This is a genomic window from Frigidibacter sp. (genome assembly GCF_030695035.1).
Taxonomy (GTDB): domain Bacteria; phylum Pseudomonadota; class Alphaproteobacteria; order Rhodobacterales; family Rhodobacteraceae; genus Frigidibacter.
This window is the reverse complement of record NZ_JAUYTT010000008.1, coordinates 163,410-608,537: the sequence shown is the minus strand read 5'-3', so window position 1 is coordinate 608,537 and position 445,128 is coordinate 163,410. Positions and strand designations below refer to the sequence as shown.

The window sequence follows — 445,128 nt, the reverse complement described above, 5'->3', positions numbered from 1 at the left end:
CGCCGATCCCCTCGACCACGCCCTTCACCAGATGCGCGGTCTTCGGGTGCGCGGGCTCGCCGAAGGACAGCGCGTCCATCACCGCAATCGGGCGCGCGCCCATGGTGAACACGTCGCGCAGGATGCCGCCGACGCCGGTGCCCGCGCCCTGATGCGGCTCGATATACGAAGGGTGGTTGTGGCTCTCCATCTTGAAGATCACCGCCAGCCCATCGCCGATGTCGACCACGCCCGCATTCTCGCCCGGCCCGCAGATCACCTGCGGCCCTTCGGTAAACAGCGTGCGCAGCCATTTCTTCGAGGATTTGTACGAACAATGCTCGTTCCACATCGCCGAGAAGATCCCCAGCTCGGTAAAGGTCGGCTCGCGGCCGATGATGTCCAGGATCCGCTGGTATTCATCGGGTTTCAGCCCATGCGCGGCAATCAGGTCGGTGGTGATCTGCGGTTCTTGCATGGCGTCTGTCCCCTTGCTGCACTTGGGCGGCATCTCTAAGGGGTGCGCCCCGCGCAGGGAAGCGGGTTTTTGGGGGGATAGACGGAAACGGACGCGCCCATTCCCGGACGCGCCCGTCTCTCTGCCCCGGCTCGCGGCGGCGCTGCGGCAGTCCCGGGCCGGAGTGCCAAGGCCGTAGCCCCGGCCATTCCCGGCCGATCCCCCACAAGCCTTCCGCGGCCAGATGCTGAACGGGCCGGCCGTTGCCGGGCGCCGTTGCGGAAACAACCGGATGGCGGGGCATACGTTCCTTCACACTGCTGCGAGCGGGCCGGGCGCGCTCAGCCTTCTCCCTGCGATCAAACGAAAAAAAAAGGCCGAGACAATGCTCGGCCCAAGTCCAACAGGGAGGTAGAAGACGCGTAGAGTTTCCTCAAACAACCGTCTTCTGCGCTGCATTTATGGGCGCGGCGCAAACCGTTCAAGGAAAAACATGCCGCAGATGCATCATGGCCGCCATGCGTGTCCCGCATGGCTGATCCGTCAGGCGCAGGGTCAGGCCGGCACAGCCTCATCCATCTGGCGCTTGCGGTAAGCCATGATCTCTTCTGTCACGAAATCGCGGAACGCCGCGATGCGCTTGGATTGCCGCAACTCCTCGGGATAGGCCAGAAACACCGGCACCTCGGCCGAATGCACATCGGCCAGCACCGGCACCAGATGCGGGAAATCGTCGGTCAGGTAATCGGGCAGCACGCCGATGCCGATATGGTTCAGCACGCCCTGCAGCACGCCGAAATAGTTGTTCACGTACAGCAGCGAGGGAATCTCATAGCTGGTCAGGTTCTGCACCATCGCCAGCCCCGCCGCGACCTGCGCCGCATTCGGGTTCTGGCAGATCAGCCGGTGGTGGCGCATGTCCTCGATCTGCTGGGGCACGCCGCGCTGCGCCAGATACTGCTCGCTGGCATAAAGCCGCATCCGGATGTTCATCAGCCGCTTGCGGATCAGGTCGGCCTGGCTCGGTTCCTTCATGCGGATCGCCACATCGGCCTCGCGCATCGGCAGGTCCAGCACCCGCTCCTCCAGCATCAGGTCGATCGTCAGATCGGGGAAGCGGTCATAGAGCTTGGTCAGCCGCGGCGCGAGCCAGAGCGAGCCAAACCCGGTGGTGGTGGTGACCTTCAGCACCCCGAACACCTCTTCCTCGCTGTCGCGGATCCGGGCCTCGGCGGTATCAAGGCGCTTGGCCATCGAGCTGGTGGCATCGAACAGCAACTCGCCCTGTTCGGTGAGAATCAGTCCCCGCGCATGGCGGTGGAACAGGGTGGTCCCAAGGCTCTCTTCCAGCGCGCGGATCTGGCGCGACACAGCAGACTGGCTCAGATGCAGGGTGTCCCCGGCATGGGTCAGGCTGCCGGCATCGGCCACCGCGTGAAAGATTCTCAGCTTGTCCCAGTCCATCTCGTCGCCTTCCTTGCGCCGGATATCCCCGGCAATAGCACTTATTACATGGCTGCCTTGCGCTGCCTACATATGAGTGTGCCAGATGCCAAACAGATGAAGACGGCAAAAAAGTGATTTTGTAGGTCAGGTTTTTTGACCTATCATGCTCTCGTGCTCATCAAGCAAGGGGAGGTGCCCAATGAGCAGGCAGAATGTGACAGGTGAGATCTCGCTCGCCGACCGCTTCGACCTGACGAAATCGACCGTGCTTCTGAACGGCACCCAGGCGCTTGTGCGGCTGATGCTGATGCAGGCGGCGCGCGACCATGCGGCCGGGCTGAACACCGCAGGCTATGTGACCGGCTATCGCGGCTCGCCGCTTGGCGCGGTCGACATGCAGATGCTGCGCGCCCGCAAGGAGCTGACGGCGGCGGGCGTGCTGTTCCAAGAGGGGCTGAACGAGGATCTCGCGGCCACCGCGATCTGGGGCACCCAGCAGGCGGGCCTGCGCGGCGAAGGCGCTGGCGATGGCGTCTTCGCGCTGTGGTATGGCAAGGGCCCGGGGGTGGACCGCACCGGCGACGTGATGCGCCACGCCAACATGGCCGGCACCGCACCGCAGGGCGGGGTGCTGATGGCGATGGGCGATGACCATACCGGCGAGTCCTCGACCGTGCTGCACCAGTCCGACTGGGCGATGATCGACGCGTATATCCCGGTGATCTCTCCGGCCGGTGTGCAGGAGATTTTGGACTACGGGCTCTACGGGTTTGCGCTGTCGCGCTTCGCCGGGGTCTGGACCGGGCTGAAGACGATGAAGGACACGGTGGAGGCGACGGCCGTTGTCGATGGCCGCCCGGACCGGATGCAGTTCGTTCTCCCGCAATTTGCGATGCCACCCGGCGGGCTCAGCATCCGCCTTGGCGATACCCCCGTCGCGCAGGAAGCGCGAATGATCGACCACAAGAGGTTCGCCGCCGAAGCCTTTGCCCGGGCTAACAAAATCGACAAACGGGTCTGGGGCCGCCCCGGCGCGAAGATCGGTTTCGTCGCTGCCGGCAAGAACTGGCTCGATCTCGTCCATGCGCTCTCGCTTCTGGGCATCGATGCCGCCGAGGCGGAGCGGCTGGGGATCACCACCTACAAGGTCGGCCAGACCTGGCCGCTGGACATGACCAGCTTTTCCGAATGGGCTTCGGGCCTGGAGCTGATCGTGGTGGTCGAGGAAAAGCGCAAGCTGATCGAGGTGCAGGTCAAGGAAAGCATCTTCGACGACCGCCGCGGCCGCCGTGTCTATGGCTGGAAGCATTCGGGGACGGGTGCCGAACTGTTCCCGACGCGCTATGCGCTGGATCCGGTGATGATCGCCGAGAAGCTGGGCGCGATCCTGATCGAGGAAGGGCGCGGCACGGATCGCATCAAGAACGGTCTCCAACTGCTTGCAGAGGCTCGGAAATCCGACAATGCGCCCGAGATTGCGACCCGCCAGCCCTGGTTCTGCTCGGGCTGCCCGCATAACAGCTCCACCAAGGTGCCGGAAGGCAGCCGCGCCTATGCCGGGATCGGCTGTCACTACATGGTGCAGTGGATGGACCGCGAGACCACCGGCTTCACCCATATGGGCGGCGAGGGCGCGAACTGGATCGGCGAGGCGCCGTTCTCCACAAGAACCCATGTTTTTCAGAACCTTGGCGACGGCACCTACAACCATTCCGGCGTTCAGGCGATCCGCGCCGCGCTGGCGGCCGGAGTGACCATCACCTACAAGATCCTGTTCAACGATGCCGTTGCAATGACCGGCGGGCAGAAGAACGAGGGCGGGCTGACGGCGCAGCAGATCGTGCGGGAAATCCGGGCGATGGGCGTTAAGAACGTCGCGCTAGTCTATGATGAGAAAGAAGAAATCGACTTTGACGGTTTCCCGCAGGGCATCGAGACGATCGAGCGCGCCGGGCTGATGCCGCTTCAGGAAAAATACAGCCGGATCAAGGGCGTATCGGCCATAGTTTATGTGCAGACCTGCGCCGCCGAAAAACGCCGTCGCCGCAAGCGCGGCACCTTCCCCGACCCGGACAGGCGCGTGTTCATCAACACCGACATCTGCGAGGGCTGCGGCGATTGCGGGGTGCAGTCGAACTGCGTGTCGATCGTGCCGGTGGAGACGGAACTTGGCCGCAAGCGCGCCATCGACCAGTCGAGCTGCAACAAGGATTTCAGCTGCCTCAAGGGCTTCTGCCCCAGCTTCGTCACGCTGGAGGGGGCGAAGGTCAAGCGCGCCGAACCGGCCGCGCTGAAGCTGCCGGACCTGCCGGAACCTGTGCTGCCCGCAATCCACGGCACCCACAACACCCTGCTGACCGGCGTTGGCGGCACCGGGGTAGTCACCGTCGGCGCGGTGCTGGCGATGGCGGCGCATCTGGATGGCAAGGGCGCGGGGATGATGGAGATGGCGGGGCTGGCCCAGAAGGGCGGCGCTGTGCATATCCACCTGCGGGTTGCCAACCGCCCCGAGGATATCAGCGCCATTCGCGTGGCGGTGGGCGAGGCCGATTGCGTGATCGGCGGCGATCTGGTGGTGACGGCGGGGGCGCGGACGCTTGGCCTGATGCGGGCGGGGCGCACCGGCGCCGTGGTCAATAGCCATGAAATCATCACCGGCGCCTTCACCCGCGACCGGGAATTCCGCTTGCCCTCCAGCCAGTTGCGCCTGTCTCTTGAAGCGCGGTTGCAAGAGCGGGCCTCGTTCCTGGATGCGACGGAGCTGGCGGCGAAGGCGCTTGGCGACAGCATCTATTCCAACATGATCGTGCTGGGGGCGGCCTGGCAGAAGGGCTTCGTGCCGATCAGCCGCGAGGCGATCCGCCGTGCCATCGAGATGAACGGCGCGGGCGTGAAGGGCAACCTTGCCGCCTTCGAGATCGGGCGGTGGGCGGCGGAACGGCCGTTGGAGGCGGAAAAACTTGCGCAGACGAAGCCGCAGAAGCCCTTGACACTGCAGCAGAAAATCGACTTCCGCACCGCGCATCTGATCGACTATCAGAACGCCGCGCTGGCGGATCGTTACCGCGCCCTCGTCGCCCGCGCGCCAGAGACGCTCCGCGAGGCGGTGGCGGAGGGCTATCACAAGCTGCTGGCCTACAAGGATGAATATGAGGTCGCGCGGCTGCACTTGACGACCCTCGCCAAGGCCGAGGCGGAGTTCGAGCCGGGCTTCCGGCCCAAGTTCCACCTCGCCCCGCCAATGCTGAGCGGGACAGAGCCGGGCGGGCGGCCGAAGAAGCGCGCCTTCGGGCCGTGGATGCTGCCGGCCTTCCGGCTGCTGGCGCGGCTGAAGCCACTGCGGGGCACGGCGCTGGACCTGTTCGGCCGCAGCGCCGAGCGGCGGATGGAGCGGGCGCTGATCGCGGAATATGAGGCGGATATGGCCGAGATCCTGCCCGGCGTGAGCCCCGCGACGCTGGAGATTGCCGAGGCGCTGGCGCGGCTGCCCCTGCAGATCCGCGGCTTTGGTCCGGTGAAGGAGGCCTCGGCACGGGCGGCGGCCGCGCGGCGGGCAGAGCTGCTGGCGGCCTTCCGGGAGGGCGGAACGCCGCTTCGGCAGGCAGCGGAATGACAGCTCAGGTGACGCGGCGGTAACGATCCGATCACAACCGTCGTGTCACTGTCATCTTTGCTGGCGAGACTCGGAGAATCCGGGATACTGCCCGTCAGGCTCTGCTACATCGGACATCATGAAGAAAAAAGAAATCGCGCGCGAAATCTCCTACGCCTCCTCGGCCCAATCCAAGGGCGGCCGCACCTTGATTCGCGTGCTGGAGAATGTCACTGGCCGCATCGGCCTGATCCGCCGGGCTCGAGGTTACGAGACCGATGTGGAGCGGGGCGCCGACTTCTGGCAGGTGATGCTGGACCGCTATGGCCTGAGCCTGAACATCGTCGGCGGCAGCCTGTCGAACATCCCGGCCAATGGCCCGCTGATCCTGATCGCCAACCATCCTTACGGCATACTTGATGGCCTCATGATGGGGCATATCCTGTCGCGGGCGCGGGGGGATTTCCGGATCCTTGCCAATTCGGTCTTTCGCCGGTCGGAAGACCTGAACCGGGTGATCCTGCCGATTTCCTTCGACGAGACCAAGGCGGCGGCCAAGCTGAACCTGGAGACGCGGGCGGAATCGCTGCGCTATCTGAACGCGGGCGGGGCCATCGGCATCTTCCCGGGCGGCACGGTCAGCACCGCCGCGCGGCCCTTTGGGCGGCCGATGGACCCCGGCTGGCGCAACTTCACCGCCAAGATGATCGCCAAGTCGGGCGCGACGGTGGTGCCGGTGTTCTTCACGGGCCACAACTCGCGCCTGTTCCAGATTGCCAGCCACCTGCACATGACCCTGCGGCTGGCGCTGCTGATCAAGGAATTCCGCGCGCGCATCGACGAGCCGGTGGAGGTGGTGATCGGCGAGCCGGTGAATGCCACCAAGCTCGACGCGCTGAAGGGCGACCCCAAGCGGATGATGGATTTCCTGCGCAAGGAGACGTATCAGTTGAGCCCGAAGCCCTTCGAGAGTTTCGACCACGGCTTCGAGTTCGAGCAGAAATACCGGGCCTGAGAGGCGCCCCGCAAGGGTGCCCCGCCCGGGTTGGAGGGCGTCATGGCGGTTGGGGTGTTCGATTCCGGTCTGGGCGGGCTGACGGTGCTGGCGGCGCTGCAGGCGCGGCTGCCCTCGGTGCCTTTCGTCTATCTGGGCGACAATGCCCATGCGCCCTACGGGGTGCGCGATGCCGATGACATCTTCCGCCTTACCTGCGCGGGGGTGGAGCGGCTGTGGGACGAGGGTTGCGATCTGGTGATCCTGGCCTGCAACACCGCCAGCGCCGCCGCCCTGAAGCGGATGCAGGAGACCTGGGTGCCGGCGGACAAGCGGGTGCTGGGGGTGTTCGTGCCGCTGATCGAGGCGCTGACCGAGCGGCAATGGGGCGACAACTCCTCCCCGCGCGAAGTGGCGGTCAAGCATGTGGCGCTGTTTGCGACGCCGGCGACGGTGGCGAGCCGGGCCTTCCAGCGCGAGCTCGCGTTCCGCGCCATCGGGGTGGATGTCGAGGCGCAGCCCTGCGGCGGCGTGGTCGATGCCATCGAGGCGGGGGACGAGATGCTGGCCGAGGCGCTGGTGCGCAGCCATGTCGAGGCGCTGCTGCGCCGGATGCCCAAGCCCGAGGCGGCGATCCTCGGCTGCACCCATTACCCGCTGATGGAGGCGGTGTTCCAGACGGCGCTTGGGCCGGACGTCCGCGTGTTCTCGCAGCCGCGGCTGGTGGCCGAGGCGACGGCGGACTACCTGGTGCGCCGGCCGGAAATGCTGGGGGCGGGGACGGGGTCGCGGTATCTGACGACGGGGAAGCCGGAGAGCGTGAGTGCGCATGCGACGCAGTTTTTGCGGCGGGGGGTGCGGTTTGAGGGGGCGTGAGGTGACGTGTGTCTACGGGCATATAGCGTCGAGTATTGGTGACCAGCCAAGACTACTAGGTCCAAGGCTTGCGGTCTGACGTCGCGCCGAACTATACACCAATACGTTCTCTTTATGTTGCAAATCCCACAGCTTTGGCTGCCGCAATGCAATGACAAGCTTATCGTGACACTCAGAGACTTCTTTGACAAAGTCCTTCACGAGTTGAACGGAGCGTAAGTTGTGGTAGTCAGGCAAAAACTTAAAATTTAGGGAGCGGTAGGGGAATAGCTCGATTGTTGCCAAGTTCTGCGAAAGTTCAGCGAGCGCGGAAGTATAGCTGACTTTTTGCGATCGCGAACTTCTGCAGCAACATGTTTGAGCTTTTTCTCCCAATAGCGATACCCGCCTGACCAACAGAAGTTGGGGTTGAGGTAGTGATTTGGAAAGCGCTCATCCAGATCTTGTTGCCAAAGAGCAGCCTGTTCAGCTTTCCTGTAAACTTCGCTCTCGATCTGATGATGAAGATCGTCAGGTGCCCAAGAGGGGTTCAGCATGAGCAGGAAGATTTTGGCCTTCCTGATGTCGCCAGAATAAGGCGCGGGGTAAATGTCATAGATAACCTTTGTAATTTGATCCGATGCTCGATAACTTTCAACAGCATGTTCGCAGTTTTTCCAGGAACTGCATTGTTTATCGAGAAAAGGTTTATCGTTCGGGTGGCGAAATGGTCCTTTTTCCAAGTTGATTTTTTGCCAATGTTCGATCAGTTCGTTCGCAGCGCTCATAACTTTTTCCTCAAGTTTAGATATACCTTACATCGATAGCCTTAAAGGCATTGTGTCTTGCTTTGCAACAAAAGCTCGGGCAAGAGAGCATCTCGAAAGACGGACGACAGCAGGAGCCCCCCCATGACCCACCGTATCGCCATCCTCGGAGCCTCGGGCTATACCGGCGCGGAGCTGGTGCGGCTGATCTCCAGCCATCCATCAATGGTCGTGACCGGGCTGTCCGGCGACCGCAAGGCGGGGATGGAGATGGCGGAGGTGTTTCCGCATCTGCGCCATATCGCGCTGCCGGTGCTGCAGAAGATTGAGGAGATGGACTTCTCGGAGGTCGATCTGTGCTTCTGCGCGCTGCCCCATGCCACCAGCCAGGCGGTGATCTCGGCGCTGCCGCGGGATCTGAAGATCGTCGATCTGTCGGCCGATTTCCGGCTGCGCGATCCGGCGGCCTATGAGCGCTGGTACGGCAAGCCGCATGCGGCGCCGGCGTTGCAGGCCGAGGCGGTCTATGGCCTCACCGAGTTCTACCGGGACGAGATCGCGCAGGCGCGGCTGGTGGCAGGCACGGGCTGCAATGCCGCCGCCGGACAATTCGCCATCCGCCCGCTGATCGAGGCCGGGGTGATCGATATCGACGAGATCGTGATCGACCTGAAGGCGGGCGTGTCCGGCGCGGGGCGCAGCCTGAAGGAGAACCTGCTGCATGCCGAGCTGTCGGGGGGCACCCATGCCTATTCGGCGGGGGGCACCCATCGGCATCTGGGCGAGTTCGATCAGGAGTTCACCCGCGTGGCCGGGCGGCCGGTGCTGGTGCAGTTCACCCCGCACCTGAGCCCGATGAACCGCGGCATCCTTGCGACCGTCTATGTACGGGGCGAGGCGGAGGCGGTTCATGCGGCGCTGGCCAGGCGTTATGCACCCGAGCCGTTCCTTGAGGTGCTACCCTTTGGCGCACTCCCCTCGACAAGGCATATCGCCGGCTCCAACTTCGTGCATATAGGCGTGTGCGGGGACCGGATCCCGGGGCGGGCGCTGGTGGTCTGCGCGCTCGACAACCTCACCAAGGGGTCGTCGGGGCAGGCGATCCAGAACGCGAACCTGATGCTGGGCCTGCCGGAGACTGCCGGGCTGATGCTGGCGCCGCTGTTCCCGTAAGGGGGCGCGGGCCGAGGAGGGGTGATGAAGGGGCTGAAGAAGAAACGGCGGATCCAGGTGCTGCTGCTGGCGGCGGTGGCGCTGGTGCTGTCCACGGCGCTGATCGGCTATGCGATGCGCGACGGGATCAACTTCTTCCGCTCACCCACGCAGGTCGTGGAAGAGCCGCCGCGCCAGGGCGAGGTGTTCCGCATCGGCGGGCTGGTCGAGGGCGGCAGCATCGTGCGCGGGCAGGGCGAGACCGTCAGCTTCACCGTGACCGATGGCGGCGCGACGATCCCGGTGCGGTTTACCGGCGTGCTGCCGGACCTCTTCTCGGAGAACCAGGGCATGATCGGCACCGGGGTGATGGAGGACGGCACCTTCATCGCGCGCGAGATCCTGGCCAAGCATGACGAGACCTACATGCCCCGCGAGGTGGTGGACGCGCTGAAGGAACAGGGCGTCTATCAGGACCCGAACGGGTAACAGCGCGCGTTAGGGTTAACGGATCTTAACCCGATCCTGAGGAACTGGGCCCAGAGGCCGGCGGCAATCCCGCCGGCGGCATGGGGTGCCAGGGATGCAATCAGCAGAGCAAATCGCAGCCGGAATCGTCGCCCGCGAGGGCGGCTATGTGAACGATCCCGACGATCCGGGCGGGCCGACCAAGCACGGGGTCACGCTGGCCACGATGCGGCGGCTGGGGCTCGACCTGACCGGCGACGGGAAGGTGACCACCGCCGATGTGCGGCGGCTGACGCCGGAGCGGGCGGCCGAGATCTACCTGGACCACTATTACCGCGCGCCGAAGATCGACCAACTGCCCGAGGGGCTGCGCGCCTCGGTCTTTGACATGTATGTCAATGCCGGGTCGGGTGCGGTGAAGGTGCTGCAGCGGCTGCTGGTGGAGATGGGGCAGGATATTCAGGTGGATGGCGGCATCGGCCCGCAGACGATCCGTGCCGCCTTTGCCGCCGAGGCGATGGCGGCGCCGGGGCTGCTGGCCGATGCCTATGGGATCGCGCGGCGGAATTACTACTACGCGCTGGCGGATGCGCGGCCTGCGTCCCGCAAATACGCGCGGCGGCGCGATGGCGGCAAGGGCGGGTGGATTGTGCGCGCCGAGGAGTTCATCAGCCCGCGCTTCCATCTGACCGAGGCGCAGCACCGGGCACGGGTGGCAGCATGGGCGTGATCGGGGCACTTCTGGGCAACCCTTCGGCGGTGCAGGCGGTGGGCACGGCGGCGAGTTCTGTCGCCGAGGTCTTCACCCCCAATGCCACCAAGAAGATGGAGAAGTCGCACGAGGCCTATATCGCGGCGCTGGACGAGCATGGCGAGGAGTTCAAGCATGCCCGCCCCGGCACCTTCGATGCGCTGGTCAACGGGCTGAACCGGATGCCGCGGCCGATGCTGGCTTTGGGGACACTGAGCCTGTTCGTCTATGCGATGATCGATCCGGTCAGCTTCGCGCAGCGGATGGTGGGGCTGGGATATGTGCCCGAACCGCTGTGGTGGCTGCTGGGGGCGATCGTCAGCTTCTATTTCGGTGCGCGGGAGGCGCATTATTTCCGTGGGCGGAGTGCGGTTGTTACGGCTCCGGCGGTGGCTGCTCCTGCTCCGGTTGAGGATAATCCGGCGCTGGCGGAGTGGCGGGGGATGGCGGGCTAGGGTGCGCCTGGGGCTGGCGGCCGGGGGTTTCACACCCCCGGACCCCCGTGGGATATTTGGGCCAAAACGAAGGGGAAGGACTCAGGCTTTTGCCAGTCTGCTGCGCAAGCTCGGGGTGGCGGCCATGCCAGCGAGCATCGCGGCCATGAAGACGGCGCCGCCGCTGCCGCCGAAGCTGAGCGAGGCGATGGCAGGGCCGGGGCAGAGGCCGGCGAGGCCCCAGCCGGCGCCGAACAGCAGCGAGCCGCCGAGGAGGGCGCGGTCGATTGTCGGAGCGGGCGGCTCGGGCAGGTCGCCAAGCAGGGCTCGCCGTTGCCGGGCCGCGATGCGCCAGGCGACGGCCATCGGGGCGATGGCACCGCCAAGGACGAAGGCCAGCGTCGGATCCCAGGCGCCGAGGATGTCGAGGAAGCCTTGAACCTTCGTCGTGTCGGTCATGCCGGAGATCAGCAGGCCGGCCCCGAAGAGGCCGCCGGTCAGGGCGGCGATGAGCATGCGCATGTCGGCTCCTCAGATGATGTGCAGGAGTTGGCGGAAGACCAGCAGCGTGAGAACGCCCGCCGCCAGATAGGCCGCCGTCGCTGCCAGCCCGCGTGGCGAGAGGCGCGAGATGCCGCAGACGCCGTGGCCGGAAGTGCAGCCGCCCGCCAGACGGGTGCCGAGGCCGACCAGCAGCCCCGCCGCGACCAGCACCGCCAGATTGCCGGTGACATGGGTGTCGGCGGCCTCGGCCGGGACGGCGCCCGTCAGCACCAGCAGCCCCGGCACCGCGATCAGCCCGGCCAGAAAGGCCAGCTTCTCGGCCCGGGCCTGGCCTTTGGCACTGCTATCGGCCAGACCGCCCAGAATGCCGCTGGCGCCCATGATCTTGCCATTGACCAGCAGGTAGATCGCCGCAGCGCCACCTATCATCAACCCGCCGATCAGGCCGTGGATCCAGTCCTGTTCCATTTTGCTCCCTCTGTGCCGTGAAGCCACGATATAGGCGGGCGCGAACGGACCACAACAATTGAATATGTATTCGGGGCACATGTTTCTGCGTTTCGCAGCGGCATCCACCTGGCGTCTTGACCTGCATCAATGTGACGCGCGCCCATGCCTGCAAAATGGGCTGGACAGGAAAAGGAGACTTGAGATGCAAACCGTCCAGGACCCGAAGACTACGCTGACCACCCGGCTGGAGCAGCTGAACACGCGGATCGCCGAGATTGACGCCGAGCTGGAATCGCACCAGTCGAAGGACTGGTCGGAACTGGCCAGCGAGCGCGAGAGCGATGAGGTGCTTGAAGAGATGGGCCTGTCGGCGCAGCACGAGATCCGCATGATCGAGGCGGCGCTGGTGCGGGTCGAGGCGGGGGAATATGGCGCCTGCGTGACCTGCGGCGCCGAGATTTCGCCCGAGCGGCTGGAACTGCTTCCGGCAACGCCCTTCTGCCGGGATTGCGCGCCGCGCAGGTAAGCCGGCGGGCGATTGCCGGCGCGCGGGTTTCGCATTGTGCTGGCCGGTCTGCACCGTAATCTGCCCGGGGGCCATATGGCGCGGGGGAGTGCAGGATGGCGGCAGAGGGGATCGCGCGGATCGGGCCGGGGGTCGATCTGGGCTGGGAGGCGGGCGCGGCTGACCGGCCGGCGCTGACGCTTGCCGATCCGGCGCGGCTCTATGATCTGGCGGTGCTGGCGCGGCTTGAGGCAGCGCTGGACAGCGCGCTGGCCGATCCTGCGGTGCAGGCTGTGGTGCTGGATCTGGCCGCCCCATCGGCATACCCCGTGCCACCCTCCGATCTGCTGGCGGCCGAGGCCGGGTTTGCCGCCTTGGCCTTGCGCATTGCCGCCGCGCCCAAGCCCGTGGTGGCGCTGATCGCCGGGCCTGTCGCCGGGCCGCTGGCGGCGCTGGCGCTGGCCGCGGCGCTGCGGGTGGCGGCCCCGGGCGGGCTGATCGGGTTTCCGGAGGTGACGCTCGGCCTCGTGCCGGGCGCCGGGGCCACGCAGCGGGCGGCGCGGCTGGCGGGGGCCGGGCCAGCGCTGGCGCTGATGCTGGCGGGGCGCTTGGTCCCGGCGGCCGAGGCGCAGGCGGCGGGGTTGATCGAGATGGTGACCGAAGCCGCGCTGCCAGCGGCGCGGGCGGCGGCCTCGGCCCTGGCGGCGGCACGCGCGGGCGGCGCGCCAGTGCCCTTCGCCCGCGATCCGCAGCGCGGCCTGGGCGATCCGGCCGGGTTTCTGGCGGCGGTGGCAGAGGCGCGGGCGCGGCTGTCTGGCGATCTGCCCGCGCCCTGGCAGATCGTGGACTGCGTCGAGGCGGCGCTGCTGCTGCCCGAGGCGGGCGGGCTGGGTTTCGAGCGCGCGGTGTTCGAGGCGCTGGCGGCCACGCCCGAGGCTCGGGCCTTGTGCTGGATGGCGGCGGCCGAGGCGGAGGGCTGGGACAGGACCGCCGCCGCCCCCCTGCCGGGGCCGGTGGCGATGACCGGCGAGGCTGCCGAGGGTGCGGCGGAGCTGCTGGCTGGCGGGGTGCCGGTGCGGCTGCTGGGGCAGGATGTGCCGACCCTGCGCGCCACGCTGGAGGCCATCGCCGCCCGGCAGGAGGCGGCGGTGGCCGAGGGGCGGATGACCGAGGCGGCGCGCGATGCCGCCTGGGACCGGCTGTCGGCCACCACGGATGCCGAGAGCTTGGCCAGGTGCCAGATCGGGATTGCTGCGGATGGATCGCTGGCGGTGCTGGAAGGCGCGCTGCCGCCGGCTGCGGTGCTAGGCGGTTTCGCATGGCCGCTGCCCGGCATCGGGCTGCAACGACACACGCCGCCGCAGGGGCTGCCGCTGCTGGAGATCGCCACGGATGGGAGCCCGGCGGCGCTGGCCGCGGGCCTTGGCCTCGCGCGCGCCATGGGCCGGGTGCCGCTGCCCTGCCAGCCCGGCAGCGGAGCCTTGCCGGGCGCGCGGCTGCTGGGGGCGCTGCGGCAGGCGGCCGAGGATCTGCTGCTGCTGGGGGCGACGCCGGCCTCGGTGGACGCGGCGCTGCGCGGCTTCGGCTTTGCGCGCGGCCCGTTCGAGGCGATGGACCGCGCGGGCCTCGACCACGTCACCCGTCAAGCGGCACAGGCGCCCGGCGCAGCGGAGCGGCTGCGCCCGGGCCTTGCGGCGCAGCTTGCCGCCGCCGGGCGCACCGGCCTGACGCGGCGGCGTGGCTTCCTGACCTGGCCCGAGGGCGCGGAGCATGGCACCGACGATCCCGGCGTGCTGGCGCTGATCGCCGAAGAGCGGTGGGTGCAGGGCCTGCCCGCCCCGCATCAGGGCGGCATGGGCCGGGCCGAGATCTGCCGGCTGGCCCTCGCCGCGCTGGCCAATGAGGGCGCGCGGATGCTCTCGGCGGGGGTGGCCCCCACCGCCGGCGCGCTCGATCTGCTGGCGGGCGCGGTGCTCGGCTTCCCGCGTCCCCGCGGTGGGCCGATGCATTGGGCTGGCGCCAGCGGCGGGCGCACCGGGCTTTTGGCGATGCGCAACGCGCTGAAGGCGCAGGCCGAGGCGCTGCCGACGCAAATGGCCGGGTTCTGGGCGCCGGACCCGGCTTGGGACCGGCTGATCCGCGAGGGGAAGCGCTTCTAGGCCAGCACGATCCCCAGCACCACCAGCATCAGCCCCAGCATCGACACCATCAGCGCCGCAAGGTTCATCGTCACCGCCTTTTTCAGCCGCAGGCGCAGCGCCTTGTCCTCCAGCCCCGCACGCCGGGCGCGCGACACCGCCACGATGCACCAGACGATGCCGACCAGCCCCGCCGCCGAAACCGCCGCGCCGATCCAGATCAGGTTCTCCATGCCGCCCTCCTCAGGTTTGCGCCGTCTTGGCCGAACCCGGCCGCCCGCGCAAGTGTCGGCTGCGCAGGAATGCCGACCTTGCAAGCGTTGGCTTGCGGGGCCTTGCAGCGCAGGGGCCATCCGACTAGCAAGGCCGCAAACAATCCGGCCCCCATCCGAGGAGACGCAGATGAATGCCCCTGTGACCGACGCCGCCTATAACGTCACCGCCGACGAGCTGCGCCAGTTCATCGAACGCTTCGAACATCTCGAAGCCGAGAAGAAGGACATCGCCGAGCAGCAAAAAGAGGTGATGGCCGAGGCGAAGGGCCGTGGCTACGACACCAAGGTGATGAAGAAGATCATCGCCATCCGCAAACGCGACAAGAACGACCTCGAGGAAGAGGAGGCCATCCTCGAGCTCTACAAAACTGCCCTCGGCATGGCCTGAACACGGCCGAAGGGGCGCAACTTCCCCCTTCGTTTTGGTCCAAATATCCCGGGGGGTGCGGGGGGCTGGCCCCCCGCGTCTTCGGCCGGACCGGACCGGCGCCCCAAAACAAGAAAGCCTCCCCGGCCGGGGAGGCTTTCTTCACATCGGGAAGGACAGCCCGTTTACCGCGGACCGATCATCATCACCATCTGCCGGCCTTCAAGGCGCGGCATCGATTCGACCTTGCCCTTTTCGCCCACATCGGCGGCAACGCGGTTCAAGAGCTCCATCCCCAGATCCTGGTGGGCCATCTCGCGGCCGCGGAAGCGCAGGGTGATCTTCACCTTGTCGCCCTCTTCCAGGAACTTGAATACCGACCGCATCTTGACGTCGTAGTCATGCGAGTCGGTGCCCGGGCGGAACTTGATTTCCTTGATCTCGATGATGTGCTGCTTCTTGCGGGCCTCGGCCTCGCGCTTCTGCTGCTCATACTTGAACTTGCCGAAATCCATGATCTTGCAGACCGGCGGCACGGCGTTGGGCGAGATTTCCACCAGATCGAGACCGGCTTCTTCGGCCATCTGCATGGCGCGGGCCGGGGTGACGACCCCCACGTTTTCGCCATCTGCGCCGATGAGCCGGATTTCCGTCGCGCGGATACGGTCGTTGATACGTGGTCCCGTGTCGCGTTGCGGCGGGGCATTGTGGGGTCTGCGGGCTATGGTTGGATTCCTTTTATGGCCAGCGTCGTGTGGCGCGCAAAATAGTCCCCTGCGCCCGGCACTTCAACCGGCATTTCACGGATTTGCGAGCCTTCGGGGCCAAAACGCCCGGTGCCTGCCTGCGGTTCCGGCCTTGGGCGGAGGCCTGCGGCGCTTGGGCCGGCCCCGGGCGCTTCCCCTTGCGGGGGTGATCTGGCATAGATCGCGCAGTTTCGGCCGCGCCCCGCGGCCCCGAAGGAGAGCACCATGAAAAAGATCCTGGTCATTGTGGCTGTGATCGCCGTCGCTGCCGGCGGCTGGTATTATTATGCCGAACAGCAGCGCGCCGCCGAGGAAGCCGCTGTTGCGCAGGCCGCGGCTGACGCTGCCGCCGAAGCCGCCGCCGCCGAGGCCGCTGCCGCCGAACAAAAAGCCGCCGAGGAAGCTGCCGCCAAGGCCGCCGAAGAGGCTGCCGCCGCCGCCGCCGCCGAGGCTGCTGCCGCTGTGGAAGCTGCCGCCACCGAGGCGGCCAATGCCGCTGCCGAGGCCGCCAAGGCTGCCGAAGCTGCCGCTGCCGAGGCTGCTGCCGCGGTCGAGACCGTCACCGACCAAGCCACCGCTGCCGCCACCGAAGCCGCGACTGCGGCGGGCGATGCCGTGGCCGATGTCGCCGACATGACCGCCGAGACCTTCGAAGCCGAACAGTTGAAGGCAGCGCTGGACAACTCGAACCTCAACGCTCCGATCCGCGATGCGCTGAAGCAGGCCGTGGATGCCGCCGCCTCCAACCCGGCTCTGGCCGAGGCCACCATCGCCCAGGTGCGTCAAGCCCTCGGAATGTGAGGGAGCGGGCCACGATGGCCCGTGCTCTATAGAAAAACCGCCGCGCGAGGGCTCCTCGGGCGGCGGTCTGCGTTTGGGATCCTGTTGCTGGGTTCGCGTCAGACGCCCTCGCCGACGAAAGCCTTCTCCACCACATATTCCCGCGGCTCGGAATTGGCGCCCTCGCGCAGGCCGTAGCTTTCCAGAACCGCCATCACGTCCTTGTTGAACGCTAGGCTGCCGCAGACCATGGCGCGGTCACCCTCCGCCGTCATCGGCTCGATCCCCAGATCGGCGAAGACCTTGCCCGAGGACAGGTTGTCGGTGATCCGCCCCATATGCTCCGACGGCTCGCGGGTGGTGGTGGGGTAGTACAGCAGCTTGCCCTCCACCATCTCGCCGATCAGCTCGTCATTCTTCAGCCCCTCGATCAACTCGCGGCCATAGGTCAGCTCTTCTGCCGTGCGGCAGGTGTGCATCATGATGACCTGATCGTATTTCTCATAGGTCTCGGGGTCGCGCATCAGGCTGGCAAAGGGCGCGATGCCGGTGCCGGTGGCCAGGAACCAGACCCGCTTGCCGGGCAGCAGCGCGTCATGCACCAGCGTGCCGACGGGCTTGGGGCGCAAGATGATCTCATCCCCCACCTTGATATGCTGCAGCTTCGAGGTCAGCGGGCCATCGGGCACCTTGATCGAGTAGAACTCCAGCTCGTCGTCCCAGCTGGGCGAGGCGATGGAATAGGCGCGCAGCAGGGGTTTGCCATTGTCGCCCATCAGCCCGATCATCACGAACTCGCCGGACCGAAAGCGCAAGGATTGCGGCCGCGAGACGCGGAACGAGAACAGCGCGTCGGTCCAATGGGTCACGGCGGTCACGGTCTGCGCATCGGGCAGGTGCTTGGGGGCGGGGATGTTCGCGGCAGCGGGGGAGTCTTGGGTCAAGGCGATCTCTGTCATATCTGGGGCAGGCGCGATGGCGGCAGCTGTCGCACGCATCTCCTTCTTAAGGTGTAAATCGGGATGAGGAAAAGCCCCGCTATCAGCCGCGCAACCGCGACTGATAGTCATGGGCCGTCCAGTCGGCGCGGAACTGCCAATGCTCGGCAGGCTGGCGGCTTGCAAGCTCGGCCGAGATTTCCACCTCGTCGAACCCGGCGCGGCGGGCCATCGTGTACTGGTCGGCCAGCACATGCCCGCGGGCGCGCAGGCGCCCCGAGAAGCCAAGGCTGCGCAGGCGGCGCGCGATGGTGAAGCCGCGCCCATCGGAGAAGCTGGGAAACTCCACCCGCACCAGCTGCGCGCCGTGCAGCCGGTCCTCGATGGTCGACAAGCAGGTGTCGGGCGCCAGATCCAGCGCCGGGGCGCCGGACCAGTCATCCTGGTGGAAACCGTCGTCTCGGACGATCACGCTCATTTCACGTCCTCCTTGATCTCAGCAGCAACCGGCCCGCGCACCATGCGCCCGCCGATGAAATGGATCCCGCATTCGGATTTCTCGGACCCGCGCCAGCGGCCCGCCCGCGGATCCTCGCCGGGCTTCACCGGGCTGGTGCAGGGCGCGCAACCGATGGAAGGATAGCCCTTGGCCACCAGCGGATGCCGGGGCAGGCGGTTCTCGGTCATGTAGTCTTCCAGATCCTCGCGGCCCCAATGGGCCAGCGGGTTGATCTTGATGCGGCGGCCGTTGTCCTCTTCCTCGAAGAAGTCGATCTCGGCGCGGGTCTGGCCCTGATAGCGCTTGCGCCCGGTGATCCAGGCATCGAACTGCGACAGGGCGTTTTCCAGCGGCACGGTCTTGCGCAGGGCGCAGCAGGCATCGGTGCTGAACTGGTGCAGGGTGCCGTCGGGATCGTCCAGCGCCACCGCGGCATCGGCGGCCCGGATGGTGCGCACATCGGTCAGGTTCAGGCGCTCTGCCAGCAAGGTCTGATACTCCAGTGTCTCCGGAAACAGCATCTGGGTATCAATGAACAGCACCGGCAACGAGGGCGCCATGACCGAGATCAAGTGCAAAAGCACCACCGATTCGGCGCCGAATGAGGACACCAGAGAGATCCGCCCCAGATCGGCATCGCGCAGCGCATGTTCCAGCACCGCCACCGCGCCGTGATGGCGGTAGCGGTCGTTCAGCCGGGCGACCCGCTCGGCAATCGGGTCCAGCTCGGGCGCGAGAGCCCGCAGCGCGCTAGGCGGCATCGCGGGCCTCTTCGGGGTAAAGCGCGGCCTTGAACGGCGCGGGGCCAAGCCGGCGGAAGGCGTCGATGAAGCTCTCGGTTGGCGCGTCGCGCTGCGCGAGATAGGCGCGCAGCAGCCGCTCGATGGCCGGAACCACCTGGTCATAGGCAAAGCCGGGGCCCGCCCGCTCGCCGATGGCGGCGGTTTCAGTGTGATCGCCGCCAAGGGTGATCTGGTAATTCTCCACCCCCGCCCGGTCGAGCCCCAGGATGCCGATATGCCCGACATGGTGATGCCCGCAGGCATTGATGCAGCCCGAGATCTTGATCTTCAGCGCGCCGATTTCCTGCTCCAGCCCGATATCCCGGAAGTGGGTGGCAAGCTCCTGCGCGACCGGGATCGAGCGGGCGGTGGCCAGCGCGCAGTAATCCATCCCCGGGCAGGCAATGATGTCGGAAATCAGCCCGACATTGGCGGTGGCCAGCCCTTCGCCCGCCAGCGCGGCATGGATCGCCGGCAGGTCGGATTTGTGGACATGCGGCAGGATCACGTTCTGCTCATGGCTGATGCGCAGCTCGTCATGCCCATAGCGCTCCGCGAGGTCCGCCAGCAGCCGCATCTGCGCCGAGGAGGCATCCCCGGGCGTCTCGCCATGCGCCTTCAGGCTGACGGTGACGATGGCATAGCCGGGCGCGCGATGCTCGGCGAGGTTGGTGTCCGCCCAAGCGCGGAACACCGGGTCCGAGGCCAGTGCCGCATCGAATGCCTCCGTGGGGGCATTGCGGAAGGCGGGGGGCGTGAACTGCGCTTCGATCTCCGTCAGGATCTGCTGATCGACGCCGCTGAACTGGGCGCGCGTCTCCACGAACCGCTCTTCCACAGCCGCCTTGAACACGTCGATCCCGTTCTCGAACACGGTGATCTTGATGCGCGCCTTGTACTTGTTGTCGCGCCGGCCCATCACGTTATAGGTGCTGACGATGGCCTCGAGGTAGGGCAGCAGGTCCGCCTTGGGCAGGAAATCGCGGATCACCGCGCCCAGCATCGGGGTGCGGCCAAGCCCGCCGCCCACCAGCACCTCGAACCCGACCTCGGCCCCGCGCCGCACCATCCGCAGCCCGATATCATGGGCGCGGGTCACGGCACGGTCATTGGGGCTGCCGGTGATGGCGATCTTGAACTTGCGCGGCAGGAACTGGAACTCGGCATGGTCGGTGGACCATTGCCGGATCAGCTCTGCCACCGGGCGCGGGTCTTCGATCTCATCCGCCGCGGCGCCGGCGAAATGGTCCGCGGTGGTGTTGCGGATCGTGTTGCCACTGGTCTGGATCGCGTGGATCCCGACCTCGCCAAGGCTGTCGAGGATGTCAGGCACATCCTTCAGCTTGGGCCAGTTCAGCTGGATGTTCTGCCGCGTGGTGAAATGGCCATAGCCCTTGTCCCACCGCTCGGCGACCTCTGCAAAGCGGCGCATCTGGCCGGGATTCAGCGTGCCATAGGGAATGCAGATCCGCAGCATATAGGCATGCAGCTGCAGGTAGAGCCCGTTCATCAGCCGCAGCGGGCGGAACTCTTCCTCGGTCAGGCTGCCGTCGATGCGGCGTTCCACCTGGCTGCGGAACTGGGCATTGCGCTCGGCCAGAAAGGCGCGGTCGAAGGCGTTGTAATCATACATTGGCGGCCTCCTGCTTGCCGTGCGGATAGTTGGACGGGCCGCGGGTGCGGAACGCCTCGCGGAAATGGGTGGGCTCGGGGCCATCGGGGCCTGCCTTCGCCTCGGCCAGATAGGCGCCGACAACGCGGGCCGGCTGGCCGCTGGCAAACAGCAGCCGCAGCTGCGCATGGGCCTCGTCCTCGATCAGCTCGGCCTCATGATGCGCGCGGCTCCAGCGGTCATCGGCGGTCAGATAGATCACGTCGCCTTCCAGCAGATCATTGGCGGTGACGACTTTGGGCGTGAAGCGGCGGCTCATTGCAGGGCCTCCTTGAGGATCGGCAGGGTGGCTTGGGCCGCGCGGGGGGCGAGGCCGAGCAGAAGAACGGCGGGTCCGGTAACATCTTCAAGACAGGCGGGCAGCGTGGCCAGACTCGCGGCGATAACCCGCTGATCGGGGCGGCTGACATTCTCGACGATGGTCACCGGCGTCTGGGGCAGGGCGCCATGCATGATCAGCCGCCCCTGCACAAACCGCGCCGCCTTCTTGCCCATGTAGATCGCGGCGACCGAGCCCTCGCGCGCCAGCGCCCGCCAGTCCTGATCGGCGAAGCCCTGCGTGTCATGGCCCGTCAGGATGCGCAGGTCGGAATTGCGCCCGCGCCGCGTCAGGCTCTGCCCAAGGCTCGCGGCGGCGGCGACGGAAGCCGTGATGCCCGGCACGATGGCAAAGCCGATGCCCGCCGCCTCCAGCGCATCCGCCTCCTCATCCAGCCGCCCGAAGATGCCGCAATCCCCGGCCTTCAGCCGCAGCACCCGCCGGCCCGCCCGCGCAAAGGCCACGATCAGCGCGGTGATCTCGGTCTGCGGGGTCGATGGACCGAAGCCCTCCTTGCCGATGTCGATCAGCGTGGCACCGGGCCCCGCCAGCGCCAGCACCCCCGCGCCGACCAGCCGGTCATGCAGCACGATATCCGCCTCCGCCAGCGCCCGCGCCGCCTTCAGCGTCAGCAGATCGGGATCGCCCGGGCCCGCGCCCACGAACAGCACGGGGAACAGCACGGACGGCTCGGCAACTGGCTGATGGCTGGCGGTCATGGTCATGGCGGGCCCCTTGTGATCTGCCCCAATATAGGAAAAAATTCCCCATCAGCGCCATACACCCTTGCTGATAAGGACATTTGTTCCGATACTGCGCCGCAGAAGACCGGGTGTCTTGGAAAACGGGGAAAAGGCGAATGTCAGTCCGCATAGACGAGATGGATCGGAAAATCCTTGCCGAACTGCAGGAGGATGCCGGCCAGTCGCTGGACGAGATCGCCCGCAAGGTCGGCTCCTCCAAGACGCCGGTCTGGAACCGCATCCGCAAGCTGCGCGAGGCCGGCGTGATCGGCCGCCAGACCATGATCCTCGACGCCGAGGCGCTGGGGCTCGAGGCCTGTTTCTTCGTGCTGATCCGCACCAGCGAGCATGAGGCCGACTGGCAGCGCCGCTTCCTCGGCACGCTCCGCGCCCGCCCCGAAGTGCTGGAGGCGCATCGCCTTGCGGGCGATATCGACTATATCCTCAAGGTCCGCGTCAAGAACGCCCGCGCCTATGACCAGTTCTACCAGGCGCTGATCTCCGAGGTGAAGATCCACAACGTCACCGCGCTGCTGTCGATGGAAGAGATCAAGTCCACCACCCTCCTGCCGCTCTGATCCTTCGTTTTGGTCCAAATATCCTCCGGGGGTCCGGGGGTGGAAAACCCCCGGCGCTTGCACCGGGCGCCCCGCGGGGCCACATAGGGGCCACAGACAGGGGCGATGATGAACACCGAACTGATCCTCTCCACCTATAACAGCCCCCGCGCGCTGGTGCTGACGCTGCTGTCCGTGGCGCGGCAGACCCGGCGGCCGGACTCGGTCTGCGTCGCCGATGACGGCTCCGGCCCCGAGACGGCGGCCGCCATCGCCGGGGTGCAGGCGCGCTTCCCGGGCCTGCCGATCCGGCATGTCTGGCACGAGGATCGCGGGTTCGAGAAGAACGTGATCCTCAACAAGGCCATCGCCACATCGCAGGCCGAATACCTCGTCTTCATTGACGGCGACTGCCTGATCCACCCCGGCTTCATCGCCCGCCACCTGGAACTGGCGCGCCCCGACCGCTTCCTCTCCGGCAGCCTGATCCGGCTCGACACGCCGACAACCGAGGCGGTGACCGAAGACGACGTGTTGCAAGGCCGCGTCTTCGACCGCGCCTGGCTCGCCCGCACCGGCACCCTCGGGCGCTTCAGCACCCGCCTGAAGGCCGGCCTGCTGCCCAAACCCGCCGGCCACCTGCTGGAAGCCATCTATCCGGTGGGCCGCAACTGGTGCGGCGCCAACGGTTCCGCCTATCGCTCCGCGATCCTCAAGGTGAACGGGCTCGACGAGACCATGAAATACGGCGGCGGCGACAAGGAGTTCGGCATTCGCCTCGAAAACTCCGGCGTGAAGGGCCGCCATGTCCGCTTCACCGCGCCGCTGGTCCATCTCGACCATCCGCGCGGGTACAAGGATGCCGAGAAGATCCGGGCGCACCGGGCGCAGATCCGCCTCGCCCGCAAGTCCGGCAAGATCTGGGCCGAAGCGGGGATCGACGGCTGGATGTGATCAGGCGCCGGCGATGGCGCTGCGCCACAGGGCCAGATTGGCCGGGAGCGAGAAGGCCTCGGCCTCCTCCAGCGCGGCGTGGCGCAGGGCTGTCATCCGGGGCGCGTCGTACAGCAGCGGCTTCAGCGCCGCCAATCCCTCGGCATCGGCATAGACAAGTCCGGTGTCGCAATGGCGCACGGTCGCGGCATAGAGCGGGCTGTCCTGCACGACCACGGGCAGGCCAAGCGCCATGAACAGCGTCGCGCGGTTTTCGGACTTGAAGCTTGACCAGCGGTCGCCTCCGACCGGGATCACGCCCAGATCGAACCGGCTGATGTCTGCCGCGACGGTGGCCTCTTGCCAGCGGATATCTGCTTCGGGATGGTCGCTGATTGCTGTCACCTCGAAGGGCGCGCGGGGGCCAAGCTCCTGCAGCATGGCCCGCAAGGCGACCAGCTGGTGCCAGTTCTTGCCATTGCCGACCCAGACCGCGCGATAGACCGGCCGCGGCTGCCAGGGCAGGGCGGCCCGGTCCCGGTCCCAATGTTCGACCGGGTCGTGGATGCGCAGGCAGGGCCGGCCGGTTTGCAGGGTGATCTCGTCGCACAGCCGCCGCGATGGCGCGATGAACAGATCCACCTGCGGCGCGAAGGCCAGCCCCCGCGGCTCGTCGCATTCCACATAGATGACCCGCCGGCCCATCATCTTGCAAAGGCCCATCAAAAGCCCTGCAGAGCGCCGCCCCGTCTTCTGGAAGACAATGGTGCGCGCGCCCGATCTGTGGATCCGCCACAGCAACCCCGGCAGCTCGCTCAGGCGCAGGCCACGACTGTACTGCCTCGGCCTGCGCAGCAACACCGAGCTCTCCCCGGCAGCGCAGAGTGCCTCGTGCTGCAGATAGCATTGCAGCCGGGAACTGGCCGATTTCCGTGGGCCGGCCGGCACCCAGCCCACGGCGGGAAAGATATGCTGCTGCGCGGCGGCGGAACCGCTGGCGGTGGCGGGCGGGGCTGGTGCCGCGGAAAGGGCTTTGATAGGCGTGGTCATGAAGGGCTTTCGGCGCAGGGTGGCTTGGTCTAACCGTGGAGCGCTGGCCGTCGCTTGGCCAACTCTCGGGATCGGAAGGTAACAGCACGAGATGCGCATCGCCATAGCCACCGGCGGCTATCACAAGCCGGGCGAGACCTTCGTTAACCGCCATATCGAGCATCTTTTCGGCGGCGACACGGTGGTGATCGCCAACAAGCTGAACGGCAGCAATCCCCATGGGCGCCCCGCCATCCGCCGCTCGCGGAAAGGCTTCGGCGCGGTGGACCTGTGGCAGCAGCCGCTGGCCTCGGTCATGGGCAAATGGCGCTATGGCGCGACTTCGGTTCCCTACGGTCAGACCCGCCGCGCGCTGGAGGCGTTCCTGCGCGCCGAGCGGGTGCAGGCGATCCTGTGTGAGTTCGGCCCCGAGGCTGTCGCGCTGGCCCCGGTCGCCAATGCCATGGGCCTGCCGATCTTCACCTACTTCCGCGGCTATGACGCCTCCAAGGACCTGCGCAAGCCCCGCAACGTCACCGCCCTGCGCCAGACCATGCCGCGGCTGGCGGGGGTGTTCGCGGTGTCGCAATTCCTGCTCGACAACCTCGCGCGGCACGGGATTTCCCACCCGCACAGCCAGGTGATCCCCTCGGGCGTGGCGACGGGGCGGTTCCTGCCGGGGGACAAGCGCCCCGGCAGCTTCCTCGCCGTGGGCCGCCTGATCGACAAGAAGGCCCCGGACATCACCCTGCGCGCCTTCCTTGCCGGGGCGGCGGCGCATCCCCATGCCATGCTCGACATCGTCGGCGACGGCCCGATGCTGGAGCCGCTGCGCGCCATGGTCGCCACCGCGGGCATGGGCGGGCGTGTGACCCTCCACGGCGCGCTGCCGCATGAGCAGGTGCGCGAGATGCTGGCCCGCGCTCAGGTCTTCGTCCAGCACTCGCTGACCGACGCCAAGGGCAATACCGAAGGCCTGCCGACGGTGATTCAAGAGGCGCTGTCGGCCGGTTGCATCGTGCTCTCCACCCGCCATGCCGGCATCCCCGAGGCGGTGGTGGAAGGCGAGACCGGCTATCTGGTCGAGGAACGCGACGAAGCGGGCTTCGCCGCCCTCATCCGCGGCGTGCTGGACGGCAGCCTGCCGACGGAGGGCATGGCGGGCCGGGCGCGCACACTGGCGGTGGAGCGCTTCGACAATGGCCGCCTGCTGGCGCTGCTGGAGGAACGGTTGCTGGCGCTGATGCCTGCCTCTCGCTGAGGGCAGCGTGGGCGAGGCTTGGCGCCGGTTAGTCCGTCACAGCCGGCCCTATCGGGAAGTGCAGTCCCCGCCGCTTTGCCCACCGCCACCGCCAATAGGCCGCGGTCAGATAGCGGGCCTTGGATTTCGGCCGGCTCTGCAGCTTCATGGCCAGCCGGCCCGCGTCGATGTTGGACAGGACGCCTGGCGCCGGATGGCCGACGATCCGCGGCGCCACCAGGGCTGCGCCCAGACGTTCCAGCGGCATCGGCCAGTCTGCGACGTCGCAGACCGGATTCGTCGCCCGTAGCAGCGCTTGCGCTGCGCTGCGATCAAGCGTGTAACCAGTGGCCAGACCCGGCGTCTGCGCCAGCCGATGTGCCATCAGCCTCTGGCCCAGAGGTCTCGGGGCGGGCCAGACATAGGCGGCGCCGTAATCCAGCAGCAGCATCGGATAACCGCGATAGGCTCCGCTGCGCACAAAGCTGGCGAAGGCGGGGCCGACCTGCGCATCATCCTCTAGAACGATGCAGCCCGGCTCATCGCGGGCGATAATTATCTCGTAGATATGTCGGTGCGACAGCGCGCAGGCGAACTCTGCATCCGTCAATGGCCTGCGGCGGCGGCGCTCTGCGGTGGCGCGATCGATCCGCGCCTCCATGTCAGGGGTGCAGCCCGTTCGGCCGTCGAATCCGAAGCTCAGCTCATAGGCAAGCCCCAACTCCTCAAGCCGGCGCAGCAGCGGCGCTCGTCGGTTGATGTCGGTTTCGAGGGTGACGATACGAATCGTCCAGTCTGCCTTGCTCACATCTGCGGCCCTTTTCCTGACGAGGCACACTGGCTTAGCATGGTGGGGCGGCCCGTGGAACTGCCGCTCGGATGGCGGGGGAGGCGCACCTCAGCGCGTCACCACCACCCGCTCCAGCCCGTGAAAATGGTAGAGATCCGCATAGCGCGGCTTGCCCTTCAGCCGCAGCCCCGGCAGCCGCGCGAACAGGATCGGCAGCGCCACCTGCAGCTCCAGCCGCGCCAGAGGCGCCCCGATGCAGAAATGCGCGCCGCCGCCGAAGGCGAGGTTCGGCTTCACCAGCCGGTCGAGGATGAACCGCTCCGGCCGCTCCCAGGCCTGCGGATCGCGGTTGCCGCCGGCCAGCAGACAGCCGATCCGGGTGCCGCGGGCGAAGGGGTGGCCGGCGATCTCCATGTCCTCATGGATCCAGCGCAGGAACAGGTGCAGCGGCGGGTCGTAGCGCAGGATCTCCTCCACCAGCGCCTCGATCCGGTCCGGCGCCAAGGCCTCTGCCGGCACCTTCGCCTCCAGCAAGCACTTGATCCCATTGCCAAGCGTATGCACCGTCGCCTCATGCCCGGCATTGAGCAGCAGGATGCAGGTCGAGATCAGCTCCTCGGGCGACAGCTGATCCCCCGCCGCGATCAGATGGCTGATCAGGTCATCCCCCGGCTGCCGGGTCCGGTCCGCCACCAGCCCGCGCAGGTAGTCCGAGAAGGCGAGGGCGGCGGCCACGGCGGCATCTTCCGCCCTACGGTCGCGCCGCGCCTGATACATCCCCACCATCGCGTTCGACCAGGCCACGAGGTCCGGCGCGCGGCTCTCCGGCACCCCCAGCAGCCGGGCGATCACGATCACCGGCAGGTGCTGCGCGAAGCCTGCCAGAAGGTCCACCGGCCCCTCTGGCAGTGCGTCGATCAGCTGATGGGTCAGCGCCGCAATCTCGGGCGCGAGCCCGGCGATCCTGCGCGAGGTGAAGGCGCGCAGCACCTGGCTCCGCAGCCGCGTCTGCTGCGGCGGGTCCAGCTCCAGCATCGAATGCGCCTCGATGGCATAGAAGGGCGCGAGATGCGGGGGGATCGCGGGTGCGAATTCCGGCGGCGGCGCCCGCCCCAGCCGCCGGTCGCGCAAGATCACCCCGATGGTCGCGGCGCTGGCGGATACCGGCAGGCCGTAATCCTCCCACATCACCACCGGGCCCGCCGCGCGGACCCGGTCATAGAACGGATAGGGGTTCTGCACGAAGGCCGGATCGGTGGGGGATTGCTTCAGAGTTCGCATGAAGATCGCCCCGCAAGATGCCAAAAAGATTGGGTCTTCAAGCCGTCTCCAGCGCGGTGACGATCGCCCCGAAATCCACCGCCTTCAGCGACGCGCCACCCACCAGCGCGCCATCGACATCGGCAATCGCAAAGATCTCGGCAGCGTTCGAGGGCTTGACCGACCCGCCATAGAGCAGCCGGAACGCCTCGCCCTCGGCCCCGAACCGCGCCACCAGTTCGGCGCGCAGGAAGCCATGCACCTCGGCGATCTGGTCATTGGTGGGGGTGCGCCCGGTGCCGATGGCCCAGACCGGCTCATAGGCGATCACGGTCGTCGCCCCCGTCGCCGCATCCGGTACCGATCCCGCCAACTGCCCGCCGATCACCGCCAGCGTCGAACCGGCATCCCGCTCACCTTCCGTCTCGCCCACGCAAACCACCGCGACCAGATCGGCGGCATGGGCCGCCTCGGTCTTGGCCCGCACCATCGCATCGCTCTCGGCATGATCGGCGCGCCGCTCGGAATGGCCAAGGATCACATGGCTGGCCCCGGCATCGGCCAGCATGTCGGCCGAGATATCGCCGGTATGCGCACCCGAGGCCTTGGCGTGGCAATCCTGCCCGCCGACGGCGACCGATCCTGCGCCGGGCCGGGCGGCCATGCGGGCGATCAGCGTGGCGGGCGGGCAGATCAGCACCTCGCAGGCCGGGGCAGGGAACGCCGCCACCAGCGCATCGAACTCGGCCAGAGAGGCCGCCATGCCGTTCATCTTCCAGTTGCCAGCCGCCAGTTTCTGCCGCATCGCCATTCTCCTGTCTCAGGGGTCGGGGACAGACTAGGCAAGCCGGGCGAAGTTGGAAATGGGCAAATGCAGATGCAGCGATCAGGCCCCGGATCAGGCGGCAGGTTCGTCCTTGAAGCGGATCGACTCGCCGCAGCCGCAGGCTTCGGCCACATTGGGGTTGTTGAACTTGAATCCTGCTTCCAGCAGCGAGGTTTCATAGTCGATCTCGGTGCCGAACAGGAACATCTGCGCCATCGGCGCGATCATCACCCTTGCGCCGCCCTGTTCCACCACCTCGTCCATCGGGCCGGGTTCGGCGGCGATTTCCATCGTGTATTCCATCCCCGCGCAGCCGCCCTTCTTGACGCCGATGCGCAGGCCATGCGCGCCGTCCTTCGCCATCAGCCGCGCAATCTGGGCGGCGGCGGCGGGGGTGATGGAGACGGGGGATTGGCCGGGGATGCCGAACATGAGGCGGTCCTTATTGGGGGGTAGTCCTTCTGGTGTCGTCTCCAACATAGGGCGCGGATGTCGAAATCTCAAGCAAGCGCTGCCAGAAGCCGCGTGGTCGCCAGCGCGGCGAGGATCGCCCAGCCAAAACTCGCCAGCGTGCCGATGATGACATATTCGGAAACCGCCCGATCCTCGGCGGCGGTGACGGTGCCAAAGCGCAGGATGGATTTGGCGGCGATCAGGAAGCCGATGGCCTCGGGCTGGCCGGCGGTCATCAGCACGAAGATCAGCCCGCGCTCCAGCAGGCCGATGACCTGCCCGCCCTTCGGCAACCCCTCGGGCGGGCGGGTATCGGCAAGGCCCGCCATCAGCATGCCCACCGCAAAGCCCCCGGCGCGGGTGGCGAGGACCAGCCCGGCCAGCCAGAGGAGCGCACTGAGAACGGCCCCGGCATCCGGCAGCAGCACCGGCCAGTATCCGCTGGCCCAGAGGTCCGGCATCAGCACGGCCGCCAGCGCCAGCGTCGCCAGATGCGCCGCCTGATCCCAGAGGAAGGCCCCCAGCCCCGGCGGCAGCCGCAGCTTCACCGCGTCGATCAGCAGATGCGCCGCCGCCAGTGCCAGCAGTCCAGGCGCCGCCGGCTGGCCGGTGACGGCCTGCGCGGCGGCCAGCACCAGCGCGCTGTGCAGCAACAGCACCCCGGCGCGGCGCTTGTGGGTGACCATCCAGCGGGTCTGCAGCACGAAATCGGCAAGGATATGCGCGATCAGCAGGGCGGCGAAGGTCTGGATCATGGGGCCTCTCTCGCGCTGCGGTCGTCTTCCCAGGCGGTGATCGCGTCGCGCAGGCTCTGCACGGAACCGGCCGAGAGGCGATAGCTGACCGCCTGCGCAGTGATGCCGAGCTTTTGCCCGATCTCCTCCAGCGTCGGGGCCGGGTAGGGCAGCGCCAGCGCCGCCGCCTCGGCCTGCGGGCGCGTCCAGCGCAGCACGATATCCTCGATCAGCTGCACGATGATCTCGTCCCGCGGGTCCACGTCCGCTCCGGCGATGGCAAAGCGGCGCGTGCGGCGCATCCTGTCCAGTGCATGGCCCGAAGCGGTGAGCGCCGGACCTTGCGCATCCGACAGGTCGGTGCTGCCGAGGCTGCCGACCGGGCCGAGCCCGATGGCGATGCGGGTGTTCAGCAGGCCTTCGCTCGCGCGCAGGCAGGCGTGAATATAGAAGGAGGCGCGCAGCGCCAGTTCGGGATCGGTGCGCATCTGCCAACCATCGCCGCGAAACCGGGTGAAGCGGGCGCTGCCGCGCTGCCAGCGGGCGATCTCCTGCGCCGCAGCGGCCAGACGCGCCATCGTCGCCTCCAGCGCCTCGGGGGCGTCGGTGGAGCCGATCAGGTCTCCGGTCAGGATGGCGGCGGGTTCGGTCATGGGATAAAGCCTAGTCGCTTGATCCAAGCTTATCAAGCTCTGAGGCTTGATAACCCCCACATCAATCCCGCAGGCTTGATGCCCGGCACATCAATCCCGCAGGCTTGATGCCCCGCATATCAAGCCCAGAGGCTTGATATGCGGCAACTCACATGAACCCCAGTTCCAGCCGCGCTTCATCCGACATCATGTCCATGCCCCATTGCGGCTCCCAGGTCAGTTGCACATTGACCATCTTCACCCCGTCCAGCGGCTCGATCGCCTCGGCGACCCAGCCGGGCATCTCGCCCGCCACCGGGCAGCCGGGTGCAGTCAGGGTCATGATCACGTCGACCTCGTTCTCGGCATTGATCTCGATCGTGTAGACCAGCCCCAGATCGTAGATGTTCACCGGGATCTCCGGGTCGAACACAGAGCGGCAGGCATCCACCACATTGTCATAAAGCGGATGGTCGGTGCTGGACGGCTTGATCAGCGGCGTGCCTTCAAGCGGGTCGGCAATCGGGTTGGCGGCTTCGGCGTTCATGGCACTCTCACTGGGTTGTTGAGGGATTATATAGGGAATACCCGCGCCCCGGTCCAGTGCCGCCGACCAAAGCCTTGCTCAGCGCGCCTTGCTTCGTTTTGGTCCAAATATCCTCGGGGGGCGCGGGGGGCAGAAGGCCCCCCGCTTCTTTCGTTTCATGCGGGGCAGAAGGCCCCCCGGCGCCGGCCACAGGCGCCTACGCCCCCGGGTCGCGCCGCTTCCGCGCGGGCGCCGGCCGCACCCGCCGCTCGATCTCTTCATACAGAATCTGCGCCACATTCCGGCCCGAGGCGCTTTCCACGCCCTCGAAGCCCGGCGAGGAGTTCACCTCCAGCACCTTCGGCCCGTCATCGGATCGCAGCAGATCCACCCCCGCCAGCCCCAGCCGGAAGGCGCGGGCGGCGCGGAGCGCCACGTCGCGCTCCTCGCGGGTCAGCTTCACCGGCTCGGCCCGGCCACCCTGATGCAGGTTCGACCGGAACTCGCCCGGGGCGGCGACGCGGCGCATGGCGGCGGCGATGCGCCCGCCGATCACCATCGCGCGCACATCCTCGCCGCCCGCCTCGCGCACGAATTGCTGCACGAGGAAATCCGCCTTCAGCCCGCGAAAGGCCGAGATCACCGATTGCGCGGCCTTGCGGGTTTCGGCCAGCACCACGCCGCGGCCTTGGGTGGATTCCAGCAGCTTCACCACCAGCGGGGCCGCGCCCACCAGGTCGATCAGGTTGCCGGTATCCTTGGGCGAGGAGGCGATGGCGGTCACCGGCATCGGCACCCGGTGGCGGGCCAGTACCTGATGCGCCATCAGCTTGTCGCGGCTGGCGAGGATCCCCTCCGAGGGGTTGACGACGAAGGTCCCCGCCGCCTCGAACTGGCGCAGGATCGCCGCGCCATAGGCAGTGACGGACACGCCGATCCGCGGCACCACGGCGTCATAGCGGGGCAGGCGCTGGCCGTCATACCACACCGCGGGCTCGGCGGCGTTGATCGCCAGATAGCAGCGGGTGGTGTCGAGCACCTCGACCACATGGCCGCGCGCCTCGCCTTCGGTCACCAGCCGCCGGGTGGAATAGGCGCCGCCCTCGCGCGACAGCACGGCGATGCGCAGGGTGCGGGGCGGGGCAGCGGTCTTCATCGCGGCGGAGTGGTAGACCTCGTATCCCAGCAGTGGCTGCACGAAACTTTCCTGCGGGCGCACCGTCACATCCTCGGCCAGCGCCTGCCGGCCGATCAGCATCCGGTAGGCCATCAGGCCGCGGTCGGTCAGCGTTACCTCCACCGGCCAGCGCCGCTCACCGATCTGCAGCTCGGTGCGGATTACATAGCGGTAATCCATCTCGCCATTGGACGAGATCACCTCGCGCCGGTCGATGGCGCGGGCCGAGCAGGGGATGGTCACGTCATTGCGCCCCGGGATCGGGTGAATGGCGAAGCGGACCTTGGGGGCGTTGATCGGGCCGAAGGGCTCGATATCGAAGGCGTGCAGCGCCGAGGTGCGCGCCCCGGTATCCACCTTGGCCTTCAGCGCCGGCAGGCCGAGCCCGGGCAGCGCCACCCATTCCTCCCATCCCAGAAGGAAGGGGGCCTTTTCGCCGGGCTCTCGCATATCCTTCATGTCCTCGTTCCTTTGGGGGCCGGGGCCTTTGGGTGTCCCGGCTTGGATTCCCCCCAGAATCGTCTATCAGGGGGCGCCCCGTCCAGATGGCCGGGCAGATGAGGCCCCAGATGACGCAGAAGTTCGACTTCCATGTGACAGCCACCGACGGGGCCGCCCGCACCGGCGCGATCCGCACACCGCGCGGCGAGATCCGCACCCCCGCCTTCATGCCGGTCGGCACCGCCGCGACGGTGAAGGCGATGCTGCCGGGCAGCGTGCGCGAGACCGGGGCGGACATCTTGCTGGGCAACACCTATCACCTGATGCTGCGCCCCACGGCAGAGCGGGTCGACCGGCTGGGCGGGCTGCACCGCTTCATGAACTGGGACCGGCCGATCCTGACCGATTCCGGCGGCTTTCAGGTGATGAGCCTTGCCGCGCTGCGCAAGCTGACCGAGGAAGGCGTGCGTTTCAAATCGCATATCGACGGGTCCAGCCATTTCCTGACGCCGGAGCGGAGCATGGAGATCCAGCGGCTGCTTGGGTCCGATATCGTGATGTGCTTCGATGAATGCCCGGCGCTGCCGGCGACGGATGCCGAGGTGGCGAAGTCGATGGCGCTGTCGATGCGGTGGGCGCAACGCTCGCGCGATGCTTTCGGGGACCGGCCGGGCCATGCCCTCTTCGGCATCATGCAGGGCGGCGTGACGCGCGAGTTGCGCGAGGAAAGCGCCGAGGCGCTGAAGGCGATCGGGTTCGATGGCTACGCGGTCGGCGGGCTCGCGGTGGGCGAGGGGCAGGAGGCGATGTTCGGCGTGCTCGATTATGCGCCGGGGATGCTGCCCGAGGACAAGCCGCGCTACCTGATGGGGGTGGGCAAGCCCGATGACATCGTCGGCGCAGTAGAGCGCGGCATCGACATGATGGATTGCGTGCTGCCCTCGCGCTCTGGCCGGACCGGGCAGGCTTTCACCCGGCGGGGCGTGGTGAACATGCGCAATGCGCGGCATATGGATGACCCGCGGCCCTTGGACGAGCATTGCACCTGCCCGGCCTGCCGCAGCTATAGCCGCGCCTATCTGCATCATGTGCTGCGCAGCCAGGAGATCATCGCCTCGATGCTGCTGACCTGGCACAACCTGCATTACTATCAGGAGCTGATGGCGGGGCTGCGCGGGGCGATTTCCGAAGGCAACCTTGCGGGTTTCGTCGCCGCCTTCCATGCGCAGCGCGCCGAGGGGGATATCGAGCCGCTCTAGGCTCACCCCAGCAGCCCGACGGCCAGCGCGACGGCAGAGCCGACGAAGCCGAGGCCGATCAGCACCAGCAGCCCGTCGCGCACCAAGAGCCCCAGCGTCATCACCGAGATGGCGGCGCCGAGGATGGAGGAGGTGAAGGGCAAAAGCTCCAGCGCCGGCATGATGCCGCCGCACAGCAGGCAGGTCAGCAGCACGACCTTGTCGAAGGGCGCGCGGGTCAGCCAGGGCATCCGGCGCCCGGTATTCCTGTCGATCCAGCGGGCGGGCTTTTCGATGGTGGCGAGGGCCTTGTCGGTTTTCGGCCCGTCCAGCTTGCGGCGCAGGATCCAGCCCGGCAGCCACAGATGCTTGCGCCCGAACAGCATCTGCGCGGCGATCAGCGCGATGGTCAGGCCGCAGATCGAGGGCAGGATCGGGATGCCGCTGGCGGGCGAGAGCACCAGCAGCGCCGGCAGCAGCATGACGGGGGCGAAGGAGGCGGTGCCCATCGCGGCGATGACCTGATCGACCTCGACCTTGTCCTCCCCCAGCTCGGCGCGGGCCTTCTCGATGACCTCGCCGAGCGAGTCGGGGACGTCATCGGTCGCGGTCTGGGTGGTCATCATCGCTCCTTCGGGTCTGACGGGTGCGAGAGTGCCAGAGGGCGCCCCGCGAGGGAAGCCAACGGCTCGCAAGCGGCGGCGGTTCCGCCTGCGCCGGGCGGGCGGATTTGCACACCCCCCTGTGCGGGGCGGCAAAGAGGCTGCGCAAACGCCTTGAAACATGGGGTAGGGGGGCGTTGGCGCCTTTGCCGCGGCGCGGCGCGGGGGCCTTTGCAGCGGCGGCATGGCGCCCTACCTCAGGGGGAGACTACGCGTTCCCGAAAGGACCGAAGACATGACCGAAGCCCTGTTCACCCCTGTTGCCCTTGGCGACATCCAGCTTGCCAACCGCGTGGTGATGGCGCCGCTGACGCGCAACCGTGCCGACCCCGACACCCATGCCCCGCATGACCTGCATGTGACCTATTACAGCCAGCGCGCCAGTGCCGGGCTGATCGTGACCGAGGGCAGCCAGATCTCGCCCGAGGGCAAGGGCTATGCCTGGACGCCGGGGATCTACAGCCCCGAGCAGATCGCCGGCTGGAAGAAGGTGACGGACGCGGTTCATGCCAAGGGCGGCAAGATCGTGGTGCAGCTGTGGCATGTGGGGCGTGTGTCGCACAGCTCGCTGCTGGACGGGGCCGATCCGGTTGCGCCCTCGGCGGTTGCGGCGGGCAGCCGGACCTTCGATGGCAAGGGGTTCGTCGAAACCTCGGTGCCGCGTGCGCTGGAAGAGGGCGAGATCGCCCGCGTGGTCGAGGATTACCGCAAGGCGGCGATGGCGGCCGATGCGGCGGGCTTTGACGGGGTCGAGATCCACGGCGCCAATGGCTACCTGATCGACCAGTTCCTGCGCGACGGCGCCAACCAGCGCACCGACGGCTATGGCGGCAGCATCGAGAAGCGCAGCCGCTTCCTGTTCGAGGTGCTGGATGCGGTGACGGGCGTGCTTGGCGGCGGGCGCACCGGGCTGCGGCTCTCGCCCTTCTCCAACGCCAACGGGCTGACCGACAGCGACCCGATGCCGCTGTTCACCCATGCGGTGAAGGGGCTGAACCGCTATAATCTCGCCTTCCTGCATCTGGTCGAGGGTCAGACCGGCGGCACCCGCGAGCTGCCCGAGGGCTGCAGCATCGACGCGCTGCGGGTGTTGTTCGACGGGCCCTATATCGCCAACAATGGCTATGACCGCGAGATGGCGATCAAGGCGGTTGCCGAGGGCAAGGCCGATGCGGTGGCCTTCGGCAAGCTGTTCATCGCCAACCCCGACCTGGTGGAGCGGCTGCGCGTGAACGCGCCGCTGGCCGAGGGGAACACCGCAACCTATTACGGCGGCGGCGCGGAAGGCTATACCGACTACCCCACGCTGGAAGATGCCAAGGTCTGAGCCACGGCCTTAGCTTGCCGCTGCGCGGTTGATCCTGCGCAGCGGGGGCCGCGTATTCCCTGAACCCCGCGCGGTTTTGCCCGCGCGGGGCCTTCGCGCGTTGCAATGTAGCTTGAACCGGACGCCCGCACCCGTCATTCTGGCGGGAACTACCGCGGGAGCCCCGCTTGAAACGCCCCGCCGCTGCCCCCAGATATTGGGACTGAGAAGCGGGGAGGGCCAAGCGCTGCCAATACTGGGGCCAGCGCCCTCCTGCCGAGAAGAGGATAGAGCATGAACGAACCCCTTGCCTCCAGCTACCCCGTGCTGCCGCTCCGCGACATCGTGGTGTTCCCCCATATGATCGTCCCGCTGTTCGTGGGCCGCGAGAAATCGGTCCGCGCGCTGGAGGAGGTGATGGCTGACGACAAGCAGATCCTGTTGTCCAGCCAGATGGACCCCTCGGTCGATGACCCCACTGCAGACGGCATCTACCGGACCGGCGTTCTGGCCTCGGTGCTGCAGCTGCTGAAACTGCCCGATGGTACCGTGAAGGTTCTGGTCGAGGGCCGCGGCCGGGTGAAGATCACCGGCTTTGTCGAGAATGAGAACTTCTTCGAGGCGACCGCCGAGCGGCTGACCGAGACCCCCGGCGACGCGGATAGCGTGACGGCGCTGGTGCGGTCGGTCGCGCAGGAATTCGAGCGCTACGCCAAGATCAAGAAGAACATCCCCGAAGAGGCGATGGCGGCCGTGGCCGAAAGCCGCGAGCCGGCCAAGCTGGCAGACGTTGCCTCGGGCCATCTGGGCATCGACGTGTCGCAGAAGCAGGACCTGCTGGAGACGCTCGACGTGGCCGAGCGGCTGGAGAAGGTCTATGGCCTGATGCAGGGCGAGATGTCGGTGCTGCAGGTCGAGAAGAAGATCAAGACCCGCGTGAAATCGCAGATGGAACGCACGCAGCGCGAATATTACCTCAACGAGCAGATGAAGGCGATCCAGCGCGAACTGGGGGATGGCGACGAGTCGCAGAACGAGCTGAACGAGCTCGAAGAACGGATCGCGGCCACCAAATTCTCGAAAGAGGCGCGCGACAAGGCGCAGGGCGAGCTGAAGAAGCTGAAGTCGATGTCGCCGATGTCGGCCGAGGCGACGGTGGTGCGCAACTATCTCGACTGGCTGCTGAGCCTGCCATGGGGCGTGAAGTCCAAGGTCAAGAAAGACCTGGTGGCGGCCGAGAAGGTTCTCGATGCCGACCATTACGGGCTGGAAAAGGTCAAGGAGCGCATCGTCGAATATCTGGCGGTGCAGGCGCGGAGCGCGAAGCTGAAGGGGCCGATCCTGTGCCTCGTCGGTCCTCCGGGCGTGGGCAAGACCTCGCTGGGACGGTCTGTGGCGAAGGCCACGGGGCGTGAGTTCATCCGCATCAGCCTTGGCGGCGTGCGCGACGAGTCCGAGATCCGCGGCCACCGTCGCACCTATATCGGCTCCATGCCCGGCAAGATCATCCAGGCACTGAAGAAGGCCAAGACCACCAACCCGCTGATCCTGCTCGACGAGATCGACAAGATGGGCCAGGACTTCCGCGGCGACCCGGCCAGCGCGATGCTCGAGGTGCTGGACCCCGAACAGAACGCGACCTTCATGGACCACTATCTCGAGGTGGAATATGACCTGTCGAACGTGATGTTCCTGACCACGGCCAACAGCTACAACATGCCGGGCCCGCTGCTGGACCGGATGGAGATCATCAGCCTGGCCGGCTATACCGAGGACGAGAAGCGCGAGATCGCCAAGCAGCATCTGGTGTCCAAGCAGGTCAAGAACCACGGCCTGAAGAAGGGCGAGTTCTCGATCACCGATGAGGGCCTGACCGAGGTCATCCGCAGCTATACCCGCGAGGCCGGGGTGCGGAATCTGGAGCGGGAGATTGCCAAGCTGGCCCGCAAGGCGGTGACCGACATCCTGAAGGGCAAGATCACCACGGTCGAGATGGGACCGGAGCAGGTGGAGAGCTATCTGGGCGTCAAGCGCTTCCGCCATGGCCTGGCCGAGAAGGATGACCAGATCGGCGTCGTGACGGGCCTCGCTTGGACCAGCGTCGGCGGCGAGCTGTTGCAGATCGAGGCGCTGAAGCTGCCGGGCAAGGGCCGGATGAAGACGACGGGGAAACTCGGCGATGTGATGAAGGAGTCTATCGAGGCTGCCTCCAGCTACGTGCGCTCCATCGCGCCGCAGATCGGGGTCAAGCCGCCGAAGTTCGACACGATCGACATCCACGTCCACGTTCCCGAAGGGGCAACCCCCAAGGACGGGCCGAGCGCCGGCCTTGCGATGGTGACCTCCATCGTGTCGGTGCTGACGCAGATCCCGGTGCGCAAGGACATCGCCATGACCGGCGAGGTCACGCTGCGGGGCAATGCGCTGCCCATCGGCGGGCTGAAGGAGAAGCTGCTGGCGGCGCTGCGGGGGGGCATCAAGACGGTGTTCATCCCGATCGAGAACGCCAAGGATCTGCCCGAGATCCCGGACAACGTGAAGGCGGGGCTGGAGATCATCCCGGTCAGCCATGTGCGGGAAGTTCTGGCCAAGGCGCTGGTGCGCCAACCCGAGCCGGTGGAGTGGGACGAGGTGGCCGAAGAGGCGGCCGCAGCCGCCCGCGCCGCCGCGCGGCCCTCGGACCCGGCGCAGATCGCGCATTGATCCGGGGGGCTTCGCGGCGCCTGTGAATAAGGAAGGCGCGTCCCTCGGGGCGCGCCTTTTGCGTGGGGGAGGAGGACAGGTTTCTGCGGCCCGGTCTCATGCCTTGGCGAAGGCCATCGCCTTCGCCATGTCCGGACATCTCAACCCACACCGGACGGGCCCCCAAAGGGCCCGGCCAGCGCCCGCCCCGCCTCTGGCGGGCGCTTCTCGCCCGCCAGGTCGGGCGCTGGCCTCACCCGGTCTCGTGTTGCCGTCGGCTCCGGGTGAACGGTCGCGCACGGGCGGGGCGAGGCAGTGCCTCGCCTGTTCCCGCCCGAACCAGGCGATAGCGTGTTTCGTCCGGCAGGCTGCTGCCAAGCCGCAAACTCGCCCCATAGGCGAAAAATTCCAAACCGAAGGGATTTTCTGGCGCGGGGAAAGGATTTGCGCTACGCTAAACGTCAAAACCACCCTCATTCACAGGCGGATGCCCAGATGACTAAGACGCCGACCAAAGCTGCCCCCAAAGTCACCGCAGCCAAGACGACCGCCAAGCCCGCAGGCGCCCGCGCTTCGGCCGCGGCCAGCGCCAAGGCTGAGATGACCACGTCCGAGCCGGTTCCGGCCGAGCTGGAGACCGGAGCCGCAGAGGCTGGTGCTGAAGTCGGTGCGACCAAAACCCTGCGCAAGAAGGAGCTGGTTGAGCGCGTGGTTGCCGCCTCGGGCGCCAAGAAGAAGATCGCCAAGGACATCGTGGAAGCCACCCTGCAGGTGCTTGGCGAGGCGCTGGCGGCCGGTGAGCAGCTGGTGCTGCCGCCCTTCGGCAATGCCCACAAGACCCGCGAGAAAGATACCCCCTCGGGCGGCTCGACCATGACCGTCCGCCTGCGCCGCGCCGGCGCCAAGAAACCCGGCGCCGAGGGTGAAGAAACCGCGACAGAGGGACTTGCAGACCCGGCGGAGTGACGCTATTACCCCCGCCACCGGGTGATTAGCTCAGTGGTAGAGCGCTTCGTTCACATCGAAGATGTCAGGGGTTCAAATCCCTTATCACCCACCATTATTCCCTGATACGCATGATGCAGGCCTGCCCGATGGGGTGGGCCTGTTGGCGTTTGGGGTGGTTGGGTTGCCCTCGTCGCTGTGACTGAGATCGGGTGTCTACGTTGCGTGGTCTTGAAGAGCCTTGCAGACTTCGGACCGCCCTGTGCGCGACCTATCACCCGGAGCCATTGGCAGCGAGGAACGAGGGCGAGGCGGGCGCTGGCGGGGCCTTTGAGGCCCGTCCGGTGACAAGTGAGAGCGCAGCGCGTGGCGAAGGCGATGGCCTTGCCAAATCGATGCAGGCGGGATGCCGGGCGGCACCTTCTCGCATAGTGCCCCGTTGCTTCGCTCCGCCAAGGGCTGCAGAATTCGGCACTCTTTGGCCGCGTGTCCCCCATATCTCGCATGCCGGACTTGGCCTCAGCCCCCTCCCGAAGCTATCGTCGCCCAACGCCAATTCGCAGGACCGACGGATGCCGACACGCGCCCATTTCGACAGCTACATCCTCTGCGCCACGCCGCGTAGCGGAAGCACCTTGCTGTGCAACCTGCTTGCCGGAACCGGGGTGGCGGGCGATCCGGATTCCTTCTTCATGGCGGAGGTCGATCCTGTCTGGGCCGGGCGGTGGGGGCTGCCCGCGCGCGAGGGGCTCAGCGAGGAGGCCCATGCCGCCGCCTATCTGACGGCCGCCGTCGCGGCGGGCAGGGGGCGGACCGGCATGTTCGGCCTGCGGCTGATGCGCGAGACCCTCGGTGACCTGTCGGCGATGATCGACAAGGTGCATCCGGGCCTGCCGTCAGACAGGGACCGGCTTCAGGCCGCCTTCGGGCGCGTGCTCTACATCCACCTCGCGCGCGGGGACAAGCTGGCGCAGGCGGTGTCGATGGTGAAGGCAGAACAGAGCGGCCTTTGGCATGTTGGGCCGGACGGGGCCGAACTGGAGCGGCTGTCGTCGCCGCGGGAGCCGGAATACGATTTCGGACGGATTGCCGCGAAGCTGGCCGGGCTTGAGGCGCAGGATACGGCGTGGCTGGCGTGGTTCGCGCAGCAGGGGATAATCCCGCTGACGGTCCGGTATGAGGATCTGTCGGCAGATCCGGCCCGGAGCGTCGCGCAGATCTGCGATGCGCTTGGGGTCCAAACGCCCTCGCCGGGCAGCCTGACCCCCGGCGTGGCGAAGCTGGCGGATGCGGTCAGCCTGGACTGGATGGCGCGATTCCGGGCGGAGGCGCGCTAGAGAGAAGCCCACTCCCTCTTGCCCGCCGCGGCCGGCCCCGTTAGAGAGGGCAAGCCTTACGGCGCAAGGGTGATTAGCTCAGTTGGTAGAGCGCCTCGTTTACACCGAGGATGTCGGGAGTTCGAGTCTCTCATCACCCACCAGTCCCCCAAGCTACCCGCGTTTCAGCGACCCACTCCCCGCGCGATAATCGTCGCCAGTTCGGCAATCGCGGCCGACTGCGCGGCGGCGATGTCCTGCGGGTCGGTGCCGGCCATCGGCACTGCGATGGCGAAGGGGGCCGAGGAGGGGCCGGCGGAAACCTCTTCGGCGCGCACGTAATACTGCCCTTCCAGACGGAAGATGTTGTCGGCTCCGGCAAGGCTTTGCTGCACCCGCACCTCGATTTCCGCATCGGGCAGGCCGGCCAGCGGCCAGGGCTCTGCCGCCACGGTGGCGGACAGCGCAGCGTCAAGCTGCCGGGCCAGCGCCAGCGTCAGGCTGCGCTCGGGCAGGTCGGCCCAGAGCGCGCGGCGGGCGTTCTTGACCGCGCCATCCTCGCCTTGCAGGGCGATCTCCGACGCCGCGGCATATTCCGGCAGCGACACGTCGCGCAGCATGATGGTGCGCGCGGCGGTGGTCAGCCGCAACTGCGGGGCCGGCGAGTCGATCAGGTAGCGCGGGGCATTGCCGCAAGCGGCAAGCGCCAGCGTCAGGCCGAGGGTCAGCAGCGTCAGCGGTTTGGCCATCATGTGTCAGCGTCCCAGGATCAAGGAATTCGGATTGCGTTCGATCGTCCGCGCCAGCGCGGTGACGGCGTCGGCTGCCGATTGGATATCGCGCAGCACCGACATCAGTTCCGAGTTGAAGCGCGAGCGCTCGCCATAGCCGGCAATCACCCCGTCTGCGCTGACCACCAGCCCTGACATCCGTTCCGACAGGTCGGGCAGCGAGGAGGCGGCCTCGTTGATCGAATTGGCGGCCGCTTCGGCGGCGCTGATCGCGCTGTTGGCGCGCTCGATGGCGCCGCCGGCGCGGATCTGCGCGAGGAACACCGTCGCCTCTTCCAGCGCGCCGGTGAAGGCGGCGGGCAGGGCGCGCGCCTCTTCGGTGCCGATCAGCGCATCGGCGCTGTTAATCAGTTGGTCGGCTGAGGCCAGAAGCTCCTCCATCGCCAGACCGTCGACCTTTTCGGCGATGGAGCGCACCTCGGCGGTGATGGCGGGGAAGTCGGCCGAGGCGGTCTCAAGGCTGGTCAGCGCCCGGTCGGCGCGGCCGATGGCGGCGATCAGGTTCTCGACCGCCTGGCCTTCCTCGATCTTGTTCAGGATCTCGCGGGCGCTGGTGGTGATGGCCCGCACCTCGGCCGGGATCGCGGCCACGTCTTCCGAGGTGACCAGCGCGCGGGTGTCGTCCAGCAGGCCCACGGCGGCCTCTGGCACGCGGCGGGTGGCCGGATCGGCGGCCAGCATGCGGAAACTGTCCAGCGCGTCGATGGCGGATTGCATCAGTTCCTCGACCGGCAGCGCGTTGATCCGCTCGAACACGCCCTGCGAGGTGGCGGCGAAATCCGACAGCGCGGCTTCGGAGGTGGGCAATTCGGGATAGGGCGCCGCGTCCATGCGGATCGTGGCGGGGGCGACATCCGGAAGCTCTACCAGATCGACCAGCAACCCGCCGGTCAGGATGCTGGCCGTGGTCAGCCGGGCGCGCAGGCCGTTGTTCTGCACGAAGGTTCCCAGAAGCTCGATGGCCTGTTCGGGGGTGGCATCCTCGCCAAGGCCAAGCTTGCCGATCTGCAGCTCCAGATTGGCGCGCAGGCGGACCCGGCGGGCCGCGCCCTCGCCCTCGACATAGGCGCCAAGGTCGGTGACCTGGCCCACCTTCAGCCCGCGGAACCGCACCTCGGCGCCCACCGTCAGGCCGGACACCGACCCGTCGAACACCACCGAGACCGGCAGCGTGGCATCATTGGCCGAGGTGAAGACGCTGTCGCGGGCGGTGTTCTCGTCGGGATAAACCTCGAACGTGTCGCCCGCATTCACCGGATCGCCGCCCGAGACCACTGTGTCGAAACTGATGCCGCCCTCAATGAGGGAGGCGAGGCTCTTCACGTCCAGCTCAACCCCCGAGGGGCCAATTGACACGTCAAAGCCCGAGGCGTCCCAGAACCGCGAGGCGGAAGTGAGGCGTTCAGTATAGGGCGCCTGGATGAAGGCGTCGATCAGGACCCCGTCGCCATCGTCCGCCAGCCGCGGCGCGCCGACCGCGCCCACCTCGATGCCGCGGTAAAGGATCGGCGCGCCGGCCGAGATCTGGTTGCCATCGCGTAGCTTCAGCACGATGGCCATGCCGGTCTGGTCCAGCCCGCCCAGCATGGGGGGCACCTCCAGCCCGGTGAAGCTGTTACGTGCGCCGCTGGACTCGGAATCCCACCGCCCGGCGATGAAGGCGCCCGACAGCACGGTATCAAGGCCGGTGACGCCGCGCACGCTGACCTCGGGGCGCACCACCCAGAACTCGGCGCTGCCGTCGATGAAGGGCGCCACGTCCTTGGAGACGCGGACGTTCACCAGCACCTCGGACAGGCCCGCGCCGAAATTCACCTGCTCGACCACGCCGATGGTCACATCGCGGAATTTCAGCGGAGTCTGCCCGGCCTCGATGCCGGATGCGTTCTGGAAGCTGATGGTGATCAGCTCGCCGCGCCCGGCATAGCTTTGCCACGCGACGCCAAGCGCCGCCGCCAGCGCCACGATCGGCACCAGCCACACGGGCGACAGCTGGTGCCACCAGCGCTTGCGCGCCGGGGTCACCTGCATCTGCGGGACGTCGCTTTGGGGCGATGGGGTCTCGGGGTCGGTCACTTTGGATATCGCCTCATTCGTCCCAGATCTGCCTGGGGTCAAAGCTTTGCGCGGAGAGCATGGTGAAGGCAACCGACAGCGCGAAACTGATGGCCGCAATCCCGGGATTGATGGTTGCCACCGCGTCGAAGCGGACCAGCGAGGCGAGGATCGCCACCACGAACACATCGATCATCGACCAGCGCCCGATGAACTCCACCACCGCATGCAGCCGGTGTTGCGCGTGTTCATCAAGGAATCGGTGGTTGCGGATCGAGAGGGCGAGGAAGGCGATGGCCAGGAACTTGCCGACCGGGATCAGGATGCTGGCGAAGAAGATGACGAAGGCCACGAAGTAGTCGCCGTGGCCAAGCAGCTCTACCACGCCGCCAAGGATCGTGCCCTCGCCGGAATAGGTGAGGGTGCGGGTGATGAGCATGGGGTAGATATTGGCGGGGAAGTAGACGACGAGCCCCGCGAACCACCAGGCCCAGACCCGTTGCAGCGCCCGCGGGTCGCGGCTGGACAGCGGCGCGCCGCAGCGGGTGCAGAGCTCCGTTCCCGGCGCAAAGACCCGGCCGCAGCGGGTGCAGCCGATCAGCCCGGCAGAGCGGGCGGTTGGGGTGGGGGCACCAAGGATCTGGGGGGCGGTCATGCGCGGCTTGCCGCGGCATCGGCGGCCGTGCGCCGCGCGCTCTCGCGCCGCTCGATGGCCTGCCAGACCGATTCGGCGTCCATCACGTCGTCATGCAGCACGGTGACTACCACCAGCCCGCAAAAGGCCCAGAAGGCCGGGCCGGGGGTGACGGTGGCAATGCCGGCGACCTTGACGAGCGCAACCGCGACCCCGATCAAAAAGATCTCGGCCATCGACCAGGGTTTGAGCGCATCGGCGAGCCGGAAGGCCTGTCCGGCGCGGGGCAGGGCGGGGCCGCCGCGCATCATCGGGGCGAGCGTGTAGACGATCAGCGACAGGCGCAGCGCGGGGATCACCACGATCAGCGCCCCTACCGCCACCGACAGCGGCAGCATCATCCCATCCGAGAAAGCCAGCACCGCGTCCAGCACCGAGGCGCGGCTGTGCATGCCCGAGGCAGAGAGGTCAAGGAACGGCATGAAGATCGCGGCCGCCATCAGGATCAGCGCGGTGACGGCCAGCGCAATGATCCGGCTGAAGGCGCGGGCGCGGGGGGCGATCAGCACGGCGCCGCAGCGGGTGCAGATGGCGCGCTCGCGTGGGGCGACCGGCGCGATCTGGTAGAGCGCATCGCAATGCGGGCAGGCGCGCAACCGTTCCAACGCCGCCGGGGCGGGCCCGGATGCTGGTGGACTGTCTTGCTGATGTACGCTTGCCGACACGCGGCCACCCCTGACTGAAACCTGTTGCGCCATCTCAACTTAGAGCCAATCCGCGCAGGGTCCAGTGCCGATGCAAACCCTCGCCGTGACGGCACTTGCCTGCCTTTGCTGGCGCTGTGCCTGTTGCGGCGGCGACTCACGCAGTGTTGACCTTGATTTTGGTTGCCGCGGGCGCACAGGGCTGCACTTGCAGCAGGACCTGCTTCATCGTGACTTGCACGAGAACCCGAATTTCCGCCTACTCCCGCCCGACATCTGCCGCCGACAGAATTCCCGCCCTCCCGCGTATCAAGACGGGACCAGCCAGACCGGAGACGACGATGCCCCTTTGGAAACAGGCCCTGATGACAGGCGCCGTTGTCGCAGCGGCCTTCGTGCTGTGGGCGCTGTTCGTGCCGGCGGCGCGGCCCTTGCTGACCGGGCTGGGGGTGCTGGAGCCAATGCAGCGGATCGGCCTGATCGCGGCGCCGGACCCCGAGGCCGAGGCTGACGCCCCCCGTGCCGCCCCCGCGACGACCGTGGTGGCGGTGGAGCCGGAGCTGCGCGAGATCGAGGATGTGGTGATGGCCATCGGCACGGCGCGCGGCGTGCGCGCGGCCGTGCTGGCGGCCGAGGTGCCGGGGCGGCTGGCGGCGCTCAACGTCGCTTCGGGCGACTATGTCGAGCAGGGCGCCGTGCTGGCGGAACTGGACAGCGAGGCGGCGCGCATCGCGCTCGACCGCGCGCAGCTGCTGCTCAGCGATGCGCGGACCGATTTCGCGCGGCTGACCACGCTGCGGCAAAGCGGGTCCGGCACCGAGCTGCAGGTGCAGGAGGCGGAGCTTGCCCTGCGCAGCGCCGAGCTGGAACTGCGGCAGGCGGAGTTCGACCTGCAGCGCCACACGCTGACCGCGCCCATCGCGGGCTGGGTCGGGATCATCGAGGCCGAGATCGGCGATCTGATCCCCTCGGGCACCGAGATCACCCGCATCGAGGACCGCTCCAGCCTGCTGGTCGAATTCCGGGTGCCGGAACGGGTGGTCAGCCGGCTTGCCCCCGGCGACGCGGTCTTTGCCGCGCCGCTGGCCGATCCCGGCGCGCGGCTGGAGGGGCGCATCACCGCGCTCGACAACCGGGTGGACCAGACCAGCCGCAGTCTGCGGGTGCAGGCGGCCATCGAGAACACGGATGACCGGCTGCGGGCCGGCATGGCGATCGGGATCGAGCTGGCCTTCACCGGCGACGCGCATCCGGCGGTGGACCCGCTGGCGATCCAATGGGGCGCGGATGGCGCCTTCGTCTGGGCGGTGCGGGAGGGCAAGGCCCTGCGGCTCGACATCCGCATCTTGCAGCGCAATGCCGAGGCGGTGCTGATCGAGGCGGCGCTGGAACCCGGCGATCTGGTGGTGACCGAGGGCGTGCAGGTGCTGCGCCCCGGCGCCGCCGTCACGCTGGCACAGGAGCCCGAGACATGAGCGCTGATGAGGCCACCCGCAAGGATGCCGATGAGGCGCTGGAGGCGGCGGCGGTTGCCCGCTCCGGCACCGCGCTGCTGGTGCGCCGCCCGATCCTGGCCTTCGTGCTGAACGCGCTGATCGTGCTCGCCGGCCTCGGCGCGCTGATGGGCGCCGAGGTGCGCGAGTTGCCGGACGTCGACCGCCCGGTGGTCAGCGTCAACACCGACTTCGACGGCGCCGCCCCCGAAACCATCGACCGTGAGATCACTGCCGCCGTCGAAGGCGCCGCGGGGCGGGTGGCGGGGGTGAAATCCATCTCCTCCTCCTCGCGCTTCGGGTCCAGCCGGGTGACGGTGGAGTTCCGCGACGATGTCGATCTGGACGTGGCCGCGACCGATCTGCGCGACGCCGTGGCCCGCATCCGCAACAGCCTGCCCGACGATGCCGACGACCCACGCGTGGTCAAGGCCGATGCCAATGCCGAGGCGGTGATGCGCATCGCCGTCACCTCGGCCACCCGCTCGCCGCAGGAGTTGACGCAGCTGGTCGAGGATCTGGTCGAGGACCGGGTGCTGTCGGCCCCCGGCGTGGCCGACCTGCAGATCTATGGTGACCGGGATCAGGTCTTCCGCGTCGATATCGACATGGCGCAGCTGGCCAGCCGCGGCCTGACGCTGGCCGATGTGCGCGAGACGCTGGCGAATGTCGCCTTCGACGCGCCGGCCGGTTCGCTCAGCTCGCAGCGGCAGAGCCTGCTGGTGCGGGCGACGGCCGCTGTCAGCACCGGGGCGGAGTTCGAGGCGCTGGACCTGACCCCGGATGTCCGGCTGGGCGAGGTCGCGCAGGTGACGCTTGGCCCCGATCCGGGCGACACCATGCTGCGCGCCAATGGCCAGACCGGCATCGGCCTTGGCATCTTGCGGCAGGCGCAGAGCAATACGCTGGATATCTCGGCGGCTGTGACGCAGGTGGTGGAGGATGTGAAGGCGATCCTGCCGCCCGATGTGGATATCTTCATCACCTCGGACACCGCCACCTTCATCAACGGCGCGATCCATGAGGTCGAGATCGCGCTTGGCCTGTCGGTGCTGATCGTGACGGCGATCATCTACATCTTCCTGCGCGATGTGCGCGCGACGCTGATCCCGGTCATCGCCATGCCGGTGTCCTTGATCGGCACACTGGCGGCGCTGTGGCTGGTGGGCTTCTCCATCAACATCCTGACGCTGCTGGCGCTGGTACTGGCGACGGGGATGGTGGTGGATGATGCCATTGTGGTGCTGGAAAACATCGTGCGCCGCCGCAGCCAAGGCATGGGCGCGAGGGCGGCGGCGGTTCTGGGCACGCAGCAGGTGTTCTTCGCGGTGATCGCCACCACAACCACGCTGGCAGCGGTGTTCATCCCGCTGTCCTTCCTGCCCGGCCAGACCGGGGGCCTGTTCCGCGAGTTCGGCTTTACCCTCGCCATCGCGGTGCTGCTGTCCTCCGTCACCGCGCTGACTCTTTGCCCGGTGCTCGCCAGCCGCCTCCTGAAGGCGCAACCGGCCGAGGGCACCGCGCCAAAGGGCGTGCTTGGCTGGGTCGGGGCGAAGCTGTCGAGGCTCTATGCCCGCTCGCTGCGATGGGCACTTGGCGCGCCGATGGTGGTGCTGGCCATCGCCGCGCTGTTCGCACTCACCGCCGCCATGCTGTTCACCACCCTGCGGCAGGAACTGACCCCGCCCGAAGACCGGGCGCTGGCCCTCCTCAGCATCACCGCGCCGCAGGGCGTGGCGCTGGACTATACCGACGCCAAGGTCCGGCAGATCGAGGATCTGCTGGAACCGCTGCGCGCCTCGGGTGAGGTGGTCAGCGTTTTTGCCAATGTCGGGCAGGGCGGGCGCGACAATCGCGGCTTCATGGTGCTGAGCCTGGCCGACTGGGCGGAGCGTGACCGCAGCCAGCAGGAGATCGTGGCCGAGATCAACCAGCGCCTGAAGGTGGTCGTCGGCGTGCGGGTCTTCGCCATCCAGTCGAACTCGCTGGGGATCCGCGGCGCGGGGCAGGGCCTGTCCTTCGCGGTGGTCGGCGACAGTTATGAGCAACTGGCGGATGCCGCCAATGCACTGGTGGCGCGGATGGAGGAGACCCCGGCCTTCGGGCAGGTCCGCATCGACTATGACACCACGCAGCCACAACTGTTCATCGAGGTGGACCGCGCCCGTGCGTCGGATCTTGGGGTGGATATCGACGGTCTGGGCGAGGCGCTGCAGGCGGTGCTGGACGGGCGCACCGTGGCGACCGTGTTCCTCGATGACAAAAGCTATGACGTGAAGATGGTCTCCACCACCAACCCGGTGAACGACCCCGGCGATCTGGAGCGGATCTTCGTGAAGTCCGGCACCGGCAGCGCGGCGGGCGGGCAGATGATCCCGATATCTACCTTCGTGACGCTGGAGGAACGCGCTGTGGCGCCGGAACTCGGGCGCGAGGGGCAGATGCGGTCGGTCCCGATCTCGGCGGGGCTGACGGATGATCTGGCGCTTGGCGATGCCTGGGCGCAGGTGCAGACCCTCGCGGCCGAGGTGCTGCCCGACAATGCGCGGCTGATCCCGCTGGCCGAGGCGGCGACGCTGGGGGAAACCTCGGGTGGCTTGCTGATCACCTTCGGCATGGCGCTGCTGATCGTGCTGCTGGTGCTGGCGGCGCAGTTCGAAAGCTTCGTGTCGGCCTTCATCGTGATGGCGACGGTGCCGCTTGGTCTTGCCTGCGCGGTGGTGGCGATGGCGGTGACGGGGGGCAGCCTCAACGTCTACAGCCAGATCGGCCTGGTCCTGTTAGTGGGGATCATGGCCAAGAACGGCATCCTGATCGTCGAATTCGCCAACCAGCTCAGGGATGAGGGGCGATCCGTCCGCGAGGCCATTGAAGAGGCCTCCACCGTGCGCCTGCGCCCGGTGATGATGACGATGGTGGCGACGGTGCTTGGCGGCCTGCCGCTGGTCTTCGCCTTCGGCGCGGGAGCCGAGGCGCGCGAGGTTCTGGGCTGGATCATCGTCGGCGGGCTGGGGCTGGCCACTGTCGCCACGCTCTACCTGACGCCGGTGGCTTACCTGCTGCTGGCGGGCCTGTCCAAACCCAAGGCGGCCGAGGAGGTGCGGCTGCATCAGGAGCTGGCAGAGGCGGCCCGGGTGGGGCGGATGCCGGCGGAGTAAGGGGACGGCGCTGAACCGGGGCGTCCTCCTTCATCCGGGCCCCTACCTGCCTTCAGTCTCGGCGCGAGAGATCGCGGATGGCGCGACTCGCGAGAGGCTGCCACCCGCGACCCGCGCCGCGGAGGCAAGGCGGCGCGCCCGGTCAGTTCGGCCTTAGGCGCGTATATCGCCGCCTCGATAGGCGTGTTCCCGCGGGCCGCCCTTAATTTGTTCGCTTCAAGGATAGATTTGCGGCTGTGCTGCACAGCAGAATGTGCTATCCATGAACCACCCCGCAGTAGGAGTTTATCCCATGACCATCAAGATTCTCGCTTCCGCCCTCATCATTTCGGCAGCTGCCATCGTTCCGGCCATTGCTCAAGATGCGCCGCCGGCGCCCACCGTGGCGCCTGCGACGGGCCTTCCGGCCACTATCGCTGGTGTGACCCTCCCGGCCACCAACCTGCTGATCGTTGGCGGCGTCATGCTTGCCACGACCGCGATTGCGGCCAACAGCCAGGACGGCACGAGCTCGACCACCGCGACCACCTCGACCAACTGAGTCTGACTTGCGCCTCCTGGGGCGCAGGGTCAGGATTGGCGCGAGAGATGCATTCAGCAAATGACCGGCCTCTGGCCGGTCATTTCGCTATGTGATGTGGCTATTGCCGTTAGGACCTGCGACGCGGCGGCACCCCTGTCATGAAGCCGTCATCCGGGCGCGCTACCGCGGGGGCCCAAGGACCGGAGCCTATGGCCGAGATTGCATTCCACACCGTGACCCGACGTTTCGCCGCCACCACCGCCGTGGATGGCGTCAGCTTCACCGTGCCCTCGGGGGCGTTCTTTGCGCTGGTCGGCCCCTCGGGCTGTGGCAAGACTACGGTGCTGCGGCTGATCGCGGGGCTGGAGCGGCCGGATGCCGGGACCATCGCGCTTGGCGGGCGGGTCGTCGCGGGCGCGGGGAGATTCGTTGAACCGGCGCAGCGCGATCTGGGGATGGTGTTCCAGTCCTACGCGCTGTGGCCGCACATGACCGTTGCCGGCAACATCGCCTTCGGCCTCGGCCTGCGCGGGCTGAGCAAGGCCGAACAGCGGGCGCGGACCCATGAGGCGCTGGCCCTGGTCGGGCTGGAGGGTCATGCAGACCGCCGCCCGCATGAACTGTCGGGTGGGCAGCGGCAGCGGGTGGCACTGGCGCGCAGCCTGGCAATGCGGCCCGCGCTGATCCTGCTCGATGAGCCCTTGGCCAACCTCGACGCCCATCTGCGCCAGGCGATGCTGGCCGAGTTCCGCCGCATCCACCGCCAGGCGCGCACCACCTTCGTCTTCGTCACCCATGACCAGAATGAGGCAATGGCGCTGGCCGATCTGGTCGCGGTGATGGACAAGGGCCGGATGCAGCAGATCGCCCCGCCGCAGGAGCTGTTCGCCCGCCCCGCCTCGGCGATGGTGGCGCGCTTCGTGGGGCAGGGGCGCACCGTGCCGGTGGAGGTGCTGGGGGCGGAGGGTGCCGGGCTGCGGGTGCGGCTGATGGGCCGCGATCTGGTGCTGCCGGGCGCCGCGCCCGCCGGACCGGGCTGGCTCTGCCTGCGCGCCCGCGACCTGACGCTGGATGTGGTGCAGGGCCAGCCGCGGCTTGCGGGCCGCGTCGCTGATCTGCGCTTCGAGGGCGGGGATTACATGCTGTCGGTGGATCTGGAGGGCGCGGGCGCGGACCTGATCGAGGTGCGCAGCGCGGCCCCGGTGGCACCCGGCACCGAGGTCACGCTCGGCCTGTCGGGCGGCTGGGTTCTGCCGCGGGAGGCACTGGCGCCGATGGCGCTGCAACCGGCCTTTGAGGTGGCGTGATGGCGCCGGGTTTTCATCTGCGCGCGATCTCCGGCTTTGGCGTCAAGGGCCCGGCCTGTTTCCTGCTGGAGACGGCGGGGGCGCGGCTGCTGCTTGATCTGGGCGAGGGTCCCGATGCTGGAATGCGTCCCGACCTCTCGGGCGTGGGCCCGGTGGATGCGATGCTGATCAGCCACGGCCATCCCGACCATATCGGCGCGCTGGATCTGGCGCCCGGCCTTGGCGATCCCCCCGTCTACGCTACCGCGCCGGTGCGGGCGCTGACCGATGACCCGCGGCTTGCCCATGCGCAGGACTTGCCGATCCGCGGCGCTGTGCAGGTGGCCGGGCTGACGGTGCAGACGGGGCCGTCCGGCCATGCCCCCGGCGCGGTCTGGATGCGGATCGGCGGCGCGGGCGGGCTGCTCTATACCGGCGACATGAGCGCCGAGAGCACGCTTTACCCCTGCGAGCCGCCACCCCCCGCCGCGGCGCTGGTCTTCGACGCCTCCTATGGCGCTGGCGATCAGCCACTCGTCGATCAGGTCGCGGACCTCATGGCCCTCGCCGCCACCCGCCCGCTGTTGCTCCCGGCCCCGGCGGGTGGGCGCGGGCTGGAGATGGCGATGGCCTTCGCCGCCAAGGGGCTGCCGGTGGCGCTCTGCCCCGCGCATCGGCAGGTGGCAAGCGTGCTGCTGGACCATCCCGGCGCGCTGGTGCCGGGCGGCGCCGAGGCGCTGGCGGGGATGCTGGCGGGCACCGCGGCGCTGGCGGCGGACAGCCCGGCGCAGGGCGTGATGATCGCGGCCAAGCCCAATGGCGATGCCGGGCTGGCGGCGGCGCTGATCGCGCGGTTCGCGAAATCGGGCGAGGCGGAAATCGTCTTCACCGGCCATCTGGCAACCGGCAAGCCCGCCGCGGAGCTGGTGGCCTCGGGCGGGGCGAGTTTCCACCGCTGGAACGTGCATCCGCGTCTCAGCGGCATCGCGTCCTTGGCCGCCTCGGTGCAGCCCCGCCTTGCAATGGCGGCCTTCGCCGAACTCAACGGCGCCGCCGATCTGGCCGCCGCGTTGCCCGATCTGCCGCTGGTCCAAGCGCGGGAGCTGCGCTGGTGATCCCGCTGTTCGACCAATCCTTCCTGTTCCTGCGCCATGGCGAGACGGCGCATAACCGCGCGGGCATCATCGCCGGCTCCACCGATGTGCCGCTGAACGCCGAAGGGCTCGCGCAGGCCGAGGCCGCGGCAGACCTGCTGGCGGGGGTTCAGATCGCGGCCATCTGGTCCTCGCCGCAGATCCGCGCGCGGGTGACCGCCGAGGCGGTCGCGGCGCGGCACGGGCTGCCGGTGCGGCTGCTGCCGGGGCTGGCCGAACGCAACTGGGGCATATGGGAAGAACAGCCCTATGGCGCGCTGGTCCGCGACATGGTGCCGCCGGGCGGCGAGGGGCCGGGCGCGTTCCAAAGCCGCGTCACCGCCGCGCTGGCGACCGTGACCCCGCCCTTCCCGGTGCTGATCGTCGGCCATTCCGGCACCGCGCGGGTTCTTGGCGCGCTGCTGTGTCCCGGCGTGGAATTGCCGCGCTTCGCCAATGCCGTGCCGGTTCTGTGGCAGCGCGAGCAGGAGGAGGGCGAGGCCCCCGACTGGTCCTTGCGGGTTCTGGGTGCGGCGGAACTGGCCGATCCGCTGCTGGCGACCTATCGCCCGCGGTGATGCCGTCGCAAATGTGACTCCCGAATGTTTCTTTCCCCGCCGACTGTCACGCGACTGTCAAGCGAGGGGGCTACCAAGCGGCCAGACATCCTTGATGAAAAGGCTAAGATATGACCCTCCGCACCTCTCTCGCCCTCGCGCTTCTGGCTGGCACCGCGCTGACCGGCCCCGCTTTCGCGCAGGCCACCGGCACCATCACCGTCTATACCTCGCAACCCAATGACCAGATGGCGCTGGTGGTCGAGGCCTTCAACAAGGACCACCCCGAGATCACCGTCGAGGTGTTCCGCACCGGCACCACCGAGCTGATGAGCAAGCTTCAGGCGGAGTTCACCGCCGGATCGACCCCCGCCGACGTGATGCTGATCGCCGATGCCGTGGCGATGACCCAGCTGAAGAACGATGACCGGCTGCTGGCCTACACGGATGCGCCGGTGGAAGGCGTCCCCGCCGCGCTGATCGACCCGGACATGACCTTTTTCGGCACCAAGCTGATCACCACCGGCATCGTCTACAACACGACGATGGTGGACGCGGCCCCGACCTCCTGGGCCGACCTGACCGCACCCGAAACCGCCGCCTCGCTGATCATGCCGAGCCCGCTTTATTCCGGCGCGGCCGTCATCCATGTCGGCACGATGGTGCAGCAGCCGGAATTCGGCTGGGACTACTACCAGACGCTGGCCGACAATGGCGCGGTGGCCGGTCAAGGCAACGGCACCGTGATCGAGGCTGTGGCGCGCGGCGAGAAAGCCTATGGCATCATCATCGAATACATGGCGATGAACGCCAAGGCCAAGGGCTCGCCGGTGGAGTTCGTGTTCCCGGCCGAGGGCGTGTCCTCGATCACCCAGCCGGTCGCGATCCTGAAGGACAGCGACAACCCGGACGCGGCGAAGGTCTTCGTCGACTGGCAGCTGTCGAAGGCCGCGCAGGAGCAGTCGGTGGCGCAGGGCTATTTCCCGATCCTCGCCGGTGTGGCGCAGCCCGAAGGCTACCCCGCCGTCGACACGCTGAAGATCCTGCCGGCCGACGCCGGCGTGATGCTGACCGACGATCAGGCAACCAAGCAGGCCTTCGCGGACCTCTTCGGTGGCTGACACGGGGCTACCGGCCGAGCGCAGTGCCCGGTTCATGCTAAGTGGCCGGGGCGGCGAGCATCTGCTCGTCGCCCTGCTGGCGCTTTACGTGCTGGTGCTGGGGCTCTGGCCGCTGCTGCGGCTGTTCGCCGAGGCGTTCGGGGCGAATGACGCCGGGGAGAGCTTCGGGCTGATCCGCGACGGCCTTTCCTCCCGCGCCACCCACCGGGCGCTTGGCAATACCGTCTATGCCTCGGCCGGGTCGGTCGTGGTCTCGGCGGTGCTTGGCGTGGCGCTGGCTTTGGCGATGGGGATGCTGCGGCTGCGGGGCCGGGTGGCGATGACCTTCCTGATCCTCGCGCCGCTGCTGATCCCCTCGCAGATCATGGCGCTGGCCTGGATCGAGCTGATGGGGTCGTCCTCGCCGATCCTCGGCCCGCTTGGCCTTGCGCCTGCGCCGGGCCAGACCAACCCGATGTATTCGGCCGGCGGCATCATCGCGCTGATGGGGATCGAGCATATGCCGCTGGTCTTCCTCGCCGTGCGCGCCGCGCTGGCGGCGCTGCCCGAGGATCTGGTCGAGGCGGCGCGCATCGCAGGCGCCGGGCGCGGGCGCATCCTGGCCCGCGTGGTGCTGCCGCTGGTCGCGCCTGCCGCCGCCTCGGGCGCGATCCTGGCCTTTGCGGCGGCGGTTGGCAATTTCGGGGTGCCGGCGCTGCTGGGGATCCCGGGGCGGTTCTCGATGCTGACGACGCTGATCTATCAGCGGCTGAACGGTTTTGGCCCGGCGGTGATCGGGCAGGTGGCGGTGCTGGCGCTGCTGCTGGTGGCGCTGGCCGGGGCGGCGCTTGGCTTGCGCGCGCTGATGGTGCGCCGCGCGGTGCCGGTGGACCGGGGCGGGCGGCCCTTGCAGCCGCTGGAACTGGGGCGCTGGCGGCTGCCGGTGGAGGCGGGGCTTTGGGCGGCTCTGATCGTGATGGCGGTGCTGCCGATGTTGGCGCTGCTGGGGACGGCGCTGTCGCCCGCGCTTGGTGTGCCGCTGACGCTGGAGACCCTGACCTTTGGCAACTTCACTGACACGCTGCTGAGCAACGCCACGATCCGCCGCGCCTTTGCCAATTCGGCTTGGCTGTCGCTGGCGGCGGCGGTGATTTCGGCGGCGGTTGCCCTTGGCATCGGCTACATGGCGGCGCAGCGGCGGCATATGCTCGCGCGGCGGTTGCTCTGGCTGACGGATGCGCCCTTCGTGGTGCCGGGCACGGTGCTGGCGCTGGCCTATATCCTGGTGTTCCTGCCGCCGCTGCCGGGTGTGGGCGTCTCGATCTACGGCACTTCCACCATCTTGCTGCTCGCCTATCTTGCGCGTTTCCTTCCGCTGGTGCTTGGCCCCGCAACGGTGGCGATGGCGGGCACGGAACCGGCGCTGGACGAGGCGGCGCGGATTGTCGGCGCCGGGCTTCTGACCCGCATCGCCCGCATCACCGCACCGATGGCCGCGCCCTCGCTGGTGGCGGGGGCGGTGCTGGTGTTCCTGACCGCGTTCAACGAGCTGACGCTCTCGGCGCTGCTGTGGTCGAGCGGGGTAGAGACGGTGGGCGTGATGGTGTTCTCGCTGCAATACGAGGGCAATTCCACCGGGGCAGCCGCGCTGTCGGCGGCCTCTGTCGGCTTCGTGCTGCTGCTGGCGCTGGCGCTGGACCGGCTGGCGGGGTGGCTGCCGCCGGGCACGCTGCCCTGGCGGAGTTAGCTGGCGGCGTAGCCCTCGACCGCCGCGCGAGCGGCGGCGAAGCGGGCGCGGCGGGCGGGGAGCAGGGCGGCTGCATCTGCGCGCGGGCTGGCCGTGCGGCCTGAGCGGCGCGCGGTGATCGGCACGCCTGCCCCTTCTGCGGCGAGGGCAGCGATGCCAACGGCGGTCAGCTCCGGTTCATCCGACGCGATCACCTCGCGGGTCAGTACATCGGCGAGGAACTGGCAGAAATAGTCATTCGCGCTCATCCCACCGTCGATGGACACTGGCGATCCCACCGGCTGCACCCGGTCCATCGCCGCGATCACCTCGGCGCTGCGCAGAGCGACGCCCTCCAGCAGCGCCTGCATCATGTCGGCGGGCGATGTATCCAGCCCCAGCCCCAGCCAGGCCCCTCGCGCGGCCCGGTTCCAGTGCGGGCAGGCAAGGCCGCTGAGCGCCGGAACGAAAGCCAGCCCGCGGTCGAGGGCGGGCGGCGCGGCGAAGTCCGCAATTTCCCGAAATTCAGAAAACAGGCCCAACCCCCGCGCCCAGTTTACCGCAGAGGAGGCGCAATAGACGCCGCCTTCCAGCGCATGAACCGGCGCCGCGCCGACTTTTTGCCATGCGACCGTGGGCAGCGGGCCCCCCACACCCGGCCGCAGCAGCGCGCCTGTCACCGCCAGCGCAAAGGCGCCGGTGCCGAAGGTGATCTTGGCATCCCCCGGCGCGCGGCAACCGTGGCCGTAGAGCGCCGCCTGCTGATCGACGAGGCTCGCGTTCAGCGTCAGGCCGCCCGGAAGGGTGCCGAAAACGCCCAGGCTTGGCACGATCTGCGGCAGGCACTCCACCGGCACGCCGAACAGGGCGCAAAGGTCCGCATCCCACTCCCCCCGTTCGAGGTTCATCAGCGAGGTGCGCGAGGCGGTGGTGATGTCGGTGACAAACCGCCCGGTCAGCCGTTCCAGGAAGAACGCATCGGTGGTTCCCAGCCGCAGCCGCCCCGCTGCGGCCAGCGCCCGCGCCTCGGGCAGCTCGCGCAGCAACCATCCCAGTTTGGAGGCGGAAAAGTAGGGGTCCAGTGGCAGCCCCGCCACCGCCAGCGTCAGCACCTCGGCCCCTTCGGCCCGCAGCCGGGCGCAGATGTCTTCGGTGCGCGCGTCCTGCCAGACGATCACCGGGCTGATCGGCCGGCCAGTGCCCGCCTCCCAGGCGAGGCAGCTTTCGCCCTGATTGGCGAGGCCCGCGGCCAGAGGCGCTTCCGCCCCCGCCGCAGCGATGCAGGCGGCAAGGTTCGCGATCAGCTCTTCGGGGTCATGCTCTACCCAGCCGGGGCGCGGGTAGATCTGCCGATGCGGGCGCGACAGCAGGGTCCGGGCGCGCCCGCCTGCATCCACGATCAGCGCCCGGGTGCTGGTAGTGCCCTGATCGAGCGCGAGGATCACGGTGCCCGTTCCTCGAGGCGCAGGGTCAGCGTGCCGGTCTCGCCCACTGGCAGCGCGGCAATCGGCACGGTCAGCCGGCGTTCGGGCAGGGCGCGGATCTGGCCCGACCAGATCTCGGCCCCCGCGCGCGTCACGACCAGCCGGCCCGCGACGGGGCGCGTTACCCGCAGCTGCAGTATGTCGGCCGCCCCGGCGCCGCAGCCGCGCGGCACAAGCCGCTGCGGCAGAACATATTTCAGCGCGGCGCCTTCGGCCAGCACCTGCAGCCCGCCGCCGGGTGGGGGCAGGGCACCGCGCAGGCTGGCGGTGATAGCACGCCCCGCGCGGCACCCCTCTTCCCAGCTCCAGCCCGCCGTCTCGACCGGGCGCAGCAGGTTGCCGGCGGCGAAATAGGCCGGGTCAGAGCAGCGGCCGAACTGGTCCACCACCGGCCCGCCACTGCGCGGATCCACCTCCAGATGCCCCATGCGCAGCAGCGTTGCTTCCGGCACGAAGCGGCCCGAGACGATGACGCCGTCGGCCTGCAGGCTGCGATCTTTCCCGTCGGGGCCCCGCAAGACAACCTCGCGCACGCGGTCCTCGCCATGGATCGCCACCAGATCGGTGTTCAGGTGCAGCGGAATCCCCAGCATCCGTGGCAGCAGCGCGGCAGGCCAGCGCGCGACGGTGCGCACACAGGGCTCCACCATTGCCACCGGGCGGATTGCGGCCTTGCGGCAGGTCAGCAGCGCCGAGAAGGCGACCAGCTCGCTCCCCAGCAGCAGCGGGCGCTGAAAGGGCCGCATCCCTCTGAGATGCACCAGCCCCTGCAGCGCCCCGGTCGACAGCACGCCGCCGGGTTTGGTGCCGCCGATCAGCCGCTCTGCCCGGCTCGACTCGCGCACCCCGGTGGCGAGCAACACCCGCCCTGCAACGATATTCTGCACCCCTGCGGCGGTTGACACGGTCAGCCGAGGGCCGCTGTGCAGCGCGGTAACGGTGGCGCCGGTGTAGATCAGCGCGCCCGAGTCCCAGGCCGCCTGCACCAGCCGCGCCGCATAGGCGGGGCCGCGCATCAGCCGGCGAAACTCGCGCAGCCCGTAGGGCGGATGGTTGCAGTGGCGGGGGATGCCGCCCGCCTCGGGCTCGCGGTCCAGCACGATCACCCGGCCGGCGCCACACTCCCGCAGTTCGGCAGCAGCCGCCAGCCCGGCGGGGCCGGCGCCGATGATGGCGACGTCGCATTCTGCCGGTAGCTCATGCGCCATCGTCTTGTCCTACCATCGGTTGCGCCAGCCGCCCGCGGGTCACCTCGGCCAGTTCGGCCGTGCAGTAGAAGCCCTGACAGCGCCCCATCGTCACCCTTGTGCGGCGTTTCAGCCCCGCAAGCGTCTGCGCGGCCAGCGGCCCGGTCAACGCCGCCTCGACCTCGCGCCGGGTGACCTTTTCGCAATGGCACACAATGCCGCCATTGCCTGCGCATTGCCAGTCGCGCAGCCCGTCCTCGGCCAGCATCGGCATCTGCGGCCAGAGCGGGTCCGCCGGTGGCTGCCAGGGCGCTTCCCCCGCGGCCAGCCCCGCAACATGGCGGGCAATCCCAAGCGCGGCGGTGAGGCCGGTAGAGCGGATGCCGCCCACGGTGATATAGGCCTGCCCCTCATGCCGGCGGATCTGGTAGTCCTTGAACTGGGTGGCGGGGCGCAACCCGGCATAGACGGCGCTGACCTGCTGCGCGGCCAGCCCCGGCAGGATCGCCTCGCCCCGCGCCTTCAGCGCCGCCAGCGCCGCGGGCACCAGCGTGGCGGTCGCGCGCTCGTCCTGATCCTCGGCGGTGGGGCCGACCAGCAGGTTGCCCCAGATCGTGCGGCAGACGACGACGCCCTTGGTGGTTTTCGTCGGCACGGGCAGCAGGATATGCCCGACCAAGGCGGCGGCGGGCTTGTCATAGACCACGAACTGCCCCTTGCGCGGGCGCAGGGTGAAATCGGTGCGGCCGATCAGCCGCTGATCCACGATGTCACCGTAATTGCCGGCGGCGTTGATCACGAGGCCGGCGGTCACGGCTCCGCGGGGCGTTTCCAGCCGCCAGCCCGCGCCGTCATAGCTTCCGCCCGTCACCTCGCAGCCGCGCAGCAGCACCGCGCCATTCTCCAGCGCCTGCAGCAGGTAGGCATGGGCGGCGGACCACGGGTCGATGATCGCCTCGCCCGGTACCCGGAATCCGGCCTGCACCGAGGGCGCCAAGCCCGGTTCCAGTGCCAGCACCTCGGCGGCGTCCAGCGCCTGGACATCGGTCACGCCATTCGCCTGCGCTTGGGCGATCAGGCCGGGCAGGGCGGCGGCTTCCGCGTCGGTCCAGGCCAGCACCAGCGCGGCAGAACGCATCAGCGGCAGGTTCAGCCGCTCGCGGATCTCATGGTATTCGGCATGGCCGGCCTTGATGCAGTCCAGCTCCAGCGAACCTTCGGGTGCGTCGAACCCGGTGTGCAGGATGCCGCTATTGCCCTTGGAGGCGCCGTCCAGCACCTCGGCCGCCTTTTCCAGCACCACCACCCGCGCGCCGTCCAGCGTCAACCGCCTTGCCAGCGCGCAGCCGACAATGCCGGCGCCGATCACCGCAACGTCAAAGCGGCCCTCTGGCAGCGTAGAGTCTGGCGTGGAGTTTGGCGCGCTGGCAGGTGGGCTGGCTCGCGGGGGCATCTGGCGCGTCCTTTCGTGGCAGGCGCGGGCCCTGCCCTGACGGGGGCAGGTCTTCCCGGATTTGCCATGACTTGCCCGTTCAGTCAACAATTCCACAAGGTTCGGTCAGTTTCCTTGCCATATTTCTGGTAAAAACCGTTGACACACGCAGGCGCGTTCGGCTTCGCTTGTGAAAGCAGGAGGCTGCATGAAACCCAAGGCGCGCCAGGCAGGGATCGCAGAAGCCATCGGCCAGGAAGGCCAGATGTCGGTCGAGGCGCTTGCCGACCGCTTCGGGGTGTCGGCCGAAACCATCCGCCGCGACCTTGCCCAATTGGCCGAAGGCGGGCTGGTGCAGAAGGTGCATGGTGGGGCCAAGCGGCTGCGGCTGCTGACCGAGGGCAGCTTTCAGGAGCGGATGACCCAGAATGCCGCCGCCAAACGCATCATCGCCGAGAAGCTGGTGCAGCTGGTCGAGCCGGGGGATACGCTGTTCATCGACACCGGCTCGACGACAGTCATTGCCGCCGAGGCGCTGGCGCCGGTGGGGGGCTTCACTGTTATCACCAACTCGCTGCGCATCGCGCAGATCTTTGCCGCCGCCGACCGCGGCAACCGGGTGTTCCTGCTGGGGGGCGGCTTCAATGCCGGCAATGACCAGACCGTGGGCCCGGTTGCGCTGGCGCAGATTGCCGCATTCCAGGCCGATCATGCGCTGCTGACGGTGGCGGGCTTTGACACCGCCGCCGGGGCGACCGATGCTGATTTCGATGAATCGCAGATCGCCCGCGCCATGATCGAGAATGCCGATCAGGTGATCTTGCTGGCCGACAGCTCCAAGCTCGGTCGCAAGGCGGCGTTTCGGGTCTGCCCCGCCCGGCGGGTGGATATGCTGGTGACCGAAGCTGAACCCGACGCCGCGCTGCAAGGCCGGCTGCGGGCGGCCGAGGTGCTCTGGCGCTGACGACAAGCGGCCCCGGAAGAGGGCCAAGAGAGACCGGCAACAATGACAAGGAGTGAAGAGATGACAGAGACCCCGAAGACGCAATCGCCCTCCGAGGTGATCCTCGCCAGCCGGCGCAAGTTCCTGCAGCGCGCCGGGCTTGGCGGCGCTGCGCTGGCCGCCTCGCCGCTGGCCGCGCCCTATGTCAACGCGCAGTCGGCGCCGATCAAGTGGCGGCTGCAGACCTATTCGGGCGCCCCGCTTGGTGCGCATGTCATCAAGCCGCAGATCGACGCCTTCAACGCCGCTGCCAATGGCGAGATGGAGATCGAGCTGTATTACGCCGACCAACTGGTGCCGACGTCCGAGCTGTTCCGCGCCATGCAGAACGGCACCATCGACGCGGTGCAATCCGATGATGCCACGATGGCCTCGCCGGTCGATATCTCGGTCTTCGGCGGCTACTTCCCGTTCAACACCCGCTTCAGCCTCGATCTGCCGGCGATGTTTGCCTATTACGGGCTGAACGAGATCTGGGAAGAGGCGTATGGCGAGGTGGACAATGTCACCTGGCTGTCCTCGGGCGCCTGGGATCCGCTGCATATCTTCACCATCGACCCGATCAACAGCCTGGCCGACATGAACGGCAAGCGGGTGTTCGGCGTGCCGACCGCCGGGCGGTTCCTGTCCAAATACGGACTGATCCCGGTGACGGTGCCGTGGGACGATGTCGAGGTCGCGCTGCAGACCGGCGAGCTGGACGGCGTGGCCTGGTGCGGCTTTACCGAAGCCTACGAGGTCGGCTGGGCCGATGTGTGCAACTATGCGCTGACCAACTCTGTCACCGGCGCGTGGTGCGGCAGCTATTTCGCCAATACCGAAAGCTGGGCCAAAGTGCCGCCGCATCTGCAGCAGCTGTTCCGCTCGACCATCGACCAGTCGCATTATTACCGGAACGTCTGGTATTGGGGCGGCGAGGCCAAGCTGCGGGTCGAGGGCGAGAAGATGGAGCTGACCCAGCTTCCCGATGCCGAATGGCAGCAGGTGATCGCCGATTCCGCCGCCTTCTGGGATGAGATCGCGGCGGAAAGCCCGCGCTCGGCCAAGGTGGTGGATGCGTTCAAGCGCTACGCCGCGACGATGGAAAAGGCCGGGTATCCCTACCGCTGACCCAAGGGGGCGCCCCTGCGGCGCCCCTTCTTACCGCCCGCGGCGGATCCGGGGGGCCACGGGTCCGGCGGTGAGGCCGTGGCGCAGCCCGTCGCGCAGCTCCATCCCCTCAGGCCAGGGGCCAAATCCTGCCTCGGTATCGATATGCCCGGCGCGGCCGATATCCACCGGCTCCACGCCCCATAGCCGCGCCTGATGCATCGCGGCGGCAAAGGGCAGATGCGGGTCGTTGCGGCTGGCGACCAACAGGGCGGGAACGGTGATCCGGCCCTCGGGCAGGGGGCCGGAGTCGGGGTCAGCCGGGGCCACCAGCAGCGCGCCTGCGACCTGCAGCTGCGGCCAATGGGTCAGCAGCCGCGCCGCCACCACCGCGCCATAGCCATGCCCGACGAGGATCGCGCCCGGATGCGCCAGGATCGCGCCGGCCACCTGCATTTCCCAGGCGTCGGGGGCATCGGCTGCCCAGGGCTCTTGCGCGACAATCAGCGCGGCGGGGTCTCGCATCGCCCACCAATGCTGCCAATGGGCGACCTCCGCGCCGTGACGGCCCGGAATGATCAGTGTCTTGGTCATGGATCTGCGCCCCTGTGTCCTGCTCTGCAGCGGGAACGCGGGGCGCAGGGGGCGGTTCCGCACACGCGGCGCAAGCCTGCGTGAAGGCTGTCAGGCCTCGAGCACCAGAAGATCGGCGGGCGAGATCGAGACCTGCACCTTGTCGCCAGCAGCGGGGGGCGGGGTGTCGGGGCGGTTGAATGTGTCCAGCGACAGCTGGGTGCGCCCGGCCCGGGCCTGAACCCGGATCACCGCGCCAAGGAAATGCACCTCGCCGATTTCCGCGTGCAGCACCAGCGGGCGCCCTTCGGCGAGGCCCAAGCTCACCGCCTCGGGCCGGCAGGCCAGTGTCACCCGGCCGGGTTTCAGCGGCCGGCCAAGGCTGATCTCGGTGGTGCCGATCCGCACGGTGCCGCTTTCGGGCGCGATCACATCCGCCTCGATCAGGTTCAGCGTCCCGACGAATTGCGCCACGAACCGGGTGGCCGGACGGTTGTAGATCTCGAAGGGCGCGCCGACCTGTTCCGCCACGCCGCCATTCATCACCACGATCCGGTCGGAAATCGACAGCGCCTCTTCCTGGTCATGCGTCACGAAGATGGTGGTGATCTGCAGCTCGCGCTGGATCTCGCGGATCTGGGTGCGCAGGCTGACGCGGATCTTGGCATCAAGCGCGCTCAGCGGTTCATCGAGCAGCAGCACATGCGGCTGGATCGCCAGCGCGCGGGCCAGCGCCACGCGCTGCTGTTGCCCGCCCGACAGCTGGAATGGGTAGCGGTTGCCGAGATCGGGCAGGCCGATCATGGTCAGCATCTCCTTCACCCGCGCCTCGCGCTCGTCCTTGCCGACGCCCTTGATCTTCAGGCCGAAGGCGACGTTCTCGCCGACGGTCAGGTTGGGGAACAGCGCATAGGCCTGGAACACCATGCCGATATTGCGCTGGTTCGGGCGCAGGGCGACCACGTCCTTGTCGTCGATGACGATGGCGCCGCTGGAGGGGGTTTCAAACCCCGCTACCATCCGCAGCACCGTGGTCTTGCCGCAGCCCGAGGGGCCAAGCAGCGAGATGAATTCGCCCTTTTGGATCTCGAGGTCGAAATCCTTGACCACACGGGTGGAGCCGAAGGATTTCTCCAGATGCTCGATCTTCAGGAAGGCCATCAGCGTTGCACCCTGTTATGTTTGGAAAGTCGCGTGGCCAGCTGGATCACACCCATGCAGGCCCATGTGATGCCGAAGGCGATGACCGCCAGCGCGGCCGGTTCATAGGCCTTGTTGCCGCCCATCCAGACCATGTAGGGCCCGAAGCCCGGCCGGTTCAGCAGCGCCGCAAAGACGTATTCGCCGATCACGATGGCGAAGGTCAGGAACGCCCCCGACAGGATGGCCGACAGGATATTGGGCAAGATCAGCTTGGTGATGATGGTGAACCAGCTGGCGCCCATGCTCTGCGCCGCCTCGGTCAGCGTCGCGACGTCGATGGTGCGCAGCCCGGTATCCACGGCGCGGTACATGTAGGGCAGCGCCAGCACCGAATAGCCGAAGGTCAGCAGGATATTGGTCCCCATCGCGGTGCCGGTCAGCGGCAGCCAGCTGGAAGTGTTGTAGAGGCGGATATAGCCGAAGACGATCACGATGGGCGGGATCACCAGCGGCAGCAGCGTGATGAACTCGATCACCGGGCGCAGTTTCGGCAGCTTCAGCCGCACCCAGAAGGCGGTGGGCGCCACGATCAGCACCCCCAGCACGATGGTGAAGAGCGCGACCACCACCGAATACATGAAGGTCTCGCGGAATTGCGGATCGCTCAGCACGTTGGTGTAGGCCTGGAACGAATACTCCCCGCGCCGGGCGCGCAGCGAGAATTCGAACATGCCCACCAGCGGCAGGAAGAAATACAGCAGGCCAGCGACAAGGGCGGCCCAGGACCAGAAGCGCGGCGATCCCATCATTTGATCCACTTCTCGGCGCGGGTGCGCAGCACGATATAGACGAGGTTGGCGATGCCGGTGATGACGATCATGCCAAAGGCGATGGCATAGCCCAGATGCGGGTCTTGCAGCACGTCACCGCGGATCTGCGCAAACAGGATGATCGGCACGATGGACAGCGACGATCCGGTCAGCGCCATCGCGGTGGCGACGGCCCCGAAGGAATTGGCAAACAGCAGCGCGAAGGTGCCCAGCAAGGACGGCCACAGCACCGGCAGCGCCACCATGCGCCAGTATTGCGACCCGCTCGCGCCCAGGATCTCGGCCGCCTCGCGCCATTCGCGCTTCAGCCCGTCCAGCGCGGGGGTGATGATCAGGATCATCAGCGGGATCTGGAAATACAGGTAGGTCAGCGTCAGGCCCAGAAAGCTGATCAGGTTGAACCCGGTCGCGGCAAGGTTGATGCCGAACACCTCCTTCAGGATCACCGTCACCAGCCCCAGCCGCCCCAGCGTGGCGATGAAGGCAAAGGCCAGCGGCACCCCGGCGAAGTTCGACGCAACGCCCGAGAAGGTCAGCATCGCATCGCGGATCCAGCCCGGCAGCCCGCCCTTGGTGACGGCGGCGGCAAGGATCAGGCCGAAGAGGCAGCCAAGGCCCGCGGTCAACACGCTGATCTTGATCGACAGCATGAACGGGCGCACCACCTGCGGCACGGCCAGCCCCTGCAGGTTGCGCAGGGTGAAGGCGCCCTCGGGCGTCTGGAACGCCCCCAGCACGATATGGATGGTCGGCATGATCAGGAACAGCAGCGCGAACAGCATGAAGGGCGCGACGCCCAGCCATTTCAGCGGCAGCGCCGCTGCCCGTGAAGGGCGCGGGCGCGGGGCCTGAACTTCCACCGGCTCGGGCGCCGGAGCAGCAAGGGTTGCGTCGGTCATCGGGCGGCTCCGGACAGAGAAGCGCCCGCCCCTTTCTCAAAGGGCGGGCGCGGGTGTCAGATCACTGGACGTTGGCGCCGACGACGGCGTCCCACTGCTCGGAAACCACTTTCTTGTTGGCTTCCTGCTGTTCCACGGTCGGGAACACGGCGCGGGCATAGCCCTCGGCCGGGGGCAGCTTGTCCAGCATCTCTTGCGGGATCTTGCCGGCTTCGGTCATCGCCACGAAACGGGCGGGGTGGCAGTAGCCAGCCAGCCAGCCAAGCTGACCTTCGTCCGAATAGAGGTATTCCATCCACAGCTTCGCAGCGTTCGGATGCGGGGCGTAGGCCGAGATCGCCTGCACGTAGACGCCAGCAAGGCTCGGGCCTTCCGGGATCACGATTTCCATCGGCGGGTTGCCCGCGAGGCTGTCACGCCAGGCCAGCAGGTTGTAGTCCCAGGCAGCGACGATCGGGGTCTGGCCCTGCGCGATGGTGCCGGTCTTGCCCGCAACCGGAACGAAGTTCCCGGCCTTGTTCATTTCCGCCATCAGCTCGAGGCCCAGCTTGCCCGACTCTTCGCCCGGCTCGCCGCCGCGCGACATGCCGGCTGACATGACGCCGAGGATCGCCTGGTTGGAGGCGCGCGGGTCGCCGGTCAGCGCGAAGGAGGCCGCGTATTCGCTGTTCAGCAGGTCTTCCCACTTGGTCGGAACGGTCTCGATCAGGTCGGTGTTCACGCCGAAGGCCATCACGCCGTAGTAGTCGGCATACCAGTGGCCATCGGGGTCCTTCACCTCGGCCGGGATCTCATCCCAGGTCGAGACCTTGTAGGGCATCAGCAGCCCTTCGGCCTGCGCCTGCGGACCGAAGGCCAGGCCCACGTCCAGAACGTCCGGCGCCTGCGGGCCGGTGTTGTCCTTGTTGGCGCGAACCGCTTCCAGCTCGTCCGCCGAACCCGCATCCGGGTTCAGTTCGTTCACGGTGATTTCCGGGTACTTCGCCTTGAAGCCCTCGATCACGGCGCCATAGCCGCACCAGTCATGCGGCAGGGCGATGGTGGTCAGCATGCCTTCGGCTTTGGCAGCAGCTTCCAGCTCGGCCAGCGACTGGGCCGAGACCATCGCGGTCGAGGCCAGCAGCGCGGCAAGGGCAATGGCGCCCGACGCTTTCACGGTCGATTTCATTTCAAACTCCCTAAAGGTCCGGTTGGATCAGAGGGGCCCTGCGGTGAGAACCGGAGGGCCGATGTCCGGACGCCTATCTCTCGGATACGTCAATCATGTGACAGCAGCTAAGCGCGGGACGCGCCGTCTGGCAACAGTCTCGTTCGCAGGCAAACGAAAGCAGAACCTCTGGCGCGATGTGCTGCTATTGCGGGCAGAAGCCGTGATGGCGTAAGGACTTGGCTTGGGGGGCAGGGCGGCGAATCTGCGCGTTCAACCTGTGGGTGAAGGGCGGGCCCGGCCGAATCGGTCGATTCGTCTGCGCTGCCGCTCAGGCTCCGGCAAAGGCCCGGGTCAGCGCGCTCACGGGAGATGCCAGATCCGCGATCACGTCGAAATGGTGCCGGCCAGGCACCTCGACCAGCCGCATCTCGGTGTCGAACCCGGCCCAGGCATTGGCGATCAGCGCCGACTGGCGGCGAAACTCCGGCCGCTCTGCCGCGCCGACCCAAGCGGTCAGCCGCGTTCCGGGGCGCGGTTCGGCAAGGGCAGGGCTCTCCGCCCGCGCTTCCTCCAGCGTCAGCCCCAGCACGTCGTTCATCTGCGTCGCCAGCAGCGGGCGCAGGTCATGCACGCCGCTGATGCTCAGCACATGTTCCACCCGCGCCACCACCGCCTCGGGCAACGGCGTGTCCGTGCAAACCATCCGCGCCACCAGATGCCCGCCTGCCGAATGCCCTGCCAGCCGCACAGGCCCGGGCACCAGCGCAGCGGCGTGGGTAATCGCCCGCGCCACCGCCGCGGTGATCTCCGAAATCCGTGCCTCCGGCGCCAGCGGATAGGAGGGCAGGGCGACCGCCCATCCCTGCGCCCGCGCCCCCGCCGCCAGATGCGACCAGACCGACTTGTCGAAGGCCTTCCAGTAGCCGCCATGCACGAAGACACAGAGCCCGCCCGGCGCCCTCTCCGGCAGGAACAGGTCCAGCCGCTCACGCGGCCCCGCGCCATAGGCGATGTCGATCTGCCCGCCCGCCGCCTCCCGGAACGCCTCCGCCTCGGCCTGCCAGTGTGGCACGAAACCCTCCGCACCCGGAATATGGGCCCCGTTGGCATAGGCATCGTCCCAGTCGCGCATCGCCTGTCTCCCATCCTGGCCCGGGCCACATTCCCCAACCCGCAGCGCCGCCGCAAGGCCCCGCATGCCGTCCCGATATCCCAAAAACGGCAGAACCCGGCCGGTTTCGGAACAGCGGCCGCGCGAAATCTCGCGCGTGCAGCATTCCGGGGCCCCGCCACGCAGAACCCTCTTGCTTTTTGGCCATGTCAGGCGACATAGCGCCCCTGATACATCCATCCCGTGGAGTCCCGCCTTGCGCCGTCCCGCCCCGTTCCGCCCCATCTTCCGTCTCGCGGCGCTCGTCGCGCTGGCGCTGCCCCTCGCCGCCACCGCCGAGACGGTGACCCAGGTCTCGGCCGAAACCGCCGCGCCCTTCAACCCGGCCCTCGCCGCGCCGCAGCCGTTCTCGTTCGAGCTGCTGGCCGAACGGGCCAAGGCACTGGCCGCCGCGCCCTATCAGGCCCCGAAGGTGGCGCAGCCCGAGGTGCTGGAGCGGATCGACTATGACGCACATTGGCGCATCCGCTTCCGGCCCGAGGCCACCGTCAAGGTCGGCGAGGTGCCGGTGCAGTTCTTCCACCTCGGCACCTATTTCCGCAGCCCGGTAAAGATGGCCATGGTCGAGGGCGACCAGTCGCGCGAGGTGGTCTATGACCCGCGCTTCTTCGACATGCCCGAGGACAGCCCGGCCCGCGACCTCACGGAAGGCACCGGCTTTGCCGGCTTCCGCCTGATGCGCGAGGATCTGAAGACCGACTGGATCAGCTTCCTCGGCGGCGCCTATTTCCGCACCGATGGCGCGCTGCGCCAATACGGGCTCTCGGCCCGCGGCCTCGCGCTCGACACCGGCCTTGGCACCCCCGAGGAATTTCCCCGCTTCACCGAGTTCTACATCGAGAAGCCCGCCGATGGCTCCTCGGACGTGGTGATCCACGCTCTGATGGACAGCCCCTCCGTCACCGGCGCCTACCGGATTAAGACCACGAATGCCGAGGGCAAGGGCCAGGTCATGGAAATCTCCAGCCGCCTGTTCTTCCGCGCCCCGGTCGAACGGCTGGGGATCGGCCCGCTGACCTCGATGTTCTGGTATTCCGAAACCAACCGCGTGCTCGGCTTCGACTGGCGCCCCGAGGTGCATGACACTGACGGGCTGATGATGGTCATGGGCAATGGCGAGCAGATCTGGCGCCCGCTGAACAACCCGGCCCGCGTCGTCACCTCGAGCTTCTTCGGGCAGGACATCAGAGGTTTCGGCCTGATCCAGCGCGACCGCAACTATGCCAATTACGAGGATGACGGGGTCTTCTACGACAAGCGCCCCGCCGTCTGGATCGAGCCGCTGTCGGGCTGGGGCAAGGGCGCCGTGCAACTTGTCGAGATCCCGACCAATGACGAGATCTACGACAATATCGTCGCCTTCTGGAACCCGGCCGATCAGCCACAGGCCGGCAGCGCGATGCAGTTCGACTACAAGATGCATTGGGGCATCGACGCGCCGGTCGAAACGCCGCTCGCCCGCACCGTCGCCACCCGCATTGGCGCCGGCGGCATCCCGGGCCATCCGCGCCCGCCGGGGCACCTCAAGATGGTGCTGGATTTCGAGGGTCCCGCAGTCAAGGGCCTCGGCCAGCAGGACGGCGTGACGCCTGAGATCACCCTGCCCGAAGGGGTAGAGCTGGTGCAGGCCTACACCCTGCCGGTGGTGGGCACCGACCGCTGGCGGCTGATCTTCGACATCGCCGCCCCGGGGGTGGAGACGGTGGACATGCGCGCCTATCTGTCGCGCAACGGCGCGCCTCTCACCGAAACCTGGCTCGGTCAGGTCCAGCCCGCGCAATACGACCGCGCCCGGTAAGGGCGCCAAGACTCGCTCCCCCGTACGTCCCCCTCTTCTTTGCCCAAATATCCCGGGGGTGCGGGGGCAGCGCCCCCGCGCGGGGGCGGCGGCCCGGGCCATCGACCGCGTCGCTGTGTCACCCGCCAAAGCCCCGGAATTCCGTTCTTTTAAGGCCGTTTCGGACCTGTTCCGATTGACGCATTCCCATGCCTCGGCCATAGGGAAGCAGGACCCGCTGCGGCACCGTAGCGGGGGGTGAACTGAATGTGAGGGAGGACGGCTATGGGTGGTTTACTAACCCTGTCTGCAGTCATCGACCGGGTGAATGAGATCATCGGAAAGGCCGTGTCCTGGCTGATCCTGGTGGCGGTGCTGGTCAGCGCCACCAATGCGGTGATCCGCAAGACGATGAACGTATCGTCGAATTCCTGGCTGGAACTGCAATGGTATCTGTTCGGCGCGGCGTTCCTGCTGGCGGCGGCCTACACGCTGAAGCAAAACGAGCATATCCGCATCGACATCGTTTATGGCGCCTTCTCGCGCCGGGTGCAGCACTGGATCGACCTCTTCGGCCATGTGTTCTTCCTGATGCCTTTCCTGGTGCTGATGATCTATCTGTTCATCCCCTATGTCTCGATGTCGATCCGCTCGGGGGAGATGTCCAACAACTCGGGCGGGCTGGTAATCTGGCCGGCCAAGGCGCTGCTGCTGGCAGGCTTCACGCTGCTGTTTTTTCAGGGCATTTCCGAGATCATCAAGAAGATCGCGGTGATGCGCGGGCTGATGGACGATCCCACCCCCTTCATCTCTGCCCATGAGGCAGCCGAGAAGGAAGGCGCAGCGCTGGTGGAGGAGATCCGCAAATGATGGAGTTCATCGCGCAGAACATGGCGCCGATCATGTTCCTGTCGCTGATCGGCTTTTTGCTGGTCGGCTATCCGGTCGCCTTCGCGCTGGCCGCCAATGGTCTTCTGTTCTTCTTCATCGGGGTCGAGCTTGCGCCGATGTCGGGCGGCTCGATCAACCTCAGCTGGCCCTTGCTCAACGCGATGCCTGAACGGATGTGGGGGGTGATGTCGAACGAGACGCTGCTGGCGATCCCGTTCTTCACCTTCATGGGCATCTTGCTGGAACGCTCGGGCATGGCCGAGGATCTGCTGGATACCATCGGCCAGCTCTTCGGCCCGGTGCGCGGCGGCCTCGCCTATGCGGTGATCATCGTCGGCGCGCTGCTGGCCGCCACCACCGGCGTCGTTGCCGCCTCGGTGATCGCGATGGGGCTGATCTCGCTGCCGATCATGCTGCGCTATGGCTATGACCGGCGCATCGCCTCGGGCGTCATCGCCGCCTCGGGCACGCTGGCGCAGATCATCCCGCCCAGCCTTGTGCTGATCGTTCTGGCCGACCAGCTCGGCCGGTCGGTGGGCGACATGTACAAGGGCGCGCTGATCCCCGGCATGGTGCTGACTGCGCTCTACATGGGCTATGTCTTCGTGATGTCGGTGTTCCGCCCCGCCTCGATGCCGGCGCTGCCGCTCGAGGCGCGGACCCTCGGCAATGGCGTCACCTCGCTGGCCGTCGCGCTGGCGGTCTGCATGGCCATCGGCTACGGCACCCATGTCTGGCTGGCCCCGACCCACGGCGCAAATGCCGACATTCTGGGCGCGGCGGCGGCGGTGATCTTCATCTACATCGTCGCCCTGCTCGACAAGGGCCTGAAGATCAACGCGATGTCGCGGCTGGCGCAGCAGGTCATCATCGTGCTGATCCCGCCGCTGGCGCTGATCTTCCTCGTGCTTGGCACCATCTTCCTCGGCATCGCCACGCCGACCGAGGGCGGCGCGATGGGCGCGGTGGGGGCGCTGTTCCTGGCAGCCGTCAAGGGCCGGCTCAGCCTGACCGTCATCACCCAGGCGCTGGCCTCGACCACGCGGCTCTCGGCCTTCGTCATGTTCATTCTGATCGGCGCGCGGGTATTCTCGCTGACCTTCTACGGGGTCAACGGGCATATCTGGGTCGAGCATCTGCTGACCTCGCTGCCGGGCGGCGAGACCGGGTTCCTGATCGCGGTGTCGGTGCTGGTGTTCTTCCTGGCCTTCTTCCTCGACTTCTTCGAGCTGGCCTTCATCATCGTGCCGCTGCTGGCCCCCGCGGCCGAGAGCCTTGGCATCGACCTGATCTGGTTCGGGGTGATCCTCGGGGTGAATATGCAGACCTCGTTCATGCACCCGCCCTTCGGCTTTGCGCTGTTCTTCCTGCGATCGGTCGCGCCGAAATCACCCTATGTCGACAAGGTCACCGGGATCACGATGCAGCCCGTGACCACGGCGCAGATCTACTGGGGGGCCGTGCCCTTCGTGTTCATCCAGATCGTGATGATCGCGGTGGTGATCTCGTTCCCGCAGATGGTGATGCATTACAAGGGGCCGGTCATCGACACTTCGAACGTGACCATCACCTTGCCGCAGATGCCCGGCCTCGGTGCTGGCGGGCTTGGGGGCGGCTTGGGCGGAGGCCTCGGCGGCGGCTTGGGCGGAGGTCTGGGAGCGCCCGGCGCTGCCCCGGCCCCGGGGGCAGCTCCCGCTCCTGCGCCGGCCGTACCGGGCCTCGGGCTCCCGCCCGGGCTGCAGGCACCTGCACCGGCGAACTGAGAGGCCTTCGGCCCCTGCGACCAGACCGGCGGCCCGAAAGGGCCGCCGGCCTTCGTTCGGGAGGCCGCCAGACACGTTTTACCCTCTTGCCCGGAACAAGGCGCTTTAGTGCCGCCGGGCAGCGCCCGTCCGCCCCCTCGGGTAGGCGCTTGTTGGGCCGCACCATAGAGTGCCTAGAATGGGCGTTGCAGCGCCCACCCGGCGGACAGGCGCTACCCTATGACAGCAACTACCCCCAAACAAAAAACCCCCGGAGCGCCAAACGCTCCGGGGGCCCTGTCATGCCATAACCTGCTCTGATCTCAGAGCTTGCCGGCGTTCTGCTGCACCATCATGAAGGTGTCATAGTTGTACTCGGCGATCTGGGCCCAGGTGTAGTTCTCGGACCGGAAGGCCTTGATGGATTCCCAGATCTTCTTGAAAGCCGGGTTGGTGGCTTCCATCTCGGCATAGACTTCGTTGGCTGCCTCGAAGCAGGCCGACAGGATCTCGGGGCTGAACGGGCGCAGCTGGGTGCCTTGCGCGACCAGCGACTTGATCGCGGCCGGGTTCTTGTAGTCGTACTTCTGCAGCATGTCGGCATCGGTCGCCTGGCAAGCGGTGCGCAGCAGCGACTGATAGGCCGGCGGCAGCCCCTCATAGGCGCCCTTGTTGAAGAAGAAGTGGACCGTCGGGCCACCTTCCCACCAGCCGGGGTAGTAGTAGTAGGGCGCGACCTTGAAGAAGCCGAGCTTCTCATCGTCATACGGGCCGACCCATTCGGCGGCGTCGATGGTGCCTTTTTCCAGCGACGGATAGATGTCGCCGCCCGCGATCTGCTGCGGCACGACGCCGAGGCGTTCCATGACCTTGCCGGCAAAGCCGCCGACGCGCATCTTCAGGCCCTTCATGTCCTCGACGGTGTTGATCTCCTTGCGGAACCAGCCACCCATCTGCACGCCGGTATTGCCGCCGGGCAGGGCGAAGATGTTATGCTGCGCCAGGAACTCGTTGTAGAGGTCGATGCCGCCGCCGTGGTAATGCCAGGCGTTGATGCCGCGCGCCGAGAGCGAGAACGGAACCGCAGCCGCCACGGCAAACGTGGGATCTTTCCCCCAGTAGTAGTAGCCGACGGTGTGGCACGCCTCGACGGTACCATTGGTCACCGCATCCGCAGCCTGCAGGCCCGGGACGATCTCACCGGCCGCGAAGGGCTGGATGGTGAAGTTGCCGTCGGTCGCCTCGGTCAGGTACTTGGCCAGCACGTCAGCGCCGCCATAGATGGTGTCCAGCGATTTGGGGAAAGACGAGGTCAGCCGCCAGGTGACCTTCGGGTTGGCCTGCGCGATGGCGGGCGCGGCAAGCGTGGCCGCTGCGGCCGCGCCGGCGCCGCCAATGGCGGCCTTTGTCAGAAATGAACGACGGTCCATGGAATCCTCCCAGTTATGGCACTCATGCTGCAGTCCGGTTGGGGGTAAGCCCACGGGCGTTGCCGCCTCCTCCCCGGAGAGTTGCGCGATCACCTTACACGGCGCAGGCGGTCTGTCCAGCGCGCGCGAAGGCCTTGGCAGCGCTCACTTTGCGCGGCGCAAGAGCGCAGGGGGGCGGCGCCGGGTGCGGCACTGGCATTCGGGCTCAGATGCCCGGCTTCTGGGCGAAGGAATGCGGCGCTGCCCAAGAAAGCGGCGCGGGCATTGGTGCGTGAAGAACGCCGCTTAACCCTGTGCAGGCGCTTGGGAATCAGCCTGCCGGCGCAGGGCCGAGGGGCTGATGTCATAGCGGCTGCGAAACGCCCGGGCGAGCGTGCCGGCCGAGGAGAATCCAGTGGCCGCGGCGATGGCTGCCAGCGGCTCTGTCCCCGCCTCGACAAGGGCCCGCGCGGCCGCCAGCCGCAGGTCCAGCGCATAGGCGCCGGGGCCGGTGCCAAGCTCGGCCCGGAACAGCCCTTCGAGCCGACGGGAGGAGATGCCAAGGCCCTGCGCGATGGCGGCGGCGCTTTGCGGGGCGGCGATGCTGGCCTGCATCTGGGCGATAGCTGCCGCCACCCGCGGGTCGCCGCCGGTGCCGCTGGTCGTCGCCGGGGCGGATGCCGACACGGGCCAGCCGAGCCGCGCGGCGACCTCGCCCGCCGGATCGGCCCCATGCCGGGCGCGCAGCATCTGCAGCATCATGCCGGTGCCGCCAAGTGGGGTCGCGGCGGTCATCCGGCTCTTGGCCCAGGCCCAGGGCGCGGCGGTCGCGGCAACGGCGGGATGGGCGGCGACCAGGTCGGCGGCGGCCTCCGGCGTGCAGGCAACCTTGATCCCGTCCAACTCGCCCGTGGCGGCCAGCACCCGCACGCCGCCCCCGACCGCGCCCAGACAACCGATCTGCGGCACGACCCGCCGGATCGGCCGCAGCAACGCACGCGAGTCCATCCAGCCCTGCCACGGCCCCGCCAGCACGATCAGCGCATCGGCGCCTGCGGCATCGGGGGTGCTTCCGGCATAGGCAGGCTCGCTGCCATCGGCCAGCGGCGCCCCCAGGCTCGCCGAAGACAGCAGTCGCCAGACATAGGCCTCATGCTCAAGCACCGCATTCGCCTCGCGCAGCGGGTCGATCACCGCCGCGATGGCCAGCATCGGCGTCTGCGGCAGGACAAGCAGGGCGATGACCTGCGCGGCGGGGAGGGGCGTGCTCTCGGACATGTGAATGGGTTAGGTGCTTGCCCTGTTTCGCGCAAGGCTCTTGTGCGGGCGCAGCGAACGGCCGGTGCAGGCGCCAGCCGAAAGCGGCATCGGCGCGTCGCAAATGGAAGGGCTGCCGCGCGCGCGCGGTGGTGCATTCGGCCCCGCGGGCAGAGCGGAGAATGCGCATGGGCGCGGTGGCACAAGATGCGGCGGGCTATGACTATGTGATCGTCGGCGCCGGATCGGCGGGCTGCGTGCTGGCGGATCGGCTGACCGCCTCCGGCCGCCACCGGGTGCTGCTGCTGGAGGCAGGGGGCAGCGACCGGCGGCTGTTCGTGCAGATGCCCTTGGGCTATGGCAAGCTGTTCCATGACCCCGCGGTGAACTGGTGCTACCGGACCGAGCCTGATCCGGGCCTTGCCGGGCAGGCCGATCACTGGCCGCGGGGCAAGCTGCTGGGGGGATCGTCCTCGATCAACGCGATGGTCTGGATCCGCGGGCATTCCAGCGATTATGACGACTGGCAGGCGGCGGGCAATCCGGGCTGGGGGTGGGCGGACGTGCTGCCCGCCTACCGCGCCATCGAGGATTGGGAGGGCGGCGCCGACGACTGGCGCGGCGCCGGCGGCCCGCTGCATGTCAGCGCCAACCGGCGTGACCTGCATCCGCTGACCCATGCCTATCTGCGCGCCTGTGCCGCCGCTGGCATCCCAGAGACGCCCGACTTCAACGGCGCTTCGCAAGAAGGCGCCGGCGTCTACCAGCTGACGGTTAAGGGCGGGCGGCGGATGTCGGCAGCCCGCGCCTTCCTGCGCCCGGCGATGCGGCGCGCGAACCTGACGGTGCGCACCCATGCGCAGGCCACCCGCGTGATCTTCGAGGGCCGCCGCGCCACCGGTGTCGAATACCGCCACAAGGGCGCGCTGCATGTGGCACGGGCGGGGCGGGAGGTGATCCTGTCGGGCGGCGCCGTCAATACGCCGCAGCTTCTGATGCTGTCGGGCGTAGGGCCGGGGGCGGATCTCGCCGCGCTCGGCCTGCCGGTGCTGCTCGACAATGCCAATGTGGGCGGCAACCTCTGCGACCATCAGGGGCTCAACTACACCTGGCGGATGAAGACCCGCACGCTGAACGAGGTGCTGCGGCCCTGGTGGGGCAAGGCGTTGGTCGGGGCGCGCTGGCTGCTGACCGGGCGCGGGCCGCTGGCGATGTCGATCAACCAGGGCGGCGGCTTCTTCCGCACCGCCCCCGGCCTGAGCCGCCCCAACATGCAGCTCTACATGCAGGCCTTCTCCACGCTGATCCCCCGCGCAGGCGAGCGTCCGGTGCTGACCCCCGACCCGTTCCCCGGCCTGTCGCTTGGCCTCTCGAACTGTCGCCCCACCAGCCGCGGCCGCATCAGCCTGCGCAGCGCCGATCCCTTTGCCGCCCCGCGCATCACCGCGAACGCCTATTCCACCGAGGCGGATGTGGCCGAGATGCTGGCGGCGGTGAAGATGCTGCGCAAGATCGCGGCGCAGCCGCCCTTGGCCGATCTGATCGCCGAGGAGCTGCGTCCCGGCCCCGTGGTGGCGGATGACGAGGCGCTGATCGCCGACTTCCGCGCCCGCAGCGGCACCGTCTATCACGCCAGCTGCTCGGCGCGGATGGGGCCGGATGCGGCGGGCTCGGTGGTGGATGCGCGGTTGCGCGTGCACGGGCTGTCGGGGCTCAGGGTCTGCGATGCCTCGGCCTTCCCCACGCTGATCGGCGGCAATACCAACGCGCCCGCGATCCTGATGGGCTGGAAGGGCGCCGAGATGATCCTTGAGGATGCGGGCTGACTTGCCGCGCGGCGCGATCTGTCGCAAAGCGCGGGGGAACAGGATGGGCGGGCAGGCATGGCACTTCTTCTGGGCGTCGATACCGGCGGCACCTTCACCGATGCGGTGCTGCTGCGTGAGGGGCAGGGCGTGCTGGCCAAGGCCAAGGCCCTGACCACCCGCGCCGACCTGTCACTGGGGATTGGCGCGGCCATCGACGCTGTGCTGGCGGGCACCGATCCTGCGCAGGTCGCCATGGTCTCCCTCTCCACCACCCTCGCCACCAATGCGCTGGTCGAGGGGCAGGGCGGGCGCGCGGCCCTCGTCGCCATCGGCTTTTCCGAGGCCGACCTGGCCCGCGCCGGCCTCGCCGAGGCGATGCGCGGCGACCCGGTGATCCGCATCGCCGGCGGGCATGGCGCAGGCGGGACGGAGGCTGCGCCGCTGGATCTTGCCGCGCTGAAGGCCGCGCTGGAGGGCCTTGAGGTCTCCGCCTTCGCCGTGGCCGCGGCCTTCGCCACCCGCAACCCGGCGCATGAGCTGGCCGCCGCCAACCTGCTGCGCGCGCAGGGCTGGCCCGTCACCTGCTCGCATCACCTCTCCGCCCGGCTGAACGGGCCGAAGCGCGCGCTGACGGCGGTGCTGAATGCGCGCCTTCTGGACATGATCGCCCGGCTGATCGACGCCTGCGAGGGGCACCTTGCCCGCCGCGGCATCAGCGCCCCGCTGATGGTGGTGCGGGGTGATGGCGCGCTGATCTCGGCGGGCCAGGCGCGCGAGCGGCCCATCGAGACCATCCTCTCCGGCCCCGCGGCGTCCATTGAGGGCGCGCGCTGGCTGACCGGGATGGCCGAGGCGCTGGTGGCGGACATTGGCGGCACCACCACCGATGTGGCGCTGCTGCGCGGCGGGCGCCCCGCCATCGACCCGGACGGCGCCCGCGTCGGCCCCTGGCGCACGATGGTCGAGGCGGTGGCGATGCGCACCACCGGTCTTGGCGGCGACAGCGAGGTGCATCTGGCCGAGGGGCTGGTGCCGCTGGGGGATACCGGCCTGCGCCTTGGCCCGCGGCGTCTGATCCCGGTGTCGCTGCTGGCGGTGGATCATAGCCAGATGGTCCACGCCACGCTCGATGCTGCGCTGGCGACCGAGATCCCCGCCGCCGAGGCCGGCCGCTTCGTGCTGCCGATGGCGACCGAGGCCCCGGGGCTGGACGCGCGCGAGGCGGCGCTGCTGGCACGGCTGGCGGGGCAGGCTCAGCCGCTGGGAAAGGCGCTCGGCTCCCGCATGGATCAGGCGGCGTTGCAAAGGCTGTGGTCGCGGGGCCTCGTGATGATCGCCGGGGTCACGCCCTCCGACGCCTCCCATGTGCTGGGGCGGCTGGCGGTCTGGGACACGGGCGCCGCCGAAAAGGCCCTCGCCCTCATGGCCCGCCGGCGCAGCGCAAAGGGCGAGCGCATTGCGGCGGGGGCAGGGGCGCTGGCCGCGCGCATCATCGACCAACTCACCGCGCAGACGGTGGACTGCCTGCTGGAGGCCGCGCTGGCCGAAGACGGCTTCACTGCCGCCCCCGCCGACCCGCTGCTGCGCGCCGCGCTCTCGGGGCACAGCGGCACGCTGCGGATGCAGGCATCCCTCGGTGTGCCCCTGATCGGCCTCGGCGCCTCCGCCGCCAGCTACTACGGCGCGGTGGCCGACCGCCTGCACACCCCGGTAATCCTGCCGCCCGATGGCGATGTCGCCAATGCCATCGGCGCGGTGGTGGGCCGCGTCTCCATGCATGCCGAGGCGCTGGTCTCCAGCCCCGGCCCGGGCCGCTTCGTGGCCCACCTGCCCGACGGCCCCGCCGCCTATCCCGACCCCGAAACCGCGCTCAAAGCCCTCGCCCCCGCGCTGGAGGCAAAGGCCCGCGCCGCCGCCGCCGCCGCGGGCCTGCCCGACCCGCAGATCACCCGCGACGAGCAGCGCCGCGAGGCCCAGATCGAGGGGCAAACCGTCTTCATTGAAGCCAAACTGCGCATCACCGCCTCCGGCCGCCCCAGACAGACCCGGGACTGATCCCCTCTTCTTTGTCTAAATATCCTCGGGGGGTGCGGGGGGCAGACGGCCCGCCGCCGCTGGCCACAAGCGCCACGCTACCCGTGCTTCACCATCACATGCCGCACCACGGTGTAATCCTCCAGCGCATAGGCCGACAGGTCCTTGCCATAGCCCGACTGTTTCAGCCCGCCATGGGGCATCTCGTTGACCAGCATGAAATGCGTGTTGACCCAGGTGCAGCCGTAGCGCAGCCGCGCCGCCGTTGCCATCGCGCGGCCGACATCGCGGGTCCAGACCGAGCTTGCCAGCCCGTAATCGCTGTCATTGGCCCAGTCCACCGCCTGATCGACATCGTCGAAGGGCGTGACCGACACTACCGGCCCGAACACCTCGCGCCGCACGATCTCGTCGCTCTGCCGGGCCCCGGCGATCACGGTGGGGCGGTAGAAGAAGCCGCCGCCATTGCCCATGACCTCGCCGCCCGCCGTCACCTCCATATGGCTCTGCTCTCGGGCGCGTTCGACGAAGCTGGCGACCCGGTCGCGCTGGCGCAGGGAAATCAGCGGCCCGATCTCGTTGGCCGTATCATCCTCGAGCCCGAGCGCGATGCTGGACACTGCCGAGGACAGATCCGCCACCAGCCGCTCATAGACCTTCTTCCCGGCATAGATCCGGCAGGCGGCGGTGCAGTCCTGCCCGGCATTGTAATAGCCAAAGGCGCGCAGCCCCTCGACCACCTCGGAAATGTCCGCATCGTCGAACACCACGACGGGCGCCTTGCCGCCAAGCTCCAGATGCGTCCGCTTCACCGATTTCGCCGCGGCATCGAGCATCTTGCGGCCCGTCGCCACATCGCCGGTCAGCGAGATCATGTCCACCCCGGGATGGTTGATCAGGTAGCTGCCCACCGTCTGCCCGCGCCCGGGCAGGATGTTGACCACGCCCTCGGGCAGCACATCGGCCAGCACCCGCGCCAGTTTCAGCGCGGTCAGCGGCGTCTGCTCGGACGGCTTGAACACCACCGTGTTGCCGCCGCCGATGGCCGGGGCGAGCTTCCAGGCCATCATCATCAGCGGATAGTTCCAGGGTGCGATGCTGGCGATGACCCCCACTGCGTCGCGGCGGATCATGCTGGTATGCCCGGCCAGGTATTCGCCCGCGACGGTGCCGGACTGGCAGCGCACCGCGCCTGCGAAATAGCGGAAGCAATCGACGATGGCGGGCAGCTCGTCATTGGTGGCGGCATTGATCGGCTTGCCGCAGTTCAGCGCCTCCAGTGCCGCAAAGCCGCCCGCCTCGGCCTCGATCCGGTCTGCAATGGCGTGGAGGGCAGCGGAGCGTTCGGCAGGCGTGGTGCGCGACCAGCCGGCAAAGGCGGCGCGGGCGGCGGCCACCGCACGGTCCACCTGATCGGTCGAGGCTTCGGGCAGATCGAGGATCAGCTTGCCAGAGCGCGGGTTCAGCACCGGCTCGCCGGGCTCTTGCCCCGCCTCGAAGCTGCCGCCGATCAGCAGGTCGGTGTCGATTGTCAGGGTCTGGTCCTCGGTCATGGCACTCTCTTTCATTTGCCGCCCCCGGCGGTGTCTGCGCCGCCGCGGGTCAGGGTATAGGCGATGAGGATCGGCACGAAGGTGGCCGCAAAGACGACGATGGCGACGACATTGGTGACCGGGCGCTGCCGCGGGCGCACCAGTTCGTTCAGCATCCAGATCGGCAGGGTGCTTTGCTGGCCGGCGGTGAAGGTGGTGACGATCACCTCGTCAAAGGACAGCGCGAAGGCCAGCATCCCGCCAGCCAGCAAGGCGGAGCCGAGGTTGGGCAGGATCACGAAGCGGAAGGTCTGGAAGCCGTTGGCGCCAAGATCGGCGCTCGCCTCCAGCATCGAGCCGCCAAGCCGCCGGAACCGGGCCACGGCGTTGTTGTAGACGATGACCACGCAGAAGGTGGCATGCCCCAGCACGATGGTCAGGGTGGAGAACGGGATATCGGCAATGGCGAAGGCGGATCGCAGCGACATGCCGGTGATGATGCCGGGCAGGGCGATCGGCAGGATCACCAGCAATGAGATCGAGTCCCGCCCGAAGAACCGGGCCCGCGCCATCGCAGCGGCGGCCAGTGTTCCCAGCACCAGCGCCAGCGCAGTCGAGATCGCGGCGACCTTCAGCGACAGGTAGAGCGGCGGCCAGATGTCCGGCCGCTCCCACGCCACGCCGAACCATTTCAGCGTCAGGCCGGGGGGCGGGAACTGGTAGGTCCGCTCCTCGGTGGTGAAGGCGTAAAGGAAGATCAGTAGGATCGGCAGGTGCAGGAAGGCAAGCCCCGCCACCGCCGCAACCTTCAGCATCAATGGGGCGCGATCAGAGTGCATCGAACGCCCCCAGCCGCCGGGCCACGGCGAGATAGACCAGCATGATCAGGATCGGCACCACCGCAAAGGCCGCCGCCAGCGGGATATTCCCCGCCGTTCCCTGCAGCGTGTAGACCGCCTGCCCGATGAACAGCCGCGACGATCCGACGATCTGCGGGATGATGTAATCCCCCAGCGTCAGCGAGAAGGTGAAGATCGACCCGGCAATCACCCCCGGCATCGCCAGCGGCAGGATCACATGGCGGAAGGTCTGCCCCGGCCGCGCGCCAAGATCGCTGGAGGCTTCCAGCATCGTCGCCGGCACCCGCTCGAGCGAGGCCTGCATCGGCAGGATCATGAAGGGCAGCCAGACATAGAGGAACACCAGGAACGTGCCCATATAGCTGGTGGACAGCGAATTGCCCCCGATCACCGGGATCGCCAGCACCGCGTTCAGCAGGTTCCCTGCGCCAAGCCCCTCGAAGGCCCAGGTCACGATCCCCTCCTTCGCCAGGATCAGCTTCCAGGCATAGACCTTGACCAGATAGCTCGACCACAGCGGCAGCATCACGCCAAGGTAGAAGGCGGCCTTCCAGCGGCCCTTGGCATAGCGCGCCGCGTAATAGGCGATGGGGAAGGCCAGCACCGCCGAGGCAAGGGTGACCGCCGCCGCCATCGTCGCGGTGCGCAGGATCACATCGGCATTCGAGGGGCGCAGCAGTTCGGCATAGGTCTTCAGCGTCAGTTCCGGCACCACCATGCCGCTGAACTCGTCGATGGAATAGAAGCTCTGCCACAGAAGCGCGACCAGCGAGCCGACATAGACCACCCCCAGCCACAGCAGCGGCGGCGCCAGCAGCAGGGCAAGCAAGACCCAAGGGCGGCGCCAGAACAGGCCGGTCAGCCGGTCGCCCGGGCCGCGAGGGGGATGGGCCGGTTCAAGGGCTGCGCTCATTCCTCGCCCTCCATCGCATGCATCGCGCTGCGCTCCCATGTCAGGCGCACCGCCTCGCCGGGGGCCGGGACCGGCGCGCCTGCGGGCAGCAGCACGCCCAGATCCAAGCCCGCCTCCAGCGCCACGGCGACGCGGGTGCCCGCGCCCAGATAGCGCAGGGCGGTGACGGTGCCGGGGGTGCCTTCGCCCGCCAGCCGGATCGCCTCGGGCCGCAGGCTGGTCCAGCGCGCGGGGCCGCCGAGGCGGGCCGATTGCTCGGGGGACAGCACATTGGAGGAGCCGACGAAATCCGCCACGAAGCGCGTGGCGGGGCGCTCATACACCTCGGCGGGGCTGCCGGTCTGCACGATCTTGCCGCGGCTGAACACCGCCACGCGGTCGGCCATGCTCAGCGCCTCGCCCTGATCGTGGGTCACGAAGACGAAGGTGATGCCAAGCCGCTTTTGCAGGCTCTTCAGCTCATCTTGCATCGCCTCGCGCAGTTTCAGGTCCAGCGCGCCCAAGGGCTCATCCAGCAGCAGCACCCGCGGTTCGTTCACCAGCGCGCGCGCCAGTGCCACCCGCTGCCGCTGCCCGCCCGACAGCTGCCCGGGCTTCCGGCCGCCGAACTCCGGCAGATGCACCAGCGCCAGCATCTCCTCGGCCCGTGCCAGCCGCGTGCGCCGGTCCATGCCGCGCACCATCAGCCCGTAGGCGACATTGTCGCGCACGGTCATGTGGGGGAAGAGGGCGTAATCCTGAAACACCGTGTTCACATGGCGCCGGTTCGGCGGCACGGCACCCATGTCCTGCCCGAAGATGCGGATGGTGCCCTCGTTGGGGCTCTCGAACCCCGAGATCAACCGCAGGCAGGTGGTCTTGCCCGAGCCAGAGGGCCCGAGCATGGCGAAAAACTCCCCCTCGGCAATGGCCAGGCTCACGTCATCGACGGCGCGGACCGCCGCGGCGCCGCTGCCGAACTGGCGCGAGACATGGGTGAAGTCGACGGCAGCGATCATGGCAGGCTCTCCGATTGCCACCAATCCGGCAGCAGCTGCGCCAGGGGCAGCACGCGCGTTCCCGGCAGCAGCACGCGGGTTGCGGCATTGCCGGAGTCGATCTGCATCACCAGCTCGCGGCAGCGCCCGCAAGGGGCGACGACATGGCCAGCCGCATGGACCGCGACCATTGCCAGAACCCGGCTCTCCCCCGCGGTGACCATCGCGGCCACGGCGCCATGTTCGGCGCAAAAGCCGATGCCGCAGGCCGCGTCGATCGAGACGCCGCAGAACACCGCGCCGCTGCCCGCCAGGATCGCGGCGCCGACGGCTCCGGCCTCGACGGTCTTTCCAAGGCTGCGCGGCCGAGTCACCTCGCCAGCGCGCCGGATCAGCTCGGCATCGGTCATGGTTGGTCCTTCAAGCAGGAAAAAGGGGCGGCTCGGGGCCGCCCCCGGGGATCAGCGCCCGCCGATCACGCCGATATAGTCGCTGACCCAGCGGTAATAGGGCACGCAATCGCCGCCCGGGCAGCTGGCGACCGGGGTGGTCCAGAACTTGATGCGCTCGAAATCATCCAGCCCGTTCTTGGTGCAGCCCTCGGCGGTCTGCATCCCCGACCCGTCGGTGCAGGCGGCGGGGACGACCGGGTTGGCGCCAAACCAGACCGACAGGTCCGATTGCAGGTTCGAGGACAGGGTATGCTCCATCCACATATAGGCGCAGTTGGGGTTCTCGGCGTCGACATGCATCATCGTGGTATCGGCCCAGCCGGTCGCGCCTTCCTCGGGGATGGTGCTGGCGACGGGGAAGCCTTCGGATTGCAGCAGGTTCACCTGGAAGGGCCAGGAGCCGGAAGCCACGATGCCCTCGTTCTTGAAATCATCCATCTGGATGAAGGCGTCATGCCAGTAGCGCGCGACCAGTTCGCGCTGCCCGCGCAGAAGGTCCAGCGCTGCCTTGTACTGGTCTTCGGTCAGCTCATAGGGCGAGGTGATGCCCAGATCCGGCTGATGCACCATCAGGTATTGTGCGGCATCCGCCACATGGATCGGCCCGTCATAGGCCTGCACCCGGCCCTTGTTGGACTGGCCGTCCGGCAGGGTCATCTCCTCGAACACCACGTTCCACGAGGTGGGGGGCGTGTCGCCAAAGGCCTCGGTGTTGTACATCAGCACGTTCGGGCCCCAGGCATAGGGCACACCGTAATGCACGCCATCGACCGTGTGCCAGGGCGCGTCCTTCAGCCGGTCATCGACCGCGGACCAGGACGGGATCAGATCCACGTTCACCGGCTGCACCCGCTTGCCCGCCACCAGCCGCAGCGAGGCATCGCCCGAGGCGGTGACAAGATCGAACCCGCCCTCGTTCATCAGCGCCACCATCTCGTCCGAGGTGTTGGCAGTCTTGATGTTGACCTTGCAGCCAGAGGCCTCCTCGAAGCGGGTCACCCAGTCGAAGTCGGGCATGGTCTCGCCGCGCTCGATATAGCCGGGCCAGGCGACGATGTTGACCTGCCCCTCCGCCGCGCCGATCTCGGTCATCTGGGCGAGGGCGGGGTGCAGGGTTACAAGCAGGGCCAGCGCGGTGGTGCCGGCGAGGCGAAGGGCGGGTGTGGTGGTCTGACGGATCATGGGCAACTCCCTGTTGCAGCGCCGCGCGTTGGCGGCCATCGGGCCCGGGTTTTCCGGTGATGCCAAACGGTAAGTCCGGCGCCTGACCTTTCGCAAATGCAAAAGAATGAAGGCACCTATCGGAAATGCCGATGGCTAGATCACCGCACCGGCACCGCCGCCTGCGCCGCCTTGATGAAGCTGCGCGCCGGCCCCGGCAGCGGCGCGCCCTTGCGCCAGGCAAGGCCCACCTGCACCGAGGGCAGATCGCCCGACACGTCGCGGATCTCGATCCGGTCCCCCTCCAGCGACCAGGGCCGGTAGACCAGCCCCGGCAGCAGCGCCACCCCGGCGCCGGTGGCCACCAGGCTGCGCACCGCCTCTACCGACCTCGTGCGGAACGCGATGCGCGGGCGCACCGAAAACCCCGCCATCAGCCGCCGGGTGCTCTCCTCGATCTCGTCAACCGTCAGCATGATGAAATTCTCGCCCGCCAGATCCTCGGGCGCGATTGCCTCCGCCTCGGCCAGAGGGTGCCCCATCGGCAGCCACAGCCGGTAGGGCGAGACCAGCAGCGTTTCCACGTTCAGCGCCGCCCGCTCGCGGATGGCCGAGGTCAGCAGCACCGCCACGTCCAGCTCGCCGCCGATCAGCAGGTGCTGGAGGTACTCGCCGGTCTCCTCCAGCGCCGTCACCTCCACCGCCGGAAAGGCGCGGCGAAAGCGGCTGAGCATGTCCGACAGCACATAGCCCGCGACCAGCGAGGTCACCCCAAGGCTCAGCCGCCCGCCCTCCAGCCCCGGCTCCTCGCGGAACGCCTGCCGGGCGGTGGCGACATCGCCGAGGATCTGGCTGGCATGGCGCAGGAACAGGCTGCCGCGATGGGTCAGGTCCAGCCCGCGCGCCCGCCTCTCGAACAGGGTGACGCCCAGATCCTCCTCCAGCCCGCGGATCGCCTCGGTGACCGAGGATTGCGAGATCGATAGCGCCCGCGCCGCCGCCGACACCGATCCGGCCTCGGCGGCGGCCACGAAGAACTGCAACTGGCGCAGGGTAAAGGCCATCAGGCTGGGGCTCCGTGCGGGCAGTCCGCGCAGCAAGGATAGGCACCGCGCCGCCCGGACGAAAGCGCCGAGTGCGGGAAGCCCGCGCCCCTTCTTCCTCTCTTCTTTGCCTAAATATCCTCGGGGGGCGCGGGGGGCTGAAGGCCCCCCGGCTTCCGCCAGAACCTCAGAAACTCGGCGGCGTATTCACCCAGATCAGCACGCATTCCCCCTCGCCAAGGTTCATCCAGGCATGGGGCCGCTTGCTGGCGAAATAGAGGGAATCGCCGGGGCCGAGGTCATGCGCCTCGGTGCCGTCGAGCACGATGCGGAAGCGGCCCTCAAGCAGGTGCAGGAATTCCTCGCCCTCATGGCCATAGCCGCCCTCGCTGGCGGCGCCCGGGGCGAGGCGGAAGAGGTGGCAATCCATCTGGTTGCGCCCCTCGGCCAGCAGCTCGACCGTCACCCCCGGCACCGGCATCGGCCAGTGGCGGCGCGCCCCGGCCCGCACCACGGCGCCGCCGGGGGCGTCCTGGCCCGAAAGGCTCGACACGGTGGTGCCGTAATGGCGGGCGATGTCATGCAGGGTCTTGAAGGACACGCCCGCCCCCGTGCGTTCCAGCGTGGACAGGGCCGATGACGACACGGACAAAGCCGCCGCCGCCTGCTCCAGCGTCTCGCCGCGGGCCAGCCGCAGGCGGCGCAGCTGGGGGCCGAGGTCCGGCGCGGCGGCGGGCGAGGAGGGCGCAGGGGCAGGGGCGTCGCCCGCCAGCGCGGCGCGGATCGCGGCGGGGTTCAGCCCGTCCTCGCGGCGCAGGAAGGCGATGCGGCAGAGCCGCTCCACATCCGCCTCGGAATAGACCCGCTGGCCCGAGGCGAGGCGGGCCGGCGCGATCAGCCCCTGCGTCTCCCACAGCCGCAGGGTCGAGGGCGCGACGCCGGCCGCGCGCGCCGCCTCTGCCACCCGGTAGCGCGGCGGGTCTGGGGTCATGTCCTCGGGCATCGGGCCTCCTTGCGATCACCTCACAAGGGATATTGCACGGATGCGGGTTTTGTATAGGCTCGCCAACAATTCTTGCAGGAAAACTGCAAGGAATCGCAAAACCCCTTCAGGACATCCCGCCATGACCCACAGCACCATCACCGACGCCGCCCTTTCGGGCCGCCGCACCGCCGCCATCGCCCGCGGCGTCGGCGTTACCACGCAGGTCTATGCCGACCGTGCCGAGAACGCAGAAATCTGGGACAAGGGCGGCGCCCGCTACATCGACTTCGCCGCCGGCATCGCCGTGGTGAACACCGGGCACCGGCATCCCAAGGTGATCGCGGCGGTAAAGGCGCAGCTGGACCGCTTCACCCATACCTGCCACCAGGTCGTTCCCTATGAGAACTATGTGACCCTGGCCGAGCGGCTGAACGACAAGGTGCCGGGCGACTTTCCCAAGAAGACCCTCTTCGCCACCACCGGCGCCGAGGCGGTGGAGAATGCGGTTAAGATCGCCCGCCACTACACCGGGCGCGCCGCCGTCATCGCCTTCGCGGGCGGCTTTCACGGCCGCACCTTCATGGGCATGGCGCTGACCGGCAAGGTGCAGCCCTACAAGGCCGGCTTCGGCCCGATGATGGCCGATGTCTGGCACCTTCCCTTCCCGATCGCGCTTCAGGGCGTCACGGCCGAGGACTCGCTGGCCGCGCTCGACCGCCTGTTCAAGGCCGATCTGGAGCCAACCCGCGTGGCCGCGATCCTGATCGAGCCGGTGCAGGGCGAGGGCGGCTTCTACGAAGTGCCCGCCGGCTTCATGGCCAGCCTGCGCGCGATCTGCGACACCCATGGCATCGTGCTGATCGTGGATGAGGTGCAGACCGGCTTTGCCCGCACCGGCAAGCTGTTCGCGATGGAGCATCACGGGGTCGCCGCCGACATCACCACCATGGCCAAGGGGCTTGGCGGCGGCCTGCCGATCTCCGCCGTGACCGGGCGCGCCGAGATCATGGACAGCCCGAACCCCGGCGGGCTGGGGGGCACCTATGCAGGCAACCCGCTGGCCATCGCCGCCGCCAATGCGGTGCTGGACGTGATCGAGGAAGAGCAGCTGTGTGACCGCGCAACGCGCCTCGGCCAGCGGCTGAAGCAGCGGCTGGCGGGGATGCAGGAGGCGGTGCCGCAGATCGCCGATATCCGCGGCCCGGGCTTCATGAACGCGGTGGAGTTTGCCGTGCCCGGCACCGGCGCGCCCGATGCCGGGTTTGCTGGCCGGGTGCGCGAGGAGGCGCTGTCGCGCGGGTTGATCCTGCTGACCTGCGGCGTCTATGGCAACGTCATCCGCTTCCTCGCGCCGCTGACCATCCCCGATGCGGTGATGGGTGAGGCGCTGGAGATCCTCGAGGCCTCGGTGCTGGCCGCGCGCGGCTGACCTTGGCGCGGGTGTGGAAGGCCTATGCACCCGCGCCTAAAACCCCGGTGCTTGGTCTGGGAAACGGGCAGGCTGCTGCGATCTGCCGGCCGCCACAGGGTAGATTTTTTCCGCCGCCTGCGCCGTGATCGCACGCTCTGCACTGCCCCCAACCGGCGTTTCCCCCTTCCCGGACAGGCCCATACCGCCCGATCCCCCCACCCATTCCCCCGCTCGAATTTCCGCACGGGCCCGCTTGACGTCCCCCCCGGCTATGCCTATTACACGCTCCACGTTCGGCGCCATGCTTCGGCACCCGGACGGGAAGTTTGCGGTTGTAGCTCAGTTGGTTAGAGTACCGGCCTGTCACGCCGGGGGTCGCGGGTTCGAGCCCCGTCAACCGCGCCACCTTCCCAAGACCGAAAAGCCCTCGCGCAAGCGGGGGCTTTTGGCTTTGGGGGGTCAGGGTTTGTCGCGCTTGTCCGGGCGCAGACGGACGGGGCCCGCCTGTGTGACCTCCCGCGCGATCCCCATTGCCAGCTCATACTGTCCCTTGAACTTTGCCAGGATCATCTGCGCCCAGAAATAGGCGTCGTCGCCCATCGTCTGGGCAAGCGCCAGAAGCTGCGGCCCGTGTTCGTAAACGTAGTTGCCGACGGGACCGCCGACAGCGCCGGCTGCGGCAGCGCCCCCAACATACTTGAGCACCACGATCACAGCGTTCCGCGACAAGACCCCCCGGCTGGCCGACAGCCGGTCATCCATGCCGGGCAGCAGGATCACCCGTGCCGCATCCTGCACCGCGGGGTCGAAGGGCGCGTCCTTGGCCTGTACCGAGACCAGCACCTGCCCCTCGGCCTCGGCCACCTCGGGCGTGACCACGCGCGCCCGCTCTTTCTCCTGCCGCTCGATCAGCACCTGCACGCCGGCATCGGCCAGCGTCACCCCCGGCACGATCTCCAGCACCCCGGCGATGGCGGTCACCGTCTCGTCGTCGAACCGCTCGGCGCGCCCCTCCAGCCCCACATAGACGCGGCGCAGCTTCTGATAGCTCAGATGCAGCTTGACCATGTTGAGCGAGGAAATCTCGCCCGTCGCCCGCTCCTGCAACTCGCCCGCGAGGCGGTAGAGGTCGTCATGCCGGTTGCCCTTGCGGCGCAGGTCCTCGATCAGCGGCAGCAGGTCTTCCAGCACCGCCTCGGTCACCGGATCGGCCCCGACCTGCGCGGCGAGGAAGGAGAACCCCTTCTCGCCCCAGATCAGCGGGAGGGCTGCGTCCTGCTCCGGCGGCACGGGCAACGCGCCAATCGGCCCCGGCGGCAGGCCGTCGGGGCGAGCCTTGGGGGTGTAGGGCTCCGGCCAAGGGGGCAGGGTGTTGAGATAGGCGAGGGTCTGGCGGGCGCGGTCTTTCTCGTCATCGATTTCCGCCAGCCGTGCCAGTTCCGAATCCAACTGAGTTGCGGGTGTATCGAAGAAGTTTAAACCGGGAGAGCCAACACTACCAAGCTTTTCCAGCCTGCAAATCGGGCGTAGGTCGTCCACCATGCTGCCAAACAAGGTCAGATCGGAAAGAGCAGCGAATTCGGTCACGGGACCGACGTTGGAAACGGTGGTCTGGCTGAGCCAGAGCATCTGCAATGCAGTGAGATTCGAGATGGGGGCAAGGTCGGAGACAGCGCTTTGACTGATGCCGAGACCTTGAAGCTCTGTGAGGCCCGCGATTGGGGCAAGGTCAGAAACCGAAGTCTGGTTAAGCCAGAGCATCTGTAGAGCAACTAGGCCGGTGAGGGGCACGAGATCGGCAACAAGTGTCTCGCTAAGATCGAGCCACTGTAGCGCGGTCAAGTCTGAGAGCGGGGCAAGGTCAGATACAGCAGTCCGGTCAAGTGTTAGCCTTCGGAGTGCGGTGAGGCCTGTGATGGGCGTAAGGTCTGAAACGGCAGTCTGGTCGAGAACGAGCACTTCTAGGGCGCGAAGAGCGGCGAGGGGTGCGAGGCTGGAAACGGCGGTTTGACCAAGTATGAGCACTTCCAATGCAGTGAGGCCCGCAAGGGGACCCAGATCGGCAACGGCGGTTTGGCTTAGATCGACCCTTTTCAGGAAACTGAGGCTTGCCAGTGAGGCAAGGTTCGAAACGGCGGTTTGACTGAGGTTGAGCACCTGCAGCCCAACGATCTCTGCCACCTCGGGCGGGATCTGATCCAGCGCGTGAAAAAGCTCGTCGTCGAAGTGGAGCTCCGTCCCCCCCTCCCGCTTCACCCTCTCAATCTCGTCCAGCGCCGCTCTGTACGCCGCCTCTGCCGCCGTCTCTGCCATCACCCGCTCCCCGTCACCCAGCCCACCCTGACGCGCCCGCTTCCCTCCCGCAATCCCCTGCGCATTCGTGCTTGACGCCCCCAGCCTCAGCGGCTAGGTAGCCCCCCATTGCGCGGTTGTAGCTCAGTTGGTTAGAGTACCGGCCTGTCACGCCGGGGGTCGCGGGTTCGAGCCCCGTCAACCGCGCCACTTCTTCCTTGCCCGGACCAACGGCCCCGAGATGCCGTATCGGCCGGGGCAGGGCGGGCGCCCGAGGGCGGCCCTCGCGGACGATCCCCTACAGCTTCACCCGGTACCGCACATGCCCGTCCGCGGGCGTGAAGCTGTCGTAGAGCCGCCGTGCCTGCGTATTCCCCTCGGCCGTGTGCCAGTAGAGCCGCGACCAGCCGTTCGCGCGGCCAAGCGCCGCCAGATCCTCGATCAGCGCGCGGCCGACGCCCTTGCCGCGGGCGGCTTCGTCCACGAACAGGTCCTCGAGGTAGCAATCGGGGGTGAGAGTCCAGGTCGAGGGATGGGTGACCCAGGTGGCGAAGCCGAGGAGGGTGCCGTCTTCCTCCGCCACGCGCATCCCGATGCCGCCCGCAGGGTCAAGGATCCGCGCCCAGGTGGAAGCGGTCACCTCGGGCGGCAGGTCCATGTGGTAGAAGGCGAGGTAGGCGTCCCACAGGGGGCGCCAGCCCGCTTCGTCGGTCGCGACGGCTTCCCGAACGGTCACCATCACCCGGCGATCCGGTCCAGCACCCGCGCCCAGGAGCGGATGCCCTTGTGGAAGCATTCAAGGTCGTATTTCTCGTTCGGCGAGTGGATCTGGTCATCGTCGCGGCCAAAGCCGATCAGCATCGCGTCCATCCCCAGCACGGTCTTGAAATGCCCCGCGATCGGGATCGACCCGCCGCAGCCGACAAAGGCCGCGGGCTGGCCCCATTCCTCGGACAGCGCCAGCCGCGCCGCCTCGAAGGCCGGGTCGCCCACAGCCATTTCCGAGGCGGGGGCGCCGGCCTTGGGGCTGAAGCTGACGGTGCAATCGGCCGGCACCTGCGCGCGCACCCAGTCGCGGAACAGGGTCTGCACCTTCTCCGGGTCCATCCCCGGCACCAGCCGGAAGGTCAGCTTGGCGAAGGCCTGCGAGGGGATCACCGTCTTCGACCCCGCGCCCTGATAGCCGCCCCACATGCCGTTGATCTCGGCCGTGGGCCGCGACCAGAGCATTTCCAGCGGGGTGCGGTCCTGCTCGCCCGCCGGGAGCGACAGGCCGACCTCGCCGAGGAACCCGGCATGATCGAAGCCAAGGCCCTGCCACTGTGCGCGGATCTCGTCCGGCAGTTCGCGCACATCGTCATAGAAGCCGGGGATGGTGACGCGGCCCTGATCGTCGAACATCCCGCCGAGGATCTTGGTCAGCAGCCGCAGCGGGTTCATGGCGAGGCCGCCATACATGCCCGAATGCAGGTCTTTCGACGGACCGGTGATCGTCACCTCATCCCCCGCCAGCCCGCGCAGCATGGTGACGATGGCGGGTTTGTCCGCGAAGAGGCCGGTGTCGCAGATCAGGGCGAGGTCTGCGCGCAGCTCCTCGGCATTCTCTTCCATGAACGGCACGAGGCTGGGGGAGCCGGATTCCTCCTCGCCCTCCAGAAAGATGGTCAGGTTGCCGGGGAGGGTGCCGTGGACCGCTTTCCAGGCGCGGCAGGCCTCGAGGAAAGTCATCAGTTGGCCCTTGTCATCGCTGGCGCCGCGGCCGCGGATGACGCGGCCCTTGGGGGTGTCCTGCAGCTCGGGATCGAAAGGGTCGCGGTTCCAGAGGTTCAGCGGATCAACGGGTTGCACGTCGTAATGGCCGTAGAAGAGGATGTGCTTGCCGGGGCCTTTCGCGCGCGCCATGACCATCGGATGGCCGGGGGTGGGGCGGACGGAGGCGTCGAAGCCGAGCTCGCAGAGGTCATCGACCAGCCAGTCGGCGGCGCTGGCGCAAGCCTCGGCAAAGGCCGGATCGGTGGAGACGGAGGGGATGCGCAGCAGCTCCAGCAGCCGGTCCACCGCCTCGGGCAGGGTTTCGTCGATCCGGGCCAATACGGTGTCGAGGGTCATCGCCGTCTCCTTCATGTCGGGGTTGGCGCGGAGCCTAGCAGGCGGGGTCGCACTGTCCAGAGGGGGCGGGAGAGCGCCGCCGGGGCTGCAGAAATCTCTTTAAACTCCGACCCGTCAGCCCACCGGTCACAGCCTTTTTCCCGCTTTGCGTCAATTTGCACCATGACTCTGCCCCCAATTGATCGGTATCAAGGCAGAACGCGGATGGAGAGCCTAGTCCATCCCCCAGCGAACGGGCCAGGAGACGAACGATGGACTATGACAAGGCGCTCGATACGGCGATCCAGCGGCTGCATGACGAGGGGCGCTACCGCACCTTCATCGATATCGAGCGGCGCAAGGGCGCCTTCCCGAATGCGGTCTGGCGGCGTCCCGACGGGCAGGAGCAGGCGATCACCGTCTGGTGCGGCAATGACTATCTGGGCATGGGCCAGCATCCGGCTGTCCTTGCCGCGATGCATGAGGCGCTGGACGCGACCGGCGCCGGCTCGGGCGGCACGCGCAACATTTCTGGCACCACGGTCTATCACAAGCGGCTCGAGGCGGAGCTGGCCGATCTGCATGGGAAAGAGGCCGCGCTGGTCTTCTCCAGCGCCTATATCGCCAATGACGCGACGCTTTCGACGCTGCCGGTGCTGTTCCCGGGGCTGATCATCTATTCGGACTCGCTCAACCACGCCAGCATGATCGAGGGCATCCGCCGCAACGGCGGCGCCAAGCGCATCTTCCGCCACAACGACCTTGCCCATCTGCGCGCACTTCTGGCGGCCGACGATCCGGCGGCGCCCAAGCTGATCGCCTTTGAATCGATCTATTCGATGGATGGCGATTTCGGGCTGATCGAAGAGTTGTGCGACCTGGCCGAGGAGTTCGGCGCGCTGACCTATCTCGATGAGGTTCATGCGGTGGGCATGTATGGCCCGCGCGGCGGCGGCATCGCGGAACGTGACGGGCTGGCCGGGCGGATCGACATCATCAACGGCACGCTTGGCAAGGCTTTCGGGGTCTTCGGCGGCTATATCGCGGCCTCGGCACGGATGGTCGATGCGATCCGCTCCTATGCGCCGGGCTTCATCTTCACCACCTCGCTGCCGCCGGCCGTGGCCGCCGGGGCCGCAGCCTCTATCGCCTTCCTGAAAACCGCCGAAGGGCAGAAGCTGCGCGATGCCCAGCAACTCCACGCCCGGATCCTGAAGATGCGGCTCAAGTCGCTGGGGATGCCGATCATCGACCATGGCAGCCATATCGTGCCGGTGCATGTCGGCGACCCGGTGCATTGCAAGATGCTGTCCGACATGCTGCTGGAAGACTTCGGCGTCTATGTCCAGCCGATCAACTTTCCGACCGTGCCGCGCGGGACCGAGCGTCTGCGCTTCACCCCCTCGCCGGTGCATGATCCAAAGCAGATCGACCATCTTGTGCGGGCAATGGACGCGCTCTGGTCGCGTTGTGCGCTAAATCGCGCCGAGATGTCGGCCTGACCCCTTCTGCATGTGCATGATGGCTTGCCCTGTGCTACAGAAAGCTCAATAGGTCGGGCGAAATCAGGCGACGACGAATCGTCGATCGTTGGGGACAGAACGGGGCAGGCGCATGATCGGGCGGAGGACTTCTCCTTCGACGCAGGAGGTCGACAAGCCCAAGGGCTTTGACGGTTTCGAACTGCGGTTGGGGGATGTGATGCGCGGCGAACGCGCTACACTCTCGAAATCCCTGCTTGATGTGCAGCGTGAGCTGAAGATCAAGGCCAGCTACATCGCGGCCATCGAGAATGCGGATCTTGCGGCGTTTGAGACCCCCGGCTTCATCTCTGGCTATGTCCGTTCTTACGCCCGCTATCTGGGCCTCGACCCGGATTGGGCCTTTGCCCGTTTCTGCGAGGAATCGAGCTTCGTGCCGGCGCATGGGCTCGCGCCCGCTGCCTCGGGTCCCAAGCCGGTTTCGGTGCGACAGAAGGCCGCCGAATATGGCGACCCGCTGGCCAACCCGAATGCCCTCTTCGTGCCGCGCGGCAAGGCGATGTTCAGCCATGTCGAACCCGGCGCTGTCGGCTCTGTGCTGGTGCTGCTCGCGCTGGTGGTGGCGATTGGCTATGGCGGCTGGTCGGTGCTGCAAGAGGTGCAGAAGGTGCGCCTCTCGCCCGTCGATCAGGCGCCGGGCGTGGTGGCAGAGCTGGACCCGCTCGACAACCTCTCGCAAGGCAATGCGATGACGGCCGAGGCCGATGTGTCCTTGCCCCAGACAGATGCGCTGGACCGGCTCTATCGCCCCGAGGCGCTGGACGTGCCGGTGCTGGTGGCGCGTGACGGACCGATTGCGTCCATCGACCCGCAGACCGTGGGCGCGCTGGCCGGCCTCTCGGCCGCGGCCAGCATCCCGGGTAGCCTTGCCGGGGTGAATGCCGGGATCGAGGCGGCGGTGGCCGAGGCCAATACCGATGCCGATGCGACCGTCCGCACCGTGGCCGAAGGCGCGCCGGCGGTGGAACTCGTTGCGGTGCGCCCGTCCTGGGTGCGGGTGTCAGCGGCCGATGGCTCGGTGCTGTTCGAGAAGATCCTGGACGCGGGTGAGCGTTACGCGGTTCCCGCCATGGAACAGCCCCCGGTGCTGCGCGCAGGCAACTCCGGCTCCGTCTATTTTGCGGTGAACGGCCAGACCTATGGCCCCGCTGCGCCGGGCGCGCAGGTGGTCAAGAACCTCAAGCTCTCGCCCGAAGACCTGACCGGCAGCTTTGCCGTCGCGGACCTCACGCAAGATCCGGACCTGGCCAAGATCGTGGCCGTTGCGCAAGCGCAAATCCCGGGCGCCGAACCCGCCGAGTGACGGATGGGTTCCGGCCCGCTTGCGGTTGCCTCGGGCCGGGGCTGCGCCTATCTAGGCGGTGACCGCAGACCAACGAGGTTTCTCGATGTCGCTCAACACCGTCCGCCCCTGGCGCAATATCTATCGTCGAAAGTCGCGCCAGATCATGGTCGGCAAGGTGGCCGTGGGGGGCGATGCGCCGATCTCGGTGCAGACGATGACCAACACCGACACGTCCGACGTGCGCGCCACCCTGGCGCAGGTGATCGCGGCGGCCGATGTGGGCGCCGATATCGTCCGCATCTCCACCCCCGACGAATCCAGCACCCAGGCCCTGCGCGAGATTTGCCGCGAAAGCCCGGTGCCGATCGTCGCGGACATCCATTTCCACTACAAACGCGCCATCGAGGCCGCCGAGGCGGGCGCCGCCTGCCTGCGCATCAACCCCGGCAATATCGGCGACGCCCGCCGCGTGGCCGAGGTGGTGCGGGCGGCCAAGGATCATGGCTGCTCCATCCGCATCGGCGTGAATGCCGGTTCGCTGGAGCGGCATCTGCTGGAGAAATACGGCGAGCCTTGCCCGGATGCGATGGTCGAATCCGGTATGGACCATATCAAGCTGTTGCAGGACAACGATTTCCACGAGTTCAAGATCAGCGTGAAGGCCTCCGACGTGTTCCTCGCCGCCGCCGCCTATCAGGCGCTGGCCGAGGCGACCGACGCGCCGATCCACCTCGGCATCACCGAAGCCGGGGGGCTGGTCTCCGGTACGGTGAAATCCGCCATCGGCCTTGGCAACCTCCTGTGGATGGGCATCGGCGACACCATCCGCGTCTCGCTCTCGGCCGATCCGGTCGAGGAGGTGAAGGTGGGGTATGAGATCCTGAAATCGCTCGGCCTGCGCCACCGCGGCGTCACCATCATCTCCTGCCCCAGCTGCGCGCGGCAGGGCTTCGACGTGATCAAGACCGTCTCGGCGCTCGAGGACCGGCTGGCGCATGTCACCACCTCGATGAGCCTCAGCATCATCGGCTGCGTGGTCAATGGCCCGGGCGAGGCGCTGATGACCGATATCGGCTTCACCGGCGGCGGGGCAGGGTCCGGCATGGTCTATCTGGCCGGCAAGCAGGTCCACAAGCTGGGGAATGAGCGGATGATCGACCATATCGTTGAACTGGTCGAGGCGAAGGCGGCGGCGATACAGGCGGCCGAGGCGGAGGCCGAGGCGGCTGCGCAGTTGGTGCAGGCGGGGTGAGGGGCTCGGAAGGCCATGCAGAGGGTGGCATGGTCATGGCCTTGCGATACGCACTGATCTTCTTTCTGCCGATAGCTTTCGCGTTTCTCCTTCAGCACCTGACATGGCCGACGCAGCTGCAGCTTCGTGACCAGGCATCGGAAATTCTCAATCTCCCCGGTCCGCGAGACTTCCAGGGTTTCCTTGAGCGCACGCAGCGCTTGGACTGGCTTTTCCGCACCTATGTGGCCCTCGGGGCCGTGGCATTCTCGTTGTTGATCCCGGTTCGCGCGGCAACGAGCCATGGCCCGAACCTTCTCACAGCGATGGTCCTTGGATACCTCGTGGCGAAGTCTCTGTTCAGGTTCCACAATATGGGCTGGGGGGAGTTCGGCCTCTGCATCGCTATCGGCGTCGCCGGGTCTGTGGCAGTTCTGCTGATGCGGCCTTTGCAGAGACTTAAGATGCCATCAAACGGCTGAACCTGTTTCAAGGTGCCTTGCAGAGATCGGGGCGATCCGAGAAAGCGGCATCCCCCTCACCCTGCGGCTTGCGCCTCCGGTCAAAAGGCGCGGGTGACTTGCCGTCGGCAAGTCACCCGCGCCCGGGGCCAAAGAGTCCAATGGCCCGCTTGGAACGGGGGATCTACCCCCGCACATCCGCCACCATCGCGCGCATTCCCTCCAGCGGGACATAGCCGCGCAGCAGCTGGTCGCCCATCACGAAGGTCGGGGTGCCCTCGATCTGCAGGCGCTGTGCCAGCAGCTGGTTGTCGTTCAGCACCTTGGCCACTTCGGGCGAGTCCATTCCGGCGGCAATCGCCGCGCCGTCCAGCCCCAGATCGGTGGCGAAGGCCGCCAGACGCTCGGCCGTCATCGCGCCGCGGAACTCGGTGTAAAGGCCATGGTTGATCTTCTCATAGGCCTCGGGCCCGGCCACCTGCAGCGCCGCAACGGCGAATTGCGAGGCGATCACCGACTCCTCGCCGAGGATCGGGAATTCCTTGACGATGTAGCGGATGTCGCCATCTGTCTCCACCAGCTCCAGCACTTCGGAATGCGCCTTGCGGCAATAGCCGCAGCGGTAGTCGATGAATTCCACCACCGTCAGGCTGCCCTCGGGATTGCCGCCGACCCAGGAGAACCCGTCCTCATAGATGTCAGCGGCGTTGGACAGCACCAGTGCGCTATCGCCCGAGGACTGCGCCTCTGCCTGCTGCGCCTCCAGCTCTGCGATTACCTCCATCAGCACCCCGGGGTTCTCCATCAGGTAGCCGCGCACCGCCTCGCCAAAGGCCTCGCTTTCGGGCTGGGTCATCGAGGTGATGTCGAAGGCCAGGGCAGGGGTGCCAAGGGTCAGGGTCGCGGCGAGGGCTAGCGCGAAGCGCCGTTGAGCGAAGGCGGGGCGGGTCATCGTATCGTCTCCGGTTCGGGCGGCAGCGCCGCTATTCTTCTGCCCGTGGGCTTGGCACGGATGCCGCCGCGCCGCAACGGACCTCGCGCCGCAGGGGCTGGCATTGACCTTGCCCGCCGCGGCTGAAATGAACGCAAGGCACGCCCGTGGGGGCTGCGGGGCAGCATGGAGACGCTAGATGCGGACATCAAGGCGCGGGCTTGTCGATCCCTTCATCGTGATGGACGTGATGGAGGCCGCGCGCGCCGCCGAGGCCGCGGGCCGCCACATCATCCATATGGAGGTCGGCCAGCCCTCGACCCCCGCGCCCGCCGCCGCCCGTGCTGCGCTGGCCCGGGCGATGGAGCAGGGTGCCCTTGGCTACACCGTCGCCCTCGGCCTGCCGCAGCTGCGTGCCGGGATCGCCGCGCTCTATGCCCGCTGGTATGGGGTGGAGCTTGATCCGGCCCGGGTCATCGTCACCGCCGGCTCCTCCGCCGCCTTCCTGCTGGCCTTCACCGCGCTTTTCGATGCCGGCGACCGGGTGGCGCTTGGCGAGCCGGGCTACCCGTCCTACCGCCAGATCCTGCGCGCGCTGTCGCTGGAGCCGGTGGGCATTCCCGCGCGGGCCGAGGACCGGCTGCAACCGAACCCTGAGGATGTGGCGCTGGCCCCCGATCTGGCGGGCCTGATCGTCGCCTCGCCCGGCAACCCGTCCGGCACCATGCTCGGCCGCGATGCGCTGGCGGCGTTGATCCATGTCGCGGCCGAGCGCAATCTGGCCTTCGTGTCGGACGAGATCTACCACGGGCTGCATTACGAGGGGCGCGCGATTTCCGCATTGGAGATTTCGGATGATGTCTATGTCATCAACTCCTTCTCCAAGTATTTCAGCATGACCGGCTGGCGCATCGGCTGGATGGTGGTGCCCGAGGATCACGTCCGCATCGTCGAGCGGCTGGCGCAGAACATGTTCATCTGCCCGCCCCATGCCAGCCAGGTCGCCGCCCTTGCCGCGCTGGATTGCGTGGACGAGCTGGAGGCGAACCGCGCCGTCTATGCCTGCAACCGCCAGCTGATGCTGGAGGGGTTGCCGGGCGCCGGCTTTGACAGGATCGCGCCGCCGGACGGGGCCTTCTATATCTATGCCGATGTGTCGGGGCTGAAGACGGACAGCCGCGCCTTTGCCGCGGAGATTCTGGCGGGGGCCGGGGTCGCGGTCACGCCGGGGCTGGATTTCGATCCGGTCCGCGGCGGCACCACGCTGCGCTTCTCCTATGCCGGGTCCACCGCCGACATCGCCGAGGGGATCGCCCGGCTGACCAAGTTCATGGCCGCCCGCCAGGCGTGATGCGCCAGCATGAGGTGGGGCTAGGGATTCGCGCCGCTCATCGCTATGCTGGCGCGAAAAGGGCAGAGGCATGATCGGGTTTCTTCTTCGCAGACTGGCGCCTTTGCTGGCCGCGCTGATGCTGGTGCTGCCTGCCGCGGCGCAGGAGCTGACGGCGCTGGCGCGGCTCAACGCCGGTGCCTCGGGCGTCGAGGACCGGGCGGGGGGCATCTCTGTCACGCTGGCGCTGTCGCAGCCGGTGCCGTTCCGGGTGTTCTTGCTGCAAGATCCGCCGCGGCTGGTGGTGGATTTCCGCGAAGTGTCCTTCCAGGGCGCCGACCCGCTGTCCCTCGACCGCTCCGCCCATGTCACCGAGCTTCGCTGGGGCGTCTTTCGCCCCGGCTGGTCGCGGCTGGTGGCGGAACTGGACGGGCCGTTCCTGGTGTCCTCGGCCTGGCAGGAGACCGATCCCGCTTCGGTGCGGATCCGGCTTGAACCTACCGATGCCGCGGGGCTTGCCGCCGTCGCCGCCGATCCGGGCCGCGCGGTGGAGGGCACGATCTGGGACCTGCCCGACCCGGTGGTGACCAAGCCCGCCAAGCAGCGCCAGACCGGAGAGGCACCGCTGGTGGTGGTGCTCGACCCCGGCCATGGCGGGCTCGATCCCGGGGCCGAGGCGGCGGGGCTGACCGAGGCGCATCTGATGCTGGCCTTCGCGCGCGAGCTGCAAGAGGTGCTGCGCCGCGGCGGGATACAGGTGGAGCTGACGCGGACCGAGGATGTCTTCGTGCCGCTGGAAACCCGCATCTCGGCCGCGCGGGCGGCGGGGGCGGACCTGTTCCTTTCGCTCCACGCCGATGCTCTGGCCGAGGGCGAGGCGGTGGGGGCGACGATCTACACGCTGTCGGAAGACGCCTCCGACACCGCCTCTGCGCTGCTGGCCGAACGCCATGACCGCGCCGACCTGCTGGCCGGGATCGACCTTGATGGCCACGATGATGAGGTGGCGGGGGTGCTGATGGACCTGGCGCGCACCGAAACCCAGCCCCGCGCTGACAGGCTGGCGATGGCCTTGGCCGATGGGATCAAGGCGGCGGGGCTGAAGACCCATCGCCGCCCGGTGCAGGCGGCGGACTTCTCGGTGCTGAAGTCGCCCGACATCCCGTCCGTGCTGCTGGAGGTGGGGTTCATGTCCTCCGCTGCCGACCGCGCGCGGCTGATGGACCCGGCCTGGCGCGCGCAGATGCAAGCGGCGCTGCTGGCCGGGGTCCGGGCCTGGGCCGAGGCGGATGCGGCAGAGGCGCGGCTGATCCGGCAGTAGCTAGAGCAGGGTCGCGATGCAGGTTTAGAGCAGGGTCGCCATGGCTCCGGGCGCGCCGCTGTGGAAGGCATGGCGCAGCCGGCCCGTCGCCAGGTCCATTGCCTCTTGCGCCGTCTCCACCACCGCGCCCATCCCGAAGAACTCATGCGTGACCCCGTCGAAGGTGCGCTGCGTCACCGGCACCCCCGCCTCGATCAGCCGCGCCGCCAGCGTCTCGCCCTCCGACAGCAGCGGGTCGATCCGCGCATTCAGGATGGTGGCGGGCGGCAGCCCCGCCAGATCGTCGCGCGCCACGACGTTCAGCCGCGGGTCTTCGGTCTGTCCGTCAATGGGGAAGGCCTGCGCAATGAACCACTCCATCCCCTGCCGGCCAAGCGGGGCAGCCTCGGCATGGGAGCGGTAGGAGGCGGTGTCCAGGTCGTTCCCCGCCACCGGGTAGACCAGCAACTGATGCAGAGGCGGCGTCATTCCGCGGTCGCGCGCCGCCAGCGCCACGCCGATGGCGAGGTTGCCGCCCGCGCTCTCGCCCGCGACGGCCATCCGCAGGGGATCGCCGCCGAACTCCGCCGCGTTTTCGCTGGCCCATTGCCAGGCGGCCACCGCGTCCAGATGCGCGGCAGGGAAGGGATGCTCGGGCGCGCAGCGATGGTCGAAGGCCAGCACCAGCGCTTCTGCGCCAAGCGCCAGCGCGCGGGCGGTGGCGTCATAGGCGTCGAGCCCGCCAAGCACCCAGCCGCCGCCGTGGAAATAGACGATCACCGGCAAGGGCCCCGGCCCCTGCGGCAGATAGGCCCGCGCCGCGATCTCCCCCGCCGCGCCCGGCACCGAAAAGTCGCGAATCTGAAGGCCCTTGTCCGAGGGCGGCGTGCCAACCCCCTCGGCCAGAAGCGAGGCGACCGCATCCGCCGGGCCTGGTTGCGCCCGGAACGCGGCCGCGTCCACCGTCCCTGCCGGGCGCGCGCCAAGAGCCTCCAGCCGGTCCAGCACCGCCTGCATCTGCGGGCCGGGCTTTGCTGGGCTGCCGCCGAACAGCGCAGACAGCACGCCGGCGGTGGTCTCGGTCAGGGCGCTCATCTGCTTGTCTCCTTGCAATCCTGGCTCCACAGAAACCCCCACGAGCCCGAGCGCGTTCCCCGGCCAGCCCCCGCCCGGCGGGCTTTCGCGCACCCATCCCCGATCCCGTCCCCGGGCGCACCCCTGACACCGAGTTGTTTTGACCCTCGCCGCCACCCCGGCTATAGAGGCGCGGAACCTCCCGGAGCTGCCCCTTGATCCGTTTCCTCCTGAACTTCGTCGGCGCGATCTTTTCCGCGATCACCATCGGTGCGGCCTTTGTCGCGCTGTCGGTGGGCGCCATCTTCTGGATGTATGGCCGCGACCTGCCCAACCATGAGCAGCTGGCGCAATACACCCCGAAAACCATCAGCCGCATCTATTCCGGCGAAGGCCGCATCATCGACGAATTCGCCGAGGAGCGGCGCCTGTTCGTGCCGATCGAGGATGTGCCCGATCTGGTGAAGGGCGCCTTCATCTCGGCCGAGGACAAGAATTTCTACCACCACGGTGGCTTTGACGCCCGCGGCATCGTCGCGGCGGGGGTGGAGGCGATCCGCTCGCGCGGCGAAAACGTCCGCGGCGCCTCGACCATCACCCAGCAGGTGATGAAGAACTTCCTGCTGTCGTCCGACCGGTCTGCCGAACGCAAGGTCAAGGAGCTGATCCTGGCGACCCGGCTGGAGGAGACTCTGAGCAAGGACAAGATCCTGGAGCTGTACCTCAACGAGATCTTCCTCGGGCAGAACTCCTTCGGCGTGGCGGCGGCGGCGCAGACCTATTTCAACAAGACCATGGCAGAGCTGGAACCGCATGAGGCGGCGACCCTTGCCTCGATGCCGCAGGCCCCGGGCCGCTACCATCCCGTAACCGCGAAAGAGCGGGTGCGCGAGCGGCGCGACTATGTGCTGCGCGAGATGTGGCAGAACGGCTATATCGACGAGGCGACCGCGGTCTCCGAGGCGGCTAAACCGCTCCGCTCGGTCCAGAACGGCGACTTCCCGGCCTTCCGCGAGGCGCTGCCGCCGCGCGATTACTTCACCGACGAGATCCGCCGCCAGCTGTCGCGCAGCTTCGGGCAGGAAGAGTTCTTCGGCGGCGGCCTGTCGATCCGCGCCACCGTCGATCCCGACATGCAGTCGGTCGCCGCCCTCGCCCTGCGCCGGGCGCTGGAGAAATACGACCGCTCCATCGGCGTCTGGCGCGGCACCGGCGTGACGCTGGAGCCCGCCACCCTTGGCAGCGAAGATACCTGGCGCGCCGCGCTTGGTGCCGCCGAAGTGCCACGCGACATCGAAGGCTGGTCCCCGGCCGTGGTGCTGGAGATCGGTGAGCGCGACGCCCGCATCGGCATCGAGGGCACCCCGGATGACGAGGATGGCCACTGGATCCCGGCCGAGGATGTGACCTGGGCGCGCAAGCTGATGCCGGGGCGCGAGCGTGCGCCGCAAGCCCGTGTCGCGGGCGACCTGCTGACGGTGGGCGACGTGGTGCTGGTGCGGCAGATGACCAGCGATGACGATGGCAGCTTCATCCGCTGGACCCTGCGCCAGGTGCCTGACATCCAGGGTGCCTTCATGGCGATGGACGTGAACACCGGCCGGGTGATCGCCATGCAGGGTGGCTTCTCCTACCAGTCCTCGGTCTTCAACCGCGCGACGCAGGCGCAGCGCCAGCCGGGCTCCTCCTTCAAGCCCTTCGTCTATGCCGCCGCACTGGACAGCGGCTTCACCCCTGCGACCATCGTCGTCGACGCGCCCATCGAGGTGGATACCCCGCAAGGCATGTGGCGGCCCAAGAACGCCTCCAACCGCTTCTATGGCCCGACGCCGCTGCGCACCGGGGTCGAGCAGTCGCGGAACCTGATGACCGTGCGGGTCGCGCAGGAAATCGGCATGGATGTGGTGGCGGGCTATGCCGAACGCTTCGGCGTCTACAATCCGATGTCGCCCTTCCTGGCCAACGCGCTTGGCGCGCAGGAAACCACGCTGTTCCAGATGGTGGCCGCCTACGCCATGTTCGCCAATGGCGGCGAGCGGGTGGAGCCGACGCTGGTGGACCGGGTGCAGGACCGCTGGGGCCGCACCGTCTATCGCCACGATCAGCGCATCTGCAACGATTGCGCCGCAGACAGCCTGCCCGCCGGCAAGGCCCCGCAGATCGCGTCGAACCGTGAGCGGGTGATGAACGCCATCACCGCCTATCAGCTGACCTCGATGCTCGAAGGCGTCGTGCAGCGCGGCACCGCGCGCGGCATCAACCTGCCGGTGCCGATCGCCGGCAAGACCGGCACCACCAATGATGCCAAGGACGTGTGGTTCATCGGCTTCTCCTCGAACCTCGTCGCTGGCTGCTACATCGGCTATGACCAGCCGCGCAGCCTTGGCAGCGCCTCGGGCGGCGGCATGTGCGGCCCGGTGTTCCAGAGCTTCATGCAAGAGGCGATCAAGGAGTACGGGGGGGGCAAGTTCAAGGTGCCGCCCGGCGGGCACTTCATCAAGATCGACCGCTTCACCGGCGCGCGCCTGCCCGACGATGCCGTGGGCGACCATGTCGTGTCGGAATACTTCCGCGACGGCGAGGACAGCTTCATCGGCTTTGGCGCCTATGTCGATGGCGGCTTCGCGATGGGGCAGAACCTGCCGCTGTTCGCCTATGGCGAGCAGGGCGGCGATGAGGGCACCGCGATCACCACCTCGACCGGGCAGAGCCGGGTGATCCCGAAGAAGGCGGATTTCGGCACGCTGAGTTCCGGCGGGCTGTACTGACGCCGCCCCGACACCTCAGCTACGTCATCACAACGACACCAGGGGAAATACGGGATGATCGGTTCCATCGGTCGAATGTTCGGCGGGGGCGAAGCCAGGCGAAAGCGCAACGAGGCGCGGCGCGACTTGCGAGCGGGCGTCACCGACCGGGACAGGGTGGAATTCGGCCGCGCCACGGGTCCGCATTACGTGGGCGTGTTGCACGAGATCCATGCGACCCATGTTTTTGACTGGTATTTGGAGGTGGGCTGCCGCACCGGGCGCAGCTTTGCCCCGATCTGCAGCCCCACGGTCGCGGTGGACCCGTTCTTTCGCTTGGCGGAGGGCGTAATGGGCCCAAAGCGGGAGTTACACCTGTTCCAGCAAACGTCGGACGAATTCTTCGCGTCGGCGGCGCCGGCTAGGCTGGGGGCGCGGTTCGGCTTCGCCTTTCTCGACGGGATGCACCTGTTCGAATACCTGCTGCGCGACCTGATCGGGACCGAGCGCTGCTTGGCCCCCGGCGGGGTGATTGCGCTGCACGACTGCTATCCCTTTGGCCGGGCCATGACGACGCGCGAGGTCAGTGCCGCGCCCGCAGGTGCTTGGACAGGCGATGTGTGGAAGCTGTTGCCGATCCTGACTGAACACCGTCCCGATCTGCGGGTGACGGTGCTTGATTGCGCGCCGACGGGGCTCGTCATGATCGAAGGCGGCGATCCTGCGAACCGGGTGCTGTCGGACGCCTATGACGCGATCCTCGCCCGCTGGCACGACGTGACAATCGAGGAGTACAGCATCGCTCGCTTTCGCGATGACTTCCCACTGGTGGCCCCCGCGTCCTTCACGGGGCGCGATCCGTCGCCCTTCGCGGCGGCCCGTTCCGCTACGGAGCACTTGGGAGGTATGCCGGAGTGGGTTTCACCTTGAACCGCAAGACTCTGACCCTGGCTGCGCTTGCCACACGCCTATAGCCCGCCCCTGTTGCCCCTGACGATGCAAGACGCTATGTCAAGCGACTGAACCAGCCGGAAGTGACCCATGCGCGCCGATACCCAGAACACCTGCGAGACCATCCGTAAATCGCTGAAACTGCTCGGCCAGCGGATGGATTGGGAGACGGCGCCGCATCGGTTGGAAGAGATGAACGCCATGATCGAGGATGGCGATCTGTGGGCCGATCCCGAGCGCGCGCAGAAGTTGATGCGCGAGCGTCAGGTGCTGATGGACAAGGTGCAGGCCTATCGCCGCATCGAGGCCGGGCTGAACGACAATATCGAGCTGATCGGCATGGGCGAGGCCGAGGGCGATGACGAGATCATCGCCGAGGCCGAGGCCAGCCTGAAGGTACTCGCCGCCGAGGCCGCCGCCAAGGAGCTGGAGGCGCTGTTGGATGGCGAGGCCGATGGCAATGACACCTTCCTCGAGATCAACGCCGGCGCGGGCGGGACCGAGTCCTGTGACTGGGCCTCGATCCTGGCGCGGATGTATGTGCGATGGGCCGAGAAGAAGGGCTACAAGGTCGAGCTGATGGCCGAGACTGCGGGCGAGGAGGCGGGCATCCGCTCCGTCTCGTACAAGATCGCGGGGCAGAATGCCTATGGCTGGCTGAAGTCGGAATCGGGGGTGCACCGGCTGGTGCGCATCTCGCCCTACGATTCAGCGGCGCGGCGGCACACCTCGTTCTCCTCGGTCTGGGTCTATCCGGTGGTCGATGACAATATCGAGATCGTCATCCCCGACAACGAGATCCGCATCGATACCTACCGCTCCTCGGGCGCGGGCGGGCAGCATGTCAACACCACCGACTCCGCCGTGCGCATTACCCACTTGCCGACCAATATCGTGGTGACCAGTTCGGAGAAGTCGCAGCACCAGAACCGGGCCAATGCCATGGCGGCGCTGAAATCGCGGCTCTATCAGATGGAGCTGGACCGCCGCAACGCCGAGGTCAATGCGCAGCACGCCGCCAAAGGCGATGCTGGCTGGGGCAACCAGATCCGATCCTACGTGCTGCAGCCTTACCAGATGGTGAAGGACCTGCGCACCGGGCATGAGACATCGGATACGTCGGGGGTGCTGGACGGTGATCTCGATGCGTTCATGGCGGCAACGCTGGCGCTGGACGTGGCCGGCAAGAGCCGCGCCGAGGCCAATGCCGAGGTGTGAGGTGGCACTTTCGGGCGTGTCGCGCCACTCTCCGGTGCCATTGCCTTGGAACGCTGCATGAAGCGTCCCTTGTCGAATGCGGGCGGTCCTGAACCGGAGAGCTCGACCGCATTGCACCGCGCCCTGATCGTGGCGCATGGTCAGCCCTCCGATCCCGGCCCGGCCGAGGCGGCGCTGGCGCGCTTCGCCGAGCGGGTGGCCGTGGAGTTGCCGGCGGATTGGCACGTGGAGGCGGCAACCCTAGCCGCATCCGGCGCGCTGGAGGCGGCGCTGGCCAAGGCTGGGGCGAATTCTGCCCCGCTGCTGATCTACCCGATGTTCATCGCCGATGGCTGGTTCACGCAGGTGAACCTGCCGGCCCGATTGCGGGCGGCGGGGGTGGAGGTCGTGCAGCGCGGTTCAGGCATGGGCAGCGGGGAGGAGGCAGCAGGCGGCGGCAACCCCGAGCGTGCAGGGATGCCCGGCGACGCAAGCGCGCATGGTGAGGCCTGTGCAGCCTCGCCCTCGAAAGGGCTCCGGGACCAGGGCGTCGACACCGGTTGCTTGGAGACGGGCGGCGGATCTGCACATGGCACCGAGGTTGCAAACCCGGAGAGCCAGTCAGGACCCGGACGGGACGGGGGTGGCGGTGCGGAGGAGGCAGGACCAAAGCGACCCGCTGCAGATGGCGCGAAAAAGATCGCTGCGATGGGCGCGCGCGATCCGGCACTTCGCGAAGCTGCGCCACTGCCCGCTGATGCGGCGCCTGCTGCGAGCGACGGCACGCAGGGCGGGCAGACCCCGCCGCGCTTCGGCCTCGATGCCGGCATGCTGCCAACAGTCGCGTCGGGCGCGCCCGATCCTTTGCGGCCAGCAGCCGCAGCGCTGCCCGGCAATGCTGCGTCACCCGCGAACGACAGCAGGCGAGGCGCGCAGATCCTGCCGCCCTTCGGGCTCGATCCCGGCATCCTGACGCTGGCCCTGCTGGCCCTTCGCGCGGCACTGGCCGAACACGGGCTGCGCGCGGCCGAGACCAACCTGATCATCGCTGCGCATGGCTCGTTCAAGAGCCCGGCGCCCGCTGCGGTGGCGCGCCGCCTCGCGCGGGCGATCATCGCCGAGATGCCCTTTGCCGAGATGCGCACGGCCTTCATCGACCAGGCGCCGCGGATTGCCGACTTCGCCCGCGGCCTGCCCGCGCCTGCCCTGTGCCTGCCGCTCTTTGCCGCGGCGGGGGGGCATGTCGAGGACGATCTGCCTGCCGCCCTTGCCGAGGCAGAGTTCGCGGGCCACATCCTTGCGCCGCTGGGGCTGGCCGCAGGGGCGCCCGGCCTTGTTGCGGCGGCACTCTTGGCGGCGTCCGGGCGCGAATAGACGAACGCGTTGACCATCTGACATCCAGTGCTGCTTGAAAGACGCGTCCTTGCCCCGGCAATGCTGGTGTCGCGCCTTGGGCGGGACAGCGGCACGTGTGGCGCGGCTTAGAAATCCTCCCAGTCGTCATTGCTCGGCGCAGGCTTCACGGCCAGCGCGGTCAGGCGGCGGCCGCCGCCCGAGGCGATGGCCACCTTGGGCGGGGCGGGGCGCGGCGCCGGTTTGCTGGCGGTGCGGGCCGGGGCGGCTTGCGGGCGCGCTGCCGGGCGGGCCGGGGCACCGCTGCCGGCGGCGCCGGTGCGGAACCGGCCCATCGTCGCGGTCAGCGCCTCGGCCTCACGGTTCAGCGAATGGCTGGCGGCGGTGGTCTGCTCGAACATAGCGGCGTTTTGCTGGGTCACCTGGTCGAGCTGGTTCACCGCGATATTGATCTCGGCAAGGCCCGAGGACTGTTCGCGCGACGACACCGCGATATCCGAGACGCAGGAATAGATATCCGCGACCGAGGTTTCGATGCCGCCAAGCGCCTGGCCCGCCTGACCGACCAGATCGACGCCGCGCTTGACCTGATGCGAGGAGGCAGAGATCAGCCCTGCAATCTCGCGCGCGGCCTCCGACGATCGCTGCGCAAGGGCCCGCACCTCGGAAGCGACGACGGCAAAGCCGCGCCCCGCCTCGCCGGCCCGCGCCGCTTCGACCCCGGCGTTCAGCGCCAGAAGGTTGGTCTGGAAAGCGATCTCGTCGATCACGCTGGTGATGCGGGAAATCTTGCCAGAGCTTTCCTCGATCTCGCCCATCGCCACCACCGCCTCGCGGACCACATTGCCCGACATCTCGGCATTGGCCTTGGCTTCCGAGACCATGCGGTTCGCCTGGCCCGCGACCTCGGCGGCCGACTTGACCGAGGAGGTCAGCTGGTCCAGCGCTGCGGCGGTCTGTTCCAGCGTCGCCGCCTGCTGTTCGGTGCGCCGGCTGAGGTCGTCGGCGGCAGAGGAAATCTCGCCGGCCTCGCCGCGGATCGCCTCGGCATTTTCGACAACGCCCTGCATCGCGGCGCGCAGCTGGTCTGTCGCCTCGTTGAAATAGGCGCGCAGCCGCTCGTATTCCTCGGTGAAGGGTTCCGAGAGCTTGGTGGTCAGATCGCCCGCCGCCAGCTGTTCAAGGCCAAGGCGCAGCGCCTCGACCACCCGGTGCTGTGCCGCTTCCATCTGGCTGCGGGCGAGCTCGGACGCCGCTTTCGCGGTTTCGGTGGCGGTAACGTCGGTGCCCAGCAGGATCAGGCTGCGAACCTGGTTCTTGCGATCCCGCACCACGCCGAAGCTGCCATCGAGGATCACCTCGCCGCCATCGGGACGCTCCAGCCGGATCTGGCCGGTGACGCTTTGGCCCTGGCTCAAAGCCTGCAACATCTTCTCGGAGGTGTCGAACCCCTCGACATGGATATTGCTGCGGAGATCGACCCCTTGCAGCTGCTCGGCACTGCGGCCAAGCGCCCGATAGAAGGTGGCATTTGCGGATTCGAGCTGCCCCATCGGCGTGAACTCTGCGCGCAGTTGGCTGGCGTCGATCGCCTCGAGCACGGCGGCATTGCGCAGCTCCACCGACAGATCCTTCCACTCGACGACAAAACCGATATGGCTGCCATCGGTGCCGCGCACGGCGTTGACCTCGATCACCAGATTTGCCCGGCCGAAGTTAAGTTCGGCCCGCAACGGCAATGCCGACAGATCCGCCAGCCTGCGCCGGGCGGTGGGGTTGCCGGCGTGGAACTCATCCATGTTGCGGCCGACGAGCGATCTGGGATCGAAGCTCTGCACGCGCGCACGGATCGCGCCCTCATGCTCGGCCATCATTGTCAGTGCCGCCGGGTTCACGAACAGGATCTTCATGTCGGTGTCGCAGATCATCAGTGACGCCGAACAGCCCTCATAGGCAGCGCCCTTGAACAGGCCGATCCGCGTTGTCTCGGCGGCGTTTTGCAGCGAGTTGCGGAAGGTCTCAAGCGATTGGGCAATTGCACCGATCTCGTCATGCCGGTTCAGCGCGGGCACCTCGACGGCATAGTCTCCGCCCGCGACCCGCTGCATCGCCCCGTTCACCGCCACCAGCGGCCGCGAGACCATGCGGCGGAACGGCATGGACATGGCAAGCAGCGAGACCAGAAGCAGCACGCCCCCGGTCAGATAGGAGCGGATATGGATGTCGCGCACCAGCGTGGCGGCCAGGCTGTCGTCGGCGTATATCACCACCGCGCCTGTCACCACCCGGTCCTTTCCGAAAAAGGCCGGGTGGGCGAAAGTCCTGTGATCCCCGGTTGAGTAGACGTGGTCAGCGGACATTGCCTCGACGGCCGCAGCCGCCATCGCCGCGTTCGGTTCCTGGCCGACCTGAGTGAACATCTGACCCTGCAGGTCATAGGCGGCCAGCGACAGCACCGTTTCGGGGCTCTCCTCCAGCACGCGACGAAACAACTCTGTCACCGCCTCGGTGTTCTTGAACTGGATGCCGGCGCCCGCCTCGTGTCCGAGCATGTCAACGATCAGGCCCGCATATTTCTCGACACCATCCTGGGCGGTGCGTTCGGTTGTCCGGGCGTCCAGAACCGCCATGGTGACGATAATCAGCGTGACGCAGATCGCAAACAGCATCGCGGTCTTGGCAAAGACCGATCGGGGCAGATAACGGCCGCCGCGTGCCGGGTCTTGAGAGCGAGCCATCGTAAAATCCTTGAAGGGAAAAGGGGGATGGGGGCTTGGGCCGGGGTGGCCCCGCCTTGGTCGGGTCAGAGCATCTCGGCATTCAGCGCGACGGTGATCGCGCCGATGGCTTGCCCGGTGGCCGGATCGGTGACCGTCATCGACACCTGCGCCTGGTAGATCTGGGTGGACTCGTCCAGCTCGATTGCACCAAGATGCAGGGCGCCGGGGCCGGCGGGATAGGTCTCGGAAAACTTCTCCTCATCCCCCTGCCAGTAATCCGAGGTGATGCCCGAGGCCGCGACGTTGAGCCCCTGGGCGTCCATCACGAACACTTCGGTTATGGCGCCGCCTGCTGCCTGCATCTGCGCGCGCAGGAAGTCCGAGGCGGCATTCTCCACCACCGGCGTTATGGTCGGGGTCTGTCCCGCGCCAACCTCGGCGCGCCATGCAAGGTCCAGCGCCGTAATCCCCTCGGGGGTCAGCGCGGCGTGGGCCGTGTTGGCCGCCAGGATCGCCCCGATCAGCACCGGATCCTGCACCCAGGCGGCAACCTCGGTCTCGGCATAGGCCTTCAGGCGGCCTTCAAGCTCGGCGGCATTGGCGGGCGATGTGGTGGCGGGCAGGGCAGCGGCAAGCGCGAAGGCTGCGGCAGCGGCAAGGCGGCGGGGCATGAACGATCTCTCCCAGTTGCGCGGCGCAAGCGGGCGCCGGAGTCCTCAGATGAAGGGCAAACTAGGGATCGCAGGTTTCCGCATGCTTAACCGCAGCGGGGTGGTTCGGGTTTTAATCAAACGGGCGAGCCGAGGGCTCAGCCAAGCGTCGCCAGCGCCGGGAAGGTCTCCAGCAGCCACCAGGAGAATTGCGAGAAGCCGCCGGTCAGCATCAGCAGGCCAATGGTCCAGAGCAAGAGGCCCATGATCCGCTCGATCCGTTCCATGTTGCGCTTGAAGAAGGCCATGGCGCCGGTCAGCCGCGGGAAGAAGGCGGCGACGAGCAGGAAGGGGATACCGAGGCCGATGGCGTAGATCGCGAGCAGGCCGGTGCCGCGGGCGATGCTGGCATCCTGCGCCGCAAGGCTGAGGATCAGGCCAAGCTGCGGGCCGATGCAGGGCGTCCAGCCAAAGGCAAAAGCCAGCCCCAGCACATAGGCGCCAAGCGCCGAGCCGCCGCGGTCGCCCGCATCCATCCGCGCCTCGCGCAGCAGCAGCGGGATGCGGATGACGCCAAGGAAATGCGCGCCGAAGATCATCACCATGATCCCGGCGGCGGTGTTGAACCAACCCTGGTTTTGCAAGAAGAACCGCCCGAAGATCGAGGCGGTGAAGCCGAGGAACAGGAAGACGGTGGACAGCCCCAGCACGAAGAATGCCGCCGCCAGCAGCGCCTTGCGGCTGGCGCGGCCCTCGCGGCCGAGATCCGCCATGCCGATGCCGCCCATATAGGCCAGGTAGGGCGGCACGATGGGCAGCACGCAGGGCGATAGGAATGAGAGCAGCCCCGCAACCAGCGCGACAGTGGCGGCCGGCAGGAAGCTGGCGTCGATGAGGTCTATCCCGAACATGCCAAGGGCTTAGCCGATCCGCCGCGCCCCGTCACGCGGCAAGCCATCACTTCGCCGTGGACAAATCGCCCCACGGCGCCTACCTCGCCCGGGATGGACTACGACCTCGAAATCGACGCGCGCGGGCTGCTGTGCCCGCTGCCGGTGCTGAAGGCCCGCAAGGCGCTGCTCGGCCTGCCGCAGGGCGCCGTGCTGCGGATCTGGACCACCGACCCTGTCGCCTGGATCGACCTGCCGCATTTCTGCACCGAGGCCGGGCATGAGCTGCTGGCGGCCGAGGATGCGGGCGAGGAGCAGGGATTCACGATCCGCAGGGGGTGACCGGCAGGTCTGACGCGCGCGGGGTGTTCGGGCCCTGCGGGTTGTATCGCCCGCCGACTATCGCACCTGCTCAGCGAACTCTCTGCACACACCCCAAACGATAAGCGCCGGACCCGAAGGTCCGGCGCTGTGACGTGTTCAACGTGAGGCGTCGCGCTTAGCGCGACCACCAGCCGCGGCGCTTGGGCTTGCCATCGGCATCGGCGTCCGCATCCGGGCCCGCATCAGCCTCGGGCTCGACCGGGGGCTCGACCGGGGCCGGCTCGGGCACCGTCACCGGGGCCATCGCTTCGACCAGTTCCGCGGATGCGGCCAGATCGGCGGCGGGTTCGGCCGGGGCGCGGGTCTCGCCTGCAGCATCGCCAGCCTCGGCGACCGGGGTTTCCGCCACGGTCTCCGCGACCGGAGCTTCCACCGCCTTCTTCGCCCGCGGCTTGGCCGGGGCGCGGGTGCGCTTGGGCTTCGGCGCAGGCTCTGCGGCTTCCGGGGCGGCGGCGGCTTCAGCTGCGGCTGCAGCAGCCGCCTCCAGCGCGACGCCGGCCTTGGCGCGCGGCTTGCGGGTGCGGGTCTTCTTCTTCGGCGCTTCGGCCTCGGCCTCGGCTTCTGCCTCAGGCGCAGCCGCTTCCGGCTCTGCCGCGGCTTCCGTCACCATTGCGCTTTCCGGCGCTTCGGTTGCGGAAACTGCTGCAGTTTCGGCCTCGGCAACGGCGTCGTCACCGTCTTCCTCGCCCTCCTCGTCGCCCTGATCCGAACCAGCCTCGGTCCCGGCTTCTGCGCCGTTGCCATTGCCGTTCTTCTTCTTCCGCCGACGCCGACGCTTCTTCTTGGGACCGCGCTCGCCATCCCCCTCGGCCGCAGCCTCGGGCGCCGCGACAACGGCCGCCGGGGCTGCCACGGCAACCTCGACCTCTTCCTCTTCCATCGCCTCGACGGCGACCTCTTCCTCATCCAGATCCGCCATCAGCGCTGCATCGGTCGCCGACACCACCTGCAACAGCGATTCCGGCACGTTGCGCACCGCGGTCTTGAACTTCTCGACCACGAAATCGGGGCTGACGAGCGAAGGATCCGCCTCGACCCGTACCGACATGCCATAGCGCGCTTCGATCTGCGCCACATGCTCGCGCTTCTGGTTCATCAGGAAGTTGACCACCGCCACCGGCGCGCGCAGCAGAACCTCGCGCGAGCGTTTGCGGGTGCCCTCTTCCTCGATCGCCCGCAGGATCGACAGCGCGAGGCTGTCATCCGAGCGGATGATCCCGGTGCCGTGGCAATGCGCGCAAGGCTGGGTGGTGCTTTCCAGCATCCCCGGGCGCAGGCGCTGGCGGCTCATCTCCAGCAGGCCAAAGCCCGAGATGCGGCCCACCTGAATGCGGGCGCGGTCCGTCTTCAGCTTGTCCTTCAGCTTCTTCTCGACAGTGGCGTTGTTGCGCCGCTCTTCCATGTCGATGAAGTCAATGACGATCAGCCCGGCAAGGTCGCGCAGGCGCAGCTGGCGGGCGATCTCTTCGGCCGCCTCGCTGTTGGTCTTCAGCGCCGTTTCCTCGATCGAGCCTTCCTTGGTGGCCCGGCCCGAGTTCACGTCGATGGCGACCAGCGCCTCGGTGATGCCGATCACGATATAGCCGCCGGATTTCAGCTGCACCACCGGGTTGAACATCCCCGACAGGTAGCCTTCGACCTGGAAGCGCGCGAACAGCGGCTGCGAATCCGCATAGCGCTTCACCGCCCCGGCATGGGTCGGCATGATCATCTTCATGAAGTCCTTGGCGGTGCGATAGCCGCGCTCGCCCTCGACGATGACCTCGTCGATATCCTTGGAGTAAAGATCGCGGATCGACCGCTTGATCAGGTCGCCTTCCTCGTAGATCGGGGCAGGGGCGATGGATTTCAGCGTCAGGTCGCGGATCTGCTCCCACAGGCGCAGCAGGTATTCATAGTCGCGCCGGATCTCGGTCTTGGTGCGCTGGCTGCCCGCGGTACGGATGATCAGGCCAGCGCCTTCCGGCACCTCGATCTCGCCGGCAATTTCCTTGAGCTTCTTGCGGTCGGCAGCGTTGGTGATCTTGCGCGAGATGCCACCGCCGCGCGCGGTGTTCGGCATCAGCACGCAATAGCGGCCGGCCAGCGACAGGTAGGTGGTCAGCGCGGCGCCCTTGTTGCCACGCTCTTCCTTGACGACCTGCACCAGCAGGATCTGCCGGACCTTGACCACTTCCTGGATCTTGTAGCGGCGCGGACGCGGTTTCCGCGGGCTGCGGATTTCCTCGGCCACGTCCTCTTCGGCGATGGACTCGATTTCGTCATCGGTCTCGGCGGCGTGGTCGGCGGCCACGTAGGGCTCATCGGCCTCGGGCTCGGATTCCGCGGCGTTCTCGGCATCTTCCTCGGTTTCGAGGGCCGTCTGCGAACCACCACGACCACCACGGCGGCGCGAGCTGCGCTGCGGGGCCGGGCGGGCATTCGCCGCATCCTCGGCCGCGGAATCGCCACCCATGCTTTCGGGGGCCATATCCTCGAGCGCATCGTCATCGTCATCCGACAGATCGACGATATCCATGTTGCCGATCTCGTCGCCGTTGGTCACCGCGTCATCCGATTGCGCGGATTGCGCCTTCGGCTGGCTGCGGGTCTGGCGCTTGCGGGCGCGGGCGGCGTCTTCGGCCTCCTGCGCTTCGGCAAAGGCGCGTTCCTCGGCCAGCAGTGCCTGACGGTCGGCCAGCGGGATCTGGTAGTAATCCGGATGGATTTCCGAGAAGGCGAGGAAGCCATGGCGGTTTCCGCCATAGTCCACAAAGGCCGCCTGCAGCGAGGGTTCGACCCGCGTTACCTTTGCGAGGTAGATGTTCCCCGCCAGCTGGCGCCTGTTGAGTGTTTCAAAGTCGAACTCTTCAACCTTGTTTCCGTCCACCACGACAACGCGGGTCTCTTCCGCGTGTGTGGCATCGATGAGCATCTTCTTTGCCATTGTATCCGTATTCCGCACGGCAAGGCCCGCGCGCGGCCAGAGGCCGGGCGGGGGTATCGCCGTAAATTTTCATTGAAGCTCTGCGCACGGAGGAAGACGCGGCTGCAGCGGCGGCACTTGGCCTGCCTCTGTCCTGCCTGATCGTCTTCACGCGCTGCATCGCGGTTCTTGTCCCGGCACCCCGAGGGATGCCTTTGAATTGGCCCCTCCGGCAACAGCCGTCAGGACGAATGAGTGGCCTTTCGGCCCAATCGACCCATCCGCGCGGCACGGGGCCCTTGTCAGGGGCCGATCGCCGGGAATGGCAGCGAAACTGATGGATCGGCGGCGCGACGGGCGCGGTCCGGCCGATAGCGTCGATTGTAACGGGGAATACTGCGGGAACACAATCGGTTTTTGACGGTGGCAGGCCGTAGCCCTTTGCGCGGGGTCGGGCCGCAAAAGGGCCTAGACCAGCGAAAGAACCACGATCCCGACGACTCCGATCACAAGGACCGGCGACAAAAGCGCAAGACGATAGATCAGACCTTGATAGGCTGGCTTGATCGCGTGGCACCGCCCGCAATGATCGCCCGACAGACGCATTTTATGGCCGCACTCATGACACTGGAACACACGCAACTGCATCAAGGATGACATGGCTGCACTCCTGTCCGAAATGCCCTTCCCATGATGCAGGCTATGCTACGTTGCAGCATTTTGCTACGGGCACGCCCCGTCCGGCGCGAAAAATATCCACCCCACCTCAACAATGCCGCATTTTTACGGGCGGAAATTGCGCAGATCCTGCAGATGCGAAGGCACGCGCCCGGGCCGCTGTGCGGGCCCCGGGCGTCGCTGGCGCCGCCGTTTAGAGGTAATCCGACCGGCTGAGGGCGTATTTGGCCATCTTTTCGTTCAAAGTCCGCCGCGGCAGGCACAGCTCATCCATCACCGCGGTGATCGATCCCTTGTGCCGGCGCATGGTGTTGTCGATCAGCATCTTTTCGAAGCTTTCGACATATTCCTTGAGCGGTTTGCCCTCGGTCGTCATCGTCGGGCCTGCCGCTTCGTTCTCGGTCATCAGCAGTGACGCGATAGAGCCGGAGCCGCGCCGATTCTGCAGCACAGCCCGCTCGGCCACATTGATCAGCTGGCGGACGTTCCCCGGCCAGGGCGCCTGCAGCAGCTGCGCCGCCTCCTGCGCGGTGATCGCGGGGGCCTCGCAGCCATATTCCTCGGCGAATTGCTCGGTCATGCGGGTGAACAGCGTCAGGATATCCTCGCCGCGGCTGCGCAGCGGGGGCAGGGTGATCTTCAGCGCCGAGAGCCGGTAATAGAGGTCGGGGCGCAGCGCATCCTCGACCGTGCGGCCCTGCTGGTGATCGTTGCAGATCGCCACGATCCGGGTTTCCGCCGGGGTGCCCTGATCGTTGATGAAGGTCAGCAGCCGCGCCTGAAGCCCCTGGCTCAGCGCCTCGACATCCTCCAGCAGCACGGTGCCGCCGCGCGCCTCCTCGACCAGCGGCAGTGGCCCGCCTTCCTCGACCGGGCCGAACAGCCGCGCCGCCAGCACATCCTCGGAATAGGCTGCGCAGGACAGCGAGGCGAATTTCTTGCCTGCCCGCGGCCCGACCGCGTGCAGCGCATGGGCGACCAGCGTCTTGCCGGTGCCGGTCTCGCCGTCGATCAGCACATGGCCGTCGGCTTGCCCCAGATCGAGGATATCCTCGCGCAGCCGGTCCATCGCCGCGCTGGCGCCGATCAGCTTTTGCATGATGCCCGATCCGTCCGACAGCTCCTTGCGCAGCGCCCGCGCGTCCAGCGTCATCCGCCGCGCCTGCGTGGCGCGCTTGGCCAGTTCGGTCATCCGGTCGGGGTTGAACGGCTTTTCAAGGAAGTCCCAGGCCCCCAGCCGCATCGCCTCCACCGCCATCGGCACATCGCCATGCCCGGTGATCATGATGACCGGCAGCCCGGAATCCTGGCTCATCAGCTTCTTGAGGAACACCATCCCGTCCATGCCCGGCATCTTGATGTCGGACACCACGACGCCCGGCCAGTCGGACCCGATGGCCTTCAGCGCATCCTCGGCGCAGGCGAATGTCTCGGTATCAAAGCCCGACAGGGCCAGCCACTGGCTGATCGACTGCCGCATATCCTGCTCGTCATCGACGATCGCGACCTTCATTGTGCGTGCCATTGTTGTTTTTACTCCGCTTGGTCGTTCTGTAGTGTCGTTATACGGGCACCCGGCCTTATTCCGCCGCGCGCGCCTCATTCCCCAATATGGGCAGCTGCATCTCGAATACAGCCCCGCCGCCCGGGGCGTTGCGGGCGGTCAGGCGACCGCCCAGATCCTTCATGATCCCCGAACTGATCGCCAGCCCCAGCCCGACACCGTCGCCGGGCTTCTTGGTGGTCCAGAACGGCTCGAACATCTTGTCCAGCTCGGAAATCCCGTGCCCGTTGTCGCGCACGCTCAGCCGCGCCGTCTCGCCCGCGGCCAGCAGGATCTCGATCTGCGGGTCGCGGGTCTCGCGGGTGGCGTCCAGCGCGTTTCGCAAAAGGTTGATGATCACCTGTTCCAGCCGGATCCTGTCGGCCATCACCATCACCGCGCCGCGCGGCACCGTCCGCACGATCCTGACCGCCCTTGTGCGCAGCTGCGGTTCCATCATCGTCAGCGCCGAGGACAGGCACAGCCGCAGATCCACCGGCTCGAAGGCCTCGCCGCCCTTGCGGGCATAGGATTTCAGCTGCCGGGTGATCGCCCCCATCCGCTCGATCAGATCGTCGATGCGCTGGAAGGAGGACATCGCCTCGGCCGGCCGGTCACGTTGCAGCAGCAGCCGCGCGCCGGCCAGATAGGTCTTCATCGCAGCCAGCGGCTGGTTCAGCTCATGGCTCACCGCCGCCGACATCTCGCCAAGCGCCGCCAGCTTCGAGGATTGCGCCAGCGTCTGTTCGGCCACCGCCAGATCCTTCTGCGCCTTCTCGCGTTCTGCGATTTCCCTTTGCAAACGCGCATTCAGCTGCCGCAGTTCCGCCGACTCGCGCTGGAACAGCCGTGTCTGCAGCCGCGCCCGGCGCGACAGCTGGTAGAAAGCCAGCGCCATCAGGATCGCGAACCCCATGATCTCCAGCGCCAGCACGGCATTCACCCGCTCGCGAATGGAATCGTAGGTGGAGAACGACGTCATCCGCCAGCCCCGGAAAGGCACCCGGCTGTCGATGCGCATCACCGCCTCGCCCTGCACATAGGCATCGGGTGGCTCGTTGGCCCAATCCGCCGTCGCCTGCAGCGCCCGCCGGATCGCCGAGGGCGCCGACCGTACCGCCAGCGCCTGATCCATCGTCAACCCGCGCCAGCGCGGCTCGGTTGCCAGGATGATCCGCCCCTCGCTGTCGGTCACTGCAATCGCGTCTGCAATCACTGACCAGCTGCGCTCGAACTTCGACAGGTCCACCCCGACGAGGATCACCCCGACCACGGAATTGTCGAGCAGGACCGAGCGGGAATAGGTGAACTCGAACCCGCCGCTGCTGCGCTCGGTCACCGTGAAGACCGTGTCCTTGGACCGCAGTCCGGCAATGTAATGCGGCGCCTGCGACAGGTTGGTGCCAAGCTGGTTGCGGTCCGTCGCCGCCACCACGCGCCCGTAAGCGTCCAGCAGCAGGATCGAGGCCGCCCCGATCTCTTTTTGCGCCGAGATCAGCCGGGCCGAGGTCAGCGCGTAATTCCCGACATCCAGTGCCGTGATCAGCGCGGGATCGCGCGCCAGCAGCAGGGGCACGACCGAATTGCGCTGCAGCTCCGACAGGATGTTCCCGGTATAAAGCGCCACCCGCACCTCGGCACGGTTGCGCGTGGTCTCGGAAAACCGGGTGGTCAGCCAGGCATTGGTGATCCAGATCACCGTGACAGCCACCGCCACAATTCCCGCCACCACACCCCGCAGCCACCACGCACTGCGCCGACCGGCACGGGCCGGGGGCGGGGCAGGGGCTGGAATGTCGCTCAGGCTCATGCGCGCGAGTCTACTCAGCGCGCGCGCCTCTCTCAAGCCGGCGCCGCTCAGGCTGCGGCCATCGCGCCCAGAATCGAGCGGAACAGCGCCGATCCATCGGTTCCGCCCTGCGCCGGGTCCACCGCACGCTCGGGATGCGGCATCATCCCCAGCACCCGGCGATTGGGGCTGAGGATGCCGGCGATATCGGCCATCGCGCCATTGGGCGTGTCAAGATAGGTAAAGGCGATGCGGTCCTCGCCCTGCAGCCGCGCCAGCCCTTCGGCATCGATGGTGTAATTGCCATCGTGATGCGCGACCGGGATCCGCGCCACATCACCCTTGGCCCAAGCATTGGTATAGGGGCTGTCGGCGGTGGCGATGCGCAGGTCGACCGGCTTGCAGACGAACTTGAGGCTGGCATTGCGCATCAGCGCGCCGGGCAGCAGGCCCATCTCGGTCAGCACCTGAAAGCCGTTGCAGATCCCCAGCACATGCCCGCCCTTTTCGGCGAAGCTTCGCACTGCTGCGGCCACGGGCGATTGCGCCGCAATCGCCCCGCAGCGCAGATAGTCGCCATAGGAGAACCCGCCCGGCACGCCGACGATATCGGTGCCCGCCGGCAGCTCGGGTTCCTTGTGCCAGACCTTGGCGACCTCAAAGCCCGCGCGCTCGAAGGCGACGGCAAGATCGCGGTCGCAATTGGAACCCGGAAAGGTCAGGACAGCGGCTTTCATCGGCGGGCGCTCCATCGGCTGGGGAATGGCGCTGCCATAGCGCGAAGGCGCGCGTTTGGCCAGAGGGATGGTGGGGGTGGGTCCGTTGGCGGATCGGAAGCGCGGCTTCGTCTTTCGTCGGCCGCCCTGATTGCCATGGCGAAGGCCATCGCCTTCGCCACGCAGCGCCCTCTCAGTTCGCCGGACGGGCCCCCAAAGGGCCCGGCCAGCGCCCGCCCCGCCCCTGGCGGGCGCTTCTCGCCCGCCAGGTCGGGCGCTGGCCTCATTCGGTTTCGTGTGGCCAGCGGCTCCGGGCGACAGGTCCCGCACGGGCGGGGGCGAGGCAGTGCCTCGCCTATTCCCGCCCGACCTCACCGTTCCCTCTGCCGCGCCCAACCAACCCCGCCCCACTACCCCCTTATTCCGGCCCAACTTTCCCGCTAGGCTACGCCCAAACGGGCAGGGGCGGCGGATGAGCGACGACACTCAGGTGGCAGAGCGGCGGGTGTTCTACATCCCCGGCTATGACCCGATCCATCCCCGCCGCTACCGCGAGCTCTACCGGCGCGAGGGGGCCGAGCAGGCGCGGCTCGCTGGCTACACCCTCGCTCTCCGCCCCAAGCAAGGCGGCGGCGCCTATGGCTGGCATGTGGAGGCGCAGATCGAGGGCGCAAGCACCGAGGCCGATATCGACGTCCTCGTCTGGTCCGACATCGTCCGCGGCTCGATGGGCCAGTCGATCCTTGCCACCTATGGCCAGCTGGTGCGCACCGCCTGGGTCTACATCGCCTCCGGGGCGCTCTTCCGGCTGATGCGGCTGCGCAAGGGGCCGATGATCGCCGCGCTCTACCCGGTCGGAATGCTGCTGGGGCAGCTGGCGCTGGCGCTGCTGGCGGGGCGGCTGACAGGCGGGCTGGCGGCATGGGGCGGAGCAGCCGCCGGCCTCCCGGCGCTGCTCGCCACCGCCCTCGGCTGGACCCTCGCCGCCGCCACCTTCGCCTTCGTCCTCCTCCGTTTCCGCCGCGCCGACCCGCGCTTCTACGCCTATTACCTCATGCATGACTTCGCCTATTCCGCCCGCTGGCAAGGCGCCAACCCGCCCGAGCTCGAGGCGCGGATGGCCGAGTTTGGCGCCACCATCGCGGAAGCCCTCACCCAAGACTGGGACGAAGTGCTGATCGTCGGCCACTCCTCCGGCGCGCATCTCGCCATCTCGATCCTCGCCGACCTCATCCGCGAAGGCCGCGTGCCCGCCACCGGCCCGGTCCTCTCGCTGCTGACCCTCGGGCAGGTGGTGCCGATGGTCTCCTTCCTGCCGAAGGCACAGCGCCTGCGCCGCGACCTGCGTGACCTCTCGCAACGCCCCGAACTCACCTGGATCGACGTCACCGCCCCCGGCGATGGCTGCGCCTTCGCGCTCTGCGATCCGGTTTCGGTGACCGGCGTGGCACCGCCCGGCAAACGCTGGCCGCTGGTGCTGACCGCCGCCTTCACCCGCACCCTCAGCCCCGCGCGTTGGAAGGCGCTGCGCTGGCGCTTCTTCCGGCTGCATTTCCAGTATCTCTGCGCCTTCGACGCGCTGCCGGGCGAGGCGGGTGACTACGACTACTTCCGCATCACCGCCGGCCCGCGCAGCCTGGCCGCCCGGCTGGGGGGACGCTCCCCGGCGAAAAGCCGCATTGAAACTCCCGTCAACCGCTATACCGATTGCGGATGACCCTGCCTCCCAAACCACCCTCCCGCCCCGACAAGGTCTCGCTCTGGCGCTACCTGCGGCTCTTCCGCGCCGATATCCTCTCGGCGCAGCCGGCGCGGCTGTACCGGGCGTGGATGGCGGAGTTCCGCACGCCCTTCTTCAGAAGTTACCTTTGCAATGATCCGCAACTCATTGATCTTGTTCTGAAAGAACGCCCCGCCGATTTCCCCAAATCCGACCGGATCCGCGAGGGGCTCGCCCCGCTCCTCGGCAACTCCGTCTTCGTCACCAATGGCGAGGTCTGGAAGCGCCAGCGCCGGATCATCGACCCGGCCTTCGAGGGCGGCCGCCTGCGCGACACCTTTCCGGCGATGTGGGAGGCGAGCCTTGCCGCCCGCGACCGCTTGATGAAGAACGCCTCGCAAGAGATTGAAATCGAACAGATAACCAGCCACGCCGCCGCCGACGTGATCTTCCGCACCCTGTTCTCGATCCCCATCGAGCACAAGGTCGCCGCCGAGGTCTTCACCCAGTTCCGCGAGTATCAGCGCACCCAGCCGCTGCTGAACCTCGCCGCCTTCCTGCCGATCCCGAAATGGATGCCGCGCTTCCACCGCCGTTCCACCCGCACCACCGCCAAGGCAATCCGCGCGCTGATCACCGGGCTGACGGCACAGCGGATGCAGGAGATCGCAGCGGGCACCGCGCCCGATGACCTCGCCACCAAGATCATGACCACCGCCGATCCGGTGACGGGGGACCGCTTCGACGTCGAGGAGATGGTCGACCAGGTGGCGATCTTCTTCCTCGCCGGGCACGAAACCTCCGCCTCCGCCCTCGCCTGGGCGCTCTACCTGCTGGCGACGCATCCCGAGGTGCAGGAGCGGGTGGCCGAGGAGGTTGCCTCCCTCGGTGAAACTCCAGACTTTTCAGCGGTTTCCCGGCTGAAGTTCACGCGCGATGTGTTCCGCGAGGCGCTCCGCCTCTACCCCCCCGTGCCGATGATGGTGCGCGAGAATACCTGCCCCGAAACCTTCCGCGGCCGCTCTGTCGCGCCCGGCGCGCAGATCGTGATCTCGCCCTGGCATGTCCAGCGGCATGAGCGGATCTGGACCAACCCCGACGTCTTCGACCCGGACCGCTGGCAGACCGAGGCCTGCCGCCATGCCGCGCGCGAGGCGTGGTTGCCGTTCTCGGCCGGCCCCCGCGTCTGCACTGGCGCGGGGTTCGCGATGATCGAGGGGCCGCTGATCCTGGCCGTGCTGGTGCAGGCCTTCCGCTTCGAGCCCGTCGCCGGAAAGGTTCCGGTCCCCGTCGCCCATCTGACAGTCCGCGCCAAGGATGGCATCTGGCTCCGCCCCGTTCCCCGCTTTGCCTTTTCCAAATATCCTCGGGGGGCCGCGGGGGGCGGAAGGCCCCCCGCTTCTTCGGTGGACGGCGGGGCAGACGGGCCCCCCGCCGCCTGACTGATCGCGACCCCTAGACGCCGCTCGCGACCTGACGGAAGCTCCGCCCCATGAGCCCTTTACCCGAAATCGCCCGCACCTTCCTGAAGCTCGGCCTCGTCTCCTTCGGCGGGCCGGCGGCGCATATCGCGCTGATGCACCGGGTGCTGGTGGATGAGCGGCGCTGGCTGACGGAAGCCGAGTTCCTGCGCGCCCTGTCGCTGTGCATGCTGCTGCCGGGCCCCGAGGCGACGCAGCTGGCCACCTGGGCCGGCTGGCGGCGCGGCGGGGTGGCGGGGGGCGTGATCGCCGGGGCGCTGTTCGTGCTGCCGGGGGCGGCGATTATCCTGGCGCTGGCGGCGGGCTATGTCGCCTTCGGGCAGGCGCCAGCGGTATCGGCGCTGTTCCTGGGGGTGAAAGCGGCGGTGGTGGCCATCGTGCTGCAGGCGCTGCTGCGGGTCGGGCGGCGGGCTTTGACCTGCACCGCGCAGCGGTTGGTGGCGCTGGCGGCGTTTCTGGGAATCTTCGCGTTTGGACTGCCATTTCCGCTGATCCTCGCGCTGGCGGCCTTGTGGGGGGCGGTGTTTGCACGGGTCGCGGTGGCCCCTGCACCCGCCCCAGTCGCGCCACCAAAGCCTACGGGCAGTGCGGTGCTCGCCTGCCTTGCGCTTTGGGCCCTGCCTCTGACCTTTCTGTGGACCATCGGCGCCGAGTTCCTGCTGGCCATCGGCCTCTTCTTCTCCAAGCTGGCGCTGCTGACCTTTGGCGGCGCCTATGCAGTGCTGGCCTGGATGGTCGCTGCGGTGGCGGAGGATCGCGGCTGGGTCAGCACTGCGCAGATGATGGATGCGCTTGGGCTGGCGGAAACCACGCCGGGGCCGCTGATCCTGATCACCGAGTTCGTGGGCTTCGTGGCCGGTTATGCGCAAGGCGGCTGGGGGATGGCGCTTGCGGCGGCGCTGCTGGTGCTGTGGGTGACCTTCCTGCCGTCCTTCTTGTTCATCTTCGCGCTGGCGCCATTCATGGACCGGCTGACGGCGGAACCGCGGCTGGCAGGAGCTTTGCAAGGCGTGACGGCGGCGGTGGTCGGCGTGATCGGCAATCTGGCGGCGGTGTTCGCGCTGCATGTGCTTTTTGGCCCGCCGGGCGATGGCCCGCTGGCGCTGCCCGCGCCGGTGTGGGGCGCGTTCGACCCCGGCGCGGCGCTGATCGCGGTCGGGGCAGGGGTGCTGCTGCTGGGTCTGCGCTGGCCGCTGGGGGCGGTGCTGGCGCTCTCGGCGCTGGCGGGGTTGGGGCTGTCGGTGGTTTGAAACGGCCCCCTTTCCTTCGGGATCGAATCCCCTATGCTGGCCGCAAGACCCGCCACCCTCCCGCGGTATCCCCAAGCCCCTCGAGGTTCCGACATGGCCCGCCAGATCGATTATGGAAACCTGATGCACCGCGCGCTGCGCAGCCTCATTCAGGAGGTACTTCAGGACGTTGCCGATCATGGCCTGCCGGGAGCGCATCATTTCTTCATCACCTTCGACACCCAGCACCCGGATGCAAAGCTGGCCGACTGGCTGCGCGACCGCTATCCGCAGGAAATGACGGTGGTGATGCAGCACTGGTTCGACAATCTGGTGGTGGATGACGAGGGTTTTGCGATCACGCTGAACTTCGGCGACATGCCAGAGCCGCTGTATATTCCCTTCGACGCGGTGCGCACCTTCGTGGACCCCTCGGTCGAGTTCGGCCTGCGCTTCGAGACGCAGGAGAGCGACGACGACGAGGATGAGGACGACGAAGACGGGGATGAGCCCGAGGACGATGACGCCCCCCGGCAGGATGCCGAAGTGGTGCGGCTGGATACCTGGCGGAAGTAGCGCAAAAAGGGGGCGGCAATGACGCTTGATCCCCTGCTCGATGCCTCCCTGGCCGTGAAGCTGCATGTGTTGGCAGTGATCCCCGCGATGGTCCTCGCGCCTTGGCTGCTGCTTATGCGCAAGGGCACCCCGCTGCACCGTCTGCTGGGCCGGGTCTGGCTGGTGACCATGGCTGTCACCGCAATCAGCGCACTGTTCATCCACGAGATCCGGTTGATCGGGATCTGGTCGCCGATCCATCTTCTGTCTTTCCTGACGCTGGCAAGCTGCCTCGCAATCCTGCGCAGCGCCCGTGCGGGGCGGGCCCGCGACCATCGCCGCGCGGTGCTTGGCCTGTTCTGGATGGCGTTGGTGGGGGCGGGCGTCTTCACCTTGCTGCCGGGGCGGATCATGAATGAGGTGATGCTGACCCCGTCTCCCTGGCCGGGCGGGCTGATCCTTGCCGCACTCGCGGCGGGGCTGGCCGGGCTGGCGCTCCACCCCGGCACCACGCCCTTCGCACGCCGCTGAGCGCGGTGACCTTTCCCGACAGGTCGTCCGGCGCCATCCGCATACCGTCGCATACCGATTGCGAATCCGGGAGGTCGCGGCTAGAACATGCACGAAACCGCGAGGGAGCCGCATATGACCATCACCCGCACCGAGACCGACAGCTTTGGCCCGCTCGAGGTTCCCGCCGACAAGTATTGGGGCGCGCAGACCCAGCGGTCGATCATCAACTTCCCCATCGGCTGGGAAAAGCAGCCCGTCGCGATCATCCGCGCGCTTGGCGTCATCAAGCAGGCGGCGGCCGAGGTGAACATGGCCACCGGCGCGCTGGATGCCAGCATCGGCACGGCGATGGTGCAGGCGGCCTCGGAAGTGGTGGCGGGCAGGTTCGACGACAATTTCCCGCTGGTGGTGTGGCAGACCGGGTCGGGCACCCAGTCGAACATGAACGCGAATGAGGTGGTGTCGAACCGCGCCATCGAGATCCTGGGCGGCGAGATGGGTTCCAAGAAGCCCGTCCACCCCAACGATCATTGCAACATGGGCCAGTCGTCGAACGACACCTTCCCGACCGCGATGCATGTCGCCATCGGCATGATGGCGCGCGACGTGCTGCTGCCGGGGCTGGAAAAGCTGCATGGCGCGCTGGCGGCGAAATCCGAGGAGTTCAAGGATATCATCAAGATCGGCCGCACCCATACCCAGGATGCGACGCCGCTGACGCTTGGCCAGGAATTCGGCGGCTATGCGCATCAGGTCGCCAAGGGGATCGAACGGGTCAAGGCCTGCCTTGGGGATATCTATGAACTCGCGCAGGGCGGCACGGCTGTCGGCACCGGGCTCAACACCAAGAAGGGCTGGGACACGGCGATTGCGGCGAAGATCGCCGAGATCACCGGGCTGCCCTTCGTGACCGCGCCCAACAAGTTCGAGGCGCTGGCCGCGCATGATGCGATGGTCATGTTCTCGGGTGCGCTGAAGACGGTGGCGGCGAGCCTGTTCAAGATCGCCAATGACCTGCGGCTGTTGGGGTCCGGCCCGCGGTCCGGCCTGGGCGAGCTGATCCTGCCCGAGAATGAACCCGGATCCTCGATCATGCCGGGCAAGGTGAACCCGACGCAGGCCGAGGCGCTGACGATGGTCTGCGCCCATGTGATGGGCAATGACGCGGCGGTGGGCTTTGCCGGCAGCCAAGGGCATTTCGAGCTGAACGTCTACAATCCGATGATGGCCTATAACGTGCTGCAATCCATGCAGCTTCTGGGCGATGCGGCCGGCAGTTTCACCGACAACATGGTGGTGGGCACGCAGGCGAACATCCCGCGGATCGAGAAGCTGATGCGGGAATCGCTGATGCTGGTGACGGCGCTGGCCCCGACCATCGGCTATGATGCCGCGACCAAGGTGGCGAAGACCGCCCACAAGAATGGCACCACGCTGAAGGAAGAGGCGATCGCGCTTGGCTATGTCGATGCCGAGACCTTTGACCGGGTGGTACGGCCGGAACTGATGATCGGGCCGGAAGACTAAACCCGGGCGACATCAAGAAAAAATCGGCGGTCCCCCGGGGCCGCCGTTTGTTTTTGCCGTGTCGGTGCTAGAGTGCGGGGGCATGGGAGGCCGGTATGAGTGAGATCATCAACCTGCGGCAGGCGCGCAAGCAGCGGGCCCGGGCCGAGGACCGTAACGAGGCGACGGCGCGGGCGGCCAAGTTCGGGCGCAGCAAGGCCGAGAAGGCGCTGGAGGAGGCGCGGGCCGGGAAGGCCCGAGCGGCGCTGGACGGGCACAAGTTGGATGGGCACAAGCGGGAGCCGGAAGGCGGCGAGGCATGAGCCGCCCGGTCAAACGCTCACTGACCTTGCAAGGCCACCGTACCAGCGTGTCGCTGGAGGAGGAGTTCTGGCGCGCCTTCCGGGGAATTGCGCGGGAACGCGGCCAAGGTATCAACCAGCTTGCGGTCGAGATCGACGGCGGACGGGCCGGGGATACCGGGCTTGCCACCGCGATCCGGCTGTTCGTGCTGGCCGATCTGCAGGCGCGGCTGGCGGAGCGGGGGTAGGGGAATTAGGTGCAGGTTTCTGTTGCCAGGTACCTGCGAACCCCGCCTTACGCTGCTAAGCGCAAGGACTTAGTTTCGGCGACTCGAACTGCTTACGCAGCCAGAGCCATTGCCGGAGCACGGTTGTTGTTGGCAACTGTACATTTCGGACCGATAACGGTGGTACCTCACCGGGACAAAGCATAACCCCTTTAGACGTTCGTCGATCCTGTTTCGGCCCCATGCTCCCCCAACAAGGGAGTATTTGGTGGAGCCGCCGGGTACCGCCCCCGGGTCCGAGCCGCTTATTACGAGCGCGTTTATGTCCATAGTCGAGGTTGCCCCCGACACCCCAGATATAGGCCGCGGGCCGGGTGGGTGCAAGGGGACTGGCGGACGGGCGCTGCTTGGCGGCGCCAAGGCGCCTTGTTCCGGGCAAGAAGGGGTTCGGAAATGCGCGGGTTGGCGCGAAGCACTCAAAACAAAAAGCGCCGCCCCGAAGGGCGGCGCGATGCGCGAGGCGGGGCCTGATCAGAACCCGGCCTTGATCTTCTCGAACTCGGCCAGTTGCTTTTCGCGCTGCGCGGTGCTGTTCGGGGTCTGCGCCAGGATCGGGGCGCTGATCTCGGTCAGGCCAGCGGTGGTCAGCGTTTCGGCATCGACCAGATCCATCGCGGTGGTGTTGGCATGGCCATAGCCGATGGCATCGACCAGCGCCGGGCCGGCCTCGGGGCGCATCCAGGAGTTGACGAAGTCATAGACCTTGTCTTCCGAACCGGGGCCATCCTTGAAGTTCACGAAGCCGCAGAACCAGGTCGAGGAGCCTTCGGTCGTTTCGCGCTGGAAGCCGACCGGGAAGCCGTCATCCTGCAAGTAGGCCACGCCGTCATTCCACGACCAGGCCACCAGCACCTCGCCCGAGGCCATAAGCTGGCTCATCTCGGCCGGATCGGCCCAGTAGCTGCGCACATTGACATGGGCCTTGCGCAGCCATTCGGCGGCAGCAGCGAACTGATCGTCGGTGATGTCGGTCCAGTCGGTGACGCCGGTTGCCAGATAGGCCAGCGCCCAGACATCGTCCGAGCTGTCGGGAATCGACACGCGGCCTTCGTATTTCGGATCGAGGAACACCTGCAGCGAGGCGACGTCCTCGACCGGAACTTCCTCGGTGTTATAGGCAATCGCGGTGACGCCCCAGTCCGACGGGATGTACCACACGCCCGCATCATCCTTGAACACCGGCGAGTCGAGGAACTTGGGGTCGATATTGGCAAATTCTGGGATCTTGGACACATCCCAGGGCTCGATCAGCCCGGCATCGCGGTATTTTCCGACCATCTGCGAGCAGGGATGCGCGACATCTGCCTTGAAGCCCGAGGCGACCTTCTGGAAGGCCTCGTCATCATCGCCATAGAAGGAATAGGTGGGCGCGTCGCCGTGCTTTTCCTTGTAGGTGGCGAAGAGCCCTTCTTCCTCGAAACCCGCCCAATCGAAGACCAACAGGTCAGGATCGGCAGCAAAGGCGGGCGCAGCGCAGAGCAGGGCGGCAGAGGCAAGCAGCAGCGAATGGCGGGTCATGTCTGTCCTTTCGGCAATTGGTGCAGGAAGTTGTCTGGCCAAAGGCTAGGGCGAAGCGTTTTCCTCAACAAGTGATTTGTCCGAGAGGAGTGGCCCTGCGGCGGCGGGACGCGGCGGATGCCAAAGGAAGCGGCAGGGTGAGAACGGGGCGGCGCTTGACCGGCGGCGGCGGGCGTGGCCTGATCGGGCTCTCAGCACTGCAAAGGGGCGGCGATGATCACCTTGGACGGATGCCGCACGATGGCCCGCTACAATGCGTGGCAGAATGACAACCTCTATGGCGCGGCTTCGATGCTGGACGATGCGGCGCGGCGTGCCTCTCGTGGGGCGTTTTTCGGGTCAATCCACGCGACGCTGAACCATATCCTCTGGGCCGACCGCATGTGGCTGAGCCGCTTCGGCCGCTGCGAGGCCCCGGGGGGCGGGATCGCGGGCAGCGTCTCGCTGGTGGCGGAGTGGGAGGGGCTATGTGCGGCGCGGCGCGAGATGGACGCGCTGATGGTGGACTGGGCCGATGCGCTGGCGCCCGAGGATCTGGCGGGCGATCTGGTCTGGTATTCCGGCGCGACGGGGCGCGAGATGAACCGCCCGCGGGCGCTGTGCGTGCTGCACATGTTCAACCATCAGGCGCATCACCGCGGGCAGGTTCATGCGATGCTGACCGCCGCAGGGGCGGTGCCCGGCCCGACCGATCTGGTCTTCGCGCCGGGCGAGGTTGTGGGGGCCTGAAGGGCGCCCGGGTCAGATGGACTTCGGGAAGCTCGCCGGGTCGATGCCGAGGGTGCGCAGCGCTTCCGGGTCGGGGGTGCGGTGGGCTTCCATCGCGGCAGACACGGACCGGGCAGCGACGAAGGCGGCACAGAAGGTCGCCAGCGCATTGCGCAGCGTCGCCAGCGGGGCGTGGGTCATCGTGAGGGTGGTCATTGGATTGGCCTTTCGGGTTTTCGTCTGACCCATAAATGGGCGCGCAGAAGCTTCGCTGCAACGCAGAAACTTGGAAGGTCCGCCATGCGCCCCGTGCAAGGCCCGCGAATATGAGCGTGCAAGGCCGCGGACATGAAAAAGGCCCGGCAGGGGTGCCGGGCCTTTGAAATCTGCGGGGGGGAGGGATCAGTCCTCGTCGCCCGCCAGCTGGCTGAGCACCGCGCCGCGGCCGCGCATCCGCATCACCAAGGGCACGATCAGCGCCAGCGCCGCGATCCCAAGCATCACCGCGGCAATCGGCGAGGTCAGCAGTACCGTCCAATCGCCCTGGCTGATCGACAGCGCCCGGCGCAGCTGTTGTTCCGCCATCGGACTGAGGATCAGGCCCACCACGATTGGCGCGATCGGATAGCCAAAGACCCGCATCCCGTAACCGACAAGGCCGAAGACCAGCAGCATCCCCAGTTCGAAGGTCGAGGGGTTGGCGCCGATGGTGCCGAGCGTGGCAAACAGCAAGATCCCGGCGTAGAGCCAGGGTTTCGGGATCGTCAGCAGCTTCACCCACAGCCCGATCATCGGCAGGTTCAGCACCAGCAGCATGGCGTTGGCGATGAGCAGGCTGGCGATCAGGCCCCAGACCAGCTCGGGGTTGGTCGCAAACAGCAGCGGGCCGGGTTGCAGGCCGAATTGCTGGAAGCCGGCCAGCATGATCGCCGCGGTGGCGGTGGTCGGCAGACCCAGTGTCAGCAGCGGCACGAGTGTGCCCGCGGCGCTGGCGTTGTTCGCCGCTTCCGGCCCTGCAACGCCTTCGATGGCGCCGTGGCCGAACTCTTCAGGGTGCTTGGTCAGCTTCTTCTCGGTCGCATAGGACAGGAATGTGCCGATCTCGGCCCCGCCCGCCGGCATTGCGCCGATGGGAAAGCCGATGAAGGTGCCGCGCAGCCAGGGCTTCCACGAGCGCGACCAGTCCGACCGGTTCATCCAGACCGAGCCCTTGACGGCATGGACCTTGTCCTCGCCGGTATTGCCAAGCGCGGCAATGGCCAGCGCCTCGCCCACCGCGAACATGGCGACGGCAAGGGTGGTGACCTCGATCCCGTCCAGAAGGTCGGGCACGCCAAAGCTCATCCGTGCCTGCCCGGTCAGCTGGTCGATGCCAACGCAGGCGAGGCCGAAGCCGAGGAACAGCGAAGTGAGGCCGCGCAGGGTGCTGTCCCCGAAGGCCGAGGACACGGTGACGAAGGCCAGCACCATCAGCGCGAAATACTCACGCGGGCCGAAAACCAGGGCCAGCTTCACCACATGCGGGGCGAGGAAGGCCAGCAGCAGCGTGGCGATGAGGCCCGCCACGAACGATCCGATGGCGGCGGTGGCGAGGGCAGGGCCGCCGCGGCCCTTGCGGGCCATCTTGTTGCCCTCCAGCGCGGTGATGATGCTCGCGCTCTCGCCGGGAGTGTTCAGCAAGATCGAGGTCGTCGATCCGCCATACATCCCGCCATAGTAGATCCCCGCGAACATGATCAGCGAGCCGGCCGGATCCAGCCGGTAGGTGACCGGCAGCAGCAGCGCTACGGTCAGCGCCGGGCCGATGCCGGGCAGCACGCCGACAGCGGTGCCAAGCGTCACCCCGATCAGCGCGTAAAACAGCAGCATCGGGTCCGACGCGGTGGCAAGACCCTGCAGCAGAAAATCGAACGCGCTCATCTTGCCCCTCCGAAGAACAGGTGCTCCAGCGGGCCGGCGGGAAGGTTCAGCATCAGAAGCTGCGAGAACACGATCCAGACCACGAAGCTGATTGCGATGCCGACCGGCAGGGTCAGCGTCAGGTTGCGCTTGCCAAAGGCCCTTGCGGTGAGGGCGAAGAGAACGCCGGTGGCAATGGAAAAGCCGGCGATCTTCAGCAAGATCAGCTGGCCCGCAAGCCCCGCGATGATCCACAGAACCGGGGCGGGTTGCTGGCGCGGGCGTTCGGGGAAGTCGCCGCGCAGGGCGGCGGCGACCGTCCAGACTGCCAGCAGGATCAGGCCGATGCCCACCACCCGCGGCACGGTTCCAGGACCGACGCCGGAATAGCCGCCAAGATCGGCAAGCCGGGCAGAGTCCCACAAGATCACCGCGCCGAACACAGCCAGCCCGGCGGCGATGATTAGCGCCGCCCAATCGGGGCGGCGCTGGATTTCATATTGCTTCAGGCTCATTTCACCAGACCGATGTCCTTGAGGACAGTCTCGGTGGCGGTGATGTCGGCAGCGAGCTGCGCATCGAACTCGGCACCGGCGAGGTAGGTATCAGCCCAGCCTTTGGTCGCCAGCTGTTCCTGCCACGAGGCCGATTTCACCATAGCCTCGATGTCGGCCGAAACCGCGGCCTTCTGCTCGTCGCTCAGGCCCGGCGCTGCGGCGACCATGCGCCAGTTCTGCAGGACCACGTCGAGGCCCACTTCCTTCAGCGTCGGCGCGTCCACGCCCTCGATCCGCTCTTCCGAGCTCACGGCCAGCAGGCGCAGGGTGCCCGAGTCGATCTGGGCCACAAATTCCCCCAGCGAGGAGATGCCCGCGGTGACCTGGCTGCCAAGAATGGCCGCCAGCGCCTCGCCGCCGCCCGAATAGGCGATGTAGTTGATCTTGGTCGGATCGACGCCCGCCGCCTTGGCCAGCAGGCCCACGGCGATATGGTCGGTGCCGCCTGCCGAGCCGCCGGCCCAGCTGACCGCACCCGGATCGGCCTTCAGCGCCTCGACCAGCTCTTCGATGGTCTGGATCGGCGAGGCAGCAGGGACCACGATGGCCTCATACTCGCCGGTCAGGCGGGCAATCGGGGTTACCGCGTCAAGGCCGACGGGGGCGTTGTTGGTCAGGATCGCACCGACCATCACATAGCCGCCGACGATCAGCGCATTGGCGTTGCCTTCGTTCTGGCTGGCGAATTGCGCAAGGCCGATGGTGCCGCCGGCGCCGGGCACGTTCTGCACCTGGACAGAGGACGAGATGCCCTCGTCCTGCAGCACGGCCTGCATGGTGCGGGCGGTCTGGTCCCAGCCGCCGCCGGGGTTGGCCGGGGCGATGATCGTGTAGTCGGCGGCCATTGCGGGCAGCGCGACGGCGCCGGCCAGAATGGTTGCGAGCATGAGTTTTTTCATTGCGGTATCCTCCCAAGGGTGCCTGCGGATCGCAGGACACCGAACATGTGACGGTCGGGGGCTGGCCTGATGGTGATGGCGCGCCTCCTCCCCGAAGCGCGGGCGCTGCCTCCACAGCACCCATGCACCCTATTCAGCACAGGAACCTGTCATCTGGCTGACATGGGCGCTGAAATTATGCGCGAGGTGGGAAATCTATTGCCCGGCGAGGGCGGCCTTCCAACGCGCGATCAGCCGGGCGCGCTTGGCCTGATCGAGATAGACCAGCAGGCCGGGGCTGACCGGCACCGGACGCAGCTGGCCCCCCAACGTGTCCTGCATGGCGCGGGCGCTGTTGCGCTCTGACACCTCAAGGCTGACGGCGGGCAGGCGCAGTTCCTCGGCGAGGATCGTCTGCCCGGCGCGGGACAGGAAAAAGCCCAGCATCCGCGCGCCGAGGTCCGGGCTGCGCGCCGCCCGCGGCACCAGCCCGATGCGCGAGGCGACAACGGTATAGTCGCGTGGCAGTACCAGCCCGACATCCGGGTGCTCGCGGGCCCAGTCGGCGGCATAGGAGCCAAGGATGTTGTAGCCCATCGCCAGCCGCCCATCGGAGATCCGCACGAGGATATCCTCGCTGGTCGGGAATTGCTGCACGCCCGCCGCGCCCATTGCCCGGACGACCGACCAGATATCGGGGAAATGCTCCTGATCGCGGGCGAGGAACAGGTAGCCGACGCCTGACCGCTCGATATCATAGGTACCGATGCGGCCCTGCACATTCGCCCCTGTGCGCATCCAGTCCAGAAACTCTGCGCGGGTGGCGGGTGGCGGGGCATCCTGGAAGTCGGGCTTGTGGTAGACGAAGACTGCGGGTTCGAAAGTCATCGCATAGGCCGTGTCGCGCCAGTTGGCCCAGTCCGGCCAGTCATCGGTTTCAGGCGCGGTGACGGGGATGGCATAGCCGTCATTGACCAGCTTCACCTGCAGGTCCATCGCCGAGGAGAAGGCGAAATCGGCGGTGCGCTGGCCTGCATCGGTCTCGGCGGTGATGCGGGCATGGATCTCGCCGGTCAGCAGATCCTCATAGCGCACGGCGATGTCGGGGTTCTGGGTCTGGAAGCCGGCGATCAGGGGTGCCGCCAGCCTCTCATCCAGCGAGGAATAGACAAGGATTTCCTGCGCCGCGGTGCCCGAGGGTGCGGGGAACAGGAACATCTCGGCCCGTGCGCCCGGGGCCAGCAGCGTGCTGATGAGGGCAATACACAGGATACGGCAAAGGGCGATCATGGCGGGAGGATGCCCCAGCGGCAGCCCGTTCACAAGCGCGTGCGTCGGGGCTAAGGTCGCAGGGCAGAGGGGGCGAGATATGCGGATATTGCTGGTCGAGGACAACCGCGCGCTGGCCGAAGGGCTGGCGACGATCCTGCGCGGCACCGGCCATGCGGTGGATGTGGTGCAGGATGGCACCTCGGCCGAGGTGCTGGCGGCGGCGGAAAGCTTCGATCTGGTGATCCTCGATCTGAACCTGCCGCAGATGGATGGGCTGTCGGTGCTGCGCGCCATGCGCGACCGCCAGAACCGCGCCGCCGTGTTGATCCTGACGGCGCGGGGCAGCGCCGAGGAGCGTATCCGCGGGCTGGACCTTGGCGCCGATGACTACATGGTCAAACCCTTCGACGTGGGCGAGCTGGAGGCGCGGGTGCGGTCCTTGCTGCGCCGTCAGGCCGGCCTGCGCGCCTCGACCGTCAGCTTCGGCGCGGTGACGCTGGACCTGACCAGCCGCAGCTTTCTGGCGGATGGGGTCGCGCTGGATATCCCCGCCCGGGAACGGGCGCTGCTGGAGGTGCTGTTCACCCGCGCCGGGAAGGTGGTGGCGAAGGAGGCGATCCTGCAGTCGCTGACCAGCCTCGATGACGACCTCAGCGGCAATGCCATCGAGCAATATGTCAGCCGCCTGCGCAAGCGGCTGGCCCCGCACGGGCTGACGGTGCGCACCGCGCGCGGGATCGGCTATTACCTCGACCGGCTGGCCGAGGGATGACGCCACCCGATTTTCCAAGGCACGCCGCCTATTCGCTGCGCAGGCGGCTGCTGGGATGGCTGCTGATCTCGACGGCCGTGCTGGGGGTGCTGGCACTGGTGGACACCTGGCGCGAGGCGGTGCGCACCGCCAATACCGTGTCGGACCGGGTGCTGTTCGGCTCGGCCCTGGCGATTGCCGAGCGGGTGACGGTGGATCAAGATGGCGGGCTGGAGGTGGATATCCCCTATTCCGCGCTTGAAATGCTGTCCTCTGCCGCGCAGGACAGGGTGTTCTACCGCGTCGATGGCCCGCCCGGCACCTTCCTGACCGGCTATGACCAGCTGCCGATCCTCGATGGCCCCTCGGACAGCCCGGTCTTTGCCGATGGCAGTTTCGGGGGCGAGCCGATCCGCATCGCCTCGCTGCACCGCGCCGCCTCCACCGGCATCGATTCGGTGCCATTCACGGTGATCGTGGCGGAAACCATCGCGGCGCGGCGGGAACTGACCGGCACGATCCTGCTGCGGTCTGCCCTGCGGTTGGCGGGGATGATTGGCGGGGCGGCGTTGATCGTCTGGGTGGCGGTGACCTTGTCGCTGCGGCCCTTGTATCGGCTCGGGGAGGCGATTGCGCTGCGCTCCCCCGATGACCTGCGGCCCATCGAACAGGCGGCCCCGAACGAGGTGCGGGGGCTGGTCGATACGGTGAACAGCTTCATGCTGCGGCTGGAAACGGCGCTGCGCGCGATGCGCAGCTTTACCGGCAATGCCAGCCACCAGCTGCGCACGCCGCTGGCGGTGGTGCGCACCCAGCTGGCGCTGGCGGTGCGGGCGGGCGATCTGCCGGCCGCGCGGGCGGCCGCGCAGGCGGGGGATGCGGCCTTGGCCGAGGCGGAGCGGATCCTCGCGCAGCTGCTGCTGCTGGCGCGGGTCGATGTCGCGGGGGGCGCGCCCTTGCCCGATGCGCCGCTGGATCTGGTCGCGCTGGCCCGCGATTTGACGGCCGAGAAGGTGCCTGCGGCGGCCGAGGCAGGGATCGACCTTGGCTTTGCCGGCGAGGGGCTGGTGCCGGTGCGGGCCGAGCCGGTGCTGCTGGGGGAGTTGCTGCGCAACCTTCTGGACAACGCGCTGACCTATGCCGGGCGCGGGGCCGAGGTGACGGTGCGGGTGTTTGCAACCCCCGAGGGCGGCGCCGTGCTGGCGGTGGAGGATGACGGCCCCGGCATCACCCCCGCCCGCCGCGAGGCGCTGCGCGGCCGCTTCGTGCGCGGTGCGGAAGACGGGGATCACCCGGCCGGGACGGGCCTCGGCCTCGCCATTGTCGAGGAGATCGCCACGCTGTTCGGGGGGCGGCTGAGCCTCGAGGATGCCGCCACGCCGGACGGGGTGAAGGACCGCGCCGGGCATCGCGGGTTGGTCGTGCGGGTGGCGTTTCCGCCCGCCGAGCGCCCTTAGACCTCGCGCGGGCGCAGCATCAGCCAGATCAGCGCGCCGCCCGCCGCCACCAGGAACGGCACCATCGCCAGGTTCACCGCCTGCCACCCGGCCTCGACCGTGCCGCCCGAGCAGTTCATCAGCCCGCCCGAGGACAGCGAGGCCATGAACACGCCCCCGAACACCACGAAATCGTTGACGCCTTGAAGCGTGCCGCGTTCCTCGGGCTTGTGCGCCGAGGCGAGCATCGCGGTGGACCCGATGAAGCCGAAGTTCCAGCCCACCCCCAGCAGCATCAGCGCGACAAAGAACTGCTCCAGCTCCACCCCCGACAGCGCGACGAGGCCCGAGGCGGCGAGGATCACGAGGCCAAGGCCAACGATCACTTCCTTGCCGAAGCGCGCGATCAGATGGCCGGTGAAGAACGAGGGCAGATACATCGCCAGCACATGCGCGCCGACGATATCGGCGGCATGGCCCTCGGTGAAGCCGCAGCCGACCACCGCCAGCGGGGTCGAGGTCATGACGAGGTTCATCAGCGCATAGGACACGGTGGCGCAGATCATCGCCACGATGATCACCGGCTGGCGCAGCAGCACCTTCAGCGGCCGCCCCGCCGCGACGCTGCCCTTGGGCGCAAGCGGGGTGCGCGGGATGTCGAGGAAGGAGAACAGCAGCGGCCCGGTCAGGTTCAGCACGATCACCGCGAGGTAGGTGGCGAAGAACGGCACCACCATTGCCTGCGAGGTGACCTTGACCAGCTGCGGCCCGATGATCGCCGCGGCAAGCCCGCCCGCCATCACATAGGAGATCGCCTTGGCCTGAAATTCCGGCGGTGCCGTGTCGGTCGCGGCGAAGCGGTAGAAGCCCTGCGCGCTCATGTAGACGCCGGTGAAGAGCGCGCCGAACATGAAGAGCCCGAAGGATCCATACCAGAGCGCCGCCGCCGAGATCGCCGCCCCAAGCGCACCCGATCCGGTGGCCAGCGTGAAGCCCGCGCGTCGTCCGTAATGCTGCATGAACCGCGACAGCCGGGTGGAGGAGAGCACCGAGCCGAGGATGATCAGCGACAGCGGCAGCGTGGCGAAGCACGGGTTCGGGGCCAGCGACTGCCCCGCCAGCCCGCCGACGGTGAAGATCATCGACATCTGCGCGCCAAGGATCGCCTGCGCCGCGACCAGCACCCACACATTGCGCCTGGCGCGGCCCATCGAGGCCTCGGGCGTCGGGGCACCAGGGGGCAGGGCTTCGCCCGGCACGGCGGCGGAATCGGGGGAGGACAGATCTGACATGCGGAATGCGTAGCGGGTGCGCCGGGCGGGGGGAAGGGCCTCCGTTTGGCGCGGAAGCTGCCATTGCCTTTCCCCTTGCCAATGCGAAGATGGCCTCCCCTGACAAAGGAACGGATGCCATGACCGCACTGCAAGAGCTCTACCCGGAAACCGAACCCTACGAGACCGGGTTTCTGGACACGGGCGACGGGCACCGGATCTTCTATGAACGCGTCGGCACCCCCGGCGCGCGGCCTGCGGTGTTCTTGCATGGCGGGCCGGGGGGCGGGATCAATCCCGACTATCGCCGGTTCTTCGACCCCGCGCGCTATGACCTCTTGCTGTTCGATCAGCGCGGCTGTGGCCGGTCCACGCCGCATGCCTCGCTGGAGGCCAATACCACCTGGCATCTTGTGGCGGATATCGAGCGGCTGCGGGCGCTTGTGGGCTGCGACAAATGGCTTGTCTTCGGCGGGTCCTGGGGTTCGACGCTGGCGCTGGCCTATGCGCAGACGCATCCCCAGAGGGTCAGCGCCCTGATCCTGCGCGGCATCTACACCGTGACCCGGGCCGAGATCGACTGGTACTACCGCTTCGGCGTGTCCGAGATGTTCCCCGACGCCTGGGAGCGGTTCGTGGCCCCGATCCCCGAGGCCGAACGCCACGACCTGATCGCCGCCTTCCGCAAGCGGCTGACCTCGGACAGCGAGGCCGAACGGCTGGAGGCGGCCCGGGCCTGGGCGATCTGGGAAGGCGAGACCATCACCTTGCTGCCGCGTCCCGAGGTCGAGGCGACATACGGCGATGCCCATTTCGCGCTGGCCTTCGCGCGGCTGGAAAACCACTATTTCCTGCATGACTGCTGGCTGGAGCCCGGGCAGCTGCTGCGCGATATGCCCAAGCTGGCGGGCATCCCCGGCGAGATCATCCATGGCCGCTATGACATGCCATGCCCGCTGCGCACCGCCTGGGAGTTGCACAAGCGCTGGCCGGGCTCACGGCTGCAGATCGTCGAAGGCGCGGGCCATGCGGCGACGGAGCCCGGTATCCGCGACCGCCTGCTGCGCGCCACGGATCGGTTTGCGAGGGGCGGTGAGTGACGGGGTCGGGTTGCTGAGGGGGCCGTCCGGCTCGGGCACTCCCAATGGTGCGCCTCTGGCCTTGCCGCGCCAGCCGGGGCAGGGTGCGCGGATGACCCACCAAATGACCCGCGGCCTGATCGAGACCGAAGTTCACCTTGCCGAGGGCGCCGCGCACCTCCTGCGGATCGAGCCCCGCTTTGCGCCGGCTCTGGCAGAGCCCCTTCCGCTGCGCCGGCGGCCGGACGGGTTCGGCGCGCTGGTCGATGCGGTGGTCAGCCAGCAGGTCTCGGTCGCCTCGGCCGCGGCGATCCACGGGCGGATGCTGGCGGCGGGGCTGACCGATCCGGCGGCGCTGGTGCTTGCCACGGACGAAACCCTCCGGGCCGTCGGCCTCTCGCGCCAGAAGATCCGCTACCTGCGCGCCCTCGCGGCGGCCGATCTCGACTATGCCGCCCTGCGCGATGCCCCGGATGCCGAGGTGATCGCCCGGCTGGTGGCGCTGCCGGGCATCGGACCCTGGACGGCCGAGATCTATGCGATGTTCAGCCTTGGCCGCGCCGATGTCTTCGCGCCCGGCGATCTGGCGCTGCAGGAGGCGGCGCGGCTGCTGTTCGACCTACCCGAACGCCCCACCGCCCGCCAACTGCGCACCATGGCCGAGGCCTGGTCCCCCTGGCGGGCGGTTGCGGCGCGGGCGCTCTGGGCCTATTACCGTCTCGCCAGAAACCGGGAGGGGATCCGATGACGCGCAACCTGAACTTTGGCCGCAAGGCCGCCCGCTCGGGCACTGCCCGGTCTATGGTGGTGTTCCTGCACGGCTATGGCGCCGATGGGGCCGACCTTCTGGGCCTCGCCGATCCCTTGGCCCCGCATCTGCCGGACACGGTGTTTGTGGCGCCCGACGCGCCCGAGCCCTGCGCCGGCAATCCCTTCGGGCGGCAGTGGTTCCCGATCCCGTGGCTGGACGGGTCCAGCGAGGCGGCGGCGACCGAAGGGCTGGCGCGGGCGGCGGAGGATCTGAACGCTTTCCTCGATGCGCAACTGGCGTCGGAAGGGCTGCTGCCCTCGCAACTGGCGCTCGTCGGCTTCTCGCAGGGCACGATGATGGCGCTGCAGGTGGCACCGCGGCGGGCGGAGCCGATTGCGGCGCTGGTCGGCTTTTCCGGCCGGCTGTTGAAGCCCGAACTGCTGGCGGCGGAGGCGGTGTCGAAACCCCCGGTGCTGCTGCTGCATGGCGATGCCGATGAGATGGTGCCGTTCCGCGACATGGAGCTGGCCGGCGACGCGCTGGTGGTCGCGGGGTTCGAGGTTTACGGCCATGTGATGAAGGGCACCGGACATGGAATTGCGCCGGACGGCCTGTCGGTGGCGCTTTCTTTCCTCAAGGACCGTCTTGGCGCCTGATCGCCCTTGAACCCCGTCGCAGAGGGGTTACATTGGGATCAACAGATACTGGAGGATTGAAAATGGACTATGCCGTGATCGCCGCCCTTGCCCTGGCCGTTCAAGGCGCTGTCCTTGTCGCCTTCCTTCAGATGCCGCGCCGCAAGATGCAGCCCGTGCGCGTGACGGCGACCCGCCGAAACCGCTGAGGCGACCTCTCGGCGAAAACGGAATGCGAGAGGCAACGGCGCCCCCCGTGGGAGCGCCGTTTTTTATTGCCCGCAGGGAGCCGCACGCCTTGGTGACTGCCCGCCGGGCACCCCGTCATTCGCCTGTCACGTTCCTAGGGTACCCGATGCTGCGACGGCACCATTCCAGATCACGGGGCTTGTCAGGCGGAACACGCCAGATATAGTCGAATCATTCCGGGGCGGGTTCCCGCTCTGGTGCCGGACCGGGCAGTGAGGGCAAGGACGGAGTCACCATGCTTGACCACAGCGAAGACGCGGACTTCAGGACCAGTTTCGTACGCGAACCGGCGTCGTTGAAGCATTATCCGGCGCTGGTGCTGAACGCCGATTACCGGCCGCTTTCCTACTACCCGCTGTCGCTCTGGCCCTGGCAGGAGGCGATCAAGGCGGTGTTCCTCGACCGCGTCGAAATCCTCGCGCAATATGACGAGGTGGTGCGCAGCCAGAGGGCCGAGTTCCGGATACCCTCGGTGGTCGTGCTCAAGGATTACGTCAAACCCCAGAAGCGCGTGGCTTTCACGCGCTTCAATCTTTTTCTGCGGGACGAGTTTTGCTGCCAATACTGCGGTAGCCGCGGCGATCTGACCTTCGACCATGTGCTGCCTCGCTCGCGCGGCGGCATCACCAGTTGGGAAAATGTGGTCGCCGCCTGTTCGCCCTGCAACCTGAAGAAGGCCAACAAGCTGCTGCGCCAGGCGGGGATGCAGCTGCGCAAGCCCCCGCACCAGCCTTCAGCGGAAGAGATGCGCAATACCGGGCGGCGGTTTCCGCCGAACTACCTGCACGATAGCTGGATCGACTTCCTCTATTGGGATGCCGAACTGGAGGCGTGACGGCACGAAGGGGGCTGTCTGCCCCCTCTTGGCGCCTTGCGCCAATTCACCCCCCGAGGATATTTGTCAAAGGCAAAGGGGTAAAAAGCGCGAGCCGTCAGCGCCGCGCGATGATCCAGACGGCGTGGATGATGCCGGGGAAATAACCCAGCAGCGTCAGCAGGATGTTGAGCCAGAAGGCGCCGCGGAAACCGACCTGCAGGAAGACGCCAAGCGGCGGCAGCAGGATGGCGATCAAGATACGAAGAAGATCCATTTACTAAGCGCTCCGGCGTCTGGGTCTGGGCCGAAGGAACGCGGGCGGCAGCGGGATGGTTCCGAGGGGTTGCGCGGGTCCGGGCGTGCTGCCAGCATCGGGCGGGGCCGGCAGGCGGCCCGGCAAGCGCAGAGGCCCCGATGACCCAGACCGATCCGTTCTTCCGCCCCGTTTCCGGCATGGACCTGCCGCGCTTTGCGGGGGTGGCGACCTTCATGCGGCTGCCCCATGTGGGCCCGGACCATCCGCGGCTGGCGGAGGTCGAGATCGGCATCGTCGGGCTGCCCTTTGACGGCGCGGTGTCGAACCGGCCCGGCGCGCGGCACGGGCCGCGGGCGCTGCGCGACGCCTCGACCATGCTGCGCGCCCAGAATGGCGCGACCGGGGTGCGGCCTTTCGACGCCGTTGCCTGCGCCGATCTGGGCGATGTGGGCCCGAACCCGGTGGATGTGATGGACACGCTGGAGCGGTTCGAGGCCTTCTATGCCGGCATCGCCGCACGGGGCATCCGCCCGCTGACGGCGGGGGGCGATCACCTCTGCACGCTGCCGGTGCTGCGGGGGTTGGTGAAGGGGAAGGCTCCCCTGGGGCTGATCCATTTCGACAGCCATACCGACCTTTACCCGGTCTATTTCGGCGGCAAGGTACTGACCCATGGCAACCCGTTCCGCGTGGCGGTGGAGGAGGGGCTGCTGGACCCTGCGCGGATGATCCAGATCGGCATCCGCGGCACCACCTATGACAATGCGGATGTGGATTTTGCCAGGGCGCATGGCATCCGCATCGTGCGCGCCGAGGAGCTGTTCGCGCGCGGCATCCCCGATGTGATGGCCGAGGCGCGGGAGATTGCGGGGGAGGGGGAGACCTACCTGTCCTACGATATCGACTTCGTGGACCCCTCGGTCGCGCCCGGCACCGGCACGCCGGAATGGGGCGGGCCGATCGCGCGCGAAGCGATCGAGGTGCTGCGGGCGCTGCGCGGCGTGAACATCGTGGCGGCCGATCTGGTCGAGGTCTCGCCGCCCTTCGATGCCGCCGGGAATACCGCCTGGCTGGGGGCGAGCCTGATGTTCGAGCTGCTGTGCCTGATGGTGGAGGCGAAGGCGGGGTGAGGGGGGCGGGTCTGGTCCTGCCAGTCTGCCCGGAGCCCTAGGTGGGCGCTTCTTGCGTGTGCAGCGCCTCATCGCGGAGCCAGGCGATCAGGGTTGTCACTGCGCGCCGCAGGGAGGCTCTCGGCGTTACCGTCACCAGAAGCCCGCCTGGCACGGTCATGAAACCCGAAGGCGCAACCAGTCGTCCTGTCGCCAGGTCCTGATCGACCAGGCGTCGTTCTGCCAGCGCAACGCCCAACCCTGCTGCCGCAGCCTCAAGGGCCAGAAGATGGTGTGCATGTTCCACCTCCTGCTCGGCGCGAAACTCGACGTCAGCCAGCCTCATCCACTCCTGCCAACTCTGCGGAGTACCGGCCTGCACAAAGGCGACCGGCGCGCTCCACCGACGTCCCACCTGCTGCAGAGGGTAGCCCGGGGCGCAGACCACGCCATATGAGGTATCCCCTATGATCTGGCCATCCATGTCTGCGCCAGGCCACCGAAGCCGGTCATAGCTGACCATGACGTCGAAATCATGATCGGGCACCCGCTGCGGTCCGGACATCCTCAGCCGGATATCGACGTCGGGACAGCGCATGTAGAAACGCGGCAGCCGCGGAATCAACCACCGCGTGGCGAAAGTCGCACTGGTGAGGATATCAAGGTGACGTTCGTCCTGCTCCGCCCGCAGCACCTGGGCGAGAGCTGACAGATCGTCAAGCATCGCAGTGGAGGCATTTCTCAGGCGCTCCCCCCGCGGCGTGAGCCTTAGCCCGTTTCCTGCCTTCTCGAACAAGCCGCCACCCAGATCTTCGGACAAGTGAGCAATCTGTTTGCTGATGGCGCCATGCGTTCGCCCCAGTTCCGCGCCGGCGGCTGTCACCGATCCCAGGCGCGCAGCCGCTTCAAAGGCAGGCAAGGCGGACAGCGGAGGAAGGCGGCGCATCTGTGTTCCATCTGCTCACAGGGACCGGAGAACTAGTCAATTTTTATTGGCTCCCCGCATTGATACTAATCTACCAGGGAACAATGGAGTCTGCCATGACCAATGTGATTGAATTTCCGTACCTCATGGGTTTGGCATCGGGGGATCGCGCCGTCATGCCAACGGACAAGCTATCTCCCAGATCGCTTTTCCGAGTCTGGAGGGAACGTGCTGCTCTGCGCAAGGCCCTTGTCCAGGAGCTGCTGCCTGGCCCCGACAGTGTGCTGCAGGACGCAGGATGGACCCGCGAGGCGGCGCAGATCGAAGCGAAGAAGCCTTTCTGGACAAGCTGAACCGGGGCGCCCGCTTCGCGTGCCGGGCGGGCGCTCTCACTCCCCACGAACCCGCCCCCTTGAAGCCCCCCCCACCGCGACCTACTGTCCGCCCCGAAACCGGAGGCGCGCATGGCTGGGCAACGCAAGCTGTTTGAGGATGTGGCGGCGGGGGCGAAACCCGCCGCGCCGCAGGGCGGGATGATCGACGGGCCCTCGGGCAGCTCTGGCGCCGGCACCCGCCGCGCGGTGCAGATCTGGCTGGCGCTGCTGTTTGCGCTGGTCGTGGCGATGATTGCGGTCGGCGGGCTGACGCGGCTGACCGACTCGGGCCTGTCGATCACCGAATGGAAGCCGGTCACCGGGGCGATCCCGCCGCTGTCCGAGGCGGACTGGCTGGTGGAATATGAGAAATACCGCCAGAGCCCGCAATTCGCGCTGATGAACCACCAGATGACGCTGGCGGAGTTCAAGCCGATCTTCTGGTGGGAATGGGGCCACCGGCAGCTGGGGCGCGTGGTCGGCCTGGTCTGGGCGGTGGGCTTCTTCGGGCTGCTGGCGGCGCGCAGGATGCCTGCGGGCTGGACCATGCGGCTGCTGGCGCTCGGCGCGCTTGGCGGGCTGCAGGGGGCCATCGGCTGGTGGATGGTCTCCTCGGGGCTGGAGGAGGGGCAGGTCACCGTCGCCTCCTACCGGCTGGCGACGCATCTGGGGATTGCCTTCGTGATCCTTGGCCTGATCGCCTGGTATTACATGACGCTGGCGCGCAGCCCCGCCGCGCTGCTGCAGGCGCGGCGGGTGCGCGAGGGCAAGCTGTTCTCCATGTCCACCGGCCTCATGCATTTCGCCTTCCTGCAGATCCTGCTGGGGGCGCTGGTCGCCGGCATCGATGCCGGGCGCAGCTTTCCGACATGGCCCTTGATGAATGGCAGTTTCTTCCCCGCCGATGCCTTCTATGTGCCGGACGGGCAGGGCGGCAGCGCCCCGGTCTGGCGGGCGTTCTTCGAGAACCCGGGCCTCGTGCAGTTCATCCACCGCATGGCGGGCTATCTGCTGGCGGCCTTCGCCGTGGTGGTCTTCCTGCGCGGGCGCAAGTCGGTCCATGCCGCGACCCGCTCTGCCGCCACCATGATGCTGATAATGATGGCAGTTCAGGTCGCGCTTGGCATTGTCACCGTGCTGCACGCCGCGCCGCTCGCCCTGGGCCTTGCGCATCAGCTTGGCGCCGTGGTCCTGTTCGTGCTGATCCTGCGCCTGCGCCATGCGGCGCAATACCCCACCGTTCAATCGCTGCGAGGCTGAGATGACCGCATTCCCCGAGCTGATCGCGCATCAGAGAGACACCGAGGCCCTGTCGCAGGTGATGGGCCGGCTGGGATGGGATCAGGAGACGGTGATGCCGCGCGGCGCCGCCGGGCAGCGCGCCGATGAGATGGGGGCGCTGGAGGGTGTTCTGCACGCCCGCCGCACCGATCCGCGGATCGGCGAGTGGCTGGCGAAGTCCGAACCCGCGGATGCCGAGGGGGCGCGGATGCTGGCGCTGATCGCCCGCAGCTACCAGCGCAGCCAATGCGTGCCAGCGCGGCTGGCGGCCGAACTCGCGCGCACCACCAGCCTGGCGCAGGGCACCTGGGCCGAGGCGCGGGCGCGGGGCGATGTGCAGCACTTCCTGCCAACCCTTCGGCAGGTGGTGAAGCTGAAGCGCGAACAGGCAGAGGCTTTGTGCGAGGGCACCGATGCCACCACTGCCTATGACGCGCTGCTGGAGGATTACGAGCCCGAGACCCGCGCGGCCGATATCGCCGCAATCTTCGACCGGATGCGCCCGCGTCTGGTCGCCCTGCGCAATGCGGTTCTGGGGTCGGGCAAGATCCCCGATCCGCTGCGTGGCGAGTTCCCGCAGGACAGCCAGCTGCGCCTCGCCCGCAAGATGGCCGAGGCCTTCGGCTATGACTTCACCCGCGGCCGGCTGGACCTTGCCGTGCATCCGTTCAGCTCCGGCTCCGGCTCCGACGTGCGGATCACGACGCGGGTGGTGGAGACCGATCCCTTCAACTGCCTCTATTCCACCATCCATGAGGTCGGCCATGCCTGCTATGAACAGGGCATCGCGCCGCAATATGCGCTGACGCCGCTGGGGCAGGGCGTGTCGATGGGCGTGCATGAAAGCCAGAGCCGGATCTATGAGAACCAGCTTGGCCGCTCTGCCCCCTTCACTGCTTGGATCTTCGCCCAGATGCAGCAGGAGTTCGGCGATTTCGGGGTGGACAGCCCCGAGGCCTTCCACGCCATCGTCAACCGCGTGCAGCCCGGCTTCATCCGCACCGAGGCCGATGAGGTGCATTACAACCTGCATGTGATGATGCGCTTCGATCTGGAGCGGCAGCTGATCGACGGATCATTGGATGTGGGCGATCTGGAGGAAGCGTGGAACGCCCGTTTCCTGCAGGATTTCGGCGTTGTGGTGGACAAGCCCGCGCATGGGCTGCTGCAGGATGTGCATTGGTCGGTGGGGCTGTTCGGCTATTTCCCCACCTATACGCTTGGCAATGTCTATGCCGGTTGCCTGATGCAGGCGCTTCGCAAGGCGGTGCCCGATCTCGACGCGCAACTGGCGCGCGGCGATCTGGCCCCGGCGACCGGCTGGCTGCGCGAAAATGTGCAGCAGCATGGCGGGCTGATGGCCCCGCGTGAGGTCATCACGCGGGCCTGCGGTGCTGCGCCGACGGAAGGGCCGCTGCTCGACTATCTCGACGCGAAGTTCGGCGCGATCTACCGGCTGTAGCGGGGGCTTCGCGCGGGCCTCACTCCAGCCCGCGCAGTTGCAACGGCGCCAGCGGGGTCACCGGGCGGAACATCCGCCGCGCGGCCGGGGCGCGGGCGCTGCGATCCGCGCCAAGCGTCAGGCTGATGGACAGCCGCGCCACGGTCTCGGCCTTGAGGCTGTCCTCGCCCCACAGACCGGACCGCCCGATGGATGCGTCGATCACCACCGGCGCCGCGGCCAGATGCCAGCGGGCACCGATGCGCCCCTCATACCCGGTGGCGGAGAAGCCCGGCTCGTCATATTCCGCCACCATTCCCGAGGTATAGACACCGACGCGGTCCGACAGCGCATGATCCAGCGCGCCCTGCGCGAAGATGAAATCGAAGCTGCCGGGGTTGCGTACGCCGATGCCGGCCTGCGCCTCGGCGCGGGTCGAGGGGCCCAGATCCACCATCGCCTCGGCCCCGACCGCAAGGGTCGTCGCATCGACGCCGTCAAGATCGGCGACATGGCCGAACAGCCCGTATTTCCAGCCCCGCCCCGGCACCATGTAAAGATGCCCGTCGATGGAGCCGAGCGCGCCGGTGTTCTGATCGGTCAGCCCCAGATCGAATTGCAGCCCGTGATGGCCGGTGATGGCGAAGTCGATGGAGAGGCTGGCATTGGCGTAGGTGTCGCCATCCACCGACACCGCGCCAACCTGCGCCGCGCCTTGCGTGAAGCCAAGGCTGGATTGCGCGTGGCCCGGGGTGGCGAGGCAGAGCGGGGCGGCGAGGCAGGCGCAGAGGGCTGCGGTTTTCATGGGACGTCTCCTTGGGCGGGCGGAGGCGTTCGCCCCTGATCCGGCTGTTGCCAAGGCTTGTCCCATAAAGGTTTCGTTAAGGAAATTACTTAAGTGTCAATTGGTTAAACGGTAAACGCCGCCCCTTTGAGGGCGGCGCTTCCGAAGTCTTACAGTGAGGAAAGGCTTACTCTTCCTCGCCCTGATCGGCCACGCGGGCGACCGAGACGACCTCTTCCCCCGGCGCCGTGTCGAACACCCGGACCCCGCCGGCCGAGCGCGAGCGGAAGCTGATCTGCTCCACCGGCACCCGGATCGACTGGCCGGTCGAGGTCGCCAGCATCACCTGATCGGTGATCTCGACCGGGAAGGAGGCGACCAGCTGCCCGCCCCGCATCGCGCCGTCCATCGCCTTGACGCCGATGCCGCCGCGCCCGCGCACCGGGTAGCCGTGGCTGGAGGACAGCTTGCCCGCGCCGCGCACGGTGATGGTCAGGATCAGATCCTCGGCCGCCGACATCTCGGCATAGCGCTCGGGCGAGAGCTGCCCGGCCTCGACCGCTTCCTCATCCTCATCCGCCTCGGCCTCATCGACCACGCCCGCCATCAGGCGGCGCTGCTTGAGATAGGCCTCGCGCTCTGCCGGGTCCGCCTCGAAGTGGCGGATCACCGACATCGACACCACGCGGTCGCCCTCGGACAGACGGATCCCCCGCACGCCGGTGGAATCGCGGCCCTTGAACACCCGCACCTCGGTGGTGGGGAAACGGATCGCGCGGCCCATGGCGGTGACCAGCATCACATCGTCATTGGCATCGCAGATCCGCGCGTTCACGAGGGACACGCCCTCGGGCAGCTTCATGGCGATCTTGCCGTTGCGTTTGACATTGGCGAAGTCGGACAGCGCGTTGCGGCGCACCTCGCCTTCCGACGTGGCGAAGAACACCTGAAGGTTGTCCCATTCCGCCTCTGGCTCATCCACCGGCATCAGCGCGGCGATGGAGACGCCGGGCGCGATCGGCAGGATGTTGACGATGGCCTTGCCGCGGCCGACACGCCCCGCCAGCGGCAGGCGCCAGCACTTGAGGGAATAGACCATGCCGTCGGTGGTGAAGAACAGCAGCTGCGTATGGGTGTTGGCCACGAAGAGCGTGGTGACAACGTCATCCTCTTTCGTCGCCATTGAGGACAGGCCCTTGCCGCCGCGGCGCTGGCTGCGGAACTCGGCCAGCGGCGTGCGCTTGATATAGCCGCCCGAGGTGATGGTGACGACCATGTCCTCGCGCTCGATCAGATCCTCATCGTCCATGTCGCCGGCCCAGTCGATGATCTCGGTGCGGCGCGGCACCGCGAACTGGGCGCGGATCTCGCGCAGCTCGTCCGAGATGATCGCCATGATCCGCTCGCGCGAGGCGAGGATCTCAAGGTATTCGCGGATCTTGGCGGCCAGCTCCTGCAGCTCGTCGGTGACTTCCTTGACGCCAAGCGCAGTCAGGCGCTGCAGGCGCAGCTCCAGGATCGCGCGGGCCTGGGTTTCCGACAGGTTGTAGGTGCCATCCTCGTTCATCCGGTGGCTGGGATCGTCGATCAGCTGGATGTATTCGGCAATGTCATGCGCCGGCCAGCGCCGGGTCATCAGCTTTTCACGCGCCTCGGCCGCATCGGCGCTGGCGCGGATGGTGCGCACCACCTCATCGACATTCGACACCGCCACGGCGAGGCCGCAGAGGATGTGGCTGCGCTCGCGCGCCTTGCGCAGCTCGAACGCGGTGCGGCGGGCGACGACTTCCTCGCGGAAGGTCACGAAATGGGTCAGGAAATCGCGCAGCGTCAGCTGTTCGGGCTTGCCGCCGTTCAGCGCCAGCATATTGCAGCCGAACGAGGTCTGCATCGGGGTAAAGCGCCAGAGCTGGTTCAGCACCACATCCGGCGTCGCATCCCGCTTCAGCTCGATCACCACCCGCACGCCGACACGGTCGGATTCGTCGGCGATGTGGGAAATGCCCTCGATCCGCTTGTCGCGCACCAGCTCGGCGATCTTCTCGATCATCGTCGCCTTGTTCACCTGATAGGGGATCTCGTCGAGGATGATGGCAAAGCGGTCCTTGCGCACCTCTTCCACGCGGGTCTTGGCACGGATGATGACGCTGCCGCGGCCCTCGATATAGGCCTTGCGCGCGCCGGCCCGTCCCATGATCTGGGCGCCGGTGGGGAAGTCGGGGGCCGGGATATACTCCATCAGCCCTTCCGAGGTCAGGTCCGGGTTCTCGATCAGCGCCAGCGTCGCGTCGATCACCTCGCCAAGGTTATGCGGCGGGATGTTGGTCGCCATGCCGACAGCGATACCGCCCGCGCCATTGACCAGCATGTTCGGGAACCGCGCCGGCAGCACCGTCGGCTCACGGTCCTTGCCGTCATAGTTGTCCTGATAATCGACCGTGTCTTTTTCGATATCGGCCAGCAACATGCTGGCGGCCTTGTCCATCCGCACTTCGGTATAGCGCATGGCCGCGGCGCTATCGCCGTCCATCGAGCCAAAGTTGCCCTGCCCGTCGAGCAGCTTGAGGGACATCGAGAAGGGCTGCGCCATCCGCACCAGCGCGTCATAGATCGAGGCGTCGCCATGGGGGTGGTATTTCCCCATCGTGTCGCCGACCGGGCGCGCCGACTTGCGGTAGGACTTGTCATGGGTGTTGCCGGTCTCGTGCATGGCGAACAGGATGCGCCGGTGCACCGGCTTCAGCCCGTCGCGCAGATCGGGGATCGCGCGGCTGACGATCACGCTCATCGCGTAGTCCAGATAGGCGGTGCGCATCTCGCCGGCGATGGAGACCTGCGGGCCGTCATGCGCCATGCGGAACGGCTTTTCGTCCATGCTTTCGGGCGTGGTTTCGGGGGTCTCCGGGGTATCGCTCACGGTGCTGTCCGCCTATTTGGTCTTGTCCAGATCTTGTTGCGCGGGACTATAACCCATCCCATCCGTTGGGTGCAATGCCGGGGGACCGCGCAGGCCAGCAGCCACCTGATGTGAGTGACAACATACTGTTTTCGTTGATTTTTAATCCGGGCGTGGCACTCTTGTGACAGAAGAAACGTCAGGAGGCATGACATGCAACAGGATCCGACCCCAAAACCCGCCCAATCCCGCCCCGGAACCGCCCCTGAAACCGAGTTGATGCTGCGCGGCTACGGGCTGACCACGGCCGAGCTCTACTACCGGATGCCGGACTATCGCCATGTGCTCAACAGCTTCATCTGGCAGGAATATGACCTTGCGCCGGACTATCCGCAGCTGTTCCGCTTCATCGAGTTCTGGCAGGAAACAATCGAAGGCCCGCTGCATTCGGTGCGCTTCACCCATCGCAAGCTGATCGCGCCGGGTTCGTGGCGCAATGTGGTGGGAGAGTTCACGCTGCACTAAGCACGTTTAGACGCGGCGTAGAGCCAGACCCCGGCCAGCGCGAAACTGGCCAGCACGTTCCAGCTGGCCATCGACAGGCCCAGCATCTGCCACGCCACCTCATCGCAGCGCACCAACGGCGCGGCCATGATCTGGTTGAGAAGGTCATCTGCCGACACGCCCGTCACGCCCGAGGAAGTGCAGCTCGACGGGCCTTCCCACCATGACCGCTCGACCCCGGTGTGATAGATGCCAATGGCGCCCGAGGTGGCCGCCGCCAGCGCGCCGAGCCACAGCAGTGCCCGTCGCGGCACGAAGAACGCGAGGATGCCGATGGCGATGGCAACCACATGCGGCCAGCGCTGCCACAGGCACATGGGGCAGGGGGCATAGCCAAGCGCCTGGAATATCAGCGCGCCGGCCAGCAGCCCCGCCGATCCGGCAGCCGCGAGCGCGACCCAGAGGCTGCGGCCCCAGACTTGCGGGGTGAAGAGGATGCGGGCGGCGCTCATGCGCGGCGCTCCGCTGTTCTGTCGGTGACCTGTTGCATGGTGCCTCTGCCGCTTCGCCCCGCGCATCATTGGCCACGGGAGTGGGCCGAGGTCAAGCATCCCTGCGCGCACGAGTAGCCACGGAACCGCGAGCACCTGCCGCGCATTGCACCTGCGCGATTGGCAGCGCCGGGCGGGGGCGGTAACGTCCGCCCGCGAGAGCAAGGAAGGGCGAACCAACATGCGGTGGCAAGGACGGCGCGGCAGCAGCAATATCGAGGATCGGCGCAAATCGGGCGCGCGCATGGGCGGCGGCGGCATCCAGATCGGCGGGCTTGGCCTTGTGGCCGTGGTGCTGATCGGATGGGTTCTGGGGGTGGACGTGACCCCCCTCCTGAACGGCACCACCGGCGGCAGCGGCGATGGCGAATGGTCTCAAGATGGCGCCGAGCTGACCGAGCATGACATTCAGGTCGGCGAGTTCGTCTCTGTCACCCTCGCCGATACCGAGGAGGTCTGGACGGGCATCTTCGCGGAAGCCGGCGGCGGCTATGACCCGGCGACGCTGGTGCTGTTCAAGGGCGTGACCCAATCGCCCTGCGGCGGCGCTTCGGGCGCGACCGGGCCCTTCTACTGCCCGGGCGACAACAAGGTCTATCTCGACACCGCCTTCTTCGACACGCTGGAACAGCAGCTTGGCGCCAAGGGCGATTTCGCCGCCGCCTATGTGATCGCGCATGAGGTGGCCCACCATGTGCAGAATGAACTGGGGATCCTTGGCGAGGCCAACCAGATGCGGGCGCAGGCCAGCGAGGCACAGTCCAACGCCATCTCGGTGCGGGTCGAGCTGCAGGCCGATTGTTTCTCGGGCGTCTTCGCCAACCATGCGGGTGAGAGGTTCGGCAGCATCGAGCCCGGCGACATTGCCGAGGCAATGAACGCCGCGCGGCAGATCGGCGACGACACCTTGCAGCGCAGCTCCGGCCGCGTGCCGATGCCGCATACCTTCACGCATGGCACGTCCGAGCAGCGCGAGGACTGGTTCCGCCGCGGCTATGAAAGCGGCGAGATCGACGCCTGCGACACCTTCTCGGCCCGCAACCTGTGAGCACACCAGCGGCGCTTGCCAGAGCCGGCGCGCTGCGCTAGGACGGCAGCCGGAAATCCCGGCCCTTCTGCCAGAGGGCTGGGATCCCGGACAAGACGTGCCGCCACGGGCGGCCCACATGCGGGTGTGGTGGAATTGGTAGACGCGCCGGACTCAAAATCCGGTTCCGCAAGGAGTGTCGGTTCGATCCCGACCACCCGCACCACCTTGTTCAAGGCTCAGGCCAGATCTCCTGATGCAGGCCCCGACACCTGAACGTCGGCGCAGCATGACTGGTGCTGGCTTGGCGACAATTCACGGGCATTCAGAAAAATTGTTTCCAAAATGCCCATATGGGCAGTCGTGCGAGGCGCCCAGCCTGGCCGCCGCATCGCGGCGCCGGGGAGGGGGCAAGTGGTTAACCGAACCCGTCCAATTTGGCCGAATCAACGGGTGTTTTCGGCCGCACCGAATCGGTTGCGGGCAGGGTGGCGGCTTTTTCGGGTGGTTTCTGGCAACAATCTTTCCAATTTGGTGAATTTGGCGCCAGTTTTTGCACGACCAGCCTTTGCCATGTTTTCGCCTTTTTTCACCACGATCGATGCCGCCCTGCGGCATCCTATCGGCGCGAAACCGGAAACTATGTTGCAACTGCAGGGCGATATTACGCAGGGGCAAGGCCGCATCTGGTCAGGAAATTGCCCGAAAATGCCCGGTTTTAGCGGAATTTCACCACGTTGGCAGTTTTTCCGGTTTGGAAACATCCAGCCCCCGGATGCTCGCGTCTCCCCGCGCCGACGCCCGGACAGACGCGGCGGCGCAGCGGCGATCTGCCATGGTTGAGCCACTTTTCACTTTGTTTCGTCGTATCTCGGGCGTATCCAGATCCTGTCCTGAAAGGGGCATCTACGGCCGTGGGGGCGGTCGGTAAGTGGTGAGGCGCCGCAAGGCGCAGGTGTTGCGAGCTTAGGCTGTCAGGTGGGTCTTCTGCGGAACCGCCCTCTAGCGCCGGGATCTTTCCCGGCGCCCGGACAGACATTTGCTGCATGCCTGTCGTTCCTCTTCATCACTTCCTGACGGGTCGGTCTCGGATGATACGCCGCATTGCGGCGTCATCCCTTGCTGCGCCGGTCGTTTTGTCCGGCGTGGTCACCGATGATGCGGAGCCTTGGTGCCGCGATGTTCGACCGACGCCACGACCGGAGCGATCCGCGCGGCAAGAAACGAGGGAATGACAAGATGTTGGCGACCACTGGATCCCAAGTCAGGGCGGCCCCGCAGCGGGCTGCACGCGGGATCCCGGGCGCTGCCAGCTTGTCGAACGCGCCGGCTGCGCAAGGGCCACTGTCCCGCGCCGCCAAGATCCGCAGGCAGGAAGGGTAAACGATGACCTATTCGTACACGAACTACACGATCCAGGCTTGGGATCTTTCGGACATTTCCGCGTCGGACAACGACCTGTTCCGCGACGGCACGGGGGGCGATGGCCATCCGGCCGGCGAGACCTTCACCATCGGGTCCAGCGCGCAGCCCAAGACCGTGGTTGTCGCCGACAATGACAAGTATTTCAACGACGGCGATACCAGCCAGAACCTCGTGAACGATGTCACGCTGGACAATCAGGATTACGACTCGTCGGACGGCCGCATCACTCCCGAATACAGCTATGTCGTCCGCCCGGCGGGCTCGACCGATCCGGCAGCCGAAATCACCGTCTACGTGTTCGAGATGGACGGCAACGACACCGCCGGCATCGTCAGCAGCCAGCCTCTGGTCGCCGGCACCACCTATGAGGTGATCTGCCGCAACAGCACCTATCCCAGCGTCGAATATGCCAAGCTGGCGACCTATACCATCGATCCCGACGGCATCGTCGAGGGAACCTCGGGCAATGACCTGATCAACGCTGGCTACACCGGCGACCCCGAAGGCGACCGCATCGACAACAACGACGCGATCCTGCCGGGCGAGGCGCCGAATGACGATATCGTCAAAGCCGGCGCCGGGAACGATACGGTCTATGCCGGTCTCGGCGATGACGAGGTCTATGGCGAGGCGGGCGACGACAAGCTCTATGGCGAGGCCGGCAACGACTACCTTGATGGCGGCTCGGGTAATGACAAGCTCTATGGCGGCGACGGCGATGACACGCTGGTCGGCGGCGATGGCTGCGACACGCTGGAAGGCGGCGCCGGCAATGACGTGCTGGATGGCGGCAATCATGACGACAACCTCTATGGTGGCGACGGCGACGACGTTCTGATCGGCGGCGCGGGCAAGAACTACCTCAGCGGCGGCAACGGCGATGATACCTTCATCGGCGGCGCGGGTGCGGACACGTTCAACGGCGGCACTGGCCAGGACAATATCGACTATTCGAGCTCCGCCTCGGGTGTGAACGTCAACCTCACAACCGGCGCGATGTCGGGCGGGGATGCGGCGAACGATAAGATCGAAGGCGGCATCGACGGCGTCATCGGGTCGGAGTTCAACGACAAGCTGATCGGCTTCGACCACGAGGGCACCACCCCCGCCGACACCTACACGAACCAGTTCTGGGGCAATGGTGGCGACGACTATATCGAAGGCGGCGGCGGCGACGACTATCTGAACGGCGGCGACGACAGTGACACCGTCAAGGGCGGTGCGGGTGATGACCTGATCATTGGCGGCGCCGGGGCCGACAAGCTCTATGGCGGCGACGACCGCGACACCTTCACCTTCGGTGCGGGCGAGGGCATCGGCGATGTGGTCGATGGCGGCGCCGGCGGCGACGACCATGACGTGCTGGACCTGACCGGATCCGTCACCGATGGCGGCTCGCTGTCGATCCACTACACCGGGCCCGACAGCAACGGCAACGGCCAGAACGGCTACGTGAACTACTTCGACGCCGATGGCAATTTCACCGGCAAGCTCGAATTCACCGAGATCGAGGAAGTCGTTCCCTGCTTCACCCCCGGCACTGCCGTCGCCACCCCGCGCGGCGAGCGTCTGGTGGAAGAGCTGCGCGTGGGTGACAAGATCATCACCCGCGACAACGGCATCCAGGAAATCCGCTGGCTCGGCCACAAGACGCTGGATTACGGCCAGCTGTCGCGTGCCACCCACATGAAGCCGGTGCTGATCCGTCAGGGCAGCCTTGGCAATGGCCTGCCGGAGCGTGACATGCTGGTCTCGCCGAACCACCGGATGCTGGTGGCCAATGACCGCACCGCGCTCTACTTCGACGAGCATGAGGTTCTGGTCTCGGCCAAGCACCTGGTGAACAACAAGGGCGTGCAGAACGTCGATGCCCTTGGCGTGACCTACATCCACTTCATGTTCGACCAGCACGAAGTGGTTCTGGCGAACGGTACCTGGACCGAAAGCTTCCAGCCGGGCGACTACACCCTCGCCGGGATCGGCAATGCGCAGCGCGGCGAGATCTTCGATCTCTTCCCCGAACTGCGCACCCCGGAAGGCCTGGGCGACTACACCGCCGCCCGGCGCACGCTGAAACGGCACGAGGCTGCGCTGCTCGCCCGCTAAGGCGCGAGGCATGGCCGGCGCGCTGCGGCGCGCGGGGCAGGCGCGGAACGGCGGGGCGCCCTTGTGCAGGGGGCGCCTGTGACCGGGGCAGGGGCGCCAGGCGCGCCCGGCTCCGGGGGCATCCGCCCAGGGACGGAACGCAACAGGGCCGGAGGGTGCGGGGGCACGCTCTCCGGCCCAAACTCTTTGATCTTGTTACCTGATCAGAAACGCACTGTCCCGTGACAGCGCTCCTCCTTTCGACAGATGCCATTGGGATCGGCCCAGAGCGTTGACGTGCTGTCAACCTGTGGGTGGCTATCTGGTGCTGGCGGGGGCCGTATTGCGCCCGCCCCCCCGAAGGTCGAGGAGGCAGGTATGACCCTGGAGCATAGCCCGCCTGGCCGGTCCACCGGACCAGCGCCCCCGGTCCAGCGCCGGCGCGATGCCGACCTGCCGCAGATCGATCTGCCGACCGCGCCGCAGCCAGCGCCCGCCTTCGAACGTCAATTCTTCGCGTGCCTCGCCGCGCAGGGCCGAGTGCGCCTTGTGCTTGACGAGGGTGACAGCCTCGCCGGTCGCGTCGAGGGCGTCGATGACGATGGCGCCCCGCTCTGGTCGCAGGATCTGGCCGAGGTCGCGGCGGCAATTCCCTGCTTCACCGCCGGCACCAGCATCATGACCGCTGCCGGCCCTGTCCCGGTCGAAGACCTCCGCCCCGGTGACCGGATCATCACCCGCGATGCTGGCGCGCAGCCGCTGCTCTGGTCCGGCCAGCGCGACTTCTGCTGGCGCGCGCTTGGCCTGCTGCCAATGCTGCGCCCGGTGCGTGTCAGCCCCGGGGTGCTTGGCCCCGGTCTGCCGGCGCGGGACATGCTGCTGTCCCCCAACCATCTGCTACTGGCCGAGCGCCCCGCAACCGCGGACAGCCCCGCCGAGGAAATGTTCCTGCCCGCCCGCGATCTGCTGGGGCAACCCGGCATCGACGTCGCCCCGCTGACAGAGGTGCGCTACCTGCACCTGCTGCTGGACCGCCATCACGCAATCCTGTCCGAAGGCTGCTGGAGCGAAAGCCTGCGCCCCGATCCCGCGGCGATGGTCGGTCTGACCGAGGCGAGCCGCAGCGCCCTTGCCGGGGCCGGGTTCGGCATGGACCCCGCGCCCTCCTGCCGCGCCATCGCCGGGCCCCGCGCCGCCTGAATGCGGGCAACCAGCCCCCAGCTCGCCATCCCGAGAATGGCCAGCCCGGGCCACGATCCGGCCCCAATTCTTGCCTAACCAACTGTAAAGACGGCCCCGAAACCCGGGCAATTGCAGAAGGCAGGCACTCTCGATGGCGACATATACCGGCACCTCCGGCAACGAAACCTGGACGGGCACCGCCTCGGCGGACACCGTCAATGCCGGTGCGGGCAATGACACCATCAACGCCGGCGGTGGCAATGACACGGTGATCGGCGGCCCGGACGCGCCCGTCACAGCCACCCAACTGGATCTGAACTGGACGCAAGTGGGCGGCGACGGCACCTCGCTGACCGGCGGCTTCACCCAGAACACCGGCGGCATCGATGTCACCGTCGGCTACACCAATGACGGCCGCGGCACCGGCTTTGCGGTGGAAACCGACTCGACACAGTACAAGACCGCCGCCGAGACCTATTCCACCACCTCCGCCGCGCGGATCGACGGCACCGGCAACGGCAACACCGCCACCGTGTCGATGGACTTCTCCGCGTCCGAAGGCAGCCTCTATTCGGACAGCGTCGAGGATGTGACCTTCCGCATCAGCGATGTCGACACCGGAAGCTGGCGCGACGTGATCACCATCCGCGCCTATGATGCGAACGGCAATGCGGTGCCCGTCACCCTCACGCCGGCCGGCAATGACACGGTCTCGGGCAATACCATCACCGCCGGCAGCGGCAATGACCTCGCCAGCAGCGCCAATGGCTCGGTTCTGGTCACGGTGCCGGGCCCGGTTGCGCGGATCGAGATCGACTATAACAACAGCGGCTCCAGCGGCAGCAGCCAGACGATCCTGGTCTCGGACGTGCAGTTCCAGGCGGTTCCGGCCCCCGACAATGACGTGATCCGCGGCGGCGACGGCGATGACGTGATCTCCGGCGGCTATGGCGATGACCAGCTGTTTGGCGAGGCCGGCAATGACACGTTGATCGGCGGCACCGGCAATGATCTGCTCGATGGCGGCGAGGGCAATGACACGCTGCAGGGCGGCGAAGGCGATGACACGCTGTTCGGCGGCAATGGTGATGACATCCTCGAAGGCGGCGCGGGGGCCGATGTCCTGAACGGCGGCGCCGGCATGGACTATGCCGATTACAGCGCCTCGGGCGCCGGCGTCACCATCAACCTTGCGACCGGCACCGCCTCGGGCGGCGATGCCACGGGCGACACGCTCTCGGGCATCGATGGGATCTATGGCTCGGCCTATGACGACAACCTGACCGGGTTCGACGGTCAGGGCAGTGGCGCCGATGCCTATACCAATGTCTTCCACGGCGGCGCCGGCAATGACGTGCTGGACGGCGCCGGGGGCGATGACCGGCTTTATGGCGACGAAGGCGATGACACGCTGATCGGCGGCAGCGGCAATGACCTCCTCGATGGCGGCACCGGGAATGACACGCTGCAGGGCGGCAGCGGCAACGATATCCTCATCGGCGGCGCCGGCGCCGACACGATGGATGGCGGCGACGATGCCGACATCTTCTACATCTCGGGTTCGGGCGACGGCGCCGGCGACATCATCCGCGGCGGCTCCGGCGGCAATGATTACGACACACTCGACCTGACCGGGTCAAAGCCCGTCGGCGGATCGAAGACCATCACCTATACCGGCACCGACAGCGACGGGAACGGCCAGAACGGCTATGTCGAGTATTTCGACTCCACCGGCGCCCCCGCCGGCACGCTCTATTTCGAGAATATCGAGGTCATCGTGCCCTGCTTCACCCCCGGCACCCTGATCGACACCGCCAAGGGCCCGCGCGCCGTCGAGAGCCTCCGCCCCGGCGATCTGGTGCTGACCCGCGACAACGGCTTCCAGCCGGTGCAATGGACGGGGGCTCGCCCGCTGGCCACCGCCGACCTGCGCGCCGATCCCTCGCTGCGCCCGGTCCATATCGCCGCCGGCGCGCTCGGGCCAGGCCTGCCCGAACGCGCACTGACCGTCTCGCCCCAGCACCGGATGCTGCTCACCGGCTCGCGGGCCGAGCTGATGTTCGGCGATCTCGAGGTGCTGGCCGCGGCTGTGCATCTCGTCGGCCGCCCCGGCATCACCCGCGGCAAGGCGGCGCCAGTCACCTATATCCACATCATGTGCGCGCAGCATGAGATCATCCTCGCCGAGGGCGCCTGGACCGAAAGCTTCCAGCCCGGCGCCCGCACCCTCTCGGGCATGGGCGAGGCGCAGCGCGCGGAGCTGTTCAAGCTCTTCCCGGAACTCGCCCGCGGCACCAGCGAGGGCGGCCCCGGCTACCTCTCGGCCCGCCCCAGCCTGAAGGCACATGAGGTGCGGGCGCTGCTGGCGGCCTGAAGGCCCGAACTCCTAAAGGCCGGTCCGCGCCCGCCACGCCGCCCAGTCTTCGGGCGTGTCGAGATCGACCAGCGCGCGCCGGCCGGGCAGGGGCACCAGCACCGCCGCCTCGCCCCGCAGCACCTCCCGCGCGCCCTGATCGCCGCTCGACCGGGTCAGGCCCGCCAGCAACCGCGCGGGAACCACCACCGGATGCCCCGGCGTGCCATCCGCGCCCGCCGCGCGGATCACCGCCTCCGGCGCGGCACGGTGCGCCGCAATCACCGCCGCCAGGTCCTCCGCCCCGATCTCCGGCATATCCGCCAGCATCACCAGCAGCGCCGCCCCCTCTGCGGCCAACGCCCCGGCGCGCAGCGAGGCCGCCATCCCCTCCGCCGCCTCCGGCACGACCAGCGCTTCCACCGCCAGCCCTTCCAACGCCGCCGCGCGCAAAGGCTGATCCGGCCCCAACGTCACCAGCACCCGCCCCCCCTGCGCCGCCGCCGCCACAGCCTGCCGCCGCAGCAAAGGCACGCCGCCCACCCCCTCCAGCAACTTGTCGCCGCCCCGCATCCGCCGAGAGCTGCCCGCCGCACACAGAAGGATCACCAGTTCAGCCAAGCTCCTCCTCCCCTTCGTTTTGGTCCAAATATCCCGGGGGTCCGGGGGCAGCGCCCCCGGCGGCCGGCCAAAGGCGCAGCCTCAGCCGCGCATCCGCGCCCCATCCGCATCCCAGAGCGGCGCCGTCACCAGCTTGGCCGCCCGCCGCTCGCCAAGGATCTCGATCTCCACCGCCAGCCCGTCCACCGCCATCTCCGTGGGCAGGAAGCCAAGCGCGACCGACAGGCCCGACCCGTGGGCATACCCGCCCGAGGTGCAGAAGCCGCGCACCTCACCGCCCACCCAGATCGGCTCATAGGCAACCACATCGGCATCCACCGCCTCCACCACGAAGGCGCAGAGCTTGCGCGCCGGCCCCGCCTGCCGCTCGGCCAGTGCCGCACCCTTGCCGATGAACTCCTTGTCCCAGCGGATGAAGCGGGCGATGCCGGTCTCGCCGGGCAGATAGTCCGGGCTGAACTCGCGGCCCCAGCTGCCGAAGAACTTGTCGAGCCGCAGCGACATCATCGCCCGCATCCCGAAGGGGCGCAGGCCGAGGTCCTGGCCCGCTTCCCACAGCGCGGTCCACAGCTGCCGCTGTACCATGGCGTCGCAATAGATCTCGAACCCCAGATCGCCGGTATAGCTGACGCGCTGGACAAGGCAGTCCGCCATGCCGACCACGATCCGCTTCGCCTCCATGAACCGGAAGGCGGCAGCCGACACATCGGCGCGGGTCACGCGCGACAGCAATTCCCGCGCCTGCGGGCCAGCGATCTGGAAGCCGGTGAGGCGGTCCGACACGTTCTCGACGCTCACCCCCGCATCCAGATTGGCCTCGAACCACCGGCGGTGCTGGTCCTGCGCACCGTAGCTGCCGGTGATCTGGAATTCGGTCTCGCTGAGGCAGGTCACGGTAAAATCGCCGATGATCTTGCCTTGATGCGACAGCATCGGCGTCAGGCTCAGCTTGCCGGGGGCAGGGATGCGCCCCGCCATGATCCGGTCCAGCCAGGCCCGCGCGCCAGCCCCCTTCACCCGGAACTTGCCGAAGTTCTGGATCTCGTTGATCCCCACGCCCTCGCGCACCGCTGCGCATTCCTGCGCCACCGCCTCCCAGGCATTGGAGCGTTTGAATGACGGCGTCTCATAGAGCGGCTCGCCGGGAAGGGCGTGGTAATTCACCACCTCCAGCCCGTATTGCTGGCCGAAGACCGCGCGCATCCCGGCGAAGATGTCATACATCGGCGTGGTGCGGAACGGGCGGGCGGCGGGCTTTTCCTCATTCGGATAGGCGACAGAGAAGCGGGTCTGATAGTTCTCGATGACCTTGGGCACGGTATAGCCCGGTGTCGTCCAGGTGCCGAAACGGGCCACGTCGAAGCCGCGCGGATCCCGCTCCACCTCGCCCTCGATCATCCATTGCGCGAGGGCAAGGCCCATGCCGCCGCCTTGGCTGAAGCCCGCCATCACCGCACAGGCCGACCAGTAGTTGCGCAGGCCCGGCACCGGGCCGATCAGCGGGTTGCCATCGGGGGCGAAGGTGAAGGGACCGTGGATCACCCGCTTGACCCCGGCCCGCTCCAGCACCGGGAAGCGGCGATAGGCGAAGGCCACCGAGTCTTCGATCTTGTCGAAGGCCTCGTTCAGCAGCTCATGGCCAAAGCCCCAGGGGGTGCCATCGACCGACCAGGCCTCGCAGGGTTTCTCATAGAAGCCGATGCAGAGGCCGCGCCCTTCCTGCCGCAGATAGCTCTCGCCGCCCGGGTCCATCACATGCGGGAACTCGCGGCCCTCGGCCAGGATGCCCATGATCTCGGGGATGTCGTCGGTGACGAGGTATTGGTGCGCCATCGGCAGCAGCGGCAGATAGACCCCCGCCATCGCCGCCACCTCGCGCGCCCAGAGGCCGGCGGCATTCACCAGATGCTCGGCGATGATGGTGCCCTTCTCGGTCACCACCTCCCAGCTGCCATCGGGGCGGGGGTTGGTCTCCAGCACCCGGTTGTGCAACACGATTTCCGCCCCGCCCATCCGCGCCGCCCGCGCATAGGCATGGGTGGTGCCGGAAGGGTCGAGATGCCCGTCGAGCGGATCATAGAGCGCGCCAAGGATGCCATCCGTGTTCACCAGCCCGTCGGTGAACTTCGCCACCTCCGCCGGGCTCAGGATCTCGGTATCCAGCCCCATGTAGCGGTGCTTGGCCCGCTCCGCCTTCAGCATGTCGAACCGCTCGGGCGTGTCGGCAAGGGTGATGCCCCCGACATGGTGCAGCCCGCAGGACATGCCGGTGATCGCCTCCAGCTCCTTGTAGAGGCGAATGGTGTAGCCCTGCAGCGCCGCCATGTTGGTATCGCCGTTCAGCGTATGGAACCCCCCCGCCGCGTGCCAGGTGGAGCCCGAGGTCAGGTCCGACCGCTCGATCAGCATCACATCGGACCAGCCGAGCTTGGTCAGGTGATAGAGAACCGAACAGCCGACGACACCGCCGCCGATCACCAGAACTCGGGTATGGGATTTCATCGCGCTCTCCTTGCCGCTGCCTCGCCCACGTCACCCCGAGGCCGGTGCGGCTTCATGGCGGAATGCGACATGGGATGTCGTGGACGGGGCAGGGCAGGGGAAAAGAAGAAGGGGGGCGTTGCCCGCAGGTCGAAAAGAAGAAGGGGGGCGTTGCCCCCCGTCTGCTTCGCAGCCTCCCCCCCAGGATATTTTCGCCAGCAAGAAGCCGGCAGGGGTGGCCTACTTCTCTGGGATGAGCCCCCGCGGGCTGAAGCGCAGCACCACCAGCAGGATTACCCCCATGGTCAGCAGCCGCATATGCGCCGCCGAGTCGAGCAGGTGCGACTTCAGCGCCGAGCCGTCCGCCATGCCCGCGGTGACGAAGCCCATCAGCGAGTTGCCCCAGGGTTCGACCTTGATCCACAGATACCAGACCAGCATCCCGCCCAGAACCGCGCCCCAGTTGTTGCCCGATCCGCCCAGGATCACCATCACCCAGATCAGGAAGGTGAAGCGCAGCGGCGTGTAGCTGCCCGGCGTCATCTGGCCATCGAGCGTGATCATCATCGCCCCCGCCAGCCCCAGCACGGCGCCGCCCAACACGAAGATCTGCAGATGGCGGCGGGTGACATGCTTGCCCATTGCCTCGGCCGCCACCTCATTGTCGCGGATCGCGCGCATCATCCGGCCCCAAGGCGAGTTCAGCGCCCGCTCCATCAGCCAGATCAGCGCCAGCAGCACCACCAGGAACAGCCCGGCATAGAGCAGCTTGACCCAGACGGTGGAGGCGGTGACCGGATCGATGCCAAGCCCGGCGGCGCGGGCCAGGAAATCGGTATCCGATTGCAGCGCCACCTCATAGGGCACCGGGCGCGGGATGCCGACGACGTTCTTCACGCCGCGGGCCAGCCAATCCTCGTTCTTCAGGACCGACACGATGATCTCGCCGATCCCCAGCGTGGCAATCGCCAGATAGTCGGACCGCAGGCCAAGCGCCGTCTTGGCGATGATCCAGGCCGCGCCCGCCGCCAGCAAACCGCCCACCGGCCAGGAGATCAGCACCGGCAGGCCGAGCCCGCCAAGGTAGCCATCGGCCGCGGGGTTCACCGCCTCGATCGCCGCCACGGCAGGGTCGAAGATGGCGCGGTAGAGGAAGAAGCCGCCGATCAGCACCGCCAGCATCGCCAGAACGCGGGTCCGCCCGGTCAGGCGGCGATAGAGCACCACCGCCAGCGCGACGACGCCCACCGCCACCGCCAGCGCCGCCGCCATCCGCGGCGCGCCCGCCGCCCAGGCCTCGGTCACCGGCGGCATCGAGATCAGCACCGGCGCAAGCCCGCCCATGGCGACGAAGCCGACAACGCCGGTGTTGAAGAGGCCGGCATAGCCCCATTGCATATTGACCCCCAGCGCCATCACCGCCGAGATCAGCCCCATGTTGACGATGCCAAGCGCGGTGTTCCACCCGCCTGTCAGCCCCTCCAGCAGCACCAGCCCCGCCATGCCTGCGAACAGCAGAACCGTCCGCGCGGTGGAGTTTCCGTTCGTTGCAACGCGCCCGCTCATACCGATTTCCCCTTGAAGAGCCCGGTGGGCTTGAACAGCAGAACCGCGATCAGGATCACGAAGCTGACCGCGAACTTGTATTCGGTGGACAGAAGCTGCAACAGCCCGTCCGGCTCCATCCCTTCGGGCAGGGCGTAGCCGGCCACCTTCTTCCAGGCATAGGTCACGCCCACTTCGGAAAACGCGATCAGGAAGCCGCCGGCAATCGCGCCGACCGGGCTGCCGAGGCCGCCGACGATGGCGGCGGCAAAGATCGGCAACAGAAGCTGGAAGTAATTGAAAACCTTGAAGGTCTTGTCGAGGCCGTAGAGCGTTCCGGCAATCGTCGCCAGCGCCGTGGCGATCAGCCAGGCATAGACCACCACCCGTTCGGGGTTGATCCCCGACAGCAGCGCCAGATCCTCGTTGTCGGAAAACGCCCGCATCGACTTGCCGGTGCGGGTGCGGTTCAGGAACCAGAACAGCACCGCCACCACCAGCACCGCCGTCACCACGGTGATGACCTGCGTGGAGCGCAGCGCCAGCCCCTCGGCCAGCCCCGTCGCCTCCTTGAAGTCGCGGGCATTGATGATGAAGCGGGTGCCATCGTCGAAGTTGATCTCATCCACCCCGATCAGGAAGCGGGTGAGGCCATTCATGATGAACATCACGCCCATCGACACGATCACCAGGATCACCGGCGCCGCCTTTTGCTTGCGGTAGAAGCGATAGACGGCGCGGTCGGTCCCCAGCACCAGAAGCGAGGTCAGCGCGATCCCCACCGGCAGCGCCAGCAGCGCGGTCGGCAGCGGGCCAAGCCCGATCCCGAGTCCCTGAAAGCCCCAGGTGACCAGGATCACCGTCGCGGTGCCAAAGGCCATGGTGTCGCCATGGGCGAAGTTGGAAAAGCGCAAGATGCCGTAGATGATGGTCACGCCAAGCGCGCCAAGCGCCAGCTGCGCGCCGTAAGCGGTGGCCGGGATCAGCACGAAGTTGGCCAGCGCCACGATTGCGTTGAGAAGATCCATTCCTCAGCCCCCCAGGAAGGTGCGGCGCACCTCGGGATCGGCCAGCAGAGCCTCTCCGGTATCGGTGTAGCGGTTGGCGCCCTGCACGAGGACATAGCCGTGATCGGCAATCTCCAGCGCCTGCCTTGCATTCTGCTCGACCATCAGGATCGAAATGCCGCTGCGGGCGACCTCGATGATCCGGTCGAAAAGCTCGTCCATGACGATGGGCGAGACGCCCGCCGTGGGCTCGTCGAGCATCAGCAGCCGCGGCTGGGTCATCAGCGCGCGGCCGACGGCGACCTGCTGGCGCTGGCCACCCGACAGCTCGCCCGCAGCCTGACGGCGCTTGTCCTTCAGGATCGGGAACAGGGTATAGACCTGCTCCATCGTGCCGCGGATATCGTCGCGGCGCAGGAAGGCGCCCATTTCCAGGTTCTCCTCGACCGTCATGGTCGGGAAGACGTTGCTGGTCTGCGGGACAAAGGCCATCCCCTCGGCCACCCGCGCCTGCGGCGAAAGGTGGGTGATGTCCTTGCCGGCGATGCGGACAGAGCCCTCGCGCAGCTTCAGCATCCCGAAGACGGCCTTCATCGCGGTGGACTTGCCGGCGCCGTTCGGCCCGACGATCACGGCGATCTCGCCCGTCTCCACCTTCAGGGTGCAGTTGTGCAGGATGTCGGCGGCACCATAGCCCCCGGTCATGCCCTCGGCGATCAGGAAGGGCTCGCTCATGCCGCGCCCTCCGCCTTGACCTTGTTCTTCAGCCCGGTGCCCAGATAGGCCTCGATCACCGCCTCATTCTCCATGATATGCGCGGCGGACCCCTTCGCCAGCACCTTGCCCTCGGCCATCACGATGACCGGGTCGCACAGGCGGCCGATGAAATCCATGTCATGCTCGATCACGCAGAAGGTATAGCCGCGTTCCTTGTTCAGGCGGACGATGGCATCGCCGATGGTGTTCAGCAGCGTGCGGTTCACCCCCGCGCCGACCTCGTCGAGGAACACCACCTTCGCCTCGACCATCATCGTGCGGCCAAGCTCCAGCAGCTTCTTCTGCCCGCCGGACAGGTTTCCCGCCTTCTCCTCGGCCAGATGGCTGATGGTCAGGAAGTCCAGCACCTCGTCGGCCTTCCGGCGCAGCGCAGCCTCCTCGGCCCGGATCGCGCCGCGGCGGAACCAGGCGTTCCACAGCGTCTCACCCGTCTGGCCGGCGGGAACCATCATCAGGTTCTCGCGCACCGTCATCGAGGAGAATTCATGCGCGATCTGGAAGGTGCGCAGCAGCCCCTTGTGGAACAGATCATGCGGGGCGAGGCCGGTGATGTCCTCGCCATCCATGGTGACGCGGCCCGAAGTTGGTGGAAGAACGCCCGCTATCACGTTGAAAAGCGTGGATTTTCCGGCACCGTTCGGCCCGATCAGCCCGGTGATGGACCCGGTCGCAATCTGCAGGCTCGCGCCATCCACGGCCCGGAACCCGCCGAAATGCCTGTGCAAATCTTCGACGACGATCATGTCTAAAGGCTTCCCCTGACTTCATGTTGTTCATGAAGAACGCCCTTTAAGGGCTTGATTTTTATGGAAAAGCAGCCCGGAACGTGCCCGGGCTGCCCTGTTGTTATCGCCGAGCGATCAGCGGTAGCCGACTTCCGTCAGCTTGCCGTCCTTGAACTCGATCTCGCGGTAGGAGCCAGCGCTCTCGCCCGCGCCGATCAGTTCCACAGCGGTGGCGCCGACATAGTCCACGTCGGTGCCCGCAGCGATCAGGTCCAGCGCCTTGCCAAGCTCGCCCGGCAGGATCGGCTCGCCCGGGGCGTTGGCCACGTCCATCACGCTGTCTTTCCAGACTGCCGGATCCGAGGTGCCGGCCTTGGCCATCGCCAGCATCATCAGCGCCGCCGCGTCATAGCTTTCCGGGGCGAAGGCGGTGGTGCCGTCAAAGCCCGCCTCGGTTGCCATCGCCAGGAACGCATCGCGGCCGGCGCCGGCAGCGGCCGGGTTCTGGCCGAAGGAGCCTTCGATTTCCGTGCCGAAGCCGGTTTCCAGCGAGGCGCCGACCATCCCGTCGGGGAACATGAAGAGGTCGAAGGCGCCGCTGTCGATCGCGCCGCGCAGCACACCGCCGCCGCCCTGGTCAACGTAGCCCGCAACCACCAGCACTTCGCCGCCGGCCGAGGCCAGCGCGCCGACTTCGGCCGAGTAGTCGGCCTTGCCATCTTCATGCGGTGAGCTGATCGTCACGGTGCCGCCAGCGGCTTCGAAGGCCGCCTGGAAGCTGTCGGCCAGACCCTTGCCATAGTCGTTGTTGGTGTAGGTGACAGCGACTTCCTTGATGCCGCGGTCGCCCAGGATCTCGGTCATCACCACACCTTGGCGGGCATCGGAGGGCGAGGTGCGGAAGAACAGGCCGTTATCTTCCAGCGTCGACAGTGCCGGCGAGGTGGCCGAGGGCGAGATCATCACGATGCCGTTCGGCATGGCGACGTTCTGCAGCGTGGCGGTGGTTTCCCCCGAGCACATGCCGCCCATGATGCCCTTGACGCGGTCCGAGGTGACGATGCGTTCCACGGCCGCGGTGGCGGCAGCGGCGTCGATGCAGGTGCTGTCGGCGCGCACGGCGGTGACGGTCGAACCGTCGAGCAGCTTGCCCGAGTCCGTCACTTCCTTCATCGCCATCTCGGCGCCTTCGGCCATCGGGCCGGCCATCGATTCGAGCGGGCCGGTGAAGCCGACCGAGATCCCCAGCTTGATCTCCTCGGCGCCCGCGGCACCGGCGACCAGCGCGATTGCGGCCGTGGCCAGAAGCAGTTTTTTCATGACGTCTCTCCCATGTTGGAACGTTGTCCTATTGGTCAAACTAGACGGGGAATATTGGATTGTGAAGCAGTGAAGACGGGGGCGGCGCGTCCCGATTGGGCAGCTTCCCCCGCGTCAGCCTGCAATTGAGGCAGCGGGGCCTGCGTAGCGTGCGCGGGGAAGCGACAGAAAGACGCTGTCGGTCCACACGCCCTCCACCTCGAAGGTGTTCTCGGCGCTGCCGGTATGCTCGAATCCCAGCTTTTCCAGCAGCCGGACCGAGGCGACATTGCGCGGATCGACATCGGCGGTGATCGCCTGCAGGTCCGGATTGCGGGCAAAGGCTCGGGGCAGGATCGCGGCCAGCGCCTCATACGCATAGCCATTGCCCCAGACATCGGGGTGGAAGATGTAGCCAACCTCATCGGGCCGCCAGCAGCCAGCCTTGCCGATCACCCGGCCGGGATCGGTGCACAGTTCGACCATATATTCCTCGGCCTCGGGCACGGCCGCGACCATGCCGGTCAGGTAGCGCTCCGTCCGCTCGGTCGTGGCATGGGCGGCGTGGGACCAGTAGCGCATCGCCCGCGCGTCCGACATGATGGCGTGCAGATCGGCCAGATCCTCCATCCGCGCGGGGCGCAGGATCAGCCGGTGGGTCTGGATCATATCGCCGCCGTCAAATCGAAAGCCGCGGTGCCGCCGACGGGCTGCTGCCGTGGCTGCCCCGCTCGCGATAGGGCGTGGTCGCATAATGCGCCCGGTAGCACTTGGAGAAATGCGAGGGGCTGGCAAACCCGCAGGCCAGCGCCACGTTGATCACGCTCATATCGGTCTGCATCAACAGGTTGCGGGCCTTTTGCAGCCGCAGCTCCATGTAATAGCGCTTGGGCGAGCGGTTGAGGTAGCGGCGGAACAGCCGCTCCAGCTGCCGCGTGGACATGCCGACATCCTCGGCCAGATCGGCGGGGCTGATCGGCTCCTCGATGCTGGCCTCCATCATCTGGATAACCTGGCTGAGCTTGGGGTGGCGCACGCCGATGCGGGTGGGGATCGACAGGCGCTGCGTGTCCTGATCGGTGCGGATGGCGGAATAGATCAGCTGGTCGGCCACGGTATTGGCCAGATCCTCGCCATGATCCTCGGCGATCAGCTTCAGCATCAGATCGATGGAGGCAGTGCCGCCGGCGGTCGACAGGCGGTTGCCATCGACGACGAAGACCGATTTGGTCAGCTTCACCTCTTCGAATTCCTCCAGGAAGCTGTCCTGGTTTTCCCAATGGATCGTGGCGCGGCGCCCGTCCAAGAGGCCCGCCTTCGCCACCGCCCAGGCCCCGGTGCAGAGCCCGCCGATACTGGCCCCGCGCCGCGCCTCGCGCCGCAACCAGTTCAGGATCGGCCGGGTGGTCGCCTCGGCCACGTCGATGCCGCCGCAGACAAGGACGGTATCCTCGCGGTCTATCTCATCGAGCCCCATGTCCAGCCGGAATGCGGCCCCGTTGGAGCACACCGCCTCGCCGCCGCCTTCGCCCGCCAGCTTCCAGGTGTAGAGCGGCTGGCCCGAGACGCGGTTGGCAATGCGCAAAGGCTCGATGGCCCCGGCGAAGGAGAGCATGGTGAAGCGGTCCAGCAGCAGGAAGATGAAGCGCCGTGTGCGGACCGGGTCTGCCTTGTCGCGCCCACCGCGGGGGGCGGGCTTTTGCGAGAGCGAGCCGGCCTCGCGCCCGCGGGCGGTGGCGGGCAGGGGCAGCCCGGGTTGCGGGCGCGGAGTGGCCGCACTGGACGGGGTGCCGGTCGGGGCTGGGGCCGCCGCCGAAGTTCCGTTTTGGGTGCCGTGAAAGGTGCCCGGAAGGCGTGCGCGCATTTTGCGACCCGTATATGTCGTTTTGACGCAGACAATCAGGGAACCCTGCGCCGTTCAAGTACCGTTTCAAACGGGGGTCCGAAAGCTTTGCATTCCTGTCATGCAACAGACGCATGGGGTTTGCACCGCTGGCGGAGCGCGCTATAAGCCCGGGCGTTATCGCTAAAGGCGGGGAGAAGACCGATGAGCAAGGCTTGGACCAAATCCGACTGGCGTGCAAAGCCGCGCGTGCAGATGCCGGACTATCCCGACCAGGGCGCGCTGCAGGCTGTGGAGGCGCAACTGGCGGCCTATCCGCCGCTGGTTTTTGCGGGTGAGGCGCGCAAGCTGAAGGCGACGCTGGCCGAGGTCGGGGCAGGGCGCGCCTTCCTGCTGCAGGGCGGCGATTGCGCCGAAAGCTTTTCCGAATTCTCGGCCGACAACATCCGCGACACCTTCAAGGTGATGCTGCAGATGGCCATCGTGCTGACCTGGGGCGCCAAGCTGCCGGTGGTGAAGGTCGGCCGCATGGCCGGGCAATTCGCCAAGCCGCGCTCTGCCCCGACGGAAATGGCCGGCGGGCTGGAACTGCCCAGCTACCGCGGCGACATCATCAACGGCTTCGACTTCACGCCCGAGGCGCGGATCCCCGATCCGAACCGGATGCTGCAGGCCTATACCCAGGCCGCGGCCAGCCTGAACCTGCTGCGCGCCTTCTCGACCGGGGGCTATGCCGATATCCACCGCGTGCAAAGCTGGATCGCGGGCTTCACCGACGAGGATGAGGCGCAGCGCTACCGCGCCGTAGCCGAACGCATTTCCGACGCGATGGACTTCATGACCGCGGCGGGCGTCACCTCGGACACCGCGCATCAGCTGGGGACGGTGGATTTCTACACCAGCCACGAAGCCCTGCTGCTGGAGTATGAAGAGGCGCTGTGCCGGATCGACAGCACCACCGGCGTCCCGGTCGCGGGCTCGGGCCACATGATCTGGATCGGCGACCGCACCCGGCAGCCGGACGGTGCGCATGTGGAGTTCTGCCGCGGCGTGCAGAACCCCATCGGCCTGAAATGCGGCCCCTCGACCACGGCCGATGACCTCAAGGTGCTGATGGCCAAGCTGAACCCGGCGAATGAGGCCGGGCGGCTGACGCTGATCGCCCGCTTCGGTGCCGGCAAGGTCGCCGACCATCTGCCGCGGCTGATCCAGACCGTGCAATCCGAAGGCGCCAATGTCGTGTGGTCCTGCGATCCGATGCATGGCAACACCATCAAGGCCGCCTCGGGCTACAAGACCCGGCCGTTTGAATCGGTGCTGCGTGAGGTGCGTGAGTTCTTCGGCATCCACAAGGCCGAGGGCACCATCCCCGGCGGCGTGCATTTCGAGATGACCGGCAAGGACGTGACCGAATGCACCGGCGGCGTGCGGGCGGTGACGGATGAAGATCTGTCCTCGCGCTATCACACCGCCTGCGACCCGCGGCTGAACGCCAGCCAGGCGCTCGAGCTCGCGTTCCTCGTCGCCGAAGAGCTGAACGACCGCCGCGCCCTGCGCCGCGCCGCCGGCTTCTGATCGGCGCCACTACAAGGCACGCCAAGGGCCGGGAGCGATCCCGGCCTTTTTGCGTCACGCAAGCCAAGGGCTGACCGGCATTTTATCGTCCCTTGGTGCGATATGCCCCTTCGTCGCATTTCGTGCGAGGCGAAGTTCACGTAAAGGTGAGCGAGTCGAAGCGTATCTGGGAAGGGGACCCGTATGCTGCAGTTGATGACTCACAAGGCGCGGGTGCTCGACATCCCGCCCGCCCGTCGGGGTGACCGGATCGAGGTGGGGCGCGTCGTCGAGGTGCGCCTGCTGGGTGACGGCGCGGGCGATGGCCAGATCGAGGCGCGGGTGCAAAGCCGCAACTGGCTTGCTGGCCTGTTCGGGATGCGGCGCTGGCTGCCCTTCGGGAAGATCGAACCCTATGCGCCGCGCGGCCTTGTCGCCTGCCTGGCCCGCGCCGACAAGATCCGCTGCCGGGTGGTCGAGGTTTCGCCCCGGCATCTGTGGGCAGACCCCAACGAACCCGAGATCTATGTCTCGCTTTGGGCCGATCTGCCCGAGGTGATGCTGCCGACTTCTGCCGCCTTGCGCCGGGCGCTGACCGGCACCGGCGCCCGGCGCGAGCCCGCGCGCAGCCTGGCGCAAACCGCGGCTGAGCCGGGCGCAGAATCCGGCGCAGAACCTGGCGCTGCCTGATCCCGGACCTGTCAGTCGGGCCGCACCAGCCGCATCATCGCCCGCCGCTGTTCGGGCGTCGCGGCGTCGATCAGGGGCTCGGCTATGGGTCCGGGCGCCGGCATGGGCGCGGCGCGGAACGCCGCCGCCGGTTCGGCAAAGCCGGCAGCGCGTTCGCGGGGCGGCTGTGGTGCCGTCTTGGTCGCATCCTCGATCCGCGTGGAGCTGTCCGACAGGATGTCGAAGCGGCGCGGCGCGCGGCCGATCTGGCCATCGGCGACAAGGCAGCCAAGCGCCCGCGTCACATCGCCCAGATCGCTTTTCAGCGGCAGGATCAGCAGCTTGCCCTGCAAGTCCGGCTTACCGAAACCGCCTTCGCCCGCCAGCGTCAGTTCCGCAACGTCGGGGCCTTGAAACACGCCCTCCAGCAGCGCCGCCACCCGCGGCCGGGCCTTGGGCGTGAAGAAAGAGGTCAGCGGCATCCCCCGCACCTCCATCCCCATCAGGTCGCTCAGATGCATCCCCGCCAGCCGGAATCGCGCGATGGAGGGGGCAATCCGTTCAAGGATGAAGGCATATTCCAACGCCCGCTCTATCCCGCGCGGGTCCACGGCAGAGCGCAGCGGCACACCCCGGCCCCCGCGCAGCCCTTCCCAGTAGCCCCGCACCTCGCCTGCGACCTGAAAACGCTTGTCCATGACCAACCCCGTCCGCACCGCGATTGCGATGACCTTCACGCTTTGTTAACCGTGGGCCAGAATGCTTACCCAAGTCTTAATATATCCAGCCTTGCGCGGTTTCGGCGCGGAAAGTTCCTAAATGGTTAAGCCCGTACGCGACCAGACACCCGGCTCGGCTGTAGCAGCCCTGCGCTCTATGACCGGATTTGCCAGCCTGCGCGGCGGCGCCGAGGGGCTGCCCGGCTGGCTGTGGGAGATGCGATCCGTCAATGGCAAGGGCCTCGACCTGCGGCTGCGCCTGCCCGAGGGCATCGAGGGGCTGGAGCCTGCGCTGCGGGCGCGGCTGGCGGCGCGCATCGCCCGCGGGTCCGTGTCGGTCTCGCTGCGGCTGTCCCGCGGGGCAGGGGGTGAGGCGCTGCGGGTGAATGCCGCCGGCCTTGCCGCGGCCGTGGCCGCGCTGGCGCAAGCAGAGGCGGCGGCGCAGGGAACCGGACTACAGGTGGCGCCGGTCAGCCCGGCAGAGATCCTTGGGCTCCGCGGCGTGCTGGAGCAGGGGGCCGAGGCCGAGGCGCCCGACAATGCCGCGCTGCAAGCGTCGCTGCTGGCCGATATCGAGCCGCTGATCGACGCCTTCGACGCGATGCGCGCGACGGAAGGTGCAGCGCTTGCCAGCCTGATCGGCAGCCAGATCGACCGAGTGGCGGCGCTGGCCGCCGAGGCCCGCGTCGCCGCCGACGCCCGCCGCGACCAAGCCGCCAGCAACCTGCGCGCCGCGATGGCGCGGGTGATGACCGCCGAGATTTGCGCCGATCCGGCCCGCGTGGCGCAGGAGCTGGCGCTGCTGGCGGTGAAATCCGATGTCACGGAAGAGCTGGACCGGCTGGACGCGCATGTGGTGGCCGCGCGCACGCTGCTGGCCGCGCCGGGGCCCGTGGGGCGCAAGTTCGACTTCCTGATCCAGGAGTTCATGCGCGAGGCCAACACGCTTTGCGCCAAGGCCGGAAACCCGGCGCTGACCGGGATCGGGCTTGACCTCAAGCATGTCATCGACCAGATCCGCGAGCAGGCCCAGAACATCGAATGACGCATAACGTGGAGCGCCCATGACCGCCGATATCCGCCGCAAGGGGCTGCTGCTGATCCTGTCCTCGCCCTCCGGCGCCGGGAAATCGACGCTGTCGAAACGGCTGATGGCGCGCGACCCCTCGTTGCAATTCTCGGTCTCGGCCACGACACGGGCCGCGCGGCCGGGCGAGGTGGAGGGGCGCGACTATTTTTTCCGCTCGCATGAAGCGTTTCAGGCGATGGTCTCGGCCGGCGAGATGCTGGAACATGCCGAGGTCTTCGGCAATTTCTACGGCAGCCCGCGCGCGCCGGTGGACCGCGCGATGGCCGAGGGCCGCGACACGCTGTTCGACGTGGATTGGCAGGGCGGCCAGCAGATCCGCTCCTCGGCGCTTGGGCGCGAGGTGGTGTCGGTCTTCATCCTGCCGCCCTCGATGGCCGAGCTGGAAAGCCGCCTGCGGGGGCGGGCGCAGGACAGCGATGAGGTAATCGCGGGCCGGATGCAGAAGTCGCTGGGAGAGATCAGCCGCTGGAGCGAGTATGATTACGTGCTGGTCAACCGCGACATCGACGAGACCGAGGCGGACTTGGTCAGGATCCTCGCCGCCGAACGCCTGCGCCGCGACCGCCAGCCCTGGCTGACGGAGTTCGTGCGCGGGCTGAATGCGGAATATGGAGCGGAGGCGGGGCATGATCTACACGCTTGACGGAATTGCGCCCGAGATTGACGAGGGTGCCTGGGTCGCCCCCGGCGCGTATCTGATCGGCAAGGTGGTGCTGGAGGCCGGTGCCAGCGTCTGGTTCGGCGCCGTCCTGCGCGGCGACAATGAGGAGATCCGCGTCGGCGCGGGCTCCAATGTGCAGGAAAATGTCGTCTGCCACACCGACATGGGCTTCCCGCTGGTGATCGGTGCCAATTGCACCATCGGCCACAAGGCGATGCTGCATGGCTGCACCATCGGCGAGGGCAGCCTGATAGGTATGGGCGCCACCGTGCTCAACGGCGCCAAGATCGGCCGCGGGTGCCTGATCGGCGCTGGGGCGCTGGTCACCGAGGGCAAGGAGATCCCCGATGGCAGCCTGGTGATGGGCGCGCCGGGCAAGGTGGTGCGGATGCTGGACGAGGCGGGGCAGGCGGCGCTGCTGCGATCGGCGGCGGGATACCGAAAGAATGCGGCAAGGTTCCGCGCAGGGCTGAAAGAGATTTGACGTTAGCCTGTTGCAGCGCGTTTTGAAGATTTTAGGTTACATTTCTGTCACAAACATCTGACAAGTCAGGAGAACTCGCCTTTTCCGGGCGCGGGAGGGACAGCATGAATTCCGAACTCGTCAGATCCATGCTGGCCGCGGTGCCCTTGCCGCTGATGATCGTCGGCAATGACCAGCGGGTGAAATCCGCCAATGCCGGTGCCCATGTCATCTTTGGGGCAGAGCTGGAGGGACGTCAGGTGCTGACGGTGATCCGCCAGCCGGCGCTGCTCGATGCGCTGGAGGCGACGTTGCGCGACGGATCGACCAACCGCGCGCGCTTCTTGATCACCGGCGCGCAGGATGCCTCCTACCGGATCATGACCTCGCCCGTCAGCAACGGGCCCGAACTGGGGGCGCTGATCGCCTTCGAGGATGTGACAGAGCTGGAGAAGGCCGAAGAGATGCGCCGCGATTTCGTCGCCAATGTCAGCCATGAGCTGCGCACGCCGCTGACCGCGCTGCTGGGGTTCATCGAAACCCTGAAGGGCGCCGCCAAGGACGATGCGGTGGCGCGCGAGCGGTTCCTGACGATCATGGAGCGCGAGGCGGGGCGGATGAACCGGCTGGTGAGCGAGCTGCTGTCCCTCAGCCGGGTCGAGGCTGAGGAGCGGATGCGGCCGGGCGAGCGGGTGGACATGGCCGCCATCGTCCGCTCGGCCATCACAGCGCTGAAGCCGGTTGCCGAGGCGGCTCAGGTCGAGATCGAGCTGACGGGGGCCGAGGCGCCGATCCATCTGTTGGCGGACCCGGACCAGATGGCGCAGGTCTTTTCCAACCTCATTGAAAACGCCGTGAAATATGGCGGGTCCGGCAAGAAGGTGACGGTCGAGATCACCCGTGAGCCGCGCGAGATTGGGCTGCGCGGCCCCGCCGTGCGCTTTGACGTGATCGACCGCGGCGAGGGCATCGACCAGGTGCATCTGCCGCGGCTGACCGAACGCTTCTACCGCGTCGATGCCCATCGCAGCCGCGAAAAGGGCGGTACCGGGCTCGGGCTTGCCATCGTCAAGCACATCATCAACCGCCATCGCGGCAAGCTGAAGATCGACAGTGCCAAGGGTCAGGGCAGCCGCTTTTCGGTGATCCTGCCTGAGAATTGAGGCTTCCCGGGCCTGCGACAGCGCGGCGCTTGAAAGTCTGACTGAAAGAGTAGAAATATCTCCAGCGGCGCTAAGCTGCGGCGCGGAGATACCCGATATGGCGCAATCTGGATCAGGAAAGCTGTTGGCGACAGGGCTCGTCGCCCTTGGGGCCGTGGGGTTGTTGGCCGTGCCGCTGGCAGGAAGCCTGCGCGCGGGGCAGGGCACCGATCTAGCCTTTCCGACCGCCGAGGCCCTTGGCGAAGCTCTGTTTTTCGACCCGATCCTGTCGCGGAACCGGACCCAATCCTGCGCTACCTGCCATGATCCTTCGGCCGGCCATGCCGATCCGCGGGAGACCGTCGCCGGCCATGCCGTGAGCCTTGGTGACGATGGTGCCTCGCTGGGGGATCGCAACGCGCCCGCCATCGGCTACGCCCGGTTCAGCCCGATATTTCAACGGCTTGCCGATGGTACGCTGGTCGGCGGCCAGTTCTGGGACGGCCGCGCCAGGGATCTGGCCGAGCAGGCGGGCGGCCCGCCGCTCAATCCCATCGAGATGGGGATGCCCGGCAGCGCCGATGTCGTGGCCCGGCTGGCGGCCGAGCCGGACTATCGTGCGGCCTTCGAGGCGCTCTATGGCCCGGCGATCTTCGCCGATACCGAGGCGGCCTATGCCGCCATGGGCGCGGCGTTGGCGGCGTACCAGTTCACCGAGGCGTTCGCGCCGTTCGACTCCAAATACGACCGCTGGCTGCGCGGCGAGTACGAGATGACGAGGCAGGAGGAGCTGGGGCGGGTGCTGTTTTTCTCGGACCAGTTCACCAATTGCAACCAGTGCCACCAGTTGCGCCAAAGCCCGGTCGCCGCGGATGAGACCTTCAGCAATTACGAGTTTCACAATATCGGCGTGCCGGCCAATGGTGCTGCGCGCAAGGTCAATGGCGTGACGGCGCCGGACCTTGGCCTCGCGCTGAACCCGGCGGCGGCGGACCCGGGGGCCGCGGGCCGCTTCAAGGTGCCGACGCTGCGCAATGTCGCGGTGACGGGGCCTTACATGCATAACGGTGTCTTCGCCGATCTGCGCACCGTCGTGCTGTTCTACAACAAGTACAACACGAAGGACGCGGCGCGGCTGGTGAACCCGGAGACTGGCGTGGAATGGGAGCCGGCAGAGGTGCCCGAGAACCTGTCGCTGGCAGAGCTGGAGCATGGACCCGCGCTCGATGACAAGCGGGTGGATGCCTTGGTGGCGTTTCTCAGGACGCTGACCGATGCGCGCTTCGAGGACCTGCTGGAGGAGTGAGGGCGGGTTGCCCGGTGCTGCTGGTCTATATCCAGTTCGCCCATAATCGGTATTATGTAATATATGGTTAAGCCACAGAGCGCCATAACCCCCTGAATATGCCCCCGATCACGTGAAGTTTCCCTTAAATGCCTCCGCGATGCATCGACTTCACCGCCAGGACTTGGCATGGCAGGACCATGTCGATGCTGCGCCTCCTTTGCCTCTGCCTGATCGTGACCTTGCTTCTGCCTTGGGGCGCGGGTCAAGGCTTGCGCCATATTGGCACTCCGGCAGCGGCGCTGGAGCTGGTGGCAGAGCCTGAACAGCCGGCCGTTCGAATGACGGCCACGCATCGCTGCCCCGGCCCGGCCTTGCCCGGAACGCCTTGCGGGCTGGATCTTGCGCCCGCTGACTCCCGGGCAGACGCGCCGATGACCGCGGAACTGGCCGTGCCAGGGCCGCGCAAGATGCCGGTACCCGCCGGGCGCAGCACGCAGCCGCCGCTGGGGCCGCCAAGGGCTGCCTGACCGCAGAGCAGCCAGATGGCAAACCCCAGAAGATCAGGATAATTCAGATGCTTACAAGACGTTCTTTCACCGCCTTCGCGGCGGTTGCCGCCGTATCCGCCTGCGCCCGCGAGCCGCTCGACGTGACCAGCCGCAGCACCATTCCGCCAAGCCGGATTCCGCTGCTGCCCGCGCATTACGGCGCCATGCCGGAAGAGCCCTATCCGGTGCCCGCCGTGCCCGAGGGCGTGGTGCCCGAACGGCTGTGGCGGCAGGAGGTGCAGAACCCCTGGCCCGAGCTGCCCGAGGGGATGATCGTCGTCGATCCTGCCGCCGGGCTGCTGTACCTCGTCCAGACGGACGGCCGCGCCCTGCGCTATGGCGCCGGCACCGGGGCCGCCGCGTTCTCGTGGACTGGCGATGCCACGCTGCAGTTCCGCCGCAAATGGCCGCGCTGGACCCCGCCCGATGAGATGGTAGCGCGCGATCCCTCGCTGGAGCCCTACTCCATCGCCAATGGCGGCATGGATCCCGGGCCTGGCAATCCGCTTGGCGCCCGCGCGCTGTATCTGTTCCAGAATGGCGAAGATACGCTCTACCGCATTCATGGCGGCTGCGAGCCGGAGCATCTGGGCAAGGCCGTGTCCTCGGGTTGTATCCGGCTCTTGGATCAGGACGTGATCCACCTGCATGACCAGGCGCGCGACGGGGTTCCGGTGCGGGTTCTGGCCGCGCCGGGAAGCCATAACAACCGGGTGTATTGACCGCTGCCGTCTGGCCCCTTCGGGGGCTGGACCGGCGCGGGGCTTGGCGCTATGCCGGGCGCGATACCGGGTTAGCCACAAGGGGCCAGCATGTTTGACCGCCGCATCAAGATCGCCCCGTCGATCCTCTCCGCCGATTTCGCCAACTTTGGCGCCGAGTGCCGGGCGATTGAAGCAGAGGGCGCCGACTGGGTGCATGTCGACGTGATGGACGGGCATTTCGTGCCGAACATTACCTTCGGGCCCGCCACCTGCGCAGCGATCCGGCCGCATATCAAGGGCGTCATGGATGTGCATCTGATGATCGCGCCGGTTGACCCTTATGTCGAGGCCTTCGCGGCCGCCGGAGCGGACTTCATTACCGCGCATGTCGAGGCTGGACCGCACATTCACAGAACGCTGCAAGCCATTCGGAACACAGGGAAAAAGGCCGGTCTTGCCATAAATCCGGGAACTGGCCTCGACGGCGTGGAAAACCTCCTCGACATGCTCGACCTCGTCTGCGTGATGACCGTCAACCCCGGCTTCGGCGGGCAGTCCTTCATCGCCTCGCAGGTCGACAAGGTCCGCCGGCTCCGTGCGCTGATCGGGGATCGGCCGATCCATATCGAGATCGACGGTGGGGTGACCCCGGTGACGGCGCCGCTGGTGGCGGCAGCGGGCGCGGATGTGCTGGTGGCGGGCTCGGCCGTCTTCAAGGGCGGCTCGGTCAGCGACCCCGCGCCCTACGGCGCCAATATCCGCGCCATCCGGGCGGCGGCGGAAGCGGCGCTTTAAGGGCGACACGCTGCCGCGGGCACATATTCGGGCGTTGATATGTGTCGGCCGGGGCGTATACCGGCCGCAGTCACCCTTGCGGAGCGTATCATGCCCGAAGCCCCCCAGATTTCTGCCTTTTTCGACGAGGCGACCAACACCATCAGCTATGTCGTCAAGGATCCGGCCAGCCCGGCCTGCGCCATTGTCGATTCGGTGCTGGATTTCGACTTTCCCACCGGCCGCACCGATACCCGTTCCGCCGACGCGATCCTGGCGCATGTGGCCGTGGAAGGCCTGCGCGTCGAGTGGATCCTCGAAACCCATGTCCATGCCGACCACCTCTCGGCCGCGCCCTATATCCAGCAGCGCGCCGGCGGCAAGATCGGCATCGGTGAGCGCATCACCGTGGTGCAGCACACCTTCGGCAAGATCTTCAACGAGGGCACCGAGTTCCAGCGCGACGGCAGCCAGTTCGACAGGTTGTTCGAGGATGGTGATCGGTTCACCGTGGGCGCTCTGCAGGCGCGTGTGCTGCACACGCCGGGCCATACCCCGGCCTGCATGACCTATGTCATCGGCGACGCCGCCTTCGTCGGCGACACGCTGTTCATGCCCGACTTCGGCACGGCGCGCTGCGATTTCCCCGGCGGCTCGGCCGAGGTACTGTTCGCCTCGATCCAGAAGATCCTCGCTTTGCCGGACGCGACGCGCATCTTCGTCGGCCATGACTATCTGGTGCCGGGCCGTGAGGCCTATGAATGGGAGAGTACGGTGGCCGAGCAGAAGGCGAAGAACATCCATGTCGGTGGCGACCGGCCGGGCGCGGAGTTCGTGGCGCTGCGCAAGGCGCGCGATGCGACGCTGGCGATGCCGCGGCTGATTATCCCGTCCTTGCAGGTGAACATGCGCGCGGGGCAAATGCCGCCCGCCGACGATCAGGGCAAGACCTTCCTCAAGCTGCCGATCAACGCGATCTGACCGGCGGTCCCTGCCCCTCACCCGCCCGTGAGCGCAGCCCGAAATCCGTTGCCGAAAGCCCCGCCAGATGCGACAGACCCGGGGACACGCGCATCAGGGGAGATCGACATGGATATCAGGCACATCGTGGACGGATTTGCCGCCGCACCGCAGCTGGAGGCGTCCGAGATGGCAGAGGCGGCCGCGCAGGGCTTCCGCACCATCCTGTGCAACCGCCCCGATGGCGAGCAGGCGGGCCAGCCCGATGCCGCCGAGATGGAGGCTGCCGCCCGCGCGGCGGGGATGGAGTTCCGCTATCTGCCGGTCTTCCCGGGCGCCTTCCCCGACGACCTGATCGCCGGGATGCAGGACGCGCTGGCCGAATGCGAGCAGCCGATCCTGGCCTATTGCCGGTCCGGCACCCGCTCCACCATGCTCTGGGCGCTGGCCGAGGCGGACAAGCGCCCGGTGGCGGAGATTGTCGAGGCCGGCAATCGCGGCGGCTACGACCTGCAATCTCTCGTGCCCTTCCTGACTGCGCGCAGCTGAGCCGGGGCGCAGGCCGCCCCCGTTCCTGAACTGGACCCTGCCGATGCCCCCTTCCCTTCGCCGCCTGTTCCCGATCCTGACCTGGGGCGCGGCCTATACCCGCGCGTCTGCCGCCAATGACCTGATCGCGGCGGTGATCGTGACGATCATGCTGATCCCGCAATCGCTGGCCTATGCGCTGCTGGCGGGGCTGCCGGCCGAGGTGGGGCTTTATGCCTCGATCGCGCCGCTGCTGATCTATGCGCTGATGGGCAGCTCGCGCACGCTGGCGGTGGGGCCGGTGGCGGTGGCGAGCCTGATGACGGCCGCGGCGGTGGGCAAGCTGGCGGCGCAGGGCACGCCCGAATATCTGGGCGCAGCGGTTGCGCTGGCCTTTCTCTCGGGGCTGATGCTGCTGGGGATGGGCGCGCTGCGGCTGGGGTTCATCGCCAATTTCCTCAGCCACCCGGTGATCTCGGGCTTCATCACCGCCTCGGGCCTGCTGATCGCCGCGAGCCAGCTGCCGCATCTGCTGGGGATTGCGGCAAGCGGTCAGACGCTGCCGGAGCTGCTGGGATCGGTGCTGCGGGGCCTTGGCGGGGTCAACCTGCCGACGCTGGTGATCGGCGCGGCGGCGGTCGGGTTCCTGTTCTGGTCGCGGCAGGGCCTCGCGCCCCTGCTCCGCGCCCGTGGCTGGCAGGCGCGCCCCGCGGGCATGGTCGTGCGCGCGGCCCCGGTGGTGGCGGTGGCGCTGACCACGCTGGCGGCCTGGGGGCTGGGGCTGGAAGCGCGCGGCGTGGCGCTGGTCGGCGAGGTGCCGGGCGGGCTGCCGGTGCCGAGCCTGCCGCCGCTCGACCTTGGGCTATGGGCGCAGATCGCGGTGCCGGCGCTGCTGATCTCTGTCGTCGGCTATGTCGAGACGATCTCTGTCGCGCAGACGCTCGCCGCCAAGCGCCGCCAGCGCATCGACCCCGATCAGGAGCTGCTGGCGCTTGGCGGGGCCAATCTGGGCTCGGCGCTGTCGGGCGGCTTTCCGGTGACGGGGGGCTTTGCGCGCTCGGTGGTGAATTTCGACGCCGGGGCCGAAACGCCGGCGGCGGGGGCGTTTACAGCGGTCGGCATGGCGCTGGCGGTGCTGTTCCTGACGCCCTTGCTGCATTACCTGCCCAAGGCGACGCTGGCCGCGACCATCGTGGTGGCCGTGCTGAGCCTGGTGGACCTTGGCGCCCTGCGCCGCACATGGGTTCTGTCCCGCACCGATTTCGCGGCGATGCTGGCCACGATGCTGGTGACACTGGTCATCGGGGTCGAGGCCGGGATCTCGGCCGGGGTGATCCTCAGCCTTGGGCTGCACCTGTTCCGCACCTCGCGCCCGCATGTGGCGGTGGTGGGCCAGGTGCCGGGGACCGAGCATTTCCGCAACGTCCTGCGCCATGCGGTGGTGACGGTGCCCGAGGTGCTGACGATCCGGGTGGATGAAAGCCTCTATTTCGCCAATGCCCGGTTCCTGGAGGATACGGTCTATGACCGGGTGGCGGCCGATCCGGGGCTGCGCCATGTGGTGCTGATGTGCCCGGCGGTGAACGATGTCGATGCCTCGGCCTTCGAGAGCCTGGAAGCCATCAACAGCCGGCTGCGCGATGCTGGCGTGGTGCTGCACCTGTCCGAGGTGAAGGGGCCGGTGATGGACAAGCTCAAGCGCGGGCATTTCCTGCAGGAGCTGAGCGGGAAGGTGTTCATGACCCAGCATGACGCGATGCGGGCGCTGGCGCCGGAGGTGACGGCGCGGGTGCGGGCGGCGGGGCGGAGCGAGTAATCGCGCTACGGCTTCAAGGAAGCCGGGGGGCCTTCTGCCCCCCGGAACCCCCCGAGGATATTTAGGCAAAGAAGAGGGGAAAGTGGGTCAGATCCGGCCGGTGGTGGCGGTGAGCAGGAGGCGGCCGCGGCGGGAGAATTCCGAGAGGCGGAGGGTGTTGCCCAGAACGCGGGCCGGGTCTTTGGCGGCGAGAGAAAGCAGCGCGTTGGCTTGCCAGGCCGGGTAGAGCGCGGGGATGGCTGTGGCGGGGAGTGTGGCGCGGGCTTTGCGGGCGCGGGTGAGGTGGTCGAGGCCGGTGCGGGCGAGCGAGGCGATGGCCTCGGGGCTGGGATCGGGCAGCGGCGCCCTGCCCCGCGCGATCAGGTCTGGCACCGCGACCAGCCAGGCGGCGATGCCGGCGGCGAGGCCGGCGTCTTGCAGGGCGGGATATGCGGCTTCGGGGGCGCCGAGGGCTTGACCGGCGGCGAGCATGAGGTTGCCGGCGGTGTCACCCAGATAGGCCAGCAGGCCCTCGGTGTCCGTGGAGGGCTCGCCCCAGCAATCCAGCCGCCGCGCCTCGGCAATCGCTTGCAGCGGCGCAACCGGTTGGCCGGTTTCGGCGATGAGATCGGCCAGCGGCCCCGCAACCTCATGCGTGCGGGGGCGCTCGCCGGCGGCGATCCGGTCCAGCGTGTCCACCCACCATTGCAGGCGCATCTCGGCCACCAGCGGCTCCGCCGAGGCCCAGGGCGGGCGCGCGAGTTCGAGGTTCAGCGCGTAGAGCGGCCAGAGCCGGGCGCGGGCCGCAGGCGGCGCGGCCATGGCGGCGAGGAAGCGGTCGGGATCGCCGGCCTCGACCAGCGCGGCGCAGGCCTCAACGCTCATACCGGCACCGCGCCGTCGCGGGCGAGTTTCCAGATGACGGCATCGAGCAGCGCCTCGAAACTGGCATCGACTATGTTGGGGGAGACGCCCACCGTAGACCAGCGATGGCCCGCCGCATCCTCAGAGTCGATGATGACCCGCGTGACGGCCTCGGTGCCGCCTTGGGTGATGCGCACCTTGAAATCCACCAGTTTCATGTCGTCGATCAGGCCCTGATAGGGCCCGAGATCCTTGGCCAGCGCCTTCCACAAAGCGTTCACGGGGCCGCGGTCGGCACCGCTCTCGTCCTGCGATTCCGACACGGACAGCGTGGTTTCCCCGCCGACGCGCACCACCACCACCGCCTCGGACAGGCTGAAGGCGCGCCCGGCGGCGTGGCGACGTTCCACCGTGACCCGGTAGCGCTCTACCTCGAAATACCGCGGCAGAAGGCCCAGTTCCCGCCGCGCCACCAGCTCGAAGCTGGCCTGCGCGCCGTCATAGGCATAGCCCTGATCCTCGCGCGCCTTCACCGCGTCCAGGATCCGCGCCAGCGCCGGATCGCCGGGGGCAACCTCGATCCCCGCCGCCACCAGCCGGGCGCGCAGGTTCGACTGCCCGGCCTGGTTCGACATCGGGATCACCCGGTCATTGCCGATGAGGCCCGGGTCCACATGCTCATAGGTCGAGGGATCCTTGAGGATCGCCGAGGCATGCAGCCCCGCCTTATGCGCAAAGGCCGACGCCCCCACGTAAGGCGCGGCGCGCAGCGGCACCCGGTTGAGGATATCGTCAAGCATCCGGCTGAGGCGCGTCAGCCCCGCCAGCGCCTCGCGCGTGATCCCCGTCTCATAGCGCCCGGCATAGGGCGGCTTCAGCAGCAGCGTGGGGATCAGCGTGGTGAGGTTCGCGTTGCCGCACCGCTCCCCCAGCCCGTTCAGCGTGCCCTGGATCTGCCGCGCCCCAGCATCGACCGCCGCCAGCGACCCCGCGACCGCATTGCCGGTATCGTCATGGCAATGGATGCCGAGCCGCTCCCCCGGAATGCCGGCCGCGATCACCTCGCCAGTGATGCGCCCAACTTCCGCCGGCAGCGTGCCGCCATTGGTGTCGCAGAGCACGATCCAGCGGGCGCCGGCATCATAGGCGGCCTTCAGGCAGTCCAGCGCATAGCCGGGGTTGGCGCGGTAGCCGTCGAAGAAATGCTCGGCATCGAACAGCGCCTCGCGGCCTTGCAGGGCCAGATGGGCGATGGAGGCGCGGATGTTGTCGAGGTTTTCGGAGAGGGGAATGCCGAGCGCGGTGGTCACATGAAACTCATGCGCCTTGCCGACGAGGCAGACGGCGGGGGTATTCGCATTCAGCACCGCCGCCAGCACGTCGTCGTTTTCCGCCGAACGCCCGGAGCGCTTGGTCATCCCAAAGGCGGCAAAGGTGGCGCGGGTCTGCGGGCGGCTGTGGAAGAACTCGGAGTCGGTCGGGTTCGCCCCGGGCCAGCCGCCTTCGATATAGTCGATGCCGAGGACGTCGAGCGCCGCGGCGATGCGGGTTTTTTCAAGGGCGGAGAACTGCACGCCCTGGGTCTGCTGGCCGTCGCGCAGGGTGGTGTCGTAGAGGTGGAGGCGGGTGGGGGCTGGAGTGAGGGTCACTTGAGAGCTTCCCTTGCTGCCGCAAGATCGAACGAACCAGTGAACTCCGCTGTAGCCCCTTGCCCGCCCGTTGCCTTGGTGACCACTAACTGCAAGCCGACAGATGCAGCACGCTTTCTAAGTTCGTCTGCGGCGTCGTAGGCTTTATCTGCGCGCAAGTCTGCGTAGCGACGCGCGACAGAGAGAGCAAAGCTATGCTCTTCTTCAGAGCGTGGCCCCCAACCCAGGCTCCCGACCGAGGTCTTGAAGTTCATGAGTCCAAGCAATTTGAGGCTCGCGAGCAATTGGCTTCGCGCGCGGGCCTTTTTCAGGTCGTGCAACACCTTGATTGCGCCCGCGGTGTTCAGGTCATCCGCAAGGGCCGCAACGACGTCGGGGTGAGGGTCACCTGCCTCGGCACCTGTCGTCGCCTCTGCGAATTCTACCAACGTCGCCCTTGCCTGCGCCGCCTTCTCCGCCGTCCAGTCCATCGGCTTGCTGTAATGCGTGGACAAAAACACAAACCGGATCACCTCGCCCGGCACGCCCTGATCCAGCAGATCCCGCACGGTGAAGAAGTTGCCGAGGCTCTTGGACATCTTCTTGCCCTCGACCAGCAGCATCTCGTTATGCATCCAGATGCTGGCAAAGCCGCCCTCGGGATGGGCGCAGCAGCTTTGGGCGATCTCGTTCTCGTGGTGCGGGAATTGCAGGTCGATGCCGCCGCCATGGATGTCGAAGGACGGCCCCAGCAGCTCATGGCTCATCGCCGAGCATTCGATGTGCCAGCCGGGGCGGCCGCGGCCCCAAGGCGAGTCCCAGCCCGGTAGGTCGGGGCCCGAGGGCTTCCACAGCACGAAATCCATCGGGTCGCGCTTGTAGGGCGCGACCTCGACCCGGGCGCCGGCGATCATGTCATCCACGCTGCGGCCGGAGAGGGCGCCATAGGCCGGGTAGCTGCGCACGTCGAAGAGCACATGGCCCTCGGCGGCATAGGCATGGCCGCGGGCGATCAGGGTCTCGATCATGGCGATCATCGGGGCGATGTAGGCAGTGGCGCGAGGCTCGAGGTCGGGGCGCAGGGCGCCGAGCGCATCCATGTCGTCATGATACCAGCCGATCGTCTCATCACTGCGCGCGGCGATCAGCGCCTCGAGGCTGCGGGGATCGCCCGCCGCCTTCAGCGCCTGCGCGGCGGCGTTGATCTTGTCGTCGACATCGGTGAAGTTGCGCACATAGGTGACGTGATCCGGGCCGTAGACATGCCGCAGCAGCCGGTAGAGCGTGTCGAACACCACCACCGGGCGGGCATTGCCCAGATGCGCGCGGTCATAGACGGTGGGGCCGCAGACATACATCCGCACATTCGTGGGGTCCAGCGGCGCAAGGGCAACCTTGCGGCGGGTGCGGCTGTCGTGAAGCCTGATCTCGGCCATGATCCCTCCTCGCGCCCCTTGGCGCTGCACTTCCGGCGGCGGGGGTTCGGGTTCGATCTGGCTTTGAAACAGAGGAACGGCCCGCCTGACGCGTGTCAGCCGGGAATGCAGCAGATGCGGGCGATGTGCTGGCGTTCCATGCGCACCGGAGTAGCGCGGCACGGCGGCGCTGCCAAGGAAAATCCTGCGGCTGCTCCCCGGGGCCAGCCGCCGGGGGTTTTCCACCCCCGGACCCCCGGAGGATATTTCCGAAAAAGCAAGCTCAAGCCTCAGCCTCCTCCGTCCTTGCTTTTTTGGAAATATCCTCGGGGGGTGAATTGGCGCGGCACGCGCCAAGAGGGGGGCAGACGGCCCCCCTCACTTTGCCGCCGGCAAACATTGTAACGGTGACAGCACCGGCCCTTGCCCCTGCCGGGGCGTTCATGCTCCCTCTGCGGATCATTCACCGGAGATCCCCCATGCAGCTCGCCCCCCGCATCGCCCATATCGCCGGCACCGACGGCGATGGCTGGGGCATCTATTACCGCACCCGCGAGATGATCCGGGCCGGGGAGCGGGTGCTGAACCTGACCATCGGCGAGCATGACGTGAAGACCGATGCGGCGATCCTGACGGCGATGCATGGCGCGGCGATGGCGGGGCATACCGGCTATACGTTCGGCGCCGGGCTGCCGGAGCTGCGGGCGGCAATTGCCAAGCGGGTGCAGGCGCGCACTGGGGTGGCGACGCGGGCGGAGAATGTCGTGGTCACGCCCGGCGGGCAGTCGGCGCTGTTCTCCACCCATATGGCGCTGCTGGACCGGGGCGATACCGGGCTTTACTGCGCGCCGTTCTACCCCACCTATCCCGGCACGATCCGCGCCACCGGGGCCGAGGCGGTGGCGGTGCCCACCCGCTCCTCCCGCGCCTTCCAGCCCGAGGCGGCGGCGATCATGGCGGCGGCCACGCCCACCGCCCGCACCCTGCTGATCAACTCGCCCAACAACCCGACCGGGGTGATCTACAGCCGCGAGACGCTGGAGGGGATCGCCGAGGCGGCGCAGGCGGCGGACCTGTGGCTGATCTCGGACGAGGTCTATGACACGCAGGTCTGGGAAGGGCAGCACCTCTCCCCTCGCGCCCTGCCGGGGATGGCGGAGCGCACGGTGGTGATCGGCTCGATGTCGAAAAGCCATGCGATGACCGGCTCGCGCCTTGGCTGGGTGGTGGCGCCCGAGGCGGTGGTGGAGGCGATCACGCTGCTGTCTACCGTAACCACCTACGGGGTGCCGGCCTTCATCCAGCACGCGGCGTTGCATGCGCTGGCGCAGGGTGAGGGTTTCGAGGCCGGGATCGCCGACCCGTTCCGGCGGCGGCGCGAGATTGCGGCCCGGGCGCTGGCCGGCTCGCAGGCGATCCGGGCGATCCCGTCCGCGGGCGCGATGTATGTGATGCTCGACATCCGCGCCACCGGCCTTTCGGGCAATGCCTTCGCCGAGCGGTTGCTGGAGGAGGAGCGCATCGCGGTGATGCCGGGCGAGAGCTTTGGCGCGCCGGCGGCGGGGCATTGCCGTGTGGCGATGACCATCCCGGATGACGACTTTGCCGAGGCGATGGCGCGGCTGGCCGCGTTCGCCGACCGGCTGCTGCCTTAACCCGCGCGCGCCAGCGCGCAAACCTAGACCACGCGGGCCAGCGCCCAGATTCCGAAGCCCAGCATCACTGCGCCGGAGGCCAGAGCCGTGCCGCGAGCGAAGCCGGGCGGCAGGCGGTGGCGCAGCAGCGCGACGGTGCCGGACAGCAGCGCCCACCACAGCAGCGAGCCGGTGAAGATGCCGGTCACGACCGCAACCGCCTCGGCGGGCCCCGCGGTGCGGGCAAGGCCGAGGCCGGCGAAGATGGCGGCGAAGCTGAGGATGGTGGCGGGGTTCGCCAGCGTCAGGCCGAAGGTGGTGGCCATGACCGCCAACGCTCCGGGTGGGGCCTTGGCCGCTACGGCCTCTTGCGGCGGTGCCGGGCGCAGGGCGCGGATCCCCAGCCAGATCAGGAAGGCCCCGCCGATCAGCCCCAGTGGCCGCTCGATCAGCGCCACCGTTGCGGCAAAGCTGGCAAAGCCCGCTGCCGCCAGCGCCGCGAACAGCGCATCGGCCAGCGCGGTGCCAAGGCCCCCCGCCATGCCGGCGTGAAAGCCGCCGCGCAGGGTGCGCTCGATGCAGAGCGCGCCGATGGGCCCCAAGGGGGCGGCGATGGCCAGCCCCATCGCCACGGCGGTGCCGAACAGGACCAGCATCATTCCCCCCTGTAGCGGAAGGGCGGCGCGACGACTTCGGTCAGCGCCAGGATGGTCTCGCTGCGCCCCAGCCAGCCGCCGGATTTCAGCGCGGCCAGGAACGGCTCCACCCCCGCCAGCGAGGGAAGCCGCACCTGGATCAGGTAGGACCAGGGGCCGGTGACATGGTGGCAGGCGGTGATGGCAGGATCGGCGGCGGCGAAGGCGCGGAAGCCGGCCTCGCTCGCGCCCTCGGCCAGCGCCAGCCAGACGAAGGCCAGCACTGGCAGGCCGAGCGCGGCTGGGTCGCTGTCCGCCATGACGCGGCGGATCGCGCCGCGCTCGGTCAGGCGGCGGATGCGTTCGTTGACCGCGGATTGCGAGAGGCCGACGGTTGCGCCAAGGGCCGAGAGGGGCTGGCGGGCGTCTTCGGACAAAGCTTCGATCAGCTTGCGGTCAATCTCGTCCATGGCAGTGATTCCTGCGGCAGTGTGTTTATATCACCGCAAATATACCTGCAAACTTCGTCCCGCAAGTTAAAGATGCGCCAGCACCGACCGCGCCGCCCTGAGCCCCGGAGCCTCGCCCCCTGCCCCCAGCCGCTCCATCGTCAGGCGCATCGCCGCGCGTTGTGCGGCCTGCGCCTCGTCATCCTCCAGCAACTCCAGCAGCGCAGGCGCAATCAGCTCGGGGCGGCAGCGGGGCCCGAGGAATTCGGGGATCGCGCGGGTTTCCGACACGAGGTTCACCAGCGTCACCGTGTCCACCCGCAGCATCCGCGCGATGATCTGCCGGCTGAGCCAGGCCATGTCATAGGCGATGACCATCGGCGTGGCGCTGGCCGCCAATTCGAGGCTGACCGTGCCCGAGGCGGCGAGCGCGAGATCGGCGGCGGCGAAGGCGGCGCGCTTGTCTTCTGGCGCCTCGACGATCACTGGCGCCACCGGCCAGCGCGCCGACATCTCGCGCACCAAGGGGGCCACGCCACGCACGGTCGGCAGCACCACGCGCAGTTCGGGGACACGGTCACGGACGCGCATCAGCGCCTCGTCAAAGGTCGGGCCGATGCGACTCACCTCGCCGCGCCGCGATCCGGGCAGGGCGAGCACCAGCGGCGCATCCGGCGCGATGCCATGGGCGGCGCGGAAGGCGGCGGCCTCTGTTGGCGTGGCGACGGGTTCGGCGACCACCGGATGGCCGACGAAATCGCAGGTCATGCCCGCGGCCTGCATATAGGGCGGCTCGAAGGGCAGCAGCGCCAGCACATGGTCGATCACCGGGGCCATCTTGGCGGCGCGGCCCGGGCGCCAGGCCCAGACCGAGGGCGCAACATAGTGCATGGTGCGCAACCCGTGGTTCGCTTTGCGCGCGAGGCCGGCGACGCGCAGGCAGAAATCGGGGCTGTCGATGCCGATCAGTGCATCCGGGGCAAGGTCCGTCACCGCCTGCGCCGCCTCAGCAATGCGCCGTTTCAGCGCGCGGTATTTCGGCAGCACCTCCAGCAGGCCCATGACCGACAGCTCTTCCATCGGGAACAGGCTTTGCAGCCCCTCGGCCTGCATCGCCGGGCCGCCGACGCCTGCGAAGCGCACACCCGGGGCGAGTTGCTTGAGCCCGGCCATGAGGGCCGCGCCCAGCTTGTCGCCGGAGGCCTCGCCGGCGATCAGGAACAGGACGGGGCTCACGGCTGTCTGGCCCAGAGGAAAAGCCCCGCCACTTCCGCATCGGCCACCATCTCGGCACGGTTCAGGCAAATCACCCCGCCCGCCTCCCACACGATCCCCGCAAGCCCGGCGGCAGCGGCGCGCGCGACGGTTTCGGGGCCAAGGGCGGGCAGATCGACCCTCCGGTCCTGCCCCGGCTTCGGCGCCTTGTAGAACACGCCCCTCGCGCCGGTCGGATCGGGGCGCAGGCCGGTGCCCGTAGCCGCCACCCAGTCCAGCATCGCATCGGTGCCCGGCAGCGCCTCGACCGCGAGGCAGAGGCCCTGCGCGACCACCGCGCCCTGCCCCACATCGACGCTGCCAAGCGCGGCAACGATGGCGGCGGCGCGGGCGGCGTCCTTGCGGTCGGCCTCGGTGGGCGCGCCGGTCAGGACACCGGCGCCGGGCACCAGATCCGGCAGCACCGCTTCGGCGCCGACGACTTCCAACCCGCGCTCCTCGAAGATGCCGATCACCGCGCGCAGGGTGGCATCGTCGCCCGCCTGCATCGCCGCCATCAGCCGGGGCAGCAGCGCGGCGGTGGCGGTGTCGATTGCGGAGGGGGCGAGCCGCGGGCGGCGGACCGCCCCGGCGAAGACCACGCGCCGGACGCCGCGCGCCAGCAGATCGTCAAGGAAAGGCACCAGCCGTTCGACGCGAAAGCGCAGCGGGTCGTGGCCCGGAACCGAGGCGGGAAAGCCCTCCATCTCGGCCAGCACGAAGCCCTCGCCCTGCGCATCCAGCGCGCCGGCCAGAAGCCCCGGCAGCGCGCCGGTGCCGGCGATCAGGGCCAATTCACTCATGCAGGCGTCAGGAAGCTGCGATCGGACGGGCCGAGGATGAAGGCGATCACCTCTGCCGCCAGCGACCCGGCGGGCACCGTGCCCTCCAGCCGGCGGGCGCTCTCACGGAAATTGCCCTCGCCAAGCGCCTCATAGAGGTCGCGCAGCCCGTGGATCTCGGCCCGGTCGACGCCGCGGCGCTTCAACCCCACAAGGTTCAGCCCGTCCAGCGTGCCGCGCGGGCCCTGCACGAGGCCATGCGGCACCACATCCGCCGTCACCATCGTCACCGCGCCGATGATCGCGCCGCGGCCGATGCGCACCCATTGATGCACGCCAGACATGCCGCCGACGATCACCCCGTCCTCCAGCACGCAATGCCCCGCCACGGCGGCGCCGTTGACCAGGATCACATTGTTCCCGATGCGGCAGTCATGCGCGACGTGGCAGCCGGCCATGAACAGGCCATCGCTCCCCACCACCGTCTCGCCGCCGCCGCCCTCGGTGCCGGTGTTCATCGTCACATGCTCGCGGATGCGGTTGCGCGCGCCGATGGTGAGCTTCGTGCGCTCGCCGCGGAATTTCAGGTCCTGTGGCACCTCGCCAAGCACGGCGAAGGAGAACACCGTGGTGCCCTCGCCCACCGAGGTTATCCCGGTGATCACGGCATGGGATTTCACCTCGACCCCGGCTGCCAGAACCACCTCGGGGCCGATCAGCGCGAAGGGGCCGATGCGGCAGCCGGCGCCGATCACCGCGCCGGGTTCGACCACGGCCGAGGGGTGGATCACGGCGCTGGCGTCAATCTTCATCGGGTCAGCCCCTCAGGTCCATCATCGCGGTGAATTCCGCCTCGCAGGCGAGTTGCCCATCGACCGTGGCGCGGCCGTCGAATTTCCATATCTTGCCGCCGCCGCGCTTGACCGTCACCTGCAGTTCCAGCACGTCGCCCGGCACCACCTTGCGGCGGAACTTGCAGCCGTCGATGCCCATAAAATAGACCAGCAGGTCGCGGTCGACCACGTCCATCGAGATCCCGACCAGCACGGCGGAAGCCTGCGCCATCGCCTCTACGATTGTCACCCCGGGCATGATCGGCGCGCCGGGGAAATGGCCCTGGAAATGTGGCTCGTTGAAGGTGACGTTCTTGACGCCGATGGCCGATTTGAACGGCACGATCTCCTTCACCTTGTCGATCAGCAAGAACGGGTAGCGATGCGGAATGATCCGCTGGATCAGATGGATATCGGCCTCGGTGGCGGGGAACGGGGTCTTGCCCGGCGCAGCGCCGGCGGGTTCTTCGGTCATCACTACTTGGTCCCTCGCATCGCTCTGGTCGTTCGGGCCGGCCGTGGCAGGGCCATCCCGCTCGGGCCGCCCCATCGCCTTGGCCGGCTTGTCTTTGGCCTTGCTAGCAATTCACCCGGCGCGAGGCAAGGCGCCGGGTGCCGCCGGTTGTCTGGGGTCAGTCTGCGGCGGGCGCAGCTGCGCCGTCCTCGGGCGCATCCACGGTGTCTGAAATCTCTGGCGCGGCGCCCGGCCCCAGCCGCTGATCGGCCAGCGCCACCACCTCAGCCGTCACGTCGATCTGGCTGTCGGCCAGAAAGATCACCCGCGCATCGAGGATCGCCACCGCGCCATGCTTGCGCATCACATCGGACAGGACCGGCACCGCGGCGCTGAAGAAGGCCCGCCGTTCCGCCTCGCGCAGGCGCGAGACGGCCCGCGCCTTCAGATCCTGGGCGCGGCGGATGCCGGTCACCCGTTCGTCAAAGGCATCGGCCTCGGCCCGGAAGGCGGCGGGGTCCATGCTGGCGCGGCGGTCGGTGAGCGATTTTTCCTCAGCCAACAGCTGCGCCTCGATCCGGCGGTTCTCGGCGGCAAGCCCGGCAGCGGCGGCCTCGATCTCGGCCTCGGCGCGGGCGCCCCAGGCGGAGTCGTCGAACAGCTGCTCGTCATTCAGCGTCAGGATCGGGGCCTGCAGCACAGCGGTTCCAGTGGGAAAGCCGGTTGCGGGCAGAGCGCCGGGCGCGCCGGGCGCCAGGTCCTGCGCCAGATCCTGCGCTGGCGCGGCACCCGCCGACAGACCCAGCAGCGCAAGCGTCAGCGCGCAGCGGCGGGGATAAATCCCCGCCATCTTGCGTACGCCCTGCCCGCCCCCGCGCATCAGAACCGCGTCGAAACGGTCAGGTCGAAGTTCTGTTCGTTATCATAGTCTTCCTTGGCCAGCGCCTTCGAGAAGTTGAAGCGCAGCGGCCCGATCGGCGTGGTCCAGAACACCGAGAAGCCGACGGCAGAGCGCAGGCTGGCCTCATCATCCACCTGGCAGGTGCCGTCGCCGTTAAGATCGACGCAGGCGCCGTCAATCCCGCCATTGGTGTTGTCGAGCCCCCAGACGGTGCCGACATCGAGGAACAGGCCGCCGGTGATCCCGTATTCCTCGGGGATCCCCAGCGGGAACTCCGCCTCGAAGCGCGCCACGGCATAGTAGTTGCCGCCAAGCGGGTCTTCGTTATCCACGTCCAGATCGCGCGGACCGATGCCGCGGCTTTCAAAGCCGCGCATTTCCGACCCGAAGAAGCGGTCGGTCACCCGCGACTGGGTGCCGTTCAGCGCGTGATAGGCGCCGCCCTCGACCTCGGCCCGCAGCGTCCATTCCTCGTTGAACACCTTGGTCTCGGCGGTGGCGAGCGCGGTGGTCTTCAGCGCCTCGACATCGCCGGCGAGCCCGTAGAACTCTTGCCCAAAGCGCAGGCGGATGCCGGTATTGGGGTCGAGCCCGGTGCGGCGGGTGTCATAGCTGACCGAATAGGTCAGGCCGAAGCTGTTCTGCTTGCCCTCTTCCGCCACCAGGATCGCCGACGAATTGAGCTCGTCAATGTCATAGAGCTCTTCCTGGCCGATCTTGAAACCCAGGTTCAGGCGGGTGTTCGGCGCGATCGGAAACTCGATCGACGGTTCGATCCCGGCCAGCTTCATCGAATAGTCAGAGTTGTCGTTTTCCGAAATGCGGTAATAGGCGCTGAAGCGCAGCGCCATATCGCGGTCGAGGAAGGCCGGTTCCACAAAGGTGATGCTGGACGAGCCGGTGCTGTCCGTGGTGTTCAGCGAGGCGCTGAAGAACTGGCCGCGGCCAAGGAAGTTCTGCTCCGAGAAGCTGAGCGCGAGCCCCACCCCGGTATCTACCCCGTAGCTGACGCCGAAGGACAGCGAGCCGGTCGGTTGTTCGGTCACGTTCACATCGACGATGACCCGGTCCTGGGCAGAACCCTGGCGGGTATCCACCTCGGCTTGGGAGAAGAAGCCAAGCGCGCGGATCCGTTCGGCACCTTCGCGGATTTCGCGCGGATTGAAGGGGTCGCCTTCCACCGATTTGAACTGCCGCCGCACCACCTTGTCGAGCGTGGTGGCGTTGCCCTCGATGTCGATCCGTTCGACGAAGACCCGCGGGCCGTTGGCGACAACGAAGTCGATATCCAGCGTGCGGGTGCGGTCATTGCGGGTGACGCGCGGTTCGATCCGCACGAAGCTCAGGCCCTTTTCGGTCGCCACGGCTTCCATGCGGCTGATGGTGTTGTCCACCGCGTTCGGCGAATAGGTCGCGCCGGTGCGCACCTTTACCGCGCGGTCGAACTCGGCGGGGCTCAGCCCCTCCACTTCCGAAACGGTGCGGATCTGGCCGAACTTGAAGCTTTGGCCTTCCTGGATGTTGTAGGTCAGGAAGAACGCATCCCGCTCGCGCGAGAATTCCGAGGCGACGCCCAGAACCTGAAAGTCGACATAGCCGCGCGAGCGGTAGAAGTCGGTCAGCAGCTGCTTGTCGAACTCGATCCGGTCCGGCGCATAGGTGTCCTTGCCGACGAAGATGCGCAGCAGGCCAGCCCGCTTGGTTTCCAGAACTTCGCGCAGCCGGCGGTCGGAAAAGGCCCGGTTGCCGGTGAAGGACAGCCGCTCGATCTCGGACAGGCGGCCTTCGCTGATCTCGAACACCACATCGACGGTATCGGCATCGCGGCGGATGACCTTGGGTTCGACCCGTGCCGCGGTGCGCCCGCCGCCGGCATAGGCCGAGGCAATCGCTGCCGCGTCCGCCTCGACCTGCTGGGGTGAGAACACGCGCCGCGCCGTGGTCTGCACCACGCTCGACAGCTGTTCATCCTTGATCCGGGCATTGCCCTCGAAATCGACCACATTGACCGTGGGATATTCGGTGACGCGGATCACCAGCGTGCCGCCCGAAGGCACAAGTTCAACCGTCTCGAACTGACCCGAGGCGAGGATGCGCTGATAGGCATCGTTCAGCGCGCCGGCGGAAAGCGTCTCTCCGCGCGCGATTCCGGCATAGGACAGGATCGTGCCGGTATCGATGCGGCTGTTGCCCTCGATCTGCACCTGGCTGAAACTGTAGGTCTGGGCCTGAACCGGGGTAAGAGAGGCCGTGCACAGCATGGCGACAGACAGCAGAAGCCCCGCCCGCCGCTTCGCCGGCCGAAATCCCCGGGCGCTGCCGCCGCTGCTCAGCTTGGTCGCCATCGGTCCCTACTCCCGCCGTTTTTACCATTCTCTTCTGACCCCGTGACTAGCCGGAAAGGGGGGGCTTGTCAAAAGGAGGTGAGTGCAGGCGCGGCGAGACAATCGGGCATGCCGGGGATGGGCGAAACCTTGCCGGCGCGGGGCCTCCGGCCCTCTGCCAACCGCCCTGCTGTCAAAACGCAAACAGGCGCCCGTTGGGGCGCCCTGTCATCGCTGCGGCAAGTGCTGTCAGGGCTGCGGCGGCATCACCGGCAGGCTCATCAGCTCCACGCCGATGGCCGCACCGCCCAGCAACCCCACCAGAACGGCGGCGGGAATCACCAGCCGCTCCCAGTTCAGATCGATCAGCAGCTCAAGGCTGCGCGCGCTTTTTGTGATCATCTGCATCGTCGGCCTCTGTTCATGTCCCCGGCGTTGAAACTCGGTTTCACGAACTGTTTATCGGCGGATTGTGGCCGGATTTGGGCAGAGGGCGGGCCAGAACGCGGCCGCGCCCGCCTGCCCCCGCTCTCAGCAGCGCAGGTCGTTGGTCAGCCCGAAGGCCATCAGCGACAGCACCAGCGCCAGCCCCAGCAGCATCAGAACCCGCATCACCGCATCGGGCGGCGGCTTGCCCGCGGCCCATTCCCAGGCGTGGAACACCAGATGCCCGCCATCCAGCACCGGGATCGGGAACAGGTTCATCAGCCCTACCGCCGTGGACAGCACCGCCAGGAACCAGATGAAATCGGCAAAGCCGGCGCTGGCCGCCGCGCCCGAGGTTTCGGCAATGCCGATCGGCCCGCGCAGGTTGCAGGACGAAATCGCCCCCGTCACCATATGCGCCAGCGCCGAGACCGAGGAGGTGACGACGAAAGACACCTGCCCTGCGCCCTCGCGCACCGCCTCCAGCGGGCCGACGCTGCGTGTCACCGGTTCAAAGAAGAACCCGCCGCCGATGCCGATCAGGAAGCGTGTCTCGAACCCGCCCTCGCGCAGCGGCAGGTCGGTGCGCTTGGGGGTCAGCGTCACTGCAAAGTCAGGCTCGCCTTCGCGCCAGACCTGCAGGGTCACCGGCTGGCCGCCCGCAGTTTTCACGACGGCCTGCAATTCGGCAAAGCTGCGCACAGGCGCGCCGTCGATGGACAGGATCACGTCGCCTTCCCGCAAGCCCGCCGCCATCGCCGCAGAATCAGGAGTGACCGAGGCGACGCGCGCCGGATAGACCGCCGGCCCCTCGACCGTGGTCTCACCGCTGGCGCGCAGCACGTCATACTGCATCCGCTCCAGCGCCGGAAATTCATCGGCAACCTCCTGCACCGCCGGATAATCCGGGGTGGGCCGGCCTTCGATGGCGCGGATCTCATCCCCCGTCTCCAGCCCGCCGATGCCGCCGGGCAGCGCATAGGTGCTGCCAATGCTGGGCGTGTTGGTGGCGACACCCGAGAACATGAAGATCCCGGCAAAAAGGGCAATCGACAGGATGAAGTTGAAGACCGGCCCCGCCGCGACCGTCGCCGCCCGCGCCCAAAGCGGCGCGCCGTGCATGGTGTGGCGCTTTTCCGTGGGGGTCAGATGCGCCATCGTCTCTTCGTCCGCGCCGGCCGAGGCGGCATTGGCATCGCCGAGGAACTTGACATAGCCCCCCAGCGGCAGCGCCGCCACCTGCCAGCGGGTGCCCCGCCGGTCCACCCAGGAATAGAGCACCGGGCCAAAGCCCAGGCTGAACACCTCGGCATGGATCCCCGACCAGCGGCCGATGATGTAATGGCCGTATTCATGCACCGCGACGATCACCGAGAGCGCAATGACAAAGGCAGCGACGGTGTAAAGAAGGTTTCCGAAGGACGGAAGAAGGGTCACAAGATCCACAGGCTCTGCCTCAAATACGCGCCGAGGCGATCACCGCCCCCGCCAGTCGCCGCGCTTCACTGTCAGCGTCGCGGAGGTTATCGAGGCTGATCGTGGCAATTCCAAGCCCCGTTTGGGCTGACATTCGCGCGAGCACCTCTTCCACCACGCCCGCCATTCCCGGGAAGGACAGCCGCCCGGCGATGAACCCGTCCAGCGCCGCCTCTTTCGCGGCGTTGAACACCGCGCCCGCCAGCCCGCGGATCGCCATCACCTCGCGTGCGAGTGTAAGGGCGGGGTAGCGGGCGGGGTCCGGCGCGGCAAAGCTGAGCCGCCCGATCTGCGCAAGGTCGAGCCGCGCCACCGGCAGATGCGCCCGCTCCGGCCAGTTCAGCGCATAGCCGATGGCATGGCGCATGTCGGGCGCCCCCAGATGTGCCATCAAAGCGCCGTCGCGGAAGCCGACCATCGCATGGACCAGCGATTCGGGGTGTACGAGCACCTCGATCATCGCGGGCTCCACGTTGAAATATTCCCGCGTTTCAATGACTTCCAGGGCCTTGTTGAACATCGACGCGCTGTCGATGGTGATGCGCTGCCCCATCGCCCAGTTCGGATGGGTGGAGGCCTCGGCCACGCTCGCCTGCGCCAGCCGCTCCAACGGCCAATCGCGGAAGGCGCCGCCGCTGGCGGTGATGATGATGCGTTCGACCGCGGCGATATCCTCGCCCGCCAGCGCCTGGAACACCGCCGAATGCTCGCTGTCCACCGGCAGGATCCGCGCGCCATGTGCCGCCGCGGTCTCCATCAACAACGGCCCCGCGGTCACAAGGCTCTCCTTGTTCGCCAGCGCCAGTGTGCGGCCATGTCGCAGCGCGGCAAGGCCCGGCGCAAAGCCCGCAAAGCCGACAATCGCGCTCATCACCCAATCGGCCGGGCGGTCCGCCGCCTCGACCAGCGCCGCCTCGCCCGCCGCGGCCTCGACCCCCGACCCGGCCAGCGCATCCCGCAGCGCCGGCAGGCAGGCCGGATCGGCCGTCACCGCCACCTCGGCTTGCAGGGCGCGCGCCATCTCGGCCAGCCGCGCAACATTGCGGGCGCCGGTCAGTGCAACCGTATGGAAGACCTCGGGCCCGCCGGCGCGCATCACCAGGTCAAAGGTCGATTCGCCGATGGAGCCGGTGGCCCCGAAGATGGAAATGGAGCGGGGGGCTGCCCTCATGTCAGAACCGCACCACCGGAACATCGACGACCTGCGCCACCAGCAGCATCAGCAGCGCCGCGCCAAGCAGCCCGTCGAAGCGGTCCAGAAGGCCGCCATGCCCTGGGATCAGGCGCGAGCTGTCCTTGACCCCCGCCCGCCGCTTGATTGCGCTTTCCGCGATGTCGCCCATCTGCGCGGCCAGCGCCAGCGCGGCGGAAATCCAGGGCAGGTCCGGCCCTGCGGTGGTGAACTGGCCAAAGGCGAGGCCAACCAGCGCCGCGCCGATCCAGCCCGCCACGGTGCCCGACCATGTCTTCTTCGGGCTGACCCGCGGCCAGAACTTCGGCCCGCCAAAGGCTTTCCCGGCGAAGTAGCCGGCGATGTCGGTGACGACCACCACTGCGACCAGCCAGGCCAGCCACAGCACGCCATGATCGGCCCGGAACGAGACCAGCCCGTAGGCCGCCTGCAGCACCGCCAAAGAGTAGATCACGAACAGCAGCCGGCCCTGCATCGGCACCAGCGGCGAGGCGAGCGCGGGCAGCAACAGCAGCAGCCCGCCCCAGCCCCAACCCCAATAACCGACGCCGCCGCCCTGCCCCGGCCAGATCTGCGCCAGCGCCAGCGCGGCTAGCAGGCCGGCCCCGGCCAATAGCCCGAGCCCGCGCGCCGGCATCGCCTTGCCCGCGATCCCGGAAGTGGGGGGCAGGGCCAGCATCGCCGCCAGCTCCCACACCATCAGCCCGGCGGCGGCAATCGCCAGCCCCGCGAACCACCAGCCGCCCGCCCAGATCAGCAGCAGCCCGCCGCCCGCCATGACGAGGCCAGAGATCAGCCGCGGGCCGAGGTCGGCCCACCGGGCCGAGCGGCTCACCGCCGGCGCGGGCTTTGCGTCCCTGTCGGTCATCTGGTCATGTCCTCCCTGCCCGGCCTGTCGCCGGGCGCGTTTGCGCTGCCGTGACGGGCCAAGCCCGACTTACCCGCCCGGCCCGCCGCTACGCAATCCCCGAAGGCTGCGACTAACCGGTCAGCACCCCGCCAAAGCGCCGCTCGCGGGTGCCGAAGCGGCCGACGATCTCTCCCAACACTTCAGGCGTGAAATCGGGCCACAGCACCGGGGAAAATTCATATTCGGCATAGGCCGCCTGCCAGGGCAGGAAGTTGGAGGTCCGCGTCTCGCCCGAGGTGCGTATCACCAGGTCCGGGTCGGGAAAGCCCGCCGTATCCAGCCGCGCCGTCAGCGCCGCCTCATCGGCGGCCTCGGGCGCCAGCACGCCGCTGGCGACATCCTCGCACATCCGCCGCGCGGCACGCAGCAGCTCGTCCCGGCCGCCATAGTTGATCGCGACGGTGAAGTTCACGCGGCAATTGCCGGCGGTGCGCGCCTCGATCCCCGCCATCAGCTTCTGCAGCTTCGGGTCCAGCCGCTCGCGCGCGCCGATGAAGCGCAGCCGCACGCCCTCGGCCGACATCGCGTCGGCCTCGCGCTCGATATAGCGCGCGAAAATGCCCATCAGGCCAAGCACTTCCTCGGTCGAGCGCTTCCAGTTCTCGGTCGAGAAGGCATAGACGGTCAGCCACTCAATGCCCAGATCCGGGCAGGCGCGGACGATTTCCTTGACCCGCTCGGCGCCCTTGCGATGGCCGACAAGCCGCGGCCATCCGCGACTGGTCGCCCACCGGCCATTGCCATCCATGATGATGGCAACATGCCTAGGCCCGCCCCCGGAGGCCGCCCCCGATGTCGCCTTGTCGTTCACATCCTTGGCGGCCATCGGGCCTAGTCCTCGCTAGGGTTGGGTAGTTGTCGGCAGGTCGGCTCCCGCGGCCTAGACCTGCATGATCTCGGCCTGCTTGGAATCCAGCGCGCCATCGACGGCGGCGATGGCCTTGTCGGTCAGCGCCTGCACCTCGGCTGACCAGAATTTCTGGTCATCCTCGCTCATGCCATCGGCCTTGGCCTTTTTGATCTGGTCCATGCCGTCGCGCCGCACGTTGCGCACGGCGACGCGCGCATGTTCGGCATATTGCGCGGCAACGCGGGTCAGATCGCGGCGGCGTTCCTCGTTCAGCTCGGGAATCGGCAGCATGATGATGGTGCCATTGGTCTGCGGGTTGATGCCGAGCCCGCTTTCGCGGATCGCCTTTTCAACCTTGTTGACCATGCCCTTGTCCCAGATGTTGATCGTGACCATCCGCGGCTCCGGCACGTTAACCGTGCCCAGCTGGTTGATCGGTGTCATCTGGCCGTAGGCGTCGACCTGGATCGGTTCGACCAGCGAGGCCGAGGCCCGGCCAGTGCGCAGCGAGGAAAATTCCGTCCGGAGCGAGGCCATGGCCCCTTCCATCCGGCGGTTGAGGTCGTCCATGTCGATCTCGATATCGTCGGCCATGTGTCGTGTTTCCCGTCAGTTTGCCTTGGACGCCGCTATAACCGAGCCGTTTACCGAAAGATAGGGCGTCATCCTTTCACAAGCGTATACGTGCCCCGGCCCGCAAGGATGCCGCGGAAGCCGCCCGGCTCGTCCAGCGAGAACACGATGATCGGCAGGTTGTTGTCGCGCGCCAGCGCGATGGCCGAGGCATCCATGACCCCCAGATGCTTTTGCAGCACCTCGTCATAGCTGACCACGTTATAGCGCTTGGCATCGGCGTGTTTCTTGGGGTCCTTGTCGTAGACCCCGTCGACCTTGGTGCCCTTGAAGATCGCCTGGCAGGTCATCTCATTGGCGCGCAGCGTGGCGGCGGTATCGGTGGTGAAATAGGGGTTGCCGGTGCCCGCGGCGAAGATCACGACGCGGCCCTTCTCAAGGTGGCGCACGGCGCGGCGGCGGATATAGGGCTCGCAGACCTGATCCATCGGGATCGCCGAGATCACGCGGGTGTGGATATCGAGGGCCTCCAGCGCCGATTGCATCGCCAGCGCGTTCATCACCGTCGCCAGCATCCCCATGTAATCGGCCGTGGTCCGCTCCATCCCCTGAGCGCTGCCCGCCAGCCCGCGGAAGATATTGCCGCCGCCGATCACCATGCAGATCTCGACCCCGAGGTCATGGACCGACTTCACCTCTTGGGCGATGCGCGCGACGGTCGGCGGGTGCAGGCCATAGCCTTGGTCCCCCATCAGCGCCTCTCCCGAAATCTTCAGAAGCACGCGCTTGTAAGTGACCTGCGGTTCATCCGCCGCCTGTTCCAGAATGGTCATGTCTTTCGCCTCGCTTGCCGCTGCCCTGATCGCCGGGCAAGATGCTCCAAATCGCCCCGGGGTTCAACGGGGCACGCGGAAAGAATGCTGCAATGCGGCATTCCGGACGCGCAAGCTACATGAGGTAGGGGCCGTATTCCATTGGAATTGCTGAACGATCTTGCGCCTGACATGCCGGTGGTCATCGCCGGGCCGACCGCGAGCGGAAAATCCGCGCTCGCGCTGAAGATTGCCGAGCGGCAGGGCGGCGTGATCGTCAATGCCGATGCGCTGCAGGTCTGGGGCTGCTGGCGGGTGCTGACGGCCCGGCCGAGCGCCGAGGAGGAAGCGCGGGCGCCGCATCTGCTTTATGGCCATCTGCCCTGCGGGGCGGAGTATTCCGTCGGCCACTGGCTGCGCGAGGTGGCCAGTGTGCTGGTAGGGCCCGAGCGGCCGATCATCGTTGGCGGCACCGGGCTGTACCTTTCCGCGCTGACCGAGGGGCTGGCCGAGATCCCGCCGGTGCCGGCTGAGGTTCGCGCCGAGGCGGATGCGCGTCTGGCCGCGGACGAGATGGCCGCGATGCTGGCAGAGCTGGACGAAGCCACCCGCGCGCGAACCGATCCGCTCAATCCCGCCCGCATCCAGCGCGCCTGGGAGGTGCAGCGCGCCACCGGGCGCGGGCTGGCGGAGTGGCAGGCGGCGACCGGCCCTGCCCTGCTGGCACCTGGGAATGCGCGCCTGCTGGTGCTCGAGGCCGGGCGCGACTGGCTGGCGGAGCGGATCGACCGGCGCTTCCGCGCGATGCTGGCACAGGGCGCGCTGGAGGAGGCGCGGGCGGTGCTGCCGGACTGGTCTCCTGCTGCCCCCTGGGCCAAGGCCATCGGCGCGCCGGAGCTGGTGGCGCATCTGCGGGGGGAGATGGCGCTGGAGGAGGCCGTGACGGCGGCGCAGGCGGCGAGCCGGCAATATGCCAAGCGGCAAAGGACGTGGTTCCGGGCGCGGATGCGGGGCTGGGAGACGGTGGCGGCTGGTTGATGCTGGAAGGCGGGGGCCTTCTGCCCCCCATGACACGAATGAAGGCGGGGGGCCTTCTGCCCCCGCGCCCCCCGAGGATATTTTTAAAAGGCAAAGGAAAGGGGTGGGCTTTCGCTGGCGTTGCCGATTGGTCACGGCGCGGGGTGCTTGCCGAATCGGTTGCATTCGGGCTTGGTTTTTTGCAGCGCACTGGCCTAGAATCAGGGACCAGTGCGGTGCGGTGAAAACCGGCACCTGGCCCGAGCAAGGATCCCCTGCCCCGTGAAACTCTTTTCCGGACCTCCGCTTTCGCAATTCGCTGCCCCGGCCGCGCCGGAGCGGGCGGATATCCGGCTGGTGCCGATTCCGCGGCTGGCCGCGGGCGGGCGCTGGCGGGTCGAGGCGATGCGCAGCTATTCCGAACCGCTGCTGCTGTGGTTCACCCGCGGTCAGGGCCGGATCACCGTGGCTGGCGTCACCCGCGGTTATGGCGCGCATAATGCCGTCTTCATTCCGGCCGGCGTGATGCACGGGTTCGAGATCGGCCATCAGGTGCATGGCACCGCGCTGTTCTTCGGGCGCGGGGCCGAGCTGGACCTGCCGCGCACCCCCCAGCATCTGCGGGTCCGCGACGCGATCCCGCAGGGCGAGTTGTCCTCGATCCTCGATGCGGTGCAGCGCGAGATGGACAGCAGCAAGCCCGGCCATGAACGGGCGGCGCGGCATCACCTCGGTCTTGTCGGCGTCTGGCTGGAACGGCAGCTGGCCGAGGCTGCGGCCGATCCGGCCATTGCCGCCGCGCCCCGCCCCGATGCCGCGCGCAAGCTGGCCAACCGCTATACCGCGCTGGTGGAGCGCAAGTACCGTTCGGGCGCCAATGTCGGCGATCTGGCGGCGGAGCTTGGGGTCACCCCCACCCACCTGACCCGCGTGTGCAACCGCACCTGCGGGCGTACGGCCCATGCGCTGCTCGCGGACCGCAAGATGCATGAGGCGCGGCGCCTGCTGGCCGAAACCAGGCTGCCGGTGCAGGACGTGTCGGCCAGCCTCGGCTTTGCCTCGCCGGCCTATTTCACCCGTGCCTTCCATGGCAGCACCGGCAAGACGCCGAGCGATTTCCGACGCCAGAACTAGCGCGCGGCCAGAGGCTTCCCCGTCACGCTTCCGTAGCGGAACCCCGAATTATCTCGGCCCCCGGGGTTGACCCGTGGGCATCGGTCCGTTTTGTTGCGCGGCATGTCGTTTTCAGGCGCCAACCCGTCGAAACCAAGCGTTGACGCTTTGTTACAATCCGTGCGGAATGTGGGGGTGAGACTTCGCCCGCTCCGCCCGCCGGCGCCGAAGTGCAACGCCATCAGACCCCGCGGCCGGACAACAAGAATACGGACCTCGTTCCATCTCACAGGGAGTTTAAACACATGACCAAGCACCAGATCTTCGGCACGCGCCTGCATCCGGCGGTGACGCTCTATGCCGAAGAATGCAAGGCGGGGCTGATGAGCCGCCGTGAATTCCTGACCCGCGCCTCGGCGCTGGGGGCGACGAGCGTGGCGGCCTATGGCCTGCTGGGGATGAAAGCGCCGGCGATGGCGCAGGAGACCCCCGTGGCCGGCGGCACCCTGCGGATGGACATGGAGACCAAGGCGCTGAAGGACCCGCGGACCTATGACTGGTCGCAGCTGGCGAACTTCTCCCGCGGCTGGCTGGAATATCTGGTGGAATACCAGGTCGACGGCACCTTCCGCGGCATGCTTCTGGAAAGCTGGGAGGTCAATGACGACGCCACCGAATACACGCTGAAGGTCCGCCCGAATGCGACCTGGAGCAATGGCGACGCCTTCACCGCCGCGGATGTGGCCCATAACATCACCCGCTGGACCGATGGCACCGTCGAGGGCAACTCGATGGCCGGCCGCATGTCGGCGCTGGCCGATGAGACGACCAAGATGGCGCGCGACGGCGCGATCACCGTGGTCGATGACATGACCGTCAAGCTGAGCCTCTCCTCCCCCGACATTGCCGTCATCGCCAACTTCGCCGATTATCCGGCGCTGGTGGTGCACCAGTCCTATGACAATGGCGATCCGTCGGTGAACCCGATCGGCACCGGCCCCTACCTGCCCGAGACCAACGAGGTCGGCGTCAAGCAGGTGCTGGTGAAGAACGAGGATCACACCTGGTGGGGCACCGAGGTCTATGGCGGGCCTTACCTCGATCGCATCGAGTATGTCGATTACGGCACCGACCCCTCGGCGCTGATCGCGGCCGCCGAGGCCGAAGAGATCGACATGACCTATCAGACCGTGTCGGAATTTGTCGAAATCTTCGACAGCCTGGGCTGGACCAAGTCCGAGGCGATCACTGCGGCGACGCTGGCGGTGCGCTTCAACCAGGGCAACGCGCCCTATGACAACAAGGATGTCCGCAAGGCGCTGCAGATGGCCGTGGACAACTCGGTTGTGCTGGAACTGGGCTATTCGGGCCTGGGCACCGTGGCGGAAAACCACCATGTCTGCCCGATCCACCCGGAATATGCCGAACTGCCGCCGATCCAGGCTGATCCGGCCGGCGCCAAGGCGCTGCTGGAAACCGCCGGCCATGCCGATACGGAATTCGAGCTGATCTCGATCGACGATGCCTGGCAGGCGGCGACCTGCGATGCGGTGGCAGCCCAGATCCGCGATGCAGGCATCAACATCAAGCGCACGATCCTGCCGGGTTCGACCTTCTGGAACGACTGGACGAAGTATCCGTTCTCGGCGACGGAATGGAACATGCGCCCGCTGGGTGTGCAGGTTCTGCAATCGGCCTATAAATCGGGCGTGGCTTGGAACGAGAGCGCCTTCAACAACGCCGAATTTGATGCCGAACTCGACAAGGCGATGGCGATTGCCGACGCTGACAAGCGCCGCGAGTCGATGGCAAAGCTGGAGCAGATCATGCAGGACGAGGGCGTGCTGATCCAACCCTACTGGCGCTCGCTCTACCGGCATATGACTGACCGGGTTCGCGGCGCAGAGATGCACCCGACCTTCGAGCACCACCACTACCAGTGGTGGATGACCGAGGCGTGATAGCCGTAAGGCACTGACCAACCGGGGGAAGGCGCCCGCCGCCTTCCCCTTTTGCCACTCCCCACCCTGCCGCATGGGCGCGCAGGGTCCGAAGGGATAGCGGATGCTGAAATTTCTCCTCAGGCGGACCCTCACGATGGTGGCGACGGCGCTCGTCCTCACCTTCGTGGTGTTCTGGCTGACCAACCTGCCGCCCAACCTTGAAAAGCTGGCAAAGTCCGAGGGCAATGCCCGGATGACCGACGGCGAGGTCATCAGCTGGCTCGACCGCAACGGCCATGCGCAGCCGCTGGTCAAGCGCTACGGCGAATGGTTGGGCGTGGCGCCGGGATGGACCGATGAGCGGGATGGCGTGACCAGCGGCCGCTGCATCGCCCGCGGCGCGGCCGTGGAGGACAGCCCGCGGTTCTGCGGCGTGCTGCAGGGCTATTGGGGGCAATCCACGGTGTTCAAGGCGCCGGTGTCCGAGATCATCGCCACACGGCTGTCGCTGACCGGGATCCTGATGTTCTGGGTGATGGTGCTGATGGTGCCCTCGGCGCTGCTGATCGGCATCCTTGCAGGGATGCGCGAGGGATCGAAGCTCGACCGCACCCTCTCTACCGTGTCCATCGCCACCACGGCGACGCCGGAATACGTCTCGGGCGTGATCCTGATCGTGGTGTTCTCATCTTCCATGGTCGGGCTGAAATGGTTCAAGGGCACCGCCACCAGCGCGATGGATGGCATCACCTTCGAGAATTTCTTCCTGCCGGTGCTGACCATCGCGCTTTACGGCATGGGCTATATCGCCCGCATGACTCGCGCCAGCATGTCCGAGGTGATGACGGCGCAATATATCCGCACCGCCCGGCTGAAGGGCGCCAGCTTTGGCCGCGTGGTCATGCGCCACGCGCTGCGCAACGCGTTGATCGCGCCGTTCACGGTGATCATGCTGCAGTTTCCCTGGCTGCTGAACGGGGTGGTGATCGTGGAAACCCTGTTCAACTTCAAGGGCTTCGGCTGGACGCTGGTCGAGGCGGCCGGCAACAATGACATCCAGCTGCTGCTGGGATGCTCGGTGGTCGCGGTGGTGGTGGTTCTGGTGACGCAAGCCATGTCCGATGTGGGCTATGTGCTGCTGAACCCGCGGATCCGGGTGTCATGATGGAAAAGCTTGGCTGGGCCGCAATCTTCTCTCGCCTCGCGCTGCAATTCTGGCCGGTCTGGCTGGCGCTGCTGGCCGTCTTCGCCGTGTCGCTGCACTACCGCCGCCGCACCGGCCTTTATGGCCGCCTGTTCGAGAGCCCCTTGGGCATGGTCGGCTTCGGGCTGGTGATGTTCTGGGTCTTCACCGCGCTGTTTGCCGATGCCGTGCTGATGTTCGACCCGCTGTCGCAGATCGCGCAGATGAAGAACAAGGTGCCGGGCACGATCACCCCGGATGGCGGGGTCTATCTGCTCGGGGGCGACAACCTTGGCCGCGACGTGTTCAGCCGCATGGTGATGGGCGCGCGCCGGGTGCTGGCCATCGCGCCCGCCGCCACTGTCTTCGCCTTCATGGTCGGGGTCACGCTTGGCTTGCCCGCGGGCTATCGCGGCGGGCGGCTGGATGCGGGGCTTTCGTTCATCGCCAACCTGGTGCTCGCCTTCCCGGTGATCTTGCTGTTCTACCTGCTGGTTACGCCCGAGATTCAGCTGACCGGCCTGCCGACGGCGCTTGCGGCGGTGCTGTTCCTGTTCCCGGTGATCTTCTTCACCATGCTCTGGAACAGCCGCTTCTTCACCCACCCCGCCAAGCGCAACCTCTATGTCGGCGTCACGCTGGTGCTTGGCCTCTGGGCCTGGTCGGGCCTTGCCTTCAACGCCGACCCCTTGGGCGTGTGGACGATGGAGCCGAACATGCTCAACGTCTTCGTCTCGGTCGTCTTCGTGAACGCGCCCACCGTGTTCCGCATCGTCCGCGGGCTCGTCATGGACATCAAGACCCGCGACTATGTCGCCGCCGCACAGACCCGCGGCGAGGGCCCCTGGTACATCATGCTGTGGGAGATCCTGCCCAATGCCCGCGGGCCGCTGATCGTCGATTTCTGCCTGCGCATCGGCTACACCACCATCCTTCTGGGCACGCTCGGCTTCTTCGGCCTCGGCGTCAGCCCCGAAAGCCCGGACTGGGGATCGACCATCAATGACGGGCGCCGCCTGCTGACCATCGCGCCCCACCCCGCCATCGTGCCGGCGCTGGCGCTGCTCAGCCTTGTGCTGGGGCTGAACCTGCTGGCCGACGCGCTGCGCGAGGAAAGCCTGAAGGATTGATGACATGACCGACGCGCAAACCCCCATCCTCGAGATCGAGAACCTGTCGATCAGCTTCTTCACCCGCACCCGCGAAATCCCGGCGGTGATGGATTTCTCCTGCAAGGTGATGCCGGGCGAGGCGATGGGGCTGGTGGGCGAGTCCGGCTGCGGCAAGTCCACCGTGGCGCTTGGGGTGATGCGCGACCTTGGCCGCAATGGCCGCATCACCGGCGGCAGCATCCGCTTCAAGGGCCGCGACATCACCACCATGGGTGAGCGCGAGCTGCGGGGTCTGCGCGGGCGCGAGATCGCGATGATCTATCAGGAACCGATGGCGAGCCTGAACCCGGCCATGAAGGTCGGCGCGCAGCTGGCCGAGGTGCCGATGATCCATGAGAAGATCAGCAAGGCCGATGCCTGGGCCCGCGCCCGCGCCATCGTCGAGGATGTGCGCCTGCCAGACCCCGACCGCATCTTGCAGGCCTGGCCGCACCAGCTGTCGGGCGGCCAGCAGCAGCGCATCGTGATCGCCATGGCGCTGATGTCGCGCCCCTCCTTGCTGATCCTAGACGAGCCGACCACGGCGCTGGATGTGACGGTCGAGGCCGGCATCGTCGATCTGGTCCGCGATCTGGCGGAAAAGCACGGCACCTCCATGCTGTTCATCAGCCACAACCTTGGGCTGGTGATGGATGTCTGCGACCGGCTCTGCGTGATGTATTCGGGCGAGGCGGTGGAAACGGGCGACGTGGTCGAGGTGTTTTCCGAGATGCGCCACCCCTATACGCAGGCCCTATTCCGCTCCATCCCGCTCCCCGGCGCCGACAAGTCGGCGCGGCCGCTGGTGGCGATCCCGGGCAACTTCCCGCTGCCGCATGAACGCCCGCCGGGCTGCAACTTCGGCCCGCGCTGCGATTACTTCGTGGCGGGCCGCTGCGACGCGCAGGAAATCCCGATGCTGCCCGCAGGCGGCGCTCCGCGCCACAACAGCCGCTGCATCCGGGTGGACGAGATCGACTGGAACGCGCCCCCTGCCCTCGCCGCCACCGCGGAACCCACCCCGCCGGGCGAGGTGGTGATCGAGGCCTCGGACCTGCGCAAATACTATGAAACCTCCCCGGGCATGTTCGGCGGCGGCACGGCGAAGATCGTCAAGGCCAATGAGCAGATCGATTTCTCGGCCCGCGCCGGGGAAACGCTGGCCATCGTCGGCGAGTCGGGCTGCGGCAAGTCCACCCTCGCCAAGGTGCTGATGGGGCTGGAGGTTGCCAGCGCCGGCACCGTCACGCTCAACGGCGACCAGATTCAGCAGCTGCCGGTGGAAAAGCGCGGGCCCGCGCTCATCTCCAGCCTGCAGATGGTGTTCCAGAACCCGTTCGACACGCTGAACCCGTCGATGACCATCGGCGCCCAGATCATCCGCGCGCTGGAGATCTTCCAGATCGGGGACAGCGCCGCCGACCGGCATGAGCGGATGCTGAACCTTCTGGACCTCGTGAAGCTGCCGCGCGAATTTGCCACCCGCAAGCCGCGCCAGCTGTCGGGCGGGCAAAAGCAGCGCGTCGGCATCGCCCGCGCCTTTGCCGGTGAGGCGAAGGTGGTGGTCGCCGATGAACCCGTCTCGGCGCTCGACGTGTCGGTGCAAGCGGCGGTGACCGATCTGCTGATGGAGATTCAGCGCAAGAACCGCACCACGCTGCTGTTCATCAGCCATGACCTTGGCATCGTGCGCTATCTCAGCGACCGGGTGCTGGTGATGTATCTGGGCCATGTGGTCGAGATCGGCACCACCGCAGAAGTCTTCTCGCCGCCCTTCCACCCCTATACCGAGGCGCTGCTATCAGCCGTGCCGGTCGCTGACCCGCGGGTAACCCGCAAGCGCATCGTGCTGCAGGGCGATATCCCAAGCGCCATGAACCCGCCGCCGGGCTGCCCATTCCAGACCCGCTGCCGCTGGAAGCCGCTGGTGCCGGGCGATCTGTGCGAAACGGTCGTGCCCGACCTGCGCCGCCTGTCGGGCGGGCACCGCGTCAAGTGTCACCTGACCGACGAGCAGCTTGCCACGATGGAGCCGGTGATCGAGGTCGCGGTCGGTTAGACCGCGGCCCTTTCAGACCGCGACCGCCTCGATTGCAATCGACCGCTTCTTCAGCTCGGTATACATCGCTGGCAGCACCCGCGGCTTGTTCACCGCGCTTTGCAGCGCGTCGCCCAGTTGCGCTTCGCCGGTCTTGCCCTGCACCCGCCAGACCAGCCGCCGCTTGACGCCATCGTCATAGACGATCTCGAAGCCGCCCATGCGGCCCTTGCGGATGCCAAGGAAATCGAAGCCCCCACAGGAGCTGTGGAACGTGGATAGGGTTGCCATGATTTTGCTCTGCCTCGTCATGCCCCGATTTTCGGGTGCTTTTATGAAGAGAGTGTTGATTTTTGCGGGCCCTGCGTCAATCCGCCAGCGATCACGTTCGCGGGGGCTGAGTCGCTTGGGACACAGCTTCCGGGCCGTTGTGACCTCAGTGCCACAACCCGGGATCCAGCCTTTTCGCGAACCGCGCCGCCCCCGCCCGGCTCAGATGGTCGCCATCGCGCCAGAAGATCGCCCGGCAATCCTGCAGATCCGCTGGCAGGGTCAGGTCGAGCATCTCTATCAGCGATACATATTGCAACCCAGCCTCGGCCGACTGGCCCGCCAGAAACCGGTCAAGCTGCCTGTACTCCGCCTCGAGGTTCGGGCGCAGTGCAACCGGCACGGCGCAGCCATGGCGCGAGACCAGTTCCAGCGGAATATGCGGGGCGATCCACGGGCCAAGCCAATAGACCTCGACATGCTCCGAGAGGGCATCCAGATAGCTCAGCACCTCGGCGGACTCGCCCGGGACGGGCTGCAGATCCGGCACCGCCTCGTCCAATGACAGATCATCAACCATATTGCGCGAGCCCTCTCGCTGGCCATCGCGGCTGAACAGATAGAACCCCGCTTGCCCATAGATCACCCGCTTCACGGCGCCGGGATGGTCGCGGACGAAATCGAGAAAGGCCCCAAAGTCGCATTCCGGTTGCGGCCGGTGCAGACGGCAGCTGGGTTCCGTCAGCCCGACCATAAAGGCGGGGCGGTCGGGGCGGGTGGCGATGGCCGCCACCAGATCGACAGCATGACTGTCGCCAAGCACGACAAGCCCGGGGCCAAAGCGGGTATGGCATTCGGTCATCCGTTTCAGCAGGGCGCCGTCCACCGCCGCGGCACTGAAGAAGCAGGCCCCGTCATCGACCTTCGCCGGATGGGCCTGCGCCGTCTCCAGCCGTGCCATATCCGGCGCGCGCTCGGGATGCGTCCAGCGCCACAGCGCCGCGCCGTACGATTGCCCCAAAAGCCCGATCAGCAGCACGCCCGCAATCCCTGCCCCCGCCGCACCGAACACCGCCCGCTGGCGAACAAGCAGCGCCCCCCGGCGCACCGGCTGTTCTACATAGCGCCAGCTCAGCACCGCCAGGATCAGCGTCAGCCCGGTCAGCCCGATCATCAGCGCGGGCGGCGGTTCGGTCAGATAGGCCAGCCGCGCGCCTGCAAACAGCGGCTGGTGCCACAGATAGGCGCTGTAGCTGATCAACCCCATCCCCACCAAAGGCCGCCAGGACAGCAGCGCCGCAACCGCGGTTCCTGCACGGGCCGCGTGCAACACCAGCAGCGTCCCGATCACCGGCGGCAGCGCCGCCAGCCCCGGAAAGGCGGTGTGCTCATCATAAAGCACCACTGGCCCCAGGATCAGCGCCAGCCCCAACCCGGCCAGCAGCGATGTGCCGCGCCGCGCGCCCAGCCTGTCGCCGCCCGCCTTGTGGCCGGGCCACAGCGCCAGCAGCGCCCCTGCCAGCAGCTCCCAGGCCCGCGCCTCGGGCAAGAAGAACGCCCGGTCGGGATGGGTGGGCAGCACATGGACCGCCCAGGCCAGACTCGCCACCGCCAGCAACGCCAGCACCGGCCACAGCATCCGCGGCCACCAGCGCCAGAGCGCGGCGATCAGCGGCGGGAAGATCAGGTAGAACTGTTCCTCGACCGCAAGGCTCCAAGTGTGGATCAGCGGCTGCATCTCTGTCTCGGCGGCGAAATAGCCCGCAGCCTCATAGAAATGCAGGTTCGCGGCAAAGATCGCCACCGATCCGAGGCTGGTGAAAAACCCGGTCAGCTGCGAGGGCGTCATCAGCACCCAGGCCAGCGGCACCGTCGCGGCCAGCATCACGAACAGCGCCGGCAGGATCCGCCTCGCCCGCCGGTCATAGAACCGCAGCAGCGAGAACTCCCCCGCCGCCAGCTCGCGCGCCAGAATGCCGGCGATCAGATAGCCCGAGATGACGAAGAACACGTCCACCCCGACATAGCCGCCGCCAAAGGCGTCAAACCCGGCATGAAACAGGATGACGGGCAGAACCGCGATTGCGCGCAGGCCGTCGATCTCGCGGCGATATTGAAGAGACACGAGATTCCTTGCGACATTCCCCGCCTGCGCCCGGCAGGCCACCCCGGCCCCAACCCGGCCGCCGACCACATAGCACAAAGGCGCGGACCCCTGTCCACGCCTTTGCAAATCTTGCCTTGGACGGCAGCGGCATCTTGCCGCCGCCCCTCCGGACCTTAGCGCTTCGAGAACTGGAAGCTGCGGCGGGCCTTGGCCTTGCCGTATTTCTTCCGTTCCACGACGCGGCTGTCGCGGGTCAGGAAGCCGGCGGCTTTCAGCGCGGCGCGCAGGCTCGGTTCATAAAGCTGCAGGGCTTTGGACACGCCATGCTTCACTGCACCGGCCTGGCCCGAAAGCCCGCCACCGGCAACAGTCGCCATCACGTCGAACTGGTTTTCCACACCGGCAACCGTGAACGGCTGACGCAGGATCATCTGCAGCACGGGACGGGCGAAGTAGACCGCCATTTCCTTGCCGTTGACGATGACCTTGCCAGAGCCCGGCTTGATCCAGACGCGGGCGACCGCGTTCTTGCGCTTGCCGGTGGCATAGGCGCGGCCAAGCGAGTCGCGCTGCGGCAGGCGGGGGGCGAGTTCGACAACGGGGGCGGCAGCGGCGGTGGTTCCCGCAACGGCATCCTTCAGGTCGTCGAGTGTCTTGATTTCATCGGCCATCTTCAGGCGCTCCGGGTGTTCTTCGGGTTCAGCGTCTTGACATCCAGCACGGCGGGCTGCTGCGCCTCGTGCGGATGGGCGGCACCGGCATAGACGCGCAGGTTCGACATCTGTTCGCGGCCAAGGCGGTTGCGCGAGATCATGCGCTCTACAGCCTTGATGACCACACGCTCAGGGTGCGCGCCGTCCAGCACTTGGGCCGCGGTGCGGAACTTGATCCCGCCCGGGTGGCCGGTGTGCCAGTAGTAACGTTTGTCGGCGCGCTTGTTGCCGGTCATCTGCACCTTGTCGGCGTTGATGATGATCACGTTGTCGCCCATATCCATGTGCGGCGTGAAGGTCGGCTTGTGCTTGCCACGAAGGTGCATGGCGACGATCGTGGCGAGGCGGCCCAGAACAACGCCTTCGGCGTCGATCAGGATCCACTTCTTCTCGATGTCCGCCGGGGTCGCGGTAAAGGTTTTCATCGGGTCTTGCCCCTTTGGCTGACGGGTAGATGGGTGCCGGTTGAGGGCGCCCGCATTCGGATGGGGGCTTATCGGGCATGCAGCCGCACAGGTCAAGTGGCGCGCAGCGGAAATACCTGCTTGAAATCAGAGACTTACGAAATAGGTATCAAATTACCCCACATTTTCCCGCCGCGGAGGGATCGCATAGGTCATCGACGCCCGCGCCACCGGCTCCGCCAGCCCCTCCGAGAAGACCAGCGCATCCGCTACCGCCAATGCGCGCCCCAGCTTCAGGATCCGCACCTGGGCCAGCAGATCGCAGCCCGCCGCGGGCTTGCGCATGAAATCCACCGACGCATTCGTCGTCACCGCCAGCGCCACCGGCCCGATCCGCGCGAGGATGGCAAGGTAGATCCCCACATCCGCCAGCGCGAAGATGCTCGGCCCCGACACCGTGCCACCGGGGCGCAGATGGCGATCCGCCACCTTCAGCCGCACCACAAGCCGCTCCGCCCCCACCTCCTCCAGCGCGAAATCGCCCGCCACCTGCGGAAACTCCGCTGCCAGAAACGCCTCCAGCCCCGTCCGGTCCATCGCCTGCATCTTTCCCCCCGCACATTCCCCGCCTAGAGTTTCGCCAAACGGGAGGGAATGACAATGACCGAAGACCTGGTTCTGCGCGACGATATCGGCACCGTGGCGCGGCTGACCCTGAACGCCCCCGCCAGCCTCAACGCGCTGTCCGATGCGATGCTGGTGGCGCTCAAGGCGCGGCTGACGGAATTGGCCACCGATCCCACGATCCGCGTCGTGCTGCTGGCCGGCACCGGCCGCGCCTTCTGCGCCGGCCATGACCTGAAAGAGATGCAGGCCGGCCGCGCCGCCCCCGACAAGGGCGCCGCCTATTTCGCAGACCTCTTCGCCCGCTGCGCCGAGGTGATGCAGATGATCCCCGCCCTGCCCCAGCCGGTGATCGCCAAGGTCCACGGCATCGCCACCGCCGCCGGCTGCCAGCTCGTCGCCAGCTGCGATATGGCGGTCGCGGCCGAGGGTACGCGCTTTGGCGTCAACGGCGTGAACATCGGCCTCTTCTGCTCCACGCCCATGGTCGCCCTCACCCGCAACCTGCCGCGCAAACAGGCCTTCGAGATGCTGACGACGGGTGCCTTCATCGGCGCCGAGGAAGCCCAACGCATCGGCCTCATCAACCGCATCGCCGCCCCGGCGGACCTGCCCGAAGCTGCCCTGACCCTCGCCCAGACCGTCGCGGGCAAGCTGGGCGCCGCGGTGCGCATCGGCAAACGCGCCTTCTACGACCAGATCGCCCTGCCGCTGGAGGATGCCTATGACCTTGCCGGCGCGGTGATGGTGGAAAACATGCTCTGGCGCGACACCGAGGAGGGCATCTCGGCCTTCCTGGACAAACGCTCTCCGGACTGGGCCTGACCTCCCCTTCGTTTTGGCCCAAATATCCCACGGGGGTCCGGGGGTGTGAAACCCCCGGCGTCGCACCATTGGCAGGCGCCGGGGCGCTGCCCCGGACCCCGGGATATTTGCACCAGAACGAGGGTGGCAGACTTTTCTTTGGCACCCGCCCCCGCTATGCGTGCGCCATGACACAAGAGCTTCACATCGTCGGCGGCGGCATGGCCGGATCCGAGGCTGCCTGGCAGGCGGCCGAACTGGGCGTGCCCGTGGTCATCCACGAGATGCGCCCCCATGTCGGCACCTTCGCCCATCGCACCGGCGATCTGGCCGAGATGGTCTGCTCCAACTCCTTCCGCTCGGATGATGATGAGCGCAATGCCGTGGGCCTGCTGCATTGGGAAATGCGGGCGGCGAACGGATTGCTGATGGCGATGGCCGAGACCAACCGCCTGCCCGCGGGCGGCGCGCTGGCCGTCGACCGCGATGCCTTCTCTGCCGCCGTCACCGCAAAGCTCAGGGCGCATCCGCTGGTGCGGGTGGAGCCGGGCGAGATCACCGCGCTGCCCGAGGATGGTCATTGGATCATCGCCACCGGCCCCCTCACCTCGGGCACGCTGGCCGAGGCGATCCGCGCTGAGACCGGGGCAGAGAGCCTGGCCTTCTTCGACGCCATCGCCCCCATCGTCTATGCCGAGAGCGTGGACATGTCCGTCGCCTGGATGCAGTCGCGCTATGACAAGGGCGAGACGGCCGAGGAACAGACCGCCTACATGAATTGCCCGATGACCAAGGCCGAGTACGAGGCCTTCATCGACGCGCTGCTGGCGGCCGAGAAGACCGAGTTCCATGAGGGCGAAACCGCCGGCTATTTCGACGGTTGCCTGCCGATCGAGGTGATGGCCGAACGCGGCCGTGAGACGCTGCGCTTTGGCCCGATGAAGCCCGTGGGCCTCACCAACGCCCATGACCCGCAGGTGAAACCCTATGCCGTGGTGCAGCTGCGCCGCGACAACAAGCTGGGAACGCTCTACAATATCGTCGGCTTCCAGACCAAGATGAAGTACGGCGCGCAAGCCGCTGTTTTCAAGATGATTCCCGGGTTGCAGGAGGCGAGCTTTGCCCGGCTCGGCGGCATTCATCGCAACACCTTCCTGAATTCTCCGACCCTGCTCGACGACCGGATGCGCCTGCGCTCGCGCCCGCATATCCGCTTTGCCGGGCAGGTCACGGGGGTGGAGGGTTATGTGGAATCCGCCGCGATGGGGCTGCTCGCGGGCCGGATGGCCGCCGCCGAGATCCTGGGCCGCGACCTGCCGCCGCCGCCCGCCGATACCGCGACCGGCGCGCTGATCACCCACATCACCGGCGGCGCGGAGGCAAAGACCTTTCAGCCGATGAACGTGAACTTCGGGCTGTTCCCGCCGATTGATGCCAAGGGCGGACGCCGGGGGCGCAAGGATCGCTACAAGGCCTATACCGACCGCGCGAAAGAGGCTTTTTCCCAATGGCTTGCGGACCAAAGCTGAAGCGGACCCGCTTCGCCCCCTCGCCTACGGGGCTCTTGCATCTCGGCCATGCCTATGCCGCGCTGACCGCCGCCGGCCGTGCGAGTCCCGGGGAGTTCCTGCTGCGGATCGAAGACATCGACGCCGCCCGGTGCCGCCCCGAGTTCGAGGCGGCGATCTATGAGGATCTGGCCTGGCTCGGCCTCGACTGGCCGCGCCCGGTGCTGCGGCAGTCAGAGCGGCGCGAGGCTTACGATGCGGCGCTGAACCGGCTGATTTCCCTGGGTCTTTGCTATCCCTGCCGATGCACCCGCGGAGACATCCGCGCCGCCCTCTCCGCCCCGCAAGAGGGCGCGCCGATGGCTGGTCCGGATGGGCTGATCTATCCGGGCACCTGCCGCGGGCGCTCGATGGAGGACGCCGGACCGGAAGAGGCGATCCGGCTGGACATGGCAAAGGCGCTGGCGCTTCTTGAGGGCGTTCCGCTGGCGTTCACCGAGACTGGTCCGGTTCATCCCGGAGATCACAAACTGGATGAGGAACGCCTTCTAACCCATGTCGGACACGTGATTTTATCGCGCGCGTCCATCGGAACCTCCTACCATCTGGCGGTCGTGGTAGACGATGCCGCGCAGGGGATCACCGAGGTGACTCGGGGCGAAGATCTGTTTGAAGCCACACAGATACACGTCGTTCTTCAGAAGCTACTCGAACTTCACACGCCAAGCTATCATCATCACACGCTTATTAGAGATAACACCGGCAAGCGCCTTGCCAAACGCGACGACGCCCGCGCCATCCGTCGCTACCGCGACGAGGGCGAGACGCCCGCCGATGTCCGCATCAGGATCGGGTTGTAACCATATGATAAATCACGCAATAGGCTCCGAGATCACCACCTCGCCGCCATCCCTCATCGCGGTGTAGAAACAACTCCGCCGGTTGGTGTGGCAAGCTGGCCCGGTCTGGTCGACCAGCAACAGCAGGCAGTCGCGGTCACAGTCGATCCGCAACTCCACCAGCCGCTGCACATGGCCCGAGCTCTCGCCCTTGGCCCAGAATGATTTACGCGAGCGCGACCAATAGGTTACATGTCCGTCTTCAAGTGTTTTCTGAAGCGACTCCGCGTTCATCCAGGCCATCATCAGCACTTCGCCCGTCGCATGATCCTGCGCAATCGCCGGGATCAGGCCATTGGCGTCATAGCGCAGCGTCGAGGGATCGAAGGATGCGGGGTCGAAGGTCATGGGGCACCTTTGCAAGCCGTATGGTCCCCACTATCTATAGCCCTGCCCCAGACACGGAAACCCCAGATGAGCGACACCGACCTGATCCGCCTCTATTCGCAGCGCATCCTGGCGCTGGCGGCGGATATTCCGCATCTGGGGCGGCTGCCCGCGCCGCAGGGCACGGCGCGGCGACGCTCGCCGCTGTGTGGGTCGACGGTGACAGCGGATGTGGTGCTGCAGGACGGAAAAATCGTGGGATTCCGGCAGGATGTTAAGGCCTGCGCGCTTGGCCAGGCGGCCGCGGCTATAGCCGGCGCGGCGATGATCGGACGCAGCCGCGCAGAAGTTGAAGCGGCGCGCGATGCTTTGGCGGCAATGCTCAAGCACGGTGGCCCGGTGCCGCCCGCCCCTTTCGACGGCTTCGAGGTTCTGCTGCCGGCGCGCGACTATCGCAACCGCCATGCCTCGATCCTGCTGGCGCTGGAGGCGGCGGCAGAGGCGGCGGCAGAGGCCGAGGCCAGCGGTTAACCTTGCCGTAACCGGCATCGCGCTAGCCTTCGGCAGGCAGCACAGGCACCCCGGATGATTCCCTTCCCTCCCCCCGATGTCGAGGTGCAGCCGGGCCCTGCCCGCCAGAGCTGCGAGGGCTCGACCCGGCTTTTGCATCAGGCGGAGCTGCTGGGGCGCGACATCGTCGATGTGGCGGGCTTCCTCGATGAGGCGGAGGCAGAGGCTGCGCAGCAGATCGCGCAGTTGGAGGCCGTGCGCCGCGGCGCCGATGCTGTGAGTCATGCCAATGCCGAGGCGCTGGCCGCCGCCGAGGCGCTGGAGCGCGGGGCCGAGGAGACGCTGGAGGCGGTGGAAGCCTCGGTCGCGCGGGTGCGCGGTGCGGGCCGCCGCGCGCAGGAAATCGCCACTTGGGTGCAGGAGTTCGACCGGCGGATGACTGAGGTTGAGGCGGCGCTGACCGGCATTCAGGCCGCGAATGGCGAGATTGCGGGGATTGCCGGGCAGGTCAACATCCTGGCGATCAACGCAAAAATCGAGGCGGCGCGGGCTGGCGAGGCCGGCCGCGGCTTTGCGGTGGTGGCCGAGGCGATCAACGAGCTGTCGCGCAAGACTGCCGCCACGGCGGGCGCGATTTCGGAAAACGTGCGCGGGCTCTCGGGGCGGATCGGCGGGCTGAAGGCCGATGCCGGCAAGATCTCGGCCGAAGCTGGCGCCGTGCGCAGCGAGGCCGCCGAGAGCGACCGCGCGATGGAGCATATCTCCGACGGGCTGAAAGAGACGCGCAGCGGCGCGGCCGCGATTGCTGGGCGCAGCGCCGAGGTTGCAAGCGCGGTTGCCGCCTTTGCGCCGGCCGTGGCGCGGATCGGATCGGGGGTGGAGACCACGGCCAGCGCGATTCACGAAACGCGAGATCGGATTTCGGGGCTGATCGACGCCAGCGAGATCATCGTGCAGGAGGCGGTTGGCCTCGGCGCGGATTCGGCCGATGCGCAGCTGATCGCCGAGGTGCAGGCCGCGGCGGCGGCCATCGGCCGCGCGTTCGAGGCGGGGGTAGAGCGCAGCGAGATCAGTGCCACGGCGCTTTTTGACCGCGAGTACAGCGCGGTGCCGGGCAGCGATCCGCCGCAATATCTGACCCGCTTCACCGAGTTCACCGACCGGGTCCTGCCCGGGTTTCAGGAGCCGGCGCTGGCGCTCGACCCGCGGGTGGTGTTCTGCGCGGCGGTGGATCGCAGTGGCTATCTGCCGACGCATAACCGCAAATTCTCGCAGCCGCAGGGGCGCGATCCGGTCTGGAACGCCGCCCATGCCCGCAACCGGCGGATCTTTGACGACCGGGTGGCGCTGAAGGCCGGCAACTCGACCGCGCCCTTCCTGCTGCAGGTCTACCGGCGCGACATGGGCGGCGGCGCTTTCGTGACGATGAAGGACCTGTCGGCGCCGATCCGGGTGAAGGGCCGGCACTGGGGCGGGTTGCGGCTGGCCTACGGGTTTGACGCCTGAGCGGGGCAAAAAAACCGCCGCCACCCTGAGGGATGGCGGCGGCAAGTGGCGCAGATTCCGGTCACCGGCTGGCCGGGGTGCGGACCCGGCAGGACAGGGGATGATGCAGACGGGCGGGGTTAGCCCGCCGCATCGCCGGGTGGAAAAGGCGCGAGGCAGTTCGAGAGAGGCGCGCGGCGGAGGGCTGCGGGCCGGGTCAGTTTGCGGCGAGGTATCTGTCGCCGCGGAATTTCATTGTGCCGGCGGGTCACCGGCCGAGTTAGTTTGTTGGCCCCAACTGAGGGATTGTGGTCGACTGGCCTCTATCACTGCGCCGGTTCGACGCGGCACGTCGGATGCGAGATGTGTGCCCTGCCCCGGACGCGGGTCGGCGGCCGAGGAGTGCTTGGTCAAACCAGCCCAGGAAGGTGCAGGCCGGCCACCAGCATCACCATCAGCGCGACGGCGCCGGCGGCATCCTCAATCAGCGTATCGCGCGAGCGGAGGAGGACGGATTTGATCTCTGCGAACATCGACTGGCTCCTGACAGGCATTTCTGTTGCTGCTTTGTTCTCATTTTTGGAAGCGTCTGTAAAGAACTTTTTAAGAACATTCGCGAAACAATGAAGAACATGGACGATAGGGATGAGAGGCGATGCGGCGAAGTCTTGGAGCAGACAATGGACAGCGCGGTGCCGGCCGTCGCCCCGCATGGCGGCAAATTCGGGCCGGACCTGTGAGGCGCAGGTCTTGCATGGCTATACTCCGGCGCTGTTAGGATGCATCGGGCGCGGCCGACATGATCTGGGTGGGGTGTATTTTCAGGGCGATCCGGATGGAAAGGCATTGCCGGACCATCAGCCGAACGATGCCCATGCTTGCCCGGGGAACCGGCCCGCGCCGGATCGACATCCAGGAGCGCCGGGCATGGATCGGGCGACCAGCGCTGCCGGCGCCCGGGTCGGGGAAGCTTGGCCGCGAAGGTCAGATTGCGCAATGCCCAACCGCAAGCCCCTTGGCGGGATGCAGTGCCGCGCATGAGCCGAACGAGATCGGCCGATGCGCGTTCCCGGCGCCCGATGGCCGACAGAGGACAGCCGATATGGTCACGCGACCAGGATCAGCGGCGGCTCTCTGCCACCGCCCTTACCCGACCGAGATCAGCCGGATCGCGCGGTCCTGTTCCATCAGCCAGAGCAGCACCCGCGCCGCCTGGCCTCGCGGGCCGGTCAGCGAGGGGTCGACCGCCAGCAGCGCGCGGGCGTCGCTTTGTGCCACGGCCAGCAGCGCTGCCTGGCGTTCGAGGTCTGCGATGCGGAAGCGCGGCAGACCCGATTGCGCGGTGCCGATCATGTCGCCGGCGCCGCGGATCGCCAGATCCTCCTCGGCGATGCGGAAGCCGTCCTCGGTTTCGCGCAGCAACTGCAACCGGCGCTCGGCGGTGCCGCCAAGCGGCGGCTGGTAGAGCAGCAGGCAGGTGGATTCCGCCGCCCCCCGCCCGACCCGGCCGCGCAGCTGGTGCAGCTGCGCGAGGCCGAAGATCTCGGCCCGCTCGATCACCATGATCGAGGCATTGGGCACGTTCACGCCCACCTCGATCACCGTGGTGGCGACCAGAACCTTGCTGCGCCCGGCGGCGAAGGCGGCCATCGCCGCGTCCTTCTCGACGGGCGGCATCTGACCGTGGACGAGGCCGACCACCCCCTCGCCAAGCGCGGCGCGCAGCATCAAGAAGCGTTCGGTCGCGGCGGTCAGGTCCAGCACCTCGCTTTCCTCGACCAGCGGGCAGACCCAATAGGCCTGCCGGCCTTCGGCGACGGCACGGCGCAGATGGTCCACCACCTCGTCGATGCGGCCGGTGGAGACGAGCGCGGTGCGCACCGGCTGGCGGCCCGCCGGCTTCTCATCCAGCAGGCTGATATCCATGTCGCCATATTGCGCCAGCGCCAGGCTGCGCGGGATCGGCGTGGCCGTCATCACCAGCACATCGGCTGCCTGCCCCTTCGCCCCCAGCTCCATCCGTTGCGCGACGCCGAAGCGGTGCTGCTCATCGACAACGGCGAGGCGGAGGTCGTGAAAGTTCACATCCTTCTGAAAAATCGCATGAGTGCCGACCAACACATCGATCTGCCCCTCTGCCAACGCGGCGAGTTTGGCGGCCCGGTCACTGCCCTTGTCGCGCCCCGTCAGCAGCTCGATCCGGATGCCCGCGGCTTCTGCCAAAGGCGTCAGACTCTCCAGATGTTGGCGCGCGAGGATCTCGGTCGGGGCCATCATCGCGCCCTGCCCGCCCGCCTCGACCGCGACCAGCAGCGCGAGGAAGGCGACCAGCGTTTTGCCGGCGCCGACATCGCCCTGCAGCAAGCGGTTCATGCGGCGGTCGCTGGCCATGTCGGCAGCGATCTCGGCAAGGGTGCGGGTCTGGGCGCCGGTAGGGGAATAGGGTAGCGACTCCAGCACCTTGCGCTGCAAGTCCCCGGTGCCGCGGCTGGCCCGGCCCTTGCCGCGGCGCAGGGTGGCGCGGGCGAGCGCGAGGGTCAGCTGATGCGCGAAGAGCTCGTCATAGGCGAGGCGGGCACGGGCCGGAGCGGTCGGGGTCATGTCGGCGCCCGAGGCGGGGGCATGGGCGGCGCGCAGGGCCTCGGCCCAGTCGGGCCAGCCCTCGCGCGCTTTCAGGGCGGGGTCGATCCACTCGGCAAGGTCCGCTGCGCGCTCCAGCGCCGCCGCCGCTGCCCGGGCGACGGACCGTTGGGTCAGGCCGGCGGTCAGCGGATAGACAGGTTCCCAGGCGGGAAGGTCCGCGCCTTCTTCGGGCCGCAGGATGTGATCGGGGTGGACGATCTGGGCGATGCTGTCGAAGATTTCGAGTTTTCCGGAAACTATGCGCCTCTGCCCGGTCGGCAGCTGCTTTTGCAGCCAGTCATCCTTGGCGCGGAAGAACACCAGCTGGAACTCTGTCACCGAATCGCGAACCATCACCCGGTAGGGGCCGCCCTTGCGCAGCGGCGGGAAATGCGCGCCGACCGTCACCTCCACCGTCGCCACCGCGGGGGGCAGGTAGTCGCGGATCGAGGCGCGGGGGCGGCGGTCGACGCCCGAATGCGGCAGGGTGAACAAGAGGTCGCGCGGCTTTTCGACGCCGAGCCCGGCGAAGAGCTTGGCGGTTTTCGGGCCGACCCCCTCCAGCGTTTCCAGCTCTGCGAAGAGCGGGAACAGCACCGGCGGGCGGCCTTTCACGGGCGCGTCGCTCACCTCATCCCCCGATCAGCGCCAGCCAGGCATCCTCGTCGATGACCTCGACCCCCAGATCGGCGGCCTTGGTGGCCTTCGACCCCGCGCCCGGACCGGCAACCAGGATGTCGGTCTTGGCGGAGACGGAGCCCGCGACCTTGGCGCCAAGCGCCTCGGCCCGGGCCTTGGCCTCGGCGCGGGTCATCCGTTCCAGCGTGCCGGTGAAGACGACGATCTTGCCGGCGACCGGGCTGTCTGTGGCGACGCGGCGGACCACCGTCTGCACGTCCAGATGCGCGGCAAGCGCGTCGATGGCGGCGCGTTCGGCGGGCTGGTGAAAGCTGGTCACGACCGAGGCGGCCAGCACCGGACCGACGCCGTCGATGGCGATCAGCTCCTGCCATTCGGGATTGCCCTTGGGCTTAGGGCCCTCCCCGGCGGCGGGGTCGGCCGCGGTCATCGCCGCCTCGAACGCCTCCCAAGTGCCGTAATGGGCAGCAAGGACGCTGGCGCCGGTCTCGCCGACATGGCGGATGCCGAGGGCGAAGATCAGGCGGTTCAGGGGGATCTGGCGCTTTTCGTCGATGGCGCGGAAGAGGTTGGTGGCGGAGCGCTCGCCCCAGCCCTCGCGGTTCTTCAGCTTTTGCAGGGGGCTCGCGGCATCCCGTTCGGCAAGGGTGAAAATGTCGGCGGGGGCGCGGATCGGCAGGAGGGTGTCGTGGAAGAAGGCCTCGATCTGCTTGGCGCCGAGACCTTCGATATCAAAAGCGGCGCGGCTGACGAAATGTTTCAGCTTTTCAACGGCCTGCGCCGGGCAGGCCATGCCGCCGCTACACCGGCGCACCGAATCGCCCTCCTCGCGCAGTGCTTCGGAGCCGCATTCGGGGCAGAGGGTGGGGAAGCTGTAGGGCTGCGCGTCCTCGGGGCGGCGGGAGAGGTCGATATCGGCGATCTTGGGGATCACGTCGCCGGCGCGGTAGATCTGCACCCAGTCGCCGATGCGGATGTCGCGCCCCTCGCGGATCGGCTGGCCGGCGGAGTCGCGCCCGGCGATGTAATCCTCATTGTGCAGGGTCGCGTTCGACACGACGACGCCGCCGACGGTGACAGGGGTCAGCCGCGCAACCGGGCTGAGCGCGCCGGTGCGGCCGACCTGGATGTCGATCGCCTCGAGCCGGGTCCAGGCCAGTTCGGCGGCGAATTTATGGGCGATGGCCCAACGCGGCGTGGTGGAGCGAAAGCCGAGGCGGGCCTGCAGGGCGAGATCATCGACCTTGTAGACGACGCCGTCGATGTCATAGCCGAGGGTGGCGCGCTGCGTCTCGATGGTGCGGTACTGGGCGATCAGCGCCGCGGGGCCGTCGCACAGCGCGGTCAGCGGGTTGGTGCTGAAGCCAAGCGCGGCGAGGCGTTGGATGGCGCCCAGCTGGGTGGCGGCGAGGGGTTCGGAGAGCGCGCCCCAGGAATAGGCGAAGAAGCGCAGCGGGCGGGCGGCGGTGATGGTGGCATCGAGCTGGCGCAGGCTGCCAGCGGCGGCGTTGCGGGGGTTGGCGAAGGTCTTGGCACCGGCTTCTTGCTGGCGGGCGTTCAGCGCGGCGAAGTCGGCATGGCTCATATAGACCTCGCCGCGGACCTCGAGGATCTCGGGCGCGCCGGTGAGCTGCTGGGGGATGTCGGCAATAGTGGCGGCATTGGCGGTGACATTCTCGCCCATCTCGCCATCGCCGCGGGTGGCGGCCTGCACCAGCTTGCCGCCCTCATAGCGCAGCGAGAGTGAGAGGCCGTCGATCTTGGGCTCGGCGGTGAAGGGCAGCGGCGCATCGGGGCCAAGGCCCAGGTAGCGGCGGATGCGGGTATCAAATTCCGTCACCTCGTCTTCGGCAAATGCGTTCTCGAGGCTCAGCATCCGGATTTCGTGCCGGACCTTGGCGAAGCCTTCGGCCAGCGGCGCGCCCACCTCTTGCGTCGGGCTGCCGGCGGCGAGGGCGGGGAAGCGCGCCTCGATCTCGGCGAGGCGGCGCTTCAGGGCGTCGTATTCGGCGTCGGTGAGGTCTGGGGCGTCCTCGGTATGATAGGCACGATTCGCGCGGGTCACGGCCTCGGCGAGCCGCTGCCATTCGGCCGCCGCCTGCTCGGGCGCCATGTCACTGACCGCCAGGTCCGCCAGATCCACCATGCCGCCGCCTCCGTTCCCCCATGCGGCTCTTGCCGCACCCCAGCTTCCATGCGGCCGGGGCCGCCCGAGAGTGATAGGGCGGCGCGGGGGGAAATTCCAGCGGGTCAGGCGCGCCCCTTACGCGCCGATGGCGATGCGGCGCTCCTGCTCGGCGGGGCTGGGATCGCGCAGCACATAGCCGCGGCCCCAGACGGTTTCGATATAGGTGTCGCCCCCCGTCGCCTCGGAGAGTTTCTTGCGCAACTTGCAGATGAAGACATCGATGATCTTCAGCTCGGGTTCGTCCATGCCGCCATAGAGGTGGTTGAGGAACATTTCCTTGGTCAGCGTAGTGCCCTTGCGCAGCGAGAGCAGCTCCAGCATCTGGTATTCCTTGCCGGTCAGATGCACGGCCTTGCCCTCCGTCTCCACCGTCTTGGCATCGAGGTTCACGGAAATCTTGCCGGTGCGGATCACCGATTGCGAATGGCCCTTGGAGCGGCGGATGATCGCGTGGATCCGCGCCACTAGCTCCTCGCGGTGGAAGGGCTTGGTCATGTAATCATCGGCGCCAAAGCCGAAGCCCTTGATCTTGTTCTCTGTATCGTCCGCGCCGGTCAGGATCAGGATCGGGGTGTTGACCCGGGCAAGCCGCAGCTGGCGCAGAACGTCGAGCCCATTCATGTCGGGCAGGTTCAGGTCCAGCAAGATCAGGTCGTAATCATAGAGCTTTGCCAGATCGATGCCTTCCTCGCCCAGATCGGTGCAATAGACATTGAGGTTGGCATGGGTCAGCATCAATTCGATGCTGCGCGATGTGGTGGGGTCATCCTCAACCAACAGGATTCGCATCTGGGGTCACTCCGCTTACATCCCTCGAATGGTGCTACACTCGGGGCAAATGGTTAATCAGGGATTACTCTGGCAGAGTGTTTGCCGGTTTCAACCTAAAGTTGTCTATACCTCTGCAAAGTCGTCACTTTCAGGCCTGCCTCGCCATGCCGGGTTACGGCCGCCCGCCACAGCTCGAATTCTTCTTCCGATAGCCCGTAGCGCTCCAGCGCGTCCTTGAGCGGGATCAACCCAAAGGCGACTGCCCTGACCACCTTCGCCTTGCGGCTGGCGACCCAGCGGCGGGTTTCGGGCGGCGGCAGGTCGGCGCGCGTCATTACCGTGCCATCGGGCAGCGTCACCGCGCGAGGGCCCTGGATTTTCTTCAGATACATTCGGCTTCCCTCGCGGATCGCAGGCTGATCCGGCGCAAGCTGCCCGGACGGGCTTAAGGAGCGGTGAAACGCGGGGTTGTGAGTGTGTCGCATTTTCCTATATTCCTGCGATCCTCACCCAGATCCCCTGCCCCGCCCGCATCCCCGGGCCGCAAAAGGCCAGTGCCATGCCGCTCGACACGCCCCATCCGCTCAATTCGCTCGGCTTTGCCAAGCCGCCCGCCGAGACGCGGGTGGTGGTGGCGATGTCCGGCGGGGTCGACAGTTCCGTCGTGGCGGCGATGCTGAAGGAAGAGGGCTATGACGTCGTCGGCGTCACCCTGCAGCTGTACGATCACGGGGCGGCGCTGGCCAAGAAGGGCGCCTGCTGCGCGGGCCGGGACATCCATGATGCGCGGCGCGTGGCGGAAACCATGGGGTTTGCGCATTACGTGCTGGATTACGAGAACACCTTCCGCGAGGCGGTGATCGAGGAATTCGCCGATGCTTACCTCGCGGGCGCGACCCCGGTGCCCTGCATCCGCTGCAATGAGCGGGTGAAGTTCAAGGACCTGCTGGCGACGGCGAAGGACCTTGATGCCGATTGCATGGCGACGGGACATTACATCCAGCGCCATGTCGGCGCGGCGGGGCCAGAGCTGCATTCGGCCGCCGATCCGAACCGCGACCAGAGCTATTTCCTGTTCTCGACCACGCCCGAGCAGCTGGCCTATCTGCGCTTTCCGCTGGGGCATCTGCACAGCAAGGCCGAGACGCGGGCGCTGGCGGCGAAATACGGGCTGTCGGTGGCCGACAAGCCCGACAGCCAGGACATTTGTTTCGTCCCCGATGGCAACTATGCCGCGGTGATCGAGAAGCTACGGCCGGGGGCTGCCGAGCCGGGCGAGATCGTCGATCTGGACGGCCGGGTGATCGGCGCCCATCGCGGCGTGATCCATTACACCATCGGCCAGCGCCGGGGGCTTGGCATCGGCGGGCAAGGCGATCCCTTGTTCGTGGTGCGGCTGGACCCGGACAGCCGGCGGGTGATCGTCGGGCCGCGCGCGGCGCTGAGCACCCGCACCGTGCCGCTGCGCGAGATCAACTGGCTGGGGGACGAGCCGTTCGACAGCCGCCCGGAATGGCATGTCGCGGTCAAGGTCCGCTCCACCCGCCCGCCGCGCCCGGCGGTGATCCGGCCGATCTCGGCGACGGAAGCCGAGGTGGAGCTGCTGGACCCCGAGACGGGGATCAGCCCGGGGCAGGCTTGCGTGTTCTACGATACGGAGAGCCCGCGGATTCTGGGCGGTGGGTGGATCTGGAAGGGGCGCTGAGGGCGAGGCGGTCAGCATGTCCCGTCGGAGGGCAGCGCCCGTCCGCCGGGTGGGCGCTGCAACGCCAGTTCTAGGCACTTTATCGCGCGGCCTAACTCCGCAGTAGTTCTGCGCGGAACGGTCGAGAAGCGCCCGCCCGAGGGGTGATGAGCGAGAAGAAATCCTCCAGTGGAGGATTTCCGCGAAGAACGCCCGGCCCGTGGCCGGGCCGGGAGGGCGGGCGCTGGCCGGCGGCGCCAAGACGCCTTGATTCCGGGCGAAGAGGACGCAGCCTTCTGGCACTCCCGCCAGCCAAGGCGGATATTTCCCACCAACACCCGCCCCGCCCCCACGCCCCCCGTTGACGCCGCCCGCGGCCCCCTGTAGCCCCCGGCGCATGGCACGCATCCCCCTCCTCCAGCTTTCCGGCATCTCGCTCACCTTCGGCGGCGATCCGATTTTCGACGGGCTCGACCTCGTCGTGCAACCCTCTGACCGCGTCGCGCTGGTCGGGCGCAACGGTTCGGGCAAATCCACCCTGATGAAGGTGATGGCCGGGCTGATCGAGCCCGATGCCGGCCTGCGCGTCGTGCCCCCAGGCGTGACCACCGGGTATATGGAGCAGGAGCCGGTGCTGACCGGCTATGCCACCCTTGGCGATTATGCCGCCGAGGGGCTGGACGCGGGCGAGGACTGGCGGGTGGAGGCGGCGGCCGAGGGGCTGAAGTTCCGCCCCGAGGCCGAGGCGTCGAAAGCCAGCGGCGGCGAGCGGCGGCGCGCGGCGCTGGCGCGGCTGCTGGCCCATGCGCCGGAACTCATGCTGCTGGACGAGCCGACCAACCACCTTGATATCGAGGCCATCGCCTGGCTGGAGAAATTCCTGACCGAGACCCGCGCCGGCTATGTCCTGATCAGCCACGACCGCGCCTTCCTGCGCGCGCTGACCAAGGCGACGCTGTGGATCGACCGCGGGCAGGTCCGCCGGCAGGAGCGCGGGTTCAGCGGCTTTGAGGATTGGCGCGAAGAGGTGTGGTCCGCCGAGGACGACGCCCGCCACAAGCTGGACCGCAAGATCAAGGCCGAGGCGCGGTGGGCCGTCGAGGGCATCTCTGCCCGGCGCAAGCGCAACCAGGGGCGCCTGCGCGCCCTGCAGGACATGAAGGCTGACCGCGCCAGCCAGATCCGCCGTCAGGGCACGGCGGCGATGGCGCTGGAGTCGGGCGGCACCTCGGGCAAGATGGTGATCGAGGCCAAAGGCCTTGCTAAGCGCTACGACGACAAGGTGATCCTGACCGGGTTCGACCTGCGCGTGCAGCGTGGCGACCGGGTGGCCTTTGTCGGCCCGAATGGCGTCGGCAAGACCACGCTGCTGAAGATGCTCACCGGCGAGGAGGCGCCCGATGCCGGCACCGTCAAGCTGGGCACCAACCTCGACATCGCCGTCTTCGACCAGGCCCGCGCCACGCTGGACCTGTCGATGACGCTGTGGGACGGGCTGGTGAACGATCCTGACATGCGCGTCTCGGGCCGGGCCGATCAGGTGATGGTGCGCGGCCAGCCCAAGCATGTGATCGCCTATCTCAAGGACTTCCTCTTTGACGAATCGCAGGCGCGGGCCCCGATCGGATCCTTGTCGGGCGGCGAGCGGGCGCGGCTTTTGCTCGCGCGGATCATGGCGCGGCCGTCGAACCTTCTGATCCTCGACGAGCCGACCAACGATCTGGATGTCGAAACGCTGGACCTGCTGCAGGACATCCTCGGCGAATATGACGGCACCGTGCTGCTGGTCAGCCACGACCGCGACTTCATCGACCGGGTGGCGAATACCACCATCGCGATGGAAGGCGACGGGCGCGCCACCGTCTATGCCGGCGGCTGGACCGACTATCAGAGCCAGCGGGCGGAACGGCTGACCAGTGACGGGGCCGAGGCGGCGCAGGCTGCGGCGCCCGCGGCCCGTGCGGCTGTGAAGGCCTCGGACAAGCCGGCGGGCAAAGCCTCGTCTGCGGCGCTGTCCTTCACTGAGAAGCACAGACTCGAGTCCCTGCCGGGCGTCATCGCCAAGCTGGAAGCCGAGATCGCCAAGCTGACGGAATTCCTCGCAGACCCGACCCTGTTTGCCAGCTCGCCGGCCAAGTTCAACAAGGCCAGTGAGGCCTTGGTGGAGCGGCAACAGCAGCTCGCGGCGGCCGAGGAAGAATGGATGGGGCTGGAAGAGCGCGCGGGTTGAGGCCCGCCCTCGCGGAAGCGGGGGCGGCGTAAACGGTGGTGGGAAAAGCGGCAACGCGCCTACCCCTGTGCCGGAATCGGAGCATCTGAGGGAACCTGGGCAGCGCGGCTGATCCGCCCGCTTGCCGGACTAAGGCTGCGCGCCTCATCTTGCGGGCAAACCCCGACAGGATAGCCCCGATGGACCCCGCCACGCTCCTCTCCTTCGCTGCCGCCTTCTTCGTCTTCGCCGCCAGCCCCGGCCCGGACAATATGACCATCATCGCCCGCACAGTCTCGCACGGGGCCGCATCGGGCATCGCCTATGGTGCCGGAACCGTGGCGGGCATCCTGATCTTTCTGGTGCTGGCGGCCTTTGGCCTGTCGGTCATCGCGGCCGAGATGGGCGGGTTGATGACCGTGCTGCGCTATGCCGGGGCGGCTTGGCTGGTCTGGATGGGGGTAAAGCTCTGGACCGCTGAGCCCGTGCTGCCGGAGGTAGGGTCTGTTCCGCGCAAGGGTCTCGGGGCCGTGTTCGCCACTGGGGTCGCGCTGAACCTCGGCAACCCGAAGATGCCGCTGTTCTACCTCGCGCTGCTGCCCAATGTTGTCGGGCCCGCGCTGTCCTGGGTGCAGGTGGCAGAGCTGGCGGCGGTGATCGTGATGGTGGAGGCGCTGGTGATCGGCTTCCATGTGCTGCTGGCGGGCCGGGCGCGGCGGCTGATGCGGACCCCGGCGGCGGTGCGGCGGGTCAACCGCGCCGCGGGCGCCACGATGGTCGGCGCGGGCGTGGCGGTGGCGGTGACGCGGTAGCGCCCTCAGCCTGGAAGCGTGACGATCACAGCGCCGCGATCCGTGGCAACGACGGTATGCTCATACTGCACCACCGGCGCGGCGGGCTTGCTGTAGAGCGTCCAGCCGTCGTCCCCCTCCGTGGCCCAGATCCCGCCCTTGGACAGGAACGGCTCCACCGTCAGCACGAGGCCCCGGTGGATGCGGCGCCTGTCCTGCGTCGGCCAGGTCGGCACCTCCTCGGGATCCTCATGCAGCGCCCGGCCGACGCCGTGGCTGGCGAGGTTGCGGATCAGCGTATAGCCATTGGCCTGCGCGAAGCGGCCAACCGCGTTGCCGATCCCGGCCAGCGGCTTGCCATGCCCGACCTGCGCGATGCCGATCTGCATCGCCCGCTTGCCATCGCGGCAAAGGCGGTCCAGCGAGGGGCGCACCGGGGCCATGCGGAAACTGGCGCCGGTATCGGCGAAATAGCCGGCCTTGCTGGCGGACACGTCGATATTGACCAGATCTCCCGCCTTCAGGATCCGGTCCCCCGGAATGCCATGGGCGATCTCTTCATTGACGCTGATGCAGGTCGCGCCGGGGAAGTCATAAGTTGCCTCGGGCGCCGGGGTGGCCCCCTCCCGCTCCAGCAGCGTGCGGCCGATCCCGTCCAGCTCTCGCGTGGTCATGCCCGGCTCCATCGCCTTAGCCATCGCCTGCATCGTGCGCGCGACGATGGCGCCGATGTGGCGGAGGCTGTCGAGGTCGTCCTGATGGGTGATGGTCATGGCGGGGCTCCGGCTGCTGTTTGTCCGGTGTAGCATGGGCTGGCCGGCGTGTCCCGTGGCGGAGGATAGGGGGGCCGTCGGTCCCATTGCTGACCGAAGCGGGGGCTGTCTGCCCCCCGGAGGCCCGTGCCGGGCCTCTCCCCCCGAGGATATTTTTACAAGGCAAAGGGAAAGAGGCGGTGCCTGTCAACGACGGCTGTTCCAGAGGCGGGTGCCGGAGATATCCTTTGCGGTGACGATGCGCAGCCCGCCCGCCGGATCCGGCCAGATCGCCAGCGAGCCGGAGCGGCGCAGGCGGCGGCGGTCCCAGAGGTCGCAGTCGGGAGGGGCGGTTTGCGAAGCAGATTGCGGGCGTTGTGCGGCGGGGGCGGCCGCCCTGCCCCAGCCCTCCGGCGCATCCCCTGCCAGGATGACGAGTGCGCTATCGGCGCAGGCGCCCGGCAGCGCCTCGGCGGCGGCCTTGCCGGTCAGCTGGCGGATCGGCACGCCGCCGAGCGTCGCCTCGCGCGCCTGTTTGGGGCCGGTGAAGCCCGGCCGCGCCGCCGCCTGATCCTGCAGCGCCATGTCACCATCATCCTCCAGCCAGCTATCCGCGACATAGCCCGCACCCTTGGGCTGCGACAGCGCGCGCCCCTCGGGCCCCATCAGCCCCAGCAACACGCCATCGGCCGAGACCAGCAGCGGCGGGCGCGAAGACCCGGCCCAGAGCACGGCCGCGAGCACCAGCAGACCCGCACCACCCCACCTTGGCGGGCCGCGGGCCAGCACCGCCAGCAACACCCCCGCCGCCATCAGCGCCAGCACGCCGCCCGGCGGGCTTGGCACCGCGACCACGGCACCGTCGAGCCCCGCCACCCAGTCCGACACCCACAGGATCCACAGACACCCGATCTCCATCACCCAGAGCGGCAGGCCGGCAAGCCCCAGCGGCGCCAGCACCGCCGCGATCACCCCCGCCGGCATCACGAGGGTGCCCATTACCGGCACCGCGAGCAGGTTAGCCAAGAGCCCGTATTCCGCCATCCGGTTGAAATGTGCCGCCGCAATCGGCGCCGTGGCGAGGCCAGCCGCCAGCGAGGACAGCAGCAGCGCCGCCACCGGGCGCAGCAGCGCCGGCACATGGCCCTGCACCGATTGCCACGGCCCCCAGGCGAGGATCAGCGCGGCGGTGGCACCAAAGGACATCTGGAACCCCGGCTCGGTCAGACTTTCCGGCTCGCGCAGCAGCAAGATTACCGCCGCCACGGCGATGGAGCGCAGCGAGATCGCCCGCCGGTCCACCAGCACCGCGACCAGCATCACCGCCGCCATCACATAGGCCCGCTCGGTCGCCACATTGGGGCCCGCCAGCCACAGATAAGCGGTGGCGGCCAGCAGCGCGACGCCCGCCGCCAGCTTCTTGACCGGCAGCCGCAGCGCCAGCGCCGGCATCAGCGCCAGGCCATAGCGCAGGGTGGCGAAGACGAAGCCCGCCAGCATCCCCATATGCAGGCCCGAGATCGAGATGATGTGGAAGAGGTTCGAGGCCCGCATCGAGTCGTTGGTGGCAGACGTGATCCCGGAGCGGTCGCCGGTCATCAGCGCCGCGGCGAAGGCGCCCGCCTGCCCTTCGATCCGCGCTTGAATGGCGGTGGAAGCGCGCATCCGCGCCCGATGCGCGGCGACGGCCCAGTCATCCTCGGAGGGCGGCTCCAGCACCAGCATCGGCACGCGGGTATAGCCGACCGCGCCAAGGCCCGAGAACCAGGCGAAGCGCTGGAAATCGAAGCCGCCGGGGGCCGCGGGGCCCTCGGGCGGGGCCAGATGCCCGGTCAGGATCACGGTCAGCCCCGGTTCGGGCGGGGTGTAGCCCTGCTCGCCATGCAGCGCGACGCGCACTTTTGCGGGGGTGCGATGCGGCGGCACGTCGCGCAGCACCACCTGGTCCAGCGTCACCCGCAGATGATCGGCATAGGAGCGGTCGATACCGACGATCCGCCCCTCGATGGGCCCGTAATAGCGGAAGGGCAGCACGGGCTCAGCCACCCCATGCCCGCGCGCGCCGGCCAGCAGGAAGCCCGCCAGCATCAGCGCGAGCGCGGCGGCGGGGATCTGCGCGATCTCGGGCCCCCGCAGCCAGCCGAGCAGCACGGCCAGCAGCGCCAGCAGCGCGGCGGCATAGACCGGCGGTCCCGGTTCGGAGGCCAGCGCGAACCACGGCCCGATGCCGCAGGACAGGCAGACCGGCACCCAGACGAAGAGCCCGCCGCGCGCTGCCGACAGCGCCAGCAACGGCCGGGCGGCCAGTGCGGCAAGCCGTGCTCCGGCACCCGGAAAGCCCTCCTCATAGGGCGCTTCCGGCAAGGCCGATGCCAGTGCCGATCCCGGTGTTGCGATGCGGCCCACCCTTGTTTCCTCGCCTGTCCTTGCCTAGACACCCCTCAAAGGCTAGCCGCCGCATGGTTTCCGAAAGGTTAACACCAATGACCTCGACCCCCTCCACCCCTCCCGTCGTCACCCGCTTCGCGCCCTCGCCCACCGGCTATCTGCATATCGGCGGCGCGCGCACCGCGCTCTTCAACTGGCTCTATGCCCGCGGCCGCGGCGGCAAGTTCCTGCTCCGGATCGAGGATACCGACCGCGAGCGCTCCACCCCCGAAGCCACCGCGGCGATCCTCAAGGGCCTGACCTGGCTGGGCCTTGACTGGGACGGCGAGGCTGTCAGCCAGTTCGGGCGCAAGGACCGCCATGCCGAGGTGGCGCGCGAGATGCTGGCCCGCGGCGCGGCCTACAAGTGCTTCTCGACGCAAGATGAGATCGCCGCTTTCCGCGCGGAGGCGGAGGCCGAAAAACGCTCCACCCTGTTCCAGAGCCCCTGGCGCGATGCCGATCCCGCGACCCACCCCGATGCGCCCTTCGTGATCCGGCTCAAGGCGCCGCGCACCGGCAGCACGGTGATCGCCGATTCCGTGCAGGGCGATGTCACCTTCGGCAATGACCAGCTCGATGACATGGTGATGCTGCGGTCGGACGGGACGCCCACCTATATGCTGGCGGTGGTGGTGGACGATCATGACATGGGCGTCACCCATGTGATCCGCGGCGATGACCATCTGACCAATGCCGCGCGGCAGGTGCAAATCTATCACGGCATGGGCTGGGACGTGCCGGTCTTCGCCCACATCCCGCTGATACACGGGCCGGACGGCAAGAAACTGTCCAAGCGCCACGGCGCGGTCGGGCTCGAGGAATATCAGGCGATGGGCTACCCCGCGGCGGGGATGCGCAACTATCTCGCGCGGCTTGGCTGGAGCCATGGCGATTCCGAATTTTTCAGCGATGCGGAAGCCCGCGAATGGTTCGACCTGTCCGGCATCGGCCGGGCCCCGGCGCGGCTCGACTTCAAGAAGCTGGAGAACCTTTGCGGCCAGCACATTGCCGTTGCGGAAGATGCTGCACTGCAGGCAGAGATCGAGGCCTATCTGGAGGCCGCGGGCCTGCCGGGCCTCGATGCGGCGCAGCGCACAGGGCTTGTGCGCGCCATGTATTGCCTGAAGGAACGCGCCAAGACCTTCCCGGAATTGCTGGAAAAGGCCCATTTCGTGCTGGGATCTCGGCCCTTCGAGCCCGACGCCGCAGCTGCGAAGGCGCTTGATACCGTATCCCGCGGTATACTGACAGAATTGACGCCGCAGCTGCAAAATGCTAGCTGGACGCGTGAGGCGTTGGAGGCCAAAGTGGCCGAAACCGCCGCCGCTCACGGCATTGGACTGGGCAAGATCGCAGGTCCGCTGCGCGCGGCTCTGGCGGGACGGACAGTCACCCCCAGCGTCTTCGACATGATGCTTGTCATCGGTCAGGACGAGACTGTAGCGCGCCTGTCCGACGCGACGCGCTGAGGCCCGCGCCCTGGCCTCGGAGTTTTTGCGGCAGGCCCCGGCTTGGGCCCAGTCCGCCCATGAGGAGAGGGATTGAGATGGCAGAAACCAAGAGAACGGCGACGCTGAACATCGACGGTCAGACCTATGACCTGCCGGTGATGTCGCCCACCGTCGGCCCCGATGTGCTGGATATCCGCAAGCTCTATGGCCAGGCGGATGTGTTCACCTACGACCCCGGCTTCACCTCGACCGCGTCCTGCGAATCCACGATCACCTATATCGACGGCGACAAGGGCGAGCTTCTCTATCGCGGCTACCCGATCGAGCAGCTGGCCGATCAGTCGCATTTCCTCGAGGTCTGCTACCTGCTGCTCTACGGCGAGCTTCCCGATGCCAAGCAGATGGCCGATTTCGAGATCCGCGTCACGCGCCACACGATGGTGCATGAGCAGATGCACAACTTCTTCCGCGGCTTCCGCCGCGACGCGCATCCGATGGCGACGATGGTGGGCGTGGTCGGCGCAATGTCGGCCTTCTACCATGACAGCACCGATATCGGCGATCCCTGGCAGCGCGAGGTCGCCTCGATCCGCCTGATCGCCAAGCTGCCGACCATCGCCGCGATGGCCTACAAGTATTCGATCGGCCAGCCCTTCGTGTACCCCAAGAACAGCCTCGATTACGCGGGCAACTTCCTGCACATGTGCTTCTCGGTTCCGGCCGAGGAGTATGTGGTGAACCCGGTCCTGTCCAAGGCGATGGACCGGATCATGATGCTCCATGCCGATCATGAGCAGAACGCCTCCACCTCGACCGTGCGTCTGGCGGGCTCCTCGGGCGCCAACCCCTTCGCCTGTATCGCGGCCGGCATCGCCTGCCTCTGGGGCCCGGCGCATGGCGGTGCGAACCAGGCCTGCCTGGAAATGCTCAAGGAAATCGGTACTGTCGACCGCATCCCGGAATTCGTCGCCAAGGCGAAGGACAAGGACTCGGGCTTCCGCCTGATGGGCTTTGGCCACCGCGTCTACAAGAACTTCGACCCGCGCGCGACGGTGATGAAGGAAAGCGCCGACGAGGTGCTGGAGCTTCTGGGCGTGGGCAACAACCCGCTGCTGCAGGTCGCCAAGGAGCTGGAGCGGATCGCGCTGGAAGACGAGTATTTCATCTCGAAGAAGCTCTACCCGAACGTCGATTTCTACTCGGGCATCATCCTCGAGGCGATGGGCTTCCCGACCTCGATGTTCACCCCGATCTTCGCGCTGTCGCGCACCGTGGGCTGGATCAGCCAGTGGAAAGAGATGATCGGCGACCCGCAGATGAAGATCGGCCGCCCGCGCCAGCTCTATGTCGGCGCGCCGCGCCGGGACTATCCCGAGCTGGAAACGCGCTGAGGCATCTGCCAAGTCTGGAAATGAGAGCGGCCGCCCTGAGGGGCGGCCGTTTTGCTTTGTCCACGCGGCGGACAGGCGCAGCCCTCTGATTGTGCCTGACGGACGGTTACAGATACCGCCCCCCGCGCTGCAGCACCTCGATCTGGTAACCGTCCGGGTCCGCGACGAAGAAGAACCGCGCGATCACCTCGCCGCCCGGCGCGAACTCCACCAGCTTGCGCGGCGCCAGCCCCGCAGCCTCCATCCGCGCGTGCTCGGCCGCAAGATCCGCCACCGACACCGCCAGATGCCCATAGCCATCACCAAGCGCATAGGGCTCCACCCGGTCCTTGTTCACCGTCAGCTCCAGCTCGAAGCCGGTTTCGGCGTTGCTCAGATAGACCAGCGTGAAGGTCTCGAAATCCAGCCGCTCGGCGACGGTCAGCCCGAAACCCGCCTCGTAGAAGGCGAGGGATCGCGCCTCGTCCAGAACCCGGATCATGCTGTGGATCGCCTTGGCCATGTCTCGCTCCTTGTCTCAGCGCCCCTTGAACGCCGGGGCTCGCTTTTGTAGGAAGGCCGCCACGCCCTCCAGGAAATCGGCCGTGCGCCCGCATTCTCCCTGCAACCGCGCCTCCAGCGCCAGCTGCTCGTCGAGGCTCAGGTCCGAGGCTGCGCGCAGCGCCTGCTTGATGCCCCGATAGGCGACCCCCGGCCCCGAGGCAAGCTGCGCCGCGCGCGCGCGCCAGACCGCCTCGAACTGCGGCTCGGGCACCGCCTCCCAGATCATGCCCCAGTCGGCGGCCTTGCGCGCCGGCACGCCTTCGGCGAACAGCATCGCGCCCATGGCGCGGGCAAAGCCCACCTGACGCGGCAGCCAATGGGTGCCGCCCGCATCCGGCATCAGCCCGATCCGGGTAAAGGCCTGCAGGAAGACGGCACTTTCCGACGCAATCACCACATCGCAGCCAAGCGCAAGGTTGGCCCCTGCCCCGGCCGCGGCCCCGTTCACCGCGGCGATGGTCGGCACCGGGCAGCCGGTGATCGCGGCCAGCATCGGTTCATATTCGCCCTTCAGCACGCCCTCGAAATCCAGCTTTGACGGATCGCCGACACTGGCCAGATCCTGACCCGAGCAGAAGGCCCGCCCCGCGCCCGTCAGCACGATCACGCGGGCGGTCTGCGCCAGCGCTTCGAAGGCGGCGCGGATCTCTGTCCGCATCACGCTGTTCAGCGCGTTCATCACCTCGGGCCGGTTCAGCGTGACAATGCCGATGCCGCCCTCTTCGGTGCAGGTGATGGTCTGGTAGTCCATGGCGGTTCCTCCCTCGCTTTGCGGCAGCTTACCCGCGCGGAAGGATTGGCACAGCAGAACGGCGCGTCACTTGTTCAGGATTTCATCCAACCGGCGCTGTTCGGCGGCATCCAGCGCCTCGACCGGAGCCTCGGATCCCGGGCGGCGGCCGCGCAGGAACGAAAACCCGATCCCCAGCCCCGCCAGCAACATCACCGGCCCCGCCAGCCACAGGATCAGGTTGCCGCCGCTGGCATCGGGCTGGAACAGCACATATTCGCCATAGCGGTCGGTGATATAGTCCAGCACATCGCTGTCGCTGTCGCCGGCCACCAGCCGCTCGCGCACCAGAATGCGCAGGTCGCGCGAGACCTCGGCATTCGATTCGTCGATGTTTTCCGACTGGCAGACCGGGCAGCGCAGCACCTTGGACAGCTCGCGCGCCCGCGATTCAAGCACCGGGTCGGCCAGCACCTCATCGGGTTGCACCGCATAGGCCGGGGCCGCCACAATCGAGGTAAATATCGGCGCCATAAGCAGCGCCAGGATCAGCATCAGGCGTTTCATCTGCCTCACTCCGCCGGGGTGGCTTGCAGGGCCGCGGTCTTGCGCGCGCCGGCCGCCACGCGGTAGCGCCGGTCCGACAGGCTGAGGAACCCGCCAAGCGCCATCAGCGCCGAGCCGGCCCAGATCCAGCTGGTGAAGGGCTTGATATAGGTCCGCACCGCCCAACCGCCGCTGTCCTGCGCGTCGCCGATCACCAGATAGACGTCGCGGAACAGCCCGTTGTCGATATCGGCCTCGGTCGTCGGCATCGCCTGTACCGGATAGACGCGCTTTTCGGGATGCAGCACCGCCTCGACCTTGCCGCCGCGCCGCACCGTCAGCGTGGCTTGGGTCGAGCTGTAGTTCGGCCCCTGCAGGTCCTCCACGGCATCGAGCGTGATCTCATACCCCGCCACCTCAAAGGGTGCGCCGATCTGCGCCACGCGGATATCCTCGATCTCGCCAGCCGTCAGCATCGCGACGCCCAGCATGGTGACGCCGAACCCGGCATGGGCCGTGGCCTTGCCCCAATCGGCCCGCGGAAGGCGCGCCAGACGGCCGAAGCGCGCCGAAACCCCTTGCCGCGCCTGCCCGGTCCGCGTCCACAGATCGACCGCGGCCCCGGCCACCAGCCAGGTGCCAAGCGCCGCGCCGATCGGCCCCACCGCCGTGCGGCTGGTGCCCACCGCATAGGCCAGCAGCCCCGCCGCCACCGCCAGCGCCAGCGCGCCGCGCAGCGGCCAGGCGGCCTTGGCGATGCTGCCGCGCTTCCAGGGCAGCATCGCCCCCACCGGCAGCACGATGGCCAGCAGCACCATGAACGGCGTGAAGGCCATGTCGAAGAACGGCGCCCCGACCGACAGCTTGCGCCCCCAGGCCATTTCCGCCACCAGCGGCCAGATCGTGCCCACGAACACCACCAGCGCCGAGACCGCCAGCAAGATGTTGTTCACCACCAGCCCCGACTCGCGGCTGACCATCCCGAACACGCCCTTGGCCTGCATCGCCCCGGCCCGCGCCGCATAAAGCGTCAGCGCGCCGCCGAGGAAGACGCCGAGGATCATCAGGATGAACACCCCCCGCTCGGGGTCATTGGCAAAGGCATGGACCGAGGTGATGACGCCCGAGCGCACCAGAAACGTCCCGATCAGCGAGAAGCCGAAGGCCATGATCGCCAGCAGGATCGTCCAGCTTTTCAGCGCCTCGCGCTTTTCCACCACGATGGCAGAATGCAGCAGCGCACCGGCCAGCAGCCAGGGCATGAAGCTGGCATTCTCGACCGGGTCCCAGAACCAGAACCCGCCCCAGCCAAGCTCGTAATAGGCCCACCACGACCCAAGCGCGATGCCGATGGTCAGGAACACCCAGGCCGCCAGCGTCCAGGGCCGCACCCAGCGGGCCCAGGCGGCATCGACCCGCCCCTCGATCAGGGCCGCCACCGCAAAGCTGAACGCCATGCTCAGCCCGACATAGCCGAGGTAGAGGAAGGGCGGATGGAAGGCGAGCCCCGGGTCCTGCAGCAGCGGGTTCAGGTCCTTGCCGTTGAAGGGCGGCGAGGCCAGTCGCGCGAAAGGGTTCGAGGTGAAGAGGATGAAGGCCAGAAACGCCACCCCGATCATCCCCTGCACCGCCAGCACCCGCGACCGCAGCCGCGGCGGCAACTGCCCGCCGAACCAGCCCGCCGAGGCCCCGAACAGCGCCAGGATCAGCACCCAGAGCAGCATAGAGCCCTCATGGTTCCCCCAGACGCCGGACACCTTGTAGAGCATCGGCTTGTCGGTATGCGAGTTGGCCCAGACCACCTGCAGCGAGAAATCCGAGGTGACGAAGGCCTGCGTCAGCGCCGCGAAGGAAAACGCGATCAACGCAAATTGAACGGTCGCGGCCGGCGCGGCAACCGCCATCCACCCGCCCCAGCCCTTCTGCGCCCCGACCAGAGGCACGGTCGATTGCAAGATCGCCACGGCAAACGCCAGTATCAGGGCGAAATGGCCCAGTTCGGTGATCATGCGGGGAACCTCCTCAGGTCTGCAGAGCTCCGATCATAGAGCCTGCCGCCGCCGGGGCCAAGGAGGATGCGCGCACGTGTCGCGTGGGGGGGCATCGGCGGCGCGGCCCCCTCTACATTCCGGTCATATCCTCGCATGATCTCCCGCTCAGCGACGGAGCGACGCCTGCCCTGCCCGATAACTCTTGTCCAGCTTGCCCATGAAGCGAAGGAGGTTCGGCTCCATCCGATCAAGCGGCAGGGCGTCACGGTGAAACCAACGGACCTCGTGAAACTCCGAATGGTCAAAGTCGAGCGGCTGACCCCGGCATCCCTTCAACACGAACCAAAGGGACACATCGACATGGCCGGCCGTCAGTCCAACAGTCTCCGTCACCGTGAGGAAGATCGGGTATGGGACCAGAAAATCGGCGGGAATGCCAAGCTCTTCGTGCACCTCACGCTCGACCGTCTGCCTCGGGGTCTCGCCGGCCTCGACATGCCCGCCGGGCGGCAGCCACAGTTTCGCGTTGATATGGTCAACCAGAAGAATCCAGTCGCCATCGATCAGGGCAAAGTACGATACAAGATGCCTTGGTGGGGTGGCGGGTTTCCTGCGCCGGATCAGTTCGGCTCCGCTGTCGATCCAGTCGATGGAGCTGCGGATCTGTTGCTCCTCGATTGCATCGAGGGGCTCGATCGACTGAAGTTCGGCCCGAACCTTGATGCGCACCGGGTTGCCCTTTGCTGCCGTGTTCCCTCTATGTTCAGGCGGCGCCGGACTGCGGTCAACCTTTATCTGGATCGCGACCGCCTCTGACGGCTGTCCGGCAGGTGCCCTGTGCAAGAGTTCAAACGCACCCCCCCTACATCCCCCCCATCCGCAACGGCGGCAGTTCCCCCGCCTCGCCCTCCCCAAGCGCATCCAGCCCGAACCCGCCCATGTCCATCGTCGCCAGATCCGCCATCGGCATCATCGGCATCACCGCATCCTCATCCTCCACCGGATCGTCCCAGCTGGGCGCCGCGTCACTGCCCCATCCCGTCGCGTCGACCGCCAGCGCGCTGCCCGCACCCGCGGCAGGCGCGCGCTCTTCCCCCTCCTCTACCAGCCGCACCGCGCGGAACCCCCGGTTCTGGCCCAGCCTCGCGCGGGCCAGCAGCCTGCCGCCGGGGCCCTCCAGCCGCAGCTGTTCCAGCGTGTCCTCGGCCAGCGGCAGGGTCGCGCCGGGGCGCAGCGCAAGGATGGCGCCGACGGGCAGGGTCAGGCGGGCCAGCACCGCCTCCACCTGCCCTGTCGCGGACATCACCGCCTGTTCCAGCCGCTCCGGCCAGCCCGCGGGCTGCGAGGCCTCGCCTTCCACCCGGCCCACCACGGCCTCCACAAATCTTCCCCGCCCCTCGGCGGGCAGCGCCAGCAGCACCCCGCCCTCGCGCGCGGCGCTGCCCACGCCAATGTCCAGCACCAGCCGGAACACCCGGTAGCCGGTATCCTCGAGGATCAGCGGCAGCGTCCTCGGATCGTCAAGGAACGAGCCATAGCGGAAGCCTCCCGCCCAGATCAGTGCCGGATCGCCCACCAGCGCCGCCTCGAAGCTGGCCAGCGCGGCGTCGATGATATCGGCGGAGATCGCGGCATCGGTGCGGGTGGGGCGGCGCGGCGCGGGCGGGCTTGCCGACATCCGGCCCATCATCCGCATTTCCAGCAGCGACGACAGCACCGGGGGCGAGAGCACCATCAGCCCCAGCGCCTCGGCGGGCCCTTCCAGCACCGCCAGCAGCGCCCGGTCCTCCAGCGCCTCGGGCAGGTCGGCCAGCGTCATCCGGGTCTCGGTGATCGAGGCCACCTTCAGCGGCAGCTCCAGCAGCTCCTGCGCGGCGCGGGCAAAAGCCTGGCCGAGCGCCTTCTCGGGCGTCATCGGCGAGGTGGCGGGCGCGCGGCGCCCCGCCCCGGCCTTGCGGCGCATCACCGTCTGCGTCCCTGCCGTCATCCCTGCGGTTCCTGCCAATCCCTCCGCCCCGGGTTCGCGGGCCGTCAGGCCCATCTGTGGCAGATCAGCGTTACCAAGAGGTTAGCGCCGCCGCCTCGGCCGCTCAGGCCGCCTCGCGCTGCCGCCGGGCGGGCAGCGCCACCCTGAACGCCGCGCCGCCCTGCCCCGGAACATAGGTGATGGTGCCGCCCAGATTGGCCATGATCTCGCGGCAGATCGCCAGCCCCAGCCCGGCCCCGCCGGCGCGGGTGGTATCGGTCAGCCGCGCGAATTTCTCGAAGACCAGCGATTGTGATCCCGCGGGGATGCCGCTGCCATTGTCGATGAAATCCACCTCGATCTGCCCGCCGCGCCGCCGCACCTTGATCGTCAGCTCGGGCCGCGCCGCATCGCAATACTTCCGCGCGTTGGAGATGAGGTTGATGAACACCTGCACCAGCCGGTCAGTATCGGTGAAGATCGGCATATGCTCGGTCGGGAGGTCGCGGTGGATCACGAAGCGCCGTTCCGCCCGCGTCTGCCCCGCCGCCTGCAGGGCCCGGTCGATCAGGTCATGCAGGTTCGCGACCTGCACGTTCAGCTGCACGCGGCCATTCTCCAGCACCGACAGGTCCAGCAGGTCATCGAGCAGCCGGGTCAGCCGGATCGTCTCATCATGGATGATCTCGGCATAGCGCGCCTGATCGGGGCCTTCGAGCCCGCCCTCCATCAGGATCTCGGAAAACGCCCGGATCGAGGTCATCGGGGTGCGCAGTTCATGGCTGATCTGGCTGAGGAACGCGTCCTTCTGCACCGACAGCGCCTGCAGCTTCTCGTTCGCCTCGCTCAGCGCGCGGGCGGTGCGGGCCAGCTCCTCGGATTTCGCCTCCAGCTGGCTGGAGTACTCCATGATCTGCTGCGCCTCGTTGGCGACCGCCATCAGGTCCTGCACCGAGACCGCCGCCCCGGCCGCGAATTGCGCGATCATAGCATGGGCCGTCGCGGCCCCCACCGACCCGGCCAGCCGCCGCTCCAGCGCGGCAAAGAACTCCGGCGTGGTGTCGGGCAGGAACCCGGCCTTGCCCTGTGCCGCCGCCTGCGCCTGAAAGAAGCCCTGCGCCTCGTCTGCGCCCAGGATACCCTGCGCCATCGCCAGCAGATCCTCGGCCTCGGCCCCGCCGCGCGACCAGCCGCGGGTCGGTCCCGAATGGTCGAAGACATTGACGAAGGCCACGCCCTGCAACCGCTCCATCGGCCCCGGGAAGGTCAGCAGCGACACCGCGCAGAACAGCGCCGTGTTCAGCGACAGCGACCAGAACAGCGCGTGCAGCAGCGGATCGATCCCGCCGATCCCGAACAGCGCCTGCGGGCGCAACCAGCCGATCCCCAGCGGACCCTGCAGCATCAGCTCGGTCCCGAACAGCCCGCCCGCCCCGAAAGACGGCAGGAACAGCGCATAAAGCCAGATAGCGAACCCGGTCAGCAGCCCCGCCGCCGCCCCGATCCGCGTCGCCCCGCGCCAGAACAGGCCCCCCAGCATCGCCGGCAGGATCTGCGCCACGCCGACAAAGCTGATGAGGCCAATCGCCGCCAGCGCCGAAGACCCGCCCGACAGCGCGAAATAGGCATAGCCAAGCGCCAGCACCCCGGCGATCGACAGCCGCCGCGCATTCAGCACCAGCCCGCGCACATCGCCCGCCCCGCGCGCCCCGCCGGTGCGGAACCGCAGCCACAGCGGCATCACGATATGGTTCGACACCATCGTCGCCAGCGCAATCGCTTCGACAATCACCATCGACGTGGCAGAGGAGAAGCCCCCCAGAAAGGCCAGCATCGCCAGCCCGCCCTGATCGAAGGCCAGCGGCAGCGTCAGCACGAAGAGGTCGGGGTTCGACCCCGCGGGCAGCACCGCAAGCCCCACCACGGCAATCGGCACCACGAAGAGGCTCATGGCGAACAGGTACAGCGGAAAGGCCCAGCTTGCGGTGGCCATGTGCCGCTCATCGGCGTTCTCGACCACCATCACCTGAAACATCCGCGGCAGCGTCAGGATCGCGGCGCCGGCCAGGAAGGTCAGCCCCGCCCACCGGCCCGGCTGCATCTGCCAATCGGCAATGTCCGAGGCCTCGATCCGCGACAGGATATCCGCAGGCCCCGAGGCCACCACCCAGACGGTGAACACCCCCACCGCCAGCAATGCGACCAGCTTCACCACCGCCTCCAGCGCGATGGCGGTGACGACGCCGTTATGCCGCTCATTCGCGTCGAGGTTGCGGGTGCCGAACAGGATGGTGAACAGCGTGAGCCCCGCCGCCACCCACAGCGCCGTTGAATTGCTGTCGCGCAGTGCCCAGCCTTCCGGCACCGGCCCGGCGAACACGTTGAAGGACAGCGTCACCGATTGCAGCTGCAGCGCGATATAGGGCGTCGCCGCCACCACGCAGATCAGCGTGACAATCACCCCCAAGAGGTTCGACTTGCCGAAGCGCGAGGAAATCAGGTCGGCAATCGAGGTCACCCGCTGCGTGCGCCCGATCCGCACCAGCTTGCGCAGCACCCACCACCAGCCGATCAGCACCAGCGTCGGGCCCAGGTAGATGGTGACGAACTCCAGCCCCGACCGCGCCGCATAGCCAACGGCGCCATAGAAGGTCCAGGCGGTGCAGTAGATCGACAGCGACAGCGTGTAGACCACCGGGGATCGCAGCCATTTCACCCGGCCAAGCCGCGCCTGCTGCTCGGCCCAGAAGGCCACAAGGAACAGCAAGATCACATAGATCAGGCAGGCCGCGACCAGCAGGTTGAAGGGCACCATCAGCGCCGCTCCGCGCCGGGGCCGCGCAGATGCTCGGGGGTGTCGCCCGCCTCATCCTCCAGCGCCGGCGACAGGCGCCGCGCCAGAACCGCCGCGGCGATGATCAGCAGCGCCCAGACGGTGAACAGATACACGACACCCGAGGCCGTCTCGCCCCCCGGCGTTTCCGCCGGCCGCCACAGGATCGGCAGCGCGACAAGGAAGCCGCCCACCACCGGCAGCATCCGTGCCGCATCCATCACCCGCCGCCGCCGATAGCTGCGGCGCGCAAGGAACAGCGGCGTGCTGCGCGTCGGCATCGGGGTTACAGCCCCGCCAGTTCGCGCACCGTCGCCAGCACCTCGGCATTGGCGAAGGGCTTGCTCAGGAAGCGGTCGGCCCCCGCCTGCTCGGCAGCATCGCGGGCGCGGCCCTGTCCCTTGGCGGTCAGCATCAGCACCGGCAGCGCCTGCAGCCCCGGATCGGCGCGCAGATCGGCGAGGATGTCAAAGCCGGACCGCCCCGGCAGCATCACATCCAGCACCAGCACATCGGGAACGCTCGCGCGGATCGCGGTCAGCGCGGTTTCCCCATCGGAATGCGTCGCCACCGCCCAGCCATCGCGCGCCAGGATGAACCGGATCGCCTCGATGATGTTCGGCTCGTCCTCGATCAGCAATACGCGCTTGTCCATGGATGCAGGCTCCCCCTTCCCGCAGGTGACGCTTTGGTCCGTCTTTGCCGTCCCGTTCCCATCCCCCGGGGCGACTATCGCGCGAAAGCGGCGCCGGTGTCAAAAGCAACAATCGTTCTCATGGGGGATGCTCACGGCGCCAGCAACCGCCCGAACAGCGTGTCCAGAAACTTCCCCGCCTCGGGGAACGGATCCTCCCCCTCTGGCCCCAGCACGGCGCGCACCTGCATGTCGAAATCGGCGTAATGCTGGGTCAGCGCCCAGATCGAGAAGATCAGGTGATGCGGATGAACGCCCGCGATCTTGCCCGCCTGCTGCCAGCCGCGGATCACTGCGGCCTTCTCGTCGACCAGATCCTTCAGCTCGCCCTCGATGGCCGCGCGCATCCGCGGCGCGCCCTGCAGGATCTCATTGGCGAAAAGCCGGCTTTCGCGCGGGTAATCCCGCGCCATCTGCAGCTTGCGCCGGACATAGGCCATGATCTCGGCCTCGGGCTCGCCCTCCGGGTCCATCTCGCGCAGCGGGTCGAGCCAGGTGTCCATCAGCCCCGATAACAGCTCCACATGGATCGCTTCCTTGGAGGCGAAGTAATAGAGCAGGTTGGGCTTGGACAGCCCCGCCACCTCGGCGATCTGGTCCAGAGTCGCGCCGCGGAAGCCCTGCGCCGAGAACACCTCCAGCGCGGCATCGAGGATGGCCCCGGTATTGCGGCGCTGGATACGGGTGCGCGGGCGCGCGCCGCCGTCCTGCAGCGCCTCATCCTCCGGTTCCGGTTCTGCTGCGAACTCGTTCACCCTCGTCTCCCCCTGCAGGCGGGCGCGGCCTCCCGCCGCTTTGCCCCCGCTTTTGTGCGCCGCGGTTTATGACAGCCCTTGACAGGGTGCAATGCCGGGTTTTCCCTCTCCGGAACAGGCCGGGCTGCCAAGGCCCCGTTCTTGACGTGCCCTGCCCCTCTGATAGCCTGTCCTTGACCAAAGGGTCAAAGATTTCTGCCAACATCGGCCCCGGGCGCCAAGCCCCGGCGCCAAGGAGAGCCCCATGGCGCTGGACCGCAACACCGCCCCGAATGACCTCAACGCCTTCTGGATGCCCTTCACCTCGAACCGGCAGTTCAAGAAGAACCCGCGGATGTTCGTCGGCGCGAAAGACATGCATTACACCACCGCCGATGGCCGCCAGGTGCTGGACGGCACCGCGGGCCTGTGGTGCTGCAACGCGGGCCATTGCCGCCCGCTGATCACCGAGGCGATCACCCGGCAAGCCGGCGAGATGGACTATGCCCCCGCCTTCCAGATGGGGCATCCCTCGGCGTTCGAACTGGCGAACCGGCTGGTCGAGATTGCGCCGGCCGGAATGGAGCATGTATTCTACTGTAACTCAGGGTCAGAAGCCGTTGATACCGCACTGAAAATCGCCATCGCCTATCACCGCGTCCGCGGCGAGGGCACCCGCACCAGGCTTATCGGCCGCGAGCGGGGGTATCACGGGGTCGGTTTCGGTGGGATCTCCGTTGGCGGAATTGTCAACAATCGCAAGTACTTCGGGGCGCTTCTTAATGGAGTGGACCACCTTCCCCACACCCACCTTCCGGCGCAAAACGCCTTCGTCAAAGGCCAGCCCGAACACGGCTCCTATCTGGCGGAAGAGCTGGAACGCATCGTCGCCTTGCATGGTCCCGAAACCATTGCCGCGGTGATCGTCGAGCCGATGGCGGGGTCCACCGGCGTCTTGATGCCGCCGAAGGGTTATCTGGAAAAACTGCGTGAAATCAGCAGCAAGCACGGCATTCTTCTGATCTTTGATGAAGTCATCACCGGCTTTGGCCGCCTCGGCGCGCCTTTTGCCAGCCAATTCTTCAACGTCGTCCCCGACATGATCACCTGCGCCAAGGGTCTGACCAATGGCGTGATCCCGATGGGCGCGGTGCTGACCACTGCCGGCGTGCACGATGCCTTCATGCAGGGCCCGGAACAGGCGATCGAGCTGTTCCACGGCTATACCTATTCCGGCAACCCGATCGCCAGCGCCGCCGGCATCGCCACGCTGCAAACCTACAAGGAAGAGCGGCTGTTCGAACGCGCGGCGGAACTCGCCCCCTACTGGGAAGAAGCAATCCACAGCCTGGCCGGCAAGCCGCATGTGATCGACATCCGCAACATGGGCCTGATCGGCGCGGTCGAGCTGCAGCCGATCCCGGGCGAGCCGACCAAGCGGGCGTTCAACGCGTTCCTCAAGGCCTATGAGAAGGGCATCCTGATCCGCACCACCGGCGACATCATCGCCATGTCGCCGCCGCTGATCATCTCCAAGCCGGAAATCGACACGCTGATCGGCACGCTGGGTGAGGTGCTGGACTCGCTCGACTGAAACGCAAAAGGCGCGCGGGTGTGCCCGCGCGCCTTTGAGATTACTTGCCGGTCTTGGTCGAGACCGGCTTGTGCGGCGGGCGCGAGGCGCCTGCGGCCGCACCGGGGCCCTTGTTGCTCTGGTTCTGCTTCGGCACCGGCGGTTGCTTGCTGGACATGGTGTTCTCCTTCACATCGGCCTTGGCCGAGGTCTTGATGTGGGCTGCATCTGGCGAAAGCACAAGCCTTCGCGCCAACGCGCCGCACAAACGAAAACGGAGACGGCCGTAGCCGTCTCCGTTAAAATTCTTGTCCGGCCTGCCGCCTTGTTCAGGCAGCGCAGCCGGTGCGAAGCTTACGCCAGCGCGAGGTTCATCGCCGATTCGCGACCGTCACGGCCGGATTCGATGTCGAAGGTCACAGCCTGGCCTTCGTCGAGCTGACGGATGCCAGCGCGTTCCAGAGCCGAAACGTGCACGAACACGTCACGGTTGCCATTCGCCGGAGCGATAAAGCCGAAACCTTTGGTTGCATTGAACCACTTCACGGTGCCATTGGCCATCGTGATATCTCCTAGTATCTAGTGCGCCACCCGCAGAGTGCGGTGGCTTGGCTCAGTCACATCACAATCGAAAACTGAAGCCGTTAGGAGACAGAAGGTCGAAGAGATAGCGTTTCGCCTGACCTATATGACGGGTTCGGGCCGCGAATACAACCCCTCGCCCGAAGAAAGACCCGGGGGCGTTCAGCCGCTGCCCCGAACCCTGCGGGATGCCGCGAAGAAGAGCCGCGAAATCCCGCAGTTCGAAAACACGCCAGTGAGGGATTGCTGCCCTTTGCGCGGCGCGGTGACGCGGCTGCCCGGTCCCGGCAGCCACTTGGCAGAGATTGGCGTTGATTGTCGGACCCGGCTGTGTAGCGTGAAACCTGACCAGATGGTCAGACACGGGATTCGTCCCGAAGATGACAGAAGAAGACTGTGGGCCAAGCCCTTGGCGCAACGGGCAGAGACCCGGATGGCCCCGCAGCAGGGAGAACAATGATGCCGGCACCAGCAGAAAACCTGCGGATCGACCCCGCGCGGCTGTGGGACAGCCTGATGGAGATGGCCAAGATCGGCCCCGGGATCGCGGGCGGCAACAACCGCCAGACCCTGACCGACGCCGATGCCGAGGGGCGCGCGCTCTTCGCCCGCTGGTGCGAGGCGGCGGGGCTGACCATGGGCGTCGACGAGATGGGCACGATGTTCGCCGCCCGCCCCGGAACGGACCCCGAGGCGCTGCCGGTCTATGTGGGCAGCCATCTCGACACCCAGCCGACGGGCGGCAAGTATGACGGGGTGCTGGGGGTTCTGGCCGCGCTGGAATGCGTGCGCACGATGAATGACCTTGGCATCCGCACCAGGCATCCCATCGTCGTGACCAACTGGACCAATGAGGAAGGCGCGCGCTTTGCGCCCGCCATGCTCGCCTCGGGCGTCTTCGCGGGGGTCCACAGCCTCGACTACGCCTATGGCCGCCGCGATCCCGAGGGCAAAAGCTTTGGCGAGGAGCTGGCGCGCATCGGCTGGAAGGGCGACGAGCCGGTGGGCGCCCGCAAGATGCACGCCTATTACGAGCTGCATATCGAACAGGGCCCGATCCTCGAGGCCGAGGGCCGAGACATCGGCGTGGTGACGCATTGCCAGGGCCTGTGGTGGCTGGAATTCACGCTGACGGGCCGCGCCGCGCATACCGGATCGACGCCGATGGGCCTGCGGGTGAATGCCGGCCTCGCGATGGCCCGGATCATCGAGATGGTGCAGCGCGTGGCGATGGATGCGCAGCCGGGCGCGGTGGGCGGGGTCGGCCAGGTGCAGTTCAGCCCCAACAGCCGCAACGTGCTGCCGGGGTCGGTGGTGTTCACCGTGGATATCCGCAGCCCCGATCAGGCGAAGCTGGACGGGATGCGCGCCGATATCGAGGCCGGGGCCGCGACGATCTGCAAGGGGCTCGGGGTCGGCATGGCGGTCGAGGCGGTCGGCCATTTCGACCCGGTGACCTTTGCGCCAGAGCTGGTCGCCAATGTCCGCGCCGCGGCGGAGAGGCTGGGCTACAGCCACATGGACCTGATCTCAGGCGCCGGCCACGATGCCTGCTGGGCCGCGAAGGTGGCGCCGGCGACGATGGTGATGTGCCCCTGCGTCGGGGGCCTGAGCCATAACGAGGCCGAGGAGATTTCGCAGGACTGGGCGACGAAGGCGACGGAGGTGCTGCTGCATGCGGTGCTGGAGACGGCGGATGTCGTGACCTGAGCAGACGGCGGGGGGCCTTCTGCCCCCCGCGCCCCCCGAGGATATTTGGGCCAAAACGAAGAGCGGAGCGGAAAGCATGTCCACAGTCATCAAGAACGGCACGATCGTCACCGCCGACCTGACCTACAAGGCCGATGTGCTGATCGAGGACGGGCAGATCATCGCCATCGGCCATGGGCTGAAGGGGGACGAGGTGCTCGACGCCACCGGCTGCTATGTGATGCCGGGGGGGATCGACCCGCATACGCATCTGGAAATGCCGTTCATGGGCACCTATTCGGCCGATGATTTCGACAGCGGCACTCGGGCGGCGCTGGCCGGCGGCACCACGATGGTGGTGGATTTCGCCCTGCCCTCGCCCGGGCAGGGCCTGCTCGACGCGCTGCAGATGTGGGACAACAAGTCCACCCGCGCGCATTGCGATTACAGCTTCCACATGGCGGTGACCTGGTGGGGCGAGCAGGTGTTTGACGAGATGAAGGCGGTGACGGAGCGGGGCATCAACACCTTCAAGCATTTCATGGCCTACAAGGGCGCGCTGATGGTGAATGATGACGAGCTGTTCGCAAGCTTCCGCCGCTGCGCTGACCTCGGCGCGATCCCGATGGTCCATGCCGAGAATGGCGATGTGGTGGCGGAGCTGTCGGCGCGGCTGCTGGCCGAGGGCAATACCGGGCCCGAGGCCCATGCCTACTCCCGCCCGCCGCAGGTGGAGGGCGAGGCGACCAACCGCGCGATCATGATCGCGGACATGGCGGGGGTGCCGCTCTATGTGGTGCATACCAGCTGCGAGGACAGCCATGAGGCGATCCGGCGGGCGCGGATGGCGGGCAAGCGGGTCTGGGGGGAGCCGCTGATCCAGCACCTGACGCTGGATGAGGGTGAGTATTTCAACGCCGACTGGGACCATGCGGCGCGGCGGGTGATGAGCCCGCCGTTCCGCGACAAGCGCCATCAGGACTCGCTCTGGGCCGGCCTCTCCAGCGGCAGCCTGTCGGTGGTGGCGACGGATCATTGCGCCTTCACCACCGCGCAGAAGCGCTTCGGGGTGGGCAATTTCACCCAGATCCCGAATGGCACGGGGGGGCTGGAGGACCGGCTGCCGATGCTGTGGACGGCGGGGGTCAATACCGGGCGGATCACCATGAACGAGTTCGTCGCCGTCACCTCGACCAATATCGCCAAGATCCTGAACATCTACCCCAAGAAGGGCGCGGTGCTGGTCGGGGCGGATGCCGATCTGGTGGTCTGGGATCCCGAGGCGGAAAAGACGATCACCGCCGCCCGCCAGCAATCTGCCATAGATTACAACGTGTTCGAGGGCAAGACGGTGAAGGGCCTGCCGCGCTTCACCCTCAGCCGCGGGCATGTGGCGGTGACGGAGGGGGTGATGAACTCGGTCGAGGGCCACGGCAAGTTCGTCGCCCGCCCGCCGAAGGGGCCGGTGTCGCAGGCGCTGTCGGCGTGGAAAGAGCTGACCGCCCCGCGCCCGGTGCAGCGCAGCGGCATTCCGGCGAGCGGGGTGTGAGGTTGCGGGGACTCTCCGCCTTCCCGATCACCCCGATGGATGGGCGCGGGCGTGTCGATGCGCCGGCGCTGACACGGCTGGTCGGCGACCTTGCCGCGGCGGGGGTGCAGTCGGTCGGCCTTCTGGGCAGCACCGGCAGCTATGCCTACCTGCCGCGCCATACCCGCGCCGAGGTGACGGCACTGGCGGTAGAGGCGGCTGGCGATGTGCCCGTGGTCGTCGGCATCGGTGCGCCGGGGCTGGGGATGGTGCTGGACCATGCGCGGGATGCCGCCGAGGCCGGGGCGGCGGCGCTGCTGCTGGCGCCGGTCAGCTACCAGCCGCTGCGCGAGGAGGAGGTGTTCACGCTCTACCGCATCGTGGCGGCGGAGGCGGGGCTGCCGGTGGTGCTCTACAACAACCCCGGCACCACGGGGGTGACCTTCTCCCCCGCGCTGATCGCCCGGATCGGGGCGCTGCCGGGGGTGGTGGCGGTGAAGATGCCGCCGAGTGCCACGCCCGCCGCCGAGATCCCGGCGCTGCGGGCCGCGCTGCCCGCCGGCGTGATACTGGGATATAGCGGCGACGCCAAGTTCGCCGGCGCGCTGGCAGCGGGGGCCGAAGCGTGGTTCTCGGTGCTCGGCGGCCTGTTCCCCAAGCCCTGCTTTGAAATGCTGGCGGCGGCGGGGGATGCCGAGCGGCTGGCGGCGCTGGATGCGCGGCTCGCGCCGGTGTGGGAGCTGTTCGGGCGGCTGACCAGCTACCGGGTGATCCATGCCGCGGCGGGGATGATGGGGTACGGCAACCCCGTGCCCCCGCTGCCGGTGCTGCCCCTTCAGGGCGAAGAATTGGCCGCCGTGGAAGCGGCCTTCACACAGGCGGGACTGCTGGAATGACTGTCATCGAGGCCCGCAATGTCGGCCTGACCTTCGCCACCAATGACGGCCCCGTCCATGCGCTGAAGGATGTGAACCTGTCCATCGGCAAGGGCGAGTTCGTCAGCTTCATCGGCCCCTCCGGCTGCGGCAAGACCACCTTCCTGCGCGCCATTGCGGCGCTGGAGCATCCAACGGAAGGCACCCTCACCGTCAACGGCATGAGCGCCGATGCCGCCCGGCAGGCGCGGGCCTATGGCTATGTGTTCCAGGCGGCGGGCCTCTACCCCTGGCGCACCATCGCCGGAAATGTGCAGCTGCCGCTGGAGATCATGGGGTTTTCGAAGGCCGAGCAGGCGGAACGGGTTGAGCGGGTGCTGGCGCTGGTGGACCTCGAGGGGTTCGGCAAGAAGTTCCCCTGGCAGCTTTCGGGCGGGATGCAGCAGCGCGCCAGCATCGCCCGGGCGCTGGCCTTCGATGCCGATATTCTGCTGATGGACGAGCCCTTCGGCGCGCTGGACGAGATCGTCCGCGACCGGCTGAACGAGGAGCTGCTGGCGCTGTGGGCGCGGACCGGCAAGACCATCGGCTTCGTCACCCACTCGATCCCCGAGGCGGTGTATCTGTCGACCAAGATCGTGGTGATGAGCCCCCGCCCCGGCCGCATCACCGATGTGATCGACAGCCCCCTGCCGCGCGAGCGCCCGCTGGAGATCCGCGATACGCCGGAGTTCATCGCCATCGCGCATCGGGTGCGCGAAGGGCTGCGGGCGGGGCATGGGTATGAGGTTTAAGCGCGCCGTTCTGCCGATCCTCACCGTCCTCGCCGCCATCCTTGCGCTCTGGTACGCAGGCGCCGTGTGGATGAACGCCCAGTGGAGCCGCGATCAGGCGGCGCGGGCGGGGGTGGAGATCGGGTTCACCGAGATCCTGCGGGACACGATGAGCCAGGAACGCCCGGTGCTGCCCGCCCCGCATCAGGTGGCCGCGGAGTTCGGCAAGACGGTGTTCGGCACCAAGGTCACCTCGAAGCGCAGCCTTGTCTGGCATGGCTGGGTGACGCTGTCGGCGACGGCGGTGGGGTTCGCCCTGGGGTCGGCGGCGGGCATCTTGCTCGCCATCGGCATCGTGCATAGCCGGGCGATGGACCTGAGCGTCATGCCCTGGGCGATTGCCAGCCAGACCATCCCGATCCTGGCCATCGCGCCGATGGTGATCGTGGTGCTGTCCTCGATGGGGGTGACGGGGCTCTTGCCCAAGGCGATCATCTCGGCCTGGCTGTCGTTCTTTCCGGTGGCGGTGGGCATGGTCAAGGGCCTGCGCGCCCCCGATGCGATGCAGCTCGACCAGCTCAGGACATGGGGCGCGAGCCGGGCGCAGACCTTCTGGAAGCTGCGGCTGCCGGCCTCGATGCCCTACCTCTTCGCCTCGCTGAAGGTCTCGGTCGCGGCGAGCCTTGTGGGGGCCATCGTCGGCGAGCTGCCGGCGGGCGCGACGGCGGGGCTTGGCGCGCGGCTGCTGTCGGGCAGCTATTACGGGCAGACGGTGATGATCTGGGCGGCGCTGTTCGCGGCGGCGGTGCTGGCGGCGGCGCTGGTCGGGCTGATCGCCGCGATCGAGCGGGTGGTGCTGCGGCGGATGGGGATGGCGCGATGATCTGGCTCTGGGGGGCACTGGCGCTCTGGGCCGCCACGACGGCGCTGAATGTGGCGCTGGCGGGGTCCGGCCTTGCGCGGCACCGTGCCGTGCGGCTGGCGATCCCGGCGCTGTTCGGGGTGACGCTGCTGGTGCTGTGGGAGGGCACGGTGCGGGGGCTGAATGTCAGCCCGGTGATCCTGCCGCCACCTTCCGCCATCGGCGCGCGGATCGCGGCGGATCTGCCGCTGCTGTGGATTGATTTCGTGCAGACCATCCTGAAGGGCGCCCTGCCCGGCTATGCCATCGGCTGCGGGGCTGCCGTCCTTGTCGCGATCCTGATCGACCGCTCGCCCTTCTTGCAACGGGGCCTGCTGCCGGTCGGCAATTTTGTCGCCGCTCTGCCGGTGGTGGGCATCGCGCCGATCCTGGTGATGTGGTTCGGCTTCGACTGGCAGTCCAAGGCCGCGGTCGTGGTGGTGATGGTGTTCTTCCCGGTGCTGGTGAACATGGTCGCGGGGCTTGCCGCCACCGACCGGATGCAGCGCGACCTGATGGCGACATGGTCGGCGGGATACTGGCAAAGCTTGGTGAAGCTGCGCCTGCCCGCCGCATTGCCGTTCCTGTTCAACGGGCTGAAGATCGCCACCACGCTGGCGCTGATCGGGGCCATCGTTGCCGAGTTTTTCGGCAGCCCGACCCGCGGCATGGGCTTTCGCATCTCGACCGCGGTCGGCCAGCTTGCGCTGGATCTGGTCTGGGCCGAGATTGCGGTGGCGGCATTGGCCGGCTCGGCCTTCTACGGGCTGGTGGCGCTGATCGAGCGGGGGCTGACCTTCTGGCATCCCTCGCAGCGGGCGCGGGTATAGACTTACAGATGGCCCGGACCAAGAAGCCGGGCTGCATTCCAACGGAGGTGAGACGATGAAAAGACTGATGACAACGGCGCTGTTTGCCGGGTTTGCGGCAAGTGCGGCGCAGGCCGAGGATGTGACGCTGCAGCTCAAATGGGTCACGCAGGCGCAGTTCGCGGGCTATTACGTGGCGCAGGAGAAGGGCTTCTACGAGGAAGAGGGCCTGACCGTCACCATCAAGCCGGGCGGGCCGGACATCGCCCCCACGCAGGTGATCGCGGGCGGCGGCGCCGATGTGGTGGTGGACTGGATGCCCTCCGCCCTCGCCGCGCGCGAGAAGGGCCTGCCGCTGGTGAACATCGCGCAGCCGTTCAAATCCTCGGGCATGATGCTGACCTGCCTTGCGGAAAGCGGTGTGACCGGGCCAGAGGACTTCAAGGGCAAGACCCTTGGCGTGTGGTTCTATGGCAACGAATACCCGTTCCTCAGCTGGATGGCGACGCTCGGGATCCCGACGACGGGTGGCGCGGACGGGGTCGAGGTGCTGAAGCAGGGCTTCAACGTCGATCCGCTGCTGCAAAAACAGGCGGCCTGCATCTCGACGATGACCTATAACGAATACTGGCAGGTGATCGACGCGGGGATCGCGGAATCGGACCTTGTGACCTTCAAGTATGAGGATCAGGGCGTCGCCACGCTGGAAGACGGGCTCTATGTGCTGGAGGAAAATCTGGCGGACCCGGCCTTTGAGGAGAAGATGGTCAAGTTCGTCCGGGCCAGCATGAAGGGCTGGAAATATGCCGAGGAGAACCCGGATGAGGCGGCGATGATCGTGCTCGACAATGACGAGACCGGCGCGCAGACCGAAAGCCACCAGAAGCGGATGATGGCGGAAGTGGCGAAGCTGACCGCAGGATCGACCGGCGCGCTGGACGTGGCCGATTACGAGCGGACGGTGGCGACGCTGCTGGCCGGCGGGTCGGACCCGGTGATCTCGGCGGCGCCGGAAGGGGCTTATTCGCTGGCGATCACGGACAAGGCGCTGCAGTAAGCTTCGTTTGGCGTGAGGTTGAGCGGCCCGGGGTTGTTCCCGGGCCGTTTTGCGTTTGACGGGGGTCAAGGCGGGGTGTGCGCGGGTATGGGATAATTGGTGATCTCGCGCGGGCAAGCCCGCCGGCGCGGCACAAGGAAGGGACCAGACGATGACCGCTGCCGTGAAACCTCACTCCGACCCGCGCCACGGCGCGCTGATGATGCTGATGCTGGCGATCGGCCTGCTGGCCTTGGCCGGCTGTGCCCCGCCTGTGGCGGAATGCGAAGCCGGGGTTGCGGATCTTGCCCGCAGCGCCGAGGTGATGCCGCCCTGTTGAGGGGGGAGTGGGTGCCCTTCTCTGTTTGCCCGGAACAAGGCGCTTCAGCGCCGCCGGGCAGCGCCCGCCTCCCGGCCCGGCCACGGGCCGGGCGTTCTTCGCGGAAATCCTCCACTGGAGGATTTCTTGTCGCTCATCACCCGCCTAGAAATTCGGTGGAAGAAGGCCGCACCATAAACCGCCTAGAACTTCTGTTGCTCGCCCACCCGGCGGACGGGCGCTGCCCTCTGACGGTGCGAGCTGCCAGAGGATTCCTTTACCCTACCCCCGCGGCCCGTCCTGCCCCCCCGCCCCCGGCCAGGCCAGCAGCGCCGCAGCCGGGCTCGCCGACACCTCTTCCCGCGTCCGCGGCAGCGCGCCCGGCAACTCCGCCTGAATCCACGCGATCAGCTTTTCCCGCATCTCGCAGCGCAGATCGAAGGCCCGCGGCGCGTTGCGGGCCGAGACCAGCACCCGCACCTCCATCACCCGCTCGCGGAAATCCGTCACCGCGAGGTTATAGACCTTGCCGTCCCAGAGCGGCGAGGCAGCCGCAATCTCCTGCCCCTTCACCCGGATCTGCTCCACCGGCGCGGAATGGTCGAGATAGAGCATCACCGTCCCGATCAGCTCGGCACTGTCGCGGGTCCAGTTCTGGAACGGCTTTTCGATGAAATAGCTCAGCGGCACCACCAGCCGCCGCCAGTCCCAGATCTTGATCACCACATAGGTCGAGGTGATCTCCTCGACATTGCCCCACTCCCCCTCGACGATCAGCGCGTCATCGATGCGGATCGGCTGGGTGATCGCCAGCTGGATGCCGGCAAAGAGGTTCTTGAGCACCGGCTGCAGCGCCAGACCGACGACAAGGCCCGCCGCCCCGGCAGAGGCCAGCAGCGACACTCCGTATTGGCGCACGGCATCGAAGGTCATCAGCGCCGCCGAGACCGCCACCAGCACGATCAGCAGGTTCGCCACCCGCATCAGGATCCGGCTTTGCGTCACATGCTTGCGCGCCAGCAGGTTGTCTTCGGCATCGAGCTTGAAGCGGCGCAGGTGGATCGTGGTCCAGATATAGAGGGCCGTCTGCGCGATCCAGGCGGCGCAGAGGATCAGCGCGATCACCAGCAGCCGGCGGATCACCCCCGCCTCATTCTCGGTCAAGGGCGCGATCGCGGTGGCGAAGGTTACGGCGGCGATGACCATGGCCAGCCGCAGCGGCCGCGCGCCGCGCGCCACCAGCGAGCGCCAGAATAGCTCGCGGCTGGCAACGGCGCGGGTCAGCACGGTGAACAGGGTGCGCCAGGCCAGCAGGGCGAGGCCGGCAGCCACGCTCAGGATGATCAGCGTGGCGATCCAGTCGGGCATCCAGCCGGTGGCGCTGTCGGCAAGGTCGGAGATGGTTTCGGAGGTCATGTCCATGCCCCTGATCATAGGGCGCGGAGGCGCCAAGGTCAGGGGGCGCGGCGCGTTTCATGCCGCAATGCGGCAAGTTTCCGCCCGCAGCCCGGTTTTCTTGCGCCGGGACCCGATTGCTGGCACATCGGAAACGGAGGTTCACAATGGCCCGTGCCGCACTCACCGGAACCCGCATCCGCGCGCGGCGGGCGCAACTGGGCCTGAAACAGGCCGAGCTGGCGCGGGCCATCGGCGTGTCGCCGGCCTATCTCAACCTCATCGAGCATAACCGTCGCCCGGTGTCCGACCGGCTGCTGACCGCGCTCGCCGGCACGCTGGAGATCGGCGCGGCGGCGCTGGCCGAGGGGGCCGAACCCACGCTGTTCGAGGCGCTGCGCGAGGCCGCCGCCGGGGGGGACGACGCGGAAACCGACCGCATTGAGGAATTCGCTGGCCGCTACCCCGGATGGGCGGCGCTGCTGGCCGAGCGGCAGGGGCGCATCCTGACGCTGGAGCGCACCATCGAGGCGCTGACCGAACGGCTGGCGCATGACCCGCAGCTGTCGGCCAGCCTGCATGAGGTGCTGTCGGCGGTGACCTCGATCCGCTCCACCGCCGCGATCCTGGCCGAGACCGAGGATATCGAGCCCGAATGGCGCGCGCGCTTCCACGGCAACCTGCGCGATGACAGCGAGCGGCTGGCCGATGCCGCCGAGGCGCTGGTGGGCTATCTCGATGCCGGGACCGACCGGGAGACCGGGCTTTCATCCCCGCAGGAGGAATTCGACGCCTGGCTCGCGGCGCAGGAGTTCCACATCGCCGCCGCCGAGGGGGCCGCCGCGCCGGACCCGACGGTGACCGCGCCAGAGCTGGCCTCGTCGGGCTCGCGCGCGCTGGCACGGGGCTGGCTGGAGCGGGCGCGGGCGGATGCCGAGGCGCTGCCGCTGGCGGCCTTCGCGCGGGCGGTGGCCGAGACGGGCGGCGATCCGGGGCTGCTGGCCGCGCAGTTCGGGGTGCCGCCGCTGGCGGTGTTCCGGCGGCTGGCGGGGTTGCCGGGGGCGCATACGACGGGGCTGGTGCTCTGCGACGGCGCCGGGGCGCTGACCTTCCGCAAGCCGGTGGAGGGCTTCACCCTGCCCCGCTTTGGCGCTGGCTGCCCGATCTGGCCGCTCTATCAGGCGCTCTCGCGCCCCGGCACCGCGATCCGCGCCACGCTGGAAATGGCCGGGCGGGTGCCGCGGCGCTTCCTGGCCTATGCCTGGTGCGAGGCCGCCTACCCCGCCGGCTTCGACGGCCCGCAGGTGCTGGAAGCGGGGATGCTGCTGCTGCCGGCAGATGCGGCGCGCAGCCCGGGCGAGCTGCCGGTGGGCGCCACTTGCCGCATCTGCCCGCGCGCCGAGTGCCCGGCGCGGCGGGAGCCGTCGATATTGACGGATGCGGGGTGAGGGTGGAGGGCGCCGGGGGGCTGTCTGCCCCCCCATGACACGGAAGGAGCGGGGGGGCCTTCTGCCCCCCGGACCCCCCGAGGATATTTGGACCAAAACGAAGATAAAGAGTGGTGCTTGGCTACTCCGCCGCCTGCTTTGCCATCGGGTTGTTCGGATGGCTGGTCCAGTTGGCATAGCCCGACACCACCCGCCCGGTGCGCGGATCCACCTCCCCCTGCGGCAGCTCTCGCATGGTGATGCAATTCTCCACCGGGCAGACGTCGAGGCAGAGGTTGCAGGCGACGCATTCCTCGTCCTTCACCGTGAACACGCGGCTAGGTGACATCGCAATCGCCTGATGGCTGGTATCCTCGCAGGCCGCATAGCAGCGCCCGCAGCTGATGCAGAGGTCCTGGTCGATCTGAGCCTTGGTGATGTAGTTGAGGTTCAGGAACTGCCAGTCGGTGACATTGGGCACGGCGCGGCCGACAAGGTCGGCGGTGGAGGCAAAGCCCTTGCGGTCCATGTAGTCGGAGAGGCCCGAGATCATCTCTTGCACGACCTTGAACCCATAGGTCATCGCCGCGGTGCAGACCTGCACATTGCCCGCGCCAAGCGCCATGAACTCTGCCGCGTCGCGCCAGGTGGTGACGCCGCCGATGCCGCTGATCGGCAGGCCATGCGTTTCCGGACTGCGGGCAATCTCGGCCACCATGTTCAGCGCAATCGGCTTCACCGCCGGGCCGCAATAGCCGCCATGGGTGCCCTTGCCGTCGATCATCGGCTCTGGCGCGAAATCGTCGAGGTTCACGGAGGTGATGGAGTTGATGGTGTTGATAAGGCTGACCGCATCCGCCCCGCCGCGCCTCGCCGCCTCGGCCGGTTTGCGGATGTCGGAGATGTTGGGGGTCAGTTTGACGATGCAGGGCATCCGGGAGTGTTTTTTCACCCACCGCGTGACCATCTCGATATATTCGGGCACCTGCCCCACGGCCGATCCCATGCCGCGCTCGGCCATGCCATGCGGGCAGCCGAAGTTCAGCTCGACCCCGTCGGCGCCGGTATCCTCGATGCGGTGCAGGATGTCCTTCCAGCTCTCCTCGTCGCAGGGCACCATCAGGCTGATGATCAGCGCCCGGTCCTTGTAGTCGCGCTTGACCGACTTGATCTCGCGCAGGTTCACCTCCAGCGGGCGGTCGGTGATCAGCTCGATATTGTTGATCCCCAGCACCCGGCGGTCGGCACCATGGATCACGCCATAGCGCGGGCCGTTGACGTTGACGACGGGCGGGCCTTCCGATCCGAGGGTCTTCCAGACGACGCCGCCCCATCCCGCCTCAAAGGCGCGGCGGACGTTGTATTCCTTGTCGGTCGGCGGGGCCGAGGCGAGCCAGAACGGGTTGGGGGATTTGATGCCGATGAAGGTTGTGGTCAGGTCAGCCATGCTCAAGCCCCCATCAGGTAAAGGTGGATATCCATCGCGGCATCGCGGCCCTCGGCCGCGGCCGTCACGGTCAGATCGTCGCCGCCCTGCGCGCAATCGCCCCCGGCCCAGACCCCCGAGATGCTGGTGCGCCCGGGGCCGGTGATGGCGATCTTGCCGCCACCCGTGGCGATGCCCTCCGGCACCGGCTCGAGGGTCTGGCCGATGGCCTTGAACACCTGATCGGCCTTGAGCCGGAAGGTCTGCGGCAAGAGGTGCAGCCCCGCCTCGCGCGCTTCGGTATAGGCGAACTCTACCTCGACCACCGCGCCACTGCCGAGGAGGCGCACCGGCGCGGCGTTGCAGATGATGCGCACGCCGTTCTGGGTGGCGTGGTCCTGCTCGACCGTGCTGGCGCCCATCGACGCCTTCGAGCGGCGATAGACCAACGTCACCGTCTCCGCCCCCAGCAGCCGCGCCTGCACGGCAGCGTCGATGGCGGTCATGCCGCCGCCGATCACCACCACGTCGCGGCCAATGGGCAGGGTGGCAAGGTCCGCCGCCTGCCGCAGCTCGCGGATGAAGTCGGTGGCAGGCAGGACGTTTGCCTTGTCCTCACCCTCCGCCCGCAGCGCATTGACGCCGCCAAGCCCGAGGCCGAGGAACACCGCGTCATGCCCCGCCTGCAATTCCGCCAGCGACAAGTCGCGGCCAAGCGCGAGGCCGGGCTTGAGGGTGATGCCGCCGATGCCCATCAGCCAGTCCAGCTCTGCCTGCGCGAAGCCGCCCGCGGTCTTGTACGCCGCGATGCCGTATTCGTTGAGCCCGCCGCCCTTGGGCCGCGCGTCGAGCAAGGTGACATCGTGGCCCTTCATCGCCAGCCGGTGTGCGGCGGCCAGACCCGCAGGGCCAGCGCCCACCACCGCCACCCGCTTGCCCGTGGGCGCGGCGCGGGTGAAGGGATGCGCATTCTTGGCCATCAGCGTGTCGGTGGCGTGGCGCTGCAGGCGGGCGATCTCCACCGGCTTGCCCTCGGCCGCCTCGCGGACGCAGGCGCCTTCGCAGAGCGTCTCGGTCGGGCAGACCCGGGCGCAGATGCCGCCAAGGATGTTCTGCGAGAAGATGGTGCGCGCCGCCGCCTCGGGCGTGCCGGTGGCGATCTGGCGGATGAACAGCGGGATGTCGATTTCGGTGGGGCAGGCCGTCACGCAGGGCGCGTCATGGCAGAAGTAGCAGCGATCCGCCGCCACCCGCACCTCATGCGCATCCAGCGGCGGGGCGATATCGGCGAAGTTGGTGCAATAGGCTTCGGCGGAAAGCCGGCCCGGAACGATGCCGGGTGTCAGCTGGCTGTTGGTCAATCGGACCTCCCTGGCTTTGCTTTTCAAGGAAAGGCTGGCATAGGTCGGTTTTTTTATCAAACGGTAAAATCAAGTAGCCGCGCAACCCGCCCCCGCCGCGCAGACTTGCAGCAAATCCTGCGAAATCTGCCCGATTTTTCGCCGTGGCCGGCTTCAGTGCTCCCCTCAAACTCGCGACTTTCCTCCCCCCGTGCTTCCGCGTATAACCCCAGCGACAAAGGCGGAGCCCGCGACAGACGGGCGGCACAACACCTTCCGAGGACGGTAATGACCAAACATCCCCATGAAACCGACGTGGCCTTCATCCAGGCGCTGGCGGAACTTCTGAACAAGAACGACCTGACCGAGCTGGCGGTGATGCGCGAATACGGCGAGAATGACAGCCTCGAAGTGCGGGTCGTCAAGCAATCGACCGTGGTGGCCGCCCCTGTGCAGACCTATGCCGCAGCGCCCGCCCCGGCCGCGCTGGCAGCCCCCGCCGCTGCCCCGGCCGAAGACCCGGCGCGCCATCCGGGCGCCGTTGCCTCGCCGATGGTCGGCACCGTGTATCTGGCTGCCGAACCCGGCGCGACGCCCTTCGTCGCGGTCGGCGATGCGGTCAAGGAGGGGCAGACGCTGCTGATCGTCGAGGCCATGAAGACCATGAACCACATCCCGGCGCCCAAATCCGGCACCGTGAAGCGCATTCTTGTCGAGGATGGCAGCGCGGTCGAATACGGTGCCCCGCTGATGATCGTCGAGTAAGGTGACCAGACCGATGTTCGAGAAGATCCTGATCGCCAACCGGGGCGAAATCGCGCTCCGCGTCATCCGGGCCTGCCGCGAGATGGGCATCAAGTCGGTGGCGGTGCATTCAACGGCCGACAGCGATGCCATGCATGTGCGGATGGCCGACGAGTCCGTCTGCATCGGGCCGGCGCCCTCGTCGGAAAGCTATCTCTCGGTCCCGGCCATCGTCTCGGCCTGCGAGATCACCGGCGCCGATGCGATCCACCCGGGCTATGGCTTCCTGTCGGAAAACGCCGCCTTCGTGCAGGTGCTGGAAGACCATGACATCGGCTTCATCGGCCCGACTGCCGAGCATATCCGGGTGATGGGTGACAAGATCACCGCCAAGGACACGATGAAACGGCTGGGGGTGCCTTGCGTTCCGGGCTCGGAAGGCGGGGTCGCCACGGTCGAGGAGGCCAAGCGCGTCTCGGCCGAGATCGGCTATCCGGTCATCATCAAGGCCACGGCAGGCGGCGGCGGCCGCGGCATGAAGGTCGCGCGCGATGCCGAGGCGCTGGAAGTCGCCTTCCGCACCGCGCGGGCGGAATCGAAGGCCGCTTTCGGGAACGACGAAGTCTATATCGAGAAATACCTCCAACGCCCCCGCCATATCGAGATCCAGGTCTTCGGCGATGGCAAGGGCAAGGCTGTGCATCTTGGCGAGCGGGACTGCTCGTTGCAGCGCCGCCACCAGAAGGTGTTCGAGGAAGCCCCCGGCCCCGCCATCGACCAGGAAACCCGCGACCGGATCGGCAAGGTCTGCGCCGATGCGGTGGCCGCGATCAACTATATCGGTGCGGGCACCATCGAGTTCCTCTACGAGGATGGCGACTTCTACTTCATCGAGATGAACACCCGCCTGCAGGTGGAGCATCCGGTGACCGAGGCGATCTTCGGTGTGGACCTCGTGCGCGAGCAGATCCGCGTCGCCTCTGGCCTGCCGATGTCCTTCGAACAGAGCGATCTGGTGCTGAACGGCCATGCCATCGAGGTGCGGATCAACGCTGAAAAGCTGCCGAACTTCTCGCCCTGCCCCGGAAAGGTGAACGTGTTCCACGCGCCGGGCGGGCTCGGGGTGCGGATGGATTCTGCGCTTTATGCCGGCTACACGATCCCGCCCTATTACGACAGCCTGATCGGCAAGCTGATCGTGCATGGCCGCGACCGGCCCGAGGCGCTGGCCCGGCTGAAGCGCGCGCTTGGCGAGTTGATCGTCGACGGCGTCGATACAACCGTGCCGCTGTTCCATGCGCTGCTGGAGGAACCCGATATCCTGAAGGGCAATTACTCGATCCATTGGCTGGAACGGTGGCTGGCCGAGACCTTCGCCTGATCGCGGGGCGCCCCGGCGCCCTGCCTTGCCCGTCGGGTCCTGCCCGATGACGGCGGCGCCGCTGCGCGAGGTGCCGCCGCTGCTGATGCTGGAGGTCTATGCCGCCGGCGCCTTCCCGATGGCCGAAAGCCGCGACGATCCGACCTTCGGGCTGATCGAACCGCGCATCCGCGGGATCCTGCCGCTGGACGGTTTCCACATCTCGCGCTCGCTGGCCCGGCGGATGCGGCGCGGCAGCTTCACCGCCAGCGCCAATACCGATTTCGCCGAGGTGGTGGCCGCCTGCGCCAACCGCGAGGAGACGTGGATCAATCCGGCCCTGATGCGGCTTTACGCGGCGCTGTACGAGGCGGGCCATGCCCATTGCATCGGCGTGCGGGCCGAGGGCGCTTTGGTCGGCGGAGTGTTCGGGGTCGCGGTGGGCGCGGCCTTCTTCGCGGAAAGCATGTTCTCCACCCGCACAGATGCGTCCAAGGCGGCGCTGGTCTGGCTGGTGGACCGGCTGCGGGGGCAAGGCTTCACCCTGCTCGACACCCAGTTCCTGACCCCGCATCTGGCCAGCCTTGGAGGCATCGAGCTGCCGCGCGCGGCGTTTCGCAAGCTGCTGGAGCCAGCCGTGGCGCGGCGCGATGTGCGCTTCGGCCCCGCAGGCCCCCTGCCGGAGGCTGCGAGCCTGGTGCGCTAGGTCAGTCGCTGCAGCTCAGAACCCAGACGTCATAGCGCGGATGGTCCAGCGCTGACAGCGCCGGGCTGGCGGCGGTCATCCAGCCGTTGAACACCACCTCGCCGCGGTCGCGGATGGTCAGATGCGCGAAGGCATCAGAGCTGGGGTCATTCACCGGAAAACGGCAATCGGTCAGGCTCACCTCCAGCCGGAACATCGGCTGGGTCTGGCCATTGGCCAGCGTCACATCGACGCTTTGCCCCGTCACCCGGTCCAGCCCGCGCAGCATCGCGCCTGGGGCCGAGGTCACGGCGCCTGCGGCTTCGGAATCAACCGCGCTTTCGGGCTGCAGCGCCTCGGGCGTCACCGGCAGCGCCGGCAACTCCTCGATGCCAAACTCCTCCAGCGGCAGGGGCTCACCCTCACCCTCCTGCGCTGCCAGCGGGGCGGCAAACAGCAGGGCCGCCAGCAGGGGCCACGCGATGCGGCTGCGGATCACTCCGTAGCCCCCGCAGCCGGCGCCGTATCCTCGCTGCCGCCCGCGAATTTCATCATCAGGGACACCACGCTGATCGCGCCTTGGGTATCCTCGATCTCGGATCCGGGTTCGAGGTTGATCGGGCTGCCGCCAGGCAGAAGCTCGATGAACGAGCCGCCCAGAAGCCCTTCGGAAGACACCAGAATCGCGCTGTCTTCGGGCAGCAGGATATCGCTGCGCACCGCCACCGTCGCATCGGCAAAGAAGGTCGCCGGGTTCAGTGCCACCGAGGTGACGCTGCCGACCTTGACCCCGGCCAGCCGCACATCGGTGCCGATGTCGATGCCCTCGACTGACCGGAAGCTGGCCTTCAGCTCATAATTGCCGGAGGACGTGGCAAGGCCCGAGCCAAGCCCCGCATATATTGCAAAGCCAAGGGCTACAGCCAGCACCGCGGCGCCGGTCAGGATTTCTGCACGGGTTTCGGACATGGGGTTATTCCGGTTGCCAGGCCTCGTAATCGCGCCGTTCGGCCGGGGCCGCGCGACGGATCGAGCCGGTGGGAGCATAGGCGGCGGCGGTGCCGGTCAGATTTTCCACATGCGGCTTTTCCCAGGCCTTGTGCGGCAGCGGCGCATCGACCGGGCTCTCGTCCCAGGTGAAATGCAGCCAGCCATGCCAGTCGGGGGACACCCGGCTTGCCTCGGATTCACCATTGTAGATCACCCAGCGGCGCTTGCCGTCGGCGGTGCGGTAGAAGATATTGCCCTGATCGTCTTCGCCCACCTTCACGCCGCGGCGCGCGGTGAAGATCTGGGTGCCAAGCGTCTGGCCGTTCCACCAGGTCAGCAGGCGAAGCAGGAATTTCATCGGGGACTCTCCGCAAGATAGGCCGCAAGATGGCTGCCCCACTTATACAAGAGCGCGGGCCGAGGTCCAGAGGATTGGGCCAGCCGCAGCGATGCTCCGCCGCCTGCCCCCGAGGGCGTTGCGGCCCGCCGGCCTGCACAGCGCGCTGGCCGAAAGAATAATTACCCAATTGCGATGACTCTGCGGCCATGCGCCGCCACCCCCAGCCGGGGATGCGGGCTTTCATGCGCCAGGAGAAACGACATGACCAATCCCTTCAAGTCCCGCAGCCCGGATCTGAGCGGCCCCGCCAATGACATCCTGCCGGTGACCCCGAGCGACAGCGTCAACCTGCCCCATGTCGCCCTTGCGCTCTATGTCGAGCGCGGCGGTTTCGTCAGCTTTGTCAGCGAACGCAACCAGACCCGTCTGGTCGAGCTGGCCGACCATTCGATGCTGCCGGTCGGGGCAAGCCGCGTGAATGCGACGGGAACCACCGCCACGGGGATCCACGCGCTGGTGATTGCATGAGGATCGGGTACGCAACGGCGGTCACATCGCCGCTGAGCCTGCGGCCGGGCCGAAACCCCGGCAATCTGTTCAGACCCGGGGATAGCGGGCTGTGGATCGACCCGTCGCGGGCCGGCAGCCTGTTTCAGGATGCGGCGGGTGCAACGCCGGTCACCGCTGCCGGGCAACCGGTGGGGCGAGTTTTGGACCGCAGCGGCAGGGGGATGCACGCCGTTCAGGCCACCGCCTCGGCGCGGCCCATCCTTGGCAGGCTGCCCCGCGGGGGCAGCCGCAATCTTCTGGCGCCCTCTGAAGATCTGAGCAACGCGGCCTGGGTGCCGTTTTTCATCAAGCCGGTGGTCATCGCCAGCCCGGACAGCATTTCCACCGTCTCGGCCACGCAGCGGATCGTCTATGACCCGACGATCCAGGCAAACAGGTATTCCGGTTTCATCCGCAGCATGGCCCTGATCCAGGGCGCGACCTATACCCTGTCCTTCAAGATCTGCTGCCGGACCCGTGTGCCCGACAACATCATCTTCTCGTTCGGCAACAACTGGTCACCCACGGCGACGGTCGTTATCGATGGCGCGGGGCTTCCGGCTGCGAATATCGGTGCGCGGCTGGTCGCAGGGCAGGTCCATTCGGTCATGCTGACCTACACCCATATCGGCAGCCAGACGCTGGGATCGCCCTTCACGCTCTACTTCCAGGATGCGGTCGCGGGAAAAGGCACGGCAAACCTTGATATCGCCGAGATCCAGAGCGAGATTTCCCCAGCGAAAACCGCCTACCAAACCATCGTCTCGCAATATGATGCGACCCAGGCTGGCGAGCCGCTGCGCTGGTATCTGTCCGACGATCTGGTGGATGACAGCCTGACCGCCCCGCTTCCGTCAGGCACCTATACCGTGGGCTTTGCCAATGATGCCGGCGTCAGCATCCTGACCGGGCAGGCGGTGACCGGCACCTACAGCCTTCCGGGCCCGGCGCGCCTGTACGGTGCGCTCGCCATCAACCGCGCGCTGTCTGCGGCGGAAACTGCGATGCTGAGCGCATGGCTCGGTTCGCGCCGCCCCTGACATAAGGCCCGACAGTCGCCGGACCCGAGACAAAAAAGGCGGCCCCTCACGGGACCGCCCTTCCAACACCTTCGAGACACCGCCTCAACGCGCCTTGGCGGCCGCCGGTTCCTTCTTGGCTTCAGAATGAATCAGCAGCGGCTTCGCGCCGGCGGTATCCACCGCATCGAGATTCACCACCACCTCTTCGACCGTCGCCAGACCCGGCAGCTCGAACATGCTGTCGAGGAGGATATCCTCCATGATCGAGCGCAGGCCCCGCGCGCCGGTCTTGCGCTTGATGGCCCGCTTGGCGATGGCCTTCAGCGCGTCCTCGGTAAAGGTCAGCTTCACGCCCTCGATGTCGAACAGCCGCTGGTATTGCTTGACCAGCGCGTTCTTCGGCTCGGTCAGGATGGTGACCAGCGCCTCTTCATCCAGATCGGTCAGCGTGGCGATCACCGGCAGACGGCCGACGAATTCCGGGATCAGACCGAATTTCAGCAGGTCTTCGGGCTCCAGCTCCTTGAACATCTCGCCGACGCCGCGCGCATCGGGATCCTTGACCTCGGCGCCAAAGCCCATGCCGGAGCCCTTGTTGCGCTGCGCGATGATCCGCTCCAGCCCCGCAAAGGCGCCGCCGCAGATAAACAGGATATTGGTCGTGTCCACCTGCAGGAATTCCTGCTGCGGATGCTTGCGCCCGCCCTGCGGCGGCACGGAAGCCACGGTGCCCTCCATGATCTTCAGCAGCGCCTGCTGCACGCCCTCGCCCGACACATCGCGGGTGATCGAGGGGTTGTCGGACTTGCGGGTGATCTTGTCGACCTCGTCGATATAGACGATGCCGCGCTGCGCCCGCTCGACGTTGTATTCCGATGCCTGCAGCAGCTTGAGGATGATGTTCTCGACATCCTCGCCGACATAGCCCGCCTCGGTCAGCGTGGTCGCGTCCGCCATGGTGAAGGGCACGTCCAGGATCCGCGCCAGCGTCTGCGCCAGCAGGGTCTTGCCGCAGCCGGTCGGGCCGATCAGCAGAATGTTCGACTTCGCCAGCTCGATATCCGCGGACTTCGAGGCGTGGTTCAGGCGCTTGTAATGGTTGTGGACCGCCACCGACAGAACGCGCTTGGCATGGATCTGGCCGATCACGTAATCGTCCAGCACCTTGCAGATGTCGCGCGGCGTCGGAACGCCGTCGGTCGCCTTCAGCCCCGAGGTCTTGGTCTCCTCGCGGATGATGTCCATGCACAGTTCGACGCATTCATCGCAGATGAAAACTGTCGGGCCGGCGATCAGCTTGCGCACCTCATGCTGGCTCTTGCCGCAGAATGAGCAGTAGAGGGTATTCTTGCTGTCGCTGCCGGAATTGTTCGCCATCGGTATCCTCTGCGGCCTGCCTTGGGTGGGACCCCGGCGTTCCCGGGCTGCCCTTTTCCCGAAAGTCTAGGACAGGCCCATGTTCATCACAATGTCAAAATTCCCGCCGCCCCGGCGCTGGCCGGGCGCGGCGGAGGTGCTCACTTGGCCTCTTCGGCCTTGCCACGATCGGCGAGGATATCGTCGATCAGGCCCCATTCCTTGGCATCTTCCGCCGACATGAAGTTGTCCCGCTCCAGCGCCAGCTCCACCGTGGCGAGGTCCTGGCCGGTATGCTTCACGTAGATTTCATTCAGCCGGCGCTTCAGCTTCTCGGTCTCGCGGGCGTGGATCATGATGTCCGTCGCCTGGCCCTGATAGCCGCCCGAGGGCTGGTGGACCATCACCCGGCTGTTGGGCAGGCTGAAGCGCATGCCCTTTTCGCCGGCGGTCAGCAGCAGCGAACCCATCGAGGCCGCCTGTCCGATCACCAGGGTCGAGACCTTGGGCTTGATGTATTGCATCGTGTCATAGATCGACAGGCCCGAGGTCACGACACCGCCGGGGCTGTTGATATACATGCTGATTTCCTTGGACGGATTCTCCGCCTCGAGGAACAGCAGCTGCGCGCAGATCAGCGTCGACATGCCGTCATGCACCGGGCCCGACAGGAAGATGATCCGCTCCTTCAGCAGGCGCGAATAGATGTCATAGGCCCGCTCGCCCCGGCTGGTCTGTTCGACGACCATCGGCACAAGGGTGTTCATGTAAAGATCGATCGGGTCTTTCATCGCGCTCTGCCTGCCTCTTGCTTCCCTTGCGGGGACCATAGCCACTTGTTCCTTGCCGGAGTCTTAGTTGTCCGGACGGGGGGCTGCAAGGGGCGGGCCCCAGATGGGTTAGCGCGCGGCGACCACCGGCAACCCGTGCAGGCCCGAGATTTCGAGGATCAGCTTGCGTTTCACTGCCGCCGCAAAGGCCGGGGCCGACTCTGCCGTCACCACGAAAGCCCCCGGCCCGCCGATGATCCGGTCGCGGAACCCGCTCTCGATATCGCCGCCCTCGTCGCCCGACCCGGCGCTGCAATCGCGGCAGGCGATGGCCAACCCGTTGATGGTGATCCCCGCCGCCAGCACCTCGGCCCGCGCCTCTTCGGTGGCGGGGCCGTTGAAATTGCCGGTGCTGTCGGCGGAAAAGTCGATGATCCGCCGCCAGCCCTGTATGTCATTCTCCTCGATCAGCGCCTTTCCCAGCAGCAGCGCCGCTCCGATGGCGTTACGGCCATAAGCCCGCCGCGGGCGCTCCAGCAGGGCGGCGGCAAAGCCCGCGGCCTCAGCCTCACCCGCGATCACCGTCCAGGGCACCACCACGTCCTGGCTGTCGAACTGGCCCCATTCCACATAGGTCACCGCGATGCTGCCATAGGCAGTGCCGGCAATCGCCGCCAGCACCTCGGGATCGGTCAGCGCCTGCGCATAGCCCTGCCGCTGGAACAGGATTTCCTCGGTGGTGATGGATCCGGTGGCATCGGCCATCAGCACCAGCTCCAGATCGACCTCCTGCGCGGCAGCCGGGGCGGCGGCCAGCAGAGCAAGGACAGGGAAAAGGCGAGCAACACGCATCGGCGATCCTCCGGGTAGGTCCGAGGATCGAGCTAGGGCCGCAGCCGCATGGGTAAAGGCTTGATGCCGACTCGCCGGGCGCGCCCGCACCAGAATGCCGATTCAGTGGGCGCCTTGCCTATTCTGCCAGCAGATTGCAGGGCAGCGGCGGCGCACCGGCCGTCATCGCAAAGGCAAGAACGCCGTCTTGCGACCCGCCCGGCAGGCCCGCAAACGGCCCATCGTTGAAGGTGACAGAGCTGTCTTCGTTCAGCGTGTAGCCGCCGCGCTCATCGTAGCTGTTGGCATAGGTCGCGGCATCCAGCACCGTCACATGCACCGCCACCTGCCCTTCGGCCCCGGCGCACAGATAGCGCCCCGCGGTGACCGGCACCGCTTCGGCCGTGCTCTCTGCCTCTGCCTCGACCAGAACCGAGGCCGGCCATCCCGAGACATAGCCATCAGCCCCCACGACGCCGCAGGTATCGGCCTCAAAGGAAACGATGGTGCCCGTGTTGCCATCGGGGGTCACCACGGACAGCCCGGTCTCGCAGGCCTCCAGCGCCAGAACCGGCGCGGCGCTCAGCGCCAGCAGCGCGGCAAGGAAGGGCATCAGGAACAGGCGACGAGCTTGGCACATGGAACACATCCGATCCTCTGAATTTGGCACCACTCTGCCTTGTGCCGCAATTTCAGGCAAGCGGTGTAAATGCAAAGAGTTTACAGGCTGTTACCATTCCGCACCGCACTATGGGCGCCCAGGTCAAGCCAAGGCGCCTTTCATTCAAAAACAAGGGCTTGAGGGCCGTTCTTCATCCAGAGTCTTAACTCCGGTCAGGCGATCTCGATGGTGTATTTCTCGATCACCGTATTCGCCAGCAGCTTCTCGCACATCGCCTTGACCTCGGCTTCCGCCGCGTCCTTGTCGGTGGCCGACAGCTCCAGCTCGATCACCTTGCCCTGACGGACCGCCTCGACCCCCGAAAATCCCAGCGAGCCAAGCGCGTGGCGCACCGCCTCGCCCTGCGGGTCCAGAACTCCGTCCTTCAGCATCACATGCACGCGCGCTTTCATCAGCCAGCCTTCCTTGTCATTCTGCCGGCAAGACGGCGCAATCCCAGCCGTCATACTGCCAGCCCAGTTGGTCCATCGCCTCGATCAGTCCCGCCACCTCGGCATCGAAATCCGCGGAGGCCACCTCGCGCTCATGCTCGAGGATCAGCCCGTCGCCCGCCGCGGTAAAGCGCGCTGTAAACCCATAGCTTGCCACCGCATCCTTCAGCGCGCCATCGCTGGCAGCCTCGCCCGCAAGATCCGGGAAGACGTAATGCGACACCTGCCGCACCCGCCGCCCGTCATCGCCCTGCCCGGCCAGCGCGTCGCGGATCATGCCGTTCCGCGCCGCCTGCCCGCGCAGGCGCGCTGCAAGGTCCGCTGCAAGGTCTGGGGCCATCGTCAGTTGATCAGCGTCGGTTTGGTCATCGACGTGGCATTGCCCGGCAGCACGCCAAGCCGGCGCGCCACTTCGGAATAGGCATCGGTCAGGCTGCCAAGGTCGCGCCGGAACACGTCCTTGTCCAGCTTCTGGCCGGTCTTCACATCCCACAGGCGGCAGCTGTCGGGCGAAATCTCATCCGCAACGATCAGCCGCATGAAATCGCCATCCCATACCCGGCCAAGCTCGATCTTGAAGTCGATCAGCTTGATGCCGACGCCGTAGAACACGCCCGACAGGAAGTCGTTGACCCGCAGCGCCAGCGCCACGATGTCATCGAGATCCTGCTGGTTGGCCCAGCCAAAGGCGACGATGTATTCTTCCGACACCATCGGATCGCCAAGCTCGTCATTCTTGTAGCTGTATTCGACGATCGGCCGCGGCAGCGCCGTGCCCTCTTCCAGCCCCAGCCGCTTGGAGATCGACCCGGCGGCAAAGTTGCGCACGATCACCTCCAGCGGCACGATTTCCACCTGGCGGATCAGCTGCTCGCGCATGTTCACGCGGCGGATGAAGTGGTTGGGCACGCCGATATTGGTCAGCCCGGTCATGAAGAACTCCGACAGGCGGTTGTTCAGCACGCCCTTGCCCTCGATCGTCGCCTTTTTCTGGGCGTTGAAGGCGGTCGCATCGTCCTTGAAATACTGGATCAGCGTTCCCGGCTCGGGGCCTTCATACAGGATCTTGGCCTTGCCTTCGTAGATCTTCTTGCGACGCGGTGCCATATGCGCTTCCTTTGGTCAGCAGTCGAGGGCGGCGCGGACGGGCCGCGCCCCGGCTGGCAGGGGCCACCGGGGTTCTTTGGGCCGCTATAGGACAAGGCGCCCCGCACTGCAAGATAGACCGCATGAAGATGCGCGCCGCACTGCATTTGACAGCGCTACCGGCGCGATCGAGGGGTTGCAGCGAAGCCCCCGCGCGGGCATATGGGGGGCGATGGATCCAGCAGCAGGGTGGGGAAGCCATGACCACGTTCGACGATCGGGAAAATGCGTTCGAAAACAAGTTCGCGCATGACGCCGAGCTTCAGTTCAAGGCCGAGGCACGGCGCAACAAGCTGGTGGGCCTCTGGGCGGCCGGGCTTCTGGGCAAGTCGGGGGCCGAGGCGGCCTCCTACGCCTCCGAGGTCGTGATGGCCGATTTCGAGGAAGCGGGCGACGCCGATGTGGTTCGCAAGCTGACCGCCGATCTGGGCAGCCATGCCGATGAGCCCACGATCCGCGCCAAGCTGGCCGAATGCATGGCCGAGGCCAAGCGCCAGCTGATGACCGAAGTCTGACTTCGCGGCCCTCCCTTCGGGGAGCGGGCCACCAGAGCAATTTGCAAGGCCGCGCGGATCCGCCTCCGCGCGGCCTTTGCTTTTGCCTCCCCGTCCTATTTGCCTCCCCGTCCTATTCCGCCGGGCGTTAAGGCGCCGTGAACCGCGGGCCGGTAAGGCTGCACCCAAGGGCGTGGGGCTCGGGATCTTGGGGCGGGGAAGACGGCAATGCAGCACTGGGGACAGGCCGGGCACGAAGGTGCCGCGGCATATGGCGCGCTGACGCCGTGGCGGGGCGTGCTGCGCCATCTGCTGCCGCTGGCGCTGATGGTGCTGTTCGTGCTGGCGCTGCGCGAGAAGGCGGCGGCGCTGGACCTTGCCGCCATTGGCACGGCGCTGGCCGCCGTCTCGCCGCTGCAATGGCTGGGGGCGGTGGCGGCAACCGCGATCAGCTTCGCGGCGCTGGCGCAGTATGACGTGCTGATCCACCGGCAGCTGGCGACCGCCCTGCCCGAGGCGCAGATCCGCCGCGCCGGGGCGGCCGCCATCGCCGTCAGCCAGACGCTTGGCTTCGGCCTCGTTACCGGCGCATTGGTGCGCTGGCGGATGCTGCCGGGGACCAACCTTGGCCAGGCGACGCGGATCACCGCGCTGGTGGCACTGGCCTTTCTGGCGGGATGGGCGGTGGTGACGGCAGCGGTGGTCGCGGTGCTGCCCGTGGCGCTGCCGGGCGCGCGCTGGATGGCGCTGGCGGTGCTGGCGGGGTTTGGCGCGCTGGCGGCGCTGGCTTTCTGGCGGCCGCAGCGGTTTCCTCCCTTGACCCTCGCCGCGCGCATCGTGGCGCTGGCCGCGCTCGACACCGCCGCCGCGTCGCTGGCCCTCTGGGTGCTGCTGCCCGGCGGCGTCGAGGCGGGCGCAGCGCTGTTGCCGGCCTTCCTGCTGGCGCTTGGCGCCGGGCTGATCTCGGGCACACCGGGCGGCGTCGGGGCCTTCGAGCTGGCCCTGCTGTCGCTGCTGCCCGGGCAACCGGCCGAGCCGCTGCTGGCCGCGGTGCTGGCCTGGCGCGCGGTCTACTATGCGCTGCCCGCCGCGCTTGGGGTGCTGGCGATGGCGCGGCCTTCGAGAGCGAGTGCCCCGCGGGGGCTGCCGCAGCTGCGGCGCGGCCTCCCGGTGCCCGAGGCGCCGCGCGCCGAGATCGGCCTGCTGGCACAGGGCGAGCATGCGCTGCTGCTGGCCCCCGATGGTACCCCCGGCTGGCTGCTGGCCGAGACCGGGCAGACGGTGACGGCGCTGCTGGACCCGCTGGCGCCAGAGAGTCTTGGGGGCCTGCTGGCTGAGGTGCGGGCCCAGGCGGCGCAGCGGGGGCGCTTGGCTTGCCTCTACAAGATCACCGCCCCCACCGCCCTTCGCGTCCGCGCCGCCGGCTGGACGGTCCTGCCGGTCGCGCAAGAGGCGGTGATCGACACCGCCCGCTTCGCCTTGGCCAATCCCGCCCATGCCGGCCTGCGCCGCAAGCTGCGCCATGCTGCCAAGGCTGGGGTGATGGTGACCTCCGTGCCCCCCGGCGGCGCGCTGCCCGTGGCGCAGATGGCCGCACTCTCCGCCGCATGGGTCACCACGCGGGGCGGCGAGCGGGGCTTCTCGATGGGCCGCTACACGCCGGCATATGTGGCCGGACAGCACTGCGTGCTTGCTTGGCAAGCGGGGCGGCTGGTCGCCTTTGCCAGCTTCCACACCACCCGCGGCGAATGGACGCTGGACCTGATGCGCAGCGGCGGCGGGCTGCCAGATGGCACCATGCAGGCGCTGATGGCCGAGGCCATCGCGCGGGCGGCAGAGGCGGGCGTGCCCAGACTGTCCCTCGCCGCGGTGCCGCCGGACCCGGCGCAGCTGCGCGGGCTACCCGCCCTCATCTGGCGGATGGCAGCCCGCCCCCCCTGCGGCCTCGCGCAGTTCAAGGCCGGGTTCGCGCCGCGCTGGCAGACGCTGTATATCGCAGCCCCCTCGCCCCTCGGCCTCGCCCTCGCCGCGGCTGACATCGCCCGGGCGATCCGGCATCCGCGGCCCCTCCCCGGCGCCCAATATGGATTTGCCACAACCCGCCCGGCATGGCAGAGATCGGCAAGTCCCAGTCCAGAAAGGTTGCCCCGATGACCGACGCCCTCTCCCGCATGCTTGCCAGCCGCGACTGGATCCTGGCCGATGGCGCGACCGGAACCAACCTGTTCAACATGGGCCTGACCTCGGGCGAGGCACCCGAGATGTGGAATATCGAGCGCCCGGATGCCATCCACAGCCTCTATCGCGGCGCGGTCGAGGCGGGGTCGGACCTGTTCCTGACCAACTCCTTTGGCGGCAATGCCAGCCGGCTGAAGCTGCACGGCGCCGAAGGTCAGGTGCATGAGCTGAACCGCATCGCCGCCGAACTTGGCCGCGAGGTGGCCGACGCCGCCGGGCGCGAGGTGATCGTGGCGGGCTCGGTGGGGCCCACGGGAGAGATCATGCAGCCGATGGGCAGTCTGACCCATGCGATTGCGGTCGAGATGTTCCACGAACAGGCCGAGGGGCTGAAGGCCGGCGGCGCGGACCTGCTGTGGGTGGAGACCATCTCCGCCCCCGAGGAATTTGCCGCGGCGGCCGAGGCGGCGGCGCTGGCCGGGATGCCCTGGTGCGGCACCATGAGCTTCGACACCGCGGGCCGCACGATGATGGGCGTCACCTCGGCGCAGATGGTCGCGCTGGTGGAAAAGCTGCCCAACCCGCCGCTGGCCTTCGGTGCCAATTGCGGCGTGGGCGCGTCGGACCTCTTGCGCACCGTGCTTGGCTTCGTCGCAGCGGGGGCCGAGCGCCCGATCATCGCCAAGGGCAATGCCGGCATCCCGAAATACCATGACGGGCACATCCATTACGACGGCACCCCCGAGTTGATGGGCGAATATGCCGTCCTCGCCCACAACGCCGGCGCCCGGATCATCGGCGGCTGCTGCGGCACGATGCCGGACCACCTGCGCGCGATGCGGGCGGCGCTGGAGGCACAGCCGACCGGCCCCCGCCCGACGCTGGACGAGATCACCGCGGCGCTTGGCGGCTTCTCCTCGGCGAGCGACGGGACCGGCGACACCTCGGGCGAGCCCAAGCGGGAGCGGCGCGGGCGGAGGGGGTGAATCTTACGGCCACATCTGCGCGGCGTGAAGCACGCGCAGCACGGTGACCGCGGCCGGGGTTTCGGCATAGACCACGATGTAATTGGGCCGGACGACCAGCTCGCGCGTCCCCGCGACCCTGCCCGCCCGGCAGCGTTTCGGATGCTCCGGAAGCAATGCCACCTTGCGCTCGATATCCTCCGTCAGCGCAAGTGCGGCATCGGGGTTGTCGTCTGCGATGTAATCGACGATGGCCAGAAGGTCGGCGACCGCCGCCGCCGTCCAGTGCAGGTCAGGCCCGACTTCAGACGCCACGCTTTGCGTCGATCAGGGCGCGGGCCTGCTGCATCACCTCGCCATGCGGTTTGGGCGGGCGCGGATCGTCCAGCGCCTCCTGCACCTTGGCGCGGAACCATGCGTCATAGCTGGCGGGATTTGCGGTGAGCCCGGCAGGCAAGCCGCCCTCTGCCGCAACACGCGTCAGCAGGATGCGGACCGCATCCGACAGCGTGAGGCCGACACCGGCCAGAGCTTCGGCGGCCTCGGCCTTCAGCTGGTCATCGACACGGACATGGAGCATCGAGGTTTGCGCGGGCATGACGGGTCTCCTGTTGCCCATCCAGTATGGGTCTCAATTGAGATACGATCAAGGCCCCCGTCAGAACAGCGACAACTGATCCCCCACCCGCGGCGGCACCCGGAACGCGCTGCAATCCAGCGCCGGCAGCTTGCCATCCAGCCCCAGCCGTTTTGCCGCCACCCTGAAGCGGAGCGACAGCAGCTGCGCCTCCACCCCCTCGCCCTTCATCCGGCTGCCAAAGCGCGGGTCGTTCTCGCGCCCGCCGCGCATGGCGCGCAGGCGGCTCATCACATGCTCGGCCTGACCCGGGACGTTGCGGCGCAGCCAGTCGACAAACAGCGGCGCCACCTCATGCGGCAGGCGCAGCAGGATCCAGGTCGCGGCCCCTGCCCCGGCCTCCTGCACCGCGGCCAGGATCGCCTCGGCCTCGGTATCGGTCAGCACCGGGATCACCGGGGCGACCATCGCGCGGACCGGGACTCCGGCGGCGGCCAGCGCACGGATGGCGGCCAGCCGGCGGGCGGGGGATGGGGCGCGCGGTTCCAGCTTGCGGCAGAGCTCCGCGTTGAGCGTGGTCACCGAAATCCCGACCTGCGCCAGACCCATGCTGGCCATCTCGGCCAGGATGTCGATGTCGCGTTCGATCAGCGCGCCCTTGGTGACGATGGCGACCGGGTGGCGGAAGTCGCGCAGCACCTCGAGAATCTGGCGCATGATCCGGTATTTGCCCTCGATCGGCTGGTAGGGGTCGGTATTGGTGCCGATGGCGAGGGGCGCTACCTTGTAGCCGGGTTTGGAGAGCTCGCGCGCCAACACCTCGGGCGCGGTGGGGCGGGCGACCAGCTTGGTCTCGAAGTCGAGGCCGGGCGACAGGCCCAGATAGCTGTGCGAGGGGCGGGCAAAGCAATAGATGCAGCCATGCTCGCAGCCCCGGTAAGGGTTCAAGGAGCGGTCGAAGGGAATGTCGGGCGAGCTGTTGCGGGTCAGCACCGACCGGGGGCGTTCCAGCGCCACTTCGGTGCGGGCCAGACGCTCCTCCTCGGGCATGTCCCAGCCATCGGGTTCCACCGCGCGGGCATAGGGCTCGAACCGGCCGACCGGGTTGGCGGCGGCGGCTCGGGCGCGCAGGCGCAGGGCGGGATCGGCGGGGGGCAGGGTCATGCAGGATTTATAGAACATTAAGGGAACATTGGCCAAGATGATTCCGGCAGGATGTTCGCCTGGGGGCCCGCGTCGGAACCGACATGGCCAATGTCGCAATCCGCCAACCGGGGCCGCGGCTTTGCCTGCATGACGGATCAAGACGTGGGCCGCGAAAGGCCCGCCGGGAGAGCAGCCATGGCCGACGAAGAGATCATCCTGTCCGAGCTCGACGATGACGAGCTGGTCCTGCAGATGCATGACGACCTGTACGACGGTCTGCGCGAGGAGATCGAGGAATCGGTCGGCATCCTGCTGGAGCGCGGCTGGACCCCCTATGACGTGCTGACCAAGGCGCTGGTTGCGGGCATGACCATCGTCGGCGCCGATTTCCGCGACGGGATCCTGTTCGTGCCCGAGGTGCTGCTGGCCGCCAATGCGATGAAGGGCGGCATGGCGATCCTGAAGCCGCTGCTGATCTCTACCGGCGCGCCGCGCGTCGGCAAGATGGTGATCGGCACGGTCAAGGGCGACATCCACGACATCGGCAAGAACCTTGTGGCGATGATGATGGAGGGCGCGGGCTTCGAGGTGCTGGACCTTGGCATCAACAACTCGGTCGAGAAATACCTTGCCGCGCTGGAGGCTGAACAGCCCGACATCCTCGGCATGTCGGCGCTGCTGACCACGACGATGCCCTACATGAAGGTGGTGATCGACACGCTGGTCGAGAAAGGCCTGCGCGAGGAGTACATCGTGCTGGTCGGCGGCGCGCCGCTGAACGAGGAGTTCGGGCGGGCCATCGGTGCCGATGCCTATTGCCGCGATGCCGCCGTGGCGGTGGAGACGGCGAAGACCTTCGTCGCGCGCAAGCACAACCAGTTGGGGCAGCTGAGCGCCTGACCGGGTGCCCCCTTTCGGGGCAGCCCGGCAATGCCCAGATAGGGAGCAAAGGAGAGCCCGATGCCCCTGCCCCTGTTCCTTGGCCTTATCGCGGCGGTGATCCTCGCCGCCGGCCTGACTATATTTGCTGCACAAGGCGCCGGCTTGCCGATTGCCCTGCTGGCGCTGGTCGCCCTCGCAGCGCGGCTGCTGCTGTGGCGGCGATGATCCCCGACGATGCCACGCTGACCGAGACCGGCCTGCCCCCCGAGCGCTCCGGCCGGGTGCTGCTGATCGCCTGCGGGGCATTGGCGCGCGAGATCCTCGACCTGAAGGCGGCGAATGGCTGGTCGCATCTGGACCTGACCTGCCTGCCTGCCAACCTGCATCTCTGGCCCGAGAGGATCACCGCCGCCGTGGCCGAGGCGGTGGCGAGGCACCGCGCCGACTATGACAAGCTGTTCGTGGTCTATGCCGATTGCGGCACCGGGGGCCTTCTGGCCGCGAAATGCGCCGAGTTGGGGGTGGAGATGGTGGAAGGCCCGCATTGCTATGCCTTCTTCGAGGGCAACGCCGCCTTCGCGGAGCGCGCGGAGGAGGAGATGGGCGCCTTCTACCTCACCGATTTCCTCGTGCGGCAGTTCGACGCCTTTGTCTGGCGGCCCTTGGGGCTCGACCGGCACCCGGAGCTGCGCGGGATGTATTTCGGGAATTATGACCGGCTGGTCTATCAGGCCCAGACCGACGATCCGGGCCTCGACGCCAAGGCCGCGGACTGCGCCGCGCGGCTGGGGCTGCGCTACGAGCGGCGGCTGACGGGCTACGGCGATCTGGCCCCCGCGTTGGCGCGGCTTTAACCGAGCGCCTTCATCGCCCGGGTGATCCCGTCCAGCGTCAGCGGGTACATCCGCTCCTCGAACTGCGCGCGAATGATCTGCACCGACTGGGTATAGCCCCACATCCGTTCCGGCAGCGGGTTCAGCCAGACATGCGCAGGCCAGGCCTCCCGCGCCCGCTTCAGCCAGACCTGCCCGGCCTCGGGGTTCCAATGCTCATTGGCGCCGCCCGGATGCAGGATCTCATAGGGCGACATCGAGGCATCGCCGACGATCACGCATTTGTAGTCGGCCCCATAGGTGCGCAGCACGTCCAGCGTCGGGATCTGCGCATTCCAGCGGCGCTTGTTGTCGCGCCAGAGGCCCTCATAGAGGCAGTTGTGGAAGTAATACGCCTCCAGATGCTTGAACTCCGCCCGCGCGGCCGAGAACAGCTCCTCCACCGCCTGCACATGCGCATCCATGGACCCGCCCACATCCAGCAGCAGCAGCACCTTCACCGCATTGCGCCGCTCGGGCCGGGTCTTCACGTCGAGATAGCCCTGCTCGGCGGTCGAGCGGATCGTGCCCGGCAGGTCCAGCTCCTCATGCGCGCCGTCGCGGGCCCATTTGCGCAGGCGTTTCAGCGCCACCTTGATGTTGCGGGTGCCAAGCTCCACCTGATCGTCGAAATCGCGGAACTCGCGCTTGTCCCAGACCTTGACGGCGCGCTGGTGGCGACTGCCCTCCTGCCCGATCCGCACGCCTTCGGGGTTGTAGCCATAGGCGCCGAAGGGCGAGGTGCCGGCGGTGCCGACCCATTTGCTGCCGCCCTGATGGCGGCCCTTCTGCTCTGCCAGCCGCTGGCGCAGCGTCTCCATCAGCTTGTCGAAGCCGCCAAGCGCCTCGATCTCGGCTTTCTCCTCAGGCGTCAGTAGCTTTTCGGCCAGCTTCTCCAGCCATTCGCGCGGCAGGTCCACCGCTTCAAGCACCTGCTCGGCGGTCAGCGCCTGAAGGCCAGCGAAGGCTTCGGAAAACGCCCGGTCGAAACGGTCGATATGCCGCTCATCCTTCACCATGATCGCGCGGGCAAGGTAGTAGAACCCGTCCACGTCATAGGTGACGAGGCCCGCCTGCATCGCCTCCAGAAACGCCAGATATTCGCGGACAGAGACCGGAACCCCGTGTCGCCTGAGTCCCTCGAAGAACGGCAGGAACATCGGCGTTCCTCAGGTCAGGCGGTCGAGGAAGATCGCCACGAACAGCGCCAGCAGCGCGAAGGCGATGCCGAAGGACAGCGCATATTGCGCAATGTCGAAACGGTTGCCCTTGCGGCGGCGGGCCAGAAACCCGCCCCACAGCGCCCCGATCACGAATCCGGCCAGCACGATCATGCAGTCAGTCCTTTCCTGCGCCCACCTACTGCGCCGCGGCAGCGGTCCGCGCCCGCGGCGACAGCGCCGCAATCTCGGCCACCCGGCGGCGCACCTCGATCTCCGGGCCGAAGCCATAGCGCGCCCATCCCATCGCGTCCAGCCGCACCTCCCGTGCCTCCGACGCCCGCCCCAGAAGCTCCAGCGCCTCGGCCCGCAGCAGCATCAAGGTGGCCAGAAGCGCCGCATTCTCGGCCTGCGCCACCACCGGCAGCGACCGATCCACAAAGGTCAGCGTATCCTCGGCCTGCCCCGCCGACAGCGCGAAGGCGGCCAGTTGCATGTCGACATGGGCCGCCTGAATCTCCATCCCGGGGCGCGAGCGGTAGATCAGCGCGGCGCGCAGGAAGCCGGTGAAGGCGGTCTCCAGATCGCCCGACAGGCTGAGCCGCGCCAGTGCGAACCAGGCGAAACCGGCGCGGGCATCTGTCCAGCCAGAGGCCTGCGCGATCGCCACCGCCCGCCGCGCCGCCTCGCGCCGCGCCGAGTCCGATGCGCGCGGCCCAAGCGCCCGCTCCACCGCGTCGATCCAAGGACGCGGCGTGGGATCGGCCGGCGCGCTTTGCGCCGCGCTGCCGCCGCGCGGATTGGCGCGGGCGAGCAGCCCCGGCAACCGCGCCGCCACCTCGGCCCGGGTCATGCCGCTGGCCAACTCGGGCGCGTTGTAAAGCCGCAGCACCAGCATGTCGAAGCCGGTCAGGATCGCGTGAAAATTGTCATCGTTGAACACCGAATCGGGCAGGCGGTAGATGTCGTTCAGCGGGCCGAGCGCCTGCGCCACCTCTTCATGCAGGCAATCGCGGATCTCCTGCGGCGAGGTGTCCGACGGGATCATCACCGTCGCGCGCTGCCGCACCGTCAGCGTCGCCCAGTCGAGCAGGGCCGAGCGGCGGGCGGCGCGGTACTCGTCCCAGCTGCTGACGCGCGGCACCACGAAGCAGGCCGCCTCCGGCACCAGCGCCTGCATCGTGGCGCGCGGCAGGAACTCCACCACGATCACATTGCCGCTGGCCGGGGCCGGGCCTGCGACGACGCGCAGCGGGATCTTCGCCTCGGTGCGCAGCCGCGCCGCCAGCTTGTCGATATCGGCGCGGGCGGTGGGCGGCACGGTGCCCCGGACATGCAGCGCCACCGGACCTTCGAACCGGGTCAGCACCGGCAATTCCCGCCCGCTCTCCATCTGGAAGCTCAGCTCCAGAAAGTCCCGCGCGATCTGCGCATTGGGGCGCAGCACCGGCATCGGCCGCGTTGCGCCGAACTGGCGCATCGGCGGCAGCGGCTCGGCATTGGGGAAGCTGACCGGCGTGGCGCGCAGGGTCGAGACATGCGGACCCGCCGGCGCGCATCCGGCCAAAACCAGCGCCAGAATCAGTGCGGCACGCAAACCGGCAATGGGTGCGGCAATGCTCATGCGGGGCGATTGTAGCGCAGGAACGGCGATTGCACCCCCACCCGGTCATAAAGCTGCCGTGCGGTATAATTTCCCTCGTTGGTCAGCCAATAGACGGCAGGCGCCCCCAGCCGGTCCGCCTCGGCATAGACCGCCTCGATCAGCGCCCGGCCAACACCGGTGCCGCGGGTCCAGGGTTCGACATAGAGGTCCTGCATGTAGGTCACAGGCTCGATCTTCCAGCCGCTGCGATGCAACAGGAACTGCACCAGCCCCACCGCCTGCCCGTTCTGCCGCGCGATCATCCCGCGCGGGTCATAGAACCCATCCCCCAGCAGCCGCTCCCAGGTCGTGGCATGAACCTCTGCCGGCAACACCGTGCTGTAGAAGGCCAGATAGGCGGTCCAGAGCCGGGACCAGTCCTGTTGATCCGCAGGCACCAGCGGACGGATCTCAAGCGGGAAGGCGGTCATGTGGGGGGTCCGGTCTGCTGTCACAATCCTGTTCCCGCTTACCGGCTTCCGGTGAGAGGGTCACGGGGATTCTGCGCCGCCCCCCTCACGCCAGCGAGAGCGCGCCACTGCCCGGCCGCCGCCCCCTTCCCCTTCGTTTTGGTCCAAATATCCCGGGGTTCGGGGGGCTGGCCCCCGGCTTTGGCAACGTCCGGGGGCAACGCCCGGCCTCGGCCAAGCGCTCACCGCTCCGCCTTCTTCTCCCAGCCGCCGCCCTCTTCGCTCCAGTACTGCGCCGAAGCCCCGGCGGCCGTCAGCTCGCGCCACTGGGCACGCGCCGCCCCCAACGACACCGGATCCACCCCGTCGAACAGGATCCACACCCGGCTCAGCGCCGCCACCTCGCCCGCCTCCACCGGCGCGCCGCCGATGGCCATCAGCGCCTGCGGATCGTTGGGCAGCCCGGGCCCGGTGGTCAGCAGCACCGGCTGATCGGCGTCATGCGGCCCGCCCGCAAGGCCATGCGGCAGGAACCCCGCCTCATCCCCCACCCACAGCGCCGCGTCGAGCCGCGCCAGCACCCCCACATCGCTGCCGCGCAGGGTTACGCGCCAGCCCTGCTTCAGCGCGCGCTGCAGGATCGTCTCGGCCGTCTGCTCGAGGGTCGAGCGGGTCAGCTGGTAGAAGAGGGCCGGCATGAAGGCCTCAGGCCTTGTCGGCCGGCTCGTAGCCATCCTGGATCAGCCGGTTCAGCGCCATCACCCCCCAGCCGCTGGCGCCCTTGGGGGCCAGCGCGGTTTCCGCGGGCGGCAGAGCCACCCCGGCGATGTCGAGGTGGATCCAGGGCATCCCCTCCTTGATGAACCGCGCCAGGAACTGCGCCGCGGTGATCGCGCCGCCGGGGCGGCCGCCGACATTCATCATGTCGGCAATGCGGGATTTCAGCTTGGCATCATAGGCCGCGCCCATCGGCATCCGCCAGGCGCCCTCGCCCTCGGCCTTCGCCGCCTTCAGGAAGGCGCCGGCGAAGGCGTCGTTGTTGGAGAACACCCCGGCATTCTCATGCCCGAGGCCGATGATGATCGCGCCGGTCAGGGTGGCAAGGTCGATCACGCCCGAGGGCTTGAAGCGGTCCTGCGCGTACCAAAGCACATCGGCCAGAACCAGCCGCCCCTCGGCATCGGTGTTGATCACCTCGATGGTGTCGCCCTTCATCGAACGGACCACATCCCCCGGTCGCTGCGCGCGCCCGTCGGGCATGTTCTCGACGAGGCCGACAATCCCCACCACATTGGCCTTGGCCCCGCGCAGCGCCAGCGTGCGCATCACGCCCGCCACCACGCCGGCGCCGCCCATGTCCATCGTCATCTCTTCCATGCCGCCCGCGGGCTTGATCGAGATGCCGCCGGTGTCGAACACCACGCCCTTGCCGACCAGCGCCAGCGGGGGCTCGTCGCCGCCGCCGTTCCACTGCATCACCACCACCTTGGAGGGGCTTTCCGATCCCATGCCCACGCCCAGAAGCGCGCCCATGCCAAGCTTGGTCAGCTCCTCCTCCTCGAGGATCTCGACATCGAGGCCAAGCTCGTGCATCGCCGCCAGCCTAGCGGCGAAATCATAGGTGGTCAGCACGTTGGCCGGTTCGTTGATCAGGTCGCGGGTGAAGAACACCCCTTCGGCCAGCGCCGCCATCGGCCGGGCCTCGGCCGCCACCGCCTCGGGCTTGGCGACCATGAAGGTGACCTCGCCAAGCACTTTGGGCTCGGCGGTCTTGTGGGCGGTGAAGTCATAGGCGCGCAGCGCGAGGCCAAGCGCGATCTCGGCCGCGCGGGCATGGCCGCCCGCCAGCACCAGCGCACCGGCCTCGGTCAGGGCCTTGCCGATGGTGGCGCCGGCCTTGCGCGCGTCTTCCACGCTTGCCTTGCGGTCCAGCCGGATCACCTGCACCGCCTCGGCGGCCAGCCCCGCGGGGTAGCCAAGATCCGCGCCCTCGCCCGCCTTCAGCTTGCCGAAGGCCGGGCTGGCGGCATAGCGCGACAGCGCCCCCTTCATCGCCCGGTCCAGCCGCTTGGCCCCGGTATCGAGCGCGCCGCCCTCGGGCAGCAGCACGGCAATGCGGCCAGGATGGCCGGCCAGCGCCTCGACATCGGTTTCGCGGAAATGGATGGCGACGGGTGCGGTCATGGTGCTGCCTTTGCTCTGCGGTCTGAAATCTGGGTGCCTTGGGTGGCGGTCCGGTTTGCCTGGCGGGCGGCCCGGCCGGATGGCATGGCGGGGTGGCTTCCGGCGGCGGGCGGGCCTTTGGCGGACACTAGCCCGCAGGTCCGGGCTTGGCCAGATGCCAGTTTCCCGGCCATCACTCAAGTTCGAGCCAGCTGCTCAAAGCCCGCATCGCGCTCGGCCAGCAAGAAGCGCCACCCAGAATTTCGGCCGTCGACGAAATTCTGCTGTGCCTGCCCTGCCCCAAGACACTCCCTTTTCCCGGCCCGGCGATTGGGCTAGGAGGGGGCCAGACCAGCGGGGGAGACAGCACAGGTGTCCAGATTCGACAGATACTTGCTGTCGCAACTGCTGACTCTGTTCGGCTTCTTCTCGCTCGTGCTGGTCTCGGTCTACTGGATCAACCAGGCGGTGCGGCTGTTCGAGCAGCTGATCGCCGATGGCCAGTCGGCCTGGGTCTTCCTCGAGTTCAGCGCGCTGACCCTGCCCAATGTGATCCGCATGGTGCTGCCGGTCTCGGCCTTTGCCGCCGCGGTCTATGTCACCAACCGCCTCTCTGCCGAAAGCGAGCTGGTCGTGATGCAGGCCACCGGCTTCTCGCCCTGGCGGCTGGCGCGGCCGGCGGTGGCCTTCGGGCTGACCGTGGCAGTGCTTCTGTCGGTGCTGACGCATGTGCTGGTGCCGGCCAGCCGCACCGGCCTTGCCGAACGGCGCACCGAGATCGCCGAGAACATCACAGCGCAGTTTCTGGTCGATGGCAGCTTCCAGCACCCGGCGGCCGGCATCACGCTTTATATCCGCGAGATCACGCTCAACGGCGAGTTGCTGGACATCTACCTGTCGGACGCGCGCGACAAGACGCAGCGCACGACCTATACCGCCGAACGCGCGCTGCTGATCAAGGCCGAGACCGGTCCCAAGCTGGTGATGTTCGAGGGCATGGCGCAGACCCTGCAGGCCGAGGGCAACCGGCTGTTCGTGACCCGCTTTGACGATTTCACCTATGACATCGGCGCGCTGATCACCCAAGCCACCGCCCGCCGGCGTGACCTGCGCGAGTTTTCCACCCCCGTGCTGCTGTTCCCCACGCCCGAGCAACTGGAAACCGCCCGCGAATCCCGGGCGGTGTTTCTGGCCGAGGGCCATTCCCGCTTTTCCCAGCCCCTGACCGCCGCCGTCTTTGCCGTGATCGGCTTTTCGGCACTGCTGACCGGCAGCTTCAGCCGCTTTGGCGTCTGGCGGCAGATCGCGGTGGCAGTGGTGCTGATGATCGTGGTGCAGATGCTGTCCAATGTCGGTGCCAGCGCCGCGCAAAGCGATGAAGCACTCTGGCCGCTGGCCTATCTGCCGGTGGTCGTGGGCTCTGCGCTCGCGGCGGGCCTTCTTTGGCTGGCGGCGCGGCCGCGGCGGATCCGCGCACATGTGGCCGAGGGCGCGGCATGACCCTCTCGCTCTATATCGCGCGCCGCTTTGCCACGATGTTCCTTGGCGTCTTCGGCGTGTTCTTCGGCATCATGTTCATGGTGGACATGGTCGAGCAGGTGCGGCGCTTTGAAACCGGCGGCGGGTTGGGGGCAGCGGCCTGGCTGGCGGCGCTGAACGTGCCGGCGGGGCTCTACCACATCTTGCCGCTGGTGGTGATCCTGGCCACGATTGCGTTGTTCCTCGCCCTCGCCCGCTCGTCCGAACTGGTGGTGATCCGCGCTGCCGGTCGCTCCGCGATGCGCACGCTGGTGGCGCCGGTGGTGACCGCCCTCGTGATCGGCGCGCTGGCGGTGGCGGTGATGAACCCCATCGTCGCCGCCACCTCGAAACAGTATGAGGTGGAAGCCTCGCGCTACAAGCTGGGCGAGCAGAGCGTGTTGTCGATCAGCCGTGAGGGGCTGTGGCTGCGCCAGGGCGGGCCCGAAGGGCAATCGGTGATCCGCGCCGACCGCGCCAACCTTGACGGGACAGAGCTTTACGGCGCGACCTTCCTGTCCTTCGCGCCCGAGGCAGGGCCAACCTTGCGGCTGGAGGCAGAGACTGCCCGGCTGGCCGACGGCGCCTGGACCTTGCACAACGTCAAGGAATGGCGGCTGGGGGATGCCGAGAACCCCGAGCGTGACGCGCAGTTTCATGACACGCTGGCCATCCCGTCCGACCTGACGGCCGACCGCATCCGCGACAGTTTCGGCACGCCCTCATCGATCCCGATCTGGGATCTGCCGGCCTTTATCGACGGGCTGGAGGGCGCGGGCTTCTCGGCGCGCAAGCACGCGGTCTGGCTGCAGATGGAGCTGGCGCTGCCACTGCTGCTGGCGGCAATGGTGCTGCTGGGGGCGGGCTTCACCATGCGCCATGCCCGCTTTGGCCGCACCGGGCTGATGGTGCTTTTCGCCATGGGTGCCGGTTTCGCGATTTTCTTCTTGCGGAATTTCGCGCAAGTCTTGGGCGAGAACGGGCAGATCCCGGTGGCCCTTGCCGCCTGGAGCCCGCCGGCCGCGGCGGTGCTGTTCTCGCTTGGGCTGTTGCTGCACCTGGAGGATGGCTGATGCGCCGCGCGTTCAAGGCCCTTACCGCCGCTTTGGCGCTGAGCGTGTCGCCGATGGCGCTGAGCCTTGCCCCTGTTGCCGTGGCGCAGGCGCAGACCGGCAGCGCCCCCGCCACGCTGGTCGCAGATACCGTGTTCATCGATGCCGATGGGCGGCTGACGGCGGCAGGCTCGGTCGAGGTGTTCCACGGTACCGCACGGATGACCGCCGGAAGCCTGATCTATGACCCCGCCACCGAACGTCTGCAGATCGAGGGGCCGATCACCATTGTCGAGAATGGCGGCGACACGATCTTGCTGGCCTCGGCGGCAGAGCTGTCGGCCGACCTGACCAACGGCATCCTGACCGGCGCGCGGATCGTGCTCGACCGCCAGCTGCAGATCGCCGCCGCCGAAATCTCGCGCGTGTCGGGCCGCTATAACCGCGCTACAAGGGTGCGCGCCTCGTCCTGCGAGGTTTGCGCCAGCAACCCGATCCCGGTCTGGGAGATCCGCGCCAGCCGTGTCGTGCATGACGAGCAGGCCCAGCAACTCTACTTCGACAACGCCCAGTTCCGTGTGGTAGGCCTGCCGGTGTTCTGGTTCCCGATGCTGCGGATGCCGGACCCGACGCTGGACCGCTCGCCCGGGTTCCTGATCCCCAGCATCCGCACCACCACCGGCCTCGGCACCGGGATCAAGCTGCCCTATTTCATCCCGATCGGCGACAGCCGCGACCTGACCGTCACACCCTATGTCTCGACCAGCGCGACGCGGACGGTAGAGCTGCGCTATCGTCAGGCCTTCCGCACCGGCAGCATAGAGCTGAACGGCGCTGTCAGCCGCGATGATCTGGAAGACGGCACCCGCGCCTATCTGTTCGGAACCGGCAGCTTTGCATTGCCGGAAGGCTACCGGCTGAACTTCGGTATCGAGATGGTGTCGGACGAGGCCTATCCCAGCGATTACGGGCTCGACAACAAGGACCGGCTGGAAACGGGGGTGGAGATCACCCGCACAAGGCGCAACGAATACATCCTTGGCCGCGTAGTCAACTACCGCTCGCTGCGCGACAGCGAGGACAATTCGACCCTGCCGACGCTGGTCAGCGACGTGACCTGGCACCGCCGATTTGCCCCCGCACTGATCGGCGGCGAGGGCGGGCTGCGCTTCCAGACCCACAGCCACCGGCGCTGGTCGGATGAGGACACGGACGCCAATGGCGACGGCGTGGTGGACGGGCGCGATGTCGCCCGCGCTTCGCTGCGCGCCGACTGGCGGCGCAATTGGGTGCTGGACAATGGCATGGTCTTTGCCGGCCTGACCGAGATCACCGCCGATATCTACCGCATCAGCCAGGACCCGGCCTATGACCGCAACGTCACCCGCGTGACCCCGGCGGCGGCGGTGGAACTGCGCTGGCCGTTCATGCGCGCGGGCAGCGCGGGCGCCGCCTCTTGGGTGGTGGAGCCGGTGGTGCAGATCGGCTGGAGCCCCAAGGATGCCGCCGACGACGTCGTGCCGAATGAGGACTCTGTGCTGGTGGAGTTTGACGAGGGCAACCTCTTCTCGCTTGACCGTTTCCCCGGCGCCGATGCGCATGAGGCGGGGCTGCGCGCCAATCTGGGCTTTTCCGTCACCCGGCAGGCGGTGGATGGCAGCTCGCTGGCGCTGACGCTGGGGCGGGTGGTGCGGCCCGAGAACCTCGGCCAGTTCAACACCTCCAGCGGCCTTGACGGCGCCACCTCCGACTGGCTGCTGGCCACGCAATATGCTGGCTCCGGCGGGCTGACCGTCACCAATCGCGCGATTTTCAATGACGAGTTCGACCTCTCGCGCGAGGAATTGCGGTTCTCGTGGCGCACGGACAGCTACGGGATCGGATCGTCCTACATCTGGCTGGAGGAAGATCTGGCCGAGGCGCGCACCGTACCCACCTCGGAATGGACGCTCGATGCCGACTGGGCGATCACCGATGCCTGGGCCGCCGCCATCGAAACCCGCTATGACTTCGAGGCCGAACGCGCCGCCCGCGCCGGGCTTGGGCTGCAATATGCCACCGAATGCGTCACCTTCGATCTTTCCCTCTCGCGCCGCTTCACATCCTCGACTAGTGTACGCCCCACTACCGATATCGACCTTTCGGTGGTGCTGAACGGCTTCGGCTCGGGCAATCGGGCAACTGCGGCGCGCCGCAGCTGCGGCGGCTGAGACCCGGCAGGGCGCGGACGGCAACGACAGGACCAGAGCAGAACGGACCCGACCGATGCGCAATTTCCTCATCCTCCCGGCCCTCGCGGTGGCGGCCTTTGCCGCCTGTTCGGCGCCGGTTCTGGCCCAAGGCGGACAGTTCGCCGCGCAGGTCTTCGTGAATGACAGTGCGATCACCGAATACGAATTGCAGCAGCGCCGCCTGTTTCTGACCCTGCTGAACGCCCCGCCCGAGATGATCGACGGCGCGCTGGATGCGCTGATCGACGACCGCCTGCGCAGCAGCGCCGCCAAGTCGATGGGGATGGAGGCGAACGCCGAACAGGTGCAGGCCGGGATGGAGGAATTCGCCGCCCGCGCCAATCTGACCGCCGAGCAGTTCGTGGGCGAGCTGCAGAAGGCCGGCGTCTCCGCCGAAACCTTCCGCGATTTCGTCGCTGCCGGTATCGTCTGGCGCGACGTGGTGCGCGCCCGCTTTGTCGGCCGCAGCCGCGCAACCGATGCCGAGGTCGAGCAGGCGATTGCCGAGCAGGGCTTTGGCGACGAGGTTCCCGAAGGCCCGCGGGTGCTGCTGTCGGAAATCATCATCCGCCGCGCCCCCGAAGAGGATGCCCGCGCCCGGCTGCTGGCCGAGCGGGTGGCGACAATCGCCACCACCGAGGCAAGCTTTGACACCGCAGCCCGGCAATATTCCACCGCCGCCACCCGCGAGGCAGGCGGCCAGCTGGACTGGATGGCGCTGAGCAGCCTGCCCGAGCAGGTGCGCGGCCGCGTCGCCGCCCTGTCCCCCGGCCAGATCAGCGCCCCGGTGCAGGTCGGCCCCGGCGCCTATGCGATGTTCCTGCTGCATGAACGCGCCGCGGCCCCCGCCGCGCTGCCCGCGGGGGTCGAGGCGCTGAAATATGCGCAAGTGCTGCTGCCCGGCGGGCGCAGCGAGGCGGCGCTGGCCGAAGCCGCCAAGATCCGCGCCCGGGTGGATACCTGCGATGACCTCTACGGCGTTGCCAGCGGCGTATCTGCCGACCGGCTGCTGGTGCAGACCCAGCCCTCTTCCGCGCTGCCCGCCGATCTGCGCGCCGAACTGTCGCGGCTCGATCCCGGCGAGATTTCCACCGCGCTGACGCGCGGCGATGCGCTGATGGTGCTGATGCTGTGCTCGCGCGGGCCGTTGCTGGATACGAAAACCGTGCCGCGCGATCAGGTCCGCGCCCGGTTGCAGAACGAACGGCTGGTGGCCTTCGCCGAGGCCTATATGGCCGAGCTGCGCGCCGGGGCCTCGATCCGGTACCCGTGAGTATGCCCCGCACCCCGCTGCCGGTGGCCCTGACCTGCGGGGAACCCGCCGGCATCGGCCCCGAGATCGCCGTCAAGGCCTGGGACCATCTGCGCGCCCGGCTGCCCTTCTTCTGGATCGGCGATCCCGCGCATCTGCCGCAAGGCGCTCCGCATCAGCTGATCGACGCGCCCGAAGATGCCTTCTCGGTCGCCGGCCATGCGCTGCCGGTGCTGGCCCATCCCTTCCCCGGTGCCGCGATCCCGGGCACGCCGACGCCCGAGAACGCCGCCGCGGTGATCGAAGTGATCGCCCGCGCCGTGCAGCTGGTCGGGCGCGGTCATGCCTCTGCCGTCTGCACCGCCCCGATCTCCAAGAAGGCGCTGAAGGACGGCGCCGGCTTCGCCCATCCCGGCCATACCGAATACCTCGCGCATCTGGCGGGCGTCGACCGCGTGGTGATGATGCTGGCCTGCCCCGACCTGCGCGTGGTGCCGGTCACCATCCATGTCGCGCTGTCCGAGGTGCCGCGGCTGCTGACCGCTGATCTGCTGTCGGACACGATCCGCATCACCCATGCCGCGCTGGAGCGGGATTTCGGGATTCATGGCCCGCGGCTGGCGGTGGCGGGGCTCAACCCCCATGCCGGCGAGGGCGGGACCATGGGCCTCGAGGATCTCGAGCGCATCGCCCCGGTGATCGCCGCGCTGCGCGCCGAGGGCTATGCCGTCGCGGGGCCGCTGCCGGCCGACACCATGTTCCACCCTGCGGCGCGGGCGAAATATGACGCGGCGATCTGCATGTATCACGACCAGGCGCTGATCCCGATCAAGACGCTGGACTTCGCCGGCGGCGTCAACGTGACGCTGGGGCTGCCATTCATCCGCACCTCGCCCGACCATGGCACGGCCTTCGACATCGCAGGGACCGGGGTCGCCGATCCGTCGAGCCTGATCGCGGCGCTGCGGATGGCGACAGAGATGGCTGCGGCCCGGGCCTCGGAGTGACGGCGCGCGCGCGGGCGGCAAGGCCGGGGGTTTTCCACCCCCGGACCCCCGGAGGATATTTCGACCAAAACGAAGTCGCAGGGTTTTTGGGCGGGGCGGGCTGATGGCAACGATCGACGGGTTGCCGCCGCTGCGGGATGTGATTGCCACACATGAGCTGAGCGCGAAGAAGCAGCTGGGCCAGAACTTCCTGCTGGACCTGAACCTGACCGCCAAGATCGCGCGGCTGGCGGGCGATCTGGCCGGGCATGACGTGCTGGAGGTCGGCCCCGGCCCCGGCGGGCTGACGCGCGGGCTGCTGGCCGAGGGCGCGCGTCATGTGGTGGCGGTGGAGAAGGACGCGCGCTGCCTGCCCGCACTGGCCGAGATCGCGGCGGCCTATCCGGGGCGGCTGACGGTGCTGAACGGCGATGCGCTGGACATGGACCTTGCCGCGCATCTGACCCCGCCCTGGAAGGTCGCGGCGAACCTGCCCTACAATGTGGGCACCGAGCTGCTGGTGCGCTGGCTGACCCCGCCCGTATGGCCGCCCGCGTGGTCGAGCCTGACGCTGATGTTCCAGAAGGAAGTGGCCGAGCGGATCGTGGCCAAGCCCGGATCGAAGGCCTACGGGCGGCTCGCGCTGCTGGCGCAATGGCGCTGCGAGGCGCGGATCGTGATGAGCCTGCCGCCCGAGGCCTTCACCCCGGCCCCCAAGGTGCATTCGGCGGTGGTGCATCTGACCGCCCTGCCCGCGCCGCGCTTTGAGGCGGATGGCGCGGTGCTGAACCGGATCGTGGCGGCCGGTTTCAACCAGCGCCGCAAGATGCTGCGCGTCAGCCTGAAGGGCGTGTCCCCGGGCATCGAGGCCAAGCTGGAGGCGGCGGGGATCCCGCCCACCGCGCGGGCCGAGGAGATCGGGCTCGAGGCCTTCTGCCTGCTGGCACGGATCGTGGCGGCGGGCTGAGGCTTAGCTGCGGGCTGGCTCGGCACCGGCATGACAACCAGACACCCGAAATGACAAGGCCCCCGTGAGGGGGCCTTGTCATTTCTTCCTGCACAGCACCGATCACTCGGCCGAAGACGTATCCTCGGCGCGCTCGCTGCTGTCCTCGGCCGGTTTGGCACGGGGCTTGCGCGGGGCGCGGGGCTTGGGCGCCTTGACGGGTTCGGCCTCGGGCTGCGCCAGACGGGTCAGCTCGCGCCGCACATCCGTCGGTTGCTCTGCCGGCGCGGGCTGCGGCTGTTCGGCTTTCGGCTCGGCGGCACGCGGCTCGGCAGCAGCCTCGCCCTCAACCTGCGGCTTCGGCCCCCGCGGTGCGCGGCGTTCGCCCTGCGGAGCGCGCTCGCGGCGCGGCTGCTGCGGACGCATTTCCGGCGTTTCCACCAGGCCGCTGTCTTCGCCATCCTCGCGCGGGTCGGTCATCGGCTCGGGCGCGCGCTCGCGCTGCGGACGGTCGTTGCGTTGTTCGCGGTTCCGGTCCTGCTGGCCGCCCTGATTGCGGTCCTGCTGGCCCCGGTCCTGCTGACCGCCTTGGTTGCGGTCCTGTTGATTGCGATCCTGCTGGCCCCGGTCCTGCTGACCGCCTTGGTTGCGGTCCTGTTGACCCCGCTCCTGCTGGCCACGATCTTGCTGCCCGCGATCCTGCTGGCTCCGGTCCTGCTGGCTCCGGTCCTGCTGCTGATTGCGGTCCTGCTGGCCGCGGTCATGGCCACCGGCATCGGCGTAGCGCTCTTGCCCGCCATTGCCGTTCTGGCCGCCGTTCTGGCCGTTGCCATTCCCGTTCTGGCCATGCTGGCCATTCCCGTTCTGGCCGCCATTCTGGCCCTGCTGCGGCTGCGGCTGGCCGCCCTGCTGCGCGCGCTGATCCTGGCCCATCTCGCGCGTCGCCTCGCCCAGCATCCGCGTGTAATGCTCGGCATGTTGCAGGAAGTTCTGCTCGGCCACGCGGTCATTCGACAGCTGGGCGTCGCGCGCCAGCATCAGGTATTTGTCGATGATCTGCTGGGGGGTGCCACGCACCTTGCCCTCGGGTCCCGAACTGTCGAAGACGCGGTTAATGATATTGCCGAGCGTGCGCTGACGGTTCGACTTGGAACGCGAACGGGACTTGGATGATCTCATGTGCTTTCGCTTGTTGCGAGCCTTGGCGGCTTTGTGGACGCGCCATTCGTCTGGCTTTTGCGGCTGACAGCCCCGGCCGGTTTCCCTGCTTCGGCCCGGCGCATCCGAACGTGATGGTTGCGCGGAAGAACGGGCGATGCGGTGGTGGCGGAGCGCGCGGGGGGCCTCGTTGCCCCTCCGTCACAAGGCCTGTGTAAGCATGGCACCGGGCATGAGGCAAGCAGAAACTTGGAAATCTGCCGCAAAACGCCGTGTTCTTGCGAAGAATGCGACGCATCGCCGCGGAAGTCAGGGAGCCTCGGCGCTGACCACGCGGTCCCGCCCATCGAGATCGGGTAGCGCCCGGATCCCCTTCAGCCCCGCCGCCGCGAAGAGCGCCTCCACCGCCGCGCCCTGCAAGGGGCCGATCTCGACCAGCAGCCGCCCGCCCGGTGCCAGATGCGCGCCCGCCCCCGCAGCGATGGCGCGATAGGCATCCAGCCCGTCACCGCCCGGCGTCAGCGCCATATGCGGCTCCCAGTCGCGCACATCGGGGTCCAGCAACGCCATCTCTTCGGCAGTGATATAAGGCGGGTTCGACACGATCAGATCGAACTGCCCCGTCACACCGGCGAACCAGTCCGAGGCAACAAACTTCACCCGCTCCCCCAGCCCCAAAGCCACACCATTCCCGGCCGCCACCGCCAGAGCGGCTTCCGACAGGTCGGTGCCCATGCCCCGCGCCCCCGGCCGCTCCGCCAGCAGCGTCAGCACGATGCAACCGGTGCCGGTGCCCAGATCCAGCACCCGGCCAAAGGGCCGCTCCAGCGCCGCCGCGATCAGGCATTCCGTCTCGGGCCGCGGGTCGAGCGTATCCCGCGTCACCCGGAAAGCCCGCCCCCAGAACAGCCGGCTGCCGGTGATCTGCGAGACCGGCTGCCGCGCCGCCCGCGCCGCCACCGCCAGCTCGAACGCCGCCGCCGCCGCCGGGGGCAATACCTCGCCCAGATGCAACAGCAGCCGGTCCGCCCCGATCCCCATCGCATGGGCCAGCAGCCGCCGCGCATCCCGCGGCGCATCGGCCACCCCCGCCGCCGCCAGCCGCGCCACAGCCGCGCGCAAGGCCTCGGCCCCGGTCACGACCCCTTGCCCATTGCTTTTTCCCAAATATCCCGGGGGGAGACGCCGCAGGCGACGGGGGGCAGCGCCCCCCTGCCCGGCCAGACCCGGGCGCAAAACCCCCTCACGCCCCCGCCTCCAGGGCCGCCAGCTTCTCCGCCTGATCCTGCGCCACCAGCGCATCGATGATCTCGCCCAGATCCCCGGCGATGATCTTGTCCAGCGAATAGAGCGTCAGGTTGATGCGGTGATCGGTCATCCGCCCCTGCGGGAAGTTGTAGGTGCGGATCCGCTCCGACCGGTCCCCCGACCCCACCTGCGCCTTGCGGTCGGCGGCGCGGGCGGTGTCCATCCGGCTCCGCTCCAGATCGTAGAGCCGCGCGCGCAGCACCGCCATCGCATTGGCGCGGTTCTGGTGCTGGGATTTTTCCGAACTCGTCACCACGATCCCAGTGGGGATATGGGTCAGCCGCACCGCCGAATCGGTGGTGTTCACATGCTGCCCGCCGGCGCCGCTGGCGCGCATGGTGTCGATGCGGATATCGGTCGCCGGGATGTCGATATCCACCTCCTCGGCCTCGGGCAGCACCGCCACCGTTGCGGCCGAGGTATGGATGCGCCCGCCGCTTTCGGTTTCGGGCACGCGCTGCACCCGGTGCACGCCGGATTCGTATTTCAGCCGGGCAAAGACCCCCTCGCCCTCGATCCGCGCCATGGCTTCCTTGACGCCGCCAAGCTCGGTCTCGGACAGTTCCAGCATCTGGAAACGCCAGCCCTGCGCCTCGGCATGGCGCTGATACATGCGCAAGAGGTCGCCCGCGAAGAGCGCCGCCTCCTCGCCCCCGGTGCCGGGGCGGATTTCCAGGATCGCCGGGCGCGCATCGGCGGAATCGCGCGGCAGCAGCGCGAGGCGCAGGCGATCCTCCATCCCCGGGATCCGCGCCTTCAGCGCCGGGATCTCGTCCTCGGCCAGCGCCCGCATCTCGGGATCGGCCAGCATTGCCTCGGCCTCGGCCAGATCGGTCACCGCCTGCCGCCAGGCGGCGATCTCGGTCACCACCGGCTTCAGCTCGGAATATTCCCGGCTCAGCACCGCAATCTCGGCCGGGCTGGCGCCAGCATTCAGCTTCGCCTCGAGAAACTCGAAGCGGCGGGTGATCTGGTCAAGGGTGTCGGTGGGCAGCATGGCGGCGGGTGTAGCGCAAGGCCGCGCCGGGGGGAAGCGGCGCCGCTACTCCAGCGCCGCGCGCAACGCCTGCAGCCGCGCGGCGTTGACGCCGAAATCCGACGCCCCGAACCGCGCCCGCGACAGCGCGGCAAAGGTCGCGCCGCGGTCGGCGGCAAGGGTCCGCACCGTCACGTAGTCGGGGAAGCCCAGAAGCCGAGAGCGCGCGACATAGGTGACGAAGCCGCCCTTCGGATCGCCCGCCAGCCGCGTCACCCGCGGCATGGCCATCAGCGCCGCGTCGATGCGGGCCGCGAGGGTGGCGGGGTCTTCGGCCGTGACAATCTCACCGGGCGGGATGCGCGCGAAATTGGGGCTGCCGGGGTCGCGCGCCGTCAGCGGGTTCACATGCCAGCGCTCGGGGTCCGAGGGCGCAAGCCGCACCCAGGCGAGCCCGCAAAGCGCCAGAACGACCAGCAGGATCGCGGTGAACTTCATCGCCCGCGCTTCCCCCAGCAATAGAGTGCCAGCAGCTCATGCGCGACATGCGCGCCCGCAATCGCCGTGGCCCCGGTGGTGTCATAGGGCGGCGAGACCTCGACGACGTCGCCGCCCACCAGATTGATCCCCGCCAGATCGCGCAGCATCGCCGAGACCTGCCAGCTGGCCAGCCCGCCCCAGACCGGCGTGCCGGTGCCGGGCGCGAAGGCGGGGTCCAGCGCGTCGATGTCAAAGGTGAGGTAGGTGGGATGGTCCCCGAGGATACCGCGGATCTTCTCCACCGCCGCGGCCACCCCCTTCTCATGTACCTCGCGCGCGTCGATGATATGCACGCCGAGCGGATCGGGGTTGTCGGTGCGGATGCCGACCTGCACCGAGCGCGCCGGGTCCACCAGCCCCAGCTTCACCGCCTTGTAGAACATGGTGCCATGGTCGATGCGGGTCATGTCGTCATCGACCCAGGTGTCGGAATGGGCATCGAACTGCAGCAGCGAGATCGGCCCGAACTTCTCGGCATAGGCCTTGAGGATCGGGAAGGTGATGTAATGATCCCCGCCAAGTGTGATCGTGCCGGGCCCGGCCGCGAGGATGCCGCGGATATGCGCGGTCAGCGCGTCCGGGAAGTCGGCGACCTTGGCATAATCAAAGGGCAGATCGCCGTAATCGACGATGCTGAACTCGGTCAGCGGATCGAAGCCCCAGCCATAGGGCGGATCGAAGGCCTGCAGCGTGCTCGCCTCGCGGATCGCGCGGGGGCCGAAACGGGTGCCGGGGCGGTGCGTCACCGCCTGATCGAAGGGCACGCCGGTGATGGCGAGATGGGCGCCGGTCAGGTCCTTGGTATAGCGCCGCCGCAGGAAGCTGGTCGCGCCGCCAAAGGCATTCTCGAAGGCGAGCCCGCGGGTTTCGGCGCGGGTGAACGCCAGATCGACCTGGGTTTTGGCGTCTTCAAGGGCCATGCTGTCCTCCTGTCCCGGTGCGAAGACCTCGGCTGGTGCGCGGGGTGGAGTCAAGCGGGGAGTTGAAAGCAAGAGGGGGGGCTCTGCCCCCGGCGGGCCTTGGCAGGCCCGCTCCCCCCGGGATATTTGTGAAAAAGCAAGTCGGAAGGATGGGCGGTGCGACAGTTCTATGAGGCGGCGGCCTATGATCCGGCCTGGCCCGCGAGCCATTGGGCGGGGACCGTGCCCTTGCAGACGTTGGCACCGCTTCAGGGCGCGGCGCGGGCCGAGGTGGCGGTGATCGGCGCGGGCTATGCCGGGCTGAACGCGGCGCTGGTGCTGGCGCGGGGGCATGGCGTGGATGTGGCGGTGCTGGAGGCGGCGCAGCCGGGCTGGGGCGCGTCGGGGAGGAATGGCGGGTTCTGCTGTCTGGGTGGGGCCAAGCTGGCCGATGCGGGGATCGTGGCGCGGCACGGGGTGCAGGGCGCGCGGGACTGGCGCGGGTTTCAGCGGCGGGCGATTGACCATGTCGCGGGGCTGCTGGAGGCGGAGGGGATCGACGCGCGGCAGGGGCCGGAGGGGGAGGCGCTGCTGGCGCATTCGCCTGCCGCCTATGGCGCGATGCGGGCCGGGGCCGAGGCGGAGGCGGCCCTGCATGGTTCTGCGCCGCGGCTGATCCCGGCGGGCGCGCTGGCCGAACACGGGCTGGCCGGGCCGGGCTTCTTCGGGGCCGCGCTTGGGGGCGAGGGCTTCCCGCTCAACCCGATGCGCTATGTGCAGGGCCTGGCGCGGGCGGCAGGGGCTGGCGGCGCGCGGATCTACGGGCGGAGCCCGGTGACGCGGCTGGAGCCCGTGCAAGGCGGCTGGCGGCTGACCACGCCCGGCGGCAGCCTGATCGCCGCCAAGGTGCTGATCGCCGGGAATGGCTATGCGCCCGAGGATCTGCAGCCCTGGCTTTCCGGCCGCACCCTGCCGGTCTTCTCGGCGATTCTGGTGACGCGGCCGCTGAGCGCCGAGGAGCGCGCGGCGCAGGGCTTCACCTCGCCGCTGATGGCTTACGATTCGCGGCATCTGCTGCATTACTTCCGCCACCTTCCCGACGGGCGCTTTCTGTTCGGGATGCGCGGCGGGCTCTCCGCCCGGCCAAAGGCGGAGGCCGAGACACTCGCCCGGCTGCGCAAGCATTTCGAGGCGCTGTTTCCGGCGTGGAAGCGCGCACAAACCGAAACCGCCTGGTCGGGATTGGCCTGCCTCACCGGCAGCCTTGCACCCTACATCGGTCCCGTCCCCGGCGCGCCCGGCCTCTTCGCCGCCTTCGGCTGGCACGGCAACGGCGTCGCCGCCGCCTCGCTTGGCGGCGCCGAGGCGGCGCGGCTGATCGCAGGAGCACCGACCAGCCTGCCAGCGCTGATCACCACCCCGCCCCGCCGCTTCCCGTTCCCGCGCCTCCGCCGGCTGGCCCTGCGCGCCGCCTACGCTGGCTATGCCCTGCGCGACGGCCCCCTGCCGCGCTAAGCCAGCGGCAGTGCCCGTTCCACCAGCCGCGCGAAGAAGCTGGCCCCGACCGGCGCTGCCTCGTCGTTGAAGTCGAAGGCGCCGTGATGCAGCCCTGCCCCCGGTCCGGTACCGAGGAACAGGTAGGCCCCCGGCCGCGCCTCGAGCATGTAGCTGAAATCCTCGGCGCCCATTTCCTTGGGCGCATCGGCCAGCACCGCGGCCTCGCCGGAAATCTCGCGTGCCACCTCGGCAGCGAAGCCCGCCTGCGCCGCATGGTTCACCGTCGGCGGGTAGCCCCAGTCATACTCCACCCGCGCCGCGACCCCGTAAGCCGCCGCATGGCCCTCGACAATCGCGTGGAAGCGCGTCTTCGCCAGCGCCCGCACCTCGGGCGTGAAGCTGCGGATGGTGGCGCAGAACCACGCCTCCTCGGGGATGATGTTGCTGGCGGTGCCGGAATGGAACTGGGTGACAGAGATCACCAGCTCATCCAGCGCCGACACATTGCGCGACACCACCGTCTGCAACGCTCCGATCATCCCCACCGCAGCAGGGATCGGGTCGACCGTCTCATGCGGGGTGGCGCCGTGGCCGCCCTTGCCCGTCAGATAGACCCATGCCGTATCCACCGCCGCCATCAGCGGACCCGGCGCCGTGTGGAAATGGCCGAAGGGCGTGTTGGGGCTGTTGTGGATGCCGTAGACCTCATGGATGTCGAAGCGGTCCATCATCCCGTCCTCCACCATCGCCAGGCCGCCGCCGCCATCTTCCTCGGCGGGCTGGAAGATCAACGCCACACGGCCTGCAAAGCGCCGCGTTTCCGCAAGGTATTTCGCCGCCCCCAGCAGCATGGTGACATGGCCGTCATGCCCGCACGCATGCATCCGCCCCGGCACGGTGGAGGCATAGGGCTTGCCCGTCACCTCCACGATCGGCAGCGCGTCCATGTCGGCGCGCAGGCCCACGGTCGCGCCCGGCGCGCTGCCGTTGAGGATCGCCACCACGCCGGTGCGCCCGATCCCCTCATGGATCTCATCGACGCCGATCTCGCGCAGCCGTTCCACGATGAAGGCGGCAGTTTCCTGGCACTCGAACCCCAGTTCGGGGTGCTGGTGCAGATGCCGCCGCCAGGCGGTCATCTGAGGGGCGTAATCGGCGATCCGGTTCAGGACGGGCATGGTGGACACTCGCGGGCGGTTTCTGCTAGGGCGCAGATGACGCGATCTGGCAGGTATCCGCAATGACCGACCCCACTTCCGACGCCCTCGTGCATGACCCCGAGGGCGGCTTGCCGCGCCTGCTGGAGATCATGGCCCGCCTGCGCGACCGCGAGACCGGCTGCCCCTGGGATCTGGTCCAGAGTTTCGCCACCATCGCCCCCTATACGATTGAGGAGGCCTATGAGGTGGCCGACGCCATCGAGCGCCAAGCCTGGGGCGAGCTGCAGGGAGAGCTTGGCGACCTGCTGCTGCAGGTGGTCTACCACGCGCAGATCGGCGCCGAGGCGGGGCATTTCGACTTTCACAGCGTCACCAAGGGCGTTGCCGACAAGATGGTCGCCCGGCATCCGCATGTGTTCGGGGATGAGTCGCGCGACAAGTCCGCCGATCAACAGACGGTGGATTGGGAGCGGATCAAGGCCGCCGAGCGCGCGGCGAAGGCCGAAACCGGCGTGCTCGACGGTGTCGCCCCCGGCCTGCCCGCCCTGCTGCGGGCGCTGAAGCTGCAAAAACGCGCGGCACGGGTGGGGTTCGACTGGCCCTCCACCACCGAAGTGCTCGACAAGATCGTGGAGGAGGCGCGCGAACTGGTCGAGGCCCGTGACAGTCTGACGCAGGAGGAGGTTGCCGAGGAAATGGGCGACCTCCTCTTCGTCATGGCCAACCTCGCCCGCCACCTTGATGTCGATCCCGAAGCCGCCCTGCGCGCCGCCAATGCCAAGTTCATCCGCCGCTTTGCCAGCATCGAGGCCGCGCTGGCGCAAACCGGCCGCCGCCCCGAAGACAGCACGCTCGAGGAGATGGACGCGCTGTGGAACGCGGCCAAGGCGGCGGAGAAGGCGGCGAAGGCCAAGGCCCGCTGAAGGCCCGCGCCTCACAGTCCCGTCAGACAAATATGACTGCTTCACTCAGGTATTGACCTCGGGCGCCGCTTGCGGCTTTAAGATACCCGACGCTTTTACTCTGGAGGAATCTTCATGTCGTTCCGTCTTGCCCTTCTCGCCACCGCCGCCACCGCGCTCGCCGCGCCGGTTCTGGCCGAGGAAGTGAATGTCTATTCCCACCGCCAACCCGAACTGGTGCAGCCGCTGTTCGACGCCTTCACCGCCGAAACCGGCATCCCGGTCAACGTCGCCTTCGTCGACAAGGGCATGGTCGAGCGTCTGACCGCCGAGGGCGACCGCTCCCCGGCCGATCTGGTGATGACCGTCGATATCGCCCGCCTGTCCGAAGTGGTGAATGCCGGCGTAACGCAGGCCGTGACCTCGGAGGCCCTCGACGCCGCGATCCCCGCCGAATTCCGCGACCCCGAAGGCCACTGGTTCGGCCTGACCAGCCGCGCCCGCATCGTCTATGCCAGCAAGGAGCGCGTCGCCGATGGCGAGGTGACCACCTATGAGGATCTGGCAGATCCGAAATGGCAGGGCCGCATCTGCACCCGCCCCGGCACCAACGACTACAACGTCGCACTCGCCGCCGCCTATCTTGCCCATCACGGCGAGGAAGAGACGCGCACCTGGCTCGAAGCCGTGAAGGGCAACCTGGCCAAGAAGCCCGAGGGCAATGACCGCGGTCAGGTCAAGTCGATCTGGTCGGGCGAATGCGACATCAGCCTCGGCAACACCTATTACATGGGCCAGATGCTCGCCGATCCCGAGCAGAAGGACTGGGCGGACTCGGTCCGCATCGTGTTCCCGACCTTCGCGGATGGTGGCACCCACCTCAACATCTCGGGCGTGGCGATGACCAAGTCGGCCCCGAACAAGGATGCGGCGCTGCAGCTGATGGAATACCTCGCCTCGGACGCGGCGCAGGAGATCTATGCCGAGACCAACAACGAATTCCCGGTCAAGCCCGGCGTCGCGCGGTCGGAGCTGGTGGCAAGCTGGGGCGAGTTCACCCCCGACACGCTGAGCCTGATCGAGATCGCCAAGCTGCGCCCGGCCGCGCTGAAGCTGATCGAAGAGGTTAACTTCGACGGCTGACCCGTTGAAATCGCTGCAAAAAGGCGGCCTCCGGGCCGCCTTTTTCATGCGCTCCCTTTACTTCCGTGCGCGCCCTCGTCACCCTGCGCGCGAAATCCGGAGGCACGCATGACCAAACCGCGCAAGATCATCATTGACACCGATCCGGGGCAGGATGACGCCGTGGCGATCTTGCTGGCGCTGGCCAGTCCCGAGCTCGATGTGCTTGGCCTGACCTGCGTCGCCGGCAACGTGCCGCTGCCGCTGACCACACGCAACGCCCGGGTGATCTGCGAGCTGGCCGGGCGCCCCCAGATGAAGGTCTTCGCCGGCTGCGAGCGCCCGCTGGCCCGCCACTTGATCACCGCCGAGCATGTGCATGGCAAAAGCGGCCTCGACGGCACCAACCTGCCGGACCCGGTGATGCCGATGGCGCCGGGCCATGCGGTCGATTTCATCATCGACACGCTGCACGCTCAGCCCCCGGGCTCGGTCACGCTCTGCGCGCTCGGCCCGCTGACGAACCTCGCCACCGCCTTCCAGCGCGCCCCCGATATCGCCAGCCGCGTGTCCGAAGTGGTGCTGATGGGCGGCGCGTATTTCGAGGTGGGCAACATCACCCCGGCGGCGGAGTTCAACATTCATGTCGACCCGGAAGCTGCTGAAATCGTGTTCAAAAGCGGCGTTCCGCTGGTAGTCATGCCGCTCGACGTGACCCACAAGGCACTGACCACCCGCGCAAGGGTGGAAGCCTTCCGCGCACTCGGCACGCCAGTGGGCCATGCCGTCGCCGGCTGGACCGATTTCTTCGAGCGCTTCGACATGGCCAAATACGGCAGCGAGGGCGCGCCGCTGCATGACCCCTGCACCATCGCCTACCTGCTGCAGCCGGACCTGTTCTCGGGCCGGCACATCAATGTCGAGATCGAGACCCGCGGCGAGTTCACGCTTGGCATGACCGTCGCCGACTGGTGGCGGGTGTCGGGCCGCCAGCCCAATGCGATGTTCATGGGCGATATTGATGCGGCGGGGTTCTTTGCACTGCTGACGGAGCGGATTTCGCGGCTGTAACAAGGGGGGCGCTGCCCCCCGTCCTTCGGACTCCCCCCGGGATATTTTTGCAAAGAAGATGGAGATGGGTGCGGGGTTATCTGTGGCCGGTTGCGTGCCCATATGGAGGGGCCAGAGGAGACGCGCGATGACCCTGACCCTGCCTTTCGACAACAGCTATGCCCGGTTGCCTGCGCGGTTCCATGTGCGGCAGGCGCCGGCGCCGGTGAAGGCGCCGGGGATGATTGCGGTGAATGCGGGGCTGGCGCGGGCCCTGGGGCTGGATGCCGAGGCGCTGGCAGGGCCGGACGGGGTGGCGATGGTCGCGGGCAATCTGGTGCCGGGCGGCGCGGAGCCGCTGGCGCAGGCCTATGCCGGGCACCAGTTCGGCGGCTGGTCGCCGCAGCTTGGCGACGGGCGCGCGATCTTGCTGGGCGAGATCGTCAGCCCCCTTGGGCGGGTTGACCTGCAACTCAAGGGCTCCGGCCCGACCCCCTTCTCGCGCCGCGGTGACGGGCGGGCCTGGCTGGGGCCGGTGCTGCGCGAGTATCTGGTGTCCGAGGCGATGGCGGCGCTTGGGGTGCCGACGACGCGGGCGCTGGCGGCCGCCACCACCGGCGAGAGCGTGATCCGCGACGGGCGCGCCCTGCCCGGCGCCGTGCTGCTGCGGGTGGCGGCGAGCCATATCCGCGTCGGCACCTTCCAGTTCTTCGCGGCGCGGCAGGATACCGAGGCGCTGCAGCTGCTGACGGATCATGTGATTGCCCGGCACTATCCCGGGGCCGAGGGCCCGCTGGCCTTGCTCGATGCGGTGGTGGCGGCGCAGGCGCGGCTGATCGCGGAGTGGATGGCGCTTGGCTTCATCCACGGGGTGATGAACACCGACAATATGGCGGTCTCGGGCGAGACCATCGACTATGGCCCCTGCGCCTTCATGGACGAGTATCACCCGGATACGGTCTTCTCCTCGATCGACAGCCAGGGCCGCTATGCCTATGCCAACCAGCCGCAGATCGCGGTCTGGAACCTGGCGCAGCTGGCGAGCTGCCTGTTGCCGCTGATTGCCGAGGATGACAGCGAAGCCGCGGCGCAGGCGGCGGTGGAGGTGGCGACGGCCTCGATCCACCGCTTTGCCGATCTTTATCAGGCGGCCTGGATTGCGAAGTTCGGGGCGAAGCTTGGCCTGACCGCCCCCACCGAAGCCGACCGGCCGCTGATCGAAGCGCTGCTGACCCGGATGGCGGTGGAGCGGGCAGATTTCACCCGGGTGTTCCGCGGGCTGGGAGAAGGCCGCGCGCGGGACGAGTTCACGGACCCCGCCGCCTTCGACACCTGGGCCCCGGACTGGCAGGCCCGGCTGGCGCAAGACGCGCCTGGGGCCGAGGCGCGGATGGCGGGCGTCAACCCCGCGATCATCCCGCGCAATCACCGGGTGGAGGAGGCCATCGTTGCGGCCACCGCCGGCGACTTCGCGCCGTTCCACGCGCTGAACGCGGCGCTGGCCGCGCCCTTTGACGCCGCGGCGGACGATCCCTTCCGCGCCGCGCCCTGGCCCGAGCAGCGGGTGCAGCGCACGTATTGCGGGACGTGAAGTTGCGGGACGTGAAGGTTGGCTGCGACACCTAAGCGGCGCTATTTCCGCAGGCGCCGGAACAGCTTGCGGTTCTTCTGGATGAACTCGTGCAGCACCCCGGTGAAGCCGCCAAGCTGCCGGCCCTTGAGGAACAGGAACCCCGAGAACGCGCCGAAAGACCCGCCGATCACATCGACGATCAGGTCCCACATCGTGTCGACCAAGCCCGATTTTTGCATGTTCAGCCCGAAGGTCTGGTCCATGAAGAACTCGAAAATCTCCCACAGCGCGCCGATGGTCACGGCAAAGCTGAAGGCGATGAAGGCCATCGCCCAGGCCGGGGCGGCATATCGGTCGCCTTCGAACATGGTGAAGACGAACAGGAAGCCGATCAGCCCGAAGCCAAGCGCCGAGCCGCCATGCAAGACCACGTCCCACCAGCTGTAGCGCTCGTACAAGTCGAAGGCCTCGCCGAGGAAGATCGTGGCATAGATGAAGATCACGATCCCGGCGAAGAACGACATCGGCAATTGCACCCCGATGCGCCGCACGAACAGGATCGGCGCCAGCGACAAAAGGAAGGTCGCCGCCGCAATGAAGGCCAGCGACCAGTTCAGCGTGGCTGCCGCGACGAGGAAGGCCAGTGCAAGACTCGCCCATATCAGTTGCACCACATAGGGCTGCCTGCGGAATTTCGCCGTCCATGTGCCGGTCTCGGCCATCTTCTTCCCCTGCCCGCTTTTTCCGGCTGTCGTCCGGTCTTATATCAACGATATGCGCACCCGACTTGCCAGCTACAATATCCGCAAATGCCTTGGCTCCGACCGGCAACGCCTGCCGGGGCGAACGCTTGACGTGATCAACGCCCTGTCGGCCGATGTGGTTGCGCTGCAAGAGGTGGACCGACGCTATGCGCCGCGGCCCTTCGCGCTGCCCCCGGGCCTGATCGCAGAGCAGACGGATTTTGCGCCCGTGGATGCGGCGCAGTCCCCCGAGAGCCTTGGCTGGCATGGGCAGACGGTGCTGCTGCGCCGGGGGCTGGTGGCACAGCGCATCGAGCGGCTGGAGCTGCCGGCGCTGGAGCCGCGCGGCGCGCTGGCGGTGGAGGTGGCGGGCGGCGGCGCGCCCTACCGCGTCGTCTGCGTGCATCTGGGGCTGATGCGGCGCTGGCGGCGGTTGCAGTTGGCGGCGATCCGGGCGGCGCTGGCTGGTCACGCAGAGATGCCGACGGTGATCCTGGGCGATTTCAACGAATGGTCGGTGGCGGGCGGGATGGAGCCGCTGATTGACGCCTTCCACGTCCACGCCCCGGGCCGCAGCTTCCCGGCGAGCCAGCCCATCGGCCGGCTGGACCGGGTGGCGCTTGGGATGGGGCTGCATCTGCTGGATGCCGGCGTGCTCGATACACCGCTGGCGCGGGTCGCGTCGGACCATCTGCCGATCTGGGCCGATGTGCGGATGGATCCTAAAGCGCCACAGCCCGCCGCGGCCGGTTGATCAGCACGATCCCCGCCGCCACCAGCGCCAGCGCGCCGATCAGCGACAGACCCACCTGTTCGCCCAGAAGCGCCCATCCCAGCCCGACGCTGAACACCGGGCTGAGGAAAGAGAAGCTGGCGACGCTGGACACCGGGTAGACCGACAGCAGCCACAGCCAGAACATGAACCCGGCGGAGACGACGGCGACGGCGTGGAAGACCAGCCCGGCGATGTGGATGGGCTGCAACTCTCGGATCAGCGGGCCGAAGAGCGGTGCCGCGATCAGCAGCACCGGGGCCGAGACCAGAACCTGCCAGAACAGCTGCATCTCTGGCCGTTCATTCCGCAGCTTGGTCGCGCGGGCCATCAGCGCGGTGCCGGCCCAACCGATGGCGGCGCCAAGCGCGCAAAGATCGCCCAGAAGGCTCGGCGCCTGCCCCGGGGCCGGCGCGCCCGCGCCCCTGTCGAGCATCGCCCAACTGACCCCGGCCAGCGCCAGCGCGAGGCCCACCGCCTTGGCCGGCCCGATCTTCTCTCCCGGCATCCACAGATGCGCGCCAATCGCCATCCAGACCGGCATCGAATAGAACAGGATCGCGCTGCGGGTGACGGTGGTCAGGTCCAGCGCCAGGAACAGCAGCAGGAACTCGGCCGAGAAGGTCAGCCCGATCAGCAGCCCCGGCGCCGCCATCGCCCGCGTCAGCCGCGGCGGGCGGCCGCGCCAGGCCATGAAGGCCCAGAGGCACAGCACCGCAAGGGCCGAGCGTGCCCCGGCAAAGAACACCGGCTGCAGCCCCTCGTTCACCAGCTTGATCACCACCTGATTGATGGCAAGGAACAGCGCGAACCCGGTCAGGGACACCGCGCCAAACATGTCGATCCGGTCTTTGCGATGCATGCTGCTCCTCCGTTGCCGCCGATCTATCCCGGGTACGGCGCAGGCGCAAACCCCGGCGCAACACCGACGCCTCCGCCCCCAGCGGCAGGTTTGCGCAAACACCCGGGATGAAGGGGTTTTCGCGCGCGCGGAAACCGCGTAAACCCCGGCACAAGAGGCGTTGGAGGCAAGGCGCATGGCCCAGGACAGCGGCGATACCGGCGCACAGACGATCATCGCCCGCTGCGAGGCGCGGGGGCTGCGGCTGACCGAACAGCGCAAGGTGATCGCCCGGGTGCTGGAAGGCGCCGACGACCACCCCGATGTCGAGGCTCTGTACAACCGCGCCTGCGCCATCGACCCCAAGATCTCTATCGCCACGGTCTACCGCACGGTGAAGCTGTTCGAGGAATCGGGCATTCTGGACCGGCACGAGTTCGGCGACGGGCGCGCCCGCTATGAGGACAGCACCCGCGACCACCACGACCACCTGATCGACATGCAGACCGGCGAGGTGATCGAGTTTCTCGATCCCGATATCGAAGAGCTGCAAGACAGGATCGCACGCAAACTTGGATATGCGCTGAAGGGCCACCGGCTGGAGCTTTACGGCGTACCACTGACACGGAAGGACAGGACATGAGCACGATCATCGACATCCACGCGCGGGAAATCCTCGACAGCCGCGGCAACCCCACGGTCGAGGTGGATGTGATCCTCGAAGACGGCACGATGGGCCGCGCCGCGGTGCCCTCGGGCGCCTCGACCGGCGCCCATGAGGCCGTGGAAAAGCGCGACGGCGATGCCTCGCGCTACAAGGGCAAGGGCGTTCTGGACGCCGTCGCCGCGGTGAACGGCGAGATTGCCGAGAACCTGGTGGGCGAGGACGCGACCGAACAGGTGATGCTCGACCGCATGATGATCGAGCTGGACGGCACCGCCAACAAGGGCCGCCTCGGCGCGAACGCGATCCTCGGCGTGTCGCTGGCACTGGCCAAGGCCGCGGCGGATTTCACCTCGCAGCCGCTTTACCGCTATGTCGGTGGCACCGCCGCGCGGGTGCTGCCGGTGCCGATGATGAACATCATCAATGGCGGCGAACATGCCGACAACCCGATCGACATCCAGGAATTCATGATCATGCCGGTCGCCGCGCATGACATCCGCACCGCGATCCAGATGGGCTCGGAAGTTTTCCACACCCTGAAGAAGGAACTTGCGGCGGCGGGGCACAACACCAATGTGGGCGATGAGGGCGGGTTTGCACCCAACATTAACTCCACCCGCGAAGCGCTTGATTTCATTCTCAAAGCCATCGAGAAGACCGGCTACAAGCCGGGCGAGGATATCTACCTTGCCCTCGACTGCGCCGCGACCGAGTACTTTAAGAACGGCTCCTATGTCATGGCAGGGGAAGGAAAAACCTTCACTTCGGCCGAGAATGTCGACTACCTCGCCGCCCTTTGCGCCGATTACCCGATCATCTCGATCGAAGACGGCTGCTCGGAAGACGACTGGGAAGGCTGGAAGCTGCTGACCGACCGTCTGGGCGGCAAGATCCAGCTGGTGGGCGACGATCTGTTCGTGACCAACCCCGAGCGTCTGGCCCGCGGCATCAAGGAAGGTTGCGGCAACTCGCTGCTGGTCAAGGTCAACCAGATCGGCACCCTGACCGAGACGCTGGACGCCGTGAACATGGCCAACCGCGCCCGCTTTACCAGCGTGATGAGCCACCGGTCGGGCGAGACCGAGGACGCGACCATTGCCGATCTGGCCGTGGCCACCAATTGCGGGCAGATCAAGACCGGCAGCCTTTCGCGCTCTGACCGGCTGGCGAAGTACAACCAGCTGATCCGCATCGAGGAAATGCTGGGCGAGACCGCCGAATATGCCGGCCGCAGCATCCTGCGCGGCTAAGCGCTAGGGGGCCGCCCCCCCCGTCCGCATCAGGCAAGCTGCCCGCTGGCGACAAGCTGGCGGGCGACCTCGGCATAGGCGGCGCGCCAGGCCGCCTCGGCCTCCGGCGTGAACTCGGCCCCGAGTTGCGCCTGCAACGTGTCGATCAACGCCTCGCCCATCGGGGCGAAATGCTCGGCCTTCACGCCAAGCGCGGCATGGCCCCGGCCCAGTTCGGCCAGCCGCTCCGCCAGCTCCTCGGGCGTGTCGAGCGCATCGACGACAAGCCCGAGCGTCGCCATGAACCGCATCCCCTGCCCGGCCAGATCGTCGCGGAACATCGGGCGCAGGTCGGGGCGGCGGCGGAAGAACGCCTCGTAGAAGGCCAGCGAGGCGGGTTGCAGGCTTTCGCGCAGATGGGCGAACCCGTCACGGATCTGCGTCTTCTGGGTGTCGGACAGCGGCATGGGGGGCTCCGGGGCAATTGGGGAGGGGCAATAGGCGCAAGCCTGCGGGCGGTACCGCGCGCCTGCCTTGATCCACATCAATCGCTGCCCACCCCACGGCGATTGTCACCGGCACAAGTTTGCATTGGTGGCCGGCGCGGCCAGCGGCTAGGGCTTCGCCATGACCGATGTCCCCGCCGCCCCGCCCCGCAACGAAGACAGCCTCGCCGGGTTCGGCTATGCGCTTGGCGCCTATCTGCTCTGGGGGTTCCTGCCGCTCTACATGAAGGCGCTGGCGCATATTCCCCCGGTGGAGATCATTGCCCACCGGGCGCTGTGGTCGCTGCCGGTGGCCGGTGTCGTGCTGATCGTCTCGCGCCGCACTGCCGACCTGAAGCGCGCCCTGCAAACCCCGCGGATGATCGGCATGGCGGCGGTGACGGCGGCGCTGATCTCGGTCAACTGGGGCATCTACATCTGGGCCATCGTCAACGATCACGCGCTGGACGCGGCGCTTGGCTATTACATCAACCCGCTGTTCAGCATCTTTCTGGGCGCGGTCCTGCTGGGAGAGCGGCCCTCGGGCCTGCAAAAGGCCGCCATCGCGCTGGCGGCACTCGCCGTGGTGGTGCTGACCGTGCAGCTTGGCAAGCTGCCGGTGGTGGCGATTGCGCTGATGCTGAGCTGGGGGGCCTATGCCTACCTGAAGAAGCAGTTGCCCATCGGGCCCAACCAGGGCTTCTTCCTCGAGGTGCTGATGCTGACCCCGCCGGCGCTGATCTGGCTGGGCTGGCTGGCCTATAGCGGTCAGGGGCATTTCCTGATGGGCAGCCCGATGGACACAGGCCTGCTTCTGGGCTGCGGGCTGGTGACGGCGGTGCCGCTGATCCTCTATGCCAATGGCGCGAAGGGGCTGCGGCTGTCGACCATCGGGATCATGCAGTATATTGCGCCGACGATGATCTTCCTGACGGCGGTGTTCGTGTTTGGCGAGCCGTTCGGGGCGGCGCAGGCGCTCGGCTTTGCGATGATCTGGGGCGCGCTGGTGCTCTATTCCCTGTCGATGTTCAGGAACCGGGCCGGCTGATCCGCCCGCCGCCCACCGCCGCGGCAACGCCGGTGGTCGTAGGGCAACTGGTCGCCATGCCGCGCTGCACCCGCACCGCGAGGAAGGCGAAGGCCTGCGCTTCCAGCATGTCGCCATCCAGCCCTGCTGCTTCCACCGGGAGCACCGGGCAGGCGAGCCTGTCTGTCAGCATCGCCATCAGCGTGGCATTGTGGCGCCCGCCTCCCGCCACCAGAATTTGGCTGGGCAGGCGTGGGAAATGCTCGGCGCCCCGCGCGACGGCAGCGGCAGCGGCGGCGGTGAGGGTGGCGGCGGCATCGGCGTCTGGCAGGCTGGCCACTGCCTCCAGCAACCCGGAGAAATCGTTCCGGTCCAGCGACTTCGGCGGCATCTTGTAGAAATAGGGATGGGCGAGGAAGGCCTCGATCACCGCCTCGTCCACCACGCCCGTCGCCGCCAGCGCCCCGCCCTCATCCTGCGCAAGGCCAAGCCGCGCCTGCATCAGGTCGTTCACCGGCGCATTGGCCGGGCCGGTGTCGAAGGCCAGCAGCGCCCCCGCCACCTCGGGCCCCGGCAGCGCGGGGTCCACCCAGGTCAGGTTGCCGACGCCGCCGAGGTTCAGGAAGGCCAGCGGCTCGGTCGCCCCGATGAACCGCGCACAGGCGAAATGGTAGAACGGCGCCAGCGGCGCGCCCTGCCCGCCAAGCGTCACGTCCGAGGTCCGGAAATCCCAGACCACCGGCAGGTCCAGCACCGCCGCCAGCACCGCGCCATTGCCGGCCTGATGGGTGCCCCGCCCGCGCGGATCATGGGCGAGGGTCTGGCCGTGGAAGCCGACCAGATCGGCGCCGTCGAAGCGCGAGAGCAGCTCGGCATGGGCCGTCTCCACCACCTCCGCCGCCTCGGCCACGCCTGCCTCGCCGGGCCAGCGGCCAAGCGCGGCGCGCAGCACGGCGCGCTCAGCCTCGGTATAGGGCCGGTAGGCGGTTGCCCCGAACTCATGGATCCGGTGCCCATCCGTCAGCACCAGCGCCGCATCGACCCCGTCCAGCGAGGTGCCGGACATGGTGCCAAGCGCCCAGACCGGTTCCTGTACTCGTCCCATACTGCCCCCCAATAACGTCTTGGCCGCGGGTCTTTCCCTTTGCCCGCCAGCCCGATATATGCGCGCAGGTGGATGACATCGACAAGCAGAACTGGAACCGGCGATGACCTGGCACCCGAAATCCGATTTCCTCTCGATCATGATCGAGCGGGGCTATCTGGCGGATTGCACCGACATTCAGGCGCTGGACGGCGCGCTGATGGCGGGCGTGGTACCGGCCTATATCGGGTATGATGCCACCGCCGCCTCGCTGCATGTCGGGCATTTGCTCAACATCATGATGCTGCGCTGGCTGCAGAAATCGGGCGGCAAGCCGATCACGCTGATGGGCGGGGGCACCACCAAGGTGGGCGATCCCTCGTTCCGCGCCGAAGAACGCCCGCTGCTGACGCCCCAGAAGATCGACGAGAACATCGCCGGCATGGGGCAGGTCTTCGCGCGCTACCTTGCCTACGGCACCGGGCCCACCGATGCAGTGATGCTCAACAATGCCGAATGGCTCGACAACCTCAACTACCTCGAGTTCCTGCGCGATATCGGGCGGCATTTCAGCGTCAACCGGATGCTGAGCTTCGAGAGCGTCAAGTCGCGGCTGGACCGCGAGCAGTCGCTGTCTTTCCTCGAGTTCAACTACATGATCCTGCAGGCCTATGACTTCCTGGAGCTGAACCGCCGCCATGGCTGCGTGCTGCAGATGGGCGGGTCGGACCAGTGGGGCAATATCATCAACGGCATCGACCTGACGCGCCGGGTGCTGGACCATGAGATCTATGGGCTGACCTCGCCGCTGCTGACCACCAGCGACGGGCGCAAGATGGGCAAGTCGGCGGGCGGCGCGGTGTGGCTCAGCTCGGCGATGCTCTCGCCCTATGAGTTCTGGCAGTTCTGGCGCAACACCACCGATGCCGATGTGGGCCGGTTCCTGAAGCTCTATACCGAGCTGCCGGTGGAGGAATGCGACCGCCTCGGCGCGCTGGAAGGGTCCGAGATCAACGCGGCCAAGGTGATCCTGGCCAATGAGGTCACGGGCCTGCTGCACGGGCTTGAGGCGGCGGCGGCGGCGGAAGCCACCGCGCGCGAGGTGTTCGAGCATGGCGGCGTGGGCGAGGAGCTTCCGACGCTGGCGCTGAGTGCGGAGGAAGTTGGCGAGGGCATCAGCCTTGCGCAGCTGGTGGTGCGCTCGGGCCTCGCCAAGTCCGGCAAGGATGCCAAGCGGCTGATCGCCGAGGGCGGGTTGCGCCTCAACGACGAGGCCGCGACCGATACCGGCCAGATGATCGGCGCCGCCGATCTGGCCGAGCCGCTGAAACTCAGCGCCGGCAAGAAACGCCACGCGCTGGTGACCCTGGCCTAAAGCAAAGGGGCGGCCACCAACCCGGCGCCGCCCCTTTCCCTTCGTTTTGGCCCAAATATCCCGGGGGTCCGGGGGCAGCGCCCCCGGCTTTAGCCACGTCCGGGGGCAGCGCCCCCGGCCTTGGCCAAGGGTCACTCGGCGACAGTCACGCTCGCCATGAAGTCCGGGTCCTCGACCGCGCCATTCGCGGCCTGATCGCCCTTCTTGATCGCGTCCACGACCTCCATCCCCGACACGACATTGCCGACGACGGTGTATTGGCCGTTCAGGAACTCGCCCGGCGCGAACATGATGAAGAACTGGCTGTTCGCCGAATCCGGGCTTTGCGAGCGGGCCATGCCGACCACGCCACGCTCGAACGAGAGGTCCGAGAACTCGGCGGGCAGATCGGGGCGCGACGAGCCGCCCATGCCGGCCATCTGGGTGTTGCCACCCTGCTTGCCGAATTCGACATCGCCGGTCTGCGCCATGAAGCCCTCGATGACGCGGTGGAACACCACGCCGTCATACGCACCCTCGGCGGCCAGAGCGGTGATCTGCTCGACATGCTTCGGGGCTACCTCGGGCAGAAGGTCGATCACGATCTGGCCGGTGGTGGAGCCGCCAACCTCGACGATCAGGTTCGGGCCCGGGCCATCGGTCGCGGCCTGCGCCGCGCTTGGCATCTGGGTCAGCGCGAAGGCGCCGAGGACGGCAAGCCCCGCCGCCATCATGCCGCCGGCGATCAGGCGATCACGCTGCATCGGAGGCCACCTTCACCGAGATCATCGCATCGGGCTTCGCCGGCGGTTCGCCGCGGGCGATCTTGTCGACGAATTCCATGCCCGAGATCACCCGGCCATAGACCGTGTATTGCCCGTTCAGGAAGTGGTTGTCCTTGAAGTTGATGAAGAACTGGCTGTTGGCCGAGTTCGGGTTCTGCGAGCGGGCAGCGCCGAGCGTGCCGCGGTCATGCGGGATGCGGCTGAATTCGGCGGGCAGGTCGGGCATATCCGAGCCGCCGGTGCCGGCGCGGCCGGCATTGCCGCCGGGCTTGCCATGCTCCACATCACCGGTCTGGGCCATGAAGCCCTCGATCACGCGGTGGAAGATCACGCCGTCATAGGCACCGGCGCGGGCCAGGGCCTTCATGCGCTCGGCATGTTGCGGGGCGATGTCTGCCAGAAGCTCGATGGCGACGGTGCCGTCCTTGAGCTCTACCAGAATGGTGTTTTCGGGATCCTTGATGTCGGCCATGAATGCCTCCTTTTCCAGTCGGGGGCGAACGTAGACGCGGGTCCGGGGCGGGGGCAAGCGCAAAGGCGCGGCAGCGGTTGACGAAATCGGGAGGATGGGGTTCGGTAACGCGCGATGCCGCTATTCGCGACCGCAGCACAGAATCCCTTGAGGAGACCCGAGATGGCCTGGAAGACGCTGGACGACATGGAGCTGAACGGCAAGGTGGTGCTGGTGCGCGTGGATATCAACGTGCCGGTCGAGAATGGCCTGGTGACCGACGCGACGCGGATCGAGAAGATCGTGCCGACGGTGAAGGATATCCTGGCGCATGGCGGCAAGCCGGTGCTGCTGGCCCATTACGGCCGCCCCAAGGGCAAGCCGGTGGCGGAGATGAGCCTGAAGCTGACCCTGCCGGCGCTGGAAGCCGCGCTGGGGCAAGCCGTGACCTTCGCCGAGGATTGCATCGGCGGGCCGGCCAAGGCGGCGGTGTCGGCGATGGCGGCAGGCGATGTGGTGCTGCTGGAGAACACCCGCTTCCATGCCGGCGAAGAGGCGAACGACCCGGCACTGGCCGCGGCGATGGCGGCGCTTGGCGAGGTCTATGTGAATGACGCCTTTTCCGCCGCCCACCGCGCCCATGCCTCGACCGAAGGTATCGCCCGGTTGCTGCCCGCCTGCGCCGGCCGGCTGATGGAGGCCGAGTTGAAGGCGCTGGAAGCGGCGCTTGGCAATCCGGTGCGGCCCGTGGTCGCGGTGGTGGGCGGGGCAAAGGTGTCCACCAAGCTCGACCTTCTGGGCAACCTCGTCACCCGCGTCGATCATCTGGTGATCGGCGGCGGCATGGCCAACACCTTCCTGGTGGCGCAGGGCGTCGAGGTCGGCAAGAGCCTGGCCGAGCGCGACATGGCCCCGACCGCGCTGGAGATCCTCGAGAAGGCCCGCGAGGCCGGCTGCACCATCCACCTGCCGGTCGACGTGGTCGTGGCGCGCGAGTTCAAGGCCCATGCCGCGAACGAAACCGTGCCGGTGGCGGACTGCCCGGCCGATGCGATGATCCTCGATGCCGGGCCGCAGACGGTGGCAGCGATTGCCGAGGTCTTCGCGGCCTGCCGCACCCTGATCTGGAACGGCCCGCTGGGGGCCTTCGAGATCGCGCCCTTCGATGCCGCGACCAATGCGGCCGCCGCCAAGGCCGCGGCGCTGACCGCGGCGGGGACGCTGGTCTCGGTTGCCGGCGGCGGCGATACTGTGGCGGCGCTGAACAAGGCCGGGGCGGCGGAGGGGTTCACCTATATCTCCACCGCCGGCGGGGCCTTCCTCGAATGGATGGAAGGCAAGGACCTGCCGGGCGTTGCGGCGCTGATGGACTGAGGACGCCGGGGGGCGTTCTGCCCCGCCCGAAACGAAGAAGCGGGGGGCCTTCTGCCCCGCCCGAAACGAAGAAGCGGGGGGCCTTCTGCCCCCCGCGCCCCCCGAGGATATTTGGACCAAAACGAAGGGGGAGGCCTCGGCGCGTTTGGCTGGGGTGGTGCCTGCTTGCGGGGCGGGGTAGGTCGGCGGCGCAAGGCGGCCGAGGACGACGGAATGCAGATGGACGAGAAGACGGGCGGCGGCGCGCCGGGGATGTCGGCGGCGGCGCGTGGGATCCTGATCATGCTGCTGGGGATCTTGATCTTCACGCTGATGGACGCGCTGGCCAAGCATCTGAGTGCCTCCTACCCCACGATGCAGGTGGTCTGGGCGCGCTATGCCGGGCAGACGGTGCTGGTGCTGGTGCTGCTGGCGCCACGGCTGAAGACGGTGATCCGCACCCGCTCACCGGGTTTGCAGGCGCTGCGGTCGGTGTTCCAGTTCGGGGCGACGGCCCTCTTCTTCCTGTCGCTGGCGCATATTGGCCTCGCCGAGGCGACGGCGATCATGGATGTGAATCCGGTGCTGATCACGCTGGGGGCCGCGCTGTTCCTGGGTGAGAAGATCGGGCCGCGGCGTATGGCGGGGGTGCTGGTCTCGCTGGTCGGCGCGCTGATCATCGTGCGGCCGGGCAGCGGCGTGTTCTCGCTGGCCGCCTTGCTGCCGCTGGCGGGGGCCTTCTGCTATGCGGGCTTTGCGGTGCTGACGCGGCTGACCAGCAAGACCGAAGGGGTCTGGACCTCGATGCTCTATGCCGCGCTTCTGGGCACGGGCGTGACCACGGCGATGCTGCCCTGGATCTGGCAGCCGGTGGCTTGGGGCGATCTGTGGGGCTTCCTGCTGATCGGGGTGATGGGCGCTGCGGGGCAGTTGTGCCTGGTGCGGGCCTTCACGCTGGCCGAGGCGGGGGTGATCGCGCCCTTTGGCTATGCCGGGCTGATCTTTGCCACGCTGTGGGGATTCCTGTTCTTCGGCGCCCTGCCCGACCTCTGGACGGTGATCGGTGCGCTTGTGATCGTGGGGGCCGGACTTTATGTCTGGCACCGCGAGGCGCAGCTGGCGCGCGCGGGCAAACGCTAGGATCGGGGAATGGCGAAGCGAGGCAAGAGCCGGGGCGAGACGGCAGGCGACTGGCTGTCGGACCGCGCCGTGCGGCTGCTGATCGGGGCGGCGCTGCGCCTGCCCTACGCGCAGCGGCTGGCGCTGGTCGGCTGGGCGATGCGCCGCGTGGTGGCGCCGCTGGCGGGGTATCGCGCCCGGGCGCTGGCCAATCTGGCGCATGTGTTCCCGCAGATGCCCTTGGCCGAGCGGCGGCGCATTGCCACCGGGGTGGCCGAGAATGTCGGGCGCACGCTGATCGAGAATTACTCCGGCGCCGAATTTACGGACCGGATGGCACAGCTGCCCTTGCAGGGCGAGGGCGTGGCGGCGCTGGAGGCGGCGCGGGCTGCGGGCCAGCCGGTGATCCTGGTGACGGGGCATTTCGGCAATTACGAGGCCGGGCGCGCGGCCCTGGTGGCGCGGGGCTATGACATCGGCGGGCTCTACCGGCCGATGAAGAACAGCTATTTCAACGCCCATTACGTGAAGACGATGGAGTCCTTTGGCGGGCCGGTCTTTGCGCAAGGTAGGCGCGGCACCGCGGGCTTCGTGCGGCACCTGCGCGCGGGCGGGATGCTGGTGCTGCTGTTCGACCAGCATGTGCGCAAAGAGCCGGTGCTGGATTTTATGGGCCAGCCGGCGCGGACCCCCACGTCGAGCGCCGACCTTGCGCTGCGCTATGGCGCGCTGCTGCTGCCCTTCTATGCGACGCGGGGCGAGGACGGGGTGAGCTTCACGGTGGAACTGGAGGCGCCGGTGCCGCATGGCGCGCCCGAAGACATGATGCAGGCGCTGAATGACGGGCTGGCGGCGCGGGTTCGGGCGCGGCCCGAGCAGTGGTTCTGGTTCCACAATCGCTGGAAAGGCGCTGGCGACGGGCCGGGGAAGAAGGTTCCGCGGAAGTCTCGCTAAGGCTCAGCGCAGGCGGCCCTTCAGCGAAGGCGGGCAGCGGCGAGGATCTCGCCCGGGCCCTGCTCCTGCACGATCACCACGGCGGCGTCGCTGCCAGGCGCGCTGGCATCGAGGCTCAGCGGCTGGCGGCCATCCCAGTCGGCAATGGGCGCCCAGTCGGTGACGATGTTGGAATAGCGGATCACCCGGCCGGCATTCTCGCCATGCTCGATATTCACCGTCTCTTCGGAGCGGTAGCGCACCAGTTGCACCACGGCCGGGCCGGGCAGCGGCGGCTGCGCCTCAAGCTTGATGCGCAGCACCTCGCCTTCACGGGTCAGCGACAGGCGGATCTGGCTGGGGACGGTGCCATGCTGGTCGATCAGGCTCACCAGCTCCATCGGGCGCAGGCCCACCAGATGCTCGGATCCTTCGACGATCATCTGCGGGGTGTAGATCGCATGCTGCCCCGCGGCGCGGGCATAGGCCTTCTGGCGCTTGGTGAAGCCGGGCTTGGCGAAGCGGTCGGCCCAGCCGATATAGTCCCAATAGTCCACATGCAGCGCCAGTGCGATCACATCGTCGCGCCCGGCAATCTCGCCCAGCAGCGCATCGGCGGGCGGGCAGGAGGAACAGCCCTGCGAGGTGTAGAGCTCCACCACCACCGGATGATACTCGGTGAAGGCGGTGGGCTGCGGGGCCGGCGCTTGGGTGGCAGAGCGCGGGCCGGGCGGCATCAGGCTGAAGCCTTGTTCGGGCAGGTTCGGGAAGCTGCGGAAGAAGCTCTCGATGCCGATGCCGCTGTCAGGCCCGCCGCGATGCGGAGGATCGACGGCGGTCTGCGCAACCGCTGAAAAGGCAAGCCACAGCCAGAGGCTGCAGGCGGCACTGAACGTCCGACGCATATGAATTTTCCGGTCCCCTTGGTCGCACCTTTGGTAACCAGCGGGCGGGGCCAAAGCCAATCAAGGTTTTGAGAGGGTGGCGCAGCCCAGGCCGGGCGCGACCTTCCTGCATCACCCCTGCCCCCTTGGCTGGCGGCGCAGGGGGGCTTCGCGCCCCCCGTCCTCCGGACTCCCCCCGCGGGATATTTGGAACAAGGCAAAGCACAAGAGGCCCCTGCCCCCTTTGCCTTTTCCAAATATCCTCGGGGGTGAACTGGCCGCAGGCCAGGAGGGGGCAGAAGGCCCCCTCTCTTGTTCCGGAGCTGCAAATTTTTCTGTGCACAGTGGTATACAAACTGCCCCATCCCCCTTGATCCGAACGCGGCGATGCGGCATGACGGGCGCAGCTTAAACCCCGTTCCTCGTCCAGCGAAAGGGAGCCATCCATGCCCATCATCACCGGAAAAGACAGCGCCGGCACACGCCGCACGCTGACCGTCGGCAGCGCCAGCGTCGCCTATTACTCGATCCCGGCGGCCGAAGCCGCAGGGCTTGGCTCCTTCGCCAACCTGCCCGCCTCGCTGAAGGTGGTGCTGGAGAACCTGCTGCGCTTCGAGGATGGCGGGTTCACCGTCTCTGTCGACGACATCAAGGCGTTTTCCGAATGGGGCGCCAATGGCGGCAAGAGCACGCGCGAGATCGCCTATCGCCCGGCCCGGGTGCTGATGCAGGACTTCACCGGCGTTCCGGCCGTGGTCGACCTTGCGGCGATGCGCGACGGGATCAAGGCGCTTGGCGGCGATGCGACCAAGATCAACCCGCTGGTGCCCTGCGATCTGGTCATCGACCACTCGGTCATGATCGACGAATTCGGCAACCCGCGCGCCTTCCAGATGAACGTGGACCGCGAGTATGAGCGGAACATGGAGCGCTACCAGTTCCTGAAATGGGGCCAGGGCGCGTTCAACAACTTCCGCGTGGTGCCGCCCGGCACCGGCATCTGCCACCAGGTGAACCTTGAATACCTGTCGCAGACCGTCTGGACCGATACCGACCAGAATGGCGAGACCGTCGCCTATCCGGACACGCTGGTGGGCACCGATTCGCACACCACCATGGTCAACGGCCTTGCGGTTCTGGGCTGGGGCGTGGGCGGCATCGAGGCCGAGGCCGCGATGCTGGGCCAGCCGATTTCCATGCTGATCCCCGAGGTCGTGGGCTTCCGCGTCACCGGCGCGCTGCGTGAAGGCGTGACCGCGACCGACCTGGTGCTGAAGGTCGTGCAGATGCTGCGCAAGCATGGCGTGGTGGGCAAGTTCGTCGAGTTCTACGGCGAGGGCCTCGACAACATGCCGCTGGCCGACCGGGCGACCATTGCCAACATGGCCCCCGAATATGGCGCGACCTGCGGCTTCTTCCCCATCGACAACGAGACGCTGCGCTACCTGCGCCAGACCGGCCGGGATGAGGACCGTCTGAAGCTGGTCGAAGCCTATGCCAAGGAGAACGGCTTCTGGCGCCATTCGGATTATGCGCCGGTCTATACCTCGACCCTGCATCTGGACCTTGGCGAGGTCGTCCCGGCGATCTCGGGCCCCAAGCGCCCGCAGGATCATGTCGCGCTGACCGATGCCTCGCAGGCCTTCGGCGATTACATGCACGGGCTGCGCCCGGCGCTGGAAGTGACCGCCAAGCAGAAGACCGTTCTGGTGGCTGAGGGCGGCAACCCGCCCGCGCAGCATGACTCCATCGGCCGTGACTATCTGAAATCGGCGCCCGTCGAGGGCGAGGACTATCAGCTGCGCGACGGCTCGGTCGTGATCGCCTCGATCACCTCCTGCACCAACACCTCGAACCCCTATGTGCTGATCGCGGCCGGCCTTGTGGCCCGCAAGGCCCGCGCCCTTGGCCTGACCCGCAAGCCCTGGGTCAAGACCTCGCTGGCCCCCGGCTCGCAGGTCGTGTCGGAGTATCTGAACGCGGCGAACCTGCAGGAAGACCTCGACGCGCTTGGCTTCAACCTTGTCGGTTATGGCTGCACCACCTGCATCGGCAACTCCGGCCCGCTGCAGCCCGAGATTTCGAAGTCGATCAACGACAATGACCTCGTGGCCGTGTCGGTACTGTCGGGCAACCGCAACTTCGAAGGGCGCATCAGCCCCGACGTGCGCGCCAACTATCTGGCCTCGCCGCCGCTGGTCGTGGCCTATGCCATCGCCGGGGACATGAACATCGACGTCGCCAAGGACCCGCTTGCCTATACCGCAGAGGGCAAGCCGGTGTATCTGAAGGACATCTGGCCGAGCACCAAGGAAATCGCCGATATGGTCGAGGCCGTGGTCACGCGCGAGATGTTCATCAGCAAATACGCCGATGTCTTCAAGGGTGACGAGAAATGGCAGGCGGTGCAGACGCCGGACAGCGAGACCTATGACTGGCCCGCAAGCTCCACCTACATCCAGAACCCGCCCTATTTCCGGAACATGTCGCCGGAGGCCGGCACCATCTCCAACATCCACGGCGCGCGGGTGCTGGCGGTTCTGGGCGACATGATCACCACCGACCACATCAGCCCGGCCGGCTCGTTCAAGGCGACGACCCCGGCGGGCAAGTACCTGACCGACCGTCAGGTGGCGGCCAAGGACTTCAACAGCTACGGCTCGCGCCGCGGCAACCATGAAGTGATGATGCGCGGAACCTTCGCCAATATCCGCATCAAGAACGAGATGCTGGACGGGGTCGAAGGCGGCTACACCAAGGGCCCGGATGGCGAGACCACCTCGATCTACGACGCCTCGATGGCGTACCAGGAGGCCGGCGTTCCGCTGGTGATCTTCGGCGGCATCGAATACGGCGCCGGGTCCTCGCGCGATTGGGCGGCGAAGGGCACCAACCTTCTGGGCGTCAAGGCGGTGATCGCCGAGAGCTTCGAGCGTATCCACCGGTCGAACCTCGTGGGCATGGGCGTGGTGCCGTTCGAGTTCACGAATGGCGACACCCGCAAGTCGCTGGGGCTGACCGGCGATGAGACGGTGACCATCGAGGGGCTGGAAGGCAAGATCGTGCCGCTGAGCCTGGTGCCCTGCACCATCACCTATGCCGACGGTACGGTGAAGACCATCCAGCTGAAGAGCCGGATCGATACCGAGGTCGAGATCGTCTATCTCGAGAATGGCGGCGTGCTGCATTACGTGCTGCGGAACCTGGCGAAAGCCTGATCCCGCCACAGGACGACCGGATGGAAGCGGCCCCTTTGTGGGCCGCTTTCGTCGTTTGGGGGGGGCCGGTGCCCTCGGGTCGGGCGGGAAAAGGCGAGGCACTGCCTCGCCCCGCCCGCAGCGGGACACATGCACCCAGAGCCGCTGGCAGCGCTAGACCGGATGAGGCCAGCGCCCGACCTGGCGGGCGAGAAGCGCCCGCCGAGGGCGGGGCGGGCGCTGGCCGGGCCTTTGAGGCCCGTCCGGATGGGATGAGATGGCGGTGCGTGGCGAAGGCGATGGCCTTCGCCAAGTAGGCGCTGCTAGGCGATCATATCAGATCGCTCAGCTCCTTCAGCGGAGATGCGGCGCCGGCCCGACATGCGAAAGGCCCGGGGGAAACCCCGGGCCATTTCGGTTTCTGCGCTTCGGTTTGCGCTGCGTCAGTTCATGCCGCGCGCCTTCTCCAACGCCGGGCGGATCTGCGCCTCGATCACCCGCTCGGTGATCGGGCCGGCAAAGCGCAGGATGATCGTGCCCTCGCCGTCGATCACATAGGTTTCCGGCACGCCATAGACGCCCCAGTCCAGCGCCATGCGGCCGGTGGCATCGGCCCCGATGGCGGCATAGGGGTTGCCAAGCTCCTCAAGGAAGGCCAGCGCCTTGGCCGGTTCATCCTTGTAGTTGATGCCGTAGATCGCCACCCCCTCCGCCGCCAAGGCAGCGAGGTTTGGATGCTCCACCCGGCAGGGCGCGCACCAGCTGGCCCAGTAGTTCACCAGCTTGACCTCGCCATCGCGCAGCGTGGCATCGGTCGGCAGCGGGCCCATCAGCGGCTCCAGCACCACGGGGGGCGCGGGCTGGCCGGCCAGCGCGGTGGGCAGCTGCGAAGGGTCCTCGCGGTTCATGCCCCAGATGAACATGCCCGCGAGGCCCGCGAACAGCAGCGGCGGCAGCATCAGCAGCGGAGAAATTTTAGCCATTGCGGCCCATCCGGCGCTCCTGCGCCTCCAGCGCGCGTTTCACCCTTGCGCCGCGCCACAGCGACAGCGCGACCAGCGCCGCCAGCAGCGCCAGCGTCACGCCGTAAGCCGACAGCACCGTGCCGGCATATTTCCCCAGATCGGGCATCATGCCATCCTCTCCCGCGCTTCCAGCGCCTTCAGCCTGCGGGACCGGATCTCGGTCCGCGTCCGGATCAGCACCAGCGTCACGAACAGCAGCACGAAGCCCGCGATGCAGATCAGCAGCGGATACCAGAACACATCGGCCACGTTTTCCTCGGCATCCATCGATAGCGAGGCGTCCTGATGCAGGCCCTGGTTCCAGAAGTTCACGGCATAGCGGCTGAGCAGCGCGAAGACCGAACCGACGAGGCACAGCACCGATGTCAGGTCAGCGGCGGTGTCGGGATCGTCGATCGCCTCCCACAGCGCGATATAGCCAAGGTAGAACAGGAACAGGATCAGGAACGAGGTCAGCCGCGGATCCCAGGCCCACCAGGTGCCCCACATCGGCTGCCCCCAAATCGCCCCGGTGAAGAGCGCAATCAGCGTCATCGTCATGCCGATGGGCGCCGCCGCCTTGGCAGCCAGAGCCGAGACATGGTGGCGGCGGATGATCCAGATCAGCGAGGCGACCAGCATCATCACCCAGGCGTTGATCGCCATCATCGCCGAGGGCACGTGGATATAGATGATCTTGACGGTCGAGCCCTGCTTGTAATCATCGGGCGTGAAGAAGAACCCCCAGATCAGCCCGCCCACAAGCGCAATAACGGCAAGCCCCGTCACCCAGGGCAAGGCCCAGGCCGAGGTCTGCATGAACTTCTTCGGATTGGCGTATTCCCAGATCGACATGGGGATTAGCTACTTTCTCTGGCTGGCGGGCTCAACTGAATATCACGTGTGGGGTTAGCGCAAGTTGACGCGGATGGCAGCGGCCGAAGCGAAGGGCAGCAGCGCGACCGAGGCGGCGGTGATCCCGGCCAGCAGCATCAAGGGTGCGCCGGTCTCCATGCCTTCGGTGCCGCGGCGGACGGTTTCGGCGCCGAAGATCAGGGTGGGCACGTAAAGCGGCAGCACCAGCAGCGACAGCAGCAGCCCGCCGCGTTTCAGCCCGACGGTCAGCGCGGCGCCGAAGGTGCCGATCACCGACAGCGCCGGGGTGCCAAGTGCGAGGCTGACGGTCAGCCAGAAGAACCCCTCGCCCTGCAGGTTCAGCAGCACCCCGAAGACCGGGGCTGCGACCACCAGCGGCAGGCCGGTCGTCAGCCAATGCGCGGCGGCCTTCATGGTGACGACCGCCTCCAGTGGGATCGGGGCGGTGGCGAGGAGGTCGAGCGAGCCATCCTCGAAATCCAGCGCGAAGATGCGGTCCAGCGACAGCAGGCAGGCCAGCAGCGCGCCGACCCAGAGGATGCCGGGGGCGATGCGCGCGAGCGTATCCCCCTCGGGGCCGACGCCGAAGGGCACCAGCACGGTGACGATCAGGAAGAAGGCGAGGCCGAGGCCGAAGCCGCCCCCCGCGCGGATCGCAAGGCGCAGGTCGCGCAGCAGAAGGGCGATCATGCGAAGGCCTCGTCAAATTCGCGGCCCCGACCACCTCCGCCTACCGTCGAGGGCCGGGCCTTGAAGGGCGCGAGGTCCAGCACCTCTGCCTCGGCGATGCCAAGGTCGATATGGGTGGCCATCAGCGCCGCGCCCCCCCCCGCCAGATGCGTCCGCACGGCCCCCGCGAACAGCGCGACCGAGGCGGCATCGAGCGACACGGTCGGTTCATCCAGCATCCAGATCGGCCGGCCCGAGACCAACAGCCGCGCCAATCCCAGCCGCCGCTTCTGCCCTGCGGAGAGGGAGCCCGCCAGCCGGTCGCAGAGAGCCTCGAGGTTCATCGCCTCCAGCACCGGGTCGAACCCGCCAGTGCCGTAGATCGCCGCCCAGAAGCCAAGGTTCTCGGTCACGCTCAGCGTCGCCTTCAGCCCGTCGGCATGGCCGGAATAGGCGATGGCATCGGCTGGCATGGAGATGTCGCCGGCCATCGGCGGTTGCAGCCCCGCCAGCGTGCGCAGCAAGGTGGTCTTGCCGACGCCGTTGGGCCCGCGCAGCACCAGCGCCCGCCCGGGGGACAGGGTGAAGCTCACGCCCTCCAGAACGGGGATGCCGCCGCGGGAAACGGCGAGGTCGGTCACGGTCAGGTCTGCTGCGTTCATCGCCCTGCCATAGCGGATCGGGTGGCAGGCGGGAAGTGCGGCATCAGGCCCCGGTCGTGGTGACCGGCAGCATCGCCGCGGCGATGCGGCGGCCTTCCGACAGCAGCACGTTGTAGGTGCGCGCTGCGGCCGGGGAGGACATCGGCTCCAGCCCCACACCCGCCGCCTCCATCGCCTCGCGCAGTGCGCGGGGAGCATGGGCAACCTCGGAGCCCATGCCCAGGAACAGCACATCCACCTGCCCCGCCAGTGCCAGCAGCGGCGCGGTGTCGTCAAGGCCGCCCCAGGCGACCACGCCCTCGGGCCGGATCAGGATCGGGCCCTGCCAGACCGCCCCGCCGGCGCGGAAGAAACCGGGGCCATAGCCCCCGACCGCCGCCGCGCCGCCAAAGCTGGTCTCGTTCAGGCGCATGTCACTTCTCCGAGGTGGCGAACTGGGTGCCGCCGCCATCCGTGGGCTTGGACCAGTCGCGTTTCACCCCCAGCCACAACACGATGTTCTTGGCCACGAAGACCGAGGAATAGGTGCCGATGACGATGCCGAAGGTAATGGCGAAGACAAAGCCCCGGATCACGTCGCCGCCCAGAACCAGCAGCGCGATCAGCGCGATCAGCGTGGTGCCAGAGGTCATGACCGTGCGGCTGAGCGTCTCGTTCACCGAGAGGTTCATCACCTCGCGCAGGGGCATGGTCTTGAACTTCACCAGATTCTCGCGCAGCCGGTCGAAGACCACCACGGTGTCGTTGATCGAATAGCCAAGGATGGTCAGCAGCGCCGCGATGATCGACAGATCGAAGCGGATCTGCAGCAGCGCGAAGATGCCGATGGTCACCACCACGTCATGCACCAGCGCGGCCACGGCGCCGACCGCGAACTGCCATTCGAAGCGCAGCCAGATGTAGACAAGGATCGCCCCCGTCGCCGCCACAACCGCCATGATCGCAGTCCAGATCAGCTCTCCCGAGACCTTGGGGCCGACCGATTCGACGGACGGGAAGGTGATCGTCGGGTCCACCGTCTGCAGCGCCGCCTCCACCGCCGCGATGGTTTCGGGCGTCACGCTTTCCTGCCCGTCCTGCGCCTGCAGGCGGATCATAGCCACGTTGCGATCAGCGCCGAAGGTGGGGTCGAACACTTCGGTGATCAGCACATCGCCCTGCGTGACCGGCGCGATCGCAGTGCGATAGGCGCCGATGTCGACTTCCTGCTGGCCCTCGGAGCGGATGGTGGTGCCGCCCTGAAAGTCGATGCCGAAGTTCAGGCCCATGATGGCCCACAGCAGGATCGCGGCGATCACCGCCACGACCGAGGCGCCGAAGGTGACGCGCTGATGCTTGAAGAAGTCGAAATGCGTGACGTCGGGGACGAGTTTCAGACGGAAGGCCATGGTTCTTGTCCCTTACACGATGATGGTTTTCGGCCGGCGCCAGTGGAACCAGACCGCGACCAGCACCCGCGTGACGAACAGCGCGGTGAAGACCGAGGTGACGATGCCGATGGCCAGCGTCACGGCAAAGCCGCGCACCGGGCCGGCACCCACGAAGAACAGGATCGAGGCGACGATGAAGGTGGTGATATTGGCGTCGATGATCGCCGACATCGCCTTTTCATAGCCAAGCTCGATGGCGCGGGCCGGGCCCTTGGCCGTCTTCAGCTCTTCGCGGATCCGCTCGAACACCAGCACGTTGGCATCGACCGCCATGCCGATGGTCAGCACGATCCCGGCGATGCCGGGCAGCGTCAGCGTGCCGCCGATCACCGACAGAAGGCCAAAGATCATCCCGATGTTGAAGATCAGCGCGATACTGGCAAAGACGCCGAACAGACCGTAGCTGGCCACGATCATCACCACCACCGCCGCCAGCCCGACCATGCTGGCGATGCGGCCGGCGTCGATGCTGTCCTGCCCCAGTTCGGGGCCGACGGTGCGTTCCTCGAGGAAGGTCATCTCGGCCGGCAGCGCGCCGGCGCGCAGCAGCACCGCAAGGTTGGTGGATTCCTCGACAGAGAAACTGCCGGTGATGATGCCCGATCCGCCAGGAATATGGCTCTGGATCTGCGGGGCAGAGATCACCTCGTCATCCAGCACGATGGCAAAGAGCTGGCCGATATTCTCGGCCGTGTAATCGCCGAACTTGCGCGCCCCGGTCGGGTTGAAGCGGAAGCTGACGGCGGGGCGGCCATTCTGATCGAAATCGGGCCGCGCATCGACCAGTTCCTCGCCCGAAACGACGGGGGACTGTTCGAGCACATAGAACACCCCCGGTTCATCGGCCGCGGGCAGCAGCACATTGCCAAGCCCCGGCGAGGCGCTGGCATCAGAGGTGCGGCTGATCACCGGCTGGAAGGTCAGCCGCGCGGTGGTGCCGATCAGCGCCTTCAGCTCCGCAGCCGATCCGATGCCCGGCACCTGGATCAGCACCCGATCCTCGCCCTGGCGCTGGATCGTCGGCTCTCGGGTGCCGACCTCATCGACGCGGCGGCGGACGATCTCCACGCTTTGCTGCATGGTGCGGTCGTCTGTGGCGGTGCGTTCCGCCTCGGTCAGCGCCACGGTCAGGGTATCGCCCGACCCGCTCACCTCAAGATCGGTCTGGCCAACGCCGGTCAGGCTGACGACCGGGCTCGCCAGCGTGCGCGCCACTTCGACGGCGCGGGCCATCCCCTCGGGCTGCGAGATCTGCACCCGCAGCTCGCCATCGGGCGAGGCGGCGCGGCGCACGGTGCCGACTGTTGCCCGTTCACTCCGCAGCGCGTCACGCAGTTCGGGCCAAAGCCCGTCCATGCGATCCTTGTAGACATCGGCGACCTGCACTTCGGCCAGCAGATGCGCCCCCCCCCGCAGGTCCAGCCCCAGATTGACCAGCCCCGAGGGCAGCCAGGACGGCCAGGCATCGCGGGCCGCGACCAGTTCGGGGGTTTCCACCCCCGTGGCCTCGATCTGCGCCACGGCGTCGTTATGGGCCTCCACGCGGGCGTAGAACAGGTTGGGCATCGCGGTCAGCAGCCCGAGGCCGACGAGCCCCAGGATGATGACCCGCTTCCAGAGGGGGATGTGCAGCATTCAGCAGCTCAGTTGGTGTTCGCGGCGGCGGTGGCCGGCTCGGTCTTCGACACGACCTGCGCGATGGTGGCGCGCACGATGCGAACCTTCACGCCCTCGGCGATCTCCACTTCCAGCTCGCCATCTTCCTTGACCTTGGAGATCTTGCCGATGATCCCACCCTGGGTGATCACGGTATCGCCCCGGCGCACAGCCTCGACCATCGCGCGGTGATCCTTCAGCTTCTTTTGCTGCGGGCGGATCAGCAGGAAATACATGATCGCGAAGATCAGGATCAGCGGGATGAACTGGGTGATGGCGCTGGCAGCGCCACCGGTGCCACCGGCGGCCTGGGCAAAGGCGGGAGTCACGAACATATGTCTTCCTCTGGTGTCGGGGACGGCTTGGCACCGCCCGGCTATCATTGGGGCCAATCGGCCCGGAAAGTCGGCGGCACCCTAGCTGTGGGGGCCTGCATTGACAAGCGCGGCCACCCGCATTCGCGTCGCATTTCCGGGTTCAAAAGCCCGTGGCGATGAGGCATATGGGGGGCGCCGCCTGCCGTTGCAATAACGCTGCTGCAACGGCCCGGTGCCGATAAACCCAAGGTGATCCTCATGCACGACATCCGCGCGATCCGCGAAAACCCCGCAGCCTTCGACGCCGCCCTGTCGCGGCGGGGCCTGTCCGGGCTGTCGTCGCAGGTGCTGGCGCTGGACGAGGCGCGGCGCGCCAAGATCCTGGCGGCCGAGACGGCGCAGGCGGCGCAGAACGCCGCCTCCAAGGATGTGGGCGCCGCCAAGGCCCGCGGCGATGATGCCGAGTTCGAGCGCCTGCGCGCGCTGGTGGCCGCGACCAAGGCCGAGATGGCACAGCTGAACGAGGCCGCCAAGGCCGACGATGCCGCCCTGCGCGATCTGCTGATGAGCCTGCCCAACCTGCCCGGCGCCGATGTGCCGGACGGCGCGGACGAGTCCGGCAATGTCGAGCTCCGCCGCTGGGGCACGCCGCGCAGCTTCGACTTCAAACCGCTGGAGCATTACCAGCTGCCCGCCGTGCAATCGGGGATGGATTTCGAGACCGCGGCCAAGCTCTCGGGCAGCCGCTTCGTCGTGCTCTCGGGCGCGGTAGCGCGGCTGCAGCGGGCACTGGCGCAGTTCATGCTCGATACCCATATCACCGATCACGGCCTGACCGAGACCTGGACCCCGGTTCTGGTTAAGCCCGAGATGATGCTGGGCACCGGCCAGCTGCCGAAATTCGGCGAGGACAGCTATGAAACCACCAATGGCTGGTGGCTGGTCCCGACCGCCGAGGTGACGCTGACCAATATCGTGCATGGCGAGACGGTGGCCGAGGCCTCCCTGCCCCGCCGCTATGTCGCGCATACCCAGTGCTTCCGGTCGGAAGCCGGGTCGGCGGGCCGCGACACGGCGGGGATGCTGCGCCAGCACCAGTTCGAGAAGGTGGAGATGGTGTCGGTGACGCGCCCCGAGGACTCCGCCGCCGAGCATGACCGCATGACCCGCTGCGCCGAGGCGATCCTGGAGAAGCTCGGCCTGCCCTACCGGACCGTTGTGCTGTGCACCGGCGATATCGGCTTTGGCGCGATCAAGACCCATGACCTTGAGGTGTGGCTGCCCGGGCAGGACACCTACCGCGAGATTTCCTCGGTGTCGAATTGCGGGGCCTTCCAGGCGCGGCGGATGAATGCGCGGCTGAAGCCCACGGATGGCGGCAAGCCCGACTTCGTGCACACGCTGAACGGATCGGGCCTCGCCGTGGGCCGCTGCCTGATCGCGGTGCTGGAGAACGGCCAGCAGGCGGATGGCTCGGTCGATCTGCCCACCGCGCTGCACCCCTGGCTCGGCGGCAAGACCCGGATCACCGCGGATGGCACGCTGGCCTGACCCTGCGACCGATTGTACCACGTGGGCGCGAAAGCGCCCGCGTCCTTGCATGTGTTAGTTGCAAGGCGCGATACTTACGCGATGAAACGCAGGGGCGATTGAACCTTTTCGATGCGCCCGGCGTTAGGGGGCATGTTGCGTATGAAAGCCATTTTGCTGTTCAGTGCCGCCGTCGCCTTTGTGACCGCGCCCTTGCTTGTGCCGTCCTTCGGTGGCTTCAACCCTGCGGCCTTCCCCTACCCACCCATAGACCCGCCGGTGCAGCCCGCGGGCTATGCCTTCGCGATCTGGGGGCTGCTCTATCTCTGGCTGCTGGCCCATGCCAGTTTTGGCCTGTTGAAGCGCGCCGACCACCCGGCCTGGGACGCGCCGCGCTGGCCGCTCTTCGCCTCGCTCGGGCTGGGTGCGGTCTGGCTGGAGATCGCCGAGCAGATGCCGGTGATCGCCGTCGTACTGATCTGGGTGATGACCGCCACTGCGGTGATGGCGCTGCTGCGCACGCCGCCCGCGCCCGACCGCTGGCTGCTGCGCGCGCCGATTGCCGCCTATGCCGGCTGGTTGACCGCCGCCGCGGGGGTGGGAACCGGCGTCGTGCTGACCGGCTATGGTATCTTGCCCCCCGTCGCCGCGGCGCTGGCGATGCTGGCGCTGATCCTGGTGCTGGCGATGGTTGTGCAGATGCGCAGCCAGGCCGCGGAATATGGGGCCGCCGTGCTCTGGGCCCTGATCGGGGTGCTGGTCGCGAACCTCACCAGCGCGCCCGTCGTGGCCATCGCGGCACTGATCGGCGCCGGTGTCATCGGCGCCGCCGTCTGGGCCGCGATCAGCCGCAGTCAGGCGCAGGCAGCAGTGGCGGGGAGCTGAGCAGGCCAGGCTCGCCGATCATCGGATTGCAGTCCGCATCGGGTCAGCCCGCCTTCACGTCTCTACCGCCGAGACTGGCGAGATAGGGTCTGACAATGCGTCGCTGGATCGCCCACGCCATCCGCGCCCGGCGAATGGCGCTTGGACTGAGAACCAGCAGACCCGCACAGTCGCGCCAGTTCCGCCGAAGCGCCCGCACCCGCGCCTTGCGCCGGGTCCCGAATCCCGGCGGCAGCAGGTCTGCAATCGCGTCCGCATGGTGCCACCACAGCGCGGCCATCGGCACCATCCGCTGCCAGGGGTTGGCGCCGTTGAAATGGATGATCTTCGGCACTAGGCGGCATCGATCACCTGCAGCGGGCGGCCAAGGTGCGCGGCCAGCGCCTCTAGACGACCGAGGTTCGCGGCCGAGATGCCCATGTCCAGCAGGACGAAGCGCGCCTCGGGGTTGTGGCGGGCGACCGAGGCAAATAGAACCATCGCCCCCGCAACATAGTTGTCATCAGATGACGCGACGATGATCATGCCCGGCCTCCCCCGTTCTCTCAGTCGCCCCTCAATCGTCCTTGCGCACCTTGCCGATATGCTTGTTCAGCCGCGAGGGCGTGGACCATTTGCGGTCCTTGAACGGGTTCTTGTCGCTTTGCCCGCGGAAGGTCATGCGGATCGGGGTGCCCGGCATGTCGAAATTCTCGCGCAGGCCGTTGACCAGATAGCGCGAATAGCTTTCCGGCAGGTCGTCGGGGCGCGAGCACATCACCACGAAGTTCGGCGGCCGGGTCTTCACCTGCGTCATGTAGCGCAGCTTGATCCGGCGGCCGCCCGGCGCGGGTGGCGGATGCGCCTCGACCATCGCGCCGAGCCACTGGTTCAGCTTGGCGGTGGTCACGCGGCGGTTCCACACGTCATGGGCCTTGATGATCGCATCATGCAGCCGGTCCAGCCCCTTGCCGGTCTTGGCCGAGACGGTGACCAGCGGCGCGCCGCGCAGCTGCGGCAGCAGCCGTTCGAACCCGTCGCGCAGCTGGTTGAGCTTGTGCGGCTTGTCTTCTTCCAGGTCCCACTTGTTCGCGGCGATCACCACGGCGCGGCCCTCGGTCTCGGCATAGTCGGCGATGCGCAGGTCCTGCTGCTCGAACGGGATCTCCACATCCAGCAGCACCACCACCACCTCGGCAAAGCGCACGGCGCGCAGGCCATCCGCCACCGACATCTTCTCCAGCTTGTCCGAGATCTTGGCTTTCTTGCGCATCCCGGCAGTGTCGAAGATCCGCACCGGCGTGCCCATATACTCGGTCCCGACCGAGATGGCATCGCGGGTGATGCCGGCTTCGGGGCCCGTCAGCAGCCGGTCTTCGCCGAGGATCTTGTTGATCAGCGTCGATTTCCCGGCATTCGGGCGGCCGATCACCGCGATCTGCAGCGGCTTGGCCTTGGTCGGCCGGTAGTCGTATTCGTCCCCGCCCTCGACCACATCGACATCGGTTTCGGGCGCGTCGATCCGGGCCTGCTCGTCAAAGGCATCGGCCAGCGGGCGCAGGGTCAGGTAGAGGTCATCCATCCCCTCGCCATGCTCGGCCGACAGCCGGATCGGCTCACCGAGCCCAAGGCTCCAGGCCTCCAGCGCGCCGGCATCGCCGGCCTTGCCCTCGGCCTTGTTGGCGGCCAGAATCACATGGGCGTTCTTCTTGCGCAGGATATCGGCGAAGATCTCGTCGGTCGGGGTCACGCCCACCCGCGCGTCGATGACGAACAGGCAGATGTCGGCATGTTCCACCGCGCGCTCGGTCAGCTTGCGCATCCGGCCCTGCAGGCTTTCATCGGTGGCCTCTTCCAGCCCTGCCGTGTCGATCACGGTAAAGCGCAGGTCCACCAGCCGCGCCGCGCCTTCGCGCAGGTCACGGGTCACGCCGGGCTGGTCATCGACCAGCGCCAGCTTCTTGCCGACAAGTCGGTTGAACAGCGTCGACTTGCCCACATTGGGCCGTCCGACAATGGCTAGGGTGAAGCTCATGGCCCCTCCGGTAAAACAGAAGAGGACCGCTTACACCGCTTTCGCGTCAGCGGAAAGCGTGAAGCTGGCCGGATTTGCCCATGACATACAAAATCCCGCCCGCAACCGCCGGGCCAGCCGCCGCGCCGCCCGGAATCTCGGTCTGCGCGACCAGCGCGCCCGTCGAGGGATCATAGCTGCGCAGCACCCCGTCGGTCGAGGCAAGGCGCAGCCGCCCGCCGGCCAGAACCGGGCCGTAATGCACATGGATCGTCCGGCGGCGCTTGTCCTTGCGGGTGGGCACGTAATAGGGCAGCTCCACCGCCCAGATTTCCACGCCCGTGGCAGCATCAATCCGCATCAGCCGCGACTCGTCGGTGACGAGGAAGATCGACCCGCCCACCGGCACCACCGGGCTTGCCGCGCCTTCATCCGCCGTCCAGCGCGCGCGGCCCGCGGCCACGTCCACCGCCGCCAGCCGGCCTGCCGAGGTGCCGGCATAGACGGTGCCGCCCGCCATCACCGGCTCGCCGGTCAGGCCCATCACATCGGCATAGCCCATACCAAGCCGGCGGCCCGGAACCGGCACCGCCCATTTGCGTGAGCCGTCCGCCCGGTTCACCGCCACCAGCTCGCCGCTGGGGAAGGGGAACACCACCGTATCGCCCTCGACCGCGGGGGCCGAAACGCCGGCGACGCTGCTGGGAGAGGCAACGCCTTGGGTCTTCCACTGCACGCGGCCATCGGCGGCGCGCACTGCCCAGCCGACCGAGTTGCGGGTCGCGGCGTAAACCATGCCACCCGCAACCGCCGGGGCACCGCCCACCGCAGAGTCGAAATCCTGCCGCCAGATCACGCCGCCGCTGGCGGGGTCGAGCGCGACCAGCTCGCCATAGCCGGTGGTCACGAACAGCTTGCCGTCGCCATAGGCGAGACCGCCGCCGACCGTCTCGCCGCCGCGCCCGCCGGGCGGCACCACACTGGTGGACCACAGCACCGCACCCGAGGGGCTGGTGGCGCTGACCTGCGCATCGGCATCGAGCGTGAAGATCCGCCCCGCCGCCACCACCGGATCGGCGGTCACCCGCAGGCGTTTGCTATCGCCGCGCCCGACATTGGCGGACCAGATGCGGACAGGCGCCGCGGACAGCGCGACATGGCCAAGCCGGTGCGTGGCCGCCCCGCCGCGCTGGCTCCATTCTGCGTTCATCACCGGCGCCGGCAAGCCAAGCGCCGTCGCCGGGGCGCGCACAGGTTGCGAGACCTCGCCCGACAGCGCGTCCTGCGGATCGAGCCGAACACCTGCCAGCCGCACCTCCTTGTCGCAGCCGGCAAGGGTTGCCAGCACCAGAAGTGCGGCCATGCCGCGGGAAAGACCTGCGATGGAAAGCGTCACTGCCCCGTCCTTTTCACGTTCGCCCGTTTCTTCACGGAGCCCGTTTCTGCACCCAGGGCGCTGTTGCACCCCCGGAATGTCGTTGTCAGGCCGCCTCGGGCTCCGCACCCAGGGCCACCATCAACTGTGTCGCGCGCCTGCGCAAGCCCGAGGTCACGCCCGGTTCGAGCAGCAGCGCCTGCAGCCGCTCGACTGCCGCGTCGCCCTCGCCCGCCGCGACCAGATCCAGCGCCTGCTGTTCCAGCGCCAGCATCCGGTAGGGCGCACCGGGCGTCGCCAGCATGTCCAGCGCCGCGCCGCGCTCCGAGGCCGGCATCTCGGCCCCCGCCGCAATGACGCGCTTGATCAGGGCCAGGTGGCGATAGCTGACCGGCAGCGCATTGGTTGCGGCAATGGTATCCCATGCGGCCAGAGCCGCCGGCATATCGCCCGCCTCCAGCGAGGAGGCCGCTGCAAGGAACCCCTGCAGCGCCGCGCGCTCGGGCCCTTCCGCTGGCACAGCCGCCAGCGCCTCGGCCCGCGCGGCCGGGGTTTCCGCCGACATCGCCGCCATCAGGGCATCGCCAAAGGCGCGCGCCTCGGTCTCGGCCCGGGACTTCTGCCATTCGTTCACCGCAGCGCCCACGACGATTCCCACCACCAGCAAGATCCCGATCCAGCCATAGCGGCGCATCGCGGCATAAAGCCGGTCGCGGCGGACCTCGTCGGTCACCTCGTCGATGAAGCTGTCGGTATTGCTCACGGGCGGTGCCTCCTCATGGCGCTGTTGGGCCATCTCTTACACGGCAAGGGGCGAGGTTGCCAAGCCCGGGTGGGAGGGTGGGCGCAGGCTCTGAAACTTGTGGTCGTCGCCCATGTCGCTGGCGAAGGCCATCGCCTTCGCCACAACCCGCCCTTTCATCTTGCAACGGCCGGGCCCCCAAAGGGCCCGGCCAGCGCCCGCCCCGACCTGGCGGGCGCTTCTCGCCCGCCAGGTCGGGCGCTGTCCTCACACGGTCTCTTGCTGCCAATGGCTCTGGGGGAATGGTCCGCACGGGCGGGGGCGAGGCAGTGCCTCGCCTTGTCCCGCCCGTATTTTATCCCGTCAGGGGCGCGCCCTCACGCCGCCTCGTCTTCATCCTCTTCCTCCACCTCCGCCGACTGCCGCGCCCACATCGCGGCATAGCGACCGCCCGCCTCCAGCAGCGCCTCGTGCTTGCCCTGCTCGACGATCTGCCCCGCCTCCAGCACCACGATCTCATCGGCATCGGCAATCGTCGACAGCCGGTGCGCGATGGTGATGACCGTCCGCCCCTCGCCCATCGCCCGCAGGCTGTCCTGAATGTCACGCTCCGTCTGCGTGTCCAGCGCGCTCGTCGCCTCGTCCAGCAGCAGGATCGGCGGGTTCTTCAGCAAGGTGCGCGCAATCCCCACCCGCTGCTTCTCGCCGCCCGACAGTTTCAGCCCGCGCTCGCCCACCGTCGTCTCATAGCCCTCGGGCAGCGAGGCGATGAAGTCGTGGATCTTCGCCCCCCGCGCCGCCGCCTCCACCTCGGCCCGGCTGGCCGAGGGGCGGCCATAGGCGATGTTGTAATAGACGGTATCGTTGAACAGCACCGTGTCCTGCGGCACCACGCCAATGGCATCATGCACCGATTGCAGCGTCACATCGCGCAGGTCCTGCCCGTCGATGCGGATCGCGCCGCCCGTCACGTCATAGAAGCGGAACAGCAGCCGCCCGATGGTGGACTTGCCCGAGCCCGAGGGACCGACGATCGCCACCGTCCGGCCCGCCGGCACCGTCAGGCTGACGCCCTTCAGGATCGGGCGGCTGGCATCATAGCCGAACATCACCCCGTCCAGCTCCAGCGCGGCGCCCGCCACCTTCAGGGGCGGCGCGCCGGGCTTGTCCGTCACCTCGGCCGGCTGGCCCAGAAGGTCGAACATCTCGCCCATATCGACCAGCGCCTGCCGGATCTCGCGGTACACCGTCCCAAGGAACCCCAGCGGCATGGTGATCTGCATCATGTAGGCGTTGACCATCACGAAATCGCCGACCGTCAGCGCCCCGCTCTGCACCCCCATCGCCGCCATCACCATCACGATGACAAGGCCGGTGGTGATGATCAGCGACTGGCCGAAGTTCAGCACCGCAAGGCTCTGCCCGGTCTTCACCGCCGCGCCCTCATAGCCCTGCATCGCCGCGTCATAGCGCTGCGCCTCGCGGGTCTCGGCGCCGAAATACTTGACGGTTTCATAGTTCAGCAGGCTGTCGATGGCCTTCTGGTTGGCGTCGGTATCCTGGTCGTTCATCTGCTTGCGGATCTTCACGCGCCATTCGGTGACCTTGAAGGTGAAGGTCACATAGGCCCAGATCGTCACCACCACGACCGCCATGTACCAGACGTTGAACACCAGCGCGAAGATGATCGCCACCATCGCCAGTTCCAGGATCAGCGGCCCGACCGAGAACAGCATGAAGCGCAGCAGGAAATCGACGCCCTTCACCCCGCGCTCGATGATCCGGCTCAGGCCCCCGGTCTTGCGGGTAATGTGATAGCGCAGGCTGAGCGCGTGGATATGGGTGAAGGTCTCCAGCGCCAGTTGCCGCAGCGCCCGCTGGCCGACGCGCACGAAGATCGCATCGCGCAGCTCGCCAAAGCCAACGGACAACAGCCGCGCGACCCCGTAGGCCACCGTCACCCCGATGGCGCCGATGGCCAGCAGCGCCGCATCGCCGCCCTCCTCGCCCGCCAGAGAGTCCACAGCACCCTTGTAGAGGAACGGGATCAGGATCGAGATCACCTTGCCAAGCACCAGCGCCACCAGCGCCAGCACCACACGCCGCTTCACCCAGGTCTGCCCCTCGGGCCACAGGTAAGGTGCCACCCGGCGCATGGTCCGGATGCCGCTGGCCTGCTTGCGGGCGGGTTTGTCTGCCATCTTGTCTCTCCTGCCGCCCGGCTGCGCCGCGGCGGCCTTCGCGGATCACGGTCCGCACGTCGTTGATTTGGGGGCCCGGTTACCGTATCTGTGAGGTTACTTCAACGATTCACGAGTAGTTGAAACATGGAGCGTCGCCAAGTTCTCTCCGCCCTGTCGGCGCTGGCCAGCGAAACGCGGCTGGATCTGGTGCGCCTGCTGGTGCCCGCCGGGAAAGAGGGCCTCAGCGCGGGAGAGATAGCGCGCCAGCTTGGCATTTCCGCGTCGCGCCTGTCCTTCCATCTTGCGGCGCTGGAGCAGGCGGGGCTGATCACCGCCCGCAAGGAATCGCGCAACGTGTTCTATGCCGCCGATTTCGCCGGGATCGGCCGGACCTTCGGGTATCTGCTGAACGATTGCTGCCTCGATCACCCCGAGGTGCGGGAATGCTGTCGCTCGCGGGGGCCGGCGGGGGCCTGCACTGGCACCAGCAGCACCCCTGCGCTGATCATTCCTGCGGTCAGTCCTTCTCGGGAACCGTGAACACCTGCCCCGGGTAGATCAGGTCCGGATCGCGGATCTGCGCCCGGTTCGCCTCATAGACCCGGACATAGGCAAAGCCGTCCCCGTAATTCTGGGTCGCGATGGCCCAGAGGGTGAAGCCCGGTTGCACCGTCACCTGGATCAGCTGCGGGCTTGGCAGCGCATCGGTGGCGGCGGTCGCGGGGGCCTCGGCGGCGGGTTCTCCCTCCACCGCCGCCAGAACGGCCGGAGCCTCGGGCGCAGCGCCCGTGACAGGCGCGGCCGGTTCGGCGGGGGCAGCTGCGGTTTCGGGCACCGAGGCGGAGACGGGCTCGGCGGCCGTCTCGTCACTCGCGGCAGCCGGGGCCGGCCGCGTCGCCTCCATGGCAGCGGCCAGCACCTCGGCCGACTCGCGCTGGAACGGCGTCTCGAAGCGGGAGACGACCTTGCCGGCCGCATCCACCTCATCGACGCGCAGCGTGTAGACCCCGCCTGCCAGTTCCGGCAGCAGCACCTGCCAGGCGCCATTCACGGCAATCGGGGCGGAGGCAAAGGCGGCGTTGTCCACATAGACCCGCACCTCGCCCGCGCCCCCTGCCCGTCCCGCCAGAGTGACCGCGCCCGTCGCATCATAGCTGATCGAGTCGATCACCACATTGCCGCCCATCCGCGGCGGCGACAGCACCGACAGGCCCGACCCGTCGGTCAGCAGCACCGTCGGCGCCTCGGCAGCGGGTTCATCGGCGGGTTCGGCTTCGGCCGCGGGAGCGGCTGCGGCGCTCCTCTCGGGAGCCCCAGCCTCAGCCTCAGCCTCTGCGCCCGGCTGCACCGCAGCCACCTGCGTCTCCGGCTCTACCTGCGCCCGCGGCGCCAGCACCACGCTTTGCTGCGAGGTCGTCACCGTGCCCGCGGCATCGGTGACCTGCAGCTTCAACTCGCGCGGCGCGCCGGTCAGCGGCAGGTCGGTCAGGAAGGCGAAATCCCCGCGCGCATTGGCCGCGGCAGTCGCCACCTCGGCCCCGTCCGCCATCAACGCCACCGTCGCCCCAGGCGCGGCATGGCCGGCAACCTGCACGCCGCCCTGCGCATCGGCGCGTACGGTGTCAAAGCTCGGCATCGAAGGATCGGCCGGCGGTTCCGGTGTGGCTTCGGGTTCGGCGGCAGCCACAGCCTCTGGCGCAACTGCAGCCTCTGGCACAGCCTCAGTGGCCGCGGTCTCGGCTGCCGGAACCGGCTCGGCAACGGGCGCTTCTGCGACAGGCACCGCCGCCAGCGGCTGCGCCTCGGTCCCGGCCTGCTCCATCGGCGGTTTCACCAGCCCCCACCAGACCACAGCCCCAAGCGCCAGCCCAGCCGCCACGCCGCCAACCACCCGCACAGCGCCCCCCGCCATGCCGCCAGCCGCCCCAATGCCCGCCTCTGCGCCGGCCGTATCCCCGGCCGCCGCGCCTTGCGTCTTCTCCGACATTCCCGCATCCCCGTTGCAGCGGCCCCCCGGCGCGCTTGAGCCAGCATAGCAACGCCGGTATCAGGGGTCAAAGCAACTGCATTCTGCCCAACCGCAAGGATTCCGCCCGATGCCGAATTACACACGTTCCGTCTGCGTCTTCTGCGGCTCGCGCCCCGGCGCCCGCCCCGCCTATGTCGCGGCGGCGCGCGGCATGGGCCGGATGCTGGCCGAACGCGGCTGGCGGCTGGTCTATGGCGCGGGCGATGTCGGGCTGATGGGCGAGGTGGCGCGGGCGGCGCAGGCGGCAGGGGGAGAGACCTTCGGGGTGATCCCGGTGCACCTTCTGGGCAAGGAAGTCGGCAAGCGCGATATCAGCACCTTCGTCATCACCGAGACGATGCATGAGCGCAAGAAGGTCATGTACATGAACTCTGACGCCATCGTGGTGCTGCCGGGGGGCGCGGGCACGCTCGATGAACTGTTCGAGGTGGTGACTTGGCGGCAGATCGGCCTGCACAGCAAACCGATCTACCTGCTGAATACCGAAGGCTACTGGAACCCCCTGCTGGCGATGGCCGAAACCGTCATTACCGAGGGTTTCGCCGAACGCTCTCTGGCCGAGTACATGGTGCCGGTCGCCAGCCTCGAACACCTCGAGACCCGGCTGACGACCGACCTCATCTGAGCTTACATCCCGGCCAGATCGCCCGCGACGATCTTGGCGATCTCGGCCGTGGGATGCCCGGTCAGCGTTTTTGGCAGTTCGGCAATCACCGCGCCCGCCAGCGCAGGGCCCATCGCCGCGCGCAGGCTGCCCAGCATCTGCGGCGGCGCGGCCAGCACCAGCCGCTTCATCTCACCGGCCTCCAGCCGTGCCTCGAGATCCCCGGCGAGGTCACGGGCAAAGCCTTCCTCCGCCAGCCGGTGAAAGTCGGTCTGCTCCATCGCCGAACGCGGCGCGCCGCCCGGCCCGTCCATCCGTCCCGGCTGATCGGTGCCCTGCTCGCGGGTCGGCGGGTTGTCGATGGCGGTCTTCTTCACCACACGCAGCTGCGGCGCCTCGGCCGTGCCGGTATTCTCCAGCAGCAGCGCCTTGGCACCGTCCGCCACCACCACCCAGGTTCCGGTCGTCAAAAACAGCATCGCATCCTCCATCTTGCAGGGCACCGCCACGGGGGCGGCTCCCCTTCGACATAGGTATCTTTTGCGCCGCTGCCCGGCTTGCGGCCCCGATGCGGCAAGAATCCGCAGGCTGAATGCAAAAAGGCCCGCCATAGCGGGCGGGCCTTTCGGAAGGGTGCTTCGAACAGATTACATGCGCGAGGCGACGTTTTCCCAGTTCACCAGCTTGTCGAGGAAGTTGGTCAGGTAAGCCGGGCGCTTGTTGCGGAAGTCGATGTAATAGGAATGCTCCCACACATCGCAGCCAAGCAGCGCGGTCTGGCCGAAGCACAGCGGGTTCACGCCATTCTCGGTCTTGGTGATCTTCAGGCTGCCATCGGCATCCTTGACCAGCCAGGCCCAACCGGACCCAAACTGGCCGGCGCCGGCGGCGGCGAAGTCTTCCTTGAACTTGGCGACCGAGCCGAAGGCCTCGGTCAGCGCGGCTTCCAGATCGCCGGGCATTCCGCCCTCGCCCGGGCCCATCATCTCCCAGAACTGGGCGTGGTTCCAATGCTGGCTGGCATTGTTGAAGATGCCGTTCTGCGCAACGGCACCGGCCTGGTAGGTGCCCTTGACGATCTCTTCGACCGTCTTGCCCTCCCATTCGGTGCCGGCGATCAGCTTGTTGCCGTTGTCGACATAGGCCTTGTGGTGAATGTCGTGGTGGTATTCCAGCGTCTCTTTGGACATGCCAAGCGATGCCAGCGCATCATGGGCATAGGGAAGATCGGGAAGGGTGAAAGCCATCTGGTTGGTCCTTTCGAGCGGGGGAAGCGTTAAGGTCTATAGAGGCACCCCCCGCCGCGAGGTCAAGGGCAGAGCGCCGGAATCTCGGCACGTTCCTGCTCGGGGCGCCCCTTGCGGCCTATCCCGCGAACAGCTCCGACCCCGGCCGCGCGGCGTTTTCCAGCACGCCAAAGGCATAGCTGGCGACAGACCGGAAGCAGACAAGGCTGTACTCCTCCCGCCCGGAATCTCGCCCCGATTTCCACAGCGCGGCGGCGATCTGGCCCAGCCGGGTGCGGCGCACCTCATCCTCCGCAAGCGCGGCGAAATCCACCGGGCAGAGCTTCATCAGCACTTCGGCGGCCTTCGGGCCCGTCACACTGAAACTCGCCCGCGCGTCCGACACGTCCACCGCCAGCGCGTGCTGTCCTTCCAGCGCCGCCGTCAGCTGATCCACCAGCCCCGGTGCCGAGGCATAGGGGCCGACCAGCAGCAATTCATCCGGCGACATCCAGCAGACGGACCAGTCGCCCGCCACCACCCGCCGCCGCTGCCCCGGCATCGCGCAGCCCGTCGCCGCCAGAACCGCCGCCACCAGTTCGGCCGAGCCGAGATCCCCGCGCAGGGTCACCATGCCGACCAGACCGGCCTCTGCCACAGTTGAGAAACCACTGTAGCTTCGCCCCACAAGTGCGCTGATTTGCTCAGACATTCTGCTTCTCCCCGTCCTTGTCGTAGAAGACCTGATCCACGATCCGCGCCTGCACGACCTTGCCGTCGTCCACCGGGAAATCCAGCACCTCGCCCATCCGGCCTGGCCCGTTCAGCACCAGCCCCATCGCGATGCCCTTCTTCAGCACCGGCGAGTGATAGGTCGACGTGACGCGCCCCTGCGTGCGCCGCTGGCCATTGGCATTCACGCCCTCGGCCACCGCCAGCGCGCCATCGGGCAGCACCGATCCGTCCAGTGTCTCCAGCCCCACCAGCTTCCAGCGGTTCGGGTCGGCCATATGGCTGCGCTCCTGCGCGCGCTTGCCGAGGTAGTCGGGCTTCTTCTTCGAGATCGCCCAGCCAAGGCCCAGATCCTGCGGGATCACCGTGCCGTCGGTCTCGTCCCCGATCATGATGAAGCCCTTTTCGGCGCGCAGCACATGCAGCGCCTCGGTGCCGTAGGGCATCGCCCCGAACTCGGCACCCTCCGCCACGCAAGCCTCCCAGAAGGCAAGGCCCTCCGACGCCGGCACCGCGACCTCATAGCTCAGCTCGCCCGAAAAGCTGATGCGGAACACCCGTGCGCGGAAGCCGCCAAGCGTGCCCTCCGCATAGGTCATGAACGGCAGCGCCTCGCGGCTGACATCCATGCCGCCGAGTTTTTCCAGCAGCATCCGTGCCTTGGGGCCGACGATGGCCACTTGGGCATATTGCTCGGTCAGGTTGGCGGTGTGGACCTTCCAGTCCCACCACTCGCATTGCAGCCAGTCTTCCATATGCGCATGGATGCGGTCCGCGCCCCCCGTCGTCGTGTGGCAGAGCCAGCTGTCCTCGGACAGCCGCACCACGACGCCATCGTCGATCAGGAAGCCGTTGTCGTTGCACATGAGGCCATAGCGGCACTTGCCCACCGGCAGCGTGGACATCACGCCGGTATAAAGCATGTCGAGGAACCGCCCCGCATCGGCGCCCTTCACCAGGATCTTGCCGAGGGTCGAGGCATCGAGCAGCCCGATATTGCTGCGGGTGTTGATGACTTCCCGGTTCACCGCCTCATGCGCCGTCTCGCCGCCGCGCTTGTAGCAATAGGGGCGGCGCCATTGGCCCACCGGCTCCCAATAGGCGCCCTGCGCCTCGTGCCAGCCATGCATCGGCGTCTGGCGCAGCGGCTGGAAGATCTCGCCGCGCGCCTCGCCGCCGATGGAGCCGAGGCTGATCGGGGTATAGGGCGGGCGGAAGGTGGTGGTGCCGGTTGCGGGGATCTCTTGATGTAATGCATTAGAAAGCACCGCGAGTCCGTTGATATTGCTGAGCTTTCCCTGATCCGTCGCCATGCCGAGCGTGGTGTAGCGCTTGGTATGCTCCACACTCTCATACCCCTCGCGCGCGGCGAGCTGCACGTCGGAGACCTTCACATCGTTCTGATAATCCAGCCACATCTTGGATTTCAGAGCGTTTCCAGCACCTTGCGGCATGATCCAGACCGGCAGCATCGCTGCCTCAGCCGGACCTGTCGCCTGCGGCGCCAGCCCCTCACCGCCCGCGGCGGCATGGGCGTCGGCCAACACCGCCGCCGTCTGCAGCGCGCCAGAGGCGGCACCCGCGGTTGCGGCAATCGGCTGGCCGGCATCGCCGGTCGGCGGGCGGGCGGCGTCGGGGCGGAACATCGAGGCCTCGGCGTCCCAGACCAGCTTGCCGCCGCAATGACTCCAGAGGTGGACCACCGGCGACCAGCCGCCCGACATCGCCACCACGTCGCAGGCGATCTCTTCCAGCACGGCGCCCTCGCCCTCCTGCGCGCAGATCGCGACGCCGGTGACGCGCTTGGCGCCCTTGACCTTGGCGATGCCGCGGCCTTCCAGCACGCGGATGCCGCGGGCGCGGACCTGAGCGGGCAGATCGCCGGTGGCACTCGGCCGCGCGTCGATGACGGCGGCCACAACCAACCCGGCATCGGCCAATACGAGCGCGGTGCGATAGGCATCGTCGTTGTTGGTGACCACCACGGTGCGGTCGCCGGGGCTGACGGCCCAGTTCACCACGAAGTCGCGCACCGCCGCAGCCAGCATCACGCCCGGAATATCGTTGCCGGCAAAGGACAAGGGCCGCTCGATCGCCCCCGTCGCGGTGATGACCTTGCCCGCGCGGATCCGCCAGAGCCGGTGCCGAGGCCGCCCGTCGCCGGGGGTGTGATCGGCGACACGTTCATAGGCCAGCGCATAGCCGTGGTCGTAGAGGCCGGACACCATCGTGCGCAGGCGCATCGTGACATTTGCCATTCCTTCAAGGGCTTGCACGGCGTTCTTCACCCAAAGATCCGCCGCCATCCCGTCGATCACATCGCCATCCACCGGCGCCCGCCCGCCCCAATGCGCGGTCTGCTCCAGCAGGATCACGCGTTTGCCGGCGCGCGCTGCGGTCAGCGCCGCGGTAAGGCCGGCGATGCCGCCGCCCGCCACCACCAGATCGGCGAAGGCATAGGCCTGTTCATAGCGGTCGGCATCGGCGTCCTGCGGCACCTTGCCGAGGCCGGCGGACTGGCGGATGAACGGTTCATAGACATGCTTCCAGAACGGCCGCGGCCAGAGGAACATCTTGTAATAGAAGCCCGCCGGCAGGAAGCGCGCGAGGTAGCCGTTCACCGCGCCGATGTCATATTCGAGGCTCGGCCAGTGGTTCTGGCTGATCGCGGTCAGCCCCTCGAAGGTCTCGGTCGTGGTCACCCTCTGGTTCGGCTCGAAGCGCGGGCCCTGCCCGAGGCCCACCAGCGCATTCGGCTCTTCGGCGCCTGAGGCGACGATGCCGCGCGGGCGGTGATACTTGAAGCTGCGCCCGACCAGCATCTGGTCATTGGCCAGCAGCGAGGCCGCCAGCGTGTCGCCGGCAAAGCCGGTCATCGGCTTGCCGTCGAAGCGGAAGGTGACCGGGGCGCGGCGGTCGATCAGACGGCCGCCACGGGAAAGACGCGCGCTCATTGTCCTGCCTCCCAGCCGGGCCGGCGGGCCCGGATTGCTGCGATGATATGCTCCGGCGGGGCCGAGGTCTGCGCCGGATAGGTGCCGAACACCTCCAGCGTGGCGGTGCAGCGGGCGGCGAGGAACCACTTGCCGCAGCCATAGGCATGGCGCCAACGCTCGAAATGCACGCCCTTGGGGTTCTTGCGCGCGAACATGTAGGCCTCGAACTGCTCGTCACTGTCGCCCGGGCCATAGCGCTTGAGATGCGCCTCGCCGCCGGGGGAGAGCTCGGTTTCCTCGGCACGGATGCCGCAATGGGGGCAGGTGAGGGTCAGCATGTCAGCGGGCCTTCTTTTGGCAGGCGCCGGGGGCTTCGCGCCCCCGGACCCCCGCGGGATATTTTGGCAAAGAAGAGGGGGAAGGAGGAGCAGAAGTCCACGAAACGCCTTGTTTTACAGCGTGCATCTCTGTTTTCGGCCGCAACGCTCAGACTGGTTCGCAAGTTGAACAAAACAGGACTGAGCGAATGAGACACTGGCGAGAAATCGAGATATGGGCGCGTTGTCATCCAGAGAAAAATATCGGCACCTTGGCGCGGCGCGCGTTTGACCGTTGCGACGACGACGGCATTGCGGGCGATGACATCGATGCAATGACGGAGTTGCAGACGCAATTTGAGTGGGAACAACGACGCTCCCGACGACGAAAGAAGCGGTGAAGTGAGACTAGAGGCGATCAATGCGCCACCCCCGCCGCGACTGACTCATCAATGAAGCGGCCTTCCTTGAAGCGGTCGAGGCCGAACTCCACGGCCAGAGGCCCCGGCTCGCCCTTGGCGACCAGCTCGGCCATGGCCCAGCCGGAGCCGGGGATGGCCTTGAAGCCGCCGGTGCCCCAGCCGCAATTGACGAAGATGCCGCCCACGGGGGTCTTGGACAGGATCGGCGAGCGGTCGCCGGTCATGTCGACGATGCCGCCCCATTGGCGCAGCATCTTGAGGCGGCTGAGCATCGGGAAGGTTTCAATCAGGGCGCGGGTGGTTTCCTCGACATGCTGCCAGGATCCGCGCTGCGTGTAGTTGTTGAAGCCGTCGGTGCCGCCGCCGATCACCATCTCGCCCTTGTCGGACTGGCTCATGTAGCCATGGACGGTGTTGGCCATGACCACAACATCCATGCAGGGCTTGATCGGTTCGGAGACGAGGGCCTGCAGGGCCATGGATTCAATCGGCAGGCGGAAGCCGGACATTTCGGCCAGAACCGAGGAGTGGCCGGCGACGACGATGGCGAGCTTGGCGCAGTCGATGGCGCCCTTCGTCGTGTCGATGCCCTGCACCTGGCCGTTTGAGGAGCGCACCCCGGTGACCTCGCATTGCTGGATGATGTCCATCCCCATCGCCGAGCAGGCGCGGGCGTAGCCCCAGGCGACCGCGTCATGGCGGGCAGTGCCGCCGCGGGCCTGGTAGAGCGCGCCGAGGACCGGGTAGCGCGGCCCGTCGATATTCATGATCGGCACCAGCTCCTTGACCTTGGCAGGCTCGATCCATTCGGTGGTGACGCCCTGAAGGTTGTTGGCATAGACGGTGCGCCGGTAGCCGCGGACCTCATGATGCGTCTGCGCCAGCATCAAGAGGCCCCGGGGGCTGAACATGACGTTGTAGTTCAGGTCCTGGCTGAGGCCCTCATAGAGGCTGCGGGCCTTTTCGTAGAGCGCGGCCGAGGGGTCCTGCAGGTAGTTGGAGCGGATGATGGTGGTGTTGCGGCCGGTGTTGCCGCCGCCGAGCCAGCCCTTCTCGATCACCGCGACATTGCGGATGCCGTGGTTCTTGCCGAGGTAATAGGCGGTGGCGAGGCCGTGCCCGCCGGCGCCGACGATGACCACGTCGTATTTCTTCTTGGGGGACGGGCTTTTCCACGCCCGCTCCCATCCCGAATGCCAGCGCAGCGCCTCGCGTGCCACGGCGAAAACCGAATATCGCGTCATGTGCTGCCCCTTCTGCCCGGCCGAATCTTTGGGGCGCCTGGTCGGGCACCCTGCCCGCTTGATCGCCCGATCTCCTGTTTGCGGCAGCGCGGCAAGCGGCGCAATCGGGAAGAAACCGACATGGCCGTGCGGGCGGGCTGCGACAGAACGCGCGCGGGGCGGCGGGGCAGAGCGGCAGTTCGGGCTTTTGTGCGGGGCCTTGTGGCCTTACATGGGGGCAGACTTGCGGAGGAAACATGCTGTTCTGGACCCTGACGATAGCGCTGGCCCTTGCCGTGGCGCTGTATCTGGCGCGCGCCTATATGCGCGGCCGCGGCGCCGATGCGCCGGCCGCCGCCTATGACCTGCGGGTGTTCCGCGACCAGCTGGCCGAGATCGACCGCGATCTGGCCCGCGGTGTACTGGCGGCTGACGACGCGGAGCGGGCACGCGCCGAGATTTCGCGGCGGATCCTCGAGGCGGACCGGCAGATGGGGGCGGCCCCGGCGCGCGCCTCTGGTCGTGCCTCGAGTCTGGGGCCCTATGTGGTGGCGGTGTTCGGGGCGCTGGTGCTGGCGGGGTCTTTCTTCTTGTACCAGAGCCTCGGCGCACCCGGTTATGGCGACCTGCCGCTGGCCAGGCGGGTGGCGATGTCGGAAGAGATCTATGCCGCCCGGCTGCCGCAGGCCGAGGCCGAGGAGCGGGCGGCGCTGACCATGACCCCCGCGCCCCCGGCCGATCCGCGGATGGCAGAGCTGATGGAGAAGTTGCGCGAGGCGGTGGCGGCGCGGCCGAACGATACCGAGGGGCTGCAGTTGCTTGCGCGCAACGAGGCGGCGGTGGGCAATTACCGCGCCGCCTGGGAGGCGCAGCGCCGGCTGATCGCGCTGAAGGGCGATGCGGCGAGCGGCGAGGATCATGCCGCGCTGGCGGAGCTGATGATCCTGGCGGCGGGCGGCGTGGTCAGCCCCGAGGCCGAGGCGGTGCTGGCGCGGGCGCTGGAGCTGGATCCCGGCAATGGCTCTGCGCGCTATTTCCTGGGCCTGATGCTGGCGCAGGCGGGGCGGCCGGACCGCACCTTCAATGTCTGGCGCGGGCTGCTGGAAGAGGGGCCGGAGGATGCGCCCTGGATGCCGCCGATCCGGGCGGCGATCGGTGAGCTCGCGTGGCTGGCGGGGGAAGAGGGCTATGTGCCGCCCTCGGCCGAAACCCGCGGCCCGTCGGAGAGTGACATGCAGGCGGCGGCGGAGATGTCGCCGGAGGACCGCGAGGCGATGATCCGCGGCATGGTCGAGGGGCTGAATGCGCGGCTTGCGGGCGAAGGTGGCACCTCGGATGACTGGGCGCGACTGATCGGGGCCTTGGGGGTTCTGGGCGAGACCGAGCGGGCGGCGCTGATCTGGTCCGAGGCGGAGGATATCTTTGCCGCCTCGCCCGACGATCTGCAGAAGGTCGCCGATGCCGCGCGCGCCGCGGGCGTGCTGCAATGATCCATGAGACGATGGCGGAGTTCGCCGCCGCATTGCCGCCGATGCGGGCGCTGGCGGGGCTGGACCTTGGCACCAAGACCATTGGTGTCGCGGTGTCGGACCGCTTCCGCAGCGTCGCCTCGCCCCTGCACACCATCCGGCGCGAGAAGTTCACGCTGGATGCGGCGCAGGTCTTGAAGATCGCGGCGGAGCGCGAGCTTGGCGGGTTGATCCTCGGGCTGCCGTTCAACATGGACGGATCGGAAGGCCCACGCTGCCAGTCCACCCGCGCCTTTGCCCGCAACCTTTCCCGGCTGACCGAGCTGCCGATCGCCTATTGGGATGAGCGCCTGTCCACCGTTGCCGCCGAAAGGGCACTGCTGGAGGCGGATACGTCGCGAAAGCGTCGCGCCGAGGTGATCGACCATGTGGCGGCCGGGTATATCCTGCAAGGAGCGCTGGACCGGCTGGCGCATCTGGGGCGGCACGGATGATGGACGACGTCTGGAAACGAGATGAGATCGAGAGCCCCTGTGTGAAGCTCTGCGTGATGCATCCCGCCGAGGGGCTGTGCATGGGCTGCTACCGCTCGCTGGCCGAGATCGGCGGCTGGAGCCAGATGAGCGCCGAGGCGCGGCGGGCGGTGATGGCGGAGCTGCCGGGCCGTGCGCCGCAGGTAGCGGGCGCGCGGCGCGGGGGGCATGAGGGGCGGCTGCGCAGACGGGATCAGTAGGATGGATCAGTAACCTAGCGCCTTGCGCAGCATGTTCAGCGCGACCGCCGCCAGGAACACCGCGAAGACCCGCTTCAGCGGCTTGGGGTTCATCTTGTGGGCCAATGCCGCGCCCATCGGGGCGGTGATCAGGGTCATGGCGATGGTCAGGGCGAAGGCAGGGACATTGACGGCGCCGACGGTGTAGGGCGGCGCGCCCTCCACCGGGACCAGCAGGAAGGCCGCTGCGGAGGGTAGCGCGATGGTGATGCCGAAGCCCGCGGCGGTGGCCACGGCGCGGTGGATCGGCACGTTGTAGAGCGTCATCAGCGGCACGCCGAAGCTGCCGCCGCCAATGCCCATCAGCACCGACAGGAAGCCGACCGCGCCCGACAGCGGCGCGCGCACCGCCAGCCCCGGCATCTGCGGCCCCAGCCGCCAGGCATCGCGCCCAAGCGCCATGTAGAGCGACACCGTCAGCGCCAGCAGCCCGAAGATCGCCTGCAGCGCCTGCGTGCGCAGCTGCGCCACCACCAGCACCCCGATCAGCGCGCCGACCGCGATGCCCGGCGCCCAGTGCCGCAGGATCTGCCAGTCCACCGCGCCCTTGCGGTTATGCGACATGACGGATCGGGCCGAGGTGACGATGATGGTCGCCAGCGAGGTGGCAAGGCAGACCTGCATCAGCCCCGGCCCGTCATGGCCGAGGCCCACGAAGATGTAGAAATAGGCAGGCACCAGCACGATACCACCGCCGACGCCCAGAAGCCCGGCGACGAGGCCGGCGAGCGCGCCGGTGACGAGCAGCAGGGCCAGCATCGGCAGAAGTGTCGCGAGGTCTGGCATGAGGGTGTCCTGTCCTGTTCGGGCCCAGACCTAGCGCAAGCTTGGGCGGGGGGAAAGGTGGGGACGCCGTCTTGGACTGCCCTCCTTGCGGAAACGAAAACCGGCACCCCTTTCGGGCCGCCGGTCTGGTCGAGGGAGGTTGAGGGAGCCGGGGCCCAATGCGGAGCGCTGAGACCGCCCACAGCGTTTAACCGCAGGAACCGGGTGGCCTGGCTGCGCTGAATGGCCTGATTTGGGGCCAGAGCAGCTTTCAGGAACACCCCATGTCCTCTCCACCCCATCGCGCCTTGCCGGCTGGCTTTCGCCGGATCGGCTGGTCCAACCTTTTCGCGCAGTTTTCCGAACAGATCGCCTTGGCCGCTGCGCCCTTGTCGGCGGTCCTCTTGCTGGGGGCCGGGCCGGTGGAGACGGGATGGATGCAAATGGCGCAGACCCTGCCCTTCCTTCTGCTGTCGATCCCTGCGGGTCTGGCGGTGGACCGGGCGTCCCGCAAAGCGTTGATGGTCGGGTCAGAGATGCTGCGGGGGCTGTCACTGGCAGCCATCGTTCTGCTGCTCTGGGGCGGCGTGCTGAACGTTCCGCTTTTAGCGGCGCTCGGGTTCATCGGCGCGGTCGGAACGGTCTGCTACAGCGTCGCCGTCCCCGCGATCATTCCGTCCATCGTGCCCCGGGCGCAGCTTGCCGATGCAAATCGTTGGCTGGAACTGGTGCGCAGCGCGGCATTCGCCGCCGGACCTGCCCTTGGCGGCGCCCTTGTCGGCTGGACCGGGGCTTCCGCGGCCTATGTTCTGGCAACGGTGCTATCGCTTCTGGCGGCCCTCTATCTGGCGGGCATTCCGAAGGATCCAGAGACGGAACGCCCGACGCGCAGCCCGCTGCAGGATCTGAAGGAGGGGGCGAGATTTGTCGGGCATCACCGCCTGCTGCTGCCGATCCTGTTCACCGCGATCTTCTTCAACACATCCTGGATCGTGCTGATGGCGATCTATGTCGCCTATGCGGTGCAGACCCTTGGCATGACAGCAACACAGGTCGGCATCACGCTGGGAATCGACGGGCTTGGCATGATCGCCGGGGCCATGATCGTGCCGTTCCTGTCGCGCAGGCTTTCAGTTGGCACCATGATTGCCCTCGGCCCGCTTGGCGGATTTTGCGGCGCGTGCCTGATGTTGCTGACGCTATGGTTTCCGTTCTTCTGGCTCGCCTGTATCAGCCTTTTCGTGTTCGGGATCGGCCCGATCCTCTGGGTCATTACCACGATGACGCTGCGCCAGGCCGTCACCCCAAACGCCATGCTGGGCCGCGTCTCGGCGCTGATCCTGACGGCAACCTATGGCGCAAGGCCGCTGGGGGCCGTCATCGGCACGCTGGTGGTGGCAAGATTCGGCGTTGGCGCCTGCCTGTTCGTTGCGACGGGTGGGTTTCTGGTCCAGCTTCTCATCATCGTGTTCTCGCCGGTGAGGAGGCTACGGGAGTTGCCGGAGATGGGGGACGGTGCGGTGATGGGACGAGCCTGATCGGTTTCAAGCGCTGACGAAACAGAGGGCAGCGCCCGTCCGTCGGCTGGGTGCTGCAACGGCGGCGCTTCGCGCCCTGATTCCTGGCAAGAAGGGGTGGGTTCTCTACCCCCAGCCCGGTTTCCGCTTGTCGAAGAACGCCGCGATGCCCTCCGCCGCTTCGGGGCTTTCCCAGCGGGTGACCAGCGCGGCGATGCTGGCCTCGATCTCGGCGCCGCCGATGGGGGCCCCGAGCCTTCGGGCCAGCGCCTTGGCTTCCGCCACGGCCCCCGGTGCGCAAGACAGATAGGGCGCGACCTCTGCCTCCACCGCGGCATGCAGACCCTCAGGGGGCACGGCGCGGGCGGCGAGGCCGAGGGTCACCGCCTCCGCTGCCCCGAACAGCCGGGCAGACATGAACACCCGCCGCGCCATCGCCTCGCCCATCCGGGCCAGCACATAGGGGCCGATGGTGGCGGGGATCAGGCCGAGGCGGGTTTCCGTCAGGCCAAAGCGCGCGGTATCGGCCGCAATCGCCACGTCGCAGACCGACATCATGCCGATGCCGCCGCCAAAGGCATTGCCGTGGATGCGCCCGATCAGCGGCTTGGGGCAGAGGTTCATCGCGTTCAGCATCATGGCAAGGGCCCGCGCGCCCGCGGCCCGGGTGGGGCCGTCCGCCTCGATCTGGGCGCGCATCCAACCGAGGTCTCCCCCCGCGCAGAAGCTGCCGCCTGCCCCCGCCAGCACCACCACCCGCACCGCGGGATCGGCGCCGAGCGCGGTGGCGGCATGGGTCAGCTCCGCGATCATCGCCGCGTCGAGGGCGTTGTGCTTGTCCGGCCGGTTCAGCGTCAGCCGCGCCACGCCGCGCGCGTCGGTCGTCAGGGTCAGCGTGTCATACATCATCCGTGCTCCCGCCGCGCATTGCGCGCGCCATTGCTGCCGCCTGCTCCACCACGGCAAGGTCCAGCCCGGTCTCATACCCCAGCTCCGCCATCCGTGCCGCCACCAGCTCCGTCGCCACATTGCCCTTTGCCCCGGGGGCATAGGGGCAGCCGCCGAGCCCGCCCACGGCTGCGTCGAAGACCCGCAGGCCAAGCTCCAACGAGGCTTCGATATTCGCCAGCGCCCGGCCCGCCGTGTCGTGGTAATGGCCGGCCAGCAGCGCCGCCGGAACCTCTTGCAGCACCGCCTGCAGCATCGCCGCCACCGTCTCGGGCCGGCCCTGGCCGATGGTGTCGCCAAGGCTGATCTCGGTGCAGCCCATCTTGAGGAGCGCAGCCGCCACCCGCGCCACCGCCCCCGGCGCGACCGGGCCGTCATAGGGGCAGTCGGTCACGACCGAGACATAGCCGCGCACCGGGATGCCGTCGGCTTTCGCGGCCTCCATCACCGGGGCAAAGCGCTCGAGGCTTTCGGCGATGGAGCAGTTGAGGTTGGCGCGGCTGAAGCCCTCGGAGGCGGCGGCGAAGACCGCCACCGCATCGGCGCGGGCGGCGCGGGCGCCCTCGTAGCCCTTCAGGTTGGGGGTCAGCGCCGAATAGGCCACGCCGGGGGCGCGGGTGATGCCGGCCAGCACCTCGGCGCCATCGGCCATCTGCGGCACCCACTTGGGCGAGACGAAGCTGGCCACCTCGATCTGCCGGAAGCCGGCGCGCGAGAGGCAATCGACCAGCGCGACCTTCTCGGCGGCGGGGATCATGCGGGCTTCGTTCTGCAGGCCGTCGCGGGGGCCGACCTCGAAGATCTCGACCGGGTCAAGCATGGGGCGTCTCCTCGGGTGGCGGGTAGAAGGCCTGCATGTATATCTGGGCGGCGCCGTCGCGGGCCGCGGCGCGCTGGAAGGCGGGGCGGGCGTTGAGCCGGTCCAGCCATGCGGAGACCTTCGGCAGGCGGTCGAGCGCAGTGAACCGCTGCCCGATCAACGCGCCATAGGACACGGCGATGTCGGCGGCGGAAAAGCCCGAGGGCAACAGCCAGTCGCCCGCCATCCGCCGCTCGATGCCCTCCAGCGCCTTTTCCAGCCGCTTCGCCTCCAGCCGCATCACGGTAGCGCTGCGCATGGCCGGGTCGCGCAGGATGATGTGATGCTGGGTGAGGTTGGCGACATGGGAGCCGACGGTTTCGGCATAGTGCAGCCATTCCAGCCAGTCGGGGCGCTCTTCCGGCGTGCCAGTCAGTGTGCCCCGGGTTTCGGCGAGGTACTGCAGGATCGCGCCGGATTCGCACAAGGTGCGCCCGTCGATCTCCAGCGCCGGCACCCGGCCCGCGGGGGAAAGGGCAAGGTAGGCGGGATCGCGGAGCGAGCGGTCGAAGAAGGAATGCGGGACCACGTCGAAGTCGAGCCCCAGCTCCTCCAGCATCCACAGCACCCGGAACGACCGGGTCTGCGCCACATGGTGCAGGCGGATCATGCGGCGGCCTCCTTGGAGGTCTCTGTGGGCACTTCATCCTCGAGCCGCACCAGCGCCGCCCCCGCCTCCACCTGATCGCCGGCGGCGGCGAGCACCTCGGCGACGATACCGATCCGGGCGGCGGTCAGCGTGTGCTCCATCTTCATCGCTTCGAGGATCGCCAGCCGCTCCCCCTCCACCACCGCCTGCCCCGGCGCGACGAACACCGCCTTGACGAGGCCCGGCATCGGCGAGAGCACGACATTGCCCCCTGCCCCGGCGGCGGCGAGGCGGGCGAGCGGGTCGAGGGGCGTGAAAGTGAAGGTGCCGGCCGGACCAAAGACGGCGATGCCATGGGGCGTGCGGCATGCGGTGCCGGGGGACTTGGCGCCGTCCAGAGACCAGCCGCCGGCGCGGCGCTCGGCGTGGAGGGTGTGGCCGGGCAGTTCCACCGTCACCCGGTCGGGGCCTTGGGGCAGGAGGGTGGCGATCAGATCCTCCCCCGCCACGTGCAGCGCGACCTGCTGGCGCAGCGGGGCCCAGAGGGTGAAGCCCTGCTGCGGGGCCGCCGGCTGGTCCAGCCCCGCCGCCGCCAGCGCCGCCAGCGCGACGACGCCCGGCGGGCAGGCGGGCACCTCGGTCAGCGCCGCCAGATCGCGGGCGATCAGGCCGGTATCGACATCGCCCGCGGCAAAGCCCGGATGGCGGGCGAGCGCGCCGAGGAAGGCGAGGTTGGTGACGGAGCCGGCCACTTCGGTTTCCGCCAGCGCGCGGGAGAGTTGGGCAAGCGCAACGGGCCGCGTCGGGCCATGGACGATGACCTTGGCGATCATCGGGTCATACCAGGGGCTGATCGCATCGCCGGGGCGCACGCCGGTCTCGATGCGCGCCCCCGCCGGGAATGCCAGATGGTCGAGCGTGCCGGTGGCGGGCAGGAAGCCAGCGGGCACATCCTCGGCATAGAGCCGCGCCTCGAAGGCATGGCCGCGGAGCGGGATGTCCTGCTGGCGCATGGGCAGAGGCTCGCCCGAGGCGACGCGGAGCTGCCATTCAACGAGGTCGATGCCGGTGATCGCCTCGGTCACCGGATGTTCGACCTGCAGGCGGGTGTTCATCTCCATGAACCAGAAGCGGTCGGGGCGCAGGCCGTCCGAGGCATCGACGATAAACTCGATGGTGCCGGCCCCGGAATAGCCGATGGCGGTGGCGGCGCGGACGGCGGCCTCGCCCATGGCGCTGCGCATCTCGGCGGTCATGCCGGGGGCCGGGGCTTCCTCGATCACCTTCTGGTGGCGGCGCTGAAGCGAGCAGTCGCGTTCATAGAGGTGGACCGCATGGGTGCCGTCGCCGAAGACCTGCATCTCGATATGGCGGGGCTTTTCGACGTATTTCTCGATCAGCACCGCGGCGTTGCCAAAAGCGCCTGCCGCCTCGCGCTGCGCGGAGGCCAGCGCCTCGGCAAAATCTTCGGGCTGGTCCACCCGCCGCATCCCCTTGCCGCCGCCCCCCGCGACCGCCTTGATCAGCACCGGATAGCCGACGGCGTCGGCCGCGCCCGCCAGATGTTCCGCGTCCTGATTGGCCCCGTGATAGCCCGGCACCACCGGCACCCCCGCCTCGGCCATCAGCCGCTTGGCGGCGTCCTTGAGGCCCATGGCGCGGATGGCGGCGGCAGAGGGGCCGATGAAGACGAGGCCGGCGGCGGTGACGGCATCGACGAACTCCGGGTTCTCGGACAGGAAGCCATAGCCGGGATGGATCGCCTCGGCCCCCGTCTCCAGCGCGGCGGCGATGATCGCATCCCCGCGCAGATAGCTGTCCGCCGGGGCCGGGCCGCCGATGAGGACCGCTTCATCGGCCATCGCCACATGGCGGGAGGCAGCATCGGCGGTGGAGTACACGGCGACGGTGGCAACGCCCATGCGGCGGGCGGTGTCGATCACCCGGCAGGCGATCTCGCCGCGATTGGCGATCAGGATGCGATTGAACATTTTACGACCTTTTGCTCAAGGACAAATTCAAGGCTGATTTGTGTCTGCCTGCATCTTTTAGTGATCATATGCGCGAGGGCATTATTTTTGTTCATCCTTAAGCGCCTGATGCACGTTTCCCTCAGAAGTTCGGCCATGTCTAATATCCGACTCATATTCGATGATCCTGATTTCCGAGGTGGGAACAACTTCAATCTTGTCGCCGTGCAAAAACATCGAAAATCGCTCCCCGACAAATATAATGACGGCATAGGTACACTCCGAGCCGCAAACTTTAACAGGCTCTCTCGAAGCCACCCGAATGGCTGAATCATAGCCAAAGAATGCAATCGCCAATAGAGTCGACGCGACAAGAATTTCCAGCCTAGCACTTTTAGATAAAAATGTTCCGTATCGCGCCACATCGCTACCGATATAATATACTAGGAAGGACGTAAGAAATACAAAGTTAGGCAAAAATACAATCGTAGCCACGCCGACAATCACCGAAAATCCGATCAGGAACAGAGTGTCAACCCTTCTGAATGAACGCTTAGGGTTCTCAATTTCATCCAAGTCCGTCATCAACGAAATTGCTAAGAAGGCCATGCCCGCCAATGACCACACCGACAGGATGTGGTCCGTATAAGTCAGGTATTTAATTAAGGAAAAATCAAAATACCAATAGTATCCAACATTAAACGCAAGGCCCGCAAATAGAATTAGTGATAGATCCTTAGCAAGCTTCTGCATTTGTGCCCTTTACATCCTGAACAGGCCGAAGCGTGTCGGCTCGATGGGCGCGTTCAGCGCGGCCGAAAGCGACAGCGCCAGAACGTCCCGTGTCTTGCGCGGGTCGATGATGCCGTCATCCCAGAGCCGGGCGGAGGCATAGAGCGGCTGGCTCTGGCGTTCGAACATCTCGGTGGTGGGGCGCTTGAACTCGGCCTCGTCCTCGGCGCTCCACGTGCCCCCTGCCCGCTCGATCCCCTCGCGGCGGACGGTGGCGAGGACGCCCGCCGCCTGCTCGCCGCCCATCACCGAGATGCGGGAGTTGGGCCAGCTCCACAGCAGGCGGGGCGAATAGGCGCGGCCCGCCATGCCATAGTTGCCGGCGCCGAAGCTGCCGCCGACGAGGCAGGTGATCTTCGGCACATTGGTCGTGGCGACGGCGGTGACCATCTTGGCGCCGTGGCGGGCGATGCCTTCGTTTTCGTAGCGGCGGCCGACCATGAAGCCGGTGATGTTCTGCAAAAAGATCAACGGGATGCTGCGCTGGCTGCACAGTTCGACAAAATGCGCGCCCTTCACGGCGGCCTCGGAGAACAGCACGCCATTGTTGGCGATGATGCCGACCGGGATGCCGTTCAGATGGGCGAAGCCGGTGACCAGCGTCTCGCCGAAGCGGGCCTTGAACTCGTCGAAGCGCGAGCCGTCGACGAGGCGGGCGATGACCTCGCGGATGTCATAGGGGGTGCGCAGGTCGGCGGGGACGACGCCGAGGATCTCTTCGGGGTCATAGGCGGGCGGTTCGGGCGATTGCAGCTGAACGGTGGCGGGCTTGCTGCGGTTCAGGTGCAGGACGGCGCGGCGCGCGAGGGCCAGCGCGTGGGTGTCATCCTCGGCCAGATAGTCGGCAACGCCGGAGAGGCGGGTGTGGACATCGCCGCCGCCCAAGTCTTCGGAGGTGACGATCTCGCCCGTCGCCGCCTTCACCAGCGGCGGGCCGGCGAGGAAGATGGTGCCCTGATCCTTGACGATGATGGTGACATCCGACATCGCCGGCACATAGGCACCCCCCGCCGTGCAGCTGCCCATCACCACGGCGATCTGGGCGATGCCCTTGGCGCTCATCCTGGCCTGATTGTAGAAGATGCGGCCGAAATGGTCGCGGTCGGGGAAGACCTCATCCTGGCTGGGCAGGTTGGCGCCGCCCGAATCCACCAGGTAGATGCAGGGGAGATGGTTCTCCTCGGCGATCTCCTGCGCGCGCAGGTGTTTCTTCACCGTCATCGGGTAATAGGTGCCGCCCTTCACGGTGGCATCGTTGGCGACCACCATCACCTCCAGCCCATGCACCCGGCCGATGCCGGCGATCACGCCGGCGGCGGGGGCGGCGCCGTCATAGAGGCCATGTGCGGCGGTGGCGCCGATCTCGAGGAACGGGCTGCCGGGGTCGAGCAGATTCGCCACCCGCTCGCGCGGGGGCATCTTGCCGCGCGAGGTGTGGCGGGCGAGGGCCTTGGCGCCGCCGCCCTCCGCCGCGACACGGGCAACCTCGGCCACCGCCTCGATCATTCCCAGATGCGCGGCGCGGTTGGCGCGGAAGGCGTCGGAGCCTGTCAGGGCACGCGAAAGCAGTTTCATGGGGATTCCTTTAACGTCTTGCGGCGCAGGCCTGCGGCAATGCGTCCCGGCAAGTCCTTGGGGTGACACACGGAAACTTGATCCACATCAAGGCCCGGCTGGCCTGCGAGAGTAACGGTTCGCCTCGTGACCAAATAACGGGTAGGCCCATGAAAAAGAACACTCTCACCCTCGCGCTCGCTGCAACCCTGTCCTTGTCGGCGCTGCCGGCGCTGGCGCAATCCGCCGGGGAATGGACGCTTGGCGTCGGTCTGGGCTATGTCCAGCCCAAGGATGGCAATGGCGATCTGGCCGGCATGGAAGCTGACATCGGCAACAACGTCCAGCCGACGATCACCTTCGAATACTTCATCATGGACAATGTCGGGATCGAGGTTCTGGCCGCGACGCCCTTCGAGCATGATGTGAAGCTTGACGGTCTTGGCAAGGTCGGCTCCGTCCAGCACCTGCCGCCGACCGTCTCGCTGCAGTACCACTTCGCCAATGCCAGCGATGTCACGCCCTTCGTTGGCGTGGGCTTCAACTACACGGTGTTCTTCAAGGAGAAAACCAAGGGTGCGCTGGCCGGTAACCGCCTGCAGCTGGAAGACTCTGCCGGGATCGCGCTGCATGCCGGTCTCGACTACAAGATCAGCGAACGCGGTGCGCTGCGTGCTGACATCCGCTGGATGGACATCGAGAGCAAGGTCAAGCTGAACGGCGATTATATCGGCAAGGCCAAGATCGATCCGGTGGTCATGGGTGTTGCCTACGTTCACAAGTTCTGATCCGGCCCGAAAGCTGGATTTTACGGGGTCCGGGCCAGCAATGGCCCGGACCTTTTGCGCAATTGCGGTCATGCGGTTTTCGCCATCAGCTCGCGCCCGATCAGCATCCGTCGAATCTCGGATGTGCCGGCCCCGATCTCCATCAGCTTGGCATCGCGGAAGAGGCGGCTGACGGTGCTGTCATTCAGGAACCCTGCCCCGCCAAGCGCCTGCACCGCCTGATGCGCCTGCACCATCGCCTGCTCGGAGGCATAGAGCACGCAGGCCGCCGCATCCTGCCGCGTAACCTGGCCCTTGTCGCAGGCCTTTGCCACCTCATAGGTATAGGCGCGGGCGGTGTTCATCGCGGTGTACATGTCGGCGATCTTGGCCTGCATCAGCTGGAACTCGCCAATCGGTTTGCCGAATTGCTGGCGCTCGTGCAGGTAGGGCATCACCTCATCGAGGCAGGCCGCCATGATGCCGGTGCCGATGCCCGACAGCACCACGCGTTCGTAATCGAGGCCGGACATCAGCACGCGCACGCCGCGGCCTTCCTCCCCCAGCACATTCTCGAACGGGATCTCGCAATCCTCGAAGATCAGCTCGCCGGTATTGGACCCGCGCATCCCCAGCTTGTCGAAATGCGGGCTGGTGGAGAAGCCTTTCACGCCGCGTTCCACGATGAAGGCGGTGATGCCCTTGGCGCCCGCCTCGGGGTCGGTCTTGGCATAGACGACCAGCGTATCGGCATCGGGGCCATTGGTGATCCAGTATTTGCTGCCGTTCAGCAGGTAGTGGCCGTTGCGCCGCTCGGCCCGCAGCTTCATGCCGACCACGTCGGAGCCGGCGCCGGTTTCCGACATTGCCAGCGCGCCGACATGGGTGCCGGAAATCAGGCCGGGCAGGTATTTGCGGCGCTGTTCGTCAGAGCCGTTGAGCTTGATCTGGTTGACGCAGAGGTTGGAATGCGCGCCGTAGGACAGGCTGACCGAGGCGCTGGCGCGGGCAATCTCTTCGGTGGCGATGACATGGGCGAGATAGCCCATCCCTGCCCCGCCGAACTCTTCAGGGACCGTGATCCCCAGCAGGCCAAGATCGCCCATCTCGCGCCACAGCTCGGGCGGGAAGGTATTGCCGCGGTCCACCTCGGCGGCCATCGGCTTCACGCGCTCCTGGGCCCACCGGTGGACCATGTCGCGCAGGGCATTCACATCCTCGCCCAGATCGAACGTCATCGACGCCATGAACATCTTTGCACCCCTCCCCGAGCGCGCGCCTTATTGAACGCTTGTTCATTAATGCGCGCGGGGGTGAGTCGCGTCAAGTGGGGTGTTGTTTTCCGGCGCGACAAGGCGGCTTGCCAGTGGCAAGCCGACCGCGACGGTTGCCCGAAGGCGCAAGCCGCAGGGCAAGGTGGGTGCGGCTTGGTCCGAAGGGTGCCAAATTCTGATGGGCTCGCCCCGGTGGGCACGCATGTGCCCGCCAAGGGGGGGCGGGCACATCAGAATTTCGTCGACGGCCGAAATTCTGAAGACAGACCGGAGCGCGAACTTTAGACCGCCCCCGCCTGCCACACCGCGGACACCTCTGCACGCAAAATCCGCGCGATCTGGGCGCAATCCTCCACCGTGAAGGTCAGCGGCAGGCGCATGTCGATCAGCCCGGCCAGCACCGCATCGGTGCGCGGCAGGCTCTGCGCCGGGGCATAGCGCCAGCTGTCATAGCGTGAGGTGAAGGCGACCGGCTCGGCGGCGCCGAACCATTTCAGCTCTACCCCCCGGGCTGCAGCGCGGGCCAGCAGGTCCTGCACCGCATCCGCCCGCCAGCCCGGCAGCAGCAGCTGGAAGGAGGAGCCGACATAGGCCTCATGTTCCGGCCGCGGGATCAGCCGCAGGCCCGGCGTGCCCTGCAACCCCGCCTCCACCGCCACGTAGCGCTCGCGCCAGCGGGCGCGGCGGTCCGCCAGAAGCGGCAATTGCGGGCGCAGGATCGCGGCGCGCAGGTTGTCCATGCGGCCGGAGATGTTGGGTGTATCCCATTTCATCCCCTCGAACGCCTCGGGCGGCGGCGCGGCGGCGTGGCGGGTGTAGAGCATGTAGCTGCCCGACAGCAGCACCGCCCGCGCCATTGCCGCGGCATCGTCCGACACGATCAGCCCACCCTCGCCCGAGTTGATATGCTTGTAGGTCTGCGTCGAATAGCAGCCCATCACCCCGTGCCGGCCCGAGGGCACGCCGCGCCATTCGGCCCCCATCGTGTGGGCGCAATCCTCGACCACCTGCACCCCCGCCGCGTCGCAGATCTGCATCAGCCGGTCCATGTCGCAGACATGGCCGCGCATGTGGGACAGCAGCAAGACGCGGGCGCCGGAGCTGGCGGCCTTGGCGGCGAGGTCGCCCAAGTCGATGGTCAGGTCTTCGGTCACCTCGACAAACACCGGCTCTGCCCCAAGGCTGGCAATCGCCCCCGGCACCGGCGCAAGGGTGAAGCCGTTGGACAGCACCCGGTCCCCCGCCGTCACGCCAATCGCCCGCATCGCGCAGGCCATCGCATAGCCGCCCGAGGCCACCGCGAGGCAGAAGCGCGCGCCGGTGAGGGCGGCGAACTCCTGCTCCAGCAGCGAGGCCTCCGCCTCCTCCCCCGGCACCACGTTGTAGCGGTGCAGGCGGCCATGGCGCAGGGCGGCGACGGCGGCTTCGATGCCCTCGTCGGGGATCGGTTCCTGCTGGGTGAAGTTGCCGGTGAAACGGTCGGTCGGATTGGCCATCACGCTTCTCCCAGCAACCGCGCGGCGAGCGCCGGCAGGTCTTCATACCGATCCAGCAGCGCCTCGGGCGCCAGCCGGGCAATGCCCGCGCCCTCGGGTCCGAAGGTCACCAGCACCGACGGCACGCCCGCGGCGGCGGCGGTCTTGCGGTCGGTTTCGGTGTCGCCGACCAGCAGGCTGCGCGCCACCTGCCCGCCCGCCTGTTCCACCGCCGCCACATAAGGCGCGGGATCGGGCTTGCGCACCGGCAGCGTATCGGCGCCGATCATCGAGGCGAAGAGGTCCCGCACCCCCATCTTCGCCAGCAGCGACTCGGCAAGGCCGGCGGGCTTGTTGGTGCAGATGCCGACCGCGAAACCCTGCGCCCGCAGCGCCTCTACCGCGTCGATGGCGCCGGGATAGGCGTAGGTATGCACCAGGATATCGCGCGCGTAATGCTCCAGAAACATCGGGAAATGCGCGTCGATCATCGCATCATCCACCGCCCCCAGCCGCGAGAGCCCCAGCCGCAGCATCGCCCGCCCGCCATGGAAGGCGGTCAGCGCATCCGTTTTCGCGTCCAGCAGGTCGCCATGCCCCAGCCCGTGGAGGGAGGCATTCGCCGCCGCCACCAGATCGGCCGAGGTATCGGCCAAGGTGCCGTCCAGATCGAAGATCACCGTGCGCATCTGCCGCTCCTCCACCCTCTCGCTGTAACCTGTGGTAAGGACATGTGAAGCCCCGCCCCTTGCGGGGCCACCGTGCTTCGGTAAAACGGGCGCGAGCAGAAGAAAAGGTGCATTCCATGGGCGCAGCCCTCATCATCCTGGCCGCGGGTCAGGGCACACGGATGAATTCCGACCGCCCCAAGGTGTTGCATCCATTGGGCGGCGTGCCGATCCTGTGGCACGCGATGGCCGCCGGGCAGGCGCTGGAGCCTGAGCAGATCGTGATCGTCACCGGCCATGGCGCCGAGGCGGTAGAGGCGGCGGCGCGCGGCTATGACGCCGAGGTCGTGTGCGTGCTGCAGGCGGAGCAGCTTGGCACCGGCCATGCCGTGGCGCAGGCCATGCCGGCGCTGGCGGGCTTTTCCGGCCGGGCGCTGGTGCTGTATGGCGATACGCCCTTCATCAAGGCCGAGACGCTGGAGGCGATGCTCGCCTCCCCCGCCGATCTGGTGGTGCTTGGATTCACCGCCGCCGACCCCGGCCGCTATGGCCGGCTGGTGGCCGAGGGCGACCGGCTGGAGCGGATCGTGGAGTGGAAGGACGCCTCCGAGACCGAACGCGCCATCCCGCTGTGCAACTCTGGCGTGATGTGTGCGGATGCCGACCTGCTGGCCGAACTGGTCGCGGGGCTGAGCAATGACAACGCGGCGGGGGAGTATTACCTGACCGACATCGCCGCCGCCGCCCGCGCCCGCGGGCTCGATGCGCGGATCGTGACCTGCCCCGAGGCCGAGACGCTGGGGATCAACACCCGGGCCGAACTCGCGCAGGCCGAGGCGGCGTTTCAGGCCCGGATGCGGGCCGAGGCGATGGAGAATGGCGTGACGATGCAGGCGCCGGACACGGTGTTCTTCAGCTTCGACACGGTGATCGGGCGCGACACGGTCATCGGCCCCAACGTCTGGTTCGGCCCGCGCGTGACCATCGAATCCGAGGCCGAAATCCGCTCCTTCTGCCATCTCGAAGGCTGCCATGTCAGCCGCGGTGCCACCGTCGGCCCCTTCGCGCGGCTGCGCCCCGGGGCGGAACTGGCCGAAGATGTGCATGTCGGCAATTTCGTCGAGATCAAGAACGCGATCCTCGATGAGGGCGTGAAGGTCGGCCACCTGACCTATCTAGGCGATGCGCATGTCGGCGAGCACAGCAATATCGGCGCCGGGACCGTGACCTGCAATTACGATGGCGTGTCCAAGCACCGCACGAAGATCGGTGCCCATGCCTTCATCGGCTCCGACACGATGCTGGTGGCGCCGGTGACCGTTGGCGCCCATGCGATGACCGCCAGCGGGTCCGTCATCACCGGCAATGTGCCGGACGGCGCCTTGGCCGTGGGCCGGGCCCGGCAGGAAAACAAGCTGGGGCTGGCGGTGCGCCTGTTCGAGAAACTCAAGACCGAGGCCGCTCGGCGCAAGGGAAAGACCAGATAAATGTGTGGAATTGTTGGGGTTCTGGGCGACCATGAGGTTGCGCCGATCATCGTCGAGGCGCTGAAGCGGCTGGAATATCGCGGCTATGACTCGGCCGGCATCGCCACCGTCTATCAGGGCAAGCTGGAGCGGCGGCGGGCCGTGGGCAAGCTGGTGAACCTGTCGGACCTGCTGGTGCATGAGCCGCTGGCAGGCAAGGCCGGCATCGGCCACACCCGTTGGGCGACCCATGGCGCGGCGACGGTCTGCAATGCGCACCCCCACCGGTCGGGCGGCGTGTCGGTCGTGCATAACGGCATCATTGAGAACTTCCGCGACCTGCGCGCCGAACTCGCCGCCGCCGGCCTTGCCGCAGAAACCGAAACCGATACCGAAACCGTGGCGATGCTGACCCGGCTCCACATGGACCGCGGCCTGCCCCCGCGCGAGGCGGCGGTGGCGACGCTTGGCCAGTTGCAGGGGGCCTTTGCCCTCCTGTTCCTGTTCGAGGGCGAGGACAACCTGATGGTCGCCGCCCGCAAGGGCAGCCCGCTGGCGATCGGGCATGGCGATGGCGAGATGTTCGTGGGTTCCGACGCCATCGCGCTGGCCCCGATGACCGACCGCATCACCTATCTGGAAGAGGGCGACCACGCCTTCGTCACCCGCGCCGGGGCGGAGATCTATGACTCGGAAGGCCGCCGCGCCAACCGCGACATGCAGCGCATTGCCCTCGATGCGACGCGGATCGAGAAGGCCGGCTACAAGCATTTCATGGCGAAAGAGATCGCCGAGCAGCCGGTGGTGCTCGGCGATGCCATCCGCCACTACGTCCGCGGCGGCGCGATCAACCTGCCCGAAAGCCTCGACTTCACCAACGTGGACCGGCTGACGCTGGTCGCCTGCGGCACCGCCAACTATGCCTGCATGGTGGCGAAATACTGGTTCGAGACGCTCGCCGGCCTGCCCTGCGACGTCGATATCGCCAGCGAGTTCCGCTACCGCGAGCCGCCGATGTCGCCCACCTCCATCGCCATCTTCGTCAGCCAGTCGGGCGAGACGGCCGACACGCTGGCGGCCCTGCGCTATGTGCGGGACAAGGTGGCGCAGGTGGTGTCGGTGGTGAACGTGCCCACCTCCTCCATCGCGCGGGAAAGCGATGTGGCGCTGCCGATCCTTGCGGGGATCGAGGTCGGCGTCGCCTCGACCAAGGCCTTCACCTGCCAGCTGACGGTGCTGGCACTGCTGGCATTGAAGGCGGCGGCGGACCGGGGCCGGATCGACGCGGGCCAGCTGGCCGCGCATCTGGGTGACCTCGCGCTGCTGCCGGGGCTGCTCAACCAGGCGCTGGCGCGGTCCGATGAGATTGCGGTGCTGGCCGAACGCCTGGCCGAGGCGCAGGACGTACTGTTCCTCGGGCGCGGCGCGATGTTCCCGCTGGCGATGGAAGGCGCGCTGAAGCTCAAGGAAATCAGCTATATCCATGCCGAAGGCTATGCGAGCGGCGAGCTGAAGCATGGCCCCATCGCGCTGATCGACCGGATGGTGCCGGTGGTGGTGATGGCCCCGCATGACCGGCTGTTCGACAAGACCGTGTCGAACATGCAAGAGGTGATGGCCCGGCACGGGCAGGTGCTGCTGATGACCGATGCCCGAGGGGCGGAGGAGGCGGGAATGGGCACATGGCGCACGCTGGTGATGCCGACGGTGGCGGACCTCTTCGCGCCGATCCTCTATGCGGTGCCGGCGCAGCTTCTGGCCTATCACACCGCCGTCGCCAAGGGCACGGATGTGGACCAGCCGCGGAACCTGGCCAAATCGGTGACGGTCGAATGAGCGCCGTGGAGTTTCTGGAAGAGCTGATCGCCGCCGGGGATGCGGAGCGCGCCGAACAGGCCGCCGCCTATCACAAGACGCAGCGCCGCTATCTGGGCGTGCCGGTGCCGGTCATCGACGAGATGGCCAAGCGCTGGCGCGAGGGGCTGGATGTTGAGGCCCGCTGCGCGCTGGCAGACGGGCTCTGGCAGTCGGACATTCACGAAGCGCGGGTTGCAGCCGCCAAGCTGCTGACGCAGGCGCGGATCAAGGAAGATGGCCCGGTCTGGGAGCTCATCGCCTCCTGGGTGCCGGAGTTCGACGGCTGGGCGATTGCCGACCATGTCTGCAACGCGGGCGGCCGGCGGCTGGTCGCGGACCCGTCACGGCTGGACGAGGTCGAGGGCTGGACGGGCGCCAAGTCGATGTGGGCCCGCCGCGCCGCGCTGGTGATCACCCTGCCCTGGACCAAGCAGAACCACCCCTCGCCCGAGGATCTGGCGATCCGCGAGCGGGTGCTGGGATGGGCCGAGGGCTATGCCAAGGACCGCGACTGGTTCATCCAGAAGGCCGTGGCCTGGTGGCTGCGCGACCTGTCCAAGCATGACGCAGAGCGGGTGCGGCTGTGGCTGGCCGAGCATGGCGCGCGGCTGAAGCCCTGGGCCGTGCGCGAGGCGATGAAGCATCTGGGGGATGGGGGGCCGGTCGAGGAGCGCCCCGAGCCCACACCGGAAGGTTAAGCCCCGGCGCGATCAGGCGGCTTGCCAGTGGCAAGCCGACCGCGACGGTTGCCCGGAGGCGCAAGCTGCAGGGCAAGGGGGGGTGGGGCTTGGTCTGAAGGGTGCCAATTCTGATGGGTCCGCCCTGGTGGGCACGTATGTGCCCGCCAAGGGGGGGCGGGCACAGCAGAATTTCGTCATACCGCCGAAATTCTGCAAGGCCACCGTTGCGTAAGGATCCCTGCGCCCCCCCACAGCGCCCTTGCCCAACCGCCCCGCCCCGCCTACCTTTCCCCGATGGAACACCTCATCGACCCCTTCGCCCGGCCCATCAGCTACCTGCGCGTGTCGGTGACGGATCGCTGCGATTTCCGCTGCACCTATTGCATGGCCGAGCATATGCAGTTCCTGCCCAAGAAGGACCTGCTGACGCTGGAAGAACTGGACCGCATGTGCTCCACCTTCATCGGGCTTGGCGTCGAGAAGCTGCGCATCACCGGCGGCGAGCCGCTGGTACGGCGCGACATCCTCACCTTCTTCCGCGCGATGTCCCGCCATCTGGAATCGGGCGCGCTCAAGGAGCTGACGCTGACCACCAATGGCAGCCAGCTCGCGCGCTTCGCCGGCGATCTGGCGGCGGCGGGGGTACGGCGGGTGAATGTCTCGCTGGACACGCTCGACGCCGACAAGTTCGCCGCCATCACCCGCTGGGGCCGGCTGCCGCAGGTGCTGGAGGGGATCCGCGCCGCGACCGCCGTGGGCCTCAAGGTCAAGATCAACGCCGTGGCGCTGAAGGGCTTCAACGAGGAGGAGCTGTTCCGCCTTGTCGACTGGTGCGGCGGCGAGGGGCATGAGCTGACCTTCATCGAGGTCATGCCGATGGGCGAGATGGGCGAGGAGCTGCGGCTGGACCAGTACTGGCCGCTGAAGGACCTGCGCGCCCGGCTGGCCGAACGCTTCACGCTGGTCGATCTGGCCGAACGCAGCGGCGGGCCCGCGCGCTATGTGCGGCTGAAGGAGACCGGGCAGAAGATCGGCTTCATCACGCCGCTGACCCACAACTTCTGCGAAAGCTGCAACCGGGTGCGGCTGACCTGCACCGGGGAGCTGTACATGTGCCTCGGCCAGGAAGACATGGCCGACCTGCGCGCGCCCTTGCGCGCCAGCCCCGACGATGCGGTGCTGGAGGCGGCGATCCGCGCCGCCATCGCCCGCAAGCCCAAGGGCCATGATTTCGACTATTCCCGCCAGCGCGTCGCGGGGCAAATGACCCGCCACATGAGCCATACGGGCGGGTGAGGATGGGCGGGTGAGCCTTCACCGCTTCCACACGGCGCAGGAAGATACCTACGCCACCGCCCTGGCCGAACTGCAGGCCGGGCAGAAGCGCAGCCACTGGATGTGGTTCGTCTTCCCGCAGCTCGCCAGCCTTGGCCGCTCCGGCACCGCGAAGTTCTACGGCATCGCTGATCTGGCCGAGGCGCAGGCCTATCTGGCTGACCCGGTGCTCGGCCCGCGGCTGATCGCCTGCGCAGAAGCGATGCTTCTTCATCCGAACCGCACCGCCGAGACCATCCTCGGCCCCGTCGATGCGATGAAGCTGCGCTCCTCGGCGACGCTGTTCGCGCGGGCCGGGGACAGCGCCGCTCCGTTCGGGCAGATCCTTCAGGCGTTCTACGCCGGCAGTCCCTGCCCGCTGACCGCGGCGGCGCTGGCCTGAGGCTCAGGCGGCCGGCATCCGCGCCTCGGCCATGCCAGCATACCAGCTGGACCCGAACGGGATCGCATCATCATCGAAATTGTATTCGGGGTGATGCACCATCGCCGTATCGCCATTGCCAAGGAAGATATAGGCGCCCGGGCGTTCGTTGAGCATGAAGCTGAAATCCTCGGCCCCCATCAGCGGCGCGGTGTCGGGATCGACCTGTCCCGAGACCTCCTGCGCCACCTTCACCGCATGGCCCGTCGGCTCCACAGCGTTCACCGTCACCGGGTATCCGCGCTGGTAGGTCACCACGGCGCTCGCCCCAAGCGCCGTGGCAGTGCCGCTGGCAATCTCCGACACCCGCCGTTCCACATAATCCTGAACTTTCGGATCCATCGTGCGCACCGTGCCCTTCATCACCACCTGCTGCGGGATGACGTTATGGGCGGTGCTGTCCGTCGCCACCGTGCAGACCGAGACCACCACCTGCTTCAGCGGATCCACCCCGCGCGAGGCGATGGTCTGCAGCGCCACCACGATATGCGCGGCAACCACCGTCGTGTCGATGCAGTCATGCGGTTTTGCGGCATGGCCGCCCTTGCCCGTCACCACGATGTCGAACTGGTCAGCGGCGGCCATGATCGCGCCCTCACGGATGGCGAAGGTGCCGACCGGGATGCCGGGCATGTTGTGCATCCCGTAGACCTCCTGGATGCCGAAGCGATCCAGCATCCCGTCTTGCACCATCTCGCGCCCGCCGCCGCCGCCCTCTTCGGCGGGCTGGAAGATCAGCGCCACGGTGCCGTCGAAGTTGCGGGTCTCGGCCAGATACTTCGCCGCCCCCAGCAGCATCGCGGTATGCCCGTCATGGCCGCAGGCATGCATCTTGCCGGGGGTCTTGGAGGCATAGTCGAGCCCCGTCGCCTCATTGATCGGCAGCGCGTCCATGTCGGCGCGGAGGCCAATCACCCGCCCGGCACTGTCGCTGCGGCCCTTGATGAGGCCGACGACGCCGGTGCGGCCGATCCCCTCCACCACCTCGTCGCAACCGAATTCGCGCAGCAGGTCCGCCACCTTTCCCGCGGTGCGCTGCACGTCGAACATCAGCTCGGGATGCTCATGGAAATCGCGGCGCCAGGCGGTGATTTCCGGCAGCAGTTCGGCGAAGCGGTTCTTGACGGGCATGGGCGTGGTCCTTTCAGAGAGAGGGGCCGATGGTGATGGGCGAGCCATCGGCAAAGCGTGTCAGGCGGAAGCGGCTCAGATCATGGCCCGGCCCCTTGCCCTGCACCAGATCGGCAACGACGCGGCCGACGCCCGGGCCGATGCCGAAGCCATGCCCGCTCATCCCCGTGGCGATGGTCAGGCCGGGAACGGCTGCGGCGTGGTCGATGACCGGCACCACATCGGGCATGGTATCAATCATCCCGGCCCAGGCACAGTCGATCCTGACCGCGCCAAGGCTGGGGAAGGCAGCGGCGAACTTGGCCCGGATCTGCTCCACGATGCGGGCATTCGGGGCCGGGTCCAGCACCCGCAACGCCTCGAACGGGCCGGGGCGGCTGGCGTCCCATTTGCGCGGCGTGGTCCAGGCATCGGGGTAGCCCTTGGGGGCCAGCGGCAAGAAGCGGGTGCCGGAGATATCGGCGCGGATCTGCGGGATGAAGGCGCGCAGGTGGCGGAAGGCGTCGGGGCCGATGAAGAACTCATGGAAGGACCCGGGCGCGAGGGTGTATCGGCCATCGGCGCGGCGACGGAAGGCGAAGCTTTTGTCCGAGGCCGCGCCGGGGAACACCTCGGGCAGCACCTGCGTCGCCGCGACCGTGGAGCGGACGGAGAGTTGCGGCAGATGCACCCCATGCGCCCGGGCAAACAGGCCCGACCACGCGCCCCCCGCCAGAACCACCCGGCCACAGGCGATGCGCCCGGCTTCGGTGACCACGCCCGCGACACGGCCCGCGGCCATGTCGAGCGCGCGCACGGCGCAAGCCTCGCGGATCATCACCCCCGCATCCGCCGCCAGCCTCGCCAGCAGCGGCACCGCGGCCCAAGGCTCCGCCTGCCCGTCCGAGGCCGTCCACAGCGCAGCGGTCCAGCCCGCCGCATTCGGCACCATCGCCTGCATTTCCGCGCGGCTGAGCATCCGCGTATCGATCCCATGCGCCGCCGCATGGGGCAGCCAGCCCTCATACTTCGCGGCCTGCGCCTCGGAACCTGCCAGATACATCACCCCGGCCTGCCGGTAGCCAAGCCCCGGCCCGACCTCGGCGGCCAGATCCTGCCAGATCCGCCGCGCCTCGATCATCATCGGCAGCTCGGCCGGGTCGCGGCCCTGCTGGCGGATCCAGCCCCAGTTGCGGCTGGATTGCTCGCCGGCGATGCGGCCCTTGTCGAGCAGCACCACCTTTTGCCCGGCGCGGGCGAGGAACAGCGCGGTCATCACCCCGATGACCCCGCCGCCGATCACCGCCACATCGCAGGCCGCAGGCAAAGTCGCGGCATGGGTCACGGGGCTGTCCGCCCGGATCGGAAAGGGCATCATTCGGAAAGCTGCCCCACCACGCGCTGCATGAAGGCCCATCCGGCCTCGAATTGCGCGACCTCGATATACTCATCGGCCTTGTGCGCCTGATCGATATCCCCCGGCCCGCAGACCGCCGCCGACCAGCCGTTGCGCTGGAAATGCCCGGCCTCGGTGCCGTAGCTGACGACATGGCTGGCATTGTCGCCCGTCAGCCGCCGCATCAGCGCCTCGGCGGCGCCGCCGGGTTCGGGGACCAGCGGCGGCACGGTGAAGTAGCGGTCGAGCACGATGTCGGCTTCGGGCCGCACCGCCTGCATCTCTGCCCGGACCTCGGCCACCTTCGCCTCCGCCGCCGCCACCCAGTCATCCAGATCCTCACCGGGCACCACGCGGAAATCGAGGCCCATGTGGCAGTCCCCGGCGGTGATGTTATGCGCCGTGCCGCCCGAGATGGTGCCGACATGCACCGTCGTCCACGGCGGCACGAAGGCGGCCCCCACCGGCCCCGGCACCCGCTCACGGTTCTCGGCGTTCTTCTCATTCGCCCAGGAGATCAGCTTCGCCGCCTCCATGATCGCGTTGACGCCGGTATGCATGATCGAGGAATGCACCTCGAAGCCTTTCAGATGCACCTTGAACGCGGTGCCGCCCTTGTGCCCCGTCACCACCTTCATCATCGACGGCTCGCCGACGATCACCGCCTCGGGCGCGGGCAAGGTTGCCGCCATCTCCTCGACCATGCCGCGGCAGCCCTCGCAGCCAAGCTCCTCGTCATAGCTCAGCGCGATCATCAGCGGCCGCTTGATCCCTGCCTTCAGCGCCAGCGGCACCGCCGCCAGCGCCAAAGCGTCAAAGCCCTTCATGTCCACCGCGCCGCGCCCGTAAAGCCGCCCGCCGCGTTCCTCCAGAACCCACGGATCGCTCGACCAGTCCTGCCCATCCACCGGCACCACATCGGTATGGCCCGACAGCACCACCCCGCCCGGCACCTTGGGCCCGATCACCGCATAGAGGCTGGCCTTGCTGCCATCCTCGTTCGGCACCCGCTTGCTCTCGACGCCATGGCTCTGCAGATAGCTTTCGACCCAGTCGATCAGCGGCAGGTTGCTGTCGCGGCTGACCGTCGGGAACGACACCAGCTTTGCGAGAATCTCTCGCGGCGACATATTCAGGGGGGGCATTCTTCAGCCTTTCAGGACAAAATGGCCCGGCTCGACCTGGTCATAGACCGAGGCAGCGGGAGCGTGATCCACCGGGAAGATCGGCGAGGGGATCGGTTGGTATTGCACCTCGCCGCGCAGCACGCGGCGGCGGGGGTCGGCGATCGGCACCGCCGACAGCAGCGCCTTGGTATAGGGGTGGCTCGGGTTCTCGAACACCGCAGCTCGCGGGCCCATCTCGACGATGCGGCCCAGATACATCACGCCGACATTGTGGCTGACCCGCTCCACCACCGCCATGTCATGGCTGATGAACAGGAACGAGAGGCCAAGGTCGGCCTGCAGCTCCATCATCAGGTTCAGCACCTGCGCCTGCACCGACACGTCCAGCGCGCTCACCGCCTCGTCGGCGATGATCAGCTTGGGGTTCAGCGCCAGCGCCCGGGCAATGGCGATGCGCTGGCGCTGGCCGCCCGACAGCTCATGCGGGAAACGGCGCAGGAAGCTGCGCGGCAGCTCCACCCGGTCGAAGAGCTGCGCCACCCGGTCCTGCAGTTCCGACCCCGAGGCGAGGCCATAGTTGCGGATCGGTTCCGCCACCTGCTCGAACAGGCGCATCTGCGGGTTGAGGCTGGCATAGGGATCCTGGAACACCATCTGCATCTCGCGCCGCGCCCGGCGCAGCCCGCGGTCATCGAGCGCCAGCACATCCTGCCCGTCGAGCCAGACCGAGCCCGAGGTCGGCTCGACCAGCCGCAGGATCGACCGCCCGCAAGAGGATTTACCGCAGCCCGACTCGCCCACAAGGCTGAGGGTCTCGCCCTGCCGGATCTGGAAGCTGACATCCTCGACCGCGTGGACATTGGCGACCAGCCGCCGCAGCAGGCCGCCGCGCACCGGAAAGCGCGTGGTCAGGTGTTTCACATCCAGCAGCACCGGCGCGTCCGAACCATCCGCCCGCATCGCCGCATCATGCTTCAGCGGCGTCATGTCGCCGCCGCTTTGCCGGTCCAGCAGGCGCATGGGTTCGGGCGCGAGCTTGCCGGTCATCTCCCCAAGCCGCGGCACCGCCGCCAGCAACGCCTTGGTATAGGGGTGCTGCGGCGCCTCGAAAATCTCGGTCGCCAGCCCCTCCTCGACCTTCTTGCCCCGGTACATCACCACCACGCGGTCGGCCATCTGCGCCACCACCGCCATGTCATGGGTGATGAACATCACCGCCGTGCCCTTGTCGCGCTTCAGCCGGTCGATCAGCGCCAGGATTTCCGCCTGGATGGTCACGTCCAAAGCAGTCGTCGGCTCATCGCAGATCAGCAGCCGAGGCTCGCAGGCCATCGCCATGGCGATCACCACCCGCTGCCGCATCCCGCCCGACAGCTCATGCGGATATTGCTTCAGCCGCCGCTCGGGCTCGGACATCCGCACCATGCGCAGCAGTTCCAGCGCCCGCGCCTCGGCCTCGGCCCGGCTCATGCCCTTGTGGACGCGCAGTCCCTCGGTCAGCTGCCGGCCGATGGTGAAGACCGGGTTCAGCGAGGTCATCGGTTCCTGAAAGATCATCCCGATCTCATTGCCGCGGATCTGGCGCATCAGGTCCGGCTCGGCATTGGCGAGGTCAACCGCCCCGCCCTTCTCGCGCTGGAACATCAGGCTGCCGCCGGCAATCTCGCCCCCGCCGAACTCCACCAACCGCATCAGCGACAGCGAGGACACCGACTTGCCCGACCCGCTTTCGCCCACCACGCAGACGCATTCGCCGGGGGCGATGTCGAAGCTGACATCCTCGACCCCCAGCACCGTGCCGTCATTGGTCTCGAACTCCACCCGCAGGTTGCGAATCGCCACCAGCGGCGGGCGCGCATCGCCGGGCGCTTCAGAATCGGTCAGATCGAGCATTGTGTGGGCCCCTGTCAGGTGATCCGGAATTGGCCGTCATCGCGGCCTTGCCTGTCACGCTAGCGAGAAGCTGACCAAAAAGTCAAACAGGCGCAGGGGATGACGCGGCGCGAGGGCCCTGTGCGAGGGGAAGCGAGGTCACGATACAAGCCCCTTGCCTTTTTCCGCGGCTTGTATCGAAAATTGCACGATGTCGGGACAGCCCGTCAGGACTGCCAACAACAAGGACAGGCGAGAAAGCCGTGCCACATAAACAGCCGCCCGGTCACAGGTGCCAGACACGCGCAAGGCGTGCCGCCATGACCAGAGCGGCGGTTCGTTTCCCGACCCTGATCCCGACCAAGACGTGACCCCCGACGCGAAAACGCGCGGGCCTATCCCAACAAGGAGAGACCTATGAAATTGATGACGCTTCTACTGGGCGCGGGCGCGACACTCGCCCTCGCACCTGCCGCGATGGCGGAGCGCGGAGCGGATGGTCATGTCAACGTGATCTATTCGCAAGCGCCCTCGATCCTGAACGCCTACCTGTCGTCGGGCACCAAGGATATCGAGGCGGCCAGCCTCGTGATCGAACCCTTGATCCGCTATGACGAGACCGGCGCGATGCTGCCCTGGTTGGTGGAAGAGGTTCCGACGGTCGAGAACGGCGGCGTGTCGGAAGACCTGACCACCATCACCTACAAGATCAAGCCGGGCCTGAAATGGTCTGACGGCACCGATTTCACGGCCGAGGATGTGGTCTTTACCGCCGAATATTGCATGCATCCCGAAGGCGGCTGCGCGCAGCTGGCCAAGTTCGAGGGCGTCGACTCTGTCACCGCGCCCGATCCGCTGACCGTTGTTGTCACCTTCGTGGGGCCCAAGCCTTTCCCCTATGGCCCGTTCTCGGGCGGGCAGTCGCCGATCATCCAGAAGGCGCAATTCGCCGATTGCCTCGGTGCCCGCGCGCCCGAATGCACCGATGCGAACTTCATGCCCATCGGCACCGGCGGCTTCAAGGTCGATGAGTTCCGCCCCAATGACGTGATCACCCTCTCTGCCAATCCCGAATACCGCGATGCGGCCAAGCCCGCCTTCGCCACCATGACCTTCAAGGGCGGCGGCGATGCGGCGGCAGCGGCGCGTTCGGTTCTGGAAACCGGCGAGTTCGACTATGCCTGGAACACCCAGCTCGCCCCCGAGGTGCTGGAAGAGATGCTCAAGGGCGGCAAGGGCACGCTGGTCAATGCCTTCGGCACGCTGGTCGAGCGCATCGAGATCAACATGACCGACCCCTCCCCCAATCTGCCCGAGGGTGAGCGCTCGACCGCAATGCACCCGCACCCGATCTTCTCGGATATCCGCGTGCGCACCGCGATGTCCAAGGCCATTGATCGCCAGCTGCTGTCCGACATCGGCTATGGCGAGGCCGGCCGCCCGACCTGCAACCTGGTCCCGGCCCCGGCGATGTTCGCCTCGACCGACAATACCGGCTGCATCCCGCAAGACATGGAAGGCGCCAAGGCCCTTCTCGATGAGGCCGGCTGGACCGATACCGATGGCGACGGCATCCGCGACAAGGACGGGATGAAGTTCTCGATCGTCTACCAGACCTCGGTCAATGCCGTGCGCCAGGACTTCCAGGCGATCATCAAGCAGTGGTGGGAAGAACTCGGCGTCGAGGTGCAACTGAAAAGCGTCGATGGCTCGGTCTTCTTCGGCGGCGATCCCGGCTCGCCCGACACCTTCCAGAAGTTCTATGCCGATGTCGAAATGTACGCGAACAACTTCGACGGCACCGACCCGGAAAGCTACCTCGCCATGTATACCTGCGACAAGGCCCCCAAGCCGGAAACGCAGTGGCAGGGCGAGAACATCAACCGCTTCTGCGACCCGGCCTATGACGCGCTGGTCGCTGAACTCGGCAAGACCGGTGAGCTGGAAAAACGCGGCGAGATCGCCCGCAAGCTCAACGACATGCTGACCAAGGAGAGCATGGTCATCATCCCGCTGGTCGACCGCGGCCGTCTGTCGGCCCATGCCAACACCCTTGGCGGCGTGGTGCTGAACACCTGGGACAGCGAGCTGTGGAATGCCGCTGACTGGTATCGCATCAAGTAAGGCGGGCCTTCCGGCCTGAACGCGGCGCCCCGGCCTTCGGACCGGGGCGTTCGCGCACATTGCCGCCTCCCCGCCATGCCCATCCGAGACCTCCCCGTGGACCGCTGACCAAAGGCGCCGCCCCATGCTCACCTATACCCTCCGCCGATTGCTGATCGCGATCCCGACGCTGCTGTTCATCTCGCTGATCATCTTCCTGCTGCTCGACCTCGCCCCCGGCGACCCGATGGCGCAAATGCCGCTGACCGTTCCGCCCGAGGTCAAGCAGAAGATGCGCGAGGCGCTTGGCCTCGGCGAGCCGATCCACATCCGCTATGCGCTGTGGCTCAAGCAGTTCTTCATCATCGAGCCGATGCATATTCTCGACGCCATGTTCGGCACCAATCTCGGCGGCGACGCGCAGCGCATCATCTCATGGCAGACCCGCAGCCCGGTTGCCGACATCATCGCGCAGCGCGTCCCGCAGACGCTCTGGGTCGTCGGCCTGGCCTATGTCGTCGGCGTCGCCATCGCGCTGCCCATCGGCATCATCTCCGCCTACAAGCAATACAGCTGGTTCGACCAGATCGGCACCTTCATCTCGATGATCGGCTTTTCGGTGCCGACCTTCTTCACCGGCGTGGTGCTGATCATCATCTTCGCGGTGAACCTGCAATGGTTCCCCTCGATCTACGACACCACCCACAAGGTCACGGGTTGGGACAGCTTCGTCTTCCAGCTGCGGCAGATGGCGATGCCGGTGATGGTGTTGGCGCTCTACAATGCCAGCCAGATCAGCCGCTTCATGCGCGCCTCGATGCTCGACAATCTGCGGCAGGACTATGTGCGCACCGCCCGCGCCAAGGGATTGCGCGAGCGGGTGGTGGTGCTGACCCACGTCCTGCGCAATTCGATGATCCCGGTCGTCACCGTGATCGCGCTTGGCGTGCCCACCATCTTTGGCGGCGCGATCATCACCGAGCAGGTGTTCAAGGTGAACGGGCTCGGTCAGCTGCTGATCACCGCGATCCATGCCAATGACCTGCCGATGGTGCAGACGCTGACCTTCATCTTCGCGATCCTGATCGTGCTCTTCAACCTTGTTGCCGACATCCTCTACGGCATCCTGGACCCGAGGATCCGCTATGACTGATGCTGTAACCGCCACCCCGCCCTCGGAATCGCCCTCCAACCAGTGGCGCGATGTCTGGCGCCAGTTCCGCAGCCATCGCGGTGCGATGCTGGGGCTGATCGTGTTCGCGGCGATCCTCGGCACCGTCCTCCTCGGGCCGCTGATCTGGAGCATGGATGCCACCTTCGTGGACATGCGCGCCCGCAACAAGGGCCCGATGATGGGCCACCCGCTTGGCACCGACCAGTTGGGGCGCGACATGCTGGCCCGGCTGATGGCCGGCGGCAAGGTCTCCATCGCCGTCGGCCTCACCGCGATGTCGCTGTCGATCTTCCTTGGCACGCTGATCGGCATCTCGGCCGGCTTCTTCCGCCGGCTCGACGGCATCTTGATGCGGCTGACCGACCTGTTCCTGGCGCTGCCGCTGCTGCCGCTGCTGCTGGTCATGGTGATGCTGTTCCGCGAGCCGCTGTCCAAGCGCTTCGGGCCTGAAACCGGCATCTTCATCCTGATCGTGGGCGCCATCGGCGTCACCTCCTGGATGCAGACCGCCCGCATCGTCCGCGGCGAGGTTCTGGCGCTGAAGGAACGCGAGTTCGTGCTGGCCGCGCGATCGATCGGGACCTCGCCGTTCAAGATGATCCTGCGCCACATCCTGCCCAACGTGCTCAGCCCGATCATGGTCTCGGCCACGCTCGGCATCGCCAGCGCGATCATCACCGAAAGCGCGCTGTCGTTCCTCGGCCTCGGCTTCCCGCCGGACTTCCCCACCTGGGGGCGGCTGCTGTTCGACGCGGTGGACCAGATCCAGCTCTACCCGATGCGGGTGATCCTGCCGGGCATCGCCATCTCGCTCACGGTGCTCAGCGTCAACTATATCGGCGACGGGCTGCGCGACGCGCTCGACCCGCGCATCCGGGGTCGTTGAGCAAGGGGCCGGCGGAAACGCCGGCCCTAATGCATCGCCTTCCGGATCCGCCGCACCATCAGCCAGACCGCGCCGACCACCAGCGGCACCAGCAGCGCCGTCACCAGCGACTTCTGTAGATGCGCCGCCTCGGCAAAGGGCAGCACCAGATAGCTGGCGAGGCTCACCGCGTAATAGCTGATCGCCACCACCGACAGTCCCTCGACCGTGTGCTGCAACCGCAGCTGAAGATCGGCGCGCCTGTCCATGCTCTCCAGCACCCGCTGGTTCTGCGCGGACCGCTCCACATCCACCCGCGTGCGCAGCAGCTCGCCGGCCCGCGTCGCCCGCTCCGCCATCTGCACCAGCCGCCGCTCGGCTGATTTCACCGTGCGCATGGCCGGGTCATAGCGGCGCATGAAGAACTCGCCAAAGGTCTGCCGCCCCTCGAACCGGGTCTCGCGCAGCACCTCGATCCTTTGCAGCACGATGGCCTCATAGGCCCCGGTTGCGCCGAACCGGAAGCTGTGCTGCATCGCCAGCCCCTCCAGCTCGGCCGAGACCGCCAGCAGCGCGTGCAATGTCTCCTCCGACAGGCGCGCCTCATCGGTCATCCCCACCACCAGCGACGACAGCTGCGGGTCGAGCGCATTCAGCCGCGCCGTCAGCTCCCGCGCCCGCCCCAGCCCCAGCATCGACATGGCGCGGTAGGTCTCCACCTCGCAGAGCCGCTGCACGATCCGCCCCACCCGCCGCGCGCCGGTGCCCGGCTTCACGAAGACCGCAAAGCGCATCTGCCCGGCGGCATCGATACGGAAATCCCCCGCCACGACCGCCGCGCCCTCGATGATCGTCGCGCAGGCAAGGCTCTCGGGCACGAACCACTGGTCCAGCCGCGCGTTGATCTCCGCCGGGTCCTCGGGCAGGAACTCCACCCGGATCGTCACCGCCGCCAGCCGCTTGCCCGGCGCCTCGGCCAGCCAGGCCGCCGGGAACACCTCGGCCAACGCCGGATCGAATGCCCGTTCCGCCAGCCCGGATGAAAACGCCGAATAGGTCACGAACTCGGTATGGCTTTCCCATTTCAGGTCGTGCCGCCCCAGCGTGCTGGAAAAATGCGTGGCTTCCGGCTGCGGATGCACCGCGCCATGCCGGTCGAGCAGCGCCAGCAGATGCGCGCGGTCGGCGCCCCGGTCGCGGTTCGCGGCATCGATGGGCTGCTTGATCGCCAGATACACCGCCTCGCAGGGCGCCTCGAGCGAGGGGAAGGGCCGCGCATGCAGCTCATTGGTCAGCGCATAGCGCAGCGGGTGGTCTTGCAACGGGATCATCATCACTATCGGGCTTGTACGGTTTTCATTCGCGCAAGCTATCCCGCCCCGCAATTTTCCTGCGCAGCAAAATCGCCGCGCCCCCCGGCATCCCCTCGCATACTTGCTTTTGTGCAACGGGGCGAACGGCGCCCCTTCCCCTTCGTTTTGGCAAAAATATCCTCGGGGGGTGAAGGGGGGCAGACAGCCCCCCTTCTTCCGCAGCCCAAAACGCAAAACGCCCCGCAACCGCGGGGCGCCCTGCAACCTCAAAGCCGAGGCTTCAGTCGATCATCGGCAACAGCTGATCCAGCGACTTCTTGGCATCGCCATAGAACATCCGCGTATTGTCCTTGAAGAACAGCGGGTTCTCGATCCCCGAATAGCCGGTTCCCTGACCGCGCTTGGACACGAACACCTGCTTGGCCTTCCACACTTCCAGCACCGGCATCCCGGCGATGGGCGAGTTCGGATCTTCCTGCGCCGCGGGGTTCACGATGTCATTGGACCCGATGACGATCACCACGTCGGTCGAGGGGAAATCCTCGTTGATCTCGTCCATCTCCATCACGATGTCATAGGGCACCTTGGCCTCCGCCAGCAGCACGTTCATATGCCCCGGCAGCCGCCCCGCAACCGGGTGGATGGCAAAGCGCACGGTCTTGCCCGCCGCGCGCAGCTTGCGGGTCAGCTCGCTGACCGATTGCTGCGCCTGCGCCACTGCCATGCCATAGCCCGGCACGATGATGACCGAATCCGCATCATTCAGCGCCGCCGCCACGCCCTCGGCATCGATGGCCACCTGATCGCCGAAGATCTCCATCGCCGGCCCCGAGGTTCCGCCAAAGCCGCCCAGGATCACGCTGACGAAACTGCGGTTCATCGCCTTGCACATGATGTAGCTGAGGATCGCACCCGAAGAGCCGACCAGCGCCCCCACCACGATCAACAGGTCATTGCCCAGGCTGAAGCCGATCGCCGCCGCCGCCCACCCCGAATAGGAGTTCAGCATCGACACCACCACCGGCATGTCGGCCCCGCCGATGCCCATGATCAGATGGTAGCCGATGAAGAAGGCCAGCAGCGTCATCAGGATCAGCGACCAGATGCCCGCATCGTTGAAATAGAGCACCCCCAGCAGCAGCGAGCCAAGCGCCGCACCGGCATTGAGCATATGCCCCCCCGGCAGCTTCTGCGCCGTGGTATTGACCTTGCCCGCCAGCTTGCCGAAGGCGATCACCGAGCCGGTGAAGGTCACCGCGCCGATGAACACGCCCAGGAACACCTCGACCCGCAGGATCGACACCTCGACCGGGGTCTTGTGCGCCAGCACCGCGGCAAAGCCTTCCAGCCCGGCCCGCGCCGCCGGTTCCATCGCCAGCACGCGGCCAAGCTCGATATCGGCGTTGAAGCCGACAAAGACCGCCGCCAGACCGACCAGCGAATGCATCGCCGCCACCAGCTGCGGCATCGCGGTCATCTGCACCCGCTGCGCCACGACCCAGCCGATGGCACCGCCACCGGCAATCATGATCAGCGACAGCAGCCACAGGCCCGAGCCCGGGCCGATCAGCGTCGCCGCCACGGCCAGCGCCATGCCGGCCATGCCATACCACACCGCGCGTTTCGCACTTTCCTGCCCCGACAGCCCGCCAAGCGACAGGATGAACAGGATCGCCGCAACGACATAGGCGGCGGTTGTGAAGCCGTAATCCATTCCCGTGTCTCCTTACGACTTCTGGAACATGGCAAGCATCCGGCGCGTGACCAGGAAACCGCCAAAGATGTTGATGCCCGCCATGAAGATCGCCAGCGCCGCCAGCAAGATCACCAGGAAGTTGCCAGACCCGATCTGCATCAGCGCGCCAAGGATGATGATCGACGAGATGGCATTGGTGATCGCCATCAGCGGCGTGTGCAGCGAATGGCTGACATTCCAGATCACCTGGAAGCCGATGAACACCGCCAGCACGAAGACGATGAAATGCTGCATGAAGCTTGCAGGGGCCACCAGCCCCACCGCCAGCAGCAGCGCGCCGCCCACGGCCAGCAGCGCCACCTGATCGCGGGTCTGCTTCTTGAAGGCCGCGGTCTCTGCCGCGCGCTTCTCCTCATGGGTCAGCTCGCGCACCTTCTCCTTCGGCTTCGCGGCCGCAATCGCCGCGATCTTCGGGGGCGGCGGCGGGAAGGTGATCGCGCCGTCATGGGTCACGGTCGCGCCCCGGATCACGTCATCCTCCATGTTCTGGAAGATCGCGCCATCCTTCTTCGGGGTCAGGTCCGTCATCATGTGGCGGATATTGGTGGAGTAGAGCGTCGAGGCCTGCGCCGCCATCCGGCTGGGGAAGTCGGTATAGCCGACGATGGTCACGCCATTGGGGCTGACGATCTTCTCGTCCGGCACGGTCAGGTCGCAATTGCCACCGCGCTCGGCGGCAAGGTCCACCACCACCGAGCCGGGTTTCATCAGCGCCACCATGTCCTCGGTCCACAGCTTCGGCGCGGGCCGGCCGGGGATCAGGGCGGTGGTGATGACGATGTCCATTTCCGGCGCCAGCTCGCGGAACTTCGCCAGCTGCTTCTCGCGGAACTCAGGGCTCGACGGCGCGGCATAGCCCCCCGTCGCGGCACCGTCCTGCGTGGCTTCGAACTCCAGGAACACGAAGCTCGCGCCCATCGATTCGATCTGTTCGGAAACTTCGGGGCGCACGTCGAAGGCATGGACAATCGCGCCAAGGCTGGTCGCGGTGCCGATCGCGGCAAGCCCGGCAACGCCCGCGCCCACCACCAGCACCTTGGCCGGGGGCACCTTGCCCGCCGCCGTCACCTGCCCGGTGAAGAAGCGGCCGAAATTGCTGCCCGCCTCGATCACCGCGCGGTAGCCGGCGATATTCGCCATCGAGGACAGCGCGTCCATCTTCTGCGCGCGGCTGATCCGCGGCACCATGTCCATGGCGATGACCGTGGCGCCCTGCGCCTTGGCCTGCTCCAGCAGTTCGGCGTTCTGACCCGGATAGAAGAACGAGATCAGCGTCTGGCCGGCGCGCAGCATCTGCACCTCAGCCTCTGTGGGCGGGCGCACCTTGGCGACCACATCCACCGCCGCGAACAGCGCCGCGGCATCTTGCAGCACCGTCACCCCGGCGCCGGCATAGGCCGCGTCCGAAATGCCCGCGCCTTTGCCGGCCCCGGCTTCCACAAAACACTCATGCCCCAGCTTTTGCAGCTGAAGGGCCGAGTCAGGTGTCATCGCAACGCGCGCTTCACCCGGAAAAATCTCTTTCGGTGCCCCGATCTTCACTGTCTCTCCCCCAGTCGCTTGGGCTTTTCAGCCTCGGTGGACCTGAATTGGCCGCGAAGTCATAACATCGCGCAACAAACTATCACAAGCGAAACGCCGCAGTGCAACAACCCGAAATCCGGGCAGGGTGCGTGAAGGTCACAGCCAGCGCCGGGTGCGGGCGGCGTAATCCGTGAAGTCCGGGCCAAAGGCGGCCCGAAGCCGCGCCTCCTCGCCAAAGATGAAGCGCTTCTGGATCACCGCCATGAACAGCGGCAGCAGTGGCACGGCCAGCGGTGCATCCTGCAGCACGATCACCCCTGCCAGCACCAGCGCATCGGCAAGGTAGATCGGATTGCGGCTGACCCGGAAGAGCCCGCCAGTGACCAGCGCCCCCGGCTCCCGGTGCGGAATGATCGTGGTCCGCGCCAGCAGCATCTGCGCCGCCGCCGCGGCCATGAGCACGGCCCCCGCCCCGATCAGCACCGCGCCGACCGTGCCGACCGATGGCCCGAACACCCGTAGCGGCACCGCCCCAAGCGCCCAGGCCAGCGCCGCAAAGCCCGCCAGCCAGATCGGCGGATAGTCGAGGGCTTTTAGTGCTTTCATGCCGCGACTCCGGTTGGCAGTTCACGGGCCAGAGTGGCGCAGCAGGCGGCAGGCGCAAGCGGATTGCGCCCCCCGGGGCCCGTGATCCGTCATGCGCAAATCATGCGCATGGTATCTGCATAGCTTCTGCATGGGTTCCATATCCCGTTCCGCCTTGCCTCCTGCGCGCCCCTGCGGCACCGTCCCCCCACCAACCGGAGGCCCCATGACAACCGATTTCACCGCCACCCGCGCGATGTTCCACCTGCCAGAGGGGATGATCTACCTCGACGGCAACTCGCTCGGCCCCCTGCCCCGCGCCGCCGCCGAACGGGTCGCCCGCACGGTGACGGAGGAGTGGGGCGAGATGCTGATCACCGGCTGGAACCGCGCCGGCTGGATGGACCAGCCCGCCCGCATCGGGGACCGCATCGCCCGGCTGATCGGCGCGCCGGCGGGATCGGTGGTGATGGGCGACACGCTGAGTATCAAGGTTTATCAAGCCCTTGCCTCGGCGCTGGAGCTGAACCCCGCCCGCCGCGTGGTGCTGTCCGATACCGGAAACTTCCCCTCCGACCTGTACATCGCCGAGGGGCTCCTGCGCACCTTGGGCGCGGACTACACCCTCCGCACCGTCGCCCCCGAAGACGTGGCGGATGCCATAGACGACACCACCGCCGTCCTCATGCTCACCGAAGTCGACTACCGCACCGGCCGCCGCCACGACATGGCCGCCCTCACCGCGCTTGCCCATGAAGCGGGCGCCCTGACGCTCTGGGACCTCGCCCATTCCGCCGGCGCCGTCCCCTTGGACCTTGTCGGCGCGGGTGCCGATTTCGCCGTCGGCTGCACCTATAAATACCTCAACTCCGGCCCCGGCGGCCCGGCCTTTATCTATGTTTCAGAACAGCTTGCGGGCCTCGCCCGCCCCGCCCTCTCCGGCTGGCTGGGGCATGAGGCGCCCTTCGCCTTCGACCCCGATTACCGCCCCGGCCGCGGCATCGAACGGATGCGCGTCGGCACCCCGCCCATCCTGCAACTCGCCGCGCTGGAGGCCGCGCTGGACGTCTGGGACATCGCCGATATCCAGGATGTGCGCGCCAAATCCATCGAACTCAGCGAAGCTTTCATCACCGCGGTCGAGGCCGCCTGCCCCACACTCACCCTCGCCAGCCCCCGCGAGGCGCACGAGCGCGGCAGCCAGGTCAGCTTCCACCACCCCGAGGGCTACGCGATCATGCAAGCGCTCATCGCCCGCGGCGTCATCGGCGATTTCCGCGCCCCGGGCATCCTGCGCTTCGGCTTCACTCCGCTCTACATCGGCCTCGATGAGGTGCTCCGCGCCGCCGAGATCCTCGCCGAAGTCATGGCAGGCGACCTCTGGAACCGCCCCGAGTACAAAGCCCGCGCCAGGGTCACCTGACGCGGGCCGAACCCTCTTCCCCATCTTCTTTGCAAAAATATCCCGGGGGGAGTCTGCGCAGCAGACGGGGGGCAGCGCCCCCCCTCTTCTTGCCCGCAAGCCCTTACAGGCCCGCGTAAATCTCCACGACCCGAGCCACCGCGGCCTCCGGGCTCATCTCCTCGCTCACGCCCGTGCGCCGCGAGGTCAGTTCCACGATGTTCGCCGCAAGGCCGCGCGGGCCGACGGTGATGCGCCAGGGCAGCCCGATCAGGTCCATCGTGGCGAATTTCGCCCCCGCCCGCTCGTCGCGGTCATCGTAGAGAGGGTCCAGCCCCTTGGCCTTCAGCGCGCCATAGATCGCCTCGCAGGCGCTGTCGGTCCCCGCGTCGCCCTGCTTGAGGTTGACGATCCCGGCATGGAACGGCGTCACGCCTTCCGGCCAGATGATGCCCTTGTCGTCATGGCTCGCCTCGATGATCGCCCCCAGCAGGCGGCTGACGCCAATGCCATGCGAGCCCATGTGGACCGGTACGCGGCTACCATCCGGGGTGACCACATTCGCCCCCATCGGCTCCGAATACTTGGTGCCGAAATAGAATATCTGCCCCACCTCGATCCCCCGCGCCGACTTGCGCCGCTCTTCGGGGATGGCGTCGAACAGGGCCGCGTCATGCGTCTCGTCCGTGCGGGCATAGAGCGAGGTGAACTCCTCCATCACCGCCTGGCACTGGGCCTTGTCGTCATAGTCGATCTCGCGCGCGCCAAGGCGGATGTCGGTGACGGCAGAGTCATAGAACACCTCCGACTCGCCGGTGGCCGCCAGCACCAGGAATTCATGGGTGTCATCGCCGCCGATGGGGCCGCTGTCGGCCCGCATCGGGATCGCCTGCAGGCCCATCCGCTCATAGGTGCGCAGGTAGCTGACGAGGTGCCGGTTATAGGCGTGCAGCGCGTCTTCCTTGGTCAGGTCGAAGTTGTAGCCGTCCTTCATCAGGAACTCGCGCCCCCGCATCACGCCAAAGCGCGGGCGCATCTCGTCGCGGAACTTCCACTGGATGTGGTAGAGCGTCAGCGGCAGGTCCTTGTAGCTGTTCACATGGCTGCGGAAGATGTCGGTGATCATCTCCTCGTTCGTGGGACCATAGAGCATCTCGCGGTCCTGCCGGTCCTTGATGCGCAGCATTTCCTGGCCGTAATCGTCATAGCGGCCGCTCTCGCGCCACAGGTCCGCGGGTTGCAGCGTCGGCATCAGCAAGGGGATGTGCCCTGCGCGGATCTGCTCCTCATGCACGATCTGCTCGATCCGGCGCAGCACCTTGAACCCCAGCGGAAGCCAGGAATAGATCCCGGCCGCCTGCTGCTTGATCATGCCGGCGCGCAGCATGTAGCGATGCGAGACGATCTGCGCCTCGGCGGGATTTTCCTTGAGAACGGGCAGGAAGTAGCGGGAGAGGCGCATCGGCGGGGACCTGTCGGTATGAGGGGTCGGCAAGAGGGATTGCACATCGTCTATGCGATACGCATCTGTCAGGCAAGCTGAGGCGATTGTCAGGGGCGTCCGCGCGGGCAAGGCGCTTGCGGTGCGGCGCAGGCTGGGCGATGACTTGGATGTGGCCTCCGGCCCGGCAACAACTCGGAAGGATGACGACCATGGCGCTGCCGGTCCGGCAACAGATGAAATACTGGGGCATTGCCGCAGCCGTCTTCCTTGTGGTGCTCTGGGGCCTTGGCAATGTGATCCTGCCCTTCCTCGTGGGCGGCGCGGTGGCCTATTTCATGGACCCGGTCGCCGACCGGCTGGAGCGGACGGGCATGTCGCGCACCGCCGCCACCGCCGTGATCTCCATCGTCGCCGTCGTGGGCTTCATCCTTGCCGCATTGCTGGTGATCCCGACGCTGGTGCGGCAGCTGGCGCAGCTGATCAACACCGCGCCAACGATCCTGGGGCAGCTCCAGACCTTCCTCGAGGCGCGCTTCCCCACGATCATGGACAATGAAAGCGTGCTGCGCGAGACGCTTGGCAGCATCGGCGAGATGATCCGCTCGCGCGGGGGGGAACTGGTGACGACGGTGCTGTCCTCGGCCATGGGCGTCGTGAACTTCGTGGTGTTCATCGTCGTGGTGCCGGTCGTGGCCTTCTACATGCTGCTGGACTGGGACAAGATGATCGCGCGGATCGACGCCTGGCTGCCGCGCGATCATGCGCCCACCATCCGCCGCATCGCGTCCGATATCGACCGGGTGCTGGCGGGCTTCGTGCGCGGGCAGGTGCTGGTCTGTGTGATCCTTGGGGTTTACTACTCGGTGGCGCTGGCGCTGGCGGGGCTGAACTTCGGGCTGGTCGTCGGCGCGATTGCCGGGTTCCTGACCTTCATCCCCTATGTCGGCGCGCTGGTGGGCGGCGGCCTCGCCATCGGCCTCGCGCTGTTCCAGTTCTGGGGCGAGTGGTGGATGATCGCGCTGATCTGGGCGATCTTCCAGTCGGGCCAATTTGTTGAGGGCAATATCCTGACGCCCAAGCTGGTGGGCAGTTCGGTGGGCCTGCACCCGGTCTGGCTGCTCTTCGCGCTGTCGGCCTTCGGCACGCTGTTCGGCTTTGCCGGGATGCTTGTGGCCGTGCCGGTCGCAGCGGCGCTTGGGGTGATCGCGCGGTTCCTGATTTCGCAATACACTGAGAGCAAGCTTTACAATGGCCTCGACAGCGCGCCGGAGCCCGATTTCCGGGTCGAGGTATCGCTGGCCCCCACCGCGCAGCCGCGGCTGGAGCCGGAGACCGGCGCCGTGATCCTGCCGCCGGCTGGCACAACGGGACAGACGGCCCCCTGATGGCGCAGCAACTGGCTTTCGATCTGCCGCCGCGCCGGTCGCTGGGGCGCGGGGATTTCTTCGTGGCCCCCTCGAATGCGCTGGCGCTGGCGCAGATCGACGGCTGGCGCGACTGGCCGCAGCGCAAGCTGGTGCTGGTCGGCCCGGAGGGCTCGGGCAAGACCCATCTCGCCCATGTCTGGGCCGCCGAGACTGGCGCTGAGATCGTGCCCGCCGCCGAGCTGCCGCTGGCGGACGTGCCAGCGCTGGCGGCGACGGGCGCGGTGGCGGTGGAGAATGCCGACCGCATCGCGGGGTATGACGCGGCCGAGGCGGCGCTCTTTCACCTGCACAACCTCGTGCTCGCCGAGGGCGGGCGGCTGCTGATCACCGCCGCCAGCGCCCCCTCGCGCTGGTCGCTGCGCCTGCCCGACCTTGCCAGCCGGATGCAGGGCAGCTCGACCGCCACGCTCGATCCGCCGGGGGATGAGCTGCTGGCTGCGGTTCTGGCCAAGCTCTTTGCCGACCGTCAGGTCGCTGTGCCGCCGGCGCTGATCCCATACCTCGTGTCGCAGATGGACCGCTCGCTGGCCGCCGCGCGCGATCTGGTGGCGCGGCTCGATGCGGAGTCGCTCGCCTCGGGCAAGCCGGTCAGCAAGTCACTGGCCAATGCGCTGATGGCAGCGGTCTGAGCCCGCCACGGCTGGACAGTGGGTGCCGCTTACCCCCATAATGGCCCCCAACAAAAACGCAAAAAGCGCAGCCCGAGCAGCACACATGACCCAAGCCGACTTCCTCAACGCCCCATTCCCGAAGGCGCAGACCATTGCCCCCGCCCGCCGCGATGGGCCGCAGCGGTTCTTCAACCGCGAGCTGAGCTGGCTGGCCTTCAACTGGCGCGTGCTGGACGAGGCGCGCAACCCCCGCGTGCCACTGCTGGAACGGCTGCGCTTCCTGTCGATCTCGGCCACCAACCTGGACGAGTTCTACACCGTGCGCGTCGCCGGCCTGCGCCAGCTGGTGCGCAATGGCGGCAGCCAGCCGTCCGATGACGGGATGACGCCCGCCGAGCAGCTGGTGAAGATCAACGCCGAGGCGCGCCGACTGATGTCGATGCAACAGACGGTCTGGACCAAGCTGCGGCGCGAGAACCAGAAGGCGGGCATCTGCCTGATGACCCGCGCCCGGCTGACGGTGCGCGACCGCGCCTTCCTGCACGAGTTTTTCGTGGGCCGGGTGTTCCCCGTGCTCTCGCCTCTGGCCATCGACCCGGCGCACCCCTTCCCCTTCATCCCCAACACCGGCTTCTGCCTCGCGCTGGAGCTTGAGCGGGTCAGCGACCGCCGCCCGCTGCAGGCGCTGCTGCCGATCCCCCAGCAGATCCCCCGCTTCATCGCCCTGCCCTCGGGGCGCAACGGCGAGGCGCGGTTCCTGCCGCTCGAAGAGCTGCTGCTGCTGCATCTCGACTCGCTGTTCCCCGGCTATGCCGATACCGGCCATTGCGCTTTCCGCGTCCTGCGCGACAGCGACCTCGAGGTCGAGGAAGAGGCCGAGGATCTGGTGCGCGAGTTTGAAACCGCGCTGAAACGCCGCCGCCGCGGCGAGGTGATCCGCCTGAAGATCACCGCCGGGGCCCCCGACACCCTGCGCGCGCTGATCATGGAAGAGCTGGACGTGACCCCCGATGAGGTGGTCGAGGTGAAGGGCCTTCTGGGCATGGCCGACCTCAAGGAACTGGTGCTCGACAGCCGCCGCGACCTGCAATGGCCGCCCTTCGTGCCGCGCATCCCCGAACGGGTGCAGGACCATGAGGGCGACATCTTTGCCGCGATCCGGCAAAAGGACATGCTGCTGCATCACCCCTATGAAACCTTCGACATGGTGATCCGCTTCCTGCAGCAGGCCGCCGCTGACCCCGACGTGCTGGCGATCAAGCAGACGCTCTACCGCACCAGCCGTGACAGCCCCATCGTCAGCGCGCTGTGCGAGGCCGCCGAGGCCGGCAAGTCGGTCACCGCGCTGGTCGAGTTGAAGGCCCGCTTCGACGAGGCCGCGAACATCCGCCAGTCGCGCCGGCTGGAGCGGTCGGGCGCGCATGTCGTCTATGGCTTCGTCAACTACAAGACCCATGCCAAGATCAGCACCGTCGTGCGGCGCGAGGGCGATGCGCTGGTGACCTATACCCATTTCGGCACCGGCAACTACCACCCGATCACCGCGCGGATCTATACCGACCTGTCCTTCTTCACCTGCGATCCGGCGCTTGGGCGCGACGCCACCAAGGTGTTCAACTACCTGTCGGGCTATGTGCAGCCCTCCGGCCTTGAAAACCTGTCGATCTCGCCGATCTCGCTCAAAGCTCGGCTGGTCGAGATGATCGGGCGCGAGGCGGTTCATGCCCACGCCGGCCGCCCGGCCGAGATCTGGGCGAAGATGAACAGCCTGACCGAGCCCGAGGTGATCGACGCGCTTTATGCGGCCAGTCAGGCGGGCGTGCGCATCAACCTGATCCTCCGCGGCATCTGCAGCATCCGCCCCGGTATCGCCGGGCTCAGCGAGAATATCCGGGTGAAATCCATCGTCGGGCGCTTCCTTGAACACAGCCGGATCGTGTGTTTCGGCAATGGCCACGGCCTGCCCTCGGGCAAGGCGCGGGTGTTCATCTCCTCGGCCGACTGGATGGGCCGCAACCTGAACCGCCGGGTGGAGACGCTGGTCGAGATCAAGAACGCCACCGTCAAGGCGCAGATCGTCAACCAGATCATGGCCGCCAATCTTGCGGATGAGGCGCAAAGCTGGATCCTGCAGCCCGATGGCAGCTATGTGCGGCCCCTGCCCGACGGCAAGACCGATTTCTTCAACTGTCACCGCTTCTTCATGGAAAACCCCTCATTGTCCGGCCGCGGCAAGGCCGGCGCGGCGGATGTGCCGCGGCTGGCGCATTCGCTGGATTGAGGCATGAGACGCTTTGCAACCCGGGCGCTGACGCTGGCGTCATCATTGACCTTGCCGCGTCGCGGCGGCACTGTCATGGGCGACTCGGGGGACAAGGCCGCGCCTTGCGGTACCCCTCGCTCGACCGAAACTGGGGAAGAACCGATGGATGGCACGACCGAGGCGCCCGGCGAAGACTGGGGTCCGTTTGGCCGCCCTCTGTTCGAGGATCCATCGGCCCGGGCGCTCAGCCGGGTCGGCGTGGTCGATGTGGGGTCGAACTCTGTCCGCATGGTGGTGTTCGACGGCGCCGCCCGCAGCCCGGCGTATTTCTTCAACGAAAAGGTCATGTGCGGGCTGGGTCAGGGCCTGTCCACCACCGGCCGGCTGAACCCCAAGGGCAGCGAGCGGGCGATGGCCGCGCTCAAGCGCTTCGCGCTGCTGGCCGAGGGCATGAAGATGGCCCCCCTCACCTGCGTCGCCACCGCCGCGGTGCGCGAGGCCGAAGATGGCGCCGAGTTCCAGGCCGAGGTGCTGCGCGAAACCGGGCTGCGCCTGCATGTTATCGACGGCGAGGAAGAGGCGCGGCTTTCCGCGCAGGGCGTGCTTCTGGGCTGGCCCGAGGCCGAGGGGCTGGTCTGCGACATCGGCGGCAGCTCGATGGAGCTGGCCGAGGTGGCGAATGGCAGCATCGGCCGCCGCGTGACCTCGCCGCTGGGGCCGTTCCGCCTGCAGCAGGTCGAGGGCGGGCAGAAGGCATTGAAGGCGCATATCGCGGCGATCATGTCGGGCCTCAAGGCGCAGATCGGCCGCCAGCATGACCGGATCTATCTTGTCGGCGGCAGCTGGCGCGCCATCGCCCGGCTGGATATGGAGCGGCGCTCCTACCCGATGACGGTTCTGCACGAATACCGGATGACGCCCGCCTCGCTGCTGGAAACGGTGGATTGGATCGCCGAGAACGATCTGGCGGTGCTGCGCGCCCGCACCGGCACCTCGGCCGAACGGATGGATCTGGTGCCGCTCGCCTCGCAGGTGCTGGCCGAACTGATCCGCACCTTCCGCCCCAAGGAGCTGGACATCTCCTCCTACGGCATCCGCGAGGGGCTGCTTTACGAACAGATGCCCGACCGCCTGCGCCGCCGCGATCCGCTGATCGAGGCCTGCCGCTTTGCCGAGGCGACACAGGCGCGCCTGCCCGGCTTTGGCCGCCGGCTCTATGATTTCCTGCTGCCGATCTTCGCCAAGGCCCCGCCCGAACGGCTGCGCATCGTCAAGGCCGCCTGCCTGCTGCACGATACCAGCTGGCGCACCCACCCCGACTACCGGGCCGAGGCCTGCTTCGACAACGTCACCCGCGCCAACCTGGGCGGGCTTGGCCACCCGGACCGGATCTTCCTTGGTCTCGCGCTGCTGCACCGCTACAAGAACAGCCGCGCCGGCAGCCGGATGGAGCCGATGTTCGCGCTGCTGCCCCCCGATGACCTGCGCGACGCCGAGATCCTTGGCAAGGCCATGCGCTTTGGCGCCATGTTCTCGATCCAGTCGCCGGACGAGGCGGGCAGCCTGAAGCTCTACCCCAAGAAGAAGCTGCTGGAACTGGTGCTGAACCCGGCGGATGAGGCACTGTTCGGCGAGGTCGCCGCGGCGCGCTTCGCCTCGCTGGCGACCGCGATGGGCGTTACCACCAAGGTGCGCAGCGCCGGCGCGAGCTGACGGGGTCTGGCTAGATTTCGATCTGCTCGCCCGGGCCAAGGTCCGGCAGGCCGGGCTGCGGCATCGGACGCTCCGGGTCACGTTCAGGCCGACGCTCCGGCTCCGGCAGCAGATCCGGCTTGCGGCGCAGCAGGATATCGCCGTTCGGCAGCTTTTCCGGCATGTGGTAATGGTCGATGTCGCCGATCATCCCGGCCAGCTCGCGCATCATCGGCAGCATCGCGCGGAAGCTCGGCTCCATCTCGCGGAACGCCTGCTCCGCCTCGTCCAGCGCCGGGGCCATCTCGTCCATGAACTCGCGCAGCAACCGTTCGGCCCCGCGTTCGAACAGGCCCGGTTCTTCAGGCACCTCCTCGGGCAGGGTCTGCGCGTTCAGAGGCGATGCAAGGAGCAGGGCGAGGGTAAGGGCATATTTCATGGGGCCATCCTACGCCAATCGCCGCGGGCCCGGTAGCTTACAGATCAATGTCCAGCGTCACGGGGTAGTGATCCGACGCGGTCAGCAGGGCCTCGCGCAGCTCTGGCACCTTGTAGATCGCCGGGTCGTCGAACGGGTGCCAGATGCGCCATTTCGGGTGCCGGTTCAGCAAGGAGGGTGAGATCATCACGAAATCCAGCATCGCCGAGAAATACTGCCCCTCGGCATCCAGATAGAACCGCGCCGAGGCCGGGGCCGCCGCGGTGGGATGAGCGCTGCGCAGCCGGGCGTGGGGGTCATGCAAGCGAAGATCGGCGGGCGCATCCTCCCCCAGCACAATCTCCACCCCCGACCGGCCAAACAGCTTCTCGTATTCATCAAGCCCCGGGCCGTCGTTGAAATCCCCCAGCACGACCAGGTTCTCGCAGACGGTCAGATGCTCCACCACCCGCTGCCGCAGCCAGATGCATTCCGCCAGCTGCTTGCGCCGGTTCTGGATCGCCAGCCGCATCACCTGTTCGGGGGTGTTCGCGCCATGCGGAGCCTTGGACTTCACATGCACGCCGATCAACCGCAGGTCAGTCCCCGCCGTGGTTTGCAGTGCCAGCTCCAAGGGAGGCTTCGAAAAGCGCACCGTGTCCAGCGTGGCGTCGATATCGAGGTCGATCCGGTAGCTGCCATCGAAGCGCGGCGCGGCAAAGCCGGTCTCCGGCGCGCCGGTCTCGCCCATCGGGTCATGGCGGGCGGTCAGGCGGTCCGGGTCATAGAGCAGCGCCAGTTCCTGCTGGGTGCCGTTGACAAAGCCGATCACCGCCTTGCGGCAGCGCAGCTCGAACTGCGCGGCGAACCCCTCCAGCATGGCGACCGTGCTGCGGCGGCGGTTGGTATCGGGCGCCTCGACGATCAGCACCGCATCGGCATCCAGCGCGGTGAAGACAATGCCAAGCGCCTCCAGCTGGTCCGCCCGGGTGACATTGTGGCGCGCGGACCAGCCGCCATCGGCCAGCATCCTGCCCTGCGCGTCGAAGAGGTTCGCGAACCATTCGACATTGTAGGTCGCAATCCGCATCTGGCCCCTCCCACCGCGCGATTCGCGCGCAAACCCGACCCTCAGGCGGCGCGCTTGCCGCTGATCTCCTCCCAGGCGCGGTTGATCGCGACCAGCCGCGCCTCGGCCAGCTTCACCGCCTCTGCGGGCAGGCCCCGCGCCACCAGCCTGTCGGGGTGGCTGTCGCGCACCGCCTCGCGCCAGGCGGCCCGCGCCTCGGCCTTGGTCGCGCCGCGGTCGAGCCCAAGCACATCCCAAGGGTCACGTTCCGCCCCCTCGACATGCCGGGCGCGCAGCGAGCGGAAGCAGCGCTCATCGAGCCCGAAGATCCGCGCCACCTCGGCCAGGAAGGCATCTTCTGCCGGATGATAGCCGCCATCCGACACGGCAATGTAAAAGAGGCCCTCCATCAGATCCTTCAGCGCCGGGGCGCCGGGGCCGAACATCCGCGCGATCTTGGCCGCCCAGGCATCGAACCCCGCCACATCCTGCCGCGCGAGGTTGAAGACCCGCGCCGCATGGGCGGTCTCTGATTCGGGGATGGTGAAGACGCGCCGGAACGCCGCGACTTCGTCCCGCGTCACCGCACCATCGGCCTTGGCCATCTTCGCGCCAAGCGCGATCACCGCGATTGTAAAGGCGACGGAGCGTTCGGGGGGCGTCGCGCCACCCCAGAGCCGGTCCAGAACCGCAGACAGCCCTTCACCCTTGGCGAGGGCCGACAGCGCGTCGGAGATGCGGGTCCAGATCGACATGGGGGCATCATAGCCGCAGTGCAGCGCCGTGTCAGCGCGTCACAGGTGTTGGGGGGTGGGGTTGGCGGGAAATATCTGCTCCGAGGTTGGCGAGGACTTCGAGAGCCCTTTCCTCTTGCCCGCAATCAAGGCGCTTCAGCGCTGCCGGGCAGCGCCCGCCTCCCGGCCCGGCCACGGGCCGGGCGTTCTTCGCGGAAATCTTCCACTGGAAGATTTTTTGTCGCTCATCCCCCCTCGGGCGGGCGCTCCTCAACGGTTCCGCCTGGAAATTCGGTGGAGTACGCCGCACCATAAAGTGCCTAGAAAATCCGTTGCAGCGCCCACCCGGCGGACAGGCGCTGCCCTCTGACGGTGCAAGACCGCCAGTACACAACCCCGTCACAGCATCTTCTGCATGATCACCAGATCCAGCCAGCGCCCGAACTTGAACCCAACCTCGGGGATCCGCGCCACCTCGGGGTAGCCGACCGCCGCATGGAAGGCGATCCCGGCGTCATTCTCGGCTGACACGCCTGCGATCATCGAATGCGCGCCGCCCGCCCGGGCATGTTGCTCCACCGCCGCCATCAGCGCGCGCCCCGCGCCCCGCCCCCGCGCCTCGGGCGCTAGGATGATCGTGTGCTCCATCGCGCGGGCATAGCCGTTGCCGCCGCGGAACTGGGCATAGGTGGCAAGGCCGATCACCCGGCCCGCCGCATCCTCGGCCACGAAGAACTCATGCCCGCCGGCCCGGCGCTCGGCAAAGGTCGCCAGCAGGCCGGCCTCGGTCTTCTCATCGCTGGCGAAGGTCACCGTCGTTTCGCGGACGATGGGATTCCAGAACTCCAGAATCGCGGGAATGTCGCCCGGGCACGCCGGGCGCACCATCGGGGCAGAGGCGGGAACGCGGACAGTCTCCGCGGCGGGGGCGGTCATTGCAGCACTTTCACTCCGGCAGGGGTTTCAATCTCGGCACTCATCGCAATGGCGCTGTTCACCACCAGCACCAGCCGCGGATCGGCCAGCGCCAGCAGCGCCGACATCTCGGCCGCCTGCGGATGGCCGATCACCAGCCGCCGCAACCGGCAACCGGCGTCGGGCAGACGCTCAGACGGATGCCCGCCTGCCTGCCACTGGATCAGCGCCGGGAAGCAATCGTCATAGGGCAACGACCCAGAGGCCGGGATCCCCATCCGCCAGCGCAGATCGCCGCGGTCGAGGTCCACCGCCGCCCCTGCCCCCGCCGGAGCCGAGGCGAGCGCCGCCGCCAGATCCCCCGTCCGCGCCACCCAGTTGGTCAGCCGCACAGCGCCGCGGGTATCGAGCCCGAACCAGCGCGGCCAGGCCGGGCGCGGGGCGGCGGGATCGGGGGCGATCACCTCCAGATAGAGGCCGGGCCCCAGCGACAAGAGCCGGTTCCAGGTGCCCATATGCGCATGCCGCCCACCCGGCGCCAGCGCCACGCCAAGCGCCGCCTCGACAGCCGCCACACCCTCCTCAAGCGAGGGCGCGGTCACGGCAAGATGATCCAGTTCGAGCATCGGCAAACCCCTTTCGCGCCAGCATAAATGCGGCATCGGCGACCGCAAGTCCCATGAAGGTTCACGGATGGTCCAAACAGCCGGAGCCGCTGCATCGCGGTAAGCCCGGTCCTCCCCTGAGACCTGCACGAACGCAAAGGGCGCCGCATCAAGCGGCGCCCTTTGTCGGTCCAGCGCCCCAGTTACTTCCGCGCGGCGCGGATCAGCTTGAGGATATCCTTCGCCGCCGAGGGGATGTTGGTCCCGGGCCCGAAGATCGCCTTGACGCCGCGGTCATAGAGATACTGGTAATCCTGCTGCGGGATCACGCCGCCGCAGATGACGAGGATATCCCCCGCCCCCGCCGCCTGCAGCGCCTCGACCAGTTTCGGCGCCAGCGTCTTGTGGCCCGCGGCCTGGCTGGAAATGCCGATCACATGCACGTCGTTATCGACCGCATCCTGCGCCGCTTCTTCGGGCGTCTGGAACAGCGGGCCCACGTCCACGTCAAAGCCGATATCGGCAAAGGCAGTGGCGATCACCTTGGCGCCGCGGTCATGGCCGTCCTGGCCCATCTTCACCACCAGCATCCGCGGGCGGCGGCCCTCTTCCTCGGCAAAGGCCTCCACATCCGCCTGGATCGCGGCAAAGCCCTCGTCGCCGTCATAGGCGGCGCCGTAAACCCCGGCGAGCGTCTTCACCTCGGCGCGGTGGCGGCCAAACACGTTCTCCATCGCCATCGAGATCTCTCCCACGCTCGCCCGCGCCCGGGCGGCCGTCACGGCAGCCTCCAGCAGGTTGCCGCCCTCGCGCGCCCGCCGCTCCACCTCGGCCAGCGCGGCGGTGCAGGCAGCCTCATCGCGGGTCGCCCGGATCGTCGCCAGCCGCGCCACCTGCGACTCGCGCACCGCCACGTTGTCCACATCCAGAATGTCGATCGGGTCTTCCTTGGCCAGGCGATACTTGTTGACCCCGACGATCACATCCTCGCCGCGGTCGATGGCCGCCTGCCGCCGCGCCGCGCTTTCCTCGATGCGCAGCTTGGGCATCCCGGTGGCGACGGCCTTGGTCATGCCGCCCATCTCCTCCACCTCCTCGATCAGCGCCCAGGCCTTCTCGGCCAACTCGGCCGTCAGGCTCTCGACATAGTAGCTGCCCGCCAGCGGATCGACCACATTGGTGATCCCGGTCTCTTCCTGCAAGATCAGCTGGGTGTTCCGCGCGATCCGGGCCGAGAACTCCGTCGGCAGGGCAATCGCCTCATCCAGCGCATTGGTGTGCAGCGACTGGGTGCCGCCAAGCGCCGCCGCCAGCGCCTCATAGGCCGTGCGCACCACGTTGTTATAGGGGTCCGCCTCTTGCAGCGACACGCCCGAGGTCTGGCAATGGGTGCGCAGCATCAGGCTGCCGGGCTTCTTGGCGCCAAACTCGGTCATGATCTTGTGCCACAGCAGCCGCGCCGCCCGAAGCTTCGCCGCCTCCATGAAGAAGTTCATGCCGATGGCGAAGAAGAAGCTCAGCCGCCCGGCAAAGGCATCGACATCCATCCCCCGCGCAATCGCCGCGCGCACATATTCGCGCCCGTCGGCCAGGGTGAAGGCCAGCTCCTGCACCAGGTTCGCGCCCGCCTCCTGCATGTGATAGCCGGAAATGGAGATCGAGTTGAACTTCGGCATCTCGGCGGCGGTATATTCGATGATGTCGGCGATCAGCCGCATCGAGGGTTCGGGCGGATAGATATAGGTGTTCCGCACCATGAACTCTTTCAGGATATCGTTCTGGATCGTGCCCGACAGTTCCGCCCGCGGCACGCCCTGCTCCTCGCCCGTCACGATGAAATTCGCCAGGATCGGGATCACCGCGCCGTTCATCGTCATGGACACGCTGACCTTTTCCAGCGGGATGCCGTCGAACAGGATCTTCATGTCCTCGACACTATCGATCGCCACCCCCGCCTTGCCGACATCGCCCACCACCCGCGGATGGTCGCTGTCATAGCCGCGATGCGTCGCCAGATCGAAGGCCACCGACACGCCCTGCTGGCCTGCCGCCAGCGCCTTGCGGTAGAAGGCGTTCGAGGCCTCGGCGGTCGAGAACCCCGCATACTGACGAATGGTCCAAGGCCGGCCCGCATACATCGTCGCCCGCACGCCCCGGGTGAAGGGCGCGAGGCCCGGCATCGAGTTCAGATGCGGCAGCCCTTCGACATCGGCGGCGGTGTAGAGCGGCTTGACCGCAATCCCCTCCAGCGTGTCCCAGGCAATCGTGTCCGGGTCGCGGCCCTTCAGCTCTTTCGCGGCAAGCTGGCGCCAGGCGTCCAGGTTGGCTTCAGGCTTCTGTGTCATGACATGTCCTCTCTTCCCGGCTCTGCGAACATCTTCAGATGCAAGAACCGCGTTTCAATCCTGTCCATCACGCCCCTGCGCCCCTATATCCAAGGGAACAGGAGGATGGATGACCCTTTATCTCGCACCGCTTGCCGCCTTCGCCCTTGCGCTGCTGGCCCTTCCGGCCGCCGCGCAGGACCAGATTCCCGCGCCCCGCGCCGGCATGATTGCCGCGGATGGCACCGCAGCGCCCGCCGATCCGGCTGCCGAGCCTGCGACAGAAGCGCCCACAGAGGAGCCTGCCGCCGCCGAGGACGACCTCGCCCCACTGCCAGCCGAAGGGCTGAGCGTCGATGACTTCCGCTGGCAAAAGCGGCTGGTGCTGGTCTTCGCCGACAGCCCCGACAACCCGGCCTTCGCCGACCAGATGCAGATGCTGGCCGCCCTGCCGGACGAGCTGGCGATGCGCGACGTCGTCGTGATCTTCGACACCGACCCCGAGGCCAAGACCGAGCTGCGCCAACAGCTTCGCCCCCGCGGCTTCATGCTGGTGCTGATGGACAAGGACGGCCAGATCGCACAGCGCAAGCCCTTCCCCTGGACCGTGCGCGAGATCAGCCGCGCCATCGACAAGATGCCGCTGCGGCAAGAGGAACTGCGCACGCGCCGGCTGACGCCCTAGGCGCGCGCCACTCCCCCTGCTGCACCGGCCAACCCGCATGGCTTATTCGAACTCCATGATGACTTCGTCCACCCGCAGGCTCGCGCCCGGCGCGGCGGCGACTTTCTTGACAATGCCCTTGCGTTCGGCGCGCAGGATGTTCTCCATCTTCATGGCCTCGACCGTGGCCAGCGCCTGCCCCTCCTGCACCTCGTCACCCTCGGCGACGTTGATCTTCACGATCAGCCCCGGCATCGGGCAGAGCAGGAATTTCGAGGTGTCGGGCGGCATCTTCTCGGGCATCAGCGCCGCAAGCTCCGCCTGTCGCGGGCTGCGCACATGCACCTTCAGGTCGGCGCCGCGCAGCCGCAGCCGGAAGCCCTGCGGGATCTTGCCGACCTTCAGCACCAGCGGCGTGCCGTCGACATCCAGCCGCGCGAGGCTCTGCCCCGGCACCCAATCCGAAGTGACGCGGTGGCTGCTGCCATCCTCGAACTTGACCGTCGCGCCCTCATGGTCGGCGGCGATGGTCATTGCATAGGCCTCGCCCTGCAGCGCCACCACCCAATCGTCGCCGACATGGCGCTCATGGTTGCCAAGCCGGCCAGAGATGCGGGTGCGCCGGATCTCGGCCACCCGGTGCATCGCGGCGGCGGCGGCGGCCACGCGGCGCAGGGTGCCCGTCGTCAGTGTCGCGCCCTGAAAGCCGTCGGGGTATTCCTCGGCGATGAAGGCCGTGGTGATATCGCCCGACACGAAGCGCGGGTGGTCCATCACTGCGCCCACGAAGGGCAGGTTGTGCCCGATCCCCTCCACCTCGAACGTGTCCAGCGCCAGCCGCATCTCCTCGATGGCGCCGATCCGCGTTGGTGCCCAGGTACACAGCTTGGCGATCATCGGGTCGTAATACATGCTGATCTCGCCGCCCTCGAAGACGCCAGTATCGTTGCGCACCACCGCCTGCGGCGTGCTGCTTTCCACCGGCGGGCGATAGCGGGTCAGCCGCCCGATCGAGGGCAGGAAGTTGCGATAGGGATCCTCGGCGTAAAGCCGGCTTTCCATCGCCCAGCCGTTGATCTTGAGATCCTCCTGCGCGAAGGGCAGCGGCTCGCCCGCGGCGACGCGGATCATCTGCTCCACCAGATCGACGCCGGTGATCAACTCCGTCACCGGATGCTCCACCTGCAGACGGGTGTTCATCTCGAGGAAGTAGAAATTCCGCGCCCCGTCGACGATGAACTCCACCGTCCCGGCGCTGGTATAGCCCACCGCCTTGGCCAGCGCGCAGGCCTGCTCGCCCATCGCCTTGCGGGTCGCCTCGTCCAGGAACGGCGACGGCGCCTCTTCGATGACCTTCTGGTTCCGGCGCTGGATGGAGCACTCCCGCTCATGCAGGTAGACGCAGTTGCCATGCTGGTCGGCCAGCACCTGAATCTCGATATGCCGCGGCTGGGTGACGAATTTCTCGATGAAGATCCGGTCGTCGCCAAAGCTCGCCGCCGCCTCGTTCTTGGACGACTCGAAGCCTTCCTTGACCTCACCCTCGCTCCAGGCGATGCGCATCCCCTTGCCGCCGCCGCCCGCCGAGGCCTTGATCATCACCGGGTAGCCGATCTGGCCCGAGATCTTCACCGCCTCGTCGCCATCCGCGATCAGGCCCATATAGCCCGGCACGGTCGACACCCCCGCCTCCTGCGCCAGCTTCTTCGAGGTGATCTTGTCGCCCATCGCCTCGATCGCTGGCGACGGCGGGCCGATGAACACCACGCCCTCCCTCTCCAGCGCCGCGGCGAAGTTCATGTTCTCGCTCAGGAACCCGTATCCCGGATGCACCGCCTCGGCGCCCGTCTGGCGCACGGCGTCCATGATCTTGTCGATCACGATATAGGACTGCGCCGCCGGCGAGGCCCCGATATGCACCGCCTCATCCGCCATCTTCACATGCAGCGCATTGCGGTCTGCATCCGAATAGACGGCAACCGTCTTGATACCCATCTTGCGGGCAGTCTTGATGACGCGGCAGGCAATCTCGCCCCGGTTGGCGATCAGGATCTTCTTGAACATGGCACTCCCCGTGCGGTGACGTTGCTGCCGCCCGGCAGGGCGCAGGCATGAAAAAGGCCGCCGGGGCGCGATGCCCCGGCAGCCTGAAACTGGTCGCGAACTGAACTGGCGCCGATCAGGCGCCGCAGATCAGCAGAGGTTGACGTCGTCGCAGAGCGCGCCCGCGGCGCCGCCGATGACCGCGCCCTGCACGGCAGAGCCGCCGGTGAGGGCTGCGCCGACACCGCCGATGGAGGCGCCGACCGCGCCGCGTTCAAGGTCATTGCTGCCGCAGGCCGCGACAAGGCCGAGGGCCAGAACAGCGCCGGTAAGGCGGATACGTGTGCTTTGCATGTGGAATGTCCTCCAGTCAGGGAAATGGCTTTCGCAGGCCCAACCCCTGCAGCCGGGGCATGGTTCCCCGCTCGGCACGCCCCGAAACGGCAAGAACCGCCACGCCCCGGAGGCGCAGCGGTTCTGCAAAGGGCCTGTCCGCCCGTTACCGCGCCGAAACGCGCAGCAGGGGCGGTATGATCGCGTGCAGGATCAGTAAGCGCGGCGGCAGATGCCGGCGTCGTCACACAGCGCGCCGGCGCCAGCGCCGAGGGCCGCACCGGTGAGCACGTTATTGTCGGTCGCGTCAGCAATGACCGCGCCCGCAGCAGCCCCGGCGAGCGCCCGGCTGCCATCGGTTTGCATGCAGCCGGCGAGCGCCGACAGACCAATTGCAGCAAGAATGAATTTCGAATTGCGCATGTTGCTCCGCCTCCAGAACGGGTTGTTATGTTGCAACATTCTACCGCATCCGCCGCGCCCGGAAAGCGAATTTCGCGTGAACGCGGCACATAGGCAGGGAGCCGCCGAAAATTCTGCACCCCGACCGAAAAGAGCGGCCCGATCCACAGGGGATCAGGCCGACAGTCAGGGGAAGGGTAACGGTTGCAACGAACCTGGGCGCCCACCTGGCTGGAGACAGGCGCCACATCCAAAGCATGCCGCGCGCGCCCTGCCCGATCAACCGCCACGGCACCCAGGCCCGCGTCATGCGCGGGATGGTGCCAAAGGGCTGTGGGGCACGGCGCAAACACGCTTATTCGTCCTCGTCCATGTCGTCGTAATCGTCGTCTTCCTCGAAGCCGAAATCTTCGGCATCCGCGGCAAAGACCTGCGGGAAGGACGCCTGCGCGATCTTGAGGTTGATCTTCAGCAGCGCTTCATAGCTGGAGGGGTCGAACGGGTCCTCGGCCGGCACCACCTCGCGCCCGAACAGCCAGGACAGGCGGCCGGCATCAAGATTGCCCCGCTCGAACGGCTCTTCGCCGAAATGGGCCCAGAGTGCGGCCATGAAGCCGGCATCGGCCTTGCGGTCGGCAGGGCTGCGGTCGCGGAATCGCTCGCGCCGGATGATCTTGGTCGGGCCCTTCTTCTTGACGGCCCGGCGAATGACGAACTGGAAGTCGGTGCTGGGAAGACGGCCAGGAAAGCCGCGATGTTTCAGCATGGGATGCTCTCCGCATTTGCTCGGCTGTGGCCGGCGGGCGCGGGAGCGACCGATTGGGCGGCCGCCGTCACCCGGACGGCGGCCAGCCCGGGATCGTTACTTGTATTTGCCGGTGTAGACAGGCTCGGCCGAAACCATCGGCTGATCGACATACACGACTTCTTCTTTCTTGGCGCAGGCAGCCACGAACGCCACGAGGGCGACCGCGAGCAAAGCTTTTTTCGACATGATATTCTCCTGTTTTTTGTTATGGAGGGGGCCTCACACTCCCCCGCCTGCCTCATTTCCGCGATACAGGTCACTTGAGACTGACCAGCGTTCATTCTACCGGATACCGGGGCGCAGGGACAGCCCGTCGCCAGCAAAATGGCGGAATGTGGCCGCGAAGACTCATGTGCCGCGGCGCAGCGGAACGGGACGGACGGCAAGGCGTGCATCAGAACATCTCCCATTCGCAGACATCGCCCGCCGGGCGGTAGGCTTCGAAGAATTGCACCGCCTCCAGGTCCGTCTGCCCGAAAGGGATGTCCCGGTCGGCCAGCGATATCACCACCTGCGAGGGTTGCGGCCCGATGTCGGAAAGCCGGGGCAGCGCGAAGGTCTCGCAGAGCCAGATCATGTCCTCGGCCGCCGTCTCGAACGCCACATCGCCGGAAATCGCAGGGGCCAGGAACCGGAACCGCGCCGTGAGGCCCTCCGGCCCCGGCGCGCCATGCACTGTCTCCATCCAGGTGACCGCCATGCCCGAGGGCGTGACGATCTCCTCTGCCGCCGCAGCGGCACTGGCCAGCATCACAATGCCCATGACGATCCACCGAACAATCTCTGGCCGCACGCCCTACCCCCTTACAGCGGAATGTTGTCGTGCTTTTTCCACGGGTTGGTCAGCTTCTTGCTGCGCAGGCTGGCAAAGGCCCGCGCCACGCGCTTGCGGGTCGACCGCGGCTGGATCACCTCGTCGATGAAGCCCTTCTCGGCCGCCACGAACGGGTTGGCGAAACGGTCCTCGTAATCCTTCACCCGCGCCGCGATCTTCTCCGGTTCCCCCAATTCGCTGCGATACAGGATCTCGACCGCGCCCTTGGCGCCCATCACCGCAATCTCGGCCGTGGGCCAAGCATAGTTGAAATCGCCGCGCAGATGCTTGGAGGCCATCACGTCATAGGCCCCGCCATAGGCCTTGCGGGTGATGACCGTGACCTTCGGCACCGTCGCCTCACCATAGGCGAACAGCAGCTTGGCCCCGTGCTTGATGACGCCGCCATATTCCTGCCCCGTGCCCGGCAGGAAGCCCGGCACATCGACGAAGGTCAGGATCGGCACCTCGAACGCATCGCAGAAGCGCACAAACCGCGCGGCCTTGCGGCTGCTATCGATATCCAGGCACCCGGCCAACACCATCGGCTGGTTCGCCACCACGCCGACCGTCTGCCCCTCGATGCGGATGAAGCCGGTGATGATGTTTCCGGCGAAATCCTTCTGGATCTCGTAGAAATCGCCCTCATCCGCGGTCTTCAGGATCAGCTCGCGCATGTCATAGGGCTGGTTCGGGTTGTCGGGGATCAGCGTATCAAGGCTGTCCTCGATCCGCCCCGGCTCGTCGAAGAATGGGCGCACCGGGGCCTTCTCGCGGTTGTTCAGCGGCAGGAAGTCGAACAGCCGCCGCACCTCGGCCAGCGCCTCCACGTCATTTTCAAACGCGCCATCGGCGACCGAGGATTTCTTGGTGTGCGTCGACGCCCCGCCCAGTTCCTCGGCGGTGACGATCTCGTTCGTCACCGTCTTCACCACGTCGGGGCCGGTCACGAACATGTAGGACGTGTCCTTCACCATGAAGATGAAGTCGGTCATCGCCGGGGAATAGACCGCGCCGCCCGCACAGGGCCCCATGATGAGCGAAATCTGCGGCACCACGCCCGAGGCCATGATGTTGCGCTGGAACACGTCGGCATAGCCCGCAAGGCTGGCCACACCCTCCTGGATCCGCGCCCCGCCGCTATCGTTGATCCCGATCACCGGCGCGCCGTTCTGCATCGCCATGTCCATGATCTTGCAGATCTTCTGGGCGTGGGTTTCCGACAGCGACCCGCCGAACACCGTGAAATCCTGACTGAACACATAGACCATGCGGCCATTGATCGTGCCCCAGCCGGTCACCACGCCATCGCCTGCGGGCCGATCCTGTTCCATCCCGAAATCGGTGCAGCGGTGGCGCACGAACATGTCGAACTCTTCGAACGAGCCCTCGTCCAGCAGCAGCTCGATCCGCTCGCGCGCGGTCAGCTTGCCCTTGGCGTGCTGCGCGTCGATCCGGCGCTGGCCCCCGCCCAGACGGGCGTCGGCGCGGCGGTCTTCCAGCTGTTGCAGGATGTCTTTCATCATGTCCCCCCGGGCGATGGTTGCCATGCTTGCACGCATGGCGATTTCGGGCACCCTATACGCGCACCCGCGCCGCACAAAGCGGTTTCCAGAAAATTTGCAAAGCATTGGCAGCATTCACTACGCAAATTGCAAATTTGCGAACTACAGCGGCCAGACCACCAGCAGCAGCGGCAGGCTGACGACGATCACCAACAGCTCCAGCGGCAGGCCCAGCTTCCAGTAATCGCCAAAGCGAAAGCCGCCGGGGCCCAGGATCAGCGTGTTGTTCTGGTGCCCGATCGGCGTCAGGAACGCGCAGGACGACCCGATAGCCACCGCCATCAGGAAGCTGTCCGGATTGACCCCCAAGGTAGAGGCGATGCCAAGCGCAACCGGGCACAGCACCGCAGCCGTGGCGGCATTGTTCATCACATCCGACAGCGTCATCGTGACGATCAGCACCACCGCCAGCGCCGCAATGGCATTGCCCTGCGCGATATTCTCCACCAGGAACCGCGACAGCAGATCCGCCGCGCCCGTCGTCTGCATCGCCCCCGCCACCGGGATCAGCGCCGCCAGCAGCACGACCACCGGCCAGTCGATGGAGGTGTAGATCTGCCGCAGCGGCACGGTCTTGGCCAGCATCGTCGCCAGCAGCGCCAGCGCAAAGGCCGCGGCGGCCGGCAGCAGCCCCAGCGTCACCACCAGCACCGCGATCAGCATGATCGCGCCGGCAATGATCGCCATCCGCTTGTCGGGAATGCGCAACTCGCGCTCCCCCAGCGGCACGCAGCCGCTCTCGTTGATGAAATCCGACATCACCTCGGCCGGCCCCTGCATCAGCAGCAGGTCGCCCGATTGCAGCTTCAGCTCGCGCAGGCGCGAGCGCGGCGGCTGATGCGCGCGCGACACCGCCAGCAGGTTGAGGCCAAAGCGCGTGCGCAGCTTCAGGTCGCTGGCAGACCGCCCGACGATGGTCGAGGAGGGCAGCACCGCCAGCTCGCGCAGCACGATCTCCTCATCCCGCTCGGCGCTGGCCTTCGCCTCGGCCACCTCTGCGTCCTCTTCCCCCCTCGCCTCACCCGGTGCCACATCGGTCAGCGCCTCCGACACCTCTGCCGCCTGCTCCTCCGCCTGACCCTTCTTGGCCTTGTCGGCCGCCGGCTTCTGCTCCTCCAGCTTGATCCCGAAGACCGACAGCGCCTCGGCCAGCGCGCCGACATCGGCCAGCAGCATCAGCACGTCATTCTCGCGGATGATCCGCCCGCCATGCGGCGCTGTCATCCGCACCTCATTGCGCACGATGGTCACGATCTGCGCGCCGCTGGCCTCGATCTCGTGTTCAAAGGCGCGCAGGGTCAGACCCACCGCCTTGCTTTTCGCCGGGATCCGCACCTCGGTCATGTAGCTGCCGGTATCGAAGCCCGCGCCGCCCGCAGGCTTGCGCGCCGGCACCAGCCGCCAGCCGACGAGCGCCACGAACAGCACCCCCAGCACCGCGACCGCCACGCCCACCGGGGCAAAGTCGAACATCTGGAACGGCGCGCCACCCGCCTCGCGCCGGAAGCCCGACACGATCAGGTTGGGCGGCGTGCCCACCAGCGTCGTCATCCCGCCCAGGATGGTGCCAAAGGCCAGCGGCATCAGGATCTGCCCCGGCGTCAGGTTCAGCCGGCCCGACAGCTGCACCGCAATCGGCATCAGCAGCGCCATCGCGCCCACATTGTTCATGAAGCCCGACAGCGCCGCCCCCAGCCCCATCAACGCCACAAGGCTGACCGTCCGCCCTGCGTTGCGCGGCAGCACAGAGCGCGCCAGCCAATCCACCGCGCCGGTATTCTGCAACCCCTGACTCAGCACCAGCACGCAAGCGACGGTGATCACCGCCGGATGCCCGAACCCGGTAAAGGCCGTATCGGCAGGCACCACCCCTGCCAGCACGCAGGCCATCAGCGAGGCCAGCGCCACCACGTCATGCCGGAACCTCCCCCACAGAAACAGCCCCAGCGTGGCCACCAGAATCAGGGAAATCAGTATTTGGGGAAGGGTCATCATGCGCCTATGGTCAGAGCTCTGGTGGGGAAAACGATCCAAGACTGTCCAAAGTTTCAACACTTTGTGTTGCAGGCGCCGCGCCGCCCACCGGCGGCACCGGCTGCGCCCGCCACGCCTTTACACCGCCGCCCCGCTGCGATAGCCAGCCCGCCTTCACAGGGCAGATTGGCAAGGCAGGGGCACGAAGATGCAAGCAGTTTCATGCGGGATCGACTTCGGCACCTCCAACTCCACCCTCGCCCTAGCGGATGCCTCCGGCGCCCGGCTGGTCGCATTGGAGGGCAACCACGTCACCCTGCCCTCGGCAGTGTTCTGGGATGCCGAGGGCGCGCCGCCCCTCTTCGGCCGCGCCGCCATCGCCGCCTATGTCGAGGGTGAGGAGGGCCGGCTGATGCGCGGCCTCAAAAGCACGCTCGGCTCTGCGCTGATCCATGAGAAGACCCGCGTCGGCAACCGCGCCATCGCCTTCACCGATGTTCTGGGCCGGTTCTTCGGCCATCTGCGCGCCCGGCTCGACGCGACGGGCGGCGAGGGCATCGACCGCGCCGTGCTCGGCCGCCCTGTGCATTTCGTCGATGGCGATGCCGCGGGGGATGCAGCCGCGCAGGACGTGCTGGAGGGGCTGGCCCGCAAGATCGGCCTGAACGAGGTCGCCTTCCAATACGAACCCATCGCCGCCGCGCTCCACTACGAACAAGGCATCGCCCGCGAGGAGCTGGTGCTGATCGTCGATATCGGCGGCGGCACCTCGGACTTCTCCATCGTCCGCGTGTCACCCGAGCGGGCCCGCAGCGCCGACCGACAGGCCGACATCCTCGCCAATGACGGGGTCCGCGTCGGCGGTACCGATTTCGACCGGCTGCTGAGCCTTGCCGAGGTGATGCCGCTCCTCGGCTACAACCAGCCCACCCGCACCGGCACCCTGCCCCGCCACTATTTCCTCGACCTCGCCACCTGGCACCGCATCAACGCGCTCTATGCCCAAGGCGTGACCAATGATCTCAAAGCCCTGCGCAAGATCGCCTCGGAGCCGGAGCGGCTGGACCGGATGATCCGCGTCGTCACCACCCGCGCCGGCCACGCGCTGGCGATGGCGGTGGAGGCGGCGAAGATCACGCTGACCAGCGCACCCGAGGCCACGGTGCGCATCGCCGACCTCACCGGCGGCCCCGACACGCTGGCGACGCGCGCAGGCTTCGAAGCCGCCATCGCCCCGCCGCTGGAGCGGGTCTCGGCCGCGATCCGCGCCACCCTCGCCCAGGCGGGCCTGCAGCCCGAGGCCATCGGCACCGTCTTCCTCACCGGTGGCTCCAGCAGCCTGCCCGCTCTGCGCGCCGCCGTGACGGCGATCCTGCCGGAGGCCCCCATCGCCAGCGGCGACGATTTCGGCAGCGTCGGCACCGGCCTCGCCCTCGACGCCCGCCGGAGGTTCGGCTGACTTGCGCCGCGGCGCGCTTTCCCCGACAGTCCGGGGCAAAAGCGGAGAGAGACATGCCCGAGATCCTGATCCTGAACGGACCCAACCTGAACCTTCTGGGCAAGCGCCAGCCCGAGATCTATGGGCGCGAGACGCTGGCCGATGTCGAGGCCGCCTGCGCCGCCATTGCCGGGGCCGCCGGCGCAAGCATCACCCTGCGCCAGTCCAACTCCGAGGCGCAGCTGATCGACTGGATCCACCAGGCCCGCGAAACCGCCGCCGGGATCATCATCAACCCCGCCGCCTTCACCCATACCTCGGTCGCGATCTACGACGCGCTGAACGCCTTCGAAGGGCCGGTGATCGAGGTCCACATCTCCAACGTCCACAAGCGCGAAAGCTTCCGCCACCACTCCTATGTCAGCCTGCGCGCCGAGGGGGTGATCGCGGGCTGCGGGGTGCAGGGGTATGAACTGGCGCTGGCGCGGGTGTTGCGGCTGATCGGGTAGGAAGAAGGGGGGCTGTCTGCCCCCCTCTTGGCGCTTCGCGCCAATTCACCCCCCGAGGATATTTCCGAAAAAGCAAAGCGGCAGTCAGCCGCCATAGGCCTCCAGAAACGCTTCGGCCGGGAGGGCGCGGAAATCGTCCAGCGCGGCGCGCAGGCGGTCATGCGGCCAGTCCCACCAGGCCAGTGCCAGCAGGCGGCCCGCGATGGCGGGCGTGAAGCGCTCGCGCAGCGGCACCGCAGGCACCCCGGCGACGATCATGTAGGGCGCGACGTCGCGGGTGACGACGGCCCCGGCCGCGACGATGGCGCCGTGGCCGATGGTCACCTCGGGCTTGATGATCGCGCCATGGCCGATCCAGGTGTCATGGCCAATGGTCGTGCGCCGCGCCCGCCGCCGCTCGAAGAACGCGGCATCGGGGGTGGTGTCATCCCAGTACTCAGCCGAGCGATAGAGGAAATGGTGCAGGCTCGCATTGCCCATCGGATGGTCGGTCGGACCGATCCGGGTCAGCGCCGCGATATTGGCGAACTTGCCGATGCTGGTATTGGCGATATCCGCCATCCGGTCGCAATAGCTGTAATCGTCGAAGCTGCTATAGGCGACGCGGCTCAGCTTGCCGATCTCGCAGAACCGCCCGAACTGCGCCTCCACGATCTCGCAGCCCTCATGGATCAGCGGCTCATGTTCGGACAGTTTCGGCATCGCGTCCCCTTGTGGCCGGGGATGCCCGACCAATTCACTTTACATATGGCATCCGCATGGGTTCTGCATGCTTTCCAGATGCGCTCAGCCCTGGATCAGCTTGCGCCGCAACCAGCCCGAGAAGCTGTCCATCGCCATGACCATGACCAGGATCAGGATGATGTAATAGCTCACCTCCTCCCAATCCTTCTGAGTGGTGATCGCCTGGGTCAGCAGCAGGCCGATGCCGCCGCCGGTAATCGCGCCGATCACGGTGGCCGAGCGGGTGTTCGACTCGAGGTAGTAGAGCACCTGGCTGAGCAGCACCGGCATGATCTGCGGGATCACCCCGAAGCGGTAGCGCAGCGCCGGTTTCGCGCCGGTGGAGGCCAGGCCCTCGATCTGCTTGTCATCGACGTTCTCCAGCGCCTCGGAGAACATCTTGCCGAAGCTGCCGGTATCGGTGATGGCGATAGCCAGCGCCCCGGTCAGCGGCCCGGGGCCGAAGGCGCGCGACAGGATGATGGTCCAGATCAGCCCGTCCACCCCGCGCACGAAGTCGAAGAACCGCCGCGCCACCTGCCGCACCGCCACGAAGGGCGAGAAGTTCGACGCCGCAAGGAAGGCCAGCGGCAGGGCCACGATTGCCGCCGACATGGTGCCGAGGAAAGCCATCAGGATCGTCTCGAAAATCGCCCAGAGCACATCGCCATGCCGCCACATCTGGTTGTTCCAGAAAGAGCCGACGATATTGGCGAAGTTGGAGCGCTCGGGGTCCACGCGCTCGCCGCTGAGCGAGAGAGCCGCCAGCTCGCCGAAGGACTTGCCGTAGAAGGGGCTGTCGAGGGTGAACCAGAACAGCTCCCATCCCCATTGATAGCGGAACACCTCGGTCCGGGCGCGGGTCATCGACAGGCGGCCGCCATCGGTTGTGATCGAGACGCGGGTGCCGGAGGCGTTGATCCAGTCCGGCACCTGACCATCCGGGGTGGTGAGGTCCACGCCCCCGCCCGCCAGCGCGATGTCGACCGTGCCATAGCCGGGATAGGTATAGCTGACGCGGTCGCGGCCGGTCATCGTGACCGAATGGCCGTGCTTCAGCTCGATCTGCGTCACGTCCCCGGCCCGGGTTACCCAATCCGGCGACATGCCTTCGGGGTAGAGCCCCTTGGCCTCGCCTTCGATGGCGATGCGGATATCGCCCGAGCGGTTGTCGCGCGAGACATGGGTCTTGTGACTGACAAAGTCGGACAGCAGGATCCGGGCATTGTCCATGCGCGCGCGCTCGGCGATCCCCATGAAATCGAAGGCGAAGAACACGTAGATGAAATAGGCCAGGATCGCGGCCGGCGCGGCGAAGGCGATCAGCCGCTTGCGTGCGATCAGCCGGGTGACGGTCGGCAGCACGTCCTGTGCAGCAGTGGCGGTGGCAATGGTCATGGCTCAGTGCCCCTTCACAAGCTTGTCGCGGAAATGGCTCGAGGTCTGGTCCACCACCACGATGGTCAGGAACAGCACGATGAAGATGGCGACGACCTGGTCGTAGCGGCCGTGCCCCCATTGCATCGCCAGCTTCAGGTCATGGCCAATGCCGCCCTCGCCGACGAAACCGAGAATTGCCGAGGCGCGGATGTTGATCTCGAACCGCAGCAACGCATAGGACAGCCAGTTCGGCGCGACCTGCGGCAGCACGCCGAGGATCATGCGCTGGATCCAGGTTGCGCCGACGGATTGCAGCCCTTCGACCGGCTTCAGGTCTGCATTCTCGGCCACTTCGGAAAAGAGCTTGCCGAGCGCGCCCGCGGTGTGCAGGGCGATGGCGATCATCGCCGGCACCGGGCCGCCGCCAAGGATGAAGATCAGGATCAGCGCGACCACGATCTCGGGGAAGGCGCGCAGCGTGTCCATCACCCGGCGGATCAGGCCGATCATGCCGGGCCAGCGGGCCAGGCCGCGCGTCGCCAGCAGCGCGAAGACGCCGCCCACCAACGCGCCGACCAGGGTCGCGGCCAGCGCGATGTTCAGCGTCTCGATCAGCGAGGGGACGGCGTTCAGCATCAAGCCCGGCAGCGCCGCCGCGTTCGCCGCGGCCTCGTTGACGACTTCGGAGGGGAACTGGAAGATGTTGGTGATGCCGTTCCAGAAGCCGCCGGCATTGCGGTCGTCCGCCACGAGAAAGCCCGAGGCCATCAGCGCGATGAACACGACGAGGATCAGCCCGCCATACATCCGCTTGCGGCGGACCATCGCCATGTAGCTGTCCTGCATCTGGCGCAGGTTGGCGGGGCTGTGCAGGGTCGCGTCGCTCAAGGGCGATCCTCCGGCAAGGAATAGGCGGGTGGTCAGGAAGAGACGGGCGGAAAAGCAACGGGCGGGGATGTTGCCACCCCCGCCCGCAGGATGCGATTATTCCGAAGCCTTGCGGACCGCGATGATCGACTCGTAGGCGTCATGCGTGATCGGGGTGAAGCCCGAGGTGTCGCCGGCAGCCATGTTGTAGGCGCACTGCGGATCCTTGGCGTGCAGTTCAGCCAGGAAGCCCACAACCTTTTCCTTCACGTCGGCCGGCAGGTCGCGGCGCAGAACGATCGGGCCTTCCGGGATCTCTTTCGATTTCCAGATCTCGACCAGGTCGTTCATGTCGATCAGGCCGGAGTCAACGGCCTTGCGCAGCGCGCCCGAGTTGTAGCCGTCTTCCCAGTTGCCCTGGCCGTCGGCCCAGGTCACGCCGGCATCCACGTCACCGTTGTTCACGGCAACGATGGTCTGCTCATGGCCGCCCACGAAGCGCACTTCGCTGAAGTAGTCGCCCGATTCCATCGTCGCGCCGATCTCGGCGGGGATCTCGACCGAGGGGATCAGATAGCCCGAGGTGGAGTTCGGGTCGCCGAAGGCAAAGACCTTGCCCTTCATGTCGGCCAGCGAGGTGATGCCCCGGTCCTTGCGGGCGAAGCCGATCGAATGGTAGCCGACCGAACCGTCGAGGTTGGTCTTGACCATGACGACGTCGAGGGCTTCCGGGTTGGTCAGGTAGGCCTTGGCATAGGCCGAGGCGCCGAGCCAGGCCATGTCGATGGTGCCGCCGAGCAGGCCCTGGATCACGCCGTCATAGTCGGCGGGGGTGAACAGCTTGGTCTCGACACCCAGCAGGTCCGACACATAGGCGCGGACGCATTCGTTCGAGGTCATCCGGTCCTGGGCGTTTTCGCCGCCCAGGATGCCGATGCGGAATTCGGTGATTTCCTGGGCAGCAGCCGGGGCGACCAGCGCCGAGGTGGCCAGAACGGCAGCAAGGATTTTCTTCATCGTGGTTCTCCGGGTGAGTGAGACCGCCGCCCCCCACGGGCTCGGCGGGTGGAACGAAACTCAGTTGGTCAGCAGCCGCGCGGCATAGGCGTCATCGGCCGAGGCATCCGGCTCCAGCGCCTCGATCGAGGTCGAGGTGGCGGATTCCGAGAAGTTCTCGTCGGCGCCATAGATCTCGCGGGCGGCGGCGGTGGTGAGGAGGTCGGGCGTGCCGTCGAACACGATCCGGCCGCCGCGCATCCCGATCACCCGGTCGCAATAGCGGCGGGCGGTATCCAGCGTGTGCAGGTTGGCGATGACGGTGCGGCCATCCTCGTCATGGATACGGCGCAGGGCATCCATCACCACTTGCGCGTTCATCGGATCGAGGCTGGCGATGGGCTCATCCGCGAGGATGATCTTGGGATCCTGCATCAGCGCCCGGGCAATCGCCACGCGCTGCTGCTGGCCGCCCGACAGCGCCTCGGCGCGCTTCGGCGCCTGCTCGGCGATGCCGAGGCGGTCGAGGATGTCGATGGCGCGGTTGATATCGGCGGTCGGCCAGAGGTTGAACATCGTCGTCATCGTGCCGCGGCGGTTCAGAAGCCCGTGCAGCACGTTCGACACCACGTCCATCCGCGGCACCAGGTTGAACTGCTGGAAGATCATCGCGCACTGGCTCTGCCAGGCGCGCTTCTCGGCGCCCTTCAGCGCCAGCACGTCGCGGCCCTCGAACAGCAGCCGGCCTTCGGTGGCGTCCGTCAGCCGGTTCATCATGCGCAGGAAGGTGGATTTCCCCGCGCCCGACCGGCCGATGATGCCGATCATCCCCGGGCGTTCGACCGAAAAGGTTGCATTATCCACGGCCGTATTGCGGCCGAATACCTTGGTCACGCCCTCGACGCTGATCAGCATGAAGCCCCCTGTCTTGCTCGGGGCGGTGCTAAGCCTTGGGGGTCACGCAGATGCTACAGATTTGCGAATGTTTGATGACGAACCCCCTGCCCCGGCGTCACACGTCGGCCCAGGCCCTGCGGCGACCCGAACCCTCATGCCAGGCACGCAAACCAAGCGCGATCCCGATGACCAGCAGCGCCACCGACAGCGCCAGAAACGCGCCGCTGATCCCGAAGTTTGCCACCAGCGGTGCCGAGACCAGCGGCGAGGCGAACTGCCCGGCGAAGAAGCTGGTGGTGAGCAGCCCCGCCGCCCGGCCCCGCGCCGCGGGCGGCACCTTGGCCATCAGATAGGTGCTGTAATTTGGCATCGCCGGGCCCATCCCGGCCCCCGCGATCATCCCGCCAAGGGCTACGCCCCAGAGGCTGCCTGACTGCGACACGGTGAAGAGCCCAACCGCCATCAACCCGAAGCTGGCTGCAAAGATCGCCATTTCCGAAAGATACCGGCGGATCTTGCCATACATCAGCGCGCCCGGCACCGAGGTGACCATCACCCCCGCCATCACCAGCCCGACGATCAGCGAGTTGGTCACCCCGATCTCGGCCAGACGGAACGGTACCCGCGTCGGCATCACGTAGAAGGTCGCCATGAACAGGAAGGACAGCCCGCCGACAAAGGCGAAGGTCGACCAGGGAAAGCCAACCGGCGCGCGATCCCCGGCGATGGGCGCCGCCGGCTGCACCCGGCGGGCGTATGGCCAAAGCGCGGTCAGCGCCAGCGCCGCAATCGGCAGCGCCAGCAGATACACCCCGAAGGCCCCCCGCCAGTGCAGCGCCGCAAGCGCGCCCCCCAGCAGCATCACCACCACGCCGCCTCCCGACATCGAGGCGCCCTGCAGCCCCATGAACCGCGCCCGCGCCTCGCCCTGCCACAGGTCAGCGGCATAGGCCATCGCCAGCGTCATGCTGCCCGCGACGCCGATCCCCAGCAGCAGGCGGCCCATCAGCAACTGCGGCAGCGTCTCGGCCACCAGCCCCGACCCGCCGCCAATGGCATAGACCGCGGTGGCAAAGGCCAGCAGCAACCGCCTGTCCATCCGGTCCGCCAGATAGCCGAACAGCCCCGCCGTCAGGATCACCGACAGCGACGGCAAGGTCAGGATCAGCGCCGACAGCGTCTCGATCCCGTCGGCATCGGCGAAATGCGCCTTGAGTCCCGGCAGAGACGGCGAAATCGTGGCATTGGCCATGATCGTCATCGAGGCGACAAGCAGCACGGCGACGGTGACGAGCCGTCCCGGTGCCTGCGGCACTGGCATGGTGGATGTGGTCATTGGGGGCAGTCCTGTTGGGGCCAGCGAGGCATAGCAAAGCCAGCCGCCGCCAGAGAGGTTCCTTGCACCCAATTTAAGGTCAGGGCATGATACTGCACAAGACCCGCATCATTGGAAGGCTTGTGCAGATATATGGACAATGACCTCGACCTCTCAGCCGTCCGCGCCTTCCGGTCGGTCGCGCGCGAAGGCTCCTTCTCCAACGCCGCGCGGGCCTTGCGGGTGCCGAAATCCACCGTCTCCAAACGGGTGCGCGATCTGGAAGACCGGCTTGGCGTGCGCCTGATCGAGCGCACCACCCGCCAGCTGCGGCTGACCGCCGAGGGCGAGGTGCTGGTGGCCCGCGCCGACCGGCTGCTGAGCGAGGCCGAAGACATCCGCCGCGCGCTGAGCGATTCCGGCTCGGCCCCGCGGGGGCACCTGCGCATCGCGGTGCCGCAGATGTTCGGGCAGCTGATCATGGGCCGGGTCGGCGCTGCGCTCCGCGCCCGGCACCCGGATATCACGCTGGAATGCGTCTTCCTCGACCGGCCGCCCGACATGCTGGAAGAGGGCTTCGATGGCGTCCTGCGCGTCGGCCCGCTGGAAGACAGCAGCCACGGGGCCCGGCGGCTTGGCGAGGCGGCGGCGGTGCTGGTCGCCCCGCCCGGCCTGCAGGGGCTGGCGGACCTGCAAGAGCCCGAGGATATCGCCCGCTTCCCCGTCGTCGGTGTGACCCCGGCCTATTGGGGCAGCTGGGATTTCGTGCGCGCCTCGGACGGTGCGTCGCGGCAGGTGGTGCCGGTGCCGGCGCTGAGCCTCGGATCGGCGCTGGCGATCCGCGAGGCGGTGATGGCGGGCGCAGGCCTTTCGCTGCTGCCCTATCTGCTGGTCGGGCCCGATCTGCAATCCGGACGGCTGATCCGGCTTTTGCCAGAGTGGGAAGGAAACCGGAAAGAGATCTCGTTCGTATATCCTTCACCTCAATCGGCGACGGCGCGGCTGCGGGCCTTCATCGACGTTCTGGTGGAGGAGTTGCGCAACCCTGCCAATGCCTGGATCCCCGTGCCGCCGACCAAGCCCGGGCGGGGTTGACGGGAGAGGGGCATCCGGCGACAGACGGCACAGGAACAAAGGCGGCAGGCATGACACGATCCCAGCACACCCCGGCAGCGCGCCTTGGCAAGGACAGCCGCGCATGAGCGCCCCCTCCCCCGCCGCGCTGGCCCTGCGCGAGGCGCTTGGGCGCTACGCCACCGGCGTGACCATCGTCACCACCGAAGGCCCGCAAGGCCCGGTTGGCATCACCGCCAACAGCTTCACCTCGCTGTCGCTGGACCCGCCGTTGGTGCTGTGGTGCCCGGCCCGCACCTCCTCGCGCTTCGCGGCCTTCGCCGGCGCGAGCCACTACGCAATCCATGTGCTGGGCTCGGATCAGCTGGAGCTCTGCCGCCGCTTCGCCCGCTCCGGCGCCGATTTCGACAGCATTCCGCTCGAGGCCACGCCCGAGGGCCAGCCGCTGCTGCCCGGCTGCCTCGCCCGTTTCGATTGCCGCGCCCATGCGGTGCATGAGGGCGGCGATCATGCGATTCTGGTGGGAGAGGTGCTGCGCGCGACAACCACCACCGGCGATCCCCTGCTGTTCTGGGGCGGGCGCTATGGCGATTTCCTGCATCACGGTTAGGCGATTTCGGCCCGGCAGGGCTTTGCATGCCCGTCAGGCAGTAGCAATCCGCCGCTGAAATGCTAGATACGTAAAAACCCGGGGTTTTTCATGCTGATCGACGAACGCACCGACCAAGACGCCAATGCCGCCTGCCCTCCGCTCGATGCCGAGGATATGATGGCGCGTGCGCAGGATGCCTCCAACCTGCTCAAGGCGCTGGCGCATGAAGGGCGGCTGATGATCCTGTGCCACCTGTCCGCCGGCGAGAAATCGGTGACAGAGCTGGAAACCCTGCTCTCCTCGCGGCAGGCGGCGGTCAGCCAGCAACTGGCACGGCTGCGCATGGAAGGGCTGGTCGCGGCCCGGCGTGAGGGCAAGGCGATCTATTACTCGCTGAGCGACCCCAAGGCCGCGCGGCTGGTCGGGATGCTCTACGAGATGTTCTGCGCCCCCGACGCCGCCTGAGGCGGCATCGGAGGCCAAAGGTGCCTCAGGTGCGGAACACCCGGTAGATCGCCGGGATCACCAGCACCGTCAGCAGCGTTGAGCTCAGCAGCCCGAACAGCAGCGACAGCGCCAGCCCCTGGAAGATCGGGTCAGCCAGGATCACCACCGCCCCGATCATCGCCGCCACCGCGGTCAGCAGGATCGGCTTGAAGCGGATCGCCCCCGCCTCGATCAGGATATCGACCTTGCTCTTGCCGGTCGGGTCGGCATGGCGGATGAAATCCACCAGCAGGATCGAGTTCCTCACGATGATGCCGGCCAGCGCGATGAAGCCGATCATCGAGGGGGCCGAGAACGGCGCGCTGAACAGCCAGTGCCCGCCCATGATGCCCATGAAGGTCAGCGGGATCGGCGTCAGGATCACCAGCGGCAGTCGGAAGCTGCCGAACTGCGCCACGACCAGGATGTAGATCCCCAGCAGCGCCACGCCAAAGGCCGCGCCCATGTCGCGGAAGGTGACCCATGTCACCTCCCATTCACCATCCCACAGCAGCGTCACCACCTGCTCATCCTCGGGCTGGCCGTTGAGGCGCACCACGGGGCGCTCTCCCTCGCCCCAGTCGATGCCGTCCAGCAACTCGCCCACGGCGATCATGCCATAGAGCGGCGCCTCGAAATCCCCCGCAAGCTCTGCCTGCACCATCTCGGCCTCGCGGCCATTGTGGCGGAAGACCGGGAAGCTGGCGCGTTCCTCGGTGATCTGCACCACGTCGCCAAGCTCCACCACGCCCCGCGCGCCCGGCAGCAGGTTCGCCGGGATCGGGGTGGACAGCGCCGCCTCGTCCAGCACCCGCGCGCCCTTGGCCCGCTCCACGATGATCGGGATCGGCTGGCGCCCCTCGCCCCTGTGCGAGTACCCGACCGTCGTGCTGCCGTTCAGGATTTGCAGCGTGTCGAAGACATCGGCCTCCTGCACCTCGAAGAACTCCAGCTCGTCCTGGCCGATGGTCGCGCGCAGCCGGCGCGGCTGTTCCCCGAAACTGTCATCGACATCGACGATGAAGGGCACCGCCTCGAAGGCCGCCCTGATCTTCGCGGCAGCGGCGCGGCGGGTTTCGGCATCGGGGCCATAGACCTCGGCCAGCAGGGTCGACATCACCGGCGGGCCGGGCGGCGGCTCCACCGTCTTCAGCACCGTGCCGGGCGGCAGCGCCAGCGCGTCCAGCCGGTTGCGCAGGTCCAAGGCGATGGCATGGCTGCTGCGCTCCCTCTCGCCCCGGGCAGAGAGGGTGATCTGCACCTCGCCCAGGTGCGGCTTCTCGCGCAGGTAGTAGTGGCGCACGAGGCCGTTGAAGTTGAAGGGGGCCGAGGTCCCGGCATGGGTCTGCACCGACAGCACCTCTGGCAGGTCCAGCGCCGCGCGGGCTACGTCCTGCGCCACGGCATCGGTCGCCTCGACGCTCGCGCCCTCGGGCAGGTCGATCACGACCGCCAGTTCCGACTTGTTGTCGAAGGGCAGCAGCTTGACCGTCACATCGCGGGTGTAAAGCAGCGCCAGCGAGCCGAAGGACAGCACGACCGTGACCAGCAAGAAGGTCAGCGAGCGCGCCTTGGTGGCCAGGATCGGGCGCGCCACGGCGGCATAGATCCGGCCGAGCCGGCCGCCGGGGGCGCCACCGTCATCGTGGTGCAACGGCGCGCGGCCAGCGATCTTGACCATCAGCCAGGGCGTTACGATCACCGCCACGAAGAAGGAAAAGATCATCGCCGCGCTGGCATTGGCGGGGATCGGGCTCATGTAGGGCCCCATCATCCCCGACACGAAGAGCATCGGCAGCAGCGCCGCGACCACGGTCAACGTGGCAACGATGGTGGGATTGCCGACCTCGGCCACCGCCTCGATGGCCTTGTGGATCCGGTCCCCCGGCCCCTTCATGCCCCAGTGACGCGCGATATTCTCGATCACCACGATGGCATCGTCAACGAGGATGCCGATGGAGAAGATCAGCGCGAACAGGCTGACCCGGTTCAGCGTGTAGCCCATGATCCAGGCGGAAAACAGCGTCAGCAGGATCGTCACCGGGATGACGATGGCGACCACGATCCCCTCGCGCCAGCCGATGGCCAGCAGCACCAGCGCGATGATCGACACGGTGGCCAGACCAAGGTGGAACAGCAGCTCGTTGGATTTCTCGTTCGCCGTCTCGCCATAGTCGCGGGTGACGTGGACCTCGATCCCCTCGGGGATCAGATGCCCCTTCGCCATCTCGACCTTGTGCAGGATTGCCTCGGCCACCACCACGGCATTGGCCCCGGCGCGCTTGGCAATCGCCAGCGTCACCGCCGGGCTGCGGGACAGGGCGCCATCCTCGGCGCGGGTGACATTGGCGACGATATGATCCGAGGTATCGGCCACAAACTCCACATCCGCGACATCGCCCACATAGACCGGGCGGCCATCACGCGCAGTCAGCAGCAGCGCTGCAATCTCGGCTGGCGCGGTCAACGTGGCGCCAGCGACAAGGTCGATCTGCTCGCCACTGTCACGCAGCCGGCCGGTGGAGAAGGCGCGGTTGGCCTGCTGCACCTTGTCCGAAAGCTGTTGCAGCGTCACGCCATACATCGCCAGCCGCTCGGGATCGGGCGCGATGCGGATCGCCTCGGGCGCCTCGCCGACGAGATAGGTCAGGCCCACATCCTCGACCTTCATCAGGTCGGCCCGCAGCTCGCGGGCAACGCGGGTCAGGTCGTTTGCGCCGATGCCCGGTGCAGCCGTTAGCGTCAGCGCCACGATCGCCACATCGTCGATGCCGCGCCCCACCACCAGCGGCTCGGGGATGCCCTGCGGCAGCCGGTCGATATTGGCGCGGATCTTCTCATGAACCCGCAGGATCGCGGTGTCGGAATCGGTGCCGACCACAAAGCGCACCATCACCAGCGCGCCATCGTCATCGGTCTGCGAATAGACATGCTCGACGCCGGAGATGCCCTTGACGATGGTCTCCAGCGGTTCGGTCACCAGCTTCACCGCATCTTCGGCGCGCAGGCCCGGCGCGCTGAGGTGGATGTCGACCATCGGGACGGAGATTTGCGGCTCCTCCTCGCGCGGCAGGCTGATCAGCGCGACCAGCCCCACCGCCAGCGCCGCCACGATGAACAGCGGCGTCAGCGAGGAGCGGATGAAGGCGCGGGTCAGGCCGCCGGCAAGCCCAAGCGGTCCGCGGAACGGGGCTTCACTCATCGCCGGTCACCACCGCGTCGCCGGCGGCAAGGCCGGTCAGAACCTCGACCATGTCGGCGCCATCCAGTTGGTGGGCGCCTCCCAGAACCACGGTGCGTTCGACGATATCCTCACCCACCGCCACGCGGACGAAGTCGAGCCCTGAACGGGTGGAGACGGCGCCCTCTGGCACCAGCAGCGCCTCACGGTTGCCCATCGGCAGGCGGACCAGCACCCGCGCCTCGACAAAGGCCGCGTCCAGCCCCGGCACATCGACATCGGCGATCACACGGCCATTCTCGATTTGCGGATAGACCTTGACCAGATTGCCCTCCGCCGGGCCCGTCGCCGTCTCAATGCCAATCGCCGCGCCCTCGGCCAGCAGCGCGGCATGGCGCTCCGGAACGGCAAGGCGCAGGAAGAACCCGCCGCCGCCAATGGTCGCCACTTCCTCGCCCGCCATCACCACCGCGCCGCGGGTTTGCGGCACCGCCAGAACCCGGCCTGATACCGGCGCCAGAACCGTGCCCTCGGCCCCCTGCTGCTCCACCATCTGGCGCTCGGCCTGCTGCGCCGCGATCTGGCCTGTCAGCACGTCAAGCTGGGTGCGCAGCGCATCCAGCCGCTGCGCGGTGCTGACACCGCGGGCCAGCAGTTCCTCGCCCCGGGTCAGCTCCGCCTGCGCATTCTCCTGCTGCGCGCGCAGGGCCTGCAGCTGCGCGTCGATGGCGCCGATCTGGAAGCCCAGTTTCTGATCCTCGATCTCGGCAATCGGCTGGCCGGCCTGCACCGTATCGCCCTCGGTCACCGTCACTTCGATGAGTGTACCCCCCAGCCGCGCCCGCGCCGGAATGGTGTCCCGCGCTTCGATCCGGCCCGAGACCGCCTTCCAGTCGGTCACCACTTGCGGCGCCAGCACCAGCGTGTCGGCGCGGGCGGGCAGCGCGGCGGCAAAAGCCAGCAGCGCGGTCAGCATCAGGGCTCGCATGGGGTGATCCTTCCAGACATATATTCCGAGACATGAATGTGATGGCTCGGGCGGCAGAGTCAATATCTGCCGGATATGTAAGTCTATACCAGAATCGGGGGGGCGCGGCGCTATTCGCGCAGATCGACGATCTTGACCCGCAGCACCTGAGCAAGAGCATTGAGCTCCCCCAGCGTCGGACGGTGGCAGCGGGTTTCGATGGCCCGCACGACCGTCGGTTCAAAGTCGGCAATCCGCGCCAGTTGCTCGACCGACAGGCCCGCAGCGCCACGGGCCGCGGTCAGCGGGTGGTCTGGTCTGTAAAGGCGCCTGTCATCATGCATGGGTGCACCGGGTCGGTAAGCTAGACGAACGAACTTACTCGCGAAAAGTTCCGCCGGGTGCAAGTGATATTTCAGCTAGAGGGGTTTTCAGCCATAATCTGCCTGCGGAAACTGCGCCAAAGGCTCAGTTCCCCACCACCCTCAGGCCACCTTCCCGCGCGGCGGCAACAAAAGCACTGCGGGCGACTTCGCCCTCGACAAGGCCGGTAATCGCAAACAGGTTGATCCGACGGGCTTCGGAAATCTTCTGGCCCTCGACACCGGGCCAACGGTCGGCGCGCATCAGAACCTCGGCCTGTGCGGGGCCGCGGATAGACAGGATATCGGCGCCACCCTGATCGCGAGCAAGCCGCACCGCCTTGTTCCAGTCTGCCATAGCGCCGTCTCCCCAACCGCAACCAACACCGCCGCGCACCCGAATGTCTGCGACTGGAGGTACTTTAGCGCAGACGGCGCCCGCGCGCATCCTGTCCAAAAGGTCAGGTGCCGCGGTGCGGCGCAGTGGCGGAGTGTCTATCGGCAAAGTGGATGTGGTGCCCCCAGAGAGACTCGAACTCCCGACCCTCTGATTACAAATCAGACGCTCTACCAGCTGAGCTATAGGGGCACGGTGTCGCAGATAGCCCGCGGCGCGCGGCCTTGCAAGAGTGTCGCGCTTACCTTGTCCGTGCCGGTGCGATGTTCGCCCGCGCCAGCAAGGCCACCGCCACGAGGCCGACCGCGATCACCAGCAGGGCGGCCGGTGAGGCGTCGCCGAGATTCTCGAGGCTGGCCTTCTCATGCGTGCGCGTTGCCAGCGTCTCATAGTTGAAGGGGCGCAGCAGCATCGTCGCCGGCAGTTCCTTGACGCAATCGACAAAAACCAGCAGCAGGGCCGAGCCGATGGTGCCCTTCATCAGCGGCAAATAGACCGCGGCCAGCGCACCGCCCGCATTCTTACCCAGCGAGCGCGCCGCCATCGGCAATGAGGGAGACACGCGCCCGAAGGCCGCATCCGCCGCCCCCTGCGCGATGGCAAAGAACCGCACCACATAGGCCAGCACGATGGCGCTGGCGGTGCCGGTCAGCATCAGCCCCGGATCGGTGCCGGTCAGCGCCAGCCAGCCATCTGCCAGCCGGTGATCGAGCGCGGCGAGGGGAATCAGCAGCCCCACCGCCAGCACAGCCCCCGGCGCAGCATAGCCAAGCGCCGTGAAGGGCATCAGCAGCCGCGGCGTTGCGCGCCCGGTCAGCCGCACGCCATAGACCATGAACAGCGCCGCTGCGACGGTCAGCACCGCCGCGATGCCGCCGGTGGTCAGCGTATGCATCAGCGCGCGGGCAAGGCCGGGCGAGACCCAGGCCTCGGGGTTCGCCGCGGCATGGAAGCCCATCACCGCCACCGGCAGCACGAACCCCAGCACGAAGGGAACAAGGCACAGTGCCATCGCCAGCCAGGCCTGCATCCCCGTCAGCGACACCCGCGCCACCGGCCGCGGCTGGCGCGCTGACTGGTAGTAGCGCAGCCGCCGCCGCGACAGCTTTTCCAGCGCGACAAGTGCGAAGACGAGGCTGAGGATCAGGCAGGCGATCTGCGCGGCGCCGCCGGCATTGCCCATCTCCAGCCATGTCGTGAACACACCTGTGGTCAGCGTCTGCACCGAGAAATAGCTGACCACGCCGTAATCCGCGACCGTCTCCATCATCACGATGGCGGCGCCCGCAGCGATGGCGGGGCGCGCCAGCGGCAAACCGACGCGCCAGAACAGCCCCAGCGGCCCGGCGCCAAGGGCGCGTGCGACCTCATAGGCGCCGGCGGGCTGTTCGCGGAAGGCCGCCCGCGCCAGCAGATAGACATAGGGGTAGAGCGCCGCCGCCAGCACCACCACCGCCCCGCCCCGGGTCTTGACCGCCGGGAACCAGTAATCGCGGGACGAGGCCCAACCGAAACTCTCGCGCAGCGCGATCTGCACCGGGCCGGAATACTCCAGGAAATCCACCAGCGCATAGGCGCCCACATAGGCCGGAATCGCGAGAGGAAGCAGCAAGAGCCACTCCAGTGCGCCCGACAGAGGGAAACGATACATCGCGATCAGCCAAGCCGCCCCTGCCCCCACCGCCGCCGCCAACGCGCCAGTGCCAAGCGCGAGAACCGCGGTATTGGTCAGGTAGCGCGGCAGGGTAGTGGCCACCAGATGCGGCCAGATATTCTCGGTCGGGTTGAAGGCCAGCCAGATCACCGACAGGATCGGCAGCGCCACCAGCGCCGCAATCAGCGCCGCGCCAGCAGACCAAAGCCCGGCGCCGGCCGCGCGGGCCTCTTGCCGCCGGATCGGCTGGGTCTGATGCTCGGCGCTTGTCATGGCGCAGGCGATACAGGAATGCCGTTTCCCTGTCCAGAAATCGCCGTATATAGCGGGCACAAGAACGCACGGGCACAGCAGAAGATAACAGAAGACAACGGGCGGAACAGGCAATGCAGGTCGTCTATCACCTCGGGGCACATTCCACCGATGAAGAGCGTCTGGTGCGCGGGCTTTTGCGCGCCAAGGGGCCGCTGGCCGCGCAGGGCGTGATTGTGCCCGGCCCCGGCCGCTATCGCCCGGTGCTGCGCGAAACCATGATCAAGCTGAAGGGCGCCCCCGCCAGCCGCGAAGTGCAGGAGGTGCTGCTGGACGCCGTGGTGGATGCCGATCATGTGGAGCGTCTGGTGTTCAGCAACGAGCTGTTCATCTGCATCCCGCAAAAAGCGATCACGGAAGGCGCGTTCTACCCGATGGCGGCCCGCAAGGTTGCCGCCATGTCGAACCTGTTTCCCGATGACGAATGCGAGTTCCACATGGCGCTGCGCAATCCCGCCACGCTGATCCCGGCGCTGCTGGGGCGCGTCAAGGGCCTGAGCTACGAGGAGTTCATGGGCTCGGCCGAGCCGATGCAGATCCGTTGGGCGCCGGTGGTGCAGCGGATCCTGGCCGCGGCGCCGGGCCGGACCCTGACGCTGTGGTGCAACGAGGATACCCCGCTGATCTGGCCCGAGGTGCTGCGGAGCGTCGCTGGCGTCGGCCCCGATTTTGCGCTGGCGGCCGATACCGATGTGCTGGCGACCATCATGACCGAGGACGGGCTGAAGCGGCTGGACAGCTATCTGGCCAGCCACCCGCCGGCAAATGTCGACCAGCGCCGCAAGATCGTGTCGGCCTTCCTATCGAAGTTTGCCAAGCCAGAAGAGCTGGAGGTAGAGGTGGCGCTGCCCGGCTGGACCGAGGATCTGGTCGAAGAGATCACCGAGGCCTATGACCACGACGTTGCCGAGATCGCGGCGATGCCGGGTGTGCGCTTCCTCGCACCCTGAGCACCCTTTCGCCTCACCGCCCCCGCCGCTGGTGCGTCGCAGGCTGACCGCCGCCGATTTCGGCGCAGAACCACGCATTGCAAGGAACGTCCGGCGTTGGCGCGGGTTCTGTCTGCAAAGGTTTCCATCCTGAAAGGTGATCCGATGCGACACTCCTTGCACCGCTCTTTGCCCCTGCTGGCACTGGCCGGGATCGGCTGGCTGTTCTGGTCTGCCGGTCGCCGCGATCCGCGCAGCCCGGTCGGCCTGCTTGCACGACCGCAAAATGCCGAAGCTGAGCCGGTGAGCTCTGGCAAGCGCGCCAAATCCGTCTCTGCCCCGACATCCGGCAAGGCCGGGCATCAACGCGCGGCAAACTCGCCCGCGGCCATCAACGGCTTTCAGCCGGTGCGCGCCGCAGGGCCAAGCGCGATGAAGGACCCGCCGCAAGACTGGGACGAGGTGGATGAAGAGAATGACGAATCCTTCCCCGCCAGCGATCCGCCGGGCCGCTACTGACGCGCCGGCGATCAGGACAAGAACAAGCCGGCCCCCATTGCGGGTGGCCGGCTTTTTGCTGCCCGGTGAGTGGCTGCGTCAAAGCAGCGCGAGGACCGACAGGACCAGAAGGATCGCGATCAAGATGCCAAGTGCGCGGCCGCTTGCCCGCAGGCCACGCCCGCCGGTGGCCGGACGCGGGGCGCCCGTGCCGGCGATCTCTGGCCGGCCCCCCGCTCCGGGCTCTGCCGCAATGCGGATCTGCTCGGGCGTCGGTGGGGTTCCGGCCTTGGCGGGCACGGTGCTGGTCGCGGCGCGAGAATTGATGCCATCGCGCGGCGCTGCAGGTCGGGTGGGAGTTTGCATCGCAGTTTCCTTGTTGGATGAGCTGGCAAGGCACCCTTTGACACCTCCGCCTGAGGGGTTGGCCAGATGCCGGGCGCCAGCTGGCGCGCCCAAGACGGGCCTTGCCGACACAACCGCCGGCACAGCGCTTCCGTTCCCGGCTGACCGTGCCGCATACAAGGTTCCGCAAGGGCTTGGCCGATGAGGACGGACATTCCGGCCCACACAGGGAACAGATTGCGGCCGAAGTGGTTTTTCCCTCAGAAGGGGCGACGGCGCCCCCCCAAAAACACGCCCCAGCCCCCTGTCGAGCCGCGGGGGGCCAAGGCCTCAACGGAAGGAGACCGGCCATGTCCGCACCCCAGACCAATATCGAAAAGCAGAAGCGTCGCCATTGGGCGCCCCTGGTCGGCAGCGCGCTGGTGGTTGTCTTCGGTGTGGCCATGATCTTGTGGTGGATGACGGAAGAAGCGGTGGAGGCCCCGGAGACGGATGCGCCCGCCGCGGCAACCGGCGATATCGGACCGGCCACCGGCGGCGGCGCGGCTGACAGCACCGGCACCATCGGCGCAGACGGCAATGTTAGCGGCGCGCAGCCCGGCGTGGTGATCGATCAGACCACCGGCACCGGCACCGCGGACACGCTTGGCACGCCGCCGGCCGCCATCGCGGATTGACACCATTGACCAGGGGTTCGCCTTGAAGCGCGACCCCGCCCCCGGACTTCGCAAAAGGCCACCTGATGTCCCCAGTCAGCCAGTTCCCTGAGCCAGAGACCACCACGACGCAGCTGGTCCGGCTGGAGGCGATGCTGATCGCGCAGCGCAAATTGCTGTTGCGCCTGATCGCCCAGACGGGCGCGGGGGCTGCGATTGCCGATGATCTTGCGGCCCGCGAGGTTTTTCAGGGCCATGAGGAGGATCCGGGCGTGCTGCCTACCGCCGAATTTGCGCTGGAAGCGGCGGTTGCCGAGCAACTGCGCCTGATCGCGCGCGAGGTCCAAGCAATCGCTGAGGCCGCGGGCCCTGCGCCAGTGGCCCCGGCGGCAGGATAGCTCCTTCAGGCAGCTGCGGCGAGCGGGACGGGGCAGAACGGAACGGTTGCCACTGCATCGCCCTCAAATGTGCAGAAGCTGCCCTGCGGCACCTGTTCCCAGCATTCGCCGCTTTCCAGCGGTTCGGACACTACGGCCCGCCCGCCGCGGCTGTCTGACCAGCGGTGGTAGAGCGAGGGCGCCTGATCGTCCGTCGCATAGCGCACGGCATAGAGCCGCGCCCCATCCGACAGCGCCGCTGTCAGACGGATATGCGGCGCATCACCCTTCTGCCGGCTCAAGGCCTCGAACTTCGCCACCGAGCGTTCCAGCGCGCCGCGCGGATCGGTTGCCAGCCCCTCGCCAAGCGCGGTCAGGAACAGCGCCTCGCTATCCGTCGCGCCCTTGCGCTGCGGGTATAGGTGATCGGGTATCAGCATTTCCGCATCGCGGCGGAAGGCGTCGTAGCCGCCGACCTGGCCGTTATGCATGAAGGACCAGCGGCCGACGGCGAAAGGATGGCAGTTGTTGCGGCTGGTCGCGGTGCCGGTCGAGGCGCGGACATGGGCGAGGAACAGCCGTGATTTCACCTGTGCGACCAGGCTGCGCAGATTGGGGTCCGACCAGGCGGGCATGACGTCGCGGTAGAGCCCCGGCTCCTCGCGCTCACCATACCACGCCAGCCCGAAGCCATCGGCATTGATCGCCGACAGGCATTCGGTGGCGCAATGGCTTTGATGGATCAGCGAATGGCCGGGGCGGCTGACGATCTCTTCCACGAAGATCGGTGCGCCTGTATAGGCAGCCCAACGGCACATCTACCGCGCCCCCATGGTGCCACGCGCGATAGCGCGTCTTGCCGCCCTGCCCTGCATCATCCGCCTCTTGGTTTTGGCGTCATGATACCGTCATGTTGCGCTGCGGCAAGACGAAATCTGCGACAAACTGTCAGGGTGCGCTTTCCTCGACGATCACAAGCTCGCGTTCCGCTGCACCAATGGCATGGGACAGCGCCGCCTGATATTCGGCGCTGTGATAGCAGGCCTCGGCCGCCTCGACCGAGGGAAAGCGGGCGACGACATTGCGCGAGCGATCCGTGCCTTCGAGCTGCACATAGCGCCCACCACGGGCGAGAAATGCCCCGCCATGCGCGGCGATTGCCGGGCCGGCCAGCTTGGCGTATTTACCATAGGCCTCGGGGTCGGTGACGGTCACATGCGCGATCCAGAGTGCGGTCATCGGTAATTCTCCCTTACAGGTTCGCCAGAACGGCTTCGGCCGCCGCGATGGCCTCGGCCGCTTTCGTGGGGTCCGCGCCGCCAGCCTGCGCCATGTCGGGCCGCCCGCCGCCGCCCTTGCCGCCAAGCGCCTCGGCCGCCGCGCGCACCAGATCGACGGCAGAGATGCGCGCCGTCAGATCGGCCGTCACGCCCGCCGCCACCGCCGCCTTGCCGCCGGTATCGGCGACCAGCAGCACCGCGCCAGAGCCGACGCGCGCCTTCATCTCATCGACCAGCGCCGGCAGATCCTTGCCCGACACGCCGCTGACCGATTGCGCCAGGAAGCTGATGCCGCCTATGTCCTTCGCCGCCGGGCCGGCCGCACCGCCGCCGCCCATTGCCAGTTCGCGCCGCAGCTGCGCCAGCTCATTGGTCAGCGCCCGCCGCTCATCGACCAGCGCCTTCACCCGGTCGACCACTTCACCGGCAGAGGCCTTGAGCAGCCCGCCGATCTCAGCCAGCCGCGCGCCCTGTGCGTTCAGATGGTCGAGCGCCACCTGCCCCGTCAGCGCCTCGAGCCGGCGCACGCCGGCGGCGGAGGCACTGTCACCCAGCAACACAAACGCCCCGATCTCGCCCAGACGGGAGACATGGGTGCCGCCGCAAAGCTCCAGCGAATAGGTGCTGCCATCGGTGCCCTTGCCGGAACCGGCGAGGCTGCCCATCGACACGACGCGGACCTCGTCGCCGTATTTCTCGCCAAACAGCGCCTGCGCACCAAGGGCGCGGGCATCGTCCGGCGTCATGATCCGGGTTTCCACCGCAGAGTTCTGGCGGATCAGGCCGTTCACCTCGGCCTCGACCTGCGCCAGTTCGGCGGGCGTCAACGCCTTGGAATGGCTGAAATCAAAGCGCAGACGGTCCGGCGCGTTCAGGCTGCCCTTCTGCGCGACATGATCGCCAAGCGCGCGGCGCAGCGCCTCGTTCACGAGGTGCGTGGCCGAGTGGTTGGCCTCAATGGCGGCGCGGCGGTGATGGTCCACCTCCAGCTTCGCGGGCTGGCCGGCGCGGATCTCGCCTTCCGTCACCCGCCCGATGTGCAGGAACAGGCCCGCCGACTTGCGCGTCTCGGTGATCGCCGCCTGCCCGGTTTCAGTGCGCAGCCAGCCGGCATCGCCGACCTGGCCGCCGCTTTCGGCATAGAAGGGCGATTGGTTGACGATGATCTGGATCTCGGCGCCCTCGGCCGCGGTCTTTACCTCGGCCCCACCCTGCACCAGCGCCAGCACCTGACCCTCGGCGGTTTCGGTGTCATAGCCCAGGAATTCGGTCGGGCCATGCAATTCCGCCAGATCAAACCAGATCGCCGCATCGCGGGTCTCTCCCGAACCGGCCCAGCTTGCGCGGGCCTTGGCCTTCTGCTCGGCCATCGCGGCATCGAAACCGGCGGTATCGACCGAAAGGCCCTTCTCGCGCAGCGCGTCCTGCGTCAGGTCAAGCGGGAAGCCGTAGGTGTCATAGAGCTTGAACGCCGCCTCGCCCGGCAGCGCACCGCCTTCGGGCAGGCGCGAAACCTCATCGTCCAGCAGCCGCAGCCCGCGGTCCAGCGTCTGCTTGAAGCGGGTCTCCTCCAGCTTCAGCGTCTCCTCGATCAGCGCCTGCGCCCGGCCCAGTTCGGGATAGGCGGCGCCCATCTGCCGCACCAGCGCCGGCACCAGCCGGTACATCACCGGGTCCTGAGCGCCCAGCATATGCGCGTGGCGCATCGCCCGCCGCATGATCCGCCGCAGCACATAGCCGCGGCCTTCGTTGGAGGGCATGACCCCGTCGGCAATCAGGAAGCTGGTAGAGCGCAGGTGGTCGGCGATCACCCGGTGATGCACCTTGCCGGGCCCGTCCGGGTCGGCGCTGGTGGCATGGGCGCTCGCCTCGATAAGGCTGCGCATCAGGTCGGTGTCATAGTTGTCATGCTTGCCCTGCAGCAGCGCGCCGATCCGCTCCAGCCCCATGCCGGTGTCGATGGATTGCTTGGGCAGCGGCACCATCGTGCCATCAGCGAACTGCTCGTTCTGCATGAAGACGAGGTTCCAGATCTCGATGAAGCGGTCGCCATCCTCATCGGCCGAGCCGGGAGGGCCGCCCCAGATCTGGTCGCCGTGGTCATAGAATATCTCGGTGCAGGGGCCACAGGGGCCAGTCGGGCCCATGCGCCAGAAGTTATCATCGGTGGGGATGCGGATGATCCGCTCGTCGCTCAGGCCCGCAACCTTCTTCCAGATGCCCGCTGCCTCGTCATCGGTGTGATAGACGGTGACCAGCAGCTTGCTGCGGTCGATCCCGAAATCGCGGGTCAGAAGCTCCCACGCAAAAGCGATGGCATCGTCCTTGAAATAGTCGCCGAAGCTGAAATTCCCCAGCATTTCAAAGAAGGTATGGTGCCGCGCCGTATAGCCGACATTGTCGAGGTCATTGTGCTTGCCCCCCGCGCGCACGCATTTCTGCGCGGTGGTGGCGCGGGCATAATCCCGGGTCTCGGCGCCGGTGAACAGGTTCTTGAACTGCACCATGCCCGAATTGGCGAACATCAGCGTCGGATCGTTGCGCGGCACCAGGGGCGAGCTGTCCACCACGCGGTGGCCGTTGCGACCGTAGAAATCGAGAAAAGTAGAGCGGATGTCGTTCAGGCTGGGCATATTTTCTGCTCTCACGGGGCCTTTGGGGCGCGGGGCCTTTAGGCAGGGGTCTGTTGCCCCCCGTTTATCGCCGCATCGGGGGCCTGTCCAGCAAAGGCGCCCCTCTCTACCGCCGCGCCGCCCCCGCCCTCACCCTGCCGACACTGCAGATGCCGTCCACTGCCCGACCCCTGCTTTGCCTTTTCAAAACATCCTCGGGGGGAGCACCCGGCATGGGCGCCGGGGGACAGACAGCCCCCCGTCTCCGGTCGGGGCTCGTCACCACGCCGGCGGACCTGCCCTAGCCTAACAAAAAGCCGCGCCCCTTTCGGAGCGCAGCCCATTCCAGCAGAAAAGATCGCCCCAGCCCGGGTCAGGCCTCGGTCACATCCTCGGCGTCGCCCTCGGTGGCGGCGAAATCGAGCCCGTGGCTGGCGCGGACCTTGTCCTCGATCGCCAGCGAGACATCGGGATGGTCGCGCAGGAACTGCTTGGCATTCTCGCGGCCCTGACCGATGCGCTCATCGCCGTAGGAGTACCAGGCGCCGGACTTCTCGACGATCCCGGCCTTCACCCCAAGGTCGATGATCTCACCAACCTTGGAAATGCCCTCGCCATACATGATGTCGAACTCAACCTGCTTGAACGGCGGCGCGACCTTGTTCTTCACCACCTTGACGCGGGTGGAGTTTCCCACCACCTCGTCGCGGTCCTTGATCGAGCCGATGCGGCGGATGTCGAGCCGGACCGAGGCGTAGAATTTCAGCGCATTGCCGCCGGTCGTGGTCTCGGGGCTGCCGAACATCACGCCGATCTTCATGCGGATCTGGTTGATGAAGATCACCATGCAGTTGCTGCGCCCGATGCTTGCGGTCAGCTTGCGCATGGCCTGGCTCATCAGGCGGGCCTGGCTGCCCATCTGCATGTCGCCCATGTCGCCTTCGAGCTCGGCCTTCGGCGTCAGCGCAGCAACCGAGTCGATGACCACGAGGCTAACGGCACCCGAGCGCACCAGCGTGTCGACGATCTCCAACGCCTGCTCACCCGTGTCGGGCTGCGAGATCAGCAGCTCGTCGAGGTTCACGCCGAGTTTGCGGGCATATTGCGGGTCGAGCGCGTGTTCGGCATCGACAAAGGCACAGACGCCGCCCTTCTTCTGCTCTTCAGCCACAACATGCAGCGTCAGCGTGGTCTTGCCCGAGCTTTCCGGGCCATAGATCTCGATGATCCGCCCCTTGGGCAGGCCGCCGATGCCAAGCGCGATGTCGAGCCCCAAGGAGCCGGTGGAGGTCGCCTCGATCTCCATGACCGGGTTGTTGAGCCCCAGCCGCATGATCGAGCCCTTGCCGAACTGCCGTTCGATCTGGGCCAACGCGCTGTCGAGCGCCTTTTGTTTGTCGGTGTTGCGCTTGTCGGTCATGTCGAAGAGGTTCGCCGCTGCCATTGGTCCCGTTCCTTATTCCACACCCGGCCCCGGGCGGCAATCGCACAGAGGCCCCGCTTTTGTTCCGCACTTGTTCTGCAGGTTATGAGATCAAACCAAGAACATTTCAATCGATATCTTCATAATTCCAACTTTTTCTCACTTGGGTTAACGAGTAGTTTACGTGCGGCCCTCAAATCTGCTCTTCGGGTGCTGCACCCCGAAAAAGATGGGGATACCGTGCCGACTGGCACGGCCTGAGCGAGAATGAGGCGGGAATGCTGATCTTCTGGAAGAGACATCTGGTGTTCCTCGCCAACACCAAGACGGGGTCCACCTCGATCGAGATGGCTCTCGAATCGCTGGCCGATGTGGCGGTCCAGCGTCCGCCGGCCCTGAAACACACTACAGCGGCGCGGTTTTCGGGATTGCTGGCTCCGTTCCTGGGAGCCAGTGCCGAGGGTCAGAGCTTCGAAACCGTCGCCCTGATCCGAGAGCCCTTGGACTGGTTGGGCAGCTGGTATCGCTACCGTCTGCGCGAGCATCTGCCGATTGGGGGGGATGGCAGCTTCGCTGCCTTTGTCGCGGGCTATCTCGATCAGCCGCAGGCGGAGTTCGCCCGTGTCGGCTCGCAATCGGCCTTCCTGACCGATGCGGAGGGGCATATCGCGGTGGACCACCTGTTCCGCTACGAGGATATCGACCAGCTGCTGGAGTTTCTCGAGGACCGGCTCGACTGCGCGATCACCCTGCCCCACCTCAACGTCTCGCCACGGGCGCCGATGGACCTGCCGGCCGACCTGACACGACGCCTGAACGCGCAGTTGGCAGAAGATTACGCACTCTATGAGGCTGTAAAGCGGCCGGAGACACGGCAACGCAGAGCATTCCCGGCCGGGGCCTGACCCGCATGGCCGTTCCGGTCGAGCGTCGCCGGTCATCGGACGATCAATGCCGAACGCCCTTGGCAGTCTGAGTGGCTTAGAGTTGATTGGGAAGCCGGCGTGACCCGGTCAGCTAACCGGGTAAGATGCCGCTGCTTGAAAAAGTGTACACGGTGAGCCCTGAGCGCCGCCTTGGAGGACACAGGCTCCGCGCCAAACCCGTATTGCGGCAAGAGGCTGTTCTGGCTGGCGCCCGACAGGATGCCGACGATCAATGCTCGGTTGCGCGTCCCCGCCTCCCAAGCGTTTCAGTGCAGCTGGCTCTGCACCGTGCTGGTCAGTTCGACGAGAGAGAATGGTTTGGGCAGGAAGATCGAGTTCGGGATCTTGGCCTGGCTATCCTGAAGGCTGTCCTCGGCATAGCCAGACACAAAGATGACGCGCACAGCAGGGCGCGCTTTCAAGGCCTCGCGCACCCAGGTCGGACCGTCCTGCCCGGGCATGATCACATCGGTCACGAAGACATCGACGACCAATTCGGGATCTTCGAGCAGACGCAGAGCTTCCTCGCCGCTTTCGGCCTCAATGACATTAAACCCGCGAAGGCGCAGGGCGCGGCTGGCGAAGGCCCGCACCGGGGCCTCATCCTCGACCAGCAGGACCGCGCCCTCGCCGGGAGCACTTTCGGTGCGCTTCGGAGGCGTCGCGGCCACCGGCTCGGGTTCATCGACAGCGCCATAATCCAGCGCGGGAAAATAGAGGGTAAAGGTGGTGCCAACGCCCTGCACCGAATCGACGAAGATGAAGCCGCCGGTCTGCTTGACAATGCCATAGGCGGTCGAGAGGCCAAGGCCGGTCCCCTCGCCAGTGCGCTTGGTGGTGTAGAAGGGCTCGAAGATCTTGGCGAGCTTGTCGGGGGCGACGCCCACGCCTTCATCCACCACCTTCACGATCACGTAGTCCCCTGGCGGCACCGCCACACGGTCACGCTTCATCTCGGTGGCAAGCCGAAGGTTTTCGGTCTCGATCCGCACCGTCCCCCCCTCGGGCATCGCGTCGCGGGCATTCACCACCAGGTTCATGATCACCTGTTCCAGCTGGCGTTTGTCCGCACGGATCGGCCGCAGGACAGGGTCGTGGCCAAGCGACAGGCGCACCTTTTCACCGACAAGCCGGTTCAGCAGATGCGTCAGGTCTGACAGGGTGTCGCGCAGGTCCAGTATCTTGGGCTTCAGCGTCTGCTTTCGCGAAAAGGCAAGCAGCTGCCCCACAAGGCTGGCAGCGCGGTTTGCATTCTGGTTGATCTGTACCAGGTCGGCATAGTCCGGATCGCTTTTGTCGTGGCGCAGGAGCAGCAGGTCGCAATGCCCCGAAATCGCCGTCAGCAGGTTGTTGAAGTCATGCGCCACCCCGCCCGCCAGTTGGCCGATGGCCTGCATCTTCTGGCTTTGCACAAATTGCGCCTCGAGCGTCTTCAACTGGGTCGCATCCGACATCACCGCAACGAGGCCCGGTCGCCCCTCTTCCATGACCCGGCTCAGCGTGACCTGCAAGAACACCTCACGATCCGAACGGCGCACACGCAGCACCTCAGGACGGCGGTCGGTGCGGCCGCAAAGTGCGTCGCCCAGCCAGTCCGCCACGGGCCGGCCGAGCCCCTCCAGCACCTCCGAAAGTGGCACTTCGGCCTCCATGGCGCCTATCAGGCCGCGCGCCGCACGGTTGGCTGCCATCACCCGCCCCTCGGCCGAGAGACGCAACAGCGCCACCGGCAGCGATTCAAATGAGGTAGGATCGGATGCGGCCGGCCGGTGAATCTGCAGGGAGGGCAAAAGGTAGATCTCTCGCCGTCCTCCCGGGCCCTCGACCTCGGCGACCAGCGCACGCACCGGTCCGTCAACCCCGGAAATCTCATGTTCGTCTCCGGGCCGCAGGGGCAGATCCGAAAAGATCCGATCAAGGCTCTTGACCCGCTCGCCAACGATGCGGCGCAACGCTTCGTTCATGAACAAGATCGTGCCAGTGCGGGTGGCCGTGAGCATCGGAAGGCTGAGGTTTTCCGCGCCGCGCCCGCCAGATGCGCGCTCCACCATATCCTCGAGCCGCCACAGATAGCCATTCTCGCCGATCTGATGCACGCAAACGCGGACATGGCCGCGCCGCGTCACCATATCCTCGCGCGCGGCGCCAAGTGCTGCGGCCCTGTTCTGAAGTCGAACCAGCACGGCGGCCGGATTGGCGAATACCTCGGACAGCGCCCGCGTCAGCGTTTGTCCGTCGCACGCACCGAAACGTTCCAGTGCGGCGTGGTTCTGGTACCCGATGGCACCCTCGTCATCGGTGGTGAAGCTTGGAGACGCGTCATGTGCAATGAAGGCGGCAATCTGCTCATGCAACTGCGCGCGCGAGGCTGCATGCCGGTGTGCCAGCATCCGCAACACGATGGCAAGCGCCGCCAGTGTCGCCGCAGCCGCCAGCAACGGCAGCGCCACGCTTCGCGTTCGAAGCACTACGGCCGCACAGGCGCAGATCACCGCCCCTGCAACAAGCCAACTGCCGCGCGGCGAAAGAGCCAAGGCGGTGCGGGTCAGCGGATGCGGTGACAGCGCCGGATGCGACACGCCTGAGCCTCCTCAAATGATTTCCCGCATTCGGCCCGGAAATGCTTAACCGTCCTTTAACACCGATGAGATTTCAGGGCCGTCGCAAGAAACACAGCCTCGAATTGTTCTTAGGCCGGCACGCGCGTCAAGAGGGCGCAGAAGAAGCCGTCGCCGCCCTCCAATGGCGTGAAGCTGCGTTGCTCCAAGCAATGCCAGCCGGGGGTGCGCTGCAGGAACGTCGCAACCTGATCGCCGTTCTCGACCCCCAGCATGGAGCAGGTGACGTAGGCCAGCACCCCGCCGGGCGCGACAAAGGCGTGGGTTTCGTCAAGGATGTGGGCCTGAATCTGCCGCAACTCCGCCAATCGCGCAGGCGTCAGAGCCCATTTCGCCTCTGGCGCGCGGCGCCAGCTCCCCGAGCCCGAACAAGGCACATCAAGCAACACAAGGTCATAGGGAGCGAGGGCCGCAACACGGGCGGGGTCGGCCAGATCTACGCGGATCCCGGCGCGCCGGGCCCGCTCGGGCAGATCGCGCATCCGCTGCGGGGCAATGTCATGCGCCACATAGTCAGCAGGCGCGCGGGCCGCCATTGCCAGCGTCTTGCCGCCGCCCCCAGCACAGTAGTCGAGGACCCGCTTCGCCCCCGTCAGCGGCAACATCGCCACAACCGCCTGGCTTGCAGAATCCTGCAGTTCGACCCGGCCATCAAGATAGGGGGCACAAGCGCGGAGTTTCTGGGGGTTTTCGGTCACCTGCAGCGCAGTCTCGGCCAGCGGATGCGGCAGGGCTGCAATCCCCTCGGCGGCGAGCGCCGCCTGCGCCTCGACCCGGGATGTGCGTGAAAGGTTTACCCGTAGCGTCACCGGGGCACGCTGACGCAGCAGGCGCATGACCGGAACAAACGCATCGCCCAAGCTGTCCTCCAGCACCGGCGCCAACCAGTCGGGGCAGTCGATGGCCACGTTGCACGGCAACTCCGCAGCGGGCAGACACGCTTCAGTGGCGGTCAGCGGCCCAGGCGCATGGCCCTCGCCCGTGAACAGCGTCTCTGGGGCAATAGCGGCATCCCGGAGTGCGCCAATCATCAGCGCACGCCCGGTCGGAAGGTCAACCGCTCCGCCGAGCGCCCCGAAGCTGCGCTTGCAACGCAACGCGTCGAAGACATGATCGCGGATAGCCGCCCGGTCCCCCGAGCCCGCGAAGCGGTGGCCCCGTGCCCAACCCGTCAAGGCCTGCTCGGCGGGAGATCCGGCGAGATGGCGATCAAGGATCTCGATCGCAGCGGCAATGCGGGCGGCGGGCGTCATCGGCCGCGGCTGCGCTCTGATGGAAATACCGGAAGGGCAAAGGGCAAGAGGGTCAGCGGCATGTCAGTCTCTGTGAATGTCATGACCCGGTTCTATCCGCACCCTTGCACAAGGGCCAGTGGCAGGCGCGTACGCTTTACAGCAATGGCCGCTGCATCGGGTACTCCAGGTCGATGAAGGCCATATCCGCAAGCTGCTTGCGCCCTGGCAGCGACAGTTGCCCGGCGGACCAGTCCGCCAGCCCACTGTCCCTGAGCCGGGCCAGTGTCTTGTTGGTGTGCACCAAAGACAGACCCACGGCATCGGCGAGATCCTGCTGCCGCCAGGGCAAGGGCACCCGCCCGCCCCGCGCCATCCCAAGCGCCGTCAGCCGCTCATGCAACCGGACAAGTGCCCAGGCAATCCGCTGACCAGCGTCGCGTTGCCCCAGCGTGGCAAGGGTCTCGCCCAGAAAGTTCTCTTCCACCGCCGAGAGCCAGGTGAGCGAATAGGACCGCTTCGGCTGGTTGGAGAACAGATCCCACAGGCCATTCCGGTCGAACACGCAAAGTGTCGTTTCGACGGAAGCCTCCACCGAATGCTGCATCTCGCCCGTCACCACGGCCTGCAGCCCCACCAGATCGCCTGGCAGAACGAAGCTGATCACCTGACGGCGACCATCCTCGAGTGTCTTGTGACGAAGTCCTTGCCCGCGAAGCACTGTATAGAACTGCGGACTCGGGGCGCCCTGCATCAAGATGGTTCGCCCGGCCTCGATCGTCAGCTCGCCGATCTTGAACTTCTCCATGAAGGCAAGCTCCTGTTCGGTGAACGGCTCGAACAGCGGCTTGCAGCGCAGCGGGCAATCGGCACAGGGCGTTGTCATCGGTTATACGAATTCTTGTCCAGATATGTCGCAGTTTAATGCGTCGCCTCCTGAAGAGTTCCATGAAGGGCATCAGCAAAGGGTCAGTGGGTCATGCCGCTGACGTAATCAGGAGAACAGCGTGCAGCACGCGTCAGGCCGTGAGGCCTATCTTGTCGTCTTGAAACACCTGGTCGTCGCCGAGGATCTTGCACAGATCGTCGCCGAATTCGAACCCGGAGCCGAGGTGCTGCGCGCTCGCGACACGACTTCAGCTCTACAGGCGATGCGCGATATCGAGGCAATGCGGCTGGCGTTCCTAATCGACGACCGGCAGGCCGAGGGCTGGACTGAGTTGGTCGACGGCATCGTGGCCCGCGGCGGCCGCGTGGTGCTGATCCCGCGCAGCGAGGGCATCAAGGCCGCGCCCTTCGCCGATTGCCTGATCCTCGAACGCCCGTTCACCACCGAGATGGTGCAGGCGACCCTCGATGCAGCCCTGCGCCGCCATATCGTCTGACGGCGGTCCTTCTTCACGCAAGACAGGGAACGCCCCCGGCCTCCCCGCGTTGACCGGCAATGCGAGGACGTCCGCGCCCTCGCCCAACTGAAGGAGACCACCATGAGCCTGCGCCAGAACCTGCGCGACGATCCCAAAGCCACCCTCTTCGCCGCAATGGGCGAGACCCGCACCGGGATGCTGGGCATCGAAGGATCAGGGCAGCATCTGCAGCCAATGACCCACTACCCCGATACAGAGAAGGGCGAGATTTGGTTCCTGTCCTCGCGCCAGACCGATCTGGTTCGCGCCATCGGCCAAGGCGCCCGCGCCCATTTCGTCTTCATCAACAAGGATCATGACCTGCATGCCTGCATGGCCGGCGCCATCGTTCAGCTCTATGACGATGTCAAGATCGACGAGATCTGGTCGCCGGTCGCCGCTGCCTGGTTCCCCGAGGGTCGCAAGGACCCCGACCTCATCGCCCTGCGCCTGACCCTGCAAGAGGCGTCGGTCTGGGCCTCCACCGACAGCTCTGTGCGCTTCGGGATCGAGATCCTCCGCTCGAATATGAGCGAAGAGCATCAGCCTGACGTCGGCGACCACATCATCGTCGAATTCAACACCTGACCAAGCCACCGGGTCGGCGCGAAAAACCGCGCCGTCCCCTTTTCGTCAGGCAACCGGCAGCGCCAGCTCCGCATAATGCGCCGCAATCCGCACCGTTCCCCCCACGAAACTGCCGCCCGTCGCCGTCAGCAGCAGCCCCGTCGGCTCGTAATAGGCCATCGGCACCGACAGCACTCCCCGCGCCCAAGACCCTTCCCCTAGCCCAAGGCCCGACCCAAAGCGATCCGGCGCCCCCGCAGTCCCCAGCTGCCAAGTGCTCAGACTGCCAGTGATCGCATCGGTCACGCGGGCCGTCATCCCGAACACCACCGCCCCCGACGGGATCAGGATCGTCGTCGCCGAGGTCGCGCCCGCCGTCACCACATGATCGATCTGCGCCACACCGAACGACATCCCCGCCCCCGATGGCGCCATCGTCACCGCACCTGCGCGCCAGCCCGTGCCGTCATGAATCGCCGGCAGCCCCTCATCCAGGATGAACCCCTGCCAACCGGCCTTCGGCACCGCAAACACCCAGCCGCCATTCGCGCGGATGGCAAGCTCGCCCTCATGCCCCGCCCAGGCGTTCACCGCGCCCGGGGGAACAGCATAGACAGTCCCATCCACCGCGGCCCCCGGCGGCAGCGAAACCCCGCGCGAGGTGATCACCAGCTGCGTCAGCCCGTCCAGCCGCATCAGCGCATCGTTCATCGTCACATGCTTTTGCGCCTGCGAGGCGCGCAGCAGCGGCAGCGAAAGCTGGCTTGTGTCAGTCATTGATCTCGATCCCCTCGAACGGGCCCGGTCCGAAAGCATCGGACAGTTGCGCCACATGAATTTCAAACCCGGCCGCCGCACCATCCGCAGCGCGTTGCGCAGCGGTATAGCTCCAGCCCGGCGCGCTCACCGTCTCCTCGCGGCGGATCTGCGCGCCCACGACGACGCGCACGACATAAGCCTCGCGCGTCTCGCCAAGCGGCACCTCGACCGACACCCAACTGTCGCCCTCGATCCGCGTCCGCCGGATCCAGTTCAACGTTCCGCCCCCGGCACCATCGGCAGTCCAGCGCAACTGGCACGGCGAATAGGGCCGCAGCCCGATCCCGTCGAACGCCTCGAGCAGATGCACGTAGGACGGATCATCATAGCCCCGCGCCGCCGAGCCGATCCGGTAGTGACGCGCCAACCCGCGGGCCGAGGCGTTCAGCGTGATCTGCTGCAACGCACTGTCGATCCGCACCAGATAGCTGCCGACCGGCCATTCGTCCGGCATATCGGCATCGGTGCCAAGCTGGCCGCGCAGCCGCAGATCGAGGTCATAGATCCCGTCCCCCACCAGCACCGCGCGCTGGCATTGCAGCACCTCCCAGCCCGCAGAGGCTCCCGAGCCAATGGCAAAGCTGTTGGCACCGTTCAGCACCGCCTCCTCATCGGCCGAGGAAAGTGTGCCGCCATAGACCCGCACCCGCAGCGGCGCGCCCAGATCCCAGCTGTCCGGCACCGCCCGCAGCAGCGGTGTCTGCGTGACCCCGATCACCGCCCGCTTGGTCATCAGCGTGTTCAGGACATAGCCCGCATCGCTGGCCGAAGAATACACCGCCACCGTCCCCGGCCAGGGCGTCGCCGTCACCGCCAGATGCGGCGCATAGGGCACCTCAGCGCCGGTCAGCAGCGGCAGGTCGAGGAATTGCGGAAACACCGGCACCGGCGCGGCAAAGGCCCGTGGCACCACCCGCGTTTCTGCCTCGTCCGAGGGCTCATACACCCCCGGCTCCACCCGCACCGCCTCGATCTCGGCCGCGCCCGCCACCTCGACCCGGTCGATGCGGTAAAGCCCCTGCTCGTGCCCGTCTTGCGCCTCCAGCCTCAGCACGTCCCCTGCGCCCAACCAGCTTTGCGACGGCGGCAGCGACAGGCGCACCCCGTCCCGCGCCACCCGCACCTCGGCCAGCCAGCGCTCAGCAATCCCCTGCGCCTCGGCCCGGGTCAGGGCCAGCGGGAACTCGGTCTCGGCGATGCTGCGCGACTCCGCATCCGGCAGAATCGCCTCCACCGCGCGGGTCTCGAAATCCCCCTGCGCCTCGACAAAGGTCAGCCGGATCCGCTCCGCCAGATCGGCCTGCGACATCCGCGTCAGCTCCACCGCGCCGCCCTCGCCAAGCGCAACCGTCTCCGGCCGCACCGTGCCGGTCGCCACCCCTTTCCGCATCCGGAACCGCAGCACCCCGTCCCGCTCGATGGCATCGAACCCATAGGCCAGCATCAGCGGCTGCAGCGCCGACCGCCCATTGCCGCCATCCGAGGCGACATAGCCGCGCACCACGCCGTACAGCTCCGATACGTCGATCAGTCGCTGCCCCGACCGCGCGCAGATCTCGGCCACCACATTGTCCAGCGGCTGCGAGGTCGTGCGCCCGCTGATCCAATGCCCGCGAGTCCAGTTGTCGCCGTCGGTCCACAGCTCCACATTGTTGGGAAACTGCGGAAACGGCCGCGCGTCCCAGGCCCAGACATGCGCCCTGTCCATATCGACCATCGGTCCCGGGTAAAGCTCCGACACCGGGTTGTTCGCCGGGTCGATCCAGAATTCGCGCATCGCCCGCAGATATTGCATCTGCATCAGGTCATCGCGCCGGCCATTGGAGTAATGCGGGATGTCCGACTCCGACGACCGCGGATCGAGGAACTTGTTCGGCTCGTTGCCGCCCTTGTCGATCGCGGCGCAGCCCATCTCGGTGAACCAAACGGGCTTGGACCGCGGCACCCAATCGGTCGGGGCCTCCTGACGCACCCCGGCAATGCGCTCATGATGCGCATTCTCCCACCAGCCGCGGATATCCTTCACCCGCCAGATCCAGGGCTCGTCATAGCCCTCATCGGTGATCGGCGTGCGGATCTGCGCATCCCGGTGTTCGGGATGGGCATAGTACCAGTCATAGCCCTCGCCGCCCGCGATATTGGCCTTCAGGTAGTCAAGGTTGTAGATCGCGCCCCAACCCGCATCCGCATGCTCCGTCCCGTCCCGCCAGTCCGACACCGGCATGTAATTGTCGATGCCGATGAAATCGATGGCCTCGTCCGCCCACAGCGGGTCGAGGTGGAAATAGCGATTGCCCTCTCCCGCATCATAGCCCGCATATTCGCTCCAATCGGCCGCATAGCCGATCTTGGCCTGCGCCCCCAGGATCAGCCGCACCTCGACCGCCAGTTGCCGCAGCTGCTGCACAGCGGGAAAGCTGTCACCAGCGCCGCGGATCTGCGTCAGCCCGCGCATCTCGGATCCGATGCAGAACCCGTCCACCCCGCCCGCGGCCTTGCACAGCCACGCGTAGTGCAAGATGAACCGCCGATAGGACCATTCCGCCGGCCCGAAATAGGAAATCGTCGGCGGGTTGCCCCCCTCCGTCCCCAGCGGCCCCAGCACGCCCGACGTGGAAAAATCTGTCCAGGCCGCCTGCCCGAAGAACGCCGAAACCTGCGCGCCAGCCAGCGCGCTGCGGTCCGGCGTGCCCGCGGTCCCCGGCGCCGCCGACAGCGTGATCCGCCCCCGCCAGGGCAACGCCGGCTGATCATCCGCCCCCGTCCAGGGGTCCGTCAGCCCATTGCCCGCCAGCTGCTCCATCAGGATGAACGGGTAGAACACCACCTTCTGGCCCGCCGCCTTCATCGCCCGGATCGCCTCGATCACCGAGGCATCGGTGGGGGTGCCGCCATAGACCGGCCGCCCGTCGATCTGCGCCACCGCCAGCGCGCTGCCCCGCGTCACACCGCCCACGCGCCAGGGATAATCCGCGCCGTCAAACTGCTTCTGCTCCACCTTCGGGCGCAGCTCGCACTGCCCGCAGCGCAGGTCATCGCCGAACCACGACACCACCAGCGACACCGACCCACAATTGGGCAGCTCGTTGTTCAGCGCCTCCAGCGAGGTCAGGAAATCCGGCCGCCCGCTCGCGGTGTTCACATTGGCGCTCTCGCCCGTGCCAAGGCCGGTGCCATAATGCACCGGCCGCGTCGCCAGCGCATATTCCCCCGTCCCCGGGATCATCGCCACGGCCCGCACGCCGCGGGTCAGGTCTTCCACCTCGCTGATCGCCGGCCCCTGCGCCGGACGGATCACCTCGAACGAGAACTGCGGCACCCGGTTGCCATAAGGCGCAAGGGCGAGGTTCTCGAACACCACATAGGCCGTGCCGCGATAGGCCGGCGCCAGCCCAACCCCCTCCACCGCCTCGATCTTCGGGTCGGGCAACTGATCCTCGCTGCCGGAATAGACGCGCATCTGCACATCATCCGGCGCGATCTCGGCACCATCTGCCCAGACCCGCCCGATGCAGGTGATCTCGCCCTCGCCCACTGCCACCGCCACGCTGACCGAATAGCTGTAGCTGGTGATCGTAGTGCTCGGCGCGCCCTTGCCGCCCACCTCCTCCTTCTCCTCGGTCTCGAGAAAGGGCGAGGACCAGATCACCTGACCGCCCACCCGCATCCGTCCCCAGATCACCCCCAAGGGCGCGCCCTCGCTGGCGCCGGTCAGCCGGAACCGCTCGATCCGCCCGGTCTCGACCGAGGTGGACCCGCCCCCCAGCAGCGCCTGGTCGATCACCCGGCCCACCGTCGCGCCCACCGCACGGCCGATCACCGCGCTCGACAGGCCAAGGATTGTCCCGCCGAACCCCGCGCCGATGGCCGCACCGGCAGCCGCGAACAGAATGGTGGCCATCACGACCCTCCGCTGGGAAAAGCAAAGCGCGCCGCGATCCGGCGCTGCCAGGGGGCCGAGAGCGGGCTTTCCAGCACCGCATGGCCCGAATAGGCGTGAATGAAGGCGGCACTCTCGCCGACCCGGGACAGGATCCCCAGATGCTTGGCGACAGACCCGGCGCGCATCCTGAACAGCAGCACCTCGCCCGGCTCCGGCTCAGCCCCCGCAGGGCACTCCCGCAGATGCCGCCGCGCCGCCGCCCACAGCCGCTCCTCGCGCGCGGGCTCCGACCAGTCGGCGGTATAGGCCGGCACCGCCTCGGGCTCGGCGCCATAGACCTCGCGCCAGACCCCGCGCAGCAGGCCAAGGCAATCCGCGCCCCCGCCCCGGACTGAGGCCTGATGCCGGTAAGGCGTGCCGATCCAGCCCCGCGCCGCCGCTACGATCCGCTTTGCAGTCATGGCTGTGCCGCCTTCACCGGCGACACGGTCAGCCAGTCCTCACCCGGAATATGGGGGAAGCCCCTGAAGTTCGCAAAATTCTGAAACTTCAGCCGACAAGTCTCGCCCCGCTTGTCGCACCCCGCCTCCAGCCGCAGTTGATCGCCCGGCGCGACCGTCTCCCGCAACCCCTGCCACAGCTCCACGCTGCGCCCCTCCGCATCCACCCGGTCGTTCTTGACGCTGCCCCACAACCCCGCCGCGGCGCCGCTCAGCACAGACAGCCGGCCCTTCTCGAACCAGCGGTCTTCAAACTCCGGCAGCGCAGGCAGCCGGAACAGCGCCGTGCTAGTCACCTCTCCGGCCGCCACCTCCACGCTGTATCCCGGCTGCGACAGGTCGAACTTGCAGCGCGCGTC

At 67.5% G+C, this 445,128-nt stretch carries 415 protein-coding genes, 6 tRNA genes and 1 other RNA gene (2 of these 422 running past the window's edge); 183 read left to right on the top strand and 239 right to left on the bottom strand.

The genetic code is table 11. From position 1 onward, the window contains the following. Together purL and Q8S30_RS07075 are read right to left on the bottom strand one after the other, a co-directional pair. Positions 1–457, bottom strand: partial view of a phosphoribosylformylglycinamidine synthase subunit PurL gene (gene purL, locus Q8S30_RS07080; RefSeq protein ID WP_305665317.1) — the 5' portion only. It extends 1,715 nt beyond the left edge of the window; the window shows 457 of its 2,172 coding nt (coding positions 1–457); its start codon is at positions 455–457; the stop codon falls past the left edge of the window. Positions 458–991: 534 nt separating this feature from the next. Further along, positions 992–1,900 carry a LysR family transcriptional regulator gene (locus Q8S30_RS07075; RefSeq protein WP_305665316.1) on the bottom strand — a complete coding sequence of 303 codons (909 nt, stop codon included), beginning with the start codon at positions 1,898–1,900 and terminating at the stop codon, positions 992–994. Positions 1,901–2,081: 181 nt separating this feature from the next. On the opposite strand from Q8S30_RS07075, the gene Q8S30_RS07070 reads away from it, so the two are divergent. From Q8S30_RS07070 to Q8S30_RS07060, 3 genes are all read left to right on the top strand, one after another. Then, a complete protein-coding gene (locus Q8S30_RS07070) occupies positions 2,082–5,495 on the top strand; it encodes an indolepyruvate ferredoxin oxidoreductase family protein (RefSeq protein WP_305665315.1) in 3,414 nt (1,137 codons plus the stop codon). Between the two features lie 115 nt (positions 5,496–5,610). Beyond that, complete coding sequence (locus tag Q8S30_RS07065; protein ID WP_305665685.1) at positions 5,611–6,489, top strand: lysophospholipid acyltransferase family protein; 879 nt, start codon at positions 5,611–5,613, stop codon at positions 6,487–6,489. A gap of 42 nt (positions 6,490–6,531) precedes the next feature. After that, positions 6,532–7,344 (top strand): glutamate racemase, encoded by an 813-nt coding sequence (locus tag Q8S30_RS07060; protein WP_305665314.1) that lies wholly within the window; start codon positions 6,532–6,534, stop codon positions 7,342–7,344. 248 nt (positions 7,345–7,592) lie between these two features. Here Q8S30_RS07060 and Q8S30_RS07055 read toward each other — a convergent pair whose 3' ends face one another. Continuing rightward, positions 7,593–8,111, bottom strand: a complete 519-nt coding sequence (locus Q8S30_RS07055) for a hypothetical protein (protein ID WP_305665313.1) — start codon at positions 8,109–8,111, stop codon at positions 7,593–7,595. Between the two features lie 123 nt (positions 8,112–8,234). On the opposite strand from Q8S30_RS07055, the gene argC reads away from it, so the two are divergent. The 4 genes from argC to Q8S30_RS07035 all read left to right on the top strand — a co-directional run bounded on the left by argC (position 8,235) and on the right by Q8S30_RS07035 (position 10,916). Further along, complete coding sequence (gene argC / locus Q8S30_RS07050; RefSeq protein WP_305665312.1) at positions 8,235–9,263, top strand: N-acetyl-gamma-glutamyl-phosphate reductase; 1,029 nt, start codon at positions 8,235–8,237, stop codon at positions 9,261–9,263. 24 nt (positions 9,264–9,287) lie between these two features. After that, complete coding sequence (gene ccmE / locus Q8S30_RS07045) at positions 9,288–9,731, top strand: cytochrome c maturation protein CcmE (RefSeq protein WP_305665311.1); 444 nt, start codon at positions 9,288–9,290, stop codon at positions 9,729–9,731. A 94-nt stretch (positions 9,732–9,825) separates the two neighbouring features. Beyond that, positions 9,826–10,440 carry a holin-associated N-acetylmuramidase gene (locus Q8S30_RS07040; RefSeq protein ID WP_305665310.1) on the top strand — a complete coding sequence of 205 codons (615 nt, stop codon included), beginning with the start codon at positions 9,826–9,828 and terminating at the stop codon, positions 10,438–10,440. Then, positions 10,431–10,916 (top strand): holin family protein, encoded by a 486-nt coding sequence (locus Q8S30_RS07035; protein WP_305665309.1) that lies wholly within the window; start codon positions 10,431–10,433, stop codon positions 10,914–10,916. The genes Q8S30_RS07040 and Q8S30_RS07035 overlap by 10 nt, the downstream gene beginning before the upstream one ends. A gap of 81 nt (positions 10,917–10,997) precedes the next feature. Here the strand turns inward: Q8S30_RS07035 and Q8S30_RS07030 are convergent, their stop codons facing one another. Both Q8S30_RS07030 and Q8S30_RS07025 read right to left on the bottom strand, forming a co-directional pair. Beyond that, entirely contained in the window at positions 10,998–11,417 is a 420-nt protein-coding gene (locus Q8S30_RS07030; RefSeq protein WP_305665308.1) for a DUF6691 family protein, read from the bottom strand. A gap of 9 nt (positions 11,418–11,426) precedes the next feature. Further along, positions 11,427–11,867: a YeeE/YedE family protein gene (locus tag Q8S30_RS07025; protein WP_305665307.1), complete on the bottom strand. Its 441-nt coding sequence runs from the start codon at positions 11,865–11,867 to the stop codon at positions 11,427–11,429. A 184-nt stretch (positions 11,868–12,051) separates the two neighbouring features. On the opposite strand from Q8S30_RS07025, the gene Q8S30_RS07020 reads away from it, so the two are divergent. Together Q8S30_RS07020 and Q8S30_RS07015 are read left to right on the top strand one after the other, a co-directional pair. Continuing rightward, entirely contained in the window at positions 12,052–12,375 is a 324-nt protein-coding gene (locus Q8S30_RS07020) for a TraR/DksA C4-type zinc finger protein (RefSeq protein WP_305665306.1), read from the top strand. Positions 12,376–12,470: 95 nt separating this feature from the next. Next, entirely contained in the window at positions 12,471–14,513 is a 2,043-nt protein-coding gene (locus tag Q8S30_RS07015) for a 3-hydroxyacyl-CoA dehydrogenase family protein (RefSeq protein WP_305665305.1), read from the top strand. Here Q8S30_RS07015 and Q8S30_RS07010 read toward each other — a convergent pair. After that, complete coding sequence (locus Q8S30_RS07010) at positions 14,510–14,725, bottom strand: hypothetical protein (RefSeq protein ID WP_305665304.1); 216 nt, start codon at positions 14,723–14,725, stop codon at positions 14,510–14,512. The two genes, Q8S30_RS07015 and Q8S30_RS07010, sit on opposite strands and share 4 nt — an antisense overlap. Before the next feature lie 169 nt (positions 14,726–14,894). On the opposite strand from Q8S30_RS07010, the gene Q8S30_RS07005 reads away from it, so the two are divergent. After that, positions 14,895–15,155, top strand: coding sequence for a DUF2312 domain-containing protein (locus Q8S30_RS07005; protein ID WP_305665303.1), 261 nt, complete (start codon positions 14,895–14,897; stop codon positions 15,153–15,155). A gap of 164 nt (positions 15,156–15,319) precedes the next feature. Here the strand turns inward: Q8S30_RS07005 and infC are convergent, their stop codons facing one another. Beyond that, positions 15,320–15,859: a translation initiation factor IF-3 gene (gene infC, locus Q8S30_RS07000; protein WP_371135479.1), complete on the bottom strand. Its 540-nt coding sequence runs from the start codon at positions 15,857–15,859 to the stop codon at positions 15,320–15,322. 246 nt (positions 15,860–16,105) lie between these two features. Here infC and Q8S30_RS06995 point away from each other — a divergent pair, with 246 nt between their 5' ends. After that, entirely contained in the window at positions 16,106–16,681 is a 576-nt protein-coding gene (locus Q8S30_RS06995; RefSeq protein ID WP_305665302.1) for a hypothetical protein, read from the top strand. 98 nt (positions 16,682–16,779) lie between these two features. Here the strand turns inward: Q8S30_RS06995 and Q8S30_RS06990 are convergent, their stop codons facing one another. From Q8S30_RS06990 to cobA, 6 genes are all read right to left on the bottom strand, one after another. Further along, a complete protein-coding gene (locus Q8S30_RS06990; protein ID WP_305665301.1) occupies positions 16,780–17,619 on the bottom strand; it encodes a ferredoxin--NADP reductase in 840 nt (279 codons plus the stop codon). An 82-nt stretch (positions 17,620–17,701) separates the two neighbouring features. After that, entirely contained in the window at positions 17,702–18,076 is a 375-nt protein-coding gene (locus Q8S30_RS06985; protein WP_305665300.1) for a DUF934 domain-containing protein, read from the bottom strand. Continuing rightward, entirely contained in the window at positions 18,073–18,858 is a 786-nt protein-coding gene (locus Q8S30_RS06980) for a phosphoadenylyl-sulfate reductase (RefSeq protein ID WP_305665299.1), read from the bottom strand. The genes Q8S30_RS06985 and Q8S30_RS06980 overlap by 4 nt, the downstream gene beginning before the upstream one ends. Continuing rightward, a complete protein-coding gene (locus Q8S30_RS06975) occupies positions 18,848–20,512 on the bottom strand; it encodes a nitrite/sulfite reductase (protein WP_305665298.1) in 1,665 nt (554 codons plus the stop codon). Before Q8S30_RS06975 ends, Q8S30_RS06980 begins: the two co-directional genes overlap by 11 nt. Continuing rightward, positions 20,505–20,810 (bottom strand): DUF2849 domain-containing protein, encoded by a 306-nt coding sequence (locus Q8S30_RS06970; RefSeq protein WP_305665297.1) that lies wholly within the window; start codon positions 20,808–20,810, stop codon positions 20,505–20,507. Before Q8S30_RS06970 ends, Q8S30_RS06975 begins: the two co-directional genes overlap by 8 nt. After that, on the bottom strand, positions 20,807–21,589 hold the full coding sequence (gene cobA, locus Q8S30_RS06965; protein ID WP_305665683.1) for a uroporphyrinogen-III C-methyltransferase: 783 nt from the start codon (positions 21,587–21,589) through the stop codon (positions 20,807–20,809). The genes Q8S30_RS06970 and cobA overlap by 4 nt, the downstream gene beginning before the upstream one ends. Positions 21,590–21,729: 140 nt before the next feature. Between cobA and Q8S30_RS06960 the strand changes: the two genes are divergently transcribed. Both Q8S30_RS06960 and Q8S30_RS06955 read left to right on the top strand, forming a co-directional pair. Beyond that, positions 21,730–22,191 (top strand): Lrp/AsnC family transcriptional regulator, encoded by a 462-nt coding sequence (locus Q8S30_RS06960; RefSeq protein ID WP_161348081.1) that lies wholly within the window; start codon positions 21,730–21,732, stop codon positions 22,189–22,191. A 108-nt stretch (positions 22,192–22,299) separates the two neighbouring features. Next, positions 22,300–23,124, top strand: coding sequence for a glycosyltransferase (locus Q8S30_RS06955; RefSeq protein WP_305665296.1), 825 nt, complete (start codon positions 22,300–22,302; stop codon positions 23,122–23,124). On the opposite strand, the gene Q8S30_RS06950 is transcribed toward Q8S30_RS06955, so the two are convergent. Then, the gene (locus Q8S30_RS06950; protein ID WP_305665295.1) at positions 23,125–24,153 is read right to left on the bottom strand and encodes a hypothetical protein; all 1,029 of its coding nucleotides are present in this window, start codon (positions 24,151–24,153) and stop codon (positions 23,125–23,127) included. Between the two features lie 91 nt (positions 24,154–24,244). Between Q8S30_RS06950 and Q8S30_RS06945 the strand changes: the two genes are divergently transcribed. Next, positions 24,245–25,393 carry a glycosyltransferase gene (locus Q8S30_RS06945; protein ID WP_305665294.1) on the top strand — a complete coding sequence of 383 codons (1,149 nt, stop codon included), beginning with the start codon at positions 24,245–24,247 and terminating at the stop codon, positions 25,391–25,393. A gap of 28 nt (positions 25,394–25,421) precedes the next feature. Here the strand turns inward: Q8S30_RS06945 and Q8S30_RS06940 are convergent, their stop codons facing one another. The 8 genes from Q8S30_RS06940 to rimK all read right to left on the bottom strand — a co-directional run bounded on the left by Q8S30_RS06940 (position 25,422) and on the right by rimK (position 32,229). Further along, a complete protein-coding gene (locus Q8S30_RS06940; RefSeq protein ID WP_305665293.1) occupies positions 25,422–26,180 on the bottom strand; it encodes a glycosyltransferase family 25 protein in 759 nt (252 codons plus the stop codon). Positions 26,181–26,270: 90 nt separating this feature from the next. Continuing rightward, positions 26,271–27,443, bottom strand: coding sequence for a cytochrome P450 (locus Q8S30_RS06935; protein ID WP_305665292.1), 1,173 nt, complete (start codon positions 27,441–27,443; stop codon positions 26,271–26,273). Positions 27,444–27,480: 37 nt separating this feature from the next. Further along, positions 27,481–28,227 (bottom strand): triose-phosphate isomerase, encoded by a 747-nt coding sequence (gene tpiA, locus Q8S30_RS06930; protein WP_371135461.1) that lies wholly within the window; start codon positions 28,225–28,227, stop codon positions 27,481–27,483. Between the two features lie 93 nt (positions 28,228–28,320). Further along, complete coding sequence (locus tag Q8S30_RS06925; protein ID WP_161348086.1) at positions 28,321–28,680, bottom strand: iron-sulfur cluster assembly accessory protein; 360 nt, start codon at positions 28,678–28,680, stop codon at positions 28,321–28,323. Between the two features lie 68 nt (positions 28,681–28,748). Further along, positions 28,749–29,456, bottom strand: a complete 708-nt coding sequence (locus tag Q8S30_RS06920) for a DUF3307 domain-containing protein (protein WP_305665290.1) — start codon at positions 29,454–29,456, stop codon at positions 28,749–28,751. Further along, on the bottom strand, positions 29,453–30,088 hold the full coding sequence (locus Q8S30_RS06915; protein ID WP_305665289.1) for a hypothetical protein: 636 nt from the start codon (positions 30,086–30,088) through the stop codon (positions 29,453–29,455). The genes Q8S30_RS06920 and Q8S30_RS06915 overlap by 4 nt, the downstream gene beginning before the upstream one ends. A gap of 148 nt (positions 30,089–30,236) precedes the next feature. Continuing rightward, positions 30,237–30,614: an SUF system Fe-S cluster assembly protein gene (locus tag Q8S30_RS06910; protein ID WP_305665288.1), complete on the bottom strand. Its 378-nt coding sequence runs from the start codon at positions 30,612–30,614 to the stop codon at positions 30,237–30,239. Positions 30,615–30,810: 196 nt separating this feature from the next. Then, positions 30,811–32,229 carry a 30S ribosomal protein S6--L-glutamate ligase gene (gene rimK, locus Q8S30_RS06905; RefSeq protein WP_371135460.1) on the bottom strand — a complete coding sequence of 473 codons (1,419 nt, stop codon included), beginning with the start codon at positions 32,227–32,229 and terminating at the stop codon, positions 30,811–30,813. A gap of 110 nt (positions 32,230–32,339) precedes the next feature. On the opposite strand from rimK, the gene tgt reads away from it, so the two are divergent. Further along, positions 32,340–33,470, top strand: a complete 1,131-nt coding sequence (gene tgt, locus Q8S30_RS06900) for a tRNA guanosine(34) transglycosylase Tgt (protein WP_305665287.1) — start codon at positions 32,340–32,342, stop codon at positions 33,468–33,470. A 2-nt stretch (positions 33,471–33,472) separates the two neighbouring features. On the opposite strand, the gene Q8S30_RS06895 is transcribed toward tgt, so the two are convergent. Further along, positions 33,473–34,072 carry an exopolysaccharide biosynthesis protein gene (locus Q8S30_RS06895; protein WP_305665286.1) on the bottom strand — a complete coding sequence of 200 codons (600 nt, stop codon included), beginning with the start codon at positions 34,070–34,072 and terminating at the stop codon, positions 33,473–33,475. Between the two features lie 274 nt (positions 34,073–34,346). On the opposite strand from Q8S30_RS06895, the gene Q8S30_RS06890 reads away from it, so the two are divergent. The 6 genes from Q8S30_RS06890 (at position 34,347) to Q8S30_RS06865 (ending at position 40,524) form a co-directional block, all read left to right on the top strand. Then, positions 34,347–35,438 carry an alkene reductase gene (locus Q8S30_RS06890; RefSeq protein ID WP_305665285.1) on the top strand — a complete coding sequence of 364 codons (1,092 nt, stop codon included), beginning with the start codon at positions 34,347–34,349 and terminating at the stop codon, positions 35,436–35,438. A gap of 273 nt (positions 35,439–35,711) precedes the next feature. Beyond that, positions 35,712–38,120, top strand: a complete 2,409-nt coding sequence (lon, locus tag Q8S30_RS06885; RefSeq protein WP_305665284.1) for an endopeptidase La — start codon at positions 35,712–35,714, stop codon at positions 38,118–38,120. A gap of 474 nt (positions 38,121–38,594) precedes the next feature. Next, positions 38,595–39,065 carry an HU family DNA-binding protein gene (locus Q8S30_RS06880; protein WP_305665283.1) on the top strand — a complete coding sequence of 157 codons (471 nt, stop codon included), beginning with the start codon at positions 38,595–38,597 and terminating at the stop codon, positions 39,063–39,065. A 19-nt stretch (positions 39,066–39,084) separates the two neighbouring features. Beyond that, positions 39,085–39,159, top strand: a tRNA-Val gene (locus tag Q8S30_RS06875). 457 nt (positions 39,160–39,616) lie between these two features. Then, positions 39,617–40,381, top strand: coding sequence for a Stf0 family sulfotransferase (locus Q8S30_RS06870; RefSeq protein WP_305665282.1), 765 nt, complete (start codon positions 39,617–39,619; stop codon positions 40,379–40,381). A 67-nt stretch (positions 40,382–40,448) separates the two neighbouring features. Further along, positions 40,449–40,524, top strand: a tRNA-Val gene (locus Q8S30_RS06865). A gap of 21 nt (positions 40,525–40,545) precedes the next feature. On the opposite strand, the gene Q8S30_RS06860 is transcribed toward Q8S30_RS06865, so the two are convergent. The 4 genes from Q8S30_RS06860 to Q8S30_RS06845 are packed head-to-tail and all read right to left on the bottom strand — an operon-like array spanning position 40,546 to position 44,505. Further along, on the bottom strand, positions 40,546–41,112 hold the full coding sequence (locus tag Q8S30_RS06860) for a membrane integrity-associated transporter subunit PqiC (protein WP_305665281.1): 567 nt from the start codon (positions 41,110–41,112) through the stop codon (positions 40,546–40,548). Positions 41,113–41,115: 3 nt separating this feature from the next. Further along, a complete protein-coding gene (locus Q8S30_RS06855; protein WP_305665280.1) occupies positions 41,116–43,227 on the bottom strand; it encodes an intermembrane transport protein PqiB in 2,112 nt (703 codons plus the stop codon). Positions 43,228–43,240: 13 nt separating this feature from the next. Continuing rightward, positions 43,241–43,861, bottom strand: coding sequence for a paraquat-inducible protein A (locus Q8S30_RS06850; protein ID WP_305665279.1), 621 nt, complete (start codon positions 43,859–43,861; stop codon positions 43,241–43,243). Then, positions 43,858–44,505, bottom strand: a complete 648-nt coding sequence (locus tag Q8S30_RS06845; RefSeq protein WP_305665278.1) for a paraquat-inducible protein A — start codon at positions 44,503–44,505, stop codon at positions 43,858–43,860. The genes Q8S30_RS06850 and Q8S30_RS06845 overlap by 4 nt, the downstream gene beginning before the upstream one ends. Before the next feature lie 404 nt (positions 44,506–44,909). On the opposite strand from Q8S30_RS06845, the gene Q8S30_RS06840 reads away from it, so the two are divergent. The 8 genes from Q8S30_RS06840 to Q8S30_RS06805 all read left to right on the top strand — a co-directional run bounded on the left by Q8S30_RS06840 (position 44,910) and on the right by Q8S30_RS06805 (position 55,541). Further along, positions 44,910–46,019 carry an efflux RND transporter periplasmic adaptor subunit gene (locus Q8S30_RS06840; RefSeq protein WP_305665277.1) on the top strand — a complete coding sequence of 370 codons (1,110 nt, stop codon included), beginning with the start codon at positions 44,910–44,912 and terminating at the stop codon, positions 46,017–46,019. After that, positions 46,016–49,195, top strand: a complete 3,180-nt coding sequence (locus tag Q8S30_RS06835; protein WP_305665276.1) for an efflux RND transporter permease subunit — start codon at positions 46,016–46,018, stop codon at positions 49,193–49,195. The genes Q8S30_RS06840 and Q8S30_RS06835 overlap by 4 nt, the downstream gene beginning before the upstream one ends. Positions 49,196–49,487: 292 nt before the next feature. Then, on the top strand, positions 49,488–49,736 hold the full coding sequence (locus tag Q8S30_RS06830; RefSeq protein WP_305665275.1) for a hypothetical protein: 249 nt from the start codon (positions 49,488–49,490) through the stop codon (positions 49,734–49,736). Positions 49,737–49,927: 191 nt separating this feature from the next. Continuing rightward, positions 49,928–51,025: an ABC transporter ATP-binding protein gene (locus Q8S30_RS06825; protein WP_305665274.1), complete on the top strand. Its 1,098-nt coding sequence runs from the start codon at positions 49,928–49,930 to the stop codon at positions 51,023–51,025. Continuing rightward, the gene (locus Q8S30_RS06820; protein ID WP_305665273.1) at positions 51,025–52,119 is read left to right on the top strand and encodes an MBL fold metallo-hydrolase; all 1,095 of its coding nucleotides are present in this window, start codon (positions 51,025–51,027) and stop codon (positions 52,117–52,119) included. The genes Q8S30_RS06825 and Q8S30_RS06820 overlap by 1 nt, the downstream gene beginning before the upstream one ends. Continuing rightward, positions 52,116–52,715: a histidine phosphatase family protein gene (locus tag Q8S30_RS06815; protein ID WP_305665272.1), complete on the top strand. Its 600-nt coding sequence runs from the start codon at positions 52,116–52,118 to the stop codon at positions 52,713–52,715. Before Q8S30_RS06820 ends, Q8S30_RS06815 begins: the two co-directional genes overlap by 4 nt. A gap of 110 nt (positions 52,716–52,825) precedes the next feature. Then, positions 52,826–53,815 carry an ABC transporter substrate-binding protein gene (locus Q8S30_RS06810; protein ID WP_305665271.1) on the top strand — a complete coding sequence of 330 codons (990 nt, stop codon included), beginning with the start codon at positions 52,826–52,828 and terminating at the stop codon, positions 53,813–53,815. Then, positions 53,808–55,541 carry an iron ABC transporter permease gene (locus tag Q8S30_RS06805; protein ID WP_305665270.1) on the top strand — a complete coding sequence of 578 codons (1,734 nt, stop codon included), beginning with the start codon at positions 53,808–53,810 and terminating at the stop codon, positions 55,539–55,541. The genes Q8S30_RS06810 and Q8S30_RS06805 overlap by 8 nt, the downstream gene beginning before the upstream one ends. Here Q8S30_RS06805 and Q8S30_RS06800 read toward each other — a convergent pair. The 3 genes from Q8S30_RS06800 to Q8S30_RS06790 are packed head-to-tail and all read right to left on the bottom strand — an operon-like array spanning position 55,538 to position 59,644. After that, complete coding sequence (locus Q8S30_RS06800; RefSeq protein ID WP_305665269.1) at positions 55,538–56,965, bottom strand: FGGY family carbohydrate kinase; 1,428 nt, start codon at positions 56,963–56,965, stop codon at positions 55,538–55,540. The genes Q8S30_RS06805 and Q8S30_RS06800 overlap by 4 nt on opposite strands. Beyond that, entirely contained in the window at positions 56,962–58,212 is a 1,251-nt protein-coding gene (locus Q8S30_RS06795; protein ID WP_305665268.1) for an NAD(P)/FAD-dependent oxidoreductase, read from the bottom strand. The genes Q8S30_RS06800 and Q8S30_RS06795 overlap by 4 nt, the downstream gene beginning before the upstream one ends. Next, the gene (locus tag Q8S30_RS06790; protein WP_305665267.1) at positions 58,202–59,644 is read right to left on the bottom strand and encodes an NAD(P)/FAD-dependent oxidoreductase; all 1,443 of its coding nucleotides are present in this window, start codon (positions 59,642–59,644) and stop codon (positions 58,202–58,204) included. Before Q8S30_RS06790 ends, Q8S30_RS06795 begins: the two co-directional genes overlap by 11 nt. 187 nt (positions 59,645–59,831) lie before the next feature. On the opposite strand from Q8S30_RS06790, the gene Q8S30_RS06785 reads away from it, so the two are divergent. Next, positions 59,832–60,587, top strand: coding sequence for a DeoR/GlpR family DNA-binding transcription regulator (locus Q8S30_RS06785; RefSeq protein WP_305665266.1), 756 nt, complete (start codon positions 59,832–59,834; stop codon positions 60,585–60,587). Between the two features lie 60 nt (positions 60,588–60,647). After that, a complete protein-coding gene (locus Q8S30_RS06780; protein WP_305665265.1) occupies positions 60,648–61,736 on the top strand; it encodes a twin-arginine translocation signal domain-containing protein in 1,089 nt (362 codons plus the stop codon). A 30-nt stretch (positions 61,737–61,766) separates the two neighbouring features. Here Q8S30_RS06780 and Q8S30_RS06775 read toward each other — a convergent pair whose 3' ends face one another. The 6 genes from Q8S30_RS06775 to Q8S30_RS06750 all read right to left on the bottom strand — a co-directional run bounded on the left by Q8S30_RS06775 (position 61,767) and on the right by Q8S30_RS06750 (position 67,442). Then, positions 61,767–62,309: an alpha/beta hydrolase gene (locus tag Q8S30_RS06775; RefSeq protein ID WP_305665264.1), complete on the bottom strand. Its 543-nt coding sequence runs from the start codon at positions 62,307–62,309 to the stop codon at positions 61,767–61,769. Positions 62,310–62,399: 90 nt separating this feature from the next. Then, positions 62,400–63,449: an ABC transporter ATP-binding protein gene (locus tag Q8S30_RS06770; RefSeq protein ID WP_305665263.1), complete on the bottom strand. Its 1,050-nt coding sequence runs from the start codon at positions 63,447–63,449 to the stop codon at positions 62,400–62,402. Then, positions 63,449–64,237 (bottom strand): ABC transporter permease, encoded by a 789-nt coding sequence (locus tag Q8S30_RS06765; protein WP_305665681.1) that lies wholly within the window; start codon positions 64,235–64,237, stop codon positions 63,449–63,451. The genes Q8S30_RS06770 and Q8S30_RS06765 overlap by 1 nt, the downstream gene beginning before the upstream one ends. Further along, complete coding sequence (locus Q8S30_RS06760) at positions 64,237–65,043, bottom strand: ABC transporter permease subunit (RefSeq protein ID WP_305665680.1); 807 nt, start codon at positions 65,041–65,043, stop codon at positions 64,237–64,239. Before Q8S30_RS06760 ends, Q8S30_RS06765 begins: the two co-directional genes overlap by 1 nt. A gap of 178 nt (positions 65,044–65,221) precedes the next feature. Next, the gene (locus Q8S30_RS06755; RefSeq protein ID WP_371135478.1) at positions 65,222–66,265 is read right to left on the bottom strand and encodes an ABC transporter substrate-binding protein; all 1,044 of its coding nucleotides are present in this window, start codon (positions 66,263–66,265) and stop codon (positions 65,222–65,224) included. A 373-nt stretch (positions 66,266–66,638) separates the two neighbouring features. Continuing rightward, a complete protein-coding gene (locus tag Q8S30_RS06750) occupies positions 66,639–67,442 on the bottom strand; it encodes an alpha/beta hydrolase (protein WP_305665261.1) in 804 nt (267 codons plus the stop codon). A 235-nt stretch (positions 67,443–67,677) separates the two neighbouring features. On the opposite strand from Q8S30_RS06750, the gene Q8S30_RS06745 reads away from it, so the two are divergent. The 3 genes from Q8S30_RS06745 to Q8S30_RS06735 all read left to right on the top strand — a co-directional run bounded on the left by Q8S30_RS06745 (position 67,678) and on the right by Q8S30_RS06735 (position 71,912). Further along, on the top strand, positions 67,678–69,279 hold the full coding sequence (locus Q8S30_RS06745) for a glucan biosynthesis protein (RefSeq protein ID WP_305665260.1): 1,602 nt from the start codon (positions 67,678–67,680) through the stop codon (positions 69,277–69,279). 264 nt (positions 69,280–69,543) lie between these two features. Beyond that, positions 69,544–70,128 carry a TRAP transporter small permease subunit gene (locus Q8S30_RS06740; RefSeq protein WP_305665259.1) on the top strand — a complete coding sequence of 195 codons (585 nt, stop codon included), beginning with the start codon at positions 69,544–69,546 and terminating at the stop codon, positions 70,126–70,128. Then, complete coding sequence (locus Q8S30_RS06735) at positions 70,125–71,912, top strand: TRAP transporter large permease subunit (RefSeq protein WP_305665258.1); 1,788 nt, start codon at positions 70,125–70,127, stop codon at positions 71,910–71,912. The genes Q8S30_RS06740 and Q8S30_RS06735 overlap by 4 nt, the downstream gene beginning before the upstream one ends. A gap of 302 nt (positions 71,913–72,214) precedes the next feature. Here the strand turns inward: Q8S30_RS06735 and Q8S30_RS06730 are convergent, their stop codons facing one another. Further along, positions 72,215–73,321, bottom strand: a complete 1,107-nt coding sequence (locus Q8S30_RS06730; protein ID WP_305665257.1) for a TRAP transporter substrate-binding protein — start codon at positions 73,319–73,321, stop codon at positions 72,215–72,217. 285 nt (positions 73,322–73,606) lie between these two features. Next, positions 73,607–74,578, bottom strand: a complete 972-nt coding sequence (locus Q8S30_RS06725; protein WP_305665256.1) for a helix-turn-helix domain-containing protein — start codon at positions 74,576–74,578, stop codon at positions 73,607–73,609. A 167-nt stretch (positions 74,579–74,745) separates the two neighbouring features. On the opposite strand from Q8S30_RS06725, the gene Q8S30_RS06720 reads away from it, so the two are divergent. Beyond that, positions 74,746–76,383, top strand: a complete 1,638-nt coding sequence (locus Q8S30_RS06720; protein ID WP_305665255.1) for a GMC family oxidoreductase — start codon at positions 74,746–74,748, stop codon at positions 76,381–76,383. Positions 76,384–76,440: 57 nt separating this feature from the next. Next, complete coding sequence (locus Q8S30_RS06715) at positions 76,441–78,420, top strand: hydantoinase/oxoprolinase family protein (RefSeq protein WP_305665254.1); 1,980 nt, start codon at positions 76,441–76,443, stop codon at positions 78,418–78,420. A 77-nt stretch (positions 78,421–78,497) separates the two neighbouring features. Here the strand turns inward: Q8S30_RS06715 and Q8S30_RS06710 are convergent, their stop codons facing one another. The 8 genes from Q8S30_RS06710 to Q8S30_RS06675 all read right to left on the bottom strand — a co-directional run bounded on the left by Q8S30_RS06710 (position 78,498) and on the right by Q8S30_RS06675 (position 86,340). Next, positions 78,498–79,928, bottom strand: coding sequence for a gamma-aminobutyraldehyde dehydrogenase (locus Q8S30_RS06710; protein WP_371135477.1), 1,431 nt, complete (start codon positions 79,926–79,928; stop codon positions 78,498–78,500). Between the two features lie 35 nt (positions 79,929–79,963). After that, positions 79,964–80,746, bottom strand: coding sequence for an ABC transporter permease (locus Q8S30_RS06705; protein ID WP_305665252.1), 783 nt, complete (start codon positions 80,744–80,746; stop codon positions 79,964–79,966). A 13-nt stretch (positions 80,747–80,759) separates the two neighbouring features. After that, entirely contained in the window at positions 80,760–81,704 is a 945-nt protein-coding gene (locus Q8S30_RS06700) for an ABC transporter permease (protein ID WP_305665251.1), read from the bottom strand. Then, the gene (locus tag Q8S30_RS06695) at positions 81,701–82,702 is read right to left on the bottom strand and encodes an ABC transporter ATP-binding protein (protein ID WP_305665250.1); all 1,002 of its coding nucleotides are present in this window, start codon (positions 82,700–82,702) and stop codon (positions 81,701–81,703) included. Before Q8S30_RS06695 ends, Q8S30_RS06700 begins: the two co-directional genes overlap by 4 nt. After that, positions 82,699–83,091 carry a cytidine deaminase gene (locus Q8S30_RS06690; RefSeq protein WP_305665249.1) on the bottom strand — a complete coding sequence of 131 codons (393 nt, stop codon included), beginning with the start codon at positions 83,089–83,091 and terminating at the stop codon, positions 82,699–82,701. Before Q8S30_RS06690 ends, Q8S30_RS06695 begins: the two co-directional genes overlap by 4 nt. Positions 83,092–83,142: 51 nt before the next feature. After that, positions 83,143–84,315 (bottom strand): ABC transporter substrate-binding protein, encoded by a 1,173-nt coding sequence (locus Q8S30_RS06685; protein ID WP_305665248.1) that lies wholly within the window; start codon positions 84,313–84,315, stop codon positions 83,143–83,145. A 140-nt stretch (positions 84,316–84,455) separates the two neighbouring features. After that, a complete protein-coding gene (locus Q8S30_RS06680) occupies positions 84,456–85,358 on the bottom strand; it encodes a LysR family transcriptional regulator (RefSeq protein ID WP_305665247.1) in 903 nt (300 codons plus the stop codon). A 166-nt stretch (positions 85,359–85,524) separates the two neighbouring features. Next, positions 85,525–86,340 carry a MerR family transcriptional regulator gene (locus Q8S30_RS06675; RefSeq protein ID WP_305665246.1) on the bottom strand — a complete coding sequence of 272 codons (816 nt, stop codon included), beginning with the start codon at positions 86,338–86,340 and terminating at the stop codon, positions 85,525–85,527. Positions 86,341–86,461: 121 nt separating this feature from the next. Here Q8S30_RS06675 and Q8S30_RS06670 point away from each other — a divergent pair, with 121 nt between their 5' ends. Beyond that, on the top strand, positions 86,462–87,751 hold the full coding sequence (locus tag Q8S30_RS06670; RefSeq protein WP_371135458.1) for a 4-aminobutyrate--2-oxoglutarate transaminase: 1,290 nt from the start codon (positions 86,462–86,464) through the stop codon (positions 87,749–87,751). A 310-nt stretch (positions 87,752–88,061) separates the two neighbouring features. Beyond that, positions 88,062–88,138, top strand: a tRNA-Asp gene (locus tag Q8S30_RS06665). A gap of 54 nt (positions 88,139–88,192) precedes the next feature. Here the strand turns inward: Q8S30_RS06665 and Q8S30_RS06660 are convergent. Continuing rightward, the gene (locus tag Q8S30_RS06660; protein ID WP_305665245.1) at positions 88,193–89,362 is read right to left on the bottom strand and encodes a hypothetical protein; all 1,170 of its coding nucleotides are present in this window, start codon (positions 89,360–89,362) and stop codon (positions 88,193–88,195) included. A gap of 796 nt (positions 89,363–90,158) precedes the next feature. Between Q8S30_RS06660 and Q8S30_RS06655 the strand changes: the two genes are divergently transcribed. Beyond that, positions 90,159–90,235, top strand: a tRNA-Asp gene (locus Q8S30_RS06655). An 88-nt stretch (positions 90,236–90,323) separates the two neighbouring features. Here Q8S30_RS06655 and Q8S30_RS06650 read toward each other — a convergent pair. Beyond that, positions 90,324–90,764: a GNAT family N-acetyltransferase gene (locus Q8S30_RS06650; RefSeq protein ID WP_305665244.1), complete on the bottom strand. Its 441-nt coding sequence runs from the start codon at positions 90,762–90,764 to the stop codon at positions 90,324–90,326. Beyond that, positions 90,764–92,134, bottom strand: a complete 1,371-nt coding sequence (locus Q8S30_RS06645; RefSeq protein ID WP_305665243.1) for a M20/M25/M40 family metallo-hydrolase — start codon at positions 92,132–92,134, stop codon at positions 90,764–90,766. Before Q8S30_RS06645 ends, Q8S30_RS06650 begins: the two co-directional genes overlap by 1 nt. 251 nt (positions 92,135–92,385) lie before the next feature. Here Q8S30_RS06645 and hemA point away from each other — a divergent pair, with 251 nt between their 5' ends. From hemA to Q8S30_RS06625, 4 genes are all read left to right on the top strand, one after another. Continuing rightward, a complete protein-coding gene (gene hemA, locus Q8S30_RS06640) occupies positions 92,386–93,615 on the top strand; it encodes a 5-aminolevulinate synthase (protein ID WP_305665242.1) in 1,230 nt (409 codons plus the stop codon). A gap of 112 nt (positions 93,616–93,727) precedes the next feature. Continuing rightward, complete coding sequence (locus tag Q8S30_RS06635) at positions 93,728–94,957, top strand: helix-turn-helix domain-containing protein (protein ID WP_305665241.1); 1,230 nt, start codon at positions 93,728–93,730, stop codon at positions 94,955–94,957. Positions 94,958–95,042: 85 nt separating this feature from the next. After that, a complete protein-coding gene (ispG, locus tag Q8S30_RS06630; protein ID WP_305665240.1) occupies positions 95,043–96,191 on the top strand; it encodes a flavodoxin-dependent (E)-4-hydroxy-3-methylbut-2-enyl-diphosphate synthase in 1,149 nt (382 codons plus the stop codon). A gap of 29 nt (positions 96,192–96,220) precedes the next feature. Then, positions 96,221–96,652 (top strand): hypothetical protein, encoded by a 432-nt coding sequence (locus Q8S30_RS06625; RefSeq protein ID WP_305665239.1) that lies wholly within the window; start codon positions 96,221–96,223, stop codon positions 96,650–96,652. 163 nt (positions 96,653–96,815) lie between these two features. Here Q8S30_RS06625 and Q8S30_RS06620 read toward each other — a convergent pair whose 3' ends face one another. Beyond that, positions 96,816–97,583 carry a DsbA family protein gene (locus Q8S30_RS06620; protein WP_305665238.1) on the bottom strand — a complete coding sequence of 256 codons (768 nt, stop codon included), beginning with the start codon at positions 97,581–97,583 and terminating at the stop codon, positions 96,816–96,818. Positions 97,584–97,761: 178 nt separating this feature from the next. On the opposite strand from Q8S30_RS06620, the gene Q8S30_RS06615 reads away from it, so the two are divergent. Next, positions 97,762–98,913 (top strand): pyridoxal phosphate-dependent aminotransferase, encoded by a 1,152-nt coding sequence (locus Q8S30_RS06615; RefSeq protein ID WP_305665237.1) that lies wholly within the window; start codon positions 97,762–97,764, stop codon positions 98,911–98,913. A gap of 70 nt (positions 98,914–98,983) precedes the next feature. Further along, entirely contained in the window at positions 98,984–100,213 is a 1,230-nt protein-coding gene (locus Q8S30_RS06610; RefSeq protein ID WP_305665236.1) for an N-acetylmuramoyl-L-alanine amidase, read from the top strand. 24 nt (positions 100,214–100,237) lie between these two features. On the opposite strand, the gene Q8S30_RS06605 is transcribed toward Q8S30_RS06610, so the two are convergent. Then, the gene (locus Q8S30_RS06605) at positions 100,238–101,287 is read right to left on the bottom strand and encodes an alpha/beta hydrolase (RefSeq protein WP_305665235.1); all 1,050 of its coding nucleotides are present in this window, start codon (positions 101,285–101,287) and stop codon (positions 100,238–100,240) included. Positions 101,288–101,481: 194 nt separating this feature from the next. Between Q8S30_RS06605 and Q8S30_RS06600 the strand changes: the two genes are divergently transcribed. From Q8S30_RS06600 to Q8S30_RS06585, 4 genes are all read left to right on the top strand, one after another. Beyond that, entirely contained in the window at positions 101,482–104,034 is a 2,553-nt protein-coding gene (locus Q8S30_RS06600; protein WP_305665234.1) for a penicillin-binding protein 1A, read from the top strand. 54 nt (positions 104,035–104,088) lie between these two features. Next, positions 104,089–104,943 carry a class I SAM-dependent methyltransferase gene (locus tag Q8S30_RS06595; RefSeq protein WP_305665233.1) on the top strand — a complete coding sequence of 285 codons (855 nt, stop codon included), beginning with the start codon at positions 104,089–104,091 and terminating at the stop codon, positions 104,941–104,943. Between the two features lie 111 nt (positions 104,944–105,054). Continuing rightward, positions 105,055–106,182 (top strand): peptide chain release factor 2, encoded by a 1,128-nt coding sequence (gene prfB / locus Q8S30_RS06590; RefSeq protein WP_305665232.1) that lies wholly within the window; start codon positions 105,055–105,057, stop codon positions 106,180–106,182. 57 nt (positions 106,183–106,239) lie between these two features. Then, positions 106,240–107,535 (top strand): CbiX/SirB N-terminal domain-containing protein, encoded by a 1,296-nt coding sequence (locus Q8S30_RS06585; protein ID WP_305665231.1) that lies wholly within the window; start codon positions 106,240–106,242, stop codon positions 107,533–107,535. 107 nt (positions 107,536–107,642) lie between these two features. On the opposite strand, the gene Q8S30_RS06580 is transcribed toward Q8S30_RS06585, so the two are convergent. The 3 genes from Q8S30_RS06580 to Q8S30_RS06570 all read right to left on the bottom strand — a co-directional run bounded on the left by Q8S30_RS06580 (position 107,643) and on the right by Q8S30_RS06570 (position 111,795). After that, positions 107,643–110,252, bottom strand: coding sequence for a methyl-accepting chemotaxis protein (locus Q8S30_RS06580; protein WP_305665230.1), 2,610 nt, complete (start codon positions 110,250–110,252; stop codon positions 107,643–107,645). A 65-nt stretch (positions 110,253–110,317) separates the two neighbouring features. Beyond that, complete coding sequence (locus Q8S30_RS06575; RefSeq protein ID WP_305665229.1) at positions 110,318–110,905, bottom strand: hypothetical protein; 588 nt, start codon at positions 110,903–110,905, stop codon at positions 110,318–110,320. Between the two features lie 137 nt (positions 110,906–111,042). After that, positions 111,043–111,795: a cytochrome c biogenesis CcdA family protein gene (locus tag Q8S30_RS06570; RefSeq protein WP_305665228.1), complete on the bottom strand. Its 753-nt coding sequence runs from the start codon at positions 111,793–111,795 to the stop codon at positions 111,043–111,045. Positions 111,796–111,888: 93 nt separating this feature from the next. Here Q8S30_RS06570 and Q8S30_RS06565 point away from each other — a divergent pair, with 93 nt between their 5' ends. Beyond that, positions 111,889–112,116, top strand: a complete 228-nt coding sequence (locus Q8S30_RS06565; protein ID WP_305665227.1) for a sulfurtransferase TusA family protein — start codon at positions 111,889–111,891, stop codon at positions 112,114–112,116. Positions 112,117–112,273: 157 nt separating this feature from the next. Here the strand turns inward: Q8S30_RS06565 and Q8S30_RS06560 are convergent, their stop codons facing one another. From Q8S30_RS06560 to purQ, 5 genes are all read right to left on the bottom strand, one after another. Beyond that, positions 112,274–115,084 (bottom strand): ribonuclease E/G, encoded by a 2,811-nt coding sequence (locus tag Q8S30_RS06560; protein WP_305665226.1) that lies wholly within the window; start codon positions 115,082–115,084, stop codon positions 112,274–112,276. Between the two features lie 447 nt (positions 115,085–115,531). Further along, the gene (locus Q8S30_RS06555) at positions 115,532–115,723 is read right to left on the bottom strand and encodes a hypothetical protein (RefSeq protein ID WP_305665225.1); all 192 of its coding nucleotides are present in this window, start codon (positions 115,721–115,723) and stop codon (positions 115,532–115,534) included. A gap of 211 nt (positions 115,724–115,934) precedes the next feature. Continuing rightward, complete coding sequence (locus Q8S30_RS06550) at positions 115,935–117,266, bottom strand: sigma-54 dependent transcriptional regulator (RefSeq protein ID WP_305665224.1); 1,332 nt, start codon at positions 117,264–117,266, stop codon at positions 115,935–115,937. A gap of 55 nt (positions 117,267–117,321) precedes the next feature. Next, positions 117,322–119,094: an ATP-binding protein gene (locus tag Q8S30_RS06545; RefSeq protein WP_305665223.1), complete on the bottom strand. Its 1,773-nt coding sequence runs from the start codon at positions 119,092–119,094 to the stop codon at positions 117,322–117,324. 47 nt (positions 119,095–119,141) lie between these two features. Further along, positions 119,142–119,810 (bottom strand): phosphoribosylformylglycinamidine synthase subunit PurQ, encoded by a 669-nt coding sequence (gene purQ / locus Q8S30_RS06540; protein WP_305665222.1) that lies wholly within the window; start codon positions 119,808–119,810, stop codon positions 119,142–119,144. A gap of 451 nt (positions 119,811–120,261) precedes the next feature. On the opposite strand from purQ, the gene Q8S30_RS06535 reads away from it, so the two are divergent. The 8 genes from Q8S30_RS06535 (at position 120,262) to Q8S30_RS06500 (ending at position 127,343) form a co-directional block, all read left to right on the top strand. Next, entirely contained in the window at positions 120,262–121,506 is a 1,245-nt protein-coding gene (locus tag Q8S30_RS06535) for a hypothetical protein (RefSeq protein WP_305665221.1), read from the top strand. Continuing rightward, positions 121,503–122,951: a cytochrome P450 gene (locus Q8S30_RS06530; RefSeq protein WP_305665220.1), complete on the top strand. Its 1,449-nt coding sequence runs from the start codon at positions 121,503–121,505 to the stop codon at positions 122,949–122,951. The genes Q8S30_RS06535 and Q8S30_RS06530 overlap by 4 nt, the downstream gene beginning before the upstream one ends. A gap of 50 nt (positions 122,952–123,001) precedes the next feature. Beyond that, on the top strand, positions 123,002–124,240 hold the full coding sequence (chrA, locus tag Q8S30_RS06525) for a chromate efflux transporter (RefSeq protein ID WP_305665219.1): 1,239 nt from the start codon (positions 123,002–123,004) through the stop codon (positions 124,238–124,240). A gap of 93 nt (positions 124,241–124,333) precedes the next feature. After that, complete coding sequence (locus Q8S30_RS06520; RefSeq protein ID WP_305665218.1) at positions 124,334–124,795, top strand: SspB family protein; 462 nt, start codon at positions 124,334–124,336, stop codon at positions 124,793–124,795. 18 nt (positions 124,796–124,813) lie between these two features. Then, entirely contained in the window at positions 124,814–125,305 is a 492-nt protein-coding gene (locus tag Q8S30_RS06515; protein WP_305665217.1) for a DUF2306 domain-containing protein, read from the top strand. 114 nt (positions 125,306–125,419) lie between these two features. Next, a complete protein-coding gene (fumC, locus tag Q8S30_RS06510; protein WP_305665216.1) occupies positions 125,420–126,814 on the top strand; it encodes a class II fumarate hydratase in 1,395 nt (464 codons plus the stop codon). A 95-nt stretch (positions 126,815–126,909) separates the two neighbouring features. Then, positions 126,910–127,116, top strand: coding sequence for a DUF4169 family protein (locus tag Q8S30_RS06505; protein ID WP_305665215.1), 207 nt, complete (start codon positions 126,910–126,912; stop codon positions 127,114–127,116). Next, positions 127,113–127,343: a ribbon-helix-helix domain-containing protein gene (locus Q8S30_RS06500; protein WP_305665214.1), complete on the top strand. Its 231-nt coding sequence runs from the start codon at positions 127,113–127,115 to the stop codon at positions 127,341–127,343. The genes Q8S30_RS06505 and Q8S30_RS06500 overlap by 4 nt, the downstream gene beginning before the upstream one ends. Positions 127,344–127,351: 8 nt before the next feature. Here the strand turns inward: Q8S30_RS06500 and ssrA are convergent. Together ssrA and Q8S30_RS06490 are read right to left on the bottom strand one after the other, a co-directional pair. Then, positions 127,352–127,710: a transfer-messenger RNA gene (ssrA, locus tag Q8S30_RS06495) on the bottom strand. Between the two features lie 143 nt (positions 127,711–127,853). Continuing rightward, positions 127,854–128,900, bottom strand: a complete 1,047-nt coding sequence (locus tag Q8S30_RS06490; RefSeq protein ID WP_305665213.1) for an extracellular solute-binding protein — start codon at positions 128,898–128,900, stop codon at positions 127,854–127,856. Positions 128,901–129,113: 213 nt separating this feature from the next. Between Q8S30_RS06490 and Q8S30_RS06485 the strand changes: the two genes are divergently transcribed. Continuing rightward, a complete protein-coding gene (locus Q8S30_RS06485; protein ID WP_305665212.1) occupies positions 129,114–129,629 on the top strand; it encodes a DinB family protein in 516 nt (171 codons plus the stop codon). Positions 129,630–129,641: 12 nt separating this feature from the next. Here the strand turns inward: Q8S30_RS06485 and Q8S30_RS06480 are convergent, their stop codons facing one another. From Q8S30_RS06480 to Q8S30_RS06460, 5 genes are all read right to left on the bottom strand, one after another. After that, the gene (locus Q8S30_RS06480) at positions 129,642–129,824 is read right to left on the bottom strand and encodes a hypothetical protein (RefSeq protein WP_305665211.1); all 183 of its coding nucleotides are present in this window, start codon (positions 129,822–129,824) and stop codon (positions 129,642–129,644) included. Positions 129,825–130,010: 186 nt separating this feature from the next. Then, entirely contained in the window at positions 130,011–131,528 is a 1,518-nt protein-coding gene (locus Q8S30_RS06475; protein WP_305665210.1) for a tripartite tricarboxylate transporter permease, read from the bottom strand. Beyond that, complete coding sequence (locus tag Q8S30_RS06470; RefSeq protein WP_305665209.1) at positions 131,525–132,022, bottom strand: tripartite tricarboxylate transporter TctB family protein; 498 nt, start codon at positions 132,020–132,022, stop codon at positions 131,525–131,527. The genes Q8S30_RS06475 and Q8S30_RS06470 overlap by 4 nt, the downstream gene beginning before the upstream one ends. Beyond that, positions 132,019–132,963, bottom strand: a complete 945-nt coding sequence (locus Q8S30_RS06465) for a Bug family tripartite tricarboxylate transporter substrate binding protein (RefSeq protein WP_371135457.1) — start codon at positions 132,961–132,963, stop codon at positions 132,019–132,021. The genes Q8S30_RS06470 and Q8S30_RS06465 overlap by 4 nt, the downstream gene beginning before the upstream one ends. 195 nt (positions 132,964–133,158) lie before the next feature. Then, positions 133,159–134,160 carry an ABC transporter substrate-binding protein gene (locus Q8S30_RS06460; protein WP_371135476.1) on the bottom strand — a complete coding sequence of 334 codons (1,002 nt, stop codon included), beginning with the start codon at positions 134,158–134,160 and terminating at the stop codon, positions 133,159–133,161. A gap of 151 nt (positions 134,161–134,311) precedes the next feature. Here Q8S30_RS06460 and Q8S30_RS06455 point away from each other — a divergent pair, with 151 nt between their 5' ends. Together Q8S30_RS06455 and Q8S30_RS06450 are read left to right on the top strand one after the other, a co-directional pair. After that, entirely contained in the window at positions 134,312–134,986 is a 675-nt protein-coding gene (locus Q8S30_RS06455) for a response regulator transcription factor (RefSeq protein ID WP_305665206.1), read from the top strand. Beyond that, a complete protein-coding gene (locus Q8S30_RS06450; RefSeq protein ID WP_305665205.1) occupies positions 134,983–136,422 on the top strand; it encodes a sensor histidine kinase in 1,440 nt (479 codons plus the stop codon). The genes Q8S30_RS06455 and Q8S30_RS06450 overlap by 4 nt, the downstream gene beginning before the upstream one ends. Here the strand turns inward: Q8S30_RS06450 and Q8S30_RS06445 are convergent. Further along, positions 136,419–137,612: an MFS transporter gene (locus Q8S30_RS06445; RefSeq protein ID WP_305665678.1), complete on the bottom strand. Its 1,194-nt coding sequence runs from the start codon at positions 137,610–137,612 to the stop codon at positions 136,419–136,421. The two genes, Q8S30_RS06450 and Q8S30_RS06445, sit on opposite strands and share 4 nt — an antisense overlap. Before the next feature lie 200 nt (positions 137,613–137,812). Between Q8S30_RS06445 and pip the strand changes: the two genes are divergently transcribed. From pip to Q8S30_RS06420, 5 genes are all read left to right on the top strand, one after another. After that, positions 137,813–138,772 (top strand): prolyl aminopeptidase, encoded by a 960-nt coding sequence (gene pip / locus Q8S30_RS06440; protein ID WP_305665204.1) that lies wholly within the window; start codon positions 137,813–137,815, stop codon positions 138,770–138,772. Between the two features lie 103 nt (positions 138,773–138,875). Beyond that, positions 138,876–139,499, top strand: coding sequence for a DNA-3-methyladenine glycosylase (locus Q8S30_RS06435; protein ID WP_305665677.1), 624 nt, complete (start codon positions 138,876–138,878; stop codon positions 139,497–139,499). Continuing rightward, positions 139,496–140,158, top strand: a complete 663-nt coding sequence (locus Q8S30_RS06430; protein ID WP_305665203.1) for an alpha/beta hydrolase — start codon at positions 139,496–139,498, stop codon at positions 140,156–140,158. The genes Q8S30_RS06435 and Q8S30_RS06430 overlap by 4 nt, the downstream gene beginning before the upstream one ends. Positions 140,159–140,220: 62 nt before the next feature. Further along, complete coding sequence (locus Q8S30_RS06425; protein WP_305665202.1) at positions 140,221–140,346, top strand: hypothetical protein; 126 nt, start codon at positions 140,221–140,223, stop codon at positions 140,344–140,346. Positions 140,347–140,621: 275 nt separating this feature from the next. Further along, on the top strand, positions 140,622–141,221 hold the full coding sequence (locus Q8S30_RS06420) for an HNH endonuclease (protein WP_305665201.1): 600 nt from the start codon (positions 140,622–140,624) through the stop codon (positions 141,219–141,221). Between the two features lie 97 nt (positions 141,222–141,318). Here Q8S30_RS06420 and Q8S30_RS06415 read toward each other — a convergent pair whose 3' ends face one another. Further along, positions 141,319–141,477: a YqaE/Pmp3 family membrane protein gene (locus Q8S30_RS06415; RefSeq protein WP_305665200.1), complete on the bottom strand. Its 159-nt coding sequence runs from the start codon at positions 141,475–141,477 to the stop codon at positions 141,319–141,321. Between the two features lie 140 nt (positions 141,478–141,617). On the opposite strand from Q8S30_RS06415, the gene Q8S30_RS06410 reads away from it, so the two are divergent. Continuing rightward, complete coding sequence (locus tag Q8S30_RS06410; RefSeq protein WP_305665199.1) at positions 141,618–142,589, top strand: agmatinase; 972 nt, start codon at positions 141,618–141,620, stop codon at positions 142,587–142,589. Positions 142,590–142,626: 37 nt separating this feature from the next. On the opposite strand, the gene Q8S30_RS06405 is transcribed toward Q8S30_RS06410, so the two are convergent. Further along, a complete protein-coding gene (locus Q8S30_RS06405) occupies positions 142,627–143,514 on the bottom strand; it encodes a LysR substrate-binding domain-containing protein (RefSeq protein WP_305665198.1) in 888 nt (295 codons plus the stop codon). A 95-nt stretch (positions 143,515–143,609) separates the two neighbouring features. Here Q8S30_RS06405 and Q8S30_RS06400 point away from each other — a divergent pair, with 95 nt between their 5' ends. The 3 genes from Q8S30_RS06400 to Q8S30_RS06390 all read left to right on the top strand — a co-directional run bounded on the left by Q8S30_RS06400 (position 143,610) and on the right by Q8S30_RS06390 (position 146,610). Then, entirely contained in the window at positions 143,610–143,846 is a 237-nt protein-coding gene (locus Q8S30_RS06400; RefSeq protein WP_305665197.1) for a DUF1127 domain-containing protein, read from the top strand. 111 nt (positions 143,847–143,957) lie between these two features. Further along, positions 143,958–145,127 carry a heme A synthase gene (ctaA, locus tag Q8S30_RS06395; protein WP_305665196.1) on the top strand — a complete coding sequence of 390 codons (1,170 nt, stop codon included), beginning with the start codon at positions 143,958–143,960 and terminating at the stop codon, positions 145,125–145,127. 1 nt (position 145,128) lies between these two features. After that, a complete protein-coding gene (locus tag Q8S30_RS06390; protein WP_305665195.1) occupies positions 145,129–146,610 on the top strand; it encodes a carboxypeptidase M32 in 1,482 nt (493 codons plus the stop codon). Between the two features lie 19 nt (positions 146,611–146,629). On the opposite strand, the gene Q8S30_RS06385 is transcribed toward Q8S30_RS06390, so the two are convergent. Together Q8S30_RS06385 and gyrA are read right to left on the bottom strand one after the other, a co-directional pair. Further along, positions 146,630–147,394, bottom strand: a complete 765-nt coding sequence (locus Q8S30_RS06385) for a hypothetical protein (RefSeq protein WP_305665194.1) — start codon at positions 147,392–147,394, stop codon at positions 146,630–146,632. A gap of 166 nt (positions 147,395–147,560) precedes the next feature. Next, on the bottom strand, positions 147,561–150,290 hold the full coding sequence (gyrA, locus tag Q8S30_RS06380) for a DNA gyrase subunit A (protein WP_371135456.1): 2,730 nt from the start codon (positions 150,288–150,290) through the stop codon (positions 147,561–147,563). A 192-nt stretch (positions 150,291–150,482) separates the two neighbouring features. Here gyrA and Q8S30_RS06375 point away from each other — a divergent pair, with 192 nt between their 5' ends. Next, the gene (locus Q8S30_RS06375) at positions 150,483–150,794 is read left to right on the top strand and encodes an usg protein (protein WP_305665193.1); all 312 of its coding nucleotides are present in this window, start codon (positions 150,483–150,485) and stop codon (positions 150,792–150,794) included. On the opposite strand, the gene Q8S30_RS06370 is transcribed toward Q8S30_RS06375, so the two are convergent. Beyond that, complete coding sequence (locus tag Q8S30_RS06370) at positions 150,791–151,285, bottom strand: disulfide bond formation protein B (protein WP_305665192.1); 495 nt, start codon at positions 151,283–151,285, stop codon at positions 150,791–150,793. The two genes, Q8S30_RS06375 and Q8S30_RS06370, sit on opposite strands and share 4 nt — an antisense overlap. A gap of 220 nt (positions 151,286–151,505) precedes the next feature. Between Q8S30_RS06370 and Q8S30_RS06365 the strand changes: the two genes are divergently transcribed. The 6 genes from Q8S30_RS06365 (at position 151,506) to Q8S30_RS06340 (ending at position 159,417) form a co-directional block, all read left to right on the top strand. Then, the gene (locus tag Q8S30_RS06365; protein ID WP_305665191.1) at positions 151,506–152,372 is read left to right on the top strand and encodes a neutral zinc metallopeptidase; all 867 of its coding nucleotides are present in this window, start codon (positions 151,506–151,508) and stop codon (positions 152,370–152,372) included. Between the two features lie 120 nt (positions 152,373–152,492). After that, positions 152,493–152,577 (top strand) — tRNA-Leu (locus Q8S30_RS06360). A 227-nt stretch (positions 152,578–152,804) separates the two neighbouring features. Then, positions 152,805–153,194 (top strand): hypothetical protein, encoded by a 390-nt coding sequence (locus Q8S30_RS06355; protein WP_305665190.1) that lies wholly within the window; start codon positions 152,805–152,807, stop codon positions 153,192–153,194. A gap of 543 nt (positions 153,195–153,737) precedes the next feature. Next, on the top strand, positions 153,738–155,882 hold the full coding sequence (locus Q8S30_RS06350) for a Hint domain-containing protein (RefSeq protein ID WP_305665189.1): 2,145 nt from the start codon (positions 153,738–153,740) through the stop codon (positions 155,880–155,882). Positions 155,883–156,239: 357 nt separating this feature from the next. Further along, the gene (locus tag Q8S30_RS06345; RefSeq protein WP_305665188.1) at positions 156,240–157,061 is read left to right on the top strand and encodes a Hint domain-containing protein; all 822 of its coding nucleotides are present in this window, start codon (positions 156,240–156,242) and stop codon (positions 157,059–157,061) included. Positions 157,062–157,194: 133 nt separating this feature from the next. Further along, complete coding sequence (locus Q8S30_RS06340; RefSeq protein WP_305665187.1) at positions 157,195–159,417, top strand: Hint domain-containing protein; 2,223 nt, start codon at positions 157,195–157,197, stop codon at positions 159,415–159,417. A gap of 12 nt (positions 159,418–159,429) precedes the next feature. Here the strand turns inward: Q8S30_RS06340 and Q8S30_RS06335 are convergent, their stop codons facing one another. From Q8S30_RS06335 to Q8S30_RS06295, 9 genes are all read right to left on the bottom strand, one after another. Next, positions 159,430–160,017 (bottom strand): NTP transferase domain-containing protein, encoded by a 588-nt coding sequence (locus tag Q8S30_RS06335; RefSeq protein ID WP_305665186.1) that lies wholly within the window; start codon positions 160,015–160,017, stop codon positions 159,430–159,432. 81 nt (positions 160,018–160,098) lie between these two features. Beyond that, positions 160,099–162,519 (bottom strand): FAD-dependent oxidoreductase, encoded by a 2,421-nt coding sequence (locus Q8S30_RS06330; protein ID WP_305665185.1) that lies wholly within the window; start codon positions 162,517–162,519, stop codon positions 160,099–160,101. A 219-nt stretch (positions 162,520–162,738) separates the two neighbouring features. Continuing rightward, positions 162,739–164,064, bottom strand: coding sequence for a branched-chain amino acid ABC transporter permease (locus tag Q8S30_RS06325; RefSeq protein ID WP_305665184.1), 1,326 nt, complete (start codon positions 164,062–164,064; stop codon positions 162,739–162,741). Then, the gene (locus Q8S30_RS06320) at positions 164,061–165,071 is read right to left on the bottom strand and encodes a branched-chain amino acid ABC transporter permease (protein WP_305665183.1); all 1,011 of its coding nucleotides are present in this window, start codon (positions 165,069–165,071) and stop codon (positions 164,061–164,063) included. The genes Q8S30_RS06325 and Q8S30_RS06320 overlap by 4 nt, the downstream gene beginning before the upstream one ends. 3 nt (positions 165,072–165,074) lie before the next feature. After that, entirely contained in the window at positions 165,075–165,785 is a 711-nt protein-coding gene (locus tag Q8S30_RS06315) for an ABC transporter ATP-binding protein (protein WP_305665182.1), read from the bottom strand. Continuing rightward, complete coding sequence (locus tag Q8S30_RS06310; RefSeq protein ID WP_305665181.1) at positions 165,782–166,570, bottom strand: ABC transporter ATP-binding protein; 789 nt, start codon at positions 166,568–166,570, stop codon at positions 165,782–165,784. Before Q8S30_RS06310 ends, Q8S30_RS06315 begins: the two co-directional genes overlap by 4 nt. 117 nt (positions 166,571–166,687) lie before the next feature. Continuing rightward, positions 166,688–167,872 (bottom strand): ABC transporter substrate-binding protein, encoded by a 1,185-nt coding sequence (locus Q8S30_RS06305; RefSeq protein ID WP_305665180.1) that lies wholly within the window; start codon positions 167,870–167,872, stop codon positions 166,688–166,690. Positions 167,873–167,986: 114 nt separating this feature from the next. Then, a complete protein-coding gene (locus tag Q8S30_RS06300) occupies positions 167,987–168,520 on the bottom strand; it encodes a GNAT family N-acetyltransferase (protein WP_305665179.1) in 534 nt (177 codons plus the stop codon). A 10-nt stretch (positions 168,521–168,530) separates the two neighbouring features. Continuing rightward, positions 168,531–169,715 carry a GlxA family transcriptional regulator gene (locus tag Q8S30_RS06295; RefSeq protein ID WP_305665178.1) on the bottom strand — a complete coding sequence of 395 codons (1,185 nt, stop codon included), beginning with the start codon at positions 169,713–169,715 and terminating at the stop codon, positions 168,531–168,533. Positions 169,716–169,898: 183 nt separating this feature from the next. Here Q8S30_RS06295 and Q8S30_RS06290 point away from each other — a divergent pair, with 183 nt between their 5' ends. Continuing rightward, complete coding sequence (locus tag Q8S30_RS06290) at positions 169,899–171,269, top strand: class II 3-deoxy-7-phosphoheptulonate synthase (protein WP_305665177.1); 1,371 nt, start codon at positions 169,899–169,901, stop codon at positions 171,267–171,269. A gap of 183 nt (positions 171,270–171,452) precedes the next feature. Then, complete coding sequence (locus tag Q8S30_RS06285) at positions 171,453–171,938, top strand: hypothetical protein (protein ID WP_305665176.1); 486 nt, start codon at positions 171,453–171,455, stop codon at positions 171,936–171,938. Between the two features lie 11 nt (positions 171,939–171,949). Here the strand turns inward: Q8S30_RS06285 and Q8S30_RS06280 are convergent, their stop codons facing one another. Further along, entirely contained in the window at positions 171,950–172,654 is a 705-nt protein-coding gene (locus tag Q8S30_RS06280; RefSeq protein WP_305665175.1) for a PAS domain-containing protein, read from the bottom strand. 139 nt (positions 172,655–172,793) lie between these two features. Between Q8S30_RS06280 and Q8S30_RS06275 the strand changes: the two genes are divergently transcribed. The 10 genes from Q8S30_RS06275 (at position 172,794) to Q8S30_RS06230 (ending at position 182,610) form a co-directional block, all read left to right on the top strand. Beyond that, a complete protein-coding gene (locus Q8S30_RS06275) occupies positions 172,794–173,681 on the top strand; it encodes a YicC/YloC family endoribonuclease (protein WP_305665174.1) in 888 nt (295 codons plus the stop codon). 31 nt (positions 173,682–173,712) lie between these two features. Next, complete coding sequence (gmk, locus tag Q8S30_RS06270) at positions 173,713–174,369, top strand: guanylate kinase (protein ID WP_305665675.1); 657 nt, start codon at positions 173,713–173,715, stop codon at positions 174,367–174,369. After that, a complete protein-coding gene (locus Q8S30_RS06265) occupies positions 174,353–174,871 on the top strand; it encodes a gamma carbonic anhydrase family protein (protein WP_305665173.1) in 519 nt (172 codons plus the stop codon). Before gmk ends, Q8S30_RS06265 begins: the two co-directional genes overlap by 17 nt. Positions 174,872–174,975: 104 nt before the next feature. Then, positions 174,976–176,013 (top strand): cell wall metabolism sensor histidine kinase WalK, encoded by a 1,038-nt coding sequence (locus tag Q8S30_RS06260; RefSeq protein ID WP_305665172.1) that lies wholly within the window; start codon positions 174,976–174,978, stop codon positions 176,011–176,013. Positions 176,014–176,134: 121 nt separating this feature from the next. Next, positions 176,135–177,298, top strand: coding sequence for a cytochrome-c peroxidase (locus Q8S30_RS06255; RefSeq protein ID WP_371135475.1), 1,164 nt, complete (start codon positions 176,135–176,137; stop codon positions 177,296–177,298). Between the two features lie 556 nt (positions 177,299–177,854). Further along, on the top strand, positions 177,855–178,550 hold the full coding sequence (locus Q8S30_RS06250; RefSeq protein ID WP_305665171.1) for a L,D-transpeptidase: 696 nt from the start codon (positions 177,855–177,857) through the stop codon (positions 178,548–178,550). A 90-nt stretch (positions 178,551–178,640) separates the two neighbouring features. Then, positions 178,641–179,327 carry a ribulose-phosphate 3-epimerase gene (rpe, locus tag Q8S30_RS06245; RefSeq protein ID WP_305665170.1) on the top strand — a complete coding sequence of 229 codons (687 nt, stop codon included), beginning with the start codon at positions 178,641–178,643 and terminating at the stop codon, positions 179,325–179,327. 90 nt (positions 179,328–179,417) lie between these two features. Continuing rightward, positions 179,418–180,287 carry an MBL fold metallo-hydrolase gene (locus tag Q8S30_RS06240; RefSeq protein WP_305665169.1) on the top strand — a complete coding sequence of 290 codons (870 nt, stop codon included), beginning with the start codon at positions 179,418–179,420 and terminating at the stop codon, positions 180,285–180,287. Positions 180,288–180,395: 108 nt separating this feature from the next. Beyond that, complete coding sequence (locus tag Q8S30_RS06235) at positions 180,396–180,815, top strand: TIGR01244 family sulfur transferase (protein ID WP_305665168.1); 420 nt, start codon at positions 180,396–180,398, stop codon at positions 180,813–180,815. 43 nt (positions 180,816–180,858) lie between these two features. After that, positions 180,859–182,610: a SulP family inorganic anion transporter gene (locus tag Q8S30_RS06230; protein WP_305665167.1), complete on the top strand. Its 1,752-nt coding sequence runs from the start codon at positions 180,859–180,861 to the stop codon at positions 182,608–182,610. Between the two features lie 87 nt (positions 182,611–182,697). Here Q8S30_RS06230 and Q8S30_RS06225 read toward each other — a convergent pair whose 3' ends face one another. Genes Q8S30_RS06225 through cysS form a run of 3 tightly spaced genes read right to left on the bottom strand, consistent with a single transcriptional unit; the run spans position 182,698 to position 186,517 of the window. Continuing rightward, positions 182,698–183,474: a squalene/phytoene synthase family protein gene (locus tag Q8S30_RS06225; protein WP_305665166.1), complete on the bottom strand. Its 777-nt coding sequence runs from the start codon at positions 183,472–183,474 to the stop codon at positions 182,698–182,700. Beyond that, the gene (gene cimA / locus Q8S30_RS06220) at positions 183,471–185,102 is read right to left on the bottom strand and encodes a citramalate synthase (protein WP_305665165.1); all 1,632 of its coding nucleotides are present in this window, start codon (positions 185,100–185,102) and stop codon (positions 183,471–183,473) included. Before cimA ends, Q8S30_RS06225 begins: the two co-directional genes overlap by 4 nt. Further along, positions 185,099–186,517 (bottom strand): cysteine--tRNA ligase, encoded by a 1,419-nt coding sequence (cysS, locus tag Q8S30_RS06215; RefSeq protein ID WP_305665164.1) that lies wholly within the window; start codon positions 186,515–186,517, stop codon positions 185,099–185,101. The genes cimA and cysS overlap by 4 nt, the downstream gene beginning before the upstream one ends. A gap of 458 nt (positions 186,518–186,975) precedes the next feature. Here cysS and Q8S30_RS06210 point away from each other — a divergent pair, with 458 nt between their 5' ends. Further along, a complete protein-coding gene (locus tag Q8S30_RS06210) occupies positions 186,976–188,151 on the top strand; it encodes a pyridoxal phosphate-dependent aminotransferase (RefSeq protein ID WP_305665163.1) in 1,176 nt (391 codons plus the stop codon). Between the two features lie 23 nt (positions 188,152–188,174). On the opposite strand, the gene Q8S30_RS06205 is transcribed toward Q8S30_RS06210, so the two are convergent. The 15 genes from Q8S30_RS06205 to pyrH all read right to left on the bottom strand — a co-directional run bounded on the left by Q8S30_RS06205 (position 188,175) and on the right by pyrH (position 202,022). Continuing rightward, a complete protein-coding gene (locus tag Q8S30_RS06205) occupies positions 188,175–188,786 on the bottom strand; it encodes a LysE family translocator (protein ID WP_305665162.1) in 612 nt (203 codons plus the stop codon). Continuing rightward, positions 188,786–189,235, bottom strand: a complete 450-nt coding sequence (locus Q8S30_RS06200) for an Lrp/AsnC family transcriptional regulator (protein WP_305665161.1) — start codon at positions 189,233–189,235, stop codon at positions 188,786–188,788. The genes Q8S30_RS06205 and Q8S30_RS06200 overlap by 1 nt, the downstream gene beginning before the upstream one ends. A 66-nt stretch (positions 189,236–189,301) precedes the next feature. Continuing rightward, positions 189,302–190,450, bottom strand: coding sequence for a lipid-A-disaccharide synthase (gene lpxB / locus Q8S30_RS06195; protein WP_305665160.1), 1,149 nt, complete (start codon positions 190,448–190,450; stop codon positions 189,302–189,304). Continuing rightward, a complete protein-coding gene (locus Q8S30_RS06190) occupies positions 190,447–191,271 on the bottom strand; it encodes an LpxI family protein (protein ID WP_305665159.1) in 825 nt (274 codons plus the stop codon). The genes lpxB and Q8S30_RS06190 overlap by 4 nt, the downstream gene beginning before the upstream one ends. Beyond that, entirely contained in the window at positions 191,268–192,062 is a 795-nt protein-coding gene (gene lpxA, locus Q8S30_RS06185; protein WP_305665158.1) for an acyl-ACP--UDP-N-acetylglucosamine O-acyltransferase, read from the bottom strand. Before lpxA ends, Q8S30_RS06190 begins: the two co-directional genes overlap by 4 nt. Before the next feature lie 4 nt (positions 192,063–192,066). Continuing rightward, on the bottom strand, positions 192,067–192,558 hold the full coding sequence (gene fabZ, locus Q8S30_RS06180) for a 3-hydroxyacyl-ACP dehydratase FabZ (protein ID WP_305665157.1): 492 nt from the start codon (positions 192,556–192,558) through the stop codon (positions 192,067–192,069). A gap of 157 nt (positions 192,559–192,715) precedes the next feature. Beyond that, a complete protein-coding gene (locus tag Q8S30_RS06175) occupies positions 192,716–193,387 on the bottom strand; it encodes an OmpH family outer membrane protein (RefSeq protein WP_305665156.1) in 672 nt (223 codons plus the stop codon). A gap of 29 nt (positions 193,388–193,416) precedes the next feature. Then, positions 193,417–195,783, bottom strand: coding sequence for an outer membrane protein assembly factor BamA (bamA, locus tag Q8S30_RS06170; RefSeq protein ID WP_305665155.1), 2,367 nt, complete (start codon positions 195,781–195,783; stop codon positions 193,417–193,419). Positions 195,784–196,011: 228 nt separating this feature from the next. Further along, positions 196,012–196,170: a hypothetical protein gene (locus tag Q8S30_RS06165; protein WP_305665154.1), complete on the bottom strand. Its 159-nt coding sequence runs from the start codon at positions 196,168–196,170 to the stop codon at positions 196,012–196,014. 123 nt (positions 196,171–196,293) lie between these two features. Next, entirely contained in the window at positions 196,294–197,634 is a 1,341-nt protein-coding gene (gene rseP / locus Q8S30_RS06160; RefSeq protein WP_305665153.1) for an RIP metalloprotease RseP, read from the bottom strand. A 10-nt stretch (positions 197,635–197,644) separates the two neighbouring features. Beyond that, on the bottom strand, positions 197,645–198,835 hold the full coding sequence (dxr, locus tag Q8S30_RS06155) for a 1-deoxy-D-xylulose-5-phosphate reductoisomerase (protein WP_305665152.1): 1,191 nt from the start codon (positions 198,833–198,835) through the stop codon (positions 197,645–197,647). Between the two features lies 1 nt (position 198,836). Further along, positions 198,837–199,724 carry a phosphatidate cytidylyltransferase gene (locus tag Q8S30_RS06150; protein WP_305665151.1) on the bottom strand — a complete coding sequence of 296 codons (888 nt, stop codon included), beginning with the start codon at positions 199,722–199,724 and terminating at the stop codon, positions 198,837–198,839. A 112-nt stretch (positions 199,725–199,836) separates the two neighbouring features. Further along, entirely contained in the window at positions 199,837–200,592 is a 756-nt protein-coding gene (uppS, locus tag Q8S30_RS06145; protein WP_305665150.1) for a polyprenyl diphosphate synthase, read from the bottom strand. Positions 200,593–200,646: 54 nt separating this feature from the next. Beyond that, positions 200,647–201,210, bottom strand: coding sequence for a ribosome recycling factor (gene frr, locus Q8S30_RS06140; protein ID WP_305665149.1), 564 nt, complete (start codon positions 201,208–201,210; stop codon positions 200,647–200,649). A 68-nt stretch (positions 201,211–201,278) separates the two neighbouring features. Then, positions 201,279–202,022, bottom strand: a complete 744-nt coding sequence (gene pyrH / locus Q8S30_RS06135; RefSeq protein WP_305665148.1) for a UMP kinase — start codon at positions 202,020–202,022, stop codon at positions 201,279–201,281. 171 nt (positions 202,023–202,193) lie between these two features. Between pyrH and miaA the strand changes: the two genes are divergently transcribed. From miaA to Q8S30_RS06105, 6 genes are all read left to right on the top strand, one after another. Continuing rightward, a complete protein-coding gene (gene miaA, locus Q8S30_RS06130; RefSeq protein WP_305665147.1) occupies positions 202,194–203,039 on the top strand; it encodes a tRNA (adenosine(37)-N6)-dimethylallyltransferase MiaA in 846 nt (281 codons plus the stop codon). Between the two features lie 261 nt (positions 203,040–203,300). Next, the gene (locus tag Q8S30_RS06125) at positions 203,301–204,152 is read left to right on the top strand and encodes an AraC family transcriptional regulator (RefSeq protein WP_305665146.1); all 852 of its coding nucleotides are present in this window, start codon (positions 203,301–203,303) and stop codon (positions 204,150–204,152) included. A gap of 284 nt (positions 204,153–204,436) precedes the next feature. After that, positions 204,437–206,092, top strand: coding sequence for an ABC transporter substrate-binding protein (locus tag Q8S30_RS06120; RefSeq protein WP_305665145.1), 1,656 nt, complete (start codon positions 204,437–204,439; stop codon positions 206,090–206,092). A 103-nt stretch (positions 206,093–206,195) separates the two neighbouring features. Further along, positions 206,196–207,239 carry an ABC transporter permease gene (locus tag Q8S30_RS06115; protein ID WP_305665144.1) on the top strand — a complete coding sequence of 348 codons (1,044 nt, stop codon included), beginning with the start codon at positions 206,196–206,198 and terminating at the stop codon, positions 207,237–207,239. After that, entirely contained in the window at positions 207,239–208,387 is a 1,149-nt protein-coding gene (locus Q8S30_RS06110; RefSeq protein ID WP_305665673.1) for an ABC transporter permease, read from the top strand. Before Q8S30_RS06115 ends, Q8S30_RS06110 begins: the two co-directional genes overlap by 1 nt. Next, positions 208,383–210,467, top strand: a complete 2,085-nt coding sequence (locus tag Q8S30_RS06105; RefSeq protein ID WP_371135474.1) for a dipeptide ABC transporter ATP-binding protein — start codon at positions 208,383–208,385, stop codon at positions 210,465–210,467. The genes Q8S30_RS06110 and Q8S30_RS06105 overlap by 5 nt, the downstream gene beginning before the upstream one ends. A 12-nt stretch (positions 210,468–210,479) precedes the next feature. Here the strand turns inward: Q8S30_RS06105 and Q8S30_RS06100 are convergent, their stop codons facing one another. The 5 genes from Q8S30_RS06100 to Q8S30_RS06080 all read right to left on the bottom strand — a co-directional run bounded on the left by Q8S30_RS06100 (position 210,480) and on the right by Q8S30_RS06080 (position 214,537). After that, positions 210,480–210,737 (bottom strand): hypothetical protein, encoded by a 258-nt coding sequence (locus tag Q8S30_RS06100; protein ID WP_305665142.1) that lies wholly within the window; start codon positions 210,735–210,737, stop codon positions 210,480–210,482. A gap of 145 nt (positions 210,738–210,882) precedes the next feature. Next, positions 210,883–212,841, bottom strand: coding sequence for an acyltransferase family protein (locus tag Q8S30_RS06095; protein ID WP_305665141.1), 1,959 nt, complete (start codon positions 212,839–212,841; stop codon positions 210,883–210,885). Between the two features lie 155 nt (positions 212,842–212,996). Beyond that, positions 212,997–213,494, bottom strand: coding sequence for a 30S ribosomal protein S9 (gene rpsI / locus Q8S30_RS06090; RefSeq protein ID WP_305665140.1), 498 nt, complete (start codon positions 213,492–213,494; stop codon positions 212,997–212,999). A 2-nt stretch (positions 213,495–213,496) separates the two neighbouring features. Continuing rightward, entirely contained in the window at positions 213,497–213,961 is a 465-nt protein-coding gene (rplM, locus tag Q8S30_RS06085) for a 50S ribosomal protein L13 (RefSeq protein ID WP_066812744.1), read from the bottom strand. A 153-nt stretch (positions 213,962–214,114) separates the two neighbouring features. After that, complete coding sequence (locus Q8S30_RS06080) at positions 214,115–214,537, bottom strand: PaaI family thioesterase (RefSeq protein ID WP_371135473.1); 423 nt, start codon at positions 214,535–214,537, stop codon at positions 214,115–214,117. A 63-nt stretch (positions 214,538–214,600) separates the two neighbouring features. Between Q8S30_RS06080 and Q8S30_RS06075 the strand changes: the two genes are divergently transcribed. The 3 genes from Q8S30_RS06075 to gluQRS all read left to right on the top strand — a co-directional run bounded on the left by Q8S30_RS06075 (position 214,601) and on the right by gluQRS (position 217,736). Further along, positions 214,601–215,389 carry an enoyl-CoA hydratase gene (locus Q8S30_RS06075; RefSeq protein WP_305665138.1) on the top strand — a complete coding sequence of 263 codons (789 nt, stop codon included), beginning with the start codon at positions 214,601–214,603 and terminating at the stop codon, positions 215,387–215,389. 167 nt (positions 215,390–215,556) lie between these two features. Beyond that, positions 215,557–216,897: a methylenetetrahydrofolate--tRNA-(uracil(54)-C(5))-methyltransferase (FADH(2)-oxidizing) TrmFO gene (trmFO, locus tag Q8S30_RS06070; RefSeq protein ID WP_305665137.1), complete on the top strand. Its 1,341-nt coding sequence runs from the start codon at positions 215,557–215,559 to the stop codon at positions 216,895–216,897. Then, positions 216,876–217,736, top strand: a complete 861-nt coding sequence (gluQRS, locus tag Q8S30_RS06065; protein ID WP_305665136.1) for a tRNA glutamyl-Q(34) synthetase GluQRS — start codon at positions 216,876–216,878, stop codon at positions 217,734–217,736. Before trmFO ends, gluQRS begins: the two co-directional genes overlap by 22 nt. Positions 217,737–217,748: 12 nt before the next feature. Here gluQRS and hisI read toward each other — a convergent pair whose 3' ends face one another. Then, positions 217,749–218,123: a phosphoribosyl-AMP cyclohydrolase gene (gene hisI / locus Q8S30_RS06060; protein ID WP_305665135.1), complete on the bottom strand. Its 375-nt coding sequence runs from the start codon at positions 218,121–218,123 to the stop codon at positions 217,749–217,751. Positions 218,124–218,189: 66 nt separating this feature from the next. Between hisI and Q8S30_RS06055 the strand changes: the two genes are divergently transcribed. Both Q8S30_RS06055 and Q8S30_RS06050 read left to right on the top strand, forming a co-directional pair. Beyond that, entirely contained in the window at positions 218,190–218,633 is a 444-nt protein-coding gene (locus Q8S30_RS06055; protein WP_305665134.1) for an iron-sulfur cluster assembly scaffold protein, read from the top strand. Between the two features lie 54 nt (positions 218,634–218,687). After that, the gene (locus Q8S30_RS06050) at positions 218,688–220,118 is read left to right on the top strand and encodes a methyl-accepting chemotaxis protein (RefSeq protein ID WP_305665133.1); all 1,431 of its coding nucleotides are present in this window, start codon (positions 218,688–218,690) and stop codon (positions 220,116–220,118) included. A gap of 389 nt (positions 220,119–220,507) precedes the next feature. Here the strand turns inward: Q8S30_RS06050 and Q8S30_RS06045 are convergent, their stop codons facing one another. The 5 genes from Q8S30_RS06045 to Q8S30_RS06025 form a co-directional block, all read right to left on the bottom strand. After that, on the bottom strand, positions 220,508–220,630 hold the full coding sequence (locus Q8S30_RS06045; protein ID WP_305665132.1) for a hypothetical protein: 123 nt from the start codon (positions 220,628–220,630) through the stop codon (positions 220,508–220,510). Between the two features lie 613 nt (positions 220,631–221,243). Next, positions 221,244–223,334 (bottom strand): ATP-dependent DNA helicase RecG, encoded by a 2,091-nt coding sequence (gene recG / locus Q8S30_RS06040; RefSeq protein ID WP_305665672.1) that lies wholly within the window; start codon positions 223,332–223,334, stop codon positions 221,244–221,246. A 16-nt stretch (positions 223,335–223,350) separates the two neighbouring features. After that, positions 223,351–225,504 (bottom strand): NAD-dependent DNA ligase LigA, encoded by a 2,154-nt coding sequence (gene ligA / locus Q8S30_RS06035; protein WP_371135453.1) that lies wholly within the window; start codon positions 225,502–225,504, stop codon positions 223,351–223,353. Positions 225,505–225,621: 117 nt separating this feature from the next. Further along, complete coding sequence (gene ctrA / locus Q8S30_RS06030; protein WP_305665131.1) at positions 225,622–226,335, bottom strand: response regulator transcription factor CtrA; 714 nt, start codon at positions 226,333–226,335, stop codon at positions 225,622–225,624. 95 nt (positions 226,336–226,430) lie between these two features. Next, a complete protein-coding gene (locus Q8S30_RS06025) occupies positions 226,431–226,709 on the bottom strand; it encodes a DUF1153 domain-containing protein (RefSeq protein WP_305665130.1) in 279 nt (92 codons plus the stop codon). Between the two features lie 167 nt (positions 226,710–226,876). On the opposite strand from Q8S30_RS06025, the gene mnmA reads away from it, so the two are divergent. The 3 genes from mnmA (at position 226,877) to Q8S30_RS06010 (ending at position 231,022) form a co-directional block, all read left to right on the top strand. After that, a complete protein-coding gene (gene mnmA / locus Q8S30_RS06020) occupies positions 226,877–228,022 on the top strand; it encodes a tRNA 2-thiouridine(34) synthase MnmA (RefSeq protein WP_305665129.1) in 1,146 nt (381 codons plus the stop codon). Positions 228,023–228,398: 376 nt separating this feature from the next. Beyond that, positions 228,399–230,231, top strand: a complete 1,833-nt coding sequence (locus Q8S30_RS06015) for an ABC-F family ATP-binding cassette domain-containing protein (protein ID WP_305665128.1) — start codon at positions 228,399–228,401, stop codon at positions 230,229–230,231. 179 nt (positions 230,232–230,410) lie between these two features. Continuing rightward, positions 230,411–231,022 (top strand): LysE family translocator, encoded by a 612-nt coding sequence (locus tag Q8S30_RS06010; protein WP_305665127.1) that lies wholly within the window; start codon positions 230,411–230,413, stop codon positions 231,020–231,022. A 5-nt stretch (positions 231,023–231,027) separates the two neighbouring features. Here the strand turns inward: Q8S30_RS06010 and map are convergent, their stop codons facing one another. Both map and Q8S30_RS06000 read right to left on the bottom strand, forming a co-directional pair. Further along, a complete protein-coding gene (gene map, locus Q8S30_RS06005) occupies positions 231,028–231,774 on the bottom strand; it encodes a type I methionyl aminopeptidase (RefSeq protein ID WP_305665126.1) in 747 nt (248 codons plus the stop codon). Positions 231,775–231,960: 186 nt separating this feature from the next. Then, positions 231,961–234,042, bottom strand: a complete 2,082-nt coding sequence (locus tag Q8S30_RS06000; protein ID WP_371135472.1) for a ComEC/Rec2 family competence protein — start codon at positions 234,040–234,042, stop codon at positions 231,961–231,963. 194 nt (positions 234,043–234,236) lie between these two features. Between Q8S30_RS06000 and gltX the strand changes: the two genes are divergently transcribed. After that, positions 234,237–235,652 carry a glutamate--tRNA ligase gene (gene gltX / locus Q8S30_RS05995; RefSeq protein ID WP_305665124.1) on the top strand — a complete coding sequence of 472 codons (1,416 nt, stop codon included), beginning with the start codon at positions 234,237–234,239 and terminating at the stop codon, positions 235,650–235,652. A gap of 77 nt (positions 235,653–235,729) precedes the next feature. Next, positions 235,730–237,025 (top strand): citrate synthase, encoded by a 1,296-nt coding sequence (locus Q8S30_RS05990; protein WP_305665123.1) that lies wholly within the window; start codon positions 235,730–235,732, stop codon positions 237,023–237,025. A gap of 106 nt (positions 237,026–237,131) precedes the next feature. On the opposite strand, the gene Q8S30_RS05985 is transcribed toward Q8S30_RS05990, so the two are convergent. From Q8S30_RS05985 to Q8S30_RS05940, 10 genes are all read right to left on the bottom strand, one after another. Continuing rightward, positions 237,132–237,527, bottom strand: a complete 396-nt coding sequence (locus Q8S30_RS05985; RefSeq protein ID WP_305665122.1) for a VOC family protein — start codon at positions 237,525–237,527, stop codon at positions 237,132–237,134. 15 nt (positions 237,528–237,542) lie between these two features. After that, on the bottom strand, positions 237,543–238,319 hold the full coding sequence (locus tag Q8S30_RS05980; RefSeq protein ID WP_305665121.1) for an enoyl-CoA hydratase-related protein: 777 nt from the start codon (positions 238,317–238,319) through the stop codon (positions 237,543–237,545). A gap of 66 nt (positions 238,320–238,385) precedes the next feature. Next, entirely contained in the window at positions 238,386–238,865 is a 480-nt protein-coding gene (locus tag Q8S30_RS05975) for a cytochrome c-type biogenesis protein (RefSeq protein ID WP_305665120.1), read from the bottom strand. A gap of 5 nt (positions 238,866–238,870) precedes the next feature. Continuing rightward, entirely contained in the window at positions 238,871–240,853 is a 1,983-nt protein-coding gene (locus Q8S30_RS05970) for a heme lyase CcmF/NrfE family subunit (protein WP_305665119.1), read from the bottom strand. 147 nt (positions 240,854–241,000) lie between these two features. Next, a complete protein-coding gene (locus tag Q8S30_RS05965; RefSeq protein ID WP_305665118.1) occupies positions 241,001–241,564 on the bottom strand; it encodes an NUDIX hydrolase in 564 nt (187 codons plus the stop codon). Positions 241,565–241,697: 133 nt separating this feature from the next. Further along, positions 241,698–242,822, bottom strand: coding sequence for a FliM/FliN family flagellar motor switch protein (locus Q8S30_RS05960; RefSeq protein WP_305665117.1), 1,125 nt, complete (start codon positions 242,820–242,822; stop codon positions 241,698–241,700). A gap of 103 nt (positions 242,823–242,925) precedes the next feature. Beyond that, a complete protein-coding gene (locus Q8S30_RS05955) occupies positions 242,926–245,616 on the bottom strand; it encodes an ATP-binding protein (RefSeq protein ID WP_371135452.1) in 2,691 nt (896 codons plus the stop codon). Further along, positions 245,616–245,915, bottom strand: coding sequence for a hypothetical protein (locus tag Q8S30_RS05950; RefSeq protein WP_305665116.1), 300 nt, complete (start codon positions 245,913–245,915; stop codon positions 245,616–245,618). Before Q8S30_RS05950 ends, Q8S30_RS05955 begins: the two co-directional genes overlap by 1 nt. 5 nt (positions 245,916–245,920) lie before the next feature. Next, positions 245,921–246,289, bottom strand: coding sequence for a response regulator transcription factor (locus Q8S30_RS05945; protein ID WP_305665115.1), 369 nt, complete (start codon positions 246,287–246,289; stop codon positions 245,921–245,923). A 131-nt stretch (positions 246,290–246,420) separates the two neighbouring features. Beyond that, entirely contained in the window at positions 246,421–247,041 is a 621-nt protein-coding gene (locus Q8S30_RS05940) for a TetR family transcriptional regulator C-terminal domain-containing protein (RefSeq protein WP_305665669.1), read from the bottom strand. Between the two features lie 286 nt (positions 247,042–247,327). Between Q8S30_RS05940 and Q8S30_RS05935 the strand changes: the two genes are divergently transcribed. Further along, on the top strand, positions 247,328–248,656 hold the full coding sequence (locus Q8S30_RS05935; protein WP_305665114.1) for an aspartate aminotransferase family protein: 1,329 nt from the start codon (positions 247,328–247,330) through the stop codon (positions 248,654–248,656). A gap of 333 nt (positions 248,657–248,989) precedes the next feature. Here Q8S30_RS05935 and Q8S30_RS05930 read toward each other — a convergent pair whose 3' ends face one another. Further along, on the bottom strand, positions 248,990–249,196 hold the full coding sequence (locus tag Q8S30_RS05930; protein WP_066812796.1) for a cold-shock protein: 207 nt from the start codon (positions 249,194–249,196) through the stop codon (positions 248,990–248,992). 480 nt (positions 249,197–249,676) lie between these two features. On the opposite strand from Q8S30_RS05930, the gene Q8S30_RS05925 reads away from it, so the two are divergent. The 8 genes from Q8S30_RS05925 (at position 249,677) to Q8S30_RS05890 (ending at position 257,168) form a co-directional block, all read left to right on the top strand. Further along, positions 249,677–250,927: a Zn-dependent hydrolase gene (locus tag Q8S30_RS05925; RefSeq protein WP_305665113.1), complete on the top strand. Its 1,251-nt coding sequence runs from the start codon at positions 249,677–249,679 to the stop codon at positions 250,925–250,927. Between the two features lie 76 nt (positions 250,928–251,003). Then, positions 251,004–252,455, top strand: coding sequence for a dihydropyrimidinase (gene hydA / locus Q8S30_RS05920; RefSeq protein WP_305665112.1), 1,452 nt, complete (start codon positions 251,004–251,006; stop codon positions 252,453–252,455). A 2-nt stretch (positions 252,456–252,457) separates the two neighbouring features. Continuing rightward, positions 252,458–253,330, top strand: coding sequence for a dihydrodipicolinate synthase family protein (locus Q8S30_RS05915; RefSeq protein WP_305665111.1), 873 nt, complete (start codon positions 252,458–252,460; stop codon positions 253,328–253,330). Next, positions 253,327–254,103, top strand: a complete 777-nt coding sequence (locus Q8S30_RS05910; protein WP_305665110.1) for an ABC transporter ATP-binding protein — start codon at positions 253,327–253,329, stop codon at positions 254,101–254,103. The genes Q8S30_RS05915 and Q8S30_RS05910 overlap by 4 nt, the downstream gene beginning before the upstream one ends. Then, positions 254,093–254,965 carry an ABC transporter permease gene (locus Q8S30_RS05905; protein ID WP_305665109.1) on the top strand — a complete coding sequence of 291 codons (873 nt, stop codon included), beginning with the start codon at positions 254,093–254,095 and terminating at the stop codon, positions 254,963–254,965. The genes Q8S30_RS05910 and Q8S30_RS05905 overlap by 11 nt, the downstream gene beginning before the upstream one ends. Continuing rightward, the gene (locus Q8S30_RS05900) at positions 254,962–255,813 is read left to right on the top strand and encodes an ABC transporter permease (protein WP_305665108.1); all 852 of its coding nucleotides are present in this window, start codon (positions 254,962–254,964) and stop codon (positions 255,811–255,813) included. Before Q8S30_RS05905 ends, Q8S30_RS05900 begins: the two co-directional genes overlap by 4 nt. A 55-nt stretch (positions 255,814–255,868) precedes the next feature. Continuing rightward, on the top strand, positions 255,869–256,849 hold the full coding sequence (locus Q8S30_RS05895; RefSeq protein WP_305665107.1) for an ABC transporter substrate-binding protein: 981 nt from the start codon (positions 255,869–255,871) through the stop codon (positions 256,847–256,849). Positions 256,850–257,000: 151 nt separating this feature from the next. Next, on the top strand, positions 257,001–257,168 hold the full coding sequence (locus tag Q8S30_RS05890; RefSeq protein ID WP_305665106.1) for a hypothetical protein: 168 nt from the start codon (positions 257,001–257,003) through the stop codon (positions 257,166–257,168). 261 nt (positions 257,169–257,429) lie between these two features. Here Q8S30_RS05890 and Q8S30_RS05885 read toward each other — a convergent pair whose 3' ends face one another. Continuing rightward, a complete protein-coding gene (locus Q8S30_RS05885; protein WP_305665105.1) occupies positions 257,430–258,563 on the bottom strand; it encodes a mechanosensitive ion channel family protein in 1,134 nt (377 codons plus the stop codon). A gap of 146 nt (positions 258,564–258,709) precedes the next feature. Between Q8S30_RS05885 and Q8S30_RS05880 the strand changes: the two genes are divergently transcribed. Further along, a complete protein-coding gene (locus tag Q8S30_RS05880) occupies positions 258,710–259,990 on the top strand; it encodes an XRE family transcriptional regulator (RefSeq protein WP_305665104.1) in 1,281 nt (426 codons plus the stop codon). 121 nt (positions 259,991–260,111) lie between these two features. Here the strand turns inward: Q8S30_RS05880 and preA are convergent, their stop codons facing one another. Together preA and Q8S30_RS05870 are read right to left on the bottom strand one after the other, a co-directional pair. Continuing rightward, a complete protein-coding gene (gene preA / locus Q8S30_RS05875) occupies positions 260,112–261,416 on the bottom strand; it encodes an NAD-dependent dihydropyrimidine dehydrogenase subunit PreA (RefSeq protein ID WP_305665103.1) in 1,305 nt (434 codons plus the stop codon). A 2-nt stretch (positions 261,417–261,418) separates the two neighbouring features. Further along, positions 261,419–262,756, bottom strand: a complete 1,338-nt coding sequence (locus tag Q8S30_RS05870; protein ID WP_305665102.1) for an NAD(P)-dependent oxidoreductase — start codon at positions 262,754–262,756, stop codon at positions 261,419–261,421. A gap of 267 nt (positions 262,757–263,023) precedes the next feature. Here Q8S30_RS05870 and accB point away from each other — a divergent pair, with 267 nt between their 5' ends. The 3 genes from accB to aat are packed head-to-tail and all read left to right on the top strand — an operon-like array spanning position 263,024 to position 265,545. Then, complete coding sequence (gene accB / locus Q8S30_RS05865) at positions 263,024–263,500, top strand: acetyl-CoA carboxylase biotin carboxyl carrier protein (protein WP_305665101.1); 477 nt, start codon at positions 263,024–263,026, stop codon at positions 263,498–263,500. A gap of 13 nt (positions 263,501–263,513) precedes the next feature. After that, positions 263,514–264,860 (top strand): acetyl-CoA carboxylase biotin carboxylase subunit, encoded by a 1,347-nt coding sequence (gene accC / locus Q8S30_RS05860; RefSeq protein WP_305665100.1) that lies wholly within the window; start codon positions 263,514–263,516, stop codon positions 264,858–264,860. 46 nt (positions 264,861–264,906) lie between these two features. After that, positions 264,907–265,545: a leucyl/phenylalanyl-tRNA--protein transferase gene (gene aat / locus Q8S30_RS05855; RefSeq protein ID WP_305665099.1), complete on the top strand. Its 639-nt coding sequence runs from the start codon at positions 264,907–264,909 to the stop codon at positions 265,543–265,545. Position 265,546: 1 nt separating this feature from the next. Here aat and Q8S30_RS05850 read toward each other — a convergent pair whose 3' ends face one another. From Q8S30_RS05850 to Q8S30_RS05840, 3 genes are read right to left on the bottom strand one after another with little or no spacing between them, the layout of a single operon-like run. After that, positions 265,547–266,023 (bottom strand): DUF2155 domain-containing protein, encoded by a 477-nt coding sequence (locus tag Q8S30_RS05850; protein WP_371135450.1) that lies wholly within the window; start codon positions 266,021–266,023, stop codon positions 265,547–265,549. Next, on the bottom strand, positions 266,020–266,493 hold the full coding sequence (locus Q8S30_RS05845) for an outer membrane lipid asymmetry maintenance protein MlaD (protein WP_305665098.1): 474 nt from the start codon (positions 266,491–266,493) through the stop codon (positions 266,020–266,022). Before Q8S30_RS05845 ends, Q8S30_RS05850 begins: the two co-directional genes overlap by 4 nt. A gap of 4 nt (positions 266,494–266,497) precedes the next feature. Continuing rightward, positions 266,498–266,872 (bottom strand): NADH:ubiquinone oxidoreductase subunit NDUFA12, encoded by a 375-nt coding sequence (locus Q8S30_RS05840; RefSeq protein ID WP_305665097.1) that lies wholly within the window; start codon positions 266,870–266,872, stop codon positions 266,498–266,500. Between the two features lie 243 nt (positions 266,873–267,115). Between Q8S30_RS05840 and Q8S30_RS05835 the strand changes: the two genes are divergently transcribed. Both Q8S30_RS05835 and Q8S30_RS05830 read left to right on the top strand, forming a co-directional pair. After that, on the top strand, positions 267,116–267,382 hold the full coding sequence (locus tag Q8S30_RS05835; RefSeq protein WP_305665096.1) for a hypothetical protein: 267 nt from the start codon (positions 267,116–267,118) through the stop codon (positions 267,380–267,382). 203 nt (positions 267,383–267,585) lie between these two features. Continuing rightward, complete coding sequence (locus Q8S30_RS05830) at positions 267,586–268,443, top strand: hypothetical protein (protein ID WP_305665095.1); 858 nt, start codon at positions 267,586–267,588, stop codon at positions 268,441–268,443. Between the two features lie 84 nt (positions 268,444–268,527). Here Q8S30_RS05830 and clpX read toward each other — a convergent pair whose 3' ends face one another. The 7 genes from clpX to purC form a co-directional block, all read right to left on the bottom strand. Further along, complete coding sequence (gene clpX, locus Q8S30_RS05825) at positions 268,528–269,802, bottom strand: ATP-dependent Clp protease ATP-binding subunit ClpX (RefSeq protein WP_305665094.1); 1,275 nt, start codon at positions 269,800–269,802, stop codon at positions 268,528–268,530. 140 nt (positions 269,803–269,942) lie between these two features. Next, complete coding sequence (locus Q8S30_RS05820; protein WP_305665093.1) at positions 269,943–270,572, bottom strand: ATP-dependent Clp protease proteolytic subunit; 630 nt, start codon at positions 270,570–270,572, stop codon at positions 269,943–269,945. Between the two features lie 108 nt (positions 270,573–270,680). Continuing rightward, a complete protein-coding gene (locus tag Q8S30_RS05815; RefSeq protein ID WP_305665092.1) occupies positions 270,681–271,403 on the bottom strand; it encodes a DUF1194 domain-containing protein in 723 nt (240 codons plus the stop codon). Positions 271,404–271,521: 118 nt separating this feature from the next. Then, positions 271,522–272,022: a hypothetical protein gene (locus Q8S30_RS05810; protein ID WP_305665091.1), complete on the bottom strand. Its 501-nt coding sequence runs from the start codon at positions 272,020–272,022 to the stop codon at positions 271,522–271,524. A gap of 194 nt (positions 272,023–272,216) precedes the next feature. Continuing rightward, entirely contained in the window at positions 272,217–272,456 is a 240-nt protein-coding gene (gene purS / locus Q8S30_RS05805) for a phosphoribosylformylglycinamidine synthase subunit PurS (RefSeq protein WP_305665090.1), read from the bottom strand. A gap of 16 nt (positions 272,457–272,472) precedes the next feature. Beyond that, complete coding sequence (locus Q8S30_RS05800; protein WP_305665089.1) at positions 272,473–272,835, bottom strand: ribonuclease E inhibitor RraB; 363 nt, start codon at positions 272,833–272,835, stop codon at positions 272,473–272,475. 2 nt (positions 272,836–272,837) lie between these two features. Beyond that, positions 272,838–273,602, bottom strand: coding sequence for a phosphoribosylaminoimidazolesuccinocarboxamide synthase (gene purC / locus Q8S30_RS05795; RefSeq protein WP_305665088.1), 765 nt, complete (start codon positions 273,600–273,602; stop codon positions 272,838–272,840). 239 nt (positions 273,603–273,841) lie between these two features. Here purC and Q8S30_RS05790 point away from each other — a divergent pair, with 239 nt between their 5' ends. The 3 genes from Q8S30_RS05790 to bmt all read left to right on the top strand — a co-directional run bounded on the left by Q8S30_RS05790 (position 273,842) and on the right by bmt (position 277,299). Continuing rightward, positions 273,842–274,156, top strand: coding sequence for a DUF1476 domain-containing protein (locus Q8S30_RS05790; RefSeq protein ID WP_305665087.1), 315 nt, complete (start codon positions 273,842–273,844; stop codon positions 274,154–274,156). 207 nt (positions 274,157–274,363) lie between these two features. Continuing rightward, positions 274,364–276,289: a phosphatidylglycerol lysyltransferase domain-containing protein gene (locus Q8S30_RS05785; protein WP_305665086.1), complete on the top strand. Its 1,926-nt coding sequence runs from the start codon at positions 274,364–274,366 to the stop codon at positions 276,287–276,289. Continuing rightward, positions 276,286–277,299, top strand: coding sequence for a betaine--homocysteine S-methyltransferase (gene bmt, locus Q8S30_RS05780; protein WP_305665085.1), 1,014 nt, complete (start codon positions 276,286–276,288; stop codon positions 277,297–277,299). The genes Q8S30_RS05785 and bmt overlap by 4 nt, the downstream gene beginning before the upstream one ends. A 3-nt stretch (positions 277,300–277,302) precedes the next feature. Here the strand turns inward: bmt and Q8S30_RS05775 are convergent, their stop codons facing one another. Genes Q8S30_RS05775 through Q8S30_RS05765 form a run of 3 tightly spaced genes read right to left on the bottom strand, consistent with a single transcriptional unit; the run spans position 277,303 to position 279,019 of the window. Further along, entirely contained in the window at positions 277,303–277,593 is a 291-nt protein-coding gene (locus Q8S30_RS05775; protein WP_305665084.1) for a type II toxin-antitoxin system RelE/ParE family toxin, read from the bottom strand. Then, a complete protein-coding gene (locus Q8S30_RS05770; RefSeq protein WP_305665083.1) occupies positions 277,583–277,876 on the bottom strand; it encodes a type II toxin-antitoxin system RelB/DinJ family antitoxin in 294 nt (97 codons plus the stop codon). The genes Q8S30_RS05775 and Q8S30_RS05770 overlap by 11 nt, the downstream gene beginning before the upstream one ends. A 60-nt stretch (positions 277,877–277,936) precedes the next feature. After that, positions 277,937–279,019: a PA0069 family radical SAM protein gene (locus tag Q8S30_RS05765; protein WP_305665082.1), complete on the bottom strand. Its 1,083-nt coding sequence runs from the start codon at positions 279,017–279,019 to the stop codon at positions 277,937–277,939. Between the two features lie 177 nt (positions 279,020–279,196). On the opposite strand from Q8S30_RS05765, the gene Q8S30_RS05760 reads away from it, so the two are divergent. Genes Q8S30_RS05760 through Q8S30_RS05750 form a run of 3 tightly spaced genes read left to right on the top strand, consistent with a single transcriptional unit; the run spans position 279,197 to position 280,737 of the window. Further along, positions 279,197–279,901, top strand: coding sequence for a B12-binding domain-containing protein (locus tag Q8S30_RS05760; protein ID WP_305665081.1), 705 nt, complete (start codon positions 279,197–279,199; stop codon positions 279,899–279,901). 60 nt (positions 279,902–279,961) lie between these two features. Beyond that, positions 279,962–280,108, top strand: coding sequence for a hypothetical protein (locus Q8S30_RS05755; RefSeq protein ID WP_305665080.1), 147 nt, complete (start codon positions 279,962–279,964; stop codon positions 280,106–280,108). Next, positions 280,105–280,737, top strand: a complete 633-nt coding sequence (locus Q8S30_RS05750; protein ID WP_305665079.1) for a DUF1638 domain-containing protein — start codon at positions 280,105–280,107, stop codon at positions 280,735–280,737. The genes Q8S30_RS05755 and Q8S30_RS05750 overlap by 4 nt, the downstream gene beginning before the upstream one ends. Here Q8S30_RS05750 and Q8S30_RS05745 read toward each other — a convergent pair. The 6 genes from Q8S30_RS05745 to Q8S30_RS05720 form a co-directional block, all read right to left on the bottom strand. Then, on the bottom strand, positions 280,734–281,915 hold the full coding sequence (locus tag Q8S30_RS05745; protein ID WP_305665078.1) for a VWA domain-containing protein: 1,182 nt from the start codon (positions 281,913–281,915) through the stop codon (positions 280,734–280,736). The genes Q8S30_RS05750 and Q8S30_RS05745 overlap by 4 nt on opposite strands. Before the next feature lie 9 nt (positions 281,916–281,924). Next, positions 281,925–282,089 carry a hypothetical protein gene (locus tag Q8S30_RS05740; protein WP_305665077.1) on the bottom strand — a complete coding sequence of 55 codons (165 nt, stop codon included), beginning with the start codon at positions 282,087–282,089 and terminating at the stop codon, positions 281,925–281,927. Between the two features lie 25 nt (positions 282,090–282,114). Next, positions 282,115–283,539: a DUF2927 domain-containing protein gene (locus Q8S30_RS05735; protein WP_305665076.1), complete on the bottom strand. Its 1,425-nt coding sequence runs from the start codon at positions 283,537–283,539 to the stop codon at positions 282,115–282,117. Next, positions 283,536–283,991 (bottom strand): GNAT family N-acetyltransferase, encoded by a 456-nt coding sequence (locus tag Q8S30_RS05730; protein WP_305665075.1) that lies wholly within the window; start codon positions 283,989–283,991, stop codon positions 283,536–283,538. Before Q8S30_RS05730 ends, Q8S30_RS05735 begins: the two co-directional genes overlap by 4 nt. 221 nt (positions 283,992–284,212) lie before the next feature. Further along, on the bottom strand, positions 284,213–284,668 hold the full coding sequence (locus tag Q8S30_RS05725; RefSeq protein ID WP_305665074.1) for a DNA polymerase III subunit chi: 456 nt from the start codon (positions 284,666–284,668) through the stop codon (positions 284,213–284,215). 7 nt (positions 284,669–284,675) lie between these two features. Then, a complete protein-coding gene (locus Q8S30_RS05720) occupies positions 284,676–286,154 on the bottom strand; it encodes a leucyl aminopeptidase (protein ID WP_305665073.1) in 1,479 nt (492 codons plus the stop codon). A 351-nt stretch (positions 286,155–286,505) separates the two neighbouring features. Between Q8S30_RS05720 and lptF the strand changes: the two genes are divergently transcribed. The 6 genes from lptF (at position 286,506) to rsmA (ending at position 294,139) form a co-directional block, all read left to right on the top strand. Continuing rightward, a complete protein-coding gene (gene lptF, locus Q8S30_RS05715; protein WP_305665072.1) occupies positions 286,506–287,633 on the top strand; it encodes an LPS export ABC transporter permease LptF in 1,128 nt (375 codons plus the stop codon). After that, entirely contained in the window at positions 287,630–288,724 is a 1,095-nt protein-coding gene (gene lptG, locus Q8S30_RS05710; protein WP_305665071.1) for an LPS export ABC transporter permease LptG, read from the top strand. Before lptF ends, lptG begins: the two co-directional genes overlap by 4 nt. Continuing rightward, on the top strand, positions 288,724–290,913 hold the full coding sequence (locus tag Q8S30_RS05705) for an LPS-assembly protein LptD (RefSeq protein WP_305665070.1): 2,190 nt from the start codon (positions 288,724–288,726) through the stop codon (positions 290,911–290,913). The genes lptG and Q8S30_RS05705 overlap by 1 nt, the downstream gene beginning before the upstream one ends. 55 nt (positions 290,914–290,968) lie before the next feature. Then, positions 290,969–292,207: a peptidylprolyl isomerase gene (locus Q8S30_RS05700; RefSeq protein WP_305665069.1), complete on the top strand. Its 1,239-nt coding sequence runs from the start codon at positions 290,969–290,971 to the stop codon at positions 292,205–292,207. Positions 292,208–292,209: 2 nt separating this feature from the next. Continuing rightward, positions 292,210–293,193 (top strand): 4-hydroxythreonine-4-phosphate dehydrogenase PdxA, encoded by a 984-nt coding sequence (gene pdxA / locus Q8S30_RS05695; RefSeq protein WP_305665667.1) that lies wholly within the window; start codon positions 292,210–292,212, stop codon positions 293,191–293,193. A gap of 103 nt (positions 293,194–293,296) precedes the next feature. Then, positions 293,297–294,139: a 16S rRNA (adenine(1518)-N(6)/adenine(1519)-N(6))-dimethyltransferase RsmA gene (gene rsmA, locus Q8S30_RS05690; RefSeq protein ID WP_305665068.1), complete on the top strand. Its 843-nt coding sequence runs from the start codon at positions 293,297–293,299 to the stop codon at positions 294,137–294,139. Between the two features lie 102 nt (positions 294,140–294,241). Here the strand turns inward: rsmA and Q8S30_RS05685 are convergent, their stop codons facing one another. The 5 genes from Q8S30_RS05685 to speB form a co-directional block, all read right to left on the bottom strand. Beyond that, positions 294,242–295,297, bottom strand: a complete 1,056-nt coding sequence (locus Q8S30_RS05685; protein ID WP_305665067.1) for a DUF4167 domain-containing protein — start codon at positions 295,295–295,297, stop codon at positions 294,242–294,244. A gap of 288 nt (positions 295,298–295,585) precedes the next feature. Then, a complete protein-coding gene (gene prmC, locus Q8S30_RS05680; protein ID WP_305665066.1) occupies positions 295,586–296,416 on the bottom strand; it encodes a peptide chain release factor N(5)-glutamine methyltransferase in 831 nt (276 codons plus the stop codon). A 103-nt stretch (positions 296,417–296,519) separates the two neighbouring features. Continuing rightward, the gene (gene prfA / locus Q8S30_RS05675) at positions 296,520–297,581 is read right to left on the bottom strand and encodes a peptide chain release factor 1 (protein WP_305665065.1); all 1,062 of its coding nucleotides are present in this window, start codon (positions 297,579–297,581) and stop codon (positions 296,520–296,522) included. A gap of 45 nt (positions 297,582–297,626) precedes the next feature. After that, positions 297,627–298,058, bottom strand: a complete 432-nt coding sequence (locus Q8S30_RS05670; protein ID WP_305665064.1) for a DUF1499 domain-containing protein — start codon at positions 298,056–298,058, stop codon at positions 297,627–297,629. Continuing rightward, complete coding sequence (gene speB, locus Q8S30_RS05665) at positions 298,055–299,020, bottom strand: agmatinase (protein ID WP_305665063.1); 966 nt, start codon at positions 299,018–299,020, stop codon at positions 298,055–298,057. Before speB ends, Q8S30_RS05670 begins: the two co-directional genes overlap by 4 nt. Positions 299,021–299,176: 156 nt before the next feature. Between speB and Q8S30_RS05660 the strand changes: the two genes are divergently transcribed. Beyond that, positions 299,177–300,514, top strand: a complete 1,338-nt coding sequence (locus Q8S30_RS05660) for an FAD-binding oxidoreductase (RefSeq protein WP_305665062.1) — start codon at positions 299,177–299,179, stop codon at positions 300,512–300,514. Here the strand turns inward: Q8S30_RS05660 and Q8S30_RS05655 are convergent. Then, positions 300,511–301,674, bottom strand: coding sequence for a M20 aminoacylase family protein (locus Q8S30_RS05655; RefSeq protein WP_305665061.1), 1,164 nt, complete (start codon positions 301,672–301,674; stop codon positions 300,511–300,513). The genes Q8S30_RS05660 and Q8S30_RS05655 overlap by 4 nt on opposite strands. 62 nt (positions 301,675–301,736) lie before the next feature. Here Q8S30_RS05655 and mazG point away from each other — a divergent pair, with 62 nt between their 5' ends. The 4 genes from mazG (at position 301,737) to Q8S30_RS05635 (ending at position 306,321) form a co-directional block, all read left to right on the top strand. Further along, positions 301,737–302,579, top strand: coding sequence for a nucleoside triphosphate pyrophosphohydrolase (mazG, locus tag Q8S30_RS05650; protein ID WP_305665060.1), 843 nt, complete (start codon positions 301,737–301,739; stop codon positions 302,577–302,579). Between the two features lie 114 nt (positions 302,580–302,693). Further along, positions 302,694–303,701, top strand: coding sequence for a Fe(3+) ABC transporter substrate-binding protein (locus Q8S30_RS05645; protein ID WP_305665059.1), 1,008 nt, complete (start codon positions 302,694–302,696; stop codon positions 303,699–303,701). Positions 303,702–303,809: 108 nt separating this feature from the next. After that, complete coding sequence (locus tag Q8S30_RS05640; protein WP_305665058.1) at positions 303,810–304,751, top strand: nucleoside hydrolase; 942 nt, start codon at positions 303,810–303,812, stop codon at positions 304,749–304,751. Between the two features lie 127 nt (positions 304,752–304,878). Next, on the top strand, positions 304,879–306,321 hold the full coding sequence (locus tag Q8S30_RS05635; protein WP_305665057.1) for a YdiU family protein: 1,443 nt from the start codon (positions 304,879–304,881) through the stop codon (positions 306,319–306,321). Between the two features lie 41 nt (positions 306,322–306,362). Here Q8S30_RS05635 and Q8S30_RS05630 read toward each other — a convergent pair whose 3' ends face one another. After that, positions 306,363–307,025, bottom strand: coding sequence for a hypothetical protein (locus Q8S30_RS05630; protein ID WP_305665056.1), 663 nt, complete (start codon positions 307,023–307,025; stop codon positions 306,363–306,365). 52 nt (positions 307,026–307,077) lie between these two features. On the opposite strand from Q8S30_RS05630, the gene Q8S30_RS05625 reads away from it, so the two are divergent. After that, entirely contained in the window at positions 307,078–307,800 is a 723-nt protein-coding gene (locus Q8S30_RS05625) for an endonuclease/exonuclease/phosphatase family protein (protein WP_305665055.1), read from the top strand. On the opposite strand, the gene Q8S30_RS05620 is transcribed toward Q8S30_RS05625, so the two are convergent. Then, positions 307,769–308,680, bottom strand: coding sequence for a DMT family transporter (locus tag Q8S30_RS05620; protein WP_305665054.1), 912 nt, complete (start codon positions 308,678–308,680; stop codon positions 307,769–307,771). The two genes, Q8S30_RS05625 and Q8S30_RS05620, sit on opposite strands and share 32 nt — an antisense overlap. Positions 308,681–308,855: 175 nt before the next feature. Here Q8S30_RS05620 and Q8S30_RS05615 point away from each other — a divergent pair, with 175 nt between their 5' ends. Both Q8S30_RS05615 and eno read left to right on the top strand, forming a co-directional pair. After that, positions 308,856–309,302: a Fur family transcriptional regulator gene (locus Q8S30_RS05615; protein ID WP_305665053.1), complete on the top strand. Its 447-nt coding sequence runs from the start codon at positions 308,856–308,858 to the stop codon at positions 309,300–309,302. Continuing rightward, entirely contained in the window at positions 309,299–310,576 is a 1,278-nt protein-coding gene (gene eno, locus Q8S30_RS05610; protein ID WP_305665052.1) for a phosphopyruvate hydratase, read from the top strand. Before Q8S30_RS05615 ends, eno begins: the two co-directional genes overlap by 4 nt. 29 nt (positions 310,577–310,605) lie before the next feature. On the opposite strand, the gene Q8S30_RS05605 is transcribed toward eno, so the two are convergent. Then, the gene (locus Q8S30_RS05605; protein ID WP_305665051.1) at positions 310,606–311,022 is read right to left on the bottom strand and encodes a globin domain-containing protein; all 417 of its coding nucleotides are present in this window, start codon (positions 311,020–311,022) and stop codon (positions 310,606–310,608) included. Between the two features lie 160 nt (positions 311,023–311,182). Between Q8S30_RS05605 and rarD the strand changes: the two genes are divergently transcribed. Then, positions 311,183–312,088: an EamA family transporter RarD gene (gene rarD / locus Q8S30_RS05600; RefSeq protein ID WP_305665050.1), complete on the top strand. Its 906-nt coding sequence runs from the start codon at positions 311,183–311,185 to the stop codon at positions 312,086–312,088. Here the strand turns inward: rarD and Q8S30_RS05595 are convergent. Further along, positions 312,069–313,172, bottom strand: coding sequence for an anhydro-N-acetylmuramic acid kinase (locus Q8S30_RS05595; protein WP_305665049.1), 1,104 nt, complete (start codon positions 313,170–313,172; stop codon positions 312,069–312,071). The genes rarD and Q8S30_RS05595 overlap by 20 nt on opposite strands. Positions 313,173–313,275: 103 nt before the next feature. Between Q8S30_RS05595 and tyrS the strand changes: the two genes are divergently transcribed. Beyond that, complete coding sequence (tyrS, locus tag Q8S30_RS05590) at positions 313,276–314,526, top strand: tyrosine--tRNA ligase (RefSeq protein ID WP_305665048.1); 1,251 nt, start codon at positions 313,276–313,278, stop codon at positions 314,524–314,526. Positions 314,527–314,657: 131 nt separating this feature from the next. Here the strand turns inward: tyrS and Q8S30_RS05585 are convergent, their stop codons facing one another. After that, positions 314,658–315,269, bottom strand: coding sequence for a peptidylprolyl isomerase (locus Q8S30_RS05585; RefSeq protein ID WP_305665047.1), 612 nt, complete (start codon positions 315,267–315,269; stop codon positions 314,658–314,660). Beyond that, complete coding sequence (locus Q8S30_RS05580; protein WP_305665046.1) at positions 315,259–315,762, bottom strand: peptidylprolyl isomerase; 504 nt, start codon at positions 315,760–315,762, stop codon at positions 315,259–315,261. Before Q8S30_RS05580 ends, Q8S30_RS05585 begins: the two co-directional genes overlap by 11 nt. A gap of 162 nt (positions 315,763–315,924) precedes the next feature. Between Q8S30_RS05580 and pgk the strand changes: the two genes are divergently transcribed. The 3 genes from pgk to Q8S30_RS05565 all read left to right on the top strand — a co-directional run bounded on the left by pgk (position 315,925) and on the right by Q8S30_RS05565 (position 319,167). Continuing rightward, positions 315,925–317,115, top strand: coding sequence for a phosphoglycerate kinase (gene pgk, locus Q8S30_RS05575; protein ID WP_305665045.1), 1,191 nt, complete (start codon positions 315,925–315,927; stop codon positions 317,113–317,115). A 213-nt stretch (positions 317,116–317,328) separates the two neighbouring features. Next, positions 317,329–318,234 (top strand): DMT family transporter, encoded by a 906-nt coding sequence (locus Q8S30_RS05570; RefSeq protein WP_305665044.1) that lies wholly within the window; start codon positions 317,329–317,331, stop codon positions 318,232–318,234. Positions 318,235–318,243: 9 nt separating this feature from the next. Then, entirely contained in the window at positions 318,244–319,167 is a 924-nt protein-coding gene (locus Q8S30_RS05565) for a lysophospholipid acyltransferase family protein (RefSeq protein ID WP_305665043.1), read from the top strand. Between the two features lie 20 nt (positions 319,168–319,187). Here the strand turns inward: Q8S30_RS05565 and Q8S30_RS05560 are convergent, their stop codons facing one another. Next, positions 319,188–320,051 carry a thioredoxin family protein gene (locus Q8S30_RS05560; protein WP_305665042.1) on the bottom strand — a complete coding sequence of 288 codons (864 nt, stop codon included), beginning with the start codon at positions 320,049–320,051 and terminating at the stop codon, positions 319,188–319,190. Between the two features lie 425 nt (positions 320,052–320,476). Between Q8S30_RS05560 and acnA the strand changes: the two genes are divergently transcribed. After that, entirely contained in the window at positions 320,477–323,248 is a 2,772-nt protein-coding gene (gene acnA, locus Q8S30_RS05555; protein WP_305665041.1) for an aconitate hydratase AcnA, read from the top strand. A 422-nt stretch (positions 323,249–323,670) separates the two neighbouring features. On the opposite strand, the gene Q8S30_RS05550 is transcribed toward acnA, so the two are convergent. Genes Q8S30_RS05550 through yajC form a run of 9 tightly spaced genes read right to left on the bottom strand, consistent with a single transcriptional unit; the run spans position 323,671 to position 329,859 of the window. Continuing rightward, complete coding sequence (locus tag Q8S30_RS05550) at positions 323,671–324,210, bottom strand: DsbE family thiol:disulfide interchange protein (protein ID WP_305665040.1); 540 nt, start codon at positions 324,208–324,210, stop codon at positions 323,671–323,673. Next, positions 324,203–324,361: a heme exporter protein CcmD gene (gene ccmD / locus Q8S30_RS05545; protein WP_305665039.1), complete on the bottom strand. Its 159-nt coding sequence runs from the start codon at positions 324,359–324,361 to the stop codon at positions 324,203–324,205. Before ccmD ends, Q8S30_RS05550 begins: the two co-directional genes overlap by 8 nt. Continuing rightward, positions 324,358–325,086 (bottom strand): heme ABC transporter permease, encoded by a 729-nt coding sequence (locus Q8S30_RS05540; RefSeq protein WP_305665038.1) that lies wholly within the window; start codon positions 325,084–325,086, stop codon positions 324,358–324,360. The genes ccmD and Q8S30_RS05540 overlap by 4 nt, the downstream gene beginning before the upstream one ends. Positions 325,087–325,140: 54 nt before the next feature. Then, positions 325,141–325,797, bottom strand: a complete 657-nt coding sequence (gene ccmB, locus Q8S30_RS05535) for a heme exporter protein CcmB (RefSeq protein WP_305665037.1) — start codon at positions 325,795–325,797, stop codon at positions 325,141–325,143. Next, positions 325,794–326,438 (bottom strand): heme ABC exporter ATP-binding protein CcmA, encoded by a 645-nt coding sequence (ccmA, locus tag Q8S30_RS05530; protein WP_305665036.1) that lies wholly within the window; start codon positions 326,436–326,438, stop codon positions 325,794–325,796. Before ccmA ends, ccmB begins: the two co-directional genes overlap by 4 nt. A gap of 43 nt (positions 326,439–326,481) precedes the next feature. Next, positions 326,482–326,850 carry an Mth938-like domain-containing protein gene (locus Q8S30_RS05525; protein ID WP_305665035.1) on the bottom strand — a complete coding sequence of 123 codons (369 nt, stop codon included), beginning with the start codon at positions 326,848–326,850 and terminating at the stop codon, positions 326,482–326,484. A gap of 1 nt (position 326,851) precedes the next feature. Further along, positions 326,852–327,826 (bottom strand): protein translocase subunit SecF, encoded by a 975-nt coding sequence (gene secF / locus Q8S30_RS05520; RefSeq protein ID WP_305665034.1) that lies wholly within the window; start codon positions 327,824–327,826, stop codon positions 326,852–326,854. Positions 327,827–327,838: 12 nt separating this feature from the next. Next, positions 327,839–329,503, bottom strand: coding sequence for a protein translocase subunit SecD (gene secD / locus Q8S30_RS05515; protein ID WP_305665033.1), 1,665 nt, complete (start codon positions 329,501–329,503; stop codon positions 327,839–327,841). Between the two features lie 8 nt (positions 329,504–329,511). After that, positions 329,512–329,859: a preprotein translocase subunit YajC gene (yajC, locus tag Q8S30_RS05510; RefSeq protein ID WP_305665032.1), complete on the bottom strand. Its 348-nt coding sequence runs from the start codon at positions 329,857–329,859 to the stop codon at positions 329,512–329,514. 240 nt (positions 329,860–330,099) lie between these two features. Here yajC and serS point away from each other — a divergent pair, with 240 nt between their 5' ends. Both serS and Q8S30_RS05500 read left to right on the top strand, forming a co-directional pair. After that, complete coding sequence (gene serS, locus Q8S30_RS05505) at positions 330,100–331,392, top strand: serine--tRNA ligase (protein WP_305665031.1); 1,293 nt, start codon at positions 330,100–330,102, stop codon at positions 331,390–331,392. A gap of 141 nt (positions 331,393–331,533) precedes the next feature. Beyond that, positions 331,534–332,256 (top strand): hypothetical protein, encoded by a 723-nt coding sequence (locus tag Q8S30_RS05500; RefSeq protein ID WP_371135447.1) that lies wholly within the window; start codon positions 331,534–331,536, stop codon positions 332,254–332,256. A gap of 43 nt (positions 332,257–332,299) precedes the next feature. On the opposite strand, the gene Q8S30_RS05495 is transcribed toward Q8S30_RS05500, so the two are convergent. From Q8S30_RS05495 to Q8S30_RS05465, 7 genes are all read right to left on the bottom strand, one after another. After that, positions 332,300–332,590 (bottom strand): hypothetical protein, encoded by a 291-nt coding sequence (locus Q8S30_RS05495; RefSeq protein ID WP_305665029.1) that lies wholly within the window; start codon positions 332,588–332,590, stop codon positions 332,300–332,302. Further along, complete coding sequence (locus Q8S30_RS05490; RefSeq protein WP_305665028.1) at positions 332,590–332,781, bottom strand: hypothetical protein; 192 nt, start codon at positions 332,779–332,781, stop codon at positions 332,590–332,592. Before Q8S30_RS05490 ends, Q8S30_RS05495 begins: the two co-directional genes overlap by 1 nt. 31 nt (positions 332,782–332,812) lie before the next feature. Then, positions 332,813–334,270: a ribosome biogenesis GTPase Der gene (der, locus tag Q8S30_RS05485; RefSeq protein WP_305665027.1), complete on the bottom strand. Its 1,458-nt coding sequence runs from the start codon at positions 334,268–334,270 to the stop codon at positions 332,813–332,815. 46 nt (positions 334,271–334,316) lie between these two features. Beyond that, complete coding sequence (locus Q8S30_RS05480) at positions 334,317–335,645, bottom strand: PQQ-like beta-propeller repeat protein (protein WP_305665026.1); 1,329 nt, start codon at positions 335,643–335,645, stop codon at positions 334,317–334,319. Between the two features lie 85 nt (positions 335,646–335,730). Further along, positions 335,731–336,387: a hypothetical protein gene (locus tag Q8S30_RS05475; RefSeq protein ID WP_305665025.1), complete on the bottom strand. Its 657-nt coding sequence runs from the start codon at positions 336,385–336,387 to the stop codon at positions 335,731–335,733. A gap of 36 nt (positions 336,388–336,423) precedes the next feature. Next, positions 336,424–336,546 carry a hypothetical protein gene (locus Q8S30_RS05470; protein ID WP_305665024.1) on the bottom strand — a complete coding sequence of 41 codons (123 nt, stop codon included), beginning with the start codon at positions 336,544–336,546 and terminating at the stop codon, positions 336,424–336,426. 197 nt (positions 336,547–336,743) lie between these two features. After that, positions 336,744–338,567 carry an ABC transporter ATP-binding protein/permease gene (locus tag Q8S30_RS05465; RefSeq protein ID WP_305665023.1) on the bottom strand — a complete coding sequence of 608 codons (1,824 nt, stop codon included), beginning with the start codon at positions 338,565–338,567 and terminating at the stop codon, positions 336,744–336,746. Between the two features lie 126 nt (positions 338,568–338,693). Here Q8S30_RS05465 and Q8S30_RS05460 point away from each other — a divergent pair, with 126 nt between their 5' ends. Continuing rightward, positions 338,694–339,089 carry a helix-turn-helix transcriptional regulator gene (locus tag Q8S30_RS05460; protein ID WP_305665022.1) on the top strand — a complete coding sequence of 132 codons (396 nt, stop codon included), beginning with the start codon at positions 338,694–338,696 and terminating at the stop codon, positions 339,087–339,089. Here Q8S30_RS05460 and Q8S30_RS05455 read toward each other — a convergent pair. Next, the gene (locus tag Q8S30_RS05455) at positions 339,067–340,536 is read right to left on the bottom strand and encodes a LysM peptidoglycan-binding domain-containing protein (protein WP_305665021.1); all 1,470 of its coding nucleotides are present in this window, start codon (positions 340,534–340,536) and stop codon (positions 339,067–339,069) included. The genes Q8S30_RS05460 and Q8S30_RS05455 overlap by 23 nt on opposite strands. Before the next feature lie 109 nt (positions 340,537–340,645). Between Q8S30_RS05455 and Q8S30_RS05450 the strand changes: the two genes are divergently transcribed. After that, positions 340,646–341,203, top strand: coding sequence for a TIGR00730 family Rossman fold protein (locus tag Q8S30_RS05450; protein ID WP_305665020.1), 558 nt, complete (start codon positions 340,646–340,648; stop codon positions 341,201–341,203). A 2-nt stretch (positions 341,204–341,205) separates the two neighbouring features. Here Q8S30_RS05450 and Q8S30_RS05445 read toward each other — a convergent pair whose 3' ends face one another. From Q8S30_RS05445 to Q8S30_RS05425, 5 genes are all read right to left on the bottom strand, one after another. Then, positions 341,206–341,661, bottom strand: a complete 456-nt coding sequence (locus Q8S30_RS05445) for a host attachment family protein (RefSeq protein WP_305665019.1) — start codon at positions 341,659–341,661, stop codon at positions 341,206–341,208. Between the two features lie 168 nt (positions 341,662–341,829). After that, positions 341,830–342,429: a superoxide dismutase gene (locus tag Q8S30_RS05440; protein WP_305665018.1), complete on the bottom strand. Its 600-nt coding sequence runs from the start codon at positions 342,427–342,429 to the stop codon at positions 341,830–341,832. A 118-nt stretch (positions 342,430–342,547) separates the two neighbouring features. Then, the gene (locus Q8S30_RS05435; RefSeq protein ID WP_305665017.1) at positions 342,548–343,120 is read right to left on the bottom strand and encodes a sarcosine oxidase subunit gamma; all 573 of its coding nucleotides are present in this window, start codon (positions 343,118–343,120) and stop codon (positions 342,548–342,550) included. Continuing rightward, the gene (locus tag Q8S30_RS05430) at positions 343,113–346,094 is read right to left on the bottom strand and encodes a sarcosine oxidase subunit alpha family protein (protein ID WP_305665016.1); all 2,982 of its coding nucleotides are present in this window, start codon (positions 346,092–346,094) and stop codon (positions 343,113–343,115) included. The genes Q8S30_RS05435 and Q8S30_RS05430 overlap by 8 nt, the downstream gene beginning before the upstream one ends. Then, entirely contained in the window at positions 346,091–346,414 is a 324-nt protein-coding gene (locus Q8S30_RS05425; RefSeq protein WP_305665015.1) for a sarcosine oxidase subunit delta, read from the bottom strand. Before Q8S30_RS05425 ends, Q8S30_RS05430 begins: the two co-directional genes overlap by 4 nt. Positions 346,415–346,602: 188 nt before the next feature. Here Q8S30_RS05425 and Q8S30_RS05420 point away from each other — a divergent pair, with 188 nt between their 5' ends. Beyond that, entirely contained in the window at positions 346,603–346,794 is a 192-nt protein-coding gene (locus Q8S30_RS05420; RefSeq protein ID WP_305665014.1) for a hypothetical protein, read from the top strand. Between the two features lie 17 nt (positions 346,795–346,811). Here the strand turns inward: Q8S30_RS05420 and Q8S30_RS05415 are convergent, their stop codons facing one another. Continuing rightward, a complete protein-coding gene (locus tag Q8S30_RS05415; RefSeq protein WP_305665013.1) occupies positions 346,812–348,059 on the bottom strand; it encodes a sarcosine oxidase subunit beta family protein in 1,248 nt (415 codons plus the stop codon). Between the two features lie 236 nt (positions 348,060–348,295). On the opposite strand from Q8S30_RS05415, the gene ccmI reads away from it, so the two are divergent. The 3 genes from ccmI to Q8S30_RS05400 are packed head-to-tail and all read left to right on the top strand — an operon-like array spanning position 348,296 to position 350,240. Then, complete coding sequence (ccmI, locus tag Q8S30_RS05410; RefSeq protein ID WP_305665012.1) at positions 348,296–349,528, top strand: c-type cytochrome biogenesis protein CcmI; 1,233 nt, start codon at positions 348,296–348,298, stop codon at positions 349,526–349,528. Continuing rightward, a complete protein-coding gene (gene ruvX / locus Q8S30_RS05405) occupies positions 349,525–350,001 on the top strand; it encodes a Holliday junction resolvase RuvX (protein ID WP_305665011.1) in 477 nt (158 codons plus the stop codon). Before ccmI ends, ruvX begins: the two co-directional genes overlap by 4 nt. After that, the gene (locus Q8S30_RS05400; RefSeq protein ID WP_305665010.1) at positions 349,998–350,240 is read left to right on the top strand and encodes a DUF1289 domain-containing protein; all 243 of its coding nucleotides are present in this window, start codon (positions 349,998–350,000) and stop codon (positions 350,238–350,240) included. The genes ruvX and Q8S30_RS05400 overlap by 4 nt, the downstream gene beginning before the upstream one ends. A gap of 6 nt (positions 350,241–350,246) precedes the next feature. Here Q8S30_RS05400 and Q8S30_RS05395 read toward each other — a convergent pair whose 3' ends face one another. Further along, complete coding sequence (locus tag Q8S30_RS05395) at positions 350,247–351,065, bottom strand: sulfite exporter TauE/SafE family protein (RefSeq protein ID WP_305665009.1); 819 nt, start codon at positions 351,063–351,065, stop codon at positions 350,247–350,249. Positions 351,066–351,328: 263 nt separating this feature from the next. On the opposite strand from Q8S30_RS05395, the gene Q8S30_RS05390 reads away from it, so the two are divergent. After that, the gene (locus Q8S30_RS05390; protein WP_305665008.1) at positions 351,329–352,582 is read left to right on the top strand and encodes an MFS transporter; all 1,254 of its coding nucleotides are present in this window, start codon (positions 351,329–351,331) and stop codon (positions 352,580–352,582) included. A gap of 105 nt (positions 352,583–352,687) precedes the next feature. Here the strand turns inward: Q8S30_RS05390 and Q8S30_RS05385 are convergent, their stop codons facing one another. From Q8S30_RS05385 to Q8S30_RS05360, 6 genes are all read right to left on the bottom strand, one after another. Next, on the bottom strand, positions 352,688–353,467 hold the full coding sequence (locus Q8S30_RS05385) for a crotonase/enoyl-CoA hydratase family protein (protein ID WP_305665007.1): 780 nt from the start codon (positions 353,465–353,467) through the stop codon (positions 352,688–352,690). Next, positions 353,460–354,329, bottom strand: coding sequence for a hydroxymethylglutaryl-CoA lyase (locus Q8S30_RS05380; protein WP_305665006.1), 870 nt, complete (start codon positions 354,327–354,329; stop codon positions 353,460–353,462). Before Q8S30_RS05380 ends, Q8S30_RS05385 begins: the two co-directional genes overlap by 8 nt. Then, on the bottom strand, positions 354,322–354,978 hold the full coding sequence (locus Q8S30_RS05375; RefSeq protein WP_305665005.1) for a glutathione S-transferase family protein: 657 nt from the start codon (positions 354,976–354,978) through the stop codon (positions 354,322–354,324). Before Q8S30_RS05375 ends, Q8S30_RS05380 begins: the two co-directional genes overlap by 8 nt. After that, entirely contained in the window at positions 354,975–356,948 is a 1,974-nt protein-coding gene (locus tag Q8S30_RS05370; RefSeq protein ID WP_305665004.1) for an acetyl/propionyl/methylcrotonyl-CoA carboxylase subunit alpha, read from the bottom strand. The genes Q8S30_RS05375 and Q8S30_RS05370 overlap by 4 nt, the downstream gene beginning before the upstream one ends. A gap of 81 nt (positions 356,949–357,029) precedes the next feature. Further along, positions 357,030–357,680, bottom strand: coding sequence for a hypothetical protein (locus Q8S30_RS05365; RefSeq protein ID WP_305665003.1), 651 nt, complete (start codon positions 357,678–357,680; stop codon positions 357,030–357,032). Positions 357,681–357,689: 9 nt separating this feature from the next. Beyond that, on the bottom strand, positions 357,690–359,294 hold the full coding sequence (locus Q8S30_RS05360; protein ID WP_305665002.1) for a carboxyl transferase domain-containing protein: 1,605 nt from the start codon (positions 359,292–359,294) through the stop codon (positions 357,690–357,692). Positions 359,295–359,443: 149 nt separating this feature from the next. Between Q8S30_RS05360 and Q8S30_RS05355 the strand changes: the two genes are divergently transcribed. Beyond that, on the top strand, positions 359,444–360,061 hold the full coding sequence (locus tag Q8S30_RS05355; protein WP_305665001.1) for an OmpW family protein: 618 nt from the start codon (positions 359,444–359,446) through the stop codon (positions 360,059–360,061). Between the two features lie 68 nt (positions 360,062–360,129). Here the strand turns inward: Q8S30_RS05355 and Q8S30_RS05350 are convergent, their stop codons facing one another. From Q8S30_RS05350 to Q8S30_RS05340, 3 genes are all read right to left on the bottom strand, one after another. After that, the gene (locus Q8S30_RS05350; protein ID WP_305665000.1) at positions 360,130–361,293 is read right to left on the bottom strand and encodes an isovaleryl-CoA dehydrogenase; all 1,164 of its coding nucleotides are present in this window, start codon (positions 361,291–361,293) and stop codon (positions 360,130–360,132) included. A 302-nt stretch (positions 361,294–361,595) separates the two neighbouring features. Continuing rightward, a complete protein-coding gene (locus Q8S30_RS05345; protein ID WP_305664999.1) occupies positions 361,596–362,810 on the bottom strand; it encodes a DegT/DnrJ/EryC1/StrS aminotransferase family protein in 1,215 nt (404 codons plus the stop codon). After that, a complete protein-coding gene (locus tag Q8S30_RS05340; protein ID WP_305664998.1) occupies positions 362,810–363,478 on the bottom strand; it encodes an HAD-IA family hydrolase in 669 nt (222 codons plus the stop codon). The genes Q8S30_RS05345 and Q8S30_RS05340 overlap by 1 nt, the downstream gene beginning before the upstream one ends. Positions 363,479–363,594: 116 nt before the next feature. Between Q8S30_RS05340 and glmU the strand changes: the two genes are divergently transcribed. The 5 genes from glmU (at position 363,595) to Q8S30_RS05315 (ending at position 369,177) form a co-directional block, all read left to right on the top strand. Continuing rightward, the gene (glmU, locus tag Q8S30_RS05335; protein WP_305664997.1) at positions 363,595–364,944 is read left to right on the top strand and encodes a bifunctional UDP-N-acetylglucosamine diphosphorylase/glucosamine-1-phosphate N-acetyltransferase GlmU; all 1,350 of its coding nucleotides are present in this window, start codon (positions 363,595–363,597) and stop codon (positions 364,942–364,944) included. After that, positions 364,945–366,759, top strand: coding sequence for a glutamine--fructose-6-phosphate transaminase (isomerizing) (gene glmS, locus Q8S30_RS05330; protein WP_305664996.1), 1,815 nt, complete (start codon positions 364,945–364,947; stop codon positions 366,757–366,759). Continuing rightward, positions 366,756–367,478 carry a DNA alkylation repair protein gene (locus Q8S30_RS05325; RefSeq protein WP_305664995.1) on the top strand — a complete coding sequence of 241 codons (723 nt, stop codon included), beginning with the start codon at positions 366,756–366,758 and terminating at the stop codon, positions 367,476–367,478. Before glmS ends, Q8S30_RS05325 begins: the two co-directional genes overlap by 4 nt. A 276-nt stretch (positions 367,479–367,754) precedes the next feature. Further along, a complete protein-coding gene (gene moaA / locus Q8S30_RS05320) occupies positions 367,755–368,756 on the top strand; it encodes a GTP 3',8-cyclase MoaA (RefSeq protein WP_305664994.1) in 1,002 nt (333 codons plus the stop codon). A gap of 10 nt (positions 368,757–368,766) precedes the next feature. Continuing rightward, positions 368,767–369,177 (top strand): DUF1810 domain-containing protein, encoded by a 411-nt coding sequence (locus Q8S30_RS05315; RefSeq protein WP_305664993.1) that lies wholly within the window; start codon positions 368,767–368,769, stop codon positions 369,175–369,177. 3 nt (positions 369,178–369,180) lie between these two features. On the opposite strand, the gene Q8S30_RS05310 is transcribed toward Q8S30_RS05315, so the two are convergent. Genes Q8S30_RS05310 through Q8S30_RS05295 form a run of 4 tightly spaced genes read right to left on the bottom strand, consistent with a single transcriptional unit; the run spans position 369,181 to position 374,742 of the window. Next, positions 369,181–370,347 carry a M20 aminoacylase family protein gene (locus tag Q8S30_RS05310; RefSeq protein ID WP_305664992.1) on the bottom strand — a complete coding sequence of 389 codons (1,167 nt, stop codon included), beginning with the start codon at positions 370,345–370,347 and terminating at the stop codon, positions 369,181–369,183. A gap of 13 nt (positions 370,348–370,360) precedes the next feature. After that, positions 370,361–371,701 (bottom strand): NAD(P)/FAD-dependent oxidoreductase, encoded by a 1,341-nt coding sequence (locus tag Q8S30_RS05305; protein ID WP_371135446.1) that lies wholly within the window; start codon positions 371,699–371,701, stop codon positions 370,361–370,363. Then, positions 371,701–372,867, bottom strand: coding sequence for an acetylornithine deacetylase (argE, locus tag Q8S30_RS05300; protein ID WP_305664990.1), 1,167 nt, complete (start codon positions 372,865–372,867; stop codon positions 371,701–371,703). The genes Q8S30_RS05305 and argE overlap by 1 nt, the downstream gene beginning before the upstream one ends. A gap of 3 nt (positions 372,868–372,870) precedes the next feature. Beyond that, entirely contained in the window at positions 372,871–374,742 is a 1,872-nt protein-coding gene (locus tag Q8S30_RS05295; protein ID WP_305664989.1) for an ABC transporter ATP-binding protein, read from the bottom strand. A 396-nt stretch (positions 374,743–375,138) separates the two neighbouring features. On the opposite strand from Q8S30_RS05295, the gene Q8S30_RS05290 reads away from it, so the two are divergent. The 3 genes from Q8S30_RS05290 to Q8S30_RS05280 all read left to right on the top strand — a co-directional run bounded on the left by Q8S30_RS05290 (position 375,139) and on the right by Q8S30_RS05280 (position 378,884). Further along, positions 375,139–376,845 carry a peptide ABC transporter substrate-binding protein gene (locus tag Q8S30_RS05290; RefSeq protein WP_305664988.1) on the top strand — a complete coding sequence of 569 codons (1,707 nt, stop codon included), beginning with the start codon at positions 375,139–375,141 and terminating at the stop codon, positions 376,843–376,845. Positions 376,846–376,969: 124 nt separating this feature from the next. Next, entirely contained in the window at positions 376,970–377,977 is a 1,008-nt protein-coding gene (locus Q8S30_RS05285; RefSeq protein ID WP_305664987.1) for an ABC transporter permease, read from the top strand. Further along, positions 377,970–378,884 carry an ABC transporter permease gene (locus Q8S30_RS05280; RefSeq protein ID WP_305664986.1) on the top strand — a complete coding sequence of 305 codons (915 nt, stop codon included), beginning with the start codon at positions 377,970–377,972 and terminating at the stop codon, positions 378,882–378,884. Before Q8S30_RS05285 ends, Q8S30_RS05280 begins: the two co-directional genes overlap by 8 nt. Positions 378,885–378,910: 26 nt before the next feature. On the opposite strand, the gene Q8S30_RS05275 is transcribed toward Q8S30_RS05280, so the two are convergent. The 4 genes from Q8S30_RS05275 to Q8S30_RS05260 form a co-directional block, all read right to left on the bottom strand. After that, positions 378,911–380,194 (bottom strand): DUF3422 family protein, encoded by a 1,284-nt coding sequence (locus Q8S30_RS05275; protein ID WP_305664985.1) that lies wholly within the window; start codon positions 380,192–380,194, stop codon positions 378,911–378,913. A 262-nt stretch (positions 380,195–380,456) separates the two neighbouring features. Beyond that, positions 380,457–381,890, bottom strand: a complete 1,434-nt coding sequence (locus tag Q8S30_RS05270; protein WP_305664984.1) for an NAD(P)(+) transhydrogenase (Re/Si-specific) subunit beta — start codon at positions 381,888–381,890, stop codon at positions 380,457–380,459. A gap of 12 nt (positions 381,891–381,902) precedes the next feature. Continuing rightward, positions 381,903–383,474 carry a Re/Si-specific NAD(P)(+) transhydrogenase subunit alpha gene (locus Q8S30_RS05265; protein ID WP_305664983.1) on the bottom strand — a complete coding sequence of 524 codons (1,572 nt, stop codon included), beginning with the start codon at positions 383,472–383,474 and terminating at the stop codon, positions 381,903–381,905. A 138-nt stretch (positions 383,475–383,612) separates the two neighbouring features. Further along, positions 383,613–384,062 carry an isoprenylcysteine carboxylmethyltransferase family protein gene (locus Q8S30_RS05260; protein ID WP_305664982.1) on the bottom strand — a complete coding sequence of 150 codons (450 nt, stop codon included), beginning with the start codon at positions 384,060–384,062 and terminating at the stop codon, positions 383,613–383,615. A 205-nt stretch (positions 384,063–384,267) separates the two neighbouring features. Here Q8S30_RS05260 and kynU point away from each other — a divergent pair, with 205 nt between their 5' ends. After that, on the top strand, positions 384,268–385,464 hold the full coding sequence (gene kynU / locus Q8S30_RS05255; RefSeq protein WP_305664981.1) for a kynureninase: 1,197 nt from the start codon (positions 384,268–384,270) through the stop codon (positions 385,462–385,464). A gap of 103 nt (positions 385,465–385,567) precedes the next feature. Here kynU and proS read toward each other — a convergent pair whose 3' ends face one another. Beyond that, entirely contained in the window at positions 385,568–386,905 is a 1,338-nt protein-coding gene (gene proS, locus Q8S30_RS05250; RefSeq protein ID WP_305664980.1) for a proline--tRNA ligase, read from the bottom strand. Between the two features lie 191 nt (positions 386,906–387,096). Between proS and Q8S30_RS05245 the strand changes: the two genes are divergently transcribed. The 4 genes from Q8S30_RS05245 to Q8S30_RS05230 all read left to right on the top strand — a co-directional run bounded on the left by Q8S30_RS05245 (position 387,097) and on the right by Q8S30_RS05230 (position 392,901). Continuing rightward, entirely contained in the window at positions 387,097–388,272 is a 1,176-nt protein-coding gene (locus Q8S30_RS05245; protein ID WP_305664979.1) for an AI-2E family transporter, read from the top strand. Then, entirely contained in the window at positions 388,272–388,943 is a 672-nt protein-coding gene (locus Q8S30_RS05240; protein WP_305664978.1) for a DnaA ATPase domain-containing protein, read from the top strand. The genes Q8S30_RS05245 and Q8S30_RS05240 overlap by 1 nt, the downstream gene beginning before the upstream one ends. An 85-nt stretch (positions 388,944–389,028) precedes the next feature. Then, positions 389,029–391,206, top strand: coding sequence for an RNA degradosome polyphosphate kinase (locus Q8S30_RS05235; RefSeq protein WP_305664977.1), 2,178 nt, complete (start codon positions 389,029–389,031; stop codon positions 391,204–391,206). Positions 391,207–391,350: 144 nt separating this feature from the next. After that, positions 391,351–392,901, top strand: a complete 1,551-nt coding sequence (locus Q8S30_RS05230; RefSeq protein ID WP_305665666.1) for a Ppx/GppA family phosphatase — start codon at positions 391,351–391,353, stop codon at positions 392,899–392,901. Positions 392,902–392,911: 10 nt separating this feature from the next. On the opposite strand, the gene Q8S30_RS05225 is transcribed toward Q8S30_RS05230, so the two are convergent. The 6 genes from Q8S30_RS05225 to scpA form a co-directional block, all read right to left on the bottom strand. Beyond that, entirely contained in the window at positions 392,912–393,319 is a 408-nt protein-coding gene (locus tag Q8S30_RS05225; RefSeq protein ID WP_305664976.1) for a hypothetical protein, read from the bottom strand. Positions 393,320–393,356: 37 nt separating this feature from the next. Then, positions 393,357–394,388: an endonuclease/exonuclease/phosphatase family protein gene (locus tag Q8S30_RS05220; protein WP_305664975.1), complete on the bottom strand. Its 1,032-nt coding sequence runs from the start codon at positions 394,386–394,388 to the stop codon at positions 393,357–393,359. Positions 394,389–394,429: 41 nt separating this feature from the next. After that, positions 394,430–395,122 (bottom strand): TerB family tellurite resistance protein, encoded by a 693-nt coding sequence (locus Q8S30_RS05215; RefSeq protein WP_305664974.1) that lies wholly within the window; start codon positions 395,120–395,122, stop codon positions 394,430–394,432. 378 nt (positions 395,123–395,500) lie between these two features. After that, complete coding sequence (locus Q8S30_RS05210) at positions 395,501–395,989, bottom strand: GNAT family N-acetyltransferase (protein WP_305665665.1); 489 nt, start codon at positions 395,987–395,989, stop codon at positions 395,501–395,503. 44 nt (positions 395,990–396,033) lie between these two features. Beyond that, positions 396,034–396,642 carry a VOC family protein gene (locus tag Q8S30_RS05205; RefSeq protein WP_305664973.1) on the bottom strand — a complete coding sequence of 203 codons (609 nt, stop codon included), beginning with the start codon at positions 396,640–396,642 and terminating at the stop codon, positions 396,034–396,036. A 182-nt stretch (positions 396,643–396,824) separates the two neighbouring features. Next, positions 396,825–398,966, bottom strand: a complete 2,142-nt coding sequence (gene scpA, locus Q8S30_RS05200; RefSeq protein WP_305664972.1) for a methylmalonyl-CoA mutase — start codon at positions 398,964–398,966, stop codon at positions 396,825–396,827. A gap of 109 nt (positions 398,967–399,075) precedes the next feature. Here scpA and Q8S30_RS05195 point away from each other — a divergent pair, with 109 nt between their 5' ends. Beyond that, the gene (locus Q8S30_RS05195) at positions 399,076–399,630 is read left to right on the top strand and encodes a DUF4174 domain-containing protein (protein ID WP_305664971.1); all 555 of its coding nucleotides are present in this window, start codon (positions 399,076–399,078) and stop codon (positions 399,628–399,630) included. 42 nt (positions 399,631–399,672) lie between these two features. On the opposite strand, the gene Q8S30_RS05190 is transcribed toward Q8S30_RS05195, so the two are convergent. From Q8S30_RS05190 to Q8S30_RS05155, 8 genes are all read right to left on the bottom strand, one after another. Then, entirely contained in the window at positions 399,673–401,673 is a 2,001-nt protein-coding gene (locus Q8S30_RS05190) for an acetyl/propionyl/methylcrotonyl-CoA carboxylase subunit alpha (protein WP_305664970.1), read from the bottom strand. 129 nt (positions 401,674–401,802) lie between these two features. Continuing rightward, on the bottom strand, positions 401,803–402,006 hold the full coding sequence (locus Q8S30_RS05185) for a hypothetical protein (RefSeq protein WP_305664969.1): 204 nt from the start codon (positions 402,004–402,006) through the stop codon (positions 401,803–401,805). A 192-nt stretch (positions 402,007–402,198) separates the two neighbouring features. Continuing rightward, the gene (locus Q8S30_RS05180; protein WP_305664968.1) at positions 402,199–402,408 is read right to left on the bottom strand and encodes a hypothetical protein; all 210 of its coding nucleotides are present in this window, start codon (positions 402,406–402,408) and stop codon (positions 402,199–402,201) included. 334 nt (positions 402,409–402,742) lie between these two features. Continuing rightward, positions 402,743–403,153: a hypothetical protein gene (locus tag Q8S30_RS05175; protein WP_305664967.1), complete on the bottom strand. Its 411-nt coding sequence runs from the start codon at positions 403,151–403,153 to the stop codon at positions 402,743–402,745. Positions 403,154–403,249: 96 nt separating this feature from the next. After that, positions 403,250–403,381, bottom strand: coding sequence for a hypothetical protein (locus Q8S30_RS05170; RefSeq protein ID WP_305664966.1), 132 nt, complete (start codon positions 403,379–403,381; stop codon positions 403,250–403,252). A gap of 208 nt (positions 403,382–403,589) precedes the next feature. Further along, the gene (locus tag Q8S30_RS05165) at positions 403,590–403,988 is read right to left on the bottom strand and encodes a DUF6497 family protein (RefSeq protein WP_305664965.1); all 399 of its coding nucleotides are present in this window, start codon (positions 403,986–403,988) and stop codon (positions 403,590–403,592) included. 11 nt (positions 403,989–403,999) lie between these two features. Then, positions 404,000–405,532: an acyl-CoA carboxylase subunit beta gene (locus Q8S30_RS05160; RefSeq protein WP_305665664.1), complete on the bottom strand. Its 1,533-nt coding sequence runs from the start codon at positions 405,530–405,532 to the stop codon at positions 404,000–404,002. A 144-nt stretch (positions 405,533–405,676) separates the two neighbouring features. Beyond that, positions 405,677–407,566 carry an SLC13 family permease gene (locus Q8S30_RS05155; RefSeq protein WP_305664964.1) on the bottom strand — a complete coding sequence of 630 codons (1,890 nt, stop codon included), beginning with the start codon at positions 407,564–407,566 and terminating at the stop codon, positions 405,677–405,679. Positions 407,567–407,756: 190 nt separating this feature from the next. On the opposite strand from Q8S30_RS05155, the gene Q8S30_RS05150 reads away from it, so the two are divergent. Beyond that, positions 407,757–409,007: an Hsp70 family protein gene (locus Q8S30_RS05150; protein WP_305664963.1), complete on the top strand. Its 1,251-nt coding sequence runs from the start codon at positions 407,757–407,759 to the stop codon at positions 409,005–409,007. A gap of 53 nt (positions 409,008–409,060) precedes the next feature. Further along, positions 409,061–409,495 (top strand): type II 3-dehydroquinate dehydratase, encoded by a 435-nt coding sequence (gene aroQ, locus Q8S30_RS05145; protein ID WP_305664962.1) that lies wholly within the window; start codon positions 409,061–409,063, stop codon positions 409,493–409,495. 84 nt (positions 409,496–409,579) lie between these two features. On the opposite strand, the gene Q8S30_RS05140 is transcribed toward aroQ, so the two are convergent. The 6 genes from Q8S30_RS05140 to Q8S30_RS05115 form a co-directional block, all read right to left on the bottom strand. Next, positions 409,580–410,197 carry a chloramphenicol acetyltransferase gene (locus tag Q8S30_RS05140; protein WP_305664961.1) on the bottom strand — a complete coding sequence of 206 codons (618 nt, stop codon included), beginning with the start codon at positions 410,195–410,197 and terminating at the stop codon, positions 409,580–409,582. An 84-nt stretch (positions 410,198–410,281) separates the two neighbouring features. Continuing rightward, complete coding sequence (gene phnE / locus Q8S30_RS05135) at positions 410,282–411,616, bottom strand: phosphonate ABC transporter, permease protein PhnE (RefSeq protein ID WP_305664960.1); 1,335 nt, start codon at positions 411,614–411,616, stop codon at positions 410,282–410,284. A gap of 3 nt (positions 411,617–411,619) precedes the next feature. Next, positions 411,620–412,444: a phosphonate ABC transporter, permease protein PhnE gene (gene phnE, locus Q8S30_RS05130; RefSeq protein WP_371135471.1), complete on the bottom strand. Its 825-nt coding sequence runs from the start codon at positions 412,442–412,444 to the stop codon at positions 411,620–411,622. Positions 412,445–412,582: 138 nt separating this feature from the next. Further along, complete coding sequence (gene phnD / locus Q8S30_RS05125) at positions 412,583–413,482, bottom strand: phosphonate ABC transporter substrate-binding protein (RefSeq protein WP_305664958.1); 900 nt, start codon at positions 413,480–413,482, stop codon at positions 412,583–412,585. A gap of 60 nt (positions 413,483–413,542) precedes the next feature. Then, positions 413,543–414,376, bottom strand: a complete 834-nt coding sequence (gene phnC / locus Q8S30_RS05120) for a phosphonate ABC transporter ATP-binding protein (RefSeq protein WP_371135445.1) — start codon at positions 414,374–414,376, stop codon at positions 413,543–413,545. A gap of 97 nt (positions 414,377–414,473) precedes the next feature. Continuing rightward, positions 414,474–415,694 carry an MFS transporter gene (locus tag Q8S30_RS05115; protein ID WP_305664957.1) on the bottom strand — a complete coding sequence of 407 codons (1,221 nt, stop codon included), beginning with the start codon at positions 415,692–415,694 and terminating at the stop codon, positions 414,474–414,476. Between the two features lie 132 nt (positions 415,695–415,826). Between Q8S30_RS05115 and Q8S30_RS05110 the strand changes: the two genes are divergently transcribed. From Q8S30_RS05110 to Q8S30_RS05100, 3 genes are all read left to right on the top strand, one after another. Further along, positions 415,827–416,768 (top strand): LysR family transcriptional regulator, encoded by a 942-nt coding sequence (locus Q8S30_RS05110; protein ID WP_305664956.1) that lies wholly within the window; start codon positions 415,827–415,829, stop codon positions 416,766–416,768. 103 nt (positions 416,769–416,871) lie between these two features. Continuing rightward, positions 416,872–417,357 carry a flavin reductase family protein gene (locus Q8S30_RS05105; protein ID WP_305664955.1) on the top strand — a complete coding sequence of 162 codons (486 nt, stop codon included), beginning with the start codon at positions 416,872–416,874 and terminating at the stop codon, positions 417,355–417,357. A 90-nt stretch (positions 417,358–417,447) separates the two neighbouring features. Next, positions 417,448–417,804: an ArsR/SmtB family transcription factor gene (locus Q8S30_RS05100; RefSeq protein WP_371135444.1), complete on the top strand. Its 357-nt coding sequence runs from the start codon at positions 417,448–417,450 to the stop codon at positions 417,802–417,804. A gap of 25 nt (positions 417,805–417,829) precedes the next feature. On the opposite strand, the gene Q8S30_RS05095 is transcribed toward Q8S30_RS05100, so the two are convergent. The 6 genes from Q8S30_RS05095 to Q8S30_RS05070 form a co-directional block, all read right to left on the bottom strand. Next, positions 417,830–421,027 carry an efflux RND transporter permease subunit gene (locus tag Q8S30_RS05095; protein ID WP_305664954.1) on the bottom strand — a complete coding sequence of 1,066 codons (3,198 nt, stop codon included), beginning with the start codon at positions 421,025–421,027 and terminating at the stop codon, positions 417,830–417,832. Beyond that, on the bottom strand, positions 421,020–421,994 hold the full coding sequence (locus tag Q8S30_RS05090; protein ID WP_305664953.1) for an efflux RND transporter periplasmic adaptor subunit: 975 nt from the start codon (positions 421,992–421,994) through the stop codon (positions 421,020–421,022). Before Q8S30_RS05090 ends, Q8S30_RS05095 begins: the two co-directional genes overlap by 8 nt. Positions 421,995–422,104: 110 nt before the next feature. After that, positions 422,105–422,317 carry a helix-turn-helix transcriptional regulator gene (locus tag Q8S30_RS05085; protein ID WP_305664952.1) on the bottom strand — a complete coding sequence of 71 codons (213 nt, stop codon included), beginning with the start codon at positions 422,315–422,317 and terminating at the stop codon, positions 422,105–422,107. 124 nt (positions 422,318–422,441) lie between these two features. Continuing rightward, positions 422,442–422,693: a DUF982 domain-containing protein gene (locus Q8S30_RS05080; RefSeq protein ID WP_305664951.1), complete on the bottom strand. Its 252-nt coding sequence runs from the start codon at positions 422,691–422,693 to the stop codon at positions 422,442–422,444. Between the two features lie 155 nt (positions 422,694–422,848). Continuing rightward, positions 422,849–422,924, bottom strand: a tRNA-Thr gene (locus tag Q8S30_RS05075). Between the two features lie 49 nt (positions 422,925–422,973). Then, positions 422,974–424,659, bottom strand: a complete 1,686-nt coding sequence (locus Q8S30_RS05070; RefSeq protein WP_305664950.1) for an iron ABC transporter permease — start codon at positions 424,657–424,659, stop codon at positions 422,974–422,976. A 113-nt stretch (positions 424,660–424,772) separates the two neighbouring features. Here Q8S30_RS05070 and Q8S30_RS05065 point away from each other — a divergent pair, with 113 nt between their 5' ends. Both Q8S30_RS05065 and Q8S30_RS05060 read left to right on the top strand, forming a co-directional pair. Continuing rightward, positions 424,773–425,648: a hypothetical protein gene (locus Q8S30_RS05065; RefSeq protein WP_305664949.1), complete on the top strand. Its 876-nt coding sequence runs from the start codon at positions 424,773–424,775 to the stop codon at positions 425,646–425,648. Positions 425,649–425,792: 144 nt separating this feature from the next. Then, the gene (locus Q8S30_RS05060) at positions 425,793–426,146 is read left to right on the top strand and encodes a hypothetical protein (protein WP_305664948.1); all 354 of its coding nucleotides are present in this window, start codon (positions 425,793–425,795) and stop codon (positions 426,144–426,146) included. Between the two features lie 78 nt (positions 426,147–426,224). On the opposite strand, the gene Q8S30_RS05055 is transcribed toward Q8S30_RS05060, so the two are convergent. Then, a complete protein-coding gene (locus Q8S30_RS05055) occupies positions 426,225–426,491 on the bottom strand; it encodes a hypothetical protein (RefSeq protein WP_305664947.1) in 267 nt (88 codons plus the stop codon). Between the two features lie 329 nt (positions 426,492–426,820). Between Q8S30_RS05055 and Q8S30_RS05050 the strand changes: the two genes are divergently transcribed. Together Q8S30_RS05050 and Q8S30_RS05045 are read left to right on the top strand one after the other, a co-directional pair. Further along, on the top strand, positions 426,821–427,147 hold the full coding sequence (locus Q8S30_RS05050) for a hypothetical protein (protein ID WP_305664946.1): 327 nt from the start codon (positions 426,821–426,823) through the stop codon (positions 427,145–427,147). A gap of 65 nt (positions 427,148–427,212) precedes the next feature. After that, complete coding sequence (locus tag Q8S30_RS05045) at positions 427,213–427,524, top strand: hypothetical protein (RefSeq protein ID WP_305664945.1); 312 nt, start codon at positions 427,213–427,215, stop codon at positions 427,522–427,524. Between the two features lie 5 nt (positions 427,525–427,529). Here Q8S30_RS05045 and Q8S30_RS05040 read toward each other — a convergent pair whose 3' ends face one another. The 4 genes from Q8S30_RS05040 to recA all read right to left on the bottom strand — a co-directional run bounded on the left by Q8S30_RS05040 (position 427,530) and on the right by recA (position 432,839). Further along, on the bottom strand, positions 427,530–428,321 hold the full coding sequence (locus tag Q8S30_RS05040; RefSeq protein ID WP_305664944.1) for a class II glutamine amidotransferase: 792 nt from the start codon (positions 428,319–428,321) through the stop codon (positions 427,530–427,532). A 130-nt stretch (positions 428,322–428,451) separates the two neighbouring features. Further along, on the bottom strand, positions 428,452–428,742 hold the full coding sequence (locus tag Q8S30_RS05035; protein WP_305664943.1) for a DUF1330 domain-containing protein: 291 nt from the start codon (positions 428,740–428,742) through the stop codon (positions 428,452–428,454). A gap of 13 nt (positions 428,743–428,755) precedes the next feature. Next, positions 428,756–431,416 carry an alanine--tRNA ligase gene (alaS, locus tag Q8S30_RS05030; protein WP_305664942.1) on the bottom strand — a complete coding sequence of 887 codons (2,661 nt, stop codon included), beginning with the start codon at positions 431,414–431,416 and terminating at the stop codon, positions 428,756–428,758. Positions 431,417–431,768: 352 nt separating this feature from the next. Further along, positions 431,769–432,839 (bottom strand): recombinase RecA, encoded by a 1,071-nt coding sequence (recA, locus tag Q8S30_RS05025; RefSeq protein ID WP_305664941.1) that lies wholly within the window; start codon positions 432,837–432,839, stop codon positions 431,769–431,771. Positions 432,840–433,096: 257 nt separating this feature from the next. Between recA and Q8S30_RS05020 the strand changes: the two genes are divergently transcribed. Next, on the top strand, positions 433,097–433,723 hold the full coding sequence (locus tag Q8S30_RS05020) for a hypothetical protein (RefSeq protein WP_305664940.1): 627 nt from the start codon (positions 433,097–433,099) through the stop codon (positions 433,721–433,723). Positions 433,724–434,010: 287 nt separating this feature from the next. Here the strand turns inward: Q8S30_RS05020 and Q8S30_RS05015 are convergent, their stop codons facing one another. From Q8S30_RS05015 to Q8S30_RS05005, 3 genes are all read right to left on the bottom strand, one after another. Then, entirely contained in the window at positions 434,011–436,212 is a 2,202-nt protein-coding gene (locus Q8S30_RS05015; RefSeq protein WP_305664939.1) for an ATP-binding protein, read from the bottom strand. Positions 436,213–436,433: 221 nt separating this feature from the next. After that, positions 436,434–437,615, bottom strand: coding sequence for an RsmB/NOP family class I SAM-dependent RNA methyltransferase (locus Q8S30_RS05010; RefSeq protein ID WP_305664938.1), 1,182 nt, complete (start codon positions 437,613–437,615; stop codon positions 436,434–436,436). Between the two features lie 136 nt (positions 437,616–437,751). Beyond that, positions 437,752–438,480 (bottom strand): Crp/Fnr family transcriptional regulator, encoded by a 729-nt coding sequence (locus tag Q8S30_RS05005; protein ID WP_305664937.1) that lies wholly within the window; start codon positions 438,478–438,480, stop codon positions 437,752–437,754. A gap of 121 nt (positions 438,481–438,601) precedes the next feature. On the opposite strand from Q8S30_RS05005, the gene Q8S30_RS05000 reads away from it, so the two are divergent. Both Q8S30_RS05000 and Q8S30_RS04995 read left to right on the top strand, forming a co-directional pair. Further along, positions 438,602–438,979 carry a hypothetical protein gene (locus Q8S30_RS05000; RefSeq protein ID WP_305664936.1) on the top strand — a complete coding sequence of 126 codons (378 nt, stop codon included), beginning with the start codon at positions 438,602–438,604 and terminating at the stop codon, positions 438,977–438,979. Positions 438,980–439,081: 102 nt separating this feature from the next. Then, entirely contained in the window at positions 439,082–439,588 is a 507-nt protein-coding gene (locus Q8S30_RS04995) for a pyridoxamine 5'-phosphate oxidase family protein (RefSeq protein ID WP_305664935.1), read from the top strand. Between the two features lie 45 nt (positions 439,589–439,633). Here Q8S30_RS04995 and Q8S30_RS04990 read toward each other — a convergent pair whose 3' ends face one another. The 4 genes in view from Q8S30_RS04990 to Q8S30_RS04975 are tightly spaced (each overlapping or abutting the next) and all read right to left on the bottom strand, a layout consistent with a single transcriptional unit that may run on beyond the window. Continuing rightward, positions 439,634–440,344, bottom strand: a complete 711-nt coding sequence (locus Q8S30_RS04990) for a DUF2793 domain-containing protein (RefSeq protein ID WP_305664934.1) — start codon at positions 440,342–440,344, stop codon at positions 439,634–439,636. Further along, positions 440,337–444,287, bottom strand: coding sequence for a glycoside hydrolase TIM-barrel-like domain-containing protein (locus tag Q8S30_RS04985; RefSeq protein ID WP_305664933.1), 3,951 nt, complete (start codon positions 444,285–444,287; stop codon positions 440,337–440,339). The genes Q8S30_RS04990 and Q8S30_RS04985 overlap by 8 nt, the downstream gene beginning before the upstream one ends. Beyond that, a complete protein-coding gene (locus tag Q8S30_RS04980) occupies positions 444,287–444,730 on the bottom strand; it encodes a peptidase (protein ID WP_305664932.1) in 444 nt (147 codons plus the stop codon). Before Q8S30_RS04980 ends, Q8S30_RS04985 begins: the two co-directional genes overlap by 1 nt. After that, positions 444,727–445,128: the final stretch of a DUF2163 domain-containing protein gene (locus Q8S30_RS04975; RefSeq protein ID WP_305664931.1), read on the bottom strand. Its footprint extends 462 nt past the window's final position; 402 of the gene's 864 nt are visible here — the last part of the coding sequence; its start codon lies off the right edge, out of view — the gene reads right to left on this strand; it ends in the stop codon at positions 444,727–444,729. The genes Q8S30_RS04980 and Q8S30_RS04975 overlap by 4 nt, the downstream gene beginning before the upstream one ends.

What these genes read in the sequence shown, in the direction of transcription:
- Q8S30_RS05760 (WP_305665081.1), top strand. Translation starts at nt 279,197, where the DNA reads ATGGCCGACGAAGAGATCATCCTGTCCGAGCTCGACGATGACGAGCTG.
- Q8S30_RS05815 (WP_305665092.1), bottom strand. Translation starts at nt 271,403, where the DNA reads ATGCGTGTTGCTCGCCTTTTCCCTGTCCTTGCTCTGCTGGCCGCCGCC.
- Q8S30_RS06970 (WP_305665297.1), bottom strand. Translation starts at nt 20,810, where the DNA reads ATGAGCCGCCGCTTCACGCCCAAAGTCGTCACCGCCAATGATCTGCTG.
- tgt (WP_305665287.1), top strand. Translation starts at nt 32,340, where the DNA reads ATGACGCAGAAGTTCGACTTCCATGTGACAGCCACCGACGGGGCCGCC.
- Q8S30_RS05310 (WP_305664992.1), bottom strand. Translation starts at nt 370,347, where the DNA reads ATGCCCGTCAAGAACCGCTTCGCCGAACTGCTGCCGGAAATCACCGCC.
- Q8S30_RS05140 (WP_305664961.1), bottom strand. Translation starts at nt 410,197, where the DNA reads ATGCCGAAACTGTCCGAACATGAGCCGCTGATCCATGAGGGCTGCGAG.
- Q8S30_RS05005 (WP_305664937.1), bottom strand. Translation starts at nt 438,480, where the DNA reads ATGACAACGCCCTGTGCCGATTGCCCGCTGCGCTGCAAGCCGCTGTTC.
- moaA (WP_305664994.1), top strand. Translation starts at nt 367,755, where the DNA reads ATGGAACACCTCATCGACCCCTTCGCCCGGCCCATCAGCTACCTGCGC.
- Q8S30_RS06050 (WP_305665133.1), top strand. Translation starts at nt 218,688, where the DNA reads ATGATTCCCTTCCCTCCCCCCGATGTCGAGGTGCAGCCGGGCCCTGCC.
- cysS (WP_305665164.1), bottom strand. Translation starts at nt 186,517, where the DNA reads ATGGCCGAGATCAGGCTTCACGACAGCCGCACCCGCCGCAAGGTTGCC.
- Q8S30_RS06340 (WP_305665187.1), top strand. Translation starts at nt 157,195, where the DNA reads ATGGCGACATATACCGGCACCTCCGGCAACGAAACCTGGACGGGCACC.
- ccmB (WP_305665037.1), bottom strand. Translation starts at nt 325,797, where the DNA reads ATGATCGCCCTTCTGCTGCGCGACCTGCGCCTTGCGATCCGCGCGGGG.
- prfB (WP_305665232.1), top strand. Translation starts at nt 105,055, where the DNA reads ATGCGCGCCGATACCCAGAACACCTGCGAGACCATCCGTAAATCGCTG.
- Q8S30_RS05110 (WP_305664956.1), top strand. Translation starts at nt 415,827, where the DNA reads ATGGACAATGACCTCGACCTCTCAGCCGTCCGCGCCTTCCGGTCGGTC.
- Q8S30_RS06225 (WP_305665166.1), bottom strand. Translation starts at nt 183,474, where the DNA reads ATGAGCGTTGAGGCCTGCGCCGCGCTGGTCGAGGCCGGCGATCCCGAC.
- Q8S30_RS05345 (WP_305664999.1), bottom strand. Translation starts at nt 362,810, where the DNA reads ATGGCCAATCCGACCGACCGTTTCACCGGCAACTTCACCCAGCAGGAA.
- Q8S30_RS05700 (WP_305665069.1), top strand. Translation starts at nt 290,969, where the DNA reads ATGCGCAATTTCCTCATCCTCCCGGCCCTCGCGGTGGCGGCCTTTGCC.
- acnA (WP_305665041.1), top strand. Translation starts at nt 320,477, where the DNA reads ATGCCCATCATCACCGGAAAAGACAGCGCCGGCACACGCCGCACGCTG.
- Q8S30_RS06920 (WP_305665290.1), bottom strand. Translation starts at nt 29,456, where the DNA reads ATGATCCAGACCTTCGCCGCCCTGCTGATCGCGCATATCCTTGCCGAT.
- ligA (WP_371135453.1), bottom strand. Translation starts at nt 225,504, where the DNA reads ATGGTGGATCTGGCGGACCTGGCGGTCAGTGACATGGCGCCCGAGCAG.
- Q8S30_RS05935 (WP_305665114.1), top strand. Translation starts at nt 247,328, where the DNA reads ATGGCGCTGGACCGCAACACCGCCCCGAATGACCTCAACGCCTTCTGG.
- Q8S30_RS06915 (WP_305665289.1), bottom strand. Translation starts at nt 30,088, where the DNA reads ATGACCGAACCCGCCGCCATCCTGACCGGAGACCTGATCGGCTCCACC.
- Q8S30_RS06980 (WP_305665299.1), bottom strand. Translation starts at nt 18,858, where the DNA reads ATGCCGCCTAGCGCGCTGCGGGCTCTCGCGCCCGAGCTGGACCCGATT.
- Q8S30_RS05595 (WP_305665049.1), bottom strand. Translation starts at nt 313,172, where the DNA reads ATGGGACGAGTACAGGAACCGGTCTGGGCGCTTGGCACCATGTCCGGC.
- gluQRS (WP_305665136.1), top strand. Translation starts at nt 216,876, where the DNA reads ATGGCTTGCGGACCAAAGCTGAAGCGGACCCGCTTCGCCCCCTCGCCT.
- Q8S30_RS07055 (WP_305665313.1), bottom strand. Translation starts at nt 8,111, where the DNA reads ATGAGCGCTGCGAACGAACTGATCGAACATTGGCAAAAAATCAACTTG.
- Q8S30_RS06990 (WP_305665301.1), bottom strand. Translation starts at nt 17,619, where the DNA reads ATGACAGAGATCGCCTTGACCCAAGACTCCCCCGCTGCCGCGAACATC.
- Q8S30_RS05430 (WP_305665016.1), bottom strand. Translation starts at nt 346,094, where the DNA reads ATGAGCGCGCGTCTTTCCCGTGGCGGCCGTCTGATCGACCGCCGCGCC.
- Q8S30_RS05365 (WP_305665003.1), bottom strand. Translation starts at nt 357,680, where the DNA reads ATGCAGAAGCTTGCTAAGGATCTATCACTAATTCTATTTGCGGGCCTT.
- der (WP_305665027.1), bottom strand. Translation starts at nt 334,270, where the DNA reads ATGAGCTTCACCCTAGCCATTGTCGGACGGCCCAATGTGGGCAAGTCG.
- Q8S30_RS07060 (WP_305665314.1), top strand. Translation starts at nt 6,532, where the DNA reads ATGGCGGTTGGGGTGTTCGATTCCGGTCTGGGCGGGCTGACGGTGCTG.
- Q8S30_RS05080 (WP_305664951.1), bottom strand. Translation starts at nt 422,693, where the DNA reads ATGGCAGACTGGAACAAGGCGGTGCGGCTTGCTCGCGATCAGGGTGGC.
- Q8S30_RS05470 (WP_305665024.1), bottom strand. Translation starts at nt 336,546, where the DNA reads ATGAAAGGGCGGGTTGTGGCGAAGGCGATGGCCTTCGCCAGCGACATG.
- eno (WP_305665052.1), top strand. Translation starts at nt 309,299, where the DNA reads ATGAGCACGATCATCGACATCCACGCGCGGGAAATCCTCGACAGCCGC.
- fumC (WP_305665216.1), top strand. Translation starts at nt 125,420, where the DNA reads ATGACCATCACCCGCACCGAGACCGACAGCTTTGGCCCGCTCGAGGTT.
- Q8S30_RS05550 (WP_305665040.1), bottom strand. Translation starts at nt 324,210, where the DNA reads ATGGCTAAAATTTCTCCGCTGCTGATGCTGCCGCCGCTGCTGTTCGCG.
- Q8S30_RS06670 (WP_371135458.1), top strand. Translation starts at nt 86,462, where the DNA reads ATGACCCACAGCACCATCACCGACGCCGCCCTTTCGGGCCGCCGCACC.
- Q8S30_RS06200 (WP_305665161.1), bottom strand. Translation starts at nt 189,235, where the DNA reads ATGGACGAGATTGACCGCAAGCTGATCGAAGCTTTGTCCGAAGACGCC.
- lpxA (WP_305665158.1), bottom strand. Translation starts at nt 192,062, where the DNA reads ATGAAGATTGACGCCAGCGCCGTGATCCACCCCTCGGCCGTGGTCGAA.
- argE (WP_305664990.1), bottom strand. Translation starts at nt 372,867, where the DNA reads ATGCCCCCCCTGAATATGTCGCCGCGAGAGATTCTCGCAAAGCTGGTG.
- Q8S30_RS05415 (WP_305665013.1), bottom strand. Translation starts at nt 348,059, where the DNA reads ATGACGCGATATTCGGTTTTCGCCGTGGCACGCGAGGCGCTGCGCTGG.
- Q8S30_RS05220 (WP_305664975.1), bottom strand. Translation starts at nt 394,388, where the DNA reads ATGCGGATTGCGACCTACAATGTCGAATGGTTCGCGAACCTCTTCGAC.
- Q8S30_RS05945 (WP_305665115.1), bottom strand. Translation starts at nt 246,289, where the DNA reads ATGGACAAGCGCGTATTGCTGATCGAGGACGAGCCGAACATCATCGAG.
- recA (WP_305664941.1), bottom strand. Translation starts at nt 432,839, where the DNA reads ATGGCAGCGGCGAACCTCTTCGACATGACCGACAAGCGCAACACCGAC.
- Q8S30_RS05840 (WP_305665097.1), bottom strand. Translation starts at nt 266,872, where the DNA reads ATGAAATTCCTGCTTCGCCTGCTGACCTGGTGGAACGGCCAGACGCTT.
- Q8S30_RS05170 (WP_305664966.1), bottom strand. Translation starts at nt 403,381, where the DNA reads ATGTCGAAAAAAGCTTTGCTCGCGGTCGCCCTCGTGGCGTTCGTGGCT.
- Q8S30_RS06425 (WP_305665202.1), top strand. Translation starts at nt 140,221, where the DNA reads ATGGACTATGCCGTGATCGCCGCCCTTGCCCTGGCCGTTCAAGGCGCT.
- alaS (WP_305664942.1), bottom strand. Translation starts at nt 431,416, where the DNA reads ATGCCCAGCCTGAACGACATCCGCTCTACTTTTCTCGATTTCTACGGT.
- Q8S30_RS06325 (WP_305665184.1), bottom strand. Translation starts at nt 164,064, where the DNA reads ATGAGCGGGCGCGTTGCAACGAACGGAAACTCCACCGCGCGGACGGTT.
- Q8S30_RS06775 (WP_305665264.1), bottom strand. Translation starts at nt 62,309, where the DNA reads ATGACCAAGACACTGATCATTCCGGGCCGTCACGGCGCGGAGGTCGCC.
- Q8S30_RS06205 (WP_305665162.1), bottom strand. Translation starts at nt 188,786, where the DNA reads ATGCTGGTCCTGTTCGGCACCGCCGTGGCGATGGGGCTGGCCATCGCC.
- Q8S30_RS06460 (WP_371135476.1), bottom strand. Translation starts at nt 134,160, where the DNA reads ATGTTCCTGTTCCCCGCACCCTCGGGCACCGCGGCGCAGGAAATCCTT.
- Q8S30_RS06730 (WP_305665257.1), bottom strand. Translation starts at nt 73,321, where the DNA reads ATGGACCGTCGTTCATTTCTGACAAAGGCCGCCATTGGCGGCGCCGGC.
- Q8S30_RS06530 (WP_305665220.1), top strand. Translation starts at nt 121,503, where the DNA reads ATGACCCTGCCTCCCAAACCACCCTCCCGCCCCGACAAGGTCTCGCTC.
- serS (WP_305665031.1), top strand. Translation starts at nt 330,100, where the DNA reads ATGCACGACATCCGCGCGATCCGCGAAAACCCCGCAGCCTTCGACGCC.
- Q8S30_RS06470 (WP_305665209.1), bottom strand. Translation starts at nt 132,022, where the DNA reads ATGAGCCTGAAGCAATATGAAATCCAGCGCCGCCCCGATTGGGCGGCG.
- Q8S30_RS05885 (WP_305665105.1), bottom strand. Translation starts at nt 258,563, where the DNA reads ATGACCTCCGAAACCATCTCCGACCTTGCCGACAGCGCCACCGGCTGG.
- bmt (WP_305665085.1), top strand. Translation starts at nt 276,286, where the DNA reads ATGACCGACGCCCTCTCCCGCATGCTTGCCAGCCGCGACTGGATCCTG.
- Q8S30_RS06555 (WP_305665225.1), bottom strand. Translation starts at nt 115,723, where the DNA reads ATGTCATCCTTGATGCAGTTGCGTGTGTTCCAGTGTCATGAGTGCGGC.
- Q8S30_RS06365 (WP_305665191.1), top strand. Translation starts at nt 151,506, where the DNA reads ATGCGGTGGCAAGGACGGCGCGGCAGCAGCAATATCGAGGATCGGCGC.
- map (WP_305665126.1), bottom strand. Translation starts at nt 231,774, where the DNA reads ATGACCATCACCCATCAGGACGACCTCGACAGCCTCCGCCACATCGGC.
- Q8S30_RS05835 (WP_305665096.1), top strand. Translation starts at nt 267,116, where the DNA reads ATGACCAATCCCTTCAAGTCCCGCAGCCCGGATCTGAGCGGCCCCGCC.
- rimK (WP_371135460.1), bottom strand. Translation starts at nt 32,229, where the DNA reads ATGAAGGATATGCGAGAGCCCGGCGAAAAGGCCCCCTTCCTTCTGGGA.
- Q8S30_RS05765 (WP_305665082.1), bottom strand. Translation starts at nt 279,019, where the DNA reads ATGACCCTGCCCCCCGCCGATCCCGCCCTGCGCCTGCGCGCCCGAGCC.
- Q8S30_RS06785 (WP_305665266.1), top strand. Translation starts at nt 59,832, where the DNA reads ATGAAACCCAAGGCGCGCCAGGCAGGGATCGCAGAAGCCATCGGCCAG.
- Q8S30_RS06385 (WP_305665194.1), bottom strand. Translation starts at nt 147,394, where the DNA reads ATGAAAACCGCAGCCCTCTGCGCCTGCCTCGCCGCCCCGCTCTGCCTC.
- Q8S30_RS06500 (WP_305665214.1), top strand. Translation starts at nt 127,113, where the DNA reads ATGAGCCGCCCGGTCAAACGCTCACTGACCTTGCAAGGCCACCGTACC.
- scpA (WP_305664972.1), bottom strand. Translation starts at nt 398,966, where the DNA reads ATGACACAGAAGCCTGAAGCCAACCTGGACGCCTGGCGCCAGCTTGCC.
- Q8S30_RS05285 (WP_305664987.1), top strand. Translation starts at nt 376,970, where the DNA reads ATGCTCACCTATACCCTCCGCCGATTGCTGATCGCGATCCCGACGCTG.
- Q8S30_RS06675 (WP_305665246.1), bottom strand. Translation starts at nt 86,340, where the DNA reads ATGCCCGAGGACATGACCCCAGACCCGCCGCGCTACCGGGTGGCAGAG.
- Q8S30_RS06955 (WP_305665296.1), top strand. Translation starts at nt 22,300, where the DNA reads ATGAACACCGAACTGATCCTCTCCACCTATAACAGCCCCCGCGCGCTG.
- Q8S30_RS05890 (WP_305665106.1), top strand. Translation starts at nt 257,001, where the DNA reads ATGACCGCTGCCGTGAAACCTCACTCCGACCCGCGCCACGGCGCGCTG.
- Q8S30_RS06660 (WP_305665245.1), bottom strand. Translation starts at nt 89,362, where the DNA reads ATGCTCTGGCTCAGCCAGACCACCGTTTCCAACGTCGGTCCCGTGACC.
- ccmD (WP_305665039.1), bottom strand. Translation starts at nt 324,361, where the DNA reads ATGATGCCCGATCTGGGGAAATATGCCGGCACGGTGCTGTCGGCTTAC.
- Q8S30_RS06390 (WP_305665195.1), top strand. Translation starts at nt 145,129, where the DNA reads ATGACCGCATTCCCCGAGCTGATCGCGCATCAGAGAGACACCGAGGCC.
- Q8S30_RS06485 (WP_305665212.1), top strand. Translation starts at nt 129,114, where the DNA reads ATGATCACCTTGGACGGATGCCGCACGATGGCCCGCTACAATGCGTGG.
- trmFO (WP_305665137.1), top strand. Translation starts at nt 215,557, where the DNA reads ATGACACAAGAGCTTCACATCGTCGGCGGCGGCATGGCCGGATCCGAG.
- rarD (WP_305665050.1), top strand. Translation starts at nt 311,183, where the DNA reads ATGACCGATGTCCCCGCCGCCCCGCCCCGCAACGAAGACAGCCTCGCC.
- Q8S30_RS05435 (WP_305665017.1), bottom strand. Translation starts at nt 343,120, where the DNA reads ATGTCTGAGCAAATCAGCGCACTTGTGGGGCGAAGCTACAGTGGTTTC.
- Q8S30_RS05450 (WP_305665020.1), top strand. Translation starts at nt 340,646, where the DNA reads ATGCCGAATTACACACGTTCCGTCTGCGTCTTCTGCGGCTCGCGCCCC.
- Q8S30_RS06260 (WP_305665172.1), top strand. Translation starts at nt 174,976, where the DNA reads ATGAATTCCGAACTCGTCAGATCCATGCTGGCCGCGGTGCCCTTGCCG.
- Q8S30_RS05925 (WP_305665113.1), top strand. Translation starts at nt 249,677, where the DNA reads ATGCCGGCACCAGCAGAAAACCTGCGGATCGACCCCGCGCGGCTGTGG.
- Q8S30_RS05205 (WP_305664973.1), bottom strand. Translation starts at nt 396,642, where the DNA reads ATGCTCGAACTGGATCATCTTGCCGTGACCGCGCCCTCGCTTGAGGAG.
- gltX (WP_305665124.1), top strand. Translation starts at nt 234,237, where the DNA reads ATGACCTCGACCCCCTCCACCCCTCCCGTCGTCACCCGCTTCGCGCCC.
- Q8S30_RS05785 (WP_305665086.1), top strand. Translation starts at nt 274,364, where the DNA reads ATGCAGCACTGGGGACAGGCCGGGCACGAAGGTGCCGCGGCATATGGC.
- Q8S30_RS05065 (WP_305664949.1), top strand. Translation starts at nt 424,773, where the DNA reads ATGCAGGTCGTCTATCACCTCGGGGCACATTCCACCGATGAAGAGCGT.
- Q8S30_RS05615 (WP_305665053.1), top strand. Translation starts at nt 308,856, where the DNA reads ATGGCCCAGGACAGCGGCGATACCGGCGCACAGACGATCATCGCCCGC.
- Q8S30_RS05930 (WP_066812796.1), bottom strand. Translation starts at nt 249,196, where the DNA reads ATGGCCAATGGCACCGTGAAGTGGTTCAATGCAACCAAAGGTTTCGGC.
- Q8S30_RS05245 (WP_305664979.1), top strand. Translation starts at nt 387,097, where the DNA reads ATGGCGCTGCCGGTCCGGCAACAGATGAAATACTGGGGCATTGCCGCA.
- Q8S30_RS06465 (WP_371135457.1), bottom strand. Translation starts at nt 132,963, where the DNA reads ATGAAAAAACTCATGCTCGCAACCATTCTGGCCGGCGCCGTCGCGCTG.
- Q8S30_RS06430 (WP_305665203.1), top strand. Translation starts at nt 139,496, where the DNA reads ATGACGCGCAACCTGAACTTTGGCCGCAAGGCCGCCCGCTCGGGCACT.
- Q8S30_RS05720 (WP_305665073.1), bottom strand. Translation starts at nt 286,154, where the DNA reads ATGACCGCACCCGTCGCCATCCATTTCCGCGAAACCGATGTCGAGGCG.
- Q8S30_RS06505 (WP_305665215.1), top strand. Translation starts at nt 126,910, where the DNA reads ATGAGTGAGATCATCAACCTGCGGCAGGCGCGCAAGCAGCGGGCCCGG.
- secD (WP_305665033.1), bottom strand. Translation starts at nt 329,503, where the DNA reads ATGCTGCACATCCCCCTCTGGAAGCGGGTCATCATCCTGGGGCTCGTC.
- Q8S30_RS06895 (WP_305665286.1), bottom strand. Translation starts at nt 34,072, where the DNA reads ATGACCACCCAGACCGCGACCGATGACGTCCCCGACTCGCTCGGCGAG.
- ccmI (WP_305665012.1), top strand. Translation starts at nt 348,296, where the DNA reads ATGCTGTTCTGGACCCTGACGATAGCGCTGGCCCTTGCCGTGGCGCTG.
- Q8S30_RS06240 (WP_305665169.1), top strand. Translation starts at nt 179,418, where the DNA reads ATGCCCGAAGCCCCCCAGATTTCTGCCTTTTTCGACGAGGCGACCAAC.
- Q8S30_RS06725 (WP_305665256.1), bottom strand. Translation starts at nt 74,578, where the DNA reads ATGTCCGAGAGCACGCCCCTCCCCGCCGCGCAGGTCATCGCCCTGCTT.
- Q8S30_RS05745 (WP_305665078.1), bottom strand. Translation starts at nt 281,915, where the DNA reads ATGTTCCTGCCGTTCTTCGAGGGACTCAGGCGACACGGGGTTCCGGTC.
- Q8S30_RS05705 (WP_305665070.1), top strand. Translation starts at nt 288,724, where the DNA reads ATGCGCCGCGCGTTCAAGGCCCTTACCGCCGCTTTGGCGCTGAGCGTG.
- Q8S30_RS06330 (WP_305665185.1), bottom strand. Translation starts at nt 162,519, where the DNA reads ATGAAATCCCATACCCGAGTTCTGGTGATCGGCGGCGGTGTCGTCGGC.
- Q8S30_RS05085 (WP_305664952.1), bottom strand. Translation starts at nt 422,317, where the DNA reads ATGCATGATGACAGGCGCCTTTACAGACCAGACCACCCGCTGACCGCG.
- Q8S30_RS05090 (WP_305664953.1), bottom strand. Translation starts at nt 421,994, where the DNA reads ATGCGAGCCCTGATGCTGACCGCGCTGCTGGCTTTTGCCGCCGCGCTG.
- Q8S30_RS05625 (WP_305665055.1), top strand. Translation starts at nt 307,078, where the DNA reads ATGCGCACCCGACTTGCCAGCTACAATATCCGCAAATGCCTTGGCTCC.
- Q8S30_RS05670 (WP_305665064.1), bottom strand. Translation starts at nt 298,058, where the DNA reads ATGAAGTTCACCGCGATCCTGCTGGTCGTTCTGGCGCTTTGCGGGCTC.
- Q8S30_RS06410 (WP_305665199.1), top strand. Translation starts at nt 141,618, where the DNA reads ATGACCCAGACCGATCCGTTCTTCCGCCCCGTTTCCGGCATGGACCTG.
- Q8S30_RS06595 (WP_305665233.1), top strand. Translation starts at nt 104,089, where the DNA reads ATGATCGGTTCCATCGGTCGAATGTTCGGCGGGGGCGAAGCCAGGCGA.
- miaA (WP_305665147.1), top strand. Translation starts at nt 202,194, where the DNA reads ATGCCGGTGGTCATCGCCGGGCCGACCGCGAGCGGAAAATCCGCGCTC.
- Q8S30_RS05190 (WP_305664970.1), bottom strand. Translation starts at nt 401,673, where the DNA reads ATGTTCAAGAAGATCCTGATCGCCAACCGGGGCGAGATTGCCTGCCGC.
- Q8S30_RS05990 (WP_305665123.1), top strand. Translation starts at nt 235,730, where the DNA reads ATGGCAGAAACCAAGAGAACGGCGACGCTGAACATCGACGGTCAGACC.
- Q8S30_RS06455 (WP_305665206.1), top strand. Translation starts at nt 134,312, where the DNA reads ATGCGGATATTGCTGGTCGAGGACAACCGCGCGCTGGCCGAAGGGCTG.
- Q8S30_RS05355 (WP_305665001.1), top strand. Translation starts at nt 359,444, where the DNA reads ATGAAAAAGAACACTCTCACCCTCGCGCTCGCTGCAACCCTGTCCTTG.
- Q8S30_RS06545 (WP_305665223.1), bottom strand. Translation starts at nt 119,094, where the DNA reads ATGAGCCTGAGCGACATTCCAGCCCCTGCCCCGCCCCCGGCCCGTGCC.
- Q8S30_RS05275 (WP_305664985.1), bottom strand. Translation starts at nt 380,194, where the DNA reads ATGATCCCGTTGCAAGACCACCCGCTGCGCTATGCGCTGACCAATGAG.
- Q8S30_RS07040 (WP_305665310.1), top strand. Translation starts at nt 9,826, where the DNA reads ATGCAATCAGCAGAGCAAATCGCAGCCGGAATCGTCGCCCGCGAGGGC.
- Q8S30_RS05225 (WP_305664976.1), bottom strand. Translation starts at nt 393,319, where the DNA reads ATGAAATATGCCCTTACCCTCGCCCTGCTCCTTGCATCGCCTCTGAAC.
- Q8S30_RS06450 (WP_305665205.1), top strand. Translation starts at nt 134,983, where the DNA reads ATGACGCCACCCGATTTTCCAAGGCACGCCGCCTATTCGCTGCGCAGG.
- Q8S30_RS05490 (WP_305665028.1), bottom strand. Translation starts at nt 332,781, where the DNA reads ATGATCATCGTCGCGTCATCTGATGACAACTATGTTGCGGGGGCGATG.
- ruvX (WP_305665011.1), top strand. Translation starts at nt 349,525, where the DNA reads ATGATCCATGAGACGATGGCGGAGTTCGCCGCCGCATTGCCGCCGATG.
- Q8S30_RS06740 (WP_305665259.1), top strand. Translation starts at nt 69,544, where the DNA reads ATGGGTGGTTTACTAACCCTGTCTGCAGTCATCGACCGGGTGAATGAG.
- Q8S30_RS06690 (WP_305665249.1), bottom strand. Translation starts at nt 83,091, where the DNA reads ATGACCGATGCCGAGCTGATCCGGCGCGCTGGCGAGGTGACTCGGCCG.
- uppS (WP_305665150.1), bottom strand. Translation starts at nt 200,592, where the DNA reads ATGGCCGCCAAGGATGTGAACGACAAGGCGACATCGGGGGCGGCCTCC.
- Q8S30_RS05060 (WP_305664948.1), top strand. Translation starts at nt 425,793, where the DNA reads ATGCGACACTCCTTGCACCGCTCTTTGCCCCTGCTGGCACTGGCCGGG.
- Q8S30_RS06705 (WP_305665252.1), bottom strand. Translation starts at nt 80,746, where the DNA reads ATGCTGAAGGTTGCGGCGGTGGCGGGGCTTGCCTTCCTGCACCTGCCG.
- pgk (WP_305665045.1), top strand. Translation starts at nt 315,925, where the DNA reads ATGGCCTGGAAGACGCTGGACGACATGGAGCTGAACGGCAAGGTGGTG.
- Q8S30_RS06830 (WP_305665275.1), top strand. Translation starts at nt 49,488, where the DNA reads ATGACCATCAAGATTCTCGCTTCCGCCCTCATCATTTCGGCAGCTGCC.
- Q8S30_RS06715 (WP_305665254.1), top strand. Translation starts at nt 76,441, where the DNA reads ATGGCACTTCTTCTGGGCGTCGATACCGGCGGCACCTTCACCGATGCG.
- Q8S30_RS06770 (WP_305665263.1), bottom strand. Translation starts at nt 63,449, where the DNA reads ATGGCCTTCCTGAAGATCGAGCATCTGGAGAAATCCTTCGGCTCCACC.
- Q8S30_RS06650 (WP_305665244.1), bottom strand. Translation starts at nt 90,764, where the DNA reads ATGGTGACCGTTCGGGAAGCCGTCGCGACCGACGAAGCGGGCTGGCGC.
- Q8S30_RS06910 (WP_305665288.1), bottom strand. Translation starts at nt 30,614, where the DNA reads ATGAACGCCGAAGCCGCCAACCCGATTGCCGACCCGCTTGAAGGCACG.
- accC (WP_305665100.1), top strand. Translation starts at nt 263,514, where the DNA reads ATGTTCGAGAAGATCCTGATCGCCAACCGGGGCGAAATCGCGCTCCGC.
- Q8S30_RS06790 (WP_305665267.1), bottom strand. Translation starts at nt 59,644, where the DNA reads ATGCCCCCGCGAGCCAGCCCACCTGCCAGCGCGCCAAACTCCACGCCA.
- Q8S30_RS06435 (WP_305665677.1), top strand. Translation starts at nt 138,876, where the DNA reads ATGACCCGCGGCCTGATCGAGACCGAAGTTCACCTTGCCGAGGGCGCC.
- secF (WP_305665034.1), bottom strand. Translation starts at nt 327,826, where the DNA reads ATGGCCTTCCGTCTGAAACTCGTCCCCGACGTCACGCATTTCGACTTC.
- Q8S30_RS05830 (WP_305665095.1), top strand. Translation starts at nt 267,586, where the DNA reads ATGCACGCCGTTCAGGCCACCGCCTCGGCGCGGCCCATCCTTGGCAGG.
- Q8S30_RS05750 (WP_305665079.1), top strand. Translation starts at nt 280,105, where the DNA reads ATGATCCCCGACGATGCCACGCTGACCGAGACCGGCCTGCCCCCCGAG.
- Q8S30_RS04995 (WP_305664935.1), top strand. Translation starts at nt 439,082, where the DNA reads ATGAGCCTGCGCCAGAACCTGCGCGACGATCCCAAAGCCACCCTCTTC.
- Q8S30_RS05440 (WP_305665018.1), bottom strand. Translation starts at nt 342,429, where the DNA reads ATGGCTTTCACCCTTCCCGATCTTCCCTATGCCCATGATGCGCTGGCA.
- Q8S30_RS06565 (WP_305665227.1), top strand. Translation starts at nt 111,889, where the DNA reads ATGGACTACGACCTCGAAATCGACGCGCGCGGGCTGCTGTGCCCGCTG.
- Q8S30_RS05280 (WP_305664986.1), top strand. Translation starts at nt 377,970, where the DNA reads ATGACTGATGCTGTAACCGCCACCCCGCCCTCGGAATCGCCCTCCAAC.
- Q8S30_RS06115 (WP_305665144.1), top strand. Translation starts at nt 206,196, where the DNA reads ATGCTGAAATTTCTCCTCAGGCGGACCCTCACGATGGTGGCGACGGCG.
- Q8S30_RS05620 (WP_305665054.1), bottom strand. Translation starts at nt 308,680, where the DNA reads ATGCATCGCAAAGACCGGATCGACATGTTTGGCGCGGTGTCCCTGACC.
- hydA (WP_305665112.1), top strand. Translation starts at nt 251,004, where the DNA reads ATGTCCACAGTCATCAAGAACGGCACGATCGTCACCGCCGACCTGACC.
- Q8S30_RS06120 (WP_305665145.1), top strand. Translation starts at nt 204,437, where the DNA reads ATGACCAAGCACCAGATCTTCGGCACGCGCCTGCATCCGGCGGTGACG.
- Q8S30_RS05385 (WP_305665007.1), bottom strand. Translation starts at nt 353,467, where the DNA reads ATGTATGACACGCTGACCCTGACGACCGACGCGCGCGGCGTGGCGCGG.
- Q8S30_RS06580 (WP_305665230.1), bottom strand. Translation starts at nt 110,252, where the DNA reads ATGGCTCGCTCTCAAGACCCGGCACGCGGCGGCCGTTATCTGCCCCGA.
- Q8S30_RS05325 (WP_305664995.1), top strand. Translation starts at nt 366,756, where the DNA reads ATGAGCGCCGTGGAGTTTCTGGAAGAGCTGATCGCCGCCGGGGATGCG.
- Q8S30_RS05360 (WP_305665002.1), bottom strand. Translation starts at nt 359,294, where the DNA reads ATGAAACTGCTTTCGCGTGCCCTGACAGGCTCCGACGCCTTCCGCGCC.
- Q8S30_RS05020 (WP_305664940.1), top strand. Translation starts at nt 433,097, where the DNA reads ATGCTGATCTTCTGGAAGAGACATCTGGTGTTCCTCGCCAACACCAAG.
- Q8S30_RS06520 (WP_305665218.1), top strand. Translation starts at nt 124,334, where the DNA reads ATGGCCCGCCAGATCGATTATGGAAACCTGATGCACCGCGCGCTGCGC.
- Q8S30_RS05580 (WP_305665046.1), bottom strand. Translation starts at nt 315,762, where the DNA reads ATGGCCGACATCAAGGATCCCGAAAACACCATTCTGGTAGAGCTCAAG.
- Q8S30_RS05340 (WP_305664998.1), bottom strand. Translation starts at nt 363,478, where the DNA reads ATGCGCACGGTGATCTTCGATCTGGACGGCACCTTGGCCGATACCTCG.
- Q8S30_RS05395 (WP_305665009.1), bottom strand. Translation starts at nt 351,065, where the DNA reads ATGCCAGACCTCGCGACACTTCTGCCGATGCTGGCCCTGCTGCTCGTC.
- Q8S30_RS06975 (WP_305665298.1), bottom strand. Translation starts at nt 20,512, where the DNA reads ATGTATGATTACAACGCCTTCGACCGCGCCTTTCTGGCCGAGCGCAAT.
- ispG (WP_305665240.1), top strand. Translation starts at nt 95,043, where the DNA reads ATGTCGCTCAACACCGTCCGCCCCTGGCGCAATATCTATCGTCGAAAG.
- Q8S30_RS06110 (WP_305665673.1), top strand. Translation starts at nt 207,239, where the DNA reads ATGGAAAAGCTTGGCTGGGCCGCAATCTTCTCTCGCCTCGCGCTGCAA.
- Q8S30_RS05460 (WP_305665022.1), top strand. Translation starts at nt 338,694, where the DNA reads ATGGAGCGTCGCCAAGTTCTCTCCGCCCTGTCGGCGCTGGCCAGCGAA.
- Q8S30_RS07075 (WP_305665316.1), bottom strand. Translation starts at nt 1,900, where the DNA reads ATGGACTGGGACAAGCTGAGAATCTTTCACGCGGTGGCCGATGCCGGC.
- yajC (WP_305665032.1), bottom strand. Translation starts at nt 329,859, where the DNA reads ATGTTCGTGACTCCCGCCTTTGCCCAGGCCGCCGGTGGCACCGGTGGC.
- Q8S30_RS05635 (WP_305665057.1), top strand. Translation starts at nt 304,879, where the DNA reads ATGACCCTGACCCTGCCTTTCGACAACAGCTATGCCCGGTTGCCTGCG.
- Q8S30_RS06320 (WP_305665183.1), bottom strand. Translation starts at nt 165,071, where the DNA reads ATGGATCTTCTCAACGCAATCGTGGCGCTGGCCAACTTCGTGCTGATC.
- aat (WP_305665099.1), top strand. Translation starts at nt 264,907, where the DNA reads ATGACGGCGGCGCCGCTGCGCGAGGTGCCGCCGCTGCTGATGCTGGAG.
- mnmA (WP_305665129.1), top strand. Translation starts at nt 226,877, where the DNA reads ATGCCGCTCGACACGCCCCATCCGCTCAATTCGCTCGGCTTTGCCAAG.
- Q8S30_RS05295 (WP_305664989.1), bottom strand. Translation starts at nt 374,742, where the DNA reads ATGCTCGATCTGACCGATTCTGAAGCGCCCGGCGATGCGCGCCCGCCG.
- Q8S30_RS05215 (WP_305664974.1), bottom strand. Translation starts at nt 395,122, where the DNA reads ATGTCGATCTGGACCCGCATCTCCGACGCGCTGTCGGCCCTCGCCAAG.
- Q8S30_RS06960 (WP_161348081.1), top strand. Translation starts at nt 21,730, where the DNA reads ATGTCAGTCCGCATAGACGAGATGGATCGGAAAATCCTTGCCGAACTG.
- Q8S30_RS05880 (WP_305665104.1), top strand. Translation starts at nt 258,710, where the DNA reads ATGGCCCGTGCCGCACTCACCGGAACCCGCATCCGCGCGCGGCGGGCG.
- clpX (WP_305665094.1), bottom strand. Translation starts at nt 269,802, where the DNA reads ATGGCGAACAATTCCGGCAGCGACAGCAAGAATACCCTCTACTGCTCA.
- Q8S30_RS05900 (WP_305665108.1), top strand. Translation starts at nt 254,962, where the DNA reads ATGATCTGGCTCTGGGGGGCACTGGCGCTCTGGGCCGCCACGACGGCG.
- Q8S30_RS06890 (WP_305665285.1), top strand. Translation starts at nt 34,347, where the DNA reads ATGACCGAAGCCCTGTTCACCCCTGTTGCCCTTGGCGACATCCAGCTT.
- Q8S30_RS06850 (WP_305665279.1), bottom strand. Translation starts at nt 43,861, where the DNA reads ATGACCGCCCCCCAGATCCTTGGTGCCCCCACCCCAACCGCCCGCTCT.
- Q8S30_RS06305 (WP_305665180.1), bottom strand. Translation starts at nt 167,872, where the DNA reads ATGAAAAAACTGCTTCTGGCCACGGCCGCAATCGCGCTGGTCGCCGGT.
- accB (WP_305665101.1), top strand. Translation starts at nt 263,024, where the DNA reads ATGACCAAACATCCCCATGAAACCGACGTGGCCTTCATCCAGGCGCTG.
- chrA (WP_305665219.1), top strand. Translation starts at nt 123,002, where the DNA reads ATGAGCCCTTTACCCGAAATCGCCCGCACCTTCCTGAAGCTCGGCCTC.
- Q8S30_RS06755 (WP_371135478.1), bottom strand. Translation starts at nt 66,265, where the DNA reads ATGGTCTCGGCCCAGTCGCTGGCCGAGCTGGAAGCTGCTGCCAAAGCC.
- Q8S30_RS06285 (WP_305665176.1), top strand. Translation starts at nt 171,453, where the DNA reads ATGCTGCAGTTGATGACTCACAAGGCGCGGGTGCTCGACATCCCGCCC.
- Q8S30_RS06265 (WP_305665173.1), top strand. Translation starts at nt 174,353, where the DNA reads ATGATCTACACGCTTGACGGAATTGCGCCCGAGATTGACGAGGGTGCC.
- Q8S30_RS06075 (WP_305665138.1), top strand. Translation starts at nt 214,601, where the DNA reads ATGACCGAAGACCTGGTTCTGCGCGACGATATCGGCACCGTGGCGCGG.
- Q8S30_RS06765 (WP_305665681.1), bottom strand. Translation starts at nt 64,237, where the DNA reads ATGGGATCGCCGCGCTTCTGGTCCTGGGCCGCCCTTGTCGCTGGCCTG.
- Q8S30_RS06680 (WP_305665247.1), bottom strand. Translation starts at nt 85,358, where the DNA reads ATGGCCTTTACCCTGCGCCAGTTGCAGTTCTTCGTGGCCGCCGCCGAG.
- Q8S30_RS07030 (WP_305665308.1), bottom strand. Translation starts at nt 11,417, where the DNA reads ATGCGCATGCTCATCGCCGCCCTGACCGGCGGCCTCTTCGGGGCCGGC.
- Q8S30_RS06275 (WP_305665174.1), top strand. Translation starts at nt 172,794, where the DNA reads ATGACCGGATTTGCCAGCCTGCGCGGCGGCGCCGAGGGGCTGCCCGGC.
- Q8S30_RS06350 (WP_305665189.1), top strand. Translation starts at nt 153,738, where the DNA reads ATGACCTATTCGTACACGAACTACACGATCCAGGCTTGGGATCTTTCG.
- Q8S30_RS05235 (WP_305664977.1), top strand. Translation starts at nt 389,029, where the DNA reads ATGACCCAAGCCGACTTCCTCAACGCCCCATTCCCGAAGGCGCAGACC.
- Q8S30_RS05755 (WP_305665080.1), top strand. Translation starts at nt 279,962, where the DNA reads ATGCCCCTGCCCCTGTTCCTTGGCCTTATCGCGGCGGTGATCCTCGCC.
- phnE (WP_305664960.1), bottom strand. Translation starts at nt 411,616, where the DNA reads ATGACCATTGCCACCGCCACTGCTGCACAGGACGTGCTGCCGACCGTC.
- aroQ (WP_305664962.1), top strand. Translation starts at nt 409,061, where the DNA reads ATGCCCGAGATCCTGATCCTGAACGGACCCAACCTGAACCTTCTGGGC.
- Q8S30_RS06605 (WP_305665235.1), bottom strand. Translation starts at nt 101,287, where the DNA reads ATGAGCGCCCTGACCGAGACCACCGCCGGCGTGCTGTCTGCGCTGTTC.
- phnE (WP_371135471.1), bottom strand. Translation starts at nt 412,444, where the DNA reads ATGCAGGACAGCTACATGGCGATGGTCCGCCGCAAGCGGATGTATGGC.
- rsmA (WP_305665068.1), top strand. Translation starts at nt 293,297, where the DNA reads ATGGCAACGATCGACGGGTTGCCGCCGCTGCGGGATGTGATTGCCACA.
- cobA (WP_305665683.1), bottom strand. Translation starts at nt 21,589, where the DNA reads ATGACCGCCAGCCATCAGCCAGTTGCCGAGCCGTCCGTGCTGTTCCCC.
- lptG (WP_305665071.1), top strand. Translation starts at nt 287,630, where the DNA reads ATGACCCTCTCGCTCTATATCGCGCGCCGCTTTGCCACGATGTTCCTT.
- Q8S30_RS06840 (WP_305665277.1), top strand. Translation starts at nt 44,910, where the DNA reads ATGACAGGCGCCGTTGTCGCAGCGGCCTTCGTGCTGTGGGCGCTGTTC.
- ccmA (WP_305665036.1), bottom strand. Translation starts at nt 326,438, where the DNA reads ATGAACGCAGCAGACCTGACCGTGACCGACCTCGCCGTTTCCCGCGGC.
- tpiA (WP_371135461.1), bottom strand. Translation starts at nt 28,227, where the DNA reads ATGCGGCAGAAACTGGCGGCTGGCAACTGGAAGATGAACGGCATGGCG.
- Q8S30_RS06405 (WP_305665198.1), bottom strand. Translation starts at nt 143,514, where the DNA reads ATGCGCCGCCTTCCTCCGCTGTCCGCCTTGCCTGCCTTTGAAGCGGCT.
- Q8S30_RS07010 (WP_305665304.1), bottom strand. Translation starts at nt 14,725, where the DNA reads ATGGAGAACCTGATCTGGATCGGCGCGGCGGTTTCGGCGGCGGGGCTG.
- Q8S30_RS06150 (WP_305665151.1), bottom strand. Translation starts at nt 199,724, where the DNA reads ATGACCGACAGGGACGCAAAGCCCGCGCCGGCGGTGAGCCGCTCGGCC.
- Q8S30_RS07070 (WP_305665315.1), top strand. Translation starts at nt 2,082, where the DNA reads ATGAGCAGGCAGAATGTGACAGGTGAGATCTCGCTCGCCGACCGCTTC.
- Q8S30_RS06950 (WP_305665295.1), bottom strand. Translation starts at nt 24,153, where the DNA reads ATGACCACGCCTATCAAAGCCCTTTCCGCGGCACCAGCCCCGCCCGCC.
- Q8S30_RS05500 (WP_371135447.1), top strand. Translation starts at nt 331,534, where the DNA reads ATGAAAGCCATTTTGCTGTTCAGTGCCGCCGTCGCCTTTGTGACCGCG.
- purC (WP_305665088.1), bottom strand. Translation starts at nt 273,602, where the DNA reads ATGGCACCGCGTCGCAAGAAGATCTACGAAGGCAAGGCCAAGATCCTG.
- pdxA (WP_305665667.1), top strand. Translation starts at nt 292,210, where the DNA reads ATGCCCCGCACCCCGCTGCCGGTGGCCCTGACCTGCGGGGAACCCGCC.
- Q8S30_RS05640 (WP_305665058.1), top strand. Translation starts at nt 303,810, where the DNA reads ATGACCAAACCGCGCAAGATCATCATTGACACCGATCCGGGGCAGGAT.
- rplM (WP_066812744.1), bottom strand. Translation starts at nt 213,961, where the DNA reads ATGAAAACCTTTACCGCGACCCCGGCGGACATCGAGAAGAAGTGGATC.
- bamA (WP_305665155.1), bottom strand. Translation starts at nt 195,783, where the DNA reads ATGGCGACCAAGCTGAGCAGCGGCGGCAGCGCCCGGGGATTTCGGCCG.
- frr (WP_305665149.1), bottom strand. Translation starts at nt 201,210, where the DNA reads ATGGCCGACGATATCGAGATCGACATGGACGACCTCAACCGCCGGATG.
- Q8S30_RS06295 (WP_305665178.1), bottom strand. Translation starts at nt 169,715, where the DNA reads ATGCGCGCACGCCTTCCGGGCACCTTTCACGGCACCCAAAACGGAACT.
- Q8S30_RS05560 (WP_305665042.1), bottom strand. Translation starts at nt 320,051, where the DNA reads ATGCGTCGGACGTTCAGTGCCGCCTGCAGCCTCTGGCTGTGGCTTGCC.
- ccmE (WP_305665311.1), top strand. Translation starts at nt 9,288, where the DNA reads ATGAAGGGGCTGAAGAAGAAACGGCGGATCCAGGTGCTGCTGCTGGCG.
- Q8S30_RS06795 (WP_305665268.1), bottom strand. Translation starts at nt 58,212, where the DNA reads ATGGCGCATGAGCTACCGGCAGAATGCGACGTCGCCATCATCGGCGCC.
- Q8S30_RS06190 (WP_305665159.1), bottom strand. Translation starts at nt 191,271, where the DNA reads ATGAGTGAATTGGCCCTGATCGCCGGCACCGGCGCGCTGCCGGGGCTT.
- Q8S30_RS05910 (WP_305665110.1), top strand. Translation starts at nt 253,327, where the DNA reads ATGACTGTCATCGAGGCCCGCAATGTCGGCCTGACCTTCGCCACCAAT.
- Q8S30_RS05980 (WP_305665121.1), bottom strand. Translation starts at nt 238,319, where the DNA reads ATGGACTACCAGACCATCACCTGCACCGAAGAGGGCGGCATCGGCATT.
- rpsI (WP_305665140.1), bottom strand. Translation starts at nt 213,494, where the DNA reads ATGGCCGATGAAATCAAGACACTCGACGACCTGAAGGATGCCGTTGCG.
- Q8S30_RS05210 (WP_305665665.1), bottom strand. Translation starts at nt 395,989, where the DNA reads ATGGTGCGCCCGGCGTGCCCGGGCGACATTCCCGCGATTCTGGAGTTC.
- phnC (WP_371135445.1), bottom strand. Translation starts at nt 414,376, where the DNA reads ATGCTGATCAGCGTCGAGGGCGTGACCAAGGTATTCGGCCGCAATACG.
- Q8S30_RS05040 (WP_305664944.1), bottom strand. Translation starts at nt 428,321, where the DNA reads ATGTGCCGTTGGGCTGCCTATACAGGCGCACCGATCTTCGTGGAAGAG.
- Q8S30_RS06400 (WP_305665197.1), top strand. Translation starts at nt 143,610, where the DNA reads ATGACCAATGTGATTGAATTTCCGTACCTCATGGGTTTGGCATCGGGG.
- Q8S30_RS05455 (WP_305665021.1), bottom strand. Translation starts at nt 340,536, where the DNA reads ATGTCGGAGAAGACGCAAGGCGCGGCGGCCGGGGATACGGCCGGCGCA.
- Q8S30_RS05820 (WP_305665093.1), bottom strand. Translation starts at nt 270,572, where the DNA reads ATGAAAGACCCGATCGATCTTTACATGAACACCCTTGTGCCGATGGTC.
- rpe (WP_305665170.1), top strand. Translation starts at nt 178,641, where the DNA reads ATGTTTGACCGCCGCATCAAGATCGCCCCGTCGATCCTCTCCGCCGAT.
- Q8S30_RS05045 (WP_305664945.1), top strand. Translation starts at nt 427,213, where the DNA reads ATGTCCCCAGTCAGCCAGTTCCCTGAGCCAGAGACCACCACGACGCAG.
- pip (WP_305665204.1), top strand. Translation starts at nt 137,813, where the DNA reads ATGACCGCACTGCAAGAGCTCTACCCGGAAACCGAACCCTACGAGACC.
- Q8S30_RS05105 (WP_305664955.1), top strand. Translation starts at nt 416,872, where the DNA reads ATGAGCGCCCCCTCCCCCGCCGCGCTGGCCCTGCGCGAGGCGCTTGGG.
- Q8S30_RS06230 (WP_305665167.1), top strand. Translation starts at nt 180,859, where the DNA reads ATGCCCCCTTCCCTTCGCCGCCTGTTCCCGATCCTGACCTGGGGCGCG.
- Q8S30_RS05070 (WP_305664950.1), bottom strand. Translation starts at nt 424,659, where the DNA reads ATGACAAGCGCCGAGCATCAGACCCAGCCGATCCGGCGGCAAGAGGCC.
- Q8S30_RS05055 (WP_305664947.1), bottom strand. Translation starts at nt 426,491, where the DNA reads ATGCAAACTCCCACCCGACCTGCAGCGCCGCGCGATGGCATCAATTCT.
- Q8S30_RS05950 (WP_305665116.1), bottom strand. Translation starts at nt 245,915, where the DNA reads ATGCCGACGCGCAGCACGCCGCTGTTCCTTGCGCGCCGCAGCTATCGG.
- Q8S30_RS05035 (WP_305664943.1), bottom strand. Translation starts at nt 428,742, where the DNA reads ATGACCGCACTCTGGATCGCGCATGTGACCGTCACCGACCCCGAGGCC.
- Q8S30_RS06080 (WP_371135473.1), bottom strand. Translation starts at nt 214,537, where the DNA reads ATGGACCGGACGGGGCTGGAGGCGTTTCTGGCAGCGGAGTTTCCGCAG.
- Q8S30_RS06995 (WP_305665302.1), top strand. Translation starts at nt 16,106, where the DNA reads ATGAAAAAGATCCTGGTCATTGTGGCTGTGATCGCCGTCGCTGCCGGC.
- Q8S30_RS05895 (WP_305665107.1), top strand. Translation starts at nt 255,869, where the DNA reads ATGAAAAGACTGATGACAACGGCGCTGTTTGCCGGGTTTGCGGCAAGT.
- Q8S30_RS05685 (WP_305665067.1), bottom strand. Translation starts at nt 295,297, where the DNA reads ATGAGATCATCCAAGTCCCGTTCGCGTTCCAAGTCGAACCGTCAGCGC.
- proS (WP_305664980.1), bottom strand. Translation starts at nt 386,905, where the DNA reads ATGCGCCTCTCCCGCTACTTCCTGCCCGTTCTCAAGGAAAATCCCGCC.
- dxr (WP_305665152.1), bottom strand. Translation starts at nt 198,835, where the DNA reads ATGAGGGCAGCCCCCCGCTCCATTTCCATCTTCGGGGCCACCGGCTCC.
- Q8S30_RS05565 (WP_305665043.1), top strand. Translation starts at nt 318,244, where the DNA reads ATGGCGAAGCGAGGCAAGAGCCGGGGCGAGACGGCAGGCGACTGGCTG.
- Q8S30_RS05790 (WP_305665087.1), top strand. Translation starts at nt 273,842, where the DNA reads ATGACCACGTTCGACGATCGGGAAAATGCGTTCGAAAACAAGTTCGCG.
- Q8S30_RS06585 (WP_305665231.1), top strand. Translation starts at nt 106,240, where the DNA reads ATGAAGCGTCCCTTGTCGAATGCGGGCGGTCCTGAACCGGAGAGCTCG.
- Q8S30_RS06300 (WP_305665179.1), bottom strand. Translation starts at nt 168,520, where the DNA reads ATGATCCAGACCCACCGGCTGATCCTGCGCCCCGCGCGGATGGAGGAT.
- Q8S30_RS05270 (WP_305664984.1), bottom strand. Translation starts at nt 381,890, where the DNA reads ATGGATTACGGCTTCACAACCGCCGCCTATGTCGTTGCGGCGATCCTG.
- Q8S30_RS05735 (WP_305665076.1), bottom strand. Translation starts at nt 283,539, where the DNA reads ATGAGCATTGCCGCACCCATTGCCGGTTTGCGTGCCGCACTGATTCTG.
- Q8S30_RS05960 (WP_305665117.1), bottom strand. Translation starts at nt 242,822, where the DNA reads ATGACGGCAGGGACGCAGACGGTGATGCGCCGCAAGGCCGGGGCGGGG.
- Q8S30_RS05305 (WP_371135446.1), bottom strand. Translation starts at nt 371,701, where the DNA reads ATGCCCTTTCCGATCCGGGCGGACAGCCCCGTGACCCATGCCGCGACT.
- Q8S30_RS05290 (WP_305664988.1), top strand. Translation starts at nt 375,139, where the DNA reads ATGAAATTGATGACGCTTCTACTGGGCGCGGGCGCGACACTCGCCCTC.
- Q8S30_RS06700 (WP_305665251.1), bottom strand. Translation starts at nt 81,704, where the DNA reads ATGAGCGCAGCCCTTGAACCGGCCCATCCCCCTCGCGGCCCGGGCGAC.
- Q8S30_RS06835 (WP_305665276.1), top strand. Translation starts at nt 46,016, where the DNA reads ATGAGCGCTGATGAGGCCACCCGCAAGGATGCCGATGAGGCGCTGGAG.
- Q8S30_RS06935 (WP_305665292.1), bottom strand. Translation starts at nt 27,443, where the DNA reads ATGCGAACTCTGAAGCAATCCCCCACCGATCCGGCCTTCGTGCAGAAC.
- lon (WP_305665284.1), top strand. Translation starts at nt 35,712, where the DNA reads ATGAACGAACCCCTTGCCTCCAGCTACCCCGTGCTGCCGCTCCGCGAC.
- Q8S30_RS05350 (WP_305665000.1), bottom strand. Translation starts at nt 361,293, where the DNA reads ATGTTCATGGCGTCGATGACGTTCGATCTGGGCGAGGATGTGAATGCC.
- Q8S30_RS05540 (WP_305665038.1), bottom strand. Translation starts at nt 325,086, where the DNA reads ATGTCGATCTGGGAATACGCCAATCCGAAGAAGTTCATGCAGACCTCG.
- Q8S30_RS05800 (WP_305665089.1), bottom strand. Translation starts at nt 272,835, where the DNA reads ATGGCCCCAGACCTTGCAGCGGACCTTGCAGCGCGCCTGCGCGGGCAG.
- argC (WP_305665312.1), top strand. Translation starts at nt 8,235, where the DNA reads ATGACCCACCGTATCGCCATCCTCGGAGCCTCGGGCTATACCGGCGCG.
- Q8S30_RS06575 (WP_305665229.1), bottom strand. Translation starts at nt 110,905, where the DNA reads ATGCCCCGCCGCCTTGCCGCTGCCGCAGCCTTCGCGCTTGCCGCTGCC.
- Q8S30_RS05160 (WP_305665664.1), bottom strand. Translation starts at nt 405,532, where the DNA reads ATGAAAGACATCCTGCAACAGCTGGAAGACCGCCGCGCCGACGCCCGT.
- Q8S30_RS05010 (WP_305664938.1), bottom strand. Translation starts at nt 437,615, where the DNA reads ATGACGCCCGCCGCCCGCATTGCCGCTGCGATCGAGATCCTTGATCGC.
- Q8S30_RS06415 (WP_305665200.1), bottom strand. Translation starts at nt 141,477, where the DNA reads ATGGATCTTCTTCGTATCTTGATCGCCATCCTGCTGCCGCCGCTTGGC.
- Q8S30_RS05970 (WP_305665119.1), bottom strand. Translation starts at nt 240,853, where the DNA reads ATGATCACCGAACTGGGCCATTTCGCCCTGATACTGGCGTTTGCCGTG.
- Q8S30_RS05810 (WP_305665091.1), bottom strand. Translation starts at nt 272,022, where the DNA reads ATGTGCCAAGCTCGTCGCCTGTTCCTGATGCCCTTCCTTGCCGCGCTG.
- ctaA (WP_305665196.1), top strand. Translation starts at nt 143,958, where the DNA reads ATGGCTGGGCAACGCAAGCTGTTTGAGGATGTGGCGGCGGGGGCGAAA.
- Q8S30_RS05150 (WP_305664963.1), top strand. Translation starts at nt 407,757, where the DNA reads ATGCAAGCAGTTTCATGCGGGATCGACTTCGGCACCTCCAACTCCACC.
- Q8S30_RS05465 (WP_305665023.1), bottom strand. Translation starts at nt 338,567, where the DNA reads ATGGCAGACAAACCCGCCCGCAAGCAGGCCAGCGGCATCCGGACCATG.
- Q8S30_RS05380 (WP_305665006.1), bottom strand. Translation starts at nt 354,329, where the DNA reads ATGCTTGACCCGGTCGAGATCTTCGAGGTCGGCCCCCGCGACGGCCTG.
- Q8S30_RS06475 (WP_305665210.1), bottom strand. Translation starts at nt 131,528, where the DNA reads ATGAGCGCGTTCGATTTTCTGCTGCAGGGTCTTGCCACCGCGTCGGAC.
- Q8S30_RS05375 (WP_305665005.1), bottom strand. Translation starts at nt 354,978, where the DNA reads ATGATCCGCCTGCACCATGTGGCGCAGACCCGGTCGTTCCGGGTGCTG.
- Q8S30_RS05570 (WP_305665044.1), top strand. Translation starts at nt 317,329, where the DNA reads ATGCAGATGGACGAGAAGACGGGCGGCGGCGCGCCGGGGATGTCGGCG.
- Q8S30_RS05525 (WP_305665035.1), bottom strand. Translation starts at nt 326,850, where the DNA reads ATGCGCCTGAACGAGACCAGCTTTGGCGGCGCGGCGGCGGTCGGGGGC.
- Q8S30_RS05175 (WP_305664967.1), bottom strand. Translation starts at nt 403,153, where the DNA reads ATGCTGAAACATCGCGGCTTTCCTGGCCGTCTTCCCAGCACCGACTTC.
- Q8S30_RS05400 (WP_305665010.1), top strand. Translation starts at nt 349,998, where the DNA reads ATGATGGACGACGTCTGGAAACGAGATGAGATCGAGAGCCCCTGTGTG.
- phnD (WP_305664958.1), bottom strand. Translation starts at nt 413,482, where the DNA reads ATGAAGAAAATCCTTGCTGCCGTTCTGGCCACCTCGGCGCTGGTCGCC.
- Q8S30_RS06695 (WP_305665250.1), bottom strand. Translation starts at nt 82,702, where the DNA reads ATGATCGCTGCCGTCGACTTCACCCATGTCTCGCGCCAGTTCGGCAGC.
- Q8S30_RS05240 (WP_305664978.1), top strand. Translation starts at nt 388,272, where the DNA reads ATGGCGCAGCAACTGGCTTTCGATCTGCCGCCGCGCCGGTCGCTGGGG.
- Q8S30_RS06100 (WP_305665142.1), bottom strand. Translation starts at nt 210,737, where the DNA reads ATGGCAACCCTATCCACGTTCCACAGCTCCTGTGGGGGCTTCGATTTC.
- prfA (WP_305665065.1), bottom strand. Translation starts at nt 297,581, where the DNA reads ATGCTGCCCACCGACACCCTTGACCAGATCACCCGCCGCTTCGAGTTT.
- speB (WP_305665063.1), bottom strand. Translation starts at nt 299,020, where the DNA reads ATGGCCCTTGAAGACGCCAAAACCCAGGTCGATCTGGCGTTCACCCGC.
- Q8S30_RS06735 (WP_305665258.1), top strand. Translation starts at nt 70,125, where the DNA reads ATGATGGAGTTCATCGCGCAGAACATGGCGCCGATCATGTTCCTGTCG.
- ctrA (WP_305665131.1), bottom strand. Translation starts at nt 226,335, where the DNA reads ATGCGAATCCTGTTGGTTGAGGATGACCCCACCACATCGCGCAGCATC.
- Q8S30_RS05740 (WP_305665077.1), bottom strand. Translation starts at nt 282,089, where the DNA reads ATGATCGTGCTGGCCGGATTCGTGATCGGGGCGCTGTGGGGCGGGTTT.
- mazG (WP_305665060.1), top strand. Translation starts at nt 301,737, where the DNA reads ATGACCGACCCCACTTCCGACGCCCTCGTGCATGACCCCGAGGGCGGC.
- Q8S30_RS06370 (WP_305665192.1), bottom strand. Translation starts at nt 151,285, where the DNA reads ATGAGCGCCGCCCGCATCCTCTTCACCCCGCAAGTCTGGGGCCGCAGC.
- Q8S30_RS07015 (WP_305665305.1), top strand. Translation starts at nt 12,471, where the DNA reads ATGGCGGCAGAGGGGATCGCGCGGATCGGGCCGGGGGTCGATCTGGGC.
- purS (WP_305665090.1), bottom strand. Translation starts at nt 272,456, where the DNA reads ATGAAAGCGCGCGTGCATGTGATGCTGAAGGACGGAGTTCTGGACCCG.
- Q8S30_RS05260 (WP_305664982.1), bottom strand. Translation starts at nt 384,062, where the DNA reads ATGAAAGCACTAAAAGCCCTCGACTATCCGCCGATCTGGCTGGCGGGC.
- Q8S30_RS05585 (WP_305665047.1), bottom strand. Translation starts at nt 315,269, where the DNA reads ATGCAGCGTGATCGCCTGATCGCCGGCGGCATGATGGCGGCGGGGCTT.
- Q8S30_RS06165 (WP_305665154.1), bottom strand. Translation starts at nt 196,170, where the DNA reads ATGCAGATGATCACAAAAAGCGCGCGCAGCCTTGAGCTGCTGATCGAT.
- Q8S30_RS06570 (WP_305665228.1), bottom strand. Translation starts at nt 111,795, where the DNA reads ATGTTCGGGATAGACCTCATCGACGCCAGCTTCCTGCCGGCCGCCACT.
- Q8S30_RS05770 (WP_305665083.1), bottom strand. Translation starts at nt 277,876, where the DNA reads ATGCCCGCGCAAACCTCGATGCTCCATGTCCGTGTCGATGACCAGCTG.
- Q8S30_RS05645 (WP_305665059.1), top strand. Translation starts at nt 302,694, where the DNA reads ATGTCGTTCCGTCTTGCCCTTCTCGCCACCGCCGCCACCGCGCTCGCC.
- Q8S30_RS04980 (WP_305664932.1), bottom strand. Translation starts at nt 444,730, where the DNA reads ATGACTGCAAAGCGGATCGTAGCGGCGGCGCGGGGCTGGATCGGCACG.
- Q8S30_RS06615 (WP_305665237.1), top strand. Translation starts at nt 97,762, where the DNA reads ATGCGGACATCAAGGCGCGGGCTTGTCGATCCCTTCATCGTGATGGAC.
- Q8S30_RS06750 (WP_305665261.1), bottom strand. Translation starts at nt 67,442, where the DNA reads ATGCGCGACTGGGACGATGCCTATGCCAACGGGGCCCATATTCCGGGT.
- Q8S30_RS06045 (WP_305665132.1), bottom strand. Translation starts at nt 220,630, where the DNA reads ATGTTCGCAGAGATCAAATCCGTCCTCCTCCGCTCGCGCGATACGCTG.
- Q8S30_RS05605 (WP_305665051.1), bottom strand. Translation starts at nt 311,022, where the DNA reads ATGCCGCTGTCCGACACCCAGAAGACGCAGATCCGTGACGGGTTCGCC.
- Q8S30_RS06025 (WP_305665130.1), bottom strand. Translation starts at nt 226,709, where the DNA reads ATGTATCTGAAGAAAATCCAGGGCCCTCGCGCGGTGACGCTGCCCGAT.
- Q8S30_RS06420 (WP_305665201.1), top strand. Translation starts at nt 140,622, where the DNA reads ATGCTTGACCACAGCGAAGACGCGGACTTCAGGACCAGTTTCGTACGC.
- Q8S30_RS06480 (WP_305665211.1), bottom strand. Translation starts at nt 129,824, where the DNA reads ATGACCACCCTCACGATGACCCACGCCCCGCTGGCGACGCTGCGCAAT.
- Q8S30_RS05630 (WP_305665056.1), bottom strand. Translation starts at nt 307,025, where the DNA reads ATGGCCGAGACCGGCACATGGACGGCGAAATTCCGCAGGCAGCCCTAT.
- Q8S30_RS06625 (WP_305665239.1), top strand. Translation starts at nt 96,221, where the DNA reads ATGGTCATGGCCTTGCGATACGCACTGATCTTCTTTCTGCCGATAGCT.
- Q8S30_RS06015 (WP_305665128.1), top strand. Translation starts at nt 228,399, where the DNA reads ATGGCACGCATCCCCCTCCTCCAGCTTTCCGGCATCTCGCTCACCTTC.
- Q8S30_RS06620 (WP_305665238.1), bottom strand. Translation starts at nt 97,583, where the DNA reads ATGACCCGCCCCGCCTTCGCTCAACGGCGCTTCGCGCTAGCCCTCGCC.
- Q8S30_RS06290 (WP_305665177.1), top strand. Translation starts at nt 169,899, where the DNA reads ATGAGCAAGGCTTGGACCAAATCCGACTGGCGTGCAAAGCCGCGCGTG.
- Q8S30_RS05185 (WP_305664969.1), bottom strand. Translation starts at nt 402,006, where the DNA reads ATGCAAAGCACACGTATCCGCCTTACCGGCGCTGTTCTGGCCCTCGGC.
- Q8S30_RS06720 (WP_305665255.1), top strand. Translation starts at nt 74,746, where the DNA reads ATGGGCGCGGTGGCACAAGATGCGGCGGGCTATGACTATGTGATCGTC.
- Q8S30_RS06820 (WP_305665273.1), top strand. Translation starts at nt 51,025, where the DNA reads ATGGCGCCGGGTTTTCATCTGCGCGCGATCTCCGGCTTTGGCGTCAAG.
- Q8S30_RS06515 (WP_305665217.1), top strand. Translation starts at nt 124,814, where the DNA reads ATGACGCTTGATCCCCTGCTCGATGCCTCCCTGGCCGTGAAGCTGCAT.
- Q8S30_RS05730 (WP_305665075.1), bottom strand. Translation starts at nt 283,991, where the DNA reads ATGACCGCCTTCCCGCTTGAGATCCGTCCGCTGGTGCCTGCGGATCAA.
- pyrH (WP_305665148.1), bottom strand. Translation starts at nt 202,022, where the DNA reads ATGACCATTCTGGAACAGGCGGCGGATGAACCGCAGGTCACTTACAAG.
- Q8S30_RS05725 (WP_305665074.1), bottom strand. Translation starts at nt 284,668, where the DNA reads ATGCCGGCCCTCTTCTACCAGCTGACCCGCTCGACCCTCGAGCAGACG.
- Q8S30_RS06945 (WP_305665294.1), top strand. Translation starts at nt 24,245, where the DNA reads ATGCGCATCGCCATAGCCACCGGCGGCTATCACAAGCCGGGCGAGACC.
- Q8S30_RS05955 (WP_371135452.1), bottom strand. Translation starts at nt 245,616, where the DNA reads ATGGTGCCCTTCAACCTGCTGGTCGCGGCCTGCCTGATCTATGTGATC.
- Q8S30_RS04985 (WP_305664933.1), bottom strand. Translation starts at nt 444,287, where the DNA reads ATGGCCACCATTCTGTTCGCGGCTGCCGGTGCGGCCATCGGCGCGGGG.
- Q8S30_RS06760 (WP_305665680.1), bottom strand. Translation starts at nt 65,043, where the DNA reads ATGCTGTTCGCGCTGCTGTTCCTGATCATGCCGACCATCCATATCGTG.
- Q8S30_RS06210 (WP_305665163.1), top strand. Translation starts at nt 186,976, where the DNA reads ATGCAGCTCGCCCCCCGCATCGCCCATATCGCCGGCACCGACGGCGAT.
- Q8S30_RS06780 (WP_305665265.1), top strand. Translation starts at nt 60,648, where the DNA reads ATGACAGAGACCCCGAAGACGCAATCGCCCTCCGAGGTGATCCTCGCC.
- Q8S30_RS05180 (WP_305664968.1), bottom strand. Translation starts at nt 402,408, where the DNA reads ATGCGCAATTCGAAATTCATTCTTGCTGCAATTGGTCTGTCGGCGCTC.
- Q8S30_RS05230 (WP_305665666.1), top strand. Translation starts at nt 391,351, where the DNA reads ATGGATGGCACGACCGAGGCGCCCGGCGAAGACTGGGGTCCGTTTGGC.
- Q8S30_RS06810 (WP_305665271.1), top strand. Translation starts at nt 52,826, where the DNA reads ATGACCCTCCGCACCTCTCTCGCCCTCGCGCTTCTGGCTGGCACCGCG.
- purQ (WP_305665222.1), bottom strand. Translation starts at nt 119,810, where the DNA reads ATGAAAGCCGCTGTCCTGACCTTTCCGGGTTCCAATTGCGACCGCGAT.
- Q8S30_RS06860 (WP_305665281.1), bottom strand. Translation starts at nt 41,112, where the DNA reads ATGATGGCCAAACCGCTGACGCTGCTGACCCTCGGCCTGACGCTGGCG.
- fabZ (WP_305665157.1), bottom strand. Translation starts at nt 192,558, where the DNA reads ATGACCGAAGAACCCGCCGGCGCTGCGCCGGGCAAGACCCCGTTCCCC.
- Q8S30_RS06610 (WP_305665236.1), top strand. Translation starts at nt 98,984, where the DNA reads ATGATCGGGTTTCTTCTTCGCAGACTGGCGCCTTTGCTGGCCGCGCTG.
- Q8S30_RS05095 (WP_305664954.1), bottom strand. Translation starts at nt 421,027, where the DNA reads ATGAGTGAAGCCCCGTTCCGCGGACCGCTTGGGCTTGCCGGCGGCCTG.
- Q8S30_RS06175 (WP_305665156.1), bottom strand. Translation starts at nt 193,387, where the DNA reads ATGGCGGGGATTTATCCCCGCCGCTGCGCGCTGACGCTTGCGCTGCTG.
- Q8S30_RS06560 (WP_305665226.1), bottom strand. Translation starts at nt 115,084, where the DNA reads ATGGCAAAGAAGATGCTCATCGATGCCACACACGCGGAAGAGACCCGC.
- Q8S30_RS07020 (WP_305665306.1), top strand. Translation starts at nt 12,052, where the DNA reads ATGCAAACCGTCCAGGACCCGAAGACTACGCTGACCACCCGGCTGGAG.
- glmU (WP_305664997.1), top strand. Translation starts at nt 363,595, where the DNA reads ATGGGCGCAGCCCTCATCATCCTGGCCGCGGGTCAGGGCACACGGATG.
- Q8S30_RS05115 (WP_305664957.1), bottom strand. Translation starts at nt 415,694, where the DNA reads ATGACCACATCCACCATGCCAGTGCCGCAGGCACCGGGACGGCTCGTC.
- Q8S30_RS05100 (WP_371135444.1), top strand. Translation starts at nt 417,448, where the DNA reads ATGCTGATCGACGAACGCACCGACCAAGACGCCAATGCCGCCTGCCCT.
- Q8S30_RS06375 (WP_305665193.1), top strand. Translation starts at nt 150,483, where the DNA reads ATGCAACAGGATCCGACCCCAAAACCCGCCCAATCCCGCCCCGGAACC.
- Q8S30_RS06550 (WP_305665224.1), bottom strand. Translation starts at nt 117,266, where the DNA reads ATGGCACGCACAATGAAGGTCGCGATCGTCGATGACGAGCAGGATATG.
- Q8S30_RS06310 (WP_305665181.1), bottom strand. Translation starts at nt 166,570, where the DNA reads ATGATCGTCGTCGAAGATTTGCACAGGCATTTCGGCGGGTTCCGGGCC.
- Q8S30_RS06870 (WP_305665282.1), top strand. Translation starts at nt 39,617, where the DNA reads ATGCCGACACGCGCCCATTTCGACAGCTACATCCTCTGCGCCACGCCG.
- Q8S30_RS05655 (WP_305665061.1), bottom strand. Translation starts at nt 301,674, where the DNA reads ATGCCCGTCCTGAACCGGATCGCCGATTACGCCCCTCAGATGACCGCC.
- Q8S30_RS05975 (WP_305665120.1), bottom strand. Translation starts at nt 238,865, where the DNA reads ATGAAACGCCTGATGCTGATCCTGGCGCTGCTTATGGCGCCGATATTT.
- Q8S30_RS05420 (WP_305665014.1), top strand. Translation starts at nt 346,603, where the DNA reads ATGAGACACTGGCGAGAAATCGAGATATGGGCGCGTTGTCATCCAGAG.
- Q8S30_RS06880 (WP_305665283.1), top strand. Translation starts at nt 38,595, where the DNA reads ATGACTAAGACGCCGACCAAAGCTGCCCCCAAAGTCACCGCAGCCAAG.
- Q8S30_RS05445 (WP_305665019.1), bottom strand. Translation starts at nt 341,661, where the DNA reads ATGCTGTTTTTGACGACCGGAACCTGGGTGGTGGTGGCGGACGGTGCC.
- Q8S30_RS05425 (WP_305665015.1), bottom strand. Translation starts at nt 346,414, where the DNA reads ATGCTGACCCTCACCTGCCCCCATTGCGGCATCCGTGCCGAGGAAACC.
- Q8S30_RS06925 (WP_161348086.1), bottom strand. Translation starts at nt 28,680, where the DNA reads ATGTTCGGCATCCCCGGCCAATCCCCCGTCTCCATCACCCCCGCCGCC.
- Q8S30_RS06315 (WP_305665182.1), bottom strand. Translation starts at nt 165,785, where the DNA reads ATGAGCGAGCCCTTCCTGATCGCCGAGGGCATGACCGGGGGCTATGGT.
- Q8S30_RS05050 (WP_305664946.1), top strand. Translation starts at nt 426,821, where the DNA reads ATGTCCGCACCCCAGACCAATATCGAAAAGCAGAAGCGTCGCCATTGG.
- Q8S30_RS06250 (WP_305665171.1), top strand. Translation starts at nt 177,855, where the DNA reads ATGCTTACAAGACGTTCTTTCACCGCCTTCGCGGCGGTTGCCGCCGTA.
- kynU (WP_305664981.1), top strand. Translation starts at nt 384,268, where the DNA reads ATGACAACCGATTTCACCGCCACCCGCGCGATGTTCCACCTGCCAGAG.
- hisI (WP_305665135.1), bottom strand. Translation starts at nt 218,123, where the DNA reads ATGACCTTCGACCCCGCATCCTTCGATCCCTCGACGCTGCGCTATGAC.
- tyrS (WP_305665048.1), top strand. Translation starts at nt 313,276, where the DNA reads ATGACCTGGCACCCGAAATCCGATTTCCTCTCGATCATGATCGAGCGG.
- Q8S30_RS06010 (WP_305665127.1), top strand. Translation starts at nt 230,411, where the DNA reads ATGGACCCCGCCACGCTCCTCTCCTTCGCTGCCGCCTTCTTCGTCTTC.
- Q8S30_RS06345 (WP_305665188.1), top strand. Translation starts at nt 156,240, where the DNA reads ATGACCCTGGAGCATAGCCCGCCTGGCCGGTCCACCGGACCAGCGCCC.
- hemA (WP_305665242.1), top strand. Translation starts at nt 92,386, where the DNA reads ATGGACTATGACAAGGCGCTCGATACGGCGATCCAGCGGCTGCATGAC.
- Q8S30_RS06985 (WP_305665300.1), bottom strand. Translation starts at nt 18,076, where the DNA reads ATGAGCGTGATCGTCCGAGACGACGGTTTCCACCAGGATGACTGGTCC.
- Q8S30_RS06535 (WP_305665221.1), top strand. Translation starts at nt 120,262, where the DNA reads ATGAGCGACGACACTCAGGTGGCAGAGCGGCGGGTGTTCTACATCCCC.
- Q8S30_RS06235 (WP_305665168.1), top strand. Translation starts at nt 180,396, where the DNA reads ATGGATATCAGGCACATCGTGGACGGATTTGCCGCCGCACCGCAGCTG.
- Q8S30_RS05390 (WP_305665008.1), top strand. Translation starts at nt 351,329, where the DNA reads ATGTCCTCTCCACCCCATCGCGCCTTGCCGGCTGGCTTTCGCCGGATC.
- Q8S30_RS05370 (WP_305665004.1), bottom strand. Translation starts at nt 356,948, where the DNA reads ATGTTCAATCGCATCCTGATCGCCAATCGCGGCGAGATCGCCTGCCGG.
- glmS (WP_305664996.1), top strand. Translation starts at nt 364,945, where the DNA reads ATGTGTGGAATTGTTGGGGTTCTGGGCGACCATGAGGTTGCGCCGATC.
- Q8S30_RS05155 (WP_305664964.1), bottom strand. Translation starts at nt 407,566, where the DNA reads ATGACCCTTCCCCAAATACTGATTTCCCTGATTCTGGTGGCCACGCTG.
- Q8S30_RS07035 (WP_305665309.1), top strand. Translation starts at nt 10,431, where the DNA reads ATGGGCGTGATCGGGGCACTTCTGGGCAACCCTTCGGCGGTGCAGGCG.
- Q8S30_RS07025 (WP_305665307.1), bottom strand. Translation starts at nt 11,867, where the DNA reads ATGGAACAGGACTGGATCCACGGCCTGATCGGCGGGTTGATGATAGGT.
- preA (WP_305665103.1), bottom strand. Translation starts at nt 261,416, where the DNA reads ATGGCTGACCTGACCACAACCTTCATCGGCATCAAATCCCCCAACCCG.
- Q8S30_RS05845 (WP_305665098.1), bottom strand. Translation starts at nt 266,493, where the DNA reads ATGTCCGAAACCCGTGCAGAAATCCTGACCGGCGCCGCGGTGCTGGCT.
- Q8S30_RS06445 (WP_305665678.1), bottom strand. Translation starts at nt 137,612, where the DNA reads ATGGGCCGCGCCAGGCGCAATGTGTGGGTGCTGGTCGCGGCGCAGGCG.
- Q8S30_RS06685 (WP_305665248.1), bottom strand. Translation starts at nt 84,315, where the DNA reads ATGATCCGTCAGACCACCACACCCGCCCTTCGCCTCGCCGGCACCACC.
- Q8S30_RS05985 (WP_305665122.1), bottom strand. Translation starts at nt 237,527, where the DNA reads ATGGCCAAGGCGATCCACAGCATGATCCGGGTTCTGGACGAGGCGCGA.
- Q8S30_RS06055 (WP_305665134.1), top strand. Translation starts at nt 218,190, where the DNA reads ATGAGCGACACCGACCTGATCCGCCTCTATTCGCAGCGCATCCTGGCG.
- Q8S30_RS06825 (WP_305665274.1), top strand. Translation starts at nt 49,928, where the DNA reads ATGGCCGAGATTGCATTCCACACCGTGACCCGACGTTTCGCCGCCACC.
- Q8S30_RS06490 (WP_305665213.1), bottom strand. Translation starts at nt 128,900, where the DNA reads ATGACCCGCCATTCGCTGCTGCTTGCCTCTGCCGCCCTGCTCTGCGCT.
- Q8S30_RS05905 (WP_305665109.1), top strand. Translation starts at nt 254,093, where the DNA reads ATGAGGTTTAAGCGCGCCGTTCTGCCGATCCTCACCGTCCTCGCCGCC.
- Q8S30_RS04990 (WP_305664934.1), bottom strand. Translation starts at nt 440,344, where the DNA reads ATGACTGACACAAGCCAGCTTTCGCTGCCGCTGCTGCGCGCCTCGCAG.
- Q8S30_RS07005 (WP_305665303.1), top strand. Translation starts at nt 14,895, where the DNA reads ATGAATGCCCCTGTGACCGACGCCGCCTATAACGTCACCGCCGACGAG.
- Q8S30_RS06645 (WP_305665243.1), bottom strand. Translation starts at nt 92,134, where the DNA reads ATGACCCTCGACACCGTATTGGCCCGGATCGACGAAACCCTGCCCGAG.
- Q8S30_RS05195 (WP_305664971.1), top strand. Translation starts at nt 399,076, where the DNA reads ATGACCCTTTATCTCGCACCGCTTGCCGCCTTCGCCCTTGCGCTGCTG.
- Q8S30_RS06635 (WP_305665241.1), top strand. Translation starts at nt 93,728, where the DNA reads ATGATCGGGCGGAGGACTTCTCCTTCGACGCAGGAGGTCGACAAGCCC.